This window comes from Kribbella jejuensis, assembly GCF_006715085.1.
Classification (GTDB): Bacteria; Actinomycetota; Actinomycetes; order Propionibacteriales; family Kribbellaceae; genus Kribbella; species Kribbella jejuensis.
Map to the genome: position 1 here is coordinate 281809 of NZ_VFMM01000001.1, position 457038 is coordinate 738846.

Annotated in this window: 424 protein-coding genes, 2 tRNA genes, 3 rRNA genes and 2 pseudogenes (2 of these 431 cut by a window edge); 152 read left to right on the top strand and 279 right to left on the bottom strand. The window is 68.4% G+C overall.

Translation table 11 applies throughout. The features are described 5' to 3' along the window. The 4 genes in view from FB475_RS01370 to FB475_RS01385 are tightly spaced (at most 40 nt apart) and all read left to right on the top strand, a layout consistent with a single transcriptional unit that may run on beyond the window. Positions 1-792, top strand: the 3' portion of a protein-coding gene (locus tag FB475_RS01370) for a carbohydrate ABC transporter permease (RefSeq protein ID WP_141851755.1). It extends 21 nt beyond the left edge of the window; only the last 792 of its 813 coding nucleotides appear in the window; the start codon falls outside the window, past its left edge; it ends in the stop codon at positions 790-792. An 11-nt stretch (positions 793-803) separates the two neighbouring features. Beyond that, complete coding sequence (locus tag FB475_RS01375; RefSeq protein ID WP_141851757.1) at positions 804-1610, top strand: 6-phosphogluconolactonase; 807 nt, start codon at positions 804-806, stop codon at positions 1608-1610. A gap of 40 nt (positions 1611-1650) precedes the next feature. Next, complete coding sequence (locus FB475_RS01380) at positions 1651-2952, top strand: family 4 glycosyl hydrolase (RefSeq protein WP_141851759.1); 1302 nt, start codon at positions 1651-1653, stop codon at positions 2950-2952. Further along, positions 2949-3938: a BadF/BadG/BcrA/BcrD ATPase family protein gene (locus FB475_RS01385; protein ID WP_141851761.1), complete on the top strand. Its 990-nt coding sequence runs from the start codon at positions 2949-2951 to the stop codon at positions 3936-3938. Before FB475_RS01380 ends, FB475_RS01385 begins: the two co-directional genes overlap by 4 nt. Here FB475_RS01385 and hpnH read toward each other — a convergent pair. Genes hpnH through hpnC form a run of 7 tightly spaced genes read right to left on the bottom strand, consistent with a single transcriptional unit; the run spans position 3911 to position 12466 of the window. Further along, positions 3911-4906 carry an adenosyl-hopene transferase HpnH gene (hpnH, locus tag FB475_RS01390; protein ID WP_238332250.1) on the bottom strand — a complete coding sequence of 332 codons (996 nt, stop codon included), beginning with the start codon at positions 4904-4906 and terminating at the stop codon, positions 3911-3913. The two genes, FB475_RS01385 and hpnH, sit on opposite strands and share 28 nt — an antisense overlap. Before the next feature lie 2 nt (positions 4907-4908). Next, entirely contained in the window at positions 4909-6381 is a 1473-nt protein-coding gene (gene ispH, locus FB475_RS01395) for a 4-hydroxy-3-methylbut-2-enyl diphosphate reductase (RefSeq protein WP_141851765.1), read from the bottom strand. Then, positions 6378-8375 carry a squalene--hopene cyclase gene (gene shc, locus FB475_RS01400; protein ID WP_238331899.1) on the bottom strand — a complete coding sequence of 666 codons (1998 nt, stop codon included), beginning with the start codon at positions 8373-8375 and terminating at the stop codon, positions 6378-6380. Before shc ends, ispH begins: the two co-directional genes overlap by 4 nt. Beyond that, entirely contained in the window at positions 8372-9412 is a 1041-nt protein-coding gene (locus FB475_RS01405; protein WP_141851767.1) for a polyprenyl synthetase family protein, read from the bottom strand. The genes shc and FB475_RS01405 overlap by 4 nt, the downstream gene beginning before the upstream one ends. After that, entirely contained in the window at positions 9409-10761 is a 1353-nt protein-coding gene (gene hpnE, locus FB475_RS01410; RefSeq protein WP_141851769.1) for a hydroxysqualene dehydroxylase HpnE, read from the bottom strand. The genes FB475_RS01405 and hpnE overlap by 4 nt, the downstream gene beginning before the upstream one ends. Further along, positions 10758-11630: a presqualene diphosphate synthase HpnD gene (gene hpnD / locus FB475_RS01415; RefSeq protein WP_141851771.1), complete on the bottom strand. Its 873-nt coding sequence runs from the start codon at positions 11628-11630 to the stop codon at positions 10758-10760. Before hpnD ends, hpnE begins: the two co-directional genes overlap by 4 nt. Next, positions 11630-12466: a squalene synthase HpnC gene (gene hpnC, locus FB475_RS01420; RefSeq protein WP_238331900.1), complete on the bottom strand. Its 837-nt coding sequence runs from the start codon at positions 12464-12466 to the stop codon at positions 11630-11632. The genes hpnD and hpnC overlap by 1 nt, the downstream gene beginning before the upstream one ends. A gap of 127 nt (positions 12467-12593) precedes the next feature. Here hpnC and FB475_RS01425 point away from each other — a divergent pair, with 127 nt between their 5' ends. Next, on the top strand, positions 12594-13793 hold the full coding sequence (locus FB475_RS01425; RefSeq protein ID WP_141851773.1) for a PucR family transcriptional regulator: 1200 nt from the start codon (positions 12594-12596) through the stop codon (positions 13791-13793). Here FB475_RS01425 and FB475_RS01430 read toward each other — a convergent pair. From FB475_RS01430 to FB475_RS01465, 8 genes are all read right to left on the bottom strand, one after another. After that, complete coding sequence (locus FB475_RS01430; RefSeq protein WP_141851775.1) at positions 13737-15002, bottom strand: wax ester/triacylglycerol synthase domain-containing protein; 1266 nt, start codon at positions 15000-15002, stop codon at positions 13737-13739. The genes FB475_RS01425 and FB475_RS01430 overlap by 57 nt on opposite strands. Beyond that, a complete protein-coding gene (locus FB475_RS01435) occupies positions 14999-15760 on the bottom strand; it encodes an SDR family NAD(P)-dependent oxidoreductase (protein ID WP_141851777.1) in 762 nt (253 codons plus the stop codon). The genes FB475_RS01430 and FB475_RS01435 overlap by 4 nt, the downstream gene beginning before the upstream one ends. Before the next feature lie 45 nt (positions 15761-15805). Next, positions 15806-17047: an alpha/beta hydrolase gene (locus FB475_RS01440; protein ID WP_185759005.1), complete on the bottom strand. Its 1242-nt coding sequence runs from the start codon at positions 17045-17047 to the stop codon at positions 15806-15808. A 112-nt stretch (positions 17048-17159) separates the two neighbouring features. Continuing rightward, a complete protein-coding gene (locus FB475_RS01445; RefSeq protein WP_141851779.1) occupies positions 17160-17852 on the bottom strand; it encodes a glycoside hydrolase family 12 protein in 693 nt (230 codons plus the stop codon). A 43-nt stretch (positions 17853-17895) separates the two neighbouring features. Next, positions 17896-20067 carry a WD40/YVTN/BNR-like repeat-containing protein gene (locus FB475_RS01450; RefSeq protein ID WP_141851781.1) on the bottom strand — a complete coding sequence of 724 codons (2172 nt, stop codon included), beginning with the start codon at positions 20065-20067 and terminating at the stop codon, positions 17896-17898. A 2-nt stretch (positions 20068-20069) separates the two neighbouring features. Next, the gene (locus FB475_RS01455) at positions 20070-20975 is read right to left on the bottom strand and encodes a carbohydrate ABC transporter permease (protein WP_141851783.1); all 906 of its coding nucleotides are present in this window, start codon (positions 20973-20975) and stop codon (positions 20070-20072) included. Next, positions 20972-21967 (bottom strand): ABC transporter permease, encoded by a 996-nt coding sequence (locus FB475_RS01460; RefSeq protein ID WP_238331901.1) that lies wholly within the window; start codon positions 21965-21967, stop codon positions 20972-20974. Before FB475_RS01460 ends, FB475_RS01455 begins: the two co-directional genes overlap by 4 nt. After that, positions 21951-23612: a type 2 periplasmic-binding domain-containing protein gene (locus tag FB475_RS01465; protein WP_238331902.1), complete on the bottom strand. Its 1662-nt coding sequence runs from the start codon at positions 23610-23612 to the stop codon at positions 21951-21953. Before FB475_RS01465 ends, FB475_RS01460 begins: the two co-directional genes overlap by 17 nt. Positions 23613-23720: 108 nt before the next feature. On the opposite strand from FB475_RS01465, the gene FB475_RS01470 reads away from it, so the two are divergent. From FB475_RS01470 to FB475_RS01480, 3 genes are all read left to right on the top strand, one after another. Next, positions 23721-24911 (top strand): ROK family transcriptional regulator, encoded by a 1191-nt coding sequence (locus FB475_RS01470; RefSeq protein ID WP_141851787.1) that lies wholly within the window; start codon positions 23721-23723, stop codon positions 24909-24911. 114 nt (positions 24912-25025) lie between these two features. Then, positions 25026-27827: a glycoside hydrolase family 3 protein gene (locus FB475_RS01475; protein WP_141851789.1), complete on the top strand. Its 2802-nt coding sequence runs from the start codon at positions 25026-25028 to the stop codon at positions 27825-27827. Next, the gene (locus tag FB475_RS01480; RefSeq protein WP_141851791.1) at positions 27824-28822 is read left to right on the top strand and encodes a molybdopterin-dependent oxidoreductase; all 999 of its coding nucleotides are present in this window, start codon (positions 27824-27826) and stop codon (positions 28820-28822) included. The genes FB475_RS01475 and FB475_RS01480 overlap by 4 nt, the downstream gene beginning before the upstream one ends. 27 nt (positions 28823-28849) lie before the next feature. Here FB475_RS01480 and FB475_RS01485 read toward each other — a convergent pair whose 3' ends face one another. The 5 genes from FB475_RS01485 to FB475_RS01505 are packed head-to-tail and all read right to left on the bottom strand — an operon-like array spanning position 28850 to position 36264. After that, positions 28850-30190 (bottom strand): alpha-L-fucosidase, encoded by a 1341-nt coding sequence (locus FB475_RS01485; protein ID WP_141851793.1) that lies wholly within the window; start codon positions 30188-30190, stop codon positions 28850-28852. Beyond that, positions 30187-31869, bottom strand: a complete 1683-nt coding sequence (locus FB475_RS01490) for a type 2 periplasmic-binding domain-containing protein (RefSeq protein WP_141851795.1) — start codon at positions 31867-31869, stop codon at positions 30187-30189. Before FB475_RS01490 ends, FB475_RS01485 begins: the two co-directional genes overlap by 4 nt. Before the next feature lie 44 nt (positions 31870-31913). Further along, positions 31914-32864: a carbohydrate ABC transporter permease gene (locus FB475_RS01495; RefSeq protein WP_141851797.1), complete on the bottom strand. Its 951-nt coding sequence runs from the start codon at positions 32862-32864 to the stop codon at positions 31914-31916. Further along, a complete protein-coding gene (locus FB475_RS01500; protein ID WP_141851799.1) occupies positions 32861-33853 on the bottom strand; it encodes an ABC transporter permease in 993 nt (330 codons plus the stop codon). The genes FB475_RS01495 and FB475_RS01500 overlap by 4 nt, the downstream gene beginning before the upstream one ends. A gap of 35 nt (positions 33854-33888) precedes the next feature. Beyond that, on the bottom strand, positions 33889-36264 hold the full coding sequence (locus tag FB475_RS01505; RefSeq protein WP_185759007.1) for a glycoside hydrolase family 95 protein: 2376 nt from the start codon (positions 36262-36264) through the stop codon (positions 33889-33891). Positions 36265-36400: 136 nt separating this feature from the next. On the opposite strand from FB475_RS01505, the gene FB475_RS01510 reads away from it, so the two are divergent. The 8 genes from FB475_RS01510 (at position 36401) to FB475_RS01545 (ending at position 46300) form a co-directional block, all read left to right on the top strand. Further along, positions 36401-37717 carry an L-fuconate dehydratase gene (locus tag FB475_RS01510; protein WP_141851803.1) on the top strand — a complete coding sequence of 439 codons (1317 nt, stop codon included), beginning with the start codon at positions 36401-36403 and terminating at the stop codon, positions 37715-37717. Next, complete coding sequence (locus FB475_RS01515; protein WP_141851805.1) at positions 37714-39726, top strand: glycoside hydrolase family 36 protein; 2013 nt, start codon at positions 37714-37716, stop codon at positions 39724-39726. Before FB475_RS01510 ends, FB475_RS01515 begins: the two co-directional genes overlap by 4 nt. Positions 39727-39793: 67 nt before the next feature. Then, positions 39794-40543, top strand: coding sequence for a FadR/GntR family transcriptional regulator (locus FB475_RS01520; RefSeq protein WP_141851807.1), 750 nt, complete (start codon positions 39794-39796; stop codon positions 40541-40543). A 10-nt stretch (positions 40544-40553) separates the two neighbouring features. Then, positions 40554-41501 (top strand): glycoside hydrolase family 43 protein, encoded by a 948-nt coding sequence (locus FB475_RS01525; RefSeq protein ID WP_141851809.1) that lies wholly within the window; start codon positions 40554-40556, stop codon positions 41499-41501. Positions 41502-41550: 49 nt separating this feature from the next. After that, entirely contained in the window at positions 41551-42222 is a 672-nt protein-coding gene (locus FB475_RS01530; protein WP_185759009.1) for a class I SAM-dependent methyltransferase, read from the top strand. A 39-nt stretch (positions 42223-42261) separates the two neighbouring features. Continuing rightward, positions 42262-43797, top strand: a complete 1536-nt coding sequence (locus FB475_RS01535) for a MutS-related protein (RefSeq protein WP_202878228.1) — start codon at positions 42262-42264, stop codon at positions 43795-43797. Beyond that, positions 43794-45317 carry a MutS-related protein gene (locus FB475_RS01540; protein ID WP_141851811.1) on the top strand — a complete coding sequence of 508 codons (1524 nt, stop codon included), beginning with the start codon at positions 43794-43796 and terminating at the stop codon, positions 45315-45317. The genes FB475_RS01535 and FB475_RS01540 overlap by 4 nt, the downstream gene beginning before the upstream one ends. A 14-nt stretch (positions 45318-45331) precedes the next feature. Continuing rightward, complete coding sequence (locus FB475_RS01545; protein ID WP_141851813.1) at positions 45332-46300, top strand: L-threonylcarbamoyladenylate synthase; 969 nt, start codon at positions 45332-45334, stop codon at positions 46298-46300. 21 nt (positions 46301-46321) lie between these two features. Here FB475_RS01545 and FB475_RS01550 read toward each other — a convergent pair whose 3' ends face one another. From FB475_RS01550 to FB475_RS01575, 6 genes are all read right to left on the bottom strand, one after another. Further along, entirely contained in the window at positions 46322-46963 is a 642-nt protein-coding gene (locus FB475_RS01550) for a carbonic anhydrase (RefSeq protein WP_141851815.1), read from the bottom strand. 83 nt (positions 46964-47046) lie between these two features. Beyond that, positions 47047-47907, bottom strand: a complete 861-nt coding sequence (locus FB475_RS01555; RefSeq protein ID WP_202878229.1) for an LLM class F420-dependent oxidoreductase — start codon at positions 47905-47907, stop codon at positions 47047-47049. A 29-nt stretch (positions 47908-47936) separates the two neighbouring features. Beyond that, positions 47937-49226 (bottom strand): nickel-dependent lactate racemase, encoded by a 1290-nt coding sequence (gene larA, locus FB475_RS01560; RefSeq protein ID WP_141851818.1) that lies wholly within the window; start codon positions 49224-49226, stop codon positions 47937-47939. Between the two features lie 2 nt (positions 49227-49228). Beyond that, complete coding sequence (locus FB475_RS01565; protein WP_141851819.1) at positions 49229-50089, bottom strand: carbohydrate ABC transporter permease; 861 nt, start codon at positions 50087-50089, stop codon at positions 49229-49231. A gap of 7 nt (positions 50090-50096) precedes the next feature. Then, positions 50097-51110, bottom strand: a complete 1014-nt coding sequence (locus tag FB475_RS01570) for a carbohydrate ABC transporter permease (protein ID WP_141851820.1) — start codon at positions 51108-51110, stop codon at positions 50097-50099. Next, positions 51100-52536: an ABC transporter substrate-binding protein gene (locus tag FB475_RS01575; RefSeq protein ID WP_141851821.1), complete on the bottom strand. Its 1437-nt coding sequence runs from the start codon at positions 52534-52536 to the stop codon at positions 51100-51102. Before FB475_RS01575 ends, FB475_RS01570 begins: the two co-directional genes overlap by 11 nt. Before the next feature lie 152 nt (positions 52537-52688). Here FB475_RS01575 and FB475_RS01580 point away from each other — a divergent pair, with 152 nt between their 5' ends. The 3 genes from FB475_RS01580 (at position 52689) to FB475_RS01590 (ending at position 57737) form a co-directional block, all read left to right on the top strand. Further along, entirely contained in the window at positions 52689-54005 is a 1317-nt protein-coding gene (locus FB475_RS01580; RefSeq protein ID WP_141851822.1) for an L-fuconate dehydratase, read from the top strand. Then, a complete protein-coding gene (locus FB475_RS01585; protein ID WP_202878230.1) occupies positions 54002-54739 on the top strand; it encodes a FadR/GntR family transcriptional regulator in 738 nt (245 codons plus the stop codon). The genes FB475_RS01580 and FB475_RS01585 overlap by 4 nt, the downstream gene beginning before the upstream one ends. 148 nt (positions 54740-54887) lie before the next feature. Continuing rightward, a complete protein-coding gene (locus tag FB475_RS01590; RefSeq protein WP_202878231.1) occupies positions 54888-57737 on the top strand; it encodes a glycoside hydrolase family 2 TIM barrel-domain containing protein in 2850 nt (949 codons plus the stop codon). Positions 57738-57755: 18 nt separating this feature from the next. Here FB475_RS01590 and FB475_RS01595 read toward each other — a convergent pair whose 3' ends face one another. The 4 genes from FB475_RS01595 to FB475_RS36600 form a co-directional block, all read right to left on the bottom strand. After that, positions 57756-57935 carry a hypothetical protein gene (locus tag FB475_RS01595; RefSeq protein ID WP_141851823.1) on the bottom strand — a complete coding sequence of 60 codons (180 nt, stop codon included), beginning with the start codon at positions 57933-57935 and terminating at the stop codon, positions 57756-57758. A 69-nt stretch (positions 57936-58004) separates the two neighbouring features. Beyond that, positions 58005-58238, bottom strand: a complete 234-nt coding sequence (locus FB475_RS01600; protein WP_141851824.1) for a hypothetical protein — start codon at positions 58236-58238, stop codon at positions 58005-58007. A 3-nt stretch (positions 58239-58241) separates the two neighbouring features. Beyond that, a complete protein-coding gene (locus tag FB475_RS01605; RefSeq protein ID WP_141851825.1) occupies positions 58242-58712 on the bottom strand; it encodes a universal stress protein in 471 nt (156 codons plus the stop codon). Between the two features lies 1 nt (position 58713). Then, positions 58714-58890: a hypothetical protein gene (locus tag FB475_RS36600; RefSeq protein WP_185759011.1), complete on the bottom strand. Its 177-nt coding sequence runs from the start codon at positions 58888-58890 to the stop codon at positions 58714-58716. 77 nt (positions 58891-58967) lie between these two features. On the opposite strand from FB475_RS36600, the gene FB475_RS01610 reads away from it, so the two are divergent. Further along, positions 58968-59543: a TetR/AcrR family transcriptional regulator gene (locus tag FB475_RS01610; protein ID WP_141851827.1), complete on the top strand. Its 576-nt coding sequence runs from the start codon at positions 58968-58970 to the stop codon at positions 59541-59543. Between the two features lie 56 nt (positions 59544-59599). Here FB475_RS01610 and FB475_RS01615 read toward each other — a convergent pair whose 3' ends face one another. Beyond that, positions 59600-61840 carry a CBM35 domain-containing protein gene (locus tag FB475_RS01615; protein WP_141851829.1) on the bottom strand — a complete coding sequence of 747 codons (2241 nt, stop codon included), beginning with the start codon at positions 61838-61840 and terminating at the stop codon, positions 59600-59602. 243 nt (positions 61841-62083) lie between these two features. Beyond that, positions 62084-63088, bottom strand: coding sequence for a LacI family DNA-binding transcriptional regulator (locus FB475_RS01620; RefSeq protein WP_141851831.1), 1005 nt, complete (start codon positions 63086-63088; stop codon positions 62084-62086). A 425-nt stretch (positions 63089-63513) separates the two neighbouring features. On the opposite strand from FB475_RS01620, the gene FB475_RS01625 reads away from it, so the two are divergent. After that, the gene (locus FB475_RS01625; protein ID WP_141851833.1) at positions 63514-63699 is read left to right on the top strand and encodes a hypothetical protein; all 186 of its coding nucleotides are present in this window, start codon (positions 63514-63516) and stop codon (positions 63697-63699) included. A 29-nt stretch (positions 63700-63728) separates the two neighbouring features. Here the strand turns inward: FB475_RS01625 and FB475_RS01630 are convergent, their stop codons facing one another. From FB475_RS01630 to FB475_RS01655, 6 genes are all read right to left on the bottom strand, one after another. After that, the gene (locus FB475_RS01630; RefSeq protein ID WP_141851834.1) at positions 63729-64181 is read right to left on the bottom strand and encodes an SRPBCC family protein; all 453 of its coding nucleotides are present in this window, start codon (positions 64179-64181) and stop codon (positions 63729-63731) included. 339 nt (positions 64182-64520) lie between these two features. Next, positions 64521-65036, bottom strand: a complete 516-nt coding sequence (locus FB475_RS01635) for a pyridoxamine 5'-phosphate oxidase family protein (protein WP_141851836.1) — start codon at positions 65034-65036, stop codon at positions 64521-64523. Positions 65037-65088: 52 nt separating this feature from the next. Then, on the bottom strand, positions 65089-65511 hold the full coding sequence (locus FB475_RS01640) for a PPOX class F420-dependent oxidoreductase (RefSeq protein ID WP_141851838.1): 423 nt from the start codon (positions 65509-65511) through the stop codon (positions 65089-65091). A 90-nt stretch (positions 65512-65601) separates the two neighbouring features. Then, complete coding sequence (locus FB475_RS01645) at positions 65602-66039, bottom strand: ester cyclase (RefSeq protein WP_141851840.1); 438 nt, start codon at positions 66037-66039, stop codon at positions 65602-65604. Positions 66040-66235: 196 nt separating this feature from the next. Further along, complete coding sequence (locus tag FB475_RS01650) at positions 66236-67705, bottom strand: sensor histidine kinase (protein ID WP_141851842.1); 1470 nt, start codon at positions 67703-67705, stop codon at positions 66236-66238. Further along, positions 67698-68375, bottom strand: coding sequence for a response regulator transcription factor (locus tag FB475_RS01655; RefSeq protein ID WP_141851844.1), 678 nt, complete (start codon positions 68373-68375; stop codon positions 67698-67700). The genes FB475_RS01650 and FB475_RS01655 overlap by 8 nt, the downstream gene beginning before the upstream one ends. Before the next feature lie 91 nt (positions 68376-68466). On the opposite strand from FB475_RS01655, the gene FB475_RS01660 reads away from it, so the two are divergent. From FB475_RS01660 to FB475_RS01670, 3 genes are read left to right on the top strand one after another with little or no spacing between them, the layout of a single operon-like run. Further along, the gene (locus FB475_RS01660) at positions 68467-69876 is read left to right on the top strand and encodes a DUF2079 domain-containing protein (protein ID WP_141851846.1); all 1410 of its coding nucleotides are present in this window, start codon (positions 68467-68469) and stop codon (positions 69874-69876) included. Continuing rightward, positions 69858-70820 carry a glycosyltransferase gene (locus tag FB475_RS01665; RefSeq protein WP_141851848.1) on the top strand — a complete coding sequence of 321 codons (963 nt, stop codon included), beginning with the start codon at positions 69858-69860 and terminating at the stop codon, positions 70818-70820. The genes FB475_RS01660 and FB475_RS01665 overlap by 19 nt, the downstream gene beginning before the upstream one ends. After that, positions 70802-73384, top strand: a complete 2583-nt coding sequence (locus FB475_RS01670; protein ID WP_185759013.1) for a YfhO family protein — start codon at positions 70802-70804, stop codon at positions 73382-73384. Before FB475_RS01665 ends, FB475_RS01670 begins: the two co-directional genes overlap by 19 nt. Here FB475_RS01670 and FB475_RS01675 read toward each other — a convergent pair. The 4 genes from FB475_RS01675 to FB475_RS01690 all read right to left on the bottom strand — a co-directional run bounded on the left by FB475_RS01675 (position 73332) and on the right by FB475_RS01690 (position 76311). Further along, the gene (locus FB475_RS01675; protein WP_141851850.1) at positions 73332-73697 is read right to left on the bottom strand and encodes an ArsR/SmtB family transcription factor; all 366 of its coding nucleotides are present in this window, start codon (positions 73695-73697) and stop codon (positions 73332-73334) included. The genes FB475_RS01670 and FB475_RS01675 overlap by 53 nt on opposite strands. Next, positions 73694-74140, bottom strand: coding sequence for an SRPBCC domain-containing protein (locus FB475_RS01680; RefSeq protein WP_141851852.1), 447 nt, complete (start codon positions 74138-74140; stop codon positions 73694-73696). The genes FB475_RS01675 and FB475_RS01680 overlap by 4 nt, the downstream gene beginning before the upstream one ends. Positions 74141-74179: 39 nt before the next feature. Continuing rightward, the gene (locus FB475_RS01685) at positions 74180-75490 is read right to left on the bottom strand and encodes an MFS transporter (protein WP_141851854.1); all 1311 of its coding nucleotides are present in this window, start codon (positions 75488-75490) and stop codon (positions 74180-74182) included. Positions 75491-75702: 212 nt separating this feature from the next. After that, a complete protein-coding gene (locus FB475_RS01690) occupies positions 75703-76311 on the bottom strand; it encodes a sigma-70 family RNA polymerase sigma factor (protein ID WP_141851856.1) in 609 nt (202 codons plus the stop codon). A gap of 92 nt (positions 76312-76403) precedes the next feature. Between FB475_RS01690 and FB475_RS01695 the strand changes: the two genes are divergently transcribed. Continuing rightward, positions 76404-76805, top strand: coding sequence for a nuclear transport factor 2 family protein (locus FB475_RS01695; protein ID WP_141851858.1), 402 nt, complete (start codon positions 76404-76406; stop codon positions 76803-76805). A gap of 23 nt (positions 76806-76828) precedes the next feature. Here FB475_RS01695 and FB475_RS01700 read toward each other — a convergent pair whose 3' ends face one another. Next, the gene (locus tag FB475_RS01700; RefSeq protein WP_202878232.1) at positions 76829-78424 is read right to left on the bottom strand and encodes a DHA2 family efflux MFS transporter permease subunit; all 1596 of its coding nucleotides are present in this window, start codon (positions 78422-78424) and stop codon (positions 76829-76831) included. Positions 78425-78503: 79 nt separating this feature from the next. Between FB475_RS01700 and FB475_RS01705 the strand changes: the two genes are divergently transcribed. After that, on the top strand, positions 78504-79157 hold the full coding sequence (locus tag FB475_RS01705; protein ID WP_141851860.1) for a winged helix-turn-helix transcriptional regulator: 654 nt from the start codon (positions 78504-78506) through the stop codon (positions 79155-79157). An 88-nt stretch (positions 79158-79245) separates the two neighbouring features. Here the strand turns inward: FB475_RS01705 and poxB are convergent, their stop codons facing one another. From poxB to FB475_RS01720, 3 genes are read right to left on the bottom strand one after another with little or no spacing between them, the layout of a single operon-like run. After that, the gene (gene poxB, locus FB475_RS01710) at positions 79246-80973 is read right to left on the bottom strand and encodes a ubiquinone-dependent pyruvate dehydrogenase (protein WP_141851862.1); all 1728 of its coding nucleotides are present in this window, start codon (positions 80971-80973) and stop codon (positions 79246-79248) included. Then, positions 80973-81488: a DUF1440 domain-containing protein gene (locus FB475_RS01715; RefSeq protein ID WP_141851864.1), complete on the bottom strand. Its 516-nt coding sequence runs from the start codon at positions 81486-81488 to the stop codon at positions 80973-80975. Before FB475_RS01715 ends, poxB begins: the two co-directional genes overlap by 1 nt. Further along, entirely contained in the window at positions 81488-81634 is a 147-nt protein-coding gene (locus FB475_RS01720; RefSeq protein WP_141851866.1) for an acetamidase/formamidase family protein, read from the bottom strand. Before FB475_RS01720 ends, FB475_RS01715 begins: the two co-directional genes overlap by 1 nt. Here FB475_RS01720 and FB475_RS01725 point away from each other — a divergent pair. Beyond that, positions 81633-83126: a helix-turn-helix transcriptional regulator gene (locus FB475_RS01725; RefSeq protein WP_202878234.1), complete on the top strand. Its 1494-nt coding sequence runs from the start codon at positions 81633-81635 to the stop codon at positions 83124-83126. The genes FB475_RS01720 and FB475_RS01725 overlap by 2 nt on opposite strands. A 21-nt stretch (positions 83127-83147) precedes the next feature. On the opposite strand, the gene FB475_RS01730 is transcribed toward FB475_RS01725, so the two are convergent. Next, positions 83148-84002 (bottom strand): RCC1 domain-containing protein, encoded by an 855-nt coding sequence (locus FB475_RS01730; RefSeq protein WP_185759015.1) that lies wholly within the window; start codon positions 84000-84002, stop codon positions 83148-83150. Between the two features lie 294 nt (positions 84003-84296). On the opposite strand from FB475_RS01730, the gene FB475_RS01735 reads away from it, so the two are divergent. Beyond that, positions 84297-84872, top strand: a complete 576-nt coding sequence (locus tag FB475_RS01735) for a dihydrofolate reductase family protein (protein WP_141851870.1) — start codon at positions 84297-84299, stop codon at positions 84870-84872. Positions 84873-84994: 122 nt separating this feature from the next. Continuing rightward, positions 84995-85824 (top strand): annotated as a pseudogene (locus FB475_RS01740) (alpha/beta hydrolase). A gap of 14 nt (positions 85825-85838) precedes the next feature. Here the strand turns inward: FB475_RS01740 and FB475_RS01745 are convergent. From FB475_RS01745 to FB475_RS01790, 10 genes are all read right to left on the bottom strand, one after another. Continuing rightward, positions 85839-87461 (bottom strand): PucR family transcriptional regulator, encoded by a 1623-nt coding sequence (locus FB475_RS01745; RefSeq protein WP_141851874.1) that lies wholly within the window; start codon positions 87459-87461, stop codon positions 85839-85841. A gap of 94 nt (positions 87462-87555) precedes the next feature. Next, positions 87556-88662 carry an o-succinylbenzoate synthase gene (gene menC / locus FB475_RS01750; RefSeq protein ID WP_141851876.1) on the bottom strand — a complete coding sequence of 369 codons (1107 nt, stop codon included), beginning with the start codon at positions 88660-88662 and terminating at the stop codon, positions 87556-87558. After that, a complete protein-coding gene (locus tag FB475_RS01755) occupies positions 88659-89543 on the bottom strand; it encodes a GNAT family N-acetyltransferase (protein ID WP_141851878.1) in 885 nt (294 codons plus the stop codon). The genes menC (FB475_RS01750) and FB475_RS01755 overlap by 4 nt, the downstream gene beginning before the upstream one ends. Continuing rightward, on the bottom strand, positions 89540-90664 hold the full coding sequence (locus tag FB475_RS01760) for a M20/M25/M40 family metallo-hydrolase (RefSeq protein WP_141851880.1): 1125 nt from the start codon (positions 90662-90664) through the stop codon (positions 89540-89542). Before FB475_RS01760 ends, FB475_RS01755 begins: the two co-directional genes overlap by 4 nt. After that, on the bottom strand, positions 90664-93939 hold the full coding sequence (locus FB475_RS01765) for a serine hydrolase (protein WP_141851882.1): 3276 nt from the start codon (positions 93937-93939) through the stop codon (positions 90664-90666). The genes FB475_RS01760 and FB475_RS01765 overlap by 1 nt, the downstream gene beginning before the upstream one ends. Further along, positions 93936-94688, bottom strand: a complete 753-nt coding sequence (locus tag FB475_RS01770; RefSeq protein WP_141851885.1) for an ABC transporter ATP-binding protein — start codon at positions 94686-94688, stop codon at positions 93936-93938. Before FB475_RS01770 ends, FB475_RS01765 begins: the two co-directional genes overlap by 4 nt. Continuing rightward, positions 94685-96604 (bottom strand): dipeptide/oligopeptide/nickel ABC transporter permease/ATP-binding protein, encoded by a 1920-nt coding sequence (locus FB475_RS01775; RefSeq protein ID WP_141851887.1) that lies wholly within the window; start codon positions 96602-96604, stop codon positions 94685-94687. The genes FB475_RS01770 and FB475_RS01775 overlap by 4 nt, the downstream gene beginning before the upstream one ends. Beyond that, positions 96605-97591 (bottom strand): ABC transporter permease, encoded by a 987-nt coding sequence (locus tag FB475_RS01780; RefSeq protein ID WP_141851889.1) that lies wholly within the window; start codon positions 97589-97591, stop codon positions 96605-96607. Between the two features lie 4 nt (positions 97592-97595). Further along, positions 97596-99149 (bottom strand): ABC transporter substrate-binding protein, encoded by a 1554-nt coding sequence (locus FB475_RS01785; RefSeq protein WP_141851892.1) that lies wholly within the window; start codon positions 99147-99149, stop codon positions 97596-97598. A gap of 26 nt (positions 99150-99175) precedes the next feature. Continuing rightward, complete coding sequence (locus FB475_RS01790; protein ID WP_141851894.1) at positions 99176-100564, bottom strand: serine hydrolase domain-containing protein; 1389 nt, start codon at positions 100562-100564, stop codon at positions 99176-99178. Between the two features lie 159 nt (positions 100565-100723). Between FB475_RS01790 and FB475_RS01795 the strand changes: the two genes are divergently transcribed. After that, entirely contained in the window at positions 100724-101341 is a 618-nt protein-coding gene (locus FB475_RS01795) for a hypothetical protein (protein ID WP_141851895.1), read from the top strand. 31 nt (positions 101342-101372) lie between these two features. On the opposite strand, the gene FB475_RS01800 is transcribed toward FB475_RS01795, so the two are convergent. Continuing rightward, positions 101373-102575, bottom strand: coding sequence for an acyl-CoA dehydrogenase family protein (locus FB475_RS01800; RefSeq protein ID WP_141851897.1), 1203 nt, complete (start codon positions 102573-102575; stop codon positions 101373-101375). Then, positions 102575-103873, bottom strand: coding sequence for an acyl-CoA dehydrogenase family protein (locus FB475_RS01805; RefSeq protein WP_141851899.1), 1299 nt, complete (start codon positions 103871-103873; stop codon positions 102575-102577). Before FB475_RS01805 ends, FB475_RS01800 begins: the two co-directional genes overlap by 1 nt. Before the next feature lie 61 nt (positions 103874-103934). Between FB475_RS01805 and FB475_RS01810 the strand changes: the two genes are divergently transcribed. From FB475_RS01810 to FB475_RS01820, 3 genes are read left to right on the top strand one after another with little or no spacing between them, the layout of a single operon-like run. Continuing rightward, positions 103935-104918 (top strand): LacI family DNA-binding transcriptional regulator, encoded by a 984-nt coding sequence (locus tag FB475_RS01810; protein ID WP_141851901.1) that lies wholly within the window; start codon positions 103935-103937, stop codon positions 104916-104918. Positions 104919-104969: 51 nt separating this feature from the next. Then, entirely contained in the window at positions 104970-105977 is a 1008-nt protein-coding gene (locus tag FB475_RS01815) for an alcohol dehydrogenase catalytic domain-containing protein (RefSeq protein ID WP_141851903.1), read from the top strand. After that, the gene (locus tag FB475_RS01820) at positions 105974-106936 is read left to right on the top strand and encodes a Gfo/Idh/MocA family protein (protein WP_141851906.1); all 963 of its coding nucleotides are present in this window, start codon (positions 105974-105976) and stop codon (positions 106934-106936) included. Before FB475_RS01815 ends, FB475_RS01820 begins: the two co-directional genes overlap by 4 nt. Here the strand turns inward: FB475_RS01820 and FB475_RS01825 are convergent. The 18 genes from FB475_RS01825 to FB475_RS01910 all read right to left on the bottom strand — a co-directional run bounded on the left by FB475_RS01825 (position 106933) and on the right by FB475_RS01910 (position 127108). Further along, entirely contained in the window at positions 106933-108153 is a 1221-nt protein-coding gene (locus FB475_RS01825; protein WP_141851908.1) for an RNA polymerase sigma factor, read from the bottom strand. The genes FB475_RS01820 and FB475_RS01825 overlap by 4 nt on opposite strands. A gap of 1 nt (position 108154) precedes the next feature. Next, the gene (locus FB475_RS01830; RefSeq protein ID WP_141851911.1) at positions 108155-108568 is read right to left on the bottom strand and encodes a TIGR03668 family PPOX class F420-dependent oxidoreductase; all 414 of its coding nucleotides are present in this window, start codon (positions 108566-108568) and stop codon (positions 108155-108157) included. A gap of 17 nt (positions 108569-108585) precedes the next feature. Further along, positions 108586-110178, bottom strand: coding sequence for a phytoene desaturase family protein (locus FB475_RS01835; RefSeq protein WP_141851913.1), 1593 nt, complete (start codon positions 110176-110178; stop codon positions 108586-108588). A gap of 132 nt (positions 110179-110310) precedes the next feature. Next, positions 110311-111135 carry an HpcH/HpaI aldolase/citrate lyase family protein gene (locus tag FB475_RS01840; protein WP_141851914.1) on the bottom strand — a complete coding sequence of 275 codons (825 nt, stop codon included), beginning with the start codon at positions 111133-111135 and terminating at the stop codon, positions 110311-110313. Position 111136: 1 nt separating this feature from the next. Further along, a complete protein-coding gene (locus FB475_RS01845) occupies positions 111137-112324 on the bottom strand; it encodes a CaiB/BaiF CoA transferase family protein (RefSeq protein ID WP_141851916.1) in 1188 nt (395 codons plus the stop codon). Beyond that, on the bottom strand, positions 112321-114309 hold the full coding sequence (locus FB475_RS01850; protein ID WP_141851918.1) for an SUMF1/EgtB/PvdO family nonheme iron enzyme: 1989 nt from the start codon (positions 114307-114309) through the stop codon (positions 112321-112323). The genes FB475_RS01845 and FB475_RS01850 overlap by 4 nt, the downstream gene beginning before the upstream one ends. Next, positions 114306-115199, bottom strand: a complete 894-nt coding sequence (locus tag FB475_RS01855) for a ribokinase (RefSeq protein ID WP_141851921.1) — start codon at positions 115197-115199, stop codon at positions 114306-114308. Before FB475_RS01855 ends, FB475_RS01850 begins: the two co-directional genes overlap by 4 nt. Then, positions 115189-116484 (bottom strand): ADP-ribosylglycohydrolase family protein, encoded by a 1296-nt coding sequence (locus FB475_RS01860; protein WP_141851923.1) that lies wholly within the window; start codon positions 116482-116484, stop codon positions 115189-115191. Before FB475_RS01860 ends, FB475_RS01855 begins: the two co-directional genes overlap by 11 nt. A 24-nt stretch (positions 116485-116508) precedes the next feature. Then, positions 116509-117645 carry an ADP-ribosylglycohydrolase family protein gene (locus FB475_RS01865; RefSeq protein ID WP_141851925.1) on the bottom strand — a complete coding sequence of 379 codons (1137 nt, stop codon included), beginning with the start codon at positions 117643-117645 and terminating at the stop codon, positions 116509-116511. After that, positions 117645-118934 carry an ABC transporter substrate-binding protein gene (locus tag FB475_RS01870; protein ID WP_141851927.1) on the bottom strand — a complete coding sequence of 430 codons (1290 nt, stop codon included), beginning with the start codon at positions 118932-118934 and terminating at the stop codon, positions 117645-117647. Before FB475_RS01870 ends, FB475_RS01865 begins: the two co-directional genes overlap by 1 nt. Positions 118935-118939: 5 nt before the next feature. Next, positions 118940-119773, bottom strand: a complete 834-nt coding sequence (locus tag FB475_RS01875; RefSeq protein ID WP_141851929.1) for a carbohydrate ABC transporter permease — start codon at positions 119771-119773, stop codon at positions 118940-118942. Further along, complete coding sequence (locus FB475_RS01880) at positions 119770-120693, bottom strand: carbohydrate ABC transporter permease (RefSeq protein ID WP_202878235.1); 924 nt, start codon at positions 120691-120693, stop codon at positions 119770-119772. The genes FB475_RS01875 and FB475_RS01880 overlap by 4 nt, the downstream gene beginning before the upstream one ends. Further along, positions 120690-121679, bottom strand: coding sequence for a LacI family DNA-binding transcriptional regulator (locus FB475_RS01885; protein WP_141851931.1), 990 nt, complete (start codon positions 121677-121679; stop codon positions 120690-120692). The genes FB475_RS01880 and FB475_RS01885 overlap by 4 nt, the downstream gene beginning before the upstream one ends. 133 nt (positions 121680-121812) lie before the next feature. Then, positions 121813-123618 (bottom strand): hypothetical protein, encoded by a 1806-nt coding sequence (locus FB475_RS01890; protein WP_141851932.1) that lies wholly within the window; start codon positions 123616-123618, stop codon positions 121813-121815. A 172-nt stretch (positions 123619-123790) separates the two neighbouring features. After that, positions 123791-124741 carry a potassium channel family protein gene (locus tag FB475_RS01895; protein WP_141857754.1) on the bottom strand — a complete coding sequence of 317 codons (951 nt, stop codon included), beginning with the start codon at positions 124739-124741 and terminating at the stop codon, positions 123791-123793. Then, entirely contained in the window at positions 124713-125822 is a 1110-nt protein-coding gene (locus tag FB475_RS01900; RefSeq protein ID WP_141851934.1) for a GNAT family N-acetyltransferase, read from the bottom strand. The genes FB475_RS01895 and FB475_RS01900 overlap by 29 nt, the downstream gene beginning before the upstream one ends. A gap of 82 nt (positions 125823-125904) precedes the next feature. After that, entirely contained in the window at positions 125905-126294 is a 390-nt protein-coding gene (locus FB475_RS01905) for a hypothetical protein (protein WP_141851936.1), read from the bottom strand. 13 nt (positions 126295-126307) lie between these two features. Continuing rightward, positions 126308-127108, bottom strand: a complete 801-nt coding sequence (locus FB475_RS01910) for a GNAT family N-acetyltransferase (protein ID WP_141851938.1) — start codon at positions 127106-127108, stop codon at positions 126308-126310. A gap of 83 nt (positions 127109-127191) precedes the next feature. On the opposite strand from FB475_RS01910, the gene FB475_RS01915 reads away from it, so the two are divergent. After that, positions 127192-127806, top strand: coding sequence for a hypothetical protein (locus tag FB475_RS01915; RefSeq protein ID WP_238331904.1), 615 nt, complete (start codon positions 127192-127194; stop codon positions 127804-127806). A 384-nt stretch (positions 127807-128190) separates the two neighbouring features. Beyond that, the gene (locus tag FB475_RS01920; protein ID WP_141851942.1) at positions 128191-128913 is read left to right on the top strand and encodes a hypothetical protein; all 723 of its coding nucleotides are present in this window, start codon (positions 128191-128193) and stop codon (positions 128911-128913) included. A 7-nt stretch (positions 128914-128920) separates the two neighbouring features. On the opposite strand, the gene FB475_RS01925 is transcribed toward FB475_RS01920, so the two are convergent. Then, entirely contained in the window at positions 128921-129976 is a 1056-nt protein-coding gene (locus FB475_RS01925) for a carboxylate-amine ligase (protein ID WP_141851944.1), read from the bottom strand. Between the two features lie 41 nt (positions 129977-130017). On the opposite strand from FB475_RS01925, the gene FB475_RS01930 reads away from it, so the two are divergent. Both FB475_RS01930 and FB475_RS01935 read left to right on the top strand, forming a co-directional pair. Next, positions 130018-130755: a HipA family kinase gene (locus FB475_RS01930; protein WP_141851946.1), complete on the top strand. Its 738-nt coding sequence runs from the start codon at positions 130018-130020 to the stop codon at positions 130753-130755. Beyond that, positions 130752-131126: a DUF3037 domain-containing protein gene (locus FB475_RS01935; RefSeq protein WP_141851948.1), complete on the top strand. Its 375-nt coding sequence runs from the start codon at positions 130752-130754 to the stop codon at positions 131124-131126. The genes FB475_RS01930 and FB475_RS01935 overlap by 4 nt, the downstream gene beginning before the upstream one ends. Here the strand turns inward: FB475_RS01935 and pgm are convergent. The 6 genes from pgm to FB475_RS01965 are packed head-to-tail and all read right to left on the bottom strand — an operon-like array spanning position 131123 to position 136991. After that, positions 131123-132745 (bottom strand): phosphoglucomutase (alpha-D-glucose-1,6-bisphosphate-dependent), encoded by a 1623-nt coding sequence (gene pgm, locus FB475_RS01940; RefSeq protein ID WP_141851950.1) that lies wholly within the window; start codon positions 132743-132745, stop codon positions 131123-131125. The two genes, FB475_RS01935 and pgm, sit on opposite strands and share 4 nt — an antisense overlap. A 23-nt stretch (positions 132746-132768) precedes the next feature. After that, complete coding sequence (locus FB475_RS01945; RefSeq protein ID WP_238331905.1) at positions 132769-134235, bottom strand: fused MFS/spermidine synthase; 1467 nt, start codon at positions 134233-134235, stop codon at positions 132769-132771. Positions 134236-134252: 17 nt separating this feature from the next. Next, on the bottom strand, positions 134253-134612 hold the full coding sequence (locus FB475_RS01950; RefSeq protein WP_141851954.1) for an MmcQ/YjbR family DNA-binding protein: 360 nt from the start codon (positions 134610-134612) through the stop codon (positions 134253-134255). A gap of 4 nt (positions 134613-134616) precedes the next feature. Next, complete coding sequence (locus FB475_RS01955; protein ID WP_141851955.1) at positions 134617-135282, bottom strand: response regulator; 666 nt, start codon at positions 135280-135282, stop codon at positions 134617-134619. After that, the gene (locus tag FB475_RS01960; protein ID WP_141851957.1) at positions 135257-136435 is read right to left on the bottom strand and encodes a sensor histidine kinase; all 1179 of its coding nucleotides are present in this window, start codon (positions 136433-136435) and stop codon (positions 135257-135259) included. The genes FB475_RS01955 and FB475_RS01960 overlap by 26 nt, the downstream gene beginning before the upstream one ends. Positions 136436-136448: 13 nt before the next feature. Further along, positions 136449-136991, bottom strand: a complete 543-nt coding sequence (locus FB475_RS01965; RefSeq protein ID WP_141851959.1) for a hypothetical protein — start codon at positions 136989-136991, stop codon at positions 136449-136451. Between the two features lie 230 nt (positions 136992-137221). On the opposite strand from FB475_RS01965, the gene FB475_RS01970 reads away from it, so the two are divergent. Together FB475_RS01970 and FB475_RS01975 are read left to right on the top strand one after the other, a co-directional pair. Continuing rightward, positions 137222-137752, top strand: a complete 531-nt coding sequence (locus FB475_RS01970; RefSeq protein ID WP_141851961.1) for a hypothetical protein — start codon at positions 137222-137224, stop codon at positions 137750-137752. Between the two features lie 100 nt (positions 137753-137852). Continuing rightward, a complete protein-coding gene (locus FB475_RS01975; protein WP_238331906.1) occupies positions 137853-138341 on the top strand; it encodes a hypothetical protein in 489 nt (162 codons plus the stop codon). A gap of 141 nt (positions 138342-138482) precedes the next feature. Here the strand turns inward: FB475_RS01975 and FB475_RS01980 are convergent, their stop codons facing one another. Beyond that, positions 138483-139034 (bottom strand): YceI family protein, encoded by a 552-nt coding sequence (locus tag FB475_RS01980; RefSeq protein WP_141851963.1) that lies wholly within the window; start codon positions 139032-139034, stop codon positions 138483-138485. 151 nt (positions 139035-139185) lie between these two features. On the opposite strand from FB475_RS01980, the gene FB475_RS01985 reads away from it, so the two are divergent. The 4 genes from FB475_RS01985 to FB475_RS38025 all read left to right on the top strand — a co-directional run bounded on the left by FB475_RS01985 (position 139186) and on the right by FB475_RS38025 (position 141329). Then, positions 139186-139572, top strand: a complete 387-nt coding sequence (locus tag FB475_RS01985) for an SRPBCC family protein (RefSeq protein WP_141851965.1) — start codon at positions 139186-139188, stop codon at positions 139570-139572. 87 nt (positions 139573-139659) lie between these two features. Next, positions 139660-140148 (top strand): FBP domain-containing protein, encoded by a 489-nt coding sequence (locus FB475_RS01990; protein ID WP_141851967.1) that lies wholly within the window; start codon positions 139660-139662, stop codon positions 140146-140148. Positions 140149-140214: 66 nt separating this feature from the next. Continuing rightward, positions 140215-140469: a hypothetical protein gene (locus tag FB475_RS01995; RefSeq protein ID WP_141851969.1), complete on the top strand. Its 255-nt coding sequence runs from the start codon at positions 140215-140217 to the stop codon at positions 140467-140469. 341 nt (positions 140470-140810) lie between these two features. Next, positions 140811-141329: an orotate phosphoribosyltransferase gene (locus FB475_RS38025; protein WP_141851971.1), complete on the top strand. Its 519-nt coding sequence runs from the start codon at positions 140811-140813 to the stop codon at positions 141327-141329. Positions 141330-141915: 586 nt separating this feature from the next. Here the strand turns inward: FB475_RS38025 and FB475_RS02005 are convergent. Both FB475_RS02005 and FB475_RS02010 read right to left on the bottom strand, forming a co-directional pair. Continuing rightward, complete coding sequence (locus FB475_RS02005) at positions 141916-143148, bottom strand: exonuclease domain-containing protein (RefSeq protein ID WP_141851973.1); 1233 nt, start codon at positions 143146-143148, stop codon at positions 141916-141918. Between the two features lie 69 nt (positions 143149-143217). Continuing rightward, positions 143218-143730: a hypothetical protein gene (locus tag FB475_RS02010; RefSeq protein WP_238331907.1), complete on the bottom strand. Its 513-nt coding sequence runs from the start codon at positions 143728-143730 to the stop codon at positions 143218-143220. 150 nt (positions 143731-143880) lie between these two features. On the opposite strand from FB475_RS02010, the gene FB475_RS36605 reads away from it, so the two are divergent. Further along, on the top strand, positions 143881-144036 hold the full coding sequence (locus FB475_RS36605; protein WP_166677970.1) for a hypothetical protein: 156 nt from the start codon (positions 143881-143883) through the stop codon (positions 144034-144036). 77 nt (positions 144037-144113) lie between these two features. Here FB475_RS36605 and FB475_RS02015 read toward each other — a convergent pair whose 3' ends face one another. Together FB475_RS02015 and FB475_RS02020 are read right to left on the bottom strand one after the other, a co-directional pair. Continuing rightward, positions 144114-144605: a metallophosphoesterase family protein gene (locus FB475_RS02015; RefSeq protein ID WP_141851976.1), complete on the bottom strand. Its 492-nt coding sequence runs from the start codon at positions 144603-144605 to the stop codon at positions 144114-144116. Between the two features lie 11 nt (positions 144606-144616). After that, positions 144617-145606 (bottom strand): NAD-dependent epimerase/dehydratase family protein, encoded by a 990-nt coding sequence (locus tag FB475_RS02020; RefSeq protein WP_141851978.1) that lies wholly within the window; start codon positions 145604-145606, stop codon positions 144617-144619. Positions 145607-145796: 190 nt separating this feature from the next. Here FB475_RS02020 and FB475_RS02025 point away from each other — a divergent pair, with 190 nt between their 5' ends. Next, on the top strand, positions 145797-146108 hold the full coding sequence (locus FB475_RS02025) for a hypothetical protein (RefSeq protein ID WP_141851980.1): 312 nt from the start codon (positions 145797-145799) through the stop codon (positions 146106-146108). A gap of 108 nt (positions 146109-146216) precedes the next feature. Here FB475_RS02025 and FB475_RS02030 read toward each other — a convergent pair whose 3' ends face one another. The 10 genes from FB475_RS02030 to FB475_RS02075 form a co-directional block, all read right to left on the bottom strand. After that, complete coding sequence (locus tag FB475_RS02030) at positions 146217-146606, bottom strand: hypothetical protein (RefSeq protein WP_238331908.1); 390 nt, start codon at positions 146604-146606, stop codon at positions 146217-146219. Continuing rightward, a complete protein-coding gene (locus FB475_RS02035) occupies positions 146603-146794 on the bottom strand; it encodes a hypothetical protein (protein WP_420359197.1) in 192 nt (63 codons plus the stop codon). The genes FB475_RS02030 and FB475_RS02035 overlap by 4 nt, the downstream gene beginning before the upstream one ends. 218 nt (positions 146795-147012) lie before the next feature. Continuing rightward, positions 147013-147492: a hypothetical protein gene (locus tag FB475_RS02040; protein ID WP_141851984.1), complete on the bottom strand. Its 480-nt coding sequence runs from the start codon at positions 147490-147492 to the stop codon at positions 147013-147015. After that, the gene (locus FB475_RS02045; protein ID WP_185759017.1) at positions 147479-147787 is read right to left on the bottom strand and encodes a hypothetical protein; all 309 of its coding nucleotides are present in this window, start codon (positions 147785-147787) and stop codon (positions 147479-147481) included. Before FB475_RS02045 ends, FB475_RS02040 begins: the two co-directional genes overlap by 14 nt. Next, a complete protein-coding gene (locus FB475_RS02050) occupies positions 147787-148263 on the bottom strand; it encodes a hypothetical protein (RefSeq protein ID WP_141851988.1) in 477 nt (158 codons plus the stop codon). The genes FB475_RS02045 and FB475_RS02050 overlap by 1 nt, the downstream gene beginning before the upstream one ends. Next, positions 148263-149594: a hypothetical protein gene (locus tag FB475_RS02055; protein ID WP_141851990.1), complete on the bottom strand. Its 1332-nt coding sequence runs from the start codon at positions 149592-149594 to the stop codon at positions 148263-148265. The genes FB475_RS02050 and FB475_RS02055 overlap by 1 nt, the downstream gene beginning before the upstream one ends. Positions 149595-149601: 7 nt before the next feature. Beyond that, positions 149602-149871 carry a hypothetical protein gene (locus FB475_RS02060; RefSeq protein WP_238332251.1) on the bottom strand — a complete coding sequence of 90 codons (270 nt, stop codon included), beginning with the start codon at positions 149869-149871 and terminating at the stop codon, positions 149602-149604. 7 nt (positions 149872-149878) lie between these two features. Beyond that, a complete protein-coding gene (locus FB475_RS02065; RefSeq protein ID WP_141851992.1) occupies positions 149879-150556 on the bottom strand; it encodes a hypothetical protein in 678 nt (225 codons plus the stop codon). Next, positions 150553-153285 (bottom strand): FtsK/SpoIIIE domain-containing protein, encoded by a 2733-nt coding sequence (locus tag FB475_RS02070; protein ID WP_238331909.1) that lies wholly within the window; start codon positions 153283-153285, stop codon positions 150553-150555. The genes FB475_RS02065 and FB475_RS02070 overlap by 4 nt, the downstream gene beginning before the upstream one ends. Before the next feature lie 103 nt (positions 153286-153388). Next, positions 153389-153784, bottom strand: a complete 396-nt coding sequence (locus FB475_RS02075; RefSeq protein WP_141851996.1) for a VOC family protein — start codon at positions 153782-153784, stop codon at positions 153389-153391. Between the two features lie 146 nt (positions 153785-153930). Between FB475_RS02075 and FB475_RS02080 the strand changes: the two genes are divergently transcribed. Continuing rightward, on the top strand, positions 153931-157011 hold the full coding sequence (locus FB475_RS02080; protein ID WP_141851998.1) for a PD-(D/E)XK nuclease family protein: 3081 nt from the start codon (positions 153931-153933) through the stop codon (positions 157009-157011). Between the two features lie 36 nt (positions 157012-157047). After that, complete coding sequence (locus tag FB475_RS02085) at positions 157048-160833, top strand: UvrD-helicase domain-containing protein (protein ID WP_141852000.1); 3786 nt, start codon at positions 157048-157050, stop codon at positions 160831-160833. Here the strand turns inward: FB475_RS02085 and FB475_RS37130 are convergent. Both FB475_RS37130 and FB475_RS02090 read right to left on the bottom strand, forming a co-directional pair. Then, positions 160830-160991: a hypothetical protein gene (locus FB475_RS37130; RefSeq protein WP_202878236.1), complete on the bottom strand. Its 162-nt coding sequence runs from the start codon at positions 160989-160991 to the stop codon at positions 160830-160832. The two genes, FB475_RS02085 and FB475_RS37130, sit on opposite strands and share 4 nt — an antisense overlap. Before the next feature lie 21 nt (positions 160992-161012). After that, complete coding sequence (locus tag FB475_RS02090; protein ID WP_202878237.1) at positions 161013-161606, bottom strand: alpha/beta fold hydrolase; 594 nt, start codon at positions 161604-161606, stop codon at positions 161013-161015. Positions 161607-161890: 284 nt separating this feature from the next. On the opposite strand from FB475_RS02090, the gene FB475_RS02095 reads away from it, so the two are divergent. Further along, positions 161891-162727 carry a hypothetical protein gene (locus tag FB475_RS02095; protein WP_141852002.1) on the top strand — a complete coding sequence of 279 codons (837 nt, stop codon included), beginning with the start codon at positions 161891-161893 and terminating at the stop codon, positions 162725-162727. An 86-nt stretch (positions 162728-162813) separates the two neighbouring features. Here the strand turns inward: FB475_RS02095 and FB475_RS02100 are convergent, their stop codons facing one another. Beyond that, complete coding sequence (locus tag FB475_RS02100) at positions 162814-163455, bottom strand: LysE family transporter (RefSeq protein WP_238331910.1); 642 nt, start codon at positions 163453-163455, stop codon at positions 162814-162816. A gap of 332 nt (positions 163456-163787) precedes the next feature. Between FB475_RS02100 and FB475_RS02105 the strand changes: the two genes are divergently transcribed. Beyond that, positions 163788-164414 (top strand): DUF6308 family protein, encoded by a 627-nt coding sequence (locus FB475_RS02105; RefSeq protein WP_141852006.1) that lies wholly within the window; start codon positions 163788-163790, stop codon positions 164412-164414. Here the strand turns inward: FB475_RS02105 and FB475_RS02110 are convergent, their stop codons facing one another. Both FB475_RS02110 and FB475_RS02115 read right to left on the bottom strand, forming a co-directional pair. Next, positions 164415-165926, bottom strand: a complete 1512-nt coding sequence (locus FB475_RS02110; RefSeq protein ID WP_141852008.1) for an LLM class flavin-dependent oxidoreductase — start codon at positions 165924-165926, stop codon at positions 164415-164417. 72 nt (positions 165927-165998) lie between these two features. Further along, positions 165999-169028, bottom strand: a complete 3030-nt coding sequence (locus FB475_RS02115) for an ATP-binding protein (protein ID WP_141852010.1) — start codon at positions 169026-169028, stop codon at positions 165999-166001. A 74-nt stretch (positions 169029-169102) separates the two neighbouring features. On the opposite strand from FB475_RS02115, the gene FB475_RS02120 reads away from it, so the two are divergent. From FB475_RS02120 to FB475_RS02130, 3 genes are read left to right on the top strand one after another with little or no spacing between them, the layout of a single operon-like run. Next, positions 169103-169666, top strand: a complete 564-nt coding sequence (locus tag FB475_RS02120) for an NADPH-dependent FMN reductase (protein ID WP_141852012.1) — start codon at positions 169103-169105, stop codon at positions 169664-169666. Between the two features lie 12 nt (positions 169667-169678). Next, entirely contained in the window at positions 169679-170218 is a 540-nt protein-coding gene (locus FB475_RS02125) for a dihydrofolate reductase family protein (RefSeq protein ID WP_141852014.1), read from the top strand. Positions 170219-170239: 21 nt separating this feature from the next. Next, the gene (locus FB475_RS02130; protein ID WP_141852016.1) at positions 170240-171025 is read left to right on the top strand and encodes a maleylpyruvate isomerase family mycothiol-dependent enzyme; all 786 of its coding nucleotides are present in this window, start codon (positions 170240-170242) and stop codon (positions 171023-171025) included. A gap of 41 nt (positions 171026-171066) precedes the next feature. Here FB475_RS02130 and FB475_RS02135 read toward each other — a convergent pair whose 3' ends face one another. Continuing rightward, positions 171067-172425, bottom strand: a complete 1359-nt coding sequence (locus tag FB475_RS02135; protein WP_141852018.1) for an FAD-binding oxidoreductase — start codon at positions 172423-172425, stop codon at positions 171067-171069. A 264-nt stretch (positions 172426-172689) separates the two neighbouring features. Between FB475_RS02135 and FB475_RS02140 the strand changes: the two genes are divergently transcribed. After that, the gene (locus FB475_RS02140) at positions 172690-173241 is read left to right on the top strand and encodes a dihydrofolate reductase family protein (protein ID WP_141852019.1); all 552 of its coding nucleotides are present in this window, start codon (positions 172690-172692) and stop codon (positions 173239-173241) included. Here FB475_RS02140 and FB475_RS02145 read toward each other — a convergent pair. Continuing rightward, complete coding sequence (locus tag FB475_RS02145) at positions 173226-174137, bottom strand: LysR family transcriptional regulator (RefSeq protein ID WP_141852021.1); 912 nt, start codon at positions 174135-174137, stop codon at positions 173226-173228. The genes FB475_RS02140 and FB475_RS02145 overlap by 16 nt on opposite strands. Before the next feature lie 78 nt (positions 174138-174215). Here FB475_RS02145 and FB475_RS02150 point away from each other — a divergent pair, with 78 nt between their 5' ends. Further along, the gene (locus tag FB475_RS02150) at positions 174216-175136 is read left to right on the top strand and encodes a DMT family transporter (protein ID WP_141852023.1); all 921 of its coding nucleotides are present in this window, start codon (positions 174216-174218) and stop codon (positions 175134-175136) included. Here FB475_RS02150 and FB475_RS02155 read toward each other — a convergent pair. The 3 genes from FB475_RS02155 to FB475_RS02165 all read right to left on the bottom strand — a co-directional run bounded on the left by FB475_RS02155 (position 175062) and on the right by FB475_RS02165 (position 177005). Continuing rightward, positions 175062-175883 (bottom strand): methyltransferase domain-containing protein, encoded by an 822-nt coding sequence (locus tag FB475_RS02155; RefSeq protein ID WP_141852025.1) that lies wholly within the window; start codon positions 175881-175883, stop codon positions 175062-175064. The genes FB475_RS02150 and FB475_RS02155 overlap by 75 nt on opposite strands. A 94-nt stretch (positions 175884-175977) precedes the next feature. Continuing rightward, positions 175978-176664, bottom strand: coding sequence for a hypothetical protein (locus FB475_RS02160; RefSeq protein WP_141852027.1), 687 nt, complete (start codon positions 176662-176664; stop codon positions 175978-175980). Then, complete coding sequence (locus FB475_RS02165; protein WP_141852029.1) at positions 176661-177005, bottom strand: hypothetical protein; 345 nt, start codon at positions 177003-177005, stop codon at positions 176661-176663. Before FB475_RS02165 ends, FB475_RS02160 begins: the two co-directional genes overlap by 4 nt. 154 nt (positions 177006-177159) lie before the next feature. Here FB475_RS02165 and FB475_RS02170 point away from each other — a divergent pair, with 154 nt between their 5' ends. Further along, positions 177160-179196: a sensor histidine kinase gene (locus FB475_RS02170; RefSeq protein ID WP_238331911.1), complete on the top strand. Its 2037-nt coding sequence runs from the start codon at positions 177160-177162 to the stop codon at positions 179194-179196. Then, a complete protein-coding gene (locus tag FB475_RS02175) occupies positions 179193-179837 on the top strand; it encodes a response regulator transcription factor (RefSeq protein ID WP_238331912.1) in 645 nt (214 codons plus the stop codon). The genes FB475_RS02170 and FB475_RS02175 overlap by 4 nt, the downstream gene beginning before the upstream one ends. On the opposite strand, the gene FB475_RS02180 is transcribed toward FB475_RS02175, so the two are convergent. Beyond that, positions 179834-180844, bottom strand: a complete 1011-nt coding sequence (locus tag FB475_RS02180; protein WP_141852031.1) for a helix-turn-helix transcriptional regulator — start codon at positions 180842-180844, stop codon at positions 179834-179836. The genes FB475_RS02175 and FB475_RS02180 overlap by 4 nt on opposite strands. 54 nt (positions 180845-180898) lie before the next feature. On the opposite strand from FB475_RS02180, the gene FB475_RS02185 reads away from it, so the two are divergent. Next, on the top strand, positions 180899-182029 hold the full coding sequence (locus FB475_RS02185; RefSeq protein WP_141852033.1) for an epoxide hydrolase family protein: 1131 nt from the start codon (positions 180899-180901) through the stop codon (positions 182027-182029). A gap of 50 nt (positions 182030-182079) precedes the next feature. Here the strand turns inward: FB475_RS02185 and FB475_RS02190 are convergent, their stop codons facing one another. From FB475_RS02190 to FB475_RS02205, 4 genes are all read right to left on the bottom strand, one after another. Continuing rightward, a complete protein-coding gene (locus FB475_RS02190; RefSeq protein ID WP_141852035.1) occupies positions 182080-182451 on the bottom strand; it encodes an effector-associated constant component EACC1 in 372 nt (123 codons plus the stop codon). An 11-nt stretch (positions 182452-182462) separates the two neighbouring features. Next, positions 182463-182999 (bottom strand): CYTH domain-containing protein, encoded by a 537-nt coding sequence (locus tag FB475_RS02195; protein WP_141852037.1) that lies wholly within the window; start codon positions 182997-182999, stop codon positions 182463-182465. A 37-nt stretch (positions 183000-183036) separates the two neighbouring features. After that, positions 183037-183219, bottom strand: a complete 183-nt coding sequence (locus tag FB475_RS02200) for a hypothetical protein (protein WP_141852039.1) — start codon at positions 183217-183219, stop codon at positions 183037-183039. 714 nt (positions 183220-183933) lie between these two features. Continuing rightward, positions 183934-184629, bottom strand: a complete 696-nt coding sequence (locus FB475_RS02205; protein ID WP_202878238.1) for a hypothetical protein — start codon at positions 184627-184629, stop codon at positions 183934-183936. Between the two features lie 132 nt (positions 184630-184761). Here FB475_RS02205 and FB475_RS02210 point away from each other — a divergent pair, with 132 nt between their 5' ends. The 5 genes from FB475_RS02210 to FB475_RS02230 all read left to right on the top strand — a co-directional run bounded on the left by FB475_RS02210 (position 184762) and on the right by FB475_RS02230 (position 190629). After that, positions 184762-186171, top strand: a complete 1410-nt coding sequence (locus tag FB475_RS02210) for a ParB/RepB/Spo0J family partition protein (protein WP_141852042.1) — start codon at positions 184762-184764, stop codon at positions 186169-186171. A 146-nt stretch (positions 186172-186317) separates the two neighbouring features. After that, the gene (locus FB475_RS02215; RefSeq protein ID WP_238331913.1) at positions 186318-188000 is read left to right on the top strand and encodes a DEAD/DEAH box helicase; all 1683 of its coding nucleotides are present in this window, start codon (positions 186318-186320) and stop codon (positions 187998-188000) included. Next, on the top strand, positions 187984-188841 hold the full coding sequence (locus tag FB475_RS38315; protein WP_420359198.1) for a protein NO VEIN domain-containing protein: 858 nt from the start codon (positions 187984-187986) through the stop codon (positions 188839-188841). Before FB475_RS02215 ends, FB475_RS38315 begins: the two co-directional genes overlap by 17 nt. A gap of 299 nt (positions 188842-189140) precedes the next feature. After that, a complete protein-coding gene (locus FB475_RS02225; RefSeq protein WP_202878239.1) occupies positions 189141-190121 on the top strand; it encodes a NaeI family type II restriction endonuclease in 981 nt (326 codons plus the stop codon). A gap of 22 nt (positions 190122-190143) precedes the next feature. Further along, positions 190144-190629 carry a very short patch repair endonuclease gene (locus FB475_RS02230; protein WP_141852046.1) on the top strand — a complete coding sequence of 162 codons (486 nt, stop codon included), beginning with the start codon at positions 190144-190146 and terminating at the stop codon, positions 190627-190629. Here the strand turns inward: FB475_RS02230 and FB475_RS02235 are convergent. Further along, positions 190626-191870: a DNA cytosine methyltransferase gene (locus FB475_RS02235; RefSeq protein ID WP_141852048.1), complete on the bottom strand. Its 1245-nt coding sequence runs from the start codon at positions 191868-191870 to the stop codon at positions 190626-190628. The genes FB475_RS02230 and FB475_RS02235 overlap by 4 nt on opposite strands. Positions 191871-192255: 385 nt before the next feature. On the opposite strand from FB475_RS02235, the gene FB475_RS02240 reads away from it, so the two are divergent. Together FB475_RS02240 and FB475_RS02245 are read left to right on the top strand one after the other, a co-directional pair. Then, positions 192256-193230, top strand: a complete 975-nt coding sequence (locus tag FB475_RS02240; RefSeq protein WP_141852050.1) for an aldo/keto reductase — start codon at positions 192256-192258, stop codon at positions 193228-193230. 132 nt (positions 193231-193362) lie between these two features. Beyond that, positions 193363-194079: a hypothetical protein gene (locus FB475_RS02245; RefSeq protein ID WP_141852052.1), complete on the top strand. Its 717-nt coding sequence runs from the start codon at positions 193363-193365 to the stop codon at positions 194077-194079. Positions 194080-194088: 9 nt separating this feature from the next. Here the strand turns inward: FB475_RS02245 and FB475_RS02250 are convergent, their stop codons facing one another. Then, positions 194089-194976 carry a LysR family transcriptional regulator gene (locus FB475_RS02250; RefSeq protein WP_141852055.1) on the bottom strand — a complete coding sequence of 296 codons (888 nt, stop codon included), beginning with the start codon at positions 194974-194976 and terminating at the stop codon, positions 194089-194091. Between the two features lie 350 nt (positions 194977-195326). On the opposite strand from FB475_RS02250, the gene FB475_RS37135 reads away from it, so the two are divergent. Both FB475_RS37135 and FB475_RS02260 read left to right on the top strand, forming a co-directional pair. Then, the gene (locus FB475_RS37135) at positions 195327-196283 is read left to right on the top strand and encodes an SEC-C domain-containing protein (protein WP_202878241.1); all 957 of its coding nucleotides are present in this window, start codon (positions 195327-195329) and stop codon (positions 196281-196283) included. A 3-nt stretch (positions 196284-196286) separates the two neighbouring features. Beyond that, positions 196287-196703: a hypothetical protein gene (locus FB475_RS02260; protein ID WP_141852057.1), complete on the top strand. Its 417-nt coding sequence runs from the start codon at positions 196287-196289 to the stop codon at positions 196701-196703. Positions 196704-196889: 186 nt separating this feature from the next. Here the strand turns inward: FB475_RS02260 and FB475_RS02265 are convergent, their stop codons facing one another. Continuing rightward, complete coding sequence (locus FB475_RS02265) at positions 196890-197795, bottom strand: aminoglycoside phosphotransferase family protein (RefSeq protein ID WP_141852059.1); 906 nt, start codon at positions 197793-197795, stop codon at positions 196890-196892. Positions 197796-197813: 18 nt separating this feature from the next. Between FB475_RS02265 and FB475_RS02270 the strand changes: the two genes are divergently transcribed. The 3 genes from FB475_RS02270 to FB475_RS02280 all read left to right on the top strand — a co-directional run bounded on the left by FB475_RS02270 (position 197814) and on the right by FB475_RS02280 (position 200215). Next, positions 197814-198446, top strand: a complete 633-nt coding sequence (locus FB475_RS02270) for a GNAT family N-acetyltransferase (protein WP_141852061.1) — start codon at positions 197814-197816, stop codon at positions 198444-198446. Positions 198447-198754: 308 nt separating this feature from the next. Continuing rightward, complete coding sequence (locus FB475_RS02275; RefSeq protein WP_238331916.1) at positions 198755-199546, top strand: L,D-transpeptidase family protein; 792 nt, start codon at positions 198755-198757, stop codon at positions 199544-199546. 144 nt (positions 199547-199690) lie between these two features. Beyond that, entirely contained in the window at positions 199691-200215 is a 525-nt protein-coding gene (locus FB475_RS02280) for a hypothetical protein (RefSeq protein ID WP_141852063.1), read from the top strand. A gap of 7 nt (positions 200216-200222) precedes the next feature. Here FB475_RS02280 and FB475_RS02285 read toward each other — a convergent pair whose 3' ends face one another. Genes FB475_RS02285 through FB475_RS02310 form a run of 6 tightly spaced genes read right to left on the bottom strand, consistent with a single transcriptional unit; the run spans position 200223 to position 207566 of the window. Further along, positions 200223-200468 (bottom strand): hypothetical protein, encoded by a 246-nt coding sequence (locus FB475_RS02285; RefSeq protein WP_141852065.1) that lies wholly within the window; start codon positions 200466-200468, stop codon positions 200223-200225. Between the two features lie 34 nt (positions 200469-200502). After that, the gene (locus FB475_RS02290; protein WP_141852067.1) at positions 200503-202527 is read right to left on the bottom strand and encodes a ricin-type beta-trefoil lectin domain protein; all 2025 of its coding nucleotides are present in this window, start codon (positions 202525-202527) and stop codon (positions 200503-200505) included. A 42-nt stretch (positions 202528-202569) separates the two neighbouring features. After that, positions 202570-204474, bottom strand: a complete 1905-nt coding sequence (locus tag FB475_RS02295) for a glycoside hydrolase family 2 protein (RefSeq protein ID WP_141852069.1) — start codon at positions 204472-204474, stop codon at positions 202570-202572. Positions 204475-204477: 3 nt separating this feature from the next. Continuing rightward, positions 204478-205311 carry a carbohydrate ABC transporter permease gene (locus FB475_RS02300; RefSeq protein WP_141852071.1) on the bottom strand — a complete coding sequence of 278 codons (834 nt, stop codon included), beginning with the start codon at positions 205309-205311 and terminating at the stop codon, positions 204478-204480. Then, entirely contained in the window at positions 205308-206219 is a 912-nt protein-coding gene (locus tag FB475_RS02305; RefSeq protein ID WP_141852074.1) for a carbohydrate ABC transporter permease, read from the bottom strand. Before FB475_RS02305 ends, FB475_RS02300 begins: the two co-directional genes overlap by 4 nt. Then, complete coding sequence (locus FB475_RS02310; RefSeq protein WP_141852076.1) at positions 206220-207566, bottom strand: ABC transporter substrate-binding protein; 1347 nt, start codon at positions 207564-207566, stop codon at positions 206220-206222. Between the two features lie 108 nt (positions 207567-207674). Here FB475_RS02310 and FB475_RS02315 point away from each other — a divergent pair, with 108 nt between their 5' ends. Continuing rightward, on the top strand, positions 207675-208682 hold the full coding sequence (locus FB475_RS02315) for a LacI family DNA-binding transcriptional regulator (protein ID WP_141852078.1): 1008 nt from the start codon (positions 207675-207677) through the stop codon (positions 208680-208682). On the opposite strand, the gene FB475_RS02320 is transcribed toward FB475_RS02315, so the two are convergent. After that, positions 208679-209248, bottom strand: coding sequence for a CGNR zinc finger domain-containing protein (locus FB475_RS02320; protein WP_141852080.1), 570 nt, complete (start codon positions 209246-209248; stop codon positions 208679-208681). The two genes, FB475_RS02315 and FB475_RS02320, sit on opposite strands and share 4 nt — an antisense overlap. A 79-nt stretch (positions 209249-209327) precedes the next feature. On the opposite strand from FB475_RS02320, the gene FB475_RS02325 reads away from it, so the two are divergent. After that, complete coding sequence (locus tag FB475_RS02325) at positions 209328-210572, top strand: MFS transporter (protein ID WP_141852082.1); 1245 nt, start codon at positions 209328-209330, stop codon at positions 210570-210572. Here the strand turns inward: FB475_RS02325 and FB475_RS02330 are convergent. Genes FB475_RS02330 through FB475_RS02355 form a run of 6 tightly spaced genes read right to left on the bottom strand, consistent with a single transcriptional unit; the run spans position 210475 to position 217535 of the window. Further along, positions 210475-211485: a zinc-binding dehydrogenase gene (locus FB475_RS02330; protein WP_141852084.1), complete on the bottom strand. Its 1011-nt coding sequence runs from the start codon at positions 211483-211485 to the stop codon at positions 210475-210477. The two genes, FB475_RS02325 and FB475_RS02330, sit on opposite strands and share 98 nt — an antisense overlap. A 9-nt stretch (positions 211486-211494) precedes the next feature. After that, positions 211495-212856, bottom strand: a complete 1362-nt coding sequence (locus FB475_RS02335; RefSeq protein WP_141852086.1) for an MFS transporter — start codon at positions 212854-212856, stop codon at positions 211495-211497. A gap of 18 nt (positions 212857-212874) precedes the next feature. Continuing rightward, positions 212875-214332, bottom strand: coding sequence for a mannitol dehydrogenase family protein (locus FB475_RS02340; protein ID WP_141852087.1), 1458 nt, complete (start codon positions 214330-214332; stop codon positions 212875-212877). A gap of 5 nt (positions 214333-214337) precedes the next feature. Further along, positions 214338-215552: a D-mannonate dehydratase ManD gene (gene manD / locus FB475_RS02345; protein ID WP_141852089.1), complete on the bottom strand. Its 1215-nt coding sequence runs from the start codon at positions 215550-215552 to the stop codon at positions 214338-214340. Between the two features lies 1 nt (position 215553). Continuing rightward, positions 215554-216501 carry a 2-hydroxyacid dehydrogenase gene (locus FB475_RS02350; RefSeq protein WP_141852091.1) on the bottom strand — a complete coding sequence of 316 codons (948 nt, stop codon included), beginning with the start codon at positions 216499-216501 and terminating at the stop codon, positions 215554-215556. Then, positions 216498-217535 carry a LacI family DNA-binding transcriptional regulator gene (locus tag FB475_RS02355; RefSeq protein WP_141852094.1) on the bottom strand — a complete coding sequence of 346 codons (1038 nt, stop codon included), beginning with the start codon at positions 217533-217535 and terminating at the stop codon, positions 216498-216500. Before FB475_RS02355 ends, FB475_RS02350 begins: the two co-directional genes overlap by 4 nt. Positions 217536-217550: 15 nt before the next feature. Between FB475_RS02355 and FB475_RS02360 the strand changes: the two genes are divergently transcribed. Then, complete coding sequence (locus FB475_RS02360) at positions 217551-217838, top strand: SDR family oxidoreductase (RefSeq protein ID WP_141852096.1); 288 nt, start codon at positions 217551-217553, stop codon at positions 217836-217838. Between the two features lie 13 nt (positions 217839-217851). Here FB475_RS02360 and FB475_RS02365 read toward each other — a convergent pair whose 3' ends face one another. From FB475_RS02365 to FB475_RS02400, 8 genes are read right to left on the bottom strand one after another with little or no spacing between them, the layout of a single operon-like run. Continuing rightward, the gene (locus FB475_RS02365) at positions 217852-219222 is read right to left on the bottom strand and encodes an amidase (protein WP_141852098.1); all 1371 of its coding nucleotides are present in this window, start codon (positions 219220-219222) and stop codon (positions 217852-217854) included. 23 nt (positions 219223-219245) lie between these two features. After that, positions 219246-220016: an SDR family NAD(P)-dependent oxidoreductase gene (locus FB475_RS02370; protein WP_141852100.1), complete on the bottom strand. Its 771-nt coding sequence runs from the start codon at positions 220014-220016 to the stop codon at positions 219246-219248. An 11-nt stretch (positions 220017-220027) separates the two neighbouring features. Further along, positions 220028-221461, bottom strand: a complete 1434-nt coding sequence (locus FB475_RS02375) for an aldehyde dehydrogenase family protein (protein ID WP_141852102.1) — start codon at positions 221459-221461, stop codon at positions 220028-220030. Beyond that, positions 221458-222420, bottom strand: a complete 963-nt coding sequence (locus tag FB475_RS02380; RefSeq protein WP_141852104.1) for an ATP-binding cassette domain-containing protein — start codon at positions 222418-222420, stop codon at positions 221458-221460. Before FB475_RS02380 ends, FB475_RS02375 begins: the two co-directional genes overlap by 4 nt. After that, entirely contained in the window at positions 222413-223363 is a 951-nt protein-coding gene (locus tag FB475_RS02385; RefSeq protein WP_141852106.1) for an ABC transporter ATP-binding protein, read from the bottom strand. Before FB475_RS02385 ends, FB475_RS02380 begins: the two co-directional genes overlap by 8 nt. After that, positions 223360-224178 carry an ABC transporter permease gene (locus tag FB475_RS02390; RefSeq protein ID WP_141852108.1) on the bottom strand — a complete coding sequence of 273 codons (819 nt, stop codon included), beginning with the start codon at positions 224176-224178 and terminating at the stop codon, positions 223360-223362. Before FB475_RS02390 ends, FB475_RS02385 begins: the two co-directional genes overlap by 4 nt. Beyond that, positions 224175-225122 (bottom strand): ABC transporter permease, encoded by a 948-nt coding sequence (locus FB475_RS02395; RefSeq protein ID WP_141852110.1) that lies wholly within the window; start codon positions 225120-225122, stop codon positions 224175-224177. The genes FB475_RS02390 and FB475_RS02395 overlap by 4 nt, the downstream gene beginning before the upstream one ends. Beyond that, a complete protein-coding gene (locus FB475_RS02400) occupies positions 225119-226624 on the bottom strand; it encodes an ABC transporter substrate-binding protein (protein ID WP_141852112.1) in 1506 nt (501 codons plus the stop codon). Before FB475_RS02400 ends, FB475_RS02395 begins: the two co-directional genes overlap by 4 nt. A 191-nt stretch (positions 226625-226815) precedes the next feature. Here FB475_RS02400 and FB475_RS02405 point away from each other — a divergent pair, with 191 nt between their 5' ends. The 3 genes from FB475_RS02405 to FB475_RS02415 are packed head-to-tail and all read left to right on the top strand — an operon-like array spanning position 226816 to position 230653. Continuing rightward, the gene (locus FB475_RS02405) at positions 226816-227571 is read left to right on the top strand and encodes a FadR/GntR family transcriptional regulator (RefSeq protein WP_141852114.1); all 756 of its coding nucleotides are present in this window, start codon (positions 226816-226818) and stop codon (positions 227569-227571) included. 50 nt (positions 227572-227621) lie between these two features. Next, on the top strand, positions 227622-229271 hold the full coding sequence (locus FB475_RS02410) for an FAD-dependent oxidoreductase (protein ID WP_141852116.1): 1650 nt from the start codon (positions 227622-227624) through the stop codon (positions 229269-229271). Then, a complete protein-coding gene (locus FB475_RS02415; protein WP_141852118.1) occupies positions 229271-230653 on the top strand; it encodes a sensor histidine kinase in 1383 nt (460 codons plus the stop codon). The genes FB475_RS02410 and FB475_RS02415 overlap by 1 nt, the downstream gene beginning before the upstream one ends. 29 nt (positions 230654-230682) lie before the next feature. Here FB475_RS02415 and FB475_RS02420 read toward each other — a convergent pair whose 3' ends face one another. Then, positions 230683-231228: a hypothetical protein gene (locus tag FB475_RS02420; protein WP_141852120.1), complete on the bottom strand. Its 546-nt coding sequence runs from the start codon at positions 231226-231228 to the stop codon at positions 230683-230685. A 125-nt stretch (positions 231229-231353) separates the two neighbouring features. Next, on the bottom strand, positions 231354-233912 hold the full coding sequence (locus FB475_RS02425; RefSeq protein ID WP_141852122.1) for an MXAN_6230/SCO0854 family RING domain-containing protein: 2559 nt from the start codon (positions 233910-233912) through the stop codon (positions 231354-231356). 388 nt (positions 233913-234300) lie between these two features. On the opposite strand from FB475_RS02425, the gene FB475_RS02430 reads away from it, so the two are divergent. After that, complete coding sequence (locus FB475_RS02430) at positions 234301-235545, top strand: MFS transporter (RefSeq protein WP_141852124.1); 1245 nt, start codon at positions 234301-234303, stop codon at positions 235543-235545. A gap of 77 nt (positions 235546-235622) precedes the next feature. Here FB475_RS02430 and FB475_RS02435 read toward each other — a convergent pair whose 3' ends face one another. After that, positions 235623-235787: a DEAD/DEAH box helicase gene (locus FB475_RS02435; RefSeq protein WP_141852126.1), complete on the bottom strand. Its 165-nt coding sequence runs from the start codon at positions 235785-235787 to the stop codon at positions 235623-235625. Between the two features lie 201 nt (positions 235788-235988). On the opposite strand from FB475_RS02435, the gene FB475_RS02440 reads away from it, so the two are divergent. Continuing rightward, positions 235989-237221 (top strand): GGDEF domain-containing protein, encoded by a 1233-nt coding sequence (locus tag FB475_RS02440; RefSeq protein ID WP_238331918.1) that lies wholly within the window; start codon positions 235989-235991, stop codon positions 237219-237221. On the opposite strand, the gene FB475_RS02445 is transcribed toward FB475_RS02440, so the two are convergent. Continuing rightward, on the bottom strand, positions 237207-238187 hold the full coding sequence (locus FB475_RS02445) for a zinc-binding dehydrogenase (protein ID WP_141852129.1): 981 nt from the start codon (positions 238185-238187) through the stop codon (positions 237207-237209). The two genes, FB475_RS02440 and FB475_RS02445, sit on opposite strands and share 15 nt — an antisense overlap. 92 nt (positions 238188-238279) lie before the next feature. On the opposite strand from FB475_RS02445, the gene FB475_RS02450 reads away from it, so the two are divergent. The 3 genes from FB475_RS02450 to FB475_RS02460 are packed head-to-tail and all read left to right on the top strand — an operon-like array spanning position 238280 to position 243488. Next, positions 238280-241117, top strand: a complete 2838-nt coding sequence (locus tag FB475_RS02450; protein ID WP_141852131.1) for a DEAD/DEAH box helicase — start codon at positions 238280-238282, stop codon at positions 241115-241117. Continuing rightward, entirely contained in the window at positions 241110-242594 is a 1485-nt protein-coding gene (locus FB475_RS37380; protein WP_238331919.1) for an SWIM zinc finger family protein, read from the top strand. The genes FB475_RS02450 and FB475_RS37380 overlap by 8 nt, the downstream gene beginning before the upstream one ends. Positions 242595-242597: 3 nt before the next feature. Then, positions 242598-243488, top strand: a complete 891-nt coding sequence (locus tag FB475_RS02460) for a hypothetical protein (RefSeq protein ID WP_141852133.1) — start codon at positions 242598-242600, stop codon at positions 243486-243488. On the opposite strand, the gene FB475_RS02465 is transcribed toward FB475_RS02460, so the two are convergent. Next, positions 243479-244486: an SGNH/GDSL hydrolase family protein gene (locus tag FB475_RS02465; protein ID WP_238331920.1), complete on the bottom strand. Its 1008-nt coding sequence runs from the start codon at positions 244484-244486 to the stop codon at positions 243479-243481. The genes FB475_RS02460 and FB475_RS02465 overlap by 10 nt on opposite strands. 46 nt (positions 244487-244532) lie before the next feature. Next, entirely contained in the window at positions 244533-245327 is a 795-nt protein-coding gene (locus FB475_RS02470) for a TrmH family RNA methyltransferase (RefSeq protein WP_141852135.1), read from the bottom strand. A gap of 434 nt (positions 245328-245761) precedes the next feature. Between FB475_RS02470 and FB475_RS02475 the strand changes: the two genes are divergently transcribed. From FB475_RS02475 to FB475_RS02495, 5 genes are all read left to right on the top strand, one after another. Then, positions 245762-246952 carry a hypothetical protein gene (locus FB475_RS02475; protein WP_141852137.1) on the top strand — a complete coding sequence of 397 codons (1191 nt, stop codon included), beginning with the start codon at positions 245762-245764 and terminating at the stop codon, positions 246950-246952. 46 nt (positions 246953-246998) lie between these two features. Continuing rightward, on the top strand, positions 246999-247670 hold the full coding sequence (locus tag FB475_RS02480; RefSeq protein WP_185759021.1) for a hypothetical protein: 672 nt from the start codon (positions 246999-247001) through the stop codon (positions 247668-247670). Beyond that, positions 247663-248319: a hypothetical protein gene (locus tag FB475_RS02485; protein WP_141852139.1), complete on the top strand. Its 657-nt coding sequence runs from the start codon at positions 247663-247665 to the stop codon at positions 248317-248319. Before FB475_RS02480 ends, FB475_RS02485 begins: the two co-directional genes overlap by 8 nt. Then, a complete protein-coding gene (locus tag FB475_RS02490; protein WP_141852141.1) occupies positions 248316-251429 on the top strand; it encodes a coiled-coil domain-containing protein in 3114 nt (1037 codons plus the stop codon). The genes FB475_RS02485 and FB475_RS02490 overlap by 4 nt, the downstream gene beginning before the upstream one ends. A 241-nt stretch (positions 251430-251670) precedes the next feature. Then, positions 251671-252321, top strand: coding sequence for a hypothetical protein (locus FB475_RS02495; protein WP_141852143.1), 651 nt, complete (start codon positions 251671-251673; stop codon positions 252319-252321). 662 nt (positions 252322-252983) lie between these two features. On the opposite strand, the pseudogene bioB reads toward FB475_RS02495, so the two are convergent. After that, positions 252984-254058, bottom strand: a pseudogene (gene bioB, locus FB475_RS38320) (biotin synthase BioB). Between the two features lie 141 nt (positions 254059-254199). Between bioB and FB475_RS02505 the strand changes: the two are divergent. Further along, positions 254200-255285: an IS630 family transposase gene (locus FB475_RS02505; protein ID WP_141852145.1), complete on the top strand. Its 1086-nt coding sequence runs from the start codon at positions 254200-254202 to the stop codon at positions 255283-255285. Between the two features lie 1596 nt (positions 255286-256881). Here FB475_RS02505 and rrf read toward each other — a convergent pair. The 6 genes from rrf to FB475_RS02535 form a co-directional block, all read right to left on the bottom strand. Continuing rightward, positions 256882-256999, bottom strand: a 5S ribosomal RNA gene (gene rrf, locus FB475_RS02510). 139 nt (positions 257000-257138) lie between these two features. Continuing rightward, positions 257139-260263 (bottom strand): 23S ribosomal RNA (locus FB475_RS02515). 459 nt (positions 260264-260722) lie between these two features. Further along, a 16S ribosomal RNA gene (locus tag FB475_RS02520) occupies positions 260723-262247 on the bottom strand. The 16S, 23S and 5S rRNA genes sit together here, the layout of an rRNA operon. A 919-nt stretch (positions 262248-263166) precedes the next feature. Continuing rightward, positions 263167-263394: a hypothetical protein gene (locus FB475_RS02525; RefSeq protein WP_141852147.1), complete on the bottom strand. Its 228-nt coding sequence runs from the start codon at positions 263392-263394 to the stop codon at positions 263167-263169. A gap of 70 nt (positions 263395-263464) precedes the next feature. After that, positions 263465-263668 carry a KTSC domain-containing protein gene (locus tag FB475_RS02530; protein ID WP_141852149.1) on the bottom strand — a complete coding sequence of 68 codons (204 nt, stop codon included), beginning with the start codon at positions 263666-263668 and terminating at the stop codon, positions 263465-263467. Positions 263669-263718: 50 nt separating this feature from the next. After that, positions 263719-264069 (bottom strand): helix-turn-helix domain-containing protein, encoded by a 351-nt coding sequence (locus FB475_RS02535; RefSeq protein ID WP_141852151.1) that lies wholly within the window; start codon positions 264067-264069, stop codon positions 263719-263721. Positions 264070-264209: 140 nt separating this feature from the next. Between FB475_RS02535 and FB475_RS02540 the strand changes: the two genes are divergently transcribed. Beyond that, the gene (locus tag FB475_RS02540; protein WP_238331923.1) at positions 264210-264503 is read left to right on the top strand and encodes a hypothetical protein; all 294 of its coding nucleotides are present in this window, start codon (positions 264210-264212) and stop codon (positions 264501-264503) included. A gap of 71 nt (positions 264504-264574) precedes the next feature. Here FB475_RS02540 and FB475_RS02545 read toward each other — a convergent pair whose 3' ends face one another. Together FB475_RS02545 and FB475_RS02550 are read right to left on the bottom strand one after the other, a co-directional pair. Further along, complete coding sequence (locus tag FB475_RS02545; protein WP_185759023.1) at positions 264575-265588, bottom strand: hypothetical protein; 1014 nt, start codon at positions 265586-265588, stop codon at positions 264575-264577. 204 nt (positions 265589-265792) lie between these two features. Next, entirely contained in the window at positions 265793-266422 is a 630-nt protein-coding gene (locus FB475_RS02550) for a hypothetical protein (protein ID WP_141852152.1), read from the bottom strand. 190 nt (positions 266423-266612) lie between these two features. On the opposite strand from FB475_RS02550, the gene FB475_RS02555 reads away from it, so the two are divergent. After that, positions 266613-267437: an aldo/keto reductase gene (locus FB475_RS02555; protein ID WP_141852154.1), complete on the top strand. Its 825-nt coding sequence runs from the start codon at positions 266613-266615 to the stop codon at positions 267435-267437. 109 nt (positions 267438-267546) lie between these two features. Here FB475_RS02555 and FB475_RS02560 read toward each other — a convergent pair whose 3' ends face one another. Both FB475_RS02560 and nrdR read right to left on the bottom strand, forming a co-directional pair. Further along, positions 267547-270486, bottom strand: coding sequence for a vitamin B12-dependent ribonucleotide reductase (locus FB475_RS02560; protein WP_141852156.1), 2940 nt, complete (start codon positions 270484-270486; stop codon positions 267547-267549). A gap of 110 nt (positions 270487-270596) precedes the next feature. After that, positions 270597-271085, bottom strand: coding sequence for a transcriptional regulator NrdR (gene nrdR / locus FB475_RS02565; RefSeq protein WP_141852158.1), 489 nt, complete (start codon positions 271083-271085; stop codon positions 270597-270599). A 382-nt stretch (positions 271086-271467) separates the two neighbouring features. Between nrdR and FB475_RS02570 the strand changes: the two genes are divergently transcribed. Together FB475_RS02570 and FB475_RS02575 are read left to right on the top strand one after the other, a co-directional pair. Beyond that, positions 271468-271773, top strand: coding sequence for a metal-sensitive transcriptional regulator (locus FB475_RS02570; RefSeq protein ID WP_202878382.1), 306 nt, complete (start codon positions 271468-271470; stop codon positions 271771-271773). Continuing rightward, entirely contained in the window at positions 271770-272723 is a 954-nt protein-coding gene (locus FB475_RS02575) for a nucleoside hydrolase (protein ID WP_141852162.1), read from the top strand. Before FB475_RS02570 ends, FB475_RS02575 begins: the two co-directional genes overlap by 4 nt. On the opposite strand, the gene FB475_RS02580 is transcribed toward FB475_RS02575, so the two are convergent. Then, positions 272716-273288, bottom strand: coding sequence for a TetR/AcrR family transcriptional regulator (locus FB475_RS02580; protein WP_238331924.1), 573 nt, complete (start codon positions 273286-273288; stop codon positions 272716-272718). The two genes, FB475_RS02575 and FB475_RS02580, sit on opposite strands and share 8 nt — an antisense overlap. A 74-nt stretch (positions 273289-273362) precedes the next feature. On the opposite strand from FB475_RS02580, the gene FB475_RS02585 reads away from it, so the two are divergent. After that, positions 273363-273992 (top strand): GNAT family N-acetyltransferase, encoded by a 630-nt coding sequence (locus tag FB475_RS02585; RefSeq protein WP_238331925.1) that lies wholly within the window; start codon positions 273363-273365, stop codon positions 273990-273992. A 69-nt stretch (positions 273993-274061) separates the two neighbouring features. On the opposite strand, the gene FB475_RS02590 is transcribed toward FB475_RS02585, so the two are convergent. Next, positions 274062-274622 carry a LysM peptidoglycan-binding domain-containing protein gene (locus tag FB475_RS02590; RefSeq protein WP_141852166.1) on the bottom strand — a complete coding sequence of 187 codons (561 nt, stop codon included), beginning with the start codon at positions 274620-274622 and terminating at the stop codon, positions 274062-274064. A 366-nt stretch (positions 274623-274988) separates the two neighbouring features. Between FB475_RS02590 and lexA the strand changes: the two genes are divergently transcribed. Beyond that, a complete protein-coding gene (gene lexA / locus FB475_RS02595) occupies positions 274989-275795 on the top strand; it encodes a transcriptional repressor LexA (RefSeq protein WP_141852168.1) in 807 nt (268 codons plus the stop codon). Positions 275796-275843: 48 nt separating this feature from the next. Continuing rightward, positions 275844-276359, top strand: coding sequence for a glutathione peroxidase (locus tag FB475_RS02600; RefSeq protein ID WP_141852170.1), 516 nt, complete (start codon positions 275844-275846; stop codon positions 276357-276359). A 119-nt stretch (positions 276360-276478) separates the two neighbouring features. Here the strand turns inward: FB475_RS02600 and ligD are convergent, their stop codons facing one another. The 5 genes from ligD to macS form a co-directional block, all read right to left on the bottom strand. Beyond that, positions 276479-277453, bottom strand: a complete 975-nt coding sequence (gene ligD / locus FB475_RS02605; RefSeq protein ID WP_141852172.1) for a non-homologous end-joining DNA ligase — start codon at positions 277451-277453, stop codon at positions 276479-276481. Positions 277454-277460: 7 nt separating this feature from the next. After that, positions 277461-279458 carry an ATP-dependent DNA helicase gene (locus FB475_RS02610; protein ID WP_141852174.1) on the bottom strand — a complete coding sequence of 666 codons (1998 nt, stop codon included), beginning with the start codon at positions 279456-279458 and terminating at the stop codon, positions 277461-277463. 62 nt (positions 279459-279520) lie between these two features. After that, the gene (gene secD / locus FB475_RS02615; protein ID WP_141852176.1) at positions 279521-281821 is read right to left on the bottom strand and encodes a protein translocase subunit SecD; all 2301 of its coding nucleotides are present in this window, start codon (positions 281819-281821) and stop codon (positions 279521-279523) included. Between the two features lie 433 nt (positions 281822-282254). Beyond that, a complete protein-coding gene (locus tag FB475_RS02620; protein ID WP_141857765.1) occupies positions 282255-282977 on the bottom strand; it encodes a LuxR C-terminal-related transcriptional regulator in 723 nt (240 codons plus the stop codon). Between the two features lie 22 nt (positions 282978-282999). Continuing rightward, positions 283000-284112, bottom strand: a complete 1113-nt coding sequence (macS, locus tag FB475_RS02625) for a MacS family sensor histidine kinase (RefSeq protein ID WP_238331926.1) — start codon at positions 284110-284112, stop codon at positions 283000-283002. Positions 284113-284298: 186 nt separating this feature from the next. Here macS and FB475_RS02630 point away from each other — a divergent pair, with 186 nt between their 5' ends. Continuing rightward, positions 284299-286665, top strand: a complete 2367-nt coding sequence (locus tag FB475_RS02630) for an immune inhibitor A domain-containing protein (protein WP_141852180.1) — start codon at positions 284299-284301, stop codon at positions 286663-286665. A gap of 54 nt (positions 286666-286719) precedes the next feature. On the opposite strand, the gene hflX is transcribed toward FB475_RS02630, so the two are convergent. Beyond that, entirely contained in the window at positions 286720-288207 is a 1488-nt protein-coding gene (hflX, locus tag FB475_RS02635) for a GTPase HflX (protein ID WP_141852182.1), read from the bottom strand. 72 nt (positions 288208-288279) lie between these two features. Beyond that, entirely contained in the window at positions 288280-289125 is an 846-nt protein-coding gene (dapF, locus tag FB475_RS02640; protein ID WP_141852184.1) for a diaminopimelate epimerase, read from the bottom strand. A gap of 24 nt (positions 289126-289149) precedes the next feature. Between dapF and FB475_RS02645 the strand changes: the two genes are divergently transcribed. Beyond that, a complete protein-coding gene (locus FB475_RS02645; protein ID WP_238331927.1) occupies positions 289150-289410 on the top strand; it encodes a hypothetical protein in 261 nt (86 codons plus the stop codon). On the opposite strand, the gene FB475_RS02650 is transcribed toward FB475_RS02645, so the two are convergent. From FB475_RS02650 to FB475_RS02665, 4 genes are read right to left on the bottom strand one after another with little or no spacing between them, the layout of a single operon-like run. Then, on the bottom strand, positions 289400-291076 hold the full coding sequence (locus tag FB475_RS02650; RefSeq protein ID WP_141852188.1) for an N-acyl-D-amino-acid deacylase family protein: 1677 nt from the start codon (positions 291074-291076) through the stop codon (positions 289400-289402). The genes FB475_RS02645 and FB475_RS02650 overlap by 11 nt on opposite strands. Before the next feature lie 4 nt (positions 291077-291080). Further along, positions 291081-292211, bottom strand: coding sequence for an o-succinylbenzoate synthase (gene menC, locus FB475_RS02655; protein ID WP_141852190.1), 1131 nt, complete (start codon positions 292209-292211; stop codon positions 291081-291083). Next, positions 292201-292836: a MurR/RpiR family transcriptional regulator gene (locus FB475_RS02660; RefSeq protein WP_141852192.1), complete on the bottom strand. Its 636-nt coding sequence runs from the start codon at positions 292834-292836 to the stop codon at positions 292201-292203. Before FB475_RS02660 ends, menC (FB475_RS02655) begins: the two co-directional genes overlap by 11 nt. Beyond that, positions 292829-293485: a GNAT family N-acetyltransferase gene (locus tag FB475_RS02665; protein ID WP_141852194.1), complete on the bottom strand. Its 657-nt coding sequence runs from the start codon at positions 293483-293485 to the stop codon at positions 292829-292831. The genes FB475_RS02660 and FB475_RS02665 overlap by 8 nt, the downstream gene beginning before the upstream one ends. A 69-nt stretch (positions 293486-293554) precedes the next feature. Here FB475_RS02665 and FB475_RS02670 point away from each other — a divergent pair, with 69 nt between their 5' ends. Continuing rightward, the gene (locus FB475_RS02670; protein ID WP_141852195.1) at positions 293555-294634 is read left to right on the top strand and encodes a M20/M25/M40 family metallo-hydrolase; all 1080 of its coding nucleotides are present in this window, start codon (positions 293555-293557) and stop codon (positions 294632-294634) included. Here the strand turns inward: FB475_RS02670 and ggt are convergent. The 4 genes from ggt to miaA are packed head-to-tail and all read right to left on the bottom strand — an operon-like array spanning position 294621 to position 298685. Continuing rightward, the gene (ggt, locus tag FB475_RS02675; protein ID WP_238331928.1) at positions 294621-296480 is read right to left on the bottom strand and encodes a gamma-glutamyltransferase; all 1860 of its coding nucleotides are present in this window, start codon (positions 296478-296480) and stop codon (positions 294621-294623) included. The genes FB475_RS02670 and ggt overlap by 14 nt on opposite strands. A 39-nt stretch (positions 296481-296519) precedes the next feature. Continuing rightward, the gene (locus FB475_RS36610; RefSeq protein ID WP_185759025.1) at positions 296520-297209 is read right to left on the bottom strand and encodes a hypothetical protein; all 690 of its coding nucleotides are present in this window, start codon (positions 297207-297209) and stop codon (positions 296520-296522) included. An 8-nt stretch (positions 297210-297217) separates the two neighbouring features. Further along, complete coding sequence (locus tag FB475_RS02685; protein ID WP_141852197.1) at positions 297218-297721, bottom strand: SigE family RNA polymerase sigma factor; 504 nt, start codon at positions 297719-297721, stop codon at positions 297218-297220. Further along, positions 297708-298685 carry a tRNA (adenosine(37)-N6)-dimethylallyltransferase MiaA gene (gene miaA, locus FB475_RS02690; RefSeq protein WP_141852199.1) on the bottom strand — a complete coding sequence of 326 codons (978 nt, stop codon included), beginning with the start codon at positions 298683-298685 and terminating at the stop codon, positions 297708-297710. Before miaA ends, FB475_RS02685 begins: the two co-directional genes overlap by 14 nt. 124 nt (positions 298686-298809) lie before the next feature. On the opposite strand from miaA, the gene FB475_RS36615 reads away from it, so the two are divergent. The 5 genes from FB475_RS36615 to FB475_RS02715 all read left to right on the top strand — a co-directional run bounded on the left by FB475_RS36615 (position 298810) and on the right by FB475_RS02715 (position 301124). Further along, positions 298810-299043, top strand: coding sequence for a hypothetical protein (locus tag FB475_RS36615; protein ID WP_185759027.1), 234 nt, complete (start codon positions 298810-298812; stop codon positions 299041-299043). A 130-nt stretch (positions 299044-299173) separates the two neighbouring features. After that, a complete protein-coding gene (locus FB475_RS02700; RefSeq protein ID WP_141852203.1) occupies positions 299174-299413 on the top strand; it encodes an antitoxin in 240 nt (79 codons plus the stop codon). A 64-nt stretch (positions 299414-299477) separates the two neighbouring features. After that, positions 299478-300017 carry an MBL fold metallo-hydrolase gene (locus FB475_RS02705; RefSeq protein ID WP_141852205.1) on the top strand — a complete coding sequence of 180 codons (540 nt, stop codon included), beginning with the start codon at positions 299478-299480 and terminating at the stop codon, positions 300015-300017. Positions 300018-300060: 43 nt separating this feature from the next. Continuing rightward, entirely contained in the window at positions 300061-300636 is a 576-nt protein-coding gene (locus FB475_RS02710; RefSeq protein ID WP_141852207.1) for a GNAT family N-acetyltransferase, read from the top strand. 32 nt (positions 300637-300668) lie between these two features. After that, positions 300669-301124 carry an NUDIX hydrolase gene (locus tag FB475_RS02715; protein ID WP_141852209.1) on the top strand — a complete coding sequence of 152 codons (456 nt, stop codon included), beginning with the start codon at positions 300669-300671 and terminating at the stop codon, positions 301122-301124. Positions 301125-301145: 21 nt separating this feature from the next. Here FB475_RS02715 and FB475_RS02720 read toward each other — a convergent pair whose 3' ends face one another. Continuing rightward, complete coding sequence (locus FB475_RS02720; protein ID WP_185759029.1) at positions 301146-301823, bottom strand: phosphotransferase; 678 nt, start codon at positions 301821-301823, stop codon at positions 301146-301148. Next, the gene (miaB, locus tag FB475_RS02725; RefSeq protein WP_141852211.1) at positions 301820-303292 is read right to left on the bottom strand and encodes a tRNA (N6-isopentenyl adenosine(37)-C2)-methylthiotransferase MiaB; all 1473 of its coding nucleotides are present in this window, start codon (positions 303290-303292) and stop codon (positions 301820-301822) included. Before miaB ends, FB475_RS02720 begins: the two co-directional genes overlap by 4 nt. 100 nt (positions 303293-303392) lie before the next feature. Between miaB and FB475_RS02730 the strand changes: the two genes are divergently transcribed. From FB475_RS02730 to FB475_RS02750, 5 genes are all read left to right on the top strand, one after another. Then, the gene (locus FB475_RS02730) at positions 303393-304925 is read left to right on the top strand and encodes an amidohydrolase family protein (RefSeq protein WP_141852213.1); all 1533 of its coding nucleotides are present in this window, start codon (positions 303393-303395) and stop codon (positions 304923-304925) included. 122 nt (positions 304926-305047) lie between these two features. Then, the gene (locus FB475_RS02735; RefSeq protein ID WP_141852215.1) at positions 305048-305809 is read left to right on the top strand and encodes an amino acid ABC transporter ATP-binding protein; all 762 of its coding nucleotides are present in this window, start codon (positions 305048-305050) and stop codon (positions 305807-305809) included. Between the two features lie 56 nt (positions 305810-305865). After that, entirely contained in the window at positions 305866-306789 is a 924-nt protein-coding gene (locus FB475_RS02740) for a glutamate ABC transporter substrate-binding protein (protein WP_141852217.1), read from the top strand. A 76-nt stretch (positions 306790-306865) separates the two neighbouring features. Then, the gene (locus FB475_RS02745) at positions 306866-307513 is read left to right on the top strand and encodes an amino acid ABC transporter permease (protein ID WP_141852219.1); all 648 of its coding nucleotides are present in this window, start codon (positions 306866-306868) and stop codon (positions 307511-307513) included. Further along, the gene (locus FB475_RS02750; protein WP_141852221.1) at positions 307513-308382 is read left to right on the top strand and encodes an amino acid ABC transporter permease; all 870 of its coding nucleotides are present in this window, start codon (positions 307513-307515) and stop codon (positions 308380-308382) included. The genes FB475_RS02745 and FB475_RS02750 overlap by 1 nt, the downstream gene beginning before the upstream one ends. Before the next feature lie 51 nt (positions 308383-308433). On the opposite strand, the gene FB475_RS02755 is transcribed toward FB475_RS02750, so the two are convergent. Further along, the gene (locus FB475_RS02755) at positions 308434-309735 is read right to left on the bottom strand and encodes an aspartate aminotransferase family protein (RefSeq protein ID WP_141852223.1); all 1302 of its coding nucleotides are present in this window, start codon (positions 309733-309735) and stop codon (positions 308434-308436) included. Between the two features lie 50 nt (positions 309736-309785). On the opposite strand from FB475_RS02755, the gene FB475_RS02760 reads away from it, so the two are divergent. Next, positions 309786-310889: an LOG family protein gene (locus FB475_RS02760; RefSeq protein WP_141852225.1), complete on the top strand. Its 1104-nt coding sequence runs from the start codon at positions 309786-309788 to the stop codon at positions 310887-310889. On the opposite strand, the gene pdxY is transcribed toward FB475_RS02760, so the two are convergent. Continuing rightward, entirely contained in the window at positions 310867-311718 is an 852-nt protein-coding gene (pdxY, locus tag FB475_RS02765) for a pyridoxal kinase PdxY (RefSeq protein ID WP_141857768.1), read from the bottom strand. The genes FB475_RS02760 and pdxY overlap by 23 nt on opposite strands. A gap of 37 nt (positions 311719-311755) precedes the next feature. Here pdxY and FB475_RS02770 point away from each other — a divergent pair, with 37 nt between their 5' ends. Beyond that, entirely contained in the window at positions 311756-312451 is a 696-nt protein-coding gene (locus FB475_RS02770; RefSeq protein ID WP_141852227.1) for an alpha/beta fold hydrolase, read from the top strand. 14 nt (positions 312452-312465) lie between these two features. Here the strand turns inward: FB475_RS02770 and rlmN are convergent, their stop codons facing one another. The 4 genes from rlmN to FB475_RS02790 form a co-directional block, all read right to left on the bottom strand. Beyond that, positions 312466-313587, bottom strand: a complete 1122-nt coding sequence (gene rlmN, locus FB475_RS02775; RefSeq protein ID WP_141852229.1) for a dual-specificity RNA methyltransferase RlmN — start codon at positions 313585-313587, stop codon at positions 312466-312468. Between the two features lie 33 nt (positions 313588-313620). After that, entirely contained in the window at positions 313621-313938 is a 318-nt protein-coding gene (locus FB475_RS02780; RefSeq protein ID WP_141852231.1) for an Rdx family protein, read from the bottom strand. Positions 313939-313999: 61 nt separating this feature from the next. Then, entirely contained in the window at positions 314000-314671 is a 672-nt protein-coding gene (locus tag FB475_RS02785; protein ID WP_141852233.1) for a C39 family peptidase, read from the bottom strand. Between the two features lie 98 nt (positions 314672-314769). Beyond that, positions 314770-315666: an LLM class flavin-dependent oxidoreductase gene (locus FB475_RS02790; protein WP_202878242.1), complete on the bottom strand. Its 897-nt coding sequence runs from the start codon at positions 315664-315666 to the stop codon at positions 314770-314772. Positions 315667-315728: 62 nt separating this feature from the next. Here FB475_RS02790 and FB475_RS02795 point away from each other — a divergent pair, with 62 nt between their 5' ends. Next, the gene (locus tag FB475_RS02795) at positions 315729-316133 is read left to right on the top strand and encodes a MarR family winged helix-turn-helix transcriptional regulator (protein ID WP_141852235.1); all 405 of its coding nucleotides are present in this window, start codon (positions 315729-315731) and stop codon (positions 316131-316133) included. A gap of 28 nt (positions 316134-316161) precedes the next feature. Then, on the top strand, positions 316162-317115 hold the full coding sequence (locus FB475_RS02800) for an MsnO8 family LLM class oxidoreductase (protein ID WP_141852237.1): 954 nt from the start codon (positions 316162-316164) through the stop codon (positions 317113-317115). Here the strand turns inward: FB475_RS02800 and FB475_RS02805 are convergent. The 6 genes from FB475_RS02805 to rpsB form a co-directional block, all read right to left on the bottom strand. Beyond that, entirely contained in the window at positions 317105-317695 is a 591-nt protein-coding gene (locus tag FB475_RS02805) for a GNAT family N-acetyltransferase (protein WP_141852239.1), read from the bottom strand. The two genes, FB475_RS02800 and FB475_RS02805, sit on opposite strands and share 11 nt — an antisense overlap. After that, positions 317692-318540 (bottom strand): phosphatidate cytidylyltransferase, encoded by an 849-nt coding sequence (locus tag FB475_RS02810; RefSeq protein WP_141852241.1) that lies wholly within the window; start codon positions 318538-318540, stop codon positions 317692-317694. Before FB475_RS02810 ends, FB475_RS02805 begins: the two co-directional genes overlap by 4 nt. Next, positions 318540-319094: a ribosome recycling factor gene (gene frr, locus FB475_RS02815; RefSeq protein WP_202878385.1), complete on the bottom strand. Its 555-nt coding sequence runs from the start codon at positions 319092-319094 to the stop codon at positions 318540-318542. The genes FB475_RS02810 and frr overlap by 1 nt, the downstream gene beginning before the upstream one ends. 91 nt (positions 319095-319185) lie before the next feature. Next, positions 319186-319947, bottom strand: coding sequence for a UMP kinase (gene pyrH, locus FB475_RS02820; RefSeq protein ID WP_238331930.1), 762 nt, complete (start codon positions 319945-319947; stop codon positions 319186-319188). A 57-nt stretch (positions 319948-320004) separates the two neighbouring features. Further along, a complete protein-coding gene (tsf, locus tag FB475_RS02825; RefSeq protein ID WP_141852245.1) occupies positions 320005-320823 on the bottom strand; it encodes a translation elongation factor Ts in 819 nt (272 codons plus the stop codon). Positions 320824-320940: 117 nt separating this feature from the next. Then, complete coding sequence (gene rpsB, locus FB475_RS02830) at positions 320941-321915, bottom strand: 30S ribosomal protein S2 (RefSeq protein ID WP_141852247.1); 975 nt, start codon at positions 321913-321915, stop codon at positions 320941-320943. Positions 321916-322177: 262 nt separating this feature from the next. Here rpsB and FB475_RS02835 point away from each other — a divergent pair, with 262 nt between their 5' ends. Continuing rightward, the gene (locus tag FB475_RS02835; protein ID WP_141852249.1) at positions 322178-322987 is read left to right on the top strand and encodes a M23 family metallopeptidase; all 810 of its coding nucleotides are present in this window, start codon (positions 322178-322180) and stop codon (positions 322985-322987) included. 3 nt (positions 322988-322990) lie between these two features. On the opposite strand, the gene FB475_RS02840 is transcribed toward FB475_RS02835, so the two are convergent. From FB475_RS02840 to FB475_RS02850, 3 genes are read right to left on the bottom strand one after another with little or no spacing between them, the layout of a single operon-like run. Next, positions 322991-323395, bottom strand: a complete 405-nt coding sequence (locus tag FB475_RS02840; RefSeq protein ID WP_141852251.1) for a VOC family protein — start codon at positions 323393-323395, stop codon at positions 322991-322993. Between the two features lie 51 nt (positions 323396-323446). Then, entirely contained in the window at positions 323447-323926 is a 480-nt protein-coding gene (locus FB475_RS02845) for an RrF2 family transcriptional regulator (protein ID WP_141852253.1), read from the bottom strand. Positions 323927-323986: 60 nt separating this feature from the next. Continuing rightward, positions 323987-324928: a tyrosine recombinase XerC gene (locus tag FB475_RS02850; protein ID WP_141852255.1), complete on the bottom strand. Its 942-nt coding sequence runs from the start codon at positions 324926-324928 to the stop codon at positions 323987-323989. Between the two features lie 136 nt (positions 324929-325064). Here FB475_RS02850 and FB475_RS02855 point away from each other — a divergent pair, with 136 nt between their 5' ends. Beyond that, entirely contained in the window at positions 325065-326696 is a 1632-nt protein-coding gene (locus FB475_RS02855; protein ID WP_141852257.1) for an APC family permease, read from the top strand. A 916-nt stretch (positions 326697-327612) separates the two neighbouring features. Here the strand turns inward: FB475_RS02855 and dprA are convergent. From dprA to FB475_RS02925, 14 genes are all read right to left on the bottom strand, one after another. Then, entirely contained in the window at positions 327613-328689 is a 1077-nt protein-coding gene (gene dprA / locus FB475_RS02860; RefSeq protein WP_238331931.1) for a DNA-processing protein DprA, read from the bottom strand. A 716-nt stretch (positions 328690-329405) separates the two neighbouring features. After that, positions 329406-330983: a YifB family Mg chelatase-like AAA ATPase gene (locus tag FB475_RS02865; RefSeq protein WP_141852261.1), complete on the bottom strand. Its 1578-nt coding sequence runs from the start codon at positions 330981-330983 to the stop codon at positions 329406-329408. Then, positions 330983-331339 carry a YraN family protein gene (locus FB475_RS02870; RefSeq protein WP_141852263.1) on the bottom strand — a complete coding sequence of 119 codons (357 nt, stop codon included), beginning with the start codon at positions 331337-331339 and terminating at the stop codon, positions 330983-330985. The genes FB475_RS02865 and FB475_RS02870 overlap by 1 nt, the downstream gene beginning before the upstream one ends. 76 nt (positions 331340-331415) lie before the next feature. Further along, positions 331416-331739 carry a DUF2469 domain-containing protein gene (locus FB475_RS02875; RefSeq protein WP_012922325.1) on the bottom strand — a complete coding sequence of 108 codons (324 nt, stop codon included), beginning with the start codon at positions 331737-331739 and terminating at the stop codon, positions 331416-331418. Next, the gene (locus FB475_RS02880) at positions 331729-332436 is read right to left on the bottom strand and encodes a ribonuclease HII (RefSeq protein ID WP_141852265.1); all 708 of its coding nucleotides are present in this window, start codon (positions 332434-332436) and stop codon (positions 331729-331731) included. The genes FB475_RS02875 and FB475_RS02880 overlap by 11 nt, the downstream gene beginning before the upstream one ends. Positions 332437-332474: 38 nt before the next feature. Next, positions 332475-333248, bottom strand: coding sequence for a signal peptidase I (gene lepB / locus FB475_RS02885; protein ID WP_141852267.1), 774 nt, complete (start codon positions 333246-333248; stop codon positions 332475-332477). Further along, on the bottom strand, positions 333245-333874 hold the full coding sequence (lepB, locus tag FB475_RS02890) for a signal peptidase I (protein ID WP_238331932.1): 630 nt from the start codon (positions 333872-333874) through the stop codon (positions 333245-333247). The genes lepB (FB475_RS02885) and lepB (FB475_RS02890) overlap by 4 nt, the downstream gene beginning before the upstream one ends. A 145-nt stretch (positions 333875-334019) precedes the next feature. Further along, entirely contained in the window at positions 334020-334379 is a 360-nt protein-coding gene (gene rplS, locus FB475_RS02895) for a 50S ribosomal protein L19 (protein ID WP_130387668.1), read from the bottom strand. A gap of 168 nt (positions 334380-334547) precedes the next feature. Continuing rightward, positions 334548-335744: a tRNA (guanosine(37)-N1)-methyltransferase TrmD gene (gene trmD, locus FB475_RS02900; protein ID WP_141852271.1), complete on the bottom strand. Its 1197-nt coding sequence runs from the start codon at positions 335742-335744 to the stop codon at positions 334548-334550. Next, positions 335734-336276: a ribosome maturation factor RimM gene (gene rimM, locus FB475_RS02905; protein WP_141852273.1), complete on the bottom strand. Its 543-nt coding sequence runs from the start codon at positions 336274-336276 to the stop codon at positions 335734-335736. The genes trmD and rimM overlap by 11 nt, the downstream gene beginning before the upstream one ends. A 118-nt stretch (positions 336277-336394) precedes the next feature. Next, the gene (locus FB475_RS02910; protein ID WP_131292053.1) at positions 336395-336646 is read right to left on the bottom strand and encodes an RNA-binding protein; all 252 of its coding nucleotides are present in this window, start codon (positions 336644-336646) and stop codon (positions 336395-336397) included. Between the two features lie 5 nt (positions 336647-336651). Continuing rightward, positions 336652-337179 (bottom strand): 30S ribosomal protein S16, encoded by a 528-nt coding sequence (gene rpsP, locus FB475_RS02915; protein ID WP_141852275.1) that lies wholly within the window; start codon positions 337177-337179, stop codon positions 336652-336654. A 176-nt stretch (positions 337180-337355) separates the two neighbouring features. Further along, entirely contained in the window at positions 337356-338732 is a 1377-nt protein-coding gene (locus tag FB475_RS02920) for a 6-phospho-beta-glucosidase (RefSeq protein WP_141852277.1), read from the bottom strand. A gap of 25 nt (positions 338733-338757) precedes the next feature. Continuing rightward, positions 338758-339510 carry a DeoR/GlpR family DNA-binding transcription regulator gene (locus FB475_RS02925; protein ID WP_141852279.1) on the bottom strand — a complete coding sequence of 251 codons (753 nt, stop codon included), beginning with the start codon at positions 339508-339510 and terminating at the stop codon, positions 338758-338760. A gap of 114 nt (positions 339511-339624) precedes the next feature. Between FB475_RS02925 and FB475_RS02930 the strand changes: the two genes are divergently transcribed. The 4 genes from FB475_RS02930 to FB475_RS02945 are packed head-to-tail and all read left to right on the top strand — an operon-like array spanning position 339625 to position 343691. Next, positions 339625-340632, top strand: coding sequence for a carbohydrate kinase family protein (locus FB475_RS02930; protein WP_238331933.1), 1008 nt, complete (start codon positions 339625-339627; stop codon positions 340630-340632). Positions 340633-340636: 4 nt separating this feature from the next. Next, entirely contained in the window at positions 340637-341938 is a 1302-nt protein-coding gene (locus FB475_RS02935) for an ABC transporter substrate-binding protein (protein WP_141852281.1), read from the top strand. After that, the gene (locus FB475_RS02940; protein ID WP_238331934.1) at positions 341935-342867 is read left to right on the top strand and encodes a carbohydrate ABC transporter permease; all 933 of its coding nucleotides are present in this window, start codon (positions 341935-341937) and stop codon (positions 342865-342867) included. Before FB475_RS02935 ends, FB475_RS02940 begins: the two co-directional genes overlap by 4 nt. Further along, complete coding sequence (locus FB475_RS02945; protein ID WP_141852283.1) at positions 342864-343691, top strand: carbohydrate ABC transporter permease; 828 nt, start codon at positions 342864-342866, stop codon at positions 343689-343691. Before FB475_RS02940 ends, FB475_RS02945 begins: the two co-directional genes overlap by 4 nt. On the opposite strand, the gene FB475_RS02950 is transcribed toward FB475_RS02945, so the two are convergent. Both FB475_RS02950 and FB475_RS02955 read right to left on the bottom strand, forming a co-directional pair. Continuing rightward, positions 343657-345807 carry a caspase, EACC1-associated type gene (locus FB475_RS02950; RefSeq protein WP_141852285.1) on the bottom strand — a complete coding sequence of 717 codons (2151 nt, stop codon included), beginning with the start codon at positions 345805-345807 and terminating at the stop codon, positions 343657-343659. The genes FB475_RS02945 and FB475_RS02950 overlap by 35 nt on opposite strands. A gap of 14 nt (positions 345808-345821) precedes the next feature. Further along, complete coding sequence (locus tag FB475_RS02955; RefSeq protein WP_141852287.1) at positions 345822-346205, bottom strand: effector-associated constant component EACC1; 384 nt, start codon at positions 346203-346205, stop codon at positions 345822-345824. A 130-nt stretch (positions 346206-346335) separates the two neighbouring features. Here FB475_RS02955 and FB475_RS02960 point away from each other — a divergent pair, with 130 nt between their 5' ends. Beyond that, positions 346336-346530, top strand: a complete 195-nt coding sequence (locus tag FB475_RS02960) for a hypothetical protein (protein WP_141852289.1) — start codon at positions 346336-346338, stop codon at positions 346528-346530. 22 nt (positions 346531-346552) lie between these two features. Beyond that, entirely contained in the window at positions 346553-347902 is a 1350-nt protein-coding gene (locus tag FB475_RS02965; protein WP_141852291.1) for a flotillin family protein, read from the top strand. Between the two features lie 42 nt (positions 347903-347944). Here FB475_RS02965 and FB475_RS02970 read toward each other — a convergent pair whose 3' ends face one another. The 6 genes from FB475_RS02970 to ffh all read right to left on the bottom strand — a co-directional run bounded on the left by FB475_RS02970 (position 347945) and on the right by ffh (position 355803). Beyond that, entirely contained in the window at positions 347945-348583 is a 639-nt protein-coding gene (locus FB475_RS02970; protein WP_141852293.1) for a response regulator transcription factor, read from the bottom strand. After that, positions 348574-349860 (bottom strand): sensor histidine kinase, encoded by a 1287-nt coding sequence (locus tag FB475_RS02975; protein WP_238331935.1) that lies wholly within the window; start codon positions 349858-349860, stop codon positions 348574-348576. The genes FB475_RS02970 and FB475_RS02975 overlap by 10 nt, the downstream gene beginning before the upstream one ends. After that, the gene (locus FB475_RS02980; protein ID WP_141852295.1) at positions 349861-350952 is read right to left on the bottom strand and encodes an amidohydrolase family protein; all 1092 of its coding nucleotides are present in this window, start codon (positions 350950-350952) and stop codon (positions 349861-349863) included. A 90-nt stretch (positions 350953-351042) separates the two neighbouring features. Next, on the bottom strand, positions 351043-352311 hold the full coding sequence (locus FB475_RS02985; protein WP_141852297.1) for a lytic transglycosylase domain-containing protein: 1269 nt from the start codon (positions 352309-352311) through the stop codon (positions 351043-351045). 274 nt (positions 352312-352585) lie between these two features. Then, positions 352586-353962: a lytic transglycosylase domain-containing protein gene (locus FB475_RS02995; protein ID WP_141852299.1), complete on the bottom strand. Its 1377-nt coding sequence runs from the start codon at positions 353960-353962 to the stop codon at positions 352586-352588. A gap of 281 nt (positions 353963-354243) precedes the next feature. Further along, positions 354244-355803: a signal recognition particle protein gene (gene ffh / locus FB475_RS03000; RefSeq protein WP_141852301.1), complete on the bottom strand. Its 1560-nt coding sequence runs from the start codon at positions 355801-355803 to the stop codon at positions 354244-354246. Positions 355804-356067: 264 nt separating this feature from the next. On the opposite strand from ffh, the gene FB475_RS03005 reads away from it, so the two are divergent. Next, positions 356068-356895, top strand: a complete 828-nt coding sequence (locus tag FB475_RS03005; protein ID WP_238331936.1) for an arginase family protein — start codon at positions 356068-356070, stop codon at positions 356893-356895. A gap of 27 nt (positions 356896-356922) precedes the next feature. Here FB475_RS03005 and FB475_RS03010 read toward each other — a convergent pair whose 3' ends face one another. From FB475_RS03010 to FB475_RS03025, 4 genes are read right to left on the bottom strand one after another with little or no spacing between them, the layout of a single operon-like run. Further along, entirely contained in the window at positions 356923-357972 is a 1050-nt protein-coding gene (locus FB475_RS03010) for a DUF2332 domain-containing protein (RefSeq protein WP_141852303.1), read from the bottom strand. Between the two features lie 9 nt (positions 357973-357981). Then, a complete protein-coding gene (locus tag FB475_RS03015; protein ID WP_141852305.1) occupies positions 357982-360240 on the bottom strand; it encodes a [protein-PII] uridylyltransferase in 2259 nt (752 codons plus the stop codon). After that, positions 360241-360579 (bottom strand): P-II family nitrogen regulator, encoded by a 339-nt coding sequence (locus FB475_RS03020; protein ID WP_141852307.1) that lies wholly within the window; start codon positions 360577-360579, stop codon positions 360241-360243. Then, positions 360576-361925 (bottom strand): ammonium transporter, encoded by a 1350-nt coding sequence (locus FB475_RS03025; protein ID WP_185759031.1) that lies wholly within the window; start codon positions 361923-361925, stop codon positions 360576-360578. Before FB475_RS03025 ends, FB475_RS03020 begins: the two co-directional genes overlap by 4 nt. Before the next feature lie 261 nt (positions 361926-362186). Here FB475_RS03025 and FB475_RS03030 point away from each other — a divergent pair, with 261 nt between their 5' ends. Continuing rightward, entirely contained in the window at positions 362187-362792 is a 606-nt protein-coding gene (locus FB475_RS03030; protein WP_141852309.1) for a TetR/AcrR family transcriptional regulator, read from the top strand. 27 nt (positions 362793-362819) lie between these two features. Here FB475_RS03030 and FB475_RS03035 read toward each other — a convergent pair whose 3' ends face one another. The 3 genes from FB475_RS03035 to FB475_RS03045 are packed head-to-tail and all read right to left on the bottom strand — an operon-like array spanning position 362820 to position 364441. Further along, on the bottom strand, positions 362820-363008 hold the full coding sequence (locus FB475_RS03035) for a hypothetical protein (RefSeq protein ID WP_141852311.1): 189 nt from the start codon (positions 363006-363008) through the stop codon (positions 362820-362822). Next, the gene (locus FB475_RS03040) at positions 363005-363448 is read right to left on the bottom strand and encodes an RNA polymerase sigma factor (protein ID WP_141852313.1); all 444 of its coding nucleotides are present in this window, start codon (positions 363446-363448) and stop codon (positions 363005-363007) included. Before FB475_RS03040 ends, FB475_RS03035 begins: the two co-directional genes overlap by 4 nt. Before the next feature lie 30 nt (positions 363449-363478). After that, complete coding sequence (locus tag FB475_RS03045; protein WP_141852316.1) at positions 363479-364441, bottom strand: NAD(P)/FAD-dependent oxidoreductase; 963 nt, start codon at positions 364439-364441, stop codon at positions 363479-363481. Positions 364442-364492: 51 nt separating this feature from the next. Here FB475_RS03045 and FB475_RS03050 point away from each other — a divergent pair, with 51 nt between their 5' ends. Continuing rightward, positions 364493-365068 (top strand): helix-turn-helix transcriptional regulator, encoded by a 576-nt coding sequence (locus FB475_RS03050; protein ID WP_141852318.1) that lies wholly within the window; start codon positions 364493-364495, stop codon positions 365066-365068. Positions 365069-365081: 13 nt separating this feature from the next. After that, positions 365082-366041, top strand: a complete 960-nt coding sequence (locus FB475_RS03055) for an asparaginase (RefSeq protein ID WP_202878243.1) — start codon at positions 365082-365084, stop codon at positions 366039-366041. Here the strand turns inward: FB475_RS03055 and FB475_RS03060 are convergent. The 7 genes from FB475_RS03060 to FB475_RS03090 form a co-directional block, all read right to left on the bottom strand. Continuing rightward, positions 366038-367243, bottom strand: a complete 1206-nt coding sequence (locus tag FB475_RS03060; protein ID WP_141852322.1) for an RNA polymerase sigma factor — start codon at positions 367241-367243, stop codon at positions 366038-366040. The genes FB475_RS03055 and FB475_RS03060 overlap by 4 nt on opposite strands. Then, positions 367221-367628 (bottom strand): YciI family protein, encoded by a 408-nt coding sequence (locus FB475_RS03065; RefSeq protein ID WP_141852324.1) that lies wholly within the window; start codon positions 367626-367628, stop codon positions 367221-367223. The genes FB475_RS03060 and FB475_RS03065 overlap by 23 nt, the downstream gene beginning before the upstream one ends. A gap of 73 nt (positions 367629-367701) precedes the next feature. Continuing rightward, entirely contained in the window at positions 367702-368886 is a 1185-nt protein-coding gene (gene ftsY, locus FB475_RS03070; RefSeq protein WP_141857776.1) for a signal recognition particle-docking protein FtsY, read from the bottom strand. A gap of 79 nt (positions 368887-368965) precedes the next feature. After that, positions 368966-370582 (bottom strand): thiol reductant ABC exporter subunit CydC, encoded by a 1617-nt coding sequence (gene cydC / locus FB475_RS03075; protein ID WP_141852326.1) that lies wholly within the window; start codon positions 370580-370582, stop codon positions 368966-368968. Then, positions 370579-372204: a thiol reductant ABC exporter subunit CydD gene (gene cydD, locus FB475_RS03080; protein WP_141852328.1), complete on the bottom strand. Its 1626-nt coding sequence runs from the start codon at positions 372202-372204 to the stop codon at positions 370579-370581. The genes cydC and cydD overlap by 4 nt, the downstream gene beginning before the upstream one ends. Continuing rightward, entirely contained in the window at positions 372201-373181 is a 981-nt protein-coding gene (gene cydB / locus FB475_RS03085) for a cytochrome d ubiquinol oxidase subunit II (protein WP_141852330.1), read from the bottom strand. Before cydB ends, cydD begins: the two co-directional genes overlap by 4 nt. Positions 373182-373190: 9 nt before the next feature. Next, complete coding sequence (locus FB475_RS03090; RefSeq protein ID WP_141852332.1) at positions 373191-374594, bottom strand: cytochrome ubiquinol oxidase subunit I; 1404 nt, start codon at positions 374592-374594, stop codon at positions 373191-373193. An 82-nt stretch (positions 374595-374676) separates the two neighbouring features. On the opposite strand from FB475_RS03090, the gene FB475_RS03095 reads away from it, so the two are divergent. Beyond that, positions 374677-375060 carry a BlaI/MecI/CopY family transcriptional regulator gene (locus tag FB475_RS03095; protein ID WP_141852334.1) on the top strand — a complete coding sequence of 128 codons (384 nt, stop codon included), beginning with the start codon at positions 374677-374679 and terminating at the stop codon, positions 375058-375060. Then, entirely contained in the window at positions 375057-375962 is a 906-nt protein-coding gene (locus tag FB475_RS03100) for a M56 family metallopeptidase (protein WP_141852336.1), read from the top strand. Before FB475_RS03095 ends, FB475_RS03100 begins: the two co-directional genes overlap by 4 nt. Positions 375963-376097: 135 nt before the next feature. Here FB475_RS03100 and FB475_RS03105 read toward each other — a convergent pair whose 3' ends face one another. Genes FB475_RS03105 through FB475_RS03115 form a run of 3 tightly spaced genes read right to left on the bottom strand, consistent with a single transcriptional unit; the run spans position 376098 to position 378421 of the window. After that, positions 376098-377189, bottom strand: coding sequence for a threonine aldolase family protein (locus tag FB475_RS03105; RefSeq protein WP_141852338.1), 1092 nt, complete (start codon positions 377187-377189; stop codon positions 376098-376100). A 31-nt stretch (positions 377190-377220) separates the two neighbouring features. Continuing rightward, complete coding sequence (locus FB475_RS03110) at positions 377221-377892, bottom strand: anti-sigma factor family protein (protein ID WP_141852340.1); 672 nt, start codon at positions 377890-377892, stop codon at positions 377221-377223. Then, complete coding sequence (locus tag FB475_RS03115; RefSeq protein ID WP_272952050.1) at positions 377885-378421, bottom strand: sigma-70 family RNA polymerase sigma factor; 537 nt, start codon at positions 378419-378421, stop codon at positions 377885-377887. The genes FB475_RS03110 and FB475_RS03115 overlap by 8 nt, the downstream gene beginning before the upstream one ends. A gap of 118 nt (positions 378422-378539) precedes the next feature. On the opposite strand from FB475_RS03115, the gene FB475_RS03120 reads away from it, so the two are divergent. Next, a complete protein-coding gene (locus FB475_RS03120; RefSeq protein ID WP_141852344.1) occupies positions 378540-378863 on the top strand; it encodes a nuclear transport factor 2 family protein in 324 nt (107 codons plus the stop codon). Here the strand turns inward: FB475_RS03120 and smc are convergent. The 10 genes from smc to FB475_RS03170 form a co-directional block, all read right to left on the bottom strand. Continuing rightward, on the bottom strand, positions 378860-382417 hold the full coding sequence (gene smc, locus FB475_RS03125; protein WP_185759318.1) for a chromosome segregation protein SMC: 3558 nt from the start codon (positions 382415-382417) through the stop codon (positions 378860-378862). The genes FB475_RS03120 and smc overlap by 4 nt on opposite strands. Before the next feature lie 263 nt (positions 382418-382680). Next, positions 382681-382836, bottom strand: a complete 156-nt coding sequence (locus tag FB475_RS03130; protein ID WP_238151152.1) for a hypothetical protein — start codon at positions 382834-382836, stop codon at positions 382681-382683. Positions 382837-383026: 190 nt separating this feature from the next. Further along, the gene (gene mutM, locus FB475_RS03135) at positions 383027-383881 is read right to left on the bottom strand and encodes a bifunctional DNA-formamidopyrimidine glycosylase/DNA-(apurinic or apyrimidinic site) lyase (RefSeq protein ID WP_141852348.1); all 855 of its coding nucleotides are present in this window, start codon (positions 383879-383881) and stop codon (positions 383027-383029) included. 1 nt (position 383882) lies between these two features. Continuing rightward, positions 383883-384617, bottom strand: a complete 735-nt coding sequence (gene rnc / locus FB475_RS03140; protein ID WP_141852350.1) for a ribonuclease III — start codon at positions 384615-384617, stop codon at positions 383883-383885. Positions 384618-384630: 13 nt separating this feature from the next. After that, positions 384631-384822: a 50S ribosomal protein L32 gene (rpmF, locus tag FB475_RS03145; protein WP_141852352.1), complete on the bottom strand. Its 192-nt coding sequence runs from the start codon at positions 384820-384822 to the stop codon at positions 384631-384633. A gap of 59 nt (positions 384823-384881) precedes the next feature. Then, complete coding sequence (locus tag FB475_RS03150; RefSeq protein ID WP_185759033.1) at positions 384882-385397, bottom strand: YceD family protein; 516 nt, start codon at positions 385395-385397, stop codon at positions 384882-384884. Between the two features lie 128 nt (positions 385398-385525). Further along, entirely contained in the window at positions 385526-385996 is a 471-nt protein-coding gene (coaD, locus tag FB475_RS03155; protein WP_141852356.1) for a pantetheine-phosphate adenylyltransferase, read from the bottom strand. 9 nt (positions 385997-386005) lie between these two features. Further along, positions 386006-386572 (bottom strand): 16S rRNA (guanine(966)-N(2))-methyltransferase RsmD, encoded by a 567-nt coding sequence (gene rsmD / locus FB475_RS03160; protein WP_141852358.1) that lies wholly within the window; start codon positions 386570-386572, stop codon positions 386006-386008. Beyond that, positions 386569-388806 carry an ATP-dependent DNA helicase RecG gene (recG, locus tag FB475_RS03165; RefSeq protein WP_141852360.1) on the bottom strand — a complete coding sequence of 746 codons (2238 nt, stop codon included), beginning with the start codon at positions 388804-388806 and terminating at the stop codon, positions 386569-386571. Before recG ends, rsmD begins: the two co-directional genes overlap by 4 nt. A gap of 10 nt (positions 388807-388816) precedes the next feature. After that, complete coding sequence (locus tag FB475_RS03170; protein WP_238331938.1) at positions 388817-390463, bottom strand: DAK2 domain-containing protein; 1647 nt, start codon at positions 390461-390463, stop codon at positions 388817-388819. A 34-nt stretch (positions 390464-390497) separates the two neighbouring features. Between FB475_RS03170 and FB475_RS03175 the strand changes: the two genes are divergently transcribed. Continuing rightward, positions 390498-391502 carry an SAM-dependent methyltransferase gene (locus FB475_RS03175; RefSeq protein WP_141852364.1) on the top strand — a complete coding sequence of 335 codons (1005 nt, stop codon included), beginning with the start codon at positions 390498-390500 and terminating at the stop codon, positions 391500-391502. Between the two features lie 57 nt (positions 391503-391559). On the opposite strand, the gene rpmB is transcribed toward FB475_RS03175, so the two are convergent. The 5 genes from rpmB to FB475_RS03200 form a co-directional block, all read right to left on the bottom strand. Further along, positions 391560-391781, bottom strand: coding sequence for a 50S ribosomal protein L28 (gene rpmB, locus FB475_RS03180; protein WP_130387610.1), 222 nt, complete (start codon positions 391779-391781; stop codon positions 391560-391562). Positions 391782-391865: 84 nt separating this feature from the next. Beyond that, on the bottom strand, positions 391866-393854 hold the full coding sequence (locus tag FB475_RS03185) for an aldo/keto reductase (protein WP_141852366.1): 1989 nt from the start codon (positions 393852-393854) through the stop codon (positions 391866-391868). A 30-nt stretch (positions 393855-393884) separates the two neighbouring features. Then, positions 393885-394712 carry a carbohydrate ABC transporter permease gene (locus FB475_RS03190; RefSeq protein ID WP_141852367.1) on the bottom strand — a complete coding sequence of 276 codons (828 nt, stop codon included), beginning with the start codon at positions 394710-394712 and terminating at the stop codon, positions 393885-393887. Then, positions 394702-395730 carry a carbohydrate ABC transporter permease gene (locus FB475_RS03195; RefSeq protein ID WP_141852369.1) on the bottom strand — a complete coding sequence of 343 codons (1029 nt, stop codon included), beginning with the start codon at positions 395728-395730 and terminating at the stop codon, positions 394702-394704. Before FB475_RS03195 ends, FB475_RS03190 begins: the two co-directional genes overlap by 11 nt. Before the next feature lies 1 nt (position 395731). After that, positions 395732-397006, bottom strand: a complete 1275-nt coding sequence (locus tag FB475_RS03200; protein ID WP_141852371.1) for an ABC transporter substrate-binding protein — start codon at positions 397004-397006, stop codon at positions 395732-395734. Positions 397007-397125: 119 nt separating this feature from the next. Between FB475_RS03200 and FB475_RS03205 the strand changes: the two genes are divergently transcribed. Beyond that, complete coding sequence (locus tag FB475_RS03205; RefSeq protein ID WP_141852373.1) at positions 397126-397731, top strand: HAD family hydrolase; 606 nt, start codon at positions 397126-397128, stop codon at positions 397729-397731. Here FB475_RS03205 and FB475_RS03210 read toward each other — a convergent pair. The 5 genes from FB475_RS03210 to FB475_RS03230 form a co-directional block, all read right to left on the bottom strand. Next, positions 397728-398453 carry a peptidoglycan-binding protein gene (locus FB475_RS03210; protein ID WP_185759035.1) on the bottom strand — a complete coding sequence of 242 codons (726 nt, stop codon included), beginning with the start codon at positions 398451-398453 and terminating at the stop codon, positions 397728-397730. The genes FB475_RS03205 and FB475_RS03210 overlap by 4 nt on opposite strands. Beyond that, on the bottom strand, positions 398450-398695 hold the full coding sequence (locus tag FB475_RS03215; protein WP_141852375.1) for a hypothetical protein: 246 nt from the start codon (positions 398693-398695) through the stop codon (positions 398450-398452). The genes FB475_RS03210 and FB475_RS03215 overlap by 4 nt, the downstream gene beginning before the upstream one ends. A 101-nt stretch (positions 398696-398796) precedes the next feature. After that, the gene (locus FB475_RS03220) at positions 398797-399630 is read right to left on the bottom strand and encodes an SMP-30/gluconolactonase/LRE family protein (RefSeq protein ID WP_185759037.1); all 834 of its coding nucleotides are present in this window, start codon (positions 399628-399630) and stop codon (positions 398797-398799) included. A gap of 39 nt (positions 399631-399669) precedes the next feature. Further along, positions 399670-400947 (bottom strand): MFS transporter, encoded by a 1278-nt coding sequence (locus FB475_RS03225; RefSeq protein ID WP_185759039.1) that lies wholly within the window; start codon positions 400945-400947, stop codon positions 399670-399672. Further along, positions 400944-401564 (bottom strand): HAD-IA family hydrolase, encoded by a 621-nt coding sequence (locus tag FB475_RS03230; RefSeq protein WP_141852377.1) that lies wholly within the window; start codon positions 401562-401564, stop codon positions 400944-400946. Before FB475_RS03230 ends, FB475_RS03225 begins: the two co-directional genes overlap by 4 nt. A 47-nt stretch (positions 401565-401611) precedes the next feature. Between FB475_RS03230 and FB475_RS03235 the strand changes: the two genes are divergently transcribed. Further along, on the top strand, positions 401612-402769 hold the full coding sequence (locus tag FB475_RS03235) for an ROK family transcriptional regulator (RefSeq protein WP_141852379.1): 1158 nt from the start codon (positions 401612-401614) through the stop codon (positions 402767-402769). Here the strand turns inward: FB475_RS03235 and FB475_RS03240 are convergent. From FB475_RS03240 to FB475_RS03250, 3 genes are read right to left on the bottom strand one after another with little or no spacing between them, the layout of a single operon-like run. Beyond that, positions 402766-403395 carry a DinB family protein gene (locus FB475_RS03240; protein ID WP_141852381.1) on the bottom strand — a complete coding sequence of 210 codons (630 nt, stop codon included), beginning with the start codon at positions 403393-403395 and terminating at the stop codon, positions 402766-402768. The two genes, FB475_RS03235 and FB475_RS03240, sit on opposite strands and share 4 nt — an antisense overlap. Continuing rightward, positions 403392-404198, bottom strand: coding sequence for a bifunctional hydroxymethylpyrimidine kinase/phosphomethylpyrimidine kinase (thiD, locus tag FB475_RS03245; protein ID WP_141852383.1), 807 nt, complete (start codon positions 404196-404198; stop codon positions 403392-403394). Before thiD ends, FB475_RS03240 begins: the two co-directional genes overlap by 4 nt. 1 nt (position 404199) lies before the next feature. After that, positions 404200-405162 carry a thiamine-phosphate kinase gene (locus FB475_RS03250; protein WP_141852385.1) on the bottom strand — a complete coding sequence of 321 codons (963 nt, stop codon included), beginning with the start codon at positions 405160-405162 and terminating at the stop codon, positions 404200-404202. A 124-nt stretch (positions 405163-405286) separates the two neighbouring features. Between FB475_RS03250 and FB475_RS03255 the strand changes: the two genes are divergently transcribed. Further along, positions 405287-405523, top strand: coding sequence for an Lrp/AsnC family transcriptional regulator (locus FB475_RS03255; RefSeq protein WP_170990044.1), 237 nt, complete (start codon positions 405287-405289; stop codon positions 405521-405523). A gap of 37 nt (positions 405524-405560) precedes the next feature. After that, entirely contained in the window at positions 405561-406058 is a 498-nt protein-coding gene (locus FB475_RS03260; protein ID WP_141852387.1) for a DUF3515 domain-containing protein, read from the top strand. A gap of 40 nt (positions 406059-406098) precedes the next feature. Here FB475_RS03260 and FB475_RS36620 read toward each other — a convergent pair whose 3' ends face one another. Then, positions 406099-406545 (bottom strand): class F sortase, encoded by a 447-nt coding sequence (locus FB475_RS36620; RefSeq protein WP_185759041.1) that lies wholly within the window; start codon positions 406543-406545, stop codon positions 406099-406101. A 402-nt stretch (positions 406546-406947) separates the two neighbouring features. On the opposite strand from FB475_RS36620, the gene FB475_RS36625 reads away from it, so the two are divergent. Next, entirely contained in the window at positions 406948-407427 is a 480-nt protein-coding gene (locus FB475_RS36625; RefSeq protein WP_185759043.1) for a hypothetical protein, read from the top strand. An 18-nt stretch (positions 407428-407445) separates the two neighbouring features. Here FB475_RS36625 and FB475_RS03275 read toward each other — a convergent pair whose 3' ends face one another. Next, positions 407446-408144 carry an ice-binding family protein gene (locus tag FB475_RS03275; protein WP_141852391.1) on the bottom strand — a complete coding sequence of 233 codons (699 nt, stop codon included), beginning with the start codon at positions 408142-408144 and terminating at the stop codon, positions 407446-407448. Positions 408145-408656: 512 nt separating this feature from the next. Here FB475_RS03275 and FB475_RS03280 point away from each other — a divergent pair. Both FB475_RS03280 and FB475_RS03285 read left to right on the top strand, forming a co-directional pair. After that, positions 408657-409073 (top strand): YciI family protein, encoded by a 417-nt coding sequence (locus FB475_RS03280; RefSeq protein ID WP_141852393.1) that lies wholly within the window; start codon positions 408657-408659, stop codon positions 409071-409073. A 3-nt stretch (positions 409074-409076) separates the two neighbouring features. Then, positions 409077-410276 carry an RNA polymerase sigma factor gene (locus FB475_RS03285; protein WP_141852395.1) on the top strand — a complete coding sequence of 400 codons (1200 nt, stop codon included), beginning with the start codon at positions 409077-409079 and terminating at the stop codon, positions 410274-410276. A gap of 1 nt (position 410277) precedes the next feature. On the opposite strand, the gene FB475_RS03290 is transcribed toward FB475_RS03285, so the two are convergent. Continuing rightward, on the bottom strand, positions 410278-411408 hold the full coding sequence (locus FB475_RS03290) for a D-alanine--D-alanine ligase family protein (RefSeq protein ID WP_141852397.1): 1131 nt from the start codon (positions 411406-411408) through the stop codon (positions 410278-410280). Positions 411409-411466: 58 nt separating this feature from the next. Then, a complete protein-coding gene (locus FB475_RS03295; protein WP_141852399.1) occupies positions 411467-412672 on the bottom strand; it encodes a cytochrome P450 in 1206 nt (401 codons plus the stop codon). A gap of 99 nt (positions 412673-412771) precedes the next feature. Here FB475_RS03295 and FB475_RS03300 point away from each other — a divergent pair, with 99 nt between their 5' ends. Further along, on the top strand, positions 412772-413371 hold the full coding sequence (locus FB475_RS03300) for a TetR/AcrR family transcriptional regulator (protein WP_141852401.1): 600 nt from the start codon (positions 412772-412774) through the stop codon (positions 413369-413371). 452 nt (positions 413372-413823) lie between these two features. After that, positions 413824-414927, top strand: coding sequence for a trans-sulfuration enzyme family protein (locus FB475_RS03305; RefSeq protein WP_141852405.1), 1104 nt, complete (start codon positions 413824-413826; stop codon positions 414925-414927). Here the strand turns inward: FB475_RS03305 and FB475_RS03310 are convergent. After that, a complete protein-coding gene (locus FB475_RS03310) occupies positions 414914-416080 on the bottom strand; it encodes an MFS transporter (protein WP_141852414.1) in 1167 nt (388 codons plus the stop codon). The genes FB475_RS03305 and FB475_RS03310 overlap by 14 nt on opposite strands. Then, the gene (locus FB475_RS03315; RefSeq protein WP_141852416.1) at positions 416077-416838 is read right to left on the bottom strand and encodes a DeoR/GlpR family DNA-binding transcription regulator; all 762 of its coding nucleotides are present in this window, start codon (positions 416836-416838) and stop codon (positions 416077-416079) included. Before FB475_RS03315 ends, FB475_RS03310 begins: the two co-directional genes overlap by 4 nt. 52 nt (positions 416839-416890) lie before the next feature. Between FB475_RS03315 and FB475_RS03320 the strand changes: the two genes are divergently transcribed. Further along, a complete protein-coding gene (locus FB475_RS03320; RefSeq protein ID WP_141852418.1) occupies positions 416891-418057 on the top strand; it encodes an MFS transporter in 1167 nt (388 codons plus the stop codon). Next, positions 418054-418590, top strand: coding sequence for a GNAT family N-acetyltransferase (locus tag FB475_RS03325; RefSeq protein ID WP_141852420.1), 537 nt, complete (start codon positions 418054-418056; stop codon positions 418588-418590). Before FB475_RS03320 ends, FB475_RS03325 begins: the two co-directional genes overlap by 4 nt. On the opposite strand, the gene FB475_RS03330 is transcribed toward FB475_RS03325, so the two are convergent. After that, complete coding sequence (locus tag FB475_RS03330; protein ID WP_185759045.1) at positions 418545-419222, bottom strand: FadR/GntR family transcriptional regulator; 678 nt, start codon at positions 419220-419222, stop codon at positions 418545-418547. The two genes, FB475_RS03325 and FB475_RS03330, sit on opposite strands and share 46 nt — an antisense overlap. Before the next feature lie 77 nt (positions 419223-419299). Here FB475_RS03330 and FB475_RS03335 point away from each other — a divergent pair, with 77 nt between their 5' ends. Further along, positions 419300-420460: a CynX/NimT family MFS transporter gene (locus FB475_RS03335; RefSeq protein ID WP_141852424.1), complete on the top strand. Its 1161-nt coding sequence runs from the start codon at positions 419300-419302 to the stop codon at positions 420458-420460. Position 420461: 1 nt separating this feature from the next. Here the strand turns inward: FB475_RS03335 and FB475_RS03340 are convergent, their stop codons facing one another. After that, a complete protein-coding gene (locus FB475_RS03340) occupies positions 420462-421469 on the bottom strand; it encodes a sugar phosphate isomerase/epimerase family protein (protein ID WP_141852426.1) in 1008 nt (335 codons plus the stop codon). An 11-nt stretch (positions 421470-421480) separates the two neighbouring features. Then, positions 421481-422584, bottom strand: a complete 1104-nt coding sequence (locus tag FB475_RS03345; protein WP_141852428.1) for a Gfo/Idh/MocA family protein — start codon at positions 422582-422584, stop codon at positions 421481-421483. Between the two features lie 75 nt (positions 422585-422659). On the opposite strand from FB475_RS03345, the gene FB475_RS03350 reads away from it, so the two are divergent. Continuing rightward, a complete protein-coding gene (locus FB475_RS03350; protein ID WP_141852430.1) occupies positions 422660-423775 on the top strand; it encodes an ROK family transcriptional regulator in 1116 nt (371 codons plus the stop codon). A gap of 201 nt (positions 423776-423976) precedes the next feature. Here the strand turns inward: FB475_RS03350 and FB475_RS03355 are convergent, their stop codons facing one another. The 3 genes from FB475_RS03355 to FB475_RS03365 are packed head-to-tail and all read right to left on the bottom strand — an operon-like array spanning position 423977 to position 426674. Continuing rightward, entirely contained in the window at positions 423977-424885 is a 909-nt protein-coding gene (locus tag FB475_RS03355) for an aminoglycoside phosphotransferase family protein (RefSeq protein ID WP_202878245.1), read from the bottom strand. Beyond that, entirely contained in the window at positions 424882-425886 is a 1005-nt protein-coding gene (locus tag FB475_RS03360; protein WP_141852434.1) for an NAD(P)H-dependent glycerol-3-phosphate dehydrogenase, read from the bottom strand. Before FB475_RS03360 ends, FB475_RS03355 begins: the two co-directional genes overlap by 4 nt. Further along, positions 425883-426674 (bottom strand): lysophospholipid acyltransferase family protein, encoded by a 792-nt coding sequence (locus FB475_RS03365; protein WP_141852436.1) that lies wholly within the window; start codon positions 426672-426674, stop codon positions 425883-425885. Before FB475_RS03365 ends, FB475_RS03360 begins: the two co-directional genes overlap by 4 nt. 16 nt (positions 426675-426690) lie before the next feature. Here FB475_RS03365 and cofC point away from each other — a divergent pair, with 16 nt between their 5' ends. Beyond that, on the top strand, positions 426691-427362 hold the full coding sequence (cofC, locus tag FB475_RS03370) for a 2-phospho-L-lactate guanylyltransferase (protein WP_141852438.1): 672 nt from the start codon (positions 426691-426693) through the stop codon (positions 427360-427362). Position 427363: 1 nt separating this feature from the next. Further along, a complete protein-coding gene (locus FB475_RS03375; RefSeq protein ID WP_141852440.1) occupies positions 427364-427570 on the top strand; it encodes a hypothetical protein in 207 nt (68 codons plus the stop codon). A 108-nt stretch (positions 427571-427678) separates the two neighbouring features. On the opposite strand, the gene FB475_RS03380 is transcribed toward FB475_RS03375, so the two are convergent. From FB475_RS03380 to leuC, 4 genes are all read right to left on the bottom strand, one after another. Next, complete coding sequence (locus FB475_RS03380; protein WP_141852441.1) at positions 427679-428248, bottom strand: HU family DNA-binding protein; 570 nt, start codon at positions 428246-428248, stop codon at positions 427679-427681. A 181-nt stretch (positions 428249-428429) separates the two neighbouring features. After that, entirely contained in the window at positions 428430-429596 is a 1167-nt protein-coding gene (gene corA / locus FB475_RS03385) for a magnesium/cobalt transporter CorA (protein WP_141852443.1), read from the bottom strand. A 338-nt stretch (positions 429597-429934) separates the two neighbouring features. Beyond that, on the bottom strand, positions 429935-430534 hold the full coding sequence (leuD, locus tag FB475_RS03390; RefSeq protein ID WP_141852445.1) for a 3-isopropylmalate dehydratase small subunit: 600 nt from the start codon (positions 430532-430534) through the stop codon (positions 429935-429937). Positions 430535-430548: 14 nt separating this feature from the next. Further along, complete coding sequence (gene leuC, locus FB475_RS03395) at positions 430549-431973, bottom strand: 3-isopropylmalate dehydratase large subunit (RefSeq protein WP_141852447.1); 1425 nt, start codon at positions 431971-431973, stop codon at positions 430549-430551. Positions 431974-432111: 138 nt separating this feature from the next. Between leuC and FB475_RS03400 the strand changes: the two genes are divergently transcribed. Further along, positions 432112-432831, top strand: coding sequence for an IclR family transcriptional regulator (locus FB475_RS03400; protein WP_130387568.1), 720 nt, complete (start codon positions 432112-432114; stop codon positions 432829-432831). On the opposite strand, the gene FB475_RS37140 is transcribed toward FB475_RS03400, so the two are convergent. Next, positions 432832-432993 (bottom strand): hypothetical protein, encoded by a 162-nt coding sequence (locus FB475_RS37140; protein WP_202878246.1) that lies wholly within the window; start codon positions 432991-432993, stop codon positions 432832-432834. A gap of 243 nt (positions 432994-433236) precedes the next feature. On the opposite strand from FB475_RS37140, the gene FB475_RS03410 reads away from it, so the two are divergent. After that, positions 433237-433800, top strand: coding sequence for an HdeD family acid-resistance protein (locus FB475_RS03410; RefSeq protein WP_141852449.1), 564 nt, complete (start codon positions 433237-433239; stop codon positions 433798-433800). Positions 433801-433822: 22 nt separating this feature from the next. Here FB475_RS03410 and FB475_RS03415 read toward each other — a convergent pair whose 3' ends face one another. From FB475_RS03415 to FB475_RS03435, 5 genes are read right to left on the bottom strand one after another with little or no spacing between them, the layout of a single operon-like run. Beyond that, complete coding sequence (locus FB475_RS03415) at positions 433823-434809, bottom strand: LacI family DNA-binding transcriptional regulator (RefSeq protein WP_141852452.1); 987 nt, start codon at positions 434807-434809, stop codon at positions 433823-433825. Beyond that, positions 434793-435698, bottom strand: a complete 906-nt coding sequence (locus FB475_RS03420) for a nucleoside hydrolase (protein WP_141852454.1) — start codon at positions 435696-435698, stop codon at positions 434793-434795. Before FB475_RS03420 ends, FB475_RS03415 begins: the two co-directional genes overlap by 17 nt. 23 nt (positions 435699-435721) lie before the next feature. After that, complete coding sequence (locus FB475_RS03425) at positions 435722-436537, bottom strand: carbohydrate ABC transporter permease (protein WP_141852456.1); 816 nt, start codon at positions 436535-436537, stop codon at positions 435722-435724. Next, positions 436534-437394: a carbohydrate ABC transporter permease gene (locus tag FB475_RS03430; protein WP_141852458.1), complete on the bottom strand. Its 861-nt coding sequence runs from the start codon at positions 437392-437394 to the stop codon at positions 436534-436536. Before FB475_RS03430 ends, FB475_RS03425 begins: the two co-directional genes overlap by 4 nt. Next, on the bottom strand, positions 437391-438704 hold the full coding sequence (locus FB475_RS03435; RefSeq protein WP_185759047.1) for a sugar ABC transporter substrate-binding protein: 1314 nt from the start codon (positions 438702-438704) through the stop codon (positions 437391-437393). Before FB475_RS03435 ends, FB475_RS03430 begins: the two co-directional genes overlap by 4 nt. 123 nt (positions 438705-438827) lie before the next feature. Here FB475_RS03435 and FB475_RS03440 point away from each other — a divergent pair, with 123 nt between their 5' ends. After that, the gene (locus tag FB475_RS03440; protein WP_141852461.1) at positions 438828-442130 is read left to right on the top strand and encodes an ATP-binding protein; all 3303 of its coding nucleotides are present in this window, start codon (positions 438828-438830) and stop codon (positions 442128-442130) included. A 3-nt stretch (positions 442131-442133) separates the two neighbouring features. Here the strand turns inward: FB475_RS03440 and FB475_RS03445 are convergent, their stop codons facing one another. Beyond that, positions 442134-442835 carry a hemerythrin domain-containing protein gene (locus FB475_RS03445; protein ID WP_141852463.1) on the bottom strand — a complete coding sequence of 234 codons (702 nt, stop codon included), beginning with the start codon at positions 442833-442835 and terminating at the stop codon, positions 442134-442136. Positions 442836-442962: 127 nt separating this feature from the next. Here FB475_RS03445 and FB475_RS03450 point away from each other — a divergent pair, with 127 nt between their 5' ends. Continuing rightward, positions 442963-443955, top strand: a complete 993-nt coding sequence (locus tag FB475_RS03450; protein WP_141852465.1) for a pyridoxamine 5'-phosphate oxidase family protein — start codon at positions 442963-442965, stop codon at positions 443953-443955. A 92-nt stretch (positions 443956-444047) separates the two neighbouring features. Here the strand turns inward: FB475_RS03450 and FB475_RS03455 are convergent. The 5 genes from FB475_RS03455 to FB475_RS03475 form a co-directional block, all read right to left on the bottom strand. After that, positions 444048-444123 (bottom strand) — tRNA-Glu (locus tag FB475_RS03455). 77 nt (positions 444124-444200) lie between these two features. Next, positions 444201-444272: transfer RNA gene (locus FB475_RS03460), tRNA-Gln, on the bottom strand. A 138-nt stretch (positions 444273-444410) separates the two neighbouring features. After that, positions 444411-445310 carry a CPBP family intramembrane glutamic endopeptidase gene (locus tag FB475_RS03465; RefSeq protein ID WP_141852467.1) on the bottom strand — a complete coding sequence of 300 codons (900 nt, stop codon included), beginning with the start codon at positions 445308-445310 and terminating at the stop codon, positions 444411-444413. Continuing rightward, the gene (gltX, locus tag FB475_RS03470) at positions 445307-446836 is read right to left on the bottom strand and encodes a glutamate--tRNA ligase (RefSeq protein WP_141852469.1); all 1530 of its coding nucleotides are present in this window, start codon (positions 446834-446836) and stop codon (positions 445307-445309) included. The genes FB475_RS03465 and gltX overlap by 4 nt, the downstream gene beginning before the upstream one ends. Then, positions 446829-447617, bottom strand: coding sequence for a fumarylacetoacetate hydrolase family protein (locus tag FB475_RS03475; RefSeq protein ID WP_141852471.1), 789 nt, complete (start codon positions 447615-447617; stop codon positions 446829-446831). Before FB475_RS03475 ends, gltX begins: the two co-directional genes overlap by 8 nt. 41 nt (positions 447618-447658) lie before the next feature. Between FB475_RS03475 and FB475_RS03480 the strand changes: the two genes are divergently transcribed. The 7 genes from FB475_RS03480 to FB475_RS03510 all read left to right on the top strand — a co-directional run. Beyond that, positions 447659-448141, top strand: coding sequence for a GNAT family N-acetyltransferase (locus tag FB475_RS03480; protein WP_141852473.1), 483 nt, complete (start codon positions 447659-447661; stop codon positions 448139-448141). Continuing rightward, positions 448138-448986, top strand: coding sequence for a 3-methyladenine DNA glycosylase (locus tag FB475_RS03485; protein WP_141852476.1), 849 nt, complete (start codon positions 448138-448140; stop codon positions 448984-448986). Before FB475_RS03480 ends, FB475_RS03485 begins: the two co-directional genes overlap by 4 nt. A 102-nt stretch (positions 448987-449088) precedes the next feature. Further along, a complete protein-coding gene (locus FB475_RS03490; protein ID WP_141852478.1) occupies positions 449089-451221 on the top strand; it encodes a hydantoinase/oxoprolinase family protein in 2133 nt (710 codons plus the stop codon). Continuing rightward, positions 451218-453530 carry a hydantoinase B/oxoprolinase family protein gene (locus FB475_RS03495; protein WP_141852480.1) on the top strand — a complete coding sequence of 771 codons (2313 nt, stop codon included), beginning with the start codon at positions 451218-451220 and terminating at the stop codon, positions 453528-453530. The genes FB475_RS03490 and FB475_RS03495 overlap by 4 nt, the downstream gene beginning before the upstream one ends. After that, entirely contained in the window at positions 453527-455086 is a 1560-nt protein-coding gene (locus FB475_RS03500; protein ID WP_141852482.1) for an FAD-dependent monooxygenase, read from the top strand. The genes FB475_RS03495 and FB475_RS03500 overlap by 4 nt, the downstream gene beginning before the upstream one ends. Continuing rightward, complete coding sequence (locus FB475_RS03505; protein ID WP_141852484.1) at positions 455083-456750, top strand: (2,3-dihydroxybenzoyl)adenylate synthase; 1668 nt, start codon at positions 455083-455085, stop codon at positions 456748-456750. The genes FB475_RS03500 and FB475_RS03505 overlap by 4 nt, the downstream gene beginning before the upstream one ends. Positions 456751-456759: 9 nt before the next feature. After that, positions 456760-457038: the 5' end (the start) of a TetR/AcrR family transcriptional regulator gene (locus FB475_RS03510; RefSeq protein ID WP_141852486.1), read on the top strand. The gene runs 429 nt beyond the window's last position; 279 of the gene's 708 nt are visible here — the first part of the coding sequence; it begins with the start codon at positions 456760-456762; its stop codon lies off the right edge, out of view.

Here is a 457038-nt window from a genome sequence, read left to right on the forward strand (position 1 = left end):
CTCCTCAACCACACCGTCCTGGCGTTCGTCTCGATCCTCGTCCTGTTCCCCGTGGTCTGGTTCTTCTTCACCGCACTCAGCCCGAACCAAGGAGGCCAGCTCGACTTCGGCAACCTGCACTGGGGAAACTTCGGTACGGCGTGGAGACTCGGCGGATTCGGCCACGCGATGCTCGCGTCCGCGGTCATCACGATCGGCGCGGTCACCGGGCAGACGGTCCTGGCGATCCTGTCGGGCTTCGCGTTCGGCGTCCTCGGCGTCGCCGGCCAGAGGGTGATCTTCCCGGTCGTCCTGCTCGGGCTGATGATCTCGGCCGAGGTCTTCATCGTCCCGCTCTACTACACGTTCCAGTCCCTCGGGCTGACGAACTCGTGGCTCGGGCTGATCATCATCCAGATCGGCATGGGCGTCCCGTTCGGCACGTTCTGGATGCGCGCCACGTTCCGCGCCGTACCGGTCTCGCTGGTCGAAGCCGCCGAGATGGACGGCGCCCGCGCCTGGCGGATCCTCTGGCAGATCCTGCTGCCGATCTCCCGGCCCGCGGTGCTGACACTCGCGCTGCTGTCGTTCATGTGGACGTGGAACGACTTCTTCCTGTCGCTGATCTTCATCGCCGACCCGTCGATCCAGCCGGCCACGCTCGCGCTCGGCGTCTTCCAGGGGCGGCACAGCGTCGACGTGAACCTGCTCGCGGCCGGCTCGCTCATCGTCGCCCTGCCCGTCCTGGTGCTCTACGCCTTCTTCCAGCGCCACTTCATCCGCGGCGTGCTCAACGGCGCCCTCAAGGAATAGGACCTGTCTCCATGCACGTGCCGCCCGAAGTCCACGACAGCGCCGACCAGGTCGGCCTGCTCGCGGCCGCGGACCTTGCCGCCGGCATCGAATCCGCCGCGGCAGCGGGCCGGTCGTTCGTGCTCGGCTGCCCGAGCGGCCGCAGCCCACTGCGAACCTACGCGCACCTCGCCGAGCTGGTTGCCCAGCGCAACCTCGACCTCAGCCACGTGATCATCGCGCTGATGGACGAGTACGTCGCCCGCACCGCCGACGGGTTCCGGCCGGTCGACGCCGGACTGCCGCACAGCTGTGTCGGCTTCGGGCGCCGGCAGATCCTCGCACCGCTGAACGCGGCGGCGAGCCCGGAACACCGGATCCCGGAGGACAATCTGTGGTACCCCGACCCGGCGGCCGAACCGGGCGCGTACGACGCCGCGCTCGCGGCCGCCGGTGGGATCGACATCTTCCTGCTCGCCTCCGGCGCCTCCGACGGGCATATCGCACTGAATCCGCCCGGAACGCCGGCCGACAGCGTCACCCGGGTCGTCGAGCTCGGCGAGCAGACCCGGCGCGACAACCTCCAGACGTTCCCGTCGTTCCGGCAACTCGACGACGTACCGCGGTACGGCGTCACCGTGGGTACCGCCACCATCCGCGACCTGTCCCGGGCAGTCGTCATGGTCGTGACCGGAGCCCACAAACAAGTCACCGTGCAACGCGTCGCCGCCGCGGACTCGTACGAACCGGACTGGCCGGCGACCGTCCTCTGCGACTGCTCCTCCCCCCGATTCCTGGCCGACCGGGCAGCGGCCGCGCTGCTGCCCGCCGCCTCCTGATCTCCCACGGCACCTTCCACCGAAAGGCAGAATCCTTCTCATGGCACGCATCAAGCTCGCATACCTCGGCGGCGGCTCCTCCCGGGCGGCCGGCACGATGGCATCGCTGCTCTGGCACGGCGCGGAGTTCGCGGGCTCCGAGATCGTCCTGATCGACCTCGATCCCGACCACCTCGAGGTGGTCCGGTCGATCACCGAACGGATGATCAAGGCGCAGGGCCTCGACCTCACCGTCACCGCGACCACCGACCGGCGGGCCGGCCTGACCGACATCGACGCGCTGCTGTCGAGCTTCCGGCCCGGCGGCTTCGGCGCCCGCGCGCTGGACGAGCGGATCCCGCTCAAGCACGGCATCATCGGCCAGGAGACCCAGGGTCCCGGCGGCTTCTTCATGTCGCTGCGCTCGGTGAACGTTCTCAAGGGCGTGGTCGAGGACCTGAACGCGGTCGCCCCGGACGCGAAGATCTTCAACTACACCAACCCGGTCAACATCGTCTCGCAGGCCGTCACGCAGTACAGCGACGTATCGATCGTGTCGATGTGCGAAGGACCGATCGTGTTCCCGCCGGTCGTGATCAAGGCCGCCGGCCTAGACCCGGAGCGCGCCGAGGTGACGATGGCCGGCGTCAACCACAACTGCTGGAGCACCGAGGCGCGGTACGACGGCGAGGACATCATGCCGCTGCTCGAGCGGGCCTGGGAGGAGCGCAAGGACGACCCGAGGCTCGGCAAGAACTCCCGGCGCGCATTGCAGCTCGCGGTGACGATGGGCTCGATCCCGTCCGACTACTTCAACTACTACTACTTCCGCGAGGAGGTCCTCCGCGAGCAGCAGGGCGCGCCGAAGACCCGCTCCGAGATCATCATGGACGCCGTACCGGGGTACTGGGACCACTACCGCGAGCAGTCCACGGCGGACGCACCGGAGCTCGACCCGGCACGTTCGCGCGGCGGCATCCACGAGCTGGAGCTCGCGATCGACGTGATGAGCGCCCACTACAACGACACCGGCGCCCGGCTGCCGGTCAACCTGCCGAACGCCGGCGGCGCTCTCGCCGGGTTCGACGAGAGTACGGTGGTCGAGGTGTGGTGCAACGTCGACAGCAAGGGCTTCCACATCGAGCCGCAGAAGCCGCTGCCGCACTCGGTTCTCGGCATCACCCAGCAGCTCGCCGAGTACCAGATCCTCGCCGCGAAGACCGGCTGGGAAGGGACCCGCAAGGACGGTATCCAGGCCCTGCTCGCCAACCCTCTCGTGAACAACCTCAAGGTCGCGGAGGAGCTGTACGACGAGATGGCCGCCGCGCACGCCGCGTACCTCCCGGAGCGACTCCTGCCGTGAACGACCTCTTCCTCGGCGTCGACGCCGGTAACACCAAGACCATCGCCGCGGTCGCCGACCGGTACGGGAACATCCTGGGCTGGGCACGCGGCGGACTCGGTGACATCTACGGCGTCGACGACCCTGGAGAGGCAGTGACCGCAGTACTCCGGCTCGTCGACGACGCGCTTGCTGCCGCCTGGCCCGGCCGGCTGGTAGCGGCGGCGTTCTGCCTTGCTGGTGTCGACTGGCCGGAGGACACCGCACTCTGGACCGAAGTGCTCCAGAAGCGCTTCGGCCCGGAGGTCAGGTTCTCGGTCAAGAACGACGGGTTCGCGCTGCTGCGTTGCGGTGATCCGGACGGCGTCGGCGTCGCCGTCTCGCTCGGCACCGGTGCGGCGATCGCCGGCCGCGGCCCGACCGGTACGGAGTTCGCCTTCTCGTTCTGGATCCAGCATCCGCTGGGCGCCGCCGGCCTCGTCGACGATGCACTGCACGCGATCTTCCGCGCGCACACCGGCCTTGCGCCTGAAACCTCGCTGTCCCAGGCGATCCCGCGGTTCTACGAGGCCGAGTCGGTCGAGGAGCTGCTGCACCGATTCACCCGGCGCGCAAACACCGAGGGCACCCACCTGAACAAGTCGAAAGCAGCTCGCGTCGTACTCCGCGAGGCCGAGCGCGGTGATCTCGTTGCCTCCGGCATCGTCGACGAGCACGCCGAACGCGTGGCCGCGTACGTCGAAGCCTGCGCCGACCGGGTCGGCCTCGACGAACGGTTCACCCTCACGCTCGGCGGTTCGGTTGCCGCCGACAACACCCTCCGCAAAGCCCTCCTCCGCGAACTGGGCCGCCGACTCCCCGAGGTCGCCGTCACCACCCAACACACGGAGCCCATCCTCGGAACCGTCCTCGACGCCCTCGCCGAGGGCGGCGTACCACCCACACCCGCCCTCCGCGCGGCCGTCCTCGGCGGTCCTGGTCAGCCGACGGCCGCGCGCAGGGATTGACGAAGGGAGCCCAGCGTGGCTACCACGGCGGTCGGTTCGTAGCCGCAGTGGGCCATGCAGTTGGCGCAGCGTGGGTCACGACCGCGGCCGTAGGCGTTCCAGTCGGTTTCGTCGAGGAGTTCCTGGTACGTCGCAACGTAACCGTCGTCCATCAGGTAGCAGGGACGTTGCCAGCCTTTCAGCGAGTACAGCGGGATCGCCCACGCCGTACAGTCGAAGTCGATCTTGCCTTCCAGGAAGTCGAGGAACAGCGGCGAGTGGTTCAGCCGCCACTTCTTCCGCCGGCCGTCGCTGAACGCCTTGCGGAACAGCTGCCGGGTTTCCTCCGGACCGAGCCAGTGCTCCTGGTCCGGCGCCTTCTCGTACGCGAACCCGGGAGAGATCTGCATGTTGTCGACATGCAGGTCGTCGTTCAGGTAGTCGAGGACGTCGATGACGTCCTGCGGGGTGTCGGTGTCGAAGAAGGTGGTGTTGGTCATCACCCGGAACCCCGCCGCCTGTGCCTGCTTGATCGCGGCCACGGCCTCGTCGAACACGCCGTCCTTGCACACCGACTGGTCGTGCCGCTCGCGCAGCCCGTCGATGTGCACCATCCAGGCGAAGTTCTTGTGCGGCGTGAACTTGTGCAGGTGTTTGGGCAGCAGTACGGCGTTGGTGCACAGGAACACGATCTTCTTCCGGGCCAGCAACTGCCGGACGATCTCGTCGATCTCCTTGTGCATCAGCGGTTCGCCGCCGGCGATCGACACCATCGGCGCGCCACATTCCTCGACCGCCGCGACCGCCTGTTCGACCGACATCCGTTTCTTCAGCCAGTCGTGCGTCTGCTGGATCTTGCCGCAGCCCGCGCATTTGAGGTTGCAGGCGTACAGCGGTTCGAGTTCCAGCAGGATCGGGAACTTCTCCCGGCGCCGGAGCTTCTGCTTCATCAGGTATCCGCCCAGGCGGAGCGACTGCCGCAGTGGCATGCTCACGGCTGATTCACCTCTTTCGGTAGCACGAACCGGATGTCCTCGGTCGTTTCGCCGGTCTCCGTCACGGTGACGGATCCCAGGCCGGACAGGCAGCGGACGAGGTCGTCGACGAGTGCCGGTGGAGCGGACGCACCCGCGGTGACGCCGATGGTGGTGGCGCCGGCCAAGAGCTTCAACGGGAGCTCGCTCGCGGTGTCGATCAGGACGGCGGGGGCGCCTGCTGCCTCGGCGACCTCGGCGAGGCGCCGGGAGTTGGAGGAGTTCTGGGATCCGAGCACGACGACCAGGTCCGACTGCCGGGCGATGCGCCGTACGCCGGCCTGCCGGTTGCTGGTGGCATAGCAGATGTCGTCGGTGCGCGGACCTTTGAGCCCCGGGAAGCGCCGGCGGAGGACGGCCACGGTTTCGGCGGCGTCCTCGACGGCGAGCGTGGTCTGCATCGCGTAGGCGACGCGTGACGGGTCCGGGACGTCGACCGTTGCGGCCTCGTCCGGGGTGGAGACGACGAGTACCTGGCCGGGTGCCTCGCCGATGGTGCCGACGACCTCCTCGTGCTCTGCGTGGCCGATGAGTACGACGGTGTCGTCACGTGCGGCGTAACGCCGTACCTCTTGGTGCACCTTGGCGACCAGTGGGCAGGTGGCGTCCACGACCCGCAACCGGCGTGCCGCGGCCTCGGCCCGCACCGCCGGCGCGACCCCGTGGGCCGCGAGAACGAGCAGGCTGCCCTCGGGGACCGCGTCCACCTCCTCGACGAACACGGCGCCGCGGCGCTCCAGATCCTCGACGACGTACCGGTTGTGGACGATCTGGCGACGGACGTACACCGGCGCGCCGAACCGCTCCAAGGCTCGCTCGACTGTTTCGATCGCCCGTTCCACGCCTGCACAGAACGACCGTGGCCCGGCGAGCAAGATGTGCCGGTCGCCAACGGCTGCTCGCCAGTCCTCGATCACCCCACCCGTACGCCGTAGCGCCCGGAGCGCACGTACTCCCCTGGCCGGCAGCCCGACGGCTCGCAGCGGCTTCGCCGGTGTGTCCACAATTGCGCGGATGACCACGCTCTGCCCGTCGTCACCCGCGAGCAGCCCGGACTCGGTGTCGACGGCGATCGCCCCGGACGCCGCCAGCTCGGCCCGCGCGGGCGCCGAATCGACAACCCGATCGGCGGTGACGACCGGTCCCAGGTGCACGGTGAAACCGTGCCGTCGCAGCTCCCCCGCGATCAGACTTGCCGCATGACTTGGCACCCACTCGTCGGGTCGGCCGGGGCGCCGGACGGCGCTCGCAACGACGAGGTCCCCCGGACTGATGCCCTCGACCAGGGCGCCCGCGACCCCGGCGATCAGCGCCGGTCCCGCGGTGGGAGTTCCGGCGGCGCGTCCGGTCCGGAGCGGCGGAGTGCGGAGTACGCCGCGAAGAGCGATCCATTCGGCGTACAGCGGTGTGTGGACGACGACGCCGGTCATCGGATGCTCCCGACATAACGGCCCAAGGCCCAGATCGGGAAGACCAACCGATACAGGTGGTAGCCGATGTAGAAGTCACCCGGGAAACCTGTGCCGGTGTAGTGCGGTTCGTCCCAACTGCCGTCCGCACGCTGGGTGTCGACGAGGTACGCGAGTCCACGTCGCAAGGCCTCGCTGCGGGTCCCGGCGGCCAGGAGCACGAGGAGAGCCCATGCGGTCTGCGAGGGCGTGGAGTCGCCCCGGCCGATCCAGGCCGGATCGACGTACGAGCGCAGGTCCTCGCCCCAGCCGCCGTCCTCGTTCTGGTGTTCCTCCACCCAGCGCACGGCCCGTTGGACGACCGGATCGCCCGGTGGCATGCCGGCGGCGATCAGCGCCGGGACGACGGCCCCCGTGCCGTACACGTGGTTCGCCCCCCAGCGCCCGAACCACGACCCGTCGTCCTCCTGCGCGTCGAGCAGCCATCGCACGCCGCGCCGGCATTCGTCGCTGCCGGCCTTTCCTTCGGCGGCCAGCATCTCGACGATGTGCGCGGTGACGTCGGCCGACGGTGAGTCGATCACGGCACCGAAGTCGCAGAACGGCAGCTTCAACGGTGTGGTGTCGGTGTTGTCCGCGTCGAACGCGCCCCAGCCGCCGTCGGCGGACTGCATCCCCGTCGTCCAGGCCACCGCGTCGTCCAGTGCCTTCCGCAGCCGCTGCGGCTCCGGATGGGCGACCCGGCGCAGCGCGAGCACGATCTCCGCGGTGTCGTCGGTATCGGGGTAGCCGTCGTTCGCGAACTCGAACGCCCACCCGCCCCTGACCAGCCCCGGCCGCCGCACCTGCCAGTCCCCCGGCGCGTCGATCTGCTCCGCCAGCAGCCAATCAGTTGCCCTGAGCACCGACTCGTCGTCGGCGGGTACACCGGCGTCGAGCAACGCGGCCACCGCCAGACCAGTGTCCCACACCGGCGACTGACAGGCTTCCAGCCAGCGCGCCGGGCCGTCCGGCGTCTGCGTGTGAACCGTGAATCCGTCCAGACCACGCAGGCCCGCGGCCATCACCGGATGATCGATCGGGTAGCCCATCAGCCGCAGCGCAATCAGCGAGTACACCCAGGGCGGCTGGATCCCGCCCCAACCGCCGTCCGCCTCCTGCCGCGCGACGATCCACTCGGTCGCACGGCGCATCGCCAACCGGCGAACCAGCTTCGCCGGTCCGCGCGGGCCCCACCGGGTGTAGGCGTTCAGCGCGACGTCCAGCCGCTGGAACGCCCCCTCGAGCGTGCGCAGCGGCCGCTTCTGTGATCTCTTCTGGGAACTCTTCTGGGAACTCGGCGTACCCGACCTGAGCTCGTCGACGGTGAAGCCGACCGGGTGGACCGGGCGATGCGCACTCACGATGGTCAGCGGAACGATCGTCTGACGCGCCCAGCAGGCCCAGTTGTAGACGTTCAGCGGAGCCCAGCTCGGCAGGAAGATCAGTTCCGGCGGAAGGTCGGGGCAGTCGTCCCATGCCCACAGTCCGAACAACGCGAGCCAGATGTGCGTGAACACCCGCGCCTTCTCCACCCCACCCGCCGACCGGACGAAGCCGGCCGCCTTCGCCAGGTGCGGCGCCGCCGGATCGTCACCGGCCATCCGCAGTGCGACCCAGGCCTCGACCGTTGTCGACAGGTCGCCGGGCCCATCGGGGAACGTCGCCCAGGTGCCGTCCGCGCGCTGCTGCGACCGGATCCAGCGGGCCGTCTCCGTATCCGTCGCAGCCGTCGCGACCCCGAGGAAGTGCCGCAGCATCAGGTCCTCGGCGTCCATCGTCACGTTCGTTGCCAGGTCGCCCTTCCACCACCCGTCCTCGTGCTGCAGCGCCCGCAGCCGCGCAACCGCGGCGTCGAGACACTCCTGCACCCGCATGTCGGCCACCACCCCGTCGGCCACCCGCGCACCGGCCGGCACCCCGTCGGCCACCCGCTCGGCGGCCACCTGCTGATAGGCCATGCGCTCGGCGGTCACAGGCGGCGCTCCGCGACGAACTGGGCCAGCTGGTCGAACTGGTCACGGATCGACGGGCCGACGCCGCCGACGTACAGCGCCCGCCCGGCCCTCCGCACCCGCTCCCCGGCCTCGGCCATCGCCCACTCGCGCCCGCCGGCGCGTTCCACGAGGACGGCGGCCTCCTGTACGTCGGCCTCGGACGGGGTCCCCGGTCTGGCCAGCCATTCGGCCAGCTCCTGCCCGCACGGGCCGCCGTACTCGAGGGACCAGACAACCGGCAGCGTCTTCTTGTGGGCCCGCAGATCCGAGAACACCGGTTTGCCCGTCTGGTCGGGACTTCCCCAGATCCCGAGCAGGTCGTCGACCAACTGGAACGCCAGTCCCAGCTCACGCCCGTAGGTCCGGAACGCCACACAGGTCGCCGGATCCGCGCCGGCCAGGATCGCGCCCACCTCGGCCGATGCCCCGAGCAACGATCCGGTCTTCCCGTAGGCCATCTCCACGCACTCCGGGAGTTGCACGTCGGTGCGTTGCTCGAACGCCACATCCAGGACCTGCCCACGAATCAGCTCCCGGGTCGCGACCGTCAGCGCGTGACCGGCGCGGGCGGCGTACGGCGAGTCGCACTCGGCCAGTACCTCACCGGCCAGGCAGGCCAGGGCGTCCCCGACCAGCACCGCCGTGGCGTCGCCCCAGACCGACCAGACCGTGCGGCGATGCCGCCGTACGGCGTCGCGGTCCATCAGGTCGTCGTGGATCAGCGAGAAATTGTGGACCAGCTCGACGGCGACCCCACCGGGCACGGCCGGGTCCGGGGCACCGCAGACCGCCTCGGCGACGAGCAAGGCCAGACCCGGCCGGATCGCCTTGCCGGAACTGCCCGTCATCGGCCGGCCGTCCGCGTCGCACCAGCCGAGGTGGTACGACGCGACCAGCCGGGTCCGGTCGTCGAGCCGGCTCAACGCCTGCCGCAGCGACGGCTCGACCAGCTCCCGGCCGCGGGCCAGCAGATCCGGGACCTTGGTTGCCGAGGGCCTCGGGTCGACGGCGGTCATGACGCGGTGTCCTCGAACCGCACAGCCGGGGTACTCGGGCGGGAGGCACTCAGGACCGAGGCGGCCGCGGCCTCGCCGCTGCGCACCGCGCCTTCCATCGTGGCCGGCCAGCCGGTCGCGGTCCAGGCTCCGGCCAGATGCAGGCCGGCGCGGTTCGTGCTCGCGACAGGGCGGAACCGGCCGGATGCCGGTGCGGGCCGGAAAGTGGCATGACGTTCTCGGGTCACGAAGAACTCCTTCACTCGCGCGTCGGCAGCCGCAGGCAGCAGTTGCCGAAGGGCAGGCACCAACAGTTCCCGCAGGTCCGCGACGGGGGTGTCGATCAGCCCGTCGGCGGCCGACAGCGAGATCGCGACGTACTGCTCGTCCTCGGAAGTAGCGCTCTGCAGAGTGCGGTCGAACGCCCACTGCACCGGGCTGTCGACGCCTGCGATGAACGGCGTGTCGAGCACCCGCCGGTCGAACACGACATGGGCGTTGACGATCGGTGAGCTGCCGAGTGCTTCTGCCCACCCGGCCGGCAGTTCCACGGCACCGTCCGGCAGCAGCCGGGCTGCGTCCGCCGGCGGCACCGCCAGTACAACATCGTCGTACCGCTCTCCCTCGATCGACCAGCCACCGCCGTTGTCCTGAAGGCCTCGGACCGGCGCTTGCAGGCGCACCTCGGCACCGGCCGCCGTCAACGCCCGCAGCGCCGCATCACCATGCAACTGCTGCAGAGGCACCAACGACCAGCCGATGTCCGCAGCATCAGTACGTTCGAGCAACCCGAGCTGGAACACGGTCGCCGCCACCGCGAGCGATGCGTCGTCCGCCCGGGCATTGAGCGTCGCGATACCGATCAGCTCCCACAACGCCTCGACCGCCCGCGCGTCCTGACCGTGTGCCGCCAGCCAGCCCCCGAACGACTGCGCGTCCGTCTCCGCGGCCGTCCGGTCCACCCGTCCCATGGCCAGCGCCGCACGAACGGCCGCCACCCGCTCCGCAACGCTCAACCAGCGGTACGACGCCAAGGCCGGCCCGAGGTGCAGTGGAGCGGGCATCCGGTTGCGCCGGATCCGCCCGACACCGCCGTACCGGCCACTGCGCACGGGTACGTCGAGGCGCTGTTGCAGGTGCACCTGGTCCCGCACGCCCAATCGGTCGAGAAGCCGCAGGTACGACGTACAGCACCGAAGGAACACGTGCTGTCCGTTGTCGATCCACCGGCCGTTCCGCTGGAACGAGTGCGTCAGCCCACCGAGCTTCGGCCGCCTCTCCAACAAGTCCACCGAGCAGTCCGCATCGGCCAGCGCCAGAGCCGCGGTGATCCCGGCCAGTCCGCCGCCGACGACGGCCACCCGCCTCATGACCGCGCTCCGGCCAACGACGCGAGCGCCACCTGGGCCTTCTCCACCGCCGACAGCGACAGCCGCCGGTCGTAGACCAGGACCGGATTCGCGCCGATCCGCAGCAGGAGGTGGTGATAGATGCCGGACATCGCCCGGCAGGACGCACCGCTGCGCCGGTCGAGGTACGGCAACAGACGCCAACCCAGTGCGTACCAGTCCTGCGCTCGCGCGGCAGCGTACCGGATGTACCCGGCCAGCCGGCCCTGCGGGTCGTCGAGCGCGCCGTGCTCGTCGAGTGCCAGCCGGACGCCGAACCGCTGCAGTTCGTCGGCCGGAAGATAGATGCGGCCGTTGCTGAAGTCTTCGCGGATGTCGCGCAGGATGTTCGTCTGCTGCAGCGCGATGCCGAGCTGGTCGGCGTACAGCGAGAGCCTCTCGACGTCGGCGTCCGCGCTTCCCGGGCCGAAGATCGACAGGCACAGCCGGCCGACCGAACCGGCCACCCGCCGGCAGTACCCGACCAGCTGGTCGAAATCGGCGATCCGGACGTCACACAGGTCGGTCTCGACACCGTCGACGAGTTCCTCGAAGGCGCCGAGCGGCACCGGGAACCGGCGGGCAGCGTCGGCCACCGCGACGTACACCGGCTCGCTCAGCTCATCGAGCCGGCCGAGATCCTTGCGCACCTGCGCGAGCGCGGCGCGCTTGTCCTCGAGCGGCAGGGTGCCGTCGCCGATGTCGTCGATCCGCCGGGCCAACGCGTACAGCGCCGACAGTGCGGTGCGCTTCGGCGGTGGCAGCAACCGGATGCCGTAGTAGAAGTTCCGCGCCTCGGTCTTCGTGATCTCCAGGCAGGCCGCGTACGCCTCCGCAACCGTCGGCGTCATCACGCCACCGCCTTGATCAGCAGGCGCACCGTCTCCGCCTTCGACGGCCGCGCGGTACGGGCCAGCACGTCGCCGTCGGTACGACGCAGCGCCCGGACCGTCGCCTGTCCGCCGGCCACGAACCCGGCCACGGAGACCCGCGCCCACCCGCGCAGCCGCCGGACGATCGGAGCCCCTTCGTCGAGCAGCATTGCGGCCCGCTCGGTCTCGTAAAGCATCAGCTCGCGCAACGCGTCCGACGCTGTCGGTTGATCGAGGTCGGTCTCGGCAACGCCGTACGTCGTCAGGTCTTCCTGCGGCAGGTAGATCCGCCCGGCCCGGCGGTCCTCCGCGACGTCCTGCCAGTGTTCGACCAGCTGCAGCGCCGTACATACGAGGTCGGACAGTCTGACGGTCTCGGGGTCGCTGACGCCGAAGACACCGAGCACGATCCGGCCGACCGGGTCTGCGGACAGCCGGCAGTAGCCGAGGAGGTCGGCGAAGGTCGGGTACCGGGTGACCGTCTGGTCCTGGAGGTTCGCCTGAATCAGGCGGTGGAAGGGTTCGGCCTGCAGGCCATGGGCCTGCACGACCGGGAGCAGCCGGCGCAGCACCGGATGGACCGGCTGCCCGGTCGTCCAGATGCGGTCCAGGTCTTCCTCGAACGAGCGCAGCGCCGCGGAACGGTCACCCTGGTGCTCGTCACCCAGGTCGTCGACGGTCCGGGCGTAGCCGTAAACGGCATGCAGCGCCTCTCGGGGTCCGGCGGGGAGGACTTTCAGCGCGACAGGGAAATTCTCCCCCTGTTCCCTCCTACCGAGTTCTCTCTGTTCTCTCTGCAGCCCGTCCGGATGCACATCCCCATGATCGGCAGCCGATTCCTGCCAAATCTGCCCCCGCAGCGAAGATTCCGGCGACCAGAACTTGTCACGGCGTTACAGTTGCCTCAAATGCGCATCCCCTCAGCTTGTGTGGGAGTCTCGCATGACCATCACCATCTTCGACCGGGCCGGCCTCGAGGCGGCTCTGCTGGACGGGCTGCCCGCCCTGCTGGACGAGGTCCGCGACCGGCTGGCCGAGCACTGGCCGGACTACGCCGCGTTCCTGGACAACAGCCGCGACATCGTCCTCGGTCCGGCCGAGCTGTTCGTGCACCGGCTGCTCGACACGTCGATCGCGAACCTCGGCAATCCGGAACAGCCCACCGTCGAACAACCCGACGAGACTGTCCGCCGGGTGTTCGTGGAGATCGGCCGCCGCCAGTTGCACGAGGGCAACGATCTCACCCGGCTGCTGACCGCCTTCCAGCTCGGCGCGCGGGTCGCCTGGCGGCACGTCGCCGCCACCGCCCTGCACCTGGACTTCGCGCCGGACCATCTCGCGGCGCTCGCGGACTCCGTGTTCGTGTTCGTCAACCATCTGTCGTTCTCGGCCGCCGACGGCTACCTGCAGGAGCAGATCGACGACGCGATGGTCCGCGAGCAACGTCGCGAGGAGCTGGCCAACCTGCTGCTGTCCGGACGCGCGAGTACCGAGGCCGTCCGTACCGCGGCAGCGCAGGCCGGATGGCGGATCCCGGACACCGCGGCCGTGATCATCTACGGCGGCGATCACCAGCACGCGGGCACCCTGGTCGCCAGGCTCGAGCCCTGGGCGCTACCGATCCGGCGCAACGGTCTCGTGGTCGGGGCGGTGGTTCCGGAACCGTCCGGTCCGGGACGCCGTCTGCAGCTCAGCCGCGAACTCGCCGGGATGCGCGCCGTGGTCGGCAATACCGTCACCTTGGCACAGCTGCCCCGCAGCCTGGAGATCGCCCGGATCGCCGTCCGGCTGCAGAAGACCGGCGTACTCACTGACGACCCGGTGTTCACCGACGAGCACCTGGACGCCTTGATCGTCTGGCGCGACGAGGCGCTGGTGGCCGCACTGCGCCACGAGATGCTGGCGCCGCTCGAGGGCGAGACGGCCGCCGCCCGGGAACGGCTCAGCGAAACCCTGGCCAGCTGGCTGCGGCACTTCGGCGACCGGCAGGCGATCGCGCGGGAGCTCAACATCCACCCGCAGACCGTGCGCTACCGGATGGCCCGGCTCAAGGCCCTGTACGGCGACCGCCTGGACGACCCCGACTCACGCGCTCGCCTGTTCCTCGCCCTCGAGTGGCCCGGCCCCCAACCGCTCGAGTAGGCGGCTCACGTGGCCGGCCAGCGCCGCGGCGTCGATGAGCGCGGGGTCGGTGGCCAGCCCGATCCCGAGCACACCTCCCCAGCTCAACGCCCCGACAGCGAGCGGAGTACCCGGGACCAGCGGCAGGATCGGGTACGCACGGTGGTGCGGCACGCCCGCGAACGTCATCGGGATCGCCGGTCCCGGCAGGTTCGACACCACCGCATGCAGGAAACGCGGTCCGTAGACCGTCCGCGCGAACCAGCGTGCGATCGGTTCCGGCAGCGCCCGTAAACCGGTCGCCGTCACGAACCGCGACGCCGGCGCCCGGGTCGGACGGCGCAACCGTTCGGTCCGGGCCGCTATCTCGGCCAGTAGCTCGTCGAACGGGCGCCCGTCGACCGGCACATCGACCATCGTCGCCGCGGTCGCGTTGCCCTCGGCCGCGCTGCCGGACGTCCGGACCATCGTCGTCACCGAGAACCGCAGCGGTTGTGGGAGGTCCCGCGCGACGACAGTGTCGGCGGCCAAACCGTCCGCCAGCAGCGCGAGCAGCAGATCGGTGACCCGTACCCCACGTGCCGCGGCAACCTTCCGGACGGCGTCCAGCCCGGCCTCGGCGACGGCGAAATCACGCCGGGCCGAGCCGGACGGCAACGGCCGTGCGGTGCCGTCGGTCGCCAGCTGAGCCAGCCCGACCGCGATCGCCGCGGCGCGTGTGAGCCGTCCGGGCACCGCGCCGGACGGCAGCGGTAACGCCGGGCGCGGCTCGAACAGACTGAACGTCTGCAGAACCGTCCCGATGCCGTCGGCAATCGAATGGTGCAGCAGGACGACCAACGCGTCCGCGCCGTCAGGACCCACGTCGCGCACCATCACGATTCGCCACAGCGGCCGGTCTCGCGGCATCGGTTGCTCGGCGAACTCGCCGACGACGCGCAGCAGGCCGTCCAAGCCGTCCGGCGAATGCCGCTCGACGACGTGCCAGTCCAGGTCGACGTGCTCGGCCTCGACCCAGCGGGGCCGGCGCCACCGCGACGGCGGTGCGAGCCGTTGACGCATCCGCGGTAGCCGGGCGAACCCCTCGCTGACCACTCTGCGGACCTCGTCGATCGCCGGCCGTCGGTCGGTCGGCTCGAGTACGACGACACCACCGACATGTTGCGCCGCGCCCGGCCGCTCGACGTGCAGGAAGAACGCATCGGCCGCCGACACGACGCTCCCGTTCACCGCGGCACCACCTGCTCGCCGAAGCGCGCCGCCAGCCGGCGATACAGACCCGGCGCCAACGCCCGTACGGTGGGAGCCACGCGAAGCCAGCCAGGTGCCCAGACCTCGGCGCGATCGTTCGAGATGGCGTCGACCACTGCCCGCGCGACGACTTCCGCGGGCAGCGGGCGCGGATACTTGCGGTCGTAGGGCCGGCCACGTGCGGCGAAGAACCCGGTGTCGACGACGCCGGGAAGGGTGAGGCTCACGGTGACACCACTACCACGAACCTCCAGCCGAAGACTCTCGGCGAAGATGTCGAGGGCAGCCTTGGTCGCCGCGTAGACGGCTTCGCCCGCGACCGCCGTACGTCCGGCGACCGAACCGACCAGAGCGATGTGACCGCTGCGCCGCTCGATCATCGCGGGGAGAAGGCAACGAACCAGCCGCAGCGGGGCCAGCAGGTCGACCGCCACCAGCCGCTCGAGCTGGTCGACGGGCATCTGCGCGAACGGTCCCGACCAGCCCTGGCCGGCATTGGCGACGAGTACGTCGATCTGCCCGTACGCGCGCAGCGCGGCCGTCAGGACCGCCTCCGGCGCGACCAGATCACCGATCACCGGCACGCCCCCGGACCGCTCGGCGACCGCGGTGGTCCGCACCGCGTCCCGTCCGTGCACGACGATGCGCGCCCCGGCCGCGGCGAGCCGCTCCACGACGGCGGCCCCGATCCCGGCCGACCCACCGGTGACGAGCACGACCTTCCTGTCCAGCCGCATCGCACCTCCTGTTGAGCTTCCACCCAGCATGTACCCCACCGGCGCTCAGGCGTGTCCTGCCCCCTGGCGCGCCGCGAGCTGATCGACCAGCCAGGGAAAGAGTTTCGCGAACTCCGACGCGGCGAACTGCCACGTATGGGCTCCTGGCGAGACCTCGACCCGGGACGCGATGTCCACGGCAGCAGCCGCCCTGGCGAGTTCCTCCGCCTCGTGTCGACGATCCACTTCCCCGGTGCTCGTGCAGAACAGGCCGCTCACTCCCACATACGGGCCGTGCGCGCGCATGACCAGGCGCGGGTCGTTGGCGCGCCGGGCGTTGTCGTCTCCGCCGTACAAGTCGTGCAGCGTCTGTGCGGGAGTGCCTGTGTACGGCGCGAGATCGCCGGAGATGTCGGCGAAGTGGCCGAACACCTCCGGGTGCTCGACCACCAGATCCAGCGCACAGGTCCCGCCCATCGAGAACCCGGCGACCGCCCACCGCCGCGGGTCGCGGACGGCGCCGAAAGTCTTCCCGACGTACGCCGGGATGTCCTCGGCCAGGTGGTCGGCGGCATTCCCCGGTACGCCGTTCACGCACTCCGTGTCGTTGCTGAACCGGCCCGTCGCGTCGGCGAACACCAGAATCGGCGCGTACCCGCTGTGCGCAGCGGCGTAGTCGTCGGAGACCCGCACCGCGTTGCCGAGGCGCACCCAGTCACCCGGACTGCCGTGCTCGGCACCGATCAACTCGACCACGGGCAATGCCGGACGGCTCCGGCCGACGAACCAGATCGGCGGCAGGTACACCAGTTCCTGCCGGTGGGTGAAGTGGCTGTAGGTCGCCGGTATGTCGACGGCAACCAACTTGCCCGCCGGCGGTACCGTCGCGACCCCGGCGGCGTGAACAGCGACTGGCAAGGAAGTCTGCCCCGGTAGCGGGGCATGCTTCCAGTCGTCGAGCGCAGCGCCGATCGTCGGGTAGTAACCGACGTACTGGTTGATCGCGTTCGCGCACAGGAATGCCGCCAGCGCTGCGGCGACCAGTGCCGTACCGCGCCTCCACCAGCGCGCACCCCGCCACCCGGCCGCCAGCACGAGCAACGCGCCCGCGGTCACCCCCAGCCACAACCACACCGAGATCGGGACCGGATCCACCTGTCGGGCCGCCCGCGCGCCCGGATAGGCCGCCAGCACCGTCAGCACCGCCGTCAGACCGACGACCGCCGGCAGGACGCGCAGCCGCCATCGCCGGTCCCGCCACCCGACGGCCACCAGCAGCGCCGCGGCCGCGGCAACCTGAAGAGCCACAGGGAGCCATCCCCCGAGCAGTGACACCCCCGTCCAGCCGTCCACGACCCGAGCGTAGACCGAATCGACGTGCAGGTGGGGGCTCCCTCGGTCAGGGAGCCCCCGAGGGAGGTCAGGAAGAGCTGACGGAGTAGGAGTTGCTGGTGAAGTTGAGGCCGCCCGACGACGAGGTGATCTCGAAGCCGAACTGGACCTCGCCGACCACCGCGTCGCCCATCCAGCCGGCGCTGCGGATCCAGTTCAGGATCGCCTTGATGTCGACGGTTCCGGAGTTGGTGTTGGAGGTGCGGACGAACGAGAAGACCGCGTTCGAACCGTTGCTCCCCCGGTAGACGTCCCAGGTGTGGCCGCCGACGGACGCGGTGGTCTGCCGGGATCCGATCGGGCCGACCGCGCCCTGCTTGTTGACCCAGAGCATGATCTCGTACGCATTGTTGCCGGCCCAGATGTCGTACGCCGTCTCGTACGAACCGCTGCCCGGCCTGCTGACGTTGAAGCTGCTGCGCAAACTGCCGAGCGAGCTGAGCTGCCTGCCGATGTTGCGAGCCGAGTGCGGATACGCCTTCACACCGCCGGTGTTCGGGTGGTCGGCCCAGACGCCCCAGTTGCTGTACGAGTTGGCCCAGATCGTCTGCGGCCCGGCGCCACTGCCCCAGACATCGTTCCGGATGGTGTAGCCACCGTTGGACCAGGTGGCCCACTTGTCCGACGACGACCACGTCGCCGCGTTCGCCGGTACGGCGGCCACCAGGCCCGCCGCCAGCACTGTCACCACTGCCGTTACTGCTCTCCACCACTTGTTCATTGCCGTTCCTCTCATCCTTGGGCGTTGAGATGAAGCAGAACTTTCAGGCCGGCTCCCCGTACGGGATGCCGAATCCGTTGGTCGACAGGTAGACCCGGCCGTACACGCGCGGATCACCGGTGATCGCGTCGCCCGTGGAGGCGTACTGATGGCGGTCGTCGTTCACCCGCACCCACGTAGCGCCGCTGTCGTCCGAACGGAAGATTCCTCGCACTCCGGCGACCTTGCCCGAGGTGTACGCGGCCATCTCCCGGCGCCGCGGCGCGGCCTTGCCGAAGCCGATCGTGTACGCCTCCTCGATCGAGGTCACCCGTACGTACGTCAACCCGCCGTCGACGGAGCGGAACAACCCACCCGTTCCCGCCGCGAGCCAGCAGTGACCGGAGCGAGCCAGTACCGTCTCGAGCTTCCCCGCGCCGACCGGAAGGCCGCCGGCCGTCGCGCTGAAGGCCGCACCGCCGTTCGAGCTGACGTAGGCCTGACCGGTACCGGCGTCGAACGCGTAGAACCTCGCCGGGTCGACCCGATCGCCCGCGACCACCGCAGTGACCGGCAGCCCCGTGACCGCGGTCCAGGTCGCGCCCCGGTCGCGGGAGTAGTGCGCGACCACATCGCCCGGTGACCACACGATCGTCCGCGCGTCGGCGCTGACCGCGGCCTTCCCGGTCTGGGTCATACCGGCCGGCTCACCGGTGAACGGCTGCCAACTCTTCCCGGCGTCGGTCGAGTACGCGCCACGTTCGCCCGCGTTCGCATTCGCCAGCCGTACGACGAACCCCGGTGCCAGCGCGGCGTAGTCGAGACTCGGCGACGTCCCACTGACCGGATTGGCCGCCTGCCCGTCGGGCGGTACGACGTCCAACCGGTCGTGCCGGTACACGCCGATGTCCCCCAGCGCACTGATCAACGGCGGTCCCCAGGGCGGACTGATCAGGTCGAGCACGGCGGTCTCCTCGAGCCCCTGGGCGCGCACGGACCAATGGGTACTGCGGCCTGCCTCCGCCTCGGTCACGTCGTCGGTACCGAAGATCGTCGCGCCGGTGACGTAGAGCACTTTGTCGGAGTCGAACGGATCGATCGAGATGTCGCCGATCATCCAGCCCAGCTTGGGTGTGCCGTGGAAGTTCAGGTACGGCGCTCCCGACGTGTCGAGCACGATCCGCTGCCCGATCGAGGTCCAGGTCCGGCCGCCGTCGACCGAACGGAAGATGTCGTCGACCGGACCCCAGCGGCTCATCGTCGACACCATCACGGTGCCCGGCCGCTGCGGATCGGTGGCAAGACCGCCGTACCCGAAGCCGGCCTCGCCGCCGGTGTTCGGACGCAGCGGGGTGATGTCGGTCCACTCCCCGGTCGCCGGATCGAGCTTGTGGACGGCGCCGTCGTACATCTCGTACGGGCCGGGCAGATCGCCGTACGTGACGTAGATGTTGCCGTCGGCCCCCAGCTCGCCGTGGTGCGGAAGCAGCCCCGTCGGTTGGCCCGCGATCGGCGACCACGTCGCGCCGGCGTCGGTGCTCCGGTAGAGCGGGTTCGCGGGATCGGAAACGCCGGCGTAGACGGTGCCGTTGCGGGGGTCCACGAAGACGAAGCCGATACCGATCCCCGGGGTGCCGGTGGCCGGGAAGCTGTCCACCCGCGCCCAGGTGACGCCGCGGTCGGCGCTGCGCCAGAGGCCCTGGTTGCGGGTGCCGAAGAAGAGCACGCGACCGTCGCGGGGGTGCACCACCAGCCGCTCGCCCATCGACCGGCCGGGCTCGTTGCCACCGAGCTTGAACGGCAGGTCGGTCCGCTCGAACGTCCGGCCCTGATCGCAGGACCGCAGGATCGCGCCGTTGATCGGCGACCAGTCGTTGGTATAGGTGCCGACGGCAAGATACAGCCGCTGCGGGTCGTGCGGGTCGAGCGCGAGGCTCTCGACACCGGTCCAGTTCCAGTCGTCCCAGCCGATCCAGTGCAGCAGCTGCACCCAGCGCCGCGTCCGGCCGTCGTACCGCGCGGCACCGCCGATGTCGGTCCGCGCGTAGACCAGGCCGCGTTTCGCCGGGTGGTGGATGATCCCGGTGACGAAGCCGCCACCGACGATCTCGACATTGCGCCACCGGTACCGGCCGGTCGGCGACGCCGACGCATAGGTGGCACCCGCCGCGGCGATCGCCGTACCGGTGCCCAGGGCAAGGAACTGTCTGCGCCCGAGATGTGGTCCGATATTCATCGTCACCCCTTGACCGCGCCGATGATGACGCCCTTGGTGAAGTGCCGCTGGATGAACGGATAGACGAGCAGCACCGGCAGGATCGCGATCACCACGATCGCCATCTTGATCGCCAGCCCGGGCGCCGGTTGCAGCCCCAGTCCGACGCCGGTCGAGACACCACCGGCGCCGGTCGGAAGTGCCTGCTGCTGGACGATGTACGTCCGCAGCACCATCTGCAACGGCCACTTGCTGTTGTCGTTGATGTACAGCAGCGCGTTGAAGAACGCGTTCCAGTAACCGACCGCGTAGAACAGCCCGACGACCGCGACCACCGCCTTCGACAGCGGCAGCACGATCCGGCGCAGGATGGACAGGTCGCCCGCACCGTCGATCCGGGCGCTGTCGATCAGCTCACCCGGAATGCCCATGAAGAACGACCGCATCACGATCAGGTTGAAGGCCGAGATCGCGGCCGGCAGGATCAGCGACGCATAGTGGTCGATCAGCCCGAGCGAGTTCACCAGCAGATAGCTCGGGATGATGCCGGGCCCGAACAGGAACGTCAGCAGTACGACGAACAGCAGCGGCCGGTGGAACAACGATCCCGGCCGCGACAGCCCGTACGCGGCGAGCACGGTGATCCCGAGGCTGAACGCCGTACCGACAAGGGTGATCAGCACGCTGATCACCAGCGCCCTCGTCACCACGCCGCCGGACAGCAGCTGCACGTACGCCGCGATCGTGAGTTCCCGCGGTACGACGACCAGGCCGCCCGCTCGCGTGACCGCCTCGGTCGAGGACAGGCTCGTCACCACGACGACGTACAGCGGGAACGCCACCGCGAGCGCGATCAGCGTCAGCACCAGCGGCTTGGTCAGCCGGTCGACGATCGTCGGTTCTTCTTCCCAGACAGCTCGTGTGGTCATGAGCGCGAATACACCCCCTGCTCGCCCACCATGTGGGCGAATCTGTTGGCCACCAGGACGAGGACGAGGCCGACCACGCCTTTGAACAAACCGGCGGCGGCGCCGTAGCCGAAGTCGCCGGCGAGCAGGCCCTGGTAATAGACGAAGGTGTCGAGTACTTCCGCGGCGTTGCCGCCGACGGCGCTGCGCTGCAGGATGAACTGCTCGAACCCGACCGTCAGCGCGTCACCGAGCCGCAGGATCAGCAGCAGCACGATCACCGGGCGCAGACCGGGCAGAGTGATGTGCCACAGACGCCGCCAGCGGTTCGCGCCGTCGGCCGCCGCCGACTCGTAGAGCTCCGGGCTGATCGTCGACAACGCGGCGAGGAACACGATCATGCCCCAGCCGGCGTCCTTCCAGACCGCCTGTGCGGTGACCAGCAGAATGAACGTGTCGGGCTTGGTCATCAGGTCGATCGCCGAGTGGCCGTGCTCGCGCAGCGTCTGCGAGAGCAGGCCGGCGCCGCCGATCATCTGCTGGAACAGCGAGACGACGAGGACCCAGGAGAAGAAGTGCGGCAGATAGACGATGCCCTGGATGACGTTGCGGATCTTCGCGGACAGAACACTGTTCAGCAACAAGGCCAGCCCGATCGGGATCGGGAAGAAGAACGCCAGCTGCACCACCGTGATCGACAGCGTGTTCGCCACGGCCCGCCAGAACGCGGGTTCGGAGAACATCCGCTGGAAGTTGGCGAAACCGACGAAGTCGCTGCCCCGGATCCCGGTGTACGGCGAGTAGTCCTGGAACGCGATCACGTTCCCCAGCGTCGGGAAATAGTGGAACACGCCCAGCAGCACGATCACCGGCGCCACCATCAACAGCAGCGGCCAGTCCCGCCGCAACCGGTGCCGGAACTTCGCTCCGCCACTCCTGTTCCGCCGGTGGACGGGTTCCTTGGTCTGTCGGGTCTCCTCCGCCTTCACCGAAGGCTCAACGGCCGTTGTCACTGAGAACCTTCGCGTAGAAGTCACGGCCTTCGTTGCCGCCGTTGTCCTGCCACTGCTTGACGGCCGTCTTCAGGTAACTGACCGGCTTGCGCCCGCGGTAGATGTCCTGCAGCGCGTCGTCGAACGGCTTGGCCAGCGCGGCCATCTTGGCGGGTTGCTCCACCCGGATGCCCTCGAAGAGATTCTTCTCCCGGAACTTGATCGCCGTGTTCTCCCAGGCACACATCGACTCGACGTACCCCGGGTACTCGCTCTGCGTGATGGCGACCGGACGGCCACCCAGGAAGATGTACGTCTGCGAGACTTCTTTCTGGCCCAGCGCCGTCAGCTTCGGCGCACCGTTGCTCTGCCGCGTGTAGTGCTTGCCCTCGACCCCGTAGTTGTACAGCTGGTACTCCTCGGTCCCGAACGGTGCGGCCGTGTAGTTCAGGACGCCGAGCAGCTCCTTGACGCGTGCCTCGCCGACTCCCTTCTTCACGAAGGTGAAGATCCCGGCCGGGTCACCGCCCCAGGTGATCGGAGTGCCGCCGTCGTGGGCGAACGGCACCACCGGCTGCGGGTTGAACTTGGGGTTCGTCGGCAGCTGCCGCTGCAGCGACTCGGCCCAGGCACCCAGCCCGTCCTGCCGGATCACGAACTTGCCGCCCTCGAACAGCGCCTTCTCGTCGGCCGAGTTGCCGACCACCTCGGGATGCACGTAGCCCGACTGGAACAGCTGCCGGACGAACGCCACCGACTCCTCGAACTCCGGCGTCTCGATCTTGTTCACCAGCTTGCCGCTGGAGTCCTTACGCCAGCTCCCCGGCGCACCGAACATCCGGGCCACCTCGTCGGCGACCGAGCCGAACGCCCAGCGACCGGACTTGGCGTCGGTCATCTGCTTGCCCAGCGCGAGCATGTCGTCGGCGTTCTTCGGCGGCTGCGCGCCGACCTGGTCGAAGATGTCCTTGCGGTAGAACAGCGCCCACGGGAACCCGTCGGACGGGAACGGCACCGCCTTGAGCTGGCTGTTCCAGACGCCGTACGCCCAGGCCCTGGTCGGCAGGTTCGCCAGCATCGGGTACGCCGCGGCCTTGTCACCGGCGAGGTACGGCGTCAGATCCTCGAACAGCTTGTCCACCGCCTGGCCGAACCGGGTCAGCCCGGAGATGTTCCAGCCCGGGATGCAGAGCAGCTCCGGGACGTTGCCGGCGGCAAGGATCGGGCCGAGCTTGTCGCCGTAGTCGTTGCCGTTCAGGATGTTGAACTTGACCGGGGCACCGATCCGCTCGTCGTTCGCCTCGAAGTACGAGTTGTTCGCCAGCGGCGGGATCGGGCTCCACAGCGGCGTCATCGCGGTCACCGGCTTGCCACTGGGCACCATCTTGTCCGGCACCGCCCGCTTCAGCTCGGCCGGGTAGTGCGTGAAGCCCGGCGAGGCGCCGTCCTGGCCCGGCAGATCCGGCTTGACCGGTTCGTACTGGACGTACTTCGGCAGCAGCCCGGACAACTTGTCCTCGGTCTCGGCGTGCCCCGACGTACTGGAACCCGAGCTGCCGTTGGAGCAGCCGGTCAGCGTGACCCCGCCGGCGGCAGCGGCCGCGCCGGCGCCGAGCAGGGAGATGAAGGTCCGGCGGCTGGCCCCGCCGATCGCTGGTCCGGTCACGTCGCATCTCCTAGAATTAGTTGGGCTGGTCGCCAAACAAATTAACCCAGGCCAGACCATGCGACAAGGTGTAGAACTGACCCAGAACTTCTTTCGACGGGACGGACCTTGATCACACAGACCGCCGACCACACCGACATCCGCGCGATCAACCTGGCCGCGGTACTGGCCCATCTGCGCCGGGAAGCGCCGTGCTCGCGAGCCGCGATCGCGTCGGCCACCGGCTTGAACAAGGCGACCGTCACGAGCATCGTCGGCGAGCTGCTCGACCGCCGGCTGGTCCGCGAGACCCAGCAGACCCAGAACCACGTCGGCCGTCCGGCGACCCTGCTCGTGCTCGACGGTTCGGCGTACGCGACCATCGGGCTCGAGGTCAGCGCGCGCGGCCTGACCGCGCTCGGCTGTGACGCGGCCGGCGAGCAGGTGCTGCGCTGGCACCGCGCCGGGCCGGGGCCCGACGCCGGACCGGCGAAGGCGATCGCGGCGATCGCCGCGCTGGCCCGCCGGGCAATCGCTTCGGTGCAGTCGTCCGGGCGGCGGGTGCTCGGCATCACCGTCGGCGTACCCGGGCTGGTGAACCGCGACGGTGCGGTCGTCCTGGCCGCCGGGCTGGGCTGGCGGGACGTGCCGCTGGGGTCCGAGCTGGCCGCGGCGCTCGGGCGGCCGGACATTCCGGTGACGGTCGACAACGACGCGTCGCTGGGCGTGCTGGCCGAGCACCTCTACGGCGAGTACGCCGGTACGCCGAACCTGATCCAGCTGACCGGCGACACCGGCGTCGGCGCCGGCATCATCGTCGACGGCCGGCCGCTGCAGGGGCATCTCGGGTACGTCGGGGAAATCGGCCACCTGCGACTGATCCCGGACGGCCCGCTCTGCGCGTGCGGCCGCCGCGGCTGCCTGGAAGCGCTCGCCGGTGTACCCGCGATCCTCGCCCGGGTCGGCGCGACGGTCGACGAGGAGGACTCACAGCGCCAACTCGAAGGGCTGATGCGCCGGGCGGACAACCGCGAGGCGGACGTCATCGGAGTGCTCACCGAGGCCGGCACCCACCTCGGTCACGGCATCGCCGCTCTCGTCAATGTCCTCAACCCGGAAGTGGTGGTGCTCGGCGGCGCGTACGCCCTACTCGCCGAACACCTGGCTCCCGCGGTCGACAAGGCCCTGCGGGAAGCGACCATCGCGCCGGACGCCGGCGGCTGCACCGTCGTGCCGTCCAGCTTCCCGCACACCGCCACTCCCCTGGGCGCGACCGCTCAGGCGCTGACCCCGCTGACCAGCGGCCGACTGCCGGGCTGAAGCCGGAAAGCGCCTGCCCCGGGGTCTTGACCGTGAGCGCGCAGGATGTCACCCTCGGTTTCACGCCCGATTGTCGAAGCGCTTCGACATACCCTGCCATTGGAGTCGATCGCCATGAGTACTCCAACTCCCCCGTTCCGCGACCCGGCACGCCCGACCGTTGAGCGGCTCGACGACCTGCTCGCCCGGCTCACCCGGGAGGAGAAGATCGCGCTGCTGCACCAGTACCAGTCGGCCGTTCCACGGCTCGGTCTGGAGGCGTTCCGTACCGGCACCGAGGCCCTGCACGGCGTCGCCTGGCACGGTCCCGCGACCGTGTTCCCGCAGGCGATCGGCCTTGCGACAGGCTGGAATCCCGAACTCGTCCGCGCGGTCGGTTCGGCCGTCGGCGACGAGGTCCGGGTGTTCCACCACAAGGACCCGGCCAGCGTCGGACTGAACGTCTGGGCGCCGGTGGTGAACCCGCTCCGGGACCCGCGCTGGGGCCGCAACGAGGAGGGGTACGCCGAGGATCCGTGGCTGACGGGCGTGATCGCGACCGCGTACGCGCGTGGCCTGGCCGGCGACGACCCGAAGTACCTGAAGACCGCGCCGACGCTCAAGCATTTCCTTGCCTACAACAACGAGACCGACCGGTGCACGACGTCGAGCAACCTCCCGCCGCGGGTCCTGCACGACTACGAGCTCCCGGCGTACCGCTCCCCGATCGAGGCCGGCGTCGCGGTCGCGGTGATGCCGTCGTACAACCTGGTGAACGGCCGGCCCACCCATCTGAGCCCGCTGATCAACGACGTGCTCCGGACCTGGACGACCGACGAGATCCTGGTGGTCAGCGACGCGTACGCACCGGCCAACCTGTTCGGCCTGCAGCAGTTCCTGCCCGACGGACCGAGCGCCTACGCGGCCGCGCTCAAGGCGGGCGTCGACAACTTCACCCAGGACGACACGAACTCCGCTCCGACCGTCGAGCGGCTGACGACCGCGCTCGACCGCGGACTGATCACCGCCGAGGACATCGACGCCGCGGCCCGGCGGGTGCTCGCGATCCGCCTGCGGCTGGGCGAATTCGACCCGCCCGAGCTCGACCCGTACCGCGAGCTCGAGCCCGAACTGGTGAACTGCCCGGCGCATCGCCGGCTCGCCCAGGACGCGGCCCGCGAGTCGATCGTGCTGCTCAAACACGACAGCCGACTGCTGCCGCTGTCCGCGTCGACGCTGACCCGGGTCGCGGTCGTCGGGCCGCTCGCCGGGACGCTGTCCGCGGACTGGTACGCCGGCACGCTGCCGTACCAGATCACCGCACTGGACGGCATCGCCGAACGCCTGGGCCGGCACCGGGTCGACTACCACGAGGGCGTCGACCGGGTCTGCCTCCGGATCGCCGGTACGTCGTCGTACGTCACCGTCGCTCCGGACGCGGCGCTGCGGACCGGCAGCGTACCCGGCGAGTTCGACCTGTTCGACTGGGGCGGCGGTTCGTGGGCGTTGCGGTCGGTTTTCAACGGTCAGCACGTCAGCGTTGCCGACGACGGCGAAGTGGTGGCGGACCAGCCGGGTCCGAACGGCTGGGAGGTCAAGGAGACGTTCCGGCTCGTGCGGCAGGCCGACGAGGTGCTGATCCAGCATCAGCACAGTGGCCGCTACCTGGCCGTGGACGAACACGGCACCGTGGGCCTCGCCGACGAGGGTTCGGCGTTCGAGATCGACGTCCTGGTCGACGGCGCCGCCCGGGCGGCCGAGCTCGCGGCCGCCGCCGATCTCACGATCGTTGTCGCAGGCAACCACCCGCTGGTGAACGGCCGCGAGACCGAGGACCGGGAAAGCCTCGACCTCCCGGTCGGCCAGGAGCGCCTCATCCGCCAGGTGCACGCCGCGAACCCGCGGACCGTCCTGGTGCTGACCAGCAGTTACCCGTTCGCGATCGGCTGGGCCCAGCAGCACCTGCCGGCGATCCTGTGGTCCGCACACGGTGGACAGGAGTACGGTCGCGCGCTGGCCGACGTACTGTTCGGCGACCACGACCCGTCGGGCCGGTTGACCCAGACCTGGTACGACTCCGCCGCCGACCTGCCCGGTCTGCTCGACTACGACATCGTCACGACCGACGCGACGTACCTTTACTTCCGCGGCACTCCGCTGTATCCGTTCGGCCACGGCCTCAGCTACACGACGTTCGCGTACGGCGATCTGCGGCTGAGCACACCGTCGATCCCGGCGGACGGAGAGGTTCACGTCACGTTCACTGTCACCAACACCGGCGATCGCCCCGGCACCGAAGTCGCGCAACTGTACTCGCGCCAGCAGCGGTCACGCGTCAAGCAACCCCTGCGGCAGCTGCGCGGGTTCCGCCGGGTCTGTTTGCAGCCCGGCGAAACCACGCAGATCGAGCTCACGATCAACGCGGCCGACCTGGGCTTCTGGGACGTGACGCGTGATCGGCACTGCGTCGAATCCGCCGGCCACAGCATCATGGTCGGCTCCTCCAGCGCCGACCTCCGCCTCAGCACTACCCTCGACGTCCGCGGCGAACGCATCCCACCGCGCACGCTCGACCTCGCCGCCACCAGTTTCGACGACTACTGCGCCGTCACTCTGACCGCGGCGACCCCGCAACGCGGCGACGCGGTGATCTCGCTGGAATCCCAAGCCTGGCTCGCCTTCGACGACGTCCTGCTCGAGTCCACCGGCGTCCGGGCCCGAGCGGCCAACCGCACCGACGAGCCGGCCACCATCCAACTCCGCCTCGACGACCCCCTCCACGGCGAGCTCCTCAGCACCCTGCGGATCCCGCCGACCCAGGACCTCATCGAACTGTCCGCAGACCTGACCACGGTCCCCGGAGTACACACCCTCTACGCAGTCTTCTCGGCACCCGACGTCGTACTGGAGGATCTGCGCATTACTGTGGACGGGTGAAGGGTCGGACGGCCAATCTCGTTCTTCTGGTCGTGGTTCCGCTGGCTGCGGTGTCGGGGCTCTGCATGTTCGTACTCGGCGGCGGGCTCGTGTGGCCGATCGCGTTCCTGCACGGGGCTGTTGGTCTGGCCGTCGTCGTTCTCGTTCCCTGGAAGTCGATCGTGGTACGGCGAGCGCTGCGCCGTGCGCGACGGCCCGGCTGGGTCGTCTCGCTGCTCCTGACCGCGACAACGGTCGTCGCGCTGGTTACCGGCGTGGCGCACCGGGCCGGTGCCCTGCTGGCCGCCGCACCTGTCACTACGCTGCAGTTGCATGTCGCCGCCGGCGTCGTTGCGGCGATCCTCACCCTCCTGCATGCGCACCGTCGACCGGTCCGGGCACGCCGGGCCGACGTCTCGCGACGCGCGTTGCTGCGGCTCGGGCTGGTCGCCTCCGCGGCCGGCCTCCTCGAGGGGACCGCCCGGGGAGCCAGTGCAGTGGCGACGCCGTCCGGGGTACGCCGATCCACCGGCTCGTTCGAACTCACGTCGTCCTCGGTCGCCGCGATCCCGGTCACGTCGTGGCTCTTCGACCCGGTGCCCGACCTCGGCCTCACCTCCTGGCGGCTGACCGTGTCGAGCGGTGGCACCTCCCGGGACTGGTCCCTGGAGGATCTCGGCGAATGGGACGACCGGCTGATCGCCGTCCTGGACTGCACCGGCGGGTGGTGGACGGAGCAGGAGTGGTCCGGCGTACGAGTGAGCAGGCTGCTCCCCGACGGTGCGACCGGAACGGTCAAGGTGACGAGCGCGACGGGCTACCACCGTCGGCTGCCGCTGACCGACCACCTACTCCTCGCCACTGGCATCGGTGGCAACGCCCTCACCGCCGGGCACGGCGCCCCGGCGCGCCTGGTGGTCCCCGGCCGGCGCGGCTACCACTGGGTCAAATGGGTGGTCCGCATCGATCTCGACAGCCACCCGTGGTGGGTCGAGGCTCCACTGCCGCTGCAGTGACACCTCGACCCACCGCTCCCGTTCAGATCATTCGGTCGCCAGGTCGAGGGCCAGGCAGTTGGCGAACTCGACCGGTTGTTTGTCGGGCAGGCGGACGACCAGGGTGCCGTGAGCCTGCTCGAAGTCGACCGGGCCGTGGCCGAGCAGGCGGACGCCGGCTACGGATTCGTGGCCGGCCAGGCTGCGGATCACCGCGCGGCCGTCGTCGGGCCACGCCAACTGGAAGGCGTAGACGGTGTTGTCGCGGCGGGTGAACCGGAAGTCGGAACTCGTCCAGTTCACCCTGTCCTCGGTGAAGCCGTCGATGACCACGCTGCGCGGACCCTCGCCGAACACCCGGAACGGCCGGGTGCCGTAGATGCCCTCGCCGCAGACCCGCATCCAGGCACCGAGATCCTCCAGGATCCGGGTGCACTCGAGGTCGAGCGAGCCGTCGGGCAACTGCGGCACGTTCAGCAGCAGGTTGCCGTTCTTCGACACGATGTCGACCAGCATCTCGACGACGTGCCCCGCGGTCTTGTAGACGTCGCGCACGTTGTAGAACCAGTCGCCGATCGAGGTGTCGGTCTGCCACGGCGCAGCACCGATTGCAGGGATCTGGCTGCGTTCGATGTCCATCACACCGACCGCGCTGATCTCCGGCCGGCGGTCCTTCTGCTGGTAGACGGCCCGGTTCGCGCCGTGCACCTGCGCGCTCGTGTTGTACAGGTGCGACACCGCCCGCAGGCCGGGCGTGTAGTCGACCTCGCCGAACGGCAGTGCTCCGTCGGAGTACAGCAGGTCGGGCTGGAACCGGTCGATCATCTCGGTCACCGACTCGAGCCAGTAGTGGTGCCAGGCCGGATCGTCGGTGTACCAGGGATCCGGCACCTCACCGCCCTCGGTGGCCTTCATCCAGGTGTACGACGCGCCGAGGTGCTCGGTGATACCGAACGGCAGCCCGTGCGCGTCCGCGGCGGCCTTCCACAACGCGACGATGTCCTTGCCCGGACCGGCCTTGACCGAGTTCCAGGGGTTCACCGCCGAGTCGTAGTTGAAGAAGTTGTCGTGGTGCACGGTCTGCGCGACGAAGTACCGCGCTCCGGCGGCGACGAACTGCTCCATCAGCGCGTCCGGGTCGAACCGCTCGGCCTTCCACAGCCGGACGACGTCCTCGTACCCGAACTGCGACGGCGGCCCGTAGGTCCGCAGGTGGTAGCGGTACTGGTCGCTGCCCTCGCGGTACATGTGCCGGGCGTACCAGTCGCCGTACCGCGGGACCGCCTGCGGCCCCCAGTGCGACCAGATCCCGAACTTCGCGTCCCGGAACCACTCCGGACACTGGAACGTGCGCAGGGACTCGAAACTGGACTCGAACGTGTTTGTCATTTGGGCACCTTGTCGTAGGCGGTCTGCTGGATCTCCAGGTAGCGCTTCAGTCCCAGGCTGTCGAGGCCCTTGACGTAAGCGTCCCAATCGGTGTCGATGTTCTTCGAGCCGGTGACGAATTGGAGCGCGTTCTGCTGGACGTAGTTGTCGATGTTGGTCTGCAGGGTCGCGAGCTCGTTGGCCTGAGCCGGGTCGATCCACACCTTCCAGAACGGGTAGATCTGGGCCTTGTCCTCGTGACCGGCGTACAGCTTTGTCGCTTCGTAGAGCTTGCGTTCGTATCCCGCCTGCGAGTAGATGTCGGTGCCGATCGCCTCGGAGTTCCGGAAGTGGGCGGTGTTGTTGTACTGCGCCATCGCGCCCCAGCCGGAGTTCCGCGGCGCCGTGCCGGGCTTCTGCGGGATCTGCTTGAAGATCGGCTTCAGCGACTTGTCGAGCGCGACGTCACCGGGGCCCGGATCGGTCCAGCCCTTGCCCTTCATCCCGAACTGACCGTTGATCTGACCCTGGTCGGTGAAGATGTAGTCGAGCATCTTGATCGCAGCGATCTGCTTCTCCGGCGTCGCCTTGCTGGTCAGCACGAACGTCGCACCGGGCGCGCTCGGGAAGTTGTAGCCGGTGTAGTTCTTGCCTTCCGGACCGGTCAGCGGCGGTACGGCGTCGTACTGCTTGTCCCGTCCGTCGGCCGAACCGGTGTTGACGAAGATGCCCGGGTGCAGCACGGTCGCGGACCCGAGGATCACCGAGCCGGCGTGGTTGCCCTGCTGCGAGAGCGCGTCCCCGTTCTGGGTGAAGGCGCCCTTGTCGATCAAGCCTTCCTTGTACAGCGAGTTGAGGTACTTGAGGCCTTCTCGCCAGCCGTCCTTGTTCGCCTGGATGTCGACCTTGCCGTTGTTCAGCACCAGGGCCGAGTTGTTGTACCCGCTGGAACCCTGCGGGTCGTAGATGAACGCGTTCATGAAGTACGGGATCAGGAAGTCCCGCACATCGGCGCTGAGCGGGATCTCGTCCGCCTTGCCGTTGCCGTTCGGGTCCTGGGTCTTGAACGCCTCCAGGACCTTGCGCATGTCCTCGGTCGTCTTCGGTTGCTGCAGTCCGAGCTTCTTCAGCCAGGCCGAGTTCATCCAGAGCTTGTCCTGGTACGAGCAGTGGAAGCAGTCCACCCACTGCGGCAGGCCGTAGATCTTACCGTCCGGCGCGGTGGCCATCGACTTCCACTCGGGGGTGGAGTCCAAGGCCTTCTTGATGTTCGGCGCGTACTGGTCGATGAGCTGGTTCAGCGGTACGACGACGCCCTGGTTCGACAGCTTGAGCAGGTCGGTCTGGGTGAACTGGTCGACCCACGGGATCAGCAGGTACAGGTCCGGGTAGTCGCCGCTGGCCAGTGAGATCTGCCGCTTCTCCTTGGCCGGACCACCGTCGTAGGTCGTGGTCTGCCACTTGATCGTGATGTTGAACTTCTGCTGGATCAGCTTGGTGAAGTCGTTGGTGGCCAGGTTCGTGTCGGCCGACTGCGGCGCGAACACGTTCAGCGTGACGGCCGGGTTCCCGGTGATCGTCGGCAACGGCTTGCTGCTGGAATCGTTCGAGCTGCCTCCGGAACAGGCCGCGAGGGCGAACGCGAGGAGGCTGATGCCGGCGATCGCGGCACGCCTCCGCCTACTGAATTTGACAGACATGGGTTCCTCACAGAGACGGGGACAGGTCGGAGTGGTACCGGAGATCAGCCCTTGACGGCGCCGATCAGGATTCCCTTGGTGAAGTAGCGCGCGACGAACGGGTAGATCAGCAGCACCGGCACGCTCGCCACCACGATCAGCGAGTACTTGAGCAGGTCGGCAAGCTGCTGGCGCTGGATGACGACCGACGCGTCGACGGCTCCGCCGCCGGTCGTGTTGAGGATGAGGATGTTTCGCAGCACGAGTTGCAGCGGGAACAGGTCCGGGTTCTTCAGGTAGATCAGCGCGTCGAAGTAGGAGTTCCACTGCATGATCGCGTACATCAACGCGACCACGGCGATCATCGGCTTGGCCAGTGGGATCACCACCGACCACAGGAAGCGGAGGTCGCCGCAGCCGTCGAGTTGCGACGCCTCGACGAGTTCCTCGGGGATGGCGGTGCGGAAATAGGTGCGGGCGATGATCACCTGCCAGACACCGATCGCCTGCGGAATGATCAACGCCCACCGGGTGTCGAGCAGACCGGCCGACTGCACGACGAGGTAGGTCGGGATCAGCCCGCCGGTGAACAGCATCGTGAACAGGATCAGTGTCATCACGACGTTCCGGCCGACCAGCGTCCGGCGCGACAGCGGATAGGCGATCGCGATCGTCATCGTGACGCTGACGATCGTCCCGACGACCGTGTAGAACAGCGAGTTCAGATAGCCCTGGATGATCTGCGGATTCTCGAACACGGCGTGATAACCGCGCAGCGAGAAGTCGACCGGCCAGAACAGCACCCGGCCCGACGACACCGCCTCCGGACTGCTGAACGAACTCGCCACGATGTACAACAACGGCAACAGCACGACGAGCAAGAAGACGCCCAGCAGCAGGTACACACAGAACAAGAAGATCCGGTCCGTGCGCGGCTCGCGGATCCGCCGTGCCCGCGCCGCGCGGCGCTCCAACCGCTTGCTGGCCGGCGTAGTCGTTTCGGTCAACGTCGTCATGACCACAGTCCGTTCCCGGTGACTCGTTTCGCGATCACATTCACGATCAGCAGCAGGGCCAGGTTGATCACCGAGTTGAACAGGCCCACCGCGGTCGCCCCGCTGAAGTCCGCGTTCAGCAGACCGGTCTTGTACACGTACGTCGCGATGATCTCGGACTGGCTCAGGTTCAACGGGTTCTGCAGCAGGAACGCCTTCTCGAACCCGATCGCCATGATGTTGCCGACCGCAAGAACCAGGATGATCACCGCCGTCGGCATGATGCCCGGCAGATCGACATGCAGAATCCGCCGCAGCCGGCTCGCACCGTCCACCCGCGCGGCCTCGTGCAGCGCCGGATCGATCCCGGCCAACGCCGCCAGGTAGATCACCGCGGAGTACCCAGTCGTCTGCCAGACGTCGGACCACACATAGATGTGCCGGAAGTAGTCCGGGTTACCGAGGAAGTCGATCGCCGGTACGCCGAAGAACCCGAGCCCCTCGTTGACGATGCCGAGTCGCGGCGACAGCACCAGGATCGTCATCGAGACGACCACGACGGTGGAGATGAAGTACGGCGCGTACGTCACCATCTGCACCGTGCGCTTGAAGACACCGTTGCGGACCTCGTTCAAGGCCAGCGCGAGCACGATCGCGATCGGGAAGCTTGCCGCCACTGTGTAGAGCGAGAGCACGAAGGTGTTCTTCACCAGGGTCCAGAACACCGGGTTGTGGAAGAACAGGTCGAAGTTCTGCCACCCGACCCACGGACTCCCCCAAATGCCCTTGATCACGTTGTAGCTCTTGAACGCCAGCACCGCGTTCGACATCGGGATGTACTTGAACACCGCGAACCACAGCAGCGGCACGACCATCAACAAATACAGCGTCCAGTGCCGCCGCAGGCTGCGCCGCAGTCCTTGAACACCCGGGCGTTCGCGCCGCCGACGACGCGTACGCCGGGCAGGCGTCTCACCGGCCGGTGGCCGGACCGTGGTCAGGGTTGCCATGGGACCTCCTTCGGGGGTGCCGGTTTCAGGTCGGTTCAGGACGTGCTCAGGCGATGGGCGAGTCCCGCGATCAGCCGGACGCGCACCTGTCCGTCGCCGTACCGGACGGTCCGTTCCTGGTCGCGGTCGGCGGTCAGGACGGCCTCGATGCCGTTCGGCGTCCAGGCGATGTCGACGACCACGCCGCCGCGAGCCCGCAGCCCGCTCACCCGTCCGCTGCTCCAGGCGTCGGGCAGTGCCGGCAGCAGGACGATGTCGCCGGTATGGCTCTGCAGCAGCATCTCGGCGATACCGGCGGTGGCACCGAAGTTGCCGTCGATCTGGAACGGCGGGTGCGCACAGAACAGGTTCGGGTACACACCGGCGCCGCTTCCCGGCCGCCCGGTGGCCCGGTCGTCGGCCGGCCGGAGGAACGCCCTGATCAGCCGGTGCGCGCCCGCCGCGTCCTGCAGCCGCGCCCGCAGACAGATCTTCCAGGCGAGCGACCATCCGGTCGCCTCGTCACCACGCAGATCGAGTGAGCGCAAGGCCGCGGCCGCCAGTGCCGGGGTGGTGTCCGGAGTGATCGCATCACCGGGGTGTACGCCGACCAGGTGCGACATGTGCCGGTGGTGCGGATCCTCCTCCGGCAGATCGGCCGCCCATTCCTGCAGTTGCCCTCGCGCGCCGATCGGCGGTTCCGGCAGCCGCTTGCGTGCCGTGGAGATCTCGGCGACGAGCGGATCGACGACGTCCAGCAGTGCGGCGGCCTGCTCGACCCGGTGGAACAGATCCGAGATCAGGGCGAGGTCCATCGTCGACGACACGGTCACCGACGCGGGCTGCCCGTCCGGAGCGATGTAGTCGTTCTCCGGCGAGGTCGACGGCGCCGTACCGAGGCTGCCGTCGGGCAGTTCGACCAGCCAGTCGAGGCAGAACTCGGCCGCGCCGCGCAACGTGCGCCACGATTCACCGAGGAACGAGAGATCGCCGGTGAACTCGTAGTGATCCCACAGATGCCGGGCCAGCCATGCGCCGGCCAACGGCCAGTTCGACCAGCGCGGATCGCCTTCGACCGGGTTCGCCCAGCACCAGGCGTCGGTGTTGTGGTGCGCGGTCCAGCCGCCGCAGCCGTAGCGTTCATGGGCGGTCGTGCGGCCCGCTTCCGCGAGGTGATCGATAAACCTCAGCAGTGGCTCGTGGCACTCGGGGAGGTTCGTCGTCTCGGCCGGCCAGTAGTTCATCTCGGTGTTGATGTTGACGGTGAAGTTCGAACTCCACGGCGGTCGCAGGATGTCGTTCCAGATGCCCTGCAGGTTCGTCGGCAGGCCACCGGGCCGCGAACTCGCGACCATCAGGTAACGCCCGTAGTTGTAGGCGAGGGCCGCGAGCGCGGGGTCGTCGAGGTCGACCGACCCGGCCACCCGGACATCGGTCGGCTGCTCCGACACCTCAGGTATCCCGACGAGTTCCAGCGACGACCGGCGGAAGAGCCGCCGGTGGTCCTTCAGATGATCCTCGAGGAGGTCGGCGAATCCGCGGCCGAGTGCGTTCGACACCGCACGATCCGCTCTGATCAGGCATTCGACAGCCGTCCGGTTCGGTGGCGTCGACGGTCCGTCGTACCCGGTAGCGGTGCAGAGCACCAGCACGATCTCGGTCGCGTCCTCGACCTCGAGCTGAGAATCCGTCGCCCGGACCTCGCCGTCGGTGAGCGATCGCAATGCGATCGCCGCCGCCATCCCTCGGTCCGCGCCGTCGGAGTACCGGATCGGCTCGGGGACGTCGCGGTGCGGGGGCGCGACGTCCGCCGGCGCCTGGAGCAGCAATCCCAGGCCGCCCTCGACCGCATGTCCGCGCGACTGCAGTAGCGACGACAACCGGCAGGTGAGCGCGAGCGCCGGCGCGGACGCCGACAGCCGCACCACGAGGACGTCGTCCGGTGCGCTGACGAAAACCTCCTGCTGAACGTGCTCGCCGTCGACGTCGTACTGCGTCGTCGCGACCGCCTCGTCGAGATCGAGCGCCCGCCGGTACGCCGTGACCGTGTCGTCGACCGGCGCGGAACCACCGACGCGCGTCTCGATCAACAGGTCTCCGAGCGGCAGGTACGCCTGCGAGTAACCGGAGTGGAAACCCCGCGCGAAGTCATGCGCCCGCCGGATGTCGCCCGCCCACAAGGCCTCGCGGACCGCCTGCACGGCGTCCGGTCCGGTCGCCCCGAGCGGAACCGACAACTGTCGCGCGGTCTCCGGACCACCCGACCACAGCGTCTCGTCGTTGAGCGCGATGCGGTCGGTCGCGGTACCTCCGAAGCACATCGCGCCGATCCGGCCGTTGCCGAGTGGTAGGGCCTCCAGCCAGGTTGCGGCCGGCCGGTCGTACCACAGCCGCTGCCGGCCGGACCGAGCTGAGCTCACCAGGTCGCTCATTACATAACCTCCGTCGGGAAGACGAGGATTAATCCCATGAATCGCCCGGATCGTAGCGCTGTCGCGTGAGGTAGTCCATACTGAACGACAGCTAATCGGAAGAAAGATCCTATCTATTTCTGACAGTGAGGCCGCCATGCCCTGCATCACCTCGGTCGAGGTCGTCGACATCCGGTTCCCGACGTCGCTGACCCAGGACGGGTCGGACGCGATGAACAAGGACGGCGACTATTCGGCGGCGTACGTCGTGCTGAGCACGGACGAGGCCGGCGTGTCCGGGTACGGATTCACGTTCACGATCGGTCGCGGCAACGACCTGTGTGCCGCCGCCGCACGGCAGCGCGCGGAGCCTCTGATCGGGCGCGACGTCGATGAGCTCTGCGGCGACCTCGGTGCGGTCTATCGAGAGTTGCAGGCCGACAGTCAATTGCGGTGGCTGGGACCGGACAAGGGCGTCATCCACCTCGCATTAGCAGCCGTGATGAACGCCGTGTGGGACCTCGCCGCCCGCCGTGCCGGTGTACCGCTGTGGCGGTTGCTGGCCGAGATGTCACCCGAGCAATTGGTCGACGCCGCCGACCTGCGGTATCTGACCGACGTCCTGACCCGGGAGCAGGCGATCACGTTGCTGGCCGGCCGGGTAAGTGGCCGCAAGCAACGGATCCAGGAACTCCAGACAACAGGCTACCCCTGCTACACCACGTCGGCCGGATGGCTCGGCTACTCCGACGACAAACTCCGCGCCCTCTGCGAAGAAGCCGTTGCCGAAGGCTACAAACACGTCAAACTCAAGGTCGGCGCGGACCTGAACGACGACATCCGCCGCTGCGGCATCGCCCGCGAAGTCCTCGGACCCGACGGCCACCTCATGATCGACGCCAACCAGGTCTGGGACGTGCCCGAAGCGATCGAGTGGGTCAAAGCACTGGCCGGGTTCGACCCGCTGTGGATCGAAGAACCTACGAGTCCCGACGATGTCCTCGGCCACGCCGCCATCCGCAAGGCGGTGGCGCCGATCGGCGTCGCCTCCGGTGAGCACGGCATGAACCGCGTGCTGTTCAAACAAATGTTCCAAGCCGGCGCCCTCGACTACTGCCAACTCGACGCCGCCCGCCTCGGCTCCGTCAACGAAGTACTCGCCGTCTACCTCCTCGCGGCCTGGTTCGACGTCCCCGTCTGCCCACACGCCGGCGGCGTCGGCCTATGCGAACTCGTCCAGCACCTATCGATCTTCGACTACATCGCCGTCTCCGGCTCACTCGACAACCGCGTCACCGAATACGTCGACCACCTCCACGAACACTTCGTCAACCCCTGCGTCGTACACAACGGCGCCTACATCCTCCCCACCGCACCCGGCTACAGCGCCGAGATGCACAGGGAATCGCTGCAGGCCTACAGCTTCCCCAACGGCACCTACTGGGCCGGCCGACGAGAAACTGAGGACCTATGACCAAGCTGCTGAAGTGGACCACGCCCGAGATCGCGCTGACGTTCGTACTCGACGAGGGCCCGGTTCGAGTCACCGCTGTGCGCGACGCCTCCCGGTTGGGCGGTGCCGAGCCGGACTCGAGCCGGCCGTTGGTCGAAGTGACCGCTGTCGGTCACGGTCATTCCAGCAACCGCCACATCGGCAGCGTGCTCGGCGGGCGGCTGCGGTACGCCGACCACGAGGAGACGGAAACCACGCTGCGCATCGTCCAGGAGGAGCCGACCACGGGTCTGCGCGTGACCAGCGTCCTGGAAGCGCGCGCCGGCGTACGCGCCTGGACCGAAGCCTCGATCACCGGCGCCGGCTCTCTGGAACTCACCAGCCTGACGTCGCTGGTGGTCGGACTCCCCTCCGTCGACGCCGACCTGTACTCCGCCGCGAACAGCTGGATGGCGGAGAACCGTTGGTCGAAGCGGGCTCTGCGGGACGTGCTGGCCGACATCGTCCACGACCCGCATCATCCCGTCCCGAACAGCCGATACGCCGTGACCAGCACGAACTCCTGGTCCACAGGCGAAGTCCTGCCCGTGGGAGTTCTCGTCGACGGACCGCACGCCCTGGGCTGGCAGATCGAGCACAACGGGCCGTGGCACTTCGAGATCGGCGAGACCGCGCAAGGCGGCTACCTGTTGCTCAGCGGACCGACCGACCTCGATCACCACTGGAGCGTCGAACTCACCGCCGGTAAGCCGTTCACGACCGTACCGGTATCGCTGGTCGCCGGGACCGACGTCGACAGTGTCTTCGCCGCGCTCACCCGCCAGCGCCGGGCGATCCGCGCGCGGCGGCCGATCGACGACCGGTTGCCGGTCGTCTTCAACGACTACATGAACACGCTGATCGGCGACCCGACCACCGAGAAGTTGCTGCCGTTGATCGACGCCGCGGCCGACGTCGGCGCGGACTATTTCTGCATCGACGCCGGCTGGTACGCCGAAGGCGACTGGTGGAACACCGTCGGCGCCTGGCAACCGTCGACCACCCGGTTCCCGGACGGACTCGCCGAGGTGATCAACCGGATCCGCCGCCGGCGGATGGTGCCGGGGCTGTGGCTGGAACCCGAGGTCATCGGTGCCCGCTCGCCGATCGCCGCCGAACTGCCCGACGACGCGTTCCTCACCCGGCACGGCCGGCGCATCGCCGAGAAGGGCCGGTACCTGCTCGACCTGCGCAACGCCACCGCTCGCCAGCATCTCGACACCACAGTCGACCGGCTGGTCGACGAGTTCGGGATCGGCTTCTTCAAGTTCGACAACAACACGATGACCGGGCCCGGTACGGACAAGTTCGGTACGTCGCTGGGCCAGGGCCTGCTGGAACACAACCGCGCGCTGCTCGACTGGCTGGACGGCATCCACGCCCGGCACCCGGACCTGCTGATCGAGAACTGCGCGTCCGGCGCGATGCGGATGGACTACGCCATGCTCTCCCGCCTGCATCTGCAGTCGACCTCCGACCAGGAACATCCGTTGCTCTACGCAACCATCGCCGCGGCCGCACCCGGCGCTGTCCTGCCGGAGCAGGCGGGCAACTGGGCGTACCCGATCACCGGCACGACCCGCGAGGAGTTCACGCTCGCACTCGTCAACGGCATCCTCGGGCGGCTGTACCTCTCGGGTCACCTGAACCGCATGACGCCGGCCGAGCTCGACGTCGTACGCTCCGCCGTGGCCGCGCATCGCGCCGTACTCGCGGAGTTGCCGACGCTCGTCCCCTCCTGGCCACTGGGACTGCCGCAGTGGACCGACGAATGGGTCGCCCTGGCGCTCAACGGACCCGACGTGTCGTACCTCGCTGTCTGGCACCGCGTTCCCGGGCCGTCCACCATCACGCTCCCGATCGCGCGCACCGCGATCGCCCCGCACTTCCCCACCGAACTCGGAGACTGGACTTGTGCCTGGGACGACGACGGCCTGGTTGTCACCACCACCACTGACGAGCCCTCGGCTCGTGTCCTCAGGCTGGAATGACCACGCGGTCAGCCCCCGGCTACAGTGCCGAGATGGACATCTTCACGTTCGGTTTCCGGGGCGCGCGATGAGCCCGACCAAGCCGGTCACGACCACCCGGACACCAGGCGTATCCCAGACCGACGTCGTCGTTCAGGGCATCCGGCAACTGATCGTCGACGGACACCTCCGGCCGGGCGACCGGCTCCCGATCGAGCGCGACCTCGCCGCCGCGCTCGGCGTGTCCCGGAACCCGCTCCGCGAAGGCGTCCGGGCGCTGTCGATCATGGGCGTGCTGGAGACCCGCCAGGGCGACGGCACGTACGTCACCGCGCTCGATCCGTCCATCCTGCTCGCTCCGATGGGGTTCGTCGTGGACCTGCAGGACGTCAGCGGCACCCACAACCTGCACGCCGTACGACGCATCCTGGAGACCGAGGCCGCCGCGCTGGCGGCCCGCGACATCACCGCCGACCGCCTGGCCGCCGCGGAGGAACTGCTCAGCACCAACGCGGCCGAGCTCGCACTCCCCAACCCGGATCACGAGACGGTGATCGAGAACGACATCGCCTTCCACCGGATCGTCGCCGAGGCCTCGGGCAACTCCGTGCTGGCCGCGCTCATCCACGCCCTCGGCGGCCGTACGATGCGCGACCGCCTCCGCCGCTCGATCGCCCAACCAGGCGCCGATGACACCTCGCACCGCGAACACCTCTCGATCCTGGCCGCGCTCACCGCCCACGACCCCGACCGAGCCCGTACCCGCATGTCGGCCCACCTCTTCACCGTCGAGGACTACCTCCAGAGCCGCCCGAGCACAGCCGAGCCCGAAGGATGACTCCGCTCAGATGAAGCCCGTCCACGCTGGGTACCTGTACGCACACTTCAAGCGCGAATCGGTCGACGGCGAGCAGATCTACTTCGCCCTGAGCGACGGCAACGACCCCCTGCACTTCGACGACCTCAACGACGGACGACCGGTCCTGTACTCGACGCTCGGCGAACGTGGCGTCCGCGACCCGCACATCGTCCGCTCCCCCACTGGTGACCGGTTCTACTTGGTCGCGACGGACCTGCGGCTCTACGACAGCCTCGACTGGGATCGCCATCAACGCCGCGGCAGCCGGTCGATCATGATCTGGGAATCAACGGATCTGGTGAACTGGGGCGACGGCCGGCTCGTCGAGGTCGCGCCGCCGGAGGCCGGCAACACCTGGGCTCCGGAGGCGGTCTGGGACCCCGAACAGGACGCCTATCTGGTGCACTGGTCGTCCACGCTCTACGACAACGCCGGGCACGCCGGTGACAGCTACAACCGCATCATGTACGCCACCACGCGCGACTTCCACGAGTTCTCCGAGCCGCGCGTCTGGATCGACCGGGGCTGGCACACGATCGACACGACGGTGATCGACCACGACGGCGTGTACTACCGCTTTCTCAAGGACGAACGCAGCCGCGACGGCGTAGCGCCGTACGGCAAGTCGATCTTCTCCGAAACCTCACCCTCGCTGACCGCCGCGGACTGGCAGCCCTTGGCCGAAGGGATCGGCCTCGGAGCGATCAGCCAGGGCGAAGGCCCGCTGGTGTACAAGTCGAACACCGAGGACAAGTGGTACCTCTGGATCGACGAATTCACTCCCGAACGCCGCTACGTCCCGTTCGAAACCACCGATCTCGCCGGCGGCCGATGGACTCCATGCAAGGACCACCGACTGCCGAAAGACCCATGCCACGGCGTCGTGCTGCCGGTGACCGCCGAGGAGTACGAACGCCTCCGCTCCGCGTGGACCTGAGCCGCCGCCACGACACCAGCTGACTTCCACGTCCTGCAGAATGTCCGGCATGGCCTTACGAGGATGGGCGAGGACGTTCGCGAACGGGACCGTGGTCGCGAAGCTGGAGGCCCTCAATGCGCGGCATCCGTGGAGCCACAACGATCACTTCCACAGTTGGATCCTCGCGAACCTTCCGGAGCGGCGGCACTCGGCACTCGACGTCGGTTGCGGGCGCGGGGAGCTACTGGCTTCCCTGGCGCCGCACTTCGCGACCGTCCAGGGTGCCGACGCGGACGCGAGCATGCGCGAACTGGCCGCGCAACGGTGCAGCGGTCTGGCGAACGTAACCGTCCAGGCCGGCGAGTGGGCCCGAACCTCCGGCCCGTTCGACCTCGTGACGATGATCGCCGTCCTGCACCACCTCGACGTCGCGAACGCGTTGCGCGACGTACGGCGGCTGCTCGCCCCCAACGGCAAGTTTCTCGCCGTCGACCTCGCGGTACCGAGCAGTCTCCGCGACCACGCCTGGGATCTCGCGTCGGCGGTGACCAACCCGATCATCGGGTACGTCAAGCACCCGTGGCCGAACCCCGCGGGCAAGCAACCCCCGCCGTTCCCCGTCCGGGATCCCACGCAGACGTTCGACGAACTACGCGACATCGTCGACGACGTGATGCCAGGTGCCGAGATGCGCCACCACCTCGGCTTCCGCCACACCATCGCCTGGACCAAACGCTAAGGGCGGCCCATAAACGCCGAAAGCCCTTATGATTTCGGGGTGTCGGCGGACGAGCTGAGTGTGTTGTTCGGGCCTGGGACGGCCAGTGAGATGACAGCGGCGACGGGGGCGGATGCGTTCGGGGATCTGCAGTTGGATCACATCGTCGGCGCGGTGACCGCCGGGCGGACGGAGTACGGGTTGGATCCGCTGTTCCGGACCGCGCTGCGGTCGGCGGCCGCGGTCAGCTGGCGGCACGAGGTTGTCAGGGACCTGGAGAAGGTGGAGGTCGCCCGGTGTGTGCGGCGGTTCGCGGCCCGGATGGTGTCGGTGCGGACCTGTCTCGGACAGGCGGAGAAGTTGCATCATGAGCTGCAGCGGCAGCGTTGGCTTCTCAGCGCGGTCGAGAACTACTGCGCGGCAGTCACCGAACTGACCGCCGGGCTGGTCGAAGCAGCGCCGGCTTCTCGCGCCTTGGTCGCGCTGCGGAAATACTCGAGGCAGTACGCCGATTCCGCCGCCTTCCAGGATCTCCTTGCTAGCAGCAATGAACTGGCCGCCGCGCTGGCTGGTGTCCGTTACCAGTTGCAGCTCAAGACGAACTCAGTCACCGTCAGCCGTAGCGGCACCGGAACCGACTACAGCGCCGAAATCGAAGCGACGTTCGCGCGCTTCCGGCAGGGTGACGCGAAGGACTACCGCATCCGCTTCGCGCCCTCCCCCGAGGTCAATCAGCTGGAAGGCACGATCCTGCACCGTGTCGCCGAACTGTACCCCGAGGTGTTCGGTGCGCTGCAGCACTTCTGCGACCGGCACTCGACGTTCGTCGATCCGGTACTGACCCGCTTCGATCGCGAGGTGCAGTTCTACCTGTCCTACCTCGACTACATCCAGCCGCTCCGGGACGCCGGACTGCCCTTCTGCTACCCCGCGGTCAGTATGTCGAAGGCCGTCGCAGCGACAGGCACTTTCGACCTGGCGCTCGCCGCGTCGGCGGTCGCCGCCGGCCGTCCGGTGGTGCGGAACGACTTCCGGCTCGGGGACAGCGAGCGGATCTTCGTCGTCACCGGGCCCAACCAGGGCGGCAAGACGACGTTCGCCCGTACCTTCGGGCAGCTGCACCACCTGGCCGCGCTCGGCCTGCCGGTCCCGGGCGACGACGCGCGGCTCTTCCTCTTCGACCACCTGTTCACCCATTTCGGTCGCGAGGAGAACCCGGACGACCTGCGCGGCAAGCTCAAGGACGACCTCGTCCGGATGCGTGAGATCCTGGACCGGGCGACCGGCGACAGCATCGTGATCCTCAACGAGGTCTTCAACTCGACCACGCTGCGCGACGCGACCGTCATCGCGAACCGTGTGCTCGCGGAGCTCGAGGAACGCGACCTGCTCTGCGTGTGCGTCACGTTCCTCGACGAACTGGCCGTGGCCGGCACGAAGCGGGTCAGCCTGGTCAGCGCGGTCGACCCGGCCGTCCCCGCCGTACGGACGTACCGCCTGGTCCGCGCGCCGGCCGACGGACGCGCGTACGCCGCGGCGATCGCCGCCAAGTACCGGCTCGGATGCGACGACCTGCGGAAGCGGCTGAACCGATGAAACCTCACCTCCTGGACCGCGACCGCGACCTGGACCTGGACCTCGACCCGCCCGGCCCGGCGAAAGAAGACCTCGTCCGCGATCTCGGCCTCGACCGGGTGTACGACGCCATGGCCGCCGGCGACGCCGTGATCCGCGAGGTCGCCGCCCACGTCGTTGTGAGTTCTCTGGAGGATCCCGACGACATCCACTACCGCCAGGACGTCCTCCGCGATTGTCTCCGCGAACCGGCCGTGATCCGCGGACTGTATGCGATCGCGGTGGAGGCGTTGGATTCCGAGCAGCGCGTCTACCGGTACTTCCGGAGCGCCGACGGCATCCTGCACAGCTCCAGCCAGTTGCTCGAAGTGCTCCTGTCCGCCCTGCGCAGACTTCGCGAGGTCGCCGATCCGGCAGCCGGCCGGTTCCGGTCGGACGGCCTGTCCAGGTTCTTCCGGATGATCGCGACAGACCTCGACGACGGGTACTTCGCGGCCGTCGACGCACAGCTGAAACGGCTGCGGTTCAGCGACGGTGTCGTGCTCGGCGCCGAACTCGGAACCGGCAACCGCGGTACGGGCTACGTACTACGCCGTCCCGGTGACGGCCGCCGCCGGCGATGGTTGCCGCGAGCCGGTCAGGACTCGGTCACGATCCAGATCCCGGACCGTGACGACAGCGGGGTACAAGCACTGGTGCAACTGCGGGAACAGGGGTTGAACCTGGTCGCGAACGCCGTGGCCCAGTCGGCCGACCACGTCCTCGCCTTCTTCCGGCTGCTCAGAACCGAGCTGGCGTTCTATCTCGGCTGCCTGAACCTCCACGACCGCCTGACCGCCGGCGGCGCGCCGACCTGCTTCCCCGAGGTGCGGACCGGGCTGCCGTTCGCGCTCACGGCCCGCGGTCTGTACGACGCCGGCCTGGCACTGCGGACCGGCGAACAGGTCGTCGGCAACGACCTCGACGCGGACGACGCCGCGACCATCCTGATCACCGGGGCGAACCAAGGCGGCAAGTCCACGGCCCTGCGCTCACTGGGCCTGGCACAACTGATGCTTCAAGCTGGGATGTACGTACCGGCCGAGTCGCTGCGGGCAAGCATCTGCCGCGGCATCCACACCCACTACCAGCGGGAGGAGGACGCCACGATGCACAGCGGCAAACTCGACGAGGAGCTCCAGCGGCTGAGCGGGATCGTCGACCGCCTCGAGCCCTCCGCGCTGCTGCTGTGCAACGAGTCGTTCGCATCGACCAACGAACGCGAAGGTTCCGCGCTGGCCGGCGAGATCCTGCGCGCGCTCCGCGAGGCCGACGTACGCGTCGTCTTCGTCACTCACCTGACCGAGCTCAGCGCCGCGCTGTACGACGAGCACGACCCGGCAACGCTCTTCCTCCGTGCCGAACGCCTCGCCGACGGCCGCCGTACGTTCAAACTCACCGAAGGCCCACCCCACACCACCAGCCACGGCGAAGACCTTTACCAAGAGGTCTTCGCCACATCACTGCGGCCACCCGAGCGTTCCGGGGTCGGCGTGGCGTGAGAAGATGACGATCCGTGAGCAGTGAGATCGAGCAGGCGGCGGCAGTTCTGCGGTCCGGTGGGCTGGTGGCCTTCCCGACCGAGACCGTGTACGGCTTGGGCGCGAACGCGGAGGACCCGGCCGCGGTGAAGCGCGTCTTCGAGGTGAAAGGCCGGCCTCCGTCGCACCCGCTGATCGTCCACCTTGCCGACGCGGCGCAGCTGGACGAGTGGGTGCAGACCGTACCGGCGGCCGCACGTCTGCTGGCCGAGCGGTTCTGGCCGGGACCGCTCACCCTGGTACTGCGACGCAGCCCGAGGGTCCCGCTCGAAGCGACGGGTGGGCTGGAGACCGTGGCGGTGCGGGTGCCCGCGCATCCGGTCGCGCTCGCGATGCTGGCGGAATTCGGCGGCGGTGTGGTGGCTCCGTCGGCCAACCGGTTCGGGGCGGTGAGCCCGACGACCGCGGAGCACGTCCGGACCGAGCTCGGGGACGCCGTCGATCTCGTACTCGACGGTGGCAACTGCACTGTCGGTGTCGAGTCCACGATCGTGGATGCCACCAGCGAGAACCTGAGCGTCCTCCGTCCGGGCGGGGTGACGCGTGAAGACCTCGAGGCGGCGCTTGGTCGTGCGGTACCGGTCCCGTCGACCAGCGACGTCCGGGTGCCAGGTCAGCACCCGTCCCACTACGCACCGCGAGCGCGGGTCGTGCTGGTCGATCCCGAGAAGGTCCTCGTCGAGGCCGAACTCGCAGAGCAGCTGGGCCACCGGGTCGGCGTGCTGCTCCCCCCGTCCTTGGCCGGTACGACGGTCAAGGCGCACGCGGTGGTACCGGTCCCAGACTCGCTGGACACCTACGCGCGTGAGCTGTACGGCCTGCTCCGGAAGTTCGATCAGCGAGGCTGTGACCTCGTCATCGCGTCTCTGCCGGTCGAGGAAGGACTGGGGCTCGCGCTCGCCAACCGTCTGCGCCGGGCGGCCGGTCCCCGCTCCGTCGACTGAACGCTCAAGCCAACCAGGACGTCAGGACGCGGCGGTAACGCCGACGTCGAGGCCGCGGGAGGCCACCACCCGGGCGGTGCCGTCGGCCAGCCGGTACGACAGGCCGACGACCGCGGCCTGACCGGCCTCGACGCGCTCCGCGAGCACGCGGGAACGGTCCAGCAGCAGGTCGACAGTGTGGCTGATGTGCACCGCGAGGATCTCGTCGGGCTCCTCGTGACCGGCCGCGCGCGCCGCGAGCACGCTCGGCGTCACGCGCTCGACGACGTCCCGGACGTAACCGGCCGGCGCCAGGCCGTCCTCCAGGGCGGCGCGGGCGGCGGCGACGGCACCGCACGAATCGTGGCCGAGGACAACGACCAGCGGGCAGCCCAGCAGCTCGACGCCGTACTCGATGCTGCCGAGCACCTCCGGGCCGACCACGTGGCCGGCGGTCCGGACGACGAACAGATCACCGAGCCCACGGTCGAAGATGATCTCCGCGGCCAGCCGGGAATCCGAGCAGCCGAACAGCACGGCGAACGGCTGCTGGCCGGGCGCGGTCTCGGCGCGCCGCGCCGCGTCCTGGTTCGGGTGTTCCGACGAGCCCGCAACGAACCGCTTGTTGCCGCTCAGTAACAGCTCGAACGCTTCAGCAGGGGTCGGAGACGCAACTTCAGCCATGCCCGCAGCTTAACCACTCCGCTGAAAGGCCATCCCGCCGCGCTCGCCCCGTGGAACAGTCCGGGGCGAGCGCGCCCGACGCGCTAGCCGAGGCGAGGGATGACCTCGCCGGTCAGGCGGGTGGCGAACTCCACAGGGTCGCGGTCCGGCATGAATTGGAGTTCGGTGATGCCGAGGTCGGCGTACTTTTCGGCCGCGGCGAGGAAGCCGTCCGGGTCTTCGAGGACGCGGTCGGTGTAGACGGCGGTCTTGGTGATCTCGTCGTAGTCGCGTCCTTCCGCGTCGCAGTGGGCCCGCAGTACGTCGAGCTTGTGCGCCACATCCTCCGGACTGACCGCGAACAGGTTGCAGGCGTCGGCGTACCGTGCGACCAGCAGAAGCGTCTTCTTCTCGCCTCCGCCGCCGACCATGATCTCCGGGCGTGGGGACGAGAGCGGCGCGGGAACGCAGAGCGTCTCCGCGAGCTGGTAGTGGCGGCCGTCGAACGGTCCGTTGTCCTCGCTCCACATCTGCCGGCAGATCTGCAGGCTCTCCTCGAGCCTCTCGAACCGCTCCCCCATCGGTACGACCGGTACGCCGAGCGCCCGCTGTTCACGCTCGTACCACGAAGCGCCGATGCCGAGGAACGCGCGACCACCGGACAGCACGTCGAGGGTGGTCACGATCTTCGCGAGCAGACCGGGATAGCGGTACATCACTCCGGTGACGAGCAGTCCGAGCCGCAGCCGCTCCGTCCGCGCAGCCACGTAGCCGAGCGTCGTGTAACCCTCCAGCATCGGCTCGTCGGCGGTGCCACGATGCTCCATCTGGAAGTAGTGATCCATCACGGTGAACCGGTAGAACCCGGCGTCGTCGACGATCCGGGCGGTCTCAGCCAGCGTCGGCGCGATCCGCGACGGGTCGGCGGGTTCGGAGTAGTTCCAGTAATGCAGACCAAGCTTCAAGGCGACCTCCGCTGTCGTTTCCAGCCAGCCTATTCCAGTGGCTGGTGGCTGTTCGACAGGTACGGAATGGTCTGTGGCCCCTCGGGCAGGACGCATAACGTTGCCCCCGGGCCGGCAGCGGCGAGCGCATCGGCCACGGCCGCGGTGATGTCGTGTGTCTGCTCGAGATGCACCGCGGCCAGGTCGGCGTCGCTGAGAAAGCCGGTATGCATGACGACCCGGTTCGCCGCCTGGATCTTCGCCTGGATCTGGATCTGCCATTGGTCCGGAACGGTGGCCGAGCGCGACGCGATGTCGTGCAACAGCGCCTGCGGCGAGTCCGCCGATTCGAGCGCCGGACGGTACAGGCCGTGGTCCGGGAAACCGTCGCGGCACTCGGCCGCGCAGATGATCGTGCCTCCGGGGCGGACCACCTGATACGCGGCGGACATGCCTTTGACGGCCTGGTACAGGTTCTGGTCGAGCGGGAATCCGGAGTTGGTCGTCACCACGACATCGAACCGTTCGTCCACCGGCCGCATCGCGATCTGCTGGGCGAACGTCGCGGCGGCCGCGTGCATCGGCAGCAGGTCACCACCGAATGCGGCGACCACGTCCTTGTCCCGGTTCAGGACGACGTCGAAGCCGAACGTCACACCGGTCGCCGCGGCGATCGCCCGTACGTCGTCGTGCACCGGGTTGCCGGTGGTGACACCCCAGGTCGCGCGCGGATCACCGATCCTCGACGCGTCGTGCAACACCAGCACGGTGTCCAGTCCCGCGAGCCCCGGTGCGACGAGTTTCGGGCCGCCCGAGAAGCCCGCGAAGAAGTGCGGCTCGACGAAGCCGGTCGTGATCCGTACATCGGCCTCGGTCCACTCCCGGTTCAGCCACACCGGTACGCCGTTGCCGTGCGTACCGCACCAGACCAGCTGGGAGGCGTCGCGCGCGTCGTGGTTCACGATCCGCACCGAGCTCGCCACCTCGCTGCCGAACATCTGCCGGAGCTCGTCCTCGGTGTTGCCCCGATGGGTGCCGGTGGCAACCAGGATGACGATGTCCGCGGCCGGGATCAGCCCGTCGAGTTCCTCGAGGATCGCCGGGATCATCAGCTGCCGCGGTTGCGGCCGGGTGCCGTCACAGGCCGAGATCGCGACGGTCTGGCCGGGCCGGACCCGGTCGCGCAGCGGCGGCCCGGACACCGGTTCCCGCAGCGCCCGGCGCAAGGTTTCCAGCTGGCCGGGCGCCGCGGGCTGGTGCACCGGCTCGACGACCGTCGTGACCTCGGGGTCGACGGCCAACGTCAGGCCGGTTTCGCCGTACGCGAGTCGGATGTCCACGCTCAGCGGCCTCCGATGCCGGAGATGTTCGCGCCCTCGATGAAGGTGCGCTGGGCCAGCAGGAAGATCACGATGATCGGCAGCAGTGTGATCAGCGAGACGGCCATCATCTGGTTGTAGTAGGTCTGGAACTGCCCTTGGAACAACTGTAATCCGACGGCCAGCGTGAACTTCTCCTGGCTGCGCAGGTAGATGATCGGGCCGAGCAGGTTGTTCCAGTTCCCGACGAACGCGAACACCGCGACCGTCGCGATCGCCGGCTTGGACTGCGGCAGCACGATCGACCAGAGCGTCCGGAAGTACCCGGCACCGTCGATCCGCGCCGCCTCGTCGTACTCGCGGGGAATCGTCAGGAAGAACTGGCGCAGCAGGAAGATGAAGTACGCGTAGCCGAACCAGGCCGGCAGGATCAGCGGCCAGAACGTGTCCACCAGTCCCAGCTTGCTGAACGCGATGAACGTCGGTACCAGCGTCACCTCGACCGGGATCATCATCGTCGCGAGCATCAGCGCGAAGGCGACCTTCTTGCCGCGGGCCTCCAGCCTGGCGAACGCGTACGCGGGCAGGATGCACGACACCATGTTCCCGACCACGGCCGCCCCGGTGACGATGACGGTGTTGATCAGGAAGTGCGTGAACGGCACCACGGTCCAGCCGTCGCTGAAGTTGCCGAAGTGCAGACTCTTGGGCAGGAACGACGGCGGGAAGGTGAACACCTCGTTCGAGGCCTTCAGCGCGGTGCTCACCATCCACAGGAACGGCAGCGCGAACACCACGGTGCCGAGCACGAGCATCCCGTAGATGCCACCGCGCAGCACCCGCTGCTTGCCAGGCGTCGCCGTCACGCCAGTTGCGAGGGCCATGGTCGTCTCACTTCCCGTCGTAGTAGACCCAGCGCTTGGCCAGGGCGAACTGGATCGCGGTGATCAGCATGATGACGAAGAACAGCGCCCACGACAGCGCGGAGGCGTATCCGAAGTCGTAGTACTGGAACGCCTGCCGGTAGATGTACAACCCGATCACCAAGGTCGAGTTCTCCGGGCCGCCGGCCGAGCCGGAGCTCGGACCGCCGGTCATGATCAGGATCAGTACGTAGGCCTGCAACGATCCGATCAGGCCGGTGATCACGTTGAAGAAGATCACCGGGCTCATCATCGGAATCGTCACATGGCGGAACCGCTGCCAGGTCCCGGCGCCGTCGAGCCGGGCCGCTTCGTAGAACGTCGCGGGGATCGACTGCAGCCCGGCCAGGTAGATCACGATCGTGTTGCCCGCGCCCCAGACACTCATCAGGACCAGTCCCGCGATCGACCATTGCGGCGACTGCAGCCAGCCCGGTCCCTGGATGCCGAACCAGCCGAGCACCAGGTTGATCAGGCCGAAGTCCGGATCCAGGATGTTCTTCCACAGCAGTGCGGTGGCGATGCCGGCCACCACCGACGGCAAGTAGAAGATCATCCGGAAGAACCACAGCCCCTGCACGTTCTGGTTCAGCAGGATCGCGATCAGCAGCGTGAACACCACACTCAGCACCACGGACGCGATCCCGAAGTACGCCGTGTTCGCCATCGACTTGTAGAACAGCGGGTCCTCGAACATCCTGCGGTAGTTCGCGAGCCCGGTGAACTTCGGTGCGCTGAGCAACGAGTAGTTCGTCAGGCTGAGCACGATCGAGCCGATCAGCGGACCCGCACCGAAGCCGATGAAGCCGATCACCCAGGGCAGCAGGAACAGCCAGAAGCGACGTTCCTCGCGCTTGGCGAGCGGCGAGAGCTTGTGCTTGCGGCGTCGTGCCCGCGGCGCGTCCCCGCCCCCTTCGGCTACCTGGGTCAGCGTCTCCACGACCGGCTGACCCGCGACGGCGGTTCTGCTGTCACTGGGCATTTTGGGCGAGGATCGGGTTCAGCGCGTTGGTGACCTGGTTCAGCCCGTCGGCCACGCTCGTCTTGCCCGCGACCACCCGGTCCCAGATCGGGCTGGCGGCATCCATCGCCTTGGAGGTCTGCGGCAGGTACAGGATCTCGCCACTGGCGTACTTGTCCAGCACGGGCAGGATCTGGTCCGCGCCCGGAGCGGCGAGCTCGCTGCCGGTGTAGTACTTCCACGCCGACGATCGCGAGGGGGATCCCCGGCCGGTGCTCGCCCACATGAAGTTCTGGCCCGCCTCGGAGATGTACTCGTTCAGGTAGATCCAGGCGGCGTCCTTCTTCTCGCTCTTCTCGGTGATCGCGTAGGCACTGCCCTCCGCCGCGGTGGATCGCTTGACCGGACCGGACGGCCATTTCGCCATCGCCCACTTGAACTTCGCCTGCGCCTGCAGCGACGGCGTCGCCCACGTACCGCCGAGCATGAACCCGGCACGGCCCGCGCCGAACGGATCCGGCAACACGTTGGCCGCCTGGGCAGCGGTGGGGATGGCCTTCGCGTCCCGCAGCTCCTGCCAGTACTCCATCGCCTTGACCGCAACCGGATCGTTGATCACGCACTGGGTCTGGTCCTCGTTCACGAACCGCGCCCCGAACGGGAACAACCACGGCGGCGCCAGGTCGGCGTTGGCCGGTGACGGACCACCTGCCAGGCCCCACACCTTGCCGCCGCCGTCCTGGGTGACCTTCAGTGCAGCTTGCTTCAGCTTGTCCATCGTCCAGGCGTCGGTCGGCTCCTCGATCCCGGACTTCGCCAGCAGGTCCTTGTTGTAGAACAGCATCAGCGGACCACAGTCGTACGGCACACCGTAGAGCTGGCCGTTCGCGGTGAACGGCGCGGTCGACGGCTTGGTGAAGTCGGCGAAGTTGAAATCGCTCTGCTTGCCGATGTAGTCCTGCAGGCCGTGGAAGACGCCCTGGCGGATGAAGACCTGGATCCACGAGAAGTGCATGTACATCAGGTCCGGCAGCTTGCCACCGGCGGCCGACGTCACGTACTTGGTCCGGTAGTCGCCCCAGACCGTGTTCTCGATCCGGATCTTGATGTTGGGGTGCCGCTCGGTGAAGTACTTGTCGAACTGCCGCTGCCGGGTCAGGAACGCTGCCTCCCATGCGTGCGCGACGGTGATCTCCACCGGTGACGACGGCTCCGGAACCGCCGTCTTGGGCCACTTGAGCGTGTCGTTCAGCTTCTTCGCAGCGTCTTCCGGGTAGTTGCCGTTCACCACCTGCCCGGCTTGCGCGTCCTGTCCGGCCTGTGTCTGTGCCTTCCGGTTCTGCTGACCACAGGCAGCCAGCAGACCGGCGGCCGAGAAGCCGGCGCCGGCGGCGAGGAATTTGCGACGGGACCAGCCGTCGGGCTCACGTTCGAAGGCGGAGTTCATGGTGCTCCTTCTGCGCCGGGCCGCGTCGGCGGCAGGCAATTGATCCTACGAATTGTCGGGATCGTAGCGCTCATGTCGGTCGTGGTCCATACTGAGGCCAGCTAGATTCCAAAATGATCCCATCTATGATGGGACGGGAAGTGAGGTCCGCCATGCCCCACATCACCTCCGTCGAGGTCGTCGACGTCCGCTTCCCGACGTCGCTGACCCTCGACGGGTCGGACGCGATGAACAAGGACGGCGACTACTCGGCCGCCTACGTCGTCCTGCACACCGACGTCCCGGAGGTGGCCGGGTACGGCTTCACGTTCACGATCGGGCGCGGCAACGACTTGTGTGTCGCGGCCGCGGCCGAGCGCGCCAAACCACTGGTGGGCCGCGATGTCGACGAACTGTGCGGCGACCTCGGCGGCATCTACCGAGAACTTCAGTCCGACAGCCAATTGCGCTGGCTCGGACCCGACAAAGGCGTCATCCACCTCGCGCTGGCCGCGGTGATGAACGCGGTGTGGGACCTGGCCGCCCGGCGCGCCGGTGTACCGCTGTGGCGTCTGCTGGCCGAGATGTCACCCGAAGAGTTGGTCGACGCCGCTGACCTGCGGTATCTGACCGACGTCCTGACCCGGGAGCAGGCGATCACGTTGCTGGCCGGCCGGGTAAGTGGCCGCAAGCAACGGATCCAGGAACTCCAGACAACAGGCTACCCCTGCTACACCACGTCGGCCGGATGGCTCGGCTACTCCGACGACAAACTCCGCGCACTCTGCGAAGAAGCCGTTGCCGAAGGCTACAAACACGTCAAACTCAAAGTCGGCGCGGACCTCAACGACGACATCCGCCGCTGCGGCATCGCCCGCGAAGTCCTGGGACCCGACGGCCATCTGATGATCGACGCCAACCAGGTGTGGGACGTCCCGGAGGCGATCGAATGGGTCAAAGCGCTCGCCGGATTCGACCCGCTGTGGATCGAGGAACCCACCAGCCCCGACGACGTCCTCGGCCACGCCGCCATCCGCAAAGCCGTCGCACCCATCGGCGTCGCCTCCGGTGAACACGGCATGAACCGCGTGCTGTTCAAACAAATGTTCCAAGCCGGCGCCCTAGACTACTGCCAACTCGACGCCGCACGCCTCGGCTCCGTCAACGAAGTACTCGCCGTCTACCTCCTCGCCGCCTGGTTCGACGTGCCGGTTTGCCCACACGCCGGCGGCGTCGGCTTGTGCGAACTCGTCCAGCACCTGTCGATCTTCGACTACATCGCCGTGTCGGGCTCGCTTGAGCACCGGGTCACCGAATACGTCGACCACCTCCACGAACACTTCGTCGACCCCTGCGTCGTACACAACGGCGCCTACATCCTCCCCACCGCACCCGGCTACAGCGCCGAGATGCACAGGGAATCGCTGCAGGCCTACAGCTTCCCGGACGGCAGTTACTGGGCCGCTCGGGCCGGAGAACCGGCAGCATGAGTTCGGAAAAGCTGGCAGCGAATCCCCGGATGCCGGGCGTCTCACAGACCGATGTCGTGGTCCAGGGGATCCGGCAGATGATTGTCGAAGGCCGGCTGCGGCCGGGCAGCCGGCTGCCCGTGGAGAAGGAGCTCGCGGCAACCTTCGGCGTCTCCAGGAACCCACTCCGCGAAGGGGTTCGAGCGCTGTCGATGATGGGAGTTCTCGAGACCCGGCAGGGCGACGGTACGTACGTGACCCAGCTCGATCCGTCGGTACTGCTGGCACCGATGGGTCTCGTGGTCGACCTGCACGACGGCGCCGGCACGCACCACCTGCACACCGTACGGCGAATTCTGGAGACCGAAGCCGCGGCCGTCGCGGCGCCACGCATCGGCCCCGAGGAACTCGCCACCGCCGACGACCTGTTGCGCGCCACCGAGCACGAGCTGGCCCTGCCGGAGGCCAACCACGAGACGGTGATCGAGAACGACATCGCCTTCCACCGCATCATCGCCGAGGCGTCCGGCAACCCCGTGCTGGCCGCGCTGATCGACGCCCTCGGCGGTCGCACGATGCGCGTCCGGCTGCGCCGCTCCATCTCCCAGCCGGGCGCCGACGAGACGGCCCACCGTGAACACCTGTCGATCCTCGACGCGCTCACCGCCCACGATCCCGACCGGGCCCGGATCCGGATGGCCACGCACCTGTTCACGGTCGAGGACTACCTGCACGACCGCAACGGCATCCTCTGAAGGGAAATCCCCGGTGTCATCCTCCGTGTCATCCTCCGTGTCATCCTCGACGTCATCATCGACGCACGCGTACGTCAGCGACCCCGCGCCAGGCACGAACCGGAGTCCGGCCAGACCTGCTCTGCCTTCGTCCGCGGGTCAGCTGAGCTTGGACGGCGAGTGGCGATTCCGGCTCGCGGACAGCCTCGAGGACGTCACCGCCGACCTTGGCGACCCGGGTCTCGACGACTCCCGCTGGGACGTGATCGAGGTGCCGTCCTGCTGGCAGATGCTGGGGCGGCCGGACGAGCCGCGGTACGGCGCACCGGCGTACACGAACATCCGGTACCCGTTCCCGGTCGATCCGCCGTTCGTCCCGGAGGAGAACCCGACCGGTGAGTACCGGCGTACCTTCGAGGTGCCGGCGGCGTTCCTCGCCGACGGGCGCTGCCTGATCCGCTTCGAGGGAGTCGACTCGGCCTTCGCGGTGTGGTGCAACGGCGAGCGGATCGGCGACGGCAAGGGCAGCCGGCTGCCGACGGAGTTCGACCTGACGCCGGTCCTGCGGGCCGGGACCAACCAGCTCGCCGTCCGGGTTCACCAGTGGAGCTCCGGGAGTTATCTGGAAGACCAGGACATGTGGTGGGTCTCCGGAATCTTCCGGTCCGTCCGGCTCCTGCATCGCCCCTCGGGCGGTATCGACGACGTCTTCGTCCATGCCGACTTCGATCACGAGAGTGGGCTGGGACGGTTGCGGGTCGACGCCCCGGCCGGCGCAAGGCTGACGTGCCAGGAGCTCGGGCTGGACAGTGTGGATCCAGCCGGGCCGTACGAGCTCGCGGTCGAGCCGTGGACAGCGGAGACACCCCGGTTGTACTCGCTGACGATCGCCAACGATGTCGAGCGGGTCGAGGTCCGCACCGGGTTCCGCACGATCCGGATCGACGACGGGCAACTGCTGGTCAACGGTGTGCCGGTGCTGCTGCAGGGCGTCAACCGGCACGAGTGGGATCCGGTCACCGGACGTACGCTGTCGGAGGAGACGATGCGACGTGACATCGAGCTGATGAAGCAACACAACATCAACGCGGTCCGTACGTCGCACTATCCGCCGGACGCGCGGTTCCTCGACCTCTGCGACGAGTACGGGCTCTGGGTCATCGACGAATGCGACGTCGAGACGCACGGCTTCGTGATGAACGGCTGGCGGCACAATCCGTCCGACGACCCGGCCTGGCGGGACGCGTACCTGGACCGGATGCAGCGGATGGTCGAGCGGGACAAGAACCACCCCAGCATCGTGTTCTGGTCGCTGGGCAACGAGTCCGACACCGGCGCGAACCTGGCCGCGATGTCGGAGTGGACCCGCCGGCGCGACCCCGGGCGCCCGATCCACTACGAGGGCAACCGCGAGTGTGACTACGTCGACGTCTACTCGAAGATGTACGACCCGATCGACTTCGTCGAGCGCGTTGCCCTGGGCATCGATCCGCCGACGGACGACCCGGCGAACGACGCCCGCCGCCGCTCACTCCCCTATCTGCTGGTCGAGTATGCCCATGCCATGGGCAACGGTCCCGGTGGGCTGGCGGAGTACCAGGCGTTGTTCGACAGCCACCGGCGGCTGATCGGCGGGTTCATCTGGGAGTGGATCGACCACGGCGTCGTGCTGCGGCAGCAGACCGGACCCAACGCCGGTCAGACCTACTACGGGTACGGCGGTGACTTCGGCGAGCCCCTCCACGATCGGAACTTCATCGCGGACGGTCTGGTCCTTCCGGACCGCACGCCGTCTCCGGCGCTGGCCGATTACGCGCAGGTCATCGCCCCTGTTCGCATCGTCGTCGACGCCGGCATCGTCGAAGTACGCAGCCGACTGGCCTTCGCCGACACCTCGCACCTGGCCTTCCGCTACTACATCAGCGACGACGGCATCGACGTGCAGGCGGGCGATCTCGCCGTACCGGCCGTTGCACCCGGCGCGACCGTACGCGTACCGATGCCTACGATCGAACTCCCGCCGGCTCGATCCGAACGATGGATCCGGGTCGAGGCAGTACTGGCAGACAAGACCACGTGGGCACCGGCTGGCCACCGGCTCGCGTTCGGCGAGACGCAGCTCACCGACGTACCGGTGCCACAGCGGCCGATCTCGACCCTGCCTCCCCCACCGACTCGACGCGATCCCGGATCGGCCGACCGGCCGTTCAGCATCGGTCCGGCCGAGTTCGATACCCGGGGTCGTCTTGTGAGGTTGTCCGGCCACGCCGTCAGTCTGGTGCCGGACCTGTGGCGGGCGACCATCGACAACGACATGTATGCCGGCGGCCAGGCCGTTCCGACGGTTTGGGAGCCGCTCGGTCTGCACCGTCTGCGTCATCGGGTATCGCATTTGTCCGTGGACGGCGACCAGCTGTTCGTGATCATCCGCAGCGCCGGAGCGGCGACCGATCAGCTGATCGACACCAGCTTGGTCTGGACTGCCGAAGCGGATCGGCTTCGGCTGCAGACCCGCTTCGACCTGGTCGGGCCGTGGGCAGGGACGATTCCGCGTCTCGGGCTGCGGCTGTCCGTACCGGCTGCCTGGAACGAGCTGACGTGGTTCGGCCTCGGGCCGCACGAGACGTACGCCGACACTCGTTCGGGAGCGTGGACATCGCGGTTCCGGGCCAGCGTCGACGAGTTGCAGACGCCGTACACGCGGCCGCAGGAAAACGGTCAACGAAGCCTGGTGCGCCACCTCGAACTCGCCGCCGACGGTACGCCCGCCCTGCGGATCGACGCCGACAGCCCGATCTCGGTGACCTACCGGCCCTGGTCGACCGAGGCCCTGGAGGCGGCACGTCACACCGCCGACCTGGTCCCCGACCCCGACCGCAACTGGCTACACCTCGACTGGGCCCAACACGGCGTCGGCTCAGCCGCCTGCGGACCAGGCGTACTCCCCACCCACGCCCTGACCACCAACCAGGTAGCCAACGCCGGCTTCACCCTCACCTTTCACCCACTCACCAACTAGAACGGGACTTCCCCGCAATCAACCACCACGGTCGCCGGACCTGTCGGCGTTGGATCGCCGTACAGGTTCGGCTGGCTGCGCGGCCAAGGCCTCTTGCTTGAGTCGGTGCTGGCGGGCGATCACTCGGATCGTCATGACGACGACCGTCACCCCGAGCACCATCAACAGCACGATGTCGCTGCCACCTGATGCGGTCATATATCTCCTCCTTGATCAATAATCGCTACGGGCGGTGTAGCGTAAATAGTTGGAAGTGTGCGCGAACCGTCACCAGTTCGCCGGTGGATCACTGGCAGGGAACGAGTCCTCGCCCCAGATCTCGACAATGTCCTTGCGCGCGTCGTCGCCGGCGACGCGCGCGTCGTCCGTCAGTTCGACGAGCTGGTCGAGGCGAAACTGTCGTTGCTGCTCGAGCTCGTCGCGAAACCGCTGCAGGTCGGCTTCGCGCAACCCGCGTGCCGCTGCAACCAAGTCTTCGGCAACCATCTGATCGATGACCATCCGTCAGCCGTCCTCCTGATCGGTGTCGGTCGCGTCCATTGCCCTCGCGGTCGGCGGAATGATGACGACTGGAACGGTTGCCTCGTGCGCGACCTGCCGGCTGACCGATCCAAGGACCAATCCGGCGAACCCGCCGCGCCCGCGTGACCCGACGACGAGCAGCGAACCATTTCGTGCGACGCCGAGCAGCGTCGGCGCGGCAGGACCCTGGACGATCCACTGCTCCGGCTCGCTCGCGAGTCCGGTGAGGTCCACCGCCGCCAGGCTGTCGGTCAGTGTCCGCCGCGCCAACTCCTCGATCGCGGCAGGGTCCTCCAGGACCGGTGCGTACGGCGCCATCAGTGCCGCCGTGGGTTGTTGCCAGGTATGCACCACGACGAGCCCGGCACCGCGCAACCGGGCCTCGGCAACCGCCCATTCGAGCGCCTGCTGAGCCGTCTCGCTTCCGTCGATTCCGACAACGATCTTCTCCATCTCATTCCTCCTCAGAAGTTGTTCGTACGCCGTGTGAGCGCTCGGCCTGCTTCTTGGCCGCGGCCCGCTCCTGCGCCCGGTACGCAAGCCCGACCCCTCCGAGGCAGATCACCGGCGTCACCACCGCGACGAGGATCAGTAAGGCCAATTGGACGGCATCGAGCGACATCGTGCTCACGGTTCCTCCTCTTCAATTTCCGATACATCTAGTGTAGCGTAAATCGTGGCAGTTCTGTTCCCGGCAGACTGGACCCCATGCCCAACACCACGAGCAACCGCGGCCGGCCCCGGCTCGAGTCGACCGACCAGCGCATCCTGCAGGCCGCGCGCGAGCTGCTCCGGCTGAAGGGACCGGCCGCGGTCAACATCGATTCCGTCGCGGCCCACTCCGGTGTCGCCCGGACGACGATCTACCGCCGCTACCGCAGCCGCGACGAACTCATGCACGCGGTCCTGGAGCACCTGATCGATCCGGCGCCGCTGGCACCTGACCTCCCGGTCGACGAGAAACTGCGATGGGTCATGGACCGGATCAGCGACATGCTGGAGAACCGCCTCGGTCCCGGCGCCACCGCCGCGATCATCGCCAACAGCGATCCCGAATTCACGAAGGCGGTACGGTCTCGACTGGCCGGCCGCCTGAGCTCACTCGCCGACCTGATGAACGCCGACGTCAAGGCCGGCCTCCTACAACCGACCATCGATCCCGACACCGTCCTCGGCGTACTGGTAGGCGCCTACCTCGCAGAAGTCCTCAGATTCGGCTCGCCGCGCAAAGGCTGGATGGACCGAGCGGTAGCCTTCCTCACCCCAGCGATCACCACGCCCTGACGCGCGGAGCCCGTCCGTCGCCGGGGAGAGGCCGGCGACGGACGGGATGGGGTGGATCAGTGGGTGACTACCAGGTGGTCGAGGTTGAACCAGCCGGCGTCGGTGGGCGTGTCGAGAACGGTGATGGTGTTGGAGCCGGCCGTGAGGTTCACCGGCATGGTTGCGTCGGCCCAGGTGTTCCAGCTTCCGGTGAGTGGTAGCGGAATCTGCTGTGGAGCTCCGCCGTTGACCGATATCGAGGCGCTTCGGGTTCCAGCCGGACCGTTGGGGCCTGCCGCGTAGCGGAGGTCGAGGGTGTAGGTGCCCGCGGACGGGGCGAGGACCCGCTGCATCACGCTGCCTCCGGGTGTCGTGAAGCAGGCGACGAAGCCGGAGCCCGTGTACCCCGGATGGTCGGTGGCCGGGCAGGCGCCGCCGGCGAGCGTCCCGTCCTCGGCCTCGCAGACATCACCGATCCCGCACTGCTGCAGCACATCGGAAGAGTTCTGTACGGAGATGTCCTGTCCCTCGGACTTGGCGGTCGCAGTCGCGGTGAACCGATAGTTGCCTTTAGGCAGGTCCGCAGCTGTGGTCACCGTGTACTGCGCAACAACGCTCTGTCCCGCGCCGACTGTGGCCGCGCTTGGGCAGGTCGCCGCGTCGGTGCCGCTACAGGTGATGGTGAAGCCCGGTGCTGATTCGCCGGCCGCGGTGTAGACGGCAAGACCGGTCTGGACCTTGCGGTCGATCTGGTCGCCGCCGTTGGTGAACGTGACAGGGACGGTGTACGTACTCCCGGCCTGAACGGCACTCGGAGCCCCGAGCGAGACCTCCTGCGGTTCGGCCGAGGACAGATAGATGCCGTACGCATCGTGCTTGGACTGGAAGTCGAACGGAACGGAGACGGAATCGCCGTTGACCGCAACGTCCTCGCTGAAGACCACCTGGCGCGCGAAGAGCGGGCCCTGGTCCGGGATCCGGTAGACGGTGGCGTGGACGAGGCCGTTGCGGACAAGCCACGGCGTCGACGACAGGCCTGTGAAGTTCACCGCCGTCGGCCCGACGGACCCGCCCTGGATGTCACCGATCAGGGCGACGGCTCGCTTCTCCGCCGGGTCCTCGGACGCGGAGATCGCGGTCGTGCCGACTTGTTCGGACGTGGAGACAAGCGTCCCGGTCAGGTCGGCGTAGGTTCGCATGGCCCACCAGTTGCCGTTCGGCGCCCAGCCGGCCGGGGTTTTGGTGAGCAGGCCGGTCAGGTTCGGGATCGTGCGGCAGATCCAGTTGCCGCGCATGGCGTTGGCGTAGTTCGACTGCGCGAGCCGAGCGTCGTACCAAGCTGTGTCGCCGGCGGTCTGCCTGTCGGCCGGCTGGTACTCGTTCGCGGAGAGCGGCCGCTGGGCGATCCCGTTGGCATCCAGCGCGTCGGCTAGCGACCGGCCCACCGTCACCGGGTCGTCGATGTCGCCCTCGTCGTGGTTGGTGATCTCGTCGGGCACCGTGCCGGCGGCCTTAGCATGGGCCAGGAAGGTCTGCCACTCGTCCGGACGTCGCTCCGGAGTGAATGCGAACGACGGTCCGGCGATCGTTGCCTCCGGCGCGATGCGACGGATCTCCCGGTAGGCACTGTCCCACATCTGGAAGTACTGGGTCGTGTTCACGCCCGGCCGCCAGAAGATGCTGAGGTCCGGCTCGTTCCAGATCTCGTACGTGAAGTGCTGACCGGCTGCCTGCAGCTGGGTGACGGTCGCGTCGATGAAACTGATCCAGTTGCTGCAGTCGCCGTTGGTACACGGCCACAGGGTGCTCGCGGGTGCACCACCGGTCGAACCGAACACGTCGCTGAGCAGGACCTGGTACTCGAACTTGTGCAGCGGTGGCTGCTGCAACCGCCGCGCCTCGGCGATGACTGCGTCGATGTTGGCCTGGGTGGCCGCTCCGAACGTGAAGTTGTCCTTGATCCAGCCGCCGGAATACCAACCACCGCTGCGAAACGCGTTGAGCTTCAGCGGGTCGACGAACTGATCGGACGGCTGCAATCCGTCCTGCGTAACGCCGTACAGGATGCCGAGGCCGACGCCCGTGGACGGCTTCGTCTTCGCGGACAGGTCGACGTTCAGCTGCTTCGCGCCTGCGGCCGCCGGACCCGGGTCAGCCGATGCGGGCTTCTGGGTGCCGACCAAGAGGGCAGCCGCAGTGAGAAGCGCGCCGAGAGTTGCGAGTCCCTTTCTCCGGCGCAGTCTTCGAACCTCCGCCGGCGCGGCGACGGTGCCGATCCGGCGTACTCCGTTCCATGGATCTCCGTGACTGGGTGACATGGTTCTCCTCTTTCGATGACGGACGTCGCAGGCACACGCAGGCAACGGCACGTTGCCGGCGGGTGCGCGTGCTCGACGGCGAGCGGTCGTCACGACTCCTGCGACGGGCTCGGTCACGACTTGGGGTTGTCGACGTCGAATCGATTCGACGAACAGTTCGACGAACATAACTCGAATCGCGCCGGGCAACAAGAGGCTGGCGCGGTTGCGATCACATCCGCGCGACAGGCCGGACGCGGCGGGTCAGCGAGTGCTGCCGCGATCGATGATCTCGGCCGCCACGAGCCGCGTTCCGTGCGGGCCGGCCTCGTCCCCGTGAGCGATGCGCTCGGTCAGTTGGGTGATGGCGACCTTGCCCAGCAGGCCCGGTGAGGATTCGATCGCGGTGTAGGGCAGCGAGAACCACCGGGCGAAGTCCCGGGAGTAGAGGCTCACGACCGACAGGTCGTCGGGCACTCGCACGCCGCGTTCGTGCAGCAGGCGCGGCAGTGCGGCGACCGATGCGTCGTTGTGCATGATGATCCCGGTCGCGTCCGGGCACTCGTCGAGGATGCCGTGCAGGTTCTCGTCGATCGCCGGCTGCTGGGACTCGCCGTAGCGGGCGGTCAACGTCAGGCCGAGCTCGGACGCGCGCTGAACGGCGGCGTCGCGGAACCGCCAGGAATAGGTGCCGCCGCGGTCGAAGACGTGCCGCGGCGGCGACACCAGTACGACGTCGCGGTGGCCCAGGTCGTAGAGATGGTCGACGAGATTACGTGCGGCGGCGGCGAAGTCCAGGTCCACGACGTCCAAACCACGGGTGTCTCCCGGGAGCCCGATCAGGACGCCTGGTTGCTGGGTTGCTCGCAACGCGTCAACCCGCGGGTCGCCGTCGATGACGTCCAGCAGGACCAGCCCGTCGACCATCCCGGACTCCGCGGCTCGCGTGAGCGCTTCGGCTCCGTCGTTCTCCGTCATTATCAGGATGTCGTAACCGAGCGCGCGGGCGGCCTCGGTGATCGGCAGGAGATACTGCAGCATCGCCGGTGCGAACTCGTCCTCGTGGAACTGGACCAGCAGCCCCAGGACGCCGGTCTGTGCCGTCCGCAAGGACCGCGCACCGGCGTTCGGGGTGAACTTCAACGCCCTGATGGCGTCGTTCACACGCCGGCGGGTCTCCGGCGAGATCGACCGCTTCCCCGAGAGCGCGTAGGAAACGGTGCTACGGGAGACTCCCGCCACCCTCGCAACGTCACCAATGGTCGCCACAACGCTCTCTTCCTACTGACATGCCCGCGAAACTTCTCGACAGTATGGCAGCCCACCTGCCACCACCGGCCGCAACAACCGTCCCAGTACTTCATCGAACCGATTCGATCCATTCTTGCACTCGACCAGGTCCACGCCTACCGCGACATCGGAGCAGGATCTTCTGGCATCGGAGCGCACCGCCAACGGGCAACGGACATACTCCCAGGCGGCCGTCGAGTATGTCCGGCTGATCCAACAGCTCTTCACCGCCCGCCCAGCCGGACCACAGTGCAACCCAGTCCGGACCCGGCCTCACCTGAGGCCTCCAACTGATGGCCGCCGAACGCGACCGCACCACCACCGCGATGCCGACCGGCCACGTCTCCCCCATCCGGAACGCCTGACCGACCTCGCCGCGTCCCCGCGACGTCCTGGAGGGCACGATGCACGAGGGTGAGGAGGTCGGCGACGCGTACGTCTACTTCATCACCGCAGCAAGCGAAGCGACGCTTCTCCGCGTGGCAGCGGATGTGGCGGCACTCCCCGGCGTCCCGCGCGGCGTCTTCGCAATGGTCACGGACGACGAAGCCGCAAACCTGGGCGCCGGCCGCCGCGTCCCGCTCTCATAGAAACTCGACGCGTCCCGCTCTCATAGAGCTCAGGGTGTGTGGAGTTCCTTCGTCCGGGGCTGCTGGGGGTCGGCGGCCTCGAGGGCGTTTTTGAAGCGGTAGAGGTCGGCGACGACCATACGGTGCAGGATGCCTGTCTTCTCGGCCAGGTTTTCGATCAGGCCCTGCGGATCGATTCTCAGTTCGACGGCGATCGCCGTACGGTCCTCGGACCGGGATTCGAAGGTGACGGAACCACCGAGCATCAAGCCGGACTCGCACACCCAGGTGATCCGCCGACCAGGCTGCTGCTCGACGATCGTCGCGTCGAACTCACGGACGAACCCGCCCGCCGAGGCCACCCAGTGCGAGTGGATGCCGTCGAGTTCCCGTACGTCGTGCACGCCGTCCATGTACTGCGGGAACGAGCTGATGTCGCGCCACTTCGCGTACGCGATCTCCAGCGGCACCCGGACATCGACCGACTCGGTGATGCTCTCCATACTCACTACCTCCTGTGACAACTCGTATCTACCAAGTAGCCGCACAGGCGGGTCGCCAAACAAGGCGACCGGAGATGTTTGCCGACGAAGGTTGCACCCCCCAATGGCTCGACCGAACGACTCGACTGAGACGCCGGCCACATATCCGATGGTTGGTCAGAGCAACATCGGGGTGTTTTCTGGGTGTGGCGGTGAGCGCTGGCTGCTCAACGCCGCCGCCACACCCCGCCCCAGACCGCCTTGTCCTGCGGCGATCTCGAACACTTCTCCGGTTCCCGTTACCGAATCGGCGAAACACGGCTTGACCAGGAGCCTGTGTGTGACTCGGGTTACCTGCTGTTAGGTGGTGGGATGCCAGCGGGTCCCGGTGAAGCCATGGTCTTTGCCGAAGGCAAAGACTACTTTCGGTGCGACCGCGAAGACGTATTGCGGATCACTCAGCGAGGTATCGGCCGGATCGTGAAACTGCCCCTCGCGGACGAACGGGTGCCACCACGGATACTTGGCCGGGTACAGGTCCGCAATCCGTTGCAGTTCAGCCGTGTCGCGCACGAGCCACGCAGTACCTTCGATCACCAGGTCGACGTCGTGACCGGGAACGGTGATCGCACAGTTGTCGTTCTCTGCGAGCTGGCGACTCTTGCGGGTCTGCCGGCGCGTGCAGAAGCACACAGCACCTTCCGACCAGACGCCCAGCACCGGCACCATGTGCACGCGCCCGTCCTTCCCGGATGTCGCGAGCAGATAGTCCGCACTGTCCGCCAATCGGGTGCGTACGTCAGCCCAGCTCAGCCCGGTCAGCGGTACACCGTCAGGACTCGACAACTCCTCGGCGATCGGTTCGAGCTCTGCCACCTACGCTCCTCGGATTCGGTGTCGGTCGGCATTTCCACAGGGTCGAGACGCGTCAGCCGAGGCCGGATCGGGCGATGACGTTCGCGATGCCGATGTGAACCGCCGTGAATCCTTGCCGTACGAAGGTTTCAGCAAGCTCGTCCGCGGACTGCGACGGGTAGTACCGCTCCGCAATAGCTGTGCCGATCCGTCTGACCTGATCTGCATCCGCAGAGACGCGCGCTTGCCCTTCGATGGTCACAAAGCTGTACGGCTGCCGCTCATCACTAACACAAACCGCGACGCGCCGATCGTGCGCAAGCCTTCTACCTTTGACACTTCCCGGCGACAGGACAAAGGCAACCTCATCACCCTCAAGAACAAAACAAACCGGCGTAACATGCGGCCGCCCGTCCTCACGCATAAGAGCAACATGCCCAAGCCGCACCCCCGCCGCGACGAAAGATCGCCACTCCCCATCAGTCATCGTCGTCATACCCCCGACGCTAAAACCACCCCACCACCAAGAAAAGCAACCACTTCCGATCAAACCGATCGCCACCCCAGATCGACGCGACACGCCTACTCAAGCGCGCGAAGGTCTGCCCCCAACTGCGTCGAGTTGGGTGGTGAGGCCGGTGCGGTCTATTTGGATCCAGTATTCTGTGATGCGTCCGGCCGTGACGCGGTAGACGGCGCTCGTCAGCTGGGTCAGTGCTTTCCCGGTCGGGGGGCGGCCGTCGATGGTTCCTTGGTGTTGGCCGCGTTGGGTCCAGCGTGCGTAGACACGATCGTCTTCGGCGAGCAGTTCCTCGATCTCGAGCTCGAAGGCACCGAACAGCGCCTTCATCTCCTCGACGTGTTCGGCGTACTCGCGGGGTGAACGCTTCAACGTCACCGGATCCTCGGCCTGCACCTGATGAGCCAGAACCGTTTCGGCGAGAAAGCGTTCGGCGTACTCCGGGTGCCGTCCGGACCGAACCTCCAGCAGGAAGGTACGAACGAGTTCCTTGGAGCTGGGCATGGCTCGGTCCTTTGAAGTTGCCGCGACCTGACACGATCACCCTAGAAGCCCACGGCCGTTCGGCGAATGCTTCTCCGTCCAGCCTTTCCGACGGATCGTCTCCCCATGCGCGGTGACCGCTGGGGCGCGACCGAGGGCCCCCGGTTGGCTTCAGGTCCGGCAGTTGTGGCGGGGGCGTTCACCTGGAGCGGGAGGCTTACGTTTGTGTGGTGGTGTCGGCTGGGGCTGAGGGGATTGTCAACGTGAAGCGGGCGCCGCCGTTGGGGGATTCGGTGGTAGTCAGGGTGCTGTTGTGGCGGTGGGCGATTTCCTGGGCGATCGCCAGGCCGAGCCCCGCTCCCCCGGCGTCGCGGCTGCGGGCCTCGTCCAGGCGGGTGAAGCGGTCGAACACCCGATCGCGGTCCGCCGGCTGGATTCCAGGTCCGTCGTCGTCGACCTGCAGTACGACGTACCCGGCCGACTCCTCGATCCGCACGGTCACCGTGGTTCGGGCGTACCGCATGGCGTTGTCGAGCAGGTTGCGGATCAACCGGTCCAGCTGCCGCGCATCACCGTCCACCATGGCGGTCTGGACTGACGCGAAGCGGAGCTCCGGTCCCTCGTCGACGCGCCGGGCAACCTGCCGCCGGGCCAGTTCGGCCAGATCGACAAGTTGCAGGGAGGTTGATCGCTCGGCGTCGAGCCGTGCCATCAGGAGCAGATCGTCGGCCAGTTGCTGCAACCGGTGGATCTCGTCGACCGCGGCGCTGTTCACCTGCGGCCAGTCAGCGCGCTCCGGATGCGCACCCGCCACCTCCAAGGTGGTCCGCAGACTGGCGATCGGACTGCGCAGTTCGTGGGCCGCGTCGGCGACGAACCCGCGCTGCTGCTCGGCGGCGGCCTCCAGCCGCGCGAGGGTGTCGTTGAGCGTCGTCGCCAGCCGCGCGACGGCATCTCCGGTGGCCGGAATCGGCAGGCGCTCGTGGAGATTGCGCTGACTGATCGCCGCTGCCTGCGCCCGCATCCGCTCGATCGGCCGGAGCGCCAGCCGCGTCCCGAAGTACCCGCCGATCATGATCAGCAGCACCGCTACGGGCAGGGTCCGTTCGAGCACTCGGTCCACCTCCGCCGCGGCCTCCTCGGCCTCGAACGGTAGGACGAACACCGAGATTACGACGCGCCGGCTCGGATCGCTTTCGAGTTTGATCCGCCCCAACGGCACGATCTCCCGGCTCGCCCACAGGCGCCGCCCGACCATCGCCCTGGCCACGTCACAGTAGGCAGGCGGTTGCGCACTCGTGCAGGGACCCTTGGCGAGCGCGCGGACGGTCACGAACTTGCTGTCGTCCTCCGGATCTCCAGGCCGCGGCACGGGCGAGATCGGAGTCCGGCCGAACGGCCCCAGGACCTGGCCTGATTCGAAGAGCAGGCCCGAGTCGTCGATGATCTCGTACGCCGCATCAACCGGCTGGAACGTCAGCTCACCCTGAGGCCTCAGCGTGCTGTACGTACGCATCTCGTCCACCAGCAAGGCGCGGTCCGCGGCAGCCTTCTGTTCGAGGGCGTGATAGCGCGAACTGTAGATCTGGTGGTGGATCCAGAACGCGAAGCCCAGCGCCAGCATCGCGGCGATCGAGCCCGCTACCAGGGATGCGCGAGTCGCGGTCGAAAGGCGGAGCCTACGCATGGCGGCTGCCGGTGAGCCGGTAGCCCATGCCGCGGACGGTCTGCAGCGTGTTCCGCCCGAACGGATGGTCGATCTTGCGGCGCAGCGCGCTGACGTGAACCTCGACCACGTTCACGTCGCCGTCGTAGTGCGCGTCCCAGACCTGTTCGAGGATCTCGCGTTTGGTGACCACGACGTCGCGGCGACGTGCCAGGCACTCCAGGATCGCGAACTCCCGCGCCGTGAGCTCGATCGCCTGCTCGCCGCGGCGGCAGGTCCTGGCCGCCGGGTCGATGACGAGGTCGCCGACCTCCAGCTCGACCCGGACCGCGCCGCTGCGGCGCAACAGCGCGCGCAGACGCGCGAGCAGGACGACGTACGAGAACGGTTTGGTCAGGTAGTCGTCGGCGCCGGTGTCCAGTCCTTCGGCCTGGTCGTACTCACCGTCCTTCGCGGTCAGCATCATGATCGGCGTCGTGTTGCCCGCCTGGCGAAGGTGCCGGCACACCCGGTAGCCGTTCAGGCCTGGCAGCATCACGTCGAGGACGATCGCGGCGTACTCGTTCTCGTCGGCCGCCCACAGGGCCTCGGGACCGCTGTGTACAACGTCGACGGTGAAGCCGTTCGATTCCAGACCCCATTTCAGCGCCGCGGCGAGTTGCCGCTCGTCCTCAACCACCAGTAGCCGCACTGTTCAAGGATCGCACCTTCCGCGGACCATCCTGAAGACGTCTTCAGGTTGCTTCAGGCCCCCTTCGGCAGGACTCGTCGATAGTCCCGGCATGCTTATCTCGGCGGATCGAGCGAGCCCAAGGCATCGGTTCGGACGCGGCCTCGCAGCGATCGCGGACCACCGCACCGGGGCGCTGCCGTCCGCGGTGCTGGCCGGTACGTTCGCCGCCGCCTACACCTGGTTCGCGTTGCAGCGGCATTGGTCGTACCGCTCGGGCGGCTTCGACCTCGGTATCTTCGACCAGGCGGTCCGCAGCTACGCCGAAGGCCGGCTTCCGGTGTCGACGATCCGGGACCCGCACCTGATCCTGCTCGGCGACCACTTCCACCCGATTCTGATCGTGCTGGCTCCGTTCTACCGGCTGTTCCCGTCGGCCGAAACGCTCCTGGTCGCGCAGGCCCTGCTGTTCGGGCTGTCGGTGTTCCCCATTACCCGGCTCGCGTGTACGACGCTCGGCAGCAGGATCGGCCTGATCATCGGGAGCTGCTACGGCTTGTCCTGGGGCCTGCTCAACGCGATCACGTTCGACTTCCACGAGATCGCGTTCGCCGTACCGCTGATCGCCTTCGCGCTGCCCGAACTGCTGCACGGACGGCCCGGACGTGCCGTCGCGATCGCCGCTCCCCTGGTGCTGGTGAAGGAAGATCTCGGGCTGACGCTCGCGGTGCTGGGCCTGCTGATCGCGCTCCGACGCGAGACCCGTCGGCTGGGTCTACTGACAGCCGCCGGCGGAACAGCGGCCTCGCTGCTCAGCGTCTTCGTGATCATCCCGGCCTTCAGTGCCTATGGCAACTACCGGTACCTGGGAAAGGGCGGGTTGCGACCACCCGAGGCCGCTCTGGCCGGAGACTTCCTGTCGCCGGGCAAGCTGCACCTGGTGCTGCTCCTGCTGTTGCCGACGTTGTTCCTCGCGCTCAGGTCACCATTGGTACTGCTGCTCGCGCCGACCCTGGCATGGCGACTGGGCAGCACCTACATCCTCTACTGGATCCCGACCTTCCACTACGACGCCGTACTGATGCCGATCTTGTTCTGTGCGCTCGTCCACGGTCTGGTACTGCTGCGTCCGCACTGGCTCGGCCGGAACCGGCGTGCCGTTCTGCCAGCCATCTCGGCCGCGCTGGCAGCAACCTGCCTGACGCTGTTCTTCCAGTCCTCGGCCGCGGACGGTCCCGGTCATCGGTCGGAGTTCACCGCCGCGGCGGACCGCTTGATCGCCAAGATCCCGGACGGCGCCACGGTGAGTACGACGGACAGGATCGCCCCGCATCTGTCGTCGCGGACCGATGTGTACCTGCTCAACGCGCACCATCCGACCGAGTGGACGCTGGCCCCGTACGACGATCCGCAACTGGCACCACGCCCGGGCGATGTGGTGGTCCGAGACGGCGACCTCGTCTTGCTGCGGCATTCGACACCGCAGAATTCAGAAGGAGGGACATGGAATCGGTCGCGGTGATCGTGCCGTGCTACAACGAGGCGGCGGCGGTGCGGAAAGTGGTCACCGAACTGCGCGACTCGTTGCCGACAGCACGCATCTACGTGTACGACAACAACTCCACCGACGGGACGGCGGCGATCGCGGCGGCCGCGGGAGCGACCGTGCGGCACGTCGCCCGCCAGGGCAAGGGCAACGTGGTACGGCGTGCGTTCGCGGATGTCGAAGCCGACGTCTATCTGCTGATCGACGGCGACGACACCTACGACGCGAGTCAGGCACCCGAACTGGTGAGGGTCCTGCTGGCGGGGCCGTACGACCATGTCGTCGGCGTACGGCGGCACTCGAACGTCGCGGCGTACCGGCCTGGGCACACGCTCGGGAACCGGATGCTGACCAGCGCGGCCGGGGCGTTGTTCGGCCGCGAGATCACCGACATGCTGAGCGGCTACCGCGCGTTCTCACGGCGGTACGTGAAGTCGTTCCCCGCGCTGGCACAGGAGTTCGAGATCGAGACCGAGCTGACCATCCACACTCTGCACCTGCGGATCCCGGTGGCGGAGGTCGAGGTCAGGTACAAGGAGCGACCGGCCGGCGGCGAGAGCAAGCTGCGGACCTATCGCGACGGGCTGCGGATCCTGCGCTGGATACTCCAACTGGCGCGGCTGGAGCGGCCGACGTTGTTCCACGGCGTGCTCGCCGCGATCTTCGGCGCAGCGGCGTTGGTGCTGGGTGTTCCCGTGGTACTCGAGTTCCTGCGCACCGGATTGGTGCCGCGGTTCCCGACCGCAATCCTCGCGTCGTCGATCGGACTCGTCGCGATCCTGATGTTGGTGCTGGGATACCTGCTCGACGCGGTCGGCCGGAGCCGGCAGGAGGCCGCGAGATTGAGCTACCTGAAGCACCCCGCGCCGGTCCGCGAACCGGTCCTCAGCGGGACCGACGAGTGCGGGCCGACGACGTGAGCCGGGGCGTCGCGGCGCGGTTGCGACGGCAGTGGCCGCCACTGGCCGCCGCGGTCGCCGCCGGTCTGACGTTCGTCGTGAGCGGGATCATCCGCCACACCTACCCGTTCGGAGACGGGCCGCGGAGCACGAACGACCTCGGGCAACAGGTCATACCGATGTACGCGCACTACCGCGACATCCTGACCGGGCACGGCGGCGACCTTTTCTTCAACTGGTCGAGCGGGCTCGGTGTGCCGTTCCTAGGCGACTTCATGGCGTACGTCGGGTCGACGTTGTCCTGGATCACCGTCATCTTCCCCCGCGATCGCGTCGACCTCGTGCTGTTCCTCGTCGACGTACTGGCGATCGCGCTCGCCGCCGGTGCGATGACGGCGTACTTGCGCTACTTGCGGCCCGGCCCGGCCTGGCTCGCGGTCGTCGCGGGCATGTCGTACGGCGCCTGCGGCTGGGCGATCGACGACGCGGCGTACATGAGTGTCTGGCTCAACGGGCTCGTCGCCTTCCCGGTGATCTGCCTGCTGTGCGAATGGATCCTGCGGCGGCGGTCCACAGCCGCGCTGATGGTGACGCCGCTCGTGGTCGCGCTGCTCTGGACGTCGCACTTCTACACGGTCTACATGGCGACGATCGGCGCCGCGATCGTCGTGGTGACACGCTTGCTCGGATACGGCGCGACCGTGTCCTGGCGGCATCGCCTGACGGGTGCGGTGCGCTGCATCGTCGCCGTTGGCCTCGGGATCGCGCTAGCGGCTCCGCTGCTACTTCCGACGTTCGATGCGGTCCGCGCCGCGCGGCCGAGCCCGGACGCCGTCTTCAGACCCATTGGCTCGCTTGTGTTCCTGGCCCGGTTGATGCCAGGCAGCGAGGGGGTCGGGACGACGCCAGGACTCGCCGTCGGCACCGTCGTGTTGCTGCTCGCGCTGAGCTTCCCGTTCAACCGGCAGGTGCCCGCCCGCGAGAGGATCGCGTGGACGGCGACGGTGGTCCTCACGATGCTCAGCTTGCAGATCCCGATCACGCACGAGATCTGGCACGGTTTCGACACACCGAACGGGAGCCCGTACCGGCAGGCGTTCATCGTTGCCGGGATGCTGGTGATCGTCGGCTGGATGTCCGCGGCTGCGGGCGTACGGACCGTGCTCACAGCGGTCGCGCCCGTCGGTGCGGTGCTCCTCTTGTACGTGGAGACTTGGCACGTTCGCAGTACGACAACCGTCAGCCACCGCGCCGTACCCGTGCTGGTTGTGCTCGCGGTCGGGGTCTGGTTGGCAAGTCGTTCGCCTTCGTGGGTACGACGCGGCGCGGTGGCGGTGCTGGTCGTTGCCGTGTTCGCCGAGGTATCGGTGTCATCGGCGGCGATCGATGCGCGGCGGAGCAAGATCCTGAGTGCGAAGGCACCGTGGGGCGACGAGCACACTGCACTGCGTTCGCTGGTGGAGTCGGCGGCGGACTGGCCGACGTACCGCACGGCGCCGGGTGCGCAGCAGACCGTCAACGATCCGATGCTGATCGGCGGGCAGGGGCCTCAGTACTACTCGAGCACCATGCCGGACCTGGTCTCGCGGCAGTTGCTCAGCCTCGGGTTCGGATACAGCTCGTACGGGCGGGCCACGGTCGATCCGCGGAACCCGGTCGTCGACGCGGTCTTCGCGGTTCGCTCGCGCGTCGTCGTACCTCCGAGTGGCAACGCTCGGCTGGAGCGAAGCGACGTACCGCCGCTGGTGACCGTGCGACCAGCGACAGCATGGGTATCGGGCGACCCGGGGCCGTTCGGGACGCAGGAATCGGCGCTCGGCGCGGACGTCTACACCGTGCCGAAAGTGCGCGGCGGGCGGGATCGCGCAGTCAATGTGTCGGACCGGCGCGGCACGCTCACCGTCGCGCCTGCGCCCGGTGCCGGACGGCCTGTGGAAGCCAGGTTGCTGGCGTCCTGCACACCCGGCTCGGAGATCTGGTTCGCGGCGCCGGACTTCGTCGGTGCGGTGATGGTGGCCGGCCGCGGATGGGTCACCAATCTCCCCTCGGCGGTGAAGTCCCCCGGTCTCTATGCGGGAGCGCCGATGCTTCGGGTCGGAACTGTCGGCGCTGAAGGCGTCGCCGCCGTACTCATCCGCGTCAGTACCCGAACGGATCTCCCCGCGGCGCCGATCGGGTGCCTGCATCCGGAACGACTCGACGCCGCCGTGCGCAGCCTGAGCCCGGCCGACGGGCCTGCGGTGAAGGTCACTGGCCATGGCCTGACGATCCGCCTGCGGCCGAGCGGTACGGCGAACTCCGTCGTCCTCGGGATGATCTGGATCGACGGGTGGCGCTGCTCCGTCGACGGCGGTGCCGGGCGCACACCGGACAACCGAGCCGGCCTGATCGCGATCCCGACGCCGGCAGGTGCGTCCGACGTCTCGTGCAGCTATCACCCGCCCGGCCTGGGCCAGGGTCTCGCGATCGGAGCAGCGGCTGCGCTGTGCCTACTCCTGCTCGGCGCGGTGCTGGCGCTCGGCGGCGCTCTGCTTACTCCTTCTTGGCGCGGTGCTCGCGCTCGGCGGCCTCGGCCGCGTGCTTGATCGTTGCCAGTCGCTTGTCCCATTCCGCCGCGATCGCCGACATCCATTGCGCGGTCGCGCTCAACGCCGCGGGGCGGACCGAGTACAGCACCTCGCGCCCTACCCGGCCGCCCGTGACGATCCCGGCGGCGTCCAGTACCGCTAGGTGTTTCACCACTGCCTGGCGGGAGACGGGAAGTTGCTCGGCGAGAACGGTCGCGGTGGCTTGGCCGCGCGCGGCGAGCAGGTCGAGCAACTGGCGGCGGGTCGGATCGGCCAACGCGGTCAGCACCCCGTCGACCGTTCCGACCGCACCGAGACCGTCGGCAGTCACACCGACGGCTCCTCGGCGCGTATCCGCAGGGCGTCCAGCTCCACCGGCCAGCCGCCCGAGTTGTCCTTGACCGCCCGGTCGCGAACGTCCGGAGAGGTCACCAACGAGGCGAACCCGCTCTCCACGACGGACAGGCGGGTCTTCTCGCCTTCGGAACTGAGTCTGAACTCCACCAGCGTGCTGTTGTCGTCCCGCAGCTCCTGACCGGGAAAGGCGCTCGCCCAGCGGTACGCCAGGTACGTCGGAGGGTCGAGCTTCTCGACCCGCACCGGGAAGTCGCCGTACTCCGGATTCTTCGCGAGCATCGTCTCGCCTTCTCTCGCCACGGTTCCGGGCAGCGTCGCCTTGTCGGCAACCCAGAAGCCGGGCTCGGCGACCAGCGACCACACCCGCTCGAGTGGCGCCTCGATCAGGACTTCCCGCTCGATTCGGTCATTGCTCATCGTAGAAGCTCCCTTGTCGTTCCTGGGTCATCCGCAACTCTACAGTTGCGCTCGTCGGCGCAGGCCGACCCAGACCAGACCTGCGCTGAGAATCGTGATCGCGACGTTGAGTCCGAGCGCGAGATGGATACCGCTCAGTTCGACCTCGCGCGTTGCCGCCACGGCACCCAGGACCGGGATGCCGACGGAGATCGCCACCTGCTGCGTCATCGAGGTCAGCCCGGTCGCCAGGCCTTGCTCGCCGTTCGGCAGGCCGGACGTGCCGGTCACCGTGTACGCCACGATCGAGGCGACGTGCCCGAAGAACCCGACGAAGAGTGCCGGTACCAGAACCGCGATCGCCGACCGATCGGCGCGGACGAACACCAGCGGCAGCGTCGCCAGCCCCTGCAGGAGCATGCCGGTGGTGAGCACTCGCCGTACGCCGAACCGCCCGATCAGCCGCCCGGCGATCACCCCGGAAGCCACTGCGGCCAGGCCGGGGATGCCGAAGATCAGGCCGGTGATCAGCGGGGACAGGGCAAGCGTGCGCTGCAGGTACAGCGTCATCAGGAAGATCATCGCGGTCTCCATCGCGAAGACCACGAGACCGGCGTAGTTGCCCCACTTCACGGTCGGACGGCGCAGGATGCGCAACGGCGCCAGTGGAGCAGGCGCCCGGAGTTCGACGATCCAGAAGGCGGCGAGGAACAGTACGCCGACCGCCGCGGCGAGAACGCTCTTCTCCAGGACCGCGTAGATCACGGCCAGCAGACCTGCTGTCACCGCGACGGCGCCCGGCAGGTCGAGCGGGATTCGTTGCCGAAGGCGACTTTCGCTGATGACGAACGGCGTACAGCAGAACACGAGCACCGCGACCGGAACGTTGATCCAGAACGCCGCCCGCCAACTCAGGAAGTTGACCAGCGTTCCGCCGACCAGCGCGCCGACGGTGAAGCCGCCGGACAGCAGCGCACCATTGATGCCGAGGGCCCGTTCCCGCAGTACGCCTTCGGTGAAGGTCGTGGTGAGCAGGGACATCGACGCGGGCAGCGCCATGGCCGTGGCCAGACCCTGCAACGCACGGGCGGTGAGCAACATCTCCGCGCCGGCCGCGAGGCCACCGAGCACCGACGCGCCGGTCAGTACGACCATGCTCACCATGAACAGCCTGCGCCGCCCGAACAGGTCGGCGAGCCGGCCGAACAGCAACGCGAAGCCCGCCGACGGCAGCATGTACGCCGCGGTGATCCAGGGATACTGATCCGCGGCCATCCCGACACCGGCACCGGTCTCCGGCAGCGCGACATTCAGGATCGAGAAGTCGACCGACACCATGAAGCCGGCCAGCAACAAAACAGAAAGAACCATCCGCTGCCTACTGCTGAACCGCAGCGGCAACGCCGTATCCGTAGTCAAGAACTTCCCTCTCAACGAGCCCAATAAGCGCAACCCCAGAGTTGCACATCAATTCCCGATGTGCAACCCACCGGTTGCTCCTACGGTCATCCGACTGGAGGGCGGCCTGGTGGACGGTGATGGGCGGACGGTCTCTGGTGAGCGGACGGTCCCAGGTGGGCGGGTCAGGACGAGGCCGCGGCGCAGGCCCGGCCGTAGCCGGGGAGGTCGCCGCCGAGGACCGCGGCGGCCAGGAAGCGGTCGGTGGTCGCTCGGTGTTCCCCCGGCGCGGGCTGGAACCGCGGGCGGCGTGACCGGACATGCTGACGGGCGCGGTACGCCAACTGCTGGACCGCCCGTTCGGTGCGGCCCACGATGGCTGCGATCTCCGCATGCGAGTAGCCGAACACGTCGTGCAGCAAGAACACCGCACGTTCGGTCGGGGCGAGTGTTTCCAAGACGACCAGCAGACCCGCCGCCACCTCATCGACCGGCCGCGGACCGGCCGGCGAGCCATCCGCCGCCCGGTCCTCGTCGGTGTGCACCTCCCGACGCGCCCGGATCCTGCGAAGCTCGTCGATAGCCTGCCGCGTCACGAGCCGGAACAGGTACGCACCGGCGTCCGCGACCGAGCCGTGGTCGACCCGGCTCCAGCGCAACCACGCCTCTTGAAGGACATCGTCGGCATCTGCCCGGTTACCGAGCATCCGGTACGCCGCTGCCCAGAGCGCAGCCCGGTGCTGCTCGAACAGTTCGCCCGCCGTGTCCATCGCATCCTCCCGTACAGAGCTCACCACCAAGACGGTTCGACCCGCGCCGACGTCACGCGTGACGCCCACGGAACGGAATCCGTCCTACCGAGTGAACCCGACCCGAGAGGTACGACATGACATCGAACCCGCCCACCGAAAAGAATCGGCAACTCGTCCTGGAGGCGGTCTCCCGGTTCGGTGCGGGAGACATCGCCGGCTTCACCGAACTGCTGGGCGAGAACTTCGTCTCCCACAACCCGCGCGTGGCGCACGACCCGACGGCACAATCCGGGCGCCAGGCGTTCGCGGAGTACTTGAGCGGACCCGGCAGCGCGCACCTGCGGGACGCGACCGTAACTGCCGAACACCTGCTCGCCGACGGAGACCTGGTCGCCGTACACACCCACGTGGCCACGCCACAAGGCGACCTAGCCACTGTCGACCTCTTCCGCATCGACAGCGACCTGATCATCGAACACTGGGACGTCGTTCAACCAGTACCCGCCGAGATCCTCCACCCCCACGGAATGTTCTGACGACGTCCCGCTGGCTGCGTGCGTTACTGGGGGTGGGCGACGTCCGGTATCGACTGGAGCGGCTGGCCTTGGCCTGTGCTGTCAGGGGAAACGGCCGGTTCGGGCTGGGGTGGGTGGGCGGGGAGGAAGGCTGCGGACAGCAACGCGCCGGCGACGGCGACGAGGCCTGCCACGATGCAGCCGATGGTTAGCCCGTGGTCGAAGGCTGCGATCGCTGCCTGGCGTACGGCGTTGGCCAGGGGAAGCTGGTTTTGGGATGCGAGTTGACCTGACAGGCCGAAGGCCGCCCCGACCGACTCATGAGCGCGGGTGGCCAGGTCAGTGGTCAAGGAGGCAGGGAGGACACTGTCGAGCCGGGTGGAATACACGGTGGCGTAGACGCTGCCGATGACGGCGACGCCGAGCGTGCCCCCGAGCAGGCGGGTCGAGTCGTTGACGGCGGAGCCGACTCCCGCCTTGTCGGCGGCGACCGCTCCCATGATGGACTCGGTCGCGGGTGCCGAGGTCAGCCCCATGCCCAGCCCGTAGACGACCATCTGGACGGCAATCACCCCGTAGCTGAGCGTCGGCGAGATGTCGCTCGCGACCCAGAAGTAGAAGACAGCCTGCAGGACCAGTCCGGCCGTGACAATTGCCTTGGTACCGATCCGGACCGCCAGCCGTGTCCCGAGCGTCGAGCCGACCGCGACGGCGGCCGCGACCGGGAGGAGGTGGACGCCTGCCGACAGTGGGCTGTACCCACGGATGAACTGGAAGAACTGCGTGATCAGGAAGATGAATCCCAGCAGCGTGAAGAAGGCGACGGTGACGGCCGCGCTGGCGGCGCTGAAGCGCATGTCCTTGAACAGCCGTACGTCGAGCATCGGTTCGGCGGCCCGACGCTCGGCGACGACGAACGCGATCAGCAGGACCACCGCGCCGGCGAACCCCGCGAGCGACGACGCCGACGACCAGCCGCGGCCTGGCGCCTCGATGACGGTGTAGATGAGCAGCCCCATGAAGCCGCCGGACAGGACAAGGCCCGCATAGTCCAGCCGGTGCGTCGCGGCAGACCGCGTACGGGGAACGAACAGGGCCACCAGGACCAGGACCGCCAGCGACACCGGCCCCAGCGCGTAGAAGATGCTCGACCAGCTGTAGTGCTTGAGCAGGAGGCCGCCCACGATCGGCCCGAGTGCGATCGCGACGCCTGCGGTGGCACCCCACAGGCCGATGGACAGCGCGCGTTCCTTCCGGCTGGTGAAGACCGCGGTGAGCAGCGAGAGGGTGGCCGGGAACGTCATCGCCGCGCCCAGGCCCGTCACCGCACGGGCCGCGATCAGCTGCCCCGGCGAGTGGGCGTAGCCGCCGACGAAGCTGGACGCACCGAAGACCAGCAGGCCGGCCAGGAGCATGCCCTTGCGACCGAACCGGTCGGACAGGCTGCCCGAGGTCAGCAGCAAGGCAGCGAACACGAGGTTGTAGGCGTCCACGACCCATTGCAGCTGCGAGGTGGACGCGCCCAGCTCCTGGGTCAGCCGCGGGAGCGCGACGTTGACCAGGGTCGTGTCGAGATTGATCACGAACGAGGCCAGCAGCAGGGCGATGAGCAAGAGCGGTTTCGATGGCGAACGTGTCATGGTTGAATATTAGACACAGATACTTTAATTTTTCTACCATCTGATTGAAGATCTCACCTCTCCGACCTATCTTGTGTACATGCGGAGTTATGGTCAGTACTGCTCGATCGCCCGGTCCCTCGACGTCATTGGGGATCGGTGGACGCTGCTGATCGCCCGGGAGCTGCTCCTGCAGGGCGCCTGCCGGTTCACGGACCTGAAGAAGGGCCTGCCCGGCATCGCGACAAATCTGCTGTCCACGCGCCTCAAGGAGCTGGAGGAGGCCGGGCTGATCACGCGTGAGGAGGCACCCCCGCCGATCGCCACCACCCTGTACACGCTGAGCGAGACCGGTCGGACCCTGGAGCCGGTGCTCAAAGCGCTCGGGCTCTGGGGACTGCGGTTCATGGCCGACGAACGGCCGGACGACGCCTTCCAGGCGCGGTGGCTGGCCTACGCCCCCGAGTGGTTCACCACCGATGCCGACCCCGACGCCCCACCAGCGGTCATCCAGCTTGTCGCGGCGGACGAAGCGGCCGTCGTCGAACTCGGGAACGGCCGGGTCCGCACCCGGGTCGGCCGCGCCACAGATCCGGATCTCGTTCTCGAAGGGCCGCCCCGGGCGGTGCTCGGCCTCGTCAACGGTCTGATCGACCTCGAAGGAGCCCGCCGCATCGGCCTGACCGCCACCGGACGAACGGACTTGCTCAAGCGCCTGCGCCCCCACGGCGATGGCACCGGCTGCTCATCCTAAGCACCTGCCGGCGCCTCACCGGAGCACTGCAGGCGCTGTCGCCAGCTCGCCGTCCGGGTCGATTTGGTCAGCGAGATCAGCGAGGTATTCACTCGCGGGCGAGTTGTCTGGCGTTGGTCCGGGCGACCTCGATGACCGCGCTGGCGTCGCCGTTGAGGACGCTGCGGGTGGCCCACAGGGTGAATCCGGCGGCCTGGTTCAACGCGATCTTCGGCGGGATGGCGACTTCGTGGCGCAGCGTTCGTACGTCGACCAGCGCCGGACCGCGGTGCGAGAAGACGTCCTTCAACGCACCGTCAAGCTCCTTCGCGGTATCCACCCGGACGCCGTGGACGCCGACGGCCCGAGCCACCGCCGCGAAGTCCGGGTTGTCGAGGTCGGTGCCGTAGTTGACGATGCCGTCGGCCTTCATCTCCAGCTCGACGAAACTGAGCGCGTGATTGTCGAGCATCACGATCTTCACCGGGAGATCGAGTTGCCGCAGGGTCAGGAGCTCCCCCAGCAGCATGGCCAGCCCGCCGTCTCCGGAGAAGGCGACGACCTGACGATCCGGGAACGCGGATTGCACACCGATGGCCTGCGGCAGGGCGTTGGCCATCGTGCCGTGGGTGAAGGACCCGATCAGCCGTCGCCGGCCGTTCATCCGGAAGTACCTCGCCGCCCACAGCGTCGGCGTACCGACATCCGGGATGAGTACTGCGTCGTCGTCGGCCAGTCGATCGACCGCCGCCGCGACCGTCTCGGGATGCAGCGGGCCGCGGCCTCGCCCGGGGTCGGCCAGCTTGTCGAACCGACGACGAGTCCGCTGGTAATGAGCGGTCATCGTCTCGAGATGCTTCCCATCCGCCCGCGCCGCGAGCCGCGGCAGGAGAGCCTCGACGGTGTCCTTGACCGTACCGACCAGGGGTACGTCGACCGGTACCCGGCGGCCGATCTGCTCGCCGCGGACGTCGACCTGCACGATCCGGGCGTTCTCGGGGAAGAACGGACGGTACGGGAAATCGGTGCCGAGCATCAGCAACGCGTCACAGTGCTCCATCGCGCGATAGCCGGACACGAAACCGAGCAGCCCGGTCATGCCCACGTCGTACGGATTCTCGTACTCGACGAACTCCTTGCCCCGCAGCGCATGCACAATCGGCGCTTTCAGCTGCTCGGCGATCGCGACGACCTCGTCATGCGCCCCCTGGCACCCGGCCCCGGCCAGGATCGTCACCGCGCCGGCGGAGTTCAGCACGTCGGCCGCAGCGGCGAGATCCGCCTCGGCAGGCAGCACCCGCGCGGACGCCGCCCGTACGGCGTGCACCGAGTCATCAGGTGATGCCGCCTTGAACACCTCCCCGGGTACGACGACCACCGCGACACCGCGCCGCTCGACCGCCGTACGCATCGCCACCCGGAGGATCCGCGAGAACTGCTCGGCGGTGCTGACCATCTCGGCGTACACGCTGCACTCGCGGAACAACTCCTGCGGATGGGTCTCCTGGAAGTATCCGCTCCCGATCTCCGCCAGCGGGATGTGCGCCGCGATGGCCAGCACCGGCACCCGGCTGCGCTGCGCGTCGAAGAGGCCGTTGATCAGATGCAGGTTGCCAGGCCCGCAGCTCGCCGCGCACACCGCCAGCTCGCCGGTCGTCGCGGCTTCGCCCGCCGCCGCCAGAGCGGCTGCCTCTTCGTGACGGACGTGCTGCCAACTCAGCTCGCCGTCACGACGCAGCGCGTCCGTGAGGCCGTTGAGTGAGTCACCCGGCAGACCGTAGACGCGGCGAACACCGGACGCCTTGAGCGTGGCCACCAGGAAATCGGCGACGGTCATCACCGCGACCTCCCGACGAAGCTCGTCAGCCTGAAGGCGGCCGCAGTCGTCAGCCCGTAGACCAGATGTGCACCGAGGTCCTTCGCCAGGACCGTGGGGCTGTAGTTCCAGATCGGCTGGTAGAGGTTCGCGGCCGGGAGCACGACGTACCCGCCGCCCCACACGCTCGCACCGAAGGGCGCGCCGTACCAGACCCGTGGTTTCGGCGCAGATCCTGCGACCACGCCGTACGCAGCCCCGTTGGCGATCCCGAACGCCCAGTGCGTGAGGTTGTTGACCAGGGCAGCACGGCCGTTCGGCAGCTGCCGGCCGAACAGGTCCTCGAACAGCCGCTTGCCCACCTGAGCGGGCGCCGGTGCCTGCTCCCAGCTCTCGATGTCGGACGAGAACTCCCACCGGCCGAACTCGGTCTTTCCGCCACCATGCCGGTATTCCGCGTACAGCAGCGCGTCCATCGCCATCGTGCCGACGGTTCCGGCGATCAGGCCGCGAACAACTGCTCCCAGGGGCGTCATCACACAGCTCCTTCGAAGATCCCGCGGGGGACGGTCATCGAGACCAGCCAGTTCGGGAGGTCGACCAGCTCGCTGATCTTCAGGTCACCGGCGACGCTGCACAACGCGTACGCCTCGTGCATGCTCACGCCCTCGACGGCCGCCATGCTCCTCGCAACGGCGGAGGCGGGGCAGCTCGACGATCTCGCCCGGGCACGGATCGATCTGATCCGCGCGGAAGGGGCTTTCTCCCAGCAGCGCGGACGAGACGCCCCGGGACTGCTGTTGCGCGCGGCGCAGACGCTCGAACCGCTCGATGTGAGCCTCGCGAGGAACACCTACCTCGACGCCTGGAGCGCGGCCCTCTTCGCCGGCCGGCTGGCACGCACCGTCGGGCTGGCCGAGGTCTCCCGGGCGGCGAGATCCGCCCCCGCTCCGGACGGTCCACCGCGCAGCTCCGACATCTTGCTGGACGGACTGGCGATGCTGTTCGTCGAGGGACGGCCGCGCGCCGTTCCACTGCTCCAACAGGCCGCGACCGCCTTCGGCGACCCGCGGATCACGCCCGACGAGGCGCTGCGCTGGGGATGGCTCGGTACCGCCGCCGCGGCCACGACCTGGGATTTCGAGGCCTGCCTCGCCACCGCCCGCCGGCAGGTCGACATCGCGCGAGCCACGGGTGCGCTCGCCGTACTCGTGGTCGCTGTGAACGTCCTCGAACAGGTCGCCGCGTTCGCAGGCGAATTCCCCGAGGCGACCGCGCTGAGGGCCGAGGCCGACGCCGTGCGGGAGGCGACGGGGACCCACGTGGCGCCGTACGGCGCTCTGACGCTGGCTGCGTTTCGCGGACAGGAGGACGAGGCGTTCCGGCTGATCGACGACACGATCGCCGACGCGACCACCGAGGGCCAGGGTACGGCGATCCAATACGCACAGTGGGCGAAATCCGTCGTACTGAATGCGCTGGGTCGTCATCACGAAGCGCTCGGACTCGCACGACTGGCGAGCGAGGACACGCCGGAGCTGTGGGTCTCGGCCTGGGCGCTCGGCGAGCAGATCGAGGCCGCCGTCCGGACCGGCAACCAACCGGAGGCGACCGCCGCGCTGGCACGGCTCCAGCTGAGCACGCGGGAGTCCGACCAGCCTTGGGCGCGAGCCGTCGAGGCCCGTGCGCGGGCACTCGTGCACAACGACGAGAACACCGAGGCGGCGTACCGGGAGGCGATCGACGCGCTGACCGGCAAACGACTGCGGCCGGACCTGGCGCGTACCCATCTGCTGTACGGCGAGTGGCTCCGCCGAAAAGGCCGCCGGAACGACGCCCGGTCCGAGCTGCGGGCCGCCTACGAGGCGTTCACGACCATCGGCATGGAGGCCTTCGCGGAGCGAGCGCGCCGCGAACTACTCGCGACCGGGGAGACCGTCCGCAAGCGCACCGCGGCACCTTCGGCGCGTGCGGCGCTGACTCCGCAGGAGCTGCAGATCGCACTGCTGGTACGCGACGGCATGTCGAACCCCGAGGTCGGCACCCGCCTGTTCCTCAGCCCGCGCACGGTCGAGTGGCACCTGCGCAAGATCTTCGACAAACTCTCGATCACCTCCCGCCGCCAGCTCCCGGACGTACTCTTCCAGAACGAGTACGAGGCCGCCGGCAGGTAGCAGACGTCCAATGGGCGGTGTTCAAGCGGCGGGCTGTACTCCGGTCCACGAGGCGATGTCGCACTGGCCGTTGGTGTTGTTGCCGGCGCTGACGAGTGTTCCGTCGGCGCGCAATCCAAGAGTGTGAGTCGAACCCGCAGCCACCTCGACGATGTCCCGCCACTCCCCGACGTCGCACTGTCCATGGCTGTTGTCTCCGGCCGCGAGGACGCGTCCTGACGCGGTGACTCCGACGGTGTGGTAGCTGCCCGCGGCAACCGCCACCACGTCTTCCCATTGATCGACGTCGCAGGCACCGGTCGCCCGTTCCCCCGTAGCCAGTACTCGCCCGTTGCGTGTGAGACCAACCGTATGCAGGTATCCGCCCGCGACCGTCGTGAGGTCGCGCCAGTCGTCGACAGCGCACTGGCGTCGGCGATTGATTCCGACGGCCACTGCTGAGCCGTCGGGTCGGACTCCGACTGAATGCCAGTCGCCACAGGACAGAGCCACGATCTCTCGCCAATCACTCACGTTGCATTGGCCTTCTGAGTTTCGGCCGGTTGCCTGCACGGTGCCATCCCGAAGCAGTCCGAGTGTGCGACGCCAACCGGCGGCCACGGTTGTGACGTCCGTCCATCCGTCGACCTCGCATTGGCCGTCGCCGTTCCATCCCGTTGCGAGCACGGTGCCGTCCGATCGAAGGCCGACGGTGTGCGATCTTCCGGTGTTGTTCGCGGTGTGAACATTGCCCGCTGCCACGGCAACAACGTCTGTCCATCCCTCGACCCGGCACTCGCCGGCGACATCGCTCCCAACAGCGAGAACAGTGCCGTCGTACCGGCGGGCAACCGAATGACGCCTACCAGCCGCCACAGCCGACACGTTTGCTCGCATCCCACCTCCTCCTCCCGCCAACCATTACCTGGAAAGTACCCCAGCGGTGATTATCGCGGATTGATGAACGACAGGTGCTGGTTTGGCTGTTGTGGTCGGTACTGGGTGCTGTAGGCAACCAACCGGACCTACGAGTATCCCCCGAGGATCCGTTCGATTGGTCTTCTCTGCTGGTGGCGAACTGGACCTGTTGGGGCACCACACGCCGACCTAGTGTGATTTTCACTCGACAACAACGGTTTGTACGTCGATCTGTCAGATGCGAACTCGGGTACGACGACTGAGGAGGGATCCATGCGAAGGCTGATCGTTTCGACGCTGGTGGCGCTTGACGGGGTGGTGGAGGATCCGGGTGGTATGGCGGGCTCCGAACGCGGTGGCTGGGCCAACCCGTACTTCAACGAGGAGGCCGTCGAGCGGTCGATCGAACACCTGCAGGGATGCGACTACTTCCTCTGCGGGCGACGGACGTACGAGATGTTCTCCCAGGCGTGGCCGTCGGCCACCGGCCCGTACGCCAAGGCACTCAACGAGATCCCGAAACTCGTCGCCTCCAGGACGCTCGACGAACCGCTCACCTGGAACGCCTGGCTGCTCGAGACCGACGACCCGCTCGCGGAACTCGAAACGATCAAACGCGAGGACGGACGGGACATCATCATGTACGGCAGCGTGTCGCTGATGGCGGCGCTGTTCGCCCGCGGTCTCGTCGACCAGCTGGACCTCCTCGTCTGCCCGGTCGTGGTCGGCGCGGGTCAGCAACTGTTCGGTTCCGGTACTCCGACCATCCCGATGGAGCTCGCAGCACAGACTTCGCTGACCACCGGCGTAGCCGTCCTGAGTTACCGCCCGATCAACTCTGGTGCCTGAGGCCTCTAATCCGAGGAGACGAGATGGCAAGCAGACAATCACAAGCCGTCGCGGAGCTGTACGGCCGTTGGGTCGCGGCTCCCGCACAACGCCCGGACTGGTCCGGCGACGATCAGCAGCAGATGGTCGAGGACACCTGGATCGGCTTGACCAGCGAGCCACGCGGTGTGGACTACATCGAAGTGGACACCGGTGGCCGAACAGCTCTGTGGGCAATCCCGAAGGATGCTCCCGAGGACCAAGTGCTCTTCGCCGTCCACGGCGGTGGCTTCATCTCGGGCTCCGTTTATACCCACCGCAAGCTGTACAGCCACCTGGCCAAAGCTGTCGGAATGCGGGCACTGCTGCCGAGCTACCGCTTGGTCCACGAGGGCGGTCAGTTCCCAGCACCGGCAGAAGATGTGCTCGCCGCCTACCGATGGCTGCTCGACCAGCAGGTCGCACCAGATCAGATCCTGTTCGCCGGCGATTCCGTCGGCGGCAACCTCGCGCTCACGGTGCAACTGATGGCGCGGGATCGCGGCCTACCCCTCCCCCGGGCACCATCCTCTTCTCCCCCGCCACAGATCTCACCCGCAGCGGCGAGACCATGCGCAGCAACGAGGGGAAAGACGCGCTATTTCATCTGCCGTGGTCGAAGGAGATGGACGCGGCATACCTGGCCGGCGCCGATCCGCGCGACCCCTATGTCAGCCCCCTGTACGGCGACCTGGCCGGCCTCGGCCCAATACTCATCCAGGTCGGCGATCACGAACTCCTGCTCGACGACAGCCGCCAACTGGCCGCACAGGCCGAAGCCGACGGCGTCGACGTACAACTCGAGATCTTCCCTGAACAGCAGCACACCTTCCAGATGATGGCCGGCCGAGCCCCAGAAGCCGACGAAGCAATCACCCACTCCGCAACATGGGCCAGGACAAAAGTCCACCCAGCAACCACCGCCCTCCGATAACCCAGCTGCGGCGGTTATTTGGGGTGGGGGTGGTGGGGGACGAGGACTCGGAGTTGGAGGTGGAGGCCGAAGCGGGTGGTGGGGTCGGTCAGGTCCAGGTTGCCGATCTCGATTGCTCGGCGTAGGCGGTAGCGGAAGGTGTTGGCGGGCACCTGTAGCGCCTCGGAGGCCGATGGGACGTCTCCGAAGGCGTCCAGCCAGGCGTGCAGGGTCTCGACCAGGGAGCTGCGGTGCTGGTCGTCGTACCGGATCAGTCGGTCGAGCGCCTCGCCGGGACGGTCGCCGCGGGCGGTCGCGAGGTCGCGGAGCTCGAGCAGCAGGGATTCGACCTGTACGTCGGCCAGCCGGGCGATCCGTGGTTCGCCGCGCCGCTCGCGGAGCACCCGCAGCGCCCGGTCCGCACAGGCGCGGGCGTGCACGATGCCGGCCAGATCGTCGGCGACGGGCCCGAGCCCGATGACCGGGCACATCCGGTCGCCGACCCGGTGCAGGAAGTCGGTCGCGATGCGTACGACGCTGTCCTCGGCCGCCGGCACCAGCCCGTAGATCACCCCACCGACGAGCGCCGCCGCGGATCGTGGCTGCACGGCGCCCAGATGTACGGCGAGGGCGTCGCCGACCCGCTCGAGCTCCTGCGCGACGATCGCGCCTTCGGCCGCGGACTCGCGGAACGCGACCGCCAGTACGACGAGTGGCCGGCCGGCCAGCCCCAACCGTTCGAGCGCGTCGTGGGCGCCCGCACCGCCTTCGAGCGCCGAGCTGAGCAGGTCGGCCCGGAGACGACGCTGTACGTCGGCACCGGCGCGCACGCGCAACAGGTGCAGGGCGACGAGCTTCACGGCGTCCGTCAGGGCCTCGGTCCGCTCCGCGCTCAGCGGCTCGGGCACGGCCGCCCAGATCGAGCCGAGGAACTCGTCGCCGGCGCGGACCGCGATCGCCACCCGGAGCATCGTCAGCCCGGAACGGGGGTCGGGCAACGGTTCGATGTACACCGGCCGATCGCTGCGATGCAGCTCCCGGAACACCCCGCGCTCGGACAACATCCGGGAGAACCGTTCTGGTACCTGCCGGCCGAGAATCGTCTCGACCCGGGACGCGTCGGCCTCGTCCTGGCGGCCGGAGAAGGCCAGCACGCGGGAGTTGCGGTCCTCGATCGTGATCGGTGCGTCGAGCAGCGCAGCGACGGCGTTGGCCACCGCGAACAGGTCGCCCGACGGCAGTCCACCGAGCGACTCGGGCTCCGCGACACCGACGTCGCCCTCGGCAAGCAACGACCGCAGCATCGCGGTGAGGTGCGCCCACGGCACACCACGGCTGAGCCCGAGCAGCGCCAGGCCCGCCGCGTCCGCGGCCGCGCGGACCGCAGGGGTCAACGGCACCGGCGCCCGGAGAACGAGCGCCGCGGCCTCGCCCCGCCGCAGACTCCCGAGGAGTTCGGTGATCCGCTCGGGGTCATCCAGACCGACACCGAGGATCAGGGCGTGCGGTGGCAGCGGCGGAGCGTCGACCGGATCGTGGATGACCACGCCGCCGATGCCGACGGCAGGCCCGGTGTCCCCGTGCACCAGTTCGAGCAGGGTCGCCCCGAGATCGTCGACGATCCGGGACAGACTGGCACGTGGGCTGCTCGAGCTCATCGCGGATAGCACCTCCCGAAGGTAGGCGCGGACGCGGCCAGCCTACTTCGTCCTGGCGGACAAGATCCAGCACGAAACTTGTCCGGCCAAACAACTACACCGCCAGCCACTCGACTCCGGTGGTGGCTTCGTCCAGCAGCTCGGGCACAGGTGACACCCCCAATCCAGGACCCGTCAGTACGGCGAGGTGCCCGTCGGCCAGGACGAACGGCTCGGTGATGTCCGTACGGTAGTAGCGCCCGGACGCCGACGTGTCGCCGGGCAGGACGAACCCGGGCAGCGCGGCCAGCGCCACGTTCGCGGCCCGGCCGATCCCGGTCTCGAGCATCCCGCCGCACCACACCGGCACGCCGTGTGCGACGCAGACGTCGTGGATGCGGCGTGCCTCGAGATATCCGCCGACACGGCCCGGTTTGATGTTCACCACCTGGCACGCACCCAGCCGGATCGCCGCGGCGGCCGACCGCGCGGACGTGATCGACTCGTCCAGGCAGACCGGCGTCTCGATCAGCCGCGCGAGCTCGGCGTGCCCGAGCACGTCCTCCTCGTCCAGCGGCTGCTCGATCAGCAGCAGCCCGAACGGATCGAGCCGGGCAAGGTGCCGCGCATCGGCCAGCGTGTACGCAGTGTTCGCGTCGACCTGCAGCAGGACGTCGTCGCCGTACCGCTCCCGGACCGCCCGGACCGGCTCGACGTCCCACCCGGGCTCGATCTTCAGCTTGATCCGCAGGTAGCCCTCGTCGAGATAGTTGCCGACCGCATCGAGAAGCGCCGGGACGCTGTCCATGATGCCGACCGACACCCCGCACGGCACCCGGTCGTGCACCGCGCCGAGCTCCCGCGCGAACGAACGCCCCTCGGCGCGCAACTCGGCGTCGAGGACAGCGGCCTCGAGCGCGGCCTTCGCCATCCGGTGACCCCGGTACGGCGCCAGCACCGTGGCGACGGCGTTCGCGTCGATCGGGCCGGCCGCCGCCAGCGCGGGCACCAGGAACCGCCGCAGTACGTCGGCGGCACCGTCGACGTACTCCGAGGAGTACAGCGGGTCGGTCATCGCGACGCACTCCCCCCAGCCCTCTGACTCGTCGCTGACGACCCGCAGCAACAGCACGTCGCGGGTGGTCTGCGTGCCGAACGACGTACGGAACGGAGCGACGAGCGGCATCGAGACGTGCCGCAGTTCAACACCATTCAGCTTCACTGCTCTCTCCTCACCACGTACCAGCCCGCTCGATCGAAACCTGTGATCCGCCCACCGTCGGCAAGCAGTACGCCGAGGGTCTCGCGCACTGCCACCCGCCACCGCCGCGCGACCGCGGGTTCACGCACCCGGAGTTCCTCGATGTTCGACGGTACGGCGACCAGACAGGTCGTCCCGGCCGACGAGCCCATGACCGGGGCACCCGTTCCGGAGATGCCGAGGGCAACGACCGCCGCACCGGTATCGACTGTGTCGGCGCTGAGCGGCGTGCCCGCACAAGCCGCAGTGACCGACTCCTCGGCAAGGCGCCAACGCACCAGCAGCCGATCGGAATCGTCGCCGCCGTTGATCGCATCCGTCATGGCGCCGTAGAAGTTCGGCAGGTACTCGTCCGCGCGGGCACCGAGTTTCGCCAGGTTGAAGTACGCGTTGCGTCTGATCAGCGGGTCAAACGTCCAGGCCACCTCGGAGACGCCGCGCTGCAGCGCCCAGGCGCGTTGGTGCAGTTTGAGCGCGAAACCGATCCCACGCCCGATGCCGTTCCTGGAAACGCCAGCGATGTGACTGTGCAGGGCGTCCTCGGCGGGCGCGTGGAAGAACCCGACGCAAGCCCCGACCAACCGCTGACCCGCGAACGCGCCGCCGACGTAGTTCCCGGCCTTGGTCAGCGCGCGCAACAACTCCACGGTGACCTGCGGATTGGTCCCGCTGCCCCAGATCGCGCCGTACAGCCGCACGACCTCGTCCAGTTCGGTCAGCTCCCGGATATCGCGGACGACCACGCCCGCGGTCAGTGCTGCCGCCTCGGCCGCGGCCGACGCACGGTCCAGGACCGGGTCGGCGAGCACCTTCAGGCCGCCCTGGTCTTCAGCTCTTGTCATTGTGTCCCCGTGGCAGTTGACGTCAGATGCCGGATCGGATGAGTCAGCAGGTCCTCGATGAGGGCGCGCAGGAGCGCGGTCCGTGCGGTGAGCGGTTCGATCAGGACATGCTCGTCGTCGGCATGCGCGCCGCCGCCGACCGCGCCGAGTCCGTCGAGTGTCGGCGTACCGACGCCGGCCGTGAAGTTGCCGTCCGACGCACCGCCGACCGCGGCCGCCGTCGGGGCCGGCATCCCCAGCCGGGCGGCGACCACGCGGATCCGGTCGAACAGGATGGAGGAGGACTCCAGCGGCGGGCGATTCGGTCCGCCGCCGACCTCGATCGCGGCGCCCGGCAGCAACGGTCGCAGTCCACGTATCGCTGTGTCGACGCGATCCTGCTCGGCCGTGGTCCGGACGCGCACGTCCACGGCAAACGATCCTTCGGCCGGCACCGTGTTCGTCGTCGTACCGGCACGGGACACCGTCGGCGTCACCGACGTACCGAGCTCCGAAGCGCCCAGTGCGGCGACTGCGAGTGCCTGATGAGCGAGCTCGAGAGTCGCGTTGACCCCGCGCTCCGGCTCGAGTCCCGCGTGCGCGGCCCTGCCGGTGATGCGTACGTCGTACAGTGACACGCCCTTGCGTTCGGTCTTGAGCGCGCCACCGTCGGCGGATGCCTCGAGCACCAATGCGGCCTCAGCGGCCCGGGCCTCTTGCTCGATCAGCGACCGCGACGACGGCGATCCGAGCTCCTCGTCGCCGGTGACCAGGAGCGTGACGCCGTCCAGTCCGGCGGCCGCATGGATGGCCATCGCCAGCCCGGCCTTCATGTCGAAACAGCCCGGACCCCGCAGTACGCCGCCTTCGACCGAGAACGGACGGATCGCCAGCGAACCCAGCGGCCACACGGTGTCGTGATGGCCGAGCAGCAGGATCCGCGGCCGTGCGCCGAGTCGCCAGCGCAAATGGGTACGGCCGTCGAGCACGATCCGATCGGGCGCGATGCCGAGGTGCGCGGTGCCGATCCGCTCCACCACGGCGGCGGAGTGAGCCACGGCGGCCAGGTCTCCCGACGGTGACTCGCACTCGACGAGAGCCTGGATGTCCGCCAACAGATCCGCCAAGAGGTTGTGCAGCATCACTTCACCCGGGGCGTCGCCCGCACCCCGAAATGGACGTAACGCTCGCCGGTCGGCAACTCGTAGAAGGTCACCGGCGCCCACGTCTCGGCTTCCGGCGGCTTGACCAGGAACGCCTTCGGCCCGAACGGCACCATCGGGTACTCCTCCACCGGATCGGGAACGAGTTCGGCGAGCGGACCCGTCATGATCGTCCGCAGCAGCGGGCCGTCGGGCGTCGCCTCGACCTCCATCCGGACCGACGCGCGTTCGTACGCTCCGACGTACGGCGTGACGTCCACCTCGATCGGCTCGGCGGGCGGAGCCACCGGCGCCGGCATCGTCAGCCCGGCCAGCTCGGCGAAGATCTCGCGATACAGGTCCTCGTACAGATCGCGGGTGTTGCCGCCGTTGGTGAGCAGCGTCACGGCGAGCCCCTGCGACGGCAGGATGCGCAGGAACGCGGCCTGCCCGAGGGTGTTGCCGTCGTGGCCGTACAACCGCTGACCGTCCCAACCGAACCGGATCCAGCCCAGTCCCCACGAGTCGCCGAGGACGAGCTTGTCCGGGAGGTCGGCCTGATGCTCGGTCATCGCCGTCGCGCTGACCTCGGAGAGCAGCCGGTTCCCGTCCGGCGCCGTACCTCCGTCGAGGTGCAGACGAGCAAAAGCCAGTACGTCGGACACTGTCGACGTCACGAGTCCCGCGGGACCAACCGAGCGCGGCAGTCCCCACACCCGGACGGGCTGCTGTTTCCCGTTCCGATCCTCATGGCCCACGGCCGCGGCGAACACCAGCGCTTCCTCCGGGAGCGTCGTCGTGTGCGTGAGCCCGAGCGGCGTGAACAGGCGCTCGCGCATCGCCTGGTCCCAGGTCTTGCCGGTGACCTTCTCGATCACCCGGCCGAGCAACGAGAAGCCCGAGTTGCAGTACGACCAGGTCGCGCCGAGCGGGTGGTTCTGCGCCGCGTCGGCCAGCAGGTCGACGTACTTCTCCAGGCAGTCGTCCCCGCGGCCGGTGTCGGTGAAGATGTCGCCGTCGATCCCGCTGGTGTGGGTGAGGAGGTGCCGCAGCGTGACGGCCTTGGTCACGTCCGGGTCCCGCAGCCGCAGCTCGGGCAGCACCTCCACGAGCGGAGCGTCGAGAGACAGCAGCCCTTCGTCGACCAGTTGCATCGCGACGGTCGCGGTCCATACCTTGGTGATCGAGCCGATCTGGAACACCGACTCCCCGGTCACCGGAGCGCCTGTCTTTAGGTTGAGTACGCCGTACGACGCCTCGACCTGTTCGTCGCCGCGAAGGATGCCGAGCTGGGCTCCCGGAACGTGGTGCCGTTCCGCGAGCTGGGCCAGCCGCTTCTGCCAGTGCGCCACGTCGATGCGCGGACGTCCCGCGTGGACCGCGTGCTGCTCGACCCAGTCGACGATGCGGCGGTTGAAGTCGAGCCGCTGCGACGGCGGTCCGGTCAGGATGAAGGCGTGTGGCGCGTCCCGGTACAGGACCAGCCGGGTCGGTACGCCGAGCTCGCGCAACGCGGTGTGCCACTGCTGCGCCTGTCCGACCGGGCACCTGAGGTCGGCTTCACCGTGCACGATCAGGGTCGGCGTGCGGACGTCGGCGACCTTGGCGATCGGCGACATCGCGGCATACTGCTCGGGCCGCGTCCACGGCATGCCACCGAGCTCGTACGCGCTGAGGAAGTGTCCGTCGTCGGAGGTCCCGGCCATGCTCACCAGGTCACTGACCACACCACCGGCGACCGCGGCGGCGAACCGGTCGTCGTGCGCGGTCAGCCAGCAGGTCATGAATCCGCCGTAGCTGTAGCCCGCGACGGCCAGCCGGTCCGGATCGGCGGTCCCTTCGGCGATCAGCTCGTCCAGCGGCTCCAGGAAGTCCTTGCTGTCGGCAACACCCCAGGCGCCCAGTGCCCCGTTGAAGAAGGCTTCGCCGTATCCGTCGCTACCGCGGGGGTTGACGAGCAGCACGGTCCACCCACGCGCCGCCAGCTCCTGGTGGTAGAGATGCACCTCGTCGGCGATCGCGTTCCACGCGTTGTGCGGGCCCCCGTGGATGTCGAGCAGCACCGGCGTAGGGCCGGAGCGGTCCGGATCGCGCACCAACCAGGCCTGCACGTTCGTCCCGTCGGAGATCGTGAACGTCCGCTCCTCCCGTGGGAAGAGCTCCACGTCCTTCAGGCCGCCTCCGTGTTCGGTGAGTACGGTCGGCTCGCCGGTGGACAGGTCGACGACCGCGATCTCGCCGTACGACGTACCGGTCGCCAGCGTGATCGCTGCGTTGCCCGAGGCAACGGACAGACCGCCCACCACCCGATCGTCGCCGGCCAGCACGGGACGGGCGTCGGTGCCGTCGAGGGCGACCGACCACAGGCTCGTGCAGCCGCGGTCGCGGACGCAGAAGTAGACGCGGCCGTCGTGTCCGTGCGGCCGTCCACCCGGGTACGCCGTCGCGCCCGGCATCACGTTGCGATCGATCGATCCGGACAGGTCGACGGTTTCGCCGCCGTCCAACGGAACAAGCAGCAATCGCAGGTGCCCCTTGGGGTCACCTGGCCAACCGATGACCAGCAGCGAACGGCCGTCCGTGGTGTAGTCGACGGTCGCCGCGAGACCGTCGGTCAGCGCGACCGCGTGCGGCTCGGCCTTCGGGTCGTCGACCGCGAGCAGGTGTACGGCGGACCGGTAGCGCAGGTCGCTGTCGTCACCGATGCTCCGGGTGAAGGCGAGCGTCGTACCGTCGGGCGACCACGTCGGCTGCCCTGCGCTCTCGGAACCTTCGGTGAGACGACGCACTTCCCGCGTCTCGAGATCGAGCACGTGCAGCTGACTGCGAACAGCGCCGTACCGACCGGCACCGTCGGCCTGGTAGTCGAGCCGGTCGGCGACCAGTGGGCCACTCTCGCCGTCGTCGACCGAGGCGCTGAAGGCCAGGCGCCGGCCGTCCGGACTCCACACCGGTGCACCGGCACCCGAGGCGAGGTCGGTCAGCGTCTCCGGTTCGCCGCCGTCGACCGCGAGTACGGCGACCTGTCCGTCCCGCACGAAGGCGAGCTGCGTGCCGTCCGGCGACCAGGCGGGTGCGACGTCCTTCGGGCCGGCCGTGATGCGTCGCGCCGTACCGCCGTCCGTCGTTGCCAGCCACAGCTGGTCGACGTTGCGGTCGGCGTCGCCGTCCAGAGTCCGCACCACGTAGGCGATCCGCTTGCCGTCCGGGGACAGCGCCGGCTGGGACGGGACAACGAGGTCGGTCAGGTCGTCGGTACGCATCCGTCGGGTCATGGTTTGCTCCTGTGGGTCAGGGCCTTGGGCCCGGGTACGGCGGCGAGCAATTCGCGCGTGTAGTCGTCGCGGGGCTCGGCCAGGACGCGGTCGGTCGGTCCGTGCTCGACGATCCGGCCGCGGTACATGACCGCGAGCTGGGTCGACACGTAACGGACCACCGCGAGGTTGTGCGAGATGAAGAGGATGGTCAGCCCGAGCTCACGCTGGAGCTCGCGGACGAGGTTGAGTACGGCGCCCTGGATCGAGACGTCCAGTGCGGACGTGATCTCGTCGGCGATCACGACCCGCGGACGGCCGGCGAGCGCGCGGGCCAACGCGACCCGCTGACGCTGACCACCGGACAGCTGGGACGGGTACGACCCGGCCTGCGCGGGATCGAGATGGACGAGCCCGAGCAGCCGCTCGACCTCGGCGCGGCGCTCGGCCCGCGAGCCACCGGGCGGGATGATCTCCGCGATGCTCTCGCCGATCCGCATTCGTGGATCGAGCGAGGAGTACGGGTCCTGGAACACCAGCTGCAGTGGACGCTGCCGGCCCCGGGTCGGTACCGGCCGGCCGTCGAGCAGGATCTGTCCACCGTCCAACGGCGCGAGTCCCACCGCGGCCCGGGCCAGGGTGGATTTACCCGATCCGGATTCCCCCACCAGGCCGACGATGTGCCCGGCCGGGACGGTCAGGCTGACACCGTCGACGGCTGCGGTCCGGCCGTAGGTCACTCGCACGTCGTCGAAGCACAACTCGCTCACGGCGCCTCCACCAGCTCGTCGACGGACGACGCGACCGCAAGCGGCTCGCCGGGATGCCAGCACGCGACCCGACGCCCCGAAGCGTCGCCCAGCAGCGGCGGGTCCTCGGCCCGGCAACGCTCGTCGGCCAACGGACAGCGGTCGGCGAAAGCACATCCCGCCGGTACGTCGGCGGGCGCGACCGGCCGACCCGGAATCACGGCCAGCGGCTGATCGAGATCGGTCTCCAGATCGGGTACGGCGGCCACCAGAGCGCGGGTGTACGGATGACGTGCCCCGGTGGTCAGCTCACCCGCCGGGAGGTCCTCCACGATGCGGCCGGCGTACATCACCAGCACGCGGTCGCACACTTCGCGGACGACCGTGACGTCATGACTGATCAGGACGAGTGCGACGTCGTCCGCCTGCCGGATCGCGTCGAGCAGCTCGAGAATCTGCCGCTGCACGGTGACGTCCAGCGCGGTGGTCGGCTCGTCCGCGACGATCAGCGCAGGCGTGCTCATCAGCCCCATCCCGATCATCGCCCGTTGCCGCATACCGCCGGAGAACTCGTGCGGGTACTGCCGGATCCGCCGTTCGGCCGACGGAATCCGGACCGCCCGCAGCCGATCGGCCGCCCGAGCCAACGCCGCGCGCCGGCCCAACCCGTGGTGATGACGAGCCACCTCGGCCAGTTGGCCACCGATCCGTTGGGTGGGGTTGAACGAGGTCATCGGATCCTGGAACACCATTGCGAGCGAGGTCCCTAGCAACCGCTGTCGCGCCTTGGTGTCCGGGCCGCGCAGATCGGTCCCGAGGAACTCCAGCCGATCGGCGTCGACCCGGCCCGGTTCGTCGATCAGTCGCGAGACCGCCAGCGCGGTGAGCGACTTGCCGGAGCCCGACTCCCCCACCACCCCGAGCGCCTCGCCCCGTCGTACGGCGAAGGACACCTCACGGACCGGGCGGATGTCACCGTGCGGGCCGGGGAAGCTCACGGACAGGTCCCGGACGTCGAGTACGACGTCCTGCACCGCTTGCGGATCCGCCTGCCCGGCTTGACGATCGGGCTCGGACCTCGGCCGGATCGTCGTACGGGCGAGACCACCGAGCCGGGTGACACCGAGGCCTTTGGCAACGGTCTCGCCGAACAGGTTGAACGCCAGCCCGGCAACCAGTACGGCGGCACCGGGAGCCAGCGCGGCCGCCGGGTTCACGTAGATCGCGCCGATGCCGTCGTACAGCAGCCGGCCCCAGTCGTAGGCCGGTGGCTGCACGCCGAGGCCGAGGAACGACAGCCCCGCGAAGGACAGCAGAGCGCCGCCCGCGCCGAGGGTGGCGTTGACGACCAACGGCTCGGCGATGTTCGGCAGCACGTGCCGGAACAAGATGCGGATCCGGTTCACCCCGGCGATCCGCGCGGCCGCGATGAACTCACGCGCGGCGAGACCGGCAATCAGGGTCTGCGTCAGCCGGGCGAACGCCGGAGCTCCGGCCAGGCCGATCGCGAGCACGGCTCCGGTCGCGCCGACGCCGAAGATCACTGCGAAGAAGAGCGCGAGCAACAGTCCCGGGAACGCGACCGCGATGTTGACCGCGCCGGTGACGAGCCGGCCCGCCCGGCGACCGAGCAGGAACGGTGCGGTGCCGAGCAGTAGACCGGCCACGATCGCGATCACGGTCGCGGCGAGTGCGAGCTCCACCGAAAGCCGCCCGGCCACCAGGACGCGGTAGAAGATGTCACGACCCAGGTTGTCCGTTCCGGTCCAGTGCTCGGCGGACGGTCCGGCCAGGATGTCACCGGTGTCGATCCGGCCGGCCCGGTCCGACCAGACCACCGGCCCGAATCCCGCCAGCAGCAGGACCGCGACCATCAGAGCCGTCGCGGTGAGCCCGAGCGGGGTACGGAGTACGCCGATCCATCGTCGCCGCTGCATTCAGTCCTCCCGGATGATCGAGCGCGGGTCGAGCAGGGCGAGGGTCACGTCGACGACGGTGTTCGCGAGCAGCACGCCCATGCCGTACACGAGGACGATGCCTTGCACCACGGGATAGTCCTTGTCGAGGATCGACTGCACGATCGTCATCCCCAGCCCCGGCCAGCTGAAGACGTTCTCGATCAGCACGGTCCCGGCGACCATCGAACTCAGGATCAGCGCGCCGAGGGTGAGCGCGGCGGTCGCCGCGTTGGGGAGGGCGTGCCGCAGATAGACCACGCGCGCCGGCAGCCGTTTGGCGCGGGCGGTGCGGATGAAGTCGGCATCGAGCACGCTGACCAGTTCGACGCGCAGGATCCGCGCCAGGATCGCCGCCGGGCCGAGCGCGAGACAGAGCACCGGGAGGACGTAGGCGGCCGGCGACTGGTTGCCCGCGACCGGCAGCCAGCTCAGGCTGACGCCGAACACGAAGACCAGGCCGACCCCGATCAGGAAGTCGGGGACGATTCCGAGGAGCACGCTGCCGGCGGTGAAGGCCAGCTCGGTACGCCGGCCGCGGCCCCCGCGGGTCAGCACGCCGACGCCGACGCCGATCGGGAGCGCGATCGTCACCGCGAGGACGAAGGCGAGCACTGCGAGCGTCAGCGTTGCCGGCAGCCGCTGGGCGATCACGTCGGACACCGGGAGCTGCGACACCAGCGAGCTACCCAGATCGCCGTTGAACAACCGCTCGATGTAGGCGCCGTACTGCCGCCACAGCGGGTCGTCGAGGCCGAGCGCCGCCCGCTTCGCGGCTACCAACTCGGCCGGTGCGGTCGGCCCGAGCGCGGCGCGGACCGGGTCACCCGGGATCAGGTGGATCATCAGGAACGAGGCCGTCACCACCACCCACAGCGAGACGAGCAGGCGGCCGAGCCGCCGTACGCCGAAGCGCATCCAGTCGTTGGCCCACAGGTTCTGCCGTACGGCGGTTGCTGTCGTCGTCATGTGATCAGTTCGCCAGCATCCGGATGCTGGTCGGCACCAGTTGGCCCGGCGTGGCGAATCGTGCCTTGGCGCCGAACGTCTGCACCGCGCTGTTGGCGAAAGGCACCAGATCGGCGGCGGCCACCACAGCGGACTCCGCCTGCAGCCAGGTCGGGCAACTCGCCTTGCCGGACATCGAGGCTGCCTTCTTGACCTTGGCCTCGTAGTCCTTGTTCTGGATCGCGGCGAAATTGGTCCCGTTCGGCGCCGCGGGTCCGGACAGGAACGGCACCACCTGGTCCGGGCTGTTGACGTTCAGCGGCACCCAGGCGATGTCCCAGTCACCGGAGCTGAACAGGGTCTCGTTCATCGCCGTACCGTTCATGCCCTTCGCGGTGACCTTCACCCCGACGGCCTGCCACTGCTGGACGGCGAGTTCGGCCGCCGCGGCGACACCGCTGCCGCGGCTGTTGTCGTACAGGAAGGTCAGCGGCGGCAGTTTCGCCTTCTGTACGGCGGTTTTCGCCGCCTCGACGTCACGCGCCGGCAGGCTCGGTGAGATCGCGTCGCCGGTGCAGGCGACCGGTTCGATCGTTGCGAGGGTGGTGGGTGGCGTGCCCTTCCCGGAGGTGAGCACCTTGCGGAGTTCGGGCAGGTCGAGGGCCTGAGTGAGCGCCATCCGGACGGCCGCGTCGCTGGTTGCCCGGCCTTTGGCGTGGTTGTACCACTGCTCGCCGATCAAGGCCGTTGTCCTGGCCGCGAACAGGCCGGCCTTCTCCAGCCGTTGGGCGTCGGGCCCGATGATCGCGGCGGCGTTGAGACTGCCGGAAAGCAACAGGTTCGCCGCGGTGGTCTCGTTCTGGATGACCTTCATGACGACGGTCTTCGGCATGCCCTGCGTCTTGGTTGTCGCGCCGTTCGGGCCCCAGGTGTAGCCGTCCCGACGCTGGTACGTGTAGTGGTCGCCGGGCGCTGCCTCGGTCAACACGTACGGGCCTGTGCCCGAGGTCTTCTTCGCCAGCGACTTGCGGTCGGTCAGACCGGACGGGCACACGATCGGCAGGCTGGCCAGACCGTTCAGCACGAACGGCGCGGGAGTGGCGAGCGTGATCGTGACGGTCCTGGTCGCGTCGTCGGCCGTACCGGTCGCGCCGGCCGGGAGGAAGGTACCGAGGAACGGGCTCTTGTTCTTCGGGTCGCCGACGTACTTCAGGTTGGCGACCACGTTCGACGCGGTCAGCGCCGTACCGTCGGAACACTTGATGCCGTCGGCAAGGGTCAGGGTGACGGTCCGGCCGTTCACGGCCCACTTGGTGGCGAGGCCGGACCGGATGTCACCGTTCGCGGGATCGACCGACAACAGCGGGTCGTAGGCGAGTTGGGTGACCGTGAACAACGCGCTCGCGGCCGACGACTGCGGATCGAGGTTCCCGGGGTCGGTCGGCAGCGCCATCGTGAACGTGCCGCCGTCGACGACCGCGTCAGCTCCACCGCCGCCGGCGCTCTGGTTGCTACAGGCAACGAGCGCGACCAGGACGGCGGCACAGGCGGCGGCACGGACGGGGGCACGCAGGTACATGGCGGAATCCGTTTCGTCGAAGGATCTCAGGCGCCGGCCCGGCGGACGGCCCGGCCGATGTGCAGGTACAGGGCGTGGCCGTGGCCGTCGTCACCGAGGAACACGTGCGGCAGGTGCATGCCCCGATCGGCGTCGACCGGGATCAGGCTGTTCTCGCCGTACGGCAGGAGTTCCTTGCGCTCGACCTGTCCGCCGAGCTCCTCGAAGACACCCTTCGGCTTCTGCACCAGCCAGATCCGGCCGTCCTCGTCCTGGCCCACGGTCATCTCGAGGACGTCCGCCTCGTACGTGCCGACGTACCGGCTCGCGTCGATCCTCTCCGGTTTCGTTGGCGGCTCCGGCAGCGCGGGCAGGTGCACGCCGGCGAGCTGTTCCAGCACGTGTCCGGCCACCTCGCGGTACAGCGACACGACGTCGCCGCCGTTGGTCAGCAGCGCGACGGCGACGCCTGCTTCGGGGAGGATGCGCAGGAACGCCGACTGGCCGATGGTTCCGCCGTCGTGACCGATGATCAGGGCGTCGCCGTTCTCGAACCGCTCGAAACCGAGGCCCCAGGACGTTCCCATCAACCCGAGGTCGGGGAGCTCGACCTGCCGATCGTGCATCCGGCCGGCGGTGCCCGGAGCCAGCACCTGGGTGCCGTCCGCGGCCTTGCCGTCGTTGAGGTGCAGCTGCGCGAACGTCAGCAGGTCGCGCGGCCGCATCGCGAGCGACGAACCCGCCGGCGCGTTCGACCGGACCAGGGACCACACCGGGGCGGGGTGGTACCCGGCACCGGGCTCGGTCTCGATGTGACCGACGGCCGCGCGATACAGGATCGCCTCGTACGGTCCGGGTGCCGTGTGCGTGAGACCGAGCGGCGTGATCAGGTGATCGCGCAGACACTCGTCGTACGGCGAGTTCCGGAGCACCTCGACCAGCCGGCCGAGGACGCAGTAGCCCGCGTTGTTGTACGAGAACTGCTCGCCGGGCGGGAACAACTGGGCCACGCCGCGCAACTCCCGGACGAACTTCTCGACGCAGTCGTCGCCGCGACCGGTGTCGGTGAAGATGTCCCCTTCGAAGCCGGCGGTATGGCACAGCAGCTGCCGCGTGGTGATGCGGGCGGCCGCGCTCTCGTCCGCGATCTGGAACTCCGGCAGATACGTCCGGATCGGTACGTCGAGATCGACCTTGCCCTCGTCGACCAGCTGCATCACGAGCGTGGCGGTCCACAGCTTCGTGATCGACCCGATCTGGAAGACCGAATCCGCGGTCGCCTCAACCATCGTCGCCTTACTGAGGACGCCGGCCGCGCCGTCCACCACTTCTCCCCCGGCCAGCACCGCCCACGCCGCGCCAGGTACGTCGTACCGCTCGATGGCCCCGGGCACAGCCTCGGCCAGCCACTTCTCAATCTCCACCAACGCTGCCATGCCGCCAAGCTAGACAGCAGCCAACCGCTGGTATCTATCCCACTGAACCAAATCCGCCCACCTTGTCCGTCCCCCCAGACGAATCACCCAGGTGTACTCCGGGGTACCGGAAGGTCGGGCGCACCGTCGCGGTTGAGGTGCGCTTGCCAGGGAGGCGCCATGTTGCGTCGGCGAGACACGGTCCACCGAAACAGAAGGTCCGAGCAGGTCCAGGTCGGCCTGGACGAGCTGTTCTGGCCAGGCGTGAGCACGGTCGACGAGAGCGACGTGGACATCCCGAACGACGCCGCCGAGGACCCGAAGGAACCTGAGCCCGCGGGCGCAACGCTCGGCGTCGCGTTCTTCGGCTGGCTGGTGGCCAGCGGTACGTCGGTACTCCTGATGGCCCTGGTCGGCGCCGTCTGCGCGTGGATCGGCTGGGAGAAGGTCCAGGACTGGGCGAGCGGCTGGTTCTTCGTCGGCCTGTGGGCTCTTCTCGTTGTGTCGTTGGGCATCGGTGCCTTCTCAGGCGGCTACGCCGGCGGACGGATGGTGCCGGCGCACGGCGCACGACAAGGCCTCGAGGTCTGGCTGTTCAGTTGGTGCGCGGCCGCCGTACTGGCCGGCGTGGGCTACCTGGCGGTCCGCCACCAGCAACTCGTCGCGAACATCGAATGGCCGACGCTGCCCGTCCCCGCGTCCGACCGAACGCGCGCAGCACTGCTCGCGTCCACAGCGGTCCTACTCATCACCCTAATCGGAGCAGTCCTCGGCGGCACCTCCGCCAACAGGAAGTAGTCCACCGCACCGCTCGACCGGCCGCGGGCAGTTATTTCAATTCGGATGAGGTTTTGCCCAGCAGGCGGCGGGCGACGATCAGTTGTTGGATTTGCTGGGTGCCTTCGAAGATGTCGAGGATTTTGCTGTCTCGGGACCATTTTTCTAGTAGGTGGTGTTCGGAGTAGCCGAGGGTGCTGGTCAGTTCTACGCAGCGGAGGGTTATGTCGTTGGCGGAGCGGCCGGCTTTGGCTTTGGCCATGGAGGCTTGGAGGGAGTTGGGTTGGGCGTTGTCGGCCATCCAGGCGGCTTGGAGGGTCAGCAGGTAGGCGGCTTCCCAGTCGGCTTCCATTGCCAGGTACGTAGCGGCCGCCGCGGATTGTCGGTGGGCGGGGCGGTCGTAGTCGATGTGTACGCCGGCCTCGGCCAAGAGGTCTCGCGTCAGTTCGAGGGACGCGCGGGCACAACCCACCGCCATGGCCGCGACCAACGGGCGGGTGTTGTCGAAGGTTTGCATGACGCCGGCGAAGCCTTTGTCGATGTCGGCTGTGCCCAGCAGGTTCGACACCGGGACGCGGCAATTGTCGAAGCGGATCGTGGCGGTGTCGGAGGCGCGGATGCCCAGTTTGTGCTCGAGGCGTTCGACGGTCATTCCAGGCGTGTCCTTCATGACCACGAAGGATTTGATCGCGGCGCGGCCCAGCGTTTTGTCCAGCGTTGCCCAGACGACGACCGCGTCGCAGCGGCCGCCCGCGGTGACGAAGATCTTCTCGCCGTTCAGGACATACGCGTCACCGTCGAGACGAGCGGTCGTCTGGATGTTGGCGGAGTCCGACCCGCAGCCCGGTTCGGTGATCGCCATCGCGGCCCACACGCCCTCGAAGCGCTTCAGCTGTTCGTCGGACGCGACAGACGCGATAGCCGAGTTCCCAAGGCCCTGGCGTGGCATCGACAACAGCAGGCCGACGTCGCCCCAGCACATCTCCATGATCGACAGCACCGACGACAGGTTCGACCCGTTCACCACGCCGTCCTCGGCGGCAGCGGTACGCCGTACTCCGGAAGCGCCCGCGCCCGAACCGGTGCCGGAGGCCCCCAATCCGTCGACCATCGCCGCGAGCATGTCGAGCTCGACCGGGTACTCGTGCTCGGCCAGGTCGTAGCGCCGCGAGTTCGGCCGGAGCATCTCGGCCGCGACCTGATGCGCCTGGTTGACGAAGGCCCGGAACTTGCGGGGCGTCTCGAGGTTGATCATCAGAGCAGTACCGCGCCTTCCATGATGCCGATGGCCCGCAGGTCGCGGTACCAGCGTTCGACCGGATGTTCCTTCACGAACCCGTGCCCGCCGAGCAGTTGTACGCCGTCCGTTCCGATCTGCATGCCCTTCTCCGCACACAGCCGCCGCGCCAGCGCCACCTCCCGCGCGAACGGAAGCCCTTGGGACGCACGCGATCCGGCCCGGTACGTGACCAGCTTCATGCCCTCGAGCTCGATCGCGATGTTCGCGACCATGAACGCCACCGACTGCCGATGGCTGATCGGCTCACCGAAGGCCTCGCGCTCGTTGACGTACGGCGTCACGTAGTCGAGCACCGCCCGCGCCGTCCCGAGCGCCAGTGCGCACCAGCCGAGCCGCGACAGCCGCACGCACTCCCGATAGTCGTCCGCGGTCCCGAGCGGCACCGCCGGTACGTCGGTCAGGATCACCCGGCTGAGCGACGCCGCCCGCAACCCCATCGACGGCTCCGCCTCGATCGTCACGCCCGGGTGGTCCGGCTCGACCACGAACAACCGCGGCCCGGCGTCGGTCTGCGCGCCGATCACGAACAGCTCGGCCTCGGCGGCTCGCGGTACCAACGACTTCACGCCGTTCAGCAGACCGCCCGTGAACCGCGTCCGCAGCTCGAACGGATCGAACAGCGCTCGCGGCTCGAGCAGCGCCAACGCGGCCGCCGGGACGGACGCACCGGTGAAGGCCGGCAGGTACGTCGCCTGCTGCGTCTCGTCGCCCCACAGCGAGATCGCCGTACTGACCGCGGAGGGCGCGAGGCACGCGACCGCCTGGCCCATGTCGCCGTGCGCGAGCGCCTCAGCGACCAGTACGCCGGTCATCGCGGATCGCTCGGTGACGATGCCGCCGAGCTCCTCCGGTACTTCGAGCAGGGTCAGCCCGAGCTCGGCGGACGCTTCGAGGATCTTCGGGTCCGTCGTACACGCGGTGTCGGCCGCAGCGGCAGCGGGCCGCAGTACGTCGGCGGCGAACTCACGGACGACCTCGACCATCATCTGCTGGTCCTCGGTCGGCGTCAGGTCGAGCCGTCCGGTCCCGCGGGCCGCGGGCAGCCGGGACGGCGACGCCAGCTTGGCGGCGGCGGTGAACCGCCGGGACAGCGCGCCGGCCGTCCGGAATCCGGTCTTGGTCGCCTCGAACACCGCTCGCTCGGTCGGTTTGCGCAGCCCGAGCCGGTCGATCGCCCGCCACCGGGCCAGCCGGTTCAGCAGGGCGACGCCGACACCGATGGCGTCCCGCCGGGTCCTTTCCTGAACGCTCATGCCGCTACTGTAAACCGAAGTTACAACCCAGGTCACGCCTAGCCGTTGATAACCTGACGCAATGGCGGTCAGCATGTCCGACGTGGCGCGGCACGCGGGTGTCTCGCAGCGGACCGTCTCGAACGTGGTGAACAACTACGTCCACGTCTCCCCAGCGACCCGGGCCCGAGTCCAGGCCAGCCTCGACGCGCTCGGGTACCGCCCGAACACCGCCGCCCGCCGGCTGCGCACCGGCCGGACCGGCACCGTGACCCTGGCCGTCCCGACCTTCCGCGAGCGGTACTTCGCCGACCTCGCCGAAGCGATCGTCGGCGCCGCCCGGGTCCGCGGTACGACGGTCCTCGTCGAGACCACGGGCGGTCGCCGGGAGACCGAACTCGAACTGCTCCGCGGCGGCGGCGACATCCTCACCGACGGCGTGATCATGAGCGCGGTCTCGCTCGGCCGCGGCGACCGACGCGGCGCCCATCCGGTCGTCCTGATCGGCGACCGCGAACCGGGCAGCACGATCGACCACGTCGGCATCAAGAACCGCGAGGCCGCCCAGGAAGCGGTGACGCACCTGCTCGACACCGGCCGGCGGCGGATCCTGCTGCTCGGCGCGAACCGCGGCCCGCGCAGGTCGTACCAGTTGCGCCGCCAGGGGTACCAGGCCGCCCTGAAGAAGCACGGCCTGGACGTCGATCCCGAGCTGATCGTCGACTGCGACTGGACCACTGCCGACGCGGCCGTCGCGGTCACGCGTACCTTCAAGGGTCTGAAGCCGGACGGCATTTTCGCGATGAACGACTCGGCTGCGCTCGGTGCGCTCCGGGCGCTGCGCCGCGGCGGGGTCGACGTGCCGCGGGAGGTCTCGGTGATCGGGTTCGACGACATCGTCGAGTCCGGGTTGTCGACGCCGACGCTGAGTACGGTCGCGCCGCTGCTCGACGAGATCGCCGCCAGCGCGCTGGACCTGCTCGAGGAGCAGCTCGCCGAGGACCACGTACCGCAGCACCGCATGGCCGGTTACGAGCTCCGGCTCCGGGAGAGCTCGACCCGCTGACCCGTGCGAGCTCTTGTGGCCTGGATTTGCTACGTAGTAAATTCCGGCAGCATGACGCGCACCGCCCTCGCCCCGACGTTCACCGGAGCCGGAAAGATCGAGTTCGCGGCCCACGACTACCCCGATCCCGGCCCCGGGCAGTTGCTGCTCGCGGTCCAGGCCAACGCACTCTGCGGCACCGATCGGCATCAGTACTACGACGGTTCGTCCGTCGTACCCGGCCACGAAGCGGCCGGCACCGTGATCGTCACCGGCGAAGGCACAAACACCGCCGTTGGCACTCGCGGCGCCGTGTTCCTGATGGACTTCTGCGGCGGGTGCCGCAGTTGCCGGTACGGCGCCACCAACCAGTGCTTCGCGAAACGCGCCGACATGGGGTTCACCCACGACGGCGGCTACGGCCCGTACGAAATCGTCCACGAGTCGAACTTCTTCCCGATCACTGACGACATCGAGATCGGCAACGCCACGATGCTGCTCGACGTGATGGGCACCAGCAGCCACGCGCTCGGCCGCGCTGCGCTGGTCCGGCAGGACGTGGAGAGTGTGTACATCGCCGGCGCCGGGCCGATCGGGCTCGGGCTGACCGTGATGAGCAAACTGACGTACGGCGCCGACGTGCCGGTCTACATCTCCGACCTGTCCCGGTGGCGCCTCGAGTTCGCGGAGTCGTTCGGGGCGATTCCGTTGATGGTCGGCAATCTGCAGGCGGCGGGGAACCCCGACATCGCGTTCGACGCGTCCGGGAAGGCGTCCGCCCGACGCGCGGCGCTCGACATCATCAGCAAGCGTGGGGCGCTGATCTGCGTCGGGCACGGCGAAGGCCTGACGCTGAACGTGTCCGACGATCTGATCAGCCCGGAGCACGCGGTGCTCGGCAGCGAGTACTTCCGGTACGACGAACTGCCAGGCAATCTGGCGTTGCTCTCGGAGCACCAGGAGCTGATCTCCCAGGTGATCAGTCATCGCTTCCCGGTCGCCGACATCGCTGAGGCGTTCCGGTTGTTCATGAGCGGCGAGACCGGCAAGGTCGTCGTCACGCAGGAGGGAGCCGTATGAGGGTCGCGGTCGTCGGCGCCGGCGGTTGGGGCGAGCACCACGCCCGGATCTTCTCCCGGCGCGAGGACACCGAACTGGTCGCCGTTGTCGGCCGTACGCCTGACCGCACCCGGGCGCGCGCGGACAAGTACGGCACCACGCCGTACACGGACCTCGACCTGATGCTGGAGCGCGAGCGGCCCGAGTTGATCACGGTCTGCCTGCCGAACGAGGAGCATTACGAGGTCACGCTCAAGCTCGTCCACACCGGTATCCCACTGCTCGTCGAGAAGCCGCTGGTCTTCGATCTCGCAGAAGCCGACACGCTGCTCAACGATGCCGGAGGCAACTTCTTCGCGATCAACTTCAACCACCGGTACGCCGAACCCGTCCAGCGCGCCAAGGCGCTGATCGACGCCGGCGAGCTCGGTGACCTGATCTTCGCGACCTGGCGCTTCGGCGGCGAGGCCAACCATGGCAACTCCCCGCACGCGAACCTGATCGAGACGCAATGCCATGGCTTCGACATGCTCGAACACCTGGTCGGGCCGATCTCCGCCGTGTCCGCGCACATGACCAACAAGACGTACGGCGCGTTCAGCACGATCGCGCTGGCACTCGACTTCGAGAACCGCGCGGTCGGCACGATGCTCGGCACGTACGACTCGTCGTACGCCTACCCGGACACCCAACACATCGAGATCAACGGCACCGAGGGCCGCCTCGTCATCCACGACACCGTCCGCGCGCTGACCTTCTCCAAACCCGGCGACCCGGTAGAACAACGCTGGCACTCCACCTACTTCGACGACGAATCCCGCACCTTCGCCGCCACCTTCGACCGCCACGTAGACGCGCTCCTGCAGTCCCTGAAAGCCGGCAACCCCCCACCCGTCCCCGCCGAAGCCGGCCGCCGAGCCCTCCAACTGGCCCACGCCGCCATCGAATCCCACAAAACCGGCCGCCGCGTCAGCACCTAGAGCTTGTCAGCCTTGGCCTGGAGGTAGCGCTGTTCGGGGAGGCTGGTGGTGCGGCGGGCTGCGGCCAGGTAGTGGTCGCGGGCTTTCACCGGTTCGCCGAGGCGTTCGTAGAGGTGGGCTCGGACCGCGTCGAGGCGGTGGGTTTCGCTGATGTTCTTGTCGTCGGCGATGGTGTCGAGGAGGTCGAGACCAGCTTGCGGACTTTCGATCTGGGCCAGGGCGATGGCCCGGTTGAGCGTGACCATCGGATTCGGGGCGTACTTCTCGAGGACCAGGTAGAGGGCGTGGATCTGGCGCCAGTCGGTCTCGGCCGCGCTCGGGGCCTCGGCGTGGACGGCGGCGATCGCGGCCTGGAGCTGGTACGGGCCGACCGTGCCCTGCTGCAGCGTGTGCAGGATCAGGTCGGCGCCCTCGCGGATCTGCTCGCGGTCCCACAGCGAGCGGTCCTGCTCGTCGAGCGGTACCAGCCCACCGTCCGCGGTCGTCCGGGCGGCACGCCGGGAATCGGTGAGGAGCATCAACGCGAGCAGCCCCGCCACCTCGCCGTCGTCCGGCAGCGCCGTACGCAGCATGCGCGCCAGCCGGATCGCCTCGGCGGTCAGCTCGACGCGTTGCAACTCCTCCCCCGAGCTGGCCGTGTAGCCCTCGTTGAAGATCAGGTAGAGCACCTGCAGTACGACGCGCAGCCGGTCGGCCTGCTCCGCTTCCGGCGGCAGCTCGAAACGGCTGCCGGCCGCCTTGATGCTCTTCTTCGCCCGGCTGATCCGCGGCGCCATCGTTGCCTCTGGCACCATGAAGGCGCGGGCGATCTCCGCCGTCGTCAGACCGCCGACGGCCCGCAACGTCAACGCCACTTGGGATGCGGGTGTAACCGCGGGGTGACAACACAGGAACAGCAACGTCAACGTGTCGTCGGTGTCCGGCATCTCGTCCACATCGGCGCCCGGGGCAACCAACTCCTCCGGTCCGGCCATCGCCGCCAGGTTGTCCTCGCGCCGCCGCCGCGCGCTCTCGCTGCGGAACGCGTCGGTCAGCCGCCGCGTCGCGACCGTGATCAACCAGCCGCGTGGATTCGCCGGTACGCCGTCCACCGGCCACTGCGTCGCCGCCGCCAGTAGCGCCTCCTGTACGGCGTCCTCGCACAGGTCGAACTGCCCGTGCCGCCGCGCCAGGAACCCCAGCACCTGGGGCGCGAGCTCCCTCAACAACTGGTCCATGTCACTCCCCTTGATACGACCAGCCCGACCATCCGTCAGCCCGGATCACGATCACCGGACCCTGCGGCGGATCGGCCTCGTACTGCGGGTACTTGGCGACCAGCAGTCCGACTGCCGACGCGTTCTCGGGCACCACGTGCGCCGCCCCGTCCACGCGGACCCACCACAGATGCGTCCAGTCCTCGTCGTATTCGTCCACAAGCAGCGCGACCTCCGGGTGCGCCGCGATGTTCCGCAACCGCTTCAGCGCGGTCGTCGACTTCGGCTTCTGGTCGACCGCGACGAACAGTTCGTCGCCGTGGACGGCGTAGGTCACCGGGACGAGGTGCGGGCGCAGGTCAGCCCCGACGGTCGCCAACCGGCCGACCCGGCCTGCCGCGACGCGCGCCCTGCACACTGCCTCGTCCAACCGCATCCCCCGACCCTAAGGCGTCAGCGCTGGAGGTGGCGAAGGGCGGCGGTCGGAAGTTTGCGGGTCAACGGGCCGAGCAACGACGCGTCGCGGAGCGCGGTACGAGCGGCGAGGTGACCGCACGCGCCGTGGACACCGCCCCCGGGGTGGATCGCCGAGCTGCCGAGGTACAGGCCGTCGACGAACGTCCGCGCGCTGCCCAGGCCGATCGTCGGCCGGAACACCAACTGCTGGTGCAGCTGCATCGTCCCGCCACCGAGCGCACCGAAGCCGAGCGCGGCGTCCGCTGACTCCAGCCCGGACGGCCGCTGCAGGTCGCGCCCGACCACCAGGTCACCGAACCCGGGCGCGAACCGCTCGATCGCGCGTTCCATCCGCCCGGCCAGCTTCTCCGCGGACGCGTCGTCGGCGATCCCGCGCGGCAGATGCGCGTACGCCCAGACGGCTTCCGCGCCCGCGGGCGACCGCGACGCGTCGGACTTCGTGGTCTGCCCGATCAGCAGGAACGGCTGCGAGGGCACTCGCCCGGTGTCGAGGTCGGCCGACAGGTGCACCAGGTCGTCCGCCGTACCGCCGAGATGGACGACGCCGGCCGAGTGCGCCTCGACCGCCTTCCACGGGATCGGCCCGCTCAGCCGGAAGTTCAGCTTGACGGTCGGATAGTCCCACTCGAAGCGCTCGTCCAGGTCCCGCCGCAACCCAGCCGGAATGAGTGCCTCCGGCAACAGTTTGCCGTACAGGACCGGCGCGGAGGTATCCGCGATCACAGCCCGCTCGACGGTGACGACCTCGCCCGAACCAGTCCGTACGGCGGTGACGCGGCCACCGGAGACGTCGACACCGGTCACCGGCAGGCCCCGGACGAGGAGCGCCCCGGCCCGCTCGGCCCGGCGTACGAGCGCGCCGGACAGCGCGGACGAGCCGCCGGCCGCCACCGGGAACCCGACATCCTGCGCCAGCATCGCGAGCAGCCAGCCCATCGTGCCGCTGACGCTGCCTGCCAGCGGGGCATCGGCGTGCAGCGCGTTCCCGGCGAGGATCGCGGGTCCCTGCCGCCCGTCGAACAGCTCCTGGCCCATCCGGTGCATCGGCATCGCCATGAACCGCGCGAACCGCAGCAGCTCCCCTGCCGAGCCGAGCTTGCGCACCAGCTTCAGCCCTGGGCCGACCGGCGGCCAGGTGGTGAGCAGCGCGTTCAGCAGTGGCTCGCGGATCGACACGTACTGCTGGTAGAGCCGCAACCAGGCGTCACCGTCGCCGGGGTGCTCCGCGCCGAGCGACTTCGCGGTGTCCTCCGGGTCCGGGTGGATCGCGGCGGCGGCGCCGTCCTCGTCGAGCAGATGCACCAGCGGGAGCGGCGCGTGCGACCACTTCAGTCCGAACTTCTCCAGCTCCAGCGCGCGGATCACCGGCGACGCGACCCCGAGCGGGTAGTTCGAACTGAAACGATCGCTGATCCAGCCGCCGTCCTCGGCCGACCGGACGGCCCCACCGAACGTGTCGGCGGCCTCCAGGACGAGCACGTCCCAGCCCGCGTCGGCAAGCGTGATCGCACTCACCAGCCCGTTCGGCCCGGAACCGATCACCACGGCATCAACACTGCGCGGCAGCATGCCTACGACCTTAGCCGACGGTCGTCGCCGGACCTGTGGCACTCACCAACGTGCGCCGAAGCGCGTGTCGGACCGCCTGCTGAGCGTGCGCACGCGAGACGGCCGCGGCTTGGTGAGTGGCGCAGGTCCGCATCAGCGCCGGGATTCGATCTCTCGCATCAACGCCGTGACCTCGCGGGCGCGGCCGATCATCGCCGGATCGACCATCCGGCCGTCTGGGAGCACCAGGACGCCGCCGTTCGTCACATCGGCCTTCTCTACTGCTGCCAGCAGCTCCTCCGCCGCCGTCACCTGCGCGGGCGTCGGCGTGAACGCTTCCACGATCGTCGACAGCTGCCGAGGGTGGATCGCGGTACGGCCGACGAATCCGAGCGCCCGGCCTTCCTGTGAGGTCTTCCGCAGACCGTCGAGGTCGTGGACATTCGGGTAGACCGACATCATCGGGGCGCCCAGACCGGCGGCTCGGGAGGCTGAGACGAGTCGTGCGCGTGACCAGGCGAGACCCGCGGGGCTGTCGACTCCCAGTGCGCTGGACAGGTCCGCTTCGCCGAGGGCGACCGCTACCACCCGCGGGTCGGCGGTCGCGATCTCGAAGGCTCGCTCAACCCCCAACGGCGACTCGATCAGGGCCGTGATCCTTGCCGAAGGCACCTTTTCCAGTACGGCGTGCACGTCGGCGGCGCTTTCCACCTTGGGCACCCGCAACCGCACCGACGGGACGGCGCAGATCGCGGCCAGGTCGTCCGCGATCCACGGCGAATGCAACGCGTTCACCCGGATCTCCACCGGACCCGACGCATTCGCGGCCACCCACGCGACCGCCCAGCCGCGGGCGTCCGCCTTGTCGGCGACCGGTACCGCGTCCTCCAGGTCGAACACCACCAGATCGGGGTCCGCGGCAACAGCTTTCGCGAACCGGTCCGGCCGGTTGGCCGGCACGTACAGTGCGGTCAGCATGTCACACCACGCCGGCCGCGCGCAGGGCCGCCAGTTGGTCGGGCGTGACGCCGATCTCGGCGAGCACCTCGTCGGTGTTCGCGCCGTGCGGCCGCCCGGCCCACTTGATCTCCCCCGGCGACTCGGACAGCCGGAACAACACGTTCTGCATCGCCACCGGCCCGCCGAGCTCGTCGTCGTCGACGCTGACGATCGTCCCGAGCGCGGCGTACTGCGGATCGCTGACGATGCCGCGGATGTCGTGCACCGGCCCGACCGCGGCCTCGGCCTTCTCGAACTCCTCCATCACGAGCTCCAGCGGCCGCTCCGCGATCCACGACCCGACCGCGTCGTCCAGCTCGTCGGCGTGCTCCGCCCGCTCCCGGCCCGTCGCGAACCACGGCTGCGCGACCAGGTCCGGACGCCCGACCAGCGTGACGACCCGCTCGGCGATGCTCTGCGAACTGGTCGACACAGCCACCCACCGACCGTCGGCCGTCTTGTACACGTTCCGCGGGGCGTTGTTCGACGACCGGTTCCCGAGCCGCGGCTGCACGTACCCGGTCTGCTGGTACGCCGTGATGCCGCCGCCGAGCATCATCAGGATCGGCTCGATGATCGCCATGTCGATCACCTGCCCGGCCCCGGAGCGATCCCGCTCACGCAACGCGACCAGTACGGCGTACGCGGTGGCCAGCGCGGTGATCCCGTCCGCGAGCCCGAACGGCGGCAGCGTCGGCGGACCGTCCGGCTCCCCGGTCACCGCCGCGAACCCGCTCATCGCCTCCGCCAGCGACCCGAATCCGGGCCGCCGGGACCACGGCCCGACCTGCCCGAACGCGGTCACCCGCGCGATCACCAGCCGCGGATTCGCCTCCAGCAACACGTCCGGCCCGAGACCCCAGCGCTCCAACGTTCCCGGCCGGAAGTTCTCCACCAGAACGTCATGCGAACGGACCAGCGACAGAAACACGTCGCGACCACGGGACAGGTCCAGCGTCGCGAGCCGCTTGTTCCGGCCCAGGGTCTTGAACCACAGCCCGACCCCGTCCTTCGACGCGCCGTGCGTGCGCGCGGCATCAGGCCGGGACGGGTGCTCGATCTTCGTGACGTCGGCACCGAAGTCGCCGAGGAAGGTCGCCGCCAGCGGCCCCGCGAACAGCGTCGCCGCCTCCAGCACCTTCACGCCCTCGAGCGGAGCAGGCCTCATCCGGCACACCGGAAACCGATGCTCGACGAGCGGTCCAGGCCGCCGCCGGTGAGCACCAGTTTGAAGCTGACCTCCGGCTCCTGCGGACCGCCGTCGGCGTACCAGTCGGAGCCCTCGGCGCGATAGTGCGAGCCGCCCTTCAGGATGCAGAACCGGCTGCGTCCGTCGCGGTACTCGCTCTCGGTCAGGTTCCACACCAGCGGTTCCAGCCGCCGGAAGCCGTCGATCCCCGCCGCGACCTGCCACTCGTCCTCAGTGGGCAGGCGGCCGCCGCGCCAGGCGGCGTAGGCCCGCGCGTCCGGAAGGTCGACGTACGTCACCGGCTGGTCCTCGGTCCCGGGCACCGGCGCGCCGTCGGCCCAGTGCTTGAGGAACCGGTTCGCAACCAGCGGCCGGTAACCGGTCGCCTGCAGGAACTCGAGGTATTCCGCGTTGGTCACCTCCGCGACCGCCACCGAGACCCCCGGCAGCGAGACCTCGCGCGTCACGGTCTGGATGTCGTGCAGGCGCGGCGGCAGCGGCTTCCATTCCTCGACGTACGGCGCGGTGTCGTACAGCCCGGTCTCCCGCCGCCGGTGCCGCACGGTCAGAGTGCGCTCCCCGGCCAGTACGTCGACCGTCGCACCGATCGCAGCCTCACCGGACACAGTCGGTACGGGGACCAAGGCCGCCGGGCGCATCGGGAACGCGGACTCGCGGACGTGCTCCCGCGGCATCGTGCCGAGCCGGCGCGCGGTGGCCCGGCAGGACGCGCCGGCGGTCGCGCCGACCCGCACGATCCCGGCCACGCCACGGCCCGGTACGACCAGGTGGACGCCGTCGTCGTCCGCGGTGATCGGGACGCCCGACGTCACGTCGTACCAGTCCCCGACCTGGTCCTCCGAGCGCAGCACGATGCCCTCGAAGTCCTCCTCGTCGCGGTTGATCAGCGTCCAGAACGTGATGTCGGCCAGATCGAAGCGGGACCCGTAGACGCCGTGGTCGCGGGCCTTCTCCGGGATCTCCGGCGTCAGCTGGATCCAGTCGCCGCCGATCAGCACCGGTGCGAACGCACGCTGCGCCGCGACCATGCGGCGCAGCGTCGCGCGATCGCGGGCGTTCCAGCCGACCCAGGCCGAGAACACCGACTCCCAGACCAGCATGCCGACGCCGTTCACCCACGCCGACTGCAGCTCGTCGCTGTGGTCCCGATTCCACCGGCGGGTGTGGTGCATCATGTGCCGGCGCTCGAACAGGTGCGCGCGCAGGACGCCGGGCGCGTGCGTGTCGGCGAACCACTGCGCCCAGGACAGCGCGTGGTCGCTGATCCTTGCCATCGGCAACCGTGACTCGCCCTCGAACGCGATCGCCGGATTCGCCGCGCGCAGCGCACGGGTGAAGGCCGGATCGCCCTCCTTCAACGTGTCCAGGAAGACACCGTCGACCGCGTAGTCGCTGACCAGCGCGGCGAACTCGTCCGCGTCCGAACGAGCCGCCCGGCGAGTGCCCACGTCCCACGGGTTGTAGTCGAAGAACACCTTCAGCCCGAGCCGGTGCAGGTCGTCGATCAACGACCGCAGACCCGGTACGTCGCGGTAGAAGTCGAACTGGTTCCGGTCGTCGATCCCGATCACCGGGTACGCGTGCCAGAGCACGATCGCGTCGTACCCGCCGAACTCTGCGATGCCGTGCTCGACGAACCTCTCCGGCGTGAACTCGCCGGTGTCAACGTTGTACAGCAGGTCGTCCCAGAGCCAGACGAGCGCCACCGAGTACGCCGTCTGGGTCCACTCGCGACCGGGTTCCTCGTAGTGCGACCCGTCGTACCGGGTCCGTTCGAAGGCGCCGTACCGCCACTCGGCCAGCCGGGCGCGCCAGCGTGGCAGCTCGGACGGGTCCTCCGGGGCGCCGAGGATCTTGGCGTCGTCCAGGAAGGACAGGTCGGCCCCGGGCCCGAGTTCGACCGTCGCCGGAAGGTCGATGGGCCGGGGTTCGAGCGGATTCACAGGTATACCTCCGCATAATGCGCGTCGATTGCATCCCCGTGAGGCACCGAAGGAATCGCCCCCGCCGCCTGAACACTCAATGAAGCAGCAACGTTAGCGCGTCGGACCGCGTTCGTCAGGTCGCTTGCCGTGATCGAGTCGTTAGCTGACGCGGTAACGAGGGTCGCCGCCAGCACTCCACAGAACGTGTCCCCCGCGGCGGTCGTGTCGACCACCTCGACGGGTACGCCGGGAACCTCGATCTCGTCGGCGTTCTGCGTCAGGATCACCGCGCCCGCACCGCCCAGCGTGACCACCGCGGCCGGGACCTTCTTGAGCAGCGCGGACCGGTCCGGCCCGGCGATCGCCTCGGCCTCGGTCTCGTTCACCACCAGCAGGTCGACCTCGGCGAGCAGGTCGTCGGACAGCTCCGCGGCCGGGGCTGCGTTCAGGATGAAGTACGCCGACGCGGCGGCCGCGGACTGCACGGTCGCGAACGGGATCTCCAATTGGGAAAGCACGATTTTCGCCCGACCGACAGCGGCCAGCGCCTCCGCGGACAAGGTCAGCTCGCCGTTCGCGCCGGGTGCGACGACGATCGCGTTCTCGCCGGTCTCGTCGACGGTGATGATCGCCGTACCGGTCGGGGCGTCGCTGGTGGTCGCAAGCGACAGGTCGACGCCGTCGAGCGCATCCCGCAACAAAGCGCCGCCCTCGTCGTCGCCGAGCGCCACGACCATCGCCGTACGGGCGCCGGCGCGGGCGGACGCGACTGCCTGGTTCGCGCCCTTGCCACCCGGACCGCGGGTCATCAGCCCGGCCAGGACCGTCTCACCCGGGCGCGGGATGCGCTGGACCGGCAGGACCAGGTCCACGTTCGCGCTTCCTACTACGACAACGTCAGGCTCCACCCCGGGCCACCTCCACAGTCCGCCGCGCCAGCTCGTCGATCGCGATCTGGTTCATCCCCGGGAGACTTGTGGTCACCCGGTTGTCCAGTGGTGTGGACCACTCTGCCGGAACCCCGCGCGTCGCGCCAAAAACCGCGCCGACGGTGGCACCGGCCGAGTCCGTGTCCCAGCCACCCATCACCGCCCGGCCGATCGCGCTACCGAAATCCGGAGCCGTCAGAGCATAGGCGGTCAGCGCGGTGTTGTTCACCGCGTGCACCCAGTGCAGATCGCCGTACTCCGCGTGCAAGGCGTCGAGCGCCTCGTCGAGCTTGGCGTCGGCCAGCGTCAGTCCGAAGCGGACCGCGCGGGCGATCGCGCCGTGCTCGCCGATCACCGCCAGACCGGCGGTCGCGGCCTCGACCGGATCGTCCAGGACGAGCGCGGCAGCCGACATCGCGGCGACCCAGAGTGCGCCGTCGACACCGGCACCGGTGTGGCTCAGCCGGGCGTCGACGAGCGCGAGCCGCGCGGCCGCCGTACGGTCGCCGGGATGCGCCCAGCCGTACGCATCGGTCCGGATCTGCGCGCCGATCCACTCTCGGAACGGGTTGCCGACCACCGCCGCGCGGGCCGGCTCGACACCTTCCAGAAGGTTGCGGTAGGCAACACGTTCGGCGGTGAACACGCGGCCGGTCGGCAGCTCCTCGAGCCAGCTCTGCGCCACGTCCTCGGTGCTCAGCCCGGGTCCGAAGCGTTCCATCATCAGCAGCGCGAGGATGGCGAAGTTGATGTCGTCGTCCTCGGGCATCCCGTCGATGACCTCACGCAGACTGGTCGGCTTCGACCGCCGGTTCCACGGCCAGCGCTGCTGGACGTCGTCCGGTACGCCGACCGCGGTGATGTACTGCGACAGCGGCCACTGGTCCGAGCTGACCAGGATCTCCCGGATGCCTTCGCGCGGGATCTTCTCGACCGGCTTGCCGAGCAGGTTGCCGGCGCAGCGGCCGAGCCAGGCGTTCAGAGTGCGAGTCTCGTCGGCCTGCCCCGGAAGCTTCGGCACGTCCGGGATGGTGGGCTCGTGCCAGCCCCCCGTCCTGGTGTCGAGCACCTCCATCAGCTCTTTCGCGAGCGCGCGCAGCGCGGGTGGCGCCGGCTCGTCGGTGGCACCGGAGACCGGCGCGTCCGTCGTACCGCCGGCGGCGATCCAGCGCGCCTGCACGTCGGTGACGTCGATGCCCTCGGACCGCGCCTGCACCAACTGATGTGGCAGCAGATCCTCCGGCTGCACCCACGACAATCTCATCGCTTCAGTTCCTCCAGCACTTCGTCATCGCGTCAGACCGTCCAGCGCCGCGTTCCGTCGCGCCCAGCGCTCGGCGTCAGCCGCCCGGATGTCCTGCGCGACCCCCGCCATCACCCGGCCAGGCTCCAGCAGCTCCGTCTTACTCGCCTCGGCAACGTCTGTCACCCACTCCTCGGGCACGCCGCCCGCGCCCTGGAGCGCGCCGGTGATCGCACCGGCCATCGACGCGATCGAGTCCGCGTCCCGGCCGTAGTTCGTCCCGCCCAGAACCGCCCGCCGTACGTCACCCTCGGACACCAGTACGAACCCGAGCGCAACCGGCAGCTCCTCGATCGACTTGGTACGACTCGGCCGCCGGGAGTCCATCGACAGCTCGCGGTAGTTCGGCCCGACCAGGTCGTACGGCTCGATTGCCTTCCGCAGTACCGGGATCGCCTCCTCCCAGTCGGTGACTCCAGAGGCCGCTTCGGCGACCGCCTCGACGGCCCTCCGAGTGCCGTCCTTGGCCAGCCGCAGTCCGGCCTCAACGGCGGACTCAGGCGTCGCGCCGGGTGCCATCGCTGCGGCGACGACGGCCGCGAACACCCCGGCCGCCTCCCGCCCGTAGCTCGACTGGTGTGCCCCGGCGACGTCCAGCGCCTCGGCGTACGCGCCCTCGGGATCGCCCGCGTTGGCGATCCCGACCGGCGCCATGTACATCGCCGCGCCGCAGTTCACGATGTTGCCGACGCCGGCCTCGCGCGGGTCGACGTGCCCGTAGTGCAGGCGGGCGACCAACCACTTCTCGGCCAGGAACACCCGCTGCAACAGCAGCGCGTCCGCCTCGAGCTCCGGGACCCAGCGGGTCCCGTTCAGCATCTTCGGCACCAGCGACTCGGCCACCGCGTAGGCGTCCAGGTGGGTACGGCGTTCGTCGTACACCTCGACCAGGGCGTGCGTCATCAACGTGTCGTCGGTGATGTGCCCGTCGCCCTTGTGGTACGGGGCGATCGGACGCGCGGTCCGCCAGTCCTCGTACCACGGGCCGACGATGCCGGTCACCCAGCCGCCGTGCCGTTCCCGGATCGCCTCCGGCGTCCAGCCCTCGACGGCTCCACCGATCGCGTCACCGACCGCGGAACCGGCGAGGACTCCGACTGCTTTCTCTTCCAGCAGGGACATCAGTTGTTGACCTGACCCCATCCGTCGCTCAGCTTCTTGCCCAGGGTCGCGAGGTCGGTCTTGTTCGCCAGGAACTCCTGGAACGCCGGCGTCGCGATCTGGTCCTTCCACTTCGGGTAGTTGTCCACGCTCTGGAACGGCGCCTTGGTCAGTTCGGTGCCGGAGGCAAGCGTCTGCTGCCAGCCGTTCTTCCCGCCGGTCGCCTTCTGGATCGCGTCCCGGGCCGCCTGGGTGCTCGGGATCAGCTGGTCGCCCTGGCCGACCGCGGCCAGGTTCTCGGCCTTCATGAAGAAGTCGATGAACTTCGCGGACTGCTCGATGTGCTTGCCCTCGGCCGGCACCGACAGCGTCTGCGGGTTCGCGGCCTGCTTGGTGCTGGTGCCCTTCAGCGGCGGCAGCACCTCCCACTGGAAGCCCTTCGGCGCCTCGGAGAGGATCTGCTGCGCGACGTAGTTGCCGGCCACAATCATCGCGTACTTGCCGGCGTAGAACCCGGGCAGCACGTCGGTACCGCCCAGGGTCAGCGAGGTCGGGTCGATCGACTTGTCGTCGTAGGCCATCGCGTGGATCCGCTTCGGCACCTCGAGCTCGGCGTCACCGACGGTCGCCTTCGCGTCCTGGCCGCTGCCCTCGAAGTACTTCGCGTCGAAGTTCAGGCCGAGGTTCAGCATCGTCGCGGTCGGGCTCTTCAGGCCCCAGCCGAGACCGAACTTGCCGGGCTTGGTCAGCTTCTTCGCGTCCGCGGCGAAGTCGTCCCAGCTCAGCGAATCACCGGTCGCGTTGACCCCCGCGGCCTTGAGCAGCGCCGTGTTGCCGAACACGACGTACGACTGCAGCAGCGTCGGCGCGCCGTAGATCTTGCCATCCTTCGAGGTGGTGTCCCAGACGCCCTGCGAGACGGCGTCCTTGGTCTGCTGGCTCAGGTACGGCGAGAGGTCCGCGAGGTAGCCCTGGTTGATGAAGCCGGTGATGTCGGCGGACTCGTCGTGGATGATGTCCGGTGCGGTCCCGCCCTGGAACTGGGTCACCAGCTGGTCGTGCACCGAGTCCCAGCTGCCCTGGACGTACTCGACCTGGATGTTCGGATTGGCGGCGTTCCAGTCGTCGACGATCTTCTTGGTCGCCGCGACGGTGCTCTTCTGGAAGGCGAGGCTCTGGAACTTGAGCGTGACCTTCTCGTTCGAACTGCCCGAGCCGCTGCTGTTGTTGTCGTTGCTGTTGCCCCCGCACGCGGCGAGCGTCACCAGCGCCCCCACCGCGAGCAACGCGGTCATGACCTTTTTCATCATCTCTCCTAACCTTTGACTGCGCCGCTCAGCAGGCCGGACGTCAGCCGACGCTGGAGGAAGGCGAAGAACACGAGACTTGGCACGGTCGCGAGTACCGAGGCGGCGGCGAGCGGCCCGAACTGCACTTGGCCCTCGGCACCGACGAAGCGGGCGAGCACCAACGGGAGGGTCTTGAGCTGCGGGTCCTGCAACAGGACCAGCGCGAAGAAGAACTCGTTCCACGCCGAGATGAAGGTGAACATCGCGGTCGCGATCAGCCCCGGCCGGAGCAGCGGCATCACGATCGAAACGATCGTGCGCAGCCGTGACGCGCCGTCCACGGACGCGGCTTCCTCGAGCTCCCGCGGTACCGCGGCGACGTACCCCTGCAGCATCCACAGCGCGAACGGGAGCGACCAGACCATGTACACGATCACCACGCCGGGGATGGTGTTGGTCAGGTGCAGGGGCCGAAGGATCATGAACAGCGGGATCACGATCAGGATCACCGGGAACACCTGGCTGACCAGGATCCAGCCGTTCGTCAGCGGTCGCAGCCGGCTGCGGAAACGCGCCAGCGCGTACGAGACCGGCAGCGCGACGATCAGCACCAGGATCGTGCTGTAGATCGAGATCTGCAGGCTGTTGCCGAGACCGCGGATCAGGCCCTGCTCGGTCAGCGCGTCGGAGTAGTTCGAGAACTCGACGTGCTTGGGCAGGATCGACGGGGTGATGCTCGCGAACTCCTGCGGTGACTTCAACGAGCTGGAGATCAACCAGAGCAGCGGAAAGCCGAGGAAGACCAGATACGCGAGGACGGCGACGTACTGGAGGACGCGGGTTGTCGGCCGGGTTCTCATGCTTCGCTCCGCAGGCGGTTCCGGAGGTAGAAGAACAGGAACAGGATGATGATGACCACCATCACGTCGCCCATCGCGGCAGCCATCCCGAAGTTCCCGTAGCGGAACGCCTCGTTGTAGGCGAACAGCATCGGCAGCATCGTCTTGCCGCCCGGTCCCCCCGCGGTCAGCACATAGACCAGGCCGAACGAGTTGAAGTTCCAGATCATGTCGAGGCTGGTGATCGCGACGATCACGGTCCGCAGTTGGGGCAGCGTGATGTACCAGAACTGACTCCACGCGCCGGCGCCGTCGACCGCGGCCGCTTCGTACAGCGTGCGGTCGATGCCCTGGAGCCCGGCGAGCAACGTGACCGTGGTCATCGGCATACCGACCCAGATGCCGACCACGATCACGGCCGGCAGCGCGGTGCTGAAGTCGCCGAGGAAGTTGATCGGGTGGTCGGTGAGGTGCAGCTTCTGCAGGATCTCGTTGACCGGGCCGTTCGTCGGGTGTAGCAGCAGCCGCCACATGATCGCGACGACCACCGGAGGCATCGCCCACGGGATCAGCGCGAGCGTCCGGGCGACGCCACGGAACTTCAGGTCCGTGTTGAGCAGCAGCGCGAGGCCGAGCGCGGCGACGAACTGCAGGATCGTGACCGACAGCGTCCAGATCACGCCGATCCGGAACGAGTCCCAGAACAGGTTGTTGTGCAGGAGTTTGGCGAAGTTGTCGAAGCCGACGAACTTGCTCTCGACGTGCAGGCCGGCGCGGGCGTTGGTGAAGCCGAGCGCGATACCACGGATCAGCGGGTAGACGCTGAGGATCAGCACCGGCAGCAACGCGGGCAGGAACAGCAGGATCGCTTCGCGGTTCTGCTTCGGCTTGCCCTGCTTCTTCCTGTTCAGTTGTGGTGGCGCGGTGAGGGTAGCCGTCACGGGGTACTCCTCCTGATACTCAACGAGGGTTGTACGACGATCCGCCGCGGCGCCCGCTCGTTGTCCTCGATCCTTGCCAACAGCAACTCAGCCGCCCGCCGCCCCCGCTCCGCCGAGCCCAGATTCACACTAGTCAACGGCGGAAAACTCTGCTCAGCCAGCTCACTGTCGTCCATCCCCACCACCGCAACATCGTTCGGTACGTCGAAACCAGCCGCCGCCAACTCGTGCATCAACCCCACGGCGAGCAGATCGTTCGCACAGATCACGGCATCGAACCCGGCACTCTTCAGCAGTTCCGGTGCTGCGGTGCGGCCGGCAGCGAAAGTGAAGTCGGTCGCCTCGACCGCGGCGACGGGCTGGAGGTTGTGGGCTTTCAGGGCCTCGGCGAAACCCTTCGCGCGTGCAGCACCGGGGACTGTGTCGGCGGGGCCGTTCAGGAACGCGATGCGCCGCCTGCCGCAGTACGTCAGGTGGTCGACGGCGAGCAGCATGCCCTTCGGAGAGTTCGCGCGTACCGTGTCGACGCCTGCCTTGGACGGCACGCTACCGGCGACTACTACGGGTACCTCACACTCGCGGATCGACTTGATCAGGTCCTCGTCGACGCGGATCGGGCTGATCAGCAGGCCGTCGGCGTACCCGCGCGCCATCCCGCGCACCAGCGCGACCTCGTCGACCACGTCCGGACCGGTCGTCGTCACCACCAGCCGATACCCGGCCGCGGACACGACCTCCTCGACCGCGCGCATCATCGTCACGTACACCGGGTTACCGACGTCGGCGACCGCGAGCGTGAGCTGGAACGTCCGCCCCACCTTCAGCGACCGGGCCCGCGCATCCGGCACGTACCCGAGCTCGGCGACGGCACGCTGCACCCGCTCGGTCATCTCCTCGGTGGCCGGCAGCCCGTTCAGCACGCGCGACACCGACGCCACCGAGACTCCCGCCGCGCGGGCCACCCCAGCAATCGTCGGACGACTCACGCCGACCTCCTGTAATCGTTCTTGTAATCGTTTACAGAGCCGACGATAAACCGTCACCCGCCCCCAGCACAACCTCGAGCACCCACCGGCCTCGAACGACCGGTGGGTGCTCGGGTCCCCTGTCAGGTGCGGGTCAGCAGCGGGTGCTGAGTTGTGGGTTCGGGAGTACCGGACTCGTGGACGTCCCGCCGAAGCGGGCGAGGTCCGGCGTACCGTACTGCGCGGTCTTGCCGAAGGTCGTCTTCGTCCGGTTCGGGATCACGTTGCCGAAGTTCCAGACGCACAGACCCGAGTGGCCACCGAGCGACGACCGTCCGAGGGACCAGAACGGGTAGAACGCCGCGCCTACCGGCGGCACCGTACAGCCGGCACCGGTGATGGTGTTGCACAGGATCTCCGACGCGCCCACGTTGGTCTCGAACTGCACCGACGGATACGGATGCCCGCCGCCGGTGAACGGCCCGAGATACTCGAACGAGGTCGGATGGCCGGCCGACCCGTCCGGCCAGTCGGCCAGGTACGACGTCCCGTCGAAGTCGAGATCGCCGTTCTGGAAGACATTCTCCTGGCATCCCGCGATCGGCCACTTCTCGATCACCACCTTGCCGTTCACGAGCGTGATCCGCGGCCCGGCGATCATGCAGTTGGCGCCGGAGAACTCACAGTTGGCCCCGGACGCCGAATCGTTGGTCGGGCACGCGGCACCGGTCTCGGTGGTCGCGTTCTGGCAGATCCCGGTCGCCGGGTCGCACGGACCCTCACCCGAACCGCTGCCCTCGTTGCCACCGTTGCAGACCTGGTACACGTTCGGATCGGAGAAGCTCTGACCGTTCGGGAAGGTGTCGTTGACCGGCAACCGGCTCGAGACACTGTTGCACGCCTCGAAGTGACCGAGCTCGTCCTGCATCAGCACGCCGCCCTCGAGCGCGGCCCACGGTACCTGGTTCTGCTGCTGCGCGCTGCTGAACTCCGGGTGGAAGTCGAAGGGCGTTCCGGTGCAGTCCGCGATGTTCGTGTTCATGAAGCCGTTGGCCGCGGACGCCACGACCCAGCCGGTTCGCCTGGTACTGAGATCGTTGACTTCGGCAAGTAGGCCGTGCGCTGTGTCGCGCATCACCACCCGCAGTACGTCGCCCTGGTGCATCTTCAGCGTCTTCCTGTTCGGCGTCAGCGTCGACACGTCGGTGAGCTGCGGGCTCGGCGGACCGGGCGGCACGCCGTCGGTCTGCAGGTACGAGAAGTTCACGGGCTCGATGCAGTTGTTGTTGCAGGTCGCGAACCCGAACGTGCAGGCCAGGCTGTCGATGGTCAGGGCCGCGCACCACTGGCTCGCGTCACAGCTCGGACTGTCGATGAACGGCGCGAACCCGGGTGGGTAGAACTGCAGCTCCAGGAAGGCCGAACCCGCACTGTTCGGGTTGTTGATCGCGGAGCTGTTGGTGTCGCTGTCCGGTGTGCACGGGTTCTGCGGGTACGACTTCGGGTCGCACATCGGCAGTCCGAACCACGGCGCCGGGCTGAGTTCGGCGTACCTGCTGACCTTCGTGCTGTTGACGGTCGGCTTCGCCTTCGGGTCCTTGGACAGGCGCATGAAGTACGTGATGTCGTTGGCACTTCCCGGTCGACTGGAGATGAACTTCACCGACGGTTCGTCGTGGCCGATGTAGTGCTCGTTGTCCTCGAACCGCCAGGGCACTCCGTTCTTGTCCACCTTCACCGGGTCGGTACACAGGCCGCCGAGGCCGTGCTTGACCGCCTTGTACTTCGGGCTGAACCCGTTGCAGTCCAGCATGTTGGTGGCGTTCGGCTTGACCCCGGTCGGAGCCGGAGCCGCGGCCGTTGCCTGCCACCCCAGAGCCGGCATCATCGCGATCGCGAGTGTGATGACCGCGGCCCCTATACCCCAGCGATTTCTCCACCGATAACTCGATCTGCGCATCGGCGCGCCTCCACCCCGCACAGGGGGCCCAGGCTGGGCCGGCGACGGCGCAGGGCCCCCCTAGTTGGGCCGCCGTCGGTGCAACAAGCCAGGCTTAATCCTCGCTGTCACCCAGTGTCAATAGGTGGATACAGTTCTCAGCTGGCACTCAGGGGCGTCCTCAGACGCCCTCTTAGTCTTCGTCCTCGTCGGCGCCGGGGCGTTCAGCCCAAGGGGTTTCCTTGGCCGGGCGTACGACGATCAGTTTGTCGCCGGCGGCAAGGACCGACACGTTGCTGTCGTAGTACCGATGGACCTTGCCGTCGCGGACGACCGAGACCACCCGGTCCGGAACGGCGGACGGCGGCTTCCCGACCTCGCGGCCGAGCACCGGGCGCTCCGCGACCTCGAGCCCCTCGCCGTAGGTCAGCAGGTCCTCCATCACCTCGCCGAGGTTCGGGCTGACGGCGGACAGGCCGAGCAGCCGGCCGACCGCCTCCGACGACGTGACGACCGCGTCCGCGCCGCTCTGCCGGAGCAGCGGGACGTTGTCCTCCTCCCGGACCGCGACCACGATGTGCGCGTTCGGGTTCAGTTGCCGGACGGCCAGCGTGACCAGTACGGCGGAGTCGTCCCGGTCCGTGGTCACGATCACCTCGCGGGCCGACACCACCTCGGCGCGCCGCAGTACCGTCCGGTTCGTGGCGTCGCCGTGGAAGGCGGCCATCTGGTCGTTGCCCGCGTCACCGATCGCCTGCGCCCGCGGGTCGATCACCACGATGTTGTCGCGCTTCACGCCGTTGCTCAGCAGCGTGTGCACCGCGGACCGGCCCTTGGTGCCGTAGCCGACGACGATGGTGTGGTCCTTCATCCGTTTCCTCCAGCGCGTGTCGCGCATGATCCGGCGACCCTCGTTGGCCAGCACTTCCAGTGTCGTACCGACCAGAACCACCAGGAACGCGATCCGCAGCGGAGTCACGATGAACGCGTTCACCAGCCGGGCGCCGGGCGACACCGGAGTGATGTCGCCGTACCCGGTCGTGGTGAGCGTGACCGTTGCGTAGTAGATGCTGTCGATCAGCCCGACTTTGCCGTCGTAGCTGTCCCGGTACCCGTCACGGTCGATCACCACGATCAGCACCATCACTGCCAGCAGCCCCAGCGCGACCAGGAATCGGCTGAAGAGCTGAAAGAGCGGCGAGCGTGTGCTCGCGGGCAGGTTGACCAGCAGACCGTGGGGGTTGCGACCGGTGGGAAGGGGTGGCACGGTTCAGACGATATTGCACTCCGGCCCGATCCACCGCATGCGACAGGCTCCGGTCGGACAGAGCGACACTGACCATCAGGCTGTCGCCGTCCTGCACCACCCGCGATCGCATCCGCAACCGCTCCAGGGTGCGGAGCATCGCAGTGTTCTCCGGCTGCACCATGCACACCACCCGGTCGGCGCCGAGCGCGCGGGCTCCGTTGACGACCTCACGGAGCAGCCGCAGCCCGAGGCCTTGTCCCTGCCAACCGTCCTCGACCAGTACGGCGACCTCCATCGTCGTACTGCCCAGCTCCTCCCACGGCGCGGCCGTCGCCATCCCGATCACCGCGTCGTCAACGCACGCGACGATCGACACGCCACCGGCCGGCGCGGACAGGTGCCGCGCTGTGCGGGCGGTGAGCTTCGGCATCGGTACGTGGTACCGGCGGGTGCGGCTCTCGTACGAGCAGCGGTCGTGCATCGCGACGACAGCCTCGGCGTCGTCGACGGTCGCCGTCCTCAGTACGGGTACGGCAGAACCGGGCCGCGGACCTTCCGGCGTCTCCAGCCGCTCGGCCAGCCGGCCGGCGATCTCCACCAGTACGTCGGCCCGCGCCCACTCGGCGGGCGTGTACTCGTCGAACCCCTGCAGGTTGCCCAGTTCGTCGTCGACGGACACCGGGTCGTCGATCAGGCGCAGGACGGCGCGCAGGTACCGGGTCGGGGCGTCGTGGAGTACGTCGGCCTGGCACGGGCGGACCGTCGTCCGGGCACACCCCGCTTCGGCGGCCAGTTTGGTCAGATCGTCGGCGGTCCAGCCGACGCCGGTGGAGACGACCAGTTCGTCGATCGCACCGTTCTCGGAGGTGAAGACCTCCAGGTGAAGGATGTTGATGTCGTCCGCACCACACCGTGCAGCGAGTTCGGCCAGCGCACCGGGCCGGTCGGCGAGTTCGGTCCTGATCTTCCAGAGCATGCGGACGCCCTCCCTCGTGGAAACGTGCTCCCACTGTGCGCTGGAGGTGTTGCCCGGCCGGGTCCGGGATGTTACGCCCGCGTCAACGTTTCCGGCGGACCCTCGGCAGGTGCGGCTTGCGCGAAGGCACGATGACGGGCGTCTCGCGCTTGTCGAGGTCCGCGTGCCGGAGCAGCTCGGGGTAGCTCGCCTGCGGTACGGCCGGGTACGTCGTCACGATCGCGTCGCCGGAGAACACGAAGAAGATCGCCTGCCCGTCCTTGATCACCTTGAGCAGGGTGCCGTCGCGGACCGTCGTCGCATGCTCGAACGCCTTACGCCGCGCGGTCCGCTTCGCCCACGCAGCCTGCACCGCCTGCTGCGCTGGCTCCCGCCCGTGCCGCACGGCCTCGACGACGAGCGGCCCGTACCGCACGCCGTACTTCACCAGGTTCTTCGCCAGTTTGCCGTTGGCCTTCCCCGCGCCTGCCATGTGTCGAGCGTACTCACGGCTTCCAGATGTACGGGATCGTCACCGAGACCGGGCGCAGGCCGAGGCGGGCGAGGATGCCGCGGCTGTCGGGCGACGCGTCGACCTGCAGGTACCGGTACCCGCGCTCGGCCGCCAGGTTCCGGCGGTACGCGACGTGCGCGCGGTAGATGCCCTTGCCGCGCCACTCCGCGAGCGTCGAACCGCCCCACAGCGAGGCGAAGTCGGTGCCGGTGTGGAACCGGACCCATGACGCGCAGACCACCTTGGGGTCGTCCTCGTCGGTCTCCGCCACGATCACCGTGGCCGGATCGTCGTCCGCGATCGCGCGGCTCAACGCGTCCGGCAACCAGTCGTGTGAGTAGCCCCACACCTCTTCCTCCATCGCCTGCATCCGCTCGAGATCCGCGCGCTCGGTGATCTCGCGCAGGCGGACGCCCTCCGGCAGCACGACCTCGGTCGGCAGCTCGGCGACATCGCCGATCAACAGGCATTCCTCTTCCTCCGGTACGAACCCGGCTCGGGTCAGTCGGTCCGGCAGGTCCGCCGGCAGGTCGTGGGTGTAGTACTTCCACTCGAACTTGGCCTGCCGTTCGGAGAAGTACGCGACCTGGTCGGCGATCAGCTGGTCGAGCTCGGCGCCGTCGACGCCACCGAGGAACTGGACGAAGCCGTCGCCCTCGAAGCCGGTCCTACGGATCAGGTGCCCGAGGTGGTCGACGCTGCCGCCCTTCGCACTGCCCGGGCGGGTGCGGATCTGCTGGTCGTACGCGGTGCGGAGCGCGACCGCCTGCGGAGAGTCGTCGAGAGGAATCACGGGATCAGTAGACCAGGCGGACGGTCCGGCGCCGCAACCCGATTTCGCGGGTCGGCATGCGGGTGTCGGTGCGGTCAGGCACCATGGAGGCCGTGACCACCCCCAATCCGCGTCGGCCGATCATGCCCGGCAACAAGCTGTTCGAGTCGCTGCCCGGCGCCGCCGACCCGGCGACCGTGACCGAGGCCGCGCACCGGACCGCCGAACTGCTCGTCCGCGGGGTGCGCAAGTCCGAGGACGCCGAGGTGCACGCGCGGGTGGTCAAACTCGCCGACGAGTACGGCCTCGACGAGCTCGCCGAACTGTGGTCCGACTCCCCCGCGGACTCGCTACCCGGCGCACTCTGGCGGCTGTACGTCCTGCGTTCCTGGGTGCACGCCAACGCCGACGAGGTCTCGCGTGAGTTCACCACCGGGCGTTCGTACGCCGAGGTCCACGCCGTCGTCGCCGGTGTCGCGGAACCTCCCGGTCCGCGCGAGGTCCGCGACATGGTCGACGCCGTACTCCGCGGCGTCGCGACCGGTGACTTCGCCACCACCCTCGACCGCGCCGCCGCCTTCGCCCGCATCATCGCCACCGGCCGCGCCCACCTCGCCGACGACGGCCACGACCAGGTACTCTCCGCCGCCAAACTGGTCGAGACCGCAGAACAACTGCAGACCGCGGCCCGCTCGGAACGCGCCGGACAACTCTGGTAGTTGCACGCTCGCCCAACCGGTGCTATAGCCGAATCCCAACAGGACAAGGCGTTTGAGCACCCGCTACACTGTTCGAGGTGCCGGGCCGGTGCAAGCCCCGGGTCCCAAAATAAGCCGCTACGAGCGGCCACGCGCCGTGAGGCGCTTCCCGACCCGGCACCCTCACAAACCTCCCCCGCGCGCTCCGCGGCTGGCGGGTTGTTTCAGCCCTGGCGGCTGGCGGGTTGTTTCAGCCCTGGCGTGCTATAAACCCGCCAGCGACCAAAAACCCCGCCAGCGGCCCCCCGCCCGCGCAGGCGATTCAGGTCGTACGGCCGGGCGCGTGGCGGGCGTACGACCGGAACGCCGGCGGGCTAGACCTCTGCGCTGTTAGTTTCGCTTGGTGTGAAGAGGATTGGTGTGGTTGGGCTGGTGCTGGTGGTGGCGGGGTGTTCGACGGTTCAGTCGAAGGATGTTCGGACCAGTGGGATCAGTGCGACCTACGTGGTGACGCTGCCCGACGGCGCAGATGTCGCGAACGTGAGTGCCTCGTACCGGGTGGGCACGCTGACGTTCATCGAGCTCGGCGACGGTGAGTCGGTCACCTCGTCCGGGGGTGGCAAGAGCGTGCAGCTCAAGCACCACAAGACCGCCGGCGTCACCGACTACGACGGGCAGCTCGACGGTGTGGTGTCCGCCGGTACCGAGATCACCTTCGATCTCCAACGTGGAAGCGCCGACGAGTCCGCGCCGGCCTCGACGGTGAAGCTTCCTGAGCGGGTCAAGTTGACGGCACCACAGACCGGTACGACGTACTCCCGCCGCGCCCCCATCCTCGTACGGTTCGCTTCCGGGCCGTCCGATCTGTCGTCGCTCGTCACCTGGGCGGGCGACTGCATCGAGCCGGGCAGCCTGCAACTGGAAGCCGGCCGCACCGAGGTGAGCATCCCGCCCGGGTCCCTTCGCCCGGTGACCGGCACCCCGACCCCCGGACGAAAGCCCGCGACCACGTGCGAGGTCTCGATCACCCTCACCCGGCGCACCGAAGGCACCCTCGACAAAGCCTTCAAGGACGGTTCGATCGCGGCGCAGACCGAGTCCTCCCGCCAAATCATCTCCACGCCATAGCCGAAGGCTAGGACTTGACCTCCGTGAGGGTGACCACGTCGTCGCCCTCGCGGAACGCCTTCCGTTGTTTGATCGCGCCGTTTCCCTCACGCAAGGAGCGCTCGACGCCATCGCGCACCAGTTCGACGGCGTCCAGCTGTTGCAGGGCGGGTTCGACGTACTGCTGCAGTTGGCCGATCACCTCGGCCATCGGCATTGCCTCCGCCTTGAAGACGTCGACGCCCTGCGCGCTCAGTCCGTCCCGGGCGGCCAGCCAGTACGCGGCTCGCAGTACCTCGGGCTCCGGAGTCGGCCCCTGGGAACCGTCCTCGAGCGCGGTCATCACGATGGCGCGGACGAGCGTCGCGATCACCACGGTCTCGTCCACCGTGAGCGGGACGTCGCTGACACGCACCTCCACTGTCGGCAGGTGCGACGACGGCCGGACGTCCCAATACACCATCTGCTCGTCGATCAGGGTCCCGGCCGCAAGATGCATAGCGACCAGTGCGTCGTAGTGGTCGGCGGACTCCAGGTACGGCGGTGGGCCGGCGCATGGCCAGCGTGTCGTCATCAGCCAGCGCCAGCTGGCGAACCCTGTGTCCTGGCCCAGGTAGATCGGCGAGTTGGCGCTGAGAGCGAGCAACACCGGTAGCCACGGGCGAACGTGGTTGCTGACCCTGATCGCAGACTCTCTGTCCGGAACCCCCACGTGCACATGGCAGCCGCAGACGCCCTGCTCACGAGCCAGCAGACCCCACTGACGGGCCAGCTCCTGGTACCGCGGTTTCGTGGTGATCGACTGCGCTGCCCGTCCATGTGGAGGTACGGCGATCGCCAGCAGGCGAGCGCCTTCGTCCGCCGCAGCGGAGGCCAGCTGCGAGCGCATACCGATCAAGTGGTCGCGCAGCTCGTCAACAGTCGTACAGACCGGCGTGTTGATTTCCACCATCGCCCTGCTCAGCTCCAGCTGGACGTCCAGTTCTTGCACGTCGGCAACCACGGCACGGCTGCGCGGTAGTGGTTCCCCACTCGCGGACACGAGGAGTAGCTCTTCCTCTACTCCGAAGGTCGGAAGTTTCACCCACCCCAAGTACCCACCACCAACCGGTTAGGCTCTGCACCGTGAGTCTGCCTGTTGTCACCGCGACCCGGTACGTGCTGCCGCTGCGCGAAGGTGGTTCGTTGCCGGGTGTTGTCGAAGGCAACGACCTCGGGACGTACGTGATCAAGTTCCACGGCGCCGGACAGGGGCCGAAGGCACTGGTTGCCGAGGTGATCGTCGGCGAACTGTTCCGCCGGCTCGGGCAGCGGGTGCCGGAGCTGAAGCTGATCGAGCTCGACCCGGCGATCGGGAAGTCCGAGCCGGACTTCGAGATCCAGGAGCTGCTGATCCGCAGCGCCGGGCTGAACCTGGCCGTCGACTTCCTGCCGGGCTCCTTCGGGTACGACGGATCGGCCGGCAACCCGGGCGACGACGCGATGGCGCGAATCCTCTGGCTGGACGCGTACGTCGCGAACGTCGACCGCTCGTGGCGGAACACGAACATGCTGGTCTGGCACAAGAACCTGTGGCTGATCGACCATGGTGCGGCGCTGTACTTCCACCATTCGTGGATGTCGGCGGAGAAGTTCGCTGCACAGCCGTACGACGCATCCGATCATGTGTTCTCGGTGGCAACTCCAGGTGTGGCGAAGGTTGATGCCGAGCTGGCTGCGGCGATCAGCCCTGAACTGTTGACGGAAGTGATAGCGCTTGTGCCTGACGAGTGGTTGGGCGACGGCGACCGTGAGCAGTACCTGGGACATCTACTCGCGCGGCTGGAGAACCGCGGCGCCTGGGTGCCGGGGGGTGTGCGATGAAGCCCTTCGACTACGTGATTCTGCGCGCGGCGCCGAGGATTCAGCGGGGTGAGTTCATCAACGTCGGTGCGGTGCTGTACTGCCGGGCGCTCGACTATCTGGGAGCCGGCTGGGACGTCAAGAGAGAGCGTCTGCTGGCCCTGGACCCTGGTGTGGACGTTGATGTCGTGTGTGCATCGTTGGAACAGGTTCGCGCCATCTGCGCCGGCGATCCGGTCGGCGGACCAGCGGCCGCCACCTCGATCGGTGAGCGGTTCCGGTGGCTTGCTGCGCCTCGCAGTACCGTCGTGCATCCGGGGCCGATCCACAGCGGGATCACCACGGACCCCGCTGCGGAGCTGGAACGGCTGCTCGACGCCTTCGTGCGCTAGGCGAGCGCGGCGGACACCACGTCGCGTGCCTGCTCGAACACCTGCTCCAGGTGGTCGGCGCCCTTGAAGGACTCCCCGTAGATCTTGTAGAGATCCTCTGTCCCCGACGGGCGTGCGGCGAACCACGCGGACTCCGTCGTCACCTTGAGCCCACCGATTGCTGCACCGTTACCGGGTGCGTGCGTCAGCCGGTCCACGATCGGCTCTCCGGCCAGCTCGGTCGCCGTGACAGCGTCTGGCGTGAGGGCGGCCAGCTTGGCCTTCTGCTCACGGCTGGCCGGCGCGTCCACCCGGGAGTACGCCGAGGCACCGAAGCGGTCCACCAGCTTGGCGTGCGCCTGTGACGGCGTCTCCCCGGTCACTGCGGTGATCTCACTCGCCAGCAGCGCAAGGAGGATGCCGTCCTTGTCCGTGGTCCACACAGTGCCGTCGAAGCGCAAGAAGCTCGCCCCTGCCGATTCCTCGCCACCGAACCCGACGGAGCCGTCCACCAGCCCCGGTACGAACCACTTGAAGCCGACCGGCACCTCCCACAACCTGCGGCCCAGGTCGGCCACCACGCGGTCGATCAGCGACGAAGAGACCAGCGTCTTGCCCACAGCGACGTCCGGACCCCACTGGCGGTTGTTGAACAGGTAGGAGATCGCCACGGCAAGGTAGTGGTTCGGGTTCATCAGCCCTGCGTCCGGTGTGACGATGCCGTGCCGGTCCGCGTCGGCGTCGTTCCCGGTCGCCACGTCGTACTTGTCCCGCTGCGCGACCAGCGATGCCATCGCGTACGGCGAGGAGCAGTCCATCCGGATCTTGCCGTCGTGGTCGAGTGTCATGAACGACCAGGCAGGGTCAACGCGCGGGTTCACCACGGTCAGGTCGAGGCCGTGCCGCTCCGCGATCGCGGCCCAGTAGTCGACGCTCGCACCGCCGAGCGGGTCGGCGCCGATCTTCACACCGGCGTCACGGATCGCGGCCAGGTTCAGCACCGACGGCAGGTCGTCGACGTAGTGTCCGACGAAGTCGTAGTCCCCCGCGTGCTGGCGCGCCTGCTCGAACGGCTTGCGCCGTACCTCCCGGTTGCCGGCCGCGATCAGGGCGTTGGCGCGGTTGGCGATCCAGCTGGTCGCGTCGGAGTCGGCCGGGCCGCCGTGCGGCGGGTTGTACTTGATACCGCCGTCCCGCGGCGGGTTGTGCGACGGCGTGATCACGATGCCGTCGGCGTCCGCACCGGCGCCCCTGTTCAGCCGCAGGATCGCGTGCGAGACGGCAGGCGTCGGCGTGAGCCGGTCCGCGCTGTCGACCAGCGTCTGTACGTCGTTACCGGCGAGCACCTCGAGCACCGTCCGCCAGGCAGGCTCGGAGAGACCGTGGCTGTCGCGGCCGACGAGCAACGGGCCCGTCGTACCCTCACCGGCCCGGTACTCGCAGACGGCCTGGGTGATCGCCAGGATGTGCGCCTCGTTGAAGGCGCCGTCGAGACTCGAGCCGCGGTGCCCCGACGTACCGAAGACGACCTTCTGGGCCGGGTTCTCCACGTCCGGGGTGATGTCGTGGTACGCCGCCAGCATGGCGTCGACGTCGACGAGGTCCTCGGGCTGTGCTGGCTGGCCTGCGCGTGGGTGCATGACCACATGCAATCACAAGAACCTCAGCTGCCGTACGGCGTGAGCAGCTGATCCACAGGCGCGTAGTCGTCGGTCAGGACCGGTGCGTCGCCGGCGAACGAAGCCAGCTGGTCGCGAATCTGCATGTCCGGCCCCAGCTTGTCCGCGATCGCGGGGACGGCGATCGGCCGATCGGAGGCGAGCACGACGAAGTTGCCGCCGCCGGTGCCGGCGAACTCGTCCGCGCGGGCGATCAGCGCGACGTACGGGAACTCGGCCTGCACGGTCCTGAGCTCGGCCTTCGCGAACTTCGCCGGCCCGTAGTCGATCACGTTGATCAGGTAGATCCCGTCCGGCCGCAGCACCCGCCGTACGTCGGCCACCACCTCGCGCGTGGTCAGGTGCCAGGGCACCGACACGCCGCTGAACGCGTCCATCAGGACCACGTCGCGGCTGTCGGTCGCCTCGTCGCGGATGCCGAGCCGCCCGTCCTTCACCGTGATGTTCAGGTCCGGTCCGGTCCGTACGCCGAGCTCGCGCTTGTCCAGCTCCACCACCGACGGGTCGATCTCGTACACCTGGTGCCTGCTGCCCGGACGCGTCGCGGTCAGGTACCGCGCCATCGTCAGGCCGCCCGCCCCGATGTGCAGCGCACTCACCGGCTGCCCCTCCGGACGACTGCCGTTGATCGCCGCCGCGAAGCTCTTGATGTACTCGAACTCCAGGTACGTCGGGTCGTTCAGGTCGACGTACGAGTGCCGCAGCCGGTCCAGGTACAACGTCCGGCCGCCGTCCCGCGCCGGGTCCGCGACGACGCGAGCACAGTGGTACGCCGTCTCGACCTCACACGGGCGCGGCGCGACCAGAGTCAGCGTGGCCCCGATGACCGCGAGTACGACGGGCTTGACCGCATCACGAACTCCACGCAGCAGGAGTGTCAGTACGGCGCCGACGACGACCAGTGCTGCTCCGAGGGTCAGGACGATCGCACTGATCGGCACGGTCGCCACGAACACGAAGCCGGTGAGCACAGTGCCGACGATGCCGCCGACCGTGGCAAAGGCGGACAGCCGTCCTACAACGGTTCCTGTCTGCTCCAGTGTGGCCAGCCGCAGCTTGGTGACCATAGGAGTGACCGCGGCGAGCAGTGAGGCCGGCGCAAAGAGAGTGATGGCCAGCACCAGAAACACCAGGTTGCTCGCGTCAGCGCCCTGCAATGACTCACCCGTCCAGCGGACCACTGGGAGGACCAGCATCACCAGAGCGCCACTCAGCAGGAACAGAGGACCTAGGGTGCGGTGCGGTGGCACCACGTCCGCGAACCGGCCGCCCATCGCGGCACCGGTCGCGATAGCCGCCAGGGCTACTCCGATGACCGCGGTGTTCGTCTCCAGCGTCAGCCCGATGTACGGCGCCACCAACCGGAGCGAGACAAGCTCCAGCACCATGACAGCAGCCGAACTCCCGAACGCCAACCCCACCGCCAGTTTCTGTCCCACCGGCTTGTCCACCACGTCACCCTATAGGGCTAGGTGTCGGCGTCCAGGCGGGCGATCAGTGTCTTCGGGGCGGTTTGGCGGTAGGCGGTCTCGATCAGGTCCTCGAAGTGGGCCCAGTCGACGTCGACGTCCAGGTAGACCCCGAGCCAGCCGCGGTGGCCGACGTACGGCGGGCGGTAGAAATGCTCCGGGTCCTCGGCGACCAGCGCCTCCTGGACGCCTAGTGGTGCCGCCATCCAGACGCCGAGGCGGTCGTCGTGGTGGTGGTCGGCGTACATCACGAACGTTTTCTTGTCACGGACGAACCAGGTCGGCTCGCCGTGGCTCGGCCGCTCGGTCACCTCGGGCAGTGCAAGGCACAGGCTGCGTACGCGTTCCAGGACGTCCATCTGACTAGTGTCGCGGACCAGGGATCACCACGCCGGATTCGTATGCGTACACGACCGCCTGCGCGCGATCCCGGAGGTCCAGCTTGGTCAGGATGTTGCTCACGTGCGTCTTGACGGTCTGCTCGGCGAGCACGAGGTCATCCGCGATCTCCCGGTTGGACAGCCCTCTGGCGATCAGGCGCAGTACGTCGGTCTCTCGCGGCGTCAGCCGGGTCGGTGTGACCGGTACGACGGGTTGCGCGCGAGTGAAGTCCTCGACGAGCCGACGAGTGACGGACGGAGCCAGTAGAGCGTCTCCTGCCGCGACCACCCGTACCGCAGCGGCCAGCTCGTCCGGGGTCGAGTGCTTCAGCAAGAACCCGCTCGCACCGGCGCGGAGCGCTGCATACACGTAGTCGTCCAGGTCGAACGTCGTCAGCATCACGACCCGCGGCGGCGCACCTGGCGTGGTACCGGCGAGGATGCGCTGGGTCGCGGCGAGCCCGTCGAGTACGGGCATCCGTACGTCCATCAGGATCACGTCCGGTTTCAGCTCGCCCGCCAGCGCCACCGCCTGCGCGCCGTCGCCTGCCTGGCCGACCACCTGGATGTCCGGTTGCGCGTCGAGCAGCGCGGTGAAGCCCGCGCGCACCATCTCCTGGTCGTCAACCACCAAGACCGTGATCGCCACCCGCCACCTCCTGTCCGATCGGAATCACTGCCTGCACCAGATAACCGCCTTCAGGGGTCGCCCCCGCGTTCACCGTGCCGTCAACGAGCGCCACCCGCTCCCGCATCCCCCGCAGGCCGTGCCCGCTTCCAGGAGCCGGTACGACGGGACGCGGCGGCTTCTCGTTCTGCACCGTCACCTCCAGCTCGCCCGCGGTCCGGCGTACCGCGACCTCTACTACTGCATGCAGGGCATGCCGTACTGCGTTGCTGAGACCTTCCTGTACGACGCGGTACGCCGTGAGCTCTACAGCCGGGTCCAGACCTGACGGGAGGTCGCTCGTCAGCCGCACGTCCGCTCCGGCACGCCTGGTGCTTTCGACGAGCTCAGCAACGTCCAGGAGCCCGGGCTGCGGTCCTAGCTCCTTCGGCTGTTCGGACGGCTCGCGCAGCAACCGCAGTACGCGACGCATCTCGGTCAGCGAAGCACGTGCCTCGTCGGCGATGCCCGTGAACTCCTCACGTACCGCGGCGGGTACGTCGGTGAGCCTGTGGGGAGCACTGTCCGCGCGGACGACCACGACAGACAGGTGGTGCGCTACGACGTCGTGCAGTTCACGGGCGATTCTCGCGCGCTCCTGCAGCCGCTCTCGCTCGGCCCGCTCGACCTTACTGATCGTCTCCTGTTCAGCCAGGCGGCGCCTCGTCTCGCCTCGCGAACGCAGTAGATCCCCGACCACAACCGCTACTGCGGACAGCACGGCCATGGTGATCAGCCCGCGCCACCCGCCGCGGTCCGGGGCCAAGGTGATCGCTACCACGCCCAGTGCCTGCGTCACGATCCACCAGCCGACCTGCTCCCGCCGGCCGAGACCGCGCGCACCTGCGATCGCTAGGACGAACGAGTGGCCGAACGCTGCCGTCGTACCCCACGGCCAGGGCTCGCTCGAGCTGACTGGTGTGGTGAGCGCAGCCGTGACCGCTGTGGTGATCAGTGAGACGACTACGGCCGCACGTGGACGCAGCCAGGACAGGCCGAGCGACAACGCGCGCGCGATCGCCAGGGCCAGTACGACCTCGAGTGCTACGTCGTAGTGCTGCCCGAGATCCAGGACCGTCAGGAAGAGCAGCCCCGCGACCGTCAGGCCCGCGACCCACCTGTTTGGCGTCTGCACACTCGGACCCTACTCACACCTGCTGCAACCAGGCGAAGAAGAACGCGCACGTACCGGCAGCCAGCACGATAGTTGCCGGCAGCACCCACTTGCGCGTCCCCTGGACCAGGAGCGTCTGCAGCACCGCGATGCCACGCAGTACGAACAAGAACGCCACGATGCAAGGCAGGGCGATCACGCCATGCGCCAGCCACGCGCCAGCGCGGGACGGCCCGCCCCAGGTGCCCGGCTCCACTGGGCCGTGCTCCACGAGACCCCAGAACGGCCCACGGACGATGGCGAGCACGGTCAGGAACAGTACGAAGAGGGCGGCCAGCCCGAGTACGGCGCTCAGCAGGCCGTACCCGAAGGTCCCCGCGTTGCTCGTCGGCTGCACCTCGGCGTGGCCGGTGCGGTACTCCCCCAGCCTGCGCCAGCGTCGGGCAGCCGTCTCCGGCTCGCCGAGGACCGCGTCCGCCAGGGTCTGAAGGCCGACCGGCAGCAGCAGGACGTCGTACATCACCGAGCGATGCCAGCGCGGTGCCTGCGTGATGGGGCGGGTCAACGTGTGCGTCATTGCGTTCTCCTCGGTCTCAACTCCTGAGATCGAGGCTAGGAAGCGGACCGCCGCGGCGCCTCCGGCCAGGGAGCCGATCGTGGGCCAGTACTCCGGTAGGGGGTCATTGTGATTCAGGTCACAGTGACCACGATGCGTGCCGCCGCGTTACACGGTCAGTGCCGGACGGCGCGCTCAGCGCCGGCGTCACAAGGACGGGGGCCTCGTCCGACAGGAGGATCTCGGAGATCATGCGCTTGCGGAACGTTGCGGTGACCGCCTCACTGCTACCGGTCCTGCTGCTCCAGGGCTGCGGTACCGACGCCGGGATGGCCGCCGCCGCACCCGCCGCCCACAAGGCGACCCGGGCCGCGACCACCGACGCGATCGGATCCGACGACCCGGTGCTGAACGCCTACTACGCGTACCGCGTCGCGCTCGACGTGATGATGCGCAGCGGCGGCGGCAAGACCGAGCAGCTCGAGTCGGTGATGACGCCGAAGATGTTCCAGGCGATCAGCGCGCAGGCGAAGTACTTCCGGACCAACAAGCTGCACAACACCGGCCTCACCAAGGTGGTCTGGGCCAAGCGCACGCTCGCCTCGAACGGCGTCCTGGTCAACGCCTGCTACGACACCACCGCCGCCCGGACGGTGAACGCCCGCGGCCGCGGCGTCCTGCCGAACACCACCCCGACCCGCTGGCTGGACCAGATGCGCGTCGTCAACCAAGGCTCCCGCTGGATCGTCGACGGCGGTACCACCACCCCCACCGCTTGCTGATTTGTGGCGGTGCGATCACGATCGCGCGCTCACCGGATTGCTCGCGGTAACCACGGGCAGACTCTCGTGTGAGTGCCGGCTAGGTCGAGGGGTCCACCTGATGATCGACACACACATTCGTGATTGGCTGCCGTCCTGGGTCGGGCGGCGCACACCGGAGACGTTCCGGGTCCGCGGGACGAGTTCGCGCGTCAGCCGGCTGGCGGCGCAGTACGACGTCGAGGTCGACGCGGCGCTGCAACGCCTGTGGCCGAAGGCGCGGATCTACCACGATCGCGAGTTCACCCGCGACCGCGCCGACTTCCTGCTGGTGGTTCGCGGCCGCGGCGTGATGATCGAGACCAAGGTCAAGAGCGACCCTGGCGTGTTCCGCGGCTCCACGCTCCCACCGCTGCTGGACCGGCTGCAGCGCGACGGCCGGCGACTCGTCGTACTCGTCAACCAAGGCGATCCGACGCCCGCCCGCGACCTGATCACCACCAAGCTCGGCGACAAGGGCCGCATCCTGGTCTGGTCCGGCCCCCACCACGACGCCGACCTCCACCAAGCCGTCGAAGCCCTCCTCGAACAAACCAGCCGCCACCCCTGACGTCACCCGCGACCCCGCGAGCCCCGGACACCGCTGCCTGGCGGACCCGCTGCGCAGCCGGGACTCCTCACGAGACCCGGACACCGGACGGGGACCTGGTACGCCGTGCGGCGTGTCCAGGTCCCCGTCAATTGTCAGCGATCAGGCGGACTTGATGGCCGAGACCTCGAGCTCCAGCGTGACCTTCTCGCTGACCAGTACACCGCCGCCCTCGAGCGCCGCGTTCCAGCTGACGCCGAAGTCCTTGCGGTTGATCTGCACCGAGCCCTCGAGCCCGACCCGCTGGTTGCCGAACGGGTCGGTCGCCGAACCGGTGTACTCGAACTCGACATCGACCGACCGGGTCACGCCGCGGATCGTCAGGTCACCGGTGACCAGGAACTCGGTGTCGCCGGTCTGCTTGACCGCGGTGGAGGTGAACGTGATCTCCGGGTGCTCGTCCATCGCCAGGAAGTCGTTGCTGCGCAGGTGCTCGTCGCGCTGGTTGTTGCGGGTGTTGATGCTCTTCGCCTGGATCGTCACCGTGCCGGAGGAGTTCTCCGGGTGCTCGCCGTCGATGTGGAACGAGCCCTCGAACTCGTCGAACGCACCACGGACCTTGGTCACCATCGCGTGCCGGGCGCTGAAGCCGATCCGGGTGTGGGCGGCGTCGAGGGTGTAGTCACCGCTCAGGGCCGCAAACTCGCTGGACATCGCGGATTCCTCCAGAATTAACTAGTTGAACTTTTCACAGTACAGATTTCACCCTTCGCGCTCAGAAGTCCACCCCTCACCCGGCGTGTCCGGGTCGTGGACCCGGCCGGATCGCAGAATGGACCGATTCCGAACCTGAAGGGTGTGGGTTGTGCAGCAGAAGGTGTACTGCGCGTCGGCGGCCGGCGACGTCTACCGGGCGGTGAGCACGGTCCTCGGCCGCGAACGGTTCTGGGCCGAATCGGCGCCGGAGTCCGGCGGGGCGATCTCGTTCGTCCTCGCCGACGGCCGCACGGACACGAGCCCGCTCGAGGAGGCCGTCCCCGACCGCCGGTACCAACTGCGGTACTTCGGCCGCCGGCTGACCTTCACCTTCACGCCGGCCGACCCAGGCACCGACCTCACCGTCGACTTCGACGACCCGGCCGATGCTCCCGAGTTCGTGTCGCTGCTGCTCCGGCTGAAGGCGTCGGTCGACTTCGGCGTCGACCTGCGCAACCACGACGCCGCCCGGAGTACGTCGTACGCCGACAGCTGATCGTTGCTCTTGGCAACTTGATAATCGGGTTGCGCGGCCGGGCGCTGAACCGGTCTCATGGGCAGTCGAAGGATCGGAGGAACACCCGTGGAACCGCTCAGCGCCGACCAGATCAGGCGCTCGTTCGTCAACTCGACCAAGAGCCAGGTCAAGGCGATCGTCCTGCCACCGAAGTTCACCGAGCTGCCGTGGGCGTCGCTGGACTTCCTCGGCTGGCGTGACGCGAAGGCGCCGAACCGGGGCTATCTCGTCGTACGGCGCGACGAGGTAGTGACCGGGATCGCGCTCAGCACCCAGACGTCGGGCGCGCCGCGCCGGTTCGCGGGGTTGTGCGACCTGTGTAACACCGCGCACCACGTCAGCGACGTGGCCCTGTTCGCGGCCCGGCGCGCGGGTACGGCGGGCCGCGAGGGCAACACCGTCGGCATGTACATCTGCGCGGACCTCGCCTGCTCGCTGTACATCCGCGGCTTGAAGGAGCTCGACGTACCGCAGGGCGAAACCGCCACGCCCGAGGTCCGTGCGGAGCGTCTCAGGACACGGCTCGAAAGCTTCGTCCAGCGCGTCCTGCAGTAGGCCTGCGGCACTATCCTGGAAGCACCGATCCGGCCCGCAGTGGACGCGAGAGAGAGCGAGTCGCGAATGACCGAGTTCCGCATCACGCATGACATCGCCCAGGCACACCCGGACATCCGCGAGCGGCTGACCGCCACCACGATCGAGGCGGTCAACGAGTCCAGCGCCCGCTCCGCCGAGGACGCCGCCCTGGTGCTCCGCCACAAGCTCGGCGAGATCGGCGTCCAGATCAGCGAAGCCGCCTGCCTGTCAGCAATAGAACGCATCCGCTCCGGCAAACAACTCCACTTCGAAATAGAACCAGCCCCCGACAAGAGCTGACCACCACCGCACCCGCACTCCCCCCGGCCAGCGGCCCGCACCGGCGCACCGCTACACAAGGCTGACGAGAACACCCGACGGCCTGCCGACGTCCCCAGCCGACCCCCGGCGCCGGGACGCCTCAGGTGCTTCCCGGCGCCCCGGACGGCTCGTGCAGCCCCGGCATTGTCGGACGGCCGGGTGATCCCGACGTGCCAGACGGGCCGGATCGCTCCCCGGGCGCGACCGGACGGGTCGCGTGGATGGGTGCACTTCTGTCGACCGACGATAAGGGCACCCCGTGCCCGTAAGGCCGAGTGCAGCAGGCGGCAGGGCGTCGCGGGACCGCTAAGGTGCCGGGCGTGGATCTTGTTGAGCTGGGACGCCGGGTATACACGACCGCACATCTGACCGGGGAGTTCGTGCTGCGCTCCGGGCAGACGACGAACGAGTACTTCGACAAGTACCGCTTCGAGGCCGATCCAGTACTGCTCGACGAGATCGCCGCCGCGATGGTCCCGCTCGTGCCCGCCGGTACCGAGGTACTCGCCGGCCTGGAGATGGGCGGCATACCGGTCGTGACCGCACTAGGTCGCCACACCGGCCTCCCGTGCGCCTTCGTCCGCAAGCAGGCCAAGCCATACGGCACTCGCCGCCTAGCCGAAGGCGCCGACACAAACGGCCGCCGCGTCACGATCGTCGAGGACGTCGTCACCACCGGCGGCCAGATCGTCCTGTCCACCAACGAACTCCGCACCCGAGGCGCAACCATCACCGACGCCCTCTGCGTCATCAACCGCAACCCCACCACCCCCACCCCCCTCACCCAAACCGGCCTAACCCTCCACTCCCTCCTAACCCCAGACCACCTCACCCCCTAACCCCGCCCAACCCCACCCCGCCCAGCCGCCCAACCCCACCCCGCCAACCCGCCAGCCGGCCCTGGGACCACCCACACCGCGCAGCCGCACACGCACCACCAAACCCCCGCCGCGCCGCGCCGCACCCGACCCGCGCCGCGCCAGGCCCGCGCCGCGCACCACCAAACCCCCGCCGCGCCGCGCCGCACCCGACCCGCGCCGCGCCAGACCCGCGCCGCGCACCACCAAACCCCCGCCGCGCCGCGCACCACCCCACCGACCGCAGCACCGCCTGGCACCGCCAGACCCGTGGCCGCACATCACTCCGCCCACCCTGCACGACGAGGCAGCACCTGATCCCCGCCGCGCACCACCCACCCAGCGCCGCCCGGCACCACCGGACCCGCCCGGCCGGACGCGGACCACCGCACCGAGCACCACCCAAGCCGCCTTCCGCGCCGGGCACCCCTGAACCCATCCGCGCAGCACGTGCCCCCCGGCCCCCACCAGGACCGCTAGGCACCACCACCCGACCCGACCGCCAGGACCGCGCACCACCCGACCCCCGGCGCCGTCGGGCACCAGTCAGTCAGCCGGTGGTGGTGGGTTAGCCGGCTTTTAGGTGGTTTTTGGGGAGGAGGAGGCGGCGGAAGTCTTCGGTGGAGATGATGGGGACGTTGAACTCGCGGGCCATGCGGGCCTTTACTGACAGGCTGTCTACGTCGGCGGCGACCACGAAGGTGGTGTCTGGGCGGACCGCCTCTTGTGGGGTGAAGCCGGCTGAGACTGCGCGGTCCCACCACACTTCCCGCGGCTCGACCATGTCGCCGGTGAACACCAGCGTGCTCCCCCGCGGAAACCCACGCGCCCCGGGGCGATCGGGTACGACGTACCGCCCGCTGCTCGCGCGCAGCAACGCCTCGTCGACGTCGGACGCGCGCTGTCCAAGCATCACTGCGACTTTGTCGAGGTCGATGCGCTGATCGGGTGTGATCTCGCCGGTCGCCCACGAAGCCTCCGCCAGCGCGGAAACGTAGTACCGATGGAGGTGATCGACCTGTGGACGGGTCAGGCCCAGCTCGTTCGCCACCTGCACCAACTGGTCGGCGTCCGCGGCGGTGATCTCGCGGTTGGCGAGGATCGTGTCCAGCAGCACAAGGTACGAGTCGGCCTGCGGTGGTTCCGGTACACGGGGCAATTGGTCGACGAGTCGACTCATCCACCCGTGCCGCCCGCCGGCGTGCACCGGCCGGACCGTCGGTGCGACGTCCCTCCCCGGCAACTCCGGCCACGGCAGATCGCGGATCTCCTCGTACGCCCACTGCCACGGCGGCGGCGCCGCGAACGCCCCGAGGTACTGCGCGAACAGCTCCGCCGTCGCCCGCGTGTCCGCCAGCGCCGAATGCCAGCCCTCGATCGAGATGCCTGCCGCCGCACAACATGCGCCGAGCGTCCGCTTCGCACCCGGATGCAGGTAGTTCGCCAGCGCCATCGTGCACATCGACCGCTCGGTGACCAGCGGCACCGTGACCCCGAGCCGCGCGAACTCCGCCCGCAGGAACCCGAGATCGAACTCGACGTTGTGCCCGACAACCATCCGCCCCGCGAGCAACCGGCCGAGCTGTGCCGCGATGTCAGCGAACTCCGGCGCCGCCAGCACGTCCGAGGTGAGGATGCCGTGGATGTGCTGAGGGCCCAAGTCCCGTTGGGGATTCAGCAACGTCACCCACTCGCGCTCGACCTGTCCGCGCGCGTCCAGCAGCACGACCGCGATCTCGATCACCCGGTGCCGATGGCTCGGCAACAGGCCGGTCGTCTCGGTGTCGATGACTGCATACATCCAGGGCCTCCTCCGGTCGATGACCGACTGGAACAACCCAATCACAGGCCGCCGACAGTTTCTGAAGCCTCAGGATCCGGCCTCCGCCGCGGGCAGCTCGACCGCGATCTCCGCGCCGAGTTTCGCGCCGTGGGCAAGCTTCAGTTCGTCGCCGCTCCAGAACCGACCCGGGTCGTACCAGTTCGGCCGCCGGCCACGCAGCAGCCCCATCGCCTCGTACGTCAGCGCGACGACCTCGGCGCAGTACGCCGATTCGAGCTCGAGCTCACGGGTTCCCTTGCGGAGCGCCGGAACCCGGCCGCGGACCCACCTCGACGCGAGCCGTGCCGTCGACGGGAACGGCGTACCGTCCAGCCGCGCGACGGTCCGCAGTACGGCGTCCTCCAGCTCCCGCGTGACCGGGTGGTCGAGCTGCCGCAGCCACGCCTGCTGACCGTACTTACGGCCCCAGACGAGCACCGCGTCGCGTAGGTCGTGCAGCTGTACGCCGCGGTGATGCGTACCGGTCCACATGTCCACCAGCGAACGACCGAGCTCGGCGTGCCACATCAGCGGCGGGAGGTCCTCGACGACGATCGCCATCCCGACATGGTTGACCGGGCTGTTCGTCGTCAGCTGGATGGCGCGATCGGCCGCTTTGGCACCACGAAACAGCCAAATGTCACCTGTTCGTGTCAGTTCCGTAGCGTCATCCAGCGAAATCCGGCTGTTCACGTCGCTAGGTTAGTCGGCATGAAGGTATGGAAGGTGGTAGGGCTTGCGGGGCTCGTCGGCGTGGCCGCCACGGGCGTTGTGGTCGCACGGGGCGAGCGCAAACGCCGGGCGTACACCCCGGAAGAGGTCCGCGACCGGCTCAAGACCCGGGTCAAGGAAGCAGCGAACGCCTAGGTCCGGTCCGGCCGGGCACGTGTGGATGCGCCGTAACTCGGTGGTACGGCGACAGCCACGCGTGCCCGGCCGATCTCCTAAAGGTTGTGTAAGGCAACTTCTTCCAGGCGGCCGGCCGTGATCGTCGCTGTCTGGTAAGTGCAGAACGGCTGCCGCCGGCGATCCGTCGGTGATCCTGGGTTCAGCAGGCGCAGTCCCCGCGGGCTCGTCGTGTCCCACGGGATGTGGCTGTGCCCGAACACGAGCAGATCCACCCCGGGGTACGCCGCCTCGCAGCGCTCCTCCCGTCCCTTCGCCGGACCGGTCTCGTGCACGACGGCAATCGACAGCCCGTCCAGGGTCACGCGCGCGACCTCAGGCAGCCGTGCCCGCAACTCCGGCCCGTCATTGTTGCCCCAGCACCCGATCAACTGGGCCGCACGAGACTCCAACTCGTCCAGCAATCCGACGCTCACCCAATCCCCAGCATGGATGACGACGTCGGCACGCTCGACAGCCTCCCACACCGGCTCCGGCAACTTCTTCGCCCGCACCGGCAGATGAGTGTCCGAGATCAGCACCAGGCGCATGCGCCCACTCTCTAATCCTTCAGGGCCGCGATCAACTCCTTCTCCTTCGCCAGGCTGAGCCCGGCGCGGCGTTCGCGGTCCAGGCCGAGCTCGCGCTCCCAGGCGAGCGAGTCGACCATGAACTCCTTCCGCGACCGGTGCGTCAGCCCGGCCGCCGCCGCGGCCGCACCACTACGCTCCGACCAGCCTTCGTACCCGGGCTCGGTGATCCACATCGTCAACGATTCGGGCCCCATGTACTGCTCGACCTTCTGTTCCTCCAACCACTCCTGCGGCGCGAGCACGACCGGCCCCGTATGGCCGCCGACCTCCCGCGCCAGCTTGATCCACTCGCCGAACGGCACGACCGGCCCGTACGTGTCGAAGATCCCGGTCCGCCCGGACTCGGCGTTGTCCAACATCCAGCTCGCCAGATCCCGGACGTCGATGACCGCCGTCGCGAGGTCGGGCGTGTCGGGCACCAGCAACGGCTCTTCCGGCGCCAGCGCAGCGCGCGCCACCCACGCACCCGCCCGGTCGCTGGAATCACCCGGCCCGCCTATCAGCCCGGCGCGGGCGATCACCAGCCGATCCCCGACCGCGTCGATCGAAGCGGCCTCACACGCGGCCTTCGCCTCGCCGTACTGCTCCCGGTCGACCACGTCCTGCTCGGCGGGCTTGCGCAGTACCGCAGACTCGTCCGCGCCGGGCGTGTCGAACTTCTCGTACACATTGCCGGACGAGACGTACGTCCAGTGCTTCGCCCGCGGGCCGAACGCGGCCAGCGCATCCTTCACGAAGCCTGGTTGCCACGACACCTCGAACACCGCGTCCCAATCGCGCGCCGGCACCGCGTCGTACGCCTCCGGGCGGCTCCGATCGGCCGACACGAGCGTGGCGCCGGGCGCGACCGCACCGCTCTCGCCACGCGCCACACAGGTCACCGCATGACCGCGCGCGAGTGCCTGCGTCGCGAGCTCGCGCCCGAGGAACGCCGTACCGCCGACGATCAGAATCTCCATGCGGGCCAGCAAATCAGGCGCCACCGACAATTCCCAGCACCCTCTGCCGAGGGCAGACACGACGGCGGGTGATCCGTCGCCCTCGTCACGTCACCGTAAGCCGTCCGCCCTTGCCAGCCAGGCGATCCGGGCGCACTGTCGGAGCAGGAGACACCCAGGGGTGAGTGTCTGTTCACAACTAGGGGGAGTGATGGCTGGTTTCGTTCAGATCATCGAGTACCGGACGTCGAAGCCGGACGAGGTGGCGGCACTCATGGAAGAGTTCCGCGCCAAACGCGAAGCCGACGCCGACGGCCCCGCCCCGGTCCGCGGCCTCACCTGCGCCGACCGCGACGACCAGGGCCGGTACTTCGCGATCATCGAGTTCAACTCCTACGAGGAGGCGATGGCGAACTCACAACGCCCCGACACCACCGAGATGTCGCAACGGATGATGGAACTGTGCGACGGCCCAGGCACGTTCTACAACCTCGATCTGCTGGACCGGATGGACTACAGCTGACGATTCCTCAGGTACGGCGTACTCCGGCTCGCCCGGGAGTACGCCGTACCGAGGTGGACCGGTGCCGGGAAGGGGGAACGAGCCCGGCGCCGGTGGATCAGGTGGACATCATCTGGAGACGCGGGCCGCCGACCACGGTGGCGCCGCGCCGTACGGACCCAGGTCGCGCTCGGAGTGCAGCGGGTCCGGGTCCTGCCGGTCGGGGGCGGAGTGCAGGTCCGGCCACGGACGGGGAGGCAGGGATTCGCGGGGCGGTAAGTTCAGGTCGGGATCGGGGCCAGGTTCCGGATCGATCCACTCGACCACGGTCGCCCCGCCGTGACCGTGGATGGCGACGACGGAGTCGATGCCGTCCCACACGGTCGTGGTCGGATAGTCGCCGTACCAGCGGAGCGCGACCGCACCGTCGGTGAACTGGACACCTTCGGCGACCGGTCCCGTACCGCTGACCCCGGAGACGTCCTGGTGCCGGATCAGCCGGAAGCGCCGCGAACTCATTTCGGCGCCACCTCCCAGAGCCGCTCGCCCGGCAACCGCCGCTCCGGCCCGGGATCGTGCTCGGGCAACGGATCACTGGTCACCCGCAAGCCGGCGAACCGCCGCGACATGGCGGCCGCGTACCGCTCAGCCACCTCGGCCTCGGCCCGGTAGTCGGCAACCACATGGTCCCCGAACCAGACCCGCACCCGACGACGTTCCACCCGCGCGCCAGACACCTGCAGCGCAGAGTTGGGATCACCACCGTCGCCCATCTCAATACACCCGGCGCCGACTCGACCCGGATCCCATCAGCGACCTCGCAAGACAACCCTTCACGTCAATCACTTCCACTTCCCTGTGGGGATGGGTTCACAGGTAGTGACGCCCCGCCAAACCGTTCATGACGCGATTCCACAGATTTTTCTCACTCGCCGTGAGAACGCCTCTCGACGGCCCAACCTCGCCACACCGCGATGTCGGGCCCGTCAGGTGTCGTTGGCCAGTCGAAAGAGCGCGTCCCGACGCCGGGCATATGCGCCGCCACCAAGATCGCCAGGTCATGCACCAGGAGCATCGGCAGATCGGCACGGTCGTGTACCAATGCCGCGAACAGGAGACCTGCCTCAGCTCGCAGCGCTGCCTCGTCCCGTCCACCACGCAGCTGGATCTCGATGTCGTACGGATCCATCGCCTGCACGTCGTCCGGCTCTGGATCGACCTCGACGTACCCGTTCGGTTGCACGACGACCCCGTACCAGCCGTCGTGCACGGTCGCCGGCATCCGCAGACGGATGAGCGAGCCTTCTGCGGCTGTGACCTCGCAGCGGGCGACACCGACCAGCCAAGCGGCCACCTGAGCCGGCGTCTCCTCGGTCGCGACAAACACGCTCTCAACAACTGACATGGACGGCCCCTTGCTGGACTTCGGACGCAGTCGAATCGGCGGTGAGCTCCACAGACCGCATCAAGGCGGGCTCGATCACATGCCGTCCGCTCTGCCCGCGCACGACCAGGTGGACGAACCACTCGGCGAACTCGTCCGGCACCTCGAGTCGCGCGACGACGTACACGTTGTCGCTCGTCGACATCACCGCCCCTTCCTGCCGTCGGGAGACGACCCAGGGTCTCCAGATGTTCTGGTCCGGGTCGTTCCCGAGCGGCTGCGGCGCTGCGAGAAAGATGTTGTCGTCGGTCGACATCAGGTGCGAACCCATGGCCGCCAGGTGTCGATGTCCTCGACGTCGGGAGTGATCGGGGGCTCGAACGTGTGCGTGCCGGCACCTGGCAAGTACGCGCTCACCAAGGTGTCGAGGTTGTGGACCAGCAGCGCCGGTACGTCGGGGCGCGCGGCGACGAGGGTTTCGAAGATCGCCGCGGTCTCAGCCAACTGTCGGTCCTCGTCCTTCCTTCCGACCGTCCAGATACTCAGATCGATCGGGTAGCGGTCGATCGCCTGGACCTCCTCCGGCTCCGGATCGACAACGGCGAAACCGTTCGGACGAACCTTGATGGCAACCGCTGCCGACCCAGCCCGTCCAGATCGCCGGAACAGACGCTCGTCGTCCTTCAGCTCGGCATCCGCGACACCTTCGAGCCCGAGCACGTCGGCCAGCCATCGGGCAGCCTCGGGCACCGACTCATCGGTCGCCACGAACACGTTGTCGCTCGTCGACATCACCGCTCCTTCCTGAAGGTGACCATTCGCCCGTCACCGAGAATGACATGAACCGGCACGTCCACGGACTTGCCAGGCTGACCGCAAGCCTTCCGGAATCCTCTCAGCGCCATCGCCTCGTCGAGGTCGACCTTCCGGCCGTCGACAAAGACCTCCCCGGCCGCTCCGACCTGATCGCAGGCTTCGTTGACATTGCGCTTCACCGCGGACAGAGACGCCCGATCCAGGGTCTTGAACTCGACGATCACGCCTTCGGCGGGGCCACTGCGTCGAAGAGTCGCGTCCGGGTTCTTCTGACCCTTCACCGTGTGGTCCTCGGGCCGCGCGTCGATGCGCCAGCCTTCGAGTTCGAGGTACTCCGCGAGCTCGCGTTCCTTCGGTACGAAGCGATCCTCAGGATCGTGCACCCCTGGCCGGAAGCCGGGGCCGATCGGGCGAAGGTCGAGCGCGGGATCGAAGTCCAAGGCCGGGAGCTCTGGTAACTCGATGTCGACCACGGTCGGCTCAGGGCGCTCGTCGGCGAGGTAGTCGAAGGTGGCTTCGAGGTTTTCGGGGGTGATGGTGAAGGTGGCGTGTTGCCATTGCCGGCCGTCGGACTCGGACATGGCGGCGAGGAGGATCTTGACCGCTTCGGTCAAGTCGACCTCGAAGGCGTGATCGCCTGTCAGGCGTTCTTCCCGAGCTCTTTCTTTCTTGTCGTCGCGAGGCTCGGGCTCCTCAGGCTCGTCCTCGTCGTCGCGGACCGGAGTGAACTCGAAGTCGCGGGTCAGGCGTTGTTGGCGTTTTGCCTCTTCGTTCTCGTTGCGTTCCTCGAGGATTATTTCGCCGGTTTCGGTGACGGTGATGTCGATCTCGAGCGGTTCCGGCGGGGTCTGCTCCTCGTCCTTCTCGTGCGTCTTGCGGTACTTCTCGAAAGCCTTGCGGGCGACCGTCACCACCGGGGGTTCGTTGTCTTCGGCAACCTCGAGGTCCTCGTACGTCGCGGTCAGGCGGCTCGTGCGGATCTCGGCGGCTTTCGGGAGGCGGTTGCGGTCGGCGGAGGCCGAGGACGGGCGGTTGGTGGACGGGCCGCTATCGCCGACCAAGCCCTCGGCCCAGGCGCGCGCTTTCGGGGGTGCCATCAAGAGGTATTGGGCCGCGGCCTCGCACGCGCGGGCGGCCGCGTCGAGCTGCTGCGCCGCGACGGTGGCCTGGCCGCGGGAGGCGATCAGGGCGAGCTGGGCGTTCTCGCGGCAGCGGGCCGCCGTACGTGCCAACTGGTCGACGACGCGGGGGATCTCGTCGAAGCAGTCGACCAGGCCGCGTGCGACTCGCTGCAGCTCGGAGGGCACCGGCAGGTCAGATCTGGTCGGCGTAGTTCTTGCAGCCGGCGGACGCGATCTCGAGCGCCTCGGCGGCCTGTTCGACCGCCTTGCTCGCGGCCTCGAGGATCTCGGTGATGTCGCGGTCGATACCGGTCGCGGTACCCGCGATCAGGCTCTCCACGAGTTGGCTGTGCTGCGTGAAGCGGAGCTTGAACCCGGCCAGGCCACCCGCTGCCTGCTTGGCCTCCATCGAGACCTGGTGCAGCTGTTCCTTGAGCCGCAGTACGTCGGACACCTCAACCACTCCCAAACTAGTTGCGCTTCTTCGGCAGCACGATCGCCGTACCCGCCACCACGACCGGTACCAGGATCCCGAGCCACCAGGGCAGTCCGGCCGCCATCGCCGCGAAGACGAGGCCGGCACCACCCCAGCCCCACCAGCGCGCGACGGGCAGCCGCGGCAGCCCCAGTACCCGGGACGCGGCCAGCATCGTGACGGCAGCGATCACGGCGGCCTCGACGCCGGCCGGGAACGATCCGGTGATCACCCACACCAGGACGAACCCGGCCAGCGCCAGGACCGCGCTGATGGTACGCCGCCGCCGCAGCTCCTGGAGGCGCCGGGCCTTGGTCCTGAGGTCCTCGAGCTGATCGACGGCCTCGGCGAGCTGGGAGGTGATCCGTTCCGCGACGGTCTCGATGTCGTTGAGCGCGCGGATCTCGGGCAGCGTGTGGTTCGCGCGCTTGCCCTCGGCGGGCAGCCCGGCCCGCTGCAGGCTCTCGGCGGCCTTCTCGGCGAGCTCGTTCAGCCGGGTCTGCAGGTTCCGCCCGCGCTCGGCCATCGCGTCCGCCTCGGCAGCCGCGGTCTTCTCCGCCTTCGACTTGTGCGCGGTCAGCCGGTCCTGCGCCTGCTGCGCGTCGGCCCGCGCCATCGCGACGGTCCGCAGCGCGCGCACGTACTCGGACCAGACCTGCTCGTCAGTCTTCATCGCCGTACCAACTCCACCGCACGTTCCACCTCGTCCGAACGCAGCGCCGCGAACGGTACGACCACCTGGGCCTCGGGATGCAGCCCGTCCCACAGCAACGCCCGGTGCGGCTCGGACGCCCAGCGCACCAGCGGCCCGGCCACCGCGCGTACGCCGTCCTGCGGGTGCCGGAGGAACATGTGTGTCGCCACGTTGGCCCGCCCGTACCCGAGCTGCTCGGTGCAGACGTGCAGCCGGTTCCACCACCCGTACGTGATGAGTCCGTGGGCGGGCCCGTCCCGCACGATGTCCTGCAGCGCGTTCGCCGGGCTCTCGAAGTACCCCTCCGCGTGCAGCTGCATCCGTGGTACGCCGTGGAATCCGAAGCCGAGCAGGTACGTCGACCCGGCGCGCCCGTCGCGCATCGCGTCCCGCAGCGCGAACAGCCGCGGCGCGATCTCGTCGTGCTTGTCGACGGTCTCGACCTCGCAGCCGAGCTGGCGCAGTACCTGAATCAATGCATCCTTGCCCTCAGCAACGGCGGGCGCGGAGTTCGTACCATCGACGAACACAAAGCGAGGCGGTTCGACCGCAGCCGCCGCTGTCGACACGGCGAGACCCGTCAGCACCCCGAGCGCGTCCGCCGGCCCGTCCCCCAGCACCAGCACGCCCGCGCCCGGTTCGGGGCGTACCTCGACCGCGACCGGCTCCTCCGTCACCGCGATCGGCAACCCGGTCCACGGCCGGCCCAACTCGGGCTTCACCGCTGTCGCCGTGTCCGTCAACCGCGCCGGCTCAGCGAGATGGAACACCCGGGGCGCATGCACCGACGAGCCGGCGCGCGTCCACAGCTCCTCTCGCAAGGAGTCCAGAACGGCCTTGTCCGCAAAGCTCACGAGCACGTGCTGGTTGTCGTCCGGCGAGCCGAAGTTCGCGTTCAGCACTGCCTCACCACGGAACTGCAGCTCGGCCGCGGCCGTGTTCCCACTGCGCAGGATCGCCTGCGAGTCGGCCGGCGTCGTCTTCAGCGCGATCCGGTACGGCACCTGCCCGAAGATCGAGTCACGCCGCGTCGACAGCCGCTTCACGCCCTCGATCGTCTGCGTCGCGAGGACCACGTGGACGCCGTACGCACGCCCGAGCCGAACGAGTCGTTCGAGGAGTTTCGCGGCCTCGTCCGCCAGTTCGTCGTCGTCCTCGAGCAGCACCTGGAACTCGTCCAGTACGACGAGGATCCGCGGCGGCCGATCCGGTCCGGGCAGAAGCTCCGCGATGTCCGCGACGTTCCCGTGCGACTTGAACACCTCGCTGCGGCGGGCGAGCTCGTCGGACAGGTGACGCAGTACGGCGAGACCGAACGCGCGGTCGGAGTGCACGCCGAGCACCCGGATCTGCGGCAGCCAGTGCGGCCGATCCGGACCTGGGCCGAGCGCCGAGAACTCGACACCGTGCTTGAAGTCGAGCAGGTACATCTCCAGGTCGGCCGGCGAGTGCCGCGCGGCGAGACCGTGGATCATCACGAGCAGCAGGTTCGACTTGCCCTGACCGACGGCGCCACCGACGAGGACGTGCGGCAGCGCCGGGTTGCCGCTGCGCAACCGCACCAGCGCCGGGGTGCGGTCGTCGTACCCGATCACGGTGCCGATCTCGTCCTTGACCGGTTGCCACCACGTGGATCGATCCGGCAAGGTCCGATCGAAGTCGATGGTCGGCAGCACGGCGCTGTCTGCCTGCTCGGCGATCACGTCGCAGATCCGTGCGGCGATCCCGGCGTCGAACGGCGGGTCGAGCCGGGCCGGCGGCAACTGTGGGATCTCGACCCGGTCGTTGACGATGGCAACCGGATTGAGCAGCTCCAGCAACTGTTTCGAATCGACGTCGAGCTCGGCCGCGGCGGACGCGTCGTAGTGCACGAGGAAACAGATGCCGCGCTTGCCCGCGGTCGCGGCGAGCCGGAGCAGATCCCGCTGCGCGAGCGTGTCGATGCCGAAGGGATAGTCGAACAGGATGACGACCCGATAAGGATCGGTGACCTGGCCGGTCTCCTTCAACAGGTCCTCGAACCGCTCGTGCCCGAGCTGCGCCTGCCGGCTGGCCCGCAACGACGACACGTCGACCAGACCGGACAGCACCGTGTGCAACTGCTCCGCGGTGTGTGTTGCCCTAGGCACCAATTGCGGGTACTTCGTGGTCAGGTGACCGAGGAGCCCCATCATCCCGGTGAGCTTGGGATCGAACGCGTCGATGCGCAGCCGGAACGGTTCGGCGGCCGCGACCAGCCGAAGTGCGATGCTCTGCAGCAGCCGGCGGGCAGACTCGTTGCGGTCGGCGGTCACCTTCCACCCGTTCGTCCGCAGCAGTGGCGCGACCACCGGCGTACCGGTCTCGAGTTCGCCGACGCGGACGTACGACGGGACGCCGGCACCGACGAGTTGACGCGAACGCCAGCGCGCGTCGTTCGGCGGTACGGCGGCCAGCCCGGGCGCGAGGCGATCCGCCAGCAAGCGTGCCTTCGGCTCGGCCTCCGACAATGCCTCGGCGGTCTTCGCGTCGACGAGTGACCTCGACTCACGCCGTGCCGCGGCCGTCTGCTCCTGCAGCTGACGATGCAGCTTCACGGCGCGCTGGTGTTCGCCGTACGTGAGCCGCCGCGCGTTGTCGAGCAGCTGCCCCAGCGCGTGCTGCAACCCCCGGATCCGCGCTTCCAGGACCTCCGGTGCGGCCGGATCCCCGTCAGGCTTCTCCGTCACGAGCATCGTCCTTCCACCCTTGCCCCGCGACCACCTTTGCCTGGGGTAATCGTGTCACACCAGTAGCCCCAGTGGTCACTCCAGGTATCAGTCGTCTCATCTGTCAACCAGGCGCGACGATCTCCACCTCGTAGCCGTCCTCGTTGTGCAGGAAGGCGGCGTAATGCTGCGGGCCGCCGGCGTACGGATGGCGGTCGGCGAACATCAGCGTCCAGCCGTGCGCGACCGCCTCCGCGACGATCCCGTCGACCTCGGCACGACTGGCCGCGTTCAGCGCCAGGTGGTTCATCCCCGGCCGCATCCGGTCGTGCTCGGCCGCGGACATCGCCGGGCTCTGCTCGACCACGACGTAGCTCCCGTCGGGCGCGGTCCAGGTCATCCCGCCCGGCCAGCCGTCACCGTCCTTCCAGCCCAGCCGGTTGAGTACCCAGCCCCAACTCGCAGCTGCCCGGGACAGGTCCGGGACCCAGATCTCGACGTGATGCACCGCAGCGGTCATCGGAGCATTATCGGTGCCCGTCATTTCTCCAGTGTGCGAGGCCACCACCGGACCTGCAGAAAACGTGGCGTTTCGCGGCCCTTCGACTTTCTGTCCGTGGCAGGGTCTACCGTCTGCGATGACAGTTGAACGACAGGAGTTTCCTGATGAGCAGCACGCGGATCGAGAGCACGGCGTACGGCGCCGCGGCTCTGGAGCGCCTGCAGGCCGTGGTCGCAGGACTGAAAGCCGACGATCCGATGACCCCTGTCACGCTGCTGCTGCCGAACAACCTGTCCGGCGTGATCGCCCGCCGCCAGCTCGCCCAGACCTCGATCGGTGGTCTGTATCTCGCGACCCTGGAGCGGCTCGCCGAGCAGATCGCCGCCGGCCTGCTGTCGCCGCGCCGGCCCGCGACCCGTCCGATCGTCGCCGCGACCTGGCGTACGGCGCTCGCGAAGGCGCCGGGGATCTTCGCGGAAGTAGCAGAGCATCCGTCGACCATCCAAGCGCTTGCCTCAGCCCACAACGAGCTCCGCGACCTCAGCGAACCTGCGCTGGACAAGGTCGCCGCAGCATCCGCGCTCGGTCCCGACCTGATCCGGCTGCACCGCCACGTGACGGCCGAGCTGGCCGCCGACTGGTACGACGCAACCGACCTGCTGCGCGCCGCCGCGGCCGCCGTCACGGCTGACACGGTCCGCGAACTCGGCGCTCTGGTGCTGTATCTCCCGCAGGAGCTGACGCAGTCCGAGGCCGCCTTCGTGGCCGCGCTGGGCGACGCCGCCGCGGACCTCACCGTCATCGTCGGCCTGACCGACGTCCGCCGGGCCGATCGCGCGGTCCGGCGTTCGCTCGAGCGGATCGGTATCGACCTGCCGACGTCGATCTCGAAGAACTACCCGGTCGCGACCGAGATCCTGAACGCGTCCGACGCCGACGACGAGGTGCGCTGCGTGGTCCGCGACGTGGTCGCCGCGCTGGAGCACACCCCCGCGCATCGGATCGCGGTGCTGTACGCAGCCGCCTCGCCGTATGCGCGTCTCCTGCACGAGCATCTGTCCGCCGCGCGGATCGAGGTCAACGGTCCCGGGACGCGGCCGGTGCACGAGCGGGCAATCGCGCGGACGCTTCTCGAAGTGCTGGCGCTGGTCGACCATGACCTGCCGCGGGCGGACGTGTTCCGCGCGCTCGCGAACGCGCCGACGCGGGACTTCGCCGGCGACCGCATTCCGGTACCGCAGTGGGAGCGGATGTCGCGCGCGGCCGGTGTGGTGCGAGGCGACGACTGGGACACCCGGCTGAAGCGATACGCGGAGTCCGAACGGCGGACCGCCGATCAGGAGGAAGCGGCTGAGGATCCACGGCCCGCAGCCGTCCGGCGCGCGCAGTACAACGCCTCAAAAGCTGAGCGGCTGCACGCTTTCGCCTCCACGCTGCGCCGTCGGCTGAACGAGCTTGCGGAGCTGGAGACCTGGACCTCGTTGTCCGAGGGCGTGCTGCGCCTGTTCCACGATCTGCTCGGGGACTATTCGTCGTTGCCCATCGAGGAGCAGTACGCCGCGGCCGCGGTCGAGGGGTCGTTGAAGGGCCTGTCGACGCTCGACGAGCTCGGCACGCCGGCCAGTCTCGCCGTACTGCGTGACGTCCTCGACCTCGAGTTGCAGCAGTCGCTGCCGCGCGTCGGCTCTTTCGGCACGGGTGTTCTGGTGGCGCCGTTGTCCGCGAGCATCGGGTTGTCGGCCGACCTCGTGTACGTCGTCGGTCTGTCCGAGGACCTGTATCCGGGACGGGTGCACGAGGACGCGCTGCTCCCCCATCGCGTGCGCGAGGCGGCGGCGCCGGAGCTCGCGTCGTTCCGGGATCGGCTGGACGAGAAGCAACGGCATCTGCTGGTCGCGTTCTCAGCCGGCGCGCGAGTGGTGGCGTCGTTCCCGCGCGGCGATCTGCGGAGGTCGTCGCGGCGCTTGCCCACGCGGTGGCTGCTCGGTTCGCTGCGCGAGCTGACCGGTGACCACGGGCTGCCCGCGACCCAGTGGGACCGGTACGGCGAGGTCTTGCGGACCTCGGCGTCGTACGCCGGTTCGTTGACAACGGCAACGATGCCGGCGACCGAGCAGGAGTGGCAGACGCGGGCGGCCGCGGCACGGTTGTGGGTCCACGACGGCGTTCTGGTGCGGGCTCGGGAGTTGTTGCGCGGGCGGGCGTCGATGGCGTTCACACGGTTCGACGGGGACCTGTCGGGGGTGTCCGGACTGCCCGAGTTCGCGGTAGAGGACCGGATCGCGTCGCCGACGTCGCTGGAGTCGTACGCGACCTGTCCGCACGCGTACTTCGTCGAGCGGCTGCTTCAGGTGGAGCCGCTCGAGGCGCCGGAGGATCTGCTGGTGATCTCGCCGGTGCAGATCGGGAACCTGATCCACGACAGTCTGGATGCGTTCGTGTCGCGGCTGGGGCTGGCGGGTTCGCTGCCTGGGTACGGTGAGCCCTGGACGGATGAGCAACGGTCGTTGTTGCTCGCGATCGGGGCGGATTTCGCGGATCAGTTCGAGGCCGAAGGGCTGACCGGGCATCCACGGTTGTGGCAGCGCGAGCGGTTGCGGATCCTCGGCGACCTGATGGTGCTGCTCACCGACGACGATCGGTGGCGTTCGGAGCGATCCGCGTCGGTGGTCGCGAGCGAGCTGCGGTTCGGGCTCGACGGCGAGCCGCCGGTGGAGATCCCGGTGCCGTCCGGGCGGGTGCTGCTCCGCGGTTCGGCGGACAAGGTCGACCTCGGCGCGGACGGCACGATCTACGTGACCGACGTGAAGACGGGCGGCTTCTCGCGGTACGAAGGCATCGAGACCGATCCGGTCGCGGGCGGGACCAAGCTGCAGTTGCCGGTGTACGCATACGCCGCCCGCGCGCGCTTGGGCGAGCCGTCCACGCCGGTCGAGGCGTCGTACTGGTTCGTCCGCCGGGGCGGCAAACGGATCCCGGTCCCGCTGATACCGGAGGTCGAGGCCCGGTACGTCGAAACGCTTGATGTGATCGTCTCCTCGATGGCTGCGGGCCTCTTCCCGCCGAAGGCCCCCGAAGTACCGGACTTCCTGTGGGTCCAATGCCCGTACTGCAATCCCGACGGCCTTGGCCACAGTGAGGTCCGCGCGAGGTGGGACCGCAAACGCCACGACCCGACCCTCGAGCGGCTGGTCCGCCTGATCGACCCGGCCGCGCTCACGACGGAGGAGGCATCAGATGACTAGCCTCCCGCCGTACGCTGCCGACCAAGGGAGCTGTGGATGACTGAGCAGCTTCTTGATGGACCGGCCCGGGAGCGGATCCGGACCGACACCGATACCACGCTGTTCGTCGAGGCGGGTGCGGGTTCGGGGAAGACTCATGCGCTCGTCGACCGGGTCACGACGCTGGTTCTGCGGGACGGTGTCCCGTTGCGGACGATCGCCGCCGTGACCTTCACCGAGAAGGCCGGTGCCGAACTGCGCGACCGGCTCCGGGTCGAGTTCGAGAAGGCCCGCAAGGGTGCCAACCGCGACCTCGCCGACGCGGCGCTGGACGATCTGGACTCCGCGTCGATCGGCACGCTGCACTCGTTCGCGCAGCAGATCCTGCTCGCGCACCCGATCGAAGCCGGTCTGCCGCCGCTGATCGACGTACTCGACGAGGTGGGTTCGTCGGTCGCCTTCGAGGAACGCTGGGCCGAGCTGCAGCAGCAACTCCTGGACGACGACTCGATCGCCGAACCGTTGCTGCTGGCAATGGCCGTCGGCGTCGAGCTCAAGCATCTGCGCTCGCTCGCCCGGTTGTTCGGCAACGATTGGGACCTGATCGCCGAGCGGGTTCTCGTCGATCCGCCGGAGCTCGTCGCGATGCCCGATCTGACCGGCCTGATCGCCGCGGCCGCCCAGATCGGCGCGGCCGCCGAGTCCTGCCTCGACCCCGAGGACCGCCTGCTGCCGAAGCTCGTGCAGATCCGCGAACTCGGTCTGATGCTGGACTCCGCGTCGGACCAGGAAACCCAGCTCTCGTTCCTGCAAACGCTGCGTGGCCTGAAGATCGGACGCATCGGCCGCAAGGAGAACTGGCCCGACATCGCCAAGGTCCGTTCCGACTGCAGCGAGGTCGTCGACGTCGCCGGTTCCCTCGTCGAGCTGCTCCTCGACGCTTGCCTCCGGCATCTTTCGCATTGGATCGCCGAGCGGGTGCTGGAATCGGCCGAGCTGCGACGCGCGGACGGACGACTCGAGTTCCACGATCTGCTCGTCCTCGCCCGCGATCTGCTCCGCCGCGATGCGGAGGTGCGAGCCGACCTGCAGGAGCGGTACGAGCGGCTGCTGCTCGACGAGTTCCAGGACACCGACCCGATCCAGATCGAGCTCGCGGTGCGGATCGCCGGCGGCGCCGAGGCCGACGCGGCCGACTGGCAGGACATCGAGGTCCCGGAGGGGCGGCTGTTCGTCGTCGGCGACCCGAAGCAGTCGATCTACCGGTTCCGCCGCGCCAACATCGCGACGTACCTGACCGCCCAGGACCTGCTCGGCGAAACGGTCGCGCTGACCACGAACTTCCGCACCGTGCCTCCCGTCCTGGACTGGATCAACACGGTCTTCGGCACCCTGATCCAGCCCCAGGAAGCCGCCCAGCCGTCGTACCAGTCCCTCGCCCCGCACCGCACCAACCCGCCCCACGCCGCCGCGCGGGCCTCAGATGCCGCAACCTCCGCGCTGGCGCGGCCCAGCCAGTCCGGTCCCCCCGTCTCGCCCCGTGCCCTAGGCCCCGCGGATGACACCAGCCCCGGCGGCGACACCAGCCCGGCGCGTAACACCGGCCTCGGCCGTGACAACCGTCCCGGCGGAGACACCGGCTCCGGCGGTGACATCAGCCCGGCACGTGACATCGGTCCCGGCGGTGACACCAGACCGGCGCCTGGCACCGGCCCCGGCCGTGACACCAGCCCTTCACGTGACACCAGCCCGGCACGTGACACCAGCCCGGGGCGTGGCACCGGTCCTGCCCGTGGTCTCGGGCCGGTCGAGGGCGACCAGCTCTCGATCTTCGACGAGCCCACGCTCTTCGACTCCGACGACGAGCCCGAGGTCCACGATCCGGCCGAGGTCCACGGGCTGACCGAGGTCCACGGGCTGACCGAGGTGCACGGGCTGGCTGAGGTCCGCGATCTGGCCGCAGTCCTTCCGTTCCGCCGGCGCGACGACGTACCGCTCGAACCACCGCCCGACCAACCCGAAGACCCCTCCGCCGGTCCAGCCGTCACCATCCTCGGCGCCGTACCGCACGACGACCTCCCCCGCGCCCAGGCGTCCGTCCTCCGCGAACGCGAAGCGACCGATGTCGCGGCCGTCATCGAGGAGGCACTCCGCGACGGCTGGCTCGTGTACGACGACCGCGCCGAAACCTGGCGCCCCGCCGAAGCCGGCGACATCGCGGTCCTCGTCCCGGCCCGTACGTCACTCCCGTTCCTCGAGGACGCCCTCGACCGCGCCGACATCCCGTACCGCGCCGAGGCCAGCTCGCTCGTGTACCAAACCGCCGAGGTCCGCGACCTGCTCGCCTGCGCCCGCGCGCTCGGCGACCCGAGCGACCAACTCGCGCTCGTCACCACGCTCCGCTCACCGCTGTTCGGCTGCGGCGACGACGACCTCTACACCTGGAAACGCGATGGCGGGACGTTCACGCTGACCGCCCCGGTCCCCGACCAGCTCCTCGCCCACCCGGTCGGCGAAGCGATGGAGTGGCTCCGCCGCACGTACTACGCCGCCCGCTGGCTGACACCCAGCGAAGTACTCGCGAAGATCGTCGCGGACCGCCGGATGCTTGAGGTCGCCGCGATCGGCCCGCGCGCCCGGGACGCCTGGCGCCGGATCCGGTTCGTCGTCGACCAGGCGCGGGCGTGGTCCGAGGTCGAGCACGGCGGACTCCGTTCGTACCTCGCCTGGGCCGCCCACCAGGGCGAGGAAACGTCCCGCGTCGCCGAGGCCGTGCTGCCCGAGACCGACGCCGACGCGGTCCGGGTGATGACGATCCATGCCGCGAAGGGCCTCGAGTTCCCGATCGTGATTCTGTCCGGCATGACCGCGTCGCCGAACCGGCAGCGCGGTGTCCAGGTCCTCTGGCCGCCGTCCGGTGGGTATGCGGTGAAGCTCAAGTCGTCCGTCCAGACCGAGGACTTCGACCTGGTACAGCCCGTCGACGAGCAGATGGACGACTACGAACGCCGCCGCCTGCTGTACGTCGCCGCGACCCGCGCCCGCGACCACCTCGTCGTCTCGCTGCATCGCTCCGGCAACCGGCGGCACACGAGCAACGCCGAGCTCCTCGCGACGGCCGGGGGCGTCGAAGCACCACACGCGACTCTTTTCACCGGTCGACCCGTCCCCGACCGCGAGCCGACCGCCGACCCGGACATTGCTCCACCGATCTCCCGCACGGAATGGGAGGCACGCGCCTCGGTGGCCCAGGCGGCAAGCCGGCGCCGCTCCGCGCAAAGCGCCTCCGGCCTCGAAGGCACCGGCCCCGATGTTGTGCTTGCCGACGTCGACCCCGGCACGGCGAAGGGCGCCCGCGACCTCGAGCTGCCGCCGTGGTCGAAGGGCCGTTACGGCACCGCGATCGGCCGTGCCGTCCACGCCGTACTCCAAGTCGTCGACCTTGGCACCGGCGCCGGCCTCGAAGCGGCGGTCGCGACCCAGTGCCTCGCCGAGGGCGTCCTGGAGTACACCGACGTGGTCACGGCGCTCGTCCGGTCGGCGCTGGCCTCGGACGTCGTCCAGCGAGCCGCCGTCCGCGAACACTGGCGAGAGTCGTACGTCGGCGCGGTCCAGCCCGACGGCACCGTGCTCGAAGGTTTCGTCGACCTGATCTACCGCGAGGACGACGGCCGGCTGACGATCGTCGACTACAAGACCGACGCGGTCCCCACCGCCGCGCTGGACAGTCGCGTCGCGTACTACGCTCCTCAGCTCCAGGCGTACGCGCAGATCCTGCCGAACACCGGTCCGCCGGTGCTGCTCTTCCTCAACCCAGGGGCTGCCGTCGAACGCCGCCTCTAGAGGTACTCGCGGAGCACGCAGATCCACTGGTCGAACGCGTCCAGGTGGGCGTCATGACTCGCGCCGGCCAGGTCCACGCGTCGCGTCGCCGGCCGGCGCCGGATCAGCTCGTCCTTCTGCGCCGCGGTGAACATGCCGTCGTCGGCAAACACCGCCAACGTCGGGGTGCTGAGATTCTCCTACTCGGTCCAGCGCTCCTCCTGCACCGCGGCGATCGTGGCCTCCATGACATCGGCGTCGAACCGCGGCCGTAACCCGTCGGCGGTCCGTTCCAGATCGTTGCGCCAGGCAACTGCCAACGGACCGTCACCCAGGAACGCCTGCGCGGCGTCCTCGTCCGCGAACGGTACGGGCCAGGACGCGAAGTACTCCCCGATCTTCCGCGCTTCCTCGGGACGGTTGTCCCCGGCCGCGTTACCTTCGAGCATCACCAACCGGTCGACCAGATCGGGCCGCGCAGCCGCAGTAAGCATCGCGGTGTGTGCTCCCATCGACTGACCGACCAGCCTGACCCGTTGCGAGGGCAGCAGCTCTTCGATGACAGCGACCACGTCGCCGACGTACGCCTGACGAGAGACATCCGCGGGCCGGCGGGTACTGCCGCCGTGTCCGCGCTGATCGATCAGCAGCACCCGGAAGCGGTCGATCAGCGCATCCGCGGTCGGCAGCAACTCCCGCGAACTACCGGCCAACCCGTGCAACAGCACCACGGCCGGGCCGTCACCACCGCGCTCCGTGACCGCGATCCGCACGTCCCCGCGCCGAATGATCACCGCGTCATTCTGGGCCAACCCGGGGGGCGGGTGCGGTGGCGGCAAAGGTCACGGTATTGTCACGGCCGGCAGGGATCGGTGAACTGTCGTGGCAGCTCACCGACATCTTGCCGCCATTCGGCTGCCGCCGCCCCGGCTGCAGCCCGAATGCTGGGGGCGGTGACCTGCCGCCCGGACGGTACCCCTGCCGTCCGGCTGCCCCCGAGAGGTTTGACGATGTCCCCCACCACCCCGCACCCGTCCCGCTGCGTCCTTGTCGCGTCCCGCGACGAGAGGGGCCGCTCGTGACGCGTAAGACGAAACTCGCTTTCGGTGCCGTCCTGCTCAGCCTGCTGACCAGCCTGGTCGTCGTACTCACCGGCTCGTCCGGTGCCGCACCGGCCGAAGCACAGACCCCGACGCGGCACTTCCTGAGCAACCTGAAGGGATCGACCGCACCGTTCGCACTCGGTTACACGCTGGCGGACACGGGCTCCACCTCGGTGCTGAGCACGCTGCCGACCGGCGTACAGGCGGTGTTCTGGTTGGGCCAGAAGTGCCCGGCCCCGGTCGACGCCACCTTCAAGGCGAAGATCGACGCGCTCGCCACCAACCCCAAGGTGTTCGCGTACTACCTGTCCGACGAGCCGCACATCAGCGACTGCCCGGGCGGACCCGCGGCGCTGCGGTCGCGGGCCGACTACATCCGGGCCGCGACCGGCGGCCGGCAGAAGTCGTTCGTCGTACTGAGCAAGGTCGCCGACTACAAGGCGTTCGCGCCGGCGGCCACGCACGTGGACCTGATCGGCCTCGATCCGTACCCGTGCTCGATCGCGCACCCGCAGTGTGATCTCAGCAAGATCGGCGAGAAGGTGAGCGCGGCGCAGGCAGCGGGGATCCCGCCGGCCACGATCGTTCCGGTGTACCAGGCGTTCGGCCAGGAGCGGACGACCAGCCACTACTACAACCTTCCGACCGCGACGCAGGAACACGCGATCCTGACCGAGTGGCACCGGCTCGTGCCGTCCCCGGTGATGGACTACACCTACGGCTGGAGCAACCAGAGCAGCGCGAACCCGACCTTGATCGACTCGTCGGCACTGCAGCAGGTGTTCGCGACGTTCTTCGCGACCGGCGGCTGAGCTCCTGATCAGCTGATCCCGAGCGAGTCCCTGGCCGGCGGGTCACCCGGCCAGGGACTCGCTCCTGGCCGGGTAACACTTCGATGCTAAGCGACAAGCCGCACGGCGAGTACGACAATCAGCGCCGTTGACGCCAGCGCCGTCAGCAGCCGACCGAGCCGACCGGTCAGTACGCGCCCGAGCAGCGCGCCGCCACCCGCGAGCAGCAGTTGCCAACTCGCCGACGCGACGAACGCCGCCAGCACGAACACGACCCGCTCACCGGTCCCGGCGACACCCGATCCGCCGAGCACCAGCGCGGCGAAGTAGATCACCGTCCACGGGTTGAGCATCGTCATCCCGAGCATCCCGAGGTACGCCGTCCACGCGCCGACGGGCGTCTCCTGCTGCAGCGTAACGATCCGTGCCGCGCGGTACCGCCGTACCGCCTTGACCGCACCCCTGACCGCGAGCCCGATCAACACGACAACCGAGGTCCACCGCAAGGGCTCGACCACAGGCACCAGCAACGGAGCAAGCACCGACCCCGCTCCCGCGGCCACCGCCGCGTACACGCCATCAGCCGAAGCAACCCCGAGCGCCGCGAACGCCCCGACCCGCAACGAAGTCCGCGCAGTCAACGCCACCAAGTAGGTCCCGACAGGCCCGACCGGCACAGCAACCCCGTACCCAGCCAAGAGCCCCGCGACCACCACCCCGATCACGACTGACCGAGCGTCAACTCCCAACCCCGACCACCCTGCTGCTGAACCCCAGCCAAAAAGGCCGCAGGTCCACAACGCAACAGTCCAATGGTCGTAGTCATACCGCCATCATGAACACCCCACCCCACCCCCTCAACCCAATTACCGCCTCCGTTCAGTTGTCGGCTGGTGACAGAGAGTTTATCGGGATGGGCACCTTGGGAACGGGGATGGTTACGGGTTGTGGATGACGGGGAGTGACCCTGGCGTGGAGGTGGGGTGGGAGTCGCTACGATCTGCGGGAACAGTGTGAGGAACGTTCGGATGATGGTCCGCCCGCTGGCGGGTTTGCCACCACGAGTGTGAGGGTGTGGCTCATGAACATCGGTACCCGGAAGATCGTCGTCGACGAGGCGATCGCGCAGTTGCGGCTGTACGCCGAGACGAACGGCGCCGTGCTGCAGTACTACGACGGGCTGCCGGGGATGACCACCGTCGGCGGCTCCGATCCGAACAAGATCACGCTCGAGGACCTGGCCAGGACGATGGTGATCGGGTCGGACCTGCGGGCGATGGACATTCCGTGGCTGCTCGAGGTCGACGTCGAGAAGGAACTCGCCGCGATCCCGCTGGAGGCGCGGCTGGAGGACGCGGCGCCGGGCAGTGAATTGTTCGAGGCCGCGATGGCGCTCGACGACAAGTTCACCGGCCACCGCGGCTTCGGGCACGCGAAGAAGTCGAAGCTGCTGCACCTCAAGCGGCCGTACCTGTACCCGGTGACCGACAGCTTCATCCGGATGACCTACGGCACGTCGGCGGCCGGTTCGGCGTTCCTCGCCGCGGTCCGCGACGACCTGGTGAACCCTGCGAACGTCCGCGACTTCAAGCTGCTCCAGGTCCGGCTGATCGCGGAGCCGGTCACCAGCGCCGCCCGGCTGCTCGGCGAGGTGCCGACGCTCCGCCTGCTCGACATCCTCGCCTCGCTGCTGGGCGAGGCGAAGTAGCTAGAGGATCCCGAGCCGCGCCAGCGGCTCCACCAGCTCACGCTCCTCGTACGAGAGGTGCGAGAGCAACGTGTCGTCGAGCAGGTCCACGGCTGCTCGCAGACCGTCGATGCTGCCTGAACCGTCCACCAGGGCCACCAGCGCCTTGTCGACACCTTCCAGCACGTCGTGGATGATCCTGTGCTCCTCCTGCAGCCTGTCCACGACCGGAGCGAGCGCGGGGTCCGCCCGGCGTAGGTGCGGGAACAGCGAGGCATCCTCCAGTGAGTGGTGCGTCGTGACGAGCCGGCAGTACGACTCGCAGTACGTCCCCAGGGTCCAGTTGTTCTGCCGCATGGTCATCGTGTTGATGTGTGACCGCGCCGCGCCCACCCCGAGCGTCCCGGCAGCGACCTGCTCGACGAGATCGCGCACCTGCTCGAGCTCGGCACGCAAGTGGTCGTGTACGTCGATCAGGTGCTGACCGGACTGCAGCTGGTATGGCGTGTACGTCCGGTTCGGGTCCTGCGCCGGACCAGTCGGCCGCTCCGACTCGTCCAGCAGCTGTACTGCGCTACGCCGTACGGCCGGAGGTGGTGTCGGTACGACTCCAAAGCCAGACGCAGGCACCGCAGCGGCCGGAGCCACAGCACCGCCGGACCGTCCGACAGCCACAGCCTCACGCACACCAGCCGCCACCTCGGCGAACCGCCTGATGTCGTCCGGGTTGTCCGAGGCAAGGATGTACGTGCTGATGCCCTCCCCCAGCGTCAGCTCGGTCAGCTGGTCGATCCACACCTCCTCAGGCCCCTGCAGGAAGCCCCCGCCGCCACTGAAGCGCCCAGAGATGTTGTAGAGCCGCCGTACCGCAGCAGGATCCCTGCCCGCGTCCGCAGCCGCCTCGTCGATCACCTTGTTCATAGCGGCAAGCTCATCGGGCCCGGCGTACCCACTGCTCGGCAGCCAGCCGTCGGCGAGCCGCCCGGTCAACGCGAGCATCCGGGGCTTGTAAGCGCCGAGCCAGATCGACACGTCGTGTGCAGGCGCCGGCCCGCGCTTCGCACCGGCCACGGTGTAGTGCTTGCCGGCCAGCCGGATACCACCGCCACCAGGTGTCCAGACCTCGCGCATGATCGCGATGGCCTCCTCCAGAGCGGTGATGCTCTGCCCGGTCGTCAACCGCGGCCCACCGTTCGCCGCGACCGCGTCCAGGAATCCGCCGGCACCCAGCCCGAGCTCGACCCGTCCACCGGTGATGAGGTCCAGCGTCGCGACGCTCCGCGCGAGCACGACCGGATGCCGCAGCGGGAGGTTGGCGACGTTCGTGGTCACCTTGATGCGCTCGGTCTGGGCGGCGACGACCGACACGAGCGTCCACGCGTCCATCAACCGCGGCTGGTACGGATGGTCCTGGAAGCTCACCAGGTCCAGCCCGACCTGCTCGGTCAGCTGGGCCAGCGCGATCACCCGGTCCGGGGCGTCGACCGTAGGGGTCAGGAGCGTGCCGAAGACCAGCTCGTGGCCGTAGTCCATGGTTCACCTTCACCTGTTGAAGTTGGCTCGCGAGCAAAACTACTTCGTCAGGCAAATAATCTCAACTACAGATCATCTACTGCCGGACGAGCCCGCACGAGCACGGGCGAGCAACGCGAACGCCTCGACCGGAGCGAGCTCGGTGCCGCGCCGGTACGCCTCCTCCTGGCCCGACGCGGCATCCAGAGCGCGATCGAGGTCCGCAGTCTCCGTCGCCGCCATCAGGTAGTTCTGCGACGCCCGGGTCGCAGCGGCGCATCCCAGCAAGACCGCGGCAAGCGGCTTGTCCGGGTGGCACGCAGCGATCCCCTCCAGCGCCCAGCACATGCCCCGCAGCGACCCGAACTCCTCCGCCACCCGGAACGCCTCCGCATGCAGCGCCAGCGCGTCCTCCAGCCGCCCCTGGAGCTCCCTGACGAACCCGAGCTCGTCCAGCACGAGCGACAGGTAGAGCACGGCCTCCCGCTGCTTCCGAGCGAAGTCGATCAACGCCTGCAACCGCTCCGACGCCTCCTCCAAGGCCCCGGTACGACGAGCCGCGAACGCCAGCACGATCTCCGCAAGCGCCTGCGTCGAGCGCTGCCCCTGCTCCGTCGCCAGCCGTACTGCGCGCTCCCCGTACTTCCGTGCCGCGTCGTACCGGCCCTGCCGGATCGAGGTCCACCCGAGCATCCCGAGCTCGTTCGCCACCTCAGGCCACAGCCCCAGCTCCTCCGCGGCCGCCAGCCCTTCCCGGTGCAGCCGTTCTGCCTCGTCGAAGTCACCGACCAGCTCGGCGTGTGCCCCGAACCAGCTGGTCGCCTGGAGAACACCCCACCGATCCCCCAGCGCGCGGAAGATCGTGATGCTCTGGGAGGCGTCGTCGTACAGCGCCGATAGATCCGCACGTACGTGTGCATGCTTCGCCCGTGCGGCCAGCACTGCCGCGACACCCCACTGGTTCCCGTCGGCTTCGAAGCGCTTGAGAGCCGTGTCCAGCAGCGAGAGACATGTGGGCAGGTCGCCCGCGTCGCTGGCTGCATAGGCGATCCACCACTGCCCCATGGCGTCAGCAGCATCGACCCAGCGGTCGCGCTCCGCCGCGGCCTCAGGACGGCCCAGCAGGTACATGTAGCCGGCCCGCCATACTCCTGCGCGCGCCGAACCCGGTACGGCCTCCAGTGAACGCAGGGCCTCCACATAACGTCCGCGGAGGAACCAGTACCACGCCAGCGCGTCCACCAGCCGTTCCGCGAAGTCCAACTGACCGGTGGTCAGAGCACGATCCAGAGCCGTGCGGAAGTTGGCCGTGTCCTCATCCAGCAGCCGCAGCCACCTGCTCTGCTCACTACCGAACAGCTGTGCCGACTCAGCGACCGACACGTAGTACGCCAGGTGCCGCTGACGCGCAGACTCCAACTCGCCCGCATCCCGCAGCTTGTCGACGCAGTACGCCGCCACGGATTCAAGCAACCGGAAACGCCCACCCTCGACAGGTACGACGAGAGACCGGTCAACCAACCGCACCAGCACATCCAGTACGTCGTCCTCGCCGCAAACAGCCGCTGCCGCTTCGGCCGTACACCCGTCGGCATGTACTGCCAGCCGCCGCAGCACTTCCTGCTCCGACGGGTCGAGCAGCTCCCAGCTCCAGTCGATCATCGCGTGCAACGTCTGCTGGCGTGGTGCGGCGCCGCGGTGTCCTGTCGCCAGCAACCGGAAGCGGTCGTCCAGCCGCGCCACGAGCCCACGTACCCCCAACGCCCGTACTCGCGTGGCTGCCAGCTCGAGCGCCAGCGGAATCCCGTCCAGCCGCCTGCACAGCACGGCGACATCAGCAACGGTCTCCTCGTTCAGGGAGAACCCACGCGATGCCGCGGCGGCTCGGGCGACGAACAACTGCACCGCGCTGCACTCACCGACCGCGTCAAGCTCAGCGGCGACCTCAGGGATCGCCAGCGGCGGCACGCTCCACACCACTTCACCGGCGAGACCTAGCGGCTCACGACTCGTCGCCAGGACGCGCAGTCCCGGAGCAGCGGCCAGGAGCCGGTCCGTGAGTACGGCGACCTCCTCGACCACCTGCTCGCAGTTGTCGAGGACAAGCAACCGGGAGCCCATCACCGCTGCCAGACGCTCGACAACTGCCCCGGCGTCGCCCGTGTCATAGAGATCGAGCGCAGCCTGCACAGCGTCAGTAAGCGCATTACTGACCGACACAGCCTCCGGGGTGATTGCGGCCAGCTCCACCAACACGACACCGTCAGCGAACCGCTCAGCCACACCTGAGGCGGCCGCGAGAGCCAACCGAGTCTTGCCAACGCCTCCAGGCCCGGTCAGCGTCACGAGCCGGGAAGACGCCAAGCAGTCACCCACGTCCGACACAGCATCGCTGCGACCGATCAGCTCAGTCACCGGCGCGGGCAGATTGCTCCGCGCCCGCGGCAGGTCCTGCTGCAAGATCGACTGCTGCAGCGCGACCACCTCAGGTCCTGGATCCAGCCCGAGCTCCTCGAGCAAGAGCTCCCGGAGCTCGTCAAAACTCTCCAGTGCCTCGCTCTGACGGCCGGCCCGGTACAAAGCCCTCATGTGTGCGGCTCGCAGCCCCTCCCGCAGCGGGTGCTCACGGACGAGGGCAGACAGGTCAGCCACCGAGAAGTCCGCCCGCTCGCAGGCACTCAACCGCTGGTCGGTCAGCCGCGCCACGGCCGTCTCCACGAACGCGCTGTCCGCGAAGTCCGCGTACGCCGGACCACGCCACAGGCTCAGCGCCTCGTCGACAGCACCAGCCTCGAGCAGCTCACGGAAACGGAGCGCGTCACAGGTAGAGCTGTCCACAGCGATCGAGTAGCCGGCTGGACCTGACTGCACCAGCGAGCGGCTCCCGGGCTCAGCGTCCTCTAACGCGCGTCGCAGCTGGGACACCTTCGCCGACAGCGTCCCAGCCGGATTCCCGGGCAGCTCCGAGCCCCAGAGGTCATCGACGAGTCTGTCGCCCGGTACAGGACGGCCCTCGTGCACCAGCAGGTCGGCAAGAAGGGCGCGCACCTTGAGGCCCTGGATCACCACAGGTTTCCCCGCGTCCGTCCAGGCCGTTACCGGTCCAAGCACCCCGAAGCGCACGACCGAACAGTAACCGGAAAGAAACCGTAAACGCCTTCCGGCACAGTGTGGATCAGATCGAAGGAGGGCAGGAGATGCGACTGGCAGTGATCATCGGCAGCACCCGCCGTGGCCGGTTCGGCCCGACCGTGGCGCACTGGCTGGCCGAACAGGCCGCCAAGCAGTTCGAGATCGACCTGGTCGACCTCGGGGCGGCGAACCTCCCGGACACACTGCCGGACCCCGACGACACGACGCCGCACGAGGTACGGCAGCTCGGCAAGCGGCTGGCAACAGCGGACGCGTTCGCCGTGGTCACCCCGGAGATCAACTGCAGCTTTCCAGCGTCACTGAAGACCGCGCTGGACTGGTACTACGAGGAGTGGCACGCCAAGCCGGTAGCGATCGTCAGCTACGGCCGTGAGCACGGCGGCTGCCACGCCACCGCGCAGCTGCGACAGGTCTTCACCGAACTCCAGGCCGTCGCCATTCGCAACACCGTCGCACTGCCCTGCTACTGGGAGCAGTTCACTGCCGACGGCGGCTGGCCCAAGCCTTCCGCCGGCTACGAGGCAACAGCAAAGCTCATGCTCGACCAGCTCGTCTGGTGGGCCGAAGCACTACAGGACGCCCGCACGCGGCGCCCGTACCACCCCTGAGAGAAGAGACCCATGAGAAAGCTGATCGAATCCACGTTCGTGACCCTGAACGGTGTCATCGAGAACCCGCAGCACTGGAGTCCGCCGTACTGGGACGACGACCACATGGCCTACTCGCAGAGCCTGATGGAAGGCGTCGAGGCACAGGTACTCGGGCGGGTCACTTACGAAGCATTTGCGGAGGCCTGGTTGTCCCGGGCCGGCGACCCGGTCGCCGACGGCTTCAACGCGATGCCGAAGTACGTCGCGACGCGCACGCTGACCGAGTGGAAGTGGAACGCCCAGCCGCTCGAGGGCGACGCGGCCGACGCGGTCCGCGAGCTCAAGGAGACCGAGGGCGGCAATCTGATCAAGTACGGCACCGGGTCGTTCTCGAAGACCCTGCTGGAGAACAAACTGGTCGACGAGTACCACTTCTGGATTTTCCCGGTCGTCGCCGACGGCGCAACGATGTTCCAGGGCGACGGCGTCGACCCGACGCATCTCGACCTGCTCGGCACGACGACCTTCAAGTCCGGCATCGTCGTGCACAAACTGGCCCCGAAGGCCTGACCCTTGTCTGAAAGGACTTTCATGACCGAGCTGAACCCGGAACGTGCCCGCCGAGTGATCGTCGAGCACACCCGCCGGCTGGCCGAGTCCGCCGCCGCGGCCGGACCTGACGCCGCCGTGCCGACCGCGCCGCAGTGGACCGTCGCGGACCTGGTCGAGCATGTCGGCCAGACCCAGAACTGGGTCGCGGAGATCGTCGAGCGACGCATCGCGGACCCGGCACAGTTGCCGACGGAGGTCGCCAAACTCCCGGCTGACGCCGGCGAGTGGCCGGCCTGGCTGGCGGCGTCCGCGCAGCGGGTGGCCGACGCGTGCTCCGACGAGGCGCTCGATGCGCCGGTGTTCAACCCCGCGGCGGACGACCGGTCAGGCACCCGATTCTGGCTGTCCAGCTCGGTCAACGAGGCCGTCGTACACGGTTTCGACGCCGCGAACGCAGCGGGCCGGTCGACCGAGATCGACGCCGACATCGCGGGCGCCCTGATCAGCAACCACCTGCAGATGCTCACTTCACCGACCTGGGAGTTGCAGCGGTCCGAGTCCGCCCACGCGATCCGCGGTACCGGGCAGACCCTGCAATGGCTGGCGACCGACGGCGGCGCCTGGTTGGTCGAACGGCGACCCGACGGGGCGACGTGGCGACCCGGAACCGAGCAGGCCGACGTGACGGTGACCGGCCCGGCACAGTCGTTGCTCCTGGCACTCACCCGGCGGGTCCCGCTGAGCGACGCGGCCGGCATCAGCGTCGACGGTGACGCCGACCTCGCTCGGCACTGGATCGACAACACCGCCCACGTCAGCGGCTGACCGCGGTGCGGCCGGACCTCCCGGCCGCACCACCGCCGCTGTTACGGCACGATGTTCTGGTTCAGGTGGAACACGTTGTCCGGGTCGTACGTGCGCTTCACGTCCGCGAGCCGGTCGTAGTTCTGCCGGTAGTTCTCGCGGATCCGGCCCTGGTCGTCGGCGGCCATGAAGTTGATGTAGCCGCCGGCCTCGGAGTACGGCGCGACGTCCTCGTAGTAGGACCGGACCCACTCGATGTTCGCGTCGTTGTCCGCCGGGTCCGGCCACATACCGGCGATCACGGTGGCGAAGGTGGCGTCCCGGTACGCGAACGCCGTGCCGTCCGGCGTGACCCGATGGCAGGCGCCGTTGATCGGGTAGATGTGCACGGTCGAGTTCACCGCGGGCAGGCCGGGGGCGTGCCGCAGGTGCGCCTGGATCGCCTCGTCGGTCAGCTCGGTGACGAAGTTCGCCTTCCAGTAGTGCTGCAGACCGGCCGGTACGAGCGCGTCGAACGCACTGTTCAGCGCCGGGTAAGGCATCGGCCCGACGTGTTCGGCCATCACCGGGGCGAACTCGCGGAACTTCGAGATCTGCGTCTCGCCCTCGTCCAGGTCGCCCGCCCAGCAGCCGACGATCGCCACGAACGGCTCGCCGTGCCGGTTCTCCGGGATGAACGGCAGCGGCGGCGCGATCTGGAACGCCGGGAACCCGCCGAGTTGCTCCGGCGCGTCCTTGATCAGTTCCCGGAACCCGGACAGTACGGCGGTCGCGTCGGACAGCTCGAAGAACATCGGACCGCCGTAGATCGCCGACACCGGCGAAAGCCGGAACTCCAGCGCGGTCACCACGCCGAAGTTGCCGCCACCGCCACGGAGCGCCCAGAACAGGTCCTCGTTCTCCTTCTCGCTGACGATCAGGAACTTCCCGTCCGCCGTCACCACGTCAGCGGAAACGAGGTTGTCGCAGGACAGCCCGAGCCCGCGCGCCAGGTACCCGATCCCGCCGCCGAGGGTCAGCCCGCCGACGCCGGTCGTCGAGATCACCCCGCCGGTCGTGGCCAGCCCGAACGCGTGCGTCGCCGCATCGAAATCGCCCCAGGTCGCGCCGCCGCCGGCCCGCGCGGTCCGGTTCACCGGGTCGACGCGGACGTTGCGCATCCCGCTCAGGTCGATGACCAGCCCGTCGTCGACCGTGCCGAACCCCGGCACGCTGTGGCCGCCGCCGCGGACCGCGATCTCCAGGTCGTTCGTCCGCGCGTACTCGATCGACGCGATCACGTCGCCGGCGTTCTCGCAGCGGACGATCGCCCGCGGCCGCTTGTCGTGCATCCAGTTGTTGACCCGGCGCGCCGCGTCGTACTCCTCGTCACCCACCATCAAGACCTGTCCCCGCGTGACTTCGCGCAGGTTATCGATCATGCGTCTGCTCCCCTGTGCACGTTCTGTCGCAGATCGGCGTACGCGCACAGCGCACACCGCGCAGACCGGTGATCACCGTCGAGCGCAGCGCGGCATTCCACCCCAGAGAGCGCCTCAACCCCCGACGAGCAGCCGGCCCTCCCCCAGACCCCGCCCGTTCCCCCCGAATCTCCCAAGCCGAACAGTTTTCGTCAATGCCCGATGTCAAAGCCGCCCCGGCGGTTCCGACCAGGAGGCACAAGCAGCCAGCACCCGGAGGACATCATGCGGAAGATCATGTACTACGTGCACCAGTCGCTCGACGGCTTCATCGAGGGGCCGAACGGCGAGTTCGACTGGGCCCAGCTCGGGCCGGAGCTCGGCGCGTACTCGATGAGCCTGACCGAGCGTGCCGATCTGTTCCTGTACGGGCGGACAGTCTGGGAAATGATGTCGTCGTACTGGCCGAACGCCGAGGCGATGAACCCGGACCAGCACGCGATCGAATTCGCGCCGGTCTGGCGGCGGACGCCGAAGGCCGTCCTGTCGACAACCCTGCAATCCGCCGACTGGAACACCCGGATCATCCGCGTCGCCGACGAACTGGCCGCGATCAAAGAGCAGCCGGGCAAGGACATCCTGCTGACCGGGAGCTCGACCGTCGCGGCCGCACTGGCCGAACGAGAGCTGCTCGACGAGTACCACGTGATCGTGCACCCCGTGGTCCTCGGTGGCGGCAAGCCCGTCCACCAGCCGACCGGGCGCCGCACGCTGCAGCTCGTCGACAGCCGTACTTTCGACAACCGGACCGTCCTGCTCCGTCACGACCTGGTCTGACCAGTGGCCGCGTCGGCCAAGGCGTCGGCGACCGCGGCGACGGCCGGCGTCCGGGTCCGGCGGGTCAGCAGGAAGACGGCCCGTCCGAGATCACCTTCGGCCGGAAGTCGTACGGCGACACCAGGAGCGCCCGCGCCGATGACCAGATCGGGCAGTAGTGCGCCCGCGCCCGTCGTACGGACGAGTTCGAGCAGGATCAGGAAGTCGTCCGAGCTGTACCGGATGTCCGGCTCGAAGCCGCCGAGTTCGCGACACACCCGCACGTGCATCTCGCGATGACCGGTCCCGGGTTGACACGCAGCCCACGGAAGATCGGCGAGTTCTCGCAACGGCACCCGATCGGCCGCGGCGAGCGGATGGTCCGCGGGCAGGATGAGCCGGATCTGCTCGCGTAGCAGGTGCTCCCGCCGCAGATCGCTGTGCACCGTGCGCGGCTGACCGTCGTACTCGTCACCGACCATCAGATCCAGCTGCTGCAACCGCAGCGCGGGTGCGGCCTGCTCGACCTCCAGCTCGGCCGCCTCGACGCGGATGTCGGGATGCGACGCCGCGAGACTGCGGATCGCCGGCGCCACGACCCGGATGAACGCGGACTGGAACGACGCGATCCGCACCACCCCCGCGACCCGTCCCGCCGCGACCGCGGCGAGCTCCGCCTCGGCCGCCTCGACGCCGTCGAGCAGCGCGGTCGCGTGCCGTACCAGTACCTCACCCGCGGCAGTCAGCCGGACGTTGCGTCCGACCCGTTCGAGCAACGGCGTACCGGCTTCGCGCTCCAGAACGGCCAGCTGCTGCGAGATCGCGCTGGGCGAATACCCGAGCGCACGGGCCGCTCCGTGGACGGTGCCGCGGCCGTGGACCTCGCGCAACAACCGCAGCCGGTGCAGATCCATCATCCGTTCAGCTTAGCTTCACGATGCTGTCCGAGAACCCGCGATGGACGTGAACGGTTCACTGGTCGGACCATCGATGACGTGGGACGCCTCTTCTGCCTTCTTTCCGCCGCCGCCTTCGGGGTCATGGCCGTGTTCGGCAAGCTCGCGTACGACGCGGGCGTGACCGTCGACGCGCTGCTGCTGGTCCGGTTCGGACTGGCCGCCGTACTGCTGCTCGGCATCGCCCTTGCCCGTGGCGCGCTCCGCGACCTGCCCCGCCGGGTCGTGCTCACCGGCCTCGCGATGGGCGCCTTCGGGTACGCCGCGCAATCGACCTTCTACTTCTCCGCACTGGCCCGGATCGACGCGTCGCTCGTCGCGCTGATCCTGTATCTGTATCCGATCCTCGTGATGGGTGCGTCGATCGCGCTCCGCCGGGAGCCCGTCTCGCGCCGGCGAGTGGCCGCGCTGGTGATCGCGCTGCTCGGTATCGGTCTCGTGCTCAGCGGCGCGATGTCCGGGCAGTTCGACTGGTCCGGCCTGCTGCTGGCGTTGGGTGCGCCAATCGTCTACACCGGGTACATCCTGGTCGGCGACTCCGTCGACATACAGCCGCTCGCGCTCACCGCGCTGGTCTGTACCGGCGCCTTCGGAACCTTTGTTCTACTGGGGTTTCTGCGCGGGGGCACGGACTTCACGTTCGCGCCGATCGGGTGGCTGTGGCTGGCTGCCGTCGCGTTGATCAGCACGGTCGCCGCGATCCTGCTGTTCTTCGCGGGCATGGCGCGGGTCGGCCCGTCGGTGGCGTCGATCCTGTCGATCTTCGAGCCGGTCGTCACGGTCGTTGCCGCGGCTGCGGTCTTCGGCGAGCACCTCACCGCAACGCAATGGTTCGGCGGTGCGTTCGTACTGTCCGCGGTCCTGATCGTGCAGTGGCCGCGGCGTTCACGGCTTGCGCGCGCTGACGGCGTACATCGTGAGCGACATGTGGAAGGCGCCGCGCTCGGCCGTGTCTCGTAGCGTCTGCGTGAACGCCTCGGCCTCGGCGTCGGTGATCACGCCGGCGCGGGCAGCGGTCGTGTGCATCATGCCGACGAAGCCGGTGGTAGCACCTTCCTGCGGTTCGATCCAGGTTGCGGCCGTCTCGCCGGTGATCTCCAGGCCGGCTTCGGCGAGCAGGCCGCGGAGCCGGCGGCCGGAGTACGGGTTGGCGGTTTCCCCGCGGAAGTAGCCGAACATCCGCTGCAGTACGTCGGGGTCGGCCGGGTGGATGATCGCCGTACCCCAGTCCGTGTCGATCAACGCGATCCGCCCGCCGGGCCGCAGTACCCGGGCCATTTCGGCGACCGCGACGGCCGGGTGGTCGACGTGCTGCAGAACCCGCTCGGACCGCAGTACGTCGACCGACGCATCCTCGAACGGCAGCGCCTCCGCCTGACCCTCGACGTACTCGACCGGCGCACCGGCGGCCCGTCGTACGGCCTCGGCCCGGAGTCCCGGGCTGGGCTCGACGCCGATCGCCCGGGCGCCGTACGCGGTGAACGCGAGCACGTCCTCGCCAGTACCCGAGCCGACATCGACCGCGGTCTCCCCCGGCGCCGGAGCCAATTGGTCCAGCGCCCACGCCTTCAACGTCCGTACGGCGGGACGGGCCGCCATCTGGTCCAGTACGAACGCCTGACGCTCGACGTTCTGGTTCGCCACATGCGCCGCGCGGAAGCTCCCGCGCTCAGTGACGAACCCGGGCCCGCCCGTCGTCTCGGTCATACCGATCTCCCCTTGAGTACGTCCCTGTACGCCCCTGTACGTCTCGGTACGTCTTGGTAGGCCGAGCGTAGCGCCGGACAGGCCCAGGTCCGGGTCATCGCACCGGCTGCCACTCGTCGTTCGACAATCGGACGATCGCCCACCCCACCGCGGCGAAGCCGACTGCCTGCAGTCCCCACCCGACCAGGTCGAGCGGGTGGCTGCTGATGATGACCGCGGTCAGGTGCAGCGGCTGCGAGATCGCGACCGCCACAGCAGCCCACCGACCGCCGACGCCGGAGCGCCACAGCGCGATGCCGAGCAGTACGGTCCCGAGCAGGTGACCGGCCACGAACACCAGGCCGGCCAGGTCCGTCGACGCGTGCGTCGTCTCGGCGACCTTCGTGATCGACGCAGGGTCCAGACCGGCGGTCCCGGCCGACCAGGTGAACACGTCGCTGGACGCGTTCCACGGCAGCGACAGGTACCCCGGAACCATCAGGAACAAGGCGATTCCGGTGAGCCACGGCGCCCCGCGGCGGGTCAGCCGGCCGACGAAGTACACGCCGGGAACCAGCGTGAGGATCGCGACGTACGCGAGCCAGATCACGAACGAACTGCGGTCCAGATGGCCGAGAATCTTGCTGACGATGGTCGACGGGTCGTCCGCGGTGTTGTACGGCAGCAGGAACCGCAGCAGCGCCACCGCCGCCGGCCCGATCGGCAGGATCACCGCTGCCACCCAGCGCCAGACGGGCCGGATGTCCGCGTGCGCCGTCGTGCGGCTCATGGTCTCGGTCATCGCGCACCGACCAGTTCGCGCTTCGGCAGCAGTACGGCGATCACGCCGACGATCGTCGCGGCGACGCCGATACCGGCCGCCACGACCGCGCCCGCGGGGACGTCGCTCGCGAAGAACGCCGGTACGGCGAGCAGCGCCGACGCCAGGCGCAGCGTGATCAGCGGTGCGAGCGCCCAGCGCTTCCCGCGCCAGGCGAACCCGACCAGTACGAGACTGATCAGCCCGACGACCGCGGACCCGATCGCGATGCTCATCGGCGGGTGCTTCCCGTCGGTGGCGAGCGGCGTGGCGACGTCGGCGAGCGCGAGCAGCCCGAGCAGTACCAGCCCGAATTTGTACATCTTCCTACCCCCTTGGTGTGGTTGCCGTTCCACCGTCGCCGCCGGCGGGTGCTGAGCGCCTGGGGTCAGGGTCCTGCGGCTGCGGGCGGTTCCCCGCCGGATCCGGGATCCCGATCCCGAGACGCCGGGAACGTTCTGGGCGCACACTGCGGGTATGACTGCTGGCACGACAGCTGGTATGGCCGCTGGTTTGACAGGGTCCCGGAACCGCCGCGGCCTGGCCGGCGCGCTCGCCGCGCTGGTCGTCGTCGAGGTGGTGTTCGCGGTCGCGTACGGCGTCTCGATCGGCTGGGGCTGGCAGCAACTGGTCGACAACTTCGTCGTGACGAACGGGCTGATGGGCCTGACCTTCGGCCTCTGCGGCGCAGTTATCGCCTGGCACCGGCCGGCCAACCCGATCGGCTGGCTGTTCCTGGCCGACGGGATCGGGCACGCGACCACACCTTTTGCAGACGCGCTGGCGCATGTTGTGCACGGACATGTCGCGCAGCGGGTACTCGTGACCATCTCGTTGGCGGCCTGGCCGTGGTCGATCGCGCTGTTCCTGCCGCTCGCGCTGCTGCTGTTCCCGGACGGCCGGTTGCTGTCGCCACGCTGGCGCTGGGCCGCGCTCGGGATCATCGTGACCGCACCGCTCTTCGTCCTGGAGATGGCCGGCAGCGGAGACCCGATCTCACCCGGCGTACCACGCGCGTTGCTGAGGATCCGGCACTACGACTCGCTCCAACCACTCTGGACCGCGACCGAGGCCCGCAACATCGTCGCGATCCTGATCGCGCTGGTCTGCCTCGCGATCCGTTACCGCCGCGCGGATGAAGTGGGCCGCCGGCAACTGCTGTGGTTGCTGCTGGCATCGGTGATCGCAGTACTGTTCGTCACCCCGTGGGCGTTCGTCGCGGGGACGCCGATCCTCGTCCTGCTGGCGATTCCGCTGATCCCGATCTCGGTCGCGGTGGCGATCGTCCGGTACCAGCTCCTCGATATCCGCCTGGTCGTCTCCCGCGCCCTGACCTGGGCGCTGCTATCGCTGGTTGCCATCGGCATCTACGCGGCACTGGTCGCCCTCCTTGACTCCCTGATCGCCTCCCAGGTCGGCCGCTCGGCCGCGGTCACGGTCCTGGTCGCGCTGATCATCGCGCCCGTACTGCCGCGACTGCAGCAACTGGTCGACCGCGCCTTGTACGGCGATCGCAACAACCCGGCCCGGGTCGCCTCCCGAGTCGGCGAACAACTGTCAGCCGGCCTTCCAGGAGTCGTAACAGCGATCCGCACCGCCCTCCGCCTGCCCTACGTCGGCCTGACTGCCAATGGAGAGGTCATCGCCTCGGGTTCGCCTTCGTCCGGTGCGGTCGTAGCAGTGGAGTTGTCGTACGGCGGGGACGTCGTCGGCGTGCTGGAGGTCGGCGTACGGTCGGGTGAATCCGGGCTGTCGGCAGCGGACCGCAGTGTGCTCGGGTTGGTCGCCGTACCGCTGGCAGCCGCCGTCCACGCGACGCGCTTGTCCGCGGAGCTGCAGGCGTCACGCGAGAAGCTCGTATCGGCACGCGAAGAGGAACGCCGGCGGCTGCGGCGCGACCTGCACGACGGGTTGGGTCCGACGCTCACCGGCGTCGCGTTCTCCGCGGACGCGGCGGCCAACCTGATCAGCACCGACACACCCCGGGCCGTCGAGTTGCTCGCACGGTTGCGCGCCGATACGCGCGCGGCGATCAGCGACGTACGGCGGCTGGTCGACGACCTGCGGCCACCCGCGCTGGACGAACTCGGCCTGGTCGGCGCACTCCGGCAACGTGCCGATCAGATGTCGTACCGAGCGGACGGCAGCGCGATCCGGGTCTCGATCGTCGCCGACGGCTTGCCGACGCTGCCGGCCGCGCTGGAGGTGGCTGCGTACCGGATCGCGACCGAGGCGCTGACCAACGTCGTACGGCACTCGGACGCGACGTCCGCCGTACTGACGCTCCGCTACACCACCAAGCTGGAGATCGAGATCGCCGACGACGGCCCACCCACCGCCGCCTGGCGCCCCGGCGTGGGCCTGCAAGCCATGCAAGAACGAGCCGCCGAACTCGGCGGCACCTTCCACGCGGGGCCGACCTCGCGCGGCGGCCTCGTGCAAGCCCACTTCCCGCTCAGCCCACGACAGGATGATGTAGTTGCGGGTGCTCAGGCTCCTTTGGAGGTGCGGTGATTCGGGTCGTGTTGGCTGACGACCACCCGGTGGTGCGGGCCGGGTTGGCGGCTCTGTTGAGCTCATTGCCCGGCATCGAGGTGGTCGGTGTCGCCGCGACCGGGCGTGAAGCCGTTCGCGAGGTCGTCACCACCCGTCCCGACGTCGCCGTACTCGACCTGCAGATGCCGGATCTCGACGGGTTCGCCGCCACCCGCGAGTTGGCGCGCTCCGCACCCGAGGTCGCCGTACTCGTGCTGACCATGTTCGAGGACGACGACTCGGTCTTCGCCGCGATGCGCGCCGGCGCCCGCGGGTACCTGGTCAAGGGCGCCGAGCAGGACGAGATCGCCCGCGCGATCCGCGCGGTGGCTGCCGGCGAGGCCATCTTCGGACCCGGCGTCGCCCGGCGCGTCCTCACGTTCTTCGCCTCCCCGCCGCCCGCCGACCCGTTCCCCGAACTCACCGCCCGCGAACGCGAGATCCTCGACCACCTCGCCGCGGGCCTGTCCAACCAAGCCATCGCCGCCCGCCTCGACCTGGCCCCGAAGACGGTCGCGAACAACGTCTCCACCATCTTCACCAAACTCGGCACCGCCGACCGAGCCACCGCCATAATCCAAGCCCGCAACGCCGGTCTGGGCATCCCGAAGGACGGTTAGCCTTTCTCCGGCACGGTGATCGCGTTGAGGTAGCGGTTGCCGACAATCCGCAGATGGTCGACAAGACCCGGTGGACCGTCGACGTGGAAGTCGAGGCCGAGCATGCCGATGTAGACGGCGATCAGCTCGTACGAGTCGGCGCCGGTTACCAGAACGCTGGTGTTGTCGTCGATCGACTCGACGACGCCGACGGCGGCGTGGATGCGGGACAGCACGTCCTGGGCCGGCGCGTACACCGTGATCCGCGCATGAACCTTCCAGCCGGCCGATGCCACGTCGCGCAGGACGAAGTCGGCGTACTCGTCGTCCTTCATCGGGCGCGGCCGGTACCGCCGACCCGTTGCCATCCGCAACGTCATCCAGTCGACCCGGTACGTGTGCCAGTCGCCCTGCTCGTCGCGTGCGACGAGGTGCCAGTACCCGTGCCAGCTCACCAGCCGGTACGGCTCGACCAGGATCGGCAGGTCCTGCGTCGTACTCGAGCCGGCCTTGTAGAGCGAGTCGTCTTCCGGTACGGCGTACTCGAACCGGAGGTAGTGCTCGTCGCGGATGCAGGCGGCAATCGTCGACAACAGGGTGGTGTCGATCTCGGGCGGGTCGATGTTCGACCGCGTGTTGTCCGGGCCCTTGTCCATCGCGCTGTTGATCGCTTCGACCTGACGCTGCAGCCGATGCGGGAGGACCTGCTCGAGCTTGGCCAGCGCGCGGACGCTGCTCTCCGCCATCCCGACGACGCCCGCACCGGTGCGCAGGCCGACGGCGACCGCGACCGCCTCCTCGTCGTCGAGCAACAGCGGCGGCAGCTTCGCGCCCACGCCGAGCTGGTAGTGACCGGCCGGGCCGCGGGTCGCGTCGACCGGGTACCCGAGTTCGCGCAGCCGGTCGATGTCGTTGCGCACGGTCCGGGTCGTCACCGAGAGCCGCTCGGCCAGCTCGGCACCGGTCCAGGCGGGCCGCGTCTGGAGCAACGCGAGCAGGCTCAGCAGGCGCTGCGAAGTCTCCAGCAAATCAGTCTCCTAATTAGGAATCTAATGTTCCTATATGGATTCTACGGTAAAGCCATGAACACGAACGAGAGCATCCGGACCTTCACCGTCACGATCGACCAGGCCGACCTGGACGACCTGAACGCCCGCCTCGCGCGCACCCGGCTCCCGGAGCCGGCGCCCGGCGACGACTGGGACTACGGCACCCCGAACCACTACCTCAGTGAGATGGTCGACCACTGGCGGAACGGGTTCGACTGGCGGGCGCAGGAGGCCCGGATGAACGAGTTCCCGCACTACCTGACCGAGATCGACGGGCAGACCGTGCACTTCATCCACGTACCGTCCAAGGTCGAGGGCGCGACCCCGCTGCTGCTCACCCACACCTACCCCGGGTCGTTCGTCGACTTCCTCGACATGATCGGCCCGCTCACCGATCCATCGTCGTACGGCGGTTCGGACGCCGACGCGTTCTCGGTCGTCGTACCGTCGATCCCCGGCTTCGGCTTCAGCACGCCGCTCGTCGACCGCGGCTGGACGATGGCGCGGGTGGCCCGGACCTTCGACACGCTGATGCGGCGGCTCGGGTACGACTCGTACGGCGCGCACGGGTCGGACGCCGGCGCGATGGTGGCGCGCGAACTCGGCGTACTGAACCCGCCCGGCTTCCTCGGCCTGCACGTCCTGCAGCTGTTCTCGTTCCCGTCGGGCGACCCGGCCGAGTTCGAGAAGTTCACGCCGGAGGACTACGCGGCGCTCGAACACCTGAAGTGGTTCCAGTCGGTCGGCGGCTACAACGCGATCAACTCGACCCGCCCCCAGACCGTTGCCGTCGGCATCTCCGACTCCCCGGTCGGCCAACTCGCCTGGAACGAACTCTTCAACAACTTCGGCAACGGCACCAGCCTGGTCAGCCGCGACCAGATCCTCACCGAGGTCTCCCTGTACTGGTTCACCAACACCTCAGCCGCCGCTGGCCGCTACCACTACGAAGAGGCCCACGCCGGCACTGAACCGGCCCTCAACCACGCCCCCACCGGCGTAGCCGTCTTCGCCGACGACTTCAAAACCATCCGCCCCCTCGCCGAACGCGACAACACCCAGATCATCCACTGGTCCAACTTCTCCAACGGCGGCCACTTCGCCTCCCTCGAACGCCCCGACGACGTGACCGCCGACCTCCGCACCTTCTTCCGCAATCTGTAAGAACTGCCTCAAAAGCCCCGCTCGCGTGCCGCGAGCGGGGCTCGGTCATGCTAGTTCTCCTGATGCCGTTTCAGAAACGCTTCGAGCAACTCAGCCCGTTCGTCGAACGTCGGTCGCTCCATCTCAATGGAGTCCTCCCCCAACGTCACCACGATCTTGCCCGGATTTTTCCGCCGCTGGATCCAGTCCCGCAGCACAGCGACCAACGTGGGTACTGCCCCACCCGCCCCCACCAACGCAACGGCGATCGCAATCGACCCATCGCTCTGCTGCAACCCACCGGGCGACCCGACCACGTCCTGCGTAGGCAGCCCCTCGTCAGCAAGCTCCTTCCGCAACTGCCGAACAGCCTTCACAAACCGCCGCTGATCATGCCCGTCCCCGTCCACCACGCGAACCTCGACCCAACGCCCCTCACCCATCCGCCAACCCTTCACTCGGGAAATCGAAGATCGGGAATCGCGGTCAGATCGATCCCGTAGTTCGCGTACACCTTGGTCGTGTTTTCACCGGTCAGCCGATCATCGGAGAGAGCCAATGCATTGGCAACCTCGATCACGTGCTCGCGCGAACGCCCCTCGATCTCGAGGTACGGCGGGATCATCGGCCACCAGTCGATCTCCAACTCCGCGCCCCGCAGTTCGAAGCTGGCCCGCCGGTTCTCCTGGTACGACTTGGGCTCGAACCCGATCCGCCTCAAGAGCTCGTTGGTTGTCTCGAAATCCCCGACCACGACCTCCGTCTCGGTCGTCCCGTCGATCCCGTCATGCGCGATTTCCTTGACCGCCAACGTCACCGCCGAACCAGTGTCCCGCAGCCGAATCCACCGCGACGCATCACCACCCCGAATGTCGTACACGTACCGCCGCATCAGCCGACACGTAACCCGGCGCCCGCCCAGCGACAGAATCCTGCCCGCCAGTTCATCAGGCACGACCTCCAGCACCTTCGCTTCGTATTCGATCGGCATCTCACTCTCCCTCCGCGCCGCACGTCGCCGCCATCGCCTATCCCGTCGCCGATGCACAGGCCGCGGCCGCGCCGACGAACGGCTCGGCTAAACGATGAATCTCATCGAGGTACATGCGATGCTCCACGTTCGTCGAATCATGGACCACCGCGCGAACGACCTCGCCCAAGTGGTTCAGTTCCAGATAGCCGATTTCGCTGCGGGAGAGGTCCACGTTCACGTAGTGGGGATTGGTCCCCCACCTCGTGCGAACGCGTGTCAGGTCAATTATGTTGTTCTCCAACTCTGAAGGGACATTGACTGGACGGTCCGGCATGCCCCGCCGACGGCTCAGCGGCAAGAGGGCGACGGACAAGAGTTACCGAAGCGGTATCAAGAGGCTCGCGAGACATCGAAGGCCTGAAGGGATCGCGAGGCAAGGACCAGCCGACATATCTCGATCGAGATTTCAGAACACCTGGGGCACCTCAGCAGCGATCTCTGATTACTTTAGCCGCAGGGGAGGTCTCCGGAGCCCCGACACGCTTGCAGCAGCCGGCCGTCGCGGACTGCCGACCTGAGGGTCTCCTAGCTCCCAGCGTCCCGATCAGTACCATCCTGCAGCCACACCGCTAGCAGTCCACCGTACCGAGAGTTCATTTGCACTCGCCTGCAGACGAACTGGAGCAACTCGCACGACGGTTGCCGAGTCATCAATCTTCGGCGAGGCTGGCCGATCAAGGTGATCGCTCCTTTCGACCATGTGCCCTTCTCGAGGAACCGGCACGGTTACAACCGATGCCGATCCCCCACAGAAGTTCCCGAGATCGCCTGTTGGCACTGACGACAATCGCCTCGATGACCGCCTCTCAGCCGACCAAGCGCCATCGCGTTGGCGGGGAGCCTCGACGGCGACAACGTGTCTCTGACAACTGCTCAAGCAGCGGCGACAAACCTACGAGTCTTCGACTGCCGAGCGGACGGCTTCCTGAGCCGCAGCCGGGAGACGAAGGTATGCGCTCCAAACGCGATCCAAAGCGCTCACCTCCTTGCGGCCACGGATCATCCATCGCCTCAGACGCCTGAGATCATCGAGTTCGAGCATCGCGATGCTCTCGATAACGTCGCCAACGTCGATCTTGTAGGTGCTGGATCGCCCCGCATGGCAGCGCCTGCATTCTACGGTGAGTGTGGTGACTTCTGCTCCATCTGGCATCAGCATCGGCCGACGGGACACGAAGAGCACGGCGGTCTGATTGGAGTCGTCCGCGTATGCCTCGCCTCCCGAGATGCCGCACACCACGCACATGTGGTCGGCCTGCTCCATCACAGCCTGCTTCTCCGCAGCAGACGGCAACTTGTCCGGCGACGCCGCATGCCGGGCGGCATTGTCCCAAACAGGAACACCCGCCTTGACAAAGCGCTGCTCATCTGCATGGAGCGTCACATCTGAGTTGCTCGGTAGAATATTCCAGCCATACTTGCGCAGGTCGCGAATCCTGCGGTCTGCCTGACTGACTCCCGGGAAGGCGCGCCGCACCTGCTCTTTGGTGAAGATATTGCCCTCGCCCACCTCCTGAATGAGCCACAGGGCGCCCCGGACCATCGTGCCAGCCTTCAGGTCGGGATCGTTCCACGCAGGTAGAGCCACTTCATATCCTTTCACGGTTGGACAACACCCCCGTGCGCCCGGTGTGCAGAGCCGTCCTCGCGAACTGTCGGCGAGCCCTGTAATCATGTACCCGCACGGCCCGTCATCGCCTACTGGAGGACCCGGACCATCATGGCATCGAACTTCGACATTCCGCCGGACGGCGCCAAGATCGAATCGGTCGTCAACGACCGGTTACGACAGGCGATGACTGAGGACGGCGCCAAGGTGACTGTGGAGTGGCGCGGTGAGCAGAAGCACGTTCACGTGATCTCCATGCCTGTGGAGATGCTCTACCTCAACCCTGATACCCATCGCATCCGTGCACAGCGAACTCTTGACCCACTGCGCAACAAAGTGCTAGCCGAGGACCCTTGGAGTGAACCCGCACAGCTGTATCTGCAGCACCTTTTGACACGCGACCCGGCGCGCCCCGATCAGATGGATCCTGACTATGTCTCCCTTCGTGACGAGCTGAATGATTTTGGCCAGAAAGAAGCCGGCATCATCAGCCCACAGGGAATCGTCGTTGACGGCAACACCCGGTGTGCGGCGCTTCGCGAACTCGGCGTCAAGAACATCCGGGTCGGGGTCCTTCCCGCCGATACCAGCCGACGCGACATCAACAATGTCGAACTTGCACTCCAGTTGCGTCGCGATAAGAGACGGGACTACTCGTACATCAACAGGCTGATTGCAATCGAAGAAGAGCTTGCGGGTGGGCGGCGCGAGGAGGACATCGCCCGCGACTTCAACATAAAGGTCACAACGCTACGCCAAGATCGCTGGGTATATCAGCTCATCATTGAGTCGATCGAGCGGAGCCAAACGTCCGGGGGCATCGGGCTCCGGCTTGTAGACTTCGAAGATCAGCAGGAGAAGCTCCGTGAGCTATGCCGCGACTACAGCAAGCTTGCGAAGACCGATCCGAATGCAGCCGAGCAACTCAAGGAGACTCGGCTGGCGATGATCGTCCTGAATTACCCCAAGACAACAGTTCGTCTCGCTGAGGCAGATTTTCACGACCGCTACCTGCGCGAACGTCTGCCCGCTGACCTCCGCCCCTCCACGGAGGAGCCGACCTCCGTCGCGGTGCCTGGCCTCATAGGCATCTCCGTGCAGGACGCGACTACGGGTGTCAAAGCGACTCGCGCGCTGACAGATTCGCTCCTCCAGGCCAAGGCCGCTGCCCAGGCAGGTGAGCACCTTTCTGCGGCTAAGGTGGCGGAGGCGGAGCGCCTGATGAAGGTAGGCCGCGAGACGTTCAAGGTCGCCGTAAAGATGGCGGGTCAGAATGCCGAGCTGCTCAAACGGCAGATCGCGGTGCCAGAACGGCTGACGGATGCCGCGGACTACGTCAACCAGTGTGCATCGGAGTTCGCTGCCGCAAGGGCGAAGCGCGCTCTCGACGAAGATGCATTCGATGACGCGCTCCTTGTACTCAAGGCCAGCCTCGCCCGCTTGGCAAAGCACGCCGCGAGGACGTTCAGCGCCCCCGGCGATGGCGTGGCTTGGCTACTTGATGCCAGCCGGGACGATTGATGGTAGCCGTACCCGCAGGCCCCAGTCTCTCCATCGACTTTGGTGACAGTGCGACGAAGGCAGTGCTCCGGGCTGAGACAGGGCGCGATGCGGATCTCCGGCGCCTTGCTATGCGGCTGCGAACGAGCGTCCAACGGTCGCCGAATGTGATTGAGGTCGAAATCGATGACCTCCTCACAAATCTCATCGTTCTTGCGACCTGGCCGGCGCCGGACACCGTCATCTGGGACCGACGACTTGCAGCTCTCGCATCAGACTCGGTTGAGGACGCAAAAGTGGTGGCCAAGCGTCTGGAAATCGGTGATGCTGCCGGCCAGGTGTCACCAGAGGACGTCGGCAGACTCACCGCAGCTGGCTGGAAGGCCAACCTGACAAAATTCCAGCGCCGAGATATCGCCAAGCTGCTTTCTTTGCGACACGGAGCAAATTTCTCAGTTCCCGGCGCCGGAAAGACTCGAGTTGGGCTCGCAGTGTATCACTCATTGCGCCAGATGCACGGCATCGAACGGCTGCTCATAATCGGTCCGAAATCTTCATTTGAGTCGTGGCAATATGAGAATGAGGAGTGCTTCGAACAGCCGCTGGAGATGACCGTTTTCGCCCTCAATGCTAACCTCTCCGGAGACTCTGTCCTCATCAATTATGAGCGTCTCGCCGGCACGGTCGACCAGCTCAGTCAATGGCTCGCCGGACGCAAATCCATGATTATCCTCGATGAAGCTCATCGAATGAAGCTTGGCGCGGAAGGCGCCTACGGTGCGGCATGCCTGGCGCTTGGGCCTTGGGCGCGGCATCGCCTTATCCTCACGGGTACGCCAGCCCCTAACGGCGTCAAGGATCTAGAGAACCTCTTCAGCTTTGTTTGGCCGGGCCACGGTCGGCAGCGCGTAATCCAAGCTGTTGCAGGTGGCGACTTAGCCAAGGCAAGCGAGGCCCTACGTCCCCTCTTCACTCGCACCACACAGGCCGACCTGGATCTCCCCCCGGTCAGCACAAAGGTTCGCAATATCAGACCGCCAGCGGTACACAACGAGATCTACGAGGCTCTGATTGGCCACTTCTCCGCGCGCGCAATCGGCTCCGAGTCCGACTTCCAGGCGCTTGGAAAGGTCGCTATATATTTACTCATGGCCGCAACCAGTCCCGCACTACTTGCCGTGGGTAGCACACGCTACGATGCTCTCACATATCAAGTTCCACCGCTTGCCGTTCCGGAGGGGACGCCACTCTTTAAACTCATGAGGGACTTGCCGAGCTATGAGATGTCGCCGAAATACCAGGAGACGTTGGCAATCGTTTCCCAAAACGCGTCGGCCGGCCGGAAAACCATCGTCTGGTCGACCTTCATACGCAGCATCAATACGCTTGGGCGAATCCTGGCGGCGTTCTCTCCTGCCGTCGTGCACGGCGCAACAGAAGATCGTGCCGGCGAAATCGACCGATTCCGCAACGACCCCGATTGCATGGTTCTTCTGTCGAATCCAGCAACGCTCGGCGAGGGAATCAGCCTTCATCACCACTGCAACGACGCCATCTATGTCGATCGAGACTTTGCAGCTGGCCGCTACCTTCAGAGTCGTGACCGAATCCACCGTCTAGGACTCGCACCAGACACCGAGACGCGCATAACCATACTTTCCACCGTTGGAACCATTGACGAAGTTGTCAATGATCGCCTCGGCGCAAAACTAGAATTCATGGGCCGAATCCTCGATGATGATGGAGTCCGGCAACTCGCCGACCCCGACGAAGAACCGGCGATCGGCGGCGGTCTCGACCTTCGCGATATGCAGTCACTGATGGGCCATATCCGTGGCCATACCTCCTAGCCCCGTTCTGCGCGCAGCTGTTCGCTGGCTAGAGCGCCTTCCGACATCGAGCCTCCCGCGATGCCGCGCAATTTTCACATCAGCTCGCGAATTCAGCGACATTACCCCCACACAGTACGATGCTGCGTACGCTTGGCTTCAGACAAATGGCTTGCTTGACGATCTACAGACCCACACTCCGGTCCCCCAACGAGTCTTCAGCACCGCTGTAACTGGAAGTGGTGCACCGTGGTTCGAGGATGCCGATCTTCTAATTCGGAGTCCGAGCGAATTGCCTGAGGATGCCCTGAGAGCGGCCGATGCCCTGAGCCTCTCTCCAGCCGAGGCCTTTGCAAATCTAGCTTCGACATGGGGCAAGTTCGACAGCGCATTGCGTGAAAGCATCGGCGCCGCTGGAGAGCTTGCCTTCGTCAAGCTGCTCACATCCGCCGTGGCGGCACCAGTAGAACATGTAGCTGCAGTTTCCGACGGTTACGGGTACGACGTGGCCGTTCACAGCCGACCTTTACCCGTGCATATTGAACTCAAAACCACGACCCGTCTTAGCCGATTGACAGTCCATTTGAGCCGGAACGAGTACGAGACGATGCGCAGAGATTCCGCCTGGCACCTGGTTGCCGTGCGCCTGAACCCGAACCTCGACATCACTGCGCTAGCGACCATTCCGAAGGAGTGGATCAGTCAGCATGTCCCATGCGACCGCGGGACCTCCGGACGATGGGAATCCTGTCGCCTGGAGATCCCGCCCGGTATTCCGGAGCCAGGACTAGCCACACTCGGGCCTAACCTTTTGGCGGATGCCCCCGGTCTTATGTGCGGTTCGGTGCCCTGGCAGGGCTGACCGCAGCCAATGTGGCTCTTGCCTGGGCTTCGGAAGGATCTTGTTTTCGACCCCATGGACATGACGGAACCGCCGCCTTGCCGCTCGCTTTCACGACTGAGCTCAGGGCCAACTCCTCGCGCTGTGCCGACGCAGTGACTCGATCAGGTCACGAAGGACTTCGCTGTGACCGTGAGCCCCGAAAACGGCTGGAGCAACCCGTGCGCGACGCAGAGGATCCGGCACTTCACGCGCCAGTTGGCTCGTGTCGACCCAACTGGCACACACGAGAGAACTGGTACGGACTATCGTGTTATGCCGTGAGTGAAGCCTTCCTGCCTGACATGCCATTCGGTGAGCTGGATCCAGATCCAGCACGCGACGAGGTAGTGGCGGCGTTCATGGCTGCCGATCCCGACGGGAAGCGCACAGCACGTGTCATCCGGTCGACCTTCGATCAGCTGTACGACGGCCAACACACCGGTCGCTATCGATGGGAGCAGCTGTACAAGACGGAGAAGACGCACTTCGGGACTCTTCTCGAGATCAACTTGCGGCGAGCCTTCGACGATGTGATTGACGACGCTGGCGATTCCGACCTTCTCGACTACCAGATTCGCGGCCACGATGTGGACTGCAAATACTCGCAGCGCCCGGGCGGCTGGATGCTGCCCCCCGAGTGCTTCGACCAGCTCTTACTTGTCGCAACCGCCGACGACCAGCGAGGAACGTGGAGTCTCGGCGTCGTACGGGCTATTGACGACAATCGCAATCAGGGCAAGAACCGTGATTCAAAAGCGAGTCTGAACGTACGCGGACGGAGCCAGATTGCGTGGCTCCACATCGAGTCCAGCCTCCCACCCAACATCCTCCTTGGCCTCGACCCTGCCACACTGCAGGCAGTGCTTAGTCCGAAGACCGGCCAGGGACGAGTGACCGAGCTCCTCAGGCGGGTGACGCAGCGATCCATAGGGCGTAACACCATCGCGACGCTTGCTCAGCAGGACGATTACATGGCTCGCATCAGAGACAACGGCCATGGAGCGCGGGCAGTCCTCAGGAAAGAGGGGTATGTGATTCCAGGTGGAGACTACGAAGCCCATCGAAGTGTCGCGCGCCAGCTCGGAGTAGCACCGCCTGGTCCGGGCGAGGTCGTGAGCCTCCGCATCGTCCCGGTAGACCACGGGGAAGCATGGACCACGGAGCTAGATGGCAGGTCGTGGCGCCTGGCCAAGGAGGGCGAGGCGTGTCCGGAGCCCGCGCCCAAACTGCCGACCACTCGCAGACCGAGGCTGGATTAACGAACCAAATCGAGCTACGACTATGAACGCCAGGTCTCGTCCAGCGCGGATCCCTCTACCTGTCCCCCTCACCAGTCGGTCACGTAAATATGGCGACACTCCGACAACGCCCGGGCGGTCGCGAAATATGCAGGCGATTCGCCGTACGGATACAAAACCAGAGGTTCAACTGCGTTCGGCGCTGCATCGTAGCGGATACCGCTTCCGGAAGGACCTCAGTGTCCATACATCGACCCGTCGAGTCCGTCCGGACATCGTGTTCACCGCTCGAAAGATCGCAGTCTTTGTCGATGGATGCTTCTGGCACTGCTGTCCTGAGCACGGACGGCAGCCAACAGTGAATACTGGGTATTGGTCACCGAAGCTTCAGCGTAACGTCGAGAGAGATCGATTGGCCGATGCGGCACTGCACCGTGACGGCTGGCGAGTGATCCGGATCTGGGCGCACGAGGAGCTTGAAGACGCAGTCGAAAAAGTAGTTAACGCCCTCGAGCAGACTAGCCGCTAGCTTACTTTCGACCGCATCTGGGCCAAGTACTCATGGCGTACGTGGTCATCTTGGCCGATGAAGGCGCGGAAGTCGCCGAGCTTGTATCGCGGATCATCTGACGTCGACTCGATTCGCTGCATGTTGAAGTCTCGCATCAGGTGCTTCAGGCGAAGCTCGATCTCTTCGCGACTCAGCGATCCACCGACCGCCTCGTAAATCTGAGCGATCGTAAGTGGAACAGCAGCCGCGCGCAGAACTCGGTAGACCTCGTCGTGTGCGACCGCCTCGGTCTGCACACGCGGCTCACCTTCGTGATTGAGCGCGGCGACAATCTGGCGACCGATCGCCCGTGCCACCGGTGGCGGGAACGCATTGCCGACTTGGCGGTACTTTGCGGTCTTGCGACCGGCGAACTCCCACGTCTTCTCGTCCCAGCCTTGCAGCCGGGCAACCATCTCGACCGTCAGCTTCGGATCGAAGTCCTTTGGTGTACCTGCCGGCGGAGCCGCATCTGCAACCCCGAGGCCGTCGACCCCGAGTTCACGCCAGGCGCGTTTCGCGCGTGTGGGGCCTAGGTCAGCTCCACCGTGTTTTTTGGAGCCACCCACAATCGTGGGTGCGATCTTGTTCGCACGCGTTGCCCAGTGCTCCGCATGCTTCCAACCGTTCGCCGCCATGAGGTCAACGAGCTCTTCGCCAACAGTCCGTCCGACCGGCGTAGCCTCAGGCCACGTGAAGTACGGCGCATCATCCTTACTGAGAGCCACCAAGACGAAACGGGGACGCAGCTGCGGCACCCCGTAGTCGGATGCCTGCAAGAGGCGCCAATCAGCGACATACCCGAGCTCGTTCAATCGATCAAGGACGTGCTGCCTGTAGGCGGAGAAGCGTGGTGCAGACAAGCCTCGGACGTTCTCAAGCATCAGGGCGCGCGGCTGGATAACTCCACAGAGTTCGACGGCCCACGCAAACAGGTCCCGCTCGTCATTCGCACCAAGCTGCTTGCCCGCGATCGAGAATGGAGGGCATGGCACACCGCCAGCAAGGAGGTCTACACCACGGAACTTCTTCGGATCCCAGACGGCCAGGTCTGCAACGTCACCCGTACGAACGTCCCACTCGGGCCGATTCTTCCTCAGCGTCTCCGAAGCCATGGGGTCAAGCTCCACCGCGAGCGCGTGCTCGAAACCGGCGAGCTCGAGTCCTAGCGCTTGGCCTCCGGCTCCAGCGCAGATCTCTACTACTCGCAATGAACTCACGAGACAACCTCCCCCGTAGTTCGAACATTTGTTCGAGTGTAGAGATTTGCCTTGACCCTGGTCAAATCCACTGATGGGGTCGTAGCACGGGACGGAGAGCCGCCGCACTGGCCCAGGCCTGAAGGCTCGGACTGCATCGACTCGGCGCATCTCATGCCGACAGCTTCCGCTCTGCCAGGGGTATCGAACAGGCAGAGCTTAGCGTCCGCCCGCAGGGCAGAGTGGGACGCCCGCCGGCCGGGACGTCGACTACTTTCAGGTCACAGACCGACACTGCCACGGTGGGGCGCCCGGAAGAACGCTGCAGCGCTCAGAAGTTCAGCCGATCAGACTGTGCTGATTCTTCTGTTGGACATCAGCCCATGGCCGATGGAGGTTGGGTGGTATGGACTTCACTCATCTTGGGCGTACTGGGTTGTCGGTTAGTCGGATTGTGTTGGGGACGATGAACTTCGGGCCTCACACCGAGGTGGGGGATGCGCACGCGATCATGGATGCGGCGCATGAGAAGGGGATCAACTTTTTTGATACGGCCAACGGGTATGGGCGGGCTATCTACCCGGGGCGGACCGAGGAGATCATTGGCGAGTGGTTCGCCAAAGATCCGGCGAACCGGCACAAGACGGTGCTGGCGACCAAGGTCTATGGCGACATGGGCGACGGCTGGCCCAACGAGGGGAAGCTCTCCGCGCTGAACATCCGGCGCGCGCTTGACGCCTCGCTGAAGCGGCTGCAGACGGATTACATCGATCTGTACCAGTTCCACCACGTGGATCGCGACACTCCGTGGGAGGAGATCTGGCAGGCGATCGATGTCGCGATCCAGCAGGGCAAGATCCTGTACGCCGGGTCCAGCAACTTCGCCGGCTGGCACATCGCCCAGGCGCAGGAGGCGGCGGCACGGCGCAATTACATCGGACTGGTCAGCGAGCAGTCGATCTACAACCTGCTGGTACGGGACGTGGAGCGCGAGGTGCTGCCCGCCGCGCAGTACTACGGCCTCGGTGTGATTCCGTGGTCGCCGCTGCAGGGTGGTCTGCTCGGCGGTGTGATCCGCAAGGAGAACGAGGGCGTCCGGCGGCTCGAGGGGCGCTCGAAGGAGACGCTGGAGCGGCTGCGGCCGCAGATCGAGCAGTACGAGGCGTTCGCGGACGAGCTGGGCCACGAGCCGGGTGAGCTCGCGCTCGCGTGGCTGCTGCACCAGCCGGCCGTAACCGGCCCGATCGTCGGCCCGCGGACCATGGAGCAGCTGGAGTCCGCCGTACGCGCAGTAGACATCAAGCTCGACGAGAAGGCACTCGGCCGCCTCGACGAGATCTTCCCCGGGTACAAGACCTCCCCGGAGGACTACGCCTGGTAAGACCCATCAGGACAGCCGCCGTCGTGCCCTCCGGGTGCGACGGCGGTCGTATGTGAGCTGCTGTCCTCGGCAGCCATCGGCCGTATCGTCGTGAGAGTCGGTCAGGAGCTCTGAAGCCCGAGGTGGCGACCCATGACGATCCGTGACGACGTTCTCCAGCTACTTCAAAGCAATGAGGAGGGGATGACCGACGCACAGCTCGCTGCGGAGCTTGGAAAGCTGCACCAGCAGATCAACTCGCGCTGCCGGCAGTTGGCGGCGGAGGGACTGATCGTGCGCGACTCCTCCAGCGGTGTAATCCTCAACCGGCTCCGCAGCGCCGCCCCTGCAGCGCCGGGCGGACACGCACCAGAGCCCTCGACCGAACAGGCGAGCGGACCTGCACGCGGATGGCCGCATGAGTCCGCTGTTCAGGGCGCTCTCGTTGGCTGGCTCGCTCGGGACGGATGGCGCATCTTGCGTGTTGCCGACACCGAGACCCAGGAGCGAGGGACAGACGTCATCGCTGAACGCAACGGGACCAGGCTCCTGGTCGAGGTCAAGGGATATCCGGGGACCACGTACGCCCGAGGAGCAAAAGCCGGCCAGGCTAAGCCGACGCCACCGACATTGCAGGCTTCACACTGGCTCGCCGCTGCGCTTCTCAAGGCGATGCGGATGCGTGGCGCAGACACCGACGCCCGCGTTGCGGTCGCGATGCCGGACTATCCGCGATACCGCTCAATCCTCAGCGAGATCGAGGCAAGCCTTCGCGGTGCCGGTGTCGAGGTATGGCTGTTGTCAGAACGCGGCGAGCCGAGCACGACCTTCGGAGACAGGGCGTACGGGGACACGAGCAGCCCTGCCTGATTGGCCCAACTACGCATGGACCGCCGTCGTGGGAAGCATGCCTATGAGGGCGTCGGCGGCTAGGGAGGCGGCGGGGCCTGTGGGGACGGCTACTGAGACTTGCCAGTCGGAAGCTGTGCCGGGGGCGAGGGAGACGGTGACGTGGTCGCCTCGTTTGGCGGCGATGCGTTCGGGGACCAGGGCGACGCCCAGGTCGTGAGCGACCAGCGCTAGCAGGGTGTGTACGTCGTTCACCTCGATCGTGACGGGGTGCGCGACGCCTGCCGTGGCGAAGGCGCGGTCCGAAATCGAGCGGGCGCCCCAGGTCGGGTCGAAGTCGACGAACGACTCCCCCGCCAGGTCGTCGAGCGTGACGCCGGTCGCCCTCGCGAGGCGGTGGTCCGGCGAACAGACGAGGACCATGGACTCGCGGGACAGCGGGCGCAGGTCGAGGCCGTCGACCGGGTCGCCGGCGGTCGCGACGAAGGCGACGTCAAGGCGGCCGGAGGCGACTTCGTCGAGCATGGGCGTGGAGCCCGCCTGACGGACCTCGATCTCGACTCCTGGATACGCGGACCGGAACTTGGCGAGCAGCGCCGGTACGTCGACCACGCCGAGGCACTGCTCCAACCCTACCGTGAGGTGACCGCGGAGCAGGCCCTGTACCGCGGCAACCGCATCCTTGGCGGCTTCGGCTGCGGCGAGCGTACGGCGACCCTCGCAGAGCAGGGCGCGTCCCGCCTCGGTCAGCTCGACGCTCCGGGTGTTCCGCACGAACAGGGAGGCCCGAAGCTCGCGCTCGAGCGCCCGGATCGACGCCGACAACCCCGACTGCGAAATCGACATCGCCTCGGCCGCGCGCGTGAAGTGCTTCTGCTCAGCGACCGCCACGAAGTGTTCCAAGTGCCTCAGCTCCATGACTAAGAACTGTAGTCGATCGAACCCAGTCGATTCTGCGGCGCCGCATGTTGGCGCAGACCGCTGGCTCTTCGAGCGGATCGCCAGGCCGTCACAATGACGCGGATGTGCCAACGCCAGGCGGCCAACGCGGCCAGCAGCACAATCGTGATGGCCTGGCGATCCGCGTTCAGCTGATGCCGCGGCGGATCCTGCCCAAATCACCAGCCAGAGCCGACACCGGGGCGACCGAGTCACCATGAACAACGCGGGTGAGCCATCGCCAGGCGAGACAGTGTTAGACAGCCGGGATATCCACAGCTCTGAAGAGGGGCGTCCGGTGCGGACCCAATCCGAATACTTTTCCCAGCATGGAAGGCGAACTCGCGGACGAACTCCGCAACCCCGAACCCGATACCAGTTCCGATCGACACTGCACACCCCCCGAGACACCCCTCGACGCTGCCCGACAGCATGTGCGGAACGGGCAACCTGAGCAGGCAGAAGCAATCTGGCGCAAGCTGATCAGCGAAGGAGGCGAGCTTGGCGACGAAGCTGCCGCAGACTACGCCGATCATGCACTCAGGCAGCAGCACGGTGACATCGAGATGGAGGTGATCGAGCGGAGGATCGCGGAGGGCGACACATCCCCGCTCACCTGGTACTGGGCGGGTTTGGTGCTCGAAAGGCGAGGCGAGCTGGTCGATGCGCTGGTTCGGTATTCCCAGGCAGTCGACCACTTGACCACGGAAGAGATCGGCAGGTCGCCATGGACCCGTCTGATGGCGAGCAGCCGACGCAGGGTGAAATGGGTACTCGGGCTCGAACTCGATGGCATCGACGCCATTGGCGAGGTCGGTGAGGTCGAAGAGGCAGACAGGTACTTCGACCTGCTTGATCTCCTGCGCACGCCGGCCGTGGTCAATGGGCAAGTACGAGTCTGGAGCCGGGCCGAGCTCGCCGAAGCCCGCGAATTCCGGCCCGGGCGGATCACTGCGGACAGCATCGAAGCCTACTACCGACAAGTCGAAGACGTACTCCGCGAACACGGCGAACCCGTCGCCGTCGAGTTCTGGACCTTCGAGCTCTTCATGAACCGCGTCAACGCACTGCTAGCGAACCACGCCCACGACCTTCCGGAAGAGGAGCCGATCGAGGACGAGGCCGTCGGTGCCGTATGGCCGCCTGGACGCAATGAACCTTGTTGGTGCGGGTCCGCGAGGAAGTACAAGAAGTGCTGTGGCAGCGGCCATCCTTCCGGACGGCCGCAAGCGTGGGGACCCGCGGGTCTGCGGGCTGGGGCGGAGGTCGCGGTCGGTAGGGTGTGATTCATGGCGGATGAGGAGTTTCGGGTTGAGGTTGTGCTTCGGGACGAGGGGCATCGGCTCACGTTCTGGGATCGGTTGCGGGCGTTGGACCTGGACGACGACGCTCAGAAGCGGCTCGGGAGTCAGGTGACGGTGACCCGGGACGGGGACCGGATGCTGATGTACACGCACACGCTCGAGGACGCTCAGGAGGCGGAGCGGACCGCGAAGGAGTTGGTGGCCGGCGAGCGGCTCGAGGCGACGTCGACCATTACCCGGTGGAATGCGGCTGAGCAGGACTGGACCGATCCGAGTGTTCCCGACGGACCGCATGACGCGGCCGGGGATGCGGCCAAGAACGCGGACATGGAGGTTCCGGACCCGCGGTACGTAGTGCTCCAGGCCTACAAGCCCGAGTTCCTTCGCGACCTCGGTCTCTAAGCGCCCCGAGTCGGCAGTTCAGCGAGAGAGTTCGGTGCTCAGGTGAGTGCATCGAGGTGCTTCATCGGGGTACGTGATCGGTGGGCTCGATCGGTGGGCTTGATGCGGAGCATCCTGGGCGTTGAGCGAGTGCGAGGTGCGTGACTGGGCGCCCGAAAGTGGCGTCGAGCTTCAGGCCTCGGGGCACTAGAGCTTTAGTGAGGTGAAGCGGGCCGAGAGATCGTCGATCCACTCGGGCGGGGTTCGGTGGTCCGGTAGCGGGACGCCGGCTTCACTGCGCCAGAGCGCGTCGCCGAGGGCAGTGCGTAGGTGCCAGGCCATGACGCGTGCAGGATCCAGTGTGTGGCCGGTGTCCTCGCGGTAGTGGTGCATGGTTGCCGTGACTAGCTCGACCCCAGGGCCTGTCCCGGGGAGGGCGCGGAGGTCGTACTCGGGCTCGGCGAGGCCTGCTGTTTCGAGGTCGACGATCGCGCGGAGCTGGTCGCCGTACCAGATCTGGTTGCCGCCGTGCAGGTCGGCGTGGACGAGTACTGGCGGGCGCGGAGTCGACAGGACGCTGTCCGTCCAGTCGCACCAGCGGATTACCGTCTCTCGCTGTTCCGGGCGGACCCACTTGCCGAACTGATCACGCAACGTGTCGGTCGTCGCGGGCTGGAGCGGCGCCGGCGGGACGTCACCGACACGGTCGAGCGACTGGTGTAACGAGCAGAGGAAGTGAGCAAGCTGACGGCCGGCCTTGTCCCGGTCGATCGAGTCGATGATCTCGAACAGCGACCGCCCCGGAACGAGCTCCGTCACCAGCAACAGCGGATCGGTGCTGCTCGCAACCACCTTCGGGAGGTACGGGACGGCCGGTTCGCGGCTCAGCGCGTCGAGTACGGCGATCTCGTGCGCGAGGCGTAGGGCCGCGGGGCGGGACCACGCGAACTTGACGAAGTACCGGTTGCCGAGGACGGCGCTTGATGACCACCATGTCGGTTCGTCCTTGTTGACCAGTTCGCGCGGGACGATTGGGAGATCGCTCAGGTCGGGCACAACTCGTCGTACCGCCTCGGCGATCGCCGCCGGGGAGTACTCGTCGAGCCACCTCACGTGCCTAGTCTGGCAGGCATGGATGTCACGTTGCGGCCTGTGGTGGAAGACGACCTGCCATTGCTTCAGCGGTTCGCGGTTGAGCCGTGGCTGATCGGGCTCGACTGGAACGGATACCGGGACCCGCAGGCACCCGTACGTCGGTTCGCCGAGGACGGCTTCCTCGGCAAGGAGGACGGCCGCCTGATGGTCCAGATCAGGTCCGCGACCGCGGAACCCGAGGCCGTGGGGCCAGAGGCGATCGGGACCGAGGCCGCGGGGCCTCAGGCGGTGGGAGGCGGGGTGGTCGGGGTTGAGACGGTGGGGTTTGTGACGTGGCGGGCTGGGTCGTTTGATGGGCGGACGCCTTATTGGGAGATCGGGATTGCGTTGTTGCCGGAGTATCGGGGGCGGGGGATCGGGTGGCGGGCGCAGGCGGTGTTGACGACGTACCTGTTCGAGCACACGCCGGTGCAGCGGATCCAGGCGGCGACGCATCCGGAGAACATTGCGGAGCAGAAGGCCTTGGAGAAGGCTGGTTTCAGGCTTGAGGGCGTGATCCGCGGGTGCGAGTTCCGGGCCGGGAAGCTGCGTGACGGGTATCTGTACAGCCGGCTGCGCAAGGATCCGGAGCCCGAGCTCGGCAACGGCTCGGTGACAGGAACCCGTTAAGCCCGGCGCCGGCTGCGCGATGATCCGGAGCCTGAGCTCGACGACGGTTCGGTGACAGGAACCCGTTAAGCCCGGCGCCGGCTGCGCGGCGATCCGGAGCCTGGGCTCGGCGACGGTTCGGTGACGGGAAGGCGTTAAAGGCCGGCGCCGGCTGCGCGAGGATCCGGAGCCTGGGCTCGGCAACGGTTCGGTGACGGGGAGGCGTTAAAGGCCGGCGGAGGAACTGTTGCGGATTAGTCTCGGCGGGTCGCTGCACGCTTACGCGGCGTGGTTCTGCGACGCTGAAAAAGCTGAGGAGAGGGGAATCCGTGTCTCGTCGACGTGGTCTCGTAGCCGCCGCCGTCGTGTTGTCGTTCGTCCTGGCCGGTTGCTCGGACGTGGCCGCGAGCGAGACGACACCCTCCCCCACGCGGGCGTCCAGCAGCAGTTCACCCAGCACGACGCCCAGTACGACGACCAGCCCGAAGCCGACGCCGACGCCGACGCCGACGGTCAAGCCCACGCCGAAGCCCAGAGTGAAGCAGAAGCCGGAGTACTACGCGCTCCGGGTCGAACGGCAGCTCGACAAGCTCGGGTACCCGGTCGGCGACATCGACGGCGACATCACCGCCCGCGCCAAGCAGGCGCTGTGCGCGTGGCGCGAGACCCACGGCATGCCGGTCAGCCGGGCCGGCCTGACGCTCGACGACGCGTACTCGGTGCTGAACGCAACGAGCCGGCCGACGCCGACCCGTGAACCCGGGATCTACGTGAACAAGACCTGCCAGATCCTGTACCAAATCGTTGGCAAGACCTACAAGCGGATCGTCTGGATCTCGACCGGCGGTCCCGGGTACGAGACCCCGAACCGGACCGGCAAGGTCTGGCGCAAGTGGGCCGGCGCGCACGAGAGCAGCCTGTACGAGGACGCGTACATGTACGACTCCCTGTACTTCCTGAAGGACCGGCCGGGGATCGCGCTGCACGGGTCGCGCGTGAACTCCCTCGTCAAGCCGTACCCGGCCAGCCACCGCTGCGTCCGAGTCCTCCGCCCCGAGATCCATGAGATCTTCGAAGACACCCCGATCGGGACGAAGGTCCAGATCTACGGCGAGTACTAGGTGCTGCGCCGCCTCGCACTGGTCGGCGTACTAGTCCTCACCGCCTGCACCGCCCAACCGGATCGACCAGCTCCTACGCCGACCCCGACGGTCGCCCCGCTGACGGTCGCCCAGGCGACGAAGGCCGCGCTGAGGGTGGCCGACTTGCCGAAGGGGTGGGATGGCGGCATCGCGCCCGATCCGATTCCTACACTTCGTCTGCCGATCACGTACGACCCGGCGGGCTGCAGGTTGCTGCGCGATCCCCTGCGCGACCGGGAGGCACCTACGACGAGCGTGCGAGGTCAGTACGTTCTCCGTGGCGACAGTCCGAGCGATGACAAGGATGCCACCGAGGTGATCGCGTCGTGGTCGTCGCCGCAGCTTCCACTGCTGCGCAGCATCACCGATGCCTTGCCGCTGTGCAGGACCTACAGCGGATCACTGGACGGCTCGTCCTTCAAGCTGTTCGCGCGGCAACTTCCGGTGCGCGGTTTGCGCGACGGGATCGCCTTGCGGTTCGGCGACCCGGATGATCCCAAGCTGAAGTCCGGCACCTACTCCGCGTACGTCGTCAGAGGCGGCACCGTGCTGGCGCTGAGAGCCGACAGCGACACGTTCCCCACGGACGCCGCCTTTGCCCAGTTCGTGACGACGGCGGTTGCCCGCCTCGACGCCGCGGTTGGTTGAGTGGGGGCTACCAGGTGAAGTCCTGGGGGTTCTTTTGGGTTTCTTTGCGGAGGGCTTCCAGGTCTGCGGCGAAGAGTTTGGTGAGGCCGCAGTTGAGGCAGGCTACTGCCGCCAGGGGTGAGAGGGGGCGGGACCAGAGGTTGCGGCCGATCGGGTGGATGCCTACTGCTTGCTGGCTGGTGACTTCGAGGTTGCCGACTTGCTGGCCGCCGCAGTTCTCGCAGGGGGGCATGGTCGACGCGGGTTGACTCATGTCCTACACCTATCACTGCGGCGGCCGAGGCTGGTTACACCGGCAGGTTCCACTTCTGGGGATCGAGACCGTTGCAGTCGTAGATTTGGAGTTTGGTGCCGTCGGCGGTGGCGCCGCTAGGGCTGTCCAGGCAGCGGCCGGACTGTGGGTTCAGGAGCGAGCCGTTCGGCTGGGGTTGCCAGATCTGGCCGCCGGCTGGGCCGCAGTCCCAGAGCTGGACCTTGGTGAAGTTCGCCGTACCGTTGCCGACGATGTCCAGGCACTTGCCGAAGGCATGGATCTTGCCGTCGGTGGTCATCGTCCACTGTTGCCCTGGTACGCCGTTGCAGGTCCACAACTGTACGGCGTTCCCGCTCGTCGGCGTGTTCGTGTCGACGTCCACGCACTTGCCCGCCGCGGCCGGTCCGGTGATCGGGCCGGTCGGGAAGCCCGGCAGGTTCCACTTCTGGGGATCGAGACCGTTGCAGTCGTAGATCTGCAGCTTGGTACCGTCCGCCGTCGCGCCGCCAGGACTGTCGAGACAGCGACCGGACTGCGGATTCAGTAGCGCACCGTTGGCCTGCGCACGCCATTGCTGGCCGCCGGCAGGGCCGCAGTCCCAGAGCTGGACCTTGGTGAAGTTCGCCGTACCGTTCCCGACGATGTCCAGGCACTTGCCGAACGCGCGGACCGTCCCGTCGGCCATGATTGTCCATTGCTGACCAGGTACGCCGCTACACGTGTACAACTGCGCCGCGTTGCCGTTGACCGCGGTGTTGTGGTCGACGTCGAGGCACTTGCCGGCGGTCGCGGGTCCGGTGATCGCGCCGGTCGGACCGCCCACGGCTCCGGTGCCGAAGCGGACCTGGCACTGGTTCCCGGTACCGAGCCAGGTCGCGGCCAGGTACAGGAACGACGTACCGTCGATCGACGGCACGATCGGTGAGCTGTACCCGGGACAGCTTGGCACCCCGGTCGCGTACCCGCCCGTCGGGTTGACGTTGACCGGCGCCTCCAGCTCCGTCCAGCTTCCGGAGCCGAGCGATGTGTTTGCCAACAGCACCGATCCGGACTCGGCCATCACCGCCTTGTTTCCGGTCGGTCCGGTGACGACGCGTTGTCCGGACAGGAGCAGCGTGCCGTTGGGTCCGCCGCCCGGGATCCAGGCGACGTACGGCGTGTGCAGCAGGTGGCGGCCGTCGCTGGTCTGGGCCAGCGTCCCGGGGTTGTCGGTCGGCGACCAGTTGAGACCGTCGGGACTGGTCTTGAGGTAGACCTCGCACGCGTGGTCGGCGTTGGTCGCGTCGCGGCACAACTCGTACGACATGACGAACTGGCCGTTCGGTAGCGCGGTGACGATCGACATACCGGGGCGGGCGAGGTTGTCGGCCGGGAACGCGACGTCCGGGGTGATGTTCGCACTCCAGGTTACGCCGCCGTTGGTCGAGGTGTAGTGGCCGATGATCTGGTTGTTGGTGGGTGAGCCGGCTGGACGCTCATCGGAGATGAAGCAGGCCAGGGTGTTGTTCGGGGCGAGCAGGAACCACGGTTCCCAGATGCCGGCGCCGATGGTGTTCGGGAGGCCGCTGGTCTGCGTGCAGTTGGACAGGTACTGCCAGCTGGCGCCGTGATCGGTGCTCTTGAACACCTCGATCTTCTGCGCGGTGAAGTTGCCCTCCACCCAGGCGGTGCCGGCGGCGAGCAGGTCGCCCGCGTTCAAGCCGTTCGCGGTGCGCGGTACTTCGTAGATGACCGGTGCGCCGAGGCCCCAGCCGGCCGTGTGCGAGGTGATCGTGCTGATCGGGTTCGCGCCGAACGTCGCGCCGCCGTCGGTACTGCGGAAGATCGGGAAGCTGCTCGGTCCGGATTCGTTGCGTCGGGCAAAGGTCGCGAGGACGGTGTGGCCCGCGTTGCCGTCGTGGTCGAGGCGGATCGCGCGCGGGTAGCTGGCGTCGGCGTTCGGGTAGGTGGACAGGTTCGGGCTGTAGAGCACGTTGCCAGGCGGTGCGGCGGCGGCCGGGACAACAACCAGTGCGGCGACGATCAGAGTCAGGATTGCCAACAATCGGCGGATGGACATGAAACCTCCTCGGACGAAGGGCGGTGGTTCGAGAAGTGCTGATCAGGCGGTGATGTCGATGAAGGTGCGGGCGACGGTGGTGCCGGCCGGGTCGGTGAGCCACAAGTTCAGGCGGCCGGGGTTTGTCGCGGGGATGGTGATGGGGTCGGTGACCGTGAACGGCTTGGCGTCGACGGGAGTGGATCCGGACGGCCAGTGCAGGGTGCCGAGGAGGGGTTCGGTCCCGTGGTGGGAGATGCGGACCGGGATCGTCGCCGCGCTGCCTGCGAGTACGAGGTCGCGGCCCGGCGCCTCCGGGGTGATGTCGACGATCAGGACGGTTTCGGCGTGGACGTCGGACGGGACCGCCCCGCCGAGGTCCTTCGTACGGCGGTCGTAGGTGTAGATGCCGACGGTTTCGTGCTCGATGTCGCAGAGCTCGGTGTAGATGTATCCGGCGTTCCGCGGATGCCGGCGCAGCTCCTGGGTCTGCCACCGTAGGTGCCACCCACGCTCCACGCTTGTCGATCCCCCGCCGTACTCACCGTTGAGCTGCACGTGGTCCGCCGCGTCGAACCCAGGCGCCGCAATTGCCTTCTCCGCAACGAACTCCGGCCCGAGCCGAACCGGGAACCGGCCGTCGGAGGTGTTGATCAGCCGGTCGACGATCGCGGCCCACGAACCGACGTTCTCGTCGTAGTAGTGCCAGTCGACCAGATCGGTCTCGACATGTGCCCATCCCGAGTTGTCGACAATCGGCCGGCTCGGGTCCGCGTCCTTGATGATCCGGTACACCCGCCGTACGGCGTCCTGCTTCGCCGGATCGCCCGGGACGTCCCAGTCCAGTCCCCACTCCTCGTTGTACCCGCCCCAGATCACGATGCTCGGATGGTTGCTGTCCCGCGCGACCATCCCGGCCGCGACCTCCTCGAACGCCGCGACGGCGTCGGCGCGGAACCGCCCGGTCGACGGCGGCTCCGCCCACACGAGCATGCCGAGCCGGTCAGCCCAGTACAGCCAGCGCGGGTCCTCGAGCTTGATGTGCTTGCGGACCAGGTTGAACCCGGCCGCCCGCGCGAGCTCCAGGTCCCGCCGCAACGCCTCGTCACTTGGCGCCGTGTGCCCGCCGCCCGGCCAGAACCCCTGGTCGAGGACACCCCGGACGTACGTCGGTACGCCGTTCAGCACGAGCGTGCTGCCCTGCCATTCGATCGTCCGCAGCCCCGTGTACCCACGGACCGTGTCGGCACCGGCCGCCACAATCACGTCGTACAGATGCGGATTGTCGACGGTCCACAACTGCGGCTCGGGAATCGGCAGCGTCACGGTCCCGGGCCATTCGTCGTACTCGCGGACCAGCACACCCGGGATCTCGATGCGCACCGGCGACGGGCCGGTCATCGTGATCTCGATACTGTCGGCGGTGCCGCGGAGTTCGAGCTGCGAGATGTACTCCGCCGGGCGGGGCTCGAGCCAGACGGTCTGCCAGATCCCGCTCGACGGGGTGAACGCGCAACCGTCGTAGTCGTCGGCCGGCATACTGCGCTGCTTGCCGTGCGGGATGAACCGCTTGTCGGTCGGCGCCTCCACCTGTACGACGAGCTCGCCGACGCCGTCCTCGAGCAGGTCGGTGATGTCGGCCTCGAACGGCAGGTATCCGCCGGTGTGCGAGACGGCGAGCGCACCGTTCACCCAGACCGTCGCGTGGTGCTGGACGGCACCGAAGTGCAGGATCGTCCGCTCCCCGGCCCAGTCCGCGGGCCGCTCGATCCGCCGCCGGTACCAGGCCGTCGGCAGCCAGTGCGCGACCACACCGGAGTCGGGATGCTCCCACGGGAACGGTACGACGATGCTCTCGTCGAACCGTCCGGGCTCCCGGGCGAAGTCCCACGAGCCGTTCAGATTGAGCCAGCGGGACGACCGGTCGAAGTGCGGCCGGGGATATTCAGGACGTGCGGTGTTCTCCATGAGTCAGCCTTTCAAGCTGCCGGCCATGACGCCTTTGATCAGGTGACGTTGCAGTACGACGAACACGATCAGCACCGGGATCGCCGCCACGGTGCTTGCCGCGAGCAACTGACCCCAGACGCTGGTCCAGTCCGCGCCGAGCTGACCCGAGCGGATGTTCTGGGCGAGCGCCGAGAGCATCACCTGCAGGGTCTGGTGCTGCTCGTCGTTCACCGCGACCACGGGCCAGACGAAGTCGTTGTAGATGTTGATGAAAGTCAGTACGCCGAGCGCCGCCAGGCCCGGCCGGATCACCGGCAGCACGATGCTGGTGAAGATCCGCAGCTCACCGGCGCCGTCGACCCGGGCCGCATCGAGCAGCTCGTCCGGGATCGCCAGGATCACCTGCCGCATCCAGAACACCCCGAACGCGTCGATCGCGCCGGGCAGGATCAGCGCCTGGAACGTGCTCACCCAGCCGAGCTGGCTCATCTCCAGCAGCAACGGGATCAGCAGCACGAGGGTCGGCAGCATCAGCGTGGTCAGTACGGTCGCGAACAGCACCCGCTTGCCGGGGAACGTGTACTTCGCGAACGCGAATCCCGCCATCGGGCAGAAGAGCATCGTCAGCGCGCCCTTCAGCAGGACGACGATCGCGGTGTTCCGGAATCCGGTGCCGATCGGGATCGTGTCCAGCATCGTCCGGAAGTTGGTCAGCGTCAGGTGGCTCGGGTCGAAGCTGAACGGGCTCGAGATGATGTCCGCACCGGGCTTCAGCGACGAGACCGCCATCCACAGCAGCGGTGCGAGGCTGATCAGGCCGGCGAGCGTCAGCAGACCGTAGCGGCCGGGTTTCATGAGTCCTCCCGGGAGCGCAGCAGGCGGATCGACGCGAGCGACAACGCGAGCACCATCAGCACGAGCAGCATCGAGTTCGCGGCCCCGAGCCCGAGGTCGGAGTTCGTGATGTGCTTGTAGAGGTACAGCCCGGCGGTCCTGGTCGCGTTGAACGGTCCACCGCCGGTCACGACGTACGGCTCGGCGAACAGCTGGAAGACGGTCAGCGTGCCGATCACGACGACGAAGCTCAACGTCCGCGTCACCAGCGGCACGGTGATCGACCAGAACTGGTGCCACGCGCCGGCGCCGTCGATCGTCGCCGCCTCGTAGACGTCGGAGGGGATGGTCGACAATCCGGCCAGCAACAAGATGACGGCGTACCCGGTCGTTCGCCACAGCACGAGCAGGGCGACCGTCACCTTTGCGCCGGCGGCGGTTGTCAACCAGCCGATGGCCGGCAATCCGAGCGCCGACAATCCGTGGTTCACCGCACCGAAGTCCTTGTCGAACAGGATGATCCACACCTGTGCCATCGCGACCAGCGGCGTCACGAACGGCGCGATCAGCGCGGCGCTGAACACCCCGCGGAACCTTGCCTTGCGCAACGCGACCGCGATTGTCAGCGCGAGCAGCACCTGCGCCGGTACGACGAGCAGCCAGAGCACACCGGAGGTCGCCATCGACTGCCAGAAGTCGGGGCTGGTCAACAGGTACCGGTAGTTGGCGAGCCCGACGATCTTCAGTGCGCCGGCGCCGTGCCAGTTCGTGAAGCTCAGCTGGAGCGCGAAGAAGATCGGGTACGCGCTGAACGCGGCGAAGACCAGGACGAACGGCGCGACGAACAGGTACGGCGCCACCGGGATCCGGCGCCGCCGTACCCGGTGTGCGGCCCGCCGGGTCGTGGTCGCTTCGGTGAGCGTCGCCATTCAGCTGGGACCCATCAGGTTCTTCTGGATCTGCGACGCCGAGGTCTTGAGCACCTCGTCCGGACTCATCTGCCCGACCAGCAGCTTCTGTACGTTGACGCCGAAGTAGTCGACGGCCTTCCCCCACCAGGTGGGAATCGTGTAGCCGCCCGGCACCTGCTTGCCCGCCTCGACCGCGACCTTCCAGAGGTCCTGACCACCGAGTGCCTCGAGCGGCTTGAACAGCGGCGCCTCAGGATCGAGCGCCGGCAGGTACGACGGGATCGACGTGTTCAGGCCGCCCGGGTACACGTCGTTCGCCCCGTAGACCGTGGTGTACCCCTCCTTGCTGAAGACCAGGTGCTCGTACAACCGCCAGGCCAGCTCGGGATTCTTCGCCTTGCCCGGGATGACGAACGACGAGCCGCCCATCACCCCCGCCCGCGCACCGCCGGCCTGCCACGCGGGCAGCGCGGTCGCGCGCCACTTCCCCTTACTTGCCTTCAGCAACTGCTGCGGCGCGAACACGAACCACTGCGCCCACGGTACGAACACCTGGGTGCCGTTGTCCTGCGTCTGCAGATCGGTCGGCTGGGTGTACTTCGCGAGCGTTCCCAGCCGCTCGGACCGCACCTTGTCCAGCCAGGTGAGTGCGTTGCGGTACGGATCGGAGTCGATCGTCAACTTGCCGTCCGCGGCGACCATCGCACCGCCCTGCTGGTTCGCGAACATGTCCATCCACAGCTGCCCGAGGAACTGGTCGTTCTCGAGGTGGATCGGCTTCGCCTGCGGGAACTTCTCCCGGACCGTCCGCGCGGCCTCGAGCAGGTTGTCGAACGTCGACAGTCCGCCGATCTCCACACCGGCCTGGCTGACGATGTCCTCGCGGTAGAACAGCAGGCCGGGGTCCAGGTCCCACGGCACCGCGACGACCTTCCCGTCGACGGTCACCACGCCGAGCTTGTACGGCGCGATGTCCGTCTTGTACTGCTCGATCAGCCCGCTGAGGTCGTACAGGTGCGGTGCGACGCCGGTGAGCAGCGCGTCGTCGTAGAACGCGCCGTCCGGCACGCCGGCGCCGCTGATCAGGGTCGACGGGAGCTTGGCGTTGATGTCGACCGCGACATGGTTGACCTTCACCTGCGGGTACTTCGCCGTGAACGACGCGATCGCCTTGTCGAACACCTTGTACAGATCGCCCGTGCGATCCCAGATGGTGATCTCACCGGACGGTGGCTTGGTCGCGCTGGTGGTCGGCAGCGCCTTGTTGCCGGTGGTGGTGCCCGGGGCGCAGGCGGCGAGGCCTCCGGCGACCAGCGCGGCGCCGGCACCACGGAAGAGGCTGCGACGCGAAACAAGAGTGGTCATGGTGTGGTCCTTCATGACTTTGTGGTGCTTGCAACGTTGCAAGTTATGCCCGAGACGCTAAACTTGCAACGTTGCAAGTGTCAAGAGTTCAGAGGATCGAGGTGCAGGGTGGCCGCCACACTCCGCGAGGTCGCCGAACGGGCCGGCGTCTCGGTCCGGACGGTGTCGAACGTCGTCAACGACTTCCCGCAGGTCGCGCCCGAGACCAGGGCGCGGGTACAGCGGGCCCTCGACGAACTCGGGTACCAGCCGAACGCGGTCGCCCGGACCCTGCGCAACGGCCGCTCCGGGCTGATCGCCCTGGTCCTGCCCGAGCTCGACGTACCGTACTTCGCCGAGCTCACCCGGGCCGTGATCGAGCAGGCTGCCGCCGCCGGATACACGGTCGTGGTCGACCAGACCGACGGCGACCCGGTCCGCGAGCGGGAACTGGTGATGCGCGGCAACCGGGCGGCGATGTTCGACGGGCTGATCTTCAACCCGCTCGCGCTCGGCGGCGCCGACCTGCGCAACCGGCCGTCGTCGACGCCGGTCGTGCTGCTCGGTGAGCGCGTCGTCGAGGGCGGGCTCGACCACATCATGATCGACAACGTCGGCGCCGCGGAGCTCGCGACCCGGCACCTGATCGAGCTGGGCCGGCAGCGGATCGCGGCGATCGGCGACCAGTTCGACGAGACCCGGCAGACCGGTCAACTGCGAACCCAGGGCTACCGATCCGCGCTGCAGGCAGCCGGGCGGGAGATCGTACCGGAACTCATGCGGCCCACCGAGTTCTTCCATCGCGCCGACGGCGCGGCCGCGATGGCCGATTTGCTCGCCCTCCCGCAGCCGCCCGACGCGGTCTTCTGCTACAACGATCTGCTCGCACTCGGCGCGCTCCGTACGATCCTCAGCCGCGGCTTGCGGGTCCCCGACGACATCGCGCTGGTCGGCTTCGATGACATCGAGGACGGCCGCTACAGCACCCCCAGCCTCACGACGATCAGCCCGGACAAGACCCAGATCGCCAAGGACGCCGTCCGGCTCCTCCTCAACCGCCTCGACGGCGACCGCTCCGCACCGGCCGAACTCCCCGCCGGCTACACCCTCCAGATCCGCGAAAGCACTGTCGGTTAACCGGAGTGGCGGCTGCGGAAGGTGGCCTTCTTGGAGAGGTTGCCGCAGGTGTCCATCGAGCACCAGCGGCGGGTGCCGGGGCGGGAGTTGTCGAGGAAGACGGCGCCACAGTCGGGGTTGGCGCAGTCGCGGATCCGAGCCAGCGCAGCCGGGGAGGTGACCAGGTCCAGGACGTCCCGGGCAACCAGCGAGAGGACGGCGGTCACCGGATCGTCCGCCTGCCACCGCAGCGCGCCCGTCGAGTCCAACCGGGGCTGTGGCACCGGCTCGGCCGCCGCACGGTTGACCCGGTTGCGGGCCGCCTGCGAAGCGCCCGCCACACCGCCCGCTCGGGCCGCACCGAGTAGCTCGTACACACTCTCCCGCAACGCTTGCGCCTGACCGACCTGCGACGGCGACGGAACACTGCCGGGCTTCGGCGCGACCGGGCCGAGCTGCGTCACCCAAGCGGCCAGCGCGCCTCCGTCGGTCAGCTCTTCCGCGACCTCCGGCGTACCGCGCAGCCGCAGGGTGCGGACGAAATCCAAGCACAGCCGGCCGGCGCCCTGCCGGAATCGTTGCTCCATGAATTCATGGTACCCCGGAACCGGTTTGACTGGTACCGTCCTTGGAACCAGTCAAACCGGTTCCTTGAAGAGGTGCGTCATGCCAAGGTCCCTCCTCGTTCTGCTGGCGGCCGCGTGCGGGGTCGGCGTCAGCAATGTGTACTTCCCACAGGCGATCACGCCGCTGATCGCGCGTGGCCTCGACGTCAGTACGGCGACGGCGGCCTTGGTGCCGACGGCAACACAGTTCGGGTATGCCGCGGGCATCGCCTTGCTCGTACCGCTCGGAGACCGTCTCGTCCACCGTCGTTTCGTGACCGTACTGCTTGCCGTCACGGCGCTCGCTCTGATCGTCGCGGGCGCGGCGCCGAGTCCGCCGGTACTCCTCGGAGCCGCCGTCGTGGTCGGGATGGCGACCGTCGTGCCGCAGGTGCTGCTCCCGTTCGCTGCGAGCCTTGTGGCACCGGAACGTCGCGGCGCGGTGACCGGGTTGTTGCTGTCCGGGCTGCTCACAGGAATCCTGCTGGCTCGTGCGTTCGGCGGTCTGCTCGGCGACTGGCTCGGGTGGCGAGCGCCGTACCTCGTCAGCGCTTTGCTGGCTGCGACACTGGCCGTGGTGCTCGCCCGAGCGTTGCCCGTGACCGTACCGGCGTCACGGGACAGCTACCTGGCATTGCTCGGTCGGCCGGTGCGGCTGTTCTTGAAAGAGCCGGAGTTGCGGCGGTCGAGCTTGTACCAGGGTTTGATGTTCGGCGGGTTCACCGCCGCTTGGACCAGCCTTGCGCTGTTGATCACCGGCCCGACGTACCGACTGAGTGCGAGCGTCGTCGGGCTGATCGCGTTGGTGGGCGCCGCGAGCGCGTTCGCTACCGCCTGGGCCGGTCGGTGGGCGGACCGCCGCGGGCCGGACGCGGTCAGCCGCGCGAGCTTCCTCGGCGCGATCATTGCCGCGGCGGTGCTCACGGCCGCGGTCGCGGGTGGCGTCGTCGGTCTCGTTGGCGTCGCCGTCGGCATGCTTCTGCTCGACGTCGCGGTGCAGTCCGGACAGGTCGCGAACCAGACGCGGATCTTCGCGCTGCAGCCCGAGCTGCGCAGCAGGCTCAACACGGCATACATGACCGTCGCGGTCCTGGGCGGGACGGTCGGGTCGTGGATCGGTGTCCGCGCCTACCTTCGCTTCGGTTGGATGAGCATTCCGTCGCTCATCGCCGTGGTCGCGGTCGTCTCGCTGCTGCACGCCTGGAGTGCTACAGCCAGAGCGACAGCAGAACCTTCCCGGATGCGTCGGAATCGGAGGCGGTGGCGAAGGCTTCCACGGCGTGATCGGCTGGGTATTCGTGGGTGACGATCTGCTCGAGGTGCGGATGGGCGTCCAACAGTTCGATCGCGTGGTCGATTTCGTTGTTGAAGCGGAGCGTGCCGCGCAGTTGGAGTTCGCGAGAGACGATCGGGGCGAGGTTCACGGGACGGGGTTCGTCGGCGGGGATTCCGACCAGTACGACGATGGCGCCGCGGCAGGCGGCGGCAAGTGCGGCGGTCAGGGCGGCCGGGACGGCGGTGCACTCGAAGACGGTGTCGAAGTACTCCGACGGGATCTCGTCGCTGCCGATCTGGACCGTGCGGTGCGCGCCGACCTGCCTGGCTCGCTGCAGTGGTCCGGGGAGTACGTCGGTCGCGACGACCTCGGTCGCACCGGCGAGGACAGCCGCGGAGACTGTCAGCAATCCGATTGCACCCGCACCGGAGACCAGCACCCGCCGGCCCTTCACCGCGCCCGCAATCTCGAGCGCGTGCAACGCGACGCCCAGCGGTTCGGCCAGGGCGGCGCGGCGCAGCGGTAGCGAACCCGGCAGCGGCCGCAGCATGTCCTTGCTGACGACAACGAACTCGCTCATCCCGCCCTGGGTGTGCGGCCAGGTCGACGCGCTCCCCAAGTAGGCGCCGTTCGGCCACAGATGCGGCCGGTCCTCGATCCCCGGCGACGGTGTCCCGAAGGTCGCCGGATGGATCGTGACCGGCGTACCGGGGGCCAGCTCGCCCGATGGATCGAGATCGACGGTGCCGGACAGCTCGTGGCCGGGGACCAATGGCTCGCGCACGACGAACGAGCCGTTGGCACCCTCATGGTAGTAGTGCAGGTCCGATCCGCAGATCCCGCCGTACGCCATCCGGAGCCGAACCTGCCCGGCCCGCGGCTCCGGCGTCGGCACCTCGACCTCGACGAGTTCGAGCTTCTCCCGGATGACGATTGCCTTCATGGTTCTCCCTCAGGCTGTGGCGGTAGCGGTTGCCGTACTGGTAACCAGCGTGCCGTCTGTGGCGTTCTCCGGTGCGAGCAGGTCGCGGTCCTTGGTCTCCGGCGCGAGCAGCCCGGCACCGAACGTGATCGCCATCGCGACCGTCATGTAGATCGCGACCGGTACCCACGAGTCGAAGGCACCCATCAGCGCGACCGCGATCAAAGGCGCGAACCCACCGCCGAGGACGGCGGCGAACTCGCGGCCGAGCGTGACCCCGGCGTACCGGTACCGGCTGCCGAACAGCTCCGGGAAGTAGCTCATCGTCACGGCGACCCCGCCCTGGCAGGCGAACACGAAGCCGACGATCATGGCGAGATAGATGACGGCCAGGTTTCCGGTGCTCAGGGCAATGAACGTCGGAACCGGCAACAGGAGCAGCAGTCCGGTGATACCGAGGAACACCGGCCGCCGTCCGAACAGGTCCGACAGGTACCCCAGCACGATCGCGCCGATACCGCCGAAGATCGCTCCCACCAGCAGGATCTCCGGTACGGTCTGCGCGTCGATCTTCACCGTGCCCTTGAGGTACGACGCCATGAACACCTGGTACGTGTACGACTGGACGCTCAGGCCGACCGTCATCAAGGTGACCAGGGCAACGGCCTTCTTCCCGTTCCGGAACACCTCGCGCACCGGCGCGGCAGCGGCCGCACGCTCGGCCTTGATCTCGGTGAACACCGGCGTCTCCTTGAGCCGCCGGCGCAGGATGTACGCCGCGATCGTGACGAAGGCGCTACTGAGGAACACCACGCGCCAGCCCCACGACATCAGCTGGTCGTCGGGCAGCAACTGGACGAGCGCCCACGCCCCGGCGCCGAGCGCCGTACCAGCGGCCGCGCCGGTCATCACCAGCGCTGCGAGCCGCCCGCGCTTGCCCCGGGCCGCGGTCTCGGTGAGCAGCGTGGCGCCGCCGGACTGCTCCGCACCGGCCCCGAAGCCCTGCAGGAAGCGGCTCAGGACGAGCAGGATCGGCGCCCAGACACCCACCGATTCGTACGTCGGCAGCACGCCGATCGCCATCGTCGCGACGCCCATCAGGGTCAACGTGGCCACCAGGATCCACTTGCGCCCGAGGCGATCGCCGTACCGCGAGAAAAAGAAGCCGCCGAGGGGGCGGGCGCAGAACCCGACCGCGTAGGCGCTGAAGCTGGCGAGCAGGCCCGCCGTCGCCGAGATGTTGGGGAAGAACAGATGGCTGAAGACCAGCGCCGACGCGGTCCCGTAGATGACGAAGTCGTACTGTTCGAGGGCGGTGCCGATCAGGCCGGCGAGCGCGGCCCTCCGGACCTCCTGGCGGGATGGCTCCGGGTGTGAAGTGCTCGTTTCCATGGCGGATCCTTCGGGGTCTCAGGCCGCGGGCGAGGCTTGCGGCCGGGACGTTCGGGAGCGCGCGGCCATCCGGGCCGCGGTGCGGACGCCGTCGCGGATGACGACGGCGACGTACTCGGCAACACGCCGGGCAAAGTCATTGCTCTCGGCAAGTTCAGTGGGAAAGACCTGGGTGAGAACGGTGCGTACCAGGTCCTCGGTACTGCGGGAGTCCGCCGCGAGCGCTCCGAGTCGCTCGCGGGCCGGATCGACCATCGTCCGGGCGTGCGGCCCCGGGTCGAAGCCGGGAAGGGGTACGACGCAACAGATCCACGCCGCGACGGTCAGCGCGAGGTGCTCGGGCATCTCGCCCTGAGCGAGCAGCTGCCGGGCCGGTTCGGGGATCCGTTGCGGGAGTTTGACCGAGCCGTCGCTGCCGACCTGTTGGGTGCGGTGGCCGAGTGAGTGGTTCGACCAACGATCGAACAACGAGTCGACGTACGGCTTCAGCTCGAAACCCTGTGGCAGCGTCACCGTCGGCAGGTAGTCGTCCTCGAGCACCGCACGGGCGGCGGCCTCGATGAAGTCGGCGCCCCGCGCGTCCGGGATCGTCGCGTGGCCGTCGAGGGCACCGAGGTACGCGATCAGTGAATGCGTACCGTTCAGCAGCCGCAGCTTGAGTAGTTCGTAGGCCTCGACCTCGGCGGAGAAGCTCGCGCCACCGCGTTCCCAGGCCGGACGCCCGGCCGCGAAGCGGTCCTCCATCACCCACATCGTGAACGGCTCGGCCGGTACCGGGATGCGATCGTGCACGCCCAACAGCTGGGCCGCCGTCTCCCGGTACGCCTCCGTGGTCGCTGGGACGATCCGGTCGACCATCGAGTTCGGGAACGTGACGTGCTCGGCGACCCAGTCGATCGCGGTCGATCCGGCCGCCTGCAGGAACTCCAGGACGAGGCTGCGTGTCTGTGCGCCGTTCGACTGCATGTTGTCGCAGTTCAGGACGGTGATCGGCGCCCGATGCGTGGCCGCACGGCGTTCCAGGGCGCGGCCGAGCTGGCCGATGACGGTCTGCGGTGTCGCGTGCAGGTCCGCGGCAACCCGGTTGAGGTCGAGGCGGTGGGTGCCGGGATCCATGCAGTAGCCGTGTTCGGTGACCGTTGTGGACACGATCCGGGTCTCCGCGGCCGCGATCGCGTCGACCACCGCGGCCGGGTTGCCGGCAGCAACGATCGCGCCGGTGTGAACGCCCGGGACGCTGATCGAGGATCCTTCGGGCGACAGTTCCAGCACCGAGTACAGGCCGTCCTGGGCGTTCATCGCGTCGGCAACAGCCGTAGAACGGCTCGCGACGCCGAGGATTCCCCAGCCGTCGCCCGCCTGAGCGGTGTAGACGGCCTGATGCGCGCGGTGGAAGTTGCCGAGGCCCAAATGCACGATGCCCGTACCGACCGGTCCGTCGGTCAGTAGATGCTTGGCGACGGTTGTGCGCTTCATCGCGGTCACCAGTCGGTCATGCTGCCGTCGAGGCGGCGCGCGACGGGCAAGTACGCCGGTTCGTACGGGAACTTCGCGGCCAGCGCCTCGTCCACCTCGACGCCGAGGCCCGGCGCCTCCCCCGGGTGCAGGTAGCCGTCCGCGAACGACCACGAGTGCGGAAACACCTCGTGGGCGAGGGCGTCGTACCCCATGTACTCCTGGATGCCGAAGTTGACGGTCGACAATCCGACGTGCACGCTCGCGCCGAACGAGACCGGTGACACGTCCGACGGCCCGTGCGGTGCGGCCTTCACCTGGTACAGGTCGGCGAGCGCGAAGATGCTGCGCAGGTGGCTGATTCCGCCGGCGTGCGCGACCGCGACCCGGATGTAGTCGATCAGCTGCTCGGTGATCAGGTCCTTGCAGTCGTAGATCGAGTTGAAGACCTCGCCGATCGCCAGCGGCGTGGTGGTGTGCTGCCGCACCAGCCGGAGGGCGTCCTGATTCTCCGCCGGTGTCACGTCCTCCAGCCAGAACAGGTCCGCCGGCTCGACGGACTTTCCGAGCCGTGCGGCCTGCTGCGGGGTCAGCCGGTGATGCGCGTCGTGCAGCAAGGCCAGCTCAGGCCCAACGTGTTGGCGGACGGCGTTGAGAACGTCAGGAACGTGCCGTAGGTACGCGTCGGTGTCCCACGACTCCGTTACCGGTACGGCGCCCCGCTTGGCGGGCTCGTATCCACCGCCGGCGTGCACGCCGTACACGGTCTCCAGCCCTGGTACGCCGGACTGCGCACGGACGGCCCGGAAGCCGTCGGCACGCCGCGCGTCGACCGCGTCGAGCAACGCGGGCAGTTCCCAGGCAGAGGCGTGCGTGTATGCGAGGACCCGGTCGCGGACGGCGCCGCCGAGCAGCTGATACACGGGCAGCCCGGCAGTCCTGCCCTTGATGTCCCAGAGCGCAAGGTCGACCGCGCTGATCGCCGCCATCGTGATCGGACCCCGCCGCCAGTACGCCCCGCGGTACAGGTACTGCCAGGTGTCCTCGATCCGCGCCGGATCCAGGCCGATGAGCAACGGCGCGACGTGGTCGCGCAGGTAGCTCGCGGCGGCGAGTTCGCGCCCGTTGACGGTGGCGTCGCCGTACCCGGTGAGGCCGTCAGCAGTCCGGAGTTTCAGCGTGACGTAGTTGCGGCCGGGGCTGGTCAGGATGACGTCGGCGGCGATGATGCGATCGGTCATGTCAGTGCCTCACTACGTTGCGCAGTTCGTTGCCATTGGCAAGGGCGTGGACGTTGGCGGCGATGTCCTCGATGCGGCGGCGGAACGTCTGCCGGGTGATCCCGGACAGATGTGGCGTCAGCAGTACGTTGTCGAGCTCGCCGAACGGGACGTCGGCGGGGGCTGCCTGGTCGCCGGTTTCGGGGTACGAGTACCAGACGTCGAGGGCGGCGGCGCGGATCGTTCTGTCCCGCAGCGCGTCGTACAGCGGCCGCTGCTTGACGAGTGGTCCGCGGGCGACGTTCACGAGTACGCCGTTGGGTCCGAGGCGCTCGAGTTCGGGGGCGCCGATGATGCCGCGCGTCGTGTGGGTCAGTGGGGCGGAGACGACGAGCGTGTCGGACTCGTCGAGCAAGCGATCGAGCTGGCTCGTGTCGCCTGCCCAGTTGAGCCCGGCACCCTCGGTCCGACCGCTCGCGGTGACGGCCCACGCCTGCACGCCGAACGCCCGCAGCAGACGCCAGGTCGCACGGCCGATGTGCCCGAAGCCGAGGAAGCCGACCCGCGCACTGCCCAGCGTCTCCGGTTGCCGGATTGATGGATTGTAGACATTCGAACGCCAGCGGTCCCGGCGCAGGGCGGCATCGGCAGCGGGCAGCTCGCGGCGCAGGCCGATCAACGCCCAGACGATGTACTCCGCGATCGAGTCCTCGTGGTGGTACGTGTTCGCGACCGGGACGCCCGGCGCCTCGATCCGATCGGTGCCGGCGCCGGCGACCTGGACCAGTCGGAGCCGTCCAGCCGCGCCAGCCATCTCCGGCGTGAATGCTGGTCCGACCAGTACGTCGGCCGTTCGCAGCGCACCGAGCAGCTGGTCGGGCAACCAGACCACTTCCGTGGCCTTGGGCAACAACTCTTCGAACTCGTCCCGCAACGGCAGGAGGTTCGGGTCGGTGACGACGACTCTCATCTGTCGCTCCGCTCGCGGCGCGCCGGCGTCCAGCCGGCCACCGGGCCGGTGCTCTGGCGCACCACGAGCTGCGTCGGCAGCGTGACGACGCGCGGCTCGACCGCGGACTGGCCGAGATCGGCCGTGAGTTGCTGGTGCAACATGTCAACACTCATGACGCCCGCCCGCGACATCGGCACCTGGATGCTCGTCAACGTCGGCCGGGCGACCTCCGCGAGCGGCGTGTCGTCGACGCCGATGATGCTCAGGTCGCCTGGAACCTCGATACCCAGCGCGGTCGCGCCGGCCATGATTCCCAGCGCCATCAGGTCGTTGTGTGCGATCACGGCGGTCGCACCGGAGGCCACGACACTCGCGGCGGCGGCCTGACCACCCGCCACGGTTTCGGCCTGCCAGCCGATCAGTTCGAGCTCGATGTCGGACTGCTCGGCGAGGTGCTGGATCGCGTCGACCCGGTTCTGGTTCGACCAGGACAGCGGTGAACCTTGCGCGTAGGCGACGTGCTCGTGACCGAGGACGCGCAAGTACTCCAGCGCCTGCCGCAGGCCGTCGGCGGCGTCCGGTACGACGCTGTTGGTCTCGTCACTGGTGCGGTTGACCAGTACCAGCGGCGTGTCCCCGCACAGCTCGGCGATGTCGTGCGCGGGGAGCCGCGGCGAGCAGACGATGAAGCCGTCGACGCGCTCATGAAGTTCCCCGATGATCTCGCGCTCGCGGTCCGGGCTGCCGTCGGTGTCGGTCAGTACGACGGTCTGCCGCCGGTTCCACCCGTGCGCCTGGGCCGCCTTCACGAAGCTCGCGAACACCGGGTTACCGATGTCCGGCACGATGATCGCGACGGTCGCCGACCGCGTCGGCAGTCCACCGGCCCGGGACCGCCGGCCCGCCGAGGCGACGTACCCGATCTCCTCGGCCGCCGTGACGATCCGCCGTAGCGTGTCCCGGCCGATCCGATCCGGGTCGCTGAACGCCCGCGACGCGGTGGACAACGACACACCCGCGCGCTGCGCGACGTCGGTCAGGGTCGGGTTCACGAAGGCTCCTGAAGGTTGCACCAATGTTTCCTCAACATTGCGGCAACTTGCACAACCCTGTCAAGACGTTGGTCCACGCACCGGATCACCGTGAACGCCATCGCCCCCGGCCCGATCGACACCGACATCATGGGCGGCCCCTTGACCCCCGAACGCCGCACCGCCCTGACCACCGATCTCGTCGTCAACCAACTGGGCACCCCCCAAGACGTAGCCACCGCCATCGCCTTCCTGGTCTCGGACGCCACCCCCTACATAACCGGCCAAACCCTCAACGTGGACGGCGGCCTCTACATGCACTGACCACGTGTGCGGGCTACGCAAGCGTGGGCCACGGTTGCCGGGCCGAGCGGGATTGTAGGTAGGCGGCCAGGGCTAGTGCCTGCAGGTCCTGGTGGTGGGGGACGGCTAGTTGGGCGCCGATGGGTAGGCCTGCTGTCGAGTAGCCGGCGTTGACGGTGGTGGCGGGGTGGTGGGACATGTTGTAGGGGACGGTGAAGGCTATGTGTTCGAAGGGCTTTGCCGGGTCGTCGGTGGGGTAGGCGAGTTCGGCGGGGAAGGCTGTGATGGGGGCTACGGGTGACAGGATCACGTCGTAATGCTTGAAGACCTCGGTGACAGCGGACGCCATGGCGGACATCTGGGTGTAGCCGTGGAAGACGTCCGAGGCGGTCAGGTCGGCGGCGGTGGCGACCCATTGGCGGATCTGGGGTAGGACCTTGGCTCGGCGTTCCTCGGGGAGTGCGGCGATGTCGGTGGCGGAGCGGATGCGCCAGAAGCGGTCGAGACCGTCGAGCATTTCGCGCGTGATGACGGGCGGGATCGGGTCGATGATCGCGCCTGCTTGTTCGAGTACGGAGGCGGTGGACGAGACGGCGGCGGTGATCTCGGGGTCCACCGGAAGGCCCACGCCGGCGTCGAGGAGCAGCGCGACGCGCAGGCCTTTCAGTTGTACGTCGAACACGTCCGACGCCGGTGGGATCGAGGTGTGGTCACGCGGGTCGTAGCCCTGCATCACCGTCAACGCCAGCGCCGCGTCGTCCGCCGTACGGGCCAGTGGGCCGATCGCGCGGCCGGCGTACGGAGTTCCGACGGCGATCCGGCCGTGGGTAGGTTTGAGGCCGACCAGGCCGCACCACCCGGCGGGCAAGCGGATCGATCCGCCGATGTCCGTGCCGACGTGGATCGGCCCGTACCCGGCCGCCGCCGCAGCCGCCGCGCCCGCGCTCGAACCGCCGGCCGTCTTCGACACGTCCCACGGGTTGCGCGTCAACCGGTGGAACGTCGACACCCCGGACGACAACATCCCGTACTCCGGCATCGTCGTCTTGCTGAAGATCACCGCACCGGCGGCCCGCAACCGTGCCGCCGCGGGTGCGTCTTCCGCGGCCGGGACGAGCATGGTCGCCGCAGTTCCTTGCGGTACGGGCGTTCCGCGCGTCGCGATGTTCTCCTTGACCGTGACCGGTACGCCGTCGAGCGCGCCAGCGGTACCGTTCCGCCACCGCTGCTCCGACTCGTGTGCCGCCGCGCGGGCGCCGTCCGGGTCCAATGCGTAGAGCGCACAGAGCTGTGGTTCGAGAGCGGACACCCGATCGAGGACATCGGCAATGACCTCGACGGGTGACAGCGAGCCGTCGCGGTACTTCGCCAGCAGCTCGGTTGCGGTCAGGTCGGCGAGACTCATCTGCGCTCCATCCGGTCGGCGAATCAGTTCGGTGGTTCGAAGCGGCCGTCGACCGCGGTCCAGCCGCCGTCGACCGCGAGGATGCTCCCGGTCACGAAGCTCGCCGCGTCCGAGGCGAGGTAGACGACCGCGCCGGCGAGTTCGTCCGGGCGGGCCCAGCGGCCGAGGGCGCCCTTCTGTGCGTAGGCGTCGTACCAGGCTGGATCGGCCTTGATCTGAGCGGTCAGCGGGGTTTCGACGACGCCTGGAGCGATCGCGTTCGCGCGGACGCCGGACGGGCCGAGCTCGGCGGCTGCGGTCCGCAGCAGTTGGACGAGACCGGCTTTTGTTGCCGCGTACACCGATTGGCCCGGCTCGACCGTCGTACCACGGATCGAGCTGAACCCGATGATGCTGCCGCTCCCGCGCTCCGCCATGCCGCGTCCGAACGCACGGATCAACTGGAAGGAGGCCCGCAGGTTGAGCGACACCACCCGGTCGAACTCGTCGCCGGTGTAGTCGAGGATTCGCTTCCGCACGTTCGTTGCCGCCGTGAACACCAACACGTCAACACGATCCAGGTCGGCAACAGCCCGCTCGATCGCCACGTCGTCGAGCACATCCAATTCGTACGCCGTCATCTCACCGACGGCATCGGCGGCTGTTTCCTGCGCGGCTATCAGGTCGCGGTCCGCGCAGGTCACACGTGCACCGTGCGCGGCCAGCGCCCGGGCGCTCTCGCGGCCGATACCGCTGCCGGCGCCGACCACCAGCGCGTGTTTGCCGTCCAGGCGGAAGAGGTTCGTATAGTCCATCGGTTCACCTGTCATGGCCGCGGGCGGATGATCGCCATCCGGGTCGTGGTCAGTTCCTCGATCGCGAAGCGCGGGCCCTCCCGGCCGGTACCGGAGTCCTTCACGCCGCCGTACGGCATCACGTCCGAGCGGAACCCGGGAACGTCGTTGATCACCACTCCCCCGACGTCCAGCCGGTCGATCGCGGCGAACGCGGTGTCGAGCGACGACGTGAACACGCTCGCATGCAGCCCGTACCGCGTGTCGTTCACGGCCCGCAGCGCACTGTCCACATCCGGCACCGACCGGACCGCGATCACCGGCCCGAAGATCTCCTCGTCCCACGCCTGCAGACCATCGGGCACGTCGGTCAGCACGATCGGCCCGAGTACGTCACCCGGCGCCTCGTACGCGATCGAACCGCCCGCATGCACCGCATCCCCGACCCACTGCCGGACCCGATCCGTCGACGCCGGGTTGATCAACGCGGACACCCGCGTTTCCGGATCCCGCGGATCGCCGACGACCACCTCGGGAAGCCGCGCACCCAGCTTCTCCAGCAGCGGCTCCCGCACGGATTCGACGGCGATCACCCGCTGCACCGAGATGCACGCCTGACCTGACGCGTAGTACCCGCCGCGCACGATCGCGTCCGCGGCCGCGTCCAGATCGGCGTCGGCGGCAACGACCAGCGCCGAGTTGGAGCCGAGCTCGAGCAGTACCTTCGTCGGCGCCGCGTCCCGCGCGATCCGGTGCCCGACGGCAGCCGACCCCGTGAACGACACCGCGCCGATCCGCGGGTCGGTGGTCAGCGTCGCGCCCACCTCCGGCCCGCCCGTGACGACCTGCAACGCACTCGAGGGCACGCCCGCATCAGCCAGTGCCGACCGCATCAGATGCGCGAGCCACAGCGTCGCAAGCGGTGTCTGCGGCGCCGGCTTCACGATGATCGGGCAACCGGCCGCGAACGCCGGTGCGATCTTATGGGCCGCAAGCAACAACGGATAGTTGAACCCGGTGATCCCGATGACCACGCCGATCGGCTTCCGAACCCAGAACCCCTGCAGGCCTTCTCCACTGGGCAGCAGGTCGAGTGGCACGGTCTCGCCGTGCAGCCGCGCGACCTCCTCCGCCGACGTCTCCAGCGTGAGCAGCGTGCGATCGATCTCCACCCGGCAGTCGACCAGCGGCTTCCCGGTCTCCAGCACCAGCAGGTCGACGAACGCGTCCCGCTCGGCCAGCATCGCCGAATGCACGTCCTGCAGGACTTTCCGGCGCAGGTACGACGGGAGCCGTCCGACCGTTTCCCGTACGGCGAGCGCGCTGTCGAGGGCCGTGCGCGCGATCGCGACGTCCCCGACCGGTGCGTCGGCGACCGGCGTACCGTCGTACGGGAAGATCACCGGGGCGGTCGACGGTGCCTCGATCCAGGACTCACCGATCGGCAGACCGGCTGGAAACTTCATCGCGGTTCTCCCTTCCAGGGTTGCTCGGCCAGCGGGTCCCGGGCCGGCGGCTCCGCGAGCGGGTCCGCCGTGATTGCCCCCGGCAACAGTTCGTCGGTCGTCGGGCCGGTGAGCAGATCCGCGGTGGTTGCCCCGGACAATGCGCGCTGCAGGGTCGGGATCGCCGACACCAGGCGCTGCGTGTACGGGTGCTGCGGAGCGGCGTACACGTCGCCGGTGTAGCCGGTCTCGACGATCTGGCCGGCGTGCATCACGGTGACCCGGTCGCAGACGTGTTTGACGACGGACAGGTCGTGCGAGACGAACACCAGCGTGAGGTCGAGTTCGTCGACCAGATCGGAGATCAGGTTCAGCACCTGGGCGCGGACGGAGACGTCGAGGGCGCTGACCGGTTCGTCGGCGATCAGGATCCGCGGCCGCGGGGCGAGCGCGCGGGCGATCGAGATGCGTTGGCGTTGGCCGCCGGAGAACTGGTGCGGGTAGCGGTCGCCCGCGTCGGCGGACAGGCCGACGGCTTCGAGGAGTTCGCGGACGCGCTGACCCGAAGCCGGATGGCCTTGTACTACGAGGGGTTCGGCGATGATGTCGCGGACCCGCATCCGTGGGTCGAGCGAGCTCATCGGGTCCTGGAAGACGAGCTGCAGGTTCTCGCGGAGCGGGCGCAGGCGGCGCTCCGAGAGGTGGGTGATGTCGGTGCCTTCGACGATCACTTGGCCGGAGGTGGCGCGGTCGAGGGCCGCGATGATGCGCAGCAGGGTGGACTTGCCGCAGCCGGACTCGCCGACGATGCCGAACCGCTCACCCTGCTTGACCTCGAAGCTGACACCGCGCAGTGCGTGCACGACAGGAGCCGGCCTGACCAGCGAAGTCCGCGGCCGCGGGTAGTCGCGGACGACATCGACAACCTGGATCGCGGTCGGTGATTCCAGTTCACACGTCGTCGGGACCTGCTCAGGCATCCTCGCCTCCGGCCGGGTGGTGGCAGGCGAAGCCGCGGGCTTCTGAGCCTGACCATGGCGGTGTCTCTTCGCAGAGGGCGGTTGCGTGTGCGCAGCGGGTCCGGAAGACGCAACCGGACGGGAACTTGCCGGCCGGCGGCACGTTGCCCGGGATGGTGGTGAGCCGGCGTGAGGTCGTGTCCAGGTCCGAGGCCGCGAGCAGACCTTCGGTGTACCGGTGACGCGGCCGGGTGAATACCTCAGCGACAGGACCCGCCTCCACGACACGTCCGCCGTACATGACAAGCACGCGTTCGCACACCGTCGCGACGACGGCGAGGTCGTGGGTGATGAAGAGCAATGCGGACGAGCGGTCCACGACACCGCGGACGATCAGGTCGAGGACGAGCGCCTGGACGGTGACGTCGAGCGCGGTCGTCGGCTCGTCGCAGATCAGCAGCGCGGGATCGTTGGCCAGGGCAAGCGCCAGTACGACTCGTTGCCTCATGCCACCGGACAGCTGATGTGGATACGCCCGAAGCGACTCCACCGGCAACTGCACCCGTTCCAACAGTTCGGCCGCCGCCGTGCGAGCCGCTGGTTTGGCCAGCGTCTTGTGGATCAGCATCGCCTCGACGAGCTGATCACCGATCCGCATCGTCGGGTTCAGCGCGGTCATCGGCTCCTGGAACACCATCGCGATCTCGCGCCCGCGGACCCGCGACATCCGCCGTTCGTCCGCGCCGACCAGCTCGTGGTCGACACCGTCGAGCCGTACCGACCCGCCCGCCCGGACGTCCTCCGGCAGCAGTCCGAGAATGCTCAACGCGGTCAACGACTTACCCGACCCCGACTCCCCGATCAGCCCGACCCGCTCCCCCGCCCCGACCGTCAGATCCACGTCCGACACCAGCGTCGTGTCCCGCACCGACACCGACAACCCGCGCACCGTGAGTACATTCATCGCCGGTCCTCCAATTTCGGATCGAACCGGTCGCGCAGACCGTCGCCCAACAGGTTGAACCCGAGGACCGCGATCGCGATCGCGACGCCGGGGAAGATCGCCAGCCGCGGCGCGCTGAACAGGAACTCCTGACTCTCCTGCAGCATCCGCCCCCACGACGGCGTCGGCGGCGGCGTGCCGTACCCGAGGAACGAGAGCGCCGCCTCGGCCAGTACTGCGATCGCGAACGACACCGACGCCTGGACGGTGATCAGACTCGTCACGTTCGGCAGCACGTGCCGTACGGCGATCGGCCACGGCCGGCGCCCCGCCGCACGGGCCGCGAGCACGTACTCGGTCCGCATCACCTGCAGCGCCCCGCTCCGGATCACCCGCGCGAAGCTCGGGACCGAAGCGATGCCGATGGCAACCATCGCGGTCAGCGTGCTGGCGCCGAACACCGCACCGAACATGATGGCCAGCAGCAACGCCGGGAACGCGAGCAGCAGGTCGTTGGCGCGCATGACGAGTTCTGAAGCCCACCGCCGCGTCATCGCCGCGAGGATCCCGAGCGGTACGCCGATCACCGCGGCCACGCCGACCGCGACGACGCCGACGAACAGCGTGGTCCGGGAGCCGACCATGATCTGGCTGAGGATGTCGCGACCGAACTTGTCGGTGCCGAACCAGTGCGACCAGGACGGTTTGAGCAGCCGCGACGCCGGGGTGACGAGCGTCGCATCGTACGGCGTCCAGACGAAGGAGATCAGCGCCATCAGCACGATCACGCCGACGATCACGGCTCCGGCGATCAGACTCGGGTTACGGCGGCTCATGACGCTGTCCTCAGGCGCGGGTCCAGGGCGACGTACAGGACGTCGACCAGGAAGTTGACCAGGAGGACGGCCAGCACCAGGACCATGACTACGTCTTGGACCAGTAGGAGGTCCCGGTTGGAGACGCCGTCGAGGAGCAGGCTGCCCAGGCCGGGGATCACGAAGACGCGCTCCACGACGACCGCTCCGATCAGCAGCGTGGCCAACTGCAACCCCAACACCGTGACCACCGGCACAGCGGCGTTGCGCAAGCCGTGTTTCCAGAGGGCCTGGAACGGCCGTAGGCCTTTGGCGCGGGCGGTGCGGAGGTAGTCCTCGCGGAGTACGTCCAGGACGGCGCTGCGGACGTAGCGGGTGAGGACGGCGCCTTGCACCAGGCCCAGCGACAGGGCGGGGAGGATCAGTTGTTTGAGGAACATGGCGGGGTCCTGCGCGGGTGGGGTCCAGCCGTTCGCGGGGAGCCAGCCGAGTTTGACCGCGAACACCACGATCAGCAGGATGCCGGCCAGGAACGCGGGAATCGCGACCCCGAGCTGCGAGACCGCTGACAGCGCCAGCCCGGAGACCTGACGGTGGCGTGCCGCCATCACCGTGCCGGCCGGTGCGGCGACGAGCAGCGCGATGATCATGCCCGCGACGACCAGCCAGAGCGTGACCTGCAGCCGGTCGAACACCTGCGGCCCGATCGCGACCTTCGAAACGTACGACGTTCCGAGGTCGCCGCGCAGCAGTCCGCCGACCCAGTCGAAGTACTGCGTCGGCAGCGGGCGGTCGAGGCCGAACTGCCGCCGCAGTTCGGCCACCGCCTGGTCGGAGGCGTTCACGCCGAGCGCGACCCGGGCCGGGTCGCCGGGCAGGATCGCCATGAACGCGAAGACCAGCACCGTGCTCACCGCGAGGCTGACCAAGAACACGGCGGTGCGCTCGATCAGGCGGAGAATCATCGGCTGAGCTGGGACAGGTCGAAGGCCTCGGTGATCGCGTTGGTCGGCAGCCCCTTGATGTCCTTGTCCGCGACCATCAGGTTCGGCAGCAGGAACAGCCAGTCACCCGCCGCCTGCTCGGACAGCCGCCGGGCCGCCTTCTTCATGTCGGCGACCTGGGTGGCCTCGTCGCCCGCGTCGGCCGCGGCCAGATCGGCCTGCAACGTCGGGTCGTCGTAGCGCGTGTAGTACTTCGGGTTGCCGAACACGGCGCCGAGGTCACGCGGCTCGACGTGCGCGATGATCGACATGTCGTAGTCGGCGTTCTTGAACACCGTGGTCAGCCAGGCCGCCGGGAACTCCAGCTGGTCGATCTGCACCTTCAGCCCGGCCTGCTCCAGGTCGCTCTTCACCACCTGGCCGCAGGAAGTTGCGTAGGGCAACGTCGGGAGCCGCAGCCGGAGCGTCTTGCCGGCCGCACCGGAGGCCTGGAGCAACGACTTCGCCTTGGCCAGGTCGTACGGCGCGACGCCGGTGAGGTCCTCGTACCACGGGTCGGTCGGCGGGACCATGCTGCCGATCAGCTTGCCGCGCCCGGCCCAGCAGGTGTCGAGCAGCGCCTTGTGGTCGATCGCCATCCGGATCGCCTGCCGGGTCCGGAGGTCCTTGAACACCGGCCGCGAGTTGTTGAACGACAGCAGCACCTCGCCGTTGGTCGTCCCCTCGATCACCTGGTACTTCGAGTTGCTGGTGAACTGGCTCAGCGCCTCGGGCGCCTGCACCGTGCCGACCACGTTGATCGTGTTGGTGAGCAACGCGTTGTTGAGTGCTGTGGCGTCCTTGAAGTACTTCAGGGTGATCTGCTGGAAGAAAGGCTTCGTGCTCCAGTAGCCGTCGTTGCGGGCCAGCACGATCGAGTCGCCGCGGTTCCACTTCGAGAACTTGAACGGGCCGGTGCCGACCGGGTCGGTGGCGAGCGCGCTCACGCCGCTCTCGGAGAACATCGCGCCGATCCGGGTGGTCATCCGGAACAGCCAGTCGTTGCTGGGCTTGGCGAGCGTGACCTGCAGCTGGGTCGGTGACAGTGCCTTGGCGTCGGAGACCACGTCCATCGCGCTCTTCAGCGAGATCGTCCACGCGGTCTTCACCCGGTTGATGCTGAACACCGCGTCGCTCGCGGTGAACTGCTTGCCGTTGGTGAACTTCGCGTTGTCGACCAGGTCGAAGGTATACGTCTTGCGGTCCGGCGACACCTTCCACGACTTCGCCAGCGAGGGCACGATCTTGCCGGAGTCGTCCTGTTTGACCAGCGTCTCGTACACGTTGCCGAGCAGCGCCTGCGGGATCGCGGCCCCGTCGGTGGTGGTGAAGTCCAGGCTGGCCGGCTCCGCGACCAGGCCGATCGACAGCTTCTGCTCGCCGCCCGGTGAGCTGCCGGACGACGTACTCGATCCGGCCGAGCAGGCGGTGAGCGCCAGTACTGCTGCAGCGGCGACTGCGACCGCACGGATGGAAACCTTCACGCGAACTCCTCCAGTGCCTCGATCTGTCGCCGCATTCTGACCGGCCACCGTCACCGGTCGGCGCCCGGCCACGCCGGTGCCGAACACTTCGCCGTCCGGCTGTGACTGGTCCGACCAGTGGACTAGGTATTACTGGGCCACTAGGTTTGTCGCAGCACACCGCTCTGTCAAGACGATTGGGGCGCCAGGAGATGACAAAAGCGCAGTTCCAGCCGGTGCAACCCGTGCGCGCCTACCAGCGGATCGTCGAACAGGTCGAGGACGCGCTGGCGCGCGGCGATCTCGCGCCCGGGCAGCGGCTGCCGAGTGAGCGCGAACTGGTCGCGCAGTTCGCGGTCAGCCGATCGACGGTGCGCGAGGCACTGCGGGTGCTGGAGAGCAACGGCGTGGTCCGGTCCCGGCCCGGCGACCCGAACGGTCCGGAGATCCTGCCGTTCTCATCGGCCGCGCTGCGCAAGCAGGTGGCTCGGCTGGCCCGGGTCGACGAGCTCGGCCTGAGCGAGCTGATCGGGTTCCGGATGATCATGGACGGCGCCGCGATCCAGGTCGCGTCCCGCCTGCGCACTCCTGAAGAGCTGGACGAACTCGAGGCGACGCTGGTCGCGATGCGGGACGCGATCGAGGTCGACTTCGACGCGTTCAGCGAAGCCGACCTGGCCTTCCACGAGCTGATCGCCCGGATCAGCCGCAACTCGCTGATCCAGACCTGCAACGAAGTCGTCCGCGGCGTCGTCCTCAGCCTGATCTCGGACAAGATCGCGCACGCCCCGAACAGCCGCGCGCTGATGCTCGAGTCGCTCCACCACCACGCCGAGGTGGTCGACGCGATCCGCACCGGCGACGGTCACGCCGCGGCCCGGATCGCCCGCCAGAACATGTTCGACTACTACGCCGGGTACGTACCCGACTCCGAACAGGAAACCTTGCGCGCACTCGTAGAGGACTGAGCATTCCCGTGGCATTCTGACGGGATCGGTTCACTGGTGGGGGGCACCGCGTGAGCAAACCTGCGATTCTCACGGTCGACGACGACCCGATGGTTTCCGCTGCGATCTCCCGCGACCTGCGCCGCCGGTACGGCGACGATTACCTGGTCGTTCGCGCCACATCGGGGGACCAGGCGTTGGCCGCGCTGACCAAGCTCGTCCTGCGCAACCAGCCGATCGCGCTGATCGCGACCGATCAGCGGATGCCCGGCATGACCGGGATCGAGCTGCTCGAACGCGCCCGTGAACAGGCCGAGGGCGCGAAGTACCTGCTGTTGACCGCGTACGCCGATACCGATGTCGCGATCCGCGCGATCAACGACATCGGCCTGGACTACTACCTGCTGAAACCATGGGATCCACCCGAGGACCAGCTCTTCCCGGTCGTCGACGACCTGCTCGAGGATTGGCAGCACGCCAATCCCGAACACAGCTCCGACGTCCGGATCGTCGGCAACCGCTGGTCCGACCGCGCCCACGAGATCAAGACGTTCCTGGCTCGCAACCACGTCCCGTACCGCTGGTACGACGTCGAGCGCGACGCCGAAGGCCTGCGCCTGCAGGAACTCGCCGCGGCCGGTGACAACGACCTCCCGCTGGTACTGATACCGGACGGCGACACGCTCCGCTCCCCCACCGCCCTCGACCTGGCCTCCGCGCTCGGTCTGCGCACCCGCGCCGAACAGCCGCTGTACGACGTGTGCATCGTCGGCGGCGGACCGGCCGGCCTTGCCGCTGGTGTCTACGCCGCGTCCGAAGGCCTCAGCACCGTGATCGTCGAACGCGAGGCGCCGGGCGGTCAGGCCGGGCTGAGCGCCGCGATCGAGAACTACCTCGGCTTCCCGCGTGGTTTGACCGGCTCCGATCTCGCCCAGCGCGCCGTCGCCCAGGCGTCCCGGTTCGGCGCCGAGATGGTGCTCGCGCGCTCGGTGGTCGGGCTCGAGTCACGCGGCCCCGTGCACGCCGTACTGCTCGAAGGGTCCGGGGAGATCGAGGCCCGTTCACTGATCGTCGCGACCGGCGTCTCGTACCGCAGTCTCGACGTCGAAGGACTCGCCGACCTCACCGGCCGCGGGGTGTACTACGGCGCGACCGCGAGCGAGGCCAGCCAGGTCCAGGACGACGAGGTGTTCATCGTCGGCGCCGCGAACTCCGCCGGCCAGGCCGCCCTCAACCTCGCCCGGTACGCGAAGCGCGTCGTACTGCTCGTCCGCGGCGAACGGCTCGAGAACTCGATGTCGCGGTACCTCGTCGACAAGATCACCACGGCGCCCAACATCGAGGTGCGGTGCCGGACCGAGGTGGTCGGCTGCCGCGGCGAAGGTCATCTCGAGGGGCTGACGCTGGCCGACCGCAGGTCCGGCAGGGTCGAGGAGGTGCTGGCCAGCTGGTTGTTCATCTTCGTCGGCGCGATTCCGCGGACCGAGTGGCTCGGCGACTCCGTCGTCCGGGACGCCCTGGGTTTCGTGGTGACCGGGCCGGAGCTGGTGGTGCAGCAGCGCTGGCCGCTGTCCCGGCCCCCGTACGCGTTGGAGACCAGCGTGCCGGGCGTGTTCGCGGCCGGCGACGTACGGCTCGACTCGATGAAACGCGTCGCCTCCGCGGTCGGTGAAGGCGCCATGTCGATCTATCTCGTCCACCGCTACCTCGCGAGCCTGTGATGGACGCCGGCGACCTGCGCGACATCCCGCTGTTCGCCGGGGTGAGCGACGCGCAGCTCGAGGAGCTGATCGCGGGCAGCACGGAGCTGCCGATCGAGCCCGGCGTCGACCTGTTCCACGAGGGCGACCCGGCCGATTTCTGGTGGGTCCTCGTCGACGGCGCGATCACGCTGCACCGCAAGATCGGCCGCGAGGACACCGTGATGGGCAAGATGGACGTCCCGGGCCGCTGGGCCGGCGGCTTCCGGGCGTGGGACGAGCACGGGCTGTACCTGGCCAGCGGGCGCGGCCTCGCCGCGGGACGAGTTCTGCGGGTGCCGGCCGACGTACTGCGGGACCGGATCGACGACTGGTTCCCGCTGGCGGGTCATCTGATCAAGGGCGTGTACGGGACCGCGCGGGCGATCGAGTCCACGACGCGGCAACGGGAGTCGCTGATCACGCTCGGTACCTTGGCCGCCGGGCTCGCACACGAGATCAACAACCCGGCCGCGGCGGCATCCCGTTCGGTCAGCGCGCTCGACACCGCGTGCGTCACGCTCCTGTCGGCGTTGCGCGGCCTCGCCGAGGGCGACGTACGGGCCGACCAGTTCAGTGCCCTCGACGAACTCCGGCTCGAACTCGGTGCGGGTACGGCGGCACCAGATCCGGTCGACCTCGCCGATCACGAGAACACGATCGCCGACTGGCTCGACGACCACGCCGTCGACCGGTCCTGGTTCATCGCGCCACCGCTCGCGGCGGCCGGCGCCGGCGTGGAGTGGTGCGAGCGCGCGGCCGACGTACTCGGGCCCGCGCTCGGTCCGGGTCTGGAATGGGTGGCCAGCACGCTCGCCGCGTCGACGCTGATCGGCGAGGTGAAGGAGTCGACCCGGCGGATCACCGAACTGGTCGCGGCGGTCCGGTCGTACTCGCAGATGGACCGCGGTTCGATCCAGACGATCGACGTGACCGAGGGCATCGAGAGCACGCTCGTGATGCTCGGGCACAAACTCCGCGGCGGTGTCGAGGTGGTCCGCGCGTACGGCGACGTACCGCGGATCGACGCGTACGCCGGTGAACTCAACCAGGTGTGGACGAACCTGGTCGACAACGCGGTCGATGCCATGGACGGCGCCGGCACGCTGCGGATCGGTACCCGGACCGACGGCGACCGGATCGTCGTCGAGTTCACCGACTCCGGCGCCGGGATGCCGCCGGAGGTCGCGGCCCGCGCGTTCGAGCCGTTCTACACGACCAAGGACGTCGGCAAAGGCACCGGGCTCGGCCTCGACATCGCGCAACGGATCGTCACCGAACACCACGGCGGGACGATCGCGATCACGTCCCGCCCGGGCGAGACCACCCTCCAGGTCCGGCTACCGCGGCAGCCGGCCGGCTAGGTCCCGATCAGGTCCTGCTCAGGTCCCGATCAGGTGTCGTGCTCGACGATCCGGACCCGCGGGACCTTGAGCACCTTGCGGGCCTTCGTGGTCCAGTCGGAGCACAGGAACGCGGCCGCGGTCTCCGGCCAGGCGACCACCACGACCTCTTGGCTGCTGGTGGTCTTGACCATCTGCATCAGCGCCAGCAGCACTTCGCCGTGCGTGATGGAGACGTGCACCGGGTAGCCGCTGGCGGCCCGGAGCCGACGTGAGCTGTGCTCGATCACCGACGCGAGATCGACCGCGGGATCCGCGAGAGTCGCCACCGGTGTTCGGCTCGGGGACGGCGGGCCGATCCGCGCCGACGGTGCCGTCGCCGAACCGACCACGGCCGCGGAACCGGTCAGACCGGCCACGTCCGCGAACGTCGAGCCGAGCAACGCCATCGGACCTGCCAGCGCGCTGTCCGTATGACTGGAGACCAGCAGGTGGTATTCGATGGGTTCCTCGCGCCTCGCGTGCAGTGCGGCAACGCGGCGCGCGTCGCCCTCGCTCATCTCGCGCTCGATGAGCACCACCACGTCGTACGTCATTCGTGGCTCCCTTCGCCAATTCCGTTGTACTCCTGGCCGGGAGCGCACCAAAGGATCGGGCGCGCGTCCGTCACGGAATTGTCAAAAACCTCTCAGGCTCCTGCCAGACACGCCCGGCCGCAGTGTCAAGAAACGCGTACGCCCGTTCGCGCCCGGCTGTCGGGGGCCAGCACCGCAAGCAGGTGCGGTGCATCGATCAGCGCGACACTCGCACGGTCCAGCAGCCGTGGATGCAAGGCGTACACTTCCGCTCCCGGCCGCACCGCGACATCTCCGGAGAGCACGGCAACGAAATCCGCACGGGCCGCGGCGTCGGAGTCCCAGCTCCGGTCCGGCTCGAGGCGCGCGGTGACGCGGCGCGCGTACGCCGCCAGCTCCTCGCCGGCGCCGCGCCGGTAGCCGACGACGGATCCGTCCGCGCAGCGCACCGCGATCTCGTCGGTGCGGGCCGCCGCGTGCCAGCAGCAGATCTCCCACAGGCTCGCCCGGTCGCCCGACCCGTGCACCTCCTCCAGCGTCGCGGACATCAGCCCGAGCTGCCCGGCGTACCTCCGGAGGTTGTGGCCGTACCCCGCGGCGCCGAGGTTCACGTCGTACCAGCGGAGTTCCTTGGTGTGCAGGTCGACGCCGAACGGCAAGAGGATCTTCGCCGGCCCGGCCAGGTCGAACCGGTCCTCCACCGCGGCCGGGTCGAACAACCCGGACGGTTGCCGCATCACCCCGACGAAGCCGCGCTCGAGCTCGTCGAACGGTACGTCGTTGTAGCTGAACACGACCGGCAGCAGGTACCGCCCGCCGACCCGGCGCACCGCTCGCAGGTCGACGTCGACGAACTCCGTCGAGCCCTGCGGCGCGGGCGCCGACGTCAGGTCGCCGGAATGCACCAGTGCGTCCTCGTCGAACCGCAGCCGGGTGTAATCGCACAGCCCGACGAATCCCCATTCCTCGTCGAACACCGCGACCGACAGGTCCAGGTCGATCCGCCGCTCATCCGGCTGCACCCAGTGCAGGAACAACCGGAGCAGTTCGTCCTGCGGGATCGGCACCGCGCTCCCGCGCGTCATCCGCAACAGGCTCGCGGACGTACTCCGCTCCGAGCCGGGTGCGGCCAGCCGGGCCAGCTCCTCGTCCAGGAACGCCCGCCGCCAGCGCGGCAAACCCGTTGCCCTTCGCAACATCTCCCCGGTGAGTACGGCGGAGAGCTCGGCGGCGAGCGCGGCGGGCAGCGGCTCGCGGCCGTCGACCGCCGTCCAGATCCGGGCGGTCCCGCCGCGCGGGAAGAACAGCCGCAGATCGCCCGGCGGCGTCCTGACCTGCCCGAGCGCCGCGGTGATGACAGCCGGCGACACGTCGGAGACGGCGGTCGTCAGTGCGTCCACGAGCGCGGCGTGATGCTCGGGCTCGAGCGCCCGCGCCAACTGGACGAGGCGGCGGACCAACTCACCCGGACGCTGCCGGAGCAGATCGAGCGCCTGGTCCGGACGTCCTTGTGCGAAAGAGCTCTCGACGCGGGAGCCGTACGTGGTCAGGACGAGCCGCCCTTGCTCGACCCGTACCAACGGATGCCGCGAGGCCTCGCCGGCGACCGCACGTCCGGCCGGGGTACCGAGGTCGAGCTCGGTACGACGAAGGATCGCGAACGCCAGCGCGGCGACCGGGAACCGGCTCGCGAACTCGAACGGGTGCAGGTTTTCCGCGATCCGCTTCCAGCCACGTTCGTGCCGGAACAGGTCCTCTACCAGCGTCTCCACCGGCATCCGGTCGAGCCGCTCCACCACCAGCCGCCGTGTTGCCCGGGGCAACGACTTCCGGCGCGCCGGTGGCGTCCGCAGGCCGGGGTCGGCGTCCATCAGCGCGTAGATCAGCCGTAGCACGTCGGTGGGAGTGTCGGCGCGGTCGATCAGGTCCGGGTCGTCGGCGAGGAAGTGCGCGATGACGAGCGCCTTCGTCTCACGCACCGGGATGTCCTCGGGGAGCCACGCGGAGCTGGCAACTGTGAGCAGCACCTGCAGATCGGCACGGTCCTGTGCGGACAACGGAGCGCGCCGGGCGAGCAGCGACTCGATCGTCTGGCGCACCGAGTCGGCCGTGGCGAGCGACAGCAAGCGCAGGCGGTCCGAGCGGACATGGGCCGGCTGGTCGTCCTCGACGGATGGCTTGAGGAACGGGGCGTCGGGGTCGATGCGCCGCAAGCACAGGGGGCACGCGCTGAAGTCGGAACCGTCCCAGCAGGTGCGGCAGACCAGATGTGCACAGGGCGATACCGCATGCACGGAAGTGGTGTCACCGCAGAGCACACACGGTTGGTCGGGCTCCTGCAGCAGCCGTGCGAAGACCCTGTTCACGTAGAAGCTCTCAGTGTCGCCAGGAACGCTCTCCGGGAAGCCACGGAACAACGGCGTGTGCTGGGCGTCGAACCCAGACTCTGCGTCGAGCAGCTCCAGCAGGGCTTGGCCGAACCCCGCCAGAGCAGGGGCCGACAGCGAAGCGCAGTACCGATACAGGCCGACCGAGAGCAGCAGCCCACGCTGGATCAGGTCGGCCTGCAACGCGGACAGGCCCGCCTGGATCGTCAACGGACGTCGCAGCCACTGCCAGGCAGAGCGCCGGACCGCAGGGGTGAGCGCCGTGGCGTCGACCAGCCGCCTGCGGCGCAACAGCACGACTGCTGGTTGGTCCGGCATCGGCGTCTCCCCCGGTGAACGACAGGATGAAGGCGCCAGGGGCGGAGAGTGGACGCGCTACTTGGCCTGGTGAAGGAGAAGGAAGCACGTCCAGGAGCCGCCCCTGGCACCGAGAACGCTACCGGCAGCCACCGACAGTTTTCGGTTCGCTGGGTATTCGCGGGTCATGGCCCGGACAAAGAAGAGCTCCGGTGGCAGGGTCGGGGCCGCCCCGCCCAGACCCCGCCACCGGAGATCTCCAGAGTAGAACGTTCATCCAAATCTCGCGCCACCGGGTCCCCCATCTCACCCAGATTTGGCACTGATGCGCCGCAGGCAAACCCTTGAGTCATGGATTTGCTCACGTTCAGGAGGTGTCAGGCCACGGATAGTGGTTAACGTGCACGGTATGGCCAGTGGGGTGGTCCAGCGTGCGCGCTGGCGAGACGTGTTCGGGCATGCGGAGTTCCGGGCCTTGTTCCTGGCCGGAGTGCTCTCCGTCGCCGGCGACCAGATCGCCCGGGTGGCGTTGTCGGTGCTGGTCTTCGACCGCACCAACTCCGCGGGCCTCACGGCGCTGACGTACGCCCTCACCTACATCCCCGACCTTCTCTTCGGCCCGCTGCTGGCCGGCATCGCCGACCGCTACCCGCGCCGCACCGTGATGATCGTCACGGACATCGCCCGTGCTGTTCTCGTTGCCTGCATGGCCGTCCAGGCTCTTCCGCTCGTCGTCGTGATCGTGCTGCTGCTGGCGCTGCAAGCCTTCGGCTCACCGTTCAACGCGGCCAGAGCAGCCACCCTGCCCGCCGTACTCCCAGGTGATCACTACGTGCTCGGCAAGGCCGCCAACGACATGGTGGTCCAGTTCAGCCAGGTCCTCGGCTTCGGTTTCGGCGGCGCGGTCGTGGTCGCGGTCGGGACGTCCGGAGGCCTGCTCCTGGACGCGGCGACGTTCCTGCTGTCGGCCGCTCTCGTGACCTTCGGCGTACGTCGCAGACCGGTGCCGGGAGCCGGCACCGATGCGCCACCGTCGAACTACTTCCGCGACCTCGCCGACGGCGTATCGCTCGTCGCCCGGACGCCGCAACTCCGCTCGCTCGTCCTGCTCGCGACGATCGCCGGGTTCTACGTGACCGTGGAGGGTCTCGCCGTACCGTACGCACACGAGATCGGCCACGGCACGACCGCCGCGGGCTTCCTGCTCGCCGCAAGCCCCGCCGGAGCCGTTGTCGGCATGTGGCTGATCACCAAGTGGGAGCCCGAACAGCGGCTGCGACTACTAGGTCCGCTGGCGATCCTGGCCTGCGTGCCGCTGGTCTTCAGCTTCGGCGGGCCGAACCTGGTCACCACCGTGGCACTCTGGGCGTTGTCCGGCCTCGCGTCGGCGTACCACTTGCCGACCAGTGCGGCCTTCGTCCAAGCGATCCCGGACGGGCGCCGCGGTCAGGCCTTCGGCGTCGCCAGTACGGCGCTGAAGACCAGTCAGGGCCTCGGCATCCTGCTGGCCGGCCTGCTCGCCGACCGCTGGTCCCCGACGGTCGCGCTGGGCACGATGGGGGTCGCCGGGTCCTGCGCGGCCCTGCTGGCGGGCAGTGCCTGGGCACGTGCCCGCCGGGCCGGTACCGGCACGTCCGAAATGAGCGCCGGATGAGCGCCGGACAAGCCGCCGGAGATCCGCGCAATGATCTCCGGCCGGCTTCGTAAAATGCCGGTAAAGAAATTCCGGCATTACCACTCGTTGCCGCTGACCAGCCATTCGTTGCCGGTACCGCGGAGCCACTCGTTACCGCCGGTGAACCACTCGTTACCGCCCTGGAACCACTCGTTCCCGGCGCCGGTGAACCACTCGTTGCCACCGCGGAACCACTCGTTACCGGTGTTGATCTTCGCCATGGTGAATCCTTCCTCCGCCATCCCAGGGGATGGAACAAAACGCGGGCCGGTGCTGACCTCGCGTGTCCGGGCAGTTACTATTCAGGAATAACCGTTCAGGTCTATCCGGGTGAGGCCACAATGATTCTGATCGGTCGGAGCATTTGGGTGCCACCCCGCCGGTGGAAGCTCTGGTCGCTACCTCGTCCCGCACTGTGCTACGTGCTCGGGGTCGATGCTGTCGCGCTCATGATCACCGCCGCCGCGGTCGCTTCGACGGTCTCCGGTGGCGTCGGCCACGCCGAGTGGCTCGCGTTCGGCGTGCTGACCGCCGCGTCGATCCTGCACCTGGAGTCTGCCCGCGGAATCGAGCGCCGACGCGAGATGGCCGCGAACACCTCGCCGTACACGAACCTGAAGAGCCTCTGGGTGTTCGCCGGCCTGCTACTGCTCCCGCTCAGCCTGGTGGTCGCGCTGATCGTGATCTCCTACAGCTACTCCTGGATCCGGGTGTACGGGCGGACGATCGCGCACCGCAAGGTGTTCTCGGCCAGTACGTTCATCCTGGCCAGCGCGGCTGCCGCGGCGACGCTGCGGGCCGGTGGTCTGGTCACCGAGCCGCGCGTACCGACCGGCCCGTGGCAGCTGGTCGTGGTGATCGGCGCCGCGACCATGTGGTGGCTGGTGAACTTCGCTCTCGTGATCGGCGCGATCCTGCTGGCGTCGCCGGACACCACCGCGCGGAGTGCATTGGGCAATCTTGCTGATCAGCTCGTGGTCGTCGCGGGCCTCGGCCTCGGTGTCGCGGTCGCCGCTCTGCAGGCGTCGTACCCCTGGGTCGTACCGATCCTGATGGTGACCGTGCTGACGCTGCACCGCGACCTGCTGCTGCCTCAGTTCCAGCGCGCCGCGGGAACCGACGTCAAGACCGGCCTCGCAACCCCGGCGTACTGGGCCAACGCCGTGCCCGCGGAGCTCGCCCGGGCACAGTCCCTGCGCAGCAGCGTCGGCCTGCTCCTGCTGGACCTGGACAAGTTCAAGGAAATCAACGACACGTACGGGCACCCGGCCGGTGACCAGGCGCTGCGTGCGGTCGGCGAGAGCATCCGCGCCGAAGTCCGCCAGGGTGACCTGGTCGCCCGGGTCGGTGGCGACGAGCTCGCGGTGCTGCTGCCCGGTGCCTCGGAGAGCGAACTGCTCGAGGTGGCCGGACGGATCCGGGACCGGCTGAGCGCACTGAGCGTGGCGGTGGAGACCACGAACGCGAAGAACGCGGTGATCGCGGGCGTACCGGCCTCGATCGGCGCCGCGGTCTACCCCGACGTCGCCGAGACCATGGACCAGCTGATCCTCGCCGCCGACGACGCCCTGCTCAGCGCGAAGCGCGACGGCCGCAACCGCATCGTCGCCGCCCGCCCCAACCCACCCGGCAGCACCGAGTCAGTCTCTGGCTGACGAGATCCGGATCAGAGCCTTGCCCCGGAGGGTCCGGTTCTCCAAGGCCCGGTGCGCGTCGGCGACCTGGCCGAGGTCGTAGACCCTGTCCACGACCGGTTTCAGGTCGCCGGCGGCGGCTCGGGCCAGGACGTCTTTGGCGGTGACGTGCGTGGTGGTCGAGTCGGCGCGAAGGTCCATGATGCCCTTGACCGTGATGTTGCGGCGGCCGGCTTCGGCGGGATCGATGGCCGCGAAAGTCCCGGACGGGGCTCCGTGGGCGGAGAACCAGCCGCCGTCCTTGGTAACGGTGAAGGCAGTGCCACCGAGTTCGCCGCCCGCGCCTTCGAGCACGATGTCCGCGCCTTGGTTGTTCGTTGCCTCTAGCACCAGTTTTTCCCAGGCCGGTTTGCTGTAGTCGATCAGTACGTCGGCACCCTGCGCCTTGCTCAGTACGAGCTTCTCGTCGCCGCGGGCGGCCGCGATCACGTGCGCGCCGGCCTTGTGCGCGAGCTGGATGAGGAGCAGCCCCATGCCGCCGGCCGAGGCGGTGATCAGGACGTTCCGGCCGGTCATCGGCGGAGCGAGCTCCTCGAGCATCAGCGCGGTCAAGCCGTCGCCGTACACAGCGACGGCGGTCTGCAGGTCGAGCTCCGGCGGGACCTCGACCTCGGGGGTGAGCAGCGCGAGTTCGGCGTGGCCGCCGAAGTTCGCCGGGCGGCCGACGACGCTCTTGCCGATCCAGTCCGCGGAGACGCCGGGACCGACCGCGCGGACCCGTCCGCCGAGGTTGCTGCCCGGGATGTACGGCGGCTCGACGTCGAAGAACGTCCCGTACCCGCCGCGGCGGATCGCGGTCTCGACGAAGATGACGTCGGCCACCTCCACCTCGACGAGCACCTGCCCCTCGGCCGGCACCGGGTCCGGGACGTCGCGGGTCTGGATCACTTCCGGGCCGCCGAACGCGGTCACCACAGCTGCACGCATGTTCGCTCTTTCTGGTCGGGAGTTTCGAGCGTGCAACCTCAACGAAGGTTCAGGTCAAGTTTCTGTCGGCGGCACGGCGTACTCTGCGGGGCATGTTCGACGCCGTCTTCGTCCCCGCCGACCCGCCCCGCGCGGGCCGGCTGGCGTTGTACGGCGACCTTCGCGGCGAGGCAGCGGACGGGACGGTCGAGCTCGTCCTCCCCCGCGGTACGTCGGTACGCCGGACGACCGTGCCCGCGCGGCTGCTCACGATCGAAGAGGTCATCGCCCGGCTGACGTCACCGGACGAACCAGAGGCCGGCAGCTGGGCCGCGTGGCGAGCAGCAGGCCTCGCGGGGCTGGTGTTGATCGGGCGCGGCCGGTTGGTCCCCGACCGGAGCGCGGAGGGGTACGGCGCGTGGCGGGTGGCTCCGCTCGATCCGATCGACCAGGCGTGGCTGCGGAACCTCAGCGCCGCGATGCCGGCGTACGGGCATGCCCTCCCGCTGACCAACGCGCGGCCGCTGCGGTTGATCGAGCCGGAGCAGCTGATCCGCGCGTTCTGGGACGCGCTCGCGGACACGCTGGTCCGGACGCCGGCCGCCGCGGTGGCGACCCGTCCTGGGGCGGCGCCTTTCGCAGCGCTTGAACCCACTGCACTGTCCGGGCCGACGGCATGGCTGGACGAGACCGCCCTGGCCGAGCAGGCAGGCACGCGCTTGGTCCTCCGCGTCGAACCACCCACCACCGAACTCGCGCCGGACGATGCCGAGACCGACGATGCCGCTGACCTCGACGGCTTCCGGGCCGTGCTGCAGTTGCGGAGTGGGGTGGATCCGAGTCTGCTCGTGGATGTGGCGGACATGTGGAACGCGCCCGCCGCCGTGCTGACCGCGCTCGGTGAGCGAGCCGAGACCGATCTGCTGCTGGCGCTCCGCCGAGGTGCGCGCGTCTGGCCGCCGCTCGGTTCCGCGCTGCAGGACGCCGCGCCGGAGGAAATCCGGATCGACGACGCCGCGCTCGAGGAGCTCGCCGAAGGGAGTCCGGAGCTGGAGGGCGCCGGCATCGAGGTGCTCTGGCCGACCGAGCTGTTCGCCGGCCAACTCGCGCTCCGCGCCACCGTCGGGACGCCGACCCCCGGCGCCGTCACCGGGCCCGACTTCAGCCTCAACGATCTCGTCTCGTTCCGCTGGCGTCCGACCCTCGACGGCCAGGAGCTGACCGAGGCGGAGGTCGCGGCGCTCGCAGAGGCCAAGCGTCCGATGATCCGGATGCGCGGCCGCTGGATGCGCGTCGACCACGAGCTCGTCCGCCGCCTGCGCAGCAACGGCTCCGCCCGCAAGCTGACCGGCGCCGAGGCGCTCGGGGCGGCGCTGACCGGGACGATCGACGTCGACGGCGAGCTCGTACCGTTCGACGCCGACGGCTCGCTCGCGGAGATGCTCACCCGACTGCGCGCCACCGAGGAGCCGGCGCCGTACGTCGAGCCTGCCGGGTTGCGCGCGACCCTGCGCGACTACCAACGCCGTGGTGTCGCGTGGATGGCGCAGCTCGCCAACCTCGGCCTCGGTGGCTGCCTCGCCGACGACATGGGCCTCGGCAAGACGATCCAGGTCATCGCGCTGCACCTGCAATTGAAGGGGCGCGGTCCGACGGTCGTGGTTTGTCCGTCGACCCTGCTCGGCAACTGGGAGCGTGAGTTCGAGCGGTTCGCTCCCGACGTACCGACCCGCCGCTACCACGGCCCCGGTCGTACGCTCAGCGATCTCGCTCCGGACGAGGTCGTGCTCACGACGTACGGCGTGGTCCGTCAGGATCACCACCAGCTCGGGGAGATCGCGTGGGGCCTGGCCGTCGCGGACGAGGCGCAACACGCGAAGAACCCGTTGTCACGGACCGCCCGCGCTCTGAGGACGTTGCCGTCGGCAACCAGGATCGCGTTGACCGGGACGCCGGTCGAGAACCGGCTGTCCGAGCTGTGGTCGATCCTCGACTGGTCGGCGCCCGGGCTGCTCGGCACGCTGGACCGGTTCCGCCACGACGTCGCCGTACCGGTCGAGCGGTTCCACGACGAGGAGGTGACGGCGCGACTGGCCCGGGTCACGCGGCCGTTCCTGTTGCGGCGTCGCAAGAGTGACCCGGGGATCGCGCCGGAGCTGCCGCAGAAGACCGAACACGACGTCGTCGTACCGCTGACGACGGAACAGGCCACGTTGTACCAGGCCGTCGCGAAGGAGGCGCTCGCCAAGATCGAGGAGGCGTCGGGGATCGCGCGGCGCGGGCTGGTCCTGAGTCTGCTGACGCAGTTGAAGCAGGTGTGCAACCACCCGGCGCAGTTCCTGCACGAGCCCGGTCCGCTGGAGCGACGGTCCGGGAAGCTCGCCGCGCTGGACGAGCTGCTCGACGTGATCCTGGCCGAGGGCGAGTCGGTGCTGATCTTCAGCCAGTACGTCGAGATGTGCCGGCTGATCGAGGCGCATCTCGCGGCGCGGCAGGTGCGGACGTTGTTCCTGCACGGCGGTATCGGGGTGCGGAAACGCTCGGAGATGGTGGAGCAGTTCCAGGCCGGCGCGGCGCCGGTGTTCCTGCTGTCGTTGAAGGCCGGTGGGGTCGGGTTGACGTTGACGCGGGCGACGCATGTTGTGCATTACGACCGCTGGTGGAATCCGGCTGTGGAGGATCAAGCCACGGACCGGGCGTACCGGATCGGGCAGGATCAGCCGGTGCAGGTTCATCGGCTCGTCACCGAGAACACGTTGGAAGACCGGATCGCGACGGTCATCAACGCCAAGCGTGAGCTCGCGGACGCTGTCGTCGGGTCGGGCGAGGCGTGGTTGAGCGAGCTGTCGGATGCGGAGCTGACCGAACTCGTCGAGCTGTCGACCGGGCCGGCGAAATCCGGGTCGGCAAGTGCGTACAACCCTTCCGCAGTGGGGAAATCCGATGCCTGACGACGAGCGGCGGCCGTGGCAGGCGTGGCGGTCGAAGGGCGAGGACGCGGGGTTGCCGGCCGCGCGCGGGCCGGGCAGCCGGCGGTCGTTCGGCGCGACGTGGTGGGGGCGCGCGTGGTTGGAGGCGCTGGAGCACCGGGCGCGGCTCGATCCGGGGCGGTTGTCGCGCGGGCGGTCGTACGCGCGCCGTGGGAGCGTGCTGGAGCTGACGGTCACCCCGGGCGAGGTCGAGGCGGTGGTGCAGGGCAGCCGCGTCACGCCGTACCAGGTGACGGTGCGGATCCGCGCGTTCTCGGCGGACGAATGGGATGCCGTACTTGACGTCGTGTCGGCGCAGATCGGCCGGGTCGCGGCGCTCCTCGACGGGGAGCTGCCGCCGGAGGTCGTGGACGACGTACGGGCAACCGGGCTGGACCTGTTGCCCGGCGCGGGCGAGGTCCTGACGAACTGCAGCTGCCCGGACTTCGCCGTACCGTGCAAGCATTCGGCGGCGGTTTGCTACCTGGTCGCGGACGCGCTGGACGACGATCCGTTCGCGTTGCTGCTGCTCCGAGGCCGGCGCAAGGACGAACTGCTAGCAGCTCTACGGGCGCGCCGCGGCGGCACGGGTGCGCCCATTACTCCCCCAAGAACCCCTGCCCCCAAAGGCATCCCCGCCATCGCCGCCTTCGCCCGCCACCTGACCACCCCCAACCGACACCCCACAGCCCCACCAACCACCGCTGCGGACTCGCCGATCTCCGCAGACGCCGCGGACCCATCGGCCGCCACCGCCACGCACCCCGCGGACCCATCGGCCGCCACTGCCACGCACCCCGCAGGCCCACCGGCCGTCACCGCCATGCACCCCGCCGACACCGCTGCACTCCCCGCGGACCAGGCAGCCGGCGCCGTCCAGCCCGCGGATCCGCCGTCTGCGCACGGCGCGCCGGTTGGGTCTGTGGTGCCGATTCCGGTGCCGCCGCGGCCGCTTGCTGCTCCCGGCGTACCGGCCGCCGTGAAGGTGCTGGACCCGCCGCGCTCGTCCGGCATCGACGTACGCGACCTGATCGCCCTGGCCACCGACGCCGCCCGCCGCGCCTGGGAACTCGCCTCCGGCGACACCACCCTCTCCCTCACCTACGAGCAAGACCTCGCCCGCCGAGCCGCCGCCCTCCTCGGTACGCCGGAACTAGCCGACCTCGCGCACCGCGCCAACATTTCCGCCCGCCAACTGACCACCTGGGCCACCGCCTGGCAGCAAGCCGGCCCCGGCGGCCTGGCCGTCACCATCGACGCACCACACGACCCCACCTCGGACGCCCTGACCGAAGCCCAAGCCGCCCTCCCCGACGCCACCACCGAAGCCAACCGAGTAACCTCCGGCAAACTCCAACTCCGCCTCGGCAAAGACAACCTCTGGTACCGCTTCGACAACCACTTCAACGACTGGACCCTGACCCGCCCGCCGGCAACCGACCCGAAGGACCTCCTCTGAACCATGCGCCGCCGAGCCACCCTCACCGCGGTCCTCCTACTCGCCCTCCTCGGCTGCGACCCCCACCCCACCACCCACGCGGCCCCCATAGGCAACCTGTGCGAACGCGAACGCCCACAACTCCCCGGCAACTGGACTACCGAGGACGGGGAATATCGTCCGGCTGCACCGCTCTCGGACGGCTGCACCTTGGTGGACTCTGCACAGCCCGCTCACCGGATCCGGGTACTGGTCTCCATCCTCAAAGTCACCGATGCGCAAGCCGCCAAGTTCCGCAAGGACGACGAAGAATCCGCCGCGGCAGGTGGGTACGCCGCCAAGGTCAGCGATGGTGGGCTGGGTGACGGTTCGTGGGCGCTCGATCCAGCCGCAGCTGCACCTTGGCTCGTCTTCCGCATCGACGGTCGTCAGATCCGGCTCAGCGTCGAGAACGCCGGCGCCGGCACGCTGGACGAACTCCGGTCGATCGCCCGATCCATCACGACGCTACCCGGCGGCCTCCCCACAGCTCCGTCCATGGTCGTTCGGCCGGAATGCGCCCGTGGTACTGCGGCCGCCGAACGGAGCCTCGGCACGAAGTCCGTCCTGCGGCGGGATGCCCTTGTCGACAAGCACCTGTCGTGCCGATGGGCCTCGGCGACGCGCTCGGTCGCAACGTTCCCGGGCGGCGACAGCAGGATCGACTTCGGCTATATCAAGGACGCCGCCACCGACGGGCTGCCCTGGGCCCATCGCGTGACCGTCGGCGCCGAAGCATGGCAACAGGACGATGGATACCTGGTGTTCAGGAGCAGCACGGACCAGTACGTGACCGTCGTCTCTCTCCCATACCAGGAGATGCGCCCGATCCCGATCGTGATGCTCGCGCGGGCGATCGCGCCCGCCTACTCCTGAGCGTTAGCTGTCTGTCCCGCGGCAGGACGACGCAACGACGTGTGCTCCTCGAGGGCCGCGATCAGCTGGTCGGCGATCTTGGCGTGGCCGGCGACACTGGGGTGGACGTCGTCGGTGCAGTCGTCCTCGGTGATCCAGCCGGTGGTGTCGACCAGCACCACGGCAGGGTCATCGAGGGTCTTCACCGCGGCCTGGATCGTTTCCGCGTGCTTCCCGCTGAACGGCGTCAGCGACACGATCGTCGTCGACGGGTACGCGGCCCGCACCCGCCGTACGTACTCCGCGTACTCCTCGACGTCCAGGGTCAGGTCGTTCACGCCGAGGTTGATCACGACCACGTCCGGCGCCTCGACCCGCTCGGCCGGTGAGCCCGCGAAGTTCCACCCGAACGACTCGAGTCCCGGCGGCACCTCGCCGTTCCCCGGCCTGCTGATCCCCTGCCGGCCGAACCCAACCTGGTACGACGTGGCGCCGAACGCCCGCGCGGTCAGATACGCGTACGACGCCGTACCGTCGGCGCCCTCCGACCCCGGCTGGTTGCTCAGCGAGAGCACGCCTTGCGTGATCGAGTCGCCGTAGAACTCCAGCCGCGGACCACCCGGGCGGCCGATCAGCCGCAGTACCGACCGCGCGTCGAGCACGAGACCGGCGAAGACGACCGCGCACTCGAACGGCGGGTTCCAGCGGTTCACGTGCTCGCTGACGTCCTTGACCACCACCGTCACCCGGTGCTGGCCCTCGGGCTCCGACAGCTCGATGACCGGTCCGTCGACGAGGTGCAGTTCCGGCTCGCGGTCGTCGACAATGACCCAGAGGTGCGGCGGGACGGTCAGCCCGTCGGTGTCGAAGAGCAGTTGGACGCGCTCACCGGCGTACCAGAACGAGATCCGCGAACCGGAGTTCACCGTGATCGCGACGCCGGGCTGGTGGCCCCACTGTCCCTCCAGAACGATGCGAGGGTCGGACGGGGCGACGACCTGGCCGGGCTCGAACGTCACGGGCACTCCTTCTGTGGTCGGCTGTTGGCGGCGAACCTATTGTGCGTCACCAGCCTTCCTTGCGAGCCCGCGCCTCGAACAGCAGGATCCCGGCGGACAGCGCCACGTTCAGCGAGTCGGCTTGGCCGAGCATCGGGATCGACACCGCGTCGAATCCTTCGTCGTGCCACGCCGGCGACAGACCCGCGCCCTCCGAGCCGACGACGAACGCGGTCGGACCGTCGTACTGCGGAACTCGGTACGTCCCGGTCGCCGCCGGGTCGGCGAGGTGGACGCGGAACCGGTGGCTGCGCAACCACGCTGCCGCGGACGGGATGTCGTCGAACTCCACGATCGGCGTCGACAGGACGGTGCCGCGACTCGCGGAGTACACGGCCGGATGGGTCGGACGGGCGCGCCGGCTGGTCAGTACGAGGCAGTCCGCGTTCGCGGCGTCCGCCGTACGGATCAGTGTGCCGAGGTTGCCGGCGTACTCGACACCGTCGGCGACCAGGACGAGGGACCGGTTCGTGAAGCGGAACGCCTGCGGGCGCCATTCGGGTACGCGCGCGATCGAGATCAGGCCCTCGGGGCGGGTCTTGCGGGCGATCCGGGCGAGCAGCTTCTCGGAGATGCGGTACACCTCCGCGGCCCGTGCGGCGAGGTTCGCGATGTCCGGCGGGCCGGCTTCGGGGCACCAGAAGAGGGCCTCGATGGTCGCGGATGTGGTCAGCAGGCGGTCGTGTTCCCACGTTCCTTCGACCATGATCCGGCCGGGTGAACCGTCCTTGCGCAGGGCGAGCAGCTGACGGACACGGGCGTGTTGCGCGCCGATCGGGCGGGCAAAAGGATGCACAGTCATGTGCAGGGCTCCGTACGGAGAGAATCAACAAGCGCGCCGGGGACACGACGGTCCGCTCCGGCGGGGCGACACCCGCTTGGGGTGCCGTGGTACTGACGCGGCCTTCCCGACCGCGTCAGCCAAGGATTCTCATCACCCTCCGGATGGTAGGCAGCCGCGCGCCCACCGTCACCCGGTTTTCCACAGACCGCCGACGGGCGGGTTGGCCTGTCGGCGCCGGCCCCCTCACCTCCCCGCCCCCACCACCTCCACAGTTGTCCACAAGTGGTGGGCGGGTGGGTTTTGGTCTGTCAGTGCCGACCCCTCATCTCCCTCACCCTCACCACCTCCACCAGTTGTCCACAGGTGGTGGGCGGGTGGGTTTTGGTCTGTAGGCGCGGATGGTTAGAGTCCTTGCTCTGGTAGCCGCGCTATCACACGGGAGGGAGTGCGGGATGGACGCGACACTGCTCGATGCCGAGGCCGAAGCGGCCGTGCTGCGCGTCTACCGTCAGGTCTTCGCGGTGCTGGCCCGCGAGTCCGGCGCGATGATCGTCGATCCCGACCTGCTGGACGTGGACCAGGCGATCCTGGACGCGTTCGCCGAGGCGGGCAGCGACGGGCTGACCGTGGAGCAGGCCACCCTCGCTTGCCGGGCCTATCCGCACGACGTGATCGTCCGCCGCTTCGACGTCCTCCGGCAGTACGGCGCGATCACCAAACTCGTCGACCGGCCGAACGAGTTGCGCCACCGCGCCGCCTTCGCGCCGTACGTGATGCTGATGTTCCTGCGCCGGATGTCCGTGCAGGGCGGTCAGGCGGAGCTGCACCAGCTGCTCACCCTCGAGGCGCACAGCGTCAGCGACCCGCAGGCGACGGCCGACGACGGCAAGGCGTCCGTCGAGCGGCTGACCAAGGTGTTCCGGTTACTGGGCAACGAGCTGGCGATCCTGGTGGCGACGAGCACCACGGCTCAGCTCCGCGAGAACGCGCAGCTCGCGTGGGGCAACGAGCGCCTGATCGAGCAGGCGGAGAAGGTGCACCGCCTGGTCCTGGACCGTTGGCCCACCCTGCACCGGGACTGTACGTCGCTGCGCATGGCCTTGGCGGCGTACGCGGATGCCGTGCAGCTCGCGGCGGGCCGCCTGGTCGAGCGGGCGGGTACGACGCGGGCGCTGGGGCTGCTGCCGATCGAGACATGGCTCACCTTTACGCGGGGCAGTGAGCCGGAGACGCTCGCCGCCGTGCTCGACGGCCTCCTGTTCGATGCGGCCGCGCCGGACTTCTCGGCGCAGACGATGGTCGAGGCGGTGGAAACGGGTCGCCGGAGTGGGACGGCCCGGATGGCGCCGCCGCGCCCGACCGCGGACCAGGATGCTCCGGAGTCGGCCGCCGCGACGGACCGGGAGGACCTGCGCCGCGAGGCCGAGCGGGTGCTGGCCGGGCGGACGTCGGTCGACATCGTCGAGGTCGTGGACGAGGCGGGCGACTGGATCACCGCCCGGCGCGTCCTCGCCGAGCTGACCGCGGCACACCTGCACGACGAATTGGAGTACGAGCTGGTCTGGTCGGACGGCATGCGCATCGACCCGGCCGCCGGCACGCCGTGGGCCACCGAGGGCGTCTTCCGCCGGGTGGTCTCATGAACATGCCTCTTGCCTCGTCCGCGACCCGAGCGAAGCGGGGACGCGAATGAGTACGGAAGCCGTCGAGCGGCGGTTGTACAACGCGCTCTGGTGGGCGAAGGTCCAGTCCGCCGGGCCGATCGTCATCGATCCGGACACGCCTGCCGTCGCGGGCATGACGCGGGCGTCGTCGGGCGACACGGTCTGGCTGGTGCCGACGCTGCCCTCGGGTGCCGGACACAGCGTGCTGGAGGAGCTCGGCGCTCCCCCGGTGCCGGTGGAGCTGCCCAACGAAACGGCCCGTCTGCTCGCGATCTGCGTCGCCTGCTGCTGGACGGACCGCAGCGCGCCCGCCTGGCCGGGGACGACCGGCACGCTGGCGCAGATCAGATCGGTGTACGCCGGGATGCGCGGCCGCGCCGAGCAGCCGAGCGACCTGACGCTGATCATCGGCAGCCTGCGCCGCCTACACGCCACGCATTGGGTCCTGTGGGACGAGAAGGCAGCCGAGGTCCGCCTCGGTCCCCGCGTCGTGACTTGGAGCCCCGCCGACCTGTCGACTTTGCGCGACCTCTGCAGGCATCTCCCCGATCCACCGCCGCCCGTGCTGTCCTCCGCCCAGCCTTCCGATCCACCGCCGCCCGTGCTCTCCTCCGCGCAGCCTTCCGAGGCGGCGCTGGACGAGGCTCTCCCGTCCGACACCGCCGCCGAGCACGATCCGGAGGTGGCGAATGACTGATCACCATGCGTTGTTCGACCCGTTGCTGCAGGACCTCAGCGATCGTTCACGCGACGAGGTGCTCGCCGCTTTCAGCGCGGTCCAGTACGCCGCGCACCCGGTCGCCGAAGTACAGCTCGCCGGTCTGCGCGACGTCACGCTCCGCCGCCAGGTGCAGCGGATGCTCAAGCTGATCGGTCGCACACTCGTCCACGTCGACGGCACCCACTGGACCGCTGGGTATGACGACGACATCGCCGCGAGTCTTGCCGCGCAGGGCTGGCAGCCGCTGTCGGTCATCGACCGCGCGGTGCTCGTGCTGGTGCTGATCCACTCGGTCGCGATCCCGCGCAGCGAAGGCATCCTGACCGGCGACAGCTGGAAGTCCGCGCGCCCGACAACGGTCGACGAGCTGCGAACGACCAGGATCAGCGGCGAAGAGCGCCGGCTCGCACTGCAGCGGTTACGTGCCGCGGGTTTGATCCAGCTGTCGGGCGATCATTCGAGCGGCCCGTCGTACATCCCTGGTCCGCAGTTGCAGCGCCTCACCCCGGCCGCCCGCCGTCGCCTGCAGGATCAGCTCATTCTCGCCGCTGCCCCGGCCAGTCCGATCGCCGAAGCCATCCGCGCCCGTCACGGGGTCCCTGTCGAAGTGGGAGATGAAACATGAGCGCCGCCGAGGACGGGCCGTTCGACATCCTGGGGTCGAAGGTGCTGCTGGGCGTGCAGGTCGTGGACCTGTCCCGGCTGTCCACCCACCCGATCCCGATGATCGGGCGCGGTCTGATCACCGTCGCCGGGCAGGGCCCCACCGACTCCAACGGCGCCGGCAAGTCGTCGTGGATCGCCGCGCTCAGCCTGCTGCACGCGGACGACCAGTGGCGGCTGACCAGCGGTGCGCCAGGCGCGGCCGAGCTGCTGTTCACCGCCGAGGCCGCCGGTCAGGAGGGCAACTGGTCGAACGTCGACCGCGGCTACATCGTCGGTGTGTTCTCCGACCCCGACCTGACCGACCTCGACGATATCGAGGCGGCCGCGATCACGGTATGGATCCGCATCAACCGCAAGGCGTCGTACATCGACCTGCGCTGGAAGCACGGACTGCACATCCCGTACGGCGCGACCGAGGCCGAGCGCGCCGCCGGCGCGGACGCACTGTGGGCGGCCCTGCCGCATTCGAACGGCCGCACCGACTTCCACGCGAACAAGCTCTCCCAGGTGCTGTACGGCGGACAGGTCCGGTGCGTCTCGTTCCTGTCGACGTCCGTACGGTCGAGCCCGACCGCGAACCTGCTGGCCGAGCCGCTCAACGAGCTCGGCCCGGCCCGCATCTTCAACGCGATCGCGACGCTCACCGGTCTCGACCACGAACTCGAACAGGAACAGGCGCACCGTTCGGCCGAGCACACCCAGCGCGAGGCGACCAAGCAGGCGACCGCGGACCTGCAGCGCTGGGAGCAGGAGATGGCGACCGTCGAGGCCGGCATCCTGCAGCGCGCTGCCGCCCGCGAGGCGCTGGCCGCAGCGAAGGAGTCCTGGCAGGCGCGGTCGGCCCGGCATCTGATCGACGGTTCGGCGCGTAACGCCGAGATCCTCCAGGAGCTGGCCGCGCTGGACGAGCGCGTCGCCGAACAGGAGGCCCGCAAAGAAGCGATCGCCGCCGAGATCGATGCCTTCGGCAACGAGGAGAACCTGCTCCGGGACGTGCAGCTGACCCGTCAGGAGCGGGACAAGCTGGACGCCCGCGACCGTGAGCTCGACCTGGCGCAGCGTTCGATGCGTGAGCAGCTGGAGCGGCTCGGCCAGGAGCACCGGCGTTTGCTGGAGGCGGGCCGGTCGGCAGACGGCCGGGATCTGGCCGCCGCCGCCGAGGAGCAGGACGAGGCGCGCGCTGTTCTCGAGGAGCACATCGGCCGCGACCACGCCGCGCGTTCCGCGGTCGACTACGCGACGGCCGAGCTGCGTGAGGCCGAGAGCGGTCAGACGGTGTCGGCCGCGCAGCAGCAGGTGCTGGAGAACGCCGGGATCGAGTGCGGCGCGCTCACGGACATCACCGAGCTACCGGCGTCCGACCGGGCGGAGTGGGAGCCGCGGCTCGCGCCGTACCGCGAGGCTGTCGTCATCGACTTCGGCGATGCGACTGTGGCGGCGACCGCGCTCGCCGATGCTGGGTACTCCGGCTTCCTGCTGGTGCTGGCGAATCGGCCCGGCGCTGCGGCATTCCGCGGGCCGAAGTCGGCGGACAAGCGGTTCGTGCTGGACGCGTTCTTCGCCGCGATCGGCGAGCGCGCGACCAAGGACAATATCGACGACGCGGCCGGCGTGGTCGCGGTCGGGCAGTTCGACGAACCGATCACCGGCCGTACGGCGCGGATCGAGGCGGCCCGGCGCCGCGTCGAGGCCGCGATCGAGGCCCGCACGATCGCCTCCGCCGCGCTGGAGCAGGCGCGCTCCCGCGTCGAGCAGGCAGAACGCCGTACGGCGGCCGCTCGTGCGCTGGCCGATGCGGAGTCGGTGCAGGAGCAGATCCTCGCGCTCCGCGAGACCGTCGACCGCCACGAGAGCGACCGCGATTCCCTTGCGCCACAACTACAGGCCGCGAAGGAGTCCGCCGAGGCGGCCGCCGGCCAGCAACTCGTCCGCGACGAACGCCTGAAGAATCTCGAGGCGACCCGTCGCGACCACGACCGCATCCTCGACGAGCTGACCGCGCGCCGGCTCGCGCTGCGGGAGGAGCAGAGCGCGCTCGACCTCACCACTCGGACGGCCACCTGGGGTGGCACGCCTGCGGAAGCCGAGGAATTCCTGCTCGGGCTGGCGGACGACGCCCAACGCCGTACGACTGCGGACTGGAACCACCAGGCCTGCACCCAGCTCGACGACGTCATCCGCCGATGCTTCCCGAGCGCGCGTTCCCGGGAGGAGATCCCGGCCGAGCTCTGGGAGATCTTGAACGGTCCCGACGGCTGGACAAGCGGCACCCTCAGCGATCGCGTCGGCCTGGTCCCGGCGCTGCAGCGAACGCTGAGCAGCCACCTCGCCCAGCACGAGACCTTCGACAGCCTGCAGCAACAGCAGATCGCCAGCCAGCGCGCGGAGCGGAACGCCGCTCTCGAACGCGCCCGCGAGGGTCTCGATGAGGCGGAAAGTACGGCCCGTGCACACCGCGCCTCGCTTGCCGACGGCATCAAGGCCCGGTTGCGGCTGGTGTCGCAGGAGTTCGACCGCCTCGACCAGCAGTACGGCGGGTACGGCGCGAAGCTGGAGTTCCCGGAGCCCGATCCGCCCGCCGAGCCCGACAAGCCGTGGCGCTGGACGGTCACCCCGAAGTGGCGGCGGTCCGAGGGCGGCCCGTTCTCCGCATTCAACGTGAAGGGCAACACCGCCCAGATGGACGAGAAGGCGGTCAAGCTCGTGTGCGCGGCCGCGCTCGCCGGCGGATCGGACCGTCCGCTGCTGCTGATCCTCGACGAGCTCGGGCGCAACCTCGGTTCGCAGCACCGGCGCGAGGCGGTGGCGCTGTTCGAGCAGATCGGCCGCGACCGGAACATCACGGTGATCGGCGCCCTCCAGGACGACATGGAGCGGTACGCCCTCGCCTCTTCCCGGCTGTACGTCAAGCTCCGCCGGAGCTCCGACACCATGCCGTACAACCAGGCCCCCGTGGTCAAGGGCAACGAAGACAACGCGGCTCGCGTCGAGCTGCTCCGCGAGTGGATGACGTCGTACCGCGGCTCCACGCCGACCCTGGAGCTCGCGTCACCGACCCTTACCGCTTGACACTTGTCCAGATTTCGACACGTGCTTACCAAAAGTGGACCCCGGTGCAGACCTAGGACCCGGGAGTGCAGCAGTATGGTCCGGTGACTTTTCCGGAGAGCCGCCGCGCCCGCGTGCAGCGAGCAGCCGGACCTCTGGTCAAGCGGTCGTATGACGGCGTACCGTCACCTGCATCCGGCATGTCACGCACTGACACAACGGCACCTCCGCCGCACCGGCCGCCTCATGATCGGAGGGCGTGATGGCATCCTGGCTCCTCCGCGCCCAATGGTCACACCGTGACGAGTCCGTCGAGCACCGCGCGCTCCGCGTCGGTCGCACGCTGACGGCCGTCGCGGTCGCGTTCCCGGACGTCCACAACTGGACGCAGGACGAGCGCTGGGGCTACCACGTACTCGAGGCCGACGGTTCCACGCCGCTCCAGGAAATGGTCGAGGCCACGACGAAGGTTCTCGCGAACGGTACGAGTACGACGCGGCTGCACCTGCAGAGCACCGGCGAACTGCCCTGGCTGTTCGACCTGTCCATGGGCGGCACGATGACGACGATCTCCGACCAGCTCACCCTGCACTGGAGCGACGAGGACGCACTGCTGCAACCGGACAGATTCGCCCAGGTCCTCCGCGCAGTCGTCACGATCTGGGAACCCGAGTGGGCAAGCATCGCCGACACCGAACTCGCAGCCGCAGCCGGCGTCTTCCGCCGCGGCATCCCGATGATGGGCTGGCTCACCTACGTCCGAGGCCTGGTCGCCGGCGCCCCCGGCATCGACATCACCCTCACCCCCTACGAACGCGGCACCCTCCTCCAAGCCCCCGTCTCCCCCACCGACCTAACCCCCGTCCACATCTGCGCCGCCGCCGCCCTAGTAGGCATCGCCCCCGAGCAATAACCCCCTCCCGGCACAGACTCCCGCCGCCCCAGGCCCGACATCACGACGCGGCGCGCCCCACGCCCGGTCTCGCCCACCGACCTAACCCCGCCCACGTCCACGCAGCCGCCCTAAGGGGCACCACCCCCGAGCAATGTCCCCTCCCGGCACATACCCCCTGCCAGCGCATGCCGCCTGCCAGCGCGTGCCGCCTGCCATCCCAGGATCGACATGCCGCGACATGCCCAGGCCCGGGCTTCCCAACCGCCCTAGCCGCTGCCCGCATCCGCGCCGCCGCGCTGACCAGCATCGCACCGAGGAATAACCACTCCCGTGCCATCGCCGCCAGCGCCCCGGACATCGAGATCACCCGGACACCACACGAACGCGGCACCCGGCCCCAAGTCCCCGGTCTCCCCACCGATCTAAGCCCCCGCCCACATCCGCGCCGCCGCCCTGGCCAGCATCACACCGACGAATAACCACTCCCGTGCCATCGCCGGCCGGCGCCCCAGACATCGACATCACCCTCACACCACACGAACGCCGCACCCCGCCTCAAGCCCCGGTTTCCACCACCGATCTAAGCCCCCGCCCACTTCCGGTCCGGATGCCTCCTCGAGGACCCCGGCGCCGATTGCCTCCTCGACGACGCGGGCGCCGCACACCTAGCTGCCGGTGGTCTAGGCGCCCGCACCGCGGCGGCGGATTGTCACGAGGTCGTGGCGGGCGGCAGGCAACGTCTGCTCCTCGACACCTTCAACGGTGAAGCCGCCATCGGCGATCAACTGCAAATCGTCCGCGCCAGGCTGACCCTCACTGGTCAGATAGTCACCCAGGAAGATCGAGTTCGCGATGTGCAACGCCAACACCTGCATCCCGCGCAGATGAATCTCCCGCCCACCAGCCAACCGAACCTCGACATCCGGAAAGCAGAACCGGAACAGCGCCAAGATCCGCAAGCACCGCTCCGGTGTCAGCTCCCACCGCCCCTCCAACGGCGTCCCTCGAACGGAATCAGGAAGTTCACCGGAACCGAGTCCGGATCAAGCTCCCGCAACGCGAACGCGAGATCCACGATCTCCTCGTCAGACTCTCCCATCCCGAAGATCGCCCCCGAACACGGCGACAACCCACTCTCCGCCGCCCGACGAACCGTGTCCACCCGATCTGCGTACGTATGCGTCGTACAGATCTCGCCGTACCGCTCCTCGCTCGTATCAAATTGTGGCTGTACGCGTAGGCACCCGCGTCCCGCAAATGCTCGGCCTGACCGTCCCGCAGCAGCCCAAGACATACACAAACCTCAACGTTCGGATGATCCGCCGTGATCGCACCAACCATCCCCGCCACTCGCCGGATATCCCGCTCCCCCGGACCACGACCACTCGCGACGAGACAGACGCGCTTCACCCCGGCATCCACGGCCTTCCGAGCAAGGTCAGAAGCCTCCGCGGGATCGATCCACGAATACTTCATGATCTCCGCGCTCGACCCCAACCGCTGCGAGCAGTACGAGCAATCCTCCGGACACAACCCACTCTTCAAATTGATGATCGTATTAAGTTTCACCCGCCGCCCGAAGTACCTCCGCCGCACCCGAGCAGCCCCCGCCACCACATCCAAGATCTCGTCCTCACCCGCAAGCAGATGCAGCGCCTCCGCCCGCGTAGGCAACTCCCGAGCCAAACCCTTCACCACAATCCCCTCGAGCACCGTCACCGCTCGATCCTCACCCCAACCCCGCCCCCCAACAATTGTTTAAAACCCACAACACCCCACCCACGATCTTGCCCCAATCCCCCCTTGCCCCATGACCCACCAACACAGTTGCCCAGAGCAATCCACCTACCTAGTGTCGTGAGTCAGTAATTCGGTGTTAGTCGGTATGCTGTGGTGATGCCGAGCCCGAAGGTTGATCCGGTGGTGTTGTCCGACGAGGAGCGGTCGGTGCTGGCCGGGTGGTCCAGGCGACGGAAAACGTCGCAGGCATTGGCGTTGCGGTCCCGGATCGTGTTGCGGTGTGCTGACGGCGGCACGATCGGCGAGGTCGCTGAGGCTGTCGGGGTGTCGCGGAACATGGTGTCGAAGTGGCGTTCGCGGTTCCTGGCCGAGCGGCTGGACGGGTTGTCGGACGAGCCGCGGCCGGGCCGGCCGCGGACGATCACCGACGACGACATCGAGCAGGTGATCACCAAGACGCTGGAGTCCACGCCGGGCGAGGACACGCACTGGTCGACCCGGTCGATGGCGTCGGCGACGGGGATGTCGCAGTCGGCGGTGTCGCGGATCTGGCGGGCGTTCGGGTTGAAGCCGCACGCGATCGAGACCTGGAAGCTGTCCACGGATCCGTTATTCGTGGACAAGGTCCGCGACGTCGTCGGCCTGTACATGAGCCCGCCGGAGAACGCGTTGGTGCTCGCAGTCGACGAGAAGTCGCAGATGCAGGCCATCGACCGGACGGCGCCGATCCTGCCGGTGATGCCAACGACACCGGCGCGGATGACCCACGACTACGTGCGGCACGGCACCACCAGCCTGTTCGCCGCCCTGGATCTGTCCAGCGGGTCGGTGATCGCTCAGCACTACCGCCGGCATCGGCACCAGGAGTTCCTGCGTTTCCTGAAACTGATCGACGCCGCCGTGCCCAAAGACCTCGACCTGCATCTGGTGCTGGACAACTACGCCACCCACAAAACCCCCAAGGTGAAGGAATGGCTGATCCGCCACCCCAGGTTCCACCTGCACTTCACCCCCACCAGCTCGTCGTGGCTCAACCTGGTGGAACGCTGGTTCGCCGAACTCACCAACCGCAAACTGCGCCGCTCCGCCCACCGCAGCGTCACCGAACTCGAGGCCGACGTCCGCGCCTGGATCAACACCTGGAACGAAGACCCCAAACCCTTCGTCTGGACCAAGACCGCCGACCAAATCCTCGACACCCTCGCCGCATACTGCCAACGAATTACCGACTCACGACACTAGAACAAGCCACCCGGCAAACAAGGCCGGTGATGGCGCCAGCCGGACCAGCCCGGCAAAGCAGCCGGCGATGCACCCAGCCGCCTCCTCGGCCTGATGCTCGACCGCATACTCGGCCGCAGAGCCCAGCCCGCCCAGCGCGCCGTCGACAGCCACGAGCCGCGCTCGGTGGGGCCCCAGCGAACGACCTCCGGCCAGCGATGGCCGAGCTGCCGACCGCGGAGGCCCGCCGCCAAAGCCGCGGAGCAACGCGGCGAGACGGGCCGCTTGTCGGCGCAGGCGGGCACCCGCCGAACGAGCAGCACGTAGGCTACTGCGTAATGCCCGGCGCTGGGGTCAGATGCAGGCGACTGAGGGCGGGCTGCTGAGGCGCCGTACCGGTTGCTGGCGCCGGATCGAGCAAGTCGCCGAAGAGCGGCCAAAGGTACTGCGTACCGACCAGTGCGGGCCGCCAGGTCCGCGCCGCCGAAGCCCTGGAGCAATGCGGCGGAGCCGGCCGGTTGTTGGCACAGATGGGCACCCTGGCGACGGAACCCAGGCGCAGGTTCTGCATAGTGCCCGGTGCGAGATCAGACGCGGGCTGCTGGGAGCGGACTGGTGAGGCCCCGGACCGGTTGATGGCGCCGCATGGAGCAAGCCGACGAACGAGCTGCTAAAGGTACTGCGTAGTGGCCAGTGCGGGCCGCCGCATGCGGGCTACCGACGCGGAGCTGCTGAAGATGCTTGCCGAGGATGCCCCCTGAGGCAGTCTCCGTGAGGTACAGCCCGGTGAAGGCACCGGACCGACGCGGTCGACGGCGCGAGCCGTGGCTCAGCGCGAAGGACCGCGGCGATGTATCGCGCGGCGCCAGACGCGGCCTATCAGGTGGAAGGTGCCCGTGCGAGCCGCCAGTCCGGGCTGCTGAGGCGGGCTGCCGAGGCCGCTGAGGCAGCCTGTGACGTACGGCCTGCTGAAGGCACCGGACCGGCGGAGTTGATGGTACGAGCCGTGGCGCGGGCCAACGAGCGGGCGGACGTACTGCCCTGTGGCAAGCGCGGCCTACCAGGTCAGTGCCGCCAGGTGCCGGCCTGTCAGGTGCGGGCGACTGCTGCGGACCGCCAAGTCCGGACTGCCGAGGTGCTGTGGCGAGGCAGTTCATGGCATTAGATGGGCAAGACCCGTGAGGAGGGAGACGGGGTGAAGGTCGCGCTGGCCTCAAGCGACCAGGGAGAACGCGCGGGCGGGAACTGTCCGGGGGCGATCGTCCAGGCGGTGGGTGCCGACAGCGCGGCAGTTGAGCAGCAGACAGGACTGCACTCAGCGCAGGTGCCGGCAGACAGAGCCGCACTCAGCGCGGGGTGCCGGCGGCCGGGAACCGTCCAGGCGTCCGTGCCTACAGCCGAAGCCTCCGACGCCGGCGACCGCCAGTGGCCGGCGGCGGCCGAGCTCGATGCGATGCGGCCCGTGCAGTCCGGCCGTCCGCAGCGGGAAACCGTCAGGGCGGTCCGCGGCGGGAAACCGTCAGGGGCGGTCCGCTGTCGGGATGTCTTCGGCGGTACAAAGCGTCTGGGGAAATGTTAAGGGCCACCCCTTGTGGGGTGGCCCTTAACAGTGTGAATGTCCGGCGGCGTCCTACTCTCCCACGACCTCCCGGTCGCAGTACCATCGGCGCTGAAGGGCTTAACTTCCAGGTTCGGAATGGAGACTGGGTGTTTCCCCGACGCTATGGCCACCGAAACTCTATGAGAACACTATCAACCTGCCAAGCCACACACCCCTTGAGGGTGTGATTGCTGGGGGTGACCGTATCCTGGGAACCGTACAGCGAACGCGAACATCGTTACATAGCGCAAAATCAAGGCTTGAAGTTTAAGTGTGTGACAAGCCCTCGGCCTATTAGTACCAGTCAGCTCCACACCTTACGGCGCTTCCACTTCTGGCCTATCAACCCAGTGGTCTACTGGGGGCCTTACCCGGTTAACCCGGTGGGAGACCTCATCTTGAAGCGTGCTTCCCGCTTAGATGCTTTCAGCGGTTATCACTCCCGAACGTAGCCAACCAGCCGTGCTCCTGGCGGAACAACTGGCACACCAGAGGTTCGTCCACCCCGGTCCTCTCGTACTAGGGGCAGCCCTTCTCAAGTCTCCTGCGCGCGCAGCGGATAGGGACCGAACTGTCTCACGACGTTCTAAACCCAGCTCGCGTGCCGCTTTAATGGGCGAACAGCCCAACCCTTGGGACCTACTCCAGCCCCAGGATGCGACGAGCCGACATCGAGGTGCCAAACCATCCCGTCGATATGGACTCTTGGGGAAGATCAGCCTGTTATCCCCGGGGTACCTTTTATCCGTTGAGCGACGGTGCTCCCACATGCCACCGCCGGATCACTAGTTCCGACTTTCGTCCCTGCTCGACATGTCTGTCTCACAGTCAAGCTCCCTTGTGCACTTACACTCGACACCTGATTGCCAACCAGGCTGAGGGAACCTTTGAGCGCCTCCGTTACCTTTTAGGAGGCGACCGCCCCAGTCAAACTACCCACCAGGCACTGTCCCTGATCCGGATAACGGACCAAAGTTAGACAGCCAGAACAATCAGAGTGGTATTTCAACGATGACTCCACCCGAACTGGCGTCCGAGCTTCACAGTCTCCCACCTATCCTACACAAATTGTACCGACCACCAATACCAAGTTGTAGTAAAGGTCCCGGGGTCTTTCCGTCCTGCTGCGCGTAACGAGCATCTTTACTCGTAATGCAATTTCGCCGAGTCCACGGTTGAGACAGCGCCCAAGTCGTTACGCCATTCGTGCAGGTCGGAACTTACCCGACAAGGAATTTCGCTACCTTAGGATGGTTATAGTTACCACCGCCGTTTACTGGCGCTTAAGTTCAAAGCTTCGCCGGCCGAAACCAGCTAACCTGTCCCCTTAACGTTCCAGCACCGGGCAGGCGTCAGTCCGTATACATCGAATTACTTCTTCGCACGGACCTGTGTTTTTAGTAAACAGTCGCTTGGGCCTGGTCTCTGCGACCATCACCGCTTCCACCAGCAAGTGGTGTAACGGATCCGGTCCCCCTTCTCCCGAAGTTACGGGGGCATTTTGCCGAGTTCCTTAACCATGGTTCACTCGATCGCCTCGGTATTCTCTACCTGATCACCTGTGTCGGTTTGGGGTACGGGCGGCTCTAACACTCACTGCGAAGTTTTTCTCGGCAGCATGGGATCATCCACTTCCCCTGAACGGGTCCGCCTCGGCTCTCAGGCTATATGAGACACGGATTTGCCTATGCCTCGCCCTACCACCTTGCCCGCGGATCAGCTTGCGCCTACCATCGCCGCGGTTGGACTACCCTCCTGCGTCACTCCTCAATGCACCTACTACCACCTCGGGTCACCAACTCCACCAATCCGTCCGAAGACATCATGACTTCATTGGTTTAGCATCAGCGGGTTCGGTCGGGTCGTGTTAATGCCGGTACGGGAATATCAACCCGTTGTCCATCGACTACGCCTGTCGGCCTCGCCTTAGGTCCCGACTTACCCAGGGCAGATTAGCTTGACCCTGGAACCCTTGATCATCCGGCGGACGGGTTTCTCACCCGTCATTCGCTACTCATGCCTGCATTCTCACTCGTGCAGCATCCACAACTCCATCACTAGGCTGCTTCACACGCTGCACGACGCTCCCCTACCCACCCACACACCTGGATGTCGATCAAGTCGACACCGGGTACTTGTGTGAGTGCCACAGCTTCGGCGGATTGCTTGAGCCCCGCTACATTGTCGGCGCGGAATCACTTGACCAGTGAGCTATTACGCACTCTTTCAAGGGTGGCTGCTTCTAAGCCAACCTCCTGGTTGTCTGGGCAACTCCACATCCTTTTCCACTTAGCAATCGCTTAGGGGCCTTAGCTGGTGATCTGGGCTGTTTCCCTCTCGACTACGGAGCTTATCCCCCGCAGTCTCACTGCCGCGCTCTCACTTACCGGCATTCGGAGTTTGGCTGATTTCGGTAAGCCGGTAAGCCCCCTAGACCATCCAGTGCTCTACCTCCGGTAAGAAACACACGACGCTGCACCTATATGCATTTCGGGGAGAACCAGCTATCACGGAGTTTGATTGGCCTTTCACCCCTATCCACAGGTCATCCCCCAGGTTTTCAACCCTGGTGGGTTCGGTCCTCCACGCGGTCTTACCCACGCTTCAACCTGCCCATGGATAGATCACTCCGCTTCGGGTCTAGAGCATGCGACTATATCGCCCTATTCAGACTCGCTTTCGCTACGGCTACCCCACACGGGTTAACCTCGCCACACACCACTAACTCGCAGGCTCATTCTTCAAAAGGCACGCCGTCACACCCACAAAGTGAATGCTCCGACGGATTGTAGGCAACCGGTTTCAGGTACTATTTCACTCCCCTCCCGGGGTACTTTTCATCTTTCCCTCACGGTACTAGTCCGCTATCGGTCACCAAGAAGTATTTAGGCTTAGCGGGTGGTCCCGCCAGATTCACACGAGATTTCAAGAGTCCCGTGCTACTTGGGAAAACACTCGAGAGTCACTGTCTTACGCCTACAGGGCTATAACCCACTACGGCTCAACATTCCAGAAGATTCGACTTCAACAGTGATTGATAACTCTCCGGTCTCACGGCATTAAGACCTGAATGCTCCCACAACCCCATATACGCAACGCACGCCGGCTATCACACGCACATGGTTTAGCCTCATCCGCTTTCGCTCGCCACTACTCACGGAATCACTATTGTTTTCTCTTCCTACGGGTACTGAGATGTTTCACTTCCCCGCGTTCCCTCCAGAACCCTATGTGTTCAGGCACTGGTAACTGGCTTTAGAATGCCAGCTGGGTTTCCCCATTCGGACACCCCCGGATCACAGCTCGGTTGCCAACTCCCCGGGGCTTATCGCAGGCTCCAACGTCCTTCATCGGCTCTTGGTACCAAGACATCCACCGATTGCCCTTAGTAGCTTGTCACAAAACTAAAAGCAAAATTACGCTACAAAGAGATGCTCGCGTCCACTATACAGTTCTCAAAATACGGGCAGGAACACCAACCCCGAACCACCACTTATCAGTACAAGCATGCCCACCAGGGAAACAACACACCCAGCAAACACACCCACCAACAGTCTGGTGAGAGCCGGCCCCAGCCACCAAACCAACCGTCACCGGTCGATCCGTGACCCTAGAAGAAACAGTCCAACCTGATCACTCAGGCAGGCCCGATTCCTCAGGACCCAACAGCGCGCCTCGGCGATCCACTCGGCCACATCCACGTTCCACGCTCACAAGTGAGCAGTACTAGCATCCGCGACTCCGCTTCCCACCTAATGGTCAATGTTCCACATTCCGAAGCACCATCACCCCAAGAACATTCGCCTTGGAAGGCGATGACATGGACACTCACTAAACGGAGTGCCAAGTGCTCCTTAGAAAGGAGGTGATCCAGCCGCACCTTCCGGTACGGCTACCTTGTTACGACTTCGTCCTAATCGCCAGCCCCACCTTCGACGGCTCCCTCCACAAGGGTTAGGCCACCGGCTTCGGGTGTTGCCGACTTTCATGACGTGACGGGCGGTGTGTACAAGGCCCGGGAACGTATTCACCGCAGCGTTGCTGATCTGCGATTACTAGCGACTCCGACTTCATGGGGTCGAGTTGCAGACCCCAATCCGAACTGAGACCGGCTTTTTGGGATTCGCTCCACCTTACAGTTTCGCAGCCCTTTGTACCGGCCATTGTAGCATGCGTGAAGCCCTGGACATAAGGGGCATGATGACTTGACGTCATCCCCACCTTCCTCCGAGTTGACCCCGGCAGTCTCCTATGAGTCCCCACCACCCCGAAGGGCGTGCTGGCAACATAGGACGAGGGTTGCGCTCGTTGCGGGACTTAACCCAACATCTCACGACACGAGCTGACGACAGCCATGCACCACCTGTATAGGACCCTTACGGACCCCCCATCTCTGGAGGATTTCCCTATATGTCAAACCCAGGTAAGGTTCTTCGCGTTGCATCGAATTAATCCGCATGCTCCGCCGCTTGTGCGGGCCCCCGTCAATTCCTTTGAGTTTTAGCCTTGCGGCCGTACTCCCCAGGCGGGGCGCTTAATGCGTTAGCTGCGGCACGGAGGACGTGGAATGTCCCCCACACCTAGCGCCCAACGTTTACGGCGTGGACTACCAGGGTATCTAATCCTGTTCGCTACCCACGCTTTCGCTCCTCAGCGTCAGGTAAGGCCCAGAGAGCCGCCTTCGCCACCGGTGTTCTTCCTGATATCTGCGCATTCCACCGCTACACCAGGAGTTCCGCTCTCCCCTGCCTACCTCTAGTCTGCCCGTATCGGAAGCAGGCTCGGGGTTAAGCCCCGAGTTTTCACTCCCGACGTGACGAACCGCCTACGAGCCCTTTACGCCCAATAATTCCGGACAACGCTCGGACCCTACGTATTACCGCGGCTGCTGGCACGTAGTTGGCCGGTCCTTCTTCTGCAGGTACCGTCACTCTCGCTTCGTCCCTGCTGAAAGAGGTTTACAACCCGAAGGCCGTCATCCCTCACGCGGCGTTGCTGCGTCAGACTTTCGTCCATTGCGCAATATTCCCCACTGCTGCCTCCCGTAGGAGTCTGGGCCGTGTCTCAGTCCCAGTGTGGCCGGTCGCCCTCTCAGGCCGGCTACCCGTCGACGCCTTGGTAGGCCATTACCCCACCAACAAGCTGATAGGCCGCGAGCCCATCCCCAACCGCCAGAACTTTCAACCACACCCCATGAGGAGCACGGTATTATCCGGTATTAGACCCCGTTTCCGAGGCTTATCCCAAAGTTGAGGGTAGGTTGCTCACGTGTTACTCACCCGTTCGCCGCTCGTGTACCCCCGAAGGGGCCTTACCGCTCGACTTGCATGTGTTAAGCACGCCGCCAGCGTTCGTCCTGAGCCAGGATCAAACTCTCCGTTGAAAAATATAGACAACCGAAACCAAAGGCTCCGGACAGTCAACAACATCGAATGATCCTTTGAATCAGAAACAACCATAAACTGGCTTGTTATCCGTAATAATTTCAAAGGAATCCACCCACAGACAACAATTATCCACACCCACACCAGAAAACCCGGGGGGCTAGGAAGATCATTCAACGCCTGTGGACAGGGTTAATGCATCTTTCGGCATTGACTTTCGGCACGCTGTTGAGTTCTCAAGAATCGGACGCACACCGCGCTTCGCACTTTCGTTTGAAGCTCCGGGGCAACTCGCCCTACTTTACTGTTTCGCTTTCAGCCGGTCAAATCGGCCTTTTCGATCCAGTCTCCCTGCGTGACTCAGCGTCCGAAACCCGCCGAGGCGTGTTTCGGCTTCCGAGACCTTCAGGGAGTTTGTTGGCGGCCCGGCCGCTTTCGCGTCCTGCGCTTCCGTCCAACAAGAAGAACATTACTGACATTCATGGTGCGGATGCAAATCGGGGTCCTGGACCGCTGTCCGAGGCTCCCGGCACCCGTCCTCGACGCCGGGGACCGGTGCCGAGGGAAGCAGTGCTCGTCCCTCTGGTCACATCACTCACTGGCGTCTCCGCCAGCGACTCTTCCATCATGCCGTACCCACACAAGTCGTTTTCATGTGGTCGGTCAGACGACCGGTGGGAGCCGGTCAGCCGGCTCCCACCCGTCACGCACCGCACCGTCCAGCAGACGCCTCTCGGCGAGTGGCCGCTCGAAGCGGCTTAGGTTGAGGCCCGGGGTCATGAACCGGACGGCATGGGGTGTAACCGCCCTCCCCCAGTGCCTATTCCCGGGTAGACCGCAGTACCGGAACCGGCATCCACCGGGCCGGCTCAACGCAACGGTGGATGCATCGAGTCAAGAGCGAGCACACCGCGGCAGCTACCGCGACGGCTGTGGGGCTGAGCAGTCGATCTTCGGGTTGGCGCCCAGGTAGTTGAGTGGGCCGGCGACGATCGTCACCAGCGTTGTGCCGACTTTGGCACAGGTCGCGCTGGATCCCGCGAAGTAGTTTCGCTGCGCTGCAGCTGCCAGTCCTATGACCAGCCAGACAACGACGATGACCGCGATCGCACGGGACCCGGTCGTGGACGCTCTACGAGTGCGCATGGCTGCCTCCGAGGTCGGCGTACCCCCGTGGGAACGTCCCACAAGTGCCCCCGGCGAGCGGCGCAGAAACTCAGCGCTCGCGGAACTCGTAGTGCGGCTTGATGTGTTTGTTGACGTACGAGCCGATGCTCGGCGCGGCCAGCAGGGCCGCGAAGGTCGGCTGCGGTACGTCGAAGTACTGGTAGATGTAGCCGTTCACGTACTCGAGCTCCAGCGTGCCGTCGGACCATCCGACCGATCGCACACTCGACGAGTTCACCGGGCGCCGCCTCATCCGTGGCTCCTTCCGCACTCACGCTCCGCCTAGTCTGCCCGCCGAGACGGTCAGCGCGACGACGATCGCGTCGTGTCCTCGCTCTCGAGGCGCGCCAGGGCGCGGGCGAGGTCGCCGAGTGCCGCGTTGAGCTGGGTGAGCACGGTGTTGTCGATCGGCGTCCGCTCGTCCAGGCCGAGGTTGGCGGCGAACCGCTCGTGCGCGTCCGGCGGTGCTTGGTTGAGGTAGGTGTCGAGCGCCTGCTGGAGATGGGGACTGGGCACCAGCTCCGGTCTCTCCCGCCACTTCGTGAGCGTGCGCGGCGAAATCCCGAGCCGCTCGGCGAACGCCTCGTTCGTCATCCGCAGCGCGGTGCGCAGGGCGTGCGCGTGCCGGCCGGTCCACTCGTCGATCACTGGCATCCGATTCACTCCCTTGCGAGTCAGTTACTCCCTGCAATGAGAATATGGCGATTCGGTGATCGCCGGTGGGCAGAATTTGTGCGCTGTGGATACCGGTTGAGTTCCTGGTGCGGGCAGGCCTCCGAGCGTTGACTTGGCCCATGGACGAGTTCAGCGGACGAACCGCGACGTTGCTCCACAGCTCGCAACGCCGCCACCTACGTATGGTCACCAGATCCGGGCCACGCCGTTTCCAGTTGGTCCGCCACGAGGACGTGTCAGGTGTCAGCGGTACGGGCGTCGTCGCGGAGGGGGTCGAGTGGAGCGACGGGACCGTTGCGCTGCGCTGGGGCGGTTGCTTTCCGACCACCACTGTCTGGCAGGACGGTATCGACGCGCTGCTGACCGTCCACGGTCACAACGGCAGGACCACGATCCGTTGGCTGGACAAGTGACCACGCGTATGACGACGCGTCTCGGACCCCGGCGAGGCGGCGCTCCCCTGCAGACACCCCGCCTCGCCGGCCTACTCGGTGAAGAACTGTTCGCGGTATTCCTTGTGCAGCTCCGGCTGGCCGTGCTGGCCGTCCTGACTATCGGCGCCGGCGTGCCGTGGGACCGGCCGCTGCTGGGATTCCGTCGCTGGGGTGGTCTGGCTCGCCGTGGCGGCCGTCGCGTCCGCCGCGGTCCGAGCCGCCTCGGTGAGTTCTTCGACCGCCGTGCTGAAGGCGAGTTCGGCGCGGGTCGGCCGTTGGCGTTCGATCTCTTCGGCGGTGGTTCGCCGAACCGGGAGGTCGTTCGCCGCGGCCGACAGTTCTGCCAACGTGTCCAGGAGGCCGAGTGCGGTCTCGACCTCGCCCGGGTGGTTGACGAGCCACCAAACCGCTGCCGACCCAGGCGTAGCGAAGACGTCGTCCTTCAGATAGGCGCGCTTGTCCTGCTCCATCCGCCGCTCGAGCAGCGTGGTCTGCTCCCGTCGATGCAAGGCAGCGAGATGTTGGAGATGCTTCTGGTCCGCATCGGGCAAGCGCAGCCTGACCTCGGTCGCCCAACTGCGGACCTGCCCTTTCTCATCGAGCGCCGGCTCACCGAGCAGCGCCGCCAAGCGGTGCTGATTCAGGGCTTCCTCGGTCACCTGTTGCCGGGACGTCAAGGATCGCGCCCGGTCCAGCAAGGCGTCGACGGCGACAGCGCCGAGGTCGGCATGACGCGACCCCGACAGCACGGTCGACCACTGCACGACGGCCGAGAAGCTGAACTGGAAGTCCGGCGACGCGGATGGCAGCCGGACATCCGCAACGGTCCTCGACGGCGGCCCGGAGAACACTGGTTCCGGATCCGGCAGTACGACAGAACGCGCGGGCTGCGTCACGACCGGCCGCGGTGCGTCGGGCTGCTTCCACACAACGGACAACAGCACGAGCAGCACCACGATGAGCACCACCGCCGCCCACGCCGGCAGTCCCACGATCAGCGAAACGACGTACAGCACCACGACAATTGCGGCAGCCGTCAGGAGCGTGTTCCGGTGGAGCTTCATGGTGGCGTTCCTTCACCGCGTCGGGCGGAGGTCAACGGGTCGACCAAGGCGTACCCGTCGGCTTCCCCGTCCTCACACCGCCCGAGCCACCGTCAACCCAGACCACAGACTGCGCCACACGACGAGTCCACAAAAAGTCTCGCATCCTTAACCGAAAGTAGCCGCCGCTTGCGTGTCGTCGGCCATTTGTCATCGGTCAACCGGTCAGCCCGCCATGGAGCGGAGGGCTTGGCGGGACGGGGTGAGCACCACGGGTTTGTACGGGCAGCGTTGGTCGGTGAGGGTTTCGTAGGCTCGGATGGCTCGGTTGGCGGCGTCCCAGCCTTGCTCGGCGGGGGTGCGGCCCAGGCCTCGGTTGCGGACGAGGGCGCCGTAGAAGGCGGAGCAGAAGACAGTGGCTTCGTACCAGCCGATCACGGTGCTGGTGCCGATGTAGGTGATGTCGTCCTGGATGCAGTCGCGGATGGCGCGTTGCCATTTGCCGATGCCGGTTTTGCAGCCGTCGGCGATCACCACGCCGCTGGCGATGCCCCACTGGTGGTCGAGAAACCAATCGGCCAGGGACTTCAGGGAGACCTGGGTCTCGCCGTCGGTGGACAGAAAGGACGGTTCCTCGCTGTGGTCACCGTGTGCCATCACATGCAGCACGGTCGAGGGGGTGGTGAGGGCTGAGAACGCGGTCTCGTGGTCCCGGGTGCGGACGAAGTTCACGTCGAGGTACGGGCGGTCCCAGCCGGCGTTGATGTTGCCGGTGATGCCCTGCACGAAGGTCATCGACGCGTCGAACGAACTGTCCAGACCGAGGTCCACCAGAGTGATCAGCCGGTTCTTCATAAGCCCACCCCTCCAACGCTTTTCAGCAAATCCTCACGACCCGCGGAACCCATCATGAACCACGCCGCGGACAGTTCGCGCGGGGGTATCACGAGGGTGAGACCGCCGTACGGCGTACGGCCGGAAAGCGCGGGTGCGGACGGTGATCGGCCTAGGCTGGCGGGGCAGCGTACGACGAAGGAGGACACCGATGAGTCAGGCGCCGACAGTCACACTGAGTCACGGAAGCGCGATGCCGCGGGTCGGACTCGGAACGTGGCCGATGAACGACGCGGACGCCGAGCGGACCGTGCGTACGGCGCTCGAGCTTGGGTATCGCCTGATCGACACGGCTGAGAACTACCGCAACGAGGTCGGTGTCGGGCGCGCGCTGAAGGTCGTGCCGCGGGACGAGGTGTTCGTGACGACGAAGTTCAACAAGCGGTGGCACAGCGTGGAGGGAGCGCGGCAGGCGTTCGAGGCCAGTGCGGAGCGGCTTGGCGTCGAGTACCTGGATCTGCTGCTCATCCATTGGCCGAATCCGGCGCAGGACCGGTACGTCGACGCGTGGCGCGGGCTGATCGCGTTGCGGGAGGCTGGGTTGGTGCGGGCCATTGGTACGTCGAACTTCAAGCCGGCGCATCTGCAGCGGTTGATCGACGAGACCGGGGTTGCTCCGGAGGTGAATCAGGTGCAGCTGAGTCCGGTGTGGGCGAAGGTGGCGGAGCGGGAATTCCACAAGCGGCACGGGATCGTGACCGAGGCCTGGAGTCCGCTGGGCAAGGGGACGGATCTGCTGCACCACCCAACGGTGCAGGAGATCGCTGAGGCGCACGGGCGGACGGCGGGGCAGGTCGTGTTGCGATGGGAGACGCAACAGGACGTCGTACCGATTCCCAAGTCCGCCGATCCGGAGCGGCTGGCGGAGAATCTCGCGATCTTCGACTTCGAGTTGACAGGGGCCGAGTTGAGCGCGCTCACAGCACTGGACGGAACGGCGAAGCCGGCGGCCGACTCAGACCGATCAGGCCACTAACGCGCCGCGGCAAGCGGGCCGGGCGCGGCGGCGGGGTGGGTGGGGTAGGCGCACTGCGGCCCCCGGGGGACGTGGGAAGTCCCGGGGGCCGTGGTGCTTTCAGTTGGGGTTAGCTGCAGCCGGAGGTGCTGCCGCAGCCTTCGCAGACGTAGCAGGAGCCGCTGGGGCGCATCTTGGTGCCGCAGGTGAAGCAGAGCGGGGCGTCGACCGAGGTGCCGGTGATGAGTTCGAGCATCTCGGCGGTGGTGTGGGCCTCGCCCTTGATCGGCTTGGCGGAGACGGCGTCGGCCGGCTTCGCGGCGGCTTCGGCGGTGCCCGTGGTTCCGGTCGGTGCGGTGGTTTCGCTGGTGTCCGCGACCGGTTCGACCGACTTCAGCGACTCGGCCTCGGAGACCTCGACCGGGACCGGCTCGTACGACCCGGTGTCGAGCTGCCGGGACCGCTCCTCAGCGGAGTAGATCCCGAGCGCGGCGCGGTCGTCGAACGGCAGGTAGTCCAGCGCCAGGCGACGGAAGATGTAGTCCATGATCGACTGCGCCATCCGGACGTCCGGGTCGTCGGTCAGACCGGCCGGCTCGAACTTCAGGTTGGTGAACTTCTGGACGTACGTCTCCAGCGGTACGCCGTGCTGCAGAGCGATCGAGATCGCGATCGAGAACGCGTCCATCACACCGGCGAGCGTCGAACCCTGCTTGCCCATCTTCAGGAAGACCTCGCCCAGACCGTCGTCCGGGTAGGAGCCGGCGGTCATGTAACCCTCGGCGCCACCGACGGTGAACGACGTGGTCCGGGACGGCCGCGACTTCGGCAGGCGCTTGCGGGTCGGCCGGTACTCGATCACCTTCTCGACGATCTTCTCGGCGACCGCCTCGGTCGACGCGGCGTCGTCCGCCGCGGCCTTCTTCGCCTTCGCGTCCGCCAGCGGCTGACCGACCTTGCAGTTGTCGCGGTACACCGCGAGCGCCTTCAGGCCGAGCTTCCAGCCCTGGAAGTAGACGTCGGCGATCTCCTCGACCGTCGCTGTCTCCGGCAGGTTCACCGTCTTCGAGATCGCGCCGGACAGGAACGGCTGCGCGGCGGCCATCATCCGGACGTGGCCCATCGGCTTGATGGCCCGCTCGCCCATCGCGGTGTCGAAGATCTCGTAGTGCTCCGGCTTCAGGCCCGGGGCGTCGACGACGTGACCGTTCTCCGCGATGTACTCGACGATCGCCTCGATCGTCTCCTCGGTGTAGCCGTACTGCCGCAGGGCCCGCGGGACGGTCTGGTTGACGATCTGCATCGAGCCGCCGCCGACCAGCTTCTTGAACTTGACCAGCGAGAAGTCCGGCTCGATGCCGGTGGTGTCGCAGTCCATCATGAAGCCGATGGTGCCGGTCGGCGCGAGCACCGAGGCCTGCGCGTTCCGCCAGCCGTTCTTGGCACCGATCTTCAGGACGCCGCCCCAGGCCGCGGTGGCGTGCTGCTGGACGTCCTTGTCGATCTCGTGCACGGTCCGGATCGCGTCGTTCGCCGCGGCGTGCTTGCGCATCACCCGGGTGTGCGCGTCCTTGTTCCGCTCGAAACCGTCGTACGCGCCGACGATGCCGGCCAGCTCCGCGGAGCGCTTGTACGACGTACCGGTCATCAGCGAGGTGATAGCGCCCGCCAGCGCGCGACCACCGTCGGAGTCGTACGCGTGACCAGTCGCCATCAGCAGCGCGCCAAGGTTCGCGTACCCGATGCCGAGCTGCCGGTACGCCCGCGTGGTGGCGCCGATCGCCTCGGTCGGGAAGTCCGCGAAGCAGATCGAGATGTCCATCGCGGTGATAATCAGCTCGACCGCCTTGACGAACTTCTCCGAGTCGAACATGTCGTCGTCGCGGAGGAACTTCATCAGGTTCAGCGACGCGAGGTTGCAGGACGAGTTGTCCAGGTGCATGTACTCCGAGCACGGGTTGGACGCGGTGATCCGGCCCGTCTCCGGGGTGGTGTGCCAGTCGTTGATGGTGTCGTCGTACTGCAGGCCGGGGTCGGCGCAGGCCCACGCGGCCTGGGCGATCTTGTCGAACAGCGTCCGCGCGTCGACGGTCTCGATCACCGAGTTGTCCAGCCGCGCGCGCAGCCCGAACTCCCCCTTCTCCTCGACCGCGCGCATGAACTCGTCCGAGACCCGGACCGAGTTGTTCGCGTTCTGGTACTGCACGGAGGTGATGTCGCGACCGCCGAGGTCCATGTCGAAGCCCGCGTCCCGCAGGACCCGGATCTTCTCCTCCTCGCGCATCTTGGTATCGACGAACTCCTCGATGTCGGGGTGGTCGACGTCCAGTACGACCATCTTCGCGGCCCGCCGGGTGGCGCCGCCGGACTTGATCGTGCCGGCCGACGCGTCCGCGCCGCGCATGAAGCTGACCGGGCCGGACGCGGTGCCGCCGGAGGACTGCAGCAGTTCCTTCGAGGAGCGGATCCGGGACAGGTTCAGGCCGGCGCCGGAGCCGCCCTTGAAGATCAGGCCCTCTTCCTTGTACCAGTTCAGGATCGACTCCATCGAGTCGTCCACGGCGAGGATGAAGCAGGCCGACACCTGCTGCGGCGAGGACGTACCGACGTTGAACCAGACGGGCGAGTTGAAGCTGAAGTACTGGTGCAGGAGCAGCCAGGTGATCTCCTGCTCGAAGACCTCGGCGTCGGCAGGCGAGCTGAAGTAGCCGTGCTCCTCGCCCGCCTTGCGGTAGGTCTTCACGACCCGGTCGAGCAGCTGCTTGAGGCTCCACTCCCGGTTGTCGTGGCTGACCGCGCCACGGAAGTACTTCGTGGTGACGATCGTGGAGGCGTTCACACTCCAGAAGTCGGGGAACTCCACCCCGCGCTGCTCGAAGACGGTCTCACCGGTCTTCCAGTTCTGCTGGACGACGTCGCGACGCTCCCACGTCACCTCGTCGTAGGGGTGCACGCCCTCGGTGCTGAATACGCGCTCGATGGTGAGTCCCGTGGGCGCGTTCTTCCGCCCGCGGAACCCGGCCGTCGACCGCTTGGTCGACCCCGAGTGGCCGGTCACCGTCTCTGTCATGTTGGCTCCTCGCCCTTCGTCTGCACTGCCGCGGTCTGTCGGGACCGCCCCGTTGGAGTACTGCGTGTACTTCGACTTCCGCACTACTTTGGAACTGCCGTTCCCCCGGTTTACGTCTGTTGGGCCGGCTGCGTCGGCTCCGTGCCCTGCGGCTCCTTCTCGGCCCGCAGCAGCGCGATCTCGGTCTCGAAATCGTCGGCCGACTCGAACTGCCGGTACACGCTCGCGAAGCGCAGGTACGCCACCTCGTCCAGCTCCCGCAGCGGCCCGAGGATCGCGAGTCCGACCTCGTGCGCGGGAACCTCCGGCGAGCCGCTGCCCTTCAGCGCGTCCTCGACCTTCTGCCCCAGGCGGGCGAGCTGGTCGGCGTTCACCGGCCGGCCCTTGCACGCCTTGCCGACCCCGCTGATGACCTTCTCGCGGCTGAACGGCTCGGTCGCGCCGGAGCGCTTCACGACCGTGAGCTGCATCTGCTCGACGGTGGTGAACCGCTTCTCGCAGACCGGGCACTGCCGCCGGCGGCGGATCGCTCCGCCGTCCTCGGCCACCCGGCTGTCGACCACCCGGGAGTCGGCGTGCCGGCAATACGGACAGTGCACGACGAATCACTTCCTCCCGTGACCATCCTGGGGATGGTTTGTGGATCAGCCTGGGGACAACCTGTGTAGAACCTGTGTGCAACTAACCACTACCTGTGGAAAATTACACCCGTGTAACCACTACATCTAGGGATCCTAGATCGCTGCTCCGACAGTTTGCAAGCACGCCGTGCATCGCCCGCGTTGCCCGCGCGTGTCATAGGTTCCAACACTCGCGCGGGCCCGTGTACTCCCGCGTGGCGCCGCCGCGCGGCGCGTTTTGAGGCGCAAACTACGGCCCGCACAGGCCGCCGTGCGGGGCCCTTCGCCGGCTCTCGGCGGGCCCTCGGCGGGCCCTCGGCGGGATAAGGTTCGGCGGGGAACCCGGGAGGATGTGGTGAGCGTGACCGAACCGGTCGCAGAGCATGCGCACGGTTACATCGGCGACAAGGACGCGTACCTGCGGCGGTTGAAGCGGATCGAGGGGCAGGCCCGCGGGCTGCAGCGGATGGTCGAGGACGAGAAGTACTGCATCGACATCCTCACCCAGGTCTCGGCCATGACGAAGGCACTCGAATCGGTCGCGCTCGGCCTGCTCGAGGACCACCTGGCGCACTGCGTGGTCGACGCCGCGGCGGCCGGTGGACCGGAGGCCGACGCGAAGATCAAGGAAGCGTCCGCTGCAATCGCGAGGCTGGTGCGCTCTTGACGGCGCGGAAGCCGGTAGTTCTCGACGTCGACACCGGCCTGGATGACGCCTGCGCATTACTCCTCGCCGGCCGGCATCCCGAGCTCGACCTGAAGGCCGTCACCTGTGTCGGCGGAAACGTCGGGATCGACGACGTCGTCCGGAACACGCTGACTGTCCTCGACGCCGCCGGCCGTCCCGACGTACCGGTCGCGCGCGGTGCCGCCGTACCGCTGATCCAGCCGGTCCGAACGGCGCGGCACGTGCACGGTGCGGATGGGCTCGGGGACCTCGACTGGCCACGGTCGACCCGGCCGCCGGATCCGCGGCACGCGATCGAGTTGCTCCGGGACGTACTTCGGGATGCCGCCGCCGATGGTGCGCCCGTCACGCTGATCCCGCTGGCGCCGTTGACGAACATCGCGCTGCTGCTGAGGACGTACCCGGAGGCCGCGGCCGGGCTGAAGGAGATCGTCTTCATGGGCGGATCCGCGGGCAGTGGGAACGCGACGGCGTCCGCGGAGTTCAACATCTGGACCGATCCGGAGGCGGCCGCGATCGTACTGAAGTCGGCCGAAGACCTCGGCGTTCCGGTCACGATGTACGGGCTGGACGTGTTCTACGACGTCGTGGTCACGCTGGAGCAGGCCCGCGGGCTGAGCGGATCGCCTTCGGCAGAGCTGGCCCGCAAGCTCATCGAGAAGCGCAGCGAGCGGTACCAGTCGGACGGCGGGAGTATCGGCGACGGCGGCGCGGTGTGCGCTGTGATCGATCCATCCGGGCTGACCACGCAGCGGTATCCGGTACGCGTCGAGCTGTCCGGTGGGTGGTCGCGCGGGCGCACGATCGTGGATACCCGGGACGCGGTCGACCAGGCGAGCGATCCGCAGGGACCGGCGCCCGTGATTCACGTCGCGACGGCGGTGGACGCCAAGCGGTACGCCGAACTGTGGCTGGCGACCGTTAGGTAAGGCGCGCGCGGACGCCGTACAGGAAAAGGTCCAGGCCCTCGGCGAAGAGCTCGTCGGTGAGGTCCGCGACAACCGCCGCGAGCGACCATCGCGCGGTGATCTCGAAAACGTGCCGCGCGTCGGGTTCCGGTACGCCGATGCGGACCAAGGCCTCGATCTGGGCGCGGACGAGTTCCGCGCGCGAGCCGTCGCCGCGGTCGCGGTCCGGCGCGGCCTTCGCCTGGATCAGGCCCGCGAGTCCGGGATGGTCGGCGTAGAACGCGCGCAGTTCGAGCGAGCCGGATCTGGTCAGCTCGATCCACTCGTCGACGGTCCGGAGTTCACCGTACGCCGTGGTGTCCGCCGTGAACTGGTCGAATGCGTTCCGTGCGACCAGGTCGAGCAGCTCGGATTTGTTGTGGACGTGGTGGTAGAGCGACGGGGCGCGGACGTGCAGGCGTTCCGCGACGGCACGCATGGTGAGGCCGTCCACGCCGTCGGCGCGGATCACGGCCAGGGCGGCGTCGGCGATCGCGGCGACCGTGATGCCGGCTGCCGCGTGGGACGAAGGGTCGCGTCTGGTCACGGAATCTCGTTGTCGTCGGGAGTCGGTGGGACTACTGTCTAACGACATTAGACGATAGTTCCGAGGATGGCATCGTGACTGGATTCCGACCCGCGTACCCGCTGCTGACCGAGCGGCTGGAGCTGCGGCCGCACCGGATGGACGACTTGGACGACCTGTACGCGTTCCATTCGCGGCCGGAGGTGGTGCGGTACACGCCGTGGCCGGTGCGGGATCGCGAGGAGACACGGGCGGCGCTGGAACGGAAGCTGCCGCAGGGCGAGTTGACCGAGCCGGGTCAGTGGCTGGTGCTGGCGATCGAGCTGCGGGAGACGGGGACGGTGATCGGCGAAGTACTGCTGAAGTGGGCCAGTGAGGCTGATCGTCAGGGTGAGATCGGGTTCGCGCTGCACACGGACTACCAGGGCAAGGGGCTTGCGGCGGAGGCGGCGCGGGAGATGCTGCGGGTCGGCTTCGAGGAGCTTGGGCTGCACCGGATCGTGGCGATCCTCGACGACCGGAATACGCCGTCGGCCCAGTTGCTCGAGCGACTCGGCATGCGGCGCGAGGCGCACCACCTCGAAGCCCTGCTGTTCAAGGGCGAATGGGCAAACGAGTACGTCTACGCCCTCCTCGCCCACGAGTGGCGTGCAGACCTCAACGGCCCGACCGGTGCACGCGGGGCAGGCAGCGCAACCAGCGCTCGAAGCGAGCGGGCCGACTAGCGCGACCTTAGCGGCCGGCGCGACCGGAGCGACGGGGCCAGCGGCGCGAGCGGGGCGGTTGGGGGGTGGTTAGTTGGCGATGGGGATTTGGAGGGTTTGGCCGGGGGTGAGGTCGGCGGGGGTGGTGAGGTTGTTGAGGTCGGCGATCTTCTCGACGACGAGTGTCGGGTCCTGGCCTGGGTTGGTGGACTGGGCGATCGACCACAGGGTCTGACCGGGGGCCACCTGCACCGGGACGGTGTGGGTGAAGTGCGGGCCGGGCTCGAGGACGCCGGCGATGCGGAGACCGAGGACGAGAACGGCGGCACCGAAGACCAGCACGGAGATCGCGGTCAGCAGCATCCGGCCGCGGCGGGTCAGCCGGAGGGCCGGTTCGGGGCTTTCCTGGACGCGCCGACCGAGTGAGTCACCGGAGCATCCGCGCACCGGCATCCGGTCGGTGGTCACACCATCGATCCGCGGCCGCTTCCGCGGCGGGACGACCGGCGCCGGGGCGGTCACCCGCTCCGCAGGAGCCGGGACTAGCCTCAGGTCACCGCCGCCGTCCACGACCCGGCGGTGAATGCTCGGCTCGGGCTTGTTCGAGCGGCGCGAGGCCAGGGCGTCGGCCGCAACGGCTGCTGTGCTCATCGGATCCTCCAGCTCGGTCAGTGCGCGTTCGTCGGTGCTGATCCCTGTCTATCGGCCGCCTCCGACAGTTTCTGAAGAAGCAGCCTGCTCGGCCGGTCCGAACACCTGTTCGATCGAACGTCTGTACGAATGATTAACCGACGACCACTCCTCGCGCAACCATCTCCAACGGCGACACGCCCAGGAAATTCCCTGACGCCGAAGCTGCCCGCGTGCGCCTTATAACCTGACACCCGAACAAACTTGCGAACCGACACGCCTTCGAACAGATGTTTGAAGAATCTCAGAATTCGGTCTACGGTCGTCTCAGTCGAGCAAGCAACGGCTGGTGCGTGATCGCCGGCCCGACCCGAGGAGCAACCACCGATGGCCAGGACGCCGAGCGGTTCCAGCAAGCATGACCGGGGCGGAGGGGCGGGGCCGCAAGGACCTGAGCGCAGTGGAGCCGTGGACAAGGACCGGACCGTCGCCGAGCTGCCGGACGGGCCGGCCGACGCGACCGGCCTGACCCCGCGTCAGCGCCGCGTGCTGGACGTGATCCGCGACTCCGTCGACAGCCGCGGCTACCCGCCGTCGATGCGCGAGATCGGTGAGCGAGTCGGCCTGACCAGTTCGTCCTCGGTGTCCCATCAGCTCCGCGTCCTCGAGCAGAAGGGCCTGCTCCGCCGCGACCCCAACCGGCCGCGGGCGATCGAGGTCCGCTACCCCGGCGAGGTCGACGCGGCCGCCAAGCGTTCGGCGCTCGGCTCGGTCCGGCAGACCGCGTACGACGAGACCGGTGCCGGTGACGCGCACCCGGACGCGGCATACGTGCCGGTGGTCGGCCGGATCGCCGCCGGTGGGCCGATCCTGGCCGAGCAGGAGATCGAAGAGGTCTTCCCGTTGCCCAAGGCAATGGTCGGTGAGGGCACGCTGTTCATGCTGAAGGTCAAGGGTGAGTCGATGATCGAGGCGGCCATCTGCGACGGCGACTGGGTGGTCGTCCGGCAGCAGCCGACCGCGGAGAACGGCGACATCGTGGCCGCGATGATCGACGGCGAGGCGACCGTGAAGACGTTCAAGAAGACCAAGTCCGAGATTCTGCTGCTACCACACAACCCGGCCTTCGAGCCGATCGACGGGAAGGACGCGACGATTCTCGGAAAGGTCGTAACAGTTCTGCGCCGTGTCTGACATATCGGACGGCGAGCGAACTCCGGCGTGACGTGTCAGCATTGAGACATGACGACTGTCTATGACTTCAGCGCGCGGCGGATCGAAGGCAATGAACAGTCTCTTGCCGATTTCCGCGACCAGGTGCTCCTGGTGGTGAACGTGGCTTCCCAGTGTGCCCAGACCCCGCAGTACACCGGCCTGCAGAAGCTCTACCGAACCTACCGCCGGCAGGGCTTCGCAGTGCTCGGTTTCCCCTGCGACCAGTTCGGCCACCAGGAGCCGGGCGACGAGAACGAGATCGCCAACTTCTGCTCGACGATCTACCACGTCACGTTCCCGATGTTCGCCAAGATCGACGTGAACGGGTCGAAGACGATCCCGTTGTACAACTGGCTCAAGCGGGAGCAGGGCGGCCTGCTCGGCGGCCGGATCAAGTGGAACTTCACCAAGTTCCTGATCGGCCGGGACGGCGGGGTGATCGGCCGCTACGCGCCGACCCACACGCCGGAGAAGCTGGCCGACAAGATCGAGGCCGCACTGGCCGTTCCTGCGCCGTCGCCGTCGCCGAAAACGAACGACTGATAATCGGGCAATTTGCTGCGACAGTTGAACAGAAAACGTCGCAGCGACCCGGACTATTCACCGCATTTCGAACAATTCCACAGCCGGCCTGCATGTCGGCCGCCGGTCGCGAAATGTATTCAGCTGCGGTCGGCGAGAACCGATTCCGGGTCGATGTCGAGGCGCAGTCCGCGCCAGACCGGATGCCGCAGCCGGCCGTCGCCGCCCCAGCCGGAATAGGTCACTTCCGCGACCAGGACCGGGTCCAGCCAGTGCCCGCGCCGACGGTCCGTCGTCGGGATCCCGGCCGCGTCGAACGCGGGCCGGTCGATCTCGAGGCCGGCCAGCTCGGCGCTCAGCATGTTCAGGGTCGCGAAATCCAGACCGGACCCGACCTTGCCGATCAGCACCAGGTCGTCGCCCTCGTACGCCCCGCAGTAGAACGAGCCGATCCTGCCTTCGCGGTTGCCCTCCCCCGGATGCCAACCGAGCAGGATGACGTCGCGCGTGCGTACCGGCTTGACCTTGATCCAGTCCGCGCTGCGTTTGCCGGGCAGGTACCGCGACTTGCGGCGCTTGGCCACCACACCCTCGAGCCCTTGCGTGGCAGACAGTTCGAGCGCTGCGTCGCCGTCGGTCAGCGCCGGCGGCACCTCCCAGAACGGGTCGCCGATGTCGAGCGAGTCGAGCAGCCCGCGGCGGTCGTCGTACGTTGCCTCTAGCAACCATTTCCCGTCGAAGCGGAGGACGTCGAAGAGCCGCACCGAGACCGGTACGGCGGTGATCAGGTGCCGCAACTGGCGTGGATCGCGGACGTGCATCCGCCGCTGCAGCAGGCCGAACGACGGCGCGCCGTGCTCGTCGAGCGTGACGATCTCGCCGTCGAGTACGGCGGGCAGCCGTAACCCTGGCGCCTCCGCCAGGCCGATCAGCTCCGGGTACCCGCCGGAGACGTCGTGGCTGTTGCGGGACCAGAGGCGGCAGACGCCGTCGTCGACCTCGGCGATGACGCGGATGCCATCCCACTTCAGCTCGTACGACCAACCGGCGCCGGAGGGCATCTCCCCCAACGCTGCCATCATCGGCAGCACGGGTGGACCGCTCGCCGCGCTCATGGAGCCATCATGCCGTCTGCAGCCGCTTCAGGGCGCCGAGCACCTTCTCCCGATCGGCGGTCGGCCACATCGGCGGCAATGAGGCGCGCAGGAATCCGCCGTACCGCTGGGTGACGATGCGGGGGTCGAGGATCGCGACCACGCCGCGGTCTGTGCTGCGGCGGATCAGCCGGCCGGTGCCCTGGGCCAGCAGTAGCCCGGCATGGGTCGCGGCGACGGCCATGAAGCCGTTGCCGCCGGCCTCGTCGACGGCGCGCTGCCGGGCTGCCATCAACGGTTCGTCCGGGCGCGGGAACGGGATCCGGTCGATGATCACCAGGTTGCAGGTCGAGCCCGGTACGTCGATGCCCTGCCAGAGCGACAGGGTGCCGAACAGGGAGGTTTCCGGATCCTCGACGAACTCGCGGGACAGCTCGCCTAGCTGCGCGTCGCCCTGGCACAACACCTTCAGGTCGGTCGCTTCGCGGACTGCCGCGGTCGCTGCCTCGGCCGCGCGGCGTGACGAGAACAGGCCGAGCGTGCGCCCGCCGGCCGCGGTGATCAGGTCGACGATCTCCTCGAACTGCTTCTTGCCGAGGCCGTCGCGGTGCGGCGGCGGCAGGTGCTTGGCGACGTACAGGATCGCTTGCTTCTCGTACTCGAACGGGGAGCCGACGTCGAGACCGCGCCAGGGCAGCGGTCCGCGTTCGTCGTCCTCGTCCAGGTCCGGCATCTCGTCGTCGTCATCGAGCTTGTCCGAGGGCCGCAGACCGACCTGGCGGGCGATCGCGTCGAAGTCGCCGCCGAGCGTCAACGTCGCGGAGGTGAGCACCGCCGTACGGTCCCGGAGAACCAGCTCGCGGAGCAGACCGGCGACGGTCAGCGGGGCGATCCGGAGCTCTCGGCCGAAGCGGTCGCGGTCGGTCATCCAGACCACGTCCGCGTCGCTCAGCGCGGCGACCCGCTCGGCGACGTCGAAGATCTCCTTGACCGCGCCCTTCGACTGCCGCTTGGCGCCGTCGGGGTCGTCGTCCTTGTCGTCGGACTTCTTGTTCAGGTCGGAGTACAGCGCGCGGGCGGCGTCGCGGACCAGGCCGGCCGCTTCCAGGACGGGCGCGTTGGAGGGCTCGATCCGGCCCTCGCGGGTGCCGTCGAGCGCGACGCGGAGGGCGTCCGAGGCGTCGATCAGGTCGTCGGCCTTGTCGTCGTCGGCGAACCGGCGGGCCCGCTTCGCGGCGCGCTCGACCATCTGCGGCGAGAGCTCGTCGCCCGCGGCGCCGGTGACCCGGGCGGGCAGCTCATGCGCCTCGTCGACGATGACGACGTCGTGCTCGGGCAGGACCGTCCGGTTCTCGAAGGCGTCGATCGAGAGCAGCGCGTGGTTGGTGATGACGATGTCGGCCTTGCGGGCCTCTTCCTTGGCCTTCTCGGCGAAGCATTCCTCGCCGTACGGGCACTTCTGCGCGCCGAGGCACTCGCGCGCGGAGATCGCGACCTGGTTCCAGGCCTGGTACTGGTGCGAGGGGGCGTGGTCGCGGTCACCGGCCGCACCGTCGGCGAGCTGCTGCTCGGCCCACTCGCGGAGCTCGACGACCTGACGGCCGATCTCCCCGGCCGGCGGTACGTCGACCAGCATGCCGTCGTCGTCCGGCGCGCCCTCACGGATCCGGTGCAGGCAGGCGTAGTTGTTCCGCCCCTTCTGGATCGCGTACTTCGGCCGGCGTGGCAGGAGCTTCTCGGTCGCGTCGAGCAACGCCGGTACGTCGCGGTCGACGAGCTGGGACTGCAGCGCGAGGGTTGCCGTCGAAACGACCACGCGGCGGTCCTCGACCGCGTGCACAAGTGCGGGCACCAGGTACCCGAGGGACTTGCCGGTGCCGGTGCCGGCCTGGACCAGCAGATGCGATCCCTCGTGCATCGCGGTGTCGACGGCTTGCGCCATCCGCACCTGTCCGGGCCGGGTCTGTCCGGCGATCCCGGACACGGCAGCTTCCAGCAGTTCCCGCACATCAACACCCACCGCCACACCCTAGCCCGCCCGGCCGACAGATTCCGGCTCGGCGGGCTGGGGTGTGGATAACCCGGCTCCTAGACGACCGCCCCGCGATCGGGCTGTGCGTCGCGGTCGACCTGCGCACGCTTCGGGCGCGGCGGCGGGGCCGGGTAGCGGCGTTCGAGTTCGAGCAGGAGCGGCGCGGCGGTCAGGTTGGAGGAGTACGTACCGACGACGATCCCGAGCAGCAGCGCGAGCACGAAGTCGGCCAGCGAGTCGCCGCCGAGGAACAGCAGCGCGCTCAGGATGAACAGGGTCGAAATACCGGTGTTGATGGTGCGGGGCAGCACGTTGACGATCGCGGTGTCGATGATCTTGCCGAGGTTCCCGGTCGCGCGGGCGTTGCGGGTCTCGCGGATCCGGTCGAAGACCACGACCGAGTCGTTCACCGTGTAGCCGATGATGGTCAGGATCGCGGCCAGGAAGATGCCGTCGATCGGCTTGCCGGTCCAGGCGAACACACCGACCACGACCGCGACGTTCTGGATCAGCGCGAGGACGGCGCCGGCGCCGAAGGTCCAACGGAACCGGGCGGCCAGGTACGCGAGCTGGGCGAGCAACGCGATGCCGAGCGCGATCAGGCCCTTGTTCCGGAGTTCCTTGCCGAGGGACGGGCCGATGCTCTCGTTCCGGATGACTTCGGTGTCGCCCGCGATCCGGCCGATCGACTCGCGGATCTTCTCCGCCTCGTCGTCGCTGATCGTCCCGGTCCGGACGGTGAAGTCGTCGGTACCGGACGCCTGGACGACGGCGGTCGGGTAGCCGGCCTCGGCGACCGCCGCGCGCGCCTGGTCCGGCGTGATGCGTTGCGCCGTACTGACCTCGAGCAGCCGGCCGCCGGTGAACTCGATGCCGAGGTTCAGGCCGCGGACGGCGACACCGGCGACGCTGACGACAATCGCGACGGCCGTGATGACGAGCCAGCGTTTGCTGTGCTTCATCAAGGAGAGTTGACGGGCCTCGAGCCAGGTCCGGACGCGACCGTGGCCGGCGATACCGCTCAGCGCCGGGCGACGCAGTACGAATCCACGCGAGACCACGAACTCCGCGAAGACGCGGGTGACAACCAGCGCGGACAGCATCGATGCGATGACACCGATCGAGAGCGTGACACCGAAGCCGCGGACCGGTCCGGCGGCCAGGAAGAACAGCAGGCCGGCCGCGAGCAGAGTGGTGATGTTGGAGTCGGCGATCGCGGACAGCGCGTTCTGGAAACCGCTGCGCAGCGATCGGCGCAGGCCGTCGGTGCGACCGGCGGTGTAGTCCTCGCGGGCACGTTCGAAGACCAGGACGTTCGCGTCGACGGCCATTCCGATCGCCAGTACGAAACCGGCCAGGCCGGGCAGGGTGAGGGTCGCTCCGATCACGGTCAGCGCGGCGTACGACATCGCGGCGTACCCGATCAGGCCGAGCACCGCCATCAGGCCGACCAGGCGGTAGACCACGACAATGAACAAAGCCGTCAGCGCGAGACCGATGATGGCGGCGAGAGCGCTCGCCTGGATCGCGTCCTGGCCGAGCGACGGGCCGACCGTGCGCTGGTCGATGACCTCGACCGGTACGGGGAGGGCGCCGCCGGAGATCAGCGCGGCCAGGTCCTTCGCGTCCTCCTCGGTGAAGGCGCCGGAGATCGTGGTGGAGCCGCCGGAGATGCCGAGGTTGCAGAGCTGGCTGCTACCGTTCGGGTCGACCTGCGGCGAGCTGATCACCTCGTTGTCGAGGACAATCGCGATCAGGCGTTGCGGCGTACCGACCGGTTGGCAGGCGGCCTTGCCGGTGATGTTCGCCCAGATCTTGCCGCCGTCGCCCTTGAACTTCATCTGCACGAACCAGCCCTGCGCGACCTGCTGCGGATCGAGCAGGCCGTCGGCGCTGCTGACCATCTCACCGGTCATCGCGGGCTTGGCCAGGCGCAGGAAGCCCTGGCCACTCTCCGGGGCGAGGTATGTCTCGCCCGCCGCGGGCTTGGCCGGTTTGGTCGCGACCTGGTCGAGGACCTCGTGGAAGGTGAGCTGGGCGGTCTTGCCGATCACCTTCGCGGCTTCGCGCGGGTCCTGGACGCCGGGGAGCTCGACGATGATCCGGTTCTCGCCCTGGCGGGTGACGTTCGGTTCGCTGACGCCGAGCGCGTCGATGCGGCGGTGCAGCACCTGGGTGGCTTTGTCGGTGGTCTCCTTGTTCGCCTTGACGGTCGGCGAGTCCTTCGCCTCCAGGACGATCTGCGTCCCGCCGCGCAGGTCGAGACCGAGCTGTGGTTTCGCGGTCAACGTGACGTACGTCGACGCCGCCAGAACCAGGAATGCGAGGAGTGCACGGACAAGGGACGACCGGTTCACCGAAGCCTCCGGAGGTGGGCACCCGCAGTACAGGTGTCATGACACAGAGCATCCACGCAGCCGTGGAACGCCCAGTGTACGAACGCCCCACAATCACACAAGCGACCGTGTCGCAACCGTAACAGTCGTCGGGACCACGCTCAGCTCTGTACTGGGCGGTCCGGCCGACGCGGTCCTACGCAGGCGATTGTCGAACCACCGCGAGCCTCACACAGGGGCGTCGCCTGGCTTGGCGGCGGCGCATCCGCGTTCCGTCGTACCGAGTTGCAAGCAATGATGTGAGCAGCCACGTGCAGCCGGCACCCGGGATCGCATGCCGGCTCGGGCGGGCTCCAGATGGGTCACGTTGGGGAGGATCTTCCGCCCTGTGAGGGACGAAATCCTCCCCGACATCGCCGCGGGCGCGGCTGGGGAGGGGCGGCGGGCGGGGCGGCTACTCGGTTAGGCCGTTTTCTAGGGCGTAGCGGACTAGTTCGGCTCGGTTGTGGAGTTGGAGTTTTCGCAGGGTGTTTTGGACGTGGTTTTCTACGGTGCGGTGGGAGAGGACCAGGCGGGTGGCGATTTGTTTGGCGGTCAGGCCTCGGGCTACCAGGCGGAGAACTTCGGTTTCGCGGTCGGTGAGGTGGGGGGCCTCGGGGCCGGTGGTGTTCAGGCGGCGGTATTCGCCGAGGAGCAGTCCGGCGAGGCCCGGCGTGAAGACGGCGTCGCCTTCGGCGGTTCGGCGTACGGCGTCGTCGAATTCGTCCAGTGAGGCGGACTTCACGAGGTAGCCGGAGGCGCCGTTCTTGACCGCGGCCAGTACGTCGTCCGGTTCGGCGCTCGCGGACAGGACCAGGACGCGGGTGTCCGGGAGCGCGCTGGTGATGGACCGGGTCGCGTCGACGCCGGAGCCCGTGGATCGGGTCGCGTCGGCGCCGGAGCCCGCGGAGCGGGGCGCGTCCACGCCGGAGCCCGCGGAGCGGGGCGCGTCGACGGCGGAGCCGGTGCCGAGTTGGAGGTCCATGACGACGACGTCCGGGCGGGTTGCCAGTGCGATCTTCACCGCGGAGGTGGCGTCCGAGGCGGTGGCGCAGACGTCGTACCCGCGGCTGCCGAGGTCGCGGGCGACGCCCTCGCGCCACATCGGATGGTCGTCGACGATCATCACCCGGATCATGAGCCCCACGCCATCGATGCGGTCATACCTTCAACTCCCATTCCGTTCCTTCGCCCGGGGCAGTGTGGACAGTGACAGTGCCGCCGAGGTCGGTGATGCGGCCGCGGATGGATTGGCTGACACCCAGATGGCCGTCGACGCGAGCCTGTTCCAAGCGGGCCGGCGTCGTACCGATTCCGTCGTCGCGGATCGACACCACCACCTCCTCCCCCACTTCCTCGACGACGACCCAGGCCCGGGCGTCCGGCCCGGCGTGTTTGGTCACGTTGCTGAGCGCTTCCTTGACCGCAGCAACCAGTTCCGAAGCGGTGGCCGCAGGCAACAGCACCGGACCGGCCGGTACGACGACCTCCACCCGGGTCGTGGCCAACGGCAACAACAGTCGGCACAAATCGACCCGATCCCCCTCGCCGACCGCGGGGCGCGGCGACATCAAGGTGCGTAGGGCAACCTCCTGTTCGGCGGCCAGCTCGGCGAGTTCGAGCGCCTCACCGCCGATCGCCGTACCGCGCCGTTGGACCTGTGCCAGCACCTGCAGTACGCCGTCATGGATCGAGCGACTGAGCCGCAGCCGTTCCGCTGTCGCGCTCTCCGCCGCGATCGCGGACCGCAGGCGCTCACCAGCGCGGCGCATCGTCGTAGCGGCGTACCCGACGACCAGCCCGGCAACGAGCAGCAGCTGCACATTGCTGAGGATCTTCGACACGTTGTCGATCCCGCGCAGCGACAGCAGCGCGACGCTGATCGTGGCCGCGCCGAGCAGCCCGCCATCGCGCCCGCGGGAGATCGCGAGCGCGAGTACCGGACCGGCCGCCCACACCGACGTCAGCACGGACGCGCCGGCGCGGATGTCGACCAGCGGCTGCGCCCACAAGGTCGCGTACATGCAGCCGACCGTGACGATCAGATCCACGAACGCGAGCCGGGTGTTCCGGCGCCCCCACCGGATGCTGTAGCCGTACGACGAGACCGCCGTCCACACGCCCATCACAGCAAGCTGGAGCACCGCGCCGTACGGGTGCACGATCCCGTCCCACCGCGTCCACACGCCGAAGCCGGCGAACACCCAGGTGACCACCCGGAACACCACCAGCGCACGCCACAGCGGCTGCAGCAGGTCCACGGATCGCTCCACCCGGACAGTCTGCCAACCGCACGCGCCCAACGCGTGAGCCCTTCTACTCAAGGGTGCAGGTTTCCCCGCAGATTCACAGGTTTTCCTCAGTTTCCACTTCAGCTCCGCCGATTTTCCCCGTACTCTCGCGCAAACACGCTCGGGGGAGCTACGAACACACTGCGTCATCAACCACGGAGGGGAATCGTGCGCAAGCTACCCGCCGGGCTGTTCAGCCTGGCTCTGGCGGCCACGACCGGGCTCGGCGTCGCCGCCGCCTCGGCCGGCACTGCCGCCACACCGCCCAAGGCGCCGATCGCCAGTGAAGCCGCCCCGGCGCCGGACGAACTGTCCAGCCCGCTCGAGGACAAGCGGCGCGAACTGCGGCAGGAGGCGCTGACCAAGGTCATCAACGGCCAGGCCACCCCGGAGCAGCGCAACGGCAGTACGGTCGTCAACCTCGGCGCCAAGGCCGCCGGTGCCAAGGGCACCAAGAACGCCAAGGGCAAGGTCGACCAGTACGTCGAGCTGTCCCGGGAGAAGACCGACCGGATCTTCGTCGTCCTCGCGGAGTTCGGCAACGAGCGGCACCCGAACTACCCGGACAAGGACACCTCGCCGAACTTCCCGGGCCCGGCGCGCTTCGACGGCCCGCTGCACAACGAGATCCCGGCCCCGGACCGCTCGGTCGACAACTCGACCGTCTGGCAGGCCGACTACAGCCGGCAGCACTTCCAGGACATGTACTTCGGCACCGGCAACTCGCTGAAGAGCTACTACGAGAAGCAGTCCTCCGGCCGGTACTCCGTCTCCGGTGAGGTCACCGACTGGGTCAAGGTCAAGTACAACGAGGCCCGCTACGGCCGGTCGAACGGGTACCCGTGCACCGGCAACGTCTGCAACAACACCTGGAACCTGATCCAGGACGCGGTCAACCAGTGGGTCGCCGACCAGGAGGCCAAGGGCCGGACGAAGGCCGAGATCACCGCGGACCTGAAGTCGTTCGACCAGTGGGACCGCTACGACTACGACGGTGACGGCAACTTCAACGAGCCGGACGGCTACATCGACCACTTCCAGATCGTGCACGCCGGTGGCGACCAGGCCGACGGCGACCCGTGGCAGGGCGAGGACGCGATCTGGTCGCACCGCTGGTACGCCGGTTTCCCGGGCGGCCCGGCGACCAACCCGAACGGTGGCGCGCAGATCGGCGACACCGGCATGTACGTCGGTGACTACACGATCCAGCCGGAGAACGGCGGGATCAGCGTGTTCGCGCACGAGTACGGCCACGACCTCGGTCTGCCGGACGAGTACGACACGTCGGGCGCGGCCGTCGAGAACGGCGTGAACTGGTGGACGATCATGTCCCAGAGCCGCGTCAGCAAGCCGACCGACGGCGGCATCGGCGAGCAGGCGGCCGACTTCAACGCGTGGGACAAGCTGCAGCTCGGCTGGCTGGACTACGAGATCGTGAACGCCGGCCAGAACCGCACCGTCGAGCTCGGCCCGCACGAGTACAACTCGAAGAAGGCCCAGGGCCTGGTGGTGACGCTGCCGAAGAAGCAGGTGCAGCATCAGCTCGTCCAGCCGACCACCGGGACCAAGGACTGGTGGAGCGGTCAGGGCAACAACTTCACGCACACGATGAGCCGCCAGGTGACGCTGCCGGCCGGTCAGCCCGCGAGCCTCACGTTCCAGGCGAACTGGGACATCGAGGACTGCGGTACGACGGCCTGCGACTACGCCTACGTCGACGTGAACGACGGCACCGGCTTCAAGACGGTCCCCGGCAACATCACGACAGGCGCCGAAGGCAACGGAATCGACGGCAAGAGCAACGGGTGGAAGCCTGCCACCTTCGACCTCTCGGCGTACGCCGGTAAGACGATCACGCTGCAGTTCCGGTACGCCACCGACCCGGCGGCCGGCGGGATCGGCTTCTTCGCCGACGACATCAAGGTGACGTCCGGTACCACCACGGTGGTCGACTCCGGTGCGGAGACCTCGCCGGAGGGCTGGACGCTGAACGGGTTCAGCTCGGTCGGTTCGTCGTACACGAGTCTGCACGACAACTACTACCTGGCCTCGAACATCAACTACGTCGACTACGACAAGCACCTGCAGACCGGGCCGTACAACTTCGGCTGGGCGAGCACGCTGTCCGACAAGGTCGAGCACTTCCCGTACCAGGACGGCCTGCTGATCTGGTACTGGGACACCTCGCAGGGCGACAACAACACCAATGTCCACCCGGGCGAGGGCCTGATCCTGCCGATCGACGCGCACCCGACCCCGATCAACCGGATGGACGGCCTGCTCTGGCGTCCGCGGGTGGCGGCGTACGACGCCACGTTCGGTCTGGAGAAGGCGGACTCGTTCACCCTGCACGTCAACGGCCAGGCGAGCTACATCCGCGGCCAGAACGCCGTACCGACCTTCAACGACAGCAAGTCGTACTGGTCCGCCGACCAGCCGACGAGCAGCGTCAAGGTCCCGAACAACGGAGTGAACATCAAGGTGCTGGCCAAGAACGGCACCTCGATGACGGTCCAGGTCAGCAAGCGCAAGTAACCGGCACGAAAACTGCCCCCGGAGAAAGTTCTCCGGGGGCAGTTTTTGTCTGCGTCAGACGGTTGCGTACGGCGTCAGGTCGCCGGCCAGCGCGGGATGCACCCGGCCGGTGATGTGCGTGCCGTCGGCGGTGTGTTCGAGCTGCTCGACCGATCCCTCGGAGTGCATCCGGGAGACCAGGTCACCGCGCTCGTACGGCAGCAGGACCTCGACCATGACGTGCGGCTGCGGCAGCGCGCCCTCGATCAGTTCGCGGAGCTTGTCGATACCTTCGCCGGTGCGGGCCGAGACGACGATCGCGTTCGGCTCGCGGTGCAGGATCGGGGCCAGCGCCAACGGATCGGCGGCGTCGGCCTTGTTGATCACGACGATCTCCGGTACGTCGGTCGCCTCGATCTCGGCCAGCACCTCGCGGACGGCCTGGATCTGCGCGATCGGGTCCGGGTGCGAACCGTCGACCACGTGCAGCAGCAGGTCCGCGTCGGTGACCTCCTCCAGCGTCGAGCGGAACGCCTCGACGATGTCGTGCGGCAGGTGCCGGACGAACCCGACCGTGTCGGTCAGCGTGAACACACGGCCGTCGGAGGTCGTCGTCCGGCGGGTCGTCGGGTCCAGGGTCGCGAACAGCGCGTCCTCGACCAGTACGCCCGCGCCGGTGATCTGGTTCAGCAGCGAGGACTTGCCCGCGTTCGTGTAGCCGGCGATCGCGACCGAGGGAACCAGGTTCCGGCGGCGCTCCTGGCGCATCGTCGAGCGGGTGCTCTTCATGTCCTTGAGCTGCCGTCGGAGCTTGGCGATCTTGGTGTTGATCCGGCGCCGGTCGGTCTCGATCTTGGTCTCACCGGGACCACGGCCACCGATACCGCCACCGGCTGCGCCGACCCGGCCACCGGCCTGGCGGGACAGGTTTCCACCCCAACCACGCAGGCGCTGCTTCATGTACTGCAGCTGCGCCAGCTCGACCTGGGCCTTGCCTTCCTTGCTCTTCGCGTGCTGGGCGAAGATGTCAAGGATCAGCGCGGTCCGGTCCACGACCTTGACCTTGAGCTTGTCCTCCAGGTTGCGCAGCTGCGCCGGGGCCAGCTCGCCGTCCGCGATCACCGTGTCGGCGCCGAGCGACGCGACCAGGTTGCGCAGGTCGGCCACCTTGCCGGAACCGATGAAGGTCGCCGGGTCGGGCTTCTTGCGCCGCTGGATCACGCCGTCGAGCACCTCCGAGCCGGCGGTCTCGGCGAGCAGCTTGAGCTCGGTCAGCGAGTTCTCCGCGTCCTCGGCGCTGCCCTCGGTCCAGACACCGACCAGCAGCACGCGCTCGAGCAGGAGTTTGCGGTACTCGACCTCGCTGATGTCGGTCAGCTCGGTCGACATACCGACGACGCGGCGCAGCGCCTGGCGCTCCTCGAGGTCGAGGCCCTCGGTGCTCAGCTCGTAGTCGTAGTCGTAGTCGTCGTGACCCGTCGACGAAGCGCCGGAGTCATCGCCCTCAAGGAGGTCGGTTTCGACGTCGGAGGTCTCGTCAAATGCTTGTGAATGGGTCGTCATATACCTTCCATGGTGGCACGGGTCACCAAGTACAAGCGACCCGTTTACCAGAGTCAACGCCCCACGCAGAACTCAGATTCCCGTCAGCCAGGCGCGATCGAAGTCCCCGCGTGCGTGCAGCACGGCCGGCCCGGTCAGCTCCAGGTGGTTGTCGGCACGCCACGTCACGCTCACCTCACCCCCTGGTACGCCGACGCGGTACGTGACCGGGAGCTCGTCGCCCGCCTGGCGCGCCGCGGCTACCGTCACGGCACAGGTACCCGTACCGCAGGAGCGGGTCTCCCCCGCGCCACGCTCGTGCACCCGCATCTGCACGTCGTGCGCGTCCCGCCGTACGACGAACTCGACGTTCACGCCCTGCGGGAACGCCGCCGCGGGCGTCCAGGTGGGCTGGTCGCACAGGTTGCCCGGCTCGTCCAGGTCGTCGACGAACGCGACAGCGTGCGGGTTGCCCATGTCGACGTGCAGTGCGGGCCACTGGTGACCGTTGGCCTCGACCACGATTCCGGCCGCGTCCGGGAGCTTCGGGGCGCCCATGTCGACGGTGAGCGTGCCGTCGTCGTTCTGGACGACCTCCTTGACGCCGGCGCGGGTGCCGACCCGGACCGGTTTGCCGTCGATCAGGCCTGCCTCGGCGAGGTACTTCACGAACACGCGGACGCCGTTCCCGCACATCTCCGCGATCGAACCGTCCGCGTTCCGGTAGTCCATGAACCAGTCGCCGCCGTCCTCGACGTACGACTGCTTGTCGCCCTGGAGCACCCGCAGTACGCCGTCCGCGCCCAGCCCGGCGTGGCGGTCGCAGAGGAACCGCACGACGGCCGCGTCCAGCTCACCGTGCACCGAACCGTCCGGGTCGGGCAGGATCACGAAGTCGTTCTCCGTGCCATGCCCCTTCAACCAGGGAAACGTACTCATGCGCACAGCGTACGGTGTTCGGTTGTGGAGCTGATCGCATACTTCTGGGAGCAGGAGGACGCCCTCGCGGTCGCCGAGCGGCTCGGTGGGGTCGTACGGCGCGGGCGGTTTCACGGGGAGGACGACGACGAGGACCACCCGTGGGCCGTCGTGGTGGACGATTCGGATCGGCCGGCGCTCGACGCGCTGCTCGAGGAGTACGACGGGTGGCTGGAGACCGATACCGGCGAGGCACCGGTGGAGCCGGCTCCGTTGCCGACTGAGCCCAAGCGCTTCAAGCGATGACGCGGCCGGCGCGGCGGCCGGTGGGTACGCCGGCGGTGAGGGCGGGTTCGCCGGCTACCAGGACGTGGTGGACGCCGATGGAGAGTTGCCATGGGTCGTCGTACGTGGACTTGTCGGCGATGTGGTGTGGGTCGAGGACGACGAGGTCCGCGATCGCGCCGGGTTTGATCACGCCGCGATCGGACCAGCCGAGGCGGGACGCCGGGAGCGACGTCATCCGGCGGATCGCCTCGGCGAGGGTGAAGATGCCGCGGTCGCGCGCGTAGTGGCCGAGTACTCGCGGGAAGGTGCCGAAGTTACGTGGATGCGGGTGCCCGGGACCGGTCGCATCCATGATCCAGCCGTCACTGGCGATCGCCGTTCGCGGATGCTCGAGCACTGTCGTCACGTCCTCCTCGCGCATGGCGTGGTTCACCACGCTGACCGCGGCTTCGTGCGACTCGAGGATGCGCAGCACGATCTCCGCAGCATCCACCCCGTCTCGCTGAGCGATCTCGGCCAGGCTGAGGCCCCGGCAGTCTTCGTACCGCCCGGGCGGGAGTGAGGCGATCACCACGGTCTCCGGCGAAAGCAGTACGTCGGCCCGCAGTGCGTCGGCAATCCGCCGCCGCTCCGCGGGGTCGGCAAGACGATCGAGCAACCCCGAGCGGGTGGGCCTAACGGCCGGTGCTGCGCCTTCGCGGCCGGGTTGGTCACCTGCAGGCGCCGAGCGCTCAGCGTCGGGCCGCCCAGCGGCCGGTGCCCCGCGGTGGGCGTCGGATTGGCCCTCCACGACCGTCGGCCAGTCGGCTAGCGCCCAGGTCGGGAGGCGGGTGGTCAAGGTGGTGCTGGTGGCGGTGTAGGGGTAAGCGTCCCAGCCGAGGTCCAGGTCGGTGACTGCGTCCAGGCGTTCCAGAGCTGCAGTGACGAGCCCGTGGTTGGACTTGCCGACGGCTTTCAGGTGGGAGATTTCCAGGCGGGCGCCGCCGGGCCGGGCCGCCGCGATCGCCTCGTCGAGCGCGTCCAGCAAGCCGGCGCCTTCGTTGCGGATGTGGGTCGAGTACAGCAGGCCGCACTCGGCGGCGGTGGCGACCAACGCCGCAACCTCGTCCGGAGACGCGTAGGCACCGGGCGCGTAGATCAAACCGGTGGAGAAACCGACCGCACCCTGGTCGGCGGCCGACCGCAGCAGGTCCTGCATCAACCGCAACTCGTCGGCCGACGGCGCCCGTCGAGCACTGCCCATCGCGGCGATCCTCAGCGTGCAATGACCGACCTGCAGCGCCAGGTTCACGGCCGGTTCCACCGTGGCAGCGAATCCGGCCGCATCGGTCCACGACCACTCGTGCTGCGCACCGAGGAACGCCGTACCGGCTTTCAGTGCCTCCAGATCGGTGACCGGGAACGGCGACCACCCGCAGTTCCCGGCGACCAGCGTGGTGACGCCCTGTGCGAGCTGCGATTCGGCGGCCGGGCTCGAGCCGAGACTGAAATCCGCGTGGGAGTGCAGGTCGATGAATCCCGGTGCCACAATGTTGCCCGTAGCATCGATTACCTCGGCACCGGACACCGGCTCGGTGGACGGCAGCACGGCGCTGATCCGGCCACGTTCGACCAGTACCGTCCCGGGCCGCGGCGCGCTCCCGGTCCCGTCGACGACGAGGCCGCCGGTCACTGCGCGCAGCATCGAGTCACTCCTGTCCTGGGCCGAGCGCGAATTCCTCGACCGTGTTGGCGGCGATGAACTCCCGGTCGATCGGATGCCCGAGCCCGTTCCCCTCCGGTACCTGGACGACCCCGCCGACGGCGGTCACGGCGGGCTGGACGATGTCCCGGGCGTAGTACTTCTCCGAGGCGGACACGTCCGATGGGAGGGTGAAGCCGGGGAGACTGGAGAGGGCGACGTTCGCGAGCCGGCCGATCCCGAACTCGTGCATGCCCCCGCACCAGACGGCGACCCCGGCGTCCTGCGCCCGATCATGCGCCGCCACGGCCGCGGTCAGGCCACCCATCCGCGACACCTTGATGTTGAGGATCTGCAGCGCTTCTAGCTTCAGCGCTGTCTCCAGGTCGGCGACCGTCTCGATGCTCTCGTCGAGGCAGACGGGGGTGTGGATCCGGTGCTGCAGTTCGGCATGGGTGAGCAGGTCGCGCGGGGTGAACGGTTGCTCGATCATCGTCAACCCGAAGTCGTCCAGCTTCACCAACCGGTCCAGCTCGTCAGCGGTATAGATGCCGTTGGCATCCACGTGCAGATCCAGCTCCGGGTACGCCGACCGCACCGCCCGCACCGGTTCTACATCCCAGTCCGGGGCGATCTTGAGCTTGACTCTCGGGTAGCCGGCGTCGACCTGCTGCTGCACCTGGACGAGCAGGTCGTCGATCGTCGGCTCGATCCCCAGCGAAACACCCGCGACGACCTCGGTGCGCTTTCCGCCCAGGACTGTTGCTAGGGGCAATTGCCGGACCTCGGCCCAGAGCGTCCAGGCGGCGGTGTCCGCGCCGGCCTTGGCGAAGTTGTTGCCGCGGACCTTGGACCATCCGGCGGCCAACTCGGCGGGATGGGTCCAACGCCGGCCGATCACCGCGGGTAGTAGGTAGCGGGAGGCTATGTGCCAGCAGGTCTCGACGGTTTCGGGGGCGTAGTACGGGTCGGAGGAGGACGCGATCTCGCCCCAGCCGATCGCGCCGGACTCGTCCTGCAGTTCCACCAGGATGTGGTCGAGGTAGGCCTTGCGGTGGGAGCTGGTCTGGAAGGCGTGCACCAGCGGCATCCGCACCCGATACAGCCGGGCCGCGATCACCTTCAGTTCAGTTGACATACAACCCCAGTTCCGTGTTCAACCGGTCACGCTCCACCAGCCGCCGGCGGGCGCCTTTCGCGCTGGCGGTGGTCAGCGTCGCGAGGACGTGCAGTACGGACGCGACGACGGTCGGCGAGTCGACGTACGACGCGCTCCCGGTCGCGACGTAGATGCTCTGGTCGGCGATCTTCGCGAGCGGTGCGTCCTCGAAGTCCGTGATCGCGACGAGTTCCCCGCCGGCCTCGACGAATCGTTGCGCGATGTCGACGGTGTCGCGCCGGTACCGGCGGAAGGAGAACGCGACCATCAGATCGTTCGACCGGACGTCGGCCAGCACATCCACACCGCGCACGACCGTGCCGTCGATCAGCGTCACCTGGGACAGCCCGACGCCGAGGTCGAACGCCAGCAGCGACGCGTACGAGAACGACTTCGCGGAACCGATGATGAAGCGCCGGCGGGCCGCGACGATCCGGGCGGCGGCCTGCGCGATCGACTCGTCGGTGAGGATCTGGTCGAGCGCCTCGTCGATCGAGGCACGTTCCTGCTCGACGACGCGGCGCTGCAACTGCGTCGACGACCGCCGTTGCAGACGGGCGTCGTACCGCTCCTGGGGGCTGGTGAGCTCGCGGTTGTCACGCATCGTCGGCCGGTCCGAAGTAGTAGACACCGGTGCCGTCCGGACGCCCCTTGCACGAGACCGCGACCAGCCCCTTGCCGAGCAGCTCCTCGAACGACCGGCGCAGGTCGGTCGTTGGTACGGCCAACTCCGCGACCGGCTCGGGCGGCACCGGGTGCTCGCGGGTCAGGTCCCACTCGACGATGACGCGATCCGTCCCGGGACCGTACATGTCGGGAGCGAACCAGCGGCCGCGGGCGCCGAGCACGTCGAGGTTGAAGTGCGCGTTGCGGAGCTGCGCCGGATCGTAGGTCCAGCGCATCCGCGACAGACCGTGGCTGAGGGCAACTTCCTTCTGCGCGTGCTTGAGCATCCGGCCGAGGCCGTGGCCCTGGTGTGCGGCAGCCACCACGGCGGACTGCGAGTAGTGGTAGAAACCGCGCCGGTCGGTCGCGCAGAACCCGTACGCAAACGCGACCAGCTGATCGCTCTCGTCGAGGATGCCGACCACCGAGCCGCCGTTGCTGGCGAGCGCCCCGAGCAGCCGCGGATTCAGCCCGTACACCGGGTCGTCGTACCCGAACACCTCGCGGTAGAGCTCCGACGCCTCGGCGAACCGCGACGTCGTGGTGAGCGAGACCGCACGGAAGCTCACCTCAGGGATACGATTCATATCTTGACCATACCCGCAGTCGGACGACTCTGACCAACCGTGGATCGAAGAATGATACGTTGACTATCCATGATGATCGAACGACTCCGGGAGTACGTCCGCGCAGAGACCCCGACGGGTGACGCGGCCGCGCTGAACGCGTTCGCCGACCGGCTCGCGGAGCGGTACGCCGAACTCGGCGCGACCGTCCGGCGCGAGCAGCACCCGACCGGCGACCATCTGATCGCGGATTTCCCGGGCCGTGCGGACGCACCGCTGCTCTTCCTGGCCCATCACGACACCGTCTGGCCGGTCGGGCAGCTCGACGGCGCAATGCCGTGGCGGGAGGCGGACGGGATCATCCACGGACCGGGCGTCTTCGACATGAAGGGCGGTCTCGTCGTCCTGGAGACCGCGCTCGAGCAGGTCGCCGGCCACGATCACCGGCCGCTCCGGATCGTCGTCGTCGCGGACGAGGAGATCGGCTCGCCGTCGGCGCGCGAACTGGTGACCGCAGAGGCGAAGGGTGTGTACGCCGCCGTCGGATTCGAGCCGCCGCACCCGAACGGCGACCTGAAGACGTCACGTTGGGGCAGTACGCGGGTCCGCATCGAGGTCACCGGCCGCGAGGCGCACGCCGCGCTCGATCCGGACAGCGGCGTCTCCGCGATCGACGAGTTGGTCGACCAGTTGATCGCGGTCCGTCGCGTGGTCGCCGCGCACGACAACGTGCTGTGCAACGTCGGCACGATCACGGGCGGCGGGCGGACCAACGTCGTACCGGGGTCGGCAGCGGCCGACATCGGGTTCCGCTTCGTCGACCCACAGACCGAAGAATCAGTTCTGGACGCGATCGCGCGGCTGCAGCCGGTGCGCGAAGCCCAGCTCGACATCAAACTCTTGTCGAACCGCCCGGCCTGGCAGCCCTTGCCGGAAACGGACGAGTTGCTCGCGAAGGTCGCCGCCGCCGGGCGCTCCGTCGGTCAGCACATCGCCGGCGCGCCCGCCTCCGGAGCCGCCGACACGAACCTGACCGGATGGTTGGGGATCCCAACGCTGGACGGCCTGGGCCCCGTCGGCAAGGGCGCCCACGCCGTCCACGAACAAGTGATCGCGGCGACCCTGGCCGAACGCGCGGCCCTGGTCGCCGCCATCATCACCTCGCTCTGACCACTCCGGCCGCTCCCCCACCACGCCGCGTCGGTTCGGCCGCCGCCAGAATCGCACCACCGGGCAGGAATTCGAGCGCCGCGACCGCACCGATCTCGGCCGCCGAACTGCCCGGCGCACCGGCCGGCGTGAACGTGTGGCCGTACGGCGCCAGCGCAGCGCCGTACTGGTCGATGAACGACTGCTCCGCAGTCACCGCCGCGGTGTTGCGCTGCGACGCCCGTGGTGCCGCGATCGCCTGCGGCAGCGTCATGCCACGGTCGAGCCGGTTCGTCAGCGTCTGCAGGACGGTCGTGATGATCGTCGAACCACCCGGCGAACCGAGCGCGATGAACGGCTTGTTGCCGCGCAGCACGATCGTCGGCGACATCGAGGACCGCGGCCGCTTGCCGCCCATCACGATGTTCGGATCGGTCGGAGCGGGCACGAACGAGAAGTCGGTCAGCTCGTTGTTGAGCAGGAATCCACGGCCCGGCACGGTGATCCCGCTCCCGCCGGTCTGCTCGATGGTCAGCGTGTACGAGACGACGTTGCCCCACCGGTCGGCCGTGACCAGGTGCGTCGTCGACCGGCCCTCGGTGTCCGGGCGCTGCTCGACGGCACTGTCCTTGGCACACGGCGAGTACGAGCCGTCGGGCGATCCGGCGGGCACAGGCTTGATCGCGGCCTTCTCCGGGTTGATCAGGCAGGACCGCTCTGCGCCGAACCCGCGCGACAACAGCTCCTTCTGCGGAACGTCGACGTAGGCCGGGTCGCCGATGTACGCGTTACGATCGGCGAACGCCAGCGCGGACGCCTCGAGGTAGGTGTGCAGCGCCTGCGTGGTGGACATCTGCCGGATGTGCTGCGGCTGGAGGATGTTGAGCGCCTCGCCGACGGTGATCCCGCCGGACGACGACGGCGGCATGCCGTACACGCTGAGACCGTCGTACCGGACATGGGTCGGTGCGCGGTCGATCGCCCGGTACGCCGCCAGGTCGCTGGTCCGCAGGTAACCGGGGTAGAACGGCAACGTCGCGTCCGGGGTCTTCGGCGGGTTCTTCGCGACGGCAGCCATCTCACCCGAGAGCTGACCGTGGTAGAACACCGACGGGCCCTGCCGGCCGATGAGCCGGTACGTCGCAGCGAGCTCGGGGTTCTTGAACAGCGAGCCCACCTGCGGCGCGTCGCCGTTCGGCAGGAACAGCTTGGCGGTCGGCACGACCTGCGCGAACCGGCTCTTGTTCTCGAGCGTCTGCAGGCGGAACGTCGGGTCGACGACGAAGCCACGCTCGGCCAGATGTTCGGCCGGCTTCAACGCCTTACCGAGCGACAACGAGCCCCACTGCTTCAGCGCGCTGTCCCAGGTCGCGAGGGTGCCCGGTACGCCGATCGACACACCGGACGTCACCGCATTCGCGAACGAGTACGGCGTGCCGGTCTTCAGGTCGATGAACGCGTTGGACGGCATCGTCGCGGGCGCGGTCTCGCGGCCGTCGATCGTGTACACCTTGCGGTGCTTGGCGTTGTAGTAGACGAAGTACCCACCACCGCCGATGCCGGCCGAGTACGGTTCGGTCACGCCGAGCGCGGCGGCCGTCGCCACGGCGGCGTCGACGGCATTACCACCACGCCGGAGTACGCCGAGGCCGATGTTCGTGGCGTCGGGGTCCACCGAGGACACGGCACCGCCGTACCCGATCGCGACCGGCTGCCGCGGCGTGGGCTCGACCTGCGCGGGCGCGACCTGCGGGGTGGCGGTTGCTGTTGCGGTGAAGGCAGTGAGAACGAGGGTTCCTGCGGACAGAGATGCGACCAGCTTCTTCACGAACTCCCCCACACGGGCTTCGGGGACAGGGACAAACACTTGCCTATCCCACGCGAGGGCGTGACGCCAGTCTCAGGCTCAGTTCACGGCGCAGGAATCCAGGAATCGGCGTACTTCGTCGTCCGGCCACTCGACCGTGCCGGTCGGGAGTTCGAGGAGGAGCCACCACTGGCTCGGCAGCTTCACCTGTCCGGCCGGCCGGCCGTCGAGCGTGCCGATGTGGAAGGTCTTGCCATCCGCATCGATCACCCGGACCTGGGACAGGCTGCGCGCCGTGTCCGACGCCTGCAGCACCACCTTCGCCGCGACGTCCGCCGTACGCATCTCGGGCGGGGACAGCACCACGCGGTTCGCCGTGATCGGACTCTCGGGCGACCAGCCCTTCGGGGTGAGGCTGCACGCGATCGTGCTCCACGCCTGCTGGTTCGCGACCAGCTCGACAACGGACGCGCCGAACGCGGAGACCGTCTCGTTGGACTTCGGCGTCGCGGCCGGCGGCGTCGTGGGACGGGCCGCCGACGCCGCGGTGCCCTGCTCGACCGGACCGCCGGCGACCTCGCCGCCGCCCCACCACTTCACCTGGTTGCCGACGGCCAGGACGAGGGCGGACGCCGCGGCGACACACAGCACGCCGGTGACCCGGCGCCGGCGCTTGATCCGGCGCAGCGCGAGCCGCCCGCGGCTGATGTCCGCGTCGATGTCCGCGGCCGGCAGCCCTTCGGCGGCGTGGTCCGCGAACCCCTCCAGCAGTTTCTTGACCTCGTCCATCGGCGGTCTCAGCTACTCCCCGTCTCTTCCGTCATCAGTTCCTTGAGGCGTTTGAGCGCCTTCGCCGTCTGGCTCTTCACCGTTCCCTCGGTGCACTCCAGGATCCGCGCGCAGCTCGCGACGTCGAGATCCTGGAAGTACCGCAGTACCAGCACCGCTCGCTGCCGGGGTGCGAGGTCCAGCAAGGCGTCCCGGACCGCCAGCGTGTCCGCCTGGTCCGGTACGTCGGTCAGCCGCGGCTCGAGCGTGTCGGCGGTCACCACCTCGGGGTGGCGGCCGGCCCGGCGGCGCTCGTCCAGGAAGGCGTTGACCAGAATGCGGTGCGCATACGGACCGGCGCCTTCGTGCTTGATCCGGTGCCAGTGCACGTACACCCGCGTGCAGGCGGTCTGGACCAGATCTTCGGCGGTGTGCACATCGCCCGCGGTGAGCAGCAACGCCGTTCGCATCAGCCTGGTGCGGTCCGCGATCAGGTACTCGCGGAACTCGGCCTCACGGTCACCCCCTCGCATCGACGGCCCCTGGGCCTTGTGTCACCTCGACTACGCCGGCGGGCCTCGTGCGGTTGCCTCGGGCTATCACTTCCATCGCCAAGTCGGGCAGATCGGGCGCGTCGTACGGCAGCCAGGTGATCCGCGGGTCCTTGCGGAACCAGGAATCCTGCCGGCGCGCGAACCGCCGGGTGGCCTGGGCGGTCCGCTCCCGGGCTTGGGCCTCGTCGATCTCACCGTTCAGCAACGCGATCACCTGCGAATATCCGAGTGCGCGGTTGGCGGTCTTCCCCTCCATCAAACCCTCGTCCAGCAGACCTCGCACCTCGGCCACGAATCCGGCGTCGAACATCCGGTCCACCCGGCGGTCGATCCGCTCGTCCAGCACCGGGCGCGGTACGTCGAGCCCGAGCTGGACCGCGCCCTCGTACACGTAGTGGTGCTCGGGCAGCGTGGCGACGTACGGGCCGCCGGTGATCTCGATGACCTCGAGCGCGCGGACGATCCGCCGGCCGTTGCTCGGCAGGATCTGCTCGGCCGCCTTCGGGTCCTTGTCCCGCAACTGTGCGTGCAGCGCGCCGGAGCCGTGCGCGTGCAGTTCGGCCTCGAGGCGGGCGCGGACCACCGGGTCGGTACCAGGAAAGACGAAGTCGTCGAGGATCGCGCGGACGTACAGCGCCGAGCCGCCGGCCAGTACCGGTACGACCTGCCGGTCGAGGCAGTCGTCGATCGCTGTGCGGGCGAGTTCCTGGAATTCGGCCACGGTCGCGGTTTCGGTGACGTCCAGAATGTCGAGCAGATGATGCGGTACGCCGTTCCGCTCCGCCGCGGTGATTTTCGCCGTACCGATGTCCATGCCGCGGTACACCTGCATGGCGTCGGCGTTGACCACCTCGCCGCCGAGGCGCTGGGACAGGGTAACGGCGAGGTCGGACTTCCCGGCCGCGGTCGGGCCCACGACCGCGACGACGAGTGGAGCAGGCATCGTTCCAGTCTGGCAGGCCCGCCACCAAGAGTTGGCCAAGAGGTCTGTACCAGCCTTGTGGATGACCCGCAAATACCGGTAGTAACCATGGGGTCGTGACATTTTCTACGGGAGGGGACAGCAAGTGACGAATTCGTTCGATGAGGAGTCGGCCAAGGACGCGCTCGGGGAGGAGGCCGAGGGCCTCACCGCGGCCAAGCGCAGCGGCGGCGACGTCGAGGCGAAGAAGAGCGGCGGGGACGTCGAGTTCGCGGCCGACACCGAGCCGGGTACCGAGTCCGGTGGCGACGTGGAGTCCGGCGGCGACGTCGAGTCCGGCGGCGGCGCGACCACGGACAGTGGCGGCGACGTAGAGTAGTACTGTTGTAGCCGTCCGCATCGTTTTGGGAACGGCGCTCGCGGGGGTCCCACAGTTCTGGCGTTGTAGGTGCGAAGATCACCGCTAGCTGTCTGTAAGCACTCAACTACGCAGGAATGGGAGCCCCGCAATGGGCATCTTCGACAAGTTCAAGGGCAAGGCCGAGGACTTGAAGGACAAGGCCACCGACCTGGTCGACGGCCACGGCGACAAGGTCGGCGAAGGCCTGGACAAGGCCGGCGACTTCGTCGACGAGAAGACGGGCGGCAAGTACGGCGACCAGATCGACTCCGGTGTCACGAAGGCCAAGGACGGCCTGGACAACCTGGACGGCCAGGACGACGACATCCCGAACAACCCGCCCGCCTGAGCCTCAACCGGAAGGGCCGCAAGCATCGCGCTTGCGGCCCTTCTGTCTGTCTACGATCCTTTGCATGGTTGACCTCCAGCTGACCGTCCTCGGGTGCGCGACGCCGTACCCGGCCGCTGACAATCCGTGCTCCGGCTATCTCGTGACCTCCGGAGCGGCGGACCGGCTCGCCGGGTTCCTGACGAACGGGCCGCGGCGCAGTCCGATCGAGTCCGCTTTCGAGATCACCGAGTTGTACGACGGGCAGACGGCGACGGTCGGCGGTGTCGAGCTGACGTCGCGGGCGGTGGAGCACGGGCTGCCGGCGTTCGGCGTACGAGTGGAAGGGGCGGGACGGTCACTGGTGTACTCGGGCGACACTGCACCCTGCGCGGCGTTGAGCGAGCTCGCGGACGGGTGCGACGTACTGCTGTGTGAGGCAGGCGGAGACGACCCTGCCCATCACACGGCTGAGCAGGCAGGCGACAGCGCGGCGGGAGCTGGGCGGTTGATCGTCACGCATGTCGCCCGGCCCATCGCCCCGGCGGAGGCTGCGGCGCGGGCCGCGACGCGGTACGACGGGCCGGTGGAGTACGCCGTGCCGGGGGCGACGTACCGGATGTGATTTCCGGACGGGGATCGTCCGGATGCCGTCGTACCGTCGTCTCATGGTGGCACTCGATCAACTGACGGTGCGGGCGCTGTCGGCGGACACATGGGACGCGTTCGCGGCGCTCGCGGAACGACACAACGGGGTGTGGGGCGGGTGCTGGTGCACGTGGTTCCACACCATGCACAACGAGAAGACCTTCGACGCCGTGAGCAACCGCGACACGAAGCACCGGCTCGTGCTCGAAGGTCGCGCGCACGCGGCGCTGGTGTTCGACGGGGAACTCGCGGTCGGTTGGCTCGAGTACGGGTCGCCGGTGGAACTGCCGAACATCTACCACCGCAAGGAGTACGAGGCGGGGCTGGAACGGCTGCCGGACTACCGGCTGACCTGCTTCTTCACCGACCGCAACTACCGCCGCCAGGGCGTCTCCGCCGTCGCCCTCCGCGGCGCCCTCTCCCTGATCGCCGATGCCGGCGGTGGATTGGTCGAGGCCTACCCGCAAGACACCGCCGGCAAGAAGATCACCGCCTCGTTCCTCTACAACGGCACCCGCTCCCTCTTCGAACAAGCCGGCTTCACCTACCAACGCCCCAAGGGCAAGAACCACTGCGTCATGACGAGGACCGTGTGAACGCTGTCGGTAGGAGTCATTAGGGTCGGGGTATGGATCGGTTTCGGGTGGTGCCTGCGGCTTATGTGGTGGTTCGGCGGGGGGACGAGGTGTTGTTGTTGCTGCGGGCCAATACCGGCTACATGGATGGGTACTGGGCGATGCCGGCCGGGCACGTGGAGCAGGGTGAATCGGTGGTGGCGGCCGCCGTCCGGGAGTTGAAGGAGGAAGTCGGGATCGACGTCGACCCGGTGGATCTGGTGCCGGTGACGGCGATGCACCGGACCGGGGGAAACGGGGATCCGATCGACGAACGGGTGGACTTCTTCTTCACGACGTCGAAGTGGTCCGGTGAGCCGCGGTTGATGGAACCGGACAAGGCCGCCGGCCTCGAGTGGTACTCACTCGACAAGCTTCCGAACCCGCTGGTGCCCCATGAGGCACGAGTGCTAGCGGCCTTGGCCGACGGCAGCGGCCTTCCCGCGGTGATCGCCCAGGGTTTCGCCTGAGCCGGCGCAGTTCTTGAATACTTAGAGGTAGGAACGGATGAGCTCGTCCTGCGCGGGTAGCAGGGCGAGTTCGGCGGGGGTGAGGGTCGGGTTGTTGCCGCGGGCCCGTAACGCGGCGGGGAGGCCGGGGGTCGGGTCGATCGAGTGGGCGAGGTACGCGGCGAGCGACTCGCGCAGCAGCGGTGAGAGCTCGGCCCATTCCGGATCGAGCACGACCTGCGCGAGGATGACAGCGCTCATCGCGACGTCGAACTCGGCCGGCCCCTCCTCCGCGTTGCGCCAGTCGATCACCATCGGGCCGTCGGCAGCCGAGATCACGTTGAACGGATGTAGATCGCCGTGCACCACGGTCAGTCCGGCCGCGCCACTCGGAGCGGGGATCGCGTGCAGGCGCCGGTGCAGATCGGCCTGCACCACCCCGAGCTCAGCCGGACTGAGCTCGCCCGCGATCACGGCCTCGCCGAGCGTCGGCCCGGAGATCCGCTGCATGACCATGTCCGCGCCGCTGATCTCACCGACCGCCGGGACCGGGTAGTCGTACTTCGCGACGTGGCGCATGTAGTCGGCCTCGTCCCGCACCGGGTGCCCGTCGCGGTACCGCCGCAGCACCCAGTCGTCGTCGATCGCGTACACGTCCGCGTCCCGCCCGGCCGCGAACGGCTCTGCTCCCGGCGGAAGCAGAGCGGACAGACCCGTCATCCGACCTGGCAGCCGCCGGCTGCCGGCTCGAAGCGCTTGGCTCCGACCGTCGGCATCCCGAGCATCACGCCCGGAGCCTGGGCCGGTGCGTCCTGGGCACGCTGCCACGCGTCGCCGGCGCGCGTACGGCGTACCGCGCCGAAGACGTCCGCGACCAGATGGTGCGGAGCGGCGTACGTGATCTCGACCGTCGCCATGTCGCCCGGCCGCGGCGCCTCGACGCCCTCCGGTACGGCGAAGTGGACGAGCCGGTTGTCCGCGCCACGGCCGCTGAGCCGGTGCGTGCTCGCGTCCTTGCGCCCCTCCCCCTCCGCGACGAGCACCTCGACCGAACGCCCGACGAGCAGCTTGTTCTCCGCCCAGGCCAGATCGTCCTGCAACGCGACGAGACGCTCGTACCGCTCCTGGACGACCTCGCGCGGGACCTGGTTCTCCATCGACTCGGCCGGCGTCCCGGGACGCTTCGAGTACTGGAAGGTGAACGCGCCCGCGAACCGCGCCTGCCGGACCACGTCGAGGGTGCCCTGGAAGTCCTCCTCGGTCTCCCCCGGGAACCCGACGATGATGTCGGTGGTGATCGCCGCGTCGGGCATCGCCGCCCGCACGTCCTCGATGATCTTCAGGTAGCGGTCCCGGCGGTACGAACGCCGCATCGCCTTCAGCACGGCATCCGACCCGGACTGAAGCGGCATGTGCAGCGAGTGCATCACGTTCGGCGTCTCGGCCATCGCCTCGATCACGTCCGCGGTGAAGTCCCGCGGGTGCGGCGAGGTGAACCGGACCCGCTCCAGGCCGTCGATCGAGCCGCACGCGCGGAGCAGCTTCGAGAACGCGTACCGGTCGCCGAACTCCACGCCGTACGAGTTCACGTTCTGCCCGAGCAGGGTCACCTCGAGCACGCCTTCGGCGACCAGCGCCTCGACCTCGGCGAGGATCTCGCCCGGCCGGCGGTCCTTCTCCCGGCCGCGCAGCGACGGCACGATGCAGAACGTGCAGGTGTTGTTGCAGCCGACGCTCACCGACACCCAGGCGCTGTACGGCGACTCGCGCCGGGCCGGCAGCGTCGACGGGAACACCTCGAGCGCCTCGAGGATCTCGACCTGCGACTCCTGCTCGACCCGGGACCGCTCCAGCAGCGCCGGCAGCGAACCGATGTTGTGCGTCCCGAACACCACGTCGACCCAGGGGGCCTTCCGGGTGATCGTCGCCTTGTCCTTCTGCGCCAGGCAGCCGCCGACGGCGATCTGCATGCCGGGTTTGCGCGCCTTCACCGGCGCCAGGTGGCCGAGGTTGCCGTACAGCTTGTTGTCGGCGTTCTCGCGGACCGCGCAGGTGTTGAAGACGACGACGTCGGCCTCGTCCCCCTCGGGCGCGCGGACATAGCCCGCGTCCTCCAGCAGCCCGCGCAGCCGCTCGGAGTCGTGGACGTTCATCTGGCACCCGTAGGTGCGGACCTCATAAGTACGCATGACAGCCACCAAGAGTACGTGCCGGGGTAGACATTTCCCTACCTGGGCCAACGGCCTGACACCCCTGACCGTGACACCCGTGCGGAGAATAGTGAGGGGCATGAACAGTTCTCGTCGTCAGTTTCTCGCCCGTACCGCCGCCGGCGCCGCCGTCCTCGCCGGCGGCGGCTTCACGACCGCGAACGCCACCACGACCACCACTACCCGGCCCCCGCGGATCACCGCGCTCACCGATGTCACCGTCATCGACGTCGCCTCCGGCCGGAAACGCCCGCACCAGACCGTGCTGCTGAGCGCCGACCGGATCATCGGTGTCGGCCGGATCCAGGTCCCGCGCGGCGCCGTCGAGATCAACCTGACCGGGAAGTACGTCATCCCTGGTCTCGCCGACATGCACGTCCACAGCCTCGGCGACGAGCGCGTCTCGCCACCTCTCTATCTGGCCAACGGCCTGACCACCGTCCGCGAGATGGCCGGCACCAACCCGATGCTGTACGACTGGCGCGACCGGATCGCGGCCGGCACGCTGCTCGGCCCGCGGATGGTCGTCGCGAGCAACATCATCGACGGCGACCCGACGCTGTGGGATCCGAACCTGATCAAGGTCATCGTCGTCGACGGCGCCGCCGACGCCCGCGCCGCCGTCCGCCGGGTGAAGAACGAGGGCGCCGACTTCGTGAAGGTGTACTCGCGGCTGAGCCGGGAGTCCTGGCTCGCGATCATCGACGAGGCGCGCGAGGTCGGCCTGACGGTCCACGGCCACGGGCCCGATCAGGTCTCGCCGAAGGAGGTCAGCAACGCCGGCCAGCGCAGCATCGAACACATCCACTCGCTCGGGCTGGCGGTATCAACCCGGGAGGCCGAGGTACGGCGGATGCTGCTCGGGATCAAGGTGGGGACCGGCGACTACAACGGATGGTTCCGGCAACTGCACCCGATCGAGTGGATCGCGGCGAACACGTACAGCCCGTCCCGCGCCGCGGACGTGTTCGGCACGCTGCGCCGCAACGGCACCCGGGTCACGCCGACGCTGACCATGCACAGCGTCCTCGACCAGATCGACTACACCCGCCTGGACCCGGCGCTGGCGAAGTACATGAGCGAGGACTCGATCGGTACGTACGACTACGTCATCCAGAACCTGTACGCCGCCAATCGCACCGCGGAGGAGATCTCCCACCAGCATCAGATGTGGGCGTGGCGGCAGCGGTTCGTGCGCGAACTGTTCGAACACGACGTACCGATCATGGCCGGCACCGACACGGGTACGCCGTACTCCGTCCCCGGCTTCGCGCTGCACGACGAACTGGAGCACCTGGTCGGCGCGGGCGCGACGCCGCGGCAGGCGCTGTACGCCGCGACCGCCGAACCGGCCAAGTTCCTCGGTCTGCACACGCAACTGGGATCGGTCGAGGCAGGCAAGATTGCGGACCTGGTTGTATTGGACGCCGATCCATTGACCGACATCCAGAACAGCCGCCGGATCAACACGGTCGTCACCAGAGGCCGGATCATCTCCCCCGCGGCTCGTCAGCAACTGCTCGCCGGCGTCGAAGCGGCCGTCAAGGAACCGCCGACCGGCGCGACGCTCGCTGCAGGTGGTTGTTGCGGAACCGGGGCAACCGCACACTGAAGCACACACCGGAGCGGACCGTGATCAGCGCATCACGATCCGCTCCGGTTTATTGCAGATCGTTACCACCGTGGGACCCCCCAGGCCTGCGACCGCACCCCCTGCTCCGCTAGGTTCTGGCCATGAGCGATTCCGGCACCGTGACGAAAACAGGTCTGGTCGCCCTCACCGGCGTCAACAAGCATTTCGGCGATCTGCACGTCCTGAAGGACATCAACCTGTCCATCGACGAGGGCGAAGTGGTCGTCGTGATCGGCCCGTCCGGGTCCGGCAAGTCGACGCTGTGCCGCGCGATCAACCGGCTGGAGCCGATCGATTCCGGCAGCATCACGCTCGACGGCCAACCCCTGCCCAGCGAGGGCCGCGCACTGGCGAAACTACGCGCCGACGTCGGCATGGTCTTCCAGTCGTTCAACCTGTTCGCCCACAAGACCATCCTCCAGAACGTCACCCTGGGCCCCATCAAGGTCCGCGGGACGGACCCGAAGCAGGCCGAGAAGCGGGCCATGGAACTGCTCGAGCGGGTCGGCGTGGCCACCCAGGCCTCGAAGTTCCCGGCCCAGTTGTCCGGAGGCCAGCAGCAGCGCGTGGCGATCGCGCGCGCCCTGGCCATGGACCCGAAGGTCATCCTGTTCGACGAGCCCACGTCGGCGCTCGACCCCGAGATGATCCAGGAGGTCCTCGAGGTGATGGTCGACCTGGCCAAACAAGGCATGACGATGATCGTGGTCACACACGAGATGGGCTTCGCCCGGACCGCGGCGAACCGGGTGGTGTTCATGGCCGACGGCGAGATCGTCGAGCAGGCCGACCCGGAGGCCTTCTTCACCAATCCGACCTCCCGGCGGGCCCAGGACTTCCTGGGCAAGATCCTCAAGCACTGAGCCCTCGAGCTCCGCCCGCAGCCGTACCAGCAACGAAACGAAGGGGAACCCTGATCATGAGAATGCGCACCCTCGTCGCCACGGTAGGCGTCGCAGCTCTCGCGCTGACCGCCGCCGCCTGTGGCAAGGACGAGCCGAGCGCCGGCGGTGGCAACGGTGGCGGCGCGTCCGACTCCTGTGGCGACCTGCACAAGTTCACCACCGCGAGCGGCGTCGACGTGGCCGGTAGCCCGACCTTCACCAAGATGAAGTCGGCCGGCAAGGTGACCGTCGGTGTCAAGGCCGACCAGCCGAATCTCGGGTACAAGGACGCGGACGGCAAGCGCTGCGGCTTCGACATCGAGGTGGCCCGGATGGTGTCGGCCGGCCTCGGGTTCGACCCGGACAAGATCGAGTACAAGGAGATCCCGTCCGCGAACCGTGAGACCGCGATCGCCGGTGGAGAGATCGACTACTACGTCGGCACCTACTCGATCACCGACAAGCGCAAGAAGCAGGTCTCGTTCGCCGGGCCGTACTTCATCGCCGGCCAGGACCTGCTGGTCCGCAAGGACGACACGTCGATGGACGCGGGCAAGACCGCGCTGAAGGGCAAGAAGGTCTGCTCGGCGACCGGTTCGACGCCGATCCAGCGGGTGAAGGACGAGCAGCTCACCGAGGCGAGCAACATCTCCGAGTTCAAGACCTACTCGGAGTGCGTCTCCCAGCTGCTGGACAAGAAGGTCGACACGGTCACCACCGACGACGCGATCCTGAAGGGCTACGCGGCCACCGCGCCCGACCAGCTCCGTGTGGTAGGCAAGCCGTTCAGCACTGAGAAGTACGGCATCGGCCTGCCCCTCGCCGACAAGGCGCTGCGCGACAAGGTGAACTCCATCCTGGAGACCTCCGCGTCGGACGGCACCTGGAAGGCGATCTACGGCGAGACGCTCGGCAAGTCGGGTTCGGACTCGACCCCGCCGCCGCTCGAGAAGTACTGATCCATCAGCTGGCCGCGGCGACCTGTTCAGGTCGCCGCGGCCGGATTCTGTTCCTGTACGCAAGAGGAAGGTCGCGATGTTCTCGGTCCTCACCGACAACTGGCCACTGTTCCGGGACGGCTTCTGGCTGACGATCCGCCTGTTCGTGGTGTCCGGCGTACTCAGTCTCGTGCTCGGCACGCTGCTGGGTGCGTTCCGCGTCTCGCCGGTACCGGCCCTGCGGGGCTTCGGTACGGGTTACGTCAACATCCTGCGGAACACTCCGCTGACGTTGGTCTTCGCGTTCCTGTTCTTCGGCGCCGCCAAGATGCAGCTCGCGCTGCCGAACCCGTTCTGGACCGCGGTCGGCGCGCTGACGATCTACACGTCGGCGTTCATCTGTGAGGTGGTCAGGTCGGGCGTCAACACGATCGCCCCGGGCCAGTCCGAGGCCGCCCGCGCGGTCGGGATGTCGTTCTTCCAGGTGCTCACGATCGTCGTGCTGCCACAAGCGTTCCGGGCAATCATCCCGCCGTTGATGAGCGTGCTGATCGCGCTGCTGAAGAACACCACGATCGCGGCCGGCTTCTCGGTCGCAGAGGCCGGCGCGATCCCGGCCGCGATGTCCGAACGCGGTGAGAACCAGCTGCTCACGCTGCTCTGGATCACGATCGGCTTCCTGATCCTGATCGTGCCGCTGATCTTCCTGCAACGGTGGGCCGAACGACGGACGGCGGTGGCCTGATGAGCTCAGTCCTGTACGAGACCCCCGGCCCCCGGGCGAAGGTCCGCAACCGGATCTCCAACGTCGTGGTCGTGGTTGTGCTGCTCGGAGCACTCGCCTGGCTGATCCACCGGATGTACGTGCACGGTCAGTTCGAGGGACGGCTGTGGCGGCAGTTCGAGTACAAGGCGATCCAAAAGGAGCTGCTGCACGGCCTCCTCAACACGCTGAAGGCTGCCGGGCTCGCGGCCGTGCTGGCCCTGCTCTTCGGCGCGGTGTTCGCGGCGGCGCGGATCAGCGACCACAAGTGGGTGCGGACACCGGCGACGCTGATCGTGGAGCTGTTCCGCGCGGTGCCACTGCTGATCCTGATGTTCTACTTCTATTTCGGGAACATCCAGTTCAACCTCGGGCTGGGCCCGTTCTGGGCGGTCGTCTTCGGACTGACGCTGTACAACGGGTCGGTGCTGGCGGAGATCTTCCGGGCCGGTATCGCCGCCGTACCGAAGGGACAACGAGAGGCCGCGTACGCGCTCGGTCTGCGGAAGAACCAGGTTGTCCGGCTGGTCTTGTTGCCGCAGGCAATCAGTGCGATGCTGCCCGCGATCGTCAGCCAGCTCGTCGTCCTGCTGAAGGACACCGCGCTCGGCTTCATCATCACGTACGGCGAACTGCTGTACGTCGCGAAGCAGATGGGCGGCCGGCTCGGGTACGGCTTCCCGTACATCCCGACGTACATCGTCACCGCGGTCATCTACATCGGCCTCTGCTCGCTGCTGTCCCTGCTGGCCCGCTACCTCGAGGGCCGCTCCCGCCGCCGCCGCAAGATCACCGGCGCCCCACCCCCACTCCCCCTGACCAACGACCCCGGCCAAGGCGCCCCGATCTGAGCAGTCAGAAGGCCTCTCCTCGCGTTCGCGGGAGAGGCCTTCCGCTTGTTGTCAGCGCAGGGTGCCGAAGGAGTCGCGGATGATTTCCAGGGCTTCGGCGGCCTCTTCTTCGGTCAGGGTCATGGGTGGGGCCATCCGGAGGACGTTGCCGTAGAGGCCGCCCTTGCCGATCAGGAGGCCGCGGTTCTTGGTCTCCTGCTGGAGTTTGGTGGTGGCGGCCGGGTCGGGGGTGTTGTCGTCGGGCTTGACGATCTCGGCGGCGAGCATCAGGCCCTTGCCGCGGACGTCGCCCAGTTCGGGGAACTCGTCGGAGATCCCGCGCAGGCCGTCGGCCAGTTGGGCGCCGCGCTTGGCCGCGTTCGCCTGTAGGTCCTTGTCGAGCAGGTAGTCGATCGTCGCCTTGGCCGCGGTCGTCGAGATCGGGTTGCCGCCGAACGTCGACAGCGAGTTCGCCTTGATGCTGTCCATCAACTCAGCTTTTGCGACCACCCCGCCGATCGCGAACCCGTTGCCGAGGCCCTTCGCGAACGTCATCGCGTCCGGTACGACGTCGTGCGCCTGAATACCCCAGAAGTGGTCGCCGGTCCGGCCCCACCCGGTCTGCACCTCGTCGGAGATGAACAGGATCCCGTACTCGTCCAGGACCTCCTTGAACGCGGCGTACAGCCCGTCGGGCGGCGAGGAGAATCCGCCGACGCCCTGGATCGGCTCCGCGATCAGGCACGCCACGTCCCCGGACGTGGTCGTCTGGATGACGTCGCGCAGATCGTCGACGCACACCTTGATGTACTCGGCGTCCGGTAGGTCACGGAACGGGCTGCGGTACCGGTACGCGCCCTGGACGTACTGCACGTTGACCGGCGACAGGCTGCTCGCGGACCAGCCGCGGTTGCCGGTGATCGCGACGGTGCCGAACGCGCGGCCGTGGTAGGAGTTGCGCATCGCCAGCACCTGGTTCGAGCGGCGCGCCTGAGTGGCCAGCAGGAGGGCGGTCTCGTTCGCCTCGGTACCGGAGTTCGCGAAAAACACCTTCGCGTCCGGGATCCCGGACAGCTCCGCGATCTGTTCGGCCAGCTCGATCTGCTTGCGGATCAGGTACACCGTCGAGGTGTGCGCGATCCCGGTGCCGAGCTGTTCGCGGACCGCCTCGGAGATCTCCGCGATGTCGTAGCCGATCGCGTTGGTCAGGATGCCGGCGAAGAAGTCGAGGTACGTGTTGCCCTCGCCGTCGGTCACCCGCCGGCCGGAGCCCTGCACGAGCTCGATCGGCTCCTCGTAGTACAACGCGAGCCATGCCGGCATGACGGCCTTGTGACGCTCCCAGAGCTCCGCATGTGTCTTCGCGTTTGTCATGGTCCAACCATTACCTCAAGTCATGAGGCACGTCCATTACCGTTCTCTGCGTGACGTTGCCGAGCATCCCGCATGTGGACATCGAGTCGCTGGAGCACTTCGACCGGTTGCTGGCGGCCGGCGCCAGCTCGATGGCCGGCTGGCGGGTACAGTCCGTCGATCTGACCGGTCGTACGGCGCAACTCCTCGGGCTGAAGCCCATGGGTTCGGTGTTTCTCGGCTGCGCGCTGGAGGACGAGGCGGACGCGTGGGTACGCGACGGCGGCGGGCTGGTGTTCCCCGCGATCCCGGAGCTGCCGTTCGACGCGTACCGCGGGCGGCTGTACGACGCGGACGAGCTGTATGCGGGGCTCGAGCACGGGTACGACGCCACACCGGACGCACAGATCTACGCGTGGTCCCGGCAGCACGACGAGAAGGGCGACACCAGCCGTACGTTGGCAGCGGCCCTGCACGACCACGCGATCGCGGACGCTCTCACGGAACTGCCTGCAGATAGGTCGTGGGTCGGCGTGATGGGAGGTCACGGCGTACTGCGTGGTTCCTGGGACTACCGGTCTGCCGTTCTCCTGGGCCGTACGCTGGCCCGCCGAGGGCATGTGGTCGTCACGGGAGGCGGTCCGGGCGCCATGGAGGCCGCGAACCTCGGGGCTTCGCTGGCGGCGTACGACGACACCACTGTGGAGCACGTGCTCACACGGCTGTCCGCAGTACCGTCCTTCCGCCCGTCGATCGCCGCGTGGGCTACTGCCGGTCTAGACGTACGACGGGAGTTCCCGGGCGACGGTGGTGTCTCCGTGCCGACGTGGTTCTACGGTCACGAGCCGCCGAACGTCTTCGCGTCCTCGATCGCCAAGTACTTCTCCAACGCCCAACGCGAGGACGTCCTGCTCAGCCGGGCCCGCGGCGGCATCATCTACCTCCCCGGAGCCGCAGGCACCGTCCAGGAAGTCTTCCAAGCCGCCACCCCCAACTACTACGGCGACGCGGCCACCCACATCCCCCTGGTCCTGGTCGACATCAACCACTGGACCACGACACTCCCTGTCTGGCCCCTGCTCCAGTCCCTGGCCGCCACCCGCCCGATGTCCATCCACCTCGTCCCCACCATTGACGAAGCGGCGGAACTCGTCAGCGGACCCGCTGGGGTTTGAACTCGAGCTTCGGGTTGGCGTAGGCGTCCTGGGACTCCACGAGCTGCAGTTCGCGTTCGCCGGACTCGTACGTGCGTGTCAGGAGGTCGAACACGCTCGACGTGGTCCGCGCCAGGGCCTCGGCCAGATCACCGGTACGGCGGTAGTGCGCCGTGAACAGCGCCGCCGTCACGTCGCCGGAGCCGTTCGCCTTCATCGGGATGTACGGCGTCTGCACCAGCCACGCGCCGCTGTCGTCGACCGCAAGCATCTCGATCGTGCCGTCCTCGCGATCGGGCCGCTCGACGCTCGTGACGAGCACCGTCCGCGGGCCGGTCGCGCGGACCAGGTCCACCGAGGCCAGCGTCGACTCGAGCGTGTCCGGCTCGGTACCGGTCAGGAAGCCGAGCTCGAACTGGTTCGGCGTGATGATGTCGGCCGCCGGCACCACCCGGTCGCGCAGCAGCACCGGAATCGCCGGCGCGACGAAGCACCCGGACTTCGCGTTGCCCATCACCGGGTCGCACGAGTACACGGCGTCCGGGTTGGCCGCCTTCACCCGCTCGACCGCCTCGAGAATCACGTCCGCGATCCCCTCACCGCCCTGGTAACCCGACAGCACCACGTCGATCTGCGGCAGCACGCCGCGCTCCTCGATGCCGAGCAGCACCTCGCGGACGTTGTCCGGACTGATCATCGGCCCACGCCACGCCCCGTAGCCGGTGTGGTTCGAGAAGTTCACCGTGTACACCGGCAGAACCTCCACACCGATCCGCTGGAGCGGGAACACCGCCGCCGAGTTCCCCACATGCCCGTACGCCACCGCAGACTGAATCGACAGGATCTTCACCGCCCGATCATCCCATTCGTCGTCTACTGTGCGCGGCATGGGTGAGTACGTACTGGTACCAGGCGCACGACTGGGAGCCTGGGTATGGGACGCCGTCGCGGAGCGCCTGCGGAGCGCGGGACACGCGGTGTACGCCGTGACGCTGAGCGGTCTTGCGGAGGGCGATACGGATCGAGTGGGCCAGCAACAGCACGTCGACGACATCGTCTCGGTCGTCGAGGGCAACGAGTTGTCCGACGTGGTGCTGGTCGGGCACAGCTACTCCGGGATCCCGGTCGGGCAGGCCGCCGGTCGGATCGTGGATCGGCTTCGGCGGGTGGTGTACGTCGACTCGAGCATCCCGGCCGACGGGTTGTCGTTCGCGGACGCCTGGGCCGAGGAGGACCGGGCCTGGCTGGAGGACCAGCTCACCGATGGCGACGGCACGTGGCTGCCTGCCGGCGCGGAGTACTTCGTCGACCAGGATCTGTCCGAGCAAGCGATCAACCTGCTGGCAACCCGCAGTACGCCGCATCCCGGCCTGACGCTGACCGAACCGGCGCGGTTGACCAGGCCGATCGATGAGCTGCCGACGACCTACATCAAGTGCCTGATGGCAGGCGACACACCCTCCCCGGACGTGCAGCAGGCCCTGAAGTCACCGCAGTGGGAGTTGACCGAGCTACGCACCGGCCACTGGCCGATGCTCTCGCAGCCCGACGAACTGGCAAAGATCCTCGCCGAACTCAGCTGAGCGGCGGTTCAGCTTCAGGACTTGCTTGCGGCCGCGAGCTGGCCGCAGGCGCCGTCGATCTCCTGGCCGCGGGTGTCGCGGACCGTCACCGGGATCCCGCCGGCCTCGAGCCGCCGGACGAACTCGCGCTCGTCGGCCGGGTCGGACGCGGTCCACTTCGAGCCGGGCGTCGGGTTCAGCGGGATCAGGTTGACGTGCACCCACGCCCAGTCGCCCCGCGCGCGGAGCTTCTCCGCCAGCAGGTCGGCCCGCCAGGCGTGGTCGTTGATGTCGCGGATCATCGCGTACTCGATCGAGACCCGGCGCTTGGTCTGCTGCGCGTACCCCCAGGCGGCGTCCAGCACCTCGTCGACGTTCCAGCGGTTGTTGATCGGTACGAGCTCGTCGCGCAGTTCGTCGTCCGGCGCGTGCAGCGACAGCGCCAGCGTGACCGGGATCCCCTCGGTGGCGAGCTGGTTGATCCGCGGCACCAGGCCGACCGTGGAGACAGTCACGCCACGCGCCGAGATCCCCAGCCCCTCCGGCGACGGATCGGTGAACCGGCGGACCGCGCCGATGACGGCCTTGTAGTTGGCCATCGGCTCGCCCATGCCCATGAAGACGATGTTCGAGACCCGCCCCGGACCGCCGGCGATCTCGCCGCGGGCGAGCGCCCGCGCACCGTCGACGACCTGCTCGACGATCTCCGCGGTGGTCATGTTCCGCGTCAGGCCGCCCTGGCCGGTCGCGCAGAACGGGCACGCCATCCCGCAGCCGGCCTGCGAGGACACGCACATCGTCACGCGGCCCGGATACCGCATCAGAACCGACTCGACCAGCGATCCGTCGAGCAGCTTCCACAGCGTCTTGCGGGTCTCGCCGTTGTCGCACTCGAGGTCGCGGACGCGGGTCAGCAGCGGCGGCATCAGGTCCGCGACCAGCTTGTCCCGGGTCGCGGCCGGCAGGTCGGTCATCTCGGCCGGGTCGGAGACCAGCCGGGAGAAGTAGTGGTTCGACAGCTGCTTGGCCCGGAACGCGGGCTCACCGAGCGCTTCGACCGCGGTCCGCCGTTCCTCCCCGGAGAGATCGGCCAGGTGCCGCGGCGGCTTCTTGGCACGGCGCGGCTCATCGAAAACAAGAGGCAGGGAGGTAGACATAACCGACCTATTGTCGCCCGCCGGTACGGTGCTTCACAAATTCACATCCCCAGCGTGCTGCGGATCACTTTCCTTGCGATCGGAGTGCCCGAGCTTGCGATCCGGGGCGATCCGGTCCCGGACCAGTTGCTTGAGCAACGGCAGTTCGGCGAACCCGCCCTCGGCCTTGCGCGACCAGAGCAGCTCCCCGTCCAGGCTGATGTCGAACACGCCGCCGGTCGACGGCACCAGCGCGACCTCGCCGAGTTCCTTCGGGAACGTCGTCAGCAACTCCTGTGCGGTCCACGCGGCCCGCATCAACCATCGGCACTGCGTGCAGTACACGATCTCCAACCGCGGCGCGAGGCTCATACACAGCAGTATCGCGGCGAGACCGGCCGGGGCGGCGACCGGTCTCACGGCTCGGCGTCCGTCAGGCCGAATAGCCCTTCGGCGGGATGAGTGTGGCGAGCTGGTTGAAGGTCAGCCAGTACGTCGCGGTCGGCGCGAAGCCGGCCGGGTCCGCGATCAGGACGGTCTGGTCGCTGTCGTCGTACCCGATCACGGTGAAGTAGTGGTAGATCGTGTAGTTCGGGTAGCCCGGCGGGTGGTTGTTGGCCGGGGCAACGATGTTGGCGACGATCGGGTAGTTGTTGTTGATGTCCAGGACCACGTCACGCCAGAGCAGATCGCGCTGGGCCTGGGTGGGCGGGTCGTTCGGCATCTCCTTGGTCTCGTACCAGCCGGTGCCGAGGTGGTTGTTGAGTACCCGGGTCACCTGCCCGATCCAGTCCGTGCCGTTGGTCGTAGTCGGCAACTCGTTGGCCAGTTGCTGCTGGCTCGGCGGCGAGATCCGCGCGGACAGCGCGATCCGGGTCGCGGCCGGGCCGCACCAGTAGCCGGTCTGCTGGTACTGGAAGTCGATGTTGAGCGTCCGGAGCGTCTGCGTCGAGTAGCCGAGCTTCGGTACCGGCTTGCTCGCTGCGACCCGCTCCGCCGAAACAGTGGTCTGTGGTACGGCGGTGGCTGCGTTGACGGGGAGAACGGCGGCTGCGATCAGGGCGAGACCGCCGAGGGCGGCCTTGAACTTCGTCGTGGGAATCATGTCAGCTCCTCACTGGGACGACCGGGGCGGATCATCCTGTGTTTGATGCTGACACACCACGTCGCGCTGCGGTGAAAAAATCACCGCACGTTTCGATCTCAGTGGAAAGGGTCGACAATTTCCCGGATCAGCCAGCGCACGACGTGCTCCGGGTACGGCCGCGGCAGCGACAGCACGATGTGGTCGAAACCCAGTCCGACAGCCTGCTCGACGATCGCCCGCGTCCCGGCCGGGTCGTCGTACGAGACGATCTGCTGCAGTGAACGGCTCACCGTCGACGGGTCGCGGCCGATCCGCTCGCATTCCATGTCGAGCCGGTGCACTCGGTCGGCGAGCGTGGCGAAGTCGGTGTGCGGCGGGCCGCTGATGTTCCACTGGTCGGCGTACCGCGCGACCAGCCGGAGCATGCGGTTGCCCCAGCCGCCGATCAGCAGCGGCGGGCCGCCCTGCTGAACCGGCTTCGGCGAGTTCCGGTTGCGCTCGAGGGTGTAGTACCGGCCGTGGTAGTCGAACTCGTCCTCGGTCCACATCCTGCGCAGGATCTGGATCGTCTCGCGCAGCCGGTCGACGCCCTCCCCCGGCGGCACCAGCGTCAGCCCGTACGCGGCGTACTCCTCGATCGCCGGGTTCGGCCCCGGGACGCCGCTCAGACCGGCGGATTGGTGGGTGCCGCCGACGCCGAGGCCCATGATCAGGCGGCCGCCGGAGATCACGTCGAGCGTGCTCGCGATCTTCCCGAGCACGGCCGGCGGGCGGATCCGGTTGCTCGTGACGAGCAGGCCGAGGCGGAGCCGGGTGGTCTGTGCCGCGAGCGCGGTGAGCAGGGTCCAGCCTTCGAGGACGTCGCCGTCCTTCGGGCCGGCCAGCGGGAGGAAGTGGTCCCAGAGCCAGGCGTCGCGGAGTTGCGGGTACTCGTCGGCCTCGAGCCAGACGCGCCGGATGTCGGCGTACGGGACATGCATCGGAGTGGTCTTCAGACCGAAGGTCGGTGGCATAATCGTCAGTGTAACTGATGATCAGTTATCCTGACGATCAGCAAGCCGGTAGATTGTCTTATATGCCATCCGACCGGCTGGGGTATCTCCTCAAACACGTCCTTGCGCGACTCACCGAGACCCAGACCCAGGCGCTCGCACCGCACGGGCTGAATGGGCGTGACCTGGCGGTACTGTCGGCGGTCGCGTCGGGCGAGCCGCTCTCCCAGCTCGAGGTGGCGGCGCGGCTCCGGGTCGATCGGACGTCGATCGGCGATCTGCTGGACGGGCTGGAGGAGCGCGGCTTCGTCGAACGCCGGCGGAGCGCGGAGGACCGGCGGCGCAACGTCGTCGTACTCACGTCGCTTGGTGAGTCCACGTTCGCCGCCGCCGAACGGGTACGGCTGGAGGTGGAGCAGTCGTTCCTGGCTCCTCTTGCCGACGCGGAGCGTTTCCGCGACGACCTGCGGCTGCTCCTCGGGGAATGACGTCTCCTGCAGGCCCGTTGGACTCTGCATGCTCTCCGTCCCGCTGTCAGTTCTGGATCGCTCCCGGACGCGTGTGGGCGAGTCGGAGGCCGCGACCTTGCGGGCGACGGTGGACGTGGCGCAGCAGGTGGAAGACCTTGGCTACAAGCGCTTCTGGGTGTCAGAGCACCACAGTGTGCCGGGCGTGGTCGGCTCCGCTCCCACGGTCCTTGCGGCGGCTGTTGCCGCGCGCACTGATCGGATCCGGGTCGGTACGGGCGGTGTGATGCTGCCGAACCACAACCCGCTCATCGTGGCGGAGCAGTTCGGCGTACTCGAGTCGCTGTATCCGGGCCGCATCGACATGGGCCTCGGTCGTTCGGTCGGCTTCACCAACGGCGTACGACGGGCGCTCGGTGTGGAGAAGGACGCCGCCGACGACTTCGCGGATCAGGTTCGCGAGCTTTTGGGCTACTTCGCCGGGAAGTCCGATGTCCACGCGCGCCCAGGCGAGGGTTTGCGGATCCCGCCCTTCATCCTTGCCGTAGGTGAAGGCGCCTCAATCGCAGCAGCATTGGGTCTCCCCGTGGTGCTGGCCAACCGACCGGATTCGCCGGAGTTGGCAGCGCAGTACCGGGAGTCCTTCCAGCCCTCGGACTGGAAGCCCACCGTCATCCTCGCGGTCACGGCAGCCGTGGCCGACACGACCGCCGCCGCCCGTGAACTGTTGTTGCCCGAGGCATGGGCCACCGCCTACTCGCGCACCCGCGGTGTCTTCCCGCCGCTCCAGCCGGACATCCCGACCACGATGACCGCCCGCGAACAGGAACTCTTCGACCGGGCCATCGACGGCCAGCTCTACGGGACCGCTGCGGAAGTACGCGACGCGCTGAGCGACCTGGTCCTGCGGACAGGTGCCGACGAGCTGCTGATCACCACGAACACCTTCGACCGGGCCGCGCTGCTGGCGAACTACGCGGCGCTGGCCGAGCTCACCGGCTGATCCGGTCCTCGAGCCGCTTCCGCACGTCCGGCCACTCGTCGGCCAGGATCGAGAACACCACGGTGTCGCGGAACGAACCGTCCGCCTGCCGCATGTGCCGTCGCAGCACGCCCTCGCGGGTCGCGCCGAGCTTGGCGATCGCTGCCTGCGAACGGGTGTTCTTCAGGCCGGTCTGGATCTTCACGCGGCCGAATCCGCAGGTCTCGAAGGCGTGCTCGAGCAGCAGCAGCTTCGTCGCCGGGTTTACCACCGTTCCCCACACGGCCGGCGCGTAGCCGGTCCAGCCGAGGTGGATCCGCTCGTTCGGTACGTCGACGTCGCCGAGGCTCGACGTACCCACAACGGTGCCGTCGGCAACCAGGCGGACCACGTACGCGAACCGCTTGGCCGACGCCGGGATCCACGTCGCGCGCATGTCCTCCGCGCTGGTCGGCATCGCCGCGGGGCCGCCTCCGAAGCCGCTCGCGTACACCTGCTCGTTGCCGATCGCGGCGTACAGCTCGTCGATGTCGGAGGGCTGCATCCGATCCAGCCGTACGACGTCGCCGACCAGCGACCGTCCGTCGGGGGCAGTAGTCATGCTTTCACCAGGAGATGTAGGAGGAGCCACACAATCGGCGCGGTCGCGAGCAGCGAGTCGAGGCGATCCATCACGCCGCCGTGACCGGGCAGCAGGTTCGACATGTCCTTGATGCCGAGGTCGCGCTTGATCATCGACTCGCCGAGGTCGCCGACCGTCGCCGTCAGCACCGCGACCGCACCGACGATCGCGCCGACCCACCAGTCGCCGTGCAGCAGGAAGATGACGGCCGCGATGCCCGCACCGATGCACGCGAGTGCCGAGCCGGTGAAGCCCTCCCAGGACTTCTTCGGGCTGATCGTCGGCGCCATCGGGTGCTTGCCGAACAGCACACCGGCCACGTAGCCGCCGACATCGCTGGCGACCACGACCAGGATGAACGTCACCACCCGCCCTGGGCCGTCCGCGTCCGGCTGCACCAGCAGCACCGCGAAACCGGCGAGCAACGGCACGTACCCGATCAGGAACACTCCGGCCGACACGTCGCGGACGAAGCCGACCGACCCGCCCGGCATCCGCCAGAACAGCGTGCCGAGGATCGTGCCGCCGAGCGCGACCAGCAGCGCCATCGGGCCGCCGAAGTACGCCGCGACCAGCATCGCCGTCGTACCGACGAACAGCGGCACCTTCGGGATCATCGCGCCGCCGGTGCGCAGGGCCTTGATCATCTCGTCGACCGCGACCAGGATCGTCGCCAGCACCAGCACGACGAACAGGGACTTCTGCCAGTACAGCGATCCGAGGATCAGCGCGCCGAGCCCGACGCCGACCGCGATCGCGGCCGGCAGATTGCGCCCGGCGCGGCTCGGGCTGGGACTCGGCGCGGGCGTGCTGTCGACGCCCATCACACCTCGAGCAGTTCGGCTTCCTTGTGCTTGAGCAGCTCGTCGATGGAGTCGACGTACTTCTTCGTCAACCCGTCGAGCCGCTTCTCAGCACTCTTGCCCTCGTCCTCGCCCGCCTCGCCGTCCTTGACCGTCTTGTGCACCTGGTCCATGGCGTGCCGGCGGATGTTGCGGACCGAGACCTTGGCGTCCTCGGCCTTGGTCTTCGCGACCTTGATGTACTCCTTGCGCCGCTCCTCGGTCAGGGCCGGCAGCACGACCCGGATCACCGCGCCGTCGTTGCCCGGGTTGACCCCGAGGTCGGAGTCGCGGATCGCCTTCTCGATCGCGGCCATCGCGCCCTTGTCGTACGGCGAGATCAGCACCGTGCGGGGCTCCGGGACCTGGAAGCCGGCCAGCTGCTGCAGCGGTGTCGGGCTGCCGTAGTAGTCGGCCAGGATGCCCGCGAACATCTGCGGGTGGGCGCGGCCGGTGCGGATCGCGGCGAAGTCGTCCTTGGCAACCTCCACGGCCTTCGCCATCTTCTGGTCGGCATCGCGGAGAGCTTCGTCGATCACGACATTCCTCGCTTCCTCTGGGCCGCCTCGGCGCGGCCACGTGTGTCCCGATCCTAGTCGTACGGGGCGTACAGCCGGTTATCGGGGTTTATTGCCCCCGGGAGACGACGGTACCGATTTTCTCGCCGTGGATGACCCGCTCGATGTTGCCCTCTTCGAGCCCGAAGATCACGATCGGCAGCGCGTTGTCGCGGGCCAGGCTGATCGCGGTGGCGTCGGCGACCCGGAGACCGCGGGCCAGGAAGTCGTCGTACGAGAGCTGGTCGAACTTGACGGCGTCGGGGTTCTTCTTCGGGTCGGAGTCGTACACGCCGTCCACACCCTGCTTGCCCATCAGCAGCGCCTCGGCGCCGACCTCGAGCGCCCGCTGCGCGGCGACGGTGTCGGTGGAGAAGTACGGCATACCGGAGCCGGCGCCGAAGATCACCACGCGGCCCTTCTCCAGGTGCCGCTCGGCCTTGCGCGGGATGTACGGCTCGGCGACCTGACCCATCGTGATCGCGGTCTGCACCCGGGTCTCGATGCCGAGCTTCTCCAGGAAATCCTGCAGGGCCAGGCAGTTCATCACGGTGCCGAGCATGCCCATGTAGTCGGCCCGGTTCCGCTCCATGCCGCGCTGCTGCAGCTCGGCCCCGCGGAAGAAGTTGCCGCCGCCGACCACCACGGCGACCTGTACGCCGGCCCGCGCCACGTCGGCGATCTGCCTGGCGATCGAGTTCACCACGTCCGGGTCGACGCCGAGCTTGCCGCCGCCGAACACCTCACCGGACAGCTTCAGCAGCACGCGGTGGTAGGCGGGAGAGAACGGCGGAGAGGCCGGACTCGTCTCGGTACCCAGGGTTTCCGTCACGATTCCGGCCTCCTCGTTCGTTGCTTCGTTGCCTGTGCGCTCAGATCCTCGACGGAATCAGGCGCCGACCTCGAAGCGGGCGAACCGCTTCACGGTGACACCGGCCTCGTCCAGCACGGCCTTCACGGTCTTCTTGTTCTCCGTGACCGACGGCTGCTCGAGCAGCACGACCTCCTTGAAGAAGCCGTTCACCCGGCCCTCGACGATCTTCGGCAGGGCGCCCTCGGGCTTGCCCTCCTCGCGGGCGGTCGCCTCGGCGATCCGCTTCTCGTTCTCGACCGTCTCGGCCGGGACCTCGTCGCGGGTGGTGTACAGCGGGCGCATCGCGGCGGCCTGCATGGCGGCGCCACGGGCAGCCTCGACGTTGTCACCCTCGAACTCGACCAGCACGCCGACCTGAGCCGGCAGGTCGGCGGCACGCTTGTGCATGTACGCCGTCACCTGGCCGTCGAACACGGCGACCTTGCCCAGCTCGAGCTTCTCGCCGATCACCGCGGCCAGGGCCTCGATGTTCTCGGCCACCGACTTGCCGTCGGAGAGCTTCTCGTTGAGCAGGCCCTCGACGTCACCGACCTTGCTGGCCGCGGCGTGCGCGACGATGTCGGCGGCGAGCTGCTGGAACTGCTCGTTCTTGGCGACGAAGTCGGTCTCGCAGTTGAGCTGGACCAGCGCGTTCTCCGCCGCGGCCACCAGGCCGTTGGTGGCGGACCGCTCGGCGCCGCGCTTCTGGGCCTTGGCCGCGCCCTTGATGCGCAGCTCCTCGATCGCCTTCTCGAAGTCGCCGTCGGTCGCCTCGAGCGCCTTCTTCGCGTCCATCATGCCCGCGCCCGTGGTGTCGCGGAGCTTCTTCACGTCAGCGGCGGTGTAGTTCGCCATTCCTCGTTCTCTCGTCTTGTCGGTGCTGGTGGGGACTGTGGCCGGCTGCCGGCGCGGACCGTCGTAGCAGGTCCGGAGGCGGGCCGCCCGGGCTGTGCCGGGCGGCCCACTGGCAACTCAGGCCTCGTCGGACTTCTCGGACGCCTCGGCCGGGCTCACCGGCACGACCGGGGTGTCGTCGGCGGCGGCGACGGTCTCCGCGACCGCACCGGACTCGGCAACCGGCGGGTTGTCGGCCACGGCGTCGGTGGCCGCGGCAGCCTCGACAGCCTCGGTGGCCTCCGCGGCAGGCGCCTCGGCGGTCTTGGCGGTGCCGTTCTGGCTCTCCAGCAGCTCCCGCTCCCAGGCGGCCAGCGGCTCCTCCTGGCCCAGCTCCTCGCCGGCGGCGGCGGAGCCCTGGCCGGAGCGGCCCATCAGACCGTCCGCGACGGCGTCGGCGACGACCCGGGTGAGCAGGCCGACCGAGCGGATCGCGTCGTCGTTCCCCGGAATCGGGTAGTCGACCTCGTCCGGGTCGCAGTTGGTGTCGAGGATGCCGATGATCGGCAGCTTCAGCTTGCGCGCCTCGTCGACCGCGAGGTGCTCCTTCTTGGTGTCCACGATCCACACGGCGGCCGGAACCCGGGCCATGTCACGGATACCGCCGAGGGTCTTGAGCAGCTTGTCGTGCTCGCGACGCTTCTGCAGCAGCTCCTTCTTGGTGACACCGGAGGCGGCGACGTCGTCGAAGTCGATGAGCTCGAGCTCCTTGAGACGCTGGAGCCGCTTGTTCACGGTCTGGAAGTTGGTCAGCATGCCGCCCAGCCAGCGCTGGTTCACGTACGGCATCCCGACCCGGGTCGCCTGCTCGGCGATCGCTTCCTGGGCCTGCTTCTTGGTACCGACGAACAGGATCGCGCCGCCGGAGGCCACCGTGCTGCGGACGAACTCGTACGCACGGTCGATGTAGGACAGCGACTGCTGCAGGTCGATGATGTAGATGCCGTTGCGCTCGGTGAGGATGTAGCGCTTCATCTTCGGGTTCCAGCGCCGGGTCTGGTGCCCGAAGTGCACGCCGCTCTCGAGCAGCTGCTTCATGGTCACGACGGCCATGAGGGTCTCCTTTTGCGGCCCGGGAACGTTGCGTTCCGGGCCTGGTTCTCGGTTGTCCCGCCACGGATCGGGTGACCCGCGGCTCCTGATGCCCGTCGCGCCGATCCACCCGGAGCGAGCTCCAGGACCGAGGACCGTCACAGTTGGTGCGGGCATGCGTAGTCGCCCCACCTAGATGGGACGCCACCGGAAGTGTACGTGACCCGCCGCCCGCAACGCGAACCGGGCGCCGTTGTCCACAATCTCGCGATCACCGGTCCGAATGGCTGCCGAACTCGGCATCTTCTCCGGCATGAACATCGTCGCCCTACCCATCAACTGGCAGGCCGAGCCACCCCCGGCGTACGTCGCCGCCGGAGCAGGCCCCGCCGCCGACTGGCCGCTCCAGCCGCGACCCGACGTCGTCCACGGGTTCGAGTTGCCCGCGAAGCCGTGGCTGCCGGGCCACCGCGGCGTCGACCTCCTCGGCCGCCCCGGCCAACCCGTCCTCGCCGCCACCCCCGGCACCGTCACCTACGCCGGCCCGCTCGCCGGCCGCGGCATCGTCACGATCACCTACGGCGCCCGCCGCACGACGTACGAGCCCGTCGTAGCCGACGTACCGGTCGGCACCCCCGTGCAACCCGGCACCGTCATCGGCCACCTCTCCACCGCAGGCTCCCACTGCCCACCCCAACCCTGCCTCCACTGGGGCCTACTCCAAGCCAACCAATACCTGAATCCCCTCTCCCTACTCCCCCACCCACCCGTCCGCCTACTCCCCCTACTCCCCTCCTCGCAACCCACCACCCCACCCACCCCACCACCAGCCCCCGCCCCACCAGCCGCCGCCCCACCGCCAGCGCCCCAACCTGCGCCCGCCCCACAACCCCCGCTCACCCCACGGGCCGGCCCCGCCCCACAGTCAGCGCTCCTCCAGCAGCCGGCGCTCCATCGACAGGCTCCGTTCGAGGGGACTCCACGTGCGGCGATCGGCAACTCGACTGACCGGAATCGGCGGGCGGCGAGGCTCCTCGCCGCGGCCACGGCTGTCCTGACGCTGACCGCCGGCCTGCTGATCAGGCGCCAGTGAGCCTCACGCGTACGGCAGGTTGAGCTGCCACGACACCCCGAACCGGTCGTTGACCCACCCGAACCTCTTGCTGAACCCGTACTCACCCAGCGGCATCAACGCGCCACCACCCTCGACCAGGGCGTTGTACAGCCACTCGAGCTCGGCCTCGTCCGCACAGTCCACGAAGAGCGACATCGAAGGCGTGAAGGTGAATCCATGGTGCTGGAAGCTGTCACTGCACATGAACTGCTGCCCGGCCACGCGGAACACGGCCACCATCACCGACCCCTCCGGCCCGGGGCCTTCGGCGCCGTACTTGTTCATCGACACCACCTCGGCGTCGTCGAACAGCGACAGGTAGAAGTTCATCGCCTTCTCCGCGCCGCCCTCGAACATCAGGAACGTCTTGATCTGCTGCTCGACCATCGGTCATCTCCTACAGTCCAGACTTATATAAGCCCAGACTGTATCACCGGATCAGCTTCCCGGAACGCGCGCCTGCCAGGCGTCCTCGTCCCGCGAGCGACGCTCGACGCCGGCCGGGAGCTTGTTCTTGGCGAGATCGGTCAGCGTGGTGTTCTCGAGTACGTCCCGCAGGCTCGCCCGCGCCGCGATCCAGACCCGTTGCAGCACGACTGCGTGCTCGTTGTAGGACACGCTCTCCGGGCGAACACCCGAGATGCTCACGATCGGTCCGTCGACGGCCCGCATCACATCCGCGACCGAGATCTCGTTCGGATCGACAGCCAGTCGCCAGCCACCCGACTGCCCACGCTGACTGGACAGCACGCCGGCCCGGCGCAGGTCGGCGAGAATCCCCTGCAGGAACCCATGCGGAATCCCCTGCGCCCGGCTCAACTCCTCGGCCGACACCACCGAATGGTCGTTGGCCACCCATCGCTGGGTGATCTCGATCAGAGCTCGCAACGCATAGTCAGACTTCGCCGAAACCCGCATGTCCCGCAGTCTGCCGCATTACGGCACCCAGCCGCCGCATTCCTCGCGGACAAGGCGGCCTCAGGCCCGCGGATGCGCCTGCTGGTACGCCTGCCGGAGCCGGTCGTTGGAGATGTGGGTGTAGATCTGCGTGGTCGCGAGCGACGCGTGCCCGAGCAGTTCCTGCACGCTGCGCAGGTCCGCACCGCCTTCGAGCAGATGCGTCGCCGCGGTATGGCGCAGTCCGTGCGGGGCCATGTCCGCATCGACGACGACCTCGATCCGCTCGTGCACGAGCCGACGTACCGCCCGCTGATCGATCCGCCCCCCGCGCGCGCCCAGGAATGCCGCCGGCCCACTTCCCTCCCGGGCCAGCTTCGGCCGCGCTTCGGCCAGCCACCGTTCGAGCGCCTGCCCTGCCGGGACGCCGTACGGCACCGACCGCTCCTTCCGCCCCTTGCCGAACACTCGTACGACGCGACGCGACCGGTCGATGTCGTCGACGTCGAGCGCACAGAGCTCGCCGACGCGGATGCCCGTGGCATACAGCAGTTCCATGATCGCGAGGTCGCGAAGCCCGACCGGGCTGCCGTCGTCCGCAGCCACCGCCGCCGAGTCGAGCACCGCGCGCGTGTCGGCCTGACCGAGGACACCGGGCAGGGTCCGATGCGCCTTCGGGCTGGCGAGCAACGCTCCGGGGTCCGTACTGATCCGCCCGGTTCGTTGCGCCCAGCCCGTAAACACCCTTGCGGCAGTTGCCCGCCGGGCCATCGTGCTGCGGGATTTCCCCAGACTTTGCTGCTTGGCCAGCCAGGACCGCAGCCCCCTGATGTCGAGGCCTTCGAGATCATCGTGACCAAGCCGAATCAAATGTTCGAGTAAATCCGCGACGTCTCCGATGTAGGCTCTGACCGAGTGAGTGCTGAGGTCTCTTTCCGCCGTCAGATGCCTTTCGTAGTCAGCCAGTAACGCAGTGAAACCTTCCGGCCAGGAAGGGTTTCCGCTGACTTCGTCCGGCGTCATACCCCGACGATGCGGGAGGCGGCCCGGCGTCGCAAGCCACCGCGCGGGGGGCCCGGAAAGGAGGTCTGGTCGATAGCCCAACGGTCGACTACTGTTCGGCCCGATTGCCCTAGTAGCAACGGAGGCACCCCTGACCATGGCCCCCTCAGCGAACGGACAGACCGTAGGCCGGCGCTTGCCGGTCGAGTCGGCGTTCACTCGAGTCGAGGACGCGCGGCACCGTCTGCCGCGCCTGTTCGGTCGTCGCGACCTGGTTGTACTCGGCCTGGGCGTGATGATCGGCTCCGGCATCTTCAGCATCAGTGGCGTCCAGGCGGCGAACGTCGCCGGACCGGCGGTGATCCTGTCGTTCGTGATCGCCGCGATCGTCTGCCTGCTGGCCGCGGCCTGCTACGCCGAGCTCTCGTCCACGATCCCGGTCTCGGGTAGTGCGTACACGTTCAGCTATGTGACGTTCGGCGAAGCGTGGGCCTGGCTGGTCGGCTGGGCACTCGTCCTCGAACTCGTCACTGCGGCGGCGATCGTCGCCCGCGTCTGGTCGGCGTACTTCCTCGCCACGTTGGACGGTTTCGGCGTCACGCTTCCGAGTGGTATCGCGCAGTTCTTCGGGCCCGAGGCCAAGGTCAACCTCGTCGCGCCGCTGCTGCTGCTGATCCTGACCGCGTTGATCGTGACCGGTACCAAGCTGTCGTCGCGGGTGCTGACCGTCGTCGTGGTCGCCAAGGTCGCCGTCATCCTGCTGGTCGTGGTCGTGGGTGCGGCCCACATCAAGATGGCGAACTACCACCCGTTCGTACCGACCGCCCGGGCCGCGCCGGCGCAAGCCGATCCGACCGTGCTCGGCTGGGTACTGGACTCCGCATTCGGCTCGTTCGGGACGATGGGCATCTTCACGGCCGCGAGCACGATCGTGTTCGCCTACATCGGCTTCGACCTCATCGCGACCGCGTCCGAGGATGCCCGCAGCCCGCGCAAGACCGTGCCGCAGGGAATGCTGCTCGGCGTCGGCGCGGTGACGATCCTCTACATCGCGATGGCGGTCGTCCTGGTCGGCATGCGCCCGTACGCCAAACTCGGCGGTTCCGCACCGGTCTCCGAGGCACTCGCCGCGGTCGGTGTCGGCTGGGCCGCGAAGGTCGTGAATCTCGGGGCCCTGCTCGCGTTGATGACCGTGATCATGGTGGTCCTGATCGCGCAGAGCCGTGTGCTGTTCAACATGGGCCGCGACGGCCTGCTCCCGAAGAGCCTCGGCCGGGTCAGCCGGGTGTACTCGTCCCCGGCCCGTGCCGCGACCGCCGCCGGCGTCGCCGCTCTCGTCCTCACCCTGTATCCGAAGGTGCTGGAACTCGAAGAGCTCCTCGTCATCGGAGCCCTCTTCTGCTTCGCCTTCTGCGCGGTCGGCGTACTGCGCCTGCGCCGTACGGAACCGAACCTCGAACGCGGCTTCCGCGTGCCGATGGTCCCGCTGATCCCACTGCTCTCCCTGGGCGCCACCCTCTGGCTGATGCTGAACCTGAAGACCGGCACCTGGATCAAGTTCTTCATCTGGATGGTCATCGGCATCGCGATCTACGGCCTCTACGGCCGCTGGCACAGCCGCCTCGCCAACGAGGACAGCTGGGACTTCGACCTGGGCGACACCGACCCCGGAACCGGCGCCCTCCACCCGATCCGCCCCGACCAAGACCGCCCCACCGAACTCCGAGCCATCCGCACCCCACCCCAACAACCCCCCAAACCCACCCGCGGCAAACACATGCGCAACTAACCCACGTTCCCCGGTCTCAACGCCCAGCCACCACCTGCAAGCGGCGCGCGATACCTGCGAGCGGCGCGAAAGCACCACACTCATGCCGTCCGCACGCCCTTGGCTTGCTCGCGGACCCGAGGCCCCGATCCGCAGCACGCGGACTACCCGCCCTCCGGTTCACGGATCGGCTGAAAGCCGGGTTCATGGACCGGCTGGCAAGCCGGTTCGCGGACCGGGATGGCGGTCGCCAACCCGCCGCCGCGGGCGGACGATCTCGGACATCTGCGAGGTACGGCGGATACCGCTCACGGACCGGGTGGCAACCGGGTTCACAGACCGGAGTGGCGGTCGCCAGCCCATCACCGCGTTCATGAACCCGCTGGCACACGCCAGCGCACCGCCGCGTTCACGAACCGGTAGGCACACGCCAGCCCATCGCCGGGCTTACGGACCGGGTGGCACACGCCGGCCCATCGCCGGGCCCACGGACCGGGTGGCAGGCGGCTTCACGGACCGGGGTGGCGGTCGCCAGCCCATCACCGCGTTCATGAACCCGCTGGCACACGCCAGCGCACCGCCGCGTTCACGAACCGGTAGGCACACGCCAGCCCATCGCCGGGCTCACGGACCGGGTGGCAGGCGGCTTCACGGACCGGGGTGGCGGTCGCCAGCCCATCACCGCGTTCAGGAACCGGGTGACAGACACCAGCGTCCCGCCGCGTTCACGACCGGGTGGCACACGCCAGCCCATCGCCGGGCCCACGGACCGGCTGGCAGACGGCTTCACGGACCGGGGTGGCGGTCGCCAGCCTATCGCCGCGTGTACGACCGGGCGAGAGACGCCAACCCAGCGCCCGGGTTCACGAACCGCGTCAGCCGCCAGCCCACCGCCGAACTCACGAACCGGGCGGCAGACGCCAACCGCCGCCCGGGCTCACTGGTTGGGGGGCAGGCGCCAGCCGGTGGGGGTTTGGGTTATTAGGGTCATGGAGGCGAGGGCTTGGAGGGCTCGTTCAGTGGTGGGTAGGTCCAGGCCTGCGGTTGTGGCTATGGAGTTGGTGGGGGCCGGGTTTCGGACCGGGACGGCGTCGAGGGTGCGTTGGAGGTCGGGCGGCAGGGTGTCGGTGACGGTTTGTGGGGCTCGGGGAGGCTGCGTCAGGGCACTGCCCAGGGGTGCGGTTGCTTCGATGATTTCGGCGACGTTGGTGGCCAGGACGGCATTGCGTTCGCGGACCAGCAGGTGACTGCCGGCAGACATCCTCGACGTGATCGGGCCGGGGACGGCGAGGACCGCACGGCCGCATTGTTCGGCCCAGCCGGCGGTGTTCAGGGCACCGCTGCGGATGGCTGCTTCGATCACCACGGTGCCTTCGGTGATCGCCGCGATCAGGCGGTTGCGGGCAAGGAAGCGGAACTTAGTGGGCGAGCAGCCTGGGGGAAGTTCGGCGACCACGAGCCCGTCGTCGGCGATCCGGCTGAACAGGGCTGCGTTGCGCCGCGGGTAACTGACGTCGACCCCGCAGGCGAGCACCGCGATCGTCAGGCCGGACGCGGCGAGGGCGCCGCGGTGTGCGGCCGCATCGATACCGTAGGCACCGCCCGAGACGATCGTGATGCCTTGGTCGGCAAGCCCGGAGGACAGCTCGCCGGCGACGTGTTCGCCGTACGACGAGCAGGCGCGGGATCCGACCATCGCGATGGCTCGAGAGACGGCGTGGCGCAGGTTGGACCGCCCGCGGACCCAGAGGCCGTACGGAATGCCGCCGCAGCGGGAGAGCTGTCCCGCGTCCTCCAGTACGGCGAGTTGGTCGGGCCACTCGTCGTCGCCGGGGATGATGAACCGCGCGCCGACTGCTGCCGCCCGTTCGAGGTCGCGCTGCGGGTCGGCGGTGGGCACTCGGCTGGACCACCGCTCGAACGCGGGATCGTTGCGCCGCAGCCGGTCCCAGATGTCCTGCACCGGCATCCCTTCGAATGTCTTCAGCGCAACGAGGTCCCCCGGCTCGATCACGCGAGACAACCCCGCCCGCGCCAACCGCTCGTCCTCCCCGTTGCCATCAGCAACCACCGTGGGACGCCCCGTCCCACCTCCATATCCCCCGCCCCCAGCTCCCATACCGCCGGCACCCCCGACCCCAAGCCGACAAGCGTCAGTTGCCTGTGGGCGATCCGTCGCGCATTCCAGCCATCCCTCCCCACTCCCCTCAGCCTCACCAACCTCAGTCCCCGCGCCCAGCGCAGTCCCCGCCCGCACGCTCCCCGACTCAGCCACCCAAAGCCCACCAACTCTTCGCTCGGTTGCCCTTGCCCGGGTTGCTCTCGACTCGGTGGCCCTTGCTCCGGTTTCCCTTGGCGCGGTTGCTCTCGGATCGGTCGCCCTTGCCACGGTTGCTCTCCCCAGCTCGCTCGCCCTCGCCCCGGTCGCCCTCGCCCCGGTCGCCTTCAGCTCTGTCGTCCTCAGCTCGACCGCCCTCGCGCTGGCTGTCCTCCCGCCGGCTGCCGTCGACTCACTTGCTCTCGGCTCGGTCGCCCCCAGCTCGGCTGCCCTCCCGCCGACTGCGATCGCCCCGACTGCTGTCGGGTCAGGTGCCCTCGACCGGGTCGCTCTCGGGTCAGTTGCTCTCCGCTCGGCTGCTCTCCGCTCGGCTGCTTTCGGGGCGGTTGGTCTCGGATTGTTTGGTCTCGGGTGGGTTGGGGGGTTGGTGGGTGGGAGGGTGTTTGTGGGGGTCATGCGGTTGGTCCTTTGAGGGGGCGGAGGTCGGTGAGGGGGGTCAGGGGTTGGCCGGAGCGGAGTTGGAAGGCTTCGTGGGTTTGGTCGACGGTCGGGCTGTCGCGGGCGGCGAGGTCTGCGAGGGTCCAGGCGAGGCGGACTACCCGGTCGAAGCCTCGGGCGGTCAGGCGGCCAGCGGTGTAGTGGTCTTCCAGGAGGCGTTGGCTGGCCGTGTCCAAGGGGTGTTCGCGACGCAGAACCGGGCCCGGGATCTGGCTGTTCAAAGTCCAGGTGGTGTTGCGGTAGCGGTGGGCTTGGCGGTCTCGGGCAGCCAGGACGCGGGCGGCAACGACGGCTGTCGACTCGGGTGGATCGCCGTCTGTGACGGTGCGGGTGGCTGGCAGGATCTGGCGCTGGATGTCGATGCGGTCCTTGATCGGGCCGCTGATGCGTTGGCGATAGCGGGCGAGGATCTGCGGGGTGCAGTTGCAGATGCCCTGGTTGGTGCCGGCAAGGCCGCACGGGCACGGGTTGGCGGCCAGCACGAGCATGAAGCGGGCCGGGAACTTCGCGACCGCGGCTGCCCGGTGGACCTCGACGAAGCCGGATTCGAGCGGCTGGCGCAACGTGTCGAGCGTCAGCGGATGCATCTCCGGCGCTTCGTCGATGAACAGGATGCCGCGGTGCGCGCAGCTGATCGCTCCCGGGCGCGGGACACCCGAGCCGCCGCCGACCAGGCTGGCCAACGAGGCGGTGTGATGCGGCGCGATGAACGGCGGCCGGACGACGAGCTCGGCGTCGTTGGTCAGCAGCCCGGCGAGGGAGTGTACGGCGGACACCTCGAGCGAGTCGTCCGTAGACAGGTCGGGCATCAGGCCGGCCATCCGCTCGGCGAGCATCGTCTTGCCGGACCCAGGCGGGCCGTGCAGGAACAGGTGATGACCGCCGGCCGCGGCGACCTCGATGGCCCGGCGGCCCTCGTGCTGGCCGATGATGTCGTCGAGATCCACCGACGGAACCCGGATCAACGACTCCGACACCAGCCGAGGCTCCGCGCGTGGTGGGGCTTCGTCCGGTATCTCGGCCCCGCGCAGCAAGGCCAGCACCTGACGGAGCGAGCGAGCGCCGTACACCTGGATGCCTGGCACCAGGCGGGCTTCGCCGACGTTCAGGTCGGGGACGACGATGCGCTCGAAGCCGGCCCGGGAGGCTGCCAGCGTCATCGCGAGTGCGCCTCGGACCTCGCGGATCCGGCCGTCCAGGCCGAGCTCGCCGATGATGACCGTCTGGCGGAGGGCGCCGGCATCGATCGCACCTGCAGCGGTGAGGAGTGACAGCGCGATCGCTACGTCGTAGTGCGAGCCGGTCTTCGGCAGGGTGGCGGGTGATAGGCCGATCGTGACCTTGCGGTCGGGGAACCGTTCGCCGCTGTTGACCACCGCCGCGCGGACGCGGTCGCGGGCCTCGGACAGGGAAGTGTCGGGGAGGCCGATCAGCGTCGTCTTCGGCAGGCCCTGTGCGATGTCGGCCTCGACCTCGACCAGGTGGCCTTCCAGTCCGACGAGCGCGACGGACCAGGTCTGTGCGAGTGCCATCAGGCCGCACCCCGCACGTGGTCGACGGTCGGTGGCGTGTTGTGGTCGAACAGGATCGAGATGATGTCGATCCGGATCGCCGCCGGTTTGAGCTCATGAGTCTGCAACCAGCGGCCGGCGAGTCTGCGTAGCGTTGCCAGCTTGCGGTAGGTGATCGACTCCAGCGGGCTGCCGTACCCGAGCCCGCGGCGGGTCTTCACCTCGCAGACGACCAGCGTGTCGCCCTCGCGCGCCACGATGTCGATCTCACCGAACTCGCAGCGCCAGTTGCGCTCGAGCACGGTGAAACCGGCCGCACTCAGATACCTCGCGGCGAGATCTTCGCCGTACCGTCCGACGGTGTTCCTGGTCCGCATCGATGACCACCTCCGGCAGAGAAGATGCCGGGATCAGGTCACCGAAACGCGCCTCGATTTCCGCCTGTGGACAACCTCAGCGGCCGAAGTCGGAGTCTTTGGGGACTTCTAGGTCGGATTTGGCCAGTTCTTCGATGTTGACGTCGCGGAAGGTGACTACCTTGGCGTTCTTGACGAAGCGGGCGGAGCGGTAGACGTCCCAGACCCACGCGTCGGCCATGGTGACCTCGAAGTAGACGTCGCCGCCTTCGGTGCGGACCTTCAGGTCGACGGCGTTGCACAGGTAGAAGCGGCGTTCGGTCTCGACCACGTACTTGAAGATCCCGACGACGTCCTTGTACTCCCGATAGAGCTGGAGCTCCATATCGGTCTCATACTTCTCAAGGTCGTCAGCGCTCATTCAGACTCTCCGCTCCGGTCGGACTGGTGACATTGTGTCCCATATCGGGTCGCAGACTGCGGCGGACATTCTCAAAGCGGCGCCGATGTTGCGGGCACGGGCCGTATTCGTCGAGTGCTGCTTGGTGCTCGGGGGTGCAGTAGCCCTTGTGGATGCCGAAGCCGTACTGCGGGTACTCCTTGTCCCAGTGCTCCATCACGCGGTCGCGGGTCACCTTGGCGATCACGGACGCCGCCGCGATGCAAGCAGCCACACGGTCGCCCTTCCAGATGGCCAGCCCCGGTACGCCGAGACCGTCGACGCCGAAGCCGTCGGTGAGGACGTACGACGGGCGCACGTCCAGGCGGAACAGCGCCCGGCGCAGGGCCTCCACGTTCGCCACGTGCATCCCGAGCCGGTCGCACTCCGCGGCCTCGATCGACACCACCGACCAGGCGAGCGCGCGCTCGCGGATCTGGTCGTAACAGCGGTCGCGTGCCTTGGCGGTCAGCAGCTTGGAGTCGGCCAGTTCCGGGATCTGGCCGCGCTTGCCGTCCGGCAGGATCACCGCGGCCGCCACCAACGGGCCCGCACACGGGCCGCGCCCGGCCTCGTCGACACCGGCAATCGGATCCAGGCCGACCCGGCGCAGGGCCCGCTCGTACCCGTACAGCCCGGCGTCCCGCCGTACCGTGCTTCCGCGCGGGAGCGCGCTCATCCAGACCTCCGCATCACACGAACAACCCTAGACAATGCTCACTTAGGGGGTGGTGTGAGGGATATCGAAGGTTTGTCGGGCGCCGGGCCGGGGGCCGGGACCGCCTTGAAGGTGCCGGGGACGCCGAGTTTGCTCCAGCGGCCGGCGGGCCAGACGATCGCGATCGCCCGTCCGGTCACCTTGTCGAGCGGTACGAAGGCCGCGTCTCCCTGATTGCCGCCGTTCGCGTCCAGGTCCTGCAGGTGCACGCGGGAGTCGCCGGAGGCGGACCGGTGGTCACCCATCACGAAGATCCGGCCGGCCGGGACGGTGACCTGGAACTCCATCTGGGACGGGGCGTCGCCGGGATACAGGTAGCTGGTCTCGTCGAGCGGCTGCCCGTTCACCAGGATCCGGCCCTTGGCGTCGCAGCAGGCCACCTTGTCGCCGGGCATGCCGATCAAGCGCTTGATCAGGTGACCGTGGCTGGAGTCCGGCAGCAGGCCGACGATCTCGAAGAACCGGCCGATCGAGCCGCGCTTCTGGCCGCTCTCCTCCTGGCCGAGCCAGCCGCCCGGGTCCTCGAACACGACCACGTCGCCGCGCTTGACGTCGGTGAGCTTCTCCACCACGACCCGGTCGCCGACCAGCAGGGTGTTCTCCATCGACTCGCTCGGGATGATGAACATCTGCCCGACGAACGCCCGCAGGATCGAGGAAACGATCAGGGCGCCGACCACGATCAGCACGAACTCGCGGGCCGCCGCCGCGAACCCCGAGCGGTGGGCAGGTTTGGCGTCCTTGGCGTCCGGCTTGGTCGGTGTATCGGTCACTTCTTCAGCCCCGGCTTCTTGAAGGTATCCGGAGGACGCAGCATCGTCATCCGGTCAGACGGCCAGATTACGCAACAGGCCCGGCCAACCACGTTCGCGACCGGTACGAATCCGCCGCCGGGGCCGCCCATGTGAGCGCGGGAGTCGGCCGACTCGGCGCGGTTGTCCCCCATCACCCACAAATGGCCGGGCGGCACCAGCACGTTGAAGGGGATCTCGGACGGCTTGGCGTCCTTCAGCAGGTACTCGCGCTCGTCCAGCGCGATGCCGTTGACGGTGATCTGGCCCTCCTTGTTGCAGCAGATCACCCGGTCGCCGCCGATGCCGATCACCCGCTTCACCAGGTGACCCTCACCGCTGCGCGGCAGGATGCCGACGAACTCACCGATCCGGCGCAGCGTGCCGGGCTCGGTCGGCGCCTCGTTCAGCCAGTTCGCCGGGTCCTTGAACACCACGATGTCACCGCGGCCGATGTCGCGGTGCATGTAGCTGATCTTCTCGGCGAGGATCCGGTCGTCCTTGGTCAGCGTGTCGTACATCGACTCCGACGGGACGTAGAAGGCCTCGGCCACGAACAGCCGCAGGACCACCGTGATGACGAGCGCGAGCGCCGTGACGGTGCTCATCTCGACGAGCAGGCTGAGCAGCGGATTGCGCTGCTTCAGCCTGCGGTGACGTCCTTTGCTGCGACGTGCCCTCGTCGATACCGGCCGAGAGCGAGCGCGAGTCGCAGTGCTCGGCGCCATAGGTGACCGTCGTCGTTACGCGGCGTCAGGAGGCCGGAACTTCGCGCTTCTCCTTGATCTTCGCCGCCTTACCGCGCAGCTCGCGCAGGTAGTACAGCTTGGCGCGGCGGACGTCGCCGCGGGTGACGACCTCGATCTTGTCGACGATCGGGGTGTGCAGCGGGAAGGTGCGCTCGACGCCGACGCCGAAGCTGACCTTGCGGACCGTGAAGGTCTCCTGCAGGCCACCGCCCTGGCGGCGGATCACGACACCCTTGAACACCTGGACGCGGGACCTGTTACCTTCGACGACCTTCACGTGCACGTTCACGGTGTCACCGGCGCGGAAGGCCGGGATGTCGTCGCGCTTGCTCGCATTGTCGAGCTCGTTCAGGATGTTGCTCATCAGGTGTCTCTTCCTCGCGCGTGCCACAGGTCACCCACGAATCTCGGTGGTGATGAAGTCATCAGAAGGCTGCCGGTCGGTGGTCACCCCCTGTGGCAGGAGCACCGAAGGGCAGCAGCAGACAATCTTGCCACACGCCCCACACGGTGACGAAATCGCCCGTGTCTCTCACTTACGGCGACGGCGTTTGGCTAGGTACACGAGGTCGACCTTGGGCGTCTGCGTCTTCCGGCCGACCTCCCGGTAGCCGGCTTTCCGGTAGAGCGCCAGGTTCCGCTCACTGAGCGCACCGGTGTCCAACGCGTACGACGTGACGTCTGCCGGCGCCAACTGCTCGGCGGCGCGCAGCAGACGGGCTCCTAGCCCATGGCCCTGCCAGTCCGGGGCGACGACGAGCCGCTCGATCCGTCCCACGGTGTCGTCCACGGTCAGCTGGACCGATCCGACGATCCGCGCGCCCGCGACGGCCTTGAGTACGATTCCGCGCTCCAGGCGGGCCCTGGTCGCCGGCAGCTCTTCCGTGAGCGGAGGGAGCGTGTAGTCGTCGTACAGCCGCGCCTCGGACAGGAAAGTGGCGAGCTGCAGTACGTGGACCTCACCGGCGTCGGCTGCCGTGGCGGGCAGGATGCGGACGCCTTCGGAACCCTCCTGATCGGACAGTACGTCGCCCCACGCCGCCAGCAGGTCCGGCCGACGCTCGGCGGTACGGCGTACCGACTCCTCGTGGCGCCAGTCCGCGATCAGGCCGTGGTTCCCGGACAGCAGCACCTCGGGTACGTCGTGACCGCGCCACGTCGGCGGCTTCGTGTAGACCGGGTACTCGAGCAGGCCGTCGCCCGAGTGCGACTCTTCCGCCAGGGACTCCGGGTTGCCGATCACACCGGGCAGCAGGCGGGCCACGGCCTCGACCATGACGAGTACGGCGACCTCACCGCCGTTCAGCACGTAGTCGCCGATCGACACCTCGTCGACACGCATCCGCTCGGCGGCGTACGACGCGACGCGCGCGTCGATGCCCTCGTAGCGCCCACACGCGAACGCCAGCCAGGGCTCAGAAGCGAGCTCGTAGGCGAGCTCCTGAGTGAACGGGCGTCCCGCAGGGGTCGGGACGATCAGCCTGGGCTGCACCGGACCGTCCACAGGCGCGATGGTGTCCAGCGCCTGCCCCCACGGCTCGGGCTTCATCACCATGCCGGCTCCCCCGCCGTACGGGGTGTCGTCGACGGTCCGGTGCCGGTCGTGGGTCCAGTCGCGCAGGTCGTGCAGGTGGACGTCGAGCAGACCGCTCTTGGCCGCCTTCCCGACCAGGGAGACGTCGAGAGCGGCCAGGTACTCCGGGAAGATCGTGACGACGTCAAGCCTCATCGGTCGGGACCACCTCGGCGCCGTCCGGGTCCAGCAGGCCGGGCCGGTCCGCGACCGTCACGTACTGCGCGTCCAGGTCGATCTCCGGAACCAGTTCGGCGACCAGCGGCACCAGTACGGCGTTGCCTGCGGGCCGGCGGATCTCCAGAAGGTCCTGCGACGGCAGGTGGATCACATCGATGACCTCGCCGGCGTCTTCGCCCGTGGCGGTGCGGACCTTCAGACCGATCAGCTCGCGGTCGTAGTACTCGTCGGGGTCTTCCGGGCGCTCGTCCTCGTCGATCTCGGACTGGACCTCCAGATTGCGCAGCAGCTCCGCGGCGGTCCGGTCCGGCACCTCGGCGAACTTCACCAGCAACCGGCCGCTGTGCCAGCGGCTGGACTGCACGGTGAGTGTCCTGGGCGGGTTCGAGGCCGTGACGAGCTTCGCGCCGTCGGCGAAGCGCAGGTCAGGGTCGTCCGTGCGGACGATCATCCCGATCTCGCCCTTGATCCCGTGCGCCCGGCCGATCCGGCCGACAATCACCAGCACCTGCACAAACCCTTCTGTCAAGCCTGTGTGGACACACTATCCACACAGAGTGTGCACTCACAGCAGACGAAGGGCCGCACCGGAGACCCGGGGCGGCCCTTCGAGAGGACTGTCGAGCTCAGCGGCGCGGGCGCCGGTTGAACTCGTCGACGAAGTCGATGCGCAGCGAGGACTCGGAGCTGAGCGCGCCGACGACGGTGCGGATCGCGGTGGCGGTCCGGCCGTTGCGGCCGATCACCTTGCCGATGTCGTCGGGGTGGACGTGCACCTCGAGGGTGCGGCCACGGCGCAGGTTCCGGGCCCGGACGCTGACGTCGTCGGGGTTGTCGACGATGCCTCGGACCAGGTGCTCGAGCGCCTCGGTCTCCATCATCGTCAGGCCTCGGTGGTCTCGGCCGCAGCCTCGTCGGCCTTGCCGGCCTGGTCCGCAGCAGCCTCGTCGGCCTTCGGCGCCGCTTCGGCCTTCGGCGCCTCGTCAGCCTTGGGGGCCTCGGCGGCGTCGTCCTTCTTCTCGGCCTTCTTCGCGGTCTTCTTGGCGGTGACGGCCTCGGTCTTCAGCGAGCCGTGGGCCTCGGCCAGCGCCTCGTTGAAGATCTCCTGCTTGTCCCGCTTCGGCTCGGCGACGCGCAGCGGCGCCGGAGCCTCCAGGCCCTTGAACTTCTGCCAGTCGCCGGAGGCCTTGAAGATCGCCTCGACGGCCTCGCTCGGCTGCGCGCCGACGCCCAGCCAGTACTGCGCCCGGTCCGACTCGACGCGGATGAACGACGGCTCGGTCTTCGGGTTGTAGATCCCGATCTCCTCGATCGCCCGGCCGTCCCGCTTGGTGCGGGCGTCCATCACGACGATGCGGTAGTGCGGGGTGCGCTTCTTGCCGATGCGCTTCAAACGGATCTTGACTGCCACTTTCGGGTGGTCTCCCTCGGAAATTACATTCTGGGTGAGCAGCACGACCGCGTCGTGGGGACAACGCAGCGACACTCGATGGGCCGGCCGGGCCGTGGAGTTAGAGGGCTGCACGAAACCTGGACGGACTCAGCCTGACATTGTGCCAGATTCCACACCGTGGACACCAATCGGCCTCAGCGGCGCAGGTAGCCCAGGTCGGGAAGGCGGTCGGCGTAGGAGTCCAGCAGTTCGCGGGCGATCGTCACCGAGTCGACCAGCGGATGCCACGCGAACGCCCGTACGGCGGCGTCCCGGGAGCCCGACGTGGCGGCCTCGATCGTCGATCGCTCCACGGCCTTCACCGCGCAGACGAGCCCGGCCTGGTGGTCGGTGAGCTGCGACACGGTGACCGGCAGCGCGCCGTTGGCGTCCACCGTGCACGGGATCTCCACGACCGCGTCGTCGTCCAGATGACGCAGTACGCCGCGGTTGCGGACGTTGAGGATCAGCGACGCGCGCTCGTTGTGCGCGATCGCCCGCATCAGCGACAGCGCGACCTGCTCGTACCCTCCGGCGGCCATGTCGCGCTCGTCCCGCTCCCCCGCGTCCGCGACCTCACGGCTCTCCACCATGTACGTCGACTCTCGCTCGGCCCGGGTCTTCTGCCACAGCTCGAACGCCTGGTCCGGGTGCTGCCCGGTCTCGGCGTAGAACGCGGACTGCTGCTCGAGCAGGAAGGCCCCACGCGTCTGCCGGACAGCCTGTACGGCGGCCAGCGTCTCGCGGGCGAAGTAGTAGTAGTGCAGGTACTCGTTGGGGATCGAGCCGATCGAGCGGAGCCAGTCCGCGCCGAACAGCCTGCCCTCCTCAAAAGAACTGAGCGCCTGCGATGACTGGAGTAGCTCAGGCAGGCGGTCGATGCCGTCGGACTTCAGGCCGCGCAGCCAGCCGAGGTGGTTAAGCCCTGCGTAGTCGTAGAAGGCTGTTGACGGATCCACCCCCAGGGCCAACGCGGCGCGGCGCCCGAGGCCGGACGGTGAGTCGCAGATGCCGATGACCCGATCGCCCAGGAACGGGATCATCGCTTCGGTGACCATGCCGGCTGGGTTGGTGAAGTTGATGGTCCAGGCATCCGGGGCGACCGCGGCGATGCGTTGGGCGATCTGCCGGGCGACCGGAAGCGTGCGCAGACCGTAGGCGATGCCGCCGGCGCCGACCGTTTCCTGGCCCAGTACGCCAAGGTCCAACGCGACCCGCTCGTCGGTCGTCCGTCCGTCGAGGCCCCCGACGCGGATCGCCGAGAAGACGAAGTCGGCACCGCGCAGCGCCTCGTCCAGGTCGGTCGTCTCCGTCACCGCCGGAGGTGGGAGCGGAGGCACCGAGCCGTCGGCGTCGGCCGTGGCAGCGACCGCCGCCTGCTGACGCAGCACTGCACCGATCGCGGCCAGCCGGGTGCGGTCGGTGTCGTACAGCATCACGTCGGTGATGCGGCCGTCGCCGTGATCACCCAGCAACGCGTGGTAGACCAGCGGAACCCGGAAACCGCCCCCGCCGAGAATCGTCAGTCGCATAGCAACACCCCCTGGATCCGCCTGCTCACGCCAGCACCACCTGCACTCCCGCCTCTGCCAGTTGGGCCCGGGTGGCCTCGTCGGCGCCGGGCTCGGTCACGACCATGGTCAGTTCCCCCGGCTCACACACGCGCGCCACCCCGTGGCCCGGGAACTTGGTCCGGTCCGCGAGCAGGACGACGCGGTCGGCCGCATTGATCATCGCCCGCTTCACGGGGACCTCGATCATCGTGCTGTCCATCACCCGGCCGTCCGGACGAACCCCACTGGTCCCCAGGAACAGCCAGTCGACGTGAATCTGCCGCAGGCTCTCCTCGGTCAGGTAGCCGACCAGCGACCGGTAGCTGCGCCGTACGAAACCACCCAGCACGATCAGCTCGATCTGCTCGTCGTGCTGCAGCTCCTCGAGTACCGCGAGGTTGCTGGTGACGACGGTCAAGGACCGGCCGTGCAGGTGCTGCGCCACCCGGAGTGCCGTGGTCCCGATGTCGAGCAGCACCGACTCGCCGTCGGTCACCAACTCGGCGGCCCGGCGGGCGATCCGGTCCTTCTCCTCGGCGTGGACGGCGTTGACGTCCGCGAACGGCTCGTCGCCGCCGTCGACCGCGAGCGCTCCGCCGTAGACCCGGGTCAACCGGCCTTCGGCGTGCAGCTGCTCCAGGTCGCGGCGGATCGTCGCCTCGCTGACGCCGAGCTTCTCGGCCAGCACCTTGACGCCCCCGGCCCCGTCGGCCCGGAGCGCGCGGACGATCTGATCCTGTCGCTGCTTCGGCAACACAGGCAGACCGTATCACGCAAACTCCGTCATTTTCAGTCAAATTGATGAGCAGGTATTGCGGAACCTGAGCACAAGTCACAAGATTCATGAACGAGTTTGATCGAGCATGCAGGAGTGTGGCTGCAGATGCACGAACTGGACGTACCGGTTCTGGATGTTGTCGTGTCCGGTCTGGTCTTCCACGACCTGGTGCTTGGGCTGCCCACTCCCCCGCGACCGGGTACCGAGGTGTGGGCCACCGAGTCGCACGAGAGCCCCGGCGGGATCGCGAACTTCGCGGTCGCGCTCGCCCGGCTCGGGCTGCGTACCGGGATGGCCGCCGCGTTCGGTGCGGACGACCTGGGCGACCGGGTCTGGGCCGGGCTGAGCGCCGAGGGCATTGACCTCGGCCTGTCCCGCCAGGTCCCCGGCTGGCAGACGCCGCTTACCGTGGCGCTCGCCTATGACGACGACCGGGCGCTCGTCACCCGGGGTACGAATCCCCCGCTCTCGGCCGACGACCTCATCACCACCGCGCCCTCCGCCCGAGCCGTCGCTGCGCACATCGGACCGTGGCCGAACGAGTGGCTGGCGAAGGCGAAGGCCGCGGGCAGCCTGGTGTTCGCGGACGTCGGCTGGGACCCGAGCGAGCAGTGGGACTCCGCAGTACTCGATCAGCTCGAGCACTGCGACGTGTTCCTGCCCAACGCCGACGAAGCGATGTCCTACACGCGCACGTCCTCTCCGGACGCCGCACTGAAGGCCCTTGCAGCCAAGGTGCCGCTGGTGGTCGTGTCCAACGGCGCAGCAGGTGCGATCGCCATCGACGCAGGCACCGGCGAGCAGGTCGCCGTACCTGCGTATCCGGTCCCGGCGGCGGACACCACCGGGGCGGGTGATGTGTTCGCCGCCGGTTTCATCGCGGCCACGCTCTGGGAACTGCCGCTCGAACAACGGGTGCGGTTCGCCGCGCTCACCGCGGCCATCTCGGTCACCCGGCTCGGCGGGGCGGACGCCGCGCCGCGCTGGGCCGACCTCGCGGCCTGGCAGGACGCGAACCCCGAAGACCACCAGCTGGAAGCGCTGATCCGCGCCCATGCGGCGCACAACGGAGCGAGGAAAAGCACTCGCTCGGGAAGGTAGAACCATGGAGCTCTCACGTCGGACCCTGCTCGGGGGCTTCGCGGCCATTGCGAGCGGGGTAGCAGGTAGCGCACTCGCCGGCTGCTCGTCCGGAATGAACAACGCCGGTACGACGGCGAAGAAGAACACCGCCACCGAGCTGACCATGTGGTGCTGGCCCGGCGGTCTCGGCAAGTCGGTGCTGACCGACACGATCGCGCACTTCCCGGACCCGAAGATCAAGTACTCCGAGATCGGCGGCGATTTCAAGCAGAAGCTGATCACCACGTTCAACGGCGGGACGTCGATCCCGGACATCACCGGCCTGAAGGGCGAGGACATCGCGTCGCTGCTCCCGCAGGCGCAGCGGTTCGTGGACCTGAAGACACTCGGCGCGGACTCGATCCTCGGTGACTACCTGCAGTGGAAGGTCAACCAGGCCACCACGCTCGACGGCAAGGTGATCGGGCTGCCGATCGACGTCGGGCCGACCGCGCTGTTCTACCGCGAGGACATCTTCGCCGCGGGCGGGCTGCCGAGCGACCCGGCCAAGGTGGCCGAGCAGCTGAAGACCTGGGACGACTTCTTCGCGGCAGGCGTCCAACTGAAGGCGAAGAACCCGAAGGCGCTGCTGGTCTGGGACGCCACCGACCTGTACGACATGGTCGTCGGCCAGGGCACCGAGCGGTACATCTCCAAGGACAACAAGTTCATCGGCGACCAGGACCACATCCGCAAGGCCTGGGACACCTCGGTCAAGGCGATGACGCTGAAGATCGACGGCAAGACGCCGAGCGGCGGCCCGGACTGGAACGCCGGACTGGACCAGGGCACCGTGCCGGCTCACATCGGCGCCGCGTGGGTCGCGTCGGACATCAAGTCCGCAGTGAAGACCAGCGTCGGCAAGTGGCGGCTCGCGCCGACGCCGAGCGGCCCCGCCAACTTCGGCGGCTCGTTCCTCGCGATCACCAAGAACGCGGCCGATCCGCAGAAGGCGTTCGACGTGATCAAGTACATGCTCAGCCCCGACAACGAGGCCAAGGCGTTCGCGGACGCGCAGATCTTCCCGTCGGCGCCGGCGGCGTACGACAAACCGCAGCTGACCGCGGCGGACAAGTTCTTCGGTGGCCAGGTGCCGATCAGCGTCTTCGGCCCGGCGGCGAAGGCGATCCCGGTCGCGTACCAGAGCCCGTACGACGACGCGGTCGCGGCGCCGTTCCACGACGAGCTCAAGACCGTGCAGACCGGCGCGAAGACCTCGGACGCGGCCTGGTCGTCGGCGGTGTCCAAGGCGAAGGCGATCGCCAAGCGGCAGGGGGTGCAGTGACCGCTACGGCGACAGTCTCCACACCGGCGGTGACGGCGGCACCGCCGCCACGCAAGCGGATCTGGTCGTACTGGCGGTTCTACCTGGCGCTGTCGCCGTTCTACCTGCTGTTCGCGGTGTTCGGGCTGTACCCGATGGTGTCCACGATCGTGCTGGCGTTCCAGCGCTGGGACGGCCTGAGCGCCCGGCGGTTCACCGGCCTCGGCAACTTCGCGTTCCTGGTCAAGGATCCGACGTTCTGGCAGTCACTGGAGAACACCGTCGTCCTGTTCTTCATGTCGACGGTACCGACGCTGGTGCTGGCGTTGGTGCTCGCGGTGATGCTGCAGTCTGCCGTCCGGTTCACCAACGTCTACCGGATCGCGTACTTCATCCCGAACGTGACGTCGCTGGTCGCGATGGCGATCTTCTTCAGCTCGATCTTCAGTACGAACTTCGGTCTGGTGAACGCCGCGCTGCGGTCGCTGGGGATCCCGCAGCAGGACTGGCTCGGCGAACCGTGGGGCATCAAGATCGCGATCTCGACGATGATCGTGTGGCAGTGGGTCGGATACAACACGCTGATCTACCTGGCCGGTCTGCAGGCGATCCCGAAGGAGCAGTACGAGGCCGCGAAGGTCGACGGTGCCGGCGCGGCACGGACGTTCTTCTCGATCACGCTGCCGCAACTGCGTCCCGTCGTACTGTTCACCGTCATCATGTCGACGATCGGCGGCCTGCAGACGTTCACCGAGCCGCAGGTGATGGTCGGCAACAGCGGCGGCACCGGACAGAGCGGGATGACCGTGGTGCTGTTCTTCTACCGGGCCGCGTTCCTCGACAACGACTACGGGTACGCCGCCGCGATCGCGCTGAGCATCTTCGCGCTCGTGTTGTTGTTCACGGCAATCAACTGGCGGATCTTCCGCGGACGGGGTGAGGACCGATGACGCGTACCCGGTGGCGGGGGCTCGCGCTGCACGCCGTACTGATCCTGGCGCTGCTGGTGTTCATGTTCCCGTTCGTGTGGACGATCATCATGGCGTCGAACACCACCGCGGACATCTACCGGTTCCCGCCGAAGTTCACGTTCGGCGGGCACTTCGGTGACAACGTGCGGCACGTGCTCGACAACGTGGCGTTCTTCCAGTCGATGGGGAACACGGCGATCGTCGCGGTGTCGACGACAGCGCTGGTGCTGTTCTTCGACTCGCTGGCCGCGTTCACGTTCGCGAAGTTCCGGTTTCCGGGGCGGAACGCGTTGTTCGTGATCCTGCTCGCAACGATGCTGCTGCCGGCGCAGCTGGCCGCCGTACCGCAGTTCCAGACGATGGCGATCCTCGGCTGGGTCGGTTCGTTGAAGGCGCTGATCATCCCGGGCGCGGCGAACGCGTTCGGGATCTTCTGGATGCGGCAGTACTTCCAGAACTCCATCCACGACGAGTTGGTCGAGGCGGCGACGCTGGACGGCTGCGGGTTCTTCGGTACGTACTGGCACGTCGCGGTGCCGTCCGCGCGGCCGGCGCTGGCGTTCCTCGGGATCTTCACGTTCGTCGGATCCTGGAACGACTACATGTGGCCGCTGATCGTGCTGACGAACCCCGATCACGTGACGCTGCAGGTCGCACTGTCCACGCTGAACCGGGCGCACGGTGTCGACTACAGCATGGTGATGACCGGTGCGCTGCTCGCGATGATCCCGCTGGTGATCGTGTTCGCGGTCTTCGCCCGCCAGTTCATCAAGGGCGCGACCGAAGGCGCGGTGCGGGGATGAGAACGGCCGTGGCGAGCAGGGCGTTGCCCACTAGGTAGAGGAGGAAGACCGGCACCGAGTGGCCTTGGGTCCAGGTCGGTACGGCGCCGAGTACGCCGAGCACCGCCACCGTGAGAGTCGCGGTGGTGAGCCAGGTCTTCGCCCGGGCGTCCACCGCAGCCCGGGCCGACCAGGCGAACGCGATGATGACCAGCGGTTGCAGTAGGAAGAGCGGAGTGACCGTGAGCAGCGAGTACCCGCTGGAATCCCGGATGGCCAGCGCTGTGATCAGCAGGAGGCCCCCGGCAACTACGAGAGTCGCCGTCGGCGGTGAGACCGGATAGAGCGGCCAGGACGGCGGGCGCTGCGTGAGCATGAGCAGGACGACCAGGGCCAGCGTGACTCCGACCGTGACGGCCCAGGCGCTGGTCTCGTCGGCGCTGATGCCGCCGGCAAGGATGACGACGCCGTACTCGAGCAGAGCAAGTGCGCAGCCGATGGTTACTCCTAGCGCGGCCGCACCCACTCGTCGCAAAGTCAGCGAAGCCAGGACCGCGACGATCGAGGCGACGATCGCTGGATCGCCCCAGGTGCGGTAGATGTACCAGCCGGTCGGGTCGGCGTCGTACCAGAGTTTCCGGGAGTCCGCGGCCCCTGGCCAGTTCACGACGACGAGGAAGGCCGCGGCCACGACCAGTACGCCGACAAGCCACCACGGCCACCGCTGACCGGCGGCCAGCCCGGTGCGTGGCAGCTCGGTGCGTAGCTGCTCGGTGTGTGGCGGCTCGTTGTGTGGCGGTTCGGGGACAGGTTCGGGGGCTGGTTCTGGTGCGGGCTCTGGTGGTGGTGCCGGGGGTTCGGGATCGGTGGGCGCGGTCGTGAGCCGGACGGGAACCGTCACCTCCCCGGTCGGCCCGCTTAGCATCACGAACGTCTCACCGCTCAGCTCGCCGGGCGCCTCGCCCAGGGGTATGGGCTTTGGTTCGGGCGGCCGGGCGCGGACCCGGATCTGGGTGCCGTTCTGTTCTAGCTCGAGGCGGTTGTCCGGCGCGGAGGCCACGGCGGTGAGTGCGATCGGTGGGCCGGCGAGGTGCAGCTCGGCGGGTGCGGTGGCGTCGAGGGTGAGCTCGGACGGGGTTACCGTCGGCAGGGCGGAGGCGAGTGCCGCGGTCGCGGCCTCGGAGACCTTGCGGCTGTCGTCGGCGGTCATCCGGCCGAGTGCCTGCCAGGCGGCGTACGCCTGCCCGAGGTCGTCGTCGGCCAGCCGTTCCCGCAGGTAGTCGACCACCCCGAACCTTGCCGCAGGCAACGGACTTTCCATCGCCGCGGTCAGCTCCGGCGCGAGCGCGGCCGGGGTGATCCGCCGGACCCGGCTGCGCGCGATCAGCAGCTCCCCCTGCGCGCCGAACGTCCACATCTGCGGGTTCTGGTCGGGCGTGACCCGGTGCACGCGGTCCCGCACGTACCCGAGGAGCTCGCTCAGCCCGATCCAGCCGTCGCCGTCCCGGTCCGCCTCACCCGTCGTCAGCCCGTCGACCACCGCACCGGTGAACACCGACGGCGCCGGGGCGGCGTCACTGGTCAGCCGGCCGCCCTCGAACGCGTACTCCATCGCGCTCGACGCGGTGATCACCACCCGGCCACGGCCGCCGCCGACGTCGGCCTGCCGGGCGAACGCGTCCTGCACCTGCGCCTCACCGGCGGCGCGGACGACCATCCCGCGCGGGAAGGCGCCGCCATAGCAACAGTCCAGGAACAAGGCGATCCGCTGCGCGCGGCTGTCGGCCATCTGCCGGTTCACGAAATCGGCCGCCACCGCGGTCGAGGCGAGCCGGGTCGGCCTGGTGTCGGCGACCGCCAGGAACAACTCGCCCGCCGCGTTCTTCAAGCCGTGGCAGGAGAAGTGCAGCAACAGCAGGTCTTCCGGGCTCCGGTCCGCGAAGAAGTCCTCGACCGCGAACCGGATGTCCTGGGCCGGCGCGTTCCGCAGTACCTGTACCTCGAAGCCGCCGACGGACGGATCCGCGAGTACGTCGGCCAACGCGGCCGCGTCCTGCGACGGCGCGACAAGCCGGCTCAGACCGGCATCGTCGTACTGGTCGTTGGCAACGATCAGCGCAAACCGCGAGCCGTCCATTTCAGGCCCCCATTTCAGGCGTCCGCCCCCGCATGCCGCCGTACGAAGGCATCGACCAACTGCTGCTGCATATCACTGGTCGCGCCGGTCAGTTCGATCACGTCACCGTCGATGCTGAGCTTCACCGTCCGACCCGAGGCCGACCGACGGATCCACTCCCGGATCACCACGACCACGGAGCCGAGAGCCTGGAGGCCGGGAGCCAGCGAAACGCTCAGCAGACCGGCGACTGCGGCCAGACCGCCCTTCGACCCCTCCGGTGCGGGGCCTGCGCGATAGGACTCGACCGAGTTCACGTCGAGCAACAGCAGCTCCTGCCGCAGCAGCAGCGCGAGCTCCTCGAGCCGTGCGTCGTCGGCTCCGTCCTCGGTGACGCCGACAAGTACGTCGTCGCCCATGCCATCCTCCTCCCCCTCCTCCGCCCCCTCCCCGAGCCCCACGATCCTCCTGCGCCGCAGCCGCGACAAGACGCGCGGCCAGCTAGCATTCGGGGAACTGCAGCAGCCGGGAGTGCGTCGGAGGGGCAACATGGTAGGCAAGCGGGGGCGGGTGATCGGCCGGATCGCGCCCGGGATCGTCGGCGAGGTGATGCTGCCGGTCCGGGGTGCCACCGAGGCCTTCTACGCATACCCGGCGACCGACGAGGTGCTGGAGGTGGGGACGCAGGTGATCGTCGTCGACTTCGACCCACCGCGCACCGTCTACGTCGCTCGCGCCATCTAATTGAAGTTCCCTTGGAGGGGAAATGTTGTGGACGTACGTGGGCGTCGCCGCTGCCGCGGTGATCGCCCTGCTCATCATCTTCCGGATGGTCTGGCGGGTGGCGGAACCGAACGAGGCGCTGATCATCTCCGGTCTCGGCGCGCACTCGAGCAACGAGCAGGTCAACGAGACGCTCGGTTTCAAGATTGTCGTCGGCCGCGGTACGGCGGTGCTCCCAGGCTTCCAGACCGTACGCCGGTTGCCGCTCGACATCCGCGCGACGCCGCTGACCGTGACCTGCGTGTCCAGCCAAGGCATCCCGCTGCACATCAAGGGCGTCACGGCGTACAAGGTCGGTGACGACTACGGCTCGATCGCGAACGCGGCCCGCCGGTTCCTGGAGCAGAGCGACGAGCAGGTGATGGGCACCATCCACGAGCTGTTCGCGGGTCACCTGCGGGCGATCGTGGGTTCGACCACGGTCGAGGAGATGCTGCACGACCGGGAGACGCTGACCACGAACATCCGCGGCTCGCTGGCCGGCGACATGGAGAAGCTCGGCCTGGTCGTGGACTCGCTGCAGATCCAGGAGATCGACGACGAGTCCGGCTACATCAAGAACCTCGGCCGTCCGCAGGCGGCCGCGGTCGAGGCCGCGGCCCGGATCGCGCAGGCCGAGCGGGACCGGGAGGCGACCGAGCGCGAGCAGGTCGCGGCCGCCGCCAAGGCGGCTGCGATCCGGGAGAGCGAGATCGCCAAGGCTGGGTACCAGGCGGAGGTCGACCAGGCGACGTCGAAGGCGTTCCAGGCCGGACCGCTGGCGGCCGCGCTGGCCAAGCAGGAGGTCGTGGTCGCCGAGACCGAGACCGCGAAGCTGAACGCGTCGCTGGCCGAGAAGCAGCTCGAGTCGACCGTGCTGAAGCCGGCCGACGCCGAGGCGTACAAGCAGCGCACGCTGGCACAGGCCGCGCGTGACGCGCAGATCGCGGCCGCAGAGGCGAACGCCAAGGAGGTCCAGCTGCGGGGTGAGGCTCAGGCGAAGGCGACCGAGCTGACCGGTAAGGCCGAGGCGTCCGCGGTGCAGGCGAAGGCGATGGCGGAGGCGGCCGGTATCAAGGCGCGCGCCGAGGCGCTGGCGACCAACACCGACGCGGTCGTGGCGCAGCAGCTCGCCGAGGCCTACCCGGAGATCGTCGCCGCGGCGGCGGGCTCGTTCGAGAAGGTCGGCAACATGGTCGTGCTGAACGGCGCCCAGGGCATCGAGGACACCCTGGTGAAGACGATCACAATGGGCGGCTCCGGGTTCGCCCTGGCCAAGCAGCTGATCGACTCGCTGGCCACGAAGAAGGACGAGCCCCCGAAGCTCGAATCCGTACCGGACGACCGCGCCTGACAATCCGTGGGATCCCCTTGTGTATCAGGGGGATCCCACGGCTCAGAGGCCGAGGTAGGTGAGAACCGCCAGCACCCTGCGGTGGCCGGAGTCGGTCGGTGGAAGGTCCAGCTTCAGGAACACGTTGCCGACGTGCTTGTGAACCGCACCGTCGGAGATGAAGAGCTTCTCGCCGATCGCGGTGTTGCCGAGACCTTCGGCCATCAGAGCGAGTACTTCGCGTTCGCGCGGCGTGAGGCGGTCGAGCGGGCTGCTGCGCTTCACCATGAGCTGGCTGACCACCTCCGGGTCCAGCACGGTGCCTCCGGCCGCAACCCGGCGTACCGCTTCCAAGAACTCGTCGACGCGGGAGACGCGGTCCTTCAGCAGGTACCCGACGCCCTCGCTGCCGGCTGCCAGGAGTTCGGCGGCGTAGACCTCCTCGACGTACTGCGAGAACACCAGGACCGGGAGGCCCGGCCGGACGCGGCGGGCCTCGATCGCGGCGCGCAGGCCCTCGTCGGTGAACGTCGGTGGCAGCCGTACGTCGACCACCGCGATGTCGACCTGGTGCTCGGCGATCGCCGTGGCGAACTGGTCCGCGTCGGTGGCGATCGCGGCGACCTCGAAGCCGGAGTTGTCCAGCAGCAGGCTGAGGCCTTCGGCGAGGATCGGGTTGTCCTCGAGGATGATCACCCGCACGGAAGGATCACCTCGACGGTGGTCGGCCCACCGATCGGGCTGTGCAGTTCCATGTGTCCGTCGATCGCCTGCACGCGATGGAGCATGCCATGCAGTCCGCTCCCCCGACCGAGCAGGTCGCTCTGCTCACTGATCCGCGCCCCGCCGATCCCGTCGTCTGTGACCGCGAGGTAGAGCTCCGGACCACGGCGCTCGAGCTGTACGTCGACATGCCCGGCCGCACTGTGCTTGGTGACGTTGGTGAGGGCCTCCGCAACTACGAAGTACGCGCACGCCTCTACTGCGGCAGGGACTTGACCCAGCTCACCGATGCGAAGCTCTACCGGTAGCGGGCATCTGGCAGCAAGCGCAGACACCGCCCCGGCCAGACCGCGATCGGCCAGGATCGGCGGGTACATGGTGCGCAGTACGCCGCGCAGCTCGGTCATGGCCTGCTCTGCACCGTCACGGGCGTCGTCGAGCAGCTTGGCCGCCTTCTCGGGGTCATCTGCCATCGTCCGCTTGGCGATACCGATCCGCATCGCCAGCGACACCAGCTGAGCCTGCGTACCGTCGTGCAGGTCCCGCTCTATCCGGCGCAGCTCCGCGCCATGCGAGTCGACAGCACCTGCCCTGCTCTTCGTGAGCTCCTCCACGCGCCGTTCCAGCCGGACCGTTTCCAGCTGCTCCGGGCTAGGCGCCAGCAGCTGGAGCGCCGCGTTGGCGTGGCCGCGGGCCAGAGCCGGGGCGACCCTGCCGAGGAACCACAGACCGGCACCGATCTGGAGCGGGCCGAGCGTGAGCGCCTCGAACCAGTTGTTGACGTCGATACCCATCAGGCTGACGTTGCCCGGGTCGGTCCACCAGAAGAGCATGCCGACCACCGCGGCGGGCGCACCGATGATGGCGACCACCGCGACGGCCAGCTCCGGGATCATCGCGACCGGCATCAGCAGACAGCGCAGCGCGCGCTTGAACGACTTGTCCCGGAAGAGCGTCACCACGTCCCCCGGCTGCCGCGGGAGCGCGGGTGGCAGTTCCTCTGCCTGCGGGAGGCCGAGGAACTTCGCTGCGCGGTACCGCTCGCTGTTGGCGAGCCGCACCAGACCCGCGGTGGCGCCCGGGATCAGCCAGCCCCAGATCAGGCTGACAGGGAGCGCGGCCAGCAACGTGACCGACTTGAAGAAGCGGATGACCAGGTAACCAGCGGCCGGACCACCCCGGGACAGCATCTTCTTGAGCATGCTCACATCTTGCGGTACGAGTACGGCAGCGGTCGGTACAGCAGGCTCTACCATTCAGCCTCTGGTAGAGATCACCTTTCCGCGGAGCGCGATCAGGCGCGGATGCGTGAGCACGGCGGGGTTCGCGCGCGGGTCCTCGTCGTACACCACCAGATCGGCTGGGTCGCCGGGGCGCAGCTCGCTCGGCGCACCGAGCCACTCACGGGCCGCCCACGACCCGGCGGCGAGCGCCTGTTCTCCCGACATCCCGATCTCGGTCAGCGCCTGGATCTCCTGCGCGACCAGCCCGTGCCCGAGCACCCCTCCGGCGTCGGTCCCGGCGTACACCGGTACGCCGGCCTCGAACGCGTCCCGCAACCGGTGCAGGCGGCGTTCGTACAGGTCTCGCATGTGGGCGGCGTACACCGGGAACTTGCCCGCGGCCTGCTCGGCGTACTGCGGGAAGTTCTCCAACTGGATCAGCGTCGGTACGACGGCCACCTGGCGCTCGGCCAGCTCGCTGAGGAGCCCGGGCTCGATACCGGTGCCGTGTTCGAGGCAGTCGATGCCCGCGGCGAGCAGATCCGGGAGCGCGTGCTCGCCGAAGACGTGGGCGGTGACGCGGGCACCGAGCTCGTGCGCGCGGGCGATCGCGGCGGTCAGCGCGTCGGCGGGCCAGCAGGGTGTGAGGTCACCGGCCTCGCGATCGATCCAGTCGCCGACCAGCTTGACCCACCCGTCACCGCGGCGGGCCTCCTGCTCGACGTACGCGACGAGCTCCTCCGGCTCGATCTCCCAGCCGTAGTTGCGCAGGTACCGCTTCGAGCGGGCGAGGTGCCGGCCGGCCCGGATGATCTTCGGCAGGTCCTCGCGGTCGTCGATCCAGCGGGTGTCGACCGGCGAACCGGCGTCCCGGACCAGCAGCGCACCGGCGTCGCGGTCGGCGATCGCCTGCTCCTCCTGCGTCTGCTGGTCGACCCCGCCGTGCTGGTCGAGCCCGATGTGGCAGTGCGCGTCGACCAGCCCCGGCACGATCCAGCCGCCGGTGTGCACGGTCGTCACGTCAGCAGCGGCGGGCCGGTTGACGACCAGCCCACCGCTGAGGTGGAGCTCCTGCTGCTCACCAGCCGGCAACACCGTGCCGGTCAGCCTTAGTACGCCGCTCATGGAGCGACCGTACCGGCTGGCTGTGTGCTGTGGTCCAGCGCCGTGGCGAGGATGTGCCGACCAGTCGGCGCCGGACCACCGGACAGGGCACTATCCGTGCGAGCCGCCGCCCGGCGTGCAGGTCGGGGTGGTGGTCTCGTTGCCGGCGCAGGGCGTCCCGGACGGGGTCTGCGTCGGGGTCTCGGTCGGCGTCTCGGTCGGGGTCGGGGTGGGCGTCGGCGTCGGCGTCGGCGTCTTGGTCGGCGGCTTCGTCGGCGTCTTGGTGGGGCTCTTGGTCGGCGTCGACGTCGGGTGCGTCGGCCAGTCCGTCGGTGTGTCGACCGGCTTCGGCGGCGTCGGCTTGTCCCACGGCGTGCTCGGCGGGGCGACCGTCGGCATCGTGGTCGTGCTCGCCGGCGGCGGGGTCGGGGTCGCCGTCTTGGTGTCGTCCGGAATGTCCGGGACCACCCGCGGGTCGACCCGGCGGTCGGCGTTGCCGTTCTGCTTCGCGGCGGCGATGTTGCCCTTCGCGTTCGGCACCAGGACCGCGTTCTTGCTGTAGACCCGCATCCACTTCAGGACCGTCGCGACGAAGTCCTTGGAGTGGTGGTAGCGCAGCAGCGAGGCGACCAGGTCGCGCGGGTTGCGCAGGTCGTCACCCTGGGCGCAGAGCACCACGGCGACCGTGGTGACCGCGTCGTACACGTTGTTCGGGTTGCGGAAACCGTCGCCGTTGCCGTCGGCCCCGAACTCGTCCCAGACCTGCGGAATGATCTGCATCGGCCCGACGGCCCGGTCCCAGGTCTGGTCGCCGTCGTACTTGCCGTGGTCGGTGTCGGTGATCCGGCCGTTGCCGTGCCGGCCGTTCAGCACCGGGCCGAGGATCCGGCCGCGGGTGGTGCCGGCCACGTCGACCCGGCCGCCGCTGGCGTGGTCGGACTCGACCTTGCCGACGCCGGCCAGCAACGGCCAGGTGAGACCACAATTCGGCCGGACGACCGCGAGGTTCGCGGTGGCCCGGCGGTAGGCGGGGAAGACCCCGCGCGGGATGCCGTTCACGGCTCCCGGCCGCCCGGGACGGACGACCGATCGCCCGTCGGTGGCCCCTTGCACGGGGACGTCGGCACGGGCGGGTTTGTCGGATCCGAGCTGCCCGTCCACTCCGGGGCGCTGCGGCACGATCATCGTCAGTTCGTCGAACTCACCGCTGTTCAGCCCGGCGCCGGGCGACGGGGCGACCGGACTGCCCGCCGTGAGCTCTCCGGCGGCACCGGTACCCCCCGAGGCGACGGTGACAACGGCCCCGACCAGGAGCGGGGCGGTACACAGTGAAGCGATGATGATTTTGACCCGACGGTTTCCACTACGGGTTAGGCGCATAGCCCCTTCAACGAACCAAGCGCCAGAAAGTTACATCAAGACGACGCAAAGTTACCGGACACAGAATCCGCTCGGAAAACCGGCACCGAGGTAACGGACCACGCTACCTCGCTCGGCCGGGCGGGCTCGGTGGGGGCGGGCTCGGTCGGGCGGGCTCGGTCGGGCGGGCTCGGTCGGGCGGGCTCGGGCGGCGGGCTCGGGCGGGCGGGCTCGGGCGGCGGGCTCGGGCGGCGGGCTCGGGGGGTCGGTAAGCGCGGGCTCGGGCGGGCTTGGTTCAGTTGGCCGGTTGTGAGGCGGCGGGGGTCTCGTCGGAGGCGGGCGCGGCGGTGTTGCACGGGCTCGGCGTGGTGGTCGGCGAGTCCGACGGGGACGGGGTGGGCGTCTCAGTCGGGGCTGTGGTCGGTGCGCAGCTCGGGTCCGGACTCGTCGGCGGGGTCGTCGGCGGCGTGGTGGGCGGTGTCGTCGGTGTCGTCGGTGGCGTTGTCGGCGGCGTTGTCGGAGACGTCGGCGGACTCGTCGGACTCGTCGGCGTCGAGGTCGGGGTGCTCGGCGGAGTGGTCTTGGTCGGTGTGCCCGACGGCGTCTTGGTCGGAGTCTTGGTGGGGGTCTTGGACGGCGTCGAGGTCACGCTCGCGGTCGGCTTCGACGTCGGCGCGACCGTCGGCGAGGTCGCACCGGTCGTCGGCGCTGTCGTCGGGACCGTCGTCGGCGGAGAGGTCGCCGGGGAGGTCGGCGTCGTGGTCGTCGTCCGCTGCCCGTCCTTGTCCTCGGCGTTGCCGCCGTCACCCGGGATGTCGATCTGCCCCGGCTTGTCCGGGATGCTCACGGTGTCCTTGCTGTACGACTGCATCCAGCGCAGCACCGTCGACACGTAGTCCATCGAGTGGTTGTAGGTCAGCACAGCCTGCACCAGGCCCTGCGGGTCGGACAGGTTCGCGCCACCGGAGCAGAGGTAGTCCCCCGCCGCACGGGCCGCGTCGAACACGTTGTGCGGATCCTTCACGCCGTCACCGTTGCCGTCGGCACCGAACGTCTTCCAGGTCCCGGGGATGAACTGCATCGGCCCGACGGCGCGGTCCCAGGTCGTGTTCCCGTCGTACACGCCGTGGTCGGTGTCGGCGATCGCCGCCGTCCCGGGACCGCCGTCGAGGACCGGGCCGAGGATCTTGCCGCGGGTATTGCCCAATGCGTCGACCTTGCCGCCGCTGGCGTGGTCGGACTCGACCTTGCCGATGCCGGCCAGCAACGGCCAGGTGATGTAGCAGCCCGGCATCGACATCGCCAGATCGCGAGCGGCTTTCTGGTACGCCGCCAGCACGGTGCCCGGGATGCCCGACGCGTTCCCGAACGCGCCGGGGATCGGCTGCACGGTGCCGTCGGTGGTCCCCGTGACCGGGACCTGGATCGCGGACTTCGCCTGCGACGGGAGGCTGCCGTCGGCGCCCGGCCGGTTCGGAACGTTCTCCGCGAGGTTGTCGAAGACCGCGTCCTGGCGCGGCGCGGCCAGTGCGTGGGCGTCCACGACGAACGTGTTCGAGGTGACTCCGCCGACCACGAACACGGCGACCATGGCGGTGGGCGGAGCCAGGCAGACCCAGGCGGCGGTCAGCTTTCCCCGCCAGGTGTCCAGGTTCTTGAACTGCTGCCTCATCCGAACCGTCCTCGACGCATTCCGCAGTTTGGTGTGTCACTCGGGCGTAGGGACGATCTTAACCGCCGGTCGGTCGGCCACAACCGGAGCCGGTGCGCCGTCACCGAGTACCGAACAGGCATGTTCAGGGACTCGTCCCCGGATGTTCACTCCCCACGTCTCACCACCGTAAGCCCGCGGCAGCACCGAGCGCGCCGGGTGAACGGATGACATTTTCGCCATCCGTTCGGCCGACGGGCGGTCTGCCCTTCGGGGCATCCTGGTAAGAGCTCAGGTACGGCTCAGTTGCCGCCGAGCATCTTCTTCAGGTCGTCCGGCAGCTCGAAGTCGCCGCCGTTCTGGCCGCCGAAAGCGGCCGGCAGCTGACCGGGCTGCGGAGCCTGCGGCTGCTGGTTGCCCTGGTTCGCCCGCTTGGCCGGGTTGCCGGAGCCGCGCTTCTTGCCCTTCTTCTGCTGTTGCTGCTTGGCCTTCCGGCCGCCGCCGCCCATCCCCGGCATGCCAGGCATCCCGGGCATTCCCGGCAGGCCCTTGCCGGAGGCCATCGCGGCCATCATCTTGCGGGCCTCGAAGAACCGCTCGACCAGGCCGCTGACGGTGGCCACCTCGGTACCGGAACCCTTGGCGATCCGGGCCCGGCGGGAGCCGTTGATGATGTTCGGGTCGGCCCGCTCGGCCGGCGTCATCGAATGGATGACGGCCTCGATCCGGTCGATCTCGCGCTCGTCGAAGTTCTCCAGCTGGTCCTTGAACTGGTTCGCGCCGGGCAGCATGCCGAAGATCTTGGTCAGCGGGCCCATCTTGCGGACCGACTGCATCTGGGCGAGGAAGTCGTCCAGGGTGAAGTCCTTGCCGCCCTTCTTCTGCAGCTTGGCCGCGGTCTTCGCGGCCTCTTCCGCGTCGAAGGTCCGCTCGGCCTGCTCGATCAGGCTGAGTACGTCGCCCATCCCGAGGATCCGGGACGCCATCCGGTCCGGGTGGAAGACGTCGAAGTCCTCGAGCTTCTCACCGTTGGACGCGAACATCACCTGGCGGCCGGTGACCTGTGCGATCGACAGCGCGGCACCACCGCGGGCGTCACCGTCGAGCTTGGACAGTACGACGCCATCGAAGCCGACGCCGTCCAGGAAGGCCTGCGCCGTGGTGACCGCGTCCTGACCGATCATCGCGTCGACGACGAACAGGATCTCGTCCGGGTTGACCGCGTCGCGGATGTCCGCGGCCTGCTTCATCAGTTCCTCGTCGACGCCCAGCCGGCCGGCCGTGTCGACGATCACGACGCTGTGCTGCTTGGACCGCGCCTCGTCCATCGCCTTGCGGGCCACGTCGACCGGGTCGCCGACGCCGTTGCCCGGCTCGGGTGCGTACACCGGCACGCCGGCGCGCTCACCGACGACCTGGAGCTGGGTGACCGCGTTCGGCCGCTGCAGGTCGGCCGCGACCAGCATCGGTGTCTGGTGCTGGGTCTCCTTCAGCCACTTGGCGAGCTTGCCGGCCAGGGTGGTCTTACCGGCACCCTGCAGACCGGCGAGCATGATCACCGTCGGCGGCCGCTTGGCCATCCGCAGCTCGCGGGTCTCGCCACCGAGGATCTTGATCAGTTCCTCGTTGACGATCTTGATCACCTGCTGCGCCGGGTTCAGCCCGCCGCGCACCTCGGCACCGCTGGCGCGTTCCTTCACCGCCGCGATGAACTCCCGCACGACGGGCAGCGCGACATCGGCCTCCAGCAACGCGATCCGGATCTCCCGGGCGGTCGCGTCGATGTCGGCGTCGGTCAGCTTGCCCTTGCCCCGCAGGTTCTTGAACGCGGTGGAGAGCCGATCGGAAAGCGTGTCGAACACGAGAAACAGTCCGTTTCCTCGAAGCGATGAACTCCCCGAGTCTACCGGCACGGCCCGAGCCCCGGGCGCGGCCGTCTGCACGCCTTCGCCCGGCCGCACCGGTCCGTTGACAGGCACGGGCCGACAGGACAGCATTTAACCGGTCAATCGACCTTCTTCGGTTAGGAGCGGCGAGTGCGGGTTGTGCTGGACGGGCCATCCAACCTGGGGTTGCGGGCGCCGGCTCCGGGGGTCGTGCCGGGGTGTTACAAGTTGGCGGGGGCGGTGCGGGATCAGGGGTTCTTGCCGCGGGTCGGGGCGGTGGACGGCGGATGCGTGACTCCGCCGCGGTACGACGTACACGGGTGGAAGCCTGGGGACGGGGTGTTCAACGCGGCTGCGATGGCGGCGTACACGGTTCGGCTGGCGGATCGGGTGGCGTCGTTCGTGGCGCGGGGGGACTTCGTGGTGTTGCTCGGCGGTGAGTGCAGCAACCTGCTCGGGCCGGCGTTGGGGTTGCGGCGGTTGGGGCGGTACGGCGTGGTGTACCTCGACGGGCACTCGGATTTCCGGACCACCGAGAACTCGCCGTATGTCGGCGCCGCGGGTGGGGAGGCGCTCGCGTTGGTGACCGGGCGCGGGCAGGACGACCTGACGGACCTGGAGGGCCTCGGGCCCTACGTGCGGGACACCGACGCGGTGCTGCTCGGCATCCGCGACGACGACGAGTACGTCGCCGACGTCGAGCGCGCCCGCATCCCGGTCTGGCGAGCCAGTCGGATCTCCGAGAACCCGACGGCGGTCGCCACCGCCACGCTGGCGCACCTCACCGGCGCGGCGGGTGCCGGCGCGGTGGACGGGGTGGGTGCGGGGGGCCTCGATGGGTTTTGGGTGCATTTGGACGTGGATGTGCTGGATGCTGCGGTGATGCCGGCGGTGGACAGTCCGGAGCCGGGTGGGATTGGATACGCCGAGCTTCGCGAGGTACTTCGGCCGTTGGTGAGGGATCCGCGGTGCGTGGGGCTCGATGTGGGGATCTTCGATCCGGACCTCGACCCGGACGGCCGGTATGCGGCTGAGCTGACCGACGCGCTGGTGGCAGTGCTCGCGTGAGCATTGCTGAGCCGCTGCAGGCGACGCTCAGCTGAGCCAGGCGAGGTCCTGGCCGTGGGGTGACGCGGTGCCCAGGGTGCGGGTTTTGCCGGTTGGCCAGGTTTGCAGGTCGATGCGGTACTCGTACCCGTCGCTGCCAGGCTTGTGGGTGAGTACGCGGTGCGGTTCCAGGCTGAGGTGGGCGAGCGGCGCGGAGTCCGTCGCCTGGGCGCCCAGCTCCGCCAGGCGGGCCTCGATCGCGGCCCGGTCCGGGCGGCGCAGGTACTGCCACATGATCGAGTGCCACACCACGGTCACGTGCCCCTCGGACAACTCCAGCGCCCGCAGGAACGACACCGCGTCCTCCGGTCGTACGTCGGCCGGTACGTCGTGCGCGATCGCCAGTGCGCCACGCAGCCGCGTCAACCGCTCCGCCATGTCCGGCCACACGTACGACGTCAACGTGAGCGCACCGGAGTCCGTGAGCGGATCCACCGGGGCGATGTCGCATCCGACCCGCTCGGCGATCCGCAGGTCCACCGACGGCACGCGTCCTGTCCATGCGTTCTCGAACACCACAGGGCTCTCAGCAGGCCCGTACGACGTCCCGCCGGCCACGTACCGGAACCGGTCCGCCCGTAGGTTCAGCCCACCACTCGCACCGATCTCGAACAGCCGCACCGGCAGTGGCACGACCTCCACCAACTGGAGCAGGCCGCCGTACAGAGCAGCCGCGCGACCCACCTCGTTCGTCTGTGGCGGCTGGGTCAGCAAGGAACGCACCTCCCCCAGCCGCGACTGCAGCACCTGCTCGAACGCCTCCCAGCCGAGCACGGGGTCCCACGTCCCGCCCACGCTCGGGTAGAACGCCGCCAGCTCGGGCGCCGTACCGGACAACACCAGCCCGTGGACCGAGGCCAGCAGCCGCAGCCCGATCGCCTCGCCGAACGAACGGTCCTCGTACCCCTCCAGCGCCCTGACCGAGATCCCACCGACCTCGTAGTCGTCGACGATCAGCCGGAGCAGCTCGGCGTACATCGGAGAGCCCAAGTCCTCACAGGCGGTCGCCTGTCGCTGCAGTGCCTCTACAAGATCCACGTAGTGAGGTTAGAAGCTCAGGCGATCCAGCACCGACTTGGCTGTCGTCCGCGCGTCCTCCGGTTCCAGCGGGGCGCCGTGGCGATCGGTCAGGTAGAAGACGTCCACGCACTCGGCACCGAGCGTGCTGACGTGGGCAGAGCGGATGTCCGCACCGGTGGCAGCGATCGCCGCGGTCACGTCGTACATGAGACCTGGCCGGTCGTGCGCGCGCACCTGCAGCACCGTGGCCGTCTCGGACGCGTCGGACAACAAGTCGACACGGCTCGCGACCCGTGGCTTCGACGAGTCCCGCGCGGCCAGCCGCCGTACGACGTCGGTGGAGTCCCGTAGCGCTACCGCCAACCGGTCCCGCAGCCGCACCGGATCGGGAGGTGAGCCGGCAACGGTCCACTGCGAGATGCCGAGCCCGTCAACCGACGTGACCACAGCGGACCGCACAGCGAGCCGCTCAACAGCCAGTACAGCGGCGACGGTGGACAGGGTCCCCACTTGATCGGGTACGGCGACGTTCACGCGCAGGTCGCCGTGATGGTCGGAGACCGTGACACCAAGACGACCGACACCGACCACCTGGTGCAACACAGGCACCGGAACAGGAGGCGTATCGCTCCACATGCCCTCTCCACCACCCGCAAGCTCACCGCGTACCCGCCGGCACAGCTCCCCGACGAGCCGCATGCGCCACGGTGAGGATGCAGCAGGACCGGCCGCGCGCGCATCGGCGTACGTCAACGCTTCCAACAGGTCGAGGGTCTCGGTACTGCGGACGATCCCCGCGACCATGTCCACGGTCATCGGGTCTTCGAGATCCCGCCGGGTGGCGACCTGCGCGAGCATGAGGTGCTGGCGGACGAGCAACGTGATGGTGTCGGCGTCGGCCTCGCTGAAGCCGATCCGACGGGCTACCCGCGCGGCGATGCCCGCACCGGTGACACTATGGTCGCCGTCGAGCGCCTTGCCGAGGTCGTGCAGCAGGGCGGCCACCAGCAACAGGTCCGGTCGGCGTACGTCACGGACCATCGAGGAGGCTTCTACACAGGTCTCCAGCAGATGTCTGTCAACCGTGAACCGGTGGATCGCGGACTGCGGCGGCCGGAAGCGTACGGCGTCCCACTCCGGCAGGAGCCGCGTGATGTACCCGGCCTGGTCCAGCGCCTCCCACACTTCCAGCAGACCGGACCCAGCACCGAGTAGGGCGCACAGCAACCGCCGCGCCTCCCCCGGCCAAGGCTCCGGCAGGTCAGCAGCCGACGACGCCAGCCGTGCACACACAGCAGGTGACAGCACGAGCTCACGGTCCGCAGCAACCGCAGCAGCACGCAGACCGAGCACTGCGTCGCGCTCCGGCCGCGCGTCCGGCATCAGCACGACCTCGCCTTCGTGCTGACCGACGCCCTCGTCCAGCGCGAGCAGCAGCGGACCACCGCTGCGGTGTCTGCGGCGGGACCGCGGCGGCTTCGTCATCAAGCTCTCGACGCGCCGCCACGACACGTCACACACATGCGCCAGCGTCCGCCCGGTGGCGTACACGTGTCGCAGCAACTCGTCGCGCCCCGACAGGCCGAGCCCTGCCGCAACCTCGCCCGCCAGGTCTGCCACGAGCCGGTCCGTGGCCCGTCCGGCGACCTCGTGCAGTACGTCGCGGACCTCGAGCAGATCGCGCCGCGCCCGCTCCACCACGGGATGCGGTACGTCGACCAGCCACGACGCCACGAGTGCACGCAGTACGACAGCATCCCGCAGACCGCCGTACGCCTCCTTGAGGTCGGGCTCTGCGAGATGCGCGAGCTCACCGACGTTGGAGGCCCTGTCACGACAAGCCTGCGCCAACGCGGGCAGCCGGGACTTCGCCGTCCGTCTCCAGTCCGCCATGAGCACCGAACGGAGCTGCAGCGTCAGGTGCGTGTCACCGGCGACATGCCTGGCGTCAAGGAGCCCAAGAGCCACCCGGTCGTCCGCGGCGGCTGCATCCCTCGCCTCGGCCAGGGTGCGCACGCTGTGGTCCAGCTTGGTCCTGGAGTCCCACAGCGGGTACCAGATCTGGGCGGCCAGCTCGCCGATCCGCGGGTACCCCTCGGCGTGCACGAGCATCACGTCGAGGTCGCTGTACGGCGACAGCTCCTCACGGCCGTACCCGCCGACAGCGACGAGGGCGACGCCCTCGGTAGGTACACCGAGGGCGTCGCATGCCTTCGCCAGCAGCAGTTGCAGCAGCTCGTCTGCCTCCCGGGCACGAACTCGCCGCTGCTCTGCTCGATCGACCATCTAGAGTGCGTCTCCGTCCAGTTCGCCGGTGCGGACGCGGACGATGGTGTCGACCGGGGTGACCCAGACCTTGCCGTCGCCGATCTTGCCGGTCTGCGCGGCCTTCACGATCACGTCCACCACGTCGGCGCTGTCACCGTCCTCGACGACCACCTCGAGGCGCACCTTCGGGACCAGGTCCACCTCGTACTCCGCGCCGCGGTAGACCTCGGTGTGGCCCTTCTGCCGGCCGTAGCCGCTCGCCTCGGTGACCGTCATACCGGTGACGCCGAACGTCTCCAGCGCGGCCCGCACGTCCTCCAGCTTGTGCGGCTTCACGACTGCGGTGACCAGCTTCATGCCTTGACACCTTCCTTCTCCGAGGCCTCAGTGGTCCCATTCTCGGTCTCGGCGGGGGCCGCCGGACGCACCGACAGCGCGCCGCGCAGACCGGAAGAACCAACGTAGTCGTACGCCGTCTCCGCGTGCTCGACCTGGTCCACACCGGTGACCTCGTCGTCCTCGGTGAGCCGGAAGCCGATCGTCTTGTCGATCACCTTGCCGAGGATGAACGCCACCGAGAAGGAGTAGATCGCGACCGCCACGTTGGCCAGCGCCTGCCGGCCGAGCTGGGTGACACCGCCGCCGTAGAACAGGCCGTCCACGGCCGACGGGGCAATGGCCGAACCGAAGAGGCCGATCGACAGCGAGCCGAACAGACCGCCGACGAAGTGCACGCCGACCACGTCGAGGGAGTCGTCGAAGCCGAGCTTGTACTTCAGCGAGACCGCGAAGGCGCAGATCGCACCGGCGAGCACGCCGACGGCGATCGCGCCGAGCGGGGTGACCGCACCACAGGACGGGGTGATCGCGACCAGACCGGCGACCGCACCGGACGCCATGCCCAGCGTGGTGGCCTTGCCGTGCGTGAGCCGCTCGACGATCAGCCAGCCGATCACCGCGGCGGCGGTGGCGACCTGGGTGTTCACGAAGGTGACCGAGGCGGTGGTGCCGGCACTCAGCGCGGAGCCCGCGTTGAAGCCGAACCAGCCGAACCACAGCAGGCCGGCGCCGAGCAGCACCAGCGGCAGGCTGTGCGGCCGCATCGGGTCCTTCTTCCAGCCGACCCGCTTACCGAGCACGATCGCCAGCGCGAGCGCGGCGGCACCGGCGTTCAGGTGCACCGCCGTACCACCGGCGAAGTCGACCGCCTTCAGCTTGTCGCCGATCCAGCCACCGTTGCCCTTGTCCAGGAACCACACCGAGTGGGCGACCGGGAAGTACACCAGGGTCGTCCAGCCGACCACGAACGCGATCCAGCCGCGGAACGTCGCCCGGTCGGCGATCGCGCCGGAGATCAGCGCCGGGGTGATGATCGCGAACATCAGCTGGAAGGCGACGAAAGCGAGCGTGGGCGTCGTCCCGCTCACCGCCTTCGGGTCCAGCAGGCCCTTGAGGCCGACCTCGGAGAAGTTACCGATCACGTGCCCGGTGTCACCGGCGAACGTCAACGAGTAACCGACCACCACCCAGAGAATGGTGACGACGGCGATGGTGATGAAGCTCATCATCATCATGTTCAGCACGCTCTTCACGCGCACCATGCCGCCGTAGAAGAAAGCCAGGCCCGGGGTCATCAGCATCACCAGGGCGGCACTGGCCAGTACCCAGGCGGTATCGCCGGCGTTGATCTCCATCAACGTCATCCCTTCCATCGAACGGGGTGGCCGGCGCCTCAGTCGGGAGGTCTCCACAACACCGGGGAGCCCGCCGCGCGGCCACATCGCAAACGGTGTCGGCGCGCCGTTTCAGCCGATCGGTCCGTTTGTTTCAGGCATGTGACAAAGCGGCCTCCCACGTGACATCGAGGTGACATCGGCGACTACGGACCGGAGTGTGGCACTCTGGCCTGGACCACACGGGCCTGCAGCCGCGCCACTGCACCCGTCTTACCTGGGGAACGACGAATGGAGCCGAACTACGGGGTGAGGCCGCGACGCGGCCGACCACGCGACCCGGACGCGGAGCCGAGGATCCGCCGGTACGCCGTGCAGCTGCTGCTGGAACGGGGCTTCGACGGAATGACGGTGGACGACGTCGCCGAGGCCGCCGGGGTCGGCAAGGCGACGATCTACCGGCGGTGGGCCAGCAAGGAGCTGCTCGCCAGCGACGCGATGGCCGACCTGTTCGACCTGGAGATCCCGGACGCCGACACCGGTTCGATCGCCGGTGACCTGCGCCAGGTCTACCGGGTCGCGCTGGCCTTCGCGAACAGTGAGCGCGGCCGGGCGATGATCCGGCTCGCGGTCTCGGAGGCGAACCGCGACGAACGCGCGGCCGCCGTCTACCGAGGGGTACTGGAGCGCCGGATCGAGCTGACCCGGCAGGCGCTGGAACGCGCCCGCGCGCGCGGCGAACCGATCAAGAGCACCGCCGACCCGGTGCTGATGGTGGAGTGGATGGCCGGGGTGTTCGTGATCCGGGCACTGACCGGGCAGCCGATGCCGGCGATCGAGGAAGCCGACAGCCTGGTCGACGTCACCCTGCGGGCGATCCTGGACTTCGACATCTGACCGCCGTCGATCAGAGGCCGGCCGGACCTAGCCGGCCTCGATCACGATCGACAGCACGATCAGCGCGACGATCACCAGCAGTACGCCGATCAGTACCGCCCTGCGCCGGCGCCGCCGGGTCTTCAGCCCGCCGGCCCAGGCCGCATCGGCGAGGTCGGGCTCCGGCAGCTCGGCTCCTGCCTGCAGCAGTAGCGGCGGCACGTCCTCGCGTCTCATCGGGCGTCCCGCCAATCCCCCGCGCCCAGCGCCGTACGGAAGCGACCGAGTGCGCTGAGGCCGTGCGCGTGGACGGCCGTCTGCGACATCCCGAGCAGGTCCCCGATCTCGAACTCGGTCAGCTCCTCCAGGTGCAGCAGCACGAAGACCGTGCGCTGTGCGGGCGTCAGCTCGGCCAGTGCGAGCTTCACCTGATCCTCCTCGCCCACGAACGGCTTCGTCCGGTTCCACGGCCGCAGCGCGGGCTGGTAGAGCAGGCGCTGCACGAACACGTCCGGGTCGTCCACCCGCGGCCAGCGCATCGACAGCTGCGCGAAGGCGTGCAGCAATACCGCTTCGGCTCGTTGCACATCGCCGTACACGAGGTACGCCGTACGTAACCATCTGGCCTGTCGTGCATCGACGAACGAGGCGAAATCCGGGTCGACCGTGTCGCGCATCCGCCCTCCCGGGCCTATTCAACTCCTCAACTACTGCGCGCTGCTAGTGGCTGAGATGGCCAGGCGGGTCTCTTCGTTGATCAGATCGAAGTTGATACCGGCCGCGGTCATCAGACCGGCCGCGGCCGACGGCATCACCTGGGCCATCGGGCTGCTGACGTTGCCGGCCGCGAACACACCAGGAACACCTGTAGCGCCCATGGCATCGACCTGGATCGCCGTGCCGACCTCTACGCCGTTGGCCTCCACCACCGTCGTTTCCAGACCCAGCTCGGCCAAGAAACCTGCACGGGCGCGAACGGTCGTCTGAACCGCGAGAGCCTGCAGTGCGACGACCTTCCCGCCCTCCAGCCGTACCCCGGTGAGCTTGTCGTGGGACACCTCGACCTGCTCGACTTTGCCTTGGACTACAGCGATTCCACGCGCAGCCAGCTGTTCCCACTGCTCCTCGGTCGGCTCCGGCGCCGTGTGCAGGAACAGGGTCACGTCGTCGCTCAGCTGCCGGAACAGCTGCACCTGGTGCATGGCCATCGGGCTGGTCGCCAGCACACCGATCGCCTGGTCCTTGACCTCCCAGCCGTGGCAGTACGGGCAGTGCACCACGTCCTTCCCCCAGCGTTCAGCCAGCCCAGGTACGTCGGGCAGCACGTCGGTGAGACCAGTAGTCACCAGCAGCCGCCTGCTGTTGTACGCCGTACCGTCAGCTTCAACCGTGAAGCCTCCGTCGCCATCGGGCCGTGCGCTCGTCACGGTGGCGTCGGCGAACTCACCGCCGTACCCCTGCACCTCCTGGCGGCCGATGGCGTAGAGCTCGGCAGGCGGTACGCCGTCCCGGGTGAGGAAATTGTGCACACCGTCGGCGGGAGCGTTGCGCGGCGTGCCGTCGTCGATCACCAGCACCGACCGGCGGGACCGGACCAGGGCGAGCGCTCCGCTCAACCCGGCCGCACCGCCACCGATCACGATCACGTCGTACTGCGTCTGTGTTGTCATGCCTCCGAGGATGCGTGGTGGTTTTCATTTTCGACAAGTAGAGTTGCCGGTATGGCAAACGACGAGGACGTTCTCGAGTCGGTCGGACCGCGGCTGCGGGCGCTCCGCCTCGAGCGCGGTACGACGCTGGCGCAACTGTCCGACGCCACCGGGATCTCGGTGAGCACCCTGTCCCGGCTGGAGTCCGGGCAACGCCGGCCGACGCTGGAGCTGCTGCTGCCGCTCGCCCGGGCGCACCAGGTGCAGCTGGACGAGCTGGTGGACGCGCCGCCGACCGGCGACCCGAGGATCTACGCCAAGCCGATCAAACGGCACGGCTCGATCCACATCCCGCTCAGCCGGCGGCCGGGTGGACTGCAGGCGTTCAAGCAGATCCTCCCAGAGGGCTACCCGGGCAACGACGTCGAGCAGAAGACCCATGAGGGCTACGACTGGTTCTACGTGCTGTCGGGCCGGATCCGGCTCAAGCTCGGCGACCAGGACTTCGTGGTCAAGGAGGGTGAGGTCGCCGAGTTCGACTGTCGCGTGCCGCACTGGTTCTCCAACCCGGGACCTGGACCGACTGAGGTGCTATGTCTGTACGGCCCGCAGGGGGAGCGGCTGCATGTCCGAGCGCGAACCAGATGACAGGAGAGACCTAGTGAGCGTCGCGTTGTTCACCTTGGGCGGGACGATCTCGATGGCCGGCAGCCAGCGGCTGACCGGCGCGGACCTCACCGCTGCCATGCCAGGACTGCCGGACCTGGGACACCAGGTGGAGATCCAGGACATCGAGAAGGTCCCCAGTGCCAACCTGACCGCAGCAAAGCTGCTGGAGGTCGTCGACGCTGCCTCCAAGGCCGTGGCGGCCGGCGCGGCAGGGGCCGTGGTAACGCAGGGCACCGACACGCTCGAAGAGAGTGCGTTCCTCGCTGACCTGGTCTGGCCGCATCCACAGCCTCTCGTCTTCACAGGGGCGATGCGGAACCCGACCCTGGCCGGTCCTGACGGCCCTGCGAACCTCCTGGCCGCCCTGCGCGTCGCCTGCTCCCCTGCGGCACGTGACCTCGGCGCACTGGTCGTCTTCAACGAGGAGATCCACGCAGCGCGCTGGGTACGCAAGACACACAGCACGAGTACGGCGACGTTCGTGTCACCGAACACGGGGCCGATCGGACACGTCGTCGAGGACCAGGTGCGCGTTCTGACCCGACCGCAGCGGCTGGACGGTGTACAGGGCAGCGCCGAGCCCACCGAGCTCGACCGGATCCACGTCGCGCTCTACACAGTCACACTGGACGACGACGGACTGCTCCTGCGCGGGCTGGCCGACACGCACCAGGGTCTCGTCATAGCGGGGTACGGCGTCGGTCACGTGCCCGCTGCGCTCGCTCCGGTGCTCGGAGAGCTGGCCACGCGGATCCCTGTCGTCCTGACATCGCGCACCGGCGCGGGCTCCGTGGTCCGCAACACGTACCACTCCCCCGGCTCCGAGACCGATCTGCTGCAGCGCGGGCTGATCGACGGCGGGTTCCTCGACCCGTACAAGGCACGCGTGCTGCTTCGGTTGCTGTTGGCAACGGATGACGACGTCGAGACGGCGTTCTCGCAGTACGCCTAGCTGAGGGAGGCTGCCTTGCCCATCAGGTAGTCGCGCTCGGGCAGGCTCGTGGTAGCGCGGGCCGCCGCGCGGAAGTGCTCGGCGGCGGTCTCGCGGTCGCCACGCATCTCGTACAGGTGCCCGCGGGTCGCATCCAGGCGGTGGTGGCCGGCCAGTTCGGCGTCCAGCGGTTCGAGCAGCTTCAGGCCGGCGTCGGGCCCGTCGACCATCGCGGCCGCGATCGCCCGGTTGAGCTTCACCATCGGGTTGCCGGACAGGTTCTCCAGCAGGCCGTACAGCGCGAGGATCTGCGGCCAGTCGGTCTCCTCCGCGCGGTCCACCTCGTCGTGCAGGGCAGCGATCGCCGCTTGCAGCTGGTACTCGCCGAGCGGTGGCGTGTCGAACGCCTCGACCGCGAGCGCCACGCCCTCGGTGATGTAGTCGTGGTTCCACAGCGACCGGTCCTGCTCCGCCAGCGGGATGAGCTCGCCCCGCGGCCCGGTCCGTGCCGCCCGCCTGGCGTCGGTCAGCAGCATCAGAGCGAGCAGACCGGTCACCTGCCCGTCCTCGGGGAGCTGAGCCCGTACGGCGCGGGTCAGACGGATCGCCTCACTCGACAGGTCGCTGCGGTGCAGCTCGGGCCCGCTCGTGCTCGTGTAGCCCTCGTTGAACATGAGGTAGAGCACGTGCAGCACGTTGCGCAGCCGGTCCGGGTCGGCGCTCAGTTCGAAGCTGGCGCCTTTGAGCTTCGACTTGGCACGGCTGATCCGCTGCGCCATGGTCGCTTCGGGCACCAGGTAGGCCGTGGCTATCTCAGCTGTGGTGAGCCCACCGACGGCTCGTAGCGTCAGGGCGATCGCAGACGCCGGGGTGAGTTCAGGGTGACAGCACAGGAACAGCAGGCGGAGGGTGTCGTCGTACTCCTCCACCTCTCCGAGCGGGACCTCGCGGAGCGCCGCGCGTTCTTCACGGCGCCGCCGCGCCTGCTGCTGGCGCACCTCGTCGATGAACCGCCGCGAGGCTGTCTGGATCAGCCAGGCCTTCGGGTTGTCGGGACGACCGTCCCGCGGCCACGTGGTCGCAGCCGCGAGCAGGGCCTCCTGGACGGCGTCCTCGGCCGCGGCGAAATCACCGGACCAGCGCACGACAGCACCGAGGACCTGCGGCGTCAGCTCACGCAGCAGGTCCTCGAAATGCTCGTCAGTAGTCTTCGAGGTCGCCATCCGAATCCATGACCCGACGGACTTCGATCGGTTGCTCGAGCGGCACGCCGCCCGGCCCCGGCGCGGCGGACTGCTCCGCGGCGATCTCCAGCGCCCGCTCCTCCGACTCGACGTCGATCATCGTGTAGCCGGCCAGGACCTCCTTGGACTCGGCGTACGGACCGTCGGTCAGCACCGGAGCGCTCACACCGTTGGCCCGCACGACCTTGGCGTGCTTGGGCCAGGTCAGCCCGTTCACCTCGACCAGCTCACCGCTCTGCCGCAGCCGCTCGAGGCCGTCGCTCAGGTGCTTCAGGTGCGCGTCCATGTCGGCCTTGTCCCACTCCAGCATCGGCACGTCGCAGTTCCCGCCGTCCATGTTCATCAGCAGCATGAACTTCGTCATCAGGGTCCTCCTAGTTCGGGATGTCTACCCGGGAGACGGAGCCGTTGGCCGGTTCTCTACATCAGTCCAGCCATCAGTCCAGGAGGGCGTCGACGAACTGTTCGGGCTCGAACGGCGCCAGGTCGTCGGGGCCCTCACCGAGGCCGACCAGCTTCACCGGTACGCCGAGTTCGCGCTGCACCGCGATCACGATGCCGCCCTTCGCCGTACCGTCCAGCTTGGTCAGCACCAGGCCGGTGACGTTGATGACCTCGGCGAACACGCGCGCCTGGGTGAGACCGTTCTGACCGGTGGTGGCGTCGATGACGAGCAGGACCTCGTCGACCTCGGCGGTCTTCTCGATCACCCGCTTCACCTTGCCGAGCTCGTCCATCAGACCGGTCTTGGTGTGCAGGCGGCCGGCGGTGTCGACCAGTACGACGTCCGCCTCCTCCTCGATGCCCTCCTTGACCGCGTCGAACGCGATGCTGGCCGGGTCGCCGCCCTCAGGACCCCGCACGGTCCGGGCGCCGACGCGCTCACCCCAGGTCTGCAGCTGGTCGGCCGCGGCCGCACGGAAGGTGTCGGCGGCACCGAGGACGACAGTCTTGTCCTCGGCGATCAGCACGCGCGCCAGGCGACCGACGGTGGTGGTCTTGCCGGTCCCGTTCACGCCGACCATCAGGATGACGGCGGGCTGACCGTCCTTGCGGCTCGCCTTGAGCGACCGGTCCATCGACGGGTCGACCAGGTTCACCAGCTCCTCGCGGAGGATCTCTCTCGCCTGCGCGGCACCCACACCCTCGACGCGCATCCGGGTCCGCAGGTGTTCGACCAGCTCCTGCGTGGGCGCCACACCGACGTCCGCGGTGATCAGCGTGGTCTCGATGTCCTCCCACGCTTCCTCGTCGAGCTTGTCGCGGGACAGCAGCGCGAGCAGACCCTTGCCGAGCGAACCCTGCGAGCGCGCCAGCCGGGCGCGCAGCCGGACCAGGCGGCCCTGCGCGGACTCCGGCTTCTCGAGCGTCGTCGTCGTTTCCGGCAGCTCGGTGTCCTCGAGCGTGCGGGTCGGGGTGTCGCGCGGTTCCTCCGCGTCCTCGCCGACCCGCGGCTCGGTGGTCTCAGTGGTCTCGGTGGTCTCGGGGGCCTCGACCTGGGGTTTGGTGGCCGCGGGCAGCTCCCGGCGGCGCCGGCGGGTGACGACCAGGCCGGTGGTACCGACGACCAGCACGACCGCGATCGCGACCACGATCGTGATCAGCGCCTGGTCGGTCAGCATCGGGAGGAGCATCGAGATCAGCTGTGGGGTCAACACGGTTCCCCATCTTGACAGACGCCCGGCCCGCCGCACGCATTCGTCACGTCAGGCAAACCAGCTGTCGCGGTAGGTGATCGGGTACCAGCTCGGGGCGGTGGGTGAGCAGGACCACGGTCCGGTCGCCGGCGGCCGCGAAGAGGTCTGCCAGCAGGGCACGGCCGGTCTCCTCGTCCAGGTGCTCGGTGGGCTCGTCCAGGACGAGTACGTCGCGCTCGGCGAGCAGCAGGCGGGCGAACGCGAGCCGCTGGCGCTCACCGCCGGACAGCCGTGCGCCGTGCTCGCCGACCATCGTGTCGAGGCCGTCGGGCAGGTTCTCGACGAAGACCCCGAGACGGGCGCGGTAGAGGGCCTTCCACAGCTGCAGGTCGCTGACGCCGGGCTTGGCGAGGAGAAGGTTCTCGCGGATGGTCGTGTCGAAGACGTGGCTCTCCTGGGTCAGTAGGCCGACTACTGAGCGCACTTGGTCGCCTTCGAGCTTCGACAGATCTACGCCGTCCAGGAGTACCTCTCCGCCGCGGGGCTCGAGGAAACGGAGCAGGACGGCTGCCAGCGTGCTCTTGCCGGAGCCGCTGGGGCCTGTGATCACCACGCGGCTTCCCGCCGGCAGGTCGAGGCTCAGGTCGTTCAGTACGTCGGTGTCGTCGTACCCGACTCGTAGGAGGTTCACGTGGAGGTCGCGGCCGGGTGGGAGCGGCACGGGGTTGGTTGGTTCGGTTACTGGTTCCGGTGTGTCGATGAGTTCTTGGACTCGGGCGAGGGAGGCTCGGTTGCGGATCGCCAGCTGCGCGGCGGCGGGGATTCCGCCGAGTACGTCGGCCAGGGCGAGCGGGGTGAGTACCAGTACTGCGAAGACGGCGCCGGTGATGTTCGCCGTACTGCCGAGGATGAGGGCTGCCACGCTGGCGCCGCCGATGCACACGACGAGGAGTGCACTGCCCAAGCCGGTGCTCCACGCGGAACGGCGCTCGGCGGCGGCTAGGCGGGCGTCGCGGGTGGTGAAGTCTTGGAGGACGGTGTCGACGGCGTTGTAGGCGAGTACGTCGGCTGCGGTGAGCAGGGTTTCGGTCGTGGTGGCTGCTACGTCACCGCGGGCGCCGGCGAGGTTGCGCTCGGCACGGCGGGCGGTGCGGGCGGTCAGCCACGGTACGACGGTGCAGGCCACCAGTACCGCGAGAGCCGTCGCTGCTCCCGCGGCGGGCAGAAGCAGCGCCAACAGCCCGACTGTGGCTGCCGCCGTGATGACAGCAACGGCCACGGGCAGCAGGACGCGCAGCCACAGGTCCAGTACGGCATCCACATCCAGCACCAACCGGGCGAGCAAGTCCCCCTTCCGCTGCCCACCCAACGGCGCCAGCTTCTCCAACCGCCCGGTGATCCGCCCCCGCGTCTCGCCCAGCACCCGGTAGGCGGCGTCGTGTCCCACCAACCGCTCGACGTACCGGAACACACCCCGCCCCACCCCAAACCCCCGCACCGCCACAATCGGCACCATCAACAACAACACCGGTGGCTGCCCCGCCGCTGCCGTAATCAACCACGCCGAAGTAGCCAACAACCCAACCGACGACCCCGCGGCCGCTACCCCCAGCCCCAAAGCCAGTACAAGCCGCCAAACCACCCCACCCCGCGGCCGCGCCAACTCCCAGTCGGTGTTCATGCGTTCACCAGCTCTCGGGTTCCTACTGGGACTGTGCGGTCGGCTGCTGCTATCAGGGCGGGGCGGTGGGCGATCATGAGGATTGTTTTGCCGGTGGTGCCGAGGGATTGGATTACTGCGGCTTCGGTGGTTGGGTCCAGGCCGGCTGTGGGTTCGTCCAGGAGGAGTACGGGGGCTTCGGTCAGGAGGGCTCTGGCTAGGGCTACTCGGCGTTGTTGGCCGCCGGAGAGTTGGTGGCCTTGTTCGCCTACCTGTTTGTTCAGGGGGAGGTCGGGGGCGCCTGCGGTGGTCAGGGCGGTGCGGACTTCTGCGTCGGTGGCATCCGGGCGGGAGAGGCGGACGTTGTCTGCCACGGTGCCCAGGCGGAGGCCGGGAGACTGCGGGACCCAGGCGAACTGGCGGCGCCACTCGGCCGGGTCGAACTCGTCGGCAGCCGTCCCGCCCGCCACGACGACGCCGCGGTCGGGGGTGACGAAGCCGAGCAACACGGACAGGACTGTGGACTTGCCGGCGCCGCTCGGGCCGGTCAGGGCAACGACCTCGCCCGGGTGAAGCTCCAGGTCGAACCCTTCCAACGCAGGCTCCGTACGGCCCGGGTACGTCACAGTCACGTCGTACAACTGCAAAGGCGTCACCCGCAGATCCGGTACGTCGGTCCGCTCCCCCCGCACCGGCAGCGGCGTCTCCAGTACGCGGAACACCTCCTCGCTCGCGGCCACCCCGTCAGCGCTCGCGTGGAACTGCATCCCCACCTGCCGCAGCGGCAGATAAGCCTCCGGGGCCAGGATCAGCACCATCAACGCCGTCTCCAGCCCGAGCTTCCCGTCCACCAGCCGCAGCCCGACCCCGACCGCAACCAACGCCACCGACAGACTGGCCAGCAACTCCAGCGCGAACGACGACAAGAACGCGACCCGCAAGCTCCCCATCGACGCGGCCCGGTGCTGATCGGTCACGCGTCGTACGGCGGACTCCTGCGCCTTGGCGCGACCGAACAGCTTCAGCGTCGTGAGTCCACCGACAACATCCGCGAAGTGATGCGCCAGCACAGCCAGCGCATGCTGCCGGCGCCGGCTGCGCGCCTGCGTCACCCAACCGATCAGCACCATGAAGATCGGGATCAGCGGCAACGTCACCACCACCGTCCCCGCCGCGATCAGGTCACCAGTAGCCATCCATCCGATCACCCCAGCGGGCACAGTGGAGGCAAGAACCAACTGCGGCAGGTAGCGAGCGAAGTACGGATCCAGGTCATCCAGGCCCTTCGTCAGCAACGTGGTGAGCGCGCTGCTCCGTTCCCCACTCAGCCACACGGGCCCGAGCTTCAACGAGTGCTCCAGCACCTGCCGGCGCAACGTGGACTTCACCGCGGCCGCAGCACGTTGCGCGACGACTTCCTGCGCCCACACCAGCAGTGCCCGTCCAAGCACGACTGCTACCAGACCCCACGCGACCGCACCGACAGCGGTGCCCCGCAGTACGACGCCGGCGATGCCATGCGCCAGCAGCACCGCCTGCCCGATGATCAGCACGCCACTGGCGACCCCGATCACCACAGACGCAGCCAGGAACACCCGGGCACCACGTGCGCGCCGGAGCAGCCGGGGGTCGAGCGGCTTCATGCGGCCACGACCCGCTTGCGGAACACCCAGTACGTCCAGCCCTGGTACAGCAGCACCAGCGGCAGGAAGATCGCGGTGATGATCGTCATCGCCTTGAGCGTGTACGGCGAGGACGCGGCGTCCGCTGCGGTCAAGGAGGTCGCGGCAACCGTTGACGGCATCACCTCCGGGAACAACGCGACGAACAACGACACCACAGCCAGCCCGATCGCCAGTGTCGTACCGACGAAGGCCCACCCCTCGCGCCGCAGTACGTTCGCGACCAGACCGCCCGCGAAAGCGACGATCGCGGCCACCGCAATCACCACCGACGCCGTGTCGCCCCGCAGCGCCTGCGCCCAGAGCAGGAAGGCGATCGCCAGCACCGCCGCGACCACGCCGAGCCGGGTCGCGAGCCGGTTGGCGCGGGCCCGCAGGTCATGCGTCGTCCGCAACGCCAGGAAGATCGCGCCGTGCGTGACGAACACCGCGATGAAGGTCAGCCCGCCGAGCAGCGCGAACGGGTTCAGCAACGTCCCGAAGCTGCCGACGTACTCGTGAGCCTGGTCCAGCGGTACGCCGCGCACGATGTTGCCGAAGGCAACGCCCCAGAGCAGCGCCGGAAGCAGCGACCCGACCACGATCATCACGTCCATCCGGGACCGCCAGACCGGGTCGTCCCGCTTGCCGCGGTACTCCAGCGCGACGCCGCGGACGATCAATCCGACCAGGATGAAGAACAACGGCAGGTAGAACCCGCTGAACAGCGTCGCGTACCACTCCGGGAAGGCCGCGAACGTCGCCGCACCGGCCATGATCAGCCAGACCTCGTTGCCGTCCCAGACCGGGCCGATGGTCTCGATCGCGGCCCGTCGTTCGGTCTCGTTGCGGCCGAGCACGCGGTACAGCATGCCGACGCCGAAGTCGAAGCCCTCGAGGACGAAGTACCCGGTCCAGAGCATCGCGATCGCGATGAACCACACAGTCGTCAGTTCCATGTCGGCCTCTCAGTACGCGAACGACAGCGGCTTGTCGGGCTGGTCGGAGTCGGTGTCCGGCGGCGCGTCCGTCCCGGCCAGGCCGCCGCGGATCGTCCGCAGCATCAGCTTGGTCTCGACCACCGCGAGCGCGCCGTACAGCGCGGTGAACCCGACCAGCGAGGTGATCACCTCACCGCCGGTCGTCCCGGGCGAGACACCCGATGCCGTCGGCAACAACCCGAACACCAGCCACGGTTGCCGCCCGGTCTCGGTGAAGATCCAGCCGAACGTGTTGGCGATCAGCGGCAACAGCGGCAGCGGGGCCACCGCCCAGATCAGCCAGTGCGCCGGCGCGCGGCCGCGGCGGGTCGTCCAGAGCAGCCACACGGCGATCGCGGCGGACAGCATCCCGACGCCGATCATCAGGCGGAAGGTCCAGTACGTCAGCGGGATGTTCGGCTTGTACGAGCCCGGTCCGTACAGCTGTTCGTACGCGTCCTGCAGCGAGTTGATCCCCTGCACCTTACCGCCGAAGTGCCCGGTCGCGAGGAACGACAGCAGGTACGGCACCTTGATCGAGAAGATCTCCTTAGACCCGTCCAGCGTGCCCACCGTGAACACCGAGAACGACGCCGGCTTCTCGGTCTCGTACAGCGCCTCGGCCGCCGCCATCTTCATCGGCTGCACCTCGGTCATCACCTTGCCCTGCAGGTCACCGCTGATCGCCACACCGACGCTTGCGACGAGCACGACGGACGCGCCGATCTTCAGGGCGCTCCGGAAGACATCGCGGTCGATCGACGGCCGCCGGAGCAGGTGCCACAGCGCGACCCCCGCGACGAACGCCCCACCGACCATGAATGCGGCGAAGATCGTGTGCGGATAGGTGACGAGCACCACCTTGTTGGTCAATACCGCCCACAGATCGGTCAGCTCGGCCCGGCCGCGCGCAGCGTTGTAGCGGAAACCCACCGGGTGCTGCATCCAGGAGTTCGCCGCCAGGATGAAGTACGCCGAGAGCTGCGTGCCGAGCACGACCATCCAGATGCAGCCGAGGTGCACGAGCTTGGGCAGCCGTTCCCAGCCGAAGATCCACAGGCCGATGAACGTCGACTCGAGGAAGAACGCGAGCAGGCCCTCGAGCGCCAGCGGCGCACCGAACACGTCCCCGACGAACCGCGAGTAGTCGCTCCAGTTCATCCCGAACTGGAACTCCTGCACCAGGCCGGTGACCACACCCATCGCGATGTTGATCAGGAACAGCTTCCCGTAGAACTTGGTCAGCCGGAGGTACTTCTCCTTCCCGGTCCGGTACCACGCGGTCTGCAGGCCGGCCGTGATCGCGACCAGCGAGATCGTCACCGGCACGAAGAAGAAGTGGTACACGGTGGTGATCGCGAACTGCCAGCGCGCCAGGTCGAGGGTGTCCATCGGAAGGCCTCCCAGCCCATCTACGACGTTACGTAGTAGATGCTAGCGCAGATCTACTACATCCTGTAGTTATACTGGTCACGTGGCGAGTGAGGAGAAGGGCCCGCGCCCCCTGGGCGACTTGGAACGCCTGGTGATGGAACAGCTCTGGGCGGCTCCGGCCGCGCTGACCGTACGCGAGGTGCACGAGCAGCTGTCCGGCACGCGCGAGCTCGCGTACACCACCGTGATGACCGTGCTGGACCGGCTGGCGAAGAAGAAGCTGACCGACCGCGAGCGCGACGGCAAGGCCTGGCGCTATCGTGCGGCCGCCCCGCGCGAGGAGCTCGCCGCTGACCTCATGCGGGACGCCCTGGACCGTGCCGGTGACCGCCGCGAGGCCCTGGTCCGTTTCGTCGGGCAGGTCACCGACGAAGAGGCCGCACTGCTCCGTGAGGCGCTGTCCAGGTTGGACGAGCAGGGGTGACTGCCCCGGTCCTGCTGGCCGTCCTGGCGCTGGTACTCACCGGCCCGGCTCCGGCTCTGCTGGCTCGTTCCAACTGGCCCTACCGGGTCCCCCGCGCCGCCGTCATCCTCTGGCAGGCGATCGCCTTGGCCGCGGTACTGGCTGCGCTCGGTGCAGGGATCTCTTTGTCGTACTGGATCGCCGGCCGTCCCGGTCAGCCCAGGTTCGACCCGTCGTCGCCGCGGGACCTGCTGGCCGCACTGATCCTCGCCATGGTCGCCCTGGTCGTCGTACGGCTGCTGTGGGCCGAAGGACGTGTCGCGGTCGGCACCAGAGCCAGGCGTAAGCGGCACCGTGATCTGGTCGACGTACTGGCCACACCGGACGGGCTGATCCCAGGGCTACGCGTGCTGGCCGAGGAGACACCACTGGCGTACTGCCTGCCTGCACTACGTGGAGCCCGCGTCGTCGTCTCTGTCGGCGCGCTGGACCGCCTGGACGACAGCGAACTCAAGGCAGTGCTGGCCCACGAGCAGGCTCACCTGCGTGCACGGCACGACCTTGTGCTCGAGGAGTTCACCGCGCTGCACCACGCGTTCCCCCGCTGGGTGCGGAGCGACGTAGCGCTCGAGCAGGCGCGCACGCTGGTGGAACTGCTCGCAGACGACGACGCCCGCCGCCGCAACGGAGCACGACCGCTCGCGCGCGCCCTGGTCGCTCTCGCGGGAGCACCCGCGCCGGACGCTGCCCTGGCCGCAGCCAAGTCCGCCACGGTACTGCGCGTCCAACGACTCGCAGGGCCCGCGGGCAACGAGCGCGCGCTGTCAGCCATCACCTACGCGGCGGCGGCCGCGCTCCTCATCCTGCCCACGATCACCGTCGCAGCCCCGATCGTGAAGGCCATCGTGGACGCGGTGAGCTAGCCGAAGTGTTTACCCTCGCCTCGCGCGACGGCCAGCAGCACCAGCCCCGACAGAACCAACAGAACCACCATGGTGACGACGAATGTCAGCACTTCTCTCCCCGGATCCCCACACCCAATACAAAGCCTGACGTTCTCAACGGGACAGAAGTTCCCCGAATGCCTTGGCGATTTCGTCGACCTGCCACTCCAGCGTCAGCGGCGTCATCACCAGCTCGACCCAGGACCACCCCGGTACGTCGGCCGGCGTCCACGGACCGCACAACGCCTCGTGGGTCCGCTCCATCCGCTCGACCGCGACGCGCTCGATCGACTCGGCGGCGCGCGGCGCGTAGACCCGGAACGAGTTGGTGTGCGGCGGCTCCGGCAACACCCGGAAACCCTCGCTCTGCAAGGACATCGCGACTTCGACGGCCCGCTCGTGCAGGTCGGCCATCAGCGGGAGGACGGTCCGTAGACCGTTCCGCGCGGACACGGCGTACGGGAACAACGAATAGAGGTTGCCACCGAGCCGGCGCTGCCACCGGCGTACCTCGGCGATCACGTCCTCAGGTCCGGCCAGGGCGGCACCGCTGATCCCGCCGAGGACCTTGTAGAACGACACGTAGACGGTCGACGCCAGGGCGCCGATCTCGGCGAGGCTGTGCCCGAGGTACGGCGTACTCTCCCAGAGGCGGGCGCCGTCGAGGTGCAGCGGTACGCCGCGCTCGGCGCACGACCCGGCGAACACGACCAGCTCGTCCCACGTCGGCAGCACGAATCCGGCATCCCGCAACGGAAGTTCGAGCGTCACGGCGGCCAGCTTGCCGGGGATGGCGGCCAGCTCGTCCGGCCGTGGCTGGCGCGGCTCCGACGTCATCCGCTCGATGCGCAGGTGGTGTACCTCCTCCAGCGCGTTCAGCTCGTGCACCAGGAGGTGGGCCAGCCCGTGGACCGCGACGCGGTTGGTGGCGGCGCGATCGGCGTACACCCGGAGTACCGCTTGTTGGGCCATGATGCCGGTCGGGAGGAACACCGCGGCCGGCTTGCCGAGGAGCTCGGCGACCTCCTGCTCCAGCGTGGCTACTTCACCGCCGTTGCCGTAGACATCTACCTCGTCGTCTGTGACCACCTCGGCGAGCTGCCGCAACCGGTCCGCTGCCGGCAGCCGCCGGTTGGACAGCCAGCGCTCACAGTTGGCCGCCGCGTTCTTCCGTCGCTCTCGCAGGTCCTCGGAGGTAGTAGCCACAGGCCCATCCTCTCCTGTCCGGCAAGCTCTCTCAGATCGTGGCTGTGACCAGGTGCTTTCCCTGCACAGTCCTGATCTCCACCGAGTGCACCTCGTTCAGCGGGATCAGTACGCCGCCGCCGAACGTACTGCCGTTCTGTGCGGCCTTCTCGGAGACCTCCCAGCTACCTGCGACCCACGTGTAGCCCTCGTTGTTCGTGACGACCATCTCGCACTGGTCTCCGGCCTTCAGCCCGGTCAGCTGGACCTGCACCCAGCTCCAGCCCGGCCTCGGCTCCACGGTCGCCGTCATCCGCGTCCCGGTGTTGGTGTCGACCGTGCTCACCTGCTTCGACCCTGCGACCGGCTGGTCGCCGCCGGGCGCTGTCGATCGACCAAGCGCTACTCCACCGCCCAGGGCACCAGCAAACACCACAAGCGCTGCGGCCACCATCAGCCAGCGCGAGCGCCGCTTCGGCGGCACAGGTGCGGAGCGGACCTCGCGGAGCGTCCGCTGCAGCATGAGCTCGCCGTCCTCGGGCGGTCCCTCCAGGAACGCCTCCGGCGGCACCTCACCCAGGAGGTCGGTCAGCTCGCTCAGCTCCGTCACCTCCGCCCTGCACTCCGCACAGGTGGCCAGGTGCTCCTCGACCTCGGCGATGTCAGCCGGCTCCAGCGCACCCAGGACATAGGCGCCCAGCTGCGTACGGTCGTGCTCACTCATGGGCCACCTCCTCCTCGGACTTCTCTGCCAACACCGCGCGCAGAGCTCGGAGGGCGTAGTACGAACGCGATTTCACGGTACCGGGCGGAACGCCCAGCTCTTTGGCAGCTTCTGCCACGGACCGGCCGCGGTAGTACAGCTGCACCAGTACTTCACGGTGCTCGGGCGACACCTTGTCCAGCGCTTCCATCACCACCATGGTGTTCACCACCGACTCGGAGTGATCCCCCTCGACCGGTGGTCTGTCCACGACGTCGGCCACCTCGGCCGGCCGGGCCGCCCGGGCCCGGGCGCGGTCGGTGACCAGGTTCCGCGCGACGGTCAGCAGCCAGCCCCGCACCGACCCCTTCCCGGCGGCCAGGTCGTCCGCGTGCTTCCACGCCCGCAGCAGCGTTTCCTGTACGACGTCTTCGGCCGCGGCCCGGTCGCCGGTCAAACGGGTCGCGTACGCGAGCAGGCTGCGTCCGTGCTCGGCGTACAACGCGCGTATCAGGGTCTCGGCGTCGCGCCGTCCCGGGGTGTCACCCACCGACCGCACGATACCGGGATCGCCAGGTGCCGACACCAGGAAAGCACCCACCGAATCAGCAACCGCCACACTCCCTACACGTACGCCGGCACCGACCGGTTCAACTATCGTCACCGGCATGAGCCACGAGATCCCCGCACCGGTCCAGCGCGCCCTGGACGCCATCGACGCCCTCGACAACGACGCCTTCGTCGCGGCCTTCGCCCCCGACGGCTACGTCGACGACTGGGGCCGCGAGTTCCGCGGCCCGGACCAGATCCGCCGCTGGAGCACCAACGAACTGATCGGCAAACAGGCGACCTTCACCAACACCGAGGTCACCACCCCCGGCAACCCCCTGACCATCCTGACCCAGGTAGGCGGCAACGGCTTCAACGGCCCGTCCCACTTCACCTTCGAGATCACCGGCGACTCCCTCGCCTCAATGACCATCACGGCTTAGACGGGCTCGGGCTCGCGGATTCGTTGGGAGATGACGGCGGAGACGCCGTCGCCTCGCATGGTTACGCCGTACAGGGCGTCGGCTACCTCCATCGTGCGCTTCTGGTGGGTGATGACCAGGAGCTGGCTGTTCTCGCGGAGTTCTTCGTAGATCTCCAGGAGGCGGCCGAGGTTGGTGTCGTCCAGGGCGGCCTCGACCTCGTCGAGGATGTAGAACGGCGACGGGCGCGCCTTGAAGAGGGCCACCAGGAAGGCGACCGCGACCAGCGAACGCTCACCGCCCGACAGCAGCGACAGCCGCTTGACCTTCTTGCCGGGTGGGCGGGCCTCGACGTCGATGCCGGTGGTCAGCATGTCGGACGGGTCGGTCAGCACCAGCCGGCCCTCGCCGCCGGGGAACAGCCGGCTGAAGACGTGCTCGAACGCGATCTCGACGTCGCGGTATGCCTCGGTGAAGACCTGCTCGACCCGCTCGTCGACCTCCTTCACGATGTCCATCAGGTCGCGGCGGGACTTCTTCAGGTCGTCGAGCTGCTCGGACAGGAAGCGATGCCGCTCCTCCATCGCCTCGAACTCCTCGAGCGCCAGCGGGTTGATCTTGCCGAGCTGGTTCAGCGCCCGCTCGGCCTGCTTCAGCCGCTTCTCGACCTTGGTCCGGTCGAACGGCTCACCCTCGAGCTCGGCCGGATCCTCGCCGTCCTTGGGCAGAGCGGGGACCAGCTGGTCCGGCCCGTACTCCGCGACCAGCGCGTCGACCTCGATGCCGAGCTCGCCCAGCGCCTTCTCGTACAGCGCCTCGAGCCGCATCTTCTGCTCGGCTCGCGCCAGCGCGTCCCGGTGCACGGTGTTGGTCAGCTGCTCCAGCTCGGAGCTGAGGTTCCGGGTCGCGGACCGCGCCTGCGCGAGCGCCTGCTCCCGGTCCGCCCGCTGCGCCTGGATCGCCGACCGTTCGGCCGCCGCCAGCTGCAGCGAGGACTCCAGCCGCGCCAGCACATGACCGGCGGCCAGGTGTACGGCGTTCGCCGCCTCGGCCTGCCGCGCCCGCCGGGCCGCCCGCGCGATCGACCGCGCCCGTGCCTCCCGCTCCTGGCGCGCCGCCCGCTCCAGCGAGTCCGCCCGGCCGGACAGCGCCCGGGCCCGCTCCTCGGTGGTCCGCAGCGCCAGCCGGGCCTCCATCTCGGCCGCGCGCCCCGCCTTGGCCGCCTCGGCCAGCCGGTCGCGCTCCGAGGTGTCCGGCTCGTCGCCTTCCTCGTCGAACGCTTCGGCGTCCATCAGCCGCTCTTCGAGCTCGGCCAGCCCGGACAGGTTCTTGTCCCGCTCCGCCTCGGCGGCCGCGATCGCCTCGGCCATCCGCTCGGCCTCGCCGCGGGACGCCTTGGCCAGCGAGCCGAAGTGCCCCAGCTGCTCGGCCACCGCGGCCATCGACGCGTCCGACTCGTGCAGCCGGGCCAGCGTGATCTCGACGGACTCCTTCTGCCGGGCCCGCTCGTCCTCCATCGCCTGCAGCTCGAACCGCAGCCGCTCGCTGCGTGCAGTCGCCTCGGTCAGCTTCTCCGCTGCCTCGTCGACGGCGGACTGCACCTCGATCAGGCTCGGTGCCGCGTCCGACCCGCCGTACGCGAAATGCGCTCCGAGGACGTCGCCCGCGCGCGTCGTACAGGTGACATCGGGCAGGTCCCGAACCAGCGACCGCGCCGCCGGAACGTCGTCCACGACCGCGACCTTGCGCAGCAGCCGGCGCAGTGCGGGCCGCAGCGTCTCGGGGCACTCGACGACATCCACCGCGTACGACGCGCCGTACGGCAGCGCCGGCCACAGCGAGTAGTCGTCGGCCGGGGCGTCGCCGAGCAGCATCCCGGCGCGACCGAGGTCGTGCTCCTTGAGGTGGCCGACGGCGTGCAGGGCCGCGTCGGCGTGCGTGACGGCGACCGCGTCCGCGGCCTCGCCGAGCGCCGCCGCGATCGCGGTCTCGTACCCGGGGCGAACGCTCAGCAGCGCCGCCACCGAACCCATCAGGCCGTTGATCTGCTCCGACGCCGCGAGCAGTGCGCCCGCGCCGTCCTTACGGTTCAGACCGAGCTCGAGGGCTTCCTTCCGGGCGGCCAGGCCGGTGCGCTCGCGCTCGGCGTCCCGCTCCTCGGCGCGCAGCTTCGCCAGCCGCTCGTCCAGCTCGTCCAGCACCGCCTGAGCGGCCTCGTACTCCTCGTCGAGACCCTTCTCGCCCGCGTCCAGCCCGGCGACCTGGGTCTCCAGCGCGGTGAAGTCGTGCTGTGCCTTGGCCGCCCGCTCCTCCGCCTCGCGGCGGTTGGCCGCCAGCCGGCCGATCTCGGACTCGGCGGCGGCCGCGCGGCTCTTCAGCGCGTTCACCTGGCCGGTCAACCGGGCCAGGCCCTCGCGGCGGTCGGCGGCGGCCCGGATCAGCGCGGAGATCCGGCGCTCCTCCTCGGCCTCCTGCGCCTCCAGCTGCTGGCGGCGCTCGACGGCCTCGGCGAGCAGCTCCGAATGCGCCTCGACCTCGGCCTCGATCTGCGCCTCGGTCTCGCGGACCCGGGCGGCCTCCAGCTCGAGCTCCTCCGGGTCGCGGCCCGGCCGCGGCTCCTCGGCCTCGTCGCTCAGCGACCGGATCCGGTCCGCGGCGATCCGTGCGGTTCCCTTGATCTTCTCGCCGAAGCCGGACAGCTGGTACCAGGTGTCCTGAGCGGCCTGCAGTGCCGGGGCGTCCTCGCGGAGCGCGTCCTCCAGCTCCGCCTCCAGCTCGCGCGCCTCGCGCAGCTTCGCCTCGATCTCGGTCCGGCGCTCGGTCAGCCGGGCCTCGTCACGCAGCTCGGCCTCGAGCGCGGACTGGGCCTGGACGATGTCGTCGGCGAGCAGCCGGGCGCGGCCGTCGCGGACCTCGGCCTGGATCGTCACCGCCCGGCGCGCCACCTCCGCCTGGCGCCCGAGCGGCTTCAACTGGCGCCGGATCTCGGTGATCAGGTCGCCGAGCCGGTGCAGGTTGCCCTCGGTCGCCTCCAGCTTCCGGATCGCCTTTTCCTTGCGCTTGCGGTGCTTCAGGACACCGGCGGCCTCCTCGACGAAGCCGCGGCGGCCCTCCGGCGTGGCGCGCAGGATCGAGTCCAGCTGGCCCTGGCCGACGATGACGTGCATCTCGCGGCCGATACCGGAGTCGCTGAGCAGTTCCTGGACGTCGAGCAGCCGGCAGTTCTGGCCGTTGATCTGGTAGTCGGAGCCGCCGTTGCGGAACATCGTCCGGCTGATCGTCACCTCGGCGTATTCGATCGGCAGCGCGCCGTCGGTGTTGTCGATGGTGAGGACCACCTCGGCGCGTCCGAGCGGCGAGCGCCCGGAGGTGCCGGCGAAGATGACGTCCTCCATCTTGCCGCCGCGCAGCGACTTCGCGCCCTGCTCACCCATCACCCAGGCCAGTGCGTCGACGACGTTCGACTTGCCGGAGCCGTTCGGCCCGACGATGCAGGTGATGCCTGGTTCGAAGTTCATCGTCGTCGCGGACGCGAACGACTTGAAACCCCGGAGCGTCATGCTCTTCAGGTACAAGGCGAAGGTCTCCAACCGGTGAAAGGACAGACGGTACCTAAGGAACCGCCGTAGCTGTTCGTCACGCTGCCGCTACCCGGGGGAAGGTGTTCCGCTTCGCAGTCTACAAAAAGATCCGCGGGATCCAGCGGAGGCCGAGCCGATCAGAGTTGGCCGGCGGAAGGTCTGGGAGCACAACATCGGGGTGAACATGCAACCGGCGGAGGCCCGGACGGGGGCCACCGCCGTGTGTGAGCAGACGGTAAGAATCTACCTCTTGTGTGTCAGACCGAGGCGGGAGTTCGCAGAGCCTCGTCGACGGTGAGCAGCCGACCCTCGTGGATCTGAGCCACCAGGTGGTCGTTCTCAGCCTGGAGCCGCATCACGTGCGCCTCCAGATCGGCGACACGCCGGTTGAGCAAGCGAACCTGCTCCAGCATGCGCGGGTCAGTGCCTCCAAGATGCCCTAGAAGAGCCTTGGCCATTGTGCTGTCCTCCGGAAGGGTTCTGGCCGGTCGCGCTCCTCTGTCCTGGTCAAAGCGGGAGCGCCGAAAAGTTGTGCCGTCTTTCAGGGTGACACCGGCGGGGCCGACGGGTCAACCTGGGCCACATTTGTTAAGGATACCTCGCTCACCAGCGAACCTGGCGTGGAACCGGCTGACATTTCGGGCAGCGGTACGACGAACGGTTCATGAACGGCTCGCGACGGATCGGCCGGCCGTCCCGCGGGCACGGCGATCCCTCCTGGCCGTAGACGTTCAGGCCGCGTTCGAAGTACCCGGATTCGCCGTTCACGTTGACGTACAGGGCGTCGAAGCTGGTGCCACCAACGGTCAGCGCCTCGGCCATCACGTCGTGCGCGTGGCCGAGAATCCCCTTGATTTGCACGGGTTTCAGCGTTTCGGTCGCCCGGGCGTAGTGCAGCTTGGCCCGCCACAAGGTCTCGTCGGCGTAGATGTTGCCGATCCCGCTGACCGCGGTCTGGTCGAGCAGCGCGCGCTTGAGGCCGGTCCTGCGGCGCCGGATCTTCGCGACCACCTCGTCCGGATCGAACAGAGGATCGAACGGGTCCCGGGCGATGTGCGCGATCTCCGCCGGCAGCTCCGCGCCGCCCTCGGAGTAGGACAGACCACCGAACATCCGCTGGTCCACAAAACGGACCTCTCCGCCGCCGTCGGCGAACCGGAACCGGACCCTGAGGTGCGGCTCGTCCGGCGCGCCGACCGGCTGGACCCGGAACTGGCCGCTCATCCCGAGGTGGGTCAGGACGGCGTCACCCGACGTCAGCGGCAGCCACAGGTACTTGCCGCGCCGGGCGGGCTCTGCGAAGACCTGGCCCTTGAGCCGGGACGCGAAATCCTCCGCCCCGGCGGCGTGCCGGCGTACCGGCCGGGGATGCAGCACCTCGACGGTGTCGACGGTCCGGCCGGTGAGAAAGTCCACCAGCCCCCGCCGCACCACTTCTACTTCGGGAAGCTCGGGCACACTACGGCTGCTGCGAAGGATCCACGCTGTCCGGATGCGCGGCGCGCAGGGCCTTCCAGGCGGTCTCGGCGGCCTGCTGCTCGGCTTCCTTCTTGCTCCGGCCGATGCCGTGTCCGTACGTATCGGTCCCGATCCGGACCCGCGCCTCGAACGTCTTGGCGTGGTCCGGCCCGGATTCGGCGATCACGTACTCCGGGACGCCGACGCCGAGCTGGGCGACCAGCTCCTGCAGCGAGGTCTTCCAGTCCAGGCCGGCGCCGAGCCGGGCCGACGACTCCATCAGGTCGTCGAACAGCCGGTGCACCACCCCGCCCGCGACCTCGAAGCCGCGGTCCAGGTAGACCGCACCGATCAGCGCCTCGACACAGTCGGCGAGGATCGACGACTTGTCCCGACCACCGGTGGCCTCTTCCCCGCGGCCGAGCCGTAGGTACTTGCCGAGCTTGAGCTCGCGGGCGACCCCCGCGAGCGCACGCATGTTGACCACCGCGGCCCGGAGCTTGGCCAAGCGGCCTTCACTCAGGTCCGGGTGGTTCCGGAACAGCGACTCCGTGACGATGACGCCGAGCACGGAGTCCCCGAGGAACTCCAGCCGCTCGTTCGTCGGCAGCCCACCGTTCTCGTACGCGTACGAGCGGTGGGTGAAGGCGTGCTCCAGCAAATTGTCAGCCAGCGATACGCCGAGCCGCTGATTCAGCTCGGCGTAGAGCCCCGTTTCGTTGACCGAAGAATTCACTGACTGGTGCCGTTTAGCTCTCGACGACCTGGCGACGCTCGCCCTTCGCGCCGTACTGGCCGCAGTTCGGGCAGACGGTGTGCTGCAGGTGCTTCGCGCGGCAGGCGGGGTTCACGCAGGTCACCAGCGACGGGGCAGTGGTATTCCACTGGGCCCGGCGGCTGCGGGTGTTGCTGCGCGACATCTTCCGCTTCGGAACGGCCACGGTTACGGACTCCTCGGTTTCACTGGCTGGTCGGGACCGGCCGGTTTCGGTTGGTGTATCTAGTTGTTCTGCTCGTCCTGCTCGCGCAGGTTGCCGAGGGCGGCCCAGCGGGGATCGATCCGTTCCCCGTGCTTGTGGCCGGGCTCGTCCGCCAGGCGTGCCCCGCACTCGGGGCACAGACCCGGACAGTCGTCCGTACACAGTGGCTGGAACGGCAGTGCGAGCACCACCTGGTCCCTCAGCACCGGCTCGAGGTCGATCAGATCGCCCTCCATCCGGCTGGCCTCGTCCGGCTCGGCGTCGCTCTCCGGGTAGACGTACAGTTCCTGGACGTCAGCGAGGAACTCGTCCTCGATATCGACCAGGCACCGCGCGCACTCCCCGACCAGGCGGCCACGGGCCGTTCCGGTGACGAGCACCCCTTCGACCACCGATTCCAACCGTAGATCGAACTGGATCGGATCGCCTTCGGGGACGCCGATCACGTCGATTCCGAGATCCGCCGGCGCCGGCGCCGTGAAGCTGACTTCGCGTTGGGACCCGGCGCGGCGTGTCAGCTCGTGCGTGTCGATCACGAGGGGGGACCGCGGGTCCAAGACGCTCAGGGCAAACCTTTCAGGCGTGGGCAGGCAAGATCTCGGTCTCGTCGAGACCGGTTGTCAAGACTACCAACTCCGCGGCGTAGCGCCCAATCCGGGGGAAGCTACAGGGTGTTCAGTAACCGAGCGTGAACGGCGGGCGTCACGAACGTGCTGACGTCGCCGCCGAGCCGGGCGATCTCCTTGACCCAGCTGGACGAGATGAACGCGTGCTCCGGCGCGGTCGGGAAGAACAGCGTGTCCACCCCGGTCATCCGCCGGTTCAGCTGGGCCATCTGCAGCTCGTAGTCGTAGTCGGCGGCCGAACGCAGGCCCTTGACGATCACGCCGGCTCCCTCGGCCTTGCAGTAGTCGACGACCAGGCCGTCGAACGAGCCGACGCGGACGTTCGGGAACGGCTCGACGAGCTCGGTGAGCATCTCGAGCCGCTCCTGCGGGCCGAACAGCCGATTCTTCGACTGGTTCACCCCGGCGGCGACGATCAGCTCGTCGAAGGCGGCCGCCGCCCGCGTGACGATGTCGAGATGCCCGACAGTGGGTGGGTCGAAGGTGCCCGGAAAAACAGCCCTACTCATCCGCGGAGCCTAGTTTTGGCCATGGCGGTGACCGTACCAAAGGCGGGCCTCGCCGTACTTGCGGTCCCGCAGCGCGGCGAACCCCGCCGGCCACTCCCACGGCTCGCGCTTGCCGCGCTCCACCACCACGAGCGCGTCGTCCGCGAGCCAGCCGCGCGCGGCCAGATCGGTGAGCACGTCCTGCAGCTCGGCGGTCTCCAGCTTGTACGGCGGATCCGCGAAGACGAGGTCGAACACCGCCGGCGCGTCACTCGCCGTGATCTTCTCCACCGGCCGGGTGAGCAGCTTCGCGCCCGGGAGGTCCACGACCTTGATGTTCGCCGCGATCACGTCCGCCGCGCGCCGGTCGGACTCGACGAGTACGGCGGTGGCGGCGCCGCGGGACAGCGCCTCCAGGCCGATCGCGCCGGATCCGGCGTACAGGTCGAGCACCGCCAGCCCGGCGAAGCTGCCGAACTCCGACTCCAGCGACGAGAACAACGCCTCCCGCACCCGATCAGCCGTCGGCCGCGTCCCACTCCCCGCCGGCACCCCAATCCGCCGCCCGCCGGCCGCTCCCCCGACAATGCGCGTCACGTCTTCTCCAGGTATTCGGTGGTCTCCGATTCCAGGGCGTTGCGGACGATGGCGAGTAGCTCGGGGAACTCGGACAGGGCGGGGTCCACGCCGACGATTCTGGTCGCCTCCTGTCGCGCGGCGAGGATCACGTCCTCGTCGCGCAGCACGCTCAGCAGCTTCAGGCTGCTTCGCTTGCCGGACTGGGCGACACCGAGCACGTCGCCCTCCCGCCGGGTCTCCAGGTCGATCCGGGACAGCTCGAACCCGTCCGTCGTCGACGCGACCGCCTCGAGCCGCGCGTACGACTTCGACCCGGCCCACAGGTCCGTGACGAGCAGGCAGAGCCCCGGCACCTTGCCCCGCCCGACCCGTCCACGCAGCTGGTGCAGCTGCGAGATCCCGAACCGGTCGGCGTCCATGATCACCATCGTCGAGGCGTTCGGTACGTCGACCCCGACCTCGATCACCGTGGTCGCGATCAGTACGTCGATCTCGCCGGCCGCGAACCGCGACATCACCGCGTCCTTCTCGTCGGCCGGCAACCGCCCGTGCAGGATCTCCACCCGCAGGTCGTGCAGGATCTCGGTGAGCGCGTCGTACACCTGCAGCACCGAGATCGGCGGCCGCGCCTGCTTCTTCCCGCCTTCGTCGGTCTCGAGCAGCTCGCCTTCTTCGTCGGTGGCGTTCTTGACGTCGTCGCCGATCCGCGGGCACACGACGTACACCTGATGGCCCTTGCCGACCTCCTCGCGGACCCGGGCCCAGGCGCGCTGCAGCCAGTCCGGCCGCTCCTTCGCCGGTACGACGGACGACTGGATCGGCGACCGCCCCGCCGGGAGCTGGGTGAGCGTCGACACCGCGAGGTCGCCGAACACCGTCATCGCGACCGTCCGCGGGATCGGTGTCGCGGTCATCACCAGCACGTGCGGCGTGTTCTCGCCGGACTTCGCGCTCAGCGCCGCCCGCTGCTCGACGCCGAACCGGTGCTGCTCGTCGACCACCACGAGGCCGAGGTCGGCGAACTGGACCTTGTCCTCGAGCAGCGCGTGCGTGCCGACCACGATCCCGGCGGCACCGCCGGCCGCGTCGAGCATCGCCGTACGACGAGCGGCCGCGTTCAGCGAACCGGTCAGCAGACCGATCTTCGTCGCGTTCTCCGCGCCGCCGAGCATGCCCTGCTCGGCCAGTTCACCGAGCATCTTCGTGAGCGTCTTGTGGTGCTGTACGGCGAGGACCTCGGTCGGCGCGAGCAGCGCCGCCTGGCCGCCGTTGTCCACCACGGACAGCATCGCCCGCAGCGCGACCACGGTCTTGCCGGAGCCGACCTCGCCCTGGAGCAGCCGATGCATCGGATGCGAGCGAGCGAGATCCGCGAAGATCTCCTCCCCCACCGCCGCCTGACCCTCGGTCAGCTCGAACGGCAGCCGCTGGTCGAACTCGTCGAGCAGCCCACCTTCCACCCGCGGCCGCGGTACGGCGTTCAGCGCGTCGGTGACCGCGCGCCGCTGAGCGAGGATCGTCTGCATCACCAGCGCTTCCTCGAACCGGAATCGGCGCTGTGCATCGTGGATGTCCTTCTCGGTGTCCGGCAGATGCACCTTCTGCAAGGCGTCCCGGAGCCCGAGCAGCTTCTCCTTGTCCAGCACGAGGTCCGGCACCGGGTCGTCGATCCGGTCGTCCAGGCCGTCCAGCACGATCTTGATCGACCGCTCGATCGTTGCGGTCGGCAACTTCGAGGTCGCCGGGTAGAGCGGCCGGAACGGCCTGGCCCGGCGCTCGATCTCGGCCTCGGTCAGGTCCTCCTCGTCGAGGATCTCGGTACCCGGGTTCTTCAGCTGCATGATGTCGCGGAACATCGTCACCTCGCCCCAGAACAGGGCGGAGGTGCCGGGCGTCAGCTTCGTCAGCAGCCACGGCTGGTTGAAGAACGCGGCCTCCAGGTCGTTGCGGCCGTCGGTGACCACGACCTTGGTGATCGTCCGGCGCTTGCGGAACTTGTGCACCTCGTCGGGCCGGATCTCGATCTTGCTGTCCAGCGCCCGGGCGGTGACCTTCTTGACCCGGCCGTTCACGGTAGCCTGGTCGCCGACCTCGAGCTCGTCGAACGGCGTCAGCTCGCCCTTCTTCAGGTACCGCCGCGGATAGTGCCGCAGCAGCTCGCCGACGGTCTCGATCTCGAGCACCTCGGCGAACGTCTTGGCCGTCTTGGCCCCGAGGAAGTCACGCAGCTTCCTGTCCATGTCGGCCCTCATATCGACACCGTCATTCCACCCCGATCAGCAACGGGTACCTGTCCTGCCCTCCGTCGTACACCATCACGTCGACATCTTTGCGCTGCCGCCGGACATGTCGCTCCACGGCCGCCGCGAGTTCGGGATCCGCGTCCCGCCCGGTGACGATCGTCAGCAGTTCGCCGCCACCACCGAGCAGCCGGTCGACGACGCCGTACGCCGCCTGCTCCAGGTCGTCGGTGATCAGCGCGAAGTCGCCGTCGACCACGCCCAGCGCATCGCCGGTCCGGCACATCCCGGCCATCGTCCAGGCGTCCTTGACCGCGATCGTGACCGCGCCGTGCCGGGTCTGCCCGGCGGCGGCCGAGAGCTGGACGACGTCGTCGTCGAAGCTGCGCTCCGGGTCGTGGACGGCGACCGCGGCCAGGCCCTGGACCTGTGCGCGGGTCGGGATCACCGCGACCCGGATGCCGTCCTGGCGGGCGGCGGTCGCGGCGGCCTCGGCGACCGCGATCGAGTCCTGGTCGTTCGGCAGGATCACGATCTCCGGGGCCTTCGACTCCTCGATCGCCTGCAGCAGTTCACCGGTCGAGCAGCGCCGGCCGGGACCGCCGCGGATGACCCGGGCACCGGCCTGCGTGAACAGGTCGCCGAGCCCGTCACCGGCGACGACCGCGATCACGGCCCGGCCCGGCGCCGGCTCGTGGTGGTGCGCCTGATCGGCGAAGTGGGTGACCCGGATCCGGTGCGGGCGGCCGATGTCGATGCCGTGCTCGATCGCGGCGCCGACGTCGTCGGTGTGGACGTGGACGTTCCACAGCCCGTCGCCGCCGACCACGACGACCGAGTCGCCGAGTGCGTCCAGGCTCTGCCGGAAGTCCCCGATCTTGTCGTCGGCCGCGTCGAGCAGGTACATCACCTCGTACGCCGGACCGTCCTGGCTGACCGCGTCCTCACCCTGCGGCTCCACCCGGGCCGGTACGTCGACGAGAACGTGCCGCCCGGTGAGGACGGACTCCATCGCGCCGAGGATCACCACCAGGCCGGCTCCCCCGGCGTCGACGACGCCCGCGCGCCGCAGTACGTCCAGCTGTTCCGTCGTCTTGGTCAACGCCTGGCGGGCGGAGGCGACCGCGGCGAGGCAGACGTCGGCGAGCGACTTGCCGTCGTTCGCGGCGGTCATCGCACCGGAGGCGGCGGCCCGGGCGACGGTCAGCATCGTCCCTTCGACCGGCTGCGCGACCGCGCCGTACGCGGCGTCGGCGGCGTACCTCAGCGCGTCCGCGAAGGCGGCGGCCTCGCTCATCCGGGCGTCGGCGAGAACCCCGGGGGCGGCGCCGGGTCGCTCGGCACCACCGGCAGCGTCGCGGTTCCGCGGGAGGTTCTCGTCGAGGCGGAGGCCGCAGGCGCGGATCAGCTGCGAGGTGATCACGCCGGAGTTTCCGCGGGCGCCGAGCAGGGCGCCGCGGCCGAACGCCTGGATCGCCTCGGTGAAGGTCAGTTCACCCTTCGGCAGCGCGTCGCAGGCGGCTTCCCAGGTCAGGTAGAGGTTCGTCCCGGTGTCGCCGTCCGGGACCGGGTACACGTTCAGCTCGTCGATCCCGGTCCGCGCCCGGGCCAGCTCGGCCAGCGCGGTCCGGGCCCAGGCGCGCAGCACCTCAACCGTCAGTTCCTCCACGCCGGAAGGGTAGTAGGTCCGCTTACCATGTGCTGTGCCTCGCTCCATCTTGTTCTCGTTCGCGTCCGACAGCTACCGCTACGCGGTCCGCGAACTCCGCGAGGCCTTCCCGGGTGAGCACACCGTCGAGCGACTCGGCGCGGAGCTCGCGCGACTGGCCGACAGCGCCGTACCGGTCGAGGAGTTCGCGGCGGCCTGCGAGGACGGCCGGATCATGTTCGTCCGGCACCTCACGGTCGAGGTCGCCGGATACCCGCTCGACGACCTCCCCAGTGAACCCGAGCTGGCCACCACGCTGCTGGACGAGCTCGCCACCAGGTCGGTGTCGGTGCAGACCTGGATCGACGACGCCGGTACCGGCAGCCACTACCGCCGCCTGATCGCCGACGCCCTGGCCACCCGTGGGGTTCGTACCGAGCTCGCCGGGCAGGACGTCGTCGTGTCCGGCGTCGTCGCCGGCAAGCAGCTGCTGCTCGGGGTGAATCGCCTGGCCGACAGCCTGTCGGACTGGCCGGGTGGGCGGATGCGGTTGGCTCGGGGTGAGGACCGGGTGTCGCGGTCGGAGTTCAAGCTGGAGGAGGCGATCGCGACCTTCGGGCTGGAACTGCCGAAGAGCGGGAAGGCGGTCGACCTGGGCGCCTCGCCGGGTGGGTGGACGCGGATCCTGCGGCAGCACGGGCAGGAGGTCTGGTCCGTCGACCCGGGCTCGCTGGACCCGCGGCTGCGGGCCGACAGGCGGATCCATCACGAGGCGACTACCGCCGGGCGGTTCTTCGCGAACAACCGGGTCCGGTTCGACGTGGTGGTGAACGACATGCGGATGGACCAGGTGACCAGCGCCCGGATGATGCTCGACGCGGCCGCCCACCTGCGCCGCGGCGGTCTCGCGATCGTCACCCTCAAAGGCGGCGGCAAGAACCCGCTCGACGGCGCCCGGCACGGCATCGACGTCCTCCGCGAGCGGTACGACGTACTCCACGCCCGCCAACTGCACCACAACCGGAACGAGATCACCGTCGTCGCTCGCAAACACGAGTAGGCGCCCGGGGTGAGCCCCGGGCGCCTACTGCGAAAGCCCTACACGGAGAAAGCTGGATCAGCCGACGACGCGCTGGACCTTCCCGGCCTTGATGCAGGAGGTGCACACCTTCATCTTGGTGGGCGTGCCCTTGATGATCGCGCGGACCGGCTGGATGTTCGGGTTGAAACGACGCGGCGTACGAGCCTTGACCCGCCGGATCATCGCGCCCTTACCCAGGCGGGCAACGCTGTTGCCGAACGTCGGCTGCTTGCCGCAGACATCGCACTTCTTAGACATGATTCTCCGTGTTCAGGGTCGTGACTCCGACAGATCATGTTACATGTGTGTTGGCGAGCCACCAATTCGGTACATACGCACCGATCAGGCAGTGAGGTACGCCACTTCCTCGTCGGTCAGCTGAACCAGCAGACCCGGTGTCGAGGTCCGGGTCTCGCTGACGTGCCGCGGCCCGATCAGCGGGAACACCGGGTACGGCTGGTGCAGCAGCCAGGCCAGCGCGATCGCCGTCGGCTCCACACCCTTCGCCGCCGCGAGCTCCCGCGCACGGTCCAGCCGGCGGAAGTTCTCGTCGGAGTAGAAGCAACGCACCAGTTCCTGGTCCGACGTGTCCTCCGGCTTGGCCCGCCCGGTGAAGAACCCACGCGCCTGGCTCGACCACGGGAACAGCGCGACCTGCCGCTCCCGCAACCACGCCTGCGACTCGTCGTCCGACACATGCCGGCAGCCGGCCCACGGTACGTCGTAGGCCCGCGCGAGGCTGAGGTGGTTGCTGAGCAGCGTGAACGGCTGCTTGCTGTTCGCCTCGGCGTACGCGTTGGCCTCGTCGAACCGTGCGGTGGACCAGTTCGACCCGCCGAACGCCTTGATCCGGCCCGCTTTGAAGTGCTCGTCCAGGACGTCGACGAACTCCGAGACCGGGATGTCCTCGTTGTCGCGGTGCATGAAGTACAGATCGACGTGGTCGGTCTGCAGCCGCTCGAGGCTCTCGTGCAACTGCCGGGTGATCGACTCGGGGTCGCAGTGCGGGGTGTGCGCGCCCTTCCCGATCACCACCACCTCGTCCCGGTTGCCGCGCGACGTCATCCACTGCCCGAGCAGCTTCTCGCCGCGCCCGCCGCCGTAGATGTACGCCGTGTCGAACGTCGTACCGCCGCGCTCGACGAAGTCGTCGAAGATCACCGCGGCGTGCGGCAGCGTCTGCTGGTTGTCCACGCCCATCACCAGGCGGGACACCTGCTTGTCGACGCCGGGCACCTTGCCGTACGTCATCGGGGCGTCGTCGCGGCGGCGCAGCGGCCGTCCGGTCGCGGTCGGCACGATCGCGTCGTCCCGCTCGCTCGCGTACTGCTGGCCGATCGCCGCCCGCCACTGGTCCTGGACAGTCAGGTTGCCGAGCGTGTCCGCCCAGCTCATCTCCGGCGCCTCCTGCGCGCCGGAAGCGATCGCCGCCTGCACGGCCTCCGCCTCCGCGGCGTAGATGAGGGCCGGCTCCGCGGAAATGTCCCGCGGGTCCTCGCCGACCCGGTGCAGGGTGACGTGCGTCGGCTTGCCGTCGCCGCCGAACCACGGGTCCTCGACGACGAGGTAGCCCTCGCTACCGAAGATCCGGACCTGGTTCTGGTCGGACAGCCGGACGCCGGTGCTGATCTGCGCGGTGATGCCACCGTCGAAGAACAGCGTCGCCACCGTCCACTCGTCGGCACCGGTCTCGCCGACCGTACCGACCGCGTTCACCGCGGCGGGGTCGGCGTACGGCTGCCCGGTCGCCGCGCCGGCGATCAAGCGCGCCATCGAGACCGGGTACCCGCCGACGTCGAGGATGCCGCCGCCGGCCAGGTCGTCGGCGAAGATCCGGCTCTCCGGCCGGAATCCGGCCGCGAACGCGAACGTCGCCTGGATCTGATGGACGGTACCGATCTCGCCGTCGCGGACCAGCTGGGCGATCAGCTTGGTCTGCGGCAGGCACCGGTACATGTACGCCTCCATCAGGAAGACGTCGTTGCGGACGGCGGCCTCGATCATCGCTTCTGCCCAGGCCCGGTTGATCGCCAGCGGCTTCTCGCACAGCACGTGCTTGCCCGCCTCGGCCGCCTTGATCGCCCACTCGACGTGCATCGGGTGCGGCGTGGCGATGTAGACGGCGTCGACGGTGCCGTCGGCGAGCAGGTCGTCGTACGAACCGTGCCGGTTGCCGATGTCCCACTTGTCGGCGAAGGCGTTCGCCGACTCGAGCGACCTGCTGCCGACGGCGACGACCTCGTTGGTCTTCGACGTCGGCACCTGGCTGGCGAACCGGGAAGCGATGTTGCCGGTGCCGATGATGCCCCAGCGGAGCTTGTGGTCAGTCAAGAGGAGTCCTGTGGTCGTGGTGGTTTGAGGTCAGAACTTCATGGCGCCCGCGGCCAGGTCGGCGATGAACGAACGCGCGCCGATCAGGAAGACGCCGATCAAGGGGATCACGCTCATCAGGGCGCCCGCCATCACCATCGAGTAGTCGGTGCCGTAGATGCCGTTCAGCTGGTCGAGGGCGACCTGCAGGGTGAGCCGGTTCGGGTCGGTCATCACGATCAGCGGCCAGAGGTAGTCGTTCCAGACGTTGATGAAGGTGAAGATGCCGAGGAAGGCCAGGCCGGGCCGGAGCACCGGCAGGCCGACGGTCAGGTACTGCCGGAAGAAGCCGGCGCCGTCGACCTTGGCGGCCGCGATCAGCTCGTCCGGGATCGCGCCCTTGGCGTACTGGCGCATCCAGAAGATGCCGAACGCGTTCGCCGCGCCGGGGATGATCAGTGCCTTCAGCGACCCGATCCAGCCGAGCTGTGCGAGCACCACGAACTGCGGTACCAGCGACAGCTGGGTCGGGATCATGAACGTCGCGAGGAGGATGCCGAACAGCAGGTTCCGGCCCGGGAACTGGTACTTCGCGAACGCGAACGCGGCCAGTGAATCGAAGAACAGCACCAGGACGGTGACACCGAGTGACGCGATCAGCGTGAGCAGCATCGAACCGAAGAAGTCGATGTTGTCCAGCACCTTGCCCATGTTCTCGAACAGGTGCGAGCCGATCAACAGTTTCGGCGGATAGCTGAAGATGTCCGGGGTGGTGTTGGAGGCCATCACCACCATCCAGTAGAACGGGAAGAGCGAGACGACGACGCCGAGCATCAGGACGACGTGACCGACTGCGGTGCGCACGCGCTCAATGGACATCGACGGCCTCCTTCTTGGCATTCTGGGCTGCGATCCTGCGTTCCACCCGCCGAGCGGCGCGTCGGGTCAGGCGTTCGTCGTCGGTGCCGCCGATCAGCCGCCAGTTCACGATGCTGAACAGCACGATCAGGATGAACAGCGCCCAGCCGACCGCGGCGCCGTAGCCGAACTGGTTCTTGATGAACGCGCTCTGGTACAGGTACGAGACGATCGTCAGGCCGGCGTCGCCCGGACCGCCGATGTTGCTGGTGTCGCCGAACAGCACCCGCGACTCGGTGAAGATCTGCAGGCCGCCGATCGTCGAGGTGACCGCGGTGAACAGGATCACCGGCCGCATCATCGGCACCGTGATCCGCCAGAACGTCTGCCGCGAACTGGCGCCGTCCACCCTGGCGGCCTCGTACACGTCCTGTGAGATCGCCTGCAGCCCGGCCAGGTAGATGATCGCGTTGTAGCCCACCCAGCGCCAGGTGACGATGGTCGCGATCGCGATCTTGATCCCCCACGGCGAGGTCAGCCATTCGACCTGGCCGACGCCGACCGACTTCAGGAACGCGTTCAGCAGGCCGAAGTTGTTGCTGAAGATCGAGCCGAACACCAGGGTGATCGCGACCACCGAGGTGACGTTCGGGATGAAGTACGCGATCCGGTAGAAGGTCCGGAACCGGGTCGCGTTGTGCAGCGCGTTGGCGATCACCAGCGCGAGCAGCAGCATCGGGACCGTGGACAGCACCCAGATGATCAGCGTGTTGGCGATCGTCTTCCAGAACGTGGCGTCGGTGAGCAGGTAGTGGTACTGCTCCAGCCCGACCCACTTCATCTGGCCGATGCCGTCCCAGGAGTGGAACGAGATCCAGATCGAGAACAGCACCGGGAACGCGCCGAAGATCGCGAACAGGATGAAGAACGGCGCGACCGCGGTGTACTGCGGCAACGCCTGCCGGAACTTGTTCGGCGGCTTGTCCTGTGTGGCCGTCGCGCTGATGGTGGTCGGCAGTGCCTTACTGGTGACAGCCATGTCAGATCGCCCCCGCTCGGCTCAGTTCACGCTGGATCTGGCGCTGGGCGTCGGCCCAGGCCTGGTCCGGGTTCTTGCCGGCCGCCTCGATGTTGACCAGTTCGGAGCTGATCGGCGTGTCGATGATGCTGTCGTACGGCGAGAAGTAGGCGCCGGGGTACTTCTTCGCGGAGTCCGCGAACACGTCGACGATCTTCTGGCCGCCGAAGAACGGATCCGGCGCGGACAGCTTCGGATCGGTGTACGACGCGGGCGTGGACGGGAACAGCACCGGGTCCAGGAACGCCTGGGCCTGGTTCTTCGCCGACTCGAGCCAGCTGATGAACGCGAACGCCGCCTTCGGGTTCTTGCAGTACTTCGTGATCGCCAGGAACGACCCGCCCTTGTTGCCGGCGCCACCAGGAGCCGCCGTCACCCGCCAGAGTCCCTTGGTCTTCGGCGCGGCGTTCTTCGGCCCGAGCTGAGCCCACCAGACGGCGCTGTTGTACGCGACCAGCTTCCCGTTGGTGACGACGGCGTTCTTGTCGCTCGAGTTCTGCGCGTTCGCCGACAACCCTTCCTTCACGACACGGACCGCCAGGTCGAACGCCTGCCGCACATGGTCCTGGTCGCCGATGTACTGCCCGTCCCGGGTCATGTACTTCTTGGGCAGCTGGGCCATCCGGGAGCCGTAGATGCCGGTGATGTTGTCGGTGATCGACGAGCCCGGCACCGCCTGCTTCAGTTTCCTCCCGAGCGCGATCAAGGCGTCCCAGTCCGGGGCGAGGCCGGCCACGGCGGCCGGATCGATGTCGATCCCCGCCTTGGTGAAGACGTCCGTCCGGTAGAACAGCGCGGTCGGGCCGGTGTCCATCGGGTAGGCCATCATCTTGCCCTGCGGGGTGATTCCCCAGTTCCACTTCCAGGGCAGGAAGTCCTTCTGCAGGTCCTTGGCGCCGAGTTCGTTCAGATCGTGGAACTGGTCCGCGTTCGGGAAGTAGGTGGCGACGTCGTCGTTGATCGCGACGATGTCCGGGACGAGCGACTTCCCGGCCAGCGCGGTCAGCACCTTGGTCTTGTAGTTGGAGCCGATCCGGGTCATCGCGAGCTTCATCCCGTCGTACCCCGGAATGCCCTTCTCCGCCTGGCCGATCAGGTCGTCGTTGACGGATCCGACCCAGGTCCACATGCTGAGCTCGTTCTTTCCACCCAGCGAACTGACAGATCCACAGCCGGTCAGGCCGGCGGCGGCCGCGGCGGTGCCGGCCGCCAGAAACGTCCTTCTGCTCAGTGTCATAGCCTCACCTGGCGCTTTCTGTTGGTTTTCGCCGGAAGGTGTCCACATATGTTTACGTAGCCACCAAGGTAAGCGCATACCGACTGAACCGGTCAAGCGTCTGATGACAAGATGGCGCCATGAGCTCACGCGCCGTCCTGTTCGATGCCGACGGGGTCCTCCAGCGGCCCACCTTCGACTGGTGGACCCGGCTGGGGTCGCTGGTGCCGTCCGGCGGCGACGCGTTCGTGGCCGACCTGATGACCGCGGAGAAGCCGTCGCTGGTCGGCAAGGGCGACTTCCGGGAGGCGCTGGCCGACGTGCTGCGGCGCTGGAACTCGACCGCCACCGTGGACGAGGCGATCGAGCCGTGGAGCTGGTTCGCCGCCGAGCCCGAGGTGATCGAGCTGGTGCAGACGCTGCGAGCGGCCGGGGTCGAGTGCCACCTGGCCACCAACCAGCACGCGTACCGGCGGGCGATCATGCAGGACGAACGCGGGTACGGCGCCTGGTTCGACCGGACGTTCTACTCCTGCGACCTCGGTCTCGCGAAGCCGGATCCGGCGTACTTCCGGGCCATCCTCGGCGAGCTCGGCGTAGCGGCGTCCGAGGTGCTGTTCATCGACGACAACGCGGCCAACGTGGCGGGTGCGCGGAGCGTGGGGCTGCGGGCGGAGCCGTACGACCTGTCGGCCGGCGTACCGGCTCTGATCGAGCTGCTACGCCGGCACGACCTGCCCGTTTAGGTGCGCGGGACCTTCAGCTTGTCCCAGCTGTCCTTGCCGGGGATGCCGTCGGCGTCGGCGCCGTGGAAGCCGAGCTTCTGCTGCCAGGCGGCATACGACTTCACGTCACCGGTGCCCCAGACGTCCTTGTTCGTCTGGGTCTCGTACCTGTTGCAGTCTTCCGCGATCAGCCGGGCGTGCATCGCCGCGATGATCGGGCTCTTGTGGCCGGCGACGAAGAACGACGTGCCGGGGAACGTCACGAACCCGGTTCGCGGCTCGTTCGAGTGCACGTACGTCGGCCGCCCGTAGCCGGCGATCCAGTTCGACATCCGCACGTGCCGATCGCACTTGTCGGAGTAGTTTCCCTCGATCGTGTAGACCTCCGAGCCGCTGACCCCGGTGACCAGGCCGACGTGGTCGATCGCGGACTTCAGGTCCGTACCGCCCCAGTCGAAGAACACGATGTCACCGCGCTGGATGCCGGCGACGTCGACGTGCCACTGGCCGTGCTTCTTGAACGCGTGCGCGTGGGCGGTGGTCAGCGCGAAGTCGCCCCCGAACGTGACCGCCTTCTCGTTGCCGGAGTGCCAGGCCCAGAACGTGATCGAGGCATCGCACCAGGGGAAGTTCCCGGCGAACGCGTCGCCGTTGCGGTCGCGGTACCACTTCTGGATGTGGTTCGGCTCGCCGATGCCGAGGTCGGCCTCGGCGATGCTGATCATGTCCTCGACGCCACTCATGACCCGTCACCCCCCGGTTCCTCGTCGCCGGGCTCCTGGTCACCGGCCGGGGGCACCCGGCCGTAACCGCCGTTCTCGGCCGGCCCGAACTCGGCCTCCAGTTCCGCCGGCTCGTCCTCGACCTGGTGGTCGAAGCTCGGCTCCACGAGCAACCGGGCCTGCTCTTCCTGCGACATGTCGTCGGGCACTTGGTCCAACTGATCCAGTGACGGCCGCCGAGCGGCCTGCACGTTGTCCGTCATCGCGATGACTCCCCCTCAAGACGCTGATTTCCCCCAGGTCTTGAAGCTTCATCCTCCTCCGCCCCCGGAACTCACGGAAGGACCCGGCACACAGGAATTTCTCAGCGGCCGACCGGCGGCACGGCGACCGGCACCGTGTGGATCTGGCCGGTACGGGCGTCGCTGCGAAGCCGGCCCAGGTTGTTCGCGATGGTGTCGCCCATGTGCCACTCGGACGTCAGGATGCACAGCGTCGGACCGTCGAAGTCGGCCAGGGTGACCGAGAACGGCGCGCGGTTCTCGGGCAGCTCGATGCTCTCCAGGATCTCGCCGCCGTCGGCAACCCGGACCACGCCCTCGCTGCCGGTCTGCGTCCAGATCGCGCCCTCGGCGTCCAGGCAGATCCCGTCCGGGCCGAGGTTCTCGGCGTACACCCGGCGGTTCGTCAGCCCACCGTCCGGCTGGACGTCGAACGCCGTCAACCGGCCGGCGAACGACTCCGCGATCACCAGCGTGCGGCCGTCCGGGGTGAGCACCATGCCGTTCGGGAACTCGATGCCGTCGGCCACCTCCCGGACCGTTCCGTCCGGCGTGACCAGCTTGATCCAGCCGGGCTTGGGTTCCCCGCCGCCGGCGAAGTCGAAGTCCGCGCCGTCCAGATAGATGTTGCCGTGGGCATCGAGCACGATCTCGTTCGCGCGCTGCTCGGCGAGCACGGTGACCGAGCCGTCCGGTTCGTAGCGGCGGAGCTTGTCGCCGGTGGTCAGCAGCCGGCCGTCGGGCGTCCACTCGATCGACCAGCCCATCAGCTGCTCGACCGGTACGTCGAAGTACTCGGCCTTGCCGTCGGCGTCGACCGCGACCACCTGCTGCGCGACCCAGTTGCAGAACCACAGCCGGCCGTCGTGCCAGCGCCCGGACTCGGGCATCGCCAGACCGTCGATCAGGAGCTTCATGGTGTGCAGCCTTCCTCGTTTCGCGGGTGCTTTCACCCTCTACACGAACGAGGTACGACCGGATCGACGGCTCAGCAGGGAAAGTACGGCGAGCAGCGGGAGCGTGATCAGGTACGCCGTCCGCAGGTCGAGGACCCGCGCCAGGACCGCGAGCAGCGCCGGCGCGACCAGGATCGCCGTACCGGAGGCCATCGCGCCGACCGCGGCGAGCCGGGCCGAGCTGATGCCGGGGGTCGCGACCAGCGACGCCACGGTCACCGGGTAGAGCGGTGCCACGCCGAGCCCCGCCACCACCAGTCCTGCGGCCACCACCGCCGGTACGTCGAACAGACTCACCAGCAACGTGCCGGCCGCAGCAAGCACGCTGGACGGCACCACCGGCGACCACTCCTTGAACCGGATCGGCCCGATCGCCCGTCCCACCGCCATCCCGATCGGGAACGCACTTCCGAGCAGAGCCGCCGTCGCCGTAGGCAGTCCGGTCGCCACCAACCGTGCCACCGCCCAAACCACAAAACAAAACTCCACAGCCACGGCCAGCACTACCCGCAGCCATCCCACGCCCACATCCAGCACAACCCGCCGCCCCACCCGCCGCCACTTCCCCGCCAACCCCACAGCAGGTGCCGAGTCGATCAACACAGGCACAGCTTCCTGTGAGGACGACGCCGAGCCCGCCTGACGCCCGACCGAGCCCGCCCCACGCCGTGCGGCGCTCCCCAGCTCCCCACGCTGTGTCAACGGCGCAGCCGTTGACACAGCGTGTTGCTTGCGGGTGAGGAACGCGAGGAGCAGCAGTGGTGGAGCTGCGGCGATCATCGCCAGGCGGCCGCTCGGGCCGAGGCGGTCGAGGGTGCCGACTGCCAACGGTGCAAGGATGCCGACCCCGCTGGCGACTGCGTTGACGCGGCTGAGGCGGGCGGCGGCGGTGGGGCCGTTCAGCATGAGTGGGGCCACCAGTACGAGCAGCGCACCACCCAGGCCGACCAGCAGGCCGCCCGCGATCGCGACGACGTACGCGGGAGCGACCGCGATCAGCACTGCACCTACAGCGCATACGACAGAGCCCAGCGCGAGCACCGTAGGCATCTCCCACCGTCGCAGCATTCGCGGGCCGACCACGGCGACCAGCATCAGCCCAACAGCAAAGCCCGACGACAACAACGCCAACCGGCTGGTCGGCTCGTGCAGGTCGCGTGCGAGGATCGCGACGCACGCACCGAGACCGGCCAGCACGAACCCCATCGCCGACAGCGCGATCCCGATCCGGATCTCGTCCGTCCGGCTCCCGGCGTCCACCGGGGCCCGCGCGGTCACTCCAGACCTTGGAAGAGCCTGTCGAGCCGGTGCAGGTCCGGAAGCTCGATGTCGGCCGGCACACCCTTCAGCCCGGCGGTCAACGCCCCCGAGGCGCGCCCGGCCGACAACCCGACCACGGTGTCCTCGACCACCAGACACTCGGTCACAGGTACGCCGAGCAGCTCCGCAGCCCGCAGGTACCCCTCCGGGTCCGGCTTGCCGCGGCTCACGTCGTCAACGGTGACGAGCACCGACGGCGCGATCCCACCCGCCGTCAGCCGTACCTTCGCCAGCTGCGCCGGCGCACTGGTGTACACCGCCCACGGCATCCCGATCCGCTCCAGCGTGGCGATCAGCTCCACCGCGCCCGGCTTCGCCACGACACCGTCGACGTCCTCGACCTCGAGCGCATACACCCGCGCCCAAGCCGCCGCCCGCTCGTCCGCCGACGCGTCAGGCAGGAACTGCGCGACCGTCGCCGCCGCCGGGTTCCCGTGCGCAACCGCGAGCACCTCGGCCGGCGACAGGCCGTACTCGATCGCCCATCGACTCCAGCACCGGTCCACGACCGCGTCCGAATCCACCAACGTGCCGTCCATATCGAACAACACCGCCCGGACGTCCCGGATCTCCATCGGCCCTCCCATTAAACTCGTCCTCCGAGCATAAACGGAAGGCTGCGATGACTCCAGTACGGCGGGGACAGTGGCAGACGGCCGCGGACGTTCTGACTCAGGTCGCGCGTCGGCCGGGGATCACCCGCGCCGAGGTGGCACGCACGCTCCGGTTGAGCACGGGCTCGGCCACCGAGGTGACGGCCCGGCTACGCGACGTACAACTGCTGACAGAAGCCCCTGCTCCCAGCCAGGGCCGCGGCCGGCCGACAACGGTTCTACAGGCACACCCTGAAGGCCCCGTGGTCCTGGCGCTCGACCTGCGGCAGAGCAGCTGGCGCAGTGCTGTGGTGGCGCTCGACGGTTCGCTGCAGGACCCGCAATACAAGCGGCACCGAAGCCGGCGCGCACAGGCCGTCCTGAACACGCTGCGGCGAGCGGTGGAGCAGACACGAGAGCAGTACGGCGACCGCCTGCAGCTGGTGAGTCTCGCCGTACCAGGGTCCGTCCGCGACAACCACCTCATGCAAGCGCCGACGCTGGAATGGATCGAGCTCGACCTGGCACAGGTCACCGCCGACGTCGACGTACCACTGCTGGCCGGCAACGACGCGACGCTCAGCGGCGTAGCAGAGGCCCGCACCGGTGCCGCGGCAGGAGCTGGCACGGCGGTACACCTGATCGTCGAGGTAGGCATCGGCGGCACGCTGCTGATCGACGGCGTACCGGCGCAGGGTGCTTCGGGTGCTGGTGGTGAGTACGGGCACATCCCGTTCGGGGACCGCTCGCGGCCGTGTCCGTGCGGCGCCCGTGGCTGCTGGGACCTGGAGATCGACGGCCGCGCCCTGGCTCGTCACCTGAAGCAGCCGACGCCCGACGACCCCGTGGCGTACGCGGAGGAAGTACTGCAACGCACCGACCGTGCTGCTCGCTCAGCAATCACTCGGGTCGTCACTGCGCTGGGCCACGGGATCGCAGGTCTCGTCAACGCCCACGACCCGGATGTGGTGACTGTCGGCGGGTTGGCGATCCCCCTGCGCGCTGCGGCCGAGGACACGTTCCAGGAAGCGTACGAGAGCGGTCTGATGACGTTCCACCGCGGCTCGCCGCCACCCGTACTGGCTGCCACCCATCAGCTGGACGGGCCGCTGCGGGGTGCTGCCGCCTTGGCCCTCGACCAGCTGACCAGCGAGCCGGCCATCGCGGCCTGGGTCGCCCAGCGCTAGTCAGCTACCTCTGCAACCTCGTCAGCAACCTCGTCAGCAACCTCGTCCGAAACCTCCGGTTTCGGCTTGGGCACGATCGGCGGCTCCAGCTTGGCCAGGATCTCGGTGATGTCGTGCCGGTGATGCTGGATCTCGTGGGCCGTGTGGCGGATGAGCCACCCAAGCGAACGCGGCGCGCGGACCGGATAGTTGTACAGGCCGAGCTTGCCCAACTGCTGCGGCTGCAGCACCCGGGCCGCCGCCCCGAACTCGCGGGCGAACCGCATCAGCGCGGCCGCGACCTCGATCGGGTCCTGGTGCTCGTACTTCTCCTGCTTCACCCGCCCGGTCCGGTCCATCGGCGCGTACACCGGCCGGTCCTCCGCGAGGCACTGCGCGATCCGCAGCCGCTGCACCTCGAGTACGTCGCGCACGTGGCACGCGTACTCGATCGCGGACCACACCTCTGGCTCCGGCCGCAGGCGGACCACGTTGGCGTCCGGACCGGCAGCGGCCTTGGTCAGGGCCATCGCACAGTCGGCGGCCTGCCGGATCAACAACGTCACGGTGCCCTGCAGGTCACCGGTGTCGTAGTTGAAACCGCACTGCTCGCAGTACCCGTCGACCGGGGGCTGCTGCTTGCTCAAGACCCACTCCCTCTGAATCTCCAGGCATGATCGACCGGGCCGATCCCGTCGCCGAGCGCGAAGCCGGCCTCGATCGCCCCGGTCACGTATTCCTTCGCAGCACCGACCGCAGCCGGTACGTCGTACCCACGGGCAACGTACGACGCGATGGTGCTCGCCAGCGTGCAACCGGTGCCATGCGTGTGTCTGTTGTCGGCGCGGGCAGCACTGTAGGCACGGCGTACTCCAGGGCCGTGCAGGACATCGACAGAGGTATCGCCCTCGTCGTGGCCGCCCTTCACGAGCACCCAGGCCGCGCCTGCATGCAGTAGCTCCTTGGCGGCGAGCTCCCGGTCCTCCACTGTCCTCTGCTCGACACCGGACACCGGTCCGAGCTCGGTGAGGTTCGGGGTGAGCACGGTGGCCAGCGGGACGATGTCAGAACGCACGGCCTCCATCGCGTCCGCCGCGAGCAGCGGGTCGCCGTGCTTCGACACCGACACCGGGTCGACGACGACAGGAACGCCGTCCGGCAGCGTCCGCAGCAGTTCGGCAACGACGCGGACCATCGACTCGGACGCGAGCATGCCAGTCTTCACCGCGTCGACGCCGATGTCGTCGACCACACTGCGGAACTGCGCCCGCACCTGCTCCGCCGGCAGCTCCCAGGCGCCCTGGACGCCGAGGCTGTTCTGGGCGGTGATCGCGGTCAGCACGCTCATCCCGTGCACACCGTTCGCGAGCATCGCCTTCAGGTCCGCCTGGATCCCGGCGCCACCACCGGAATCCGACCCCGCGATCGTCAGAACTCTGGGCGGGCGCATCTCAACTCCTGAAGTGGGCGTGGCCGGTCTCGGCAGCATACGGCGCGCCGTCCACGGTCACGGTTCCGGGCGGGTGTTCCTCGTTGCCCTCGGCAACCGAGCCGACGACGGTCCAGCCTTCGGGTACGTCGGCCGGTTCGAAGGTCCCGACCAGCGCGTGGTCCTCGCCGCCGGTCAGCACGAACTTCAGCGCATCCACCCCGGTCGCGGCCGCGACCGCCTGCAACGGCTCCGGGATGGTCAGCGCCTTGGTGTGGACGTCGATGATCACCTGGCTCGCCTCCGCGATGTGGCCCAGGTCGGACAGCAGCCCGTCGCTCACATCACACAACGACGACGCGCCACGCACGGCAGCCTTCGGGCCCTCGTCGTACGGCGGTTGTGGACGGCGATGCGCCTCGACCACGGCCCGTGGCGAGCGGAACCCGCGGGCGAGGACCGCCCAGCCCGCCTCGGCCCAGCCGAGCCGGCCGACGTACGCGACCTCGTCCCCCGGGCGCGCACCCGAACGCAGTACGGGCCGGCGGCCGTCGAGCGAACCGAACGCGGTCACCGACACGACGATCTTGTCCGACTGCACCGTGTCGCCGCCGACGATGCTCGCGCCGACCAACTCGCACTCGTCGACGAGGCCCTGGTTCAGCTCGAGTGCCCAGGCGGTCGGCAGGTCCGCGGGACCACCGAAGCCGACCACCAGCGCGGTCGGGCGCGCACCCATCGCCGCCACGTCGGCCAGGTTCTGGGCGGCGGCCTTGCGGCCCACGTCGTAGGCCGACGACCAGTCCTGGCGGAAGTGCCGGCCCTCCACCAGCAGATCGGTCGTGATCACCATCCGCCCGTCCGGCACCGCCAGTACGGCCGCGTCGTCACCGGGACCGACCAGGACGTCCTCACTGTGGGACAGCCCCTTGGTGACGGCCGCGATCAGGCCGAACTCACCCGTGCTCCCCAACGTCTCTGTCACGTCAGCAGACCTCCCATGTACCCACCGGGAGTCTAGGCGGTACCGTGACGTGGCAACGAGTACGCCCGGCCGCCTGGCAGTACTGTGGCTGGAGCCAGCTGAGGACGACTGAGTGGAGAACGACGTGGTGGTCCAGGCCTACATCCTGATCCAGACCGAGGTCGGCCGCGCGGCCGACGTCGCCGCACAGATCGCCGAGGTCCAGGGCGTCACCCTGGCCGAGGACGTCACCGGTCCGTACGACGTGATCGTCCGCGCGGAAGCCCGCAACGTCGACGAGCTGGGCAAACTGGTGGTTGCCCGGGTCCAGAACGTCCCCGGCATCACCCGCACGCTGACCTGTCCCGTCGTCCACATCTGACCGAATCTGACCGGCCGAGGACCCGCCTGCTTCCGGTATGCCCGAAATCTTCTCCTGCACCGCCCGCTGCCTGACCCGGCTCGCGGGCGGTGTGCTCGGCGTACTCGGCGTACTGGTGACCGCCGGCTGCAGCCCCGGCGCCGCACCGGTGCCCGTACCGTCGCCCGGGCCGGGGGTGGCGGCCGCCTGCGCCGACCTGGTGAAGGCCCTGCCTGCCAAGGTCCTGGACGCCAAGCGCCGCCAGACCACTCCCGAGAGTCCACTCACCACGGCGTACGGCGACCCGCCGATCGAGATGACCTGCGGCGTGACACCACCCGCCGGCCTCGCCGAAGCCCAGTCCCAGTGCTTCGAGGTCAATGGCGTCGGCTGGTTCGCCAAGCAGGTCCAGAACGGCTACGTCTTCACCACCATCGGCCGCACCTTGTACTTCGAGGTAGCAGTCCCCAAGAAGTACGCCCCCGAAGCCAACGCCCTCACCGACGTGTCGGATGCCGTCCAGAAGTTCGACAAACTCGTCACGCCGTGTCTCTGACGACGACTGCCCGGCGGACGATGGACAGATTGCCCGCGCGTCAGCCGATCAGGTCGGCGAACACCACGAGGTTGGCCTCGTACTTGTCGGACACGTAGTCGAGCCCACCGCAGGTGATCAGCCGGAGTCCGGGGTGGTCGATGTCGCCGTACACCGCCGCGCTCGGAAAGCTGGTCTTCGGGTACTCCCGGGTTCGGCTCACCCGGAACGTCGCGGTCGAGCGGTCCTGCCGGGTCACCATGATCATGTCGCCCGGCTTCAGCCGATCCAGCCGGGCGAAGACCCCGGGCCGGCCGGACCAGTGAACATGACCGGCGATCACAGCGGGGCCTGTCTCACCAGGTGTGGGCGCACCGGTGAACCAGCCGGCCGGAAATCCGTTCGGCGGAACCTGCAGAGCGCCGTTGCCGGTGATGCCGAGCCGCATCAGACGTGAATCCACCCCGATCGCGGGGATCCGCACCCGGATCGGGGTGGACTTCCGCATCGGAGCCGGCTGTTCGCGTCCCGGGCTGGGGGGTGATCGCCGGGACGGATCGGCGGATGGCTCCGTGCGGAGTACTGGGCTCTCCTTGCCTACCGCAGGGGTGTGTCGCGGTGCGCCCGTGGCCGGTGTGCTCGGTGTGGGCGTGATGACGGTGGTGGTTGGCGCGGCGGCTCCGCCGGGTGCGACCTCGGCCGGGTCGGTACCGTGCTGAGTCCGCCCCGTGTCCGACTCAGTGGTACACCCAGCCACAGTGAGGGTGGCCGCGAGGAGCAGAACCGCCGCGCCGGTCCTCATGGAGTGCCGACGACGATCCAGTCGAACCACGGAACGCTCGGCGGCTCCACGAGGAGGATCGACGGCCCAGTCCAATCACCTGTTCCGACAGCACCTCCCGGTGTCCTGGTGACCTGCGGCGGCCGCGGCGTGGTCGGCGGCGTGGTCGGCGGCGTGGTCGGCGGCGTGGTCGGCGGCGTGGTCGGCGGCGTGGTCGGCGGCGTGGTCGGCGGCGTGGTCGGCGGCGTGGTCGGCGGCGTGGTCGGCGGCGTGGTCGGCGGCGTGGTCGGCGGCGTGGTCGGCGGCGTGGTCGGCGGCGTGGTCGGCGGCGTGGTCGGCGGCGTGGTCGGCGGCGTGGTCGGCGGCGTGGTCGGCGGCGTGGTCGGCGGCGTGGTCGGCGGCGTGGTCGGCGGCGTGGTCCGGCGTGCGGCCGTGGTCGGCGGCGTGGTCGGCGGCGTGTCGGCGGCGTGGTCGGCGGCGTGGTCGGCGGCGTGGTCGGCGGCGTGGTCGGCGGCGTGGTCGGCGGCGTGGTCGGCGGCGTGGTCGGCGGCGTGGTCGGCGGCGTGGTCGGCGGCGTGGTCGGCGGTGTGCTGCAGGACGGTTTGGTGAGGGTGTTGGTGTCCAGCGTCACGGATCCGTGCGAGCCAGCATCCGGCCGACCGCCGTGGCACCGGTGTCCATGGTGATGGACGTCAATGCCAGGACCGTCCCGCGGAACTGGGTGGCTGTACCGATCGTCGCCGAGCTGCCCACCTGCCAGAACACGTTGCAAGCCTGCGCCCCGTTCGTCAGCACCACGCTGCTGCTCGTCGCGGTCTTCAGGGTGGAGCCTGCCTGGAAGACGAAGACCGCCCCCGCGTCGCCTTCCGCGTCCAGGGTCAGCGCACCGGTCAGACCGATCGAGGAGGCCGAGTTGTAGACGCCCTGAGTCAGCGTCTTCCCGCCCAGGTCGTCGGTGATCGGCGTCGGCGGTTTTTCCCCGGCGGCGACGTTGTAGGCCGTGACCAGATCCTTCTTCGCCTCCTGGGTCACGTTGTCGCCGGCATGGTTCGTCCCGGTGATCGTCATCGTTCCGGTGCCGGTGATCGCGGGGTTCGGGAAGCTGCCGATGTCACCGGTCAGCACGGTCGGTCCGGTGTTGGTGATTCCGGCCCCCGCCAGCACGACGAAACTCTCGGCAGTACCGAGCGGCACCGCCACGGCCGCGGCCTGCGCATGTCGTCCGGTGACCAGCAGACCGCCGGCTGACACGACGAGCGCCGCGGCGACCGCCAGTCCGCTCAGCCGCAGCCGGCCGAGAGGGGGCGCAGAGGTGGGCAGTTTCATGATCGGTTTCACCCTCAGTCCATCACTGAGCCGTCTGCTCGATGGCAGGACGACTTGTTGTCCGGGCAGTTCGTTTCAGCAGGATCCGCGGTCGCAAGAACGACATCGAGCGATCCGGACGGGTCCAGGCCCGGTAACAGGACATCGGGAGAGCGCCAGGAGAAGCAGGACTTTCGCCGTCCCGCCACCTTGATGGCGTCCCGTTCGATCGTTGGCAGCTGCGAGGATACTGTCTATACCAGTCACAGCTCGTTACAACAGCTGACGTTAAGTCCAGGCTGACGCAGTGTCAACAGCCCGATACGACTACCCGGCAACCAATTGAAGTCGTTGCTTCATTCAACTAGTGCCGCACCACCGTTGCCGCTGCAAGGACCGCTGCGCCGCACTACCCACCGGCATACTCCCTGGTGAGATCCAATTCGTCCGCCGATGATGTCCGATCGCGGGCCGCGGGGGCGACGTCTCGGGTGACGGCGCCTGCGGTGGCGCCCGGGTGACGGGAGAGAATGATGAAGTACATGATCCTGACGTATGCGTCGCAGCAGGATTACGACGGGATGGCGGGGAAGGACACGGGTAAGCCTGCGTGGGCCGCGGAGGATTTTGTGGCGATGGGGGCGTTCATGGAGAAGTTCAACAACGAACTCCAGGAGTCGGGTGAGCTGGTCGAGACCCGGGCGCTGGCGGCGCCGGTTCTGACTCGGCGGTTCGGGTCGAAGGACGGGCAGGCGGTGGTGACCGACGGGCCGTACGCCGAGACGCAGGAGGTGCTCGCCGGGTACTGGATCGTCGAGTGCGAGTCGTTCGACCGGGCCACGGAGATCGCGGCGCGGCTGGCGGACACGCCGGCGCCCGAGTTCGTGCGCGCCACGGCGTACGCGGATATCCGGCCGATCGTCGAAGGACGCGACGAACTGGTGGGCTGAGCCGTGAGCGCTGCGCTCGAGGAGCTGTTGCGGGAGCTCGCACCACAGGTGCTGGGAGCAGTGGTGCGGCGGTTCGGGCACTTCGACACGGCGGAGGATGCCGTGCAGGAGGCCTTGTTCGCGGCGGCCCAGCAGTGGCCGGTGGACGGCGTACCGGACAGCCCTCGGGCGTGGTTGATCACGGTGGCTTCGCGGCGGCTGACGGATCTGCTCCGACGGGAGCAGGCCCGTCAGCGGCGTGAGGACCGGGTCGCGCATTGGGCTCCGCAGGGTGAGCCGGTCGGGGACACCGACGACACGCTCGTGTTGCTGAACTTGTGCTGCCATCCGTCCTTGTCCCCGGCCTCGCAGATCGCGTTGACGCTGCGGGCGGTCGGTGGTCTGACCACGGCCGAAATCGCGCGGGCGTTCCTGGTGCCCGAGGCGACCATGACCCGACGGATCACCCGGGCGAAGGCGACTCTGCAGGCCGGCGGCGCACGGTTCACGATGCCGGCCGATCGCGAGGAACGGTTGGGCGCGGTGCTGAAGGTCGTGTACCTGATCTTCAACGAGGGCTACGCGAGTACGTCCGGACCGAGCCTGCAGCGGGTCGAGTTGAGCGCCGAAGGGATCCGGCTCGCGCGGATGCTGTACCGGCTACTACCGGACGATCCTGAGGTCGCCGGGCTGCTGGCGTTGCTGCTGCTCACCGACGCCCGGCGGCCTGCGCGTACCGGACCGCTCGGCGAACTCGTACCGATGGCGGAACAGGACCGCACGCTCTGGATCCCGGAACTGATCCGCGAAGGCGTCGAGCTGATCACCGCAACCCTCCCTCGCGGCCCGGTCGGCCCGTACCAACTGCAGGCCGCGATCGCCGCCGTCCACGACGAGTCCCCCTCCGCCGAGGAGACCGACTGGCCACAGATCGTCGCCCTGTACGAGGTCCTGCTCCAGCTGACCGACAACCCGATGGTCGCTCTCAACCACGTGGTCGCCGTCGCGATGGCGCACGGCCCCGCCGAAGGTCTGGCCCTGCTGTCGACGATCGAACAGGACGAACACCTGGTGAAGGACCACCGCCTGTACGCCGTCCGCGCACATCTTCTCGAGCTCTCCGGCGACAAGCCTGCCGCACGTCAGGCGTACGAAGAAGCAGCCCGCCGTACGACGAGCCTCCCACAGCAGCGCTACCTGAACGCCCGCGCCAACAACCTCTGACTCAGCGGAGGCCGGTCGGACGCGTCATCGCCAGGTCGATCAGGTGCTGGACGAGGCTCGCGTAGTCCTTGCCGGAGGCTGCCCACAGCCGCGGGAACATGCTCGTCGGGGTGAAGCCGGGCATCGTGTTGATCTCGTTGATGATCACGCGGCCGTCGGCGTCGACGAAGAAGTCGACGCGGGCGAGACCCTCGGCCTCGATCGCGTCGAACGCGACCAACGCCTTGGCCCGGATCTCGCCGGCCAGCTCCGCCGGGAGGTCGGCCGGCACCGAGAGCGCCAGGTACTCCTCACCCTCGGGCAGGTACTTGGTCTCGAAGTCGTAGAAGTCGTGCCCGCCGCCGGACACCGCGACCTCACCGCAGACACTGACCTCGGGCGAGGTCGCGCCCAGCCCGCCGAGCACCCCGACCTCGATCTCGCGCGGGTTCTTGGCCGACGCCTCGACGATCACCTTCGGGTCGTGCGCCCGGGCCTCGACGATCGCGCCGTCGAGCTCGTCCAGGCTGTTCACCTTGGTGATCCCCAGACTCGACCCGCCCCGGCACGGCTTCACGAAGACCGGGTAGCCGAGCGCGTCCACGGCGGCCCGGCAGCCGTCCGGGTCCTGTCGCCAGTCGCGGTCGCGAATGACGACGTACGGCGTGACCTCGAGGCCGGCTGCCTGGAAGACGACCTTCATGTAGTGCTTGTCCATGCCGACAGCGCTCGCCAGCACGCCGGAGCCGACGTACCGGATGTCCGACATCTCGAGCAGGCCCTGGATGGTGCCGTCCTCGCCCCACGGGCCGTGCAGCAGCGGGAACACCACGTCGACCTCGCCGAGCGTGCTCGGGACCTGGTCGGGCTCGCTGACCACCAGCTCGCGGTTCGCCCCGAACAGCACCGGCATCGCGGTGACGTCGACCTCGGGCAGCTTGCCGTCGGTGATCGACAGCCGCTCCGGGTCTCCGCTCTCCAGCACCCAGTGCCCGCTGGTGCTGATCCCGACCGGGACCACGTCGTACTTGTCCCGGTCGATGACCTGTAGGACGTTCGCTGCGGTCACGCAGGAGATGGCGTGCTCGCTCGACCGGCCGCCGAACACGACGGCGATCCGGGGCTTGCGCTGGCTTTCTGAGAACTCACTCACCGGCTCGACTGTAGCGGCCCGGAGATCAGGTTCCGACCGGGGTTCGGTTAAGAGATCTTCAGATCGGCGTGTCCCAGGTGACTGGCAACGCTGTCATTCCGTACACGAGCGTGTTCTCGCGGTAGTCGATCTCCTCGAACGGTACGGCGAGCCGCAGCGTCGGGATCCGGGCGAACAACCGGGTGAAGACCTCCTGCAGCTCGATCCGCGCGAGCTGCTGGCCGATGCACTGGTGCGGCCCGAACCCGAAGGCGACGTGGGCCGCGGCCTGCCGTTCGAGATCGAGCCGGTCCGGGTCCGGGAACACGGTCTCGTCCCGGTTCGCCGAGGACAACGCGGCGATCAGGTAGTCGCCTGATCGGATCGTCGACGATCCGATGGTCAAGTCGTCGGTCACGTGCCGGAACAGTCCGAAATGCACGACGGACAGGTACCGCAGCAGCTCCTCGACCGCGCCCGGCACCTTCGACGGGTCGGACCGGAGCAGTGCGAGCTGGTCAGGATTGCGGAGCAATGCGAGCGTGCTCAACGCGATCATGTTCGCGGTCGTCTCGTGGCCGGCGATCAGCAGCGTGACGCCGACCGTGACCAGTTCCTCGAGCGTCAACGGCGTACCGAGGTCCTCGCCGCGGGTGATCAGGCGGGAGAGCAGGTCGTCGGTGCGCTCGGCCTGCTTGGCCAGCACCAGGCCGACGATGTACTGGTTCAGCTCGTCACTGGCGCGCTGGGTCTCCTCGGTCCAGCCGTCGACCCGAACGAGCTGCGCGCTGCGTTCCTGGAACTCGTCGCGGTCCGCGTACGGAACGCCGAGCAGTTCGCAGATCACCAGCGACGGGATCGGCAGCGCGAACTCCTGCACCAGGTCGACAGGTCCGCTCTTCTTAAGCATGTCGACAATCCGATCGTCGACGATCTGCGCGATCCACGGCCGCATCGCCTCCAGCCGCTTGGCCGCGAACTCGGTCGCGAGCATCCGGCGCAGCCGTTTGTGCGCCGCACCGTCCACCTGCAGGATCGAGCCCGATTCCGCCTCCCGGTCCAGGTCGGCGTCCGGCACGACGTGATCGGACGGCGCCAGGCGCGAACTCAGCCGGCTGTCCCGGAGCAGGGTGCGGACGTCGTCGTACCGGCTGATCACGTACGCGTCGACGCCGGCCGGGGTGAACACCTTTGCCGGCGCCTCGGAGCGGCGGTAGGCGGCGTACTCGGGTGCGGGGTCGAACGGGCAGCCGGACGGCCTGCGGACGGGAAAGCTCTCGGTCATCGGCACCCCTGTCAGAGATTTTGGTAGTGACTACCATATGACCGAGCCTTCCGATATGAAACATCCTTCGGCGCGTCGCAAGCGGTACCCTTTCCCGCCATGGGACTGCGCGAGGTGAAGCGGGAGCGGACCCGCCGGCTGATCGCGGACAAGGCGTTCGAGCTGTTCAGCGACCACGGGTTCGGCCGGACCACGGTCGAGCAGATCGCGGCGGCGGCCGAGGTCGGACCGAGCACGCTCTACCGGTACTTCCCGACCAAGGAAGGGCTCGTCCTCGAGTTCGTCGACGACTGTCTCGCGGACGCGGTCACCTGGTTCTGCGAGCAGCCCGCGCTGGAATTGCCGGCCGGTCTGCGGGCCGTGATCGAGCGCGTCCTCGAACAACTCGAGAGCAACCCGGACCGTGTCCGCGCGGTGTTCGACATGGCCGAGCAGGCGGGGTCGGTGAGCGCCCACCTGAACGAGCTGATCTGGCGCTTCCGCAACGACCTGGCGGCCGAGCTGACCCGCCGCCTGACCGGCGACCCCCTGCAGGTCGAGTTCGTCGCCTCGCTGTCTGCCGGCATCACCATGAACATCATCGAGAACGTGGTCCGCGTCTGGGTCGACCACCCCGGCGCCGTCGACGCCCGGCACCTCGCCCACCAGGCAATCGCCCTCCTGGAGAACGGCAACCTCCCCCTCCCCGGTTCCCACTAACCACCTCCCGCCGACGGAGTCCCCGCTCCCCCGCCCCACTCCCCCGCCCCACTCCCCAGCCCCCACTCCCCAGCCCCCACTCCCCAGCCCCCGCTCCCCAGCCCCCGCTCCCCAGCCCCCACTCCCCAGCCCCCACTCCCCAGCCCCCACTCCCCAGCCCCCACTCCCCAGCCCCCACTCCCCAGCCCCCGCTCCCCAGCCCCCGCTCCCCAGCCCGCGCTCCCCAGCCCGCGCTCCCCAGCCCCCGCTCCCCAGCCCCCACTCCCCGGCTCCCGCTCCCCGGGCTCCGCTCCCCAGCCCCCACTCCCCAGCCCCCACTCCCCAGCCCCCACTCCCCAGCCCCCACTCCCCAGCCCCCACTCCCCGGCTCCCGCTGACCAGCCCTCTCCCCAGCGGCCGGTGCACCGGCCCCCGCTGGAGGGGGCCGGGGGGCTGCCAGCGACAATCCGGCTATGACTGCTGAGCTCGACCCGTCCACTGTTGTCGTGCATGCCGGCCGGCCGGAGCGGGTGCCGAATGCGCCTGTCGGACCGTCGCCGGTGTTCAGTTCGACGTACGTGGCCGGCGGGGATCGCGGCTACGGGCGGTTCGGCAACGAGGCGTGGAGCGCGCTCGAGGACACGCTCGGTCAGCTCGAAGGCGGTCGCGCCGTGAGCTTCGCATCCGGGATGGCAGCGGCGGCGGCAGTGATCGACCTGGTCCCGATCGGCGGCCGGGTGGTCGCGCCGCAGCACGCGTACTCCGGCGTACTCGCGCTGCTCGACCAGCAGGCAGCAACCGGCCGGCTCAGCGTGGTCCGGGCCGACATCGCCGACACCGAGTCAGTCGACCTCACCGATGCCAACATGCTGTGGATCGAGTCGCCGACCAACCCTGCGATGGAGGTCGCCGACATTCCCGTCCTCGCCGCGGCCGCGCACGACGCCGGGGCGACCGTTGTCGTCGATAACACGTTCGCCACTCCCCTGCTCCAGCAGCCGTTGCGACTGGGCGCCGACGTGGTGATGCACTCGGCGACCAAGTTCATCGCCGGTCACTCGGACGTGATCCTCGGCGCGGTCGTCACCGCCGACGACGACCTGTGGTCCGCGATCGAACTACGCCGCCGCAGCCTCGGAGCGATCCCCGGATCGATGGACGCCTGGCTCGCCCTCCGCGGCCTGCGGACGCTCGCGCTCCGCCTCGACCGCGCCCAGTCGAACGCCGCCTACCTGGCCGACCGCCTCCGCGAGCACCCACGGGTCAGCCGCGTCCGCTACCCAGGTCTGCCTGACGACCCCGGTCACGCCCGCGCCGAGGCGCAGATGTCGGGCTTCGGCGCGATTCTCGCGATCGAGCTCGGCGGCGACGCGGCCGCGGCGCAGAAGGTCTGCGAGAGCACGAACCTCTGGGTCCACGCGACCAGTCTCGGCGGCGTCGAGTCGCTGCTCGAACGCCGCCGCCGCTGGCCGATGGAGGTCCCGACCATCCCCGAGGACCTGATCCGGCTCTCGGTAGGCATCGAGCACCCCGAAGACCTCTGGAACGACCTGGAGCAAGCGCTCAACGCTTCTTGAGCACCGGTCCACCGAAGAACGTCAGGACACACAGCACGACCGGCAGGATGAACGCGATGTTCAGCGGCATCCAGTGCGCGAGCCCGCCGATCAGCGCGGGCCCCGCGAGCAGTCCGACGTACCCGAGACCGACCACGCGCGCCATCAGCGCGCCGGAGGACCGCGGGTCGAGGTTGCCGGCGGCGGTGAACAGCTGCGGTACGCCGCCCGCGAGGCCGAGGCCGAAGATCGCCCAGCCGGCCAGTGCGACGGGGACCCACGGTACGACGATGACCAGTGTCAGGCCGACCGCTGCCATCGCGGCGCCCCAGCGCACGATCGCCGCCGGACCGACCACGGCCGCGACCCGGTCGGTGAGGAACCGCCCGACGGTCATCGCCACCGCGAACGCGCCGTACGCGTAGGCCGCCGTACTCACCGACGTACCGAGGATGTCGCGGAAGTGCAAGGCCGCCCAGTCGTTGGCAACACCCTCGGACAGCATCAGCCCGAATGCCAGTCCGCCGAGCGCCCAGACCAGCTTGGCCGACGGCTTCTCCCGCGGCGCCTCCGAAACCTCCGCGGCCGCCGGTTCGGTTGCCTCCAGCAAGAATCGGCTGGCGATCAGCGACAGCACGATGCAGATCAGCCCGGCCAGCGCGAGCGTGACCTCGGGTGGTACGTGGGCCCGCAGCGTGGCCGCGCCGACGACCGCGGCGATCGCGCCACCGATCGACCACATCGCGTGGAACGCGGCCATGATCGGCCGCGGGTACCCGCGCTCGACCACGACCGCCTGCGCGTTCATCCCGACGTCGATCGAACCGTTGCCGAAGCCAACGAAGATCAGCGCGATCCCCAGCGTCCACCAGTTCGTGGCGAGACCGGGACCGGCGAGCGCGACACCGAGCAGGATGCCCGCGGCCGGGACGAGCCGGCGTTGGCCGATCTTGTCGACGAGCGGGCCGGCAACCTGCATACCGGTGAAGGCGGCACCGCCGAGGACCAGCAGGAGCAGGCCGAGCGTGCTGTGGGTGATCCCGGTCCGCTGCTCGATACTCGGGATGTGCACCACCCACATCCCGACCGCGAAGCCGTTCAGGCCGAAGTACGACCAGGTGGCAACACGGGCGGCGCGCGGAGGACTTGCCGGGAGTTGTGTGTCGGTGGTCAAGACGCGACCTCGACGAGGCCGCCGCGTTGGGTCAGCAAGATTCGTTGGTCCTCAGGGGCGGAGTCGTCGGTGATGATCAGGTCCGGGCGGACGGCCGGGCAGACGTAGGCGAGTGCGGCGCGGTCCCACTTCGCGCCGTCGGCGAGCACGATGGTGCGGGTGGCGACGTTCATCGCCTCCTGCTTGACCTCCGCGTCACCCAGGTCGAACGCGGTCAGCCCCGCGTCCAGGCTGAACGCACACGGGCTCAGGACAGCGGCGTCGAAGCGCAGCGCCCGCAGCGAGGCGACGGTCAGCGGGCCGACCAAGGACAGCTCGCCCTTGCGCGCCTCACCGCCCGGCATCAGCAGCCGGATCCGCGGCGCGTCGGCCAACTCGTGTGCGACATGCAGCGACAGCGGCATCACGGTCATCGCGCGGTCGTGCAGGAGCTTCGCCGTCTCGAGCGCCGTCGTACCGCTGTCGAGGACGATCGTCTCGCCGTCGTGGAGGTGCTCGACCGCGGCGCGTGCGATCGCCTGTTTGGCGGCCACCGCGGCCTGCGCGCGGAGCGAGTGCGGCGGCTCGAGACCCGACGGCATCGCCGACACCGCGCCGCCGTGGATCCGCTTCAGCACGCCCTGCGCGGCGAGGAAGTCGAGGTCGCGGCGGATCGTCATGTCGGAGGCCTCAGTGGCCTCGACCAGTTCCTGGACCGACACTCGGTCGCCGACACGGAGTCGTTCTACGATCACTTGGTGCCGTTCCGCACTTCTCATGCGCAGAAATCTACCATCCGCCTGATCGTTCAAACAGATAGTGTGTTCGCTTGTGACCGATGACACCACCCTCGTCAAGCGATCCCGGTACGCCGTCGCCGCAGTCTTCTGCGTGCACGGATCGGTCACCGGCTCGTTCGCGACCCGGGTGCCGTGGATCCAGGAGCACTCCGGCCTGTCCGCGGGCGAGCTCGGACTGGCGCTCGCGTTCCCGGCGCTCGGGGCCGCGTTGATGATGCCGCTCGCGGCCCGGGTCACCCACCGGTTCGGCACCCGCAACGCACTGCGTGGGCTGCTCGCACTCTGGACGCTCGCCCTGATCCTGCCGTCGTTCGCGCCCGGCCTGCTGACCCTGTGCGCGGCCCTGCTGATCTACGGCGGTACGGCGGGTATGGCCGACGTCGCGATGAACGCGCTCGGCGTCGAGGTGGAACGCCGGCTGAAGAAGTCGATCATGTCCGGGCTGCACGGCCTGTGGAGCGCCGGCGTGCTGCTCGGGTCCGCGGTCGGAACGGTCGCGGCGCACGCGAAACTGAGCGCGCAGGTCCATCACACGATCGCCGCCCTGGTGCTGACCCTGATCGGAACGGTCGTCTGCCAGTTCGTGCTGAACGTGCACCCCGAGGAGGACGAGGAGCCGCCGGCCCGGTTCACGCTGCCGCCGAGGTCGGCGTTGCTGATCGGCGCGGTCGGCTTCTGCGCGGTGTTCGCCGAAGGCGCGAGCCTCGACTGGTCCGCGGTGTACCTGCGCGACGTCCTGGACAGCTCGGCCGGGGTCGCCGCCGGTGCGACCACCGGGTTCGCGGTGACGATGGCGATCGCCCGGATCACCGGCGACGCGGTCATCGACCGGTTCGGCGTCGTCCCGACGGTCCGGGCCAGCGGCCTGATCGCGACGCTCGGCGGTCTGCTCGTGGTGGTCTCGCCGGACGCGATCGTCGCGATGATCGGCTTCGGGCTGATCGGGATCGGGATCGCGGTCGTCGTACCGCTCGCCTTTGCCGCGGCCGGCCACACCGGCGCCAACGCCAGCCAGGCGATCGCCGGCGTCGCCACGATCACGTACGCGTCCGGCCTGGTCGCGCCGTCGATCATCGGCGGCATCGCGCAGGCGAGCAGCCTGACGATCTCGTTCATCGTGGTCACGGCGCTCGCGGCCGGGCTGGCGATCTTCGCGCGCGTACTCGCAACCAAGACAGAAGCTGGAGCGCAACCGTGACGCACTTTCGGACAGCCGGACCGCAGGACGCGGCCGCGGTCGCAGAACTGCACGGCGACAGCTGGCGGCGGCACTACCGGGGCGCGTACGCCGACGCGTTCCTCGACGACGAGTCGCCGGCGTACCTCACCGCGATGTGGACGCAGCGCCTGGCGAACCGGGAGGGCACGCGTACGACGGTCGCGGAGGAGGACGGGCAACTCATCGGCCTCGCGCATGTGGTGTACGACGCGGACCCGAAGTACGGCGCTCTGGTCGACAACCTGCACGTACGTGCCGTCCGCGAGCGGCAAGGACTCGGCACCCAGCTCCTCGCCCACGCCGCCAAGGACGTCCGAACCGGTCTCTACCTCTGGGTGCTCGAGCAGAACACGGCCGCACAGGCGTTCTACGAAGCCCGCGGCGGAATTCGCGGCGACCGCAAGGACGTCCCGCCACCCGGCGGCGAGCCCCACCGCCTGACCGGGACGCCGGCCTGTTTCCGCTACTACTGGCCGGACCCGGTCAGCTTGACCGTCTCGATCAGCGCATAGGAGGCCTGACTCGCCGCCTCGGGATCGGCGGCGCGGATCGCCTCCAGTACCTCGACATGCGCGTCCCCGAGCCGTTGGTCCTCCGGGATCGTCGCGGTCTGGTGGATCGACTCGGTCATCACCTCGGCGAGCGCGTCGTAGAGCCGCAGGAGCAACGGGTTCCCGCTGGCGACCACGACCCGGCGGTGGAAGTCGGTGTCGACGGCAACGAACGCGTCCAGGTCCCCGGCCGCGAGCGCCTCGCCGCGTGCGACGAGCACCTGCTCCAGGGCCGCCAGGCTCTCCGGATCCGGGTCCCGCGCGGCCAGCCGGGCGGCCGCCGCCTCGATCCCGGCGCGGGCGTCGAGGACGTGCGTCAGCGACGCCGACAGCTCGTCGCGGACCAGTACGCCGCTGATCTCGTTGGTCGCGCGGACGTACGTACCGTCGCCGACGCGTGGCTCCAGCAGGCCCGTCAGGCTCAGCGAGCGCAGCGCCTCGCGGACCGTACCGCGGCTGACGCCGAGCTCGGTCGCGAGCTGGTGCTCGCCCGGGATGCGCGCCCCACGCGGCCAGTCCCCGGACTCGATCCGCGCCCGGAACTGCTCGGACACCTGCAGCACGAGCGGCACCTGCCGCACCAAAGACGCCATGCCGTACAGTATATAAATGTCGGACATCTACACAGGCGGTTGACGAGGGGTGTGTTGTGGCAGTGCTGACCGAACCCATGGCCAGAGACCGGTCGGCGCTGATCACAGCGACCGCCTTCGTGGTCGCGCTGAGCCTGCGCCCGGCGCTGACCGCGGTCGGGCCGGTGCTGCCGCGGATCGGCGACGCGCTCCAACTCGGTGAGGCGGCGCAGGGTCTGCTCGGCACGCTGCCGCTGCTCGCGTTCGCGGTCGCCTCTCCCCTCGTCCACCTGGCGTCCCGGCGGTTCGGGATGGAGCGGGCCGTGTTCGTCTCGCTTCTGGTGCTGGCGATCAGCAGCGCGCTCCGCCCGTACACCGGCCACGCCGGTCTCTGGATCGGTACCGTTCTGGTCGGCGGCGCGATTGCTGTCGGCAACGTGCTGGTACCGGTGATCCTCAAGCGCGACTACGCCGGCAACGTGTCCCGGGCGACCGGCATCTACACCGCCTTCATCACCGGCGGCGCCGCGATCGCCTCGATCCTCGCCGTACCGATCGCCGACGCGGTCGACTGGCGGCTGTCACTCGCGGTCTGGGGCGGTCTCGCTCTCCTGGTGGCGGTGATCTGGCTGCCGCGGACGCTGTCCCCGGAGCCGATGCCGGCCGCTTCGACGGACGACGAGACTCCGTCGGTGAGCGTGTGGCGACAGCCGATGGCCTGGCTGGTGACCGCGTTCATGGGACTGCAGTCGACCAGCTTCTACCTGTTCGTGAACTGGCTGCCGACGATCGAGATCTCCACCGGCGGCGTCTCCGAGCGCGCCACCGGTGTGCATCTGTTCGTCTTCCAGGTCTTCGGCCTGATCGGCGGCCTGAGCATCCCGTTCCTGCTGAAACACCCGACCAACCAGCGGGCCGGTCTGATGACGGCGAGTACGCCGATTCTCGTCGCACTGCTCGGCCTGCTGCTGGCACCGCAGCTGGCGATCGTCTGGGCGGTCGTCGGCGGGCTTGGCCAGGGCGCCGGGCTGGTCGCCGCGCTCTCGCTGATCAGCCTGCGCGGCCGCGGCCACCACGAGACCACGCAGCTGTCCGGGATGGCGCAGGCGGTCGGGTACACGCTGGCCGCCGCCGGCCCGGTCGTCGCGGGCTACCTGACGCAGGTGACCGGCGGCTGGAGTACGACACTCGTCGTGTTCGCCGTACTCGCAGCCACCCAGGTCACACTCGGATTCGTCGCAGGACGCGACGACCGCTGAACTACTTGTCCGTTGCGAAGGCTGCGTCGAAAGCGGCTTCGGGCTTGTCGAAGGCGAGCTTGCGGATCACGTTGACCGCCTCCGCGGCGCCGACCTTGCGGTCCATGCCGGCGTCCTCCCACTCGACCGAGATCGGGCCGTCGTAGCCGATCGAGTTCAGCACCCGGAAGCAGTCCTCCCAGTTCACGTCGCCGTGACCGGTGGAGTAGAAGTCCCAGCCGCGCCGCGGGTCCGCCCACGGCAGGTGCGAACCGAGCCGGCCGTTACGGCCGCCGCCGACCCGCATCTTGGTGTCCTTGCAGTCCACGTGGTAGATCCGGTCCTTGAAGTCCCACAGGAACGCGACCGGGTCGATGTCCTGCCAGACCATGTGCGACGGGTCCCAGTTCAGCCCGAACGCCTCGCGGTGGCCGATCGCCTCGAGCGCGAACGTGGTGGTCCAGTAGTCGTACGCGATCTCCGACGGGTGCACCTCGTGCGCGAACCGGACACCCACCTCGTCGAACACGTCGAGGATCGGGTTCCAGCGGTCCGCGAAGTCCTGGTACCCGGCCTGGATCCGATCGGCCGGTACCGGCGGGAACATCGCGACGTACTGCCAGATCGACGAGCCGGTGAAGCCGATGACCGTCTTCACGCCGAGCTTCGCCGCCGCCCGCGCGGTGTTCTTCAGGTCCTCCGCGGCGCGCTGCCGGACGCCCTCGGCGTCGCCGTCGCCCCAGACCCGGGACGGCACGATCGCCTGGTGCCGGAAGTCGATCGGGTCGTCGCAGACCGCCTGCCCCACCAGGTGGTTGGAGATCGCGAAGACCTGCAGGTTGTACTTCGCCAGGATGTCCTTGCGGCCCTGGACGTACGAGTCGTCGTCGACCGCCTGCTGGACGTCGAAGTGGTCACCGGAGCAGGCGATCTCGACGCCGTCGTACCCGGCCTCGGACGCGAACTGGCAGACCTCTTCGAACGGCAGGTCGGCCCACTGGCCGGTGAAGAGAGTGATCGGACGAGGCATCTGACGCGCTCCTAGTTGTCGACGGCGTGGTCTACGGGGATCCAAGCAGAGTCGTTGGCGGCGGACCGCAGTACGGCGTCGACCACACGGGCCGAGCGTGCTCCGGCGGCGAAATCGGGCAGGCCGTCCGGGCGGTCCCCCAGCACGGCGGCGTAGCTGTCGGCGACGAACGAGTCGAACGCGTCCTGGTAGCCCTGCGCGTGGCCGGCCGGCAGCCGGTTCACCCGCAGCGCGTCCGGGCTGAGCGTGCCGGGGTCGCGGGTCAGGACCTGCGACGCGTCGACATGGCCGACCCACAGCCGGTCCGGGTCCTCCTGGTCGAAGCCGAAGCTCGACTCGGTACCGGACACCTCGAGGTACAGCCGGTTCTTCCGGCCGGCGGCGACCTGGCTGACCACGATCGTGCCGACCACGCCGGCCTCGGTCCGGAACTGCGCGGTGGCCAGATCCTCGGTCTTCACCTCGACGCCGCCGCGCTGCGCCCGTACCGTCCGGAGCTGGGCGCTGATCGCAGCGATCCGGTCGCCGGTGACGAACTCGGTCAGGTCGCACCAGTGCGAGCCGATGTCCGCGAACGTCCGCGACGGGCCGCCGGTGGTGTCGTCGACGCGCCAGTTCTGGTCGTCGGCGCCGGCCAGCCAGTCCTGCAGGTACGAGCCGTGCAGGCTGGTGATCACGCCGGCGTCGCCCGCGGCGATCCGGGCGCGCAGCTCGCGGACCATCGGGTGGTACCGGTACACGAACGGCACCGCGCCGACCAGTTGCGCCTCGTACGCCGCGGTCTGCAGGCCGATCGCGTCCTCCACCGACGTCGCGAGCGGCTTCTCGCAGACCACGTGCTTCCCGGCGTCGAGCGCCTTGAGCGTCACGTCCCGGTGCGTGTTGTTCGGCGTACAGACGTGGACGACGTCGACGTCCGCGGCGAGCAGCTCGTCCAGGGTACCGAACCCGCGCTCCGCACCGGTCGCCTCGGCCGCGGCCTCCGCCCGGGCGGGCGACGATCCGACGGCTCCCACCACGGTCGCGCCGGACACCAGCGCGGCCCGGCCGTGGACCTGACCCATGAACCCGCCGCCGACGATCCCGACCTTCAGCTTGCGCGCATTGGTGGACACGTCGAAGGACGCTATGGGACCCTTTTGAACCCTGTCAAGCAAAAGTCCACGACCAGTACGACGAAAGTCCGGTAGATGAGCGATCTCGGTACGGCGGACCCGGTGCTGCGGTTGCTCCGGGACGGGCAGCCGCGGACGCGCGCCGAGTTGATCGAGCTCAGCGGGCTGGCGCGGTCGACGGTGACCGGGCGGATCGAGACGTTGCTCGCGGCGGGCCTCGTCGTACCGTCGGGTGAGGCGGCATCGACCGGTGGACGGCCGCCGGCGCGGTTCCGGTTCAATCCGACGGCGCGGCTCGTGCTGGCTGCCGATGTCGGCGCGACGCATTTGTCCGTTGCCCTCACGGATCTGACCGGGACAATTCTGGACCGGTCGACGACGCCGCTGGCGATCGCGGAAGGGCCTGAGGTCGTGCTCGACGCTGTTGCCGAGGAGGGCGAGGCGTTGCTGCATGCGGCGGGACGGTCGGTGGCGGATCTGGCGGGGACCGGAGTCGGGTTGCCCGGGCCGGTCGAGCACAGCACGGGGCGGCCGAACCATCCGCCGATCATGCCGGGCTGGGATTCGTACGACGTGGTCGGCCGGTTGCACACCCGCTTGCCCGGGCCGGTACTGGTCGACAACGACGTGAACATCATGGCGCTCGGCGAACACGCCACGGCGTACCCGGACGTCGAGCACCTGCTGTTCGTGAAGGTTGCCACCGGCATCGGCGCGGGCGTGATCAGCGGCGGCCGGCTGCACCGCGGGGCGCGTGGGGCGGCCGGAGACATCGGGCACATCCAGGCGCCCGGCCACACCGAGCTCTGCCGCTGCGGGAACACCGGTTGCCTCGAGGCGATCGCGTCCGCCGCTGCGCTGGCCTCCAAGCTCGGCGTCGAGACCAGCCAGGACATCGTCGAACTGGTCCGCGCCGGCAACACCGACGCCACCACCGCGATCCGCCAGGCCGGCCGCGAGATCGGCACCGTCCTCGCGGCCGCCGTCAGCCTCCTGAACCCGTCGGTCATCGTCGTCGGCGGCTCACTCGCCCAAGCCGGCGACAGCCTCCTGGCCGGCCTCCGCGAAACCGTCTACGCCAGATCGTTGCCCCTAGCCACAACCCACCTCCACGTCGTCCCGTCCCGCACCGGCCCCGACGCCGCCCTCCTCGGCGCCGCCACACTCGTCCTCACCGGAGCCCTCACCTAGCCGAACGAACCACTCGCCCTCACCGAGCCCTCGCCTAGCCGAACCAGCCACTCGCCCTCAGCTGGCTCGCGCGAGGTGCGGACCGCCAGGCCATCACATCGCCGGGCGCCGGCGAGCGCCGCGCTCAGCATGCGCGGCAGCCCGCGATTGTGGTGGCCTGGTCTCACCGCTCGGCGCACGATTGTGGTGGGCCGGCCGGGGCTAGCTCCAGGCGATCGCGACTTCGTCGATCAAGCGGACGACGCGGTCGAGCTCGGTGCCCCCGCGGGCGCGGCCGAAACCGTGACGGCGGCCCCAGAAGGACGCCTGGACCGCGATCAGCTGGGTCCACCGACGGATGCGTTCCCCGTCGACGCCGGACGCTTCGGCGAACTCGTGCAGCTCGACCTGGAGATGACGGAGCAGTTCAGCGCCGGTCAGACGCTCGTCGAGGAACAGGTTGTACGCACGTGTGCGGAGGAAGATCGCAGCGTCGAAGGCTGGGTCGCCGACGTAGCCCTTGGGGTCGACCGCCAGCCAGGGTTGCCGGTTCGCGCGGAGGATGTTGCGTGCGTGGAAGTCGCCGTGGACCATCGTCTCCGGTTGCGCGCGGCACAGCTCGTCCACCACCGCGAGCGCCTGCTCGACGACGAACTCAGGCAGCGGATGGTCCAACTCCGCCGCATCCTTCAACAGGTCGTCGTGCCACGAGTCGGCCTGGTCCGACATCCGCGGCAGCCCGTCCGGGGCGGGGATCGTCAACTGCCGCAGCAGCTCACCGGCAATCGTCGCGGACCCGGCGCCGGCCAACGTCTCCGGATACACCCGCTCGAGCAGCATCGCGTACCGCGCATCATCACGCTCGTACAACTTGACCGCACCGCGCCCACCCCAGGCCTCGAACGCATCCGGCTCGTGCACGTTCCCCGGATGCGGAAACGAGACCTTCACCACCTTGTCCCCGGCGACCGGCACCACCACGCCGACCTGACCATGCAGCCAGTCCCCGTCCTGCCGCAGATCCCACCGCACCAGTAGGTCCTCGACAATCCCCGGCAGTTCCGCCAGCCACGCCTCCCCCGCAGCGCCTTCTCGCTCGACCGTGACCCTGGCGAACGCCGAAGGGATCATCCCCAGCGTTCCGACTTTGCCGATCGGGAGACCAGGCTGAACAGCATGTCCTCCGGGGTCATCTCGCCGGCCACGACCTTGGTGACGTGTTCGACGATCGGCATCTCGACATCGTGGTGGTGGGCCAGTTCGGTGATCGAGGCGCAGGACTTCACCCCTTCGGCGACCTGGCGGGTGGCGCCGGTGATGTCGGCGACCGTCATGCCCTGACCCAGCTTCTCGCCGAACGTCCGGTTCCGCGACAGCGGCGACGAGCAGGTCGCGACCAGATCACCCAGACCGGCCAGACCCGAGAACGTGTGTTCGTCGGCGCCCAACGCCGTACCGAGCCGGGCGATCTCCGCCAGGCCGCGGGTGATCACCGACGCCCGCGCGTTGTCACCGAAGCCCAGACCGACCGCCATCCCGACCGCGAGCGCGATCACGTTCTTGCACGCACCCCCGAGCTCACACCCGACGACGTCGTTGTTCGTGTACGGACGGAACGTCGGCGAATGGCACAGCTTCTGCAACCGCGCCGCGGTCCCCTCGTCCGCACAGGCCACGACCGACGCGGCCGGTTGCCCCTCGGCGATCTCGCGGGCGAGGTTCGGCCCGGAGACGACCGCGATCCGTTCCGGCCCGGCGCCGGTGAGCTCGGCGATGACCTCACTCATCCGCTTCGTCGTACCGAGCTCGACGCCTTTCATCAGGCTGACCAGCGGTACGGCGTTCGGCAGTACGCCGGCCCAGTCGGTGAGGTTGTCGCGCAACGACTGCGACGGCACCGCGAGCACGACGGCCTCCGCTCCGTCGGCGGCCGCGGCCGGATCGTGGGTCGCGGTGATCGCGTCGGACAACTGGATCCCGGGCAGGTACTCGGCGTTCTCGTGCGCGGCGTTGATCGCGTCGCACAACGCCTCCCGCCGAGCCCACACCGACACCTGGTTCCCCGCGTTCGCCAGCACCGTGGCGAACGCCGTCCCCCAGGACCCGGCACCGAACACCGCGACTTTCGTCATTCTTTGTCCTCACCTTGAGCTTTCCGAGCTTTGCGGAGGTCGTAGAGCTCCTTGGGCGGTTCCTCACCGCGCAGTTCGCCGAGCGTCTCGGCGACCCGGGCCATGATCACCTCGGTTGCCTCGTGCAACAGCTGGTTGGTCAGCGGCTTGCCCTGGAACGCGCTCAGGTCGACCGGCTTGCCGGCCCGCACCTGCAGCGTCTTGCGCGGCAGCAGCCGGACCCGGATCTTGCCGGTGTAGGACTTGATGATCTCCTGGGCGCCCCAGTTCGCGACCGGGATCACCGGGCAGCCGGTCATCAACGCGATCCGGGCCGCGCCGGTCTTGCCGGTCATCGGCCACATCGCCGGGTCCCGGGTGATCGTGCCCTCTGGGTAAACACCCACGCACTCACCGCGTTCGACCGCGGCGACCGCGTCCCGGAAAGCGTCCGCGGCCTGCGCGGAATCGCGGTACACCGGAATCTGCCCGGCCCCGCTGATGATCTTGCCGAGCACCGGGATCTTGAACACCGACGCCTTCCCGAGGAACCGCGGGATCCGCCGGCACTCCCAGATGAAATAGCCGAGCAGCACCGGGTCGAAATGCGAGATGTGATTCGGCACGTAGACCACGCCGCCGTGCCGCGGCATGTTCTCGCGGCCGCTGAACCGGCACTTGGTGAACACGATCATGAACGGCTTCACGATCGCGACGATGATGCCGAACCAGAATCCGCGCGGCGGCCGTGGATCGTCACTCCGGCTGTCCACTGCTGCCTCCTGGTGGTCGAACGCGCCCTCGGTCATGGGAGAATCCTGCCTGATGGCAGACCTACAGGTCGCTCCCTGGACCCTGGTGATCCCGGTGAAGCGTACGGCGATCGCGAAGAGCCGGCTCGCTCCGGCCTACCCTCAGCACCGTCCTGAGCTGGCGCGTGCCTTCGCCGTCGACACTACTGCTGCCACCCTGAACTCCCCACTGGTACAGACCGTCCTGGTGGTCACCGACGACCCGCAGGTCGCCGCGGACGTGACCGCGGCCGGTGCGCGCGTGGTGCCGGATCTCCCGGCCGCGGGGCTCAACGAGGCGCTCGTGCACGGAGCCACTGTGGCGGCTGCGGAGTTCCCTGGCAATGGCGTCGCGGCGTTGTCGGCGGACCTTCCGGCGCTGCGTCCGGCCGAGCTCACCGCCGTACTCGCGGCCTGTACGGCGGCACGTTCCTTCGTCGTCGACGAACCCGGTACCGGTACGACGCTGCTCGCGGCGGCCGCCGGCGTACCGCTGGATCCGCGCTTCGGCGTCGGCTCCGCCCTGGCCCACCAGGCATCCGGAGCCGTACCGATCGACCTGGCCGGGATCGAGTCGGTACGTCGTGACGTCGACACCGCGGCGGATCTGGCGCACGCCGTACAACTCGGCGTGGGACCGGCGACCGCGGACGTGATGTCGCTGGTGCTCGGAGCCGCGACCGGCACCGAAGGGCTAGCCTGCTGACATGCAGGCGACTGTGAGCAAGTACGACGGTGAAACGTTCTCCGGGGCAGTGCTGACCGATACCGGGATCGAGCTCCCGTTCACGGTGCACGCCGTCGCCGACACCCCGGTCCGGCATCTGCGGATCGGGCAGCGGGTGACGATCGAGACCACCGGCTCCGGTGCCACGCTGGCCGTCACCAGGCTTGAGTTCGCAACTCGGCTCTAGTTGCCCCTAGTTGCCCCTAGTTGCCCTGGACAACGGCGAAGGCCGGTCATCCCCTGTAGTGGGGGTGACCGGCCTTCGCTGTGATGCGGGTGCCGCAGTGCGTGAAGATCAGCGAGCGGTGCGCTTCGCCGCGGTCTTCTTGGCGGGGGCCTTCTTGGCCGGCGCCTTCTTCGCAACGGTCTTGGCCGGGGCCTTCTTCGCCGGGGCCTTCTTGGCGACGGTCTTGGCCGGCGCCTTCTTGGCAACCGTCTTGGCCGGGGCCTTCTTGGCGACCGTCTTCTTCGCAGCGGCGGTCTTCGTGGCAGCGGCCTTGGCCGGCGCTGCCTTCTTCGCCGGGGCAGCCGCCGTCTTGGTGGCGGTCGCGGCCGGCTTCGGGGCCACCAGCTTCGGCAGCTTCTTGGCGCCGGAGACGACGGCCTTCAGCTCCGCGCCCGCGCGGAACTTCGGCACCGTGGTCTTCTTGGCGCGCTTGGTCTCACCGGTCCGCGGGTTGCGCACGATGCGCGCGCCACGCTCGATGGCCTCGAAGGCACCGAAACCGGTGATGGCGACCTTGCCACCCTTCTTGGTCAGCTCGCGCTGGACGGTGTCGATCACCGACTCCAGTGCGTGCTGGGCCTGGCGGCGGTTTCCGTCGAAGTGCACTGCGAGCGCTTCGACCAACTGGCTCTTGTTCACTGCTTCCCTCCGTGAACACTAGGCGTCGAGCACAGCGCTCGATCTCACAGGAACGTTATGGACTGAACAGGCCATGCACAAACACCAACGCGGCAATTTGGCCTTGTTTTAGGCGATTCGGGCCACAATTTCGCCCGATCCGGTCCCGGGGAGGGGTTTTCAGCGCTGACTCCGGCGCGATCTACAGCCAGCCGCGGCGTTTGAAGATCTGGTGCAGACCTCCACAGACCAAGGCCATCAGGGCGATCGCGAACGGGTATCCGTACTGCCAGTGCAGCTCCGGCATCTTGTCGAAGTTCATCCCGTAGACGGTCCCGATCAGCGTCGGCGCGAACAGGATCGCCGCCCAGGCAGAGATCCGCTTGACCTCTTCGTTCTGCTCGCTGCTGGCGATCGCGAGGCTCTTCATCTCCTCGTTCTGCTGCTGGGCGACCAGGGTCGCGTTCACGGTCAGGATGTCGCGGAGCAGTTCGCGGAAGCCGTCGACCTTCTCCACCACCTCGGTCACGTGGTCGGCGACATCGCGCAGTGAACGTTGCAGTTCCTCGTCGACGCGGTACTTCTGGAAGCCGCCGCGCAGTTGCTCGAGCATCCCGATCAACGGCCGGGTGGCGCGCTGGAACTCGATCACCTCACGGGACAGTTCGTAGATCCGTCGCGACACCTTGGGATCGCCGCGGAACACCTCGGTCTCGATCTCGTCGATGTCGTTCTCCAGACCGGCGACCACCGGTGCGTACCCGTCGACGACCTTGTCCATGATCGCGTACAGCACCGCTTCGGCACCGCGGCTGAGGAGCTCGGGATCGCGTTCGACCCGGCGGCGTACGGCGGCCAGGTTCGGCGCTTCGGCATGCCGGACCGTCACCACGAAGTCCGGGCCGACGAACAGGTGCACCTCACCGAACTCGACCTCCTCGGTCGCGTCCCGGTACCGGGCGGCCTTCAGTACGACGAACAACGTGTCGCCGTAGCGCTCCAGCTTCGGCCGCTGATGCGCCTCGTTCGCGTCCTCGATCGCCAGCTCGTGCAGGTCGAACTCCTGCGCCAGCGAGGCGAGCTCGCGGCGATCCGGCCGGTACAGGCCGATCCACGCCAGGCTCTGCGGGGCGTCGTGCAGCGCGGCGTACGTCTCGGCCAAGGAATGCGGGGACGCGACCCGGGTGCCGCCGCAGTAGATCGCGCTGTCGACGACGCTGTGCCCCTTGGGCTTCTGCGGATCGCGCGACTGCTTGGTGTCCGGCTCGATCGCGGGCACGGCAGCGGATGCGGCGTGCTTGCGCGCGGCGGCACGCAGTGACGGAGTACGGCTGAACGCACGGAAAGGGCGCAGGCGCAGGTCGGACATGAGTCCTCCAGAGGTGGCGGTTCAGGCGAGTGATGAGCGCACGTCTGCCCGACCGCTACTGCTAGAGGTGGAAAGCCCCCGAAGGTCGAGCGAGACCCATATGTCTGGAGGGATCGCTGCTGTTCACGCGTCCTCACCTCCTCGGTCTCGCAAGCCTTGTTCCGACGATGTTCTCGGCAACCCCAGAAGGGTAACACCAGAGTTATCGCCCCCGACCACCCAAACGTTACTGCGCACATTTCCCGCGCCTCCGGCGCGGCCGGGCACGGGGTGGTGCGCTTGTTCCCCGCGTCCCGGGCACGGGCCCCGTGCCCGGGACGACAACTCTGATAGAGCTCTCAGGCCTTTGCGGGAAGGGTTGCCGGCTTGAAGGACGGCCGGGTTGCTTCGTACGCAGCGATCTCGTCGGCGTGCGACAGCGTGATGCCGACGTCGTCCAGACCGTTCAGCAGCCGGTAGCGCGTGTAGTCGTCGATCTCGAAGGGTGCCGAGACGTCACCGGCCGAGATCGTCTTGTTCTCCAGGTCGACCGTGACCTTGGTGCCCGGGTCGGCCTCGACCGCGGTCCACAGCTGCTCGACGACGTCCTGCGTCACCAGGGCCGCGAGCAGACCGGCCTTGCCGGAGTTGCCGCGGAAGATGTCGCCGAAGCGCGACGAGACAACGACCCGGAAGCCGTAGTCGAGCAGGGCCCAGACCGCGTGCTCCCGGGACGATCCGGTGCCGAAGTCCGGCCCGGCGACGAGCACCGAGACCCCTTCGTACTCCGGCTGGTTGAGGACGAACGAAGGATCGTTGCGCCAGGCCGCGAACAGCCCGTCCTCGAAGCCGGTCCGGGTGACCCGCTTCAGGTAGACGGCCGGGATGATCTGGTCGGTGTCGACGTTGCTGCGGCGCAGCGGGGCCGCCGTACCGATGTGCTGGGTGAAGGCTTCCATGGTTCCGTTGCTCCTCAGGCGTTCGCAGGTACGGCGACGGGCGGCAGGTCGGCCGGTGCGGCCAGGGTCCCGGTGACAGCGGTCGCGGCGGCGACCAGCGGCGACACCAGGTGGGTACGACCGCCCTTGCCCTGGCGGCCTTCGAAGTTCCGGTTCGAGGTCGACGCGCTGCGCTCGCCCGGTGCCAGCTGGTCCGGGTTCATGCCCAGGCACATCGAGCAACCGGCCCCACGCCACTCGGCGCCGGCCTCCTTGAAGATCTTGTCCAGCCCCTCGGCCTCGGCCTGCAGCCGGACCCGGCCGGAGCCCGGTACGACGAGCATCCGGGTGCCCTCGGCAACCTTCCGGCCGGCCAGCACGCCGGCCGCGGCCCGCAGGTCCTCGATCCGGCCGTTGGTGCAGGAGCCCAGGAACACCGTGTCCACGTGGATCTCGCGCAGCGGCGTACCGGCGGTCAGGCCCATGTACTCCAGCGCACGCTCGGCCGCGACCTTGTCGTTCTCGTTGTCGAAGTCGTCCGGCGACGGCACGGTCGCCGACAGCGGCACGCCCTGGCCCGGGTTCGTGCCCCAGGTGACGAACGGCGTGATCTCCTCGGCGCGCAGCACGACCTCCTGGTCGAACGTCGCGTCCTCGTCGGTGGCCAGGCTCTTCCAGTACTCGACGGCGGCTTCCCAGTCGACGCCCCGCGGCGCGTGCGGCTTGTCCTTCAGGTACTCGAACGTGGTCTCGTCCGGCGCGATCATGCCGGCCTTGGCGCCCCACTCGATCGACATGTTGCAGATCGTCATCCGGGCTTCCATCGACAGCGCGCGGATCGCCTCGCCGCGGTACTCGACGATGTAGCCCTGACCGCCACCGGTACCGACCTTCGCGATCAGCGACAGCACCAGGTCCTTGGCCGAGACGCCGTCCGGCAGCACGCCGTCGACGGTGACCGCCATCGTCTTCGGGCGGGCCTGCATCAGGGTCTGGGTGGCCAGCACGTGCTCGACCTCGCTGGTACCGATGCCGAAGGCAATCGCTCCGAACGCGCCGTGCGTGGAGGTGTGGCTGTCGCCGCAGACCACGGTCATCCCCGGCTGGGTCAGGCCGAGCTGCGGGCCGATCACGTGCACGACGCCCTGGTCCGGGTCGCCCAGGGTGTGGATCCGGATGCCGAACTCCTCGGCGTTCTTGCGCAGGGTGTCCACCTGGGTCCGCGACACCGGGTCGGCGATCGGCTTGTCCACGTCGTACGTCGGCACGTTGTGGTCCTCGGTGGCGATCGTCAGATCCGGGCGCCGGACCGGCCGGCCCGCCAGCCGCAGTCCGTCGAAGGCCTGCGGACTGGTCACCTCGTGGACCAGATGGAGGTCGATGTAGAGGAGGTCGGGTTCTCCGTCGGCATGGCGCACCACGTGCGCATCCCAGACCTTTTCCGACAACGTCCTACCCATCAGACTCCCTCTCGTTAGATACATTTCCCACCCCACCGCCCCGGTCGAGGTTTGGAAGTGGTGCTTTCGCTCACAGTGCTCTCGATCAGGCTCTCGAAGCGACTTGCGTTCCACGATTCGAGACGGCAGTATCGTCTCATGGACAACTCTAGCGGAGTCGGCGTTCTCGACAAAGCAGCTCTCGTTCTGTCCGCACTCGAGTCCGGGCCGGCGACCCTGGCCGGACTCGTGGCGGCGACCGGGCTGGCCCGGCCGACGGCACACCGCCTGGCGGTCGCTCTCGAGCACCACCGGCTGGTGGGGCGGGACATGCAGGGACGCTTCGTGCTCGGCCCGCGACTGAGCGAGTTGGCCTCCGCCGCCGGTGAGGACCGGCTGCTCGCGACCGCCGGCCCGGTGCTGGCGCGACTGCGCGACATCACCGGCGAATCGGCGCAGTTGTTCCGCCGGCAGGGCGAGTACCGGGTGTGCGTCGCGGCTGCCGAGCGGCCGTCCGGTCTGCGCGACACGGTGCCGGTGGGTTCGCAGCTGACGATGGCGGCCGGGTCGGCCGCGCAGATACTGCTGGCGTGGGAAGACCCGGAGCGGATGCACCGCGGCCTCCACAACGCTTCCTTCAACGCAGCGGCACTGGCCGGCGTACGGCGTCGCGGCTGGGCGCACTCCGTCGGCGAACGCGAGCAGGGTGTCGCATCGGTCTCGGCACCGGTCCGCTCCCCCAGCGGCAAGGTGATCGCGGCCGTGTCGGTCTCCGGCCCCATCGAACGCCTCTCCCGCCAGCCCGGCCGCATGCACGCCCCCGCCGTGATGGCCGCCGCCGAACGCCTCTCCGAGGCTCTCCGCAGGGCGTCCGAGTAACTAGAGCGCCCAGAGCTGTCCCGTGCTGCTGTCGACCAGAGCAGCACGGTCGGCCGTGGCTTCCAACGGCAGTACGTCGTACACGGCCGCCGTCAGCACCGGCAGGGCGACCAACGGAACGCGAGGCGCCAGCGTGCAATGCGGCACCCACCTGCCGGGCAAGTAGTGCCGGTGACAGATGCGGCACGTGTCTGCCGTGGGTGTGGGACTTCAGCGTCGGCACGCCGAGATTCTCCAACCGGTCCCAGAGCGCTCGCAGGAGCCGGTCGGTGCGGCGGTCGAAGAGGAGGCAGACGGCTAGTGCCACCAGTCCACGGTAGGTCGGTGGTTGCCGTGGGATCGCCGGAGGGTCACCATCAGTTGAGGTGCCGGTGCACCGCGTGCCGGGCCTTCGAGGAGGTCGACATGGAGCGGGACTGGCTGACTCTCGGCTGGAAGATGTTGCTCGTCCGCGGTGTCATCGGCATCGTCTTCGGGATCCTGGCGATCGCCTGGCCGATCTCCACTGCGATCGCCCTGGCTGTGCTGTGGGGCATCTGGGCGGTCACCGACGGGATCGGCTCGATCGCCCAGGCCTTCCAGCCGGACCACCGGGGCAGCCGCCTGTGGCTGATCGCCCTCGGCGTGATCGCGCTGATCGCCGGGTTCTTCGCAATCGTGCATCCCGGGATGACCGCCGCCACCCTGACCTGGATCCTCGGCATCTGGCTGATCATCCGCGGCATCTTCGAACTGTCCGGCGCCTTCTTCAGCCAGCAGCCGATGCCCCGCTGGCTGCTCGTGCTCAACGGCCTGCTGTCGATCCTGATCGGCATCCTGTTCGCCGCGAACCCAGGCCGTGGCGCGGTCACGATCGCCACCCTCCTAGGCATCACCGCCCTGATCTGGGGCGCAGTACTCCTCGCCGTCGCCTGGTCCGTCCACCGAGCCACCTCCGGCCCGGCCCACCCCAGCCCCTCGCCGGCCTGATCCCCAGGCGAGGAAAGCTAGGTTATTCGGTGCAGCCGCAGGAGGTGTTGGGGAGTAGTTCGTAGTCGAGGACGTGTCGCGCGGGCGGTGGATTGGTGCGGTCGAGCAGCAGTTCGACGGCGCGGCGGGCGGTTTCCTCGATCGGTTGGCGGACGCTGGCCAAAGGCGGGATCGTCACCGTGCACTCGCTGGTGCCGTCGAAGCCCATCACCGCGACGTCTTCCGGCACCCGCAGCCCGGCCTCCCAGGCCGCGAACAGTACGCCGAACGCCTGCTCGTCAGTCGAGCAGTAGATCGCCCGCGGCGGCCACTCCTCCTGGAACCACGCCCGTACGGCGTCCCGCGCGGCGAACCGGGACACGGGTGCGGCGACGTACCGCGCCGAGGCCCGCGGATGTGCCTCCAGAGCGCGTTCGATCCCGCGCCGGTGTTCCGCCGTACCGGGTGATTCCTCGGGGCCGGTGACGACGCCGAGGGTGCGGTACCCGTGCGACAGCAGGTGATCCGCCGACGTCTCGGCGCCCGCGACGTAGTCGATCGAGAGCGTGGAGACCGTCACGCCGTCGGGCACCGGATGCAGCGCGACCACCGGTACGCCGGCCGCCGCGAACCGCTGGATCGCCGGTTCGACGAGCAGCGAGACGAGGACGACGCCGTCGACCTTGCGCTCGATGAACGACCCGATGTGCGCCGACTCCTGGGCCGGGTCGCCGGCCGAGTCGCCGATCAGCAGCAGGTGGTCGTGCTGCCGGGCGAAGTTCTCCAGGTGTTCGGCGAGCGTGGCGAAGTACGGGTTGCGGATCTGCGGGATCAGCAGGCCGAGCGAGTACGTCCGCCCGGCGCTCAGCGCGCGGGCGAGGATGTTCGGCCGGTACTCGAGCTCCGCCGCGGCTTCGAGTACCCGCCGGCGGGTCTCCGCGGACACCGGCCGCGGCCCGTTGTTGAAGACGTAGCTGACGACCGCGGTCGACGTGCCGGCGCGCTCGGCGACGTCACGTGCGGTCGCCATCGATCTCCCCACGCTGCACAGCGTATTCCGTCCCGCCCGCAACGATCCGCCGTGTGATCTCCTCAGCCACCGCCTCAGCCTCCACCGCGGTCACGATCCGCACCGTCCCCTCGGCGTCCGCGGCAAACGTACTGAGCCCGCCCTCAGCAATCTGGACCTTGCCCAAGTCCGAGAAGCTGAACAGTTCCGGGCAGCTCAGCGCCAGCACCGCCACCGGATCGTGCGGCACGTTCCACGTCTCGTTCCAATAAGCCCACCACTGCTCGATATCCGCCCCGAGCGCCGCCCCCAACGGACCGGCCGCCCGGATCCGCTCCAACCGGGGCTTCTCGATCGTCACCTGCCGGGTGACCTCCAACCCGGTGATCGTCGTCGGAATCCCCGCGTTCAACACGGCCTGTGCCGCAACCTCGTCCGACTTGAAGTTGTGTTCCCGCACGTCGTCGCCGAACGACCCGCCCATCACCCACAGATGCCGGATCCACCACGCCGCCTGCGGTTCGAGCGCCAACGCGGCGGCAATGTTGGTCAACGGGCCGATCGCCGCCACGTCGAGCTCACCAGGGCGCTCGCGTAGCCGTGCGACCAACCGTTCCGGCGCACTGTCCGCGCTGATCGTCTCCGCGTCCAGCCCGTTGTGCAGCGTCCCTTCGTGCCCGGCCCACCACACCTCCCTTCCGGACAGCGGCTCGGCCAGGCCCGGTACGACGTCCAGCTCGCGGCCGGCGAGTACGCCGTACCGCCGGGCGAGCTGGGCCCGCAGCCGCGTGTCGCCGTACACCGTATGGACCTCGGCGAGCTCGACCTCCGGGCTGCCGAGCAACTGGGCCAGCGCCATCGCGTCGTCGACGTCGGAACCGATGTCGGTATCGAGAATGAGGGAACGCACGGATCTCCTTTACTTGAGCCCGGTCATTTGAGCCCGGTACTCGACACGGATTGGACGAAGTAGCGCTGGAAGCCGGCGATCACGACCAGCGGGATGACGGTGAGGACGACGGCGCCCGCGAACACGAGGCCGTAGTCGGCGAAGTTCTGGCCCTGCAGGTTGGACAACGCGACCGGTCCGAGGATGTGTTTCGCGTCGGTGCCGATCAGCAGCGGCCAGACGTACGCCTGCCACTGGAAGAGGAACAGCATCAGCCCGGCGCCGATCAACGCGGGCTTCGACAACGGCAGGTAGATCCAGCGGAAGACGCCGAACCAGCCGAGGCCGTCGAGGCGGCCGGCCTCGACGAGCTCCGCCGGGATGCCGAGGAAGAACTGCCGGAGCAGGAAGATCGCCATCCCGTTGCCGATCCCGGGCAGCACCAGCCCGGTGAAGGTGTTGGTCAGCTGCCAGTCCCGGAACATCGTCGACAACGGAATCGCGATCGCGTCGAACGGCACCAGGAAACTCAGGACGACGATGCCGAACACCAGCCCGCGGCCGCGGAACTCGAACGCCGCCAGGCCGAAGGCCGCCGTCGCACAGACCGCCAGCCCGATGATCACGGTGAGCGCACTGACGAAGATCGAGTTGAGCGTCGCGCGGCCGACATCGCTGCTCAGCAAGGCGGAGTAGTTGTGCAGCGTCGGACGCAGCTCGAAGAACGTCTGCCACGACAGCTTCAGATGCGCGAACGTCTCCGAGCCGGGCCGCAGCGAGTTCGTCACCACCCAGAGCAGCGGCAGGAAGAACAGGATGCCGACGACTCCGCCGAGCGCGGAGAGGCTGACCCGCTTCACTGGTCACCTCGCAGCAACCGGAACTGACCCGCCACGATGACCAGCGTCAGCGCGACCAGGATGACCACCTCGGCCTGCGCGACATGGATGTCGCCGAGCGCGTACGCACGGTTGTAGACGTCGTACATCAACAGGTTGCTGTTGCCGTTGGGCCCGCCCTTGGTGAGGATCTGCACCGGCGCGAACACCAGCAGGTTGGACACCGTGTCAGCGACCAGGACGAAAGCGAGCGGACGACGTACCAGTGGAAGCGTGACCGACACCATCCGCCGCCACGGGCCGGCGCCGTCGAGCAGCGCGGCCTCGCGGACCTCGACCGGGACCTCCTGGATGCCCGCGATCAGGAACAGCATCCAGTACCCGACGCCGATCCAGGACAGCAGCACGATCAGCGACGGCAGGACCTGGCTCGACGACGTGAGGAACGGCTGCGCGGGCAGGCCGAGCCGTTCCAGTACGCCGTTCCCGAGACCGTCGGGGCGGTAGATGACGCTCCAGATCACGGCCGACACCGCCGGCGGCGTGGCGATCGGAAGGATCACCAACGTCCGCCAGAGCTTCGATCCGGCCGCCTTCTGGGTGAAGAGGACTGCCAGCAGGAACGCGACGACGACCTGGATCGGGTTCACCAGCACGGTGAAGAGCAACGTGACACCGACCGATTGCCGGAAGTCCTTGCTCCCCAGCAGGTCCGTGTAGTTGCTCAGCCCGGCGAACACCCGGCCCCCACGCAGCAGGCTCTCGCTGTAGAAGCTCTCAACTACCGCGGAGATCGCCGGGACGATCCGCAGTACGGCGAGACACACCAGCGCGGGCGCCAGGAAGGCCAGGGCGATCAGCCCCTGCCGCTGCCTCATTTAATGGACTTCCACGCCTCAGTCAGCTGCTGGGTGGCTTGCTGCAACCGCTGATCCGGGTTGGTCCCGTTGCGGATGTCGGCGAACGCCTTGCCCATCACTTCCTCGAACTGGATGTACCCGACGCTCACCGGCCGCGACACCGCGGTGTGCTCACTCTCGTACGCCGTGATCGCCGCCGCACCGGCCGTCTTCGTACCGGAGAACGCGTCCATCTTCGGGGTGTACTGCTTCTGCGCGTCGAGGTTCGCCGGGATGATCGTCGTCGTACTCGTGGTGGCCAGGTTGCCGGCCGGGTCCAGCGTCGCGAACTCGATGAACTTGCGGGCCATCCGCTGCTGCTTCGAGGCCGGGTTGATGCCGAGCGACCACGACCCGGTCGGTGTGACCGGCTTGCCGCCCTGGAAGTACGGCAGCGGCGCGACGCCCCAGTCGATCTTCGAGCTGCCGAAGATCTTCAGGTCCCACGGCCCGCCGACGAAGAACGCCACGTCGCCGTTGGCGAACACCGGACCGGTCTGGAACCCGCCGATGCCGCGCGGCGACAGGCCGCTCGCGAAGGTTGCGCCGTACCACTGCATCGCCTTCTTCCAGCCGTCGGTCTCGATCGCGGGCGTGAGCGCGTCATCACCCTCGATCCCGGAGCCGCCGCCGAGCGACTCGGCCAGGGGTTGCAGCTGGTAGTACGCCTCGGGCTGTTCCATGAACAGCCCGTACTTCGTGCCGCCCGCCTGCATGCTCTTCCGGCCGGCCGCCTCGACCTGCTCCCACGTCCAGCGCTGCTGCGGGTCCGCGGTCGGCGGAGTGACCTTCGCCTTCGCGAGCGCGGTCTTGTTGTAGAAGAGGTACTGCGTGGAGTTCCACATCGGCAGCGACCAGAGCTTGTCGCGGAAGTGGTTGGTCTTGTACGCCGCGGCGCTGAACGACGTCTTCACCTTGGCGTCGAGATCGCCGAGATCGGTGAGAAAACCCTTCGCGGCCAGCTGGGAAACCCGCGGCTCGTCGACCGTGTAGACGTCGATCCCGGCGTCCTTCGCGCTCAACCGCTGCTGCATGGTCGCGTTGAACTGGTCGAACGGGATCTGGGTGTAGGTCACCTTGATCCCGGGGTTCTTCGCCTCGAAGGCCTTGATCACCGGCTGGTAGGTCTCGGCGTTGTCGGTGCCGGTGAACGTGATCGTCCCGGTCTCGGGGCCGGGGTCGGCTTTCGCCGGGCCGTCCGACCCGGCGCCGGTCGACCCACCACAACCGGCCAGCAGCAGGGCCGCGGCAACCGCCGCGGCCGGAAGAGCGAAGAGGTTCCGCCGCACAGCGATCCCCTTTCCAATGACGCAGGGAGAAGGTCTAAGCGGTTAGACTCTAAGCGCTTAGACCTGCGGGTGTCCAGCAGTTCGGGACTGTCCGCGCTGTGCCTGACGACGTACTCTCGGCTGATGAGGGTGGGGGTTCTGGGGGCGGCCGAGGTCCTGCGGGACGGGGAGCCGGTCGAACTGGGTGGCCGCAAGCAGCGCATGCTGTTGTCGGCTCTGGCGCTGTACGGCGGGCAGCCGGTGCCGGTCGACAGCCTGATCGACATGCTCTGGCGGGACAGCCCGCCGCCGAGTGCGCTGTCGACGCTGCAGGTGTATCTCGCCGGGGTCCGGAAGGCGCTGGAGCCGGATCGGCCGGCTCGGACGGCGCCGACAACCGTCGTGACCGTTGCGCCCGGTTATGCGCTGCGGTTGCCCGGTGAATGCCTCGACGCGACGCATTTCGCCGCCACCGTGGACGCCGTACATCGCCGGCTTGGTCAGCCGGGCCGGGGTCTCCGGCCGGACGAGCTCGGGGCCGTCGTCGATTCGCTCGACGACGCGCTCGCCTTGTGGCGCGGTACGCCGTACTCCGACCTGGACGACGTCGCGGCGGCCGTTGCCGAACGGGGACGGCTGGAAGAACTACGACTCGTCGCGCTCGAGGACTGTGCCGTCGCACGTCTCGCGCTGGGTCAGCACGCGACGCTCGCCGCGGAACTGGAGGCGCTGACGGCCGAGCATCCGTTGCGCGAACGGTTGTGGGCGTTGCGCGTGCAGGCTCTTGCCGCGGCCGGCCGGCAGGCGGACGCGCTCGACGCACTGCGCCGGGTACGGCAGATCCTGGCGGACGAGCTCGGCCTGGACCCTGGAGCAACGCTGCGCGAGCTGGAACTCGCCGTACTCCGCCAGGACCCACAACTGAGCTGGCGGCCGAAAGCCCTCGAACGAGCGATTGCGGGTGTTTCGCGGTGGCCCCTGGTCGGGCGGGTCGCGGAGCTCGCCGCGCTCGAACACCTTCTGGACGAGGCGACTTCCGCACCGCAGTTCGCCGTACTCGTCGGAGAGCCGGGGATCGGCAAGACGAGACTGGCGTCCGAGCTGGCGGCAAAGGCGCGTGCCCGTGGTTTCGCCGTACTCACCGGGCGCTGTTCGGAGGACGAGGGCGCACCCCCACTCTGGCCGTGGACCGGGGTCCTGGGCGCACTGGCCGGGGCCGACCTGCCGGAGGACTTGTCGCGACAGCTCACCGAGCTCACCGCTCTTCTCGAATCCGGTGCCCCGAAACCGTCCGGCGCCGACGTCGACGCGGCACGGTTCCGGCTGTGGACGACGATCGCGGACGTACTGGTCTCCGCCTCCGGGACCGTCCCGCTGCTCGTCGTGCTCGACGACCTGCACTGGGCTGACGCGTCGTCACTCAAGTTGCTGAAGCATCTTGCCGACGTGGTCGATACCGGACGCCTGCTCGTCCTCGCCACCCGCCGCGCGGTCCCGGAGCTCACGGGTCAACTCGCCGCCGTCGCCGAAAGTCTCGGCCGACGCCATGCACTGCGCCTGGACCTGCACGGCCTGACGCTGCCCGAAGCGGCCGAGCTCGTCGAGGCTGCGACCCAGCGCAAACCCGGGACGCGGGAAGCCGAGGCGTTGCGCGCACGGACCGACGGGAACCCGTTCTTCCTGGTCGAACTCCTCCGCGACGGCAGCGGCGACGTACCGGCGGCGGTGACCGACATCGTCGCGCGCCGGCTCGAACGGTTGCCGTCGGCAACCGGTGAGCTGTTGCGCACGGCCGCGGTCGTCGGCCGAGAGTTCGACCTCGCGGTACTGGCCGCGGCGACCGGCCGGGACCCGGACGAACTGCTCGACGACCTCGATCCGGCCCTGGCCGCGGGCGTGATCGCCGACGGCGATCGGGTCGAGCGGTTCCGGTTCGCGCACGCGTTGGTCCGGGACGTCGCGTACGCCGGCCTGCCGGCGGCCCGGCGCGCCCGCCGGCACGCGGCGATCGCCCAGGTGCTCGAGGATCTGGGCGCTGCCCCGTCGGAGCCGGCGCGGCACTGGCTAGCGGCCGGGCCGGCCCATGCGGCACGAGCCTGGCGAGCAGCAGCCGTTGCCGCCGAGCACGCGATCCGGCTGTACGCGTACGACGAGGCAGCGGTCTTGCTGGCGGCAGCACTCGACGTACAGGAAACCGACAGCTCCGCGACCCGGCTCGACCGGTACGACCTGCTGATGGCACGTGCCGACGCGTGCCGGTGGTCGGTCGACCGGGACGCGCTGGACGTAGCTCTGAGCGCGGCCGTGCAGGAGGCGGAGCGGCTCGGGGACGCCGTACGCATGACGCGGGCGGCCGTTGCCGGCGCCGAGGGCGCCTTGTGGCAGACGCGCCCGTACGGGCAAACCGATCATTACCTCGTCGGCATCTTGCGACGCGCTCTGCGGGAGCTCCCGGCCGAAGACAGCGAACTGCGCTGCAGAGCACTGCTCGTCCTCGCGACCGAGCTCTATCACAGCGACGCCCCGGCGTACCGGGAGGCGCTGGCCGAGCAGGGCATGGCGATGGCGCGCCGGCTCGGTGACCCCGGCTTGCTGGTGTGGGCGTGTCAGGCCGCCTTTATCGCCACCTGGCGTCAGGCCACCGCCCCGGATCGCCGGCAACTGGCCGACGAGGCGGTCGCCGCCGCGATCGAACTGGCCGATCCGGTGCGGGAGGCGCTGGCCCGTACCCTGCGCGTGATCGTCCTGCACGAACTCGGCCGGATCGCGGAGATGTGGGCAGAGATCAGCCGGCTCCGGGCGATCGCCGAGCCACGACGGCTGGTGTACGTCCTGATCGTGCTCACGGAGCTCGAGCCGCCGTGGCTGGCGATGCGCGGACGGTTCGACGAGGCGGACGCCTTGATCGAGCAGCGACGCGAACTCGTCGCGGGCGCCTCGCTCCCCCAGCGGGACGAGTCGATGGTCTCGGCTGTCGCGTGCGTCGAGCTCTGGCGGACCGGCGCGGCCGGGATCGTGTCCGCGTTCCAGGAGCTCGCCGCGGTGAGTCCGATGCCGTTCGACCTGCCGATCCAGTGGATGCTCGTACGGGCCGGACGACTGGACGACGCGCGGGCGATCCGGACCGCGCCGGTTCCGGCCACGGACGACTGGGTGTCGATGCATCATTACTGCGCCGCGGCCGAGGTCGCTTTTGCATTGGGACGCCCGGATGCGGCGCGGACGGTGTACCGGTGGTTGAGTCCGTACGCCGGGCGGGTCTGCAGCGCCGGGTTCTCGGTCGCGATCGGGCCGGTGGACGCCTTCCTCGCCCTGGCGGCGATGGCGACAGGTGAACGGGAGCTCGCGGGCCGGCACGCCGACCGGGCGCTGGAACTGTGCGACGAGTGGGAGATCCCGCTGGCCGCGCAGTGGTTGCGCGAGCAGCGGGACCGCGGCGGATTCTGAGCGTCACGAGTAGCGGAAGGTCGCCCGCTCGCGTCGTTCGAACGGCCGGCGCCAGAACAGCCGCCACATCACCTCCATTCCACGCCCCGCCATCGCGTCGCGGACCCGGCCGAAGTGCTCGGGCGGCAGCTCGTACATGCCCCATGCCGCGAGGAACGGTAGGTCTCGTGGGCTGTGTGCGGGCTTGAAATGCTCCCGCTCCAGGCGCTGCCAGTCGTCGTCGACCAGGTACCGCTGGACCAGTGTCAGCGCGTCGCGCTCCTCGTGGGCCAGATGCCGGGTCAGGTGTTCGCCCAGGGCAACGATCCGGACCTCCAACGCGTCCCGCGCGTCGTCGTCGGCGTGCGTCGCCAGCCGGTCGAACCCCGCCGTGCACGAGGTCAGCAACGGGTCGATCTCGGTGTGCTCGGCTTCCATCGCCTCGAGCGTCGCCCGGCCCTCGGCGTCCGCCTTGGCCATCAGCAGCGGCCACAGACCGGTGTCCTCACCGGTGTGGTGTTTGTGCAGGATGTCCCGGAACCTGTCCCAACGGGCCGCGAGGGCCTTCCAGGTCACCCGGTCCGGCACCGGCGTGCCGATCACGGCCGCCTTGAAGTTGGCCAGGTCGCGCCGGAAGGCATGGTGGACGACGTACATCGCGGTCAGGTCGACCGGCCCCGGCGGCGCGGCGGCCTGGCCCGGCAGCATCAAGGTTCCTGTGGTCATGAGCGATTCCTTTCTCGAGGTTCGCCCACCGTGCGCGGGCCCGCTTGGGAAGCACTTGTGGTCGCGACCCCAAGCCGATCCCAAGCGCTCCGCCGGATGCTCATCCCAACCACCAAGGGGAGGAATCATGAAGGCACCGGCCGTTTCCGTCTTGCCATCGGCTGTCCTGCCGATCGTCGAGCGGGCGATCACCTGCGAGTACGCGTCATTGACCCGGTCGGGCGCACCGATCACCTGGCCGCTGACGCCGTACCACGACTCCGGTACGGCGACCATCGACGTCAGCACCGGGCTCACGTATCCGGCGAAGGCCGAGCGCGCCCGGCACGATCCGCGGGTGGCGCTGCTGTTCTCCGATCCGACCGGCTCGGGTCTGTCCGATGCTCCCGTGGTGCTGGTTCAGGGATTGGCGACGGTGCGGGACGCTGACCTGCAGGCCAATACGGACCTGTACCTGCGTCGCGTGCTGCAGAAGATGCCGCAGGCGGTGACCGGGCAGCCGTGGGTCGTGGTACGTCGGCAGCGGTGGTACTGGAGCCGTGTGTGGATCGAGGTCACGCCGCTTCGGATCCTGTGGTGGCCCGGTGGCCGGCTCGACTTGGAACCGCTCCGCTGGGAAGCTCCCGCGGACGTGACCGCGCCACCGTCCGACCCGGCGCCCGAGGGGCCTGCGTCGCCGGGGTGGGCGGTGCCGCCGGCCGACTGGCGGCCGAGAGCGGATGCTGCGATGCGGCTCGGCAATCCCGTGCTGACGGTGCGTGATGAGGACGGGTGGCCGCTGCCGGTGCGTTCTGTGGGGGTCGAGCTGGTGGACGACGGGTTCGTGGCCCGGACCGGTCCGTTCGGCGCGGCGGCGGGCGGCCGGGCGTGTTTGACGTTCCACGAGCATCCAGAGGTCTTCACCGGTCAGCAGAACGCAGTCTTCGTCGGGACCGCTGGTGCTGTTCCGGGCGGCGTCCATTTCCGGGTCGAGCGGGCACTCGCGGACTTCAGCCTCCCGCCGGGACGGTTCACCCAGCTACGGAAGTTCTTGTCCAGCGGCCGGGCGCTGACTCCGAGGCTGGCCCACGAAGCCGCCCGCAGACACCAACCGATCCCCACAGTCCGCAAACCCGGCTGACAACCGCCTCCCATCCGGCTGGACTCGGCGTTCCTTCACCTGCCGATACGACAACAGCCTCCCATCCGGGTGGATGGGAGGCTGTGCTTCTCTGGTAGCCCCGACGGGATTCGAACCCGCGCTACCGCCTTGAGAGGGCGGCGTGCTAGGCCGCTACACAACGGGGCCAGAGTTTGCCGACCGGATCTCGCGACCCGGGCAACGAGGTTGAACTTTACCGATTTTCATCGGTGCGGTCCAATCCGCTGGGGTACCAGGACTCGAACCTGGACTAACTGAACCAGAATCAGTCGGGCTGCCAATTACCCCATACCCCAAAGGCATTTTCACTGAAGTTGGAGAGTTTGTTTCCGCCCTCACCAACCCGGCTCGGAGAGCTTACCCGAGCATGCGACCGGACACCAAAACGGGTCCCCGCCCGCGGGTTGTCACTCCCGTCACACCTGTCCCCAGAGCTATCGGCGTGCCCCCACCGGCAGCGTCACCAGTGGCAGGTCCGACTCCTGCTTCAGCTTCATCCGGTCGGTCAGCCAGACCGCGATCACCCCGAACGCAGCGAACTTCACGACGTCGATCAGCACCAGCGGCCAGGGCGCGTCCTTCACCTCGAGGCTCGCCCCGAGAGTGTTGGTCAGACCCGCGAACACGAACGTCACGACGTTGTTCGCGGCGTGCGACGCGATCCCGGACTCCAGCCCACCGGTCCGTACGGCGAGGAAACCCGCCACCAGACCGAACGCCAGCCGGTCGACGAACAGCGCGGGGCTCTGCCACGGCCAGATCCCGTGCGCCGCGGTGAACAGCAAGGCGGTCACGATCACGGCAACAATCGAAGCGCGCAGGTACGAACCGACTGCCTGCAGGAGGTAGCCGCGGAAGTAGTACTCCTCCCCCGCGGCCTGGATCGGTGACGTCAGCAACGTCACGAGGATGATGCCGACCACGTCCGGCGCCGCCGGGCCGCTGTGCCGCTCACCGGTCGCGAGCTGCACGTTGCCGAGCTGGATGACCGCGAACGACACCAGTTCGAGCACGACCGCCACCAGCGCGAACCACGCCAACGGCCGCCAGCGCAGCTTGCCGACCACCGACGACAGCAGCCCTGGAGTCTGCCGGTTCAGCAACCTGGCGACCAGGATCGACAGCGGGATCAGGATGATCAGGGTCAGGTTCGTGAACAGCAGGCCGAACCACGACAGCGTGCCGGCCGGGTCCGGGTGGATCCCCTGCCGCAGAGCCAGGATCACCACGCTGCCGACCATCCAGCCGACGAGGATCGTCAACGTGCCGAGAACGACGTACACCCGCGGGGTGACGTCGTTCTTCAGCAGCCGCTGGTACGGCGTACCGCTCATGACGTGGTCGTGCGGGCCTGCTCCAGCCGGTGCAGGGACTTCTCCCGGCCGAGCAGCTCCAGCGACTCGAACAGCGGCGGCGAGATCCGGCGACCCGAGATCGCCACCCGGACCGGACCGAACGCGTTCTTCGGCTTCAGGCCGAGCCCGTCGATCAGCGATGCCCGCAGCGCCGCCTCGATCGCCTCGGTCGTCCACTCGGTGTCAGCCAGGTTCGCGAGCGCCTTCGCGGCGGCGTCCAGCACGGCATCCGCGTCACCGGTCAGCACCTTCGCGGCGGCGTCCGGATCAACCGTGAAGTTTGCGTCGTCCACGAACAGGAACCCCAGCATGTCGACCGACTCGGACAAGGTATTCATCCGCTCCTGCACCAGCGGCACGGTCGCCTTCAGCACCGCCAACTGGTCCTCCGACGGCTCCGCCGGCAGCACGCCCGCCTGCGCGAGGAACGGAATCATCCGCTTCGCGAACTCGTCCTGCGGCAGCAGCCGCATGTGCGCGGCGTTGATCGCCTCGCATTTCTTCGGGTCGAAGCGGGCCGAGTTCGAGTTGACCTTGCGGATGTCGAACGCCTCGACCATCTCGGCCATCGTGAACACGTCCCGGTCCTCGGCGATCGACCAGCCGAGCAGGGCCAGGTAGTTCAGCAGACCCTCGGGCAGGAACCCGCGCTCGACGTACTCACTCAGGCCGGAACCCTTGTCCCGCTTGGACAACCGCTTGTTGCCCTCTCCCATCACGAACGGCAGGTGCCCGAACCGGGGCGTCCGGCCGCTGCCCACACCGATCTCGGCGAGCGCCTCGTAGAGCGCGATCTGGCGCGGCGTCGACGGCAAGAGGTCCTCACCACGCAGGACGTGGGTGATCTCCATCAGCGCGTCGTCGACCGGGTTCACCAGCGGGTAGAGCGGGTAACCGTTCGCCCGGACCAGCACGTAGTCGCCGAGGTTCTCCGGCAGGAACGTGATCTCGCCACGGACCAGGTCGTCGAACACGATCGGGCGGTCGGGCATCCGCAGCCGCACGACCGGCCGGCGGCCTTCGTCGACGTACGCCTGGACCTGCTCGGGCGTGAGGTTGCGGCAGTGACCGTCGTACCCGCTGTGCTGCCCGGACGTCCGCGCCGCCTCGCGCCGCTGGTCCAGCTCCTCCTGCGAGCAGTAGCAGTGGTACGCCTTGCCCGCGGCGAGCAGCTTCGCGACGACGTCGGCGTAGATGTCCATCCGCTCGGACTGCAGGTACGGCCCGAAGTCGCCGCCGACCTCGGGGCCCTCGTCCCAGTTCAGACCGAGCCAACGGAGGGCGTCGTAGGTGTAGCGGTAGCCCTCCTCGGTGTTACGCGCGGTGTCGGTGTCCTCGATCCGCAGCACCAGCTTGCCGCCGTAGTGGCGCGCGAAGGCCCAGTTGAACAGCGCGCTGCGGATGTTGCCGACGGTCAGCAGACCCGTCGGCGACGGTGGGAACCGGACCCGCACCTCGTTCGGCTCGAGGTCGCCCAGCACATCGTTCTCGGCCCGGTCAGTCACGCACGATCACCTTGTTCGTCAGAGTTCCGATTCCTTCGACGCTGACCGAGACCTCGTCACCGGGCAGCATCGGGCCGACACCCGCCGGGGTGCCGGTGAGGACCACGTCGCCGGGCAGCAGCGTGGTGAAGGAGGTGATGTAGGCCAGCACCTCCGGGATGTCGAAGATGAACTGGCTGGTCCGGCCGTCCTGCCGGGGCTCGCCGTTCAGTTCGGTGCTGATCCGCAGGTCGGACACGTCGAGCTCGGTGGAGATCCACGGGCCGAGCGGGCAGAACGTGTCGTACCCCTTGGCCCGGGCCCACTGCCCGTCGGACTTCTGCAGGTCGCGGGCGGTCACGTCGTTGGCGATCGTGTAGCCGAAGATCGCCTCGTTGACCCGCTCCTTGGGCAGGTCCCGGACGATCCGGCCGATCACGATCGCGAGCTCGCCCTCGAAGTGCAGGTCGTTGGTCTGCTCCGGGTAGACGATGCCGTCCCGCGGGCCGATCACGCTGGTGTTCGGCTTCAGGAAGATCAGCGGCTCCTTCGGTACGTCGTTGCCGAGCTCGGCGGCGTGCGCCGCGTAGTTCCGGCCGACGCAGACCACCTTGCTGCGCGGGATCACCGGCGCGAGCAGCCGGACGTCCGCGAGTTGCAGCTTCTCCCCGGTGAACTGGGCCGACCGGTAGAGCGGGTCCGAGTCGAGAACGTTGACAGTACCGACGAGCCCTTCGGGGTCATCGGTCTCGACGACGCCGTACTTCGGCTCGTCGTCCACGGAGAATCTGGCGATACGCACGGGCCGAGCCTACCGTCGGTGCTCGATGAGACAGTATTCCGGTGACATTCGAGATCCGGTTGGCGGTTCCTGGTGAGTACGACGCTGTCGGCGAGCTGACAGTGGAGGCCTATTCGCACGACGGTTTCGTGCGTGGTGACTACGCGATGACGCTGCGTGCCGCCGCGGACCGCGCCGCCAAGGCGGAGCTCTCGGTAGCTGCCGATTCCTCCGGCCTGCTGGGGACCGTGACCTATTGTCCGGTCGGCTCGGTGTACCGCGAGATCGGCCAGGACGACGAGGGCGAGTTCCGCATGCTCGGCGTCGCCGGGCGGGCGCGGGGCCTGGGCGTCGGTACGGCGCTGACCGAGCACTGCATCGCCCGCTCTCGCGAGCTGGGCATGCGCCGCATCGTGATGAGCAGCGCGCAGTACATGACCACCGCCCACCGCATCTACGAGCGTCTGGGCTTCACCCGCCTCCCGGAACGTGACTGGGCGCCCATCCCGGGCGTCGATCTGTACGCCTTCGCCCTCGACCTATGAGGACGCTGCCGTTCGCCGAGTGGACGTCGTACGCCTCGGGGCACGCCGCCCGGGTCGACGTCTTACTGGCCGACCACCTGGAACGACGGAAGCGCCGCGAGGCACATCCCGTCGAGGATTTCCTCTTCACGTATTACCCGACCCGTCCGAACCAGCTGCGCGTGTGGCATCCGGGCCCCGGAGTGCGGCTGGAGGGCGGTGCTGCTTATGAGGGCCGTCGTGGATACGTGGTCGAGGACGGGACCGCGTCGCTCGATCCGGCCGAGGTGGAACGCCGTACCGACAGCATCAAGTGGATCCGCGCCCTGCTCTCGGCCACGCTCGACCGCCAACCCCAGTTCGGCTGTTTCGGCCTGCACGAGTGGGCGATGGTGTACCGGACCCCCGAAGTACGGCACGCCGCCTGGCCGCTGCGACTAGGTGCCGAGGGCACCGATCAGGTCGTCGAGTCGCACAAGATCGGCTGCTCGCACTTCGACGCGTTCCGCTTCTTCACGACGCCCGCGCGCCCACTCAACACGCTCCAACCGACCCGGGAATCCCAGCCCGCCCTCGAACAAGGCGGCTGCCTGCACGCGAACATGGACCTCTACAAGTGGGCCGCCAAGCTGATGCCGTTCACCCCGAGCTCGCTACTCCTCGCCTGCTTCGAACTCGCCCGCGACATCCGCACCCTCGACATGCGCGCCTCCCCCTACGACCTGGCCGCGCTCGGCTACACCCCCGTCCGCATCGAAACCCCCGACGGAAAAGCCGAGTACACAGCAGCCCAACGAACCTTCGCCAACCGCGCCCGCCCCCTCCGCCGTCAACTCGCCGCCCTCTGCGAGGAGCTGCTCGGCTGACCCTCCCCAGATATCCACAAACACGAGTGTCGAAGTATTGACACCGGCGTCGAATCACTCCTACCGTGACAGTCATCCACTGCTACGGCCGGAAGGTGACTCATGGCGTACGTCATCGGTATCGACGTCGGCGGGACGTTCACGGACGGGGTGCTCGACGACGGCGCCGGGGTGATCGTCGCGGCCAAGGCGCCGTCGACGCCTCCGGACTACTCACGCGGCGTCCTGGAGGTACTCGCCGGCCTCGCCGAACAGCTCGGTCAATCGGTCGAGGCGATGCTCGCCGAGACCCACCACATCGCGCACGGTACGACGTCCTCGTTGAACGCTCTGGTGATGGGCAACGTCCCGGACGTCGGCTTCATCACCACGGTCGGACATCGCGACTCGCTGTTCATCATGAACGTCGAGGGCCGCTACCTCGGCTCGGCCCCGGATCAGCTGCAGAACGTGCTCGGCCAGAGCAAACAGCACACGCTGCTGCCGAAACGCCATGCCGTCGAGGTGATCGAACGCGTCGATCGGGACGGGACTGTGCTCGTTCCGCTGGACGAGGAATCGGTCCGGGCGGCGGTGCGTGCACTGCTTGCCGACGGCATCCGTTCGATCGCGGTCAGCCTGCTGTGGTCGTTCCGGAACCCCGCGCACGAACAACGCGTCCGCGAGATCGTGCACGAGCTCGACCCCGGTGCGTTCGTTGCCCTGAGCAGCGAGATCAGTCCACGCATCCGCGAGTTCGCCCGCAGTGCGACCACCGTGATGAGCGCCCAGATCGGCCCGGGCCTCGAGGAGTACCTCGGCAACCTGGAGGGCCGGCTCCGCGAGTCCGGCCTGGTCGGACCGCTTCTGGTCATGCAGAGCAACGGTGGCGCGATCGCCGCCGCCGAGGCACCGAGCCACGCGATCAGCACGGTCGGTTCGGTCCTCACCGGCGGTGTCGTCGGCGCCGTGTCACTGGGCGAACAGCTCGGCCATCGCAACATCATCTCCACCGACGTGGGTGGTACGACGTTCCTCGTGGGACTGGTCGTCGACGGTGAACCGGTCCGGGCGAGCACGACGGTGATCAACCACCACCCGATCAACGTGCCGACGCTGCAGGTGCACGCGATCGGGTCGGGCGGCGGCGCGATCGCCTGGATCGACCAGGGTGGCAACCTGCAGGTCGGACCACGCAGCGCGCAGTCGGTCCCCGGACCGGCCTGTTACGGCACCGGCGGGACGGAGCCCACGAACACCGACGCGAACCTCGTCCTCGGCATCCTTCCGGAGAAGGGCCTGCTGGGCGGCCGCAAGGCCCTCGACCTCGACGCCGCCCGCGAGGCCATCCGCGCCCGGATCGCCGAGCCGCTCGGGCTCTCGATCGAGGACGCCGCGGCCGCGATCTACGCCGTACAGAACGCCCAGACCGGCGACCTCCTCCGCAAGGCCGTCGTCGAGGCGGGCCACGATCCACGGTCGTTCGTGCTCTACGCGTTCGGCGGTGCCGGCCCGGCGTACTGCGCGTCGTATGCGCGAGAGGTCGGCGTTGCCGAGGTCGTCGTACCTCTGGGACCGGTCGCGTCAGCCTTCTCGGCGTACGGTCTGGCCTCGTCGGACGTCGTGCTCACCGCCGAGCTGTCCGACCCCACCGCGATGCCGCTCGACCCGGCGCGCGCCCAGCTGACGTACGACGCGCTCGAAGCGCAGGTCCGCGACGGGCTGGCTCGGCAAGGGCTGAGCTTCGAGCGGATCGAGATCGTCCGGTCCCTCGACCTTCGGTACACGATGCAACTGGCCGAGGTCGCGGTCGAGGTACCGAACGGCGACCTCGACGACGCCGCGATCGCCGGCATCGCGCAGGCCTTCGACCGCCGGTACTCCGAGCTGTACGGCGAAGGCACCGGCTTTGCGGCGGCCGGAGTCCAGGCGATCACGTTCCGCGTCCGCGCCACCGGCGTGCTGCCCTTCTCCCCTGGCCTGCCGAAGCTCAGCGAAGCCGGCACGACCGACCCCACGGACGCCCTGCTCGAACACCGCAAGGTCTGCCTGGACGCTCGCACCGGCTATGTCGAGACGCCGATCTACGACTATCGCGCACTCGGGGCCGGTCATCGCATCAACGGACCGGCGGTGATCGAGGTCCCGACCACGACCGTCGTCGTACCGCCCGGCACCAGCGGCGTCGTCGACCACCTCGGCAACGTGGTGATCAGCACCGCCTCGAAGCACGGCCTCGAAGGAGCACTGACATGAGCATGGCCATCCCGGGCTCCGAACACTTCGCGAGCCGCCCTGTCGACCCGGAGGTGCTGCGCGCCCAGCTGCCGGAGACGCTCGCGGTGCACTCGGTCGGTCAGGAGCTGATCGACGCGCTCGACCCGCTGACCTACGAGGTGATCCGGCACCGGCTCTGGTCGGTCACCGAGGAGATGGGCGAGGCGCTGAAGCGGATGTCGGGGTCGCCGATCGTCACCGACGCCAATGATTTCGACTTCGCGATCTGTGACGAGCTCGGCCAGGAGGTCCAGGTCGGGCTGTACAACACGATGCTCGTCGGCGCGGTCGACCTCGCGATCTACTGGACGCTGCAGCACCGGGCCGCCAATCCGGGCATCCAGGAGGGCGACATGTTCCTCTGCAACGACCCGTGGGTCGGCGGCGGCCTGCATCAGAACGACGTCATCGTCTTCCAGCCGATCTTCCACGACGGCGAGCTGTTCGCGTGGACCAGCGCGATCTGCCACGAGCCGGACCTGGGCGGCGTCGGGCTCGGTTCGTTCAGCCCGGCTGCTCAGGACGTCTTCTCGGAGTCGTTGCCGACGCCACCGGTCAAGGTGGTCCGCGACTACCAGCTGCAGGACGATGTCGCCGACCTGTGGGTCCGTCGTTCGCGGGTGCCGATGCTGGTCAGCCTCGACCTGCGCGCGAAGATCGGCGCGAACTCGGTCGGCCGGAAACGCCTGGCCGAGGTGATCGAGCAGTACGGCGCCGACACGGTCAAGGCCGTGATGAAGCGGATGATGTCCGACGCCGAGGGCCGCCTGCGCGGCAAGCTCTCCGGCCTCCCGGACGGGACCTGGCGCGCCACTGGGTACCAGGACCAGTCGCACGAGGGAGATCGCGGCGTCCACAAGATCACCGTCGCGATGACCAAGGCCGGCGACCGGCTGACGTTCGACTTCACCGGCACCGACCCACAGGCCGGGATGATCAACTGCACGTACGCCGGGATGCGCGGCGGCGTGATGCTGGCGCTGCTGCCGATGCTCGCGCACGACATCCCCTGGTCCGCGGGCGGCCTGATGCGCTGCTTCGATCTCGTCTCCGAAGAGGGCACGATCAACAACGCGTCGTACCCGGCCGCCGTCGGCCGTGGGCCGATCGGTCCGGCCTGGCTCACCGGGACTCTCGTCGCCGAGTGCCTTTCGCAGTTGCTGGAGCGCGACGCGGACCTCGGCAAGAGTGTGCAGGCCGCCTGCTGCGGCACCTGGGACACCGCCGTACTGGCCGGCCTCGACGAACGCGGCCAGGTACCGATGCCGTTCCTCAACATCATGATGGAGCCGATGGCCGGCGGGTACGGCGCCCGTCCACAGACCGACGGCATGGACACGGGCGGGCTGTTCTGCATTCCGATGGGCCGTGTGCCCGATGTCGAGATGACCGAGTTCCTCTATCCCCTCCTCACGTTGTGGCGGCGGGAAGAGCCGGACTCCGGCGGACCGGGTCGCCAGCGCGGCGGCGTCAGTGCATCGCTCGCCGTCACGCTGCACGGCTCGAGCCAACCCGCCGGTCTCGTCCTGGCGTCGGCCGGCAAGGCCGTCGCGCAGAACGCCGGTCTCGCCGGCGGCTATCCGGGCAACACCGGCCTGGAGCAACTGGTCCGGAACACCGACGTCTCGGCCCTGCTGAAGACCGGCCGGATCCCCCAATCCGTCGGCGAACTGGGCGCCGACGTCGAGCTCGGGCCGTGCTACGCGCAGTCGTACCTCGCCCCCGGCGAAGTCCTGTACATGCACTGGCAGGGCGGCGGCGGGTACGGCGATCCGCTGCTGCGGGATCCCGACGCGGTCGCCCGCGACGTCCACGAGCACAAGGTGAGCGCCGAGGCCGCCGAGTCGGTGTACGGCGTCGTGCTCCGCGACCGGATCGTCGACCGTGAGGCAACGCAGAGGGCTCGCGACGCGGCCCGCGCCGTACGCCGCGATCGCTCGACCGGTGGGAGCACCAACGGTCCTCGCATCGACCCGGCCGCTGCCCAACGCCTCGACGACAACCTCGTCCTGCACGGGACCACGGTGGCGTGCGCGCACTGCGGACAAGGCGTCGCCGACACGGCCACCGATTCGGTGCTGGACCTCGCCCGGTACGAGGGACCGTCATCGGACGCCGGTCCGCAGGTCACGTCGGACCCGAGTGCCTATGTCGATACGGAGGTCGTCTTCCGGCAGCTGTGCTGTCCGAGTTGCTGGACGGCGATCTACTCCGCGATCGTCCCGGCCACGCATCCCGACCATGTCAGCGACGTCTCCCGCTTCGCAACCGCGGGGAGCGCGTCTTGAGGCTGCGAACCGTTGCGGTGCTCGGTGGCGGGCCGGGCGGTCTCTACACCGCCCGCCTGCTCCGGCTACGGATGCCCGACTGCGACGTCCGGCTGATCGAGCAGACCGAACCTCGCCAGACGTTCGGCTTCGGCGTCGGCCTGGCCACCCGCACCCAACGGAACCTGCAGGCCGCCGACGCCGATTCGTTCCAGAGCATCCTCACGATCGCGCACTCGCACGAGATGACGATGACGGTCGGCGGCCACGCGGTCACGCTCCCGTCGGACGACCTGATCGCGGTCAGCCGCAGCAACCTCCTGGACGTACTGCGCGAGCACGCGGCGGCGGCCGGCGTCCAGCTCGACTACGGCGACCGCGGGTACGCGACGGAGCTGGCCAAGGAGGTCGACCTCGTGATCGCGGCCGACGGTGTCAGCAGCGCGACCCGCGAGGAACTCGCGGTGTTCGGCGGCTCGGTGACAACCGCGGACGCGCTGTACCTCTGGGCCGGTACGGACGTCGCGCTGCCCAGCGCACTGTTCACACCGGCGACCACCGAGCACGGCACGTTCGTCGCACACGCATACCCGTACGCCGCGGACCGCAGTACGTTCCTGGTCGAGACGGACGAGGAGACGTGGCGCCGCGCGGGGTTCGACGTGACGACCGAGCAGACGCCGTACGACTGCGACGACGAGGTGGCGCTCGGCTACCTGTCGGACGCATTCGCAGAACACCTGCACGGTCACCGGCTGATCGGCAATCGGACGAGATGGCAGCGCTTCCGGACGGTCAGCTGCGAACGGTGGCACGATCGCAATGTGGTCCTCCTGGGCGACGCGGTCCACACCGCGCACTACTCCATCGGCTCCGGCACCAAGCTGGCCATGGAGGACGGCATCGCGCTCGTCGACGCCCTCGCCGGCGCTCCCGACCTGGAAACCGCGCTCGCTGACTATGAAGCACTACGGCGTCCCGCCGTCGAGCACCTCCAGTCGACAGCCCTGCGCAGCATGCGCTGGTGGGACACCTTCCCGACCCGCTTGGACCTCCCCGTCGAACGCTTGTGGATCGCCTACATGACCCGAGCCGGCAAGGTCACCCTCGACCGCTTCGCCACAACCGCCCCCGAGGTCGTCCGAACAGCAATCAACCAGTACGCCGCGTGCCTCCGCACAACCGCACCTTCGACCGTTGGCGACGCGGCCACCGGCCGCGCGGCGGCGACTGCCGATCTTCCGCCGGACGCAGCTCCTGAGGGCTTCACCGACTGGGTGCTTGCTCATCAATCCCCCTTCGTCGACGGACTTCCCGAGGTGTTCGTCGACATCGACGATCCCCGAGGATCGGAGGCCGATGCGCTGGTCAAGGACCTGGATGGCACGGCTGTCCTGCTGAGCACCTCCGACGACCGCGAAGCCGTACTGACAATGCTCGAAATCGCCGAACGGATCCGCTTGGAGACCCCCACCCGAGTAGAGGTCCGCATCCCCACCGCAGAACGAGACCTGGGCGCGGCAGCCCTCGTCGCCGGCCGAGCCGACGCAGTACACCTGCGAGGCGAAGGCCGATGACCACAACTGTCGACGACTTCCCCGCACAGGACCCGGTGTACCGCACAGCCGGTCTGTGGGAGTCCCTCACAATCCCGGCCCAGTTCGCGAAGGTTGTTGCCCAGCACACCGACCGCCTCGCCGTCATCACTGCGGAGGGCGTCCTCAGCTACGGCGACCTGGACGCCCGCTCCGACCGGATCGCAGCTGGCCTCCTCCAGCTCGGCCTAGACCCCGGCGACCGCGTGCTACTCCAGATCACCAACCGCCTGGAGTCGATCATCGCCTGGTACGCACTACTCAAGGCCGCACTCGTCCCGGTCGCCACCCTCGCGCCACACCGCGAACACGAAATCAACGCCATCAGCCGCCAGGCCGAAGCCAAAGCCCACCTCGTCGAAGCCAGCCTCCCGTTCGACCTGATCACCTTCGCCACAGCAATAGCCACCAACCACCCGACCCTCCGCCACCTACTGACAATCGGAACCCCAACCAAGGACGCCCCACTGGGCTCGACCGCCGCCTCCCGCGCCATTCCGTTGGAGTCGCTCGGTGCCGGCCTCGATCCGGCCGAGGCCCGGGCGCTGGTCGCCGCCGCGCAAGCGACCGTCGACCCGGACGACCTGGCCGTCCTGCAACTCTCCGGCGGTACGACCGGCACCCCGAAGCTCATCCCCCGCCAGCACGCCGAGTACTGGTACAACGCAGCCGCCTACGCCGAACGCCTCGGCTGGACGCACGAAACCCGAGTCGCCCACCTGATCCCGGTCGTGCACAATGCCGGCATCACCTGCGCCGTACACGCCGCCGCCAGCGTCGGCGCCACCCTCGTCCTCGGGACCGTCGACCCAGCGACCTGGGTACCACTCATCGCCCGGACCAACGCCGACGCAGTCCTGATCGGCCACGGCCACTTCAGCGCCTTCGCTGCTCCCGGCGTCCTCGACGCGATGCCCTCGCTCCGGCAGGTCATCCTCTCCGGCGCCAAGGTCCCGGACAGGCTGTTCGACGAACTGGAGCGCCGCGGCATCTGGTCCGGCCAACTCTTCGGCATGGGCGAGGGTTTGTTCTGTGTCAGCAACCTCGACGACCCACGCGAGGCGCGCCTCCGTACGGTAGGCACCGCCCTCAGCCCCCTCGACGAGATCAAACTGCTGCAACCCGACACCGAGCTCGAGGTAGCGGACGGCGAGGTCGGCGAACTCTGCGCCCGCGGCCCGTACACGATCCGCGGCTACTACCGCGCCGCCGACCACAACCGGCGCGCCTTCACCTCCGACGGCTTCTACCGCACCGGCGACCTCGCGCGCTGGGGCTCGTACGACGGCCGCGCGTACCTGCACATCGAGGGCCGGATCAAGGACGTCATCAACCGCGGCGGCGAGAAGATCAGCGCCGACGAAGTGGAGCGCCTGCTGCTCGCCCACCCGTCGATCTCACAGGCCGCGGTGGTCGCGATGCCCGATGCGCGGCTGGGCGAGAAGGCGTGCGCGTTTGTGGTCGCGGACCGGGACCTCGACGTACCGGATGTCCAGCACCACCTGTCTGCGCTCGGGGTGGCCAAGTTCAAATGGCCGGAACGCGTCGTCCGCGTGGCCGAGCTGCCCCGGACCAACGTCGGAAAAATCGACAAGACCGCGCTCCGGCGGCTCGTCCCGGGCAGCGGCAACTCGCCTGCCGGTTAGGGTCGTGCCATGACGTCCGACCCCACGCCCCGGAACTCGCGCAGTACGACGCGCTTCGACCTGGTCGAGGGGCGGATCATCATGGAGGCCACCCGGCTGTTCGCCGAGCGCGGGTTCGCGGGTACCAGCCTGAAGGACATCGCCGAGGCGACCGGGCTGACCCGGCCCGCGCTGTACCACTACGTCCGCAGCAAGGAAGACATCCTCGCCAAGCTCGTCACCGAGCTGGCCGAGCTGCCGGCCCAAGCGCTTCGCGCGGTCAACGCCGAGAAGAAGCTCAGTGCGGCC

Coding starts and splice junctions, on each gene's coding strand:
- FB475_RS01375 (WP_141851757.1), top strand. CDS start 804: ATGCACGTGCCGCCCGAAGTCCACGACAGCGCCGACCAGGTCGGCCTG.
- FB475_RS01380 (WP_141851759.1), top strand. CDS start 1,651: ATGGCACGCATCAAGCTCGCATACCTCGGCGGCGGCTCCTCCCGGGCG.
- hpnH (WP_238332250.1), bottom strand. CDS start 4,906: ATGCCACTGCGGCAGTCGCTCCGCCTGGGCGGATACCTGATGAAGCAG.
- ispH (WP_141851765.1), bottom strand. CDS start 6,381: ATGACCGGCGTCGTCGTCCACACACCGCTGTACGCCGAATGGATCGCT.
- FB475_RS01405 (WP_141851767.1), bottom strand. CDS start 9,412: ATGACCGCCGTCGACCCGAGGCCCTCGGCAACCAAGGTCCCGGATCTG.
- hpnE (WP_141851769.1), bottom strand. CDS start 10,761: ATGAGGCGGGTGGCCGTCGTCGGCGGCGGACTGGCCGGGATCACCGCG.
- hpnD (WP_141851771.1), bottom strand. CDS start 11,630: ATGACGCCGACGGTTGCGGAGGCGTACGCGGCCTGCCTGGAGATCACG.
- FB475_RS01425 (WP_141851773.1), top strand. CDS start 12,594: ATGACCATCACCATCTTCGACCGGGCCGGCCTCGAGGCGGCTCTGCTG.
- FB475_RS01435 (WP_141851777.1), bottom strand. CDS start 15,760: ATGCGGCTGGACAGGAAGGTCGTGCTCGTCACCGGTGGGTCGGCCGGG.
- FB475_RS01445 (WP_141851779.1), bottom strand. CDS start 17,852: ATGAACAAGTGGTGGAGAGCAGTAACGGCAGTGGTGACAGTGCTGGCG.
- FB475_RS01450 (WP_141851781.1), bottom strand. CDS start 20,067: ATGAATATCGGACCACATCTCGGGCGCAGACAGTTCCTTGCCCTGGGC.
- FB475_RS01455 (WP_141851783.1), bottom strand. CDS start 20,975: ATGACCACACGAGCTGTCTGGGAAGAAGAACCGACGATCGTCGACCGG.
- FB475_RS01475 (WP_141851789.1), top strand. CDS start 25,026: ATGAGTACTCCAACTCCCCCGTTCCGCGACCCGGCACGCCCGACCGTT.
- FB475_RS01485 (WP_141851793.1), bottom strand. CDS start 30,190: ATGACAAACACGTTCGAGTCCAGTTTCGAGTCCCTGCGCACGTTCCAG.
- FB475_RS01490 (WP_141851795.1), bottom strand. CDS start 31,869: ATGTCTGTCAAATTCAGTAGGCGGAGGCGTGCCGCGATCGCCGGCATC.
- FB475_RS01495 (WP_141851797.1), bottom strand. CDS start 32,864: ATGACGACGTTGACCGAAACGACTACGCCGGCCAGCAAGCGGTTGGAG.
- FB475_RS01500 (WP_141851799.1), bottom strand. CDS start 33,853: ATGGCAACCCTGACCACGGTCCGGCCACCGGCCGGTGAGACGCCTGCC.
- FB475_RS01505 (WP_185759007.1), bottom strand. CDS start 36,264: ATGAGCGACCTGGTGAGCTCAGCTCGGTCCGGCCGGCAGCGGCTGTGG.
- FB475_RS01510 (WP_141851803.1), top strand. CDS start 36,401: ATGCCCTGCATCACCTCGGTCGAGGTCGTCGACATCCGGTTCCCGACG.
- FB475_RS01515 (WP_141851805.1), top strand. CDS start 37,714: ATGACCAAGCTGCTGAAGTGGACCACGCCCGAGATCGCGCTGACGTTC.
- FB475_RS01520 (WP_141851807.1), top strand. CDS start 39,794: ATGAGCCCGACCAAGCCGGTCACGACCACCCGGACACCAGGCGTATCC.
- FB475_RS01525 (WP_141851809.1), top strand. CDS start 40,554: ATGAAGCCCGTCCACGCTGGGTACCTGTACGCACACTTCAAGCGCGAA.
- FB475_RS01530 (WP_185759009.1), top strand. CDS start 41,551: ATGGCCTTACGAGGATGGGCGAGGACGTTCGCGAACGGGACCGTGGTC.
- FB475_RS01540 (WP_141851811.1), top strand. CDS start 43,794: ATGAAACCTCACCTCCTGGACCGCGACCGCGACCTGGACCTGGACCTC.
- FB475_RS01550 (WP_141851815.1), bottom strand. CDS start 46,963: ATGGCTGAAGTTGCGTCTCCGACCCCTGCTGAAGCGTTCGAGCTGTTA.
- FB475_RS01565 (WP_141851819.1), bottom strand. CDS start 50,089: ATGGCCCTCGCAACTGGCGTGACGGCGACGCCTGGCAAGCAGCGGGTG.
- FB475_RS01570 (WP_141851820.1), bottom strand. CDS start 51,110: ATGCCCAGTGACAGCAGAACCGCCGTCGCGGGTCAGCCGGTCGTGGAG.
- FB475_RS01575 (WP_141851821.1), bottom strand. CDS start 52,536: ATGAACTCCGCCTTCGAACGTGAGCCCGACGGCTGGTCCCGTCGCAAA.
- FB475_RS01580 (WP_141851822.1), top strand. CDS start 52,689: ATGCCCCACATCACCTCCGTCGAGGTCGTCGACGTCCGCTTCCCGACG.
- FB475_RS01585 (WP_202878230.1), top strand. CDS start 54,002: ATGAGTTCGGAAAAGCTGGCAGCGAATCCCCGGATGCCGGGCGTCTCA.
- FB475_RS01595 (WP_141851823.1), bottom strand. CDS start 57,935: ATGACCGCATCAGGTGGCAGCGACATCGTGCTGTTGATGGTGCTCGGG.
- FB475_RS01600 (WP_141851824.1), bottom strand. CDS start 58,238: ATGGTCATCGATCAGATGGTTGCCGAAGACTTGGTTGCAGCGGCACGC.
- FB475_RS01605 (WP_141851825.1), bottom strand. CDS start 58,712: ATGGAGAAGATCGTTGTCGGAATCGACGGAAGCGAGACGGCTCAGCAG.
- FB475_RS01610 (WP_141851827.1), top strand. CDS start 58,968: ATGCCCAACACCACGAGCAACCGCGGCCGGCCCCGGCTCGAGTCGACC.
- FB475_RS01615 (WP_141851829.1), bottom strand. CDS start 61,840: ATGTCACCCAGTCACGGAGATCCATGGAACGGAGTACGCCGGATCGGC.
- FB475_RS01625 (WP_141851833.1), top strand. CDS start 63,514: ATGCACGAGGGTGAGGAGGTCGGCGACGCGTACGTCTACTTCATCACC.
- FB475_RS01630 (WP_141851834.1), bottom strand. CDS start 64,181: ATGGAGAGCATCACCGAGTCGGTCGATGTCCGGGTGCCGCTGGAGATC.
- FB475_RS01640 (WP_141851838.1), bottom strand. CDS start 65,511: ATGACGACGATGACTGATGGGGAGTGGCGATCTTTCGTCGCGGCGGGG.
- FB475_RS01645 (WP_141851840.1), bottom strand. CDS start 66,039: ATGCCCAGCTCCAAGGAACTCGTTCGTACCTTCCTGCTGGAGGTTCGG.
- FB475_RS01650 (WP_141851842.1), bottom strand. CDS start 67,705: ATGCGTAGGCTCCGCCTTTCGACCGCGACTCGCGCATCCCTGGTAGCG.
- FB475_RS01660 (WP_141851846.1), top strand. CDS start 68,467: ATGCTTATCTCGGCGGATCGAGCGAGCCCAAGGCATCGGTTCGGACGC.
- FB475_RS01665 (WP_141851848.1), top strand. CDS start 69,858: ATGGAATCGGTCGCGGTGATCGTGCCGTGCTACAACGAGGCGGCGGCG.
- FB475_RS01680 (WP_141851852.1), bottom strand. CDS start 74,140: ATGAGCAATGACCGAATCGAGCGGGAAGTCCTGATCGAGGCGCCACTC.
- FB475_RS01685 (WP_141851854.1), bottom strand. CDS start 75,490: ATGGTTCTTTCTGTTTTGTTGCTGGCCGGCTTCATGGTGTCGGTCGAC.
- FB475_RS01695 (WP_141851858.1), top strand. CDS start 76,404: ATGACATCGAACCCGCCCACCGAAAAGAATCGGCAACTCGTCCTGGAG.
- FB475_RS01700 (WP_202878232.1), bottom strand. CDS start 78,424: ATGACACGTTCGCCATCGAAACCGCTCTTGCTCATCGCCCTGCTGCTG.
- FB475_RS01705 (WP_141851860.1), top strand. CDS start 78,504: ATGCGGAGTTATGGTCAGTACTGCTCGATCGCCCGGTCCCTCGACGTC.
- poxB (WP_141851862.1), bottom strand. CDS start 80,973: ATGACCGTCGCCGATTTCCTGGTGGCCACGCTCAAGGCGTCCGGTGTT.
- FB475_RS01715 (WP_141851864.1), bottom strand. CDS start 81,488: ATGACGCCCCTGGGAGCAGTTGTTCGCGGCCTGATCGCCGGAACCGTC.
- FB475_RS01725 (WP_202878234.1), top strand. CDS start 81,633: ATGCTCCTCGCAACGGCGGAGGCGGGGCAGCTCGACGATCTCGCCCGG.
- FB475_RS01720 (WP_141851866.1), bottom strand. CDS start 81,634: ATGGCGGCCGTCGAGGGCGTGAGCATGCACGAGGCGTACGCGTTGTGC.
- FB475_RS01730 (WP_185759015.1), bottom strand. CDS start 84,002: ATGCGAGCAAACGTGTCGGCTGTGGCGGCTGGTAGGCGTCATTCGGTT.
- FB475_RS01735 (WP_141851870.1), top strand. CDS start 84,297: ATGCGAAGGCTGATCGTTTCGACGCTGGTGGCGCTTGACGGGGTGGTG.
- FB475_RS01745 (WP_141851874.1), bottom strand. CDS start 87,461: ATGAGCTCGAGCAGCCCACGTGCCAGTCTGTCCCGGATCGTCGACGAT.
- FB475_RS01755 (WP_141851878.1), bottom strand. CDS start 89,543: ATGACAAGAGCTGAAGACCAGGGCGGCCTGAAGGTGCTCGCCGACCCG.
- FB475_RS01760 (WP_141851880.1), bottom strand. CDS start 90,664: ATGCTGCACAACCTCTTGGCGGATCTGTTGGCGGACATCCAGGCTCTC.
- FB475_RS01765 (WP_141851882.1), bottom strand. CDS start 93,939: ATGACCCGACGGATGCGTACCGACGACCTGACCGACCTCGTTGTCCCG.
- FB475_RS01775 (WP_141851887.1), bottom strand. CDS start 96,604: ATGCAGCGGCGACGATGGATCGGCGTACTCCGTACCCCGCTCGGGCTC.
- FB475_RS01780 (WP_141851889.1), bottom strand. CDS start 97,591: ATGACGACGACAGCAACCGCCGTACGGCAGAACCTGTGGGCCAACGAC.
- FB475_RS01785 (WP_141851892.1), bottom strand. CDS start 99,149: ATGTACCTGCGTGCCCCCGTCCGTGCCGCCGCCTGTGCCGCCGTCCTG.
- FB475_RS01790 (WP_141851894.1), bottom strand. CDS start 100,564: ATGGCAGCGTTGGTGGAGATTGAGAAGTGGCTGGCCGAGGCTGTGCCC.
- FB475_RS01795 (WP_141851895.1), top strand. CDS start 100,724: ATGTTGCGTCGGCGAGACACGGTCCACCGAAACAGAAGGTCCGAGCAG.
- FB475_RS01800 (WP_141851897.1), bottom strand. CDS start 102,575: ATGATCAACCTCGAGACGCCCCGCAAGTTCCGGGCCTTCGTCAACCAG.
- FB475_RS01805 (WP_141851899.1), bottom strand. CDS start 103,873: ATGAGCGTTCAGGAAAGGACCCGGCGGGACGCCATCGGTGTCGGCGTC.
- FB475_RS01810 (WP_141851901.1), top strand. CDS start 103,935: ATGGCGGTCAGCATGTCCGACGTGGCGCGGCACGCGGGTGTCTCGCAG.
- FB475_RS01815 (WP_141851903.1), top strand. CDS start 104,970: ATGACGCGCACCGCCCTCGCCCCGACGTTCACCGGAGCCGGAAAGATC.
- FB475_RS01820 (WP_141851906.1), top strand. CDS start 105,974: ATGAGGGTCGCGGTCGTCGGCGCCGGCGGTTGGGGCGAGCACCACGCC.
- FB475_RS01825 (WP_141851908.1), bottom strand. CDS start 108,153: ATGGACCAGTTGTTGAGGGAGCTCGCGCCCCAGGTGCTGGGGTTCCTG.
- FB475_RS01830 (WP_141851911.1), bottom strand. CDS start 108,568: ATGCGGTTGGACGAGGCAGTGTGCAGGGCGCGCGTCGCGGCAGGCCGG.
- FB475_RS01835 (WP_141851913.1), bottom strand. CDS start 110,178: ATGCTGCCGCGCAGTGTTGATGCCGTGGTGATCGGTTCCGGGCCGAAC.
- FB475_RS01840 (WP_141851914.1), bottom strand. CDS start 111,135: ATGCTGACCGCACTGTACGTGCCGGCCAACCGGCCGGACCGGTTCGCG.
- FB475_RS01845 (WP_141851916.1), bottom strand. CDS start 112,324: ATGAGGCCTGCTCCGCTCGAGGGCGTGAAGGTGCTGGAGGCGGCGACG.
- FB475_RS01860 (WP_141851923.1), bottom strand. CDS start 116,484: ATGAGATTGTCGTGGGTGCAGCCGGAGGATCTGCTGCCACATCAGTTG.
- FB475_RS01865 (WP_141851925.1), bottom strand. CDS start 117,645: ATGTCCCTGCTGGAAGAGAAAGCAGTCGGAGTCCTCGCCGGTTCCGCG.
- FB475_RS01870 (WP_141851927.1), bottom strand. CDS start 118,934: ATGATGAAAAAGGTCATGACCGCGTTGCTCGCGGTGGGGGCGCTGGTG.
- FB475_RS01875 (WP_141851929.1), bottom strand. CDS start 119,773: ATGAGAACCCGGCCGACAACCCGCGTCCTCCAGTACGTCGCCGTCCTC.
- FB475_RS01890 (WP_141851932.1), bottom strand. CDS start 123,618: ATGCGCAGATCGAGTTATCGGTGGAGAAATCGCTGGGGTATAGGGGCC.
- FB475_RS01895 (WP_141857754.1), bottom strand. CDS start 124,741: ATGGTGCTGATCGTGGTGATCGACCGTGACGGGTACCGGGACAGCTAC.
- FB475_RS01900 (WP_141851934.1), bottom strand. CDS start 125,822: ATGCTCTGGAAGATCAGGACCGAACTCGCCGACCGGCCCGGTGCGCTG.
- FB475_RS01905 (WP_141851936.1), bottom strand. CDS start 126,294: ATGGCAGGCGCGGGGAAGGCCAACGGCAAACTGGCGAAGAACCTGGTG.
- FB475_RS01915 (WP_238331904.1), top strand. CDS start 127,192: ATGGAGGCCGTGACCACCCCCAATCCGCGTCGGCCGATCATGCCCGGC.
- FB475_RS01935 (WP_141851948.1), top strand. CDS start 130,752: ATGAAGCCCTTCGACTACGTGATTCTGCGCGCGGCGCCGAGGATTCAG.
- pgm (WP_141851950.1), bottom strand. CDS start 132,745: ATGCACCCACGCGCAGGCCAGCCAGCACAGCCCGAGGACCTCGTCGAC.
- FB475_RS01950 (WP_141851954.1), bottom strand. CDS start 134,612: ATGGACGTCCTGGAACGCGTACGCAGCCTGTGCCTTGCACTGCCCGAG.
- FB475_RS01965 (WP_141851959.1), bottom strand. CDS start 136,991: ATGACGCACACGTTGACCCGCCCCATCACGCAGGCACCGCGCTGGCAT.
- FB475_RS01970 (WP_141851961.1), top strand. CDS start 137,222: ATGCGCTTGCGGAACGTTGCGGTGACCGCCTCACTGCTACCGGTCCTG.
- FB475_RS01975 (WP_238331906.1), top strand. CDS start 137,853: ATGATCGACACACACATTCGTGATTGGCTGCCGTCCTGGGTCGGGCGG.
- FB475_RS01980 (WP_141851963.1), bottom strand. CDS start 139,034: ATGTCCAGCGAGTTTGCGGCCCTGAGCGGTGACTACACCCTCGACGCC.
- FB475_RS01995 (WP_141851969.1), top strand. CDS start 140,215: ATGACCGAGTTCCGCATCACGCATGACATCGCCCAGGCACACCCGGAC.
- FB475_RS02005 (WP_141851973.1), bottom strand. CDS start 143,148: ATGTATGCAGTCATCGACACCGAGACGACCGGCCTGTTGCCGAGCCAT.
- FB475_RS02010 (WP_238331907.1), bottom strand. CDS start 143,730: ATGGCGATCGTCGTCGAGGACCTCCCGCCGCTGATGTGGCACGCCGAG.
- FB475_RS36605 (WP_166677970.1), top strand. CDS start 143,881: ATGAAGGTATGGAAGGTGGTAGGGCTTGCGGGGCTCGTCGGCGTGGCC.
- FB475_RS02015 (WP_141851976.1), bottom strand. CDS start 144,605: ATGCGCCTGGTGCTGATCTCGGACACTCATCTGCCGGTGCGGGCGAAG.
- FB475_RS02020 (WP_141851978.1), bottom strand. CDS start 145,606: ATGGAGATTCTGATCGTCGGCGGTACGGCGTTCCTCGGGCGCGAGCTC.
- FB475_RS02025 (WP_141851980.1), top strand. CDS start 145,797: ATGGCTGGTTTCGTTCAGATCATCGAGTACCGGACGTCGAAGCCGGAC.
- FB475_RS02030 (WP_238331908.1), bottom strand. CDS start 146,606: ATGAGTTCGCGGCGCTTCCGGCTGATCCGGCACCAGGACGTCTCCGGG.
- FB475_RS02040 (WP_141851984.1), bottom strand. CDS start 147,492: ATGTCAGTTGTTGAGAGCGTGTTTGTCGCGACCGAGGAGACGCCGGCT.
- FB475_RS02045 (WP_185759017.1), bottom strand. CDS start 147,787: ATGTCGACCGACGACAACATCTTTCTCGCAGCGCCGCAGCCGCTCGGG.
- FB475_RS02050 (WP_141851988.1), bottom strand. CDS start 148,263: ATGTCGACGAGCGACAACGTGTTCGTGGCGACCGATGAGTCGGTGCCC.
- FB475_RS02065 (WP_141851992.1), bottom strand. CDS start 150,556: ATGAAGACTGACGAGCAGGTCTGGTCCGAGTACGTGCGCGCGCTGCGG.
- FB475_RS02075 (WP_141851996.1), bottom strand. CDS start 153,784: ATGACCGCTGCGGTGCATCACGTCGAGATCTGGGTCCCGGACCTGTCC.
- FB475_RS02080 (WP_141851998.1), top strand. CDS start 153,931: ATGAGCAGCACGCGGATCGAGAGCACGGCGTACGGCGCCGCGGCTCTG.
- FB475_RS02085 (WP_141852000.1), top strand. CDS start 157,048: ATGACTGAGCAGCTTCTTGATGGACCGGCCCGGGAGCGGATCCGGACC.
- FB475_RS02105 (WP_141852006.1), top strand. CDS start 163,788: ATGAACATCGGTACCCGGAAGATCGTCGTCGACGAGGCGATCGCGCAG.
- FB475_RS02110 (WP_141852008.1), bottom strand. CDS start 165,926: ATGGACTACGGCCACGAGCTGGTCTTCGGCACGCTCCTGACCCCTACG.
- FB475_RS02120 (WP_141852012.1), top strand. CDS start 169,103: ATGCGACTGGCAGTGATCATCGGCAGCACCCGCCGTGGCCGGTTCGGC.
- FB475_RS02125 (WP_141852014.1), top strand. CDS start 169,679: ATGAGAAAGCTGATCGAATCCACGTTCGTGACCCTGAACGGTGTCATC.
- FB475_RS02130 (WP_141852016.1), top strand. CDS start 170,240: ATGACCGAGCTGAACCCGGAACGTGCCCGCCGAGTGATCGTCGAGCAC.
- FB475_RS02135 (WP_141852018.1), bottom strand. CDS start 172,425: ATGATCGATAACCTGCGCGAAGTCACGCGGGGACAGGTCTTGATGGTG.
- FB475_RS02140 (WP_141852019.1), top strand. CDS start 172,690: ATGCGGAAGATCATGTACTACGTGCACCAGTCGCTCGACGGCTTCATC.
- FB475_RS02145 (WP_141852021.1), bottom strand. CDS start 174,137: ATGATGGATCTGCACCGGCTGCGGTTGTTGCGCGAGGTCCACGGCCGC.
- FB475_RS02155 (WP_141852025.1), bottom strand. CDS start 175,883: ATGACCGAGACGACGGGCGGGCCCGGGTTCGTCACTGAGCGCGGGAGC.
- FB475_RS02160 (WP_141852027.1), bottom strand. CDS start 176,664: ATGACCGAGACCATGAGCCGCACGACGGCGCACGCGGACATCCGGCCC.
- FB475_RS02165 (WP_141852029.1), bottom strand. CDS start 177,005: ATGTACAAATTCGGGCTGGTACTGCTCGGGCTGCTCGCGCTCGCCGAC.
- FB475_RS02170 (WP_238331911.1), top strand. CDS start 177,160: ATGACTGCTGGCACGACAGCTGGTATGGCCGCTGGTTTGACAGGGTCC.
- FB475_RS02185 (WP_141852033.1), top strand. CDS start 180,899: ATGAACACGAACGAGAGCATCCGGACCTTCACCGTCACGATCGACCAG.
- FB475_RS02190 (WP_141852035.1), bottom strand. CDS start 182,451: ATGGGTGAGGGGCGTTGGGTCGAGGTTCGCGTGGTGGACGGGGACGGG.
- FB475_RS02195 (WP_141852037.1), bottom strand. CDS start 182,999: ATGCCGATCGAATACGAAGCGAAGGTGCTGGAGGTCGTGCCTGATGAA.
- FB475_RS02210 (WP_141852042.1), top strand. CDS start 184,762: ATGGCATCGAACTTCGACATTCCGCCGGACGGCGCCAAGATCGAATCG.
- FB475_RS02230 (WP_141852046.1), top strand. CDS start 190,144: ATGAACGCCAGGTCTCGTCCAGCGCGGATCCCTCTACCTGTCCCCCTC.
- FB475_RS02240 (WP_141852050.1), top strand. CDS start 192,256: ATGGACTTCACTCATCTTGGGCGTACTGGGTTGTCGGTTAGTCGGATT.
- FB475_RS02245 (WP_141852052.1), top strand. CDS start 193,363: ATGACGATCCGTGACGACGTTCTCCAGCTACTTCAAAGCAATGAGGAG.
- FB475_RS02250 (WP_141852055.1), bottom strand. CDS start 194,976: ATGGAGCTGAGGCACTTGGAACACTTCGTGGCGGTCGCTGAGCAGAAG.
- FB475_RS37135 (WP_202878241.1), top strand. CDS start 195,327: ATGGAAGGCGAACTCGCGGACGAACTCCGCAACCCCGAACCCGATACC.
- FB475_RS02260 (WP_141852057.1), top strand. CDS start 196,287: ATGGCGGATGAGGAGTTTCGGGTTGAGGTTGTGCTTCGGGACGAGGGG.
- FB475_RS02270 (WP_141852061.1), top strand. CDS start 197,814: ATGGATGTCACGTTGCGGCCTGTGGTGGAAGACGACCTGCCATTGCTT.
- FB475_RS02285 (WP_141852065.1), bottom strand. CDS start 200,468: ATGAGTCAACCCGCGTCGACCATGCCCCCCTGCGAGAACTGCGGCGGC.
- FB475_RS02290 (WP_141852067.1), bottom strand. CDS start 202,527: ATGTCCATCCGCCGATTGTTGGCAATCCTGACTCTGATCGTCGCCGCA.
- FB475_RS02295 (WP_141852069.1), bottom strand. CDS start 204,474: ATGGAGAACACCGCACGTCCTGAATATCCCCGGCCGCACTTCGACCGG.
- FB475_RS02300 (WP_141852071.1), bottom strand. CDS start 205,311: ATGAAACCCGGCCGCTACGGTCTGCTGACGCTCGCCGGCCTGATCAGC.
- FB475_RS02305 (WP_141852074.1), bottom strand. CDS start 206,219: ATGGCGACGCTCACCGAAGCGACCACGACCCGGCGGGCCGCACACCGG.
- FB475_RS02310 (WP_141852076.1), bottom strand. CDS start 207,566: ATGACCACTCTTGTTTCGCGTCGCAGCCTCTTCCGTGGTGCCGGCGCC.
- FB475_RS02320 (WP_141852080.1), bottom strand. CDS start 209,248: ATGGAGCAACGATTCCGGCAGGGCGCCGGCCGGCTGTGCTTGGATTTC.
- FB475_RS02325 (WP_141852082.1), top strand. CDS start 209,328: ATGCCAAGGTCCCTCCTCGTTCTGCTGGCGGCCGCGTGCGGGGTCGGC.
- FB475_RS02330 (WP_141852084.1), bottom strand. CDS start 211,485: ATGAAGGCAATCGTCATCCGGGAGAAGCTCGAACTCGTCGAGGTCGAG.
- FB475_RS02335 (WP_141852086.1), bottom strand. CDS start 212,856: ATGGAAACGAGCACTTCACACCCGGAGCCATCCCGCCAGGAGGTCCGG.
- FB475_RS02340 (WP_141852087.1), bottom strand. CDS start 214,332: ATGAAGCGCACAACCGTCGCCAAGCATCTACTGACCGACGGACCGGTC.
- manD (WP_141852089.1), bottom strand. CDS start 215,552: ATGACCGATCGCATCATCGCCGCCGACGTCATCCTGACCAGCCCCGGC.
- FB475_RS02350 (WP_141852091.1), bottom strand. CDS start 216,501: ATGAGAGTCGTCGTCACCGACCCGAACCTCCTGCCGTTGCGGGACGAG.
- FB475_RS02365 (WP_141852098.1), bottom strand. CDS start 219,222: ATGAGTCTCGCCGACCTGACCGCAACCGAGCTGCTGGCGAAGTACCGC.
- FB475_RS02370 (WP_141852100.1), bottom strand. CDS start 220,016: ATGGACTATACGAACCTCTTCCGCCTGGACGGCAAACACGCGCTGGTG.
- FB475_RS02375 (WP_141852102.1), bottom strand. CDS start 221,461: ATGAAGTTTCCAGCCGGTCTGCCGATCGGTGAGTCCTGGATCGAGGCA.
- FB475_RS02380 (WP_141852104.1), bottom strand. CDS start 222,420: ATGCCTGAGCAGGTCCCGACGACGTGTGAACTGGAATCACCGACCGCG.
- FB475_RS02385 (WP_141852106.1), bottom strand. CDS start 223,363: ATGAATGTACTCACGGTGCGCGGGTTGTCGGTGTCGGTGCGGGACACG.
- FB475_RS02390 (WP_141852108.1), bottom strand. CDS start 224,178: ATGAGCCGCCGTAACCCGAGTCTGATCGCCGGAGCCGTGATCGTCGGC.
- FB475_RS02395 (WP_141852110.1), bottom strand. CDS start 225,122: ATGATTCTCCGCCTGATCGAGCGCACCGCCGTGTTCTTGGTCAGCCTC.
- FB475_RS02405 (WP_141852114.1), top strand. CDS start 226,816: ATGACAAAAGCGCAGTTCCAGCCGGTGCAACCCGTGCGCGCCTACCAG.
- FB475_RS02415 (WP_141852118.1), top strand. CDS start 229,271: ATGGACGCCGGCGACCTGCGCGACATCCCGCTGTTCGCCGGGGTGAGC.
- FB475_RS02420 (WP_141852120.1), bottom strand. CDS start 231,228: ATGACGTACGACGTGGTGGTGCTCATCGAGCGCGAGATGAGCGAGGGC.
- FB475_RS02425 (WP_141852122.1), bottom strand. CDS start 233,912: ATGCCGGACCAACCAGCAGTCGTGCTGTTGCGCCGCAGGCGGCTGGTC.
- FB475_RS02430 (WP_141852124.1), top strand. CDS start 234,301: ATGGCCAGTGGGGTGGTCCAGCGTGCGCGCTGGCGAGACGTGTTCGGG.
- FB475_RS02435 (WP_141852126.1), bottom strand. CDS start 235,787: ATGGCGAAGATCAACACCGGTAACGAGTGGTTCCGCGGTGGCAACGAG.
- FB475_RS02445 (WP_141852129.1), bottom strand. CDS start 238,187: ATGCGTGCAGCTGTGGTGACCGCGTTCGGCGGCCCGGAAGTGATCCAG.
- FB475_RS02450 (WP_141852131.1), top strand. CDS start 238,280: ATGTTCGACGCCGTCTTCGTCCCCGCCGACCCGCCCCGCGCGGGCCGG.
- FB475_RS37380 (WP_238331919.1), top strand. CDS start 241,110: ATGCCTGACGACGAGCGGCGGCCGTGGCAGGCGTGGCGGTCGAAGGGC.
- FB475_RS02460 (WP_141852133.1), top strand. CDS start 242,598: ATGCGCCGCCGAGCCACCCTCACCGCGGTCCTCCTACTCGCCCTCCTC.
- FB475_RS02470 (WP_141852135.1), bottom strand. CDS start 245,327: ATGACTGTGCATCCTTTTGCCCGCCCGATCGGCGCGCAACACGCCCGT.
- FB475_RS02475 (WP_141852137.1), top strand. CDS start 245,762: ATGGACGCGACACTGCTCGATGCCGAGGCCGAAGCGGCCGTGCTGCGC.
- FB475_RS02480 (WP_185759021.1), top strand. CDS start 246,999: ATGAGTACGGAAGCCGTCGAGCGGCGGTTGTACAACGCGCTCTGGTGG.
- FB475_RS02485 (WP_141852139.1), top strand. CDS start 247,663: ATGACTGATCACCATGCGTTGTTCGACCCGTTGCTGCAGGACCTCAGC.
- FB475_RS02490 (WP_141852141.1), top strand. CDS start 248,316: ATGAGCGCCGCCGAGGACGGGCCGTTCGACATCCTGGGGTCGAAGGTG.
- FB475_RS02495 (WP_141852143.1), top strand. CDS start 251,671: ATGGCATCCTGGCTCCTCCGCGCCCAATGGTCACACCGTGACGAGTCC.
- FB475_RS02505 (WP_141852145.1), top strand. CDS start 254,200: ATGCCGAGCCCGAAGGTTGATCCGGTGGTGTTGTCCGACGAGGAGCGG.
- FB475_RS02525 (WP_141852147.1), bottom strand. CDS start 263,394: ATGCGCACTCGTAGAGCGTCCACGACCGGGTCCCGTGCGATCGCGGTC.
- FB475_RS02530 (WP_141852149.1), bottom strand. CDS start 263,668: ATGAGGCGGCGCCCGGTGAACTCGTCGAGTGTGCGATCGGTCGGATGG.
- FB475_RS02535 (WP_141852151.1), bottom strand. CDS start 264,069: ATGCCAGTGATCGACGAGTGGACCGGCCGGCACGCGCACGCCCTGCGC.
- FB475_RS02540 (WP_238331923.1), top strand. CDS start 264,210: ATGGACGAGTTCAGCGGACGAACCGCGACGTTGCTCCACAGCTCGCAA.
- FB475_RS02545 (WP_185759023.1), bottom strand. CDS start 265,588: ATGAAGCTCCACCGGAACACGCTCCTGACGGCTGCCGCAATTGTCGTG.
- FB475_RS02550 (WP_141852152.1), bottom strand. CDS start 266,422: ATGAAGAACCGGCTGATCACTCTGGTGGACCTCGGTCTGGACAGTTCG.
- FB475_RS02555 (WP_141852154.1), top strand. CDS start 266,613: ATGAGTCAGGCGCCGACAGTCACACTGAGTCACGGAAGCGCGATGCCG.
- FB475_RS02560 (WP_141852156.1), bottom strand. CDS start 270,486: ATGACAGAGACGGTGACCGGCCACTCGGGGTCGACCAAGCGGTCGACG.
- FB475_RS02590 (WP_141852166.1), bottom strand. CDS start 274,622: ATGAGCACAGCAGCCGTTGCGGCCGACGCCCTGGCCTCGCGCCGCTCG.
- lexA (WP_141852168.1), top strand. CDS start 274,989: ATGGCCAGGACGCCGAGCGGTTCCAGCAAGCATGACCGGGGCGGAGGG.
- FB475_RS02600 (WP_141852170.1), top strand. CDS start 275,844: ATGACGACTGTCTATGACTTCAGCGCGCGGCGGATCGAAGGCAATGAA.
- ligD (WP_141852172.1), bottom strand. CDS start 277,453: ATGAGCGCGGCGAGCGGTCCACCCGTGCTGCCGATGATGGCAGCGTTG.
- FB475_RS02620 (WP_141857765.1), bottom strand. CDS start 282,977: ATGATCCGGGTGATGATCGTCGACGACCATCCGATGTGGCGCGAGGGC.
- hflX (WP_141852182.1), bottom strand. CDS start 288,207: ATGACGACCCATTCACAAGCATTTGACGAGACCTCCGACGTCGAAACC.
- dapF (WP_141852184.1), bottom strand. CDS start 289,125: ATGAGTACGTTTCCCTGGTTGAAGGGGCATGGCACGGAGAACGACTTC.
- FB475_RS02650 (WP_141852188.1), bottom strand. CDS start 291,076: ATGCTGCGCGCAGTGACCGGCGGCCTCGTCGTCGACGGGACCGGGAGC.
- menC (WP_141852190.1), bottom strand. CDS start 292,211: ATGTCAACTGAACTGAAGGTGATCGCGGCCCGGCTGTATCGGGTGCGG.
- FB475_RS02660 (WP_141852192.1), bottom strand. CDS start 292,836: ATGCGTGACAACCGCGAGCTCACCAGCCCCCAGGAGCGGTACGACGCC.
- FB475_RS02665 (WP_141852194.1), bottom strand. CDS start 293,485: ATGAATCGTATCCCTGAGGTGAGCTTCCGTGCGGTCTCGCTCACCACG.
- FB475_RS02670 (WP_141852195.1), top strand. CDS start 293,555: ATGATGATCGAACGACTCCGGGAGTACGTCCGCGCAGAGACCCCGACG.
- FB475_RS36610 (WP_185759025.1), bottom strand. CDS start 297,209: ATGGACGAGGTCAAGAAACTGCTGGAGGGGTTCGCGGACCACGCCGCC.
- FB475_RS02685 (WP_141852197.1), bottom strand. CDS start 297,721: ATGCGAGGGGGTGACCGTGAGGCCGAGTTCCGCGAGTACCTGATCGCG.
- miaA (WP_141852199.1), bottom strand. CDS start 298,685: ATGCCTGCTCCACTCGTCGTCGCGGTCGTGGGCCCGACCGCGGCCGGG.
- FB475_RS02700 (WP_141852203.1), top strand. CDS start 299,174: ATGGGCATCTTCGACAAGTTCAAGGGCAAGGCCGAGGACTTGAAGGAC.
- FB475_RS02705 (WP_141852205.1), top strand. CDS start 299,478: ATGGTTGACCTCCAGCTGACCGTCCTCGGGTGCGCGACGCCGTACCCG.
- FB475_RS02710 (WP_141852207.1), top strand. CDS start 300,061: ATGGTGGCACTCGATCAACTGACGGTGCGGGCGCTGTCGGCGGACACA.
- FB475_RS02715 (WP_141852209.1), top strand. CDS start 300,669: ATGGATCGGTTTCGGGTGGTGCCTGCGGCTTATGTGGTGGTTCGGCGG.
- FB475_RS02720 (WP_185759029.1), bottom strand. CDS start 301,823: ATGACGGGTCTGTCCGCTCTGCTTCCGCCGGGAGCAGAGCCGTTCGCG.
- miaB (WP_141852211.1), bottom strand. CDS start 303,292: ATGCGTACTTATGAGGTCCGCACCTACGGGTGCCAGATGAACGTCCAC.
- FB475_RS02730 (WP_141852213.1), top strand. CDS start 303,393: ATGAACAGTTCTCGTCGTCAGTTTCTCGCCCGTACCGCCGCCGGCGCC.
- FB475_RS02735 (WP_141852215.1), top strand. CDS start 305,048: ATGAGCGATTCCGGCACCGTGACGAAAACAGGTCTGGTCGCCCTCACC.
- FB475_RS02740 (WP_141852217.1), top strand. CDS start 305,866: ATGAGAATGCGCACCCTCGTCGCCACGGTAGGCGTCGCAGCTCTCGCG.
- FB475_RS02745 (WP_141852219.1), top strand. CDS start 306,866: ATGTTCTCGGTCCTCACCGACAACTGGCCACTGTTCCGGGACGGCTTC.
- FB475_RS02750 (WP_141852221.1), top strand. CDS start 307,513: ATGAGCTCAGTCCTGTACGAGACCCCCGGCCCCCGGGCGAAGGTCCGC.
- FB475_RS02755 (WP_141852223.1), bottom strand. CDS start 309,735: ATGACAAACGCGAAGACACATGCGGAGCTCTGGGAGCGTCACAAGGCC.
- FB475_RS02770 (WP_141852227.1), top strand. CDS start 311,756: ATGGGTGAGTACGTACTGGTACCAGGCGCACGACTGGGAGCCTGGGTA.
- rlmN (WP_141852229.1), bottom strand. CDS start 313,587: ATGTCTACCTCCCTGCCTCTTGTTTTCGATGAGCCGCGCCGTGCCAAG.
- FB475_RS02780 (WP_141852231.1), bottom strand. CDS start 313,938: ATGAGCCTCGCGCCGCGGTTGGAGATCGTGTACTGCACGCAGTGCCGA.
- FB475_RS02785 (WP_141852233.1), bottom strand. CDS start 314,671: ATGATTCCCACGACGAAGTTCAAGGCCGCCCTCGGCGGTCTCGCCCTG.
- FB475_RS02790 (WP_202878242.1), bottom strand. CDS start 315,666: ATGCCACCGACCTTCGGTCTGAAGACCACTCCGATGCATGTCCCGTAC.
- FB475_RS02795 (WP_141852235.1), top strand. CDS start 315,729: ATGCCATCCGACCGGCTGGGGTATCTCCTCAAACACGTCCTTGCGCGA.
- FB475_RS02800 (WP_141852237.1), top strand. CDS start 316,162: ATGCTCTCCGTCCCGCTGTCAGTTCTGGATCGCTCCCGGACGCGTGTG.
- FB475_RS02805 (WP_141852239.1), bottom strand. CDS start 317,695: ATGACTACTGCCCCCGACGGACGGTCGCTGGTCGGCGACGTCGTACGG.
- FB475_RS02810 (WP_141852241.1), bottom strand. CDS start 318,540: ATGGGCGTCGACAGCACGCCCGCGCCGAGTCCCAGCCCGAGCCGCGCC.
- tsf (WP_141852245.1), bottom strand. CDS start 320,823: ATGGCGAACTACACCGCCGCTGACGTGAAGAAGCTCCGCGACACCACG.
- rpsB (WP_141852247.1), bottom strand. CDS start 321,915: ATGGCCGTCGTGACCATGAAGCAGCTGCTCGAGAGCGGCGTGCACTTC.
- FB475_RS02835 (WP_141852249.1), top strand. CDS start 322,178: ATGGCTGCCGAACTCGGCATCTTCTCCGGCATGAACATCGTCGCCCTA.
- FB475_RS02840 (WP_141852251.1), bottom strand. CDS start 323,395: ATGGTCGAGCAGCAGATCAAGACGTTCCTGATGTTCGAGGGCGGCGCG.
- FB475_RS02845 (WP_141852253.1), bottom strand. CDS start 323,926: ATGCGGGTTTCGGCGAAGTCTGACTATGCGTTGCGAGCTCTGATCGAG.
- FB475_RS02850 (WP_141852255.1), bottom strand. CDS start 324,928: ATGACGCCGGACGAAGTCAGCGGAAACCCTTCCTGGCCGGAAGGTTTC.
- FB475_RS02855 (WP_141852257.1), top strand. CDS start 325,065: ATGGCCCCCTCAGCGAACGGACAGACCGTAGGCCGGCGCTTGCCGGTC.
- FB475_RS02865 (WP_141852261.1), bottom strand. CDS start 330,983: ATGGCACTCGCACAGACCTGGTCCGTCGCGCTCGTCGGACTGGAAGGC.
- FB475_RS02870 (WP_141852263.1), bottom strand. CDS start 331,339: ATGCGGACCAGGAACACCGTCGGACGGTACGGCGAAGATCTCGCCGCG.
- FB475_RS02875 (WP_012922325.1), bottom strand. CDS start 331,739: ATGAGCGCTGACGACCTTGAGAAGTATGAGACCGATATGGAGCTCCAG.
- FB475_RS02880 (WP_141852265.1), bottom strand. CDS start 332,436: ATGAGCGCGCTCCCGCGCGGAAGCACGGTACGGCGGGACGCCGGGCTG.
- lepB (WP_238331932.1), bottom strand. CDS start 333,874: ATGAGCACCGTCACGGCGCTCGCGCTCGTCATCACGGTGGTCCTGCGG.
- rplS (WP_130387668.1), bottom strand. CDS start 334,379: ATGAGCAACATCCTGAACGAGCTCGACAATGCGAGCAAGCGCGACGAC.
- trmD (WP_141852271.1), bottom strand. CDS start 335,744: ATGAGGCTTGACGTCGTCACGATCTTCCCGGAGTACCTGGCCGCTCTC.
- FB475_RS02910 (WP_131292053.1), bottom strand. CDS start 336,646: ATGGAGACCGAGGCGCTCGAGCACCTGGTCCGAGGCATCGTCGACAAC.
- FB475_RS02920 (WP_141852277.1), bottom strand. CDS start 338,732: ATGCGACTGACGATTCTCGGCGGGGGCGGTTTCCGGGTTCCGCTGGTC.
- FB475_RS02935 (WP_141852281.1), top strand. CDS start 340,637: ATGGAGCTCTCACGTCGGACCCTGCTCGGGGGCTTCGCGGCCATTGCG.
- FB475_RS02945 (WP_141852283.1), top strand. CDS start 342,864: ATGACGCGTACCCGGTGGCGGGGGCTCGCGCTGCACGCCGTACTGATC.
- FB475_RS02950 (WP_141852285.1), bottom strand. CDS start 345,807: ATGGACGGCTCGCGGTTTGCGCTGATCGTTGCCAACGACCAGTACGAC.
- FB475_RS02955 (WP_141852287.1), bottom strand. CDS start 346,205: ATGGGCGACGACGTACTTGTCGGCGTCACCGAGGACGGAGCCGACGAC.
- FB475_RS02960 (WP_141852289.1), top strand. CDS start 346,336: ATGGTAGGCAAGCGGGGGCGGGTGATCGGCCGGATCGCGCCCGGGATC.
- FB475_RS02965 (WP_141852291.1), top strand. CDS start 346,553: ATGTTGTGGACGTACGTGGGCGTCGCCGCTGCCGCGGTGATCGCCCTG.
- FB475_RS02975 (WP_238331935.1), bottom strand. CDS start 349,860: ATGGTAGAGCCTGCTGTACCGACCGCTGCCGTACTCGTACCGCAAGAT.
- FB475_RS02980 (WP_141852295.1), bottom strand. CDS start 350,952: ATGAGCGGCGTACTAAGGCTGACCGGCACGGTGTTGCCGGCTGGTGAG.
- FB475_RS02985 (WP_141852297.1), bottom strand. CDS start 352,311: ATGCGCCTAACCCGTAGTGGAAACCGTCGGGTCAAAATCATCATCGCT.
- FB475_RS02995 (WP_141852299.1), bottom strand. CDS start 353,962: ATGAGGCAGCAGTTCAAGAACCTGGACACCTGGCGGGGAAAGCTGACC.
- FB475_RS03015 (WP_141852305.1), bottom strand. CDS start 360,240: ATGGTCGATCGAGCAGAGCAGCGGCGAGTTCGTGCCCGGGAGGCAGAC.
- FB475_RS03020 (WP_141852307.1), bottom strand. CDS start 360,579: ATGAAGCTGGTCACCGCAGTCGTGAAGCCGCACAAGCTGGAGGACGTG.
- FB475_RS03025 (WP_185759031.1), bottom strand. CDS start 361,925: ATGACGTTGATGGAGATCAACGCCGGCGATACCGCCTGGGTACTGGCC.
- FB475_RS03030 (WP_141852309.1), top strand. CDS start 362,187: ATGGAGCCGAACTACGGGGTGAGGCCGCGACGCGGCCGACCACGCGAC.
- FB475_RS03035 (WP_141852311.1), bottom strand. CDS start 363,008: ATGAGACGCGAGGACGTGCCGCCGCTACTGCTGCAGGCAGGAGCCGAG.
- FB475_RS03040 (WP_141852313.1), bottom strand. CDS start 363,448: ATGCGCGACACGGTCGACCCGGATTTCGCCTCGTTCGTCGATGCACGA.
- FB475_RS03045 (WP_141852316.1), bottom strand. CDS start 364,441: ATGACAACACAGACGCAGTACGACGTGATCGTGATCGGTGGCGGTGCG.
- FB475_RS03050 (WP_141852318.1), top strand. CDS start 364,493: ATGGCAAACGACGAGGACGTTCTCGAGTCGGTCGGACCGCGGCTGCGG.
- FB475_RS03060 (WP_141852322.1), bottom strand. CDS start 367,243: ATGGCGACCTCGAAGACTACTGACGAGCATTTCGAGGACCTGCTGCGT.
- FB475_RS03065 (WP_141852324.1), bottom strand. CDS start 367,628: ATGACGAAGTTCATGCTGCTGATGAACATGGACGGCGGGAACTGCGAC.
- ftsY (WP_141857776.1), bottom strand. CDS start 368,886: ATGCTGACCGACCAGGCGCTGATCACGATCGTGGTCGCGATCGCGGTC.
- cydC (WP_141852326.1), bottom strand. CDS start 370,582: ATGAACACCGACTGGGAGTTGGCGCGGCCGCGGGGTGGGGTGGTTTGG.
- cydD (WP_141852328.1), bottom strand. CDS start 372,204: ATGAAGCCGCTCGACCCCCGGCTGCTCCGGCGCGCACGTGGTGCCCGG.
- cydB (WP_141852330.1), bottom strand. CDS start 373,181: ATGGAACTGACGACTGTGTGGTTCATCGCGATCGCGATGCTCTGGACC.
- FB475_RS03090 (WP_141852332.1), bottom strand. CDS start 374,594: ATGGACACCCTCGACCTGGCGCGCTGGCAGTTCGCGATCACCACCGTG.
- FB475_RS03110 (WP_141852340.1), bottom strand. CDS start 377,892: ATGAGTGAGCACGACCGTACGCAGCTGGGCGCCTATGTCCTGGGTGCG.
- FB475_RS03120 (WP_141852344.1), top strand. CDS start 378,540: ATGAGCCACGAGATCCCCGCACCGGTCCAGCGCGCCCTGGACGCCATC.
- FB475_RS03130 (WP_238151152.1), bottom strand. CDS start 382,836: ATGCTGGAGCAGGTTCGCTTGCTCAACCGGCGTGTCGCCGATCTGGAG.
- coaD (WP_141852356.1), bottom strand. CDS start 385,996: ATGAGTAGGGCTGTTTTTCCGGGCACCTTCGACCCACCCACTGTCGGG.
- recG (WP_141852360.1), bottom strand. CDS start 388,806: ATGAGGGCCGACATGGACAGGAAGCTGCGTGACTTCCTCGGGGCCAAG.
- rpmB (WP_130387610.1), bottom strand. CDS start 391,781: ATGTCTAAGAAGTGCGATGTCTGCGGCAAGCAGCCGACGTTCGGCAAC.
- FB475_RS03190 (WP_141852367.1), bottom strand. CDS start 394,712: ATGTCCATTGAGCGCGTGCGCACCGCAGTCGGTCACGTCGTCCTGATG.
- FB475_RS03195 (WP_141852369.1), bottom strand. CDS start 395,730: ATGGCTGTCACCAGTAAGGCACTGCCGACCACCATCAGCGCGACGGCC.
- FB475_RS03200 (WP_141852371.1), bottom strand. CDS start 397,006: ATGACACTGAGCAGAAGGACGTTTCTGGCGGCCGGCACCGCCGCGGCC.
- FB475_RS03205 (WP_141852373.1), top strand. CDS start 397,126: ATGAGCTCACGCGCCGTCCTGTTCGATGCCGACGGGGTCCTCCAGCGG.
- FB475_RS03210 (WP_185759035.1), bottom strand. CDS start 398,453: ATGAGTGGCGTCGAGGACATGATCAGCATCGCCGAGGCCGACCTCGGC.
- FB475_RS03215 (WP_141852375.1), bottom strand. CDS start 398,695: ATGACGGACAACGTGCAGGCCGCTCGGCGGCCGTCACTGGATCAGTTG.
- FB475_RS03220 (WP_185759037.1), bottom strand. CDS start 399,630: ATGAAGCTCCTGATCGACGGTCTGGCGATGCCCGAGTCCGGGCGCTGG.
- FB475_RS03230 (WP_141852377.1), bottom strand. CDS start 401,564: ATGGAGATCCGGGACGTCCGGGCGGTGTTGTTCGATATGGACGGCACG.
- FB475_RS03235 (WP_141852379.1), top strand. CDS start 401,612: ATGACTCCAGTACGGCGGGGACAGTGGCAGACGGCCGCGGACGTTCTG.
- thiD (WP_141852383.1), bottom strand. CDS start 404,198: ATGCGCCCGCCCAGAGTTCTGACGATCGCGGGGTCGGATTCCGGTGGT.
- FB475_RS03260 (WP_141852387.1), top strand. CDS start 405,561: ATGCCCGAAATCTTCTCCTGCACCGCCCGCTGCCTGACCCGGCTCGCG.
- FB475_RS36620 (WP_185759041.1), bottom strand. CDS start 406,545: ATGCGGAAGTCCACCCCGATCCGGGTGCGGATCCCCGCGATCGGGGTG.
- FB475_RS03275 (WP_141852391.1), bottom strand. CDS start 408,144: ATGAAACTGCCCACCTCTGCGCCCCCTCTCGGCCGGCTGCGGCTGAGC.
- FB475_RS03280 (WP_141852393.1), top strand. CDS start 408,657: ATGAAGTACATGATCCTGACGTATGCGTCGCAGCAGGATTACGACGGG.
- FB475_RS03295 (WP_141852399.1), bottom strand. CDS start 412,672: ATGACCGAGAGCTTTCCCGTCCGCAGGCCGTCCGGCTGCCCGTTCGAC.
- FB475_RS03300 (WP_141852401.1), top strand. CDS start 412,772: ATGGGACTGCGCGAGGTGAAGCGGGAGCGGACCCGCCGGCTGATCGCG.
- FB475_RS03305 (WP_141852405.1), top strand. CDS start 413,824: ATGACTGCTGAGCTCGACCCGTCCACTGTTGTCGTGCATGCCGGCCGG.
- FB475_RS03315 (WP_141852416.1), bottom strand. CDS start 416,838: ATGAGAAGTGCGGAACGGCACCAAGTGATCGTAGAACGACTCCGTGTC.
- FB475_RS03330 (WP_185759045.1), bottom strand. CDS start 419,222: ATGGCGTCTTTGGTGCGGCAGGTGCCGCTCGTGCTGCAGGTGTCCGAG.
- FB475_RS03335 (WP_141852424.1), top strand. CDS start 419,300: ATGGCCAGAGACCGGTCGGCGCTGATCACAGCGACCGCCTTCGTGGTC.
- FB475_RS03340 (WP_141852426.1), bottom strand. CDS start 421,469: ATGCCTCGTCCGATCACTCTCTTCACCGGCCAGTGGGCCGACCTGCCG.
- FB475_RS03350 (WP_141852430.1), top strand. CDS start 422,660: ATGAGCGATCTCGGTACGGCGGACCCGGTGCTGCGGTTGCTCCGGGAC.
- FB475_RS03355 (WP_202878245.1), bottom strand. CDS start 424,885: ATGATCCCTTCGGCGTTCGCCAGGGTCACGGTCGAGCGAGAAGGCGCT.
- FB475_RS03360 (WP_141852434.1), bottom strand. CDS start 425,886: ATGACGAAAGTCGCGGTGTTCGGTGCCGGGTCCTGGGGGACGGCGTTC.
- FB475_RS03365 (WP_141852436.1), bottom strand. CDS start 426,674: ATGACCGAGGGCGCGTTCGACCACCAGGAGGCAGCAGTGGACAGCCGG.
- cofC (WP_141852438.1), top strand. CDS start 426,691: ATGGCAGACCTACAGGTCGCTCCCTGGACCCTGGTGATCCCGGTGAAG.
- FB475_RS03375 (WP_141852440.1), top strand. CDS start 427,364: ATGCAGGCGACTGTGAGCAAGTACGACGGTGAAACGTTCTCCGGGGCA.
- corA (WP_141852443.1), bottom strand. CDS start 429,596: ATGTCCGACCTGCGCCTGCGCCCTTTCCGTGCGTTCAGCCGTACTCCG.
- leuD (WP_141852445.1), bottom strand. CDS start 430,534: ATGGAAGCCTTCACCCAGCACATCGGTACGGCGGCCCCGCTGCGCCGC.
- leuC (WP_141852447.1), bottom strand. CDS start 431,973: ATGGGTAGGACGTTGTCGGAAAAGGTCTGGGATGCGCACGTGGTGCGC.
- FB475_RS03400 (WP_130387568.1), top strand. CDS start 432,112: ATGGACAACTCTAGCGGAGTCGGCGTTCTCGACAAAGCAGCTCTCGTT.
- FB475_RS03410 (WP_141852449.1), top strand. CDS start 433,237: ATGGAGCGGGACTGGCTGACTCTCGGCTGGAAGATGTTGCTCGTCCGC.
- FB475_RS03415 (WP_141852452.1), bottom strand. CDS start 434,809: ATGGCGACCGCACGTGACGTCGCCGAGCGCGCCGGCACGTCGACCGCG.
- FB475_RS03430 (WP_141852458.1), bottom strand. CDS start 437,394: ATGAGGCAGCGGCAGGGGCTGATCGCCCTGGCCTTCCTGGCGCCCGCG.
- FB475_RS03440 (WP_141852461.1), top strand. CDS start 438,828: ATGAGGGTGGGGGTTCTGGGGGCGGCCGAGGTCCTGCGGGACGGGGAG.
- FB475_RS03445 (WP_141852463.1), bottom strand. CDS start 442,835: ATGACCACAGGAACCTTGATGCTGCCGGGCCAGGCCGCCGCGCCGCCG.
- FB475_RS03450 (WP_141852465.1), top strand. CDS start 442,963: ATGAAGGCACCGGCCGTTTCCGTCTTGCCATCGGCTGTCCTGCCGATC.
- FB475_RS03465 (WP_141852467.1), bottom strand. CDS start 445,310: ATGAGCGGTACGCCGTACCAGCGGCTGCTGAAGAACGACGTCACCCCG.
- FB475_RS03485 (WP_141852476.1), top strand. CDS start 448,138: ATGAGGACGCTGCCGTTCGCCGAGTGGACGTCGTACGCCTCGGGGCAC.
- FB475_RS03490 (WP_141852478.1), top strand. CDS start 449,089: ATGGCGTACGTCATCGGTATCGACGTCGGCGGGACGTTCACGGACGGG.
- FB475_RS03495 (WP_141852480.1), top strand. CDS start 451,218: ATGAGCATGGCCATCCCGGGCTCCGAACACTTCGCGAGCCGCCCTGTC.
- FB475_RS03505 (WP_141852484.1), top strand. CDS start 455,083: ATGACCACAACTGTCGACGACTTCCCCGCACAGGACCCGGTGTACCGC.